Source organism: Fibrisoma limi BUZ 3 (assembly GCF_000296815.2).
Taxonomy (GTDB): domain Bacteria; phylum Bacteroidota; class Bacteroidia; order Cytophagales; family Spirosomataceae; genus Fibrisoma; species Fibrisoma limi.
Genome location: NZ_CAIT01000010.1, coordinates 230,687 through 589,173 on the forward strand (window position 1 = coordinate 230,687; position 358,487 = coordinate 589,173).

Here is a 358,487-nt window from a genome sequence, read left to right on the forward strand (position 1 = left end):
GATTAGTCACATTAAAGTCGCGTTATACACAAAATAGAATCGCTGTACTACAACCTCAGGCAAAGGAGACTGACAAATTTCAATTACTGAATAAACGTTTTTTTATAAAATGATTGTACAAGCAAAAACTATAATCTACTCTACGGCAGAAAGCTATACAAGTCACCTGAATAATACTTTTAGCAAAGAAAGCGTTTTTATCTTAATTGGCAAACAAATTTGTACAAAAATGTGGTGGTTTTTTACCATTGGTTACGTTGGCTTACACGAAGTAACACAAAAAAGCCGCTTGGTAAATACCAAGCGGCTTTTTTGTGTTGCCCGAGAAGGATTCGAACCTCCACAAACAGAACCAAAATCTGCTGTCCTACCCTTAGACGATCGGGCAATTCGCATTTGCGAGTGCAAAGATAAGGAGGTTAAGCAGTCAAAAGCAAGCAAGACTATGAAAAAAAATAAACCTCAATGTTCGTGAAACGCTTCTGCGCTGATACTCAGACAGAGGGCCGAAATTAAACAGCAGCTACGTCAACATCAGAAACAATTTTCTTGACCAGTCCCTGAAGTACTTTGCCGGGTCCACACTCGATGAACTCGGTTGCTCCATCAGCGACCATCGTTTCGACAGACTGGGTCCATCGAACAGGTGATGTCAGTTGAGCAATCAGGTTCGCTTTCATCGTTTTGGGATCGGTAGTCGGCTGAGCGTTTACGTTTTGGTAAATCGGGCAGCGGGGTTCCTTGAAGGTCGTGGATTCAACAGCCTCTGCAAACTCCTGGCGGGCCGGTTCCATGAAAGGCGAATGAAAGGCACCGCTAACCTGCAATGGCACAATACGACGGGCACCTGCTTTCTGCAGCGCTTCTGTGGCTAGTCGAATTCCTTCCAGGCTACCCGAAATAACTACCTGGCCCGGACTATTATAGTTAGCAGGGATAACAATTTCGTCGTTGATCTCACTGCAAACCTGCTCAATTACGTTGTCAGCCAGACCCAGTACGGCAGCCATTGTTGATGGGGCCAGTTCGCAGGCCCGCTGCATGGCCTGGGCACGGATGGATGCGAGCCGCAACCCATCTTCAAACGAGAGGGCACCGGCCGCCGTCAACGCCGAAAGTTCGCCCAACGAATGACCAGCTACCATATCAGGAGCAAACGATTCGGTGGTGAGGGCTAAGGTAACACCATGTAGAAAAACAGCGGGTTGTGTGTAAATAGTTTGCTTGAGTTCCTCGTCTGTACCCTCAAACATAATCCGGGTCAGTTCATATCCCAAAATGTTGTTGGCCTGATCAAATAATGCTCTGGCTGCGCTGGATTGTTGATAAAGTTCATGGCCCATGCCCCGGAATTGGGAGCCCTGACCGGGAAAAACGTATGCTTTCATAACAAATTAAACCTGCTCAAACAGGGGTTTTGGTGGTACAAAAACAGTTGAGTAAACCAGGTAAGTGTTTCTGCAAAGTAATAAGACTGGTTGTTTGAAACCAAAACCCACGACATAGCCATCCGAATCGCACCAGGTCGATCTTGCTCAATCGGTGAAAAACAGGCTATAACGCGATAGCTCCGACGGGTTACATTTTGTTGAAGAAGACAAACAAAAACTTAGCACACTCTGTTAGCAAGTCGATGGATTTGTCTAATTTTTACAGGCTATAAATTAGACACTTTGTGGCCTGAAAAAGTCCTGCAAAGTTGTTTCCATCGGGTTTGTGCTTTAGTTTTGGTGCGCCGTTTGAAACGGCTTTTTTTCAACCGTTTACCACTAAAATTTCGTGTCGTTCACCATATGGCTTGGGTAACACAAACACTATCCAGCTCGCTCGGTCGCAAGGTAATCATGTCGCTGACGGGACTGTTTTTATCTTCCTTTCTGATTGTTCACGTAGCTGGTAACTTACAATTGTTCAAAAGTGACGGTGGACGGGCGTTTAATGAGTACACGTACTTCATGACGCACAATCCGCTCATTATCACAATCTCCTACCTGCTTTACACGTCTATCCTGGTTCACGCATTGATGTCCATCGTACTGACGCGCCATAATCAGGCATCGCGCCCGGTTAAGTATGCCTACGGTCGCCCGGAAGCAAACAGCACGTGGTCATCGCGGAACATGGGTATTCTGGGGACTGTTTTGTTCCTGTTTATTGTTATTCATATGCGTACGTTTTGGTACGAAATGCACTTTGGCTCCGTACCGATGGCTGAGTATGACGGAAAGCAGTACAAAGACTTGTATGCCGTAGTACTGGAAGCGTTTTCGCAATGGTGGTATGTGCTGCTGTATGTAATATGCATGGTGGCTTTGGGCTATCACCTGGTACATGGATTCCAGAGCGGCTTTCAGTCGCTGGGTATCCGGCACAAGAAATACACGCCGATTATCGAATTCCTTGGCACGTTTGTGTTTGCGATTCTGATTCCGGCGTTGTTTGCGGCTATGCCAATCTATGTGTTTTTGCAAGTTCACGGGATTATATAATGGTTGAGTGATGAAGTTCCTGCGGCAAATACCCCGTAACATGTAGTAGTCAGGTATTTCATCACATCATTCACCAATTCAATCATTAAGAAAATGGAACTGGATTCAAAGATTCCTGAAGGACCGTTGGCCGAGAAATGGGCTCGGCATAAGTTCGGTTTGAAGCTGGTTAACCCAGCCAACAAACGTAAATATGATATCATTGTCGTTGGAACGGGACTGGCGGGGGCATCAGCGGCTGCGTCGCTGGCTGAGCTGGGCTATAACGTAAAGGCGTTCACGTTCCATGACAGTGCGCGTCGGGCGCACTCCATTGCTGCACAGGGTGGAATTAATGCGGCTAAGAACTATCAGAACGACGGTGACAGTGTATTCCGCTTGTTCTACGACACCATCAAAGGGGGCGACTACCGGGCTCGTGAAGGAAACGTGTATCGGCTGGCTGAGGTGAGTGTTAATATCATTGACCAGTGCGTAGCGCAGGGCGTTCCGTTTGCCCGCGAATACGGCGGTCTGCTGGCCAACCGGTCGTTCGGGGGGGCGCAGGTATCCCGGACGTTCTATGCACGTGGTCAGACCGGTCAGCAATTGCTGCTGGGAGCTTATCATGCGCTGAGCCGTCAGGTTGCTAATGGTAAAGTGAAGCTGATTACCCGGACCGAGATGCTGGATGTAATCGTTGTGGATGGTAAGGCTCGGGGTATCATTACGCGTAACCTGCTGACCGGCGCTATTGAGTCGCATTCAGCTCATGCCGTCCTGCTTTGCACCGGTGGCTACGGTAACGTTTTCTACCTGTCGACCAACGCTATGAACTCCAACGTAACGGCGGCATGGCGGGCGCATAAGAAAGGCGCTTATTTTGGTAACCCCTGCTACACGCAAATCCACCCGACCTGTATTCCGGTGAAGGGTGATTACCAATCGAAACTGACCTTGATGTCGGAGTCGCTACGTAACGACGGACGAGTATGGGTGCCGAAAAGCCAGCAGGATGCTGAGAAGATTCGTAAGGGGCAGATAAAGGCAAACGACATCCCCGAAGACGCTCGTGACTATTTTCTGGAGCGCCGATACCCATCGTTTGGGAACCTGGTTCCGCGCGATGTAGCCTCGCGTAATGCGAAGTACGTTTGCGACGAAGGACGTGGGGTAGCTCCAACGGGTCTGGCTGTATATCTGGATTTTGCGGATGCTATCAGGCGGGATGGACGAAAAACGATCGAAGCCAAGTACGGTAACCTGTTCGAGATGTACGAGAAAATCGTTGGCGATAATCCGTATGAAACGCCAATGATGATTTACCCGGCCGTTCACTATACAATGGGTGGACTTTGGGTGGATTACAACCTGATGACAACTATCCCCGGTTTGTACGCGTTGGGCGAGGCTAACTTCTCTGACCACGGTGCCAACCGCCTGGGTGCATCAGCTCTGATGCAGGGCCTGGCCGATGGATATTTCGTTATTCCATATACAATTGGAGATTACCTGGCAACAATCGGACCCGGCGATAAAATAGCCGTTGATCACCCGGCTTTCAAAGAAGGTGAACAGCGGATACACGACATGAACAATCGTCTGCTCTCGATCAAGGGAAGCAAGACGGTCGACGAGTACCACAAGGCTCTGGGCCACATCATGTGGGATTACTGCGGCATGTCACGGAATGCAGAAGGCCTGAAGAAAGCCAAGAAGATGATTCAGGAACTGCGGGCTGAGTTCTGGCAGAATGTACGGGTACTGGGCACCAACGAAGAGATGAACCAGTCGCTCGAACACGCCGGTCGGGTAGCCGATTTCCTTGAGCTGGGCGAACTGATGGTCGATGATGCTCTGCACCGGGAAGAGTCCTGCGGTGGTCACTTCCGCGAGGAATACCAAACCGAAGAAGGAGAAGCAAAGCGTGATGACGCCAACTTCACCTACGTAGCGGCCTGGGAATACACGGGCGATAATAAACCCGAAGTTTTACACAAAGAAGAGCTGGAGTTTGAGAATGTGAAACTGACCCAGCGGAGCTATAAATAGGTTATGGGTTCACGGTTTTCGGGTTGGGGGTAAGCCCTGTCAAACTGAAAACCGCGAACCGAAAGCCCATCGAAACTATGAAGATTACACTGAAAGTCTGGAGACAGAAAAACAGCAATACACCGGGAAAGCTGGTTGAGTATCAACTGGACAACATATCCCCGGATATGTCTTTTCTGGAGATGTTCGACGTACTGAACGGGGAACTAACCAAAAAAGGCGAAGAAATCATTGCGTTTGACCACGACTGTCGCGAAGGTATCTGTGGTTCGTGCAGTATGTACATCAACGGTCGGGCGCACGGTCCGCAAACCGGATCAACGACCTGCCAGTTGCATATGCGTTCGTTCAGCGATGGGGATACCATTGTTGTTGAACCCTGGCGCGCACGGGCATTTCCGGTTATTAAAGACCTGATGGTTGACCGTACAGCCTTTGACCGTATTGCGCAGGCGGGTGGCTATATCTCGGTGAATACGGGTTCAGCGCCGGACGCTAACGAAATTCCTGTACCGCGCGAAGTAGCCGATACGGCCATGGATGCGGCTCAGTGCATTGCGTGTGGTGCCTGTGTAGCGGCCTGTAAGAACGCATCGGCCATGCTGTACGTAGCGGCCAAGGTGTCGCACTTTGCTGTACTGCCGCAAGGTCAGGCTGAGCGCACAATGCGGGCTGAGCGTATGGTGGCTCAAATGGATACTGAAGGCTTTGGAGCCTGTTCGTTCACAGGAGCCTGCTCGGTTGAGTGCCCGAAATCAATTTCACTTGATCACATTGCCCGCTTGAACCGTGAGTATCTCGGTGCCAAGCTGACGTCGAATAACGTGCAGGGATAATACACTCTCAACACGGTTTAAAGTCCGGTACTTCTTGTTTTGCAATAGAGGTGCCGGGCTTTTTGTTGTCTTAAACTGAAAGAAGAACGCATATGACGTCAGTTTTCAAAGCCGTAGATCAGCAGACAAAGCAGGAGGTTACGCCAATCAACTTACAAACAGCTTACAAACCAGAAATAGGGCATGTCATTGACACAACAAATGGGCCTTATGAAGTAAAAGGAATCGCTGAGATCGGGGTGCAGCGATTATCGGCCACTGAAGTTGACGAGCCAGTTACGAGGGTGGCTCTAAGTCTGCAAAAAGTTGACAAGGCCCTTTGATGCTTTAGTTACGTACTTGTAGTTCTTAGAGATTAAAGCCGGATGCATGGCCCTAACCGGCATGAAGTTTTTACAAGCGTAGTTTGATAGTGGTTATTTCAAATCCGGTTGGCAACTTCCCAATACGGCTAACGTAAGCATAATGAAGAGTAGATAAGCGCGTCTCATCATTCATATATTTTCCAACACCCTTTTCAGGGAACATTTGGTTGTAAGTAAACGTCGTCGTATTTGAGCGCTACGTCTCTATGGCTCACCGGCCAAGCCGCCTGAAATTGTACCTTTGCGCTCGAATCGTGCCGACGAAATGCTTACGTTCCCAAACTGTAAAATCAATATTGGCCTGCGGATCACCGAAAAACGGTCTGACGGCTTTCATAACCTACAATCCTGTTTTTACCCGATCGGCTGGAGCGACGTATTGGAGCTGATTCCGGCCAGCGAGTTCAGTTTTGTCAGCAGCGGGCTGGACATCCCCGGCGACCCTGCCAGAAACTTGTGCGTACGGGCGTATGAATTCCTTCGGGCCGACTTCGATCTGCCGCCCGTTCACATGCACCTGCATAAAATTGTACCGATTGGAGCGGGCCTTGGTGGCGGTTCATCCGATGCTGCTTTTGCCCTAAAACTTCTCAACGAGCGCTTCTCTTTAGGATTGACCGTAGGGCAGTTGCAGGATTACGCCCGTCGACTGGGTAGCGACTGTGCCTTTTTTGTCGAAAATAAACCTGCTTACTGTATTGAAAAAGGCGACGTCTTTCGGGAGATCAGTCTCGATCTGAGCGGCTACTTCATTCTACTGATATATCCTAATCTGGCTATTTCAACGGCCGAAGCCTATGCGGGCGTTCGGCCGCGACATCCTGAAGTCAGTCTGCTGGAGCAACTTCAGACGCCCATCGAAACCTGGCGCGATTGGATACATAATGATTTTGAAGACAGCCTGTTTCCGGTTTATCCGGTGTTAGGAGAGATTAAACAGAAGCTTTACGAGTTGGGAGCGCTATACGCCAGTATGAGCGGTTCTGGATCAACAGTATATGGAATTTTTCAGGCCCCGGTCACCGTCTCAAACCATTTGGGGCGTTATAACGTTTGGCAGGGAAAGCTTTGATTGTATTGATGGTATTCGGCTTACATAGTTTGGTCGTCGGTACTGCCCAGAGCCTTGACCAAAAAAAGCTTACTACTGTACTTGACACCGTAGGCATTACCCGATGAGCAATTTTTTTACGAAACGGCGGGAGCCGTTCCGATTTATGGTCTGGCTGGGCATTGCTGGTAGCGTGATGCTGTTTACGGTCTTGCTGGCAGCTTACATTATCCGGAGTTCGGGGCCGAACTGGGCCAATGTAAAGTTACCAAATGTGTTTCTGGTTAGTACCATAGCCATTGCAGTAAGCAGTCTGACCCTAAACAATGCGAACCGGGCATTTCGGCAGGAGCGATTTGACACCTATCGCACGTACATGACCACCACACTGGTGCTTGGCACAATTTTCATTCTGTTACAAGGGTGGGGCTGGCGGCAGATGGTGTTGGCGGGTGTAGAAATGCAGGGAAACCCGGCGGCTGGGTTTGTGTACATGATTTCGGGCCTTCATCTGCTGCATATTTTCATTGGATTGATTTATCTGGTTATTGTATTGGTAGAGGCCTGGCGTCGCCGTCCGTACATTGACTCATTCGTGTACAGTGTTAATCCGCCTAATCAATTAAAAATCAAGCTGGTTACGTTGTATTGGCACTTCGTGGATATTTTGTGGCTGGGGTTATTTATTTTTCTGCTGGCGCATCATGGAGTCGATTTGAAGCCGCTTTTGTGAACGCTGCCACGTTTTGCTACAATATATCGTTATTTGTATAAGTATTTGTTTTTTAAACCTATTACATGAGAAAAATTGCACTGTGGGCCGGATTGCTGAGTATAAACCTGGCAACCCATGCCCAAAACGCACCTTCATCACCCATCGGAACCATATCAGACGTAAACCGTAACAGTAATGCTACGTCGAAGTATGATCCGCGAGAGTTGTTCCACCCGCTGTTTAATATGCAGCCCGGAAATGACTATCGGACGGGAAGTGGAGCGCCGGGACCGCGCTACTGGCAGAACCGCGCTGATTATCAGATCAACGTAACCCTCGACGATCAGAAAAGCACAATAGCAGGGGAGGTCACGATTACCTACAAAAATAACTCTCCTGAAAACCTGCCGTTCCTGTGGCTGCAACTGGATCAGAATGCGTTTAGCGATACGTCGCGGGCATCCAAAACGACGCCGGTTACGGGTGGGCGTTTCGGGAACCTGGGCTTTGCCGGCGGGATGACTATTACGAATGTTTCGGTGGAACAGGGGAAGAACAAATTCGTTCCGGCTACGTACACCATTACTGATACCCGGCTGCAGATACGCCTGGCCGAACCCGTGAAACCGAACGGCGATGCGGTGAAAGTTCGGGTTGCCTACTCGTTTAAAATTCCTGAGTATGGTTCTGACCGGATGGGACAGCTCAAACGCCGGGATGGTATCATCTACGAGATTGCGCAATGGTATCCGCGGATGTGTGTGTACGACGATATCGAGGGCTGGAACGTACTGCCTTACCTGGGTGCTGGCGAGTTTTACCTTGAATACGGTGATTTTGACTATGCCGTCACAGTTCCCTGGGATCACATCGTGGTTGGCTCCGGCGAATTGCTCAATCCGAACGACGTATTGACATCTGAGCAGCAAAAGCGGCTGGCACAGGCTCGGAACAGCGACAAAACGGTCATCATCCGTAGTAAGGACGAAGTAACGAACCCGGACACGCGACCAAAGCGCTCCGGTACGCTGACGTGGCGGTTCCGCTGTCAGAACACCCGCGACATAGCCTGGGCTAGTTCACGGGCGTTTGTCTGGGATGCTGCCCGAATGAATCTGCCGAGTGGCAAAACAGCACTGGCTCAGTCGGTCTACCCGGCCGAGAGCGCTACGCCTGATTCGTGGGGCCGCTCGACTGAGTACGTGAAGGGCTGTATTGAGTTCTATTCCAAGTATCTGTACGAGTATACTTACCCGGTTGCGACCAACGTAGCGGGTATTGTGGGCGGTATGGAATACCCGGGTATTGTTTTCTGTGATCATAAGGACAAGAAAGATGCGCTCTGGGGCGTAACGGACCACGAATTCGGTCATAACTGGTTCCCGATGATTGTAGGTAACAATGAGCGCAAATTTGCCTGGATGGACGAGGGATTCAACACGTTCATCAACACCCTCTCGACGGCAAACTTCAACAACGGCGAATACAATAGAGAACGTGGTACGATGCACGATATAGCACCGGCTCTGTTCCAGCCGGTTGAGCCGATCATGACAACGCCGGACGTACAGCAAAGCCGGGCGCTGGGTATCCTTGCGTATTATAAACCCGGCATGGGACTAAAGTTGCTGCGGGACGTAGTACTCGGTCCTGAGCGTTTCGACTACGCGTTCAAAACGTATGTAGACCGCTGGGCTTTTAAACACCCAACGCCGTATGATTTCTTCCGTACCATCGAGGATGCCGCCGGCGAAGATTTAGGCTGGTTCTGGCGCGGCTATTTCTACGAAACCTGGCGGCTAGATCAGGCCGTCAAAGACGTCAAATACGTAGATGGCCGGGCCGAGAAAGGCTCATTTATCACCATCGAAAACCTCGAAAAAATGGCGATGCCGGCAACTGTCGAACTGACCGAAACAACCGGGAAAAAGACCCGTGTGGATTTACCGGTCGAGATATGGCAGCGTGGTGGTACATGGACGTTCCGGGCCAACACGACTGCTCCACTCCGAACGGTAGTGGTCGATCCGGACGAAAAACTACCGGACATTAATTCGAAGAACAATACCTGGCGCGGAGAAGCGCAATAGGAGGGGGAAAAGGAGGAAGGGGAGAAGAGGGAGGAAATGGAATTATGTAGCTCCCTTTCCTCCCTCTTCTCCCCTTCCTCCTTTTCTCCTCATCCCACTATACCTCTACCAACATAGCACCGTAGGAATAACCACCTCCAAATACGGTTACGACGATTCGTTGGCCTTTCTGAAACATGTCCCACTGTTCAGACAGGGCAATAGCACAGCCGGCGCATCCGGTATTACCCAGCCGCTCAATGTTAGAGATCAGTTTGGATTCCGGGAGAGCGAGCGTATTCATTACGTTCCGCGAAATCCGGAGATTTGCCTGGTGAGGCAAAACATAATCGACATCATCGAGCGTCAGGCCGCAACGATCCAGAATTTGTTGGCTGGCTTTGGGCATATACTGGCAGGCGTTGATGAATACATCGCGGCCGTGAGGCATCGTAACGCCACCGTCCATAGGCTTCATCATTACACCCGTTGTGGCTTTGGGCGTGTGGGCTGCTCCGCCGGTCAGTAACGATTTGATGGCAAAGTCACCCTCGTTCTGGCGTTCTTTGGTGATCAGCAGCGCAGCGGCTCCGTCGCCCCACAAATGCCCCGATACTTTATCCTGTTCGTTGTTATAGGCGGTGTTATGTTCCGAAACGATCACCAGCGCCCGAGTAGCTTTGTTAAGCGCAAAATACCCTTCTGCTACTTCAATAGCATTGAGCAGCGATGAGCAGGCGGTCGACACGGAAACAACCGGGATATCGGGTATGCCGAGATGGTGCTGAACCTCGTGAGCGAGTGAAACAATGGTATCGTAGGGGGTATACGTAGCGCCTACAATCAGATCGACAGTGGAAAGGTCCGTTTTTTCCTGTAAACGTTTCGTGACTTCGACCGCCATCGTATTTGTGTTCTCTCCGGTGGCCGCTTTGCGTCGTTCCTGAATACCGGTTCGCTCGATGATCCACTCGTTTGAAAGCCCGTTGAGCTGAGTGAAATGTTCATTGCCCACCACCTCCGTTGGCAGGTAGTGACTTACTGCATGAATATACATTATGCCAATTAATTAGGCTATTATCCGGCTAAACCGAATTTTTGCCGAAAGTTAACTTTTACCATGAAGGGGTAGTATTCAAAATTAGAACAATACTATAAGGAATTTGTATAGTTCTATTTTTGGGCCACTAAGCAGACCAATAGCGGCAAATCTGTACTGTTACTGACTTATTCATTGAGAATAAGTCGATAAAAGTTCAACAGCTTCTCGGCTTCACTACTCCAGTTATAATTTGTTTCAACAGCCCTACGCCCGCGCTGCCCCATTACCTCAGCCTCTTTAGGGTGTTTTATCAAAAACGTCATTGCCGTGGCAATCTGTTCCGGACTATAGGGGGATACGCAGAAGCCGCAGCTATTGTGCTCAACAACGTTACGATATAGCAGAAAGTCGGATGTGATGACCGGCAGCCCTAGCGCCATGTATTCAAACATCTTGGTTGTGTAGGAGTCAGGGTAGTCGCCGATGGGTTTGAGCAAAGCGAGGCCGGCCGTTGCTCCGGCTGCGAACGGAAAAGCCATACGCTGGTCTGTATAGCCATGAAACGTAAGGTTTTCGCGCACATCTTCGTAACCCGGCAGCTTGTTCAGGTCAGCATCAGTGAACGTACGGTGGCCGAATAGATGGATTCGAAAATTGAGCTGTTGCCGTTTCAACAGCGTTAAGCTCTGAATCAGCGTATCGAAGGCCCGCTCAAAGCTCAGCAAACCGATGTAGAAAAACTCAGGGCAGACCGTATTGGGCTGGTAAATCCGACGAAACGGCTCCAGAAACGATAACAACGGGTAATTGTAAATTACCACATGCGGTCTTTTCAAATCAGTATACGTATCCAAATAGCCATGTTCGGTAAAGATTAGATAAAAATACCGGCGAGCCAATCGGTCGAAAAAGCCAAAAAACCGTTCGAGCCAGTAACCTCGGTTAACAATTTTCAGGTGCAGCTTTTTGAAAAGGTTTTCCTGCACTTCATAGATGACCTGTGCTCCCGTTAACCAAAATACGAAGGCAAATGGAATAAACTCTGGCACGTACACATGAACCACCTTGGGGCGCAGCCAGAGGCAACGTAGCAAAATTAGCGGGCTCGTCAGCAGTACGCGCCAGATCACTCGCCTGAAATACGGGACAGTAATGAATTGAATTCCCGGAACCAGCGTTGGTTCGGCGCGGGGAAGCACACACACTACCTCGTATACATCACTGAGCGTCTGACATTGCTTGAACACAATCCGTGGGTCACTGGCCGGGTGGGCCGTACTGACGTGCAGTACCCGGATTTTCTTCATGAAGCCGCCTGGACAATGGCTACGCCCGACGAAGTGCCCAACCGGGTTGCTCCGGCCTCAATAAACGCAATAGCCTGCTCATACGTTTTAATGCCTCCAGACGCTTTGACCTGAATGCTAGCAGGTAGCAGCGAGCGGATTAGTCGTATATGATCGACCACGGCTCCGACTGGCGCAAAACCGGTCGACGTTTTTACAAAATCAGGTGCAGCTTCAGCACATAGGTCGCAGGCGATCCGGATTTCGTTTTCGTCAAGATACGCTGTTTCGAGAATGACCTTAAGGAGGGCCCCCCGGCTTTGTGCCAGACCTGCCAGGGTACTGATTTCTTCACGAACACTCAGGTATGCCATCGACTTGAACCGGGTCAGATTCATAACCATATCCAATTCGGTTGCGCCGTCTTCGAGTGCTTTCTCGGCTTCAGTAACTTTAACCGGCAGACTGTTGTAGCCAAGAGGGAACCCAATGACGGTGCAGACTTTTATGGGCGTTTCGGCGAGCAGATCGCTGGCGTATAATACGTAGGAGGGGGGGACACAAACCGTTCGGAATCGGTACTCATAAGCTTCGGCGCACAACTGCCGGATGTCTGTTTCCGTAGCAGTCGGCTTGAGGTTTGTATAGTCAATATATTCGGCCAGATTCATGCAGGGAGCCCGGGTATTGAAGCCAGGCTATTTTTTTACGCCAAAGGTACGTAGTTCTGCGTCAATCTTCAGGTTCCAGCGCTCCTGAGCCAAGGGGTCCTGTCCGTGGCGGGTCTCGTCGTCATATTGCTTCTGCATCCGGTTCATGTCGCGATAGGCTTCAATGAACTGGTACTGCACGATACTATTGTAATCTTCAAGCGACAGGCTATCAGGCTGAATTCTACGTTTGAATCGCTCAACAATAATCTTTGTAATGTCAAAATGGCGCTGTTCGTGGTTCAGCGTGTAACCGTTACGTGCTTCATCGCGCACCCACGATGATTCTTTGAGCATGTATGTTTTAAGCGCCAGACTAAGATTGATGGTACCATTCTTGACGGTGCTACTCCCTTCGTAAGCAAAACTGGTAAACACTTCGGCTGCATAATGGCTCCCTTTTCGCGGAACGGCCAGAAAATCATTCCACGTCAACGGACGAGCCAGATTGTAAAACACAGTATCGTCGGTTGTTATACGAGTATCTTCCTTAAAATTAACCGTGATGCCGGTAGCCAGCTTCTCGTTTTGCCCGGCCTGACGGTTCATATACTCATTTACGTTACGTAATGAAGCTATCACTGCCTGTCGGATTGTGGGCTCAATCACGGTTGTCTGACTGATTGGGCGGGTGTAATTGGCGCTGCTCCGGTACTCGGTCAGGCGGGTGGTAGTAGCATCGCCAAAGTCGTTTTTGCTTAGCAGATCAAAAGCAACGCCAAACGTAAACTTGCCTTCGACACGATTGCCGGTAGCCGTTTCTATCAGTCGGCATTCGGTCAGGCGCATCGCCAGCGGCCGAAGCTTTCTGTTCTGTTTTAAACTCTGGTTGATAAACTGCTGAATCGACGCCGTGACACCGCCTTCCAGATCAACGGCTTCAGTTGGTGAACCCGCGGTTAAAGCCAGTCGGGCAACCGGCCCGCGGTTGGGTCGCTGATCCGTAACGGCTGCGACGTAAAATTCCTTAGGAGTGAACGGGAGCGACTCGGGCCGCAGTCGAATAGGCGTGAAGGGGGGCAAAAATGCCATTAATCCCATTAGTAGGATTAATAAACCGAAACCAATCAGGCGGTTCATTGAGCAGGGATTCCTATATTGTTGAAAACCGTTGTATTCGTTTAACGAATTTCGGCGTGCTTAATGAGCAGTTATACCCCAAAATCAAACCCTCCGATTGTATCTGATAAAGATACATACCGGAGGGTTGTTTATCAATTTGAGCGAATGAGACCAGGAGTCTCAGATCAATGTTACTCAATCAGCATGGCTTTGCCACTGACTACGTCGTTTTCGACGGTCTTGTACTTGACGCCCCGCTTGACAGTGCCATCGGTGTACTGAACGTTAACCTTATCGTTCCGATTAGCAACCTTTATCTGACGAACAGGCATTTGCCGGGGCATAGGCGGTGCGCCGGCACCCATGCTATTGTTTTCGGACATACGCCGGGCATATTCTTCTGGACCAGTTGCCAGATGATCGTCGTCAAAGTCCTCCATGTTAGTGTGTAACTGAGGTTGAGGCTGCGGACGATGTTGGGCTGGTGCCTGCCGGATTTCCTGCTGTACTTCCTGTGGCTCCTGCGCCGGAATATCGGCTTTGGCCAGGAAGCTGATCGTATCAAAATTGACCTTGGTCAGGAATCGCTTGAACAATTCAACCGACTCAAATTTGTAGACCAGCAGTGGGTCTTTCTGCTCAAAAACGGCGTTCTGCACCGACTGCTTCAGGTCGTCCATTTCTCGGAGGTGTTCTTTCCACTCCTGGTCAATCACGGCCAGCGTAATGGCTTTCTCCATCTCCGTTACGAGCGCCCGGCCTCCGGTTTCGACGGCTTCGCGCAGATCCGTTACTACGGTCAATTCATGGATACCGTCTGAAAACGGTACCACAATGTTTTTGATGATGTGCCCCTGCTCGGTGAGAACCTGCTGAAGAACAGGCAGTGCTTTCTCGGCAATAGCCTGGTTTTTGACCTGGTATTGTTGCTCAGCTTCGTCATACAGCCGCCCTACCTGATCCTGTTTCTTCAGTTTGGCAAACTCATCGGCCGTAAGCGACGGCGTCAGGCCGAGGGCCGTCAGAAGTTGAAGCTGTACCTCATCATAATTGCCTTCGGCGTTCGAAACGATATCCTCAACTACATCATACATCGTGTTGGCGATGTCGAGCGGCAAACGATCCCCGAACAGCGCGTTCCGACGGCGTTTATAGATAGCCTCGCGCTGGTAGTTCATCACGTCGTCGTATTCGAGCAGTCGCTTCCGGATGCCAAAGTTGTTTTCTTCAACTTTCTTCTGCGCCCGTTCGATCGATTTCGTAATCATCGAGTGCTGAATTACCTCGCCTTCTTCAAGGCCCATCCGGTCCATAACCTTTGCAATCCGGTCGGAACCGAACAGACGCATCAGGCTATCTTCCAGCGAGACGAAGAACTGCGACGTACCGGGATCCCCCTGGCGACCCGAACGACCGCGCAACTGGCGGTCAACCCGGCGCGACTCGTGCCGTTCCGTACCGATGATGGCCAGACCGCCCGCAGCCCGCGACTCAGGCGTCAACTTAATGTCCGTACCACGGCCAGCCATGTTCGTCGCAATCGTAACCGTACTGGGCAGACCAGCCGTGGCTACAATTTCGGCTTCGCGCTGGTGGTATTTAGCGTTCAGAACCTGGTGCTGGATCTTCCGCAACGTCAGCAGGCGGCTGAGCAACTCAGAGTTTTCAACCGAAGTGGTACCTACCAGCACCGGCCGGCCTTTCTCGACCAGGGCATTGATTTCATCAACAACGGCGTTGTATTTCTCACGTACCGAGCGGTACACTTTATCTTCTTCGTCTTGGCGGCTGATGGGTTTATTGGTTGGAATAACCACTACGTCCATCTTGTAAATCTGCCAGAATTCAGACGCTTCCGTTTCGGCCGTACCGGTCATACCCGCCCGTTTGTGATACATCCGGAAGTAGTTCTGGAGCGTAACGGTCGCGTAGGTCTGCGTGGCATCTTCTACCTTAACTCCTTCTTTCGCTTCAACAGCCTGGTGCAGACCATCCGACCACCGGCGGCCTTCCATGATCCGGCCCGTCTGTTCGTCTACAATCTTCACTTTACCGTCCATGATCACGTACTCTGTGTCACGCTCGAACAAACAATAGGCTTTCAGGAGCTGGTTTACCGTATTGATACGTTGCGTCTTAACGGCGTAGTCGCGGATAACGGCTTCTTTGTGCAGAATCTTTTCCTGTTCCGAAAACTCGGCGTCTTTATCAATGACGTTCAGATCGACCGATAAGTCGGGCAGGATAAAGAAATTAGGATCTTCGCCAGAACCCGTGATGAAGTCGATCCCCTTTTCGGTCAGTTCAACGCTGTTGTGCCGCTCATCGATGGTGAAGTAAAGCGGAGCATCGGCTTCGGGCATCAACTTCTGGTTTTCGGCCAGATAAATTGACTCCGTTTTCTGGAGCAACGCTTTATTACCCGTCTCACTCAGGAACTTGATGAGGGGCTTGTGCTTAGGTAGACCCCGATAAGCGCGGAACAGAGAAAGCCCGCCTTCTTTCTCATCGCCAGCCGCAATTTTTTTCTTCGCATCGTTCAGGTAGTCGTACACCAGTTTACGCTGTGCTTCAACTACCCGCGACACCCGGGGTTTCAGTTCGATGTAATCCTGCTCATCGCCACGCGGTACCGGGCCTGAAATAATCAGAGGAGTCCGGGCGTCATCGATCAGAACGGAGTCAACTTCGTCGACCATCGCGAAGTGATGCTTGCGCTGAACCAACTCACCCGTTTCGCGGGCCATGTTATCGCGGAGGTAATCGAAACCGAATTCGTTGTTGGTACCATACGTGATATCGGCCAGATACGCCTGTTTTCGAGCATCGGAGTTAGGCTGGTGTTTGTCAATACAATCGACACGCAGGCCATGGAACTCAAAGAGCGGCCCCATCCACTCGGAGTCACGCTTGGCCAGGTAATCGTTCACCGTCACGATGTGCACACCACGTCCGGCCAGGCCATTCAGGAAAGCCGGGAAGGTTGCTACAAGGGTTTTACCTTCACCCGTTGCCATTTCGGCAATTTTACCTTGGTGCAGCACGACGCCCCCGATGATCTGAACGTCGTAATGGACCATATCCCATTTAATGGGAGAACCGGCCGCATCCCAGGTGTTAGCCCAGTAAGCCTGATCACCATCGATGACAACGTTCTTTTTGCGGATTGCTAACTCCTGATCGAATGGCGTAGCCGTTACGGTCAGGTGTTCGTTGCTGGCGAACCGGCGAGCTGTTTCCTTAACGATGGCGAAAGCCTGCGGAAGGATATCGAGCAGAACGCGTTCCAGTTCCGTGTTGCGATCGGCTTCGAGCTTGTCAATCTGGTTGAACAGCCGCTCTTTCTGGTTTACGTCGACGTCAGGGCTGCCAGCCTGCTGGGTCAGATCGGCCAGTTGGTTGTCAATATCCTGCAACTCGTCAGCAATACGGGCTTTCAGTTCAGCCGATGCCTGCCGGAGTTCGTCGTTGGAAAGGTCTTTCAACCGGGCAAATTCGGCATTGACTTTCTCGACGTAGGGAAGCAGTTCTTTAATGTCCCGCTGCGATTTCGTGCCGAAGAGCTTGGCTATGAAATTGATCATATTTTCTGTTGGTCAATCAAGTGAGTCGATCAACTGGTGAATTATGTAATCCATGGATCGCTTCGATAAGTGACCAGTTGATCGACCTTATTTTTCTACAAATTTAGTTCATTATAACCGTACTACAACAAGGAGAGTGGTTTCGGAATGTACCTTACCGTATGGACTCTACGTTTTAGAAATAAACTACTACTTTTGCGAATCAAATATTGGCCCAATGGCCAACATTTATGTGTATCAAAGACAAATTGTCACATTATCACTTTACTACCCGCCAATTCATCGTACTTACATGGTTACTACTGACAGGCATTGGTTTGGGATATGCGCAAAGACCCTCTACCCGTGTAGATCAGTTGAGCGACGACCAGGTAGTTGAATTTTATCGCCGGGCACAAGCCAGTGGGCTAAGTGAAGCGCAGATTGAGCAGGCGGCCATGTCTCAGGGGTATACATTAGATGATATTGCCAAGATGCGTCGACGGATCGCAGAGATTCGGTCAAAGGTTAACCGGACCGGTGGACAAACTGTAACGGATACCAGCATTGGCCGGACATTGCCTAATGATCTTTCACGACGACTCCCTGATTCTTTACGATTTTATAAGCGGGACACAATACGTCGTCCTGTCGTGTTTGGGGCATCACTTTTTGAAAACGCCAATCTATCGTTTGAGCCTAATCTGCGGATTGCGACCCCTCGTAACTACGTTGTTGGTCCGGACGATGAGATTACGATTGATATTTCAGGCGCGGCATCTGACAACTTTCGGCTGAAAGTTAGCCCGGAGGGAGCCGTCAAGGTGCCAAATGTACCGCCCATTCTGGTGAGTGGACTGACTATTGAGCAGGCCGAACAGCGGATTATCGATCGACTACGCAAAGCAGGATATCAAGGCTTAGGTACGCCTGGTAGCGGAACATACGCTAATGTCACACTGACAAACATTCGCAGTATTCGGGTCACATTGGTCGGCGAAGTCGTTAGGCCGGGTACGTATACGATCTCATCACTTGGTACTGCTTTTAACGCTCTATACTTAGCGGGTGGTCCAAATCCGGAAACGGGCTCGTTCCGGCGCATCAGCATCATTCGTGGAAATCGGGTAGTACGTACCATTGATCTCTACGACTTCATCCTGCGGGGTGACCGGAAAGACAACATCCGGCTTCAGGACGATGACGTAATTCGAGTCGCCGATTATAACACACGGGTTGAGATGGCGGGCGAAGTGCGTCGACCCGCAATTTTTGAGGTTTTGCCAGGCGAAACGCTAAAGGACGTACTAAGTTTTGCTGGAGGTTTTTCCGATGAAGCGTACCGGGCTACCATTACCCTTCGGCGTAATACGGATCGCGAGCGTCGTATCGTTACAATAACCGAAGATCAACTGGCAGGTTTTGTTCCTCAGCCGGGTGATAAGTTCACAGTTGGACGAATACTGAATCGGTACGAAAACCGTGTTCAGGTAGTTGGAGCGGTGATGCGCCCGGGGGATTATGCGCTGGAACCAGGCGTTACTACCGTTCGCGAACTGATTAATCGGGCCGAGGGCCTACGGCAGGATGCATTTCGGAATCGCGCTAATATATTCCGTGAGCGGGGCGATATGGAACGGGAAAACCTTGCGTTTGATCTGGGAAAGTTGATGAAAGGAGAGGCTGCTGACATCCCGTTGATGCGGCAGGATAGTGTAGTGATTCAATCTATTCGCGATTTGAGAGAAGCTTATTATGTGATGATTGAAGGTGCCGTAAATAGACCGGATACGTTCGATTTTGTCCGTAATATGAGTGTATCTGACCTAATTGCTCAGGCCGGAGGATTTCAGGAGGGAGCTACCGCCAGCCGCGTAGAAATTGCCCGGCGTATCAGGCGGGATTCGGCCTCGACGCCTGATAATGTCATCATATTTCGCTTTAATCTAGATCGTGATCTACGGCTAAACCCTCAGGATGCAGGATTTATATTAGAACCGTTCGATATAGCCTATGTCCGGACGGCGGCTTATTACGAGCCGCAGCAGCAGGTCTATATTGCTGGCGAGATAAGGCATCCAGGCAATTATGCAATTCTTAACCGAACAGAGCGTATATCAAACCTGATTGAGCGTGCCGGTGGACTCAAAGCAGGGGCTTATTTACCAGGTGCTCAATATCGTCGGTTCGGGGAGCTAGTAGCCACAGATATCAGAATGGTTCTGGAAAATCCTAACATAGAAGAAAATTTGCTACTGAAAGGGGGAGATACCCTCTACATACCTGGTCGATCGGAGATTGTAAAGATTGAAGGAGCGGTCCTAAACCCATCGGCTACCAGTTTCGAAACTGGTTTTACTTTCAATGATTACATATCGCAGGCAGGCGGGTACACAGATAATGCAAGGCGTAGCAAAGCCTACGTTATATACCCAAGTGGCCGAAAAGATCGGACTCGCCGTTTTTTATGGATTAAAAGCCGCCCGAGTATAGAGCCGGGGTCAATAATAATGGTTCCGTTTAAGCCGCTGGATACCACTAAAACAACCCCAGGCGAACGAGTAGCACTCTTTTCTCTGGTTGGAACCATGTTAATTGCGACGCTTAACTTAGTATTCAGATAATCAACATCATTAATGTCAGTCATAGAAAATACTCGACAAGCCAGTCAGTCAGATGATGAGACAATCGAGATTCGGCTAAGTGATGTCATTCAATTTTTGAAAGAGAGCCGTCGAACGGTTATCATTGGGGCGATTATCGCTGCTATGATGGGTACCTTGTATTCATTTACCAAATCTAACCAGTACATTTCCCAAGTTTCAGTTATGCCAGAAATACAAGCTAAAGGGGTAGGTGGTTTAGGAAACCTAGGATCTCTAGCTGGTTTGGCAGGCATTAGTCTCGATAATGCAGGCGGAGGGGGGGAAACTATTCGTCCTGATCTTTATCCAAATATATTACAAAGTGTTCCGTTTGGGCTGCATATGCTAAAACAACCAGTTTACTCACAATTACTTAATAAAAAGCTAACAGTAGAAGAATTTTACAAGCAATTCAATGAGCAGACCTTGTTAGGGAAATTTATAGGAAAGGGAATAGGCGAAAAAGAATCTGAAACAAAAAATACATATAATAATAACATAAAGACACTTCAATTAACAAAAAAGCAGGAAGGGCTAATTTCTATAATTCATAATAGTGTGACCGCAACTTTTGACAAAAAGACGGGTATAATGTCAATCAGTGCAGAAATGCCCGATCCAGTCGTAGCTGCTAGCACTGCTCAATTGGCTTTGGAGTATTTGACGAACTATGTTACTAGTTATCGAACCGAAAAAGCCCGTCAGCAGGTATTTTTTCTAACGCGACAGTTACGTGAAGCTAAAAATCGATATCAAGCCTCCGAGTATGCTTTGTCAAGTTATCGAGATCGCAACCGAAGTTTATACCTAAACACAGCTAAGATAGAAGAGCAACGTTTACAAGCAGATTTCATATTAGCGCAAGGGGTGTATAACGACTTATCCAAACAATTAGAACAGGCAAAGATAAAGGTTGCAGAAGAAGCACCAGTATTCAAAACGCTGGAACCTCCTCGTGTTCCATTAATCAAGAGTAGCCCAAAGAGAACACTAATTATAATTGGTTTGACCGTTTTTGGCGCTTTTTTGGGATTGATAGTGCATTTTACTCGTAAAGTCATTTTAGGAAAATCACACAGATAAATGAAGAAAGCTCTTATATGTGGAGTATCTGGGCAAGATGGGGCCTATTTGGCTCAACTGTTGTTAGATAAGGGATACCAGGTATTTGGAGGATCACGCGATGCACAAATGGCTTCATTTCGTAATCTGGAAAAACTGGGAATTCGGAAAGATGTATCACTAGTATCTATAAATATCAACGATTTTAGGAGTGTGCTACAAACACTTCAAAAAATCAAGCCCTACGAAGTTTATAATTTGGCCGGCCAAAGTTCGGTGGGATTGTCATTCGAGCAACCAGTTGAAACGCTCGAAAGCATAAGTGTAGGAACATTAAACTTGTTGGAAGCTATTCGCTTTAGTGGGTTACCAATTAAGCTATATAATGCCGGCTCAAGCGAGTGTTTTGGCGATACGGGTAGTGCGCCTGCTGATGAAGAAACCCCCTTCAGGCCACGTAGTCCATATGGTGTTGCAAAAGCTGCTGCATTTTGGCAGGTAGCTAATTACCGAGAAGCATATCAGTTATTTGCTAGCACTGGTATACTTTTTAATCACGAGTCCCCACTTCGACCTGAAAGATTCGTTACGAAAAAAATTGTGGCTGCTGCTTGTCGGATCGCAAAAGGCTCGCAGGAAAATCTTAAGTTAGGCAATATTGACATCGCCCGTGACTGGGGATGGGCTCCAGATTACGTAGAAGCCATGTGGCTTATGCTTCAGCAGTCGCAACCAGATGACTATTTAATTGCGACCGGACATACATGTAAGTTAAAAGATTTTATTCGGGTTGTATTTGAATGCGTTAATCTCAACTGGGAAGACCACGTAGTTACAGACGCATCGTTTTTTCGACCGACCGATATAGCCGAGGGACACGCTAATCCCCGGAAAGCTAAAGAAAAGCTAGGTTGGGAAGCTCAACATAAAATGGAGCATGTCGCTAGACTCATGGTAGATGACCAACTTGCCAGTATGTAAACTTCATTTAAGCAGCTCTAAAAATAGGTACCCGCTTTAGAAAGGCTGCCTTAACCCTATTATGAATGTCCTGCTATTTAAGCAAATGCTCAACCGAGACCGGAAGTTTTACGGAAACTTGGTGGCTTTAGGAGTTGTTCAGGCTACTAATTTTATTATACCACTCCTTACTTTTCCTTATTTAATACGTACGATCGGTCTGGAAAAATTTGGCGTAGTTTCCTATGGCCTGAGTGTTATGACTTATTTAAATGTCATAGTTGACTTTGGTTTTATTGTGTCAGCTACTAGATCAGTGACACTTGTAAAAAATGATTCTCAAAGACTTTCTGATTTGTACTCATCTGTTACCTGGACTAAACTGTTCTTGTTCATATTAAGTACCATTATCATCTTACTGTTAACTGTATTCTCTGATCGTTTCAATAAAGATCAGCCATTATACTTTTTTAGCACAATATTTGTACTAGGTATAGCCATGATGCCAACCTGGCTTTATCAAGGAATGGAGCAAATGCGACATATTACCTATATAAATTTTGCCACAAAGATTATACTCATTGGTGCTCTGTTTACGGCAGTTACAAAGGAAGAAGATTACATCTATGTAATAGGGATTTATGGTGTAGCAAATTTAATAACAGGTTTATATGGCAACTGGCAAGCAATCAGGCTATATCAGATACGATTGTTTTTCCCTAAGCTTAGTCAGATAAAACAGCAGCTTAGTCAAGGTCTTAACATCTTTATTACCAACTTGGTTATCGTGCTTCTAAATAGTTCAAACTTATTGATTCTGGCTTTTTTTGTTAATGATAAAGCTTTGGGAAGTTATGGGTTGTCTGAAAAAATAGTAATTGCTTTATGGCAGGTTTTAACTGTATTCTCACAAGCCATCTACCCAGTCTTATGTCGGCTTGCCCAGAATTCGCATGAACAGCTAAAACAATTTATTGCCCGTACGTTCTTGCCGTTTGCTCTGGGAATTTTCATCGTTTGTTTAGTGATTTATATTAAGGCTGAATATATTGTAAGATTTTTGACAGGCCATATTGATCCCGAAGCAGTCAGAGTGCTTAAGATTATGATATGGGTTCCTTTTGCGGTATGCCTAAATATACCTGCTTACCAGACGCAATTAGCTTATTCGGTAACTGGAACAAACACTAAACTGTACGCAATAGCCGCTGTAATCAATCTGGCATTATGCTCATTTTTGTCTTATACATGGGGCGCTATTGGAGCTGCTATAGCAATGATTTGTGCGCAATTAATAGTGACAATTGGCTTGTACGTTATAACGGAGTATAATTTCAAGCAGTATTCTGTATTGCGATGATCAGTCACAGCACTAAAACCACGTTGTAAAAATGGATAAGTCAGTATCGATAGCATTGGCTACTTACAATGGGGCTGCTTATTTGAAGGAACAACTTGACTCATTACTAGCGCAGTCATATCCAATCAAAGAAATCATAGTATGTGATGATCGTTCGACTGATGATACAGTAAAAATCCTATATACCTACAATGATCGGTTGCCGCTAAAAATCTATGTTAATAGCCAATCACTTGGAGTAACCGAAAACTTTAAGAAGGCAGTATCATTATGTACTGGTGACTACATCGCACTTTGTGACCAGGATGATGTATGGCGTTCAGACAAAATAGAGAAGAGTGTAGTAGAACTTAGAAAGATTGATGTTGATTCCGAATTACCCGCCTTGATATATACCGACTTGGAAGTAGTTGACCAAAACCTCGCTACTATTGCTCCATCGTTCTGGAAACTCACTGACAGAAATCCCTCAAAAGTTAATTTTGTGAAACTTTTGCTCAGTAACGTTGTAACCGGATGCACTGTACTAATGAACCGACGTATGGCTGAGGAAATGCAAAAGATGCCAGAAGGGGCTGAGATGCATGATTTCTGGTTGGCTTTAATTGCTTATGGGATAGGTAAGAGTAGTTTCATAAAGCAGGCTACTGTTAAATACCGCCAGCATGGACGCAATGTTACGATTACAAAGAAGGTGAATCTTTGGACGAGGTTAGTCGAACTTGTAGAATTCATTGTTAATCTGGGTGATGATAAGAGTTATAAGATGGATGCGATACGTCAGGCGGATGTATTTTTCTCGTTGTATGGATCTCAGTCTCGCCTACCCCCTCTTTACCGGCGGGCTTTAGAACGTATTGTCACATTAAAAAACAAACCCCCCTGGATTCGTAAGGTCCATGTTCTTGCAATTAAATACTCACGTTGGAAGGTCACAGACGTAGCTAGCTAACAAATAACAGTAAATGTTCAACTGTAAGCCGAAATTTTATTTGATTTTTTTTAAATTGGTAAACTTATTTAATTTGATTAGTTTTTAAGTTTAAAATTATAAAAACTAATGGTCTTAGACTTAAACTTATCCAACATGATAAGAAATTTCCTAAAAACATCATTAGTAGCATTTGCCGCTTCTACGGCTGCACTCGCTCAAAACAATCAGACAAACTTAGTTGTCACATCGCCATCTTCATCGTCGCCTGGTTCCGACAACACCCTTGTCGGTGTTGGAGCCGGTAATACAAACATGAGTGGTTCCGGTAATCTAATCATTGGAAAGGGAGCAGGTACGCAGAACATGGCTGGTACTCAAAACTCTTTTGTTGGGACCACCACTGGCCAGCAAAACAGCTCTGGAAGTTACAACACGTTTCTGGGTTACGAAGCCGGTAATAAGAACACGGCCGGCAACAATAACACCTTTTTGGGTAACGGTGCGGGGTTTACCAACACAGATGGATATAGTAACTTATTTTCTGGCTATAGAGCTGGATACTTCAATAAGACTGGAGCGAACAATGTATTTCTAGGAACAGGTACAGGGTATAGTAACGTGTCTGGTAACGACAATACTTTTGTTGGAGCTGATGCAGGGGGGGGGAATACCGTGGGAGAATCAAATCTATTTGTTGGCTCTCTAGCAGGAGCATCAAATAGTATAGGTAATAGAAACACGTTTCTTGGAGTAAAATCTGGCCTAGAAAATACAAATGGGTATAAAAACACATTTATTGGTTATGGAACAGGAGCTAGTAATCAAAGTGGCTACCACAATACTTTTATAGGTAATGAATCAGGAATGGCAAACATAAACGGAGACCATAACCTTTTTGTTGGACATTTGGCAGGTTACTCTAATACAGTGGGATGCTGCAATGTATTGATGGGTAATGCAGCGGGAAGATTGAATCAATCTGGTACTTATAATGTGTTTATAGGTAACTCTGCTGGCGAACTTAACGCGAGTGGAAAATTTAACACGTATATAGGTGATGGAGCGGGATACAGAGGTTCTACAGCTAGCTATAATCTTTTCATTGGAACCCATGCTGGTTTTGAAATAACAACCGGAGGGCGAAATGTATTCATTGGAAATGAAAGCGGTAATAAAATTACTAATGGTACGTTGAACACATTCATTGGAGAAAATGCGGGAGGGGGAGCGGCAAAAACCACATTGACTAATGCTACTGCAATAGGAGCGAATGCTACAGTCACAAACGACAATAGCCTGGTTTTAGGAAATAACGTTAATGTGGGCATTGGTACTACAGCACCACAGGCAAAACTTGATATAGTTAACGGAACAAACGGACAAAGTGGACTACGTTTAAGCAGTCTAACCAATGCAGTTGTACCTTCGGTAAGTAGTAGTAAATTTTTGACCGTAGATGCACAGGGTAATATTATTCTCGCAAATTATGCTGCTGGTGGTCGTAGTGCTGCAGCAGATGTAGCGTCTGCTGGCTGGCAAACGGAAGGTACCAACCTACGTAACACTAATACAGATGGGGTAATAATTGGATCTGCCATCAAACGTACACCCACTGGGTATAAGTTATATGTTGAAGATGGAATATTAACTGAAAAAGTCAAGGTTGCTATCAAATCAACAGATGAATGGTCCGATAAGGTTTTTGCTCATGATTATCAGTTACGATCACTAACGGATGTAGAGCGTTACATTAACAAAAATCATCATTTACCTGGTGTACCATCCGCTAAGCAAGTACTAGAAGAAGGAGTTGATGTCGGTAAGATGGACGCTAAATTGTTAGAAAAAATTGAGGAACTTACTTTGTATATAATCGCTTTGAAAAAGGAAAACGAAATTATAAAAAAACAAGTAGAAAAATATGTAAAGCGTTCTTCTCACAACCCGCAGAAGTGAAATCATACATTCAGTCTTTGAGTAACATATAAATACCTTTCACGACTATCAATCATCTATAGCCAGTCACTCCATATATACATAGTGAAAAGGAAGTGGCTGGCTATATGAGTCTACAAAATGCATAGTTATTTTCGGTGATAAGACAAATGATAACGCAATAAAATACTATCACCTTTCATTACCAAACCAGGATCTTCGGGAAAAAGTACTTTACTAAGTCTTATATCAGTTTTATTTGAAACGAGATCAGTTTTATGTTGAAGTAAAGTTCGATTCTGAGTGATAAAATTTACTACATTACGTAAGTTACTCAACATAAACAAAAAACAGATAAAAAAAATGAAAAGAGAATCTTATTTGATAATCGAAGCAAATTTTGCCGAATAAGAAAATATAAAACTACTACTAACCAAATCCAATACAGATTACTTATTGTTACATATCGACTCGATGTGGCTTGTAGCAAACCAAACCCGCAACGAGCTGATGCAGTTACAAAATCGCTTAGCAAGGCATAGATAAATAAACAATTCCAAAATAGAAAAGTAGTAGAATTTAGTCCTAACTTATGCCAATATCGAATTAAGAATGTAAGTCCAACAGCTAAACCCGCGCTGCCAATCAGGAAAATTATCAAAATTTGAACTTCATTAACTGGATGTAGCAGAAATCGGAAAATTGAAGTCCCTAAATATGTATTGAAGTAAATAATGAATTTGTGGGGATGCTTTAGTGCATATGCAAGTGGTGGATGGTGGCCAATTGATTTAAAATCATAAAAATAGCTATATAAAATAGCTACAGTTCCAATGCTCCAGCTAATTATATGCAAAATTGACCAATGTCGGTTTTTAATGAAAGATACAAGTAGAACTCCAAAGGATATAAACCAATACAATAAACCATTAGCAAAGGAGTATGTCGCAATTACACCACAAGCAAAGGCAACTAACCAAGACAAATTACGATTGAAAGGAGTAAGACATAATACATAAAATCCGCTAATGGTGCATAAAATATTCATAAATACCGTCATCTGCCACCCCCACATCCAATTTTCAACTTGAGCTAATGAGAATATCAAAACTGAAAAAGCAGTGTATAATGTGTAAGGCTTTAATGGTTTAGCAGATTTACCAACTTCACTAAATTGTTTTGTGGCCGCTTTACACAAAACTAATAGCGTAACCACAGCAAGAATAATATTTGCAAAGATCTCTACTCGAATGTTCCAATGCGTCCAATGGGCGAAAATTAACATAATTAATTTAGGGAAAATACAGCGATGTTCATTATGCTGAGCCCATAAGTCAATTATAGTTAGCTTGTTTGTTTTAGCTAAATGAATTAATTGAATAAACCTCCATTGATCATAAAAAGGAATATCGACAGCAAGTAATGAAATACAAAAGATAACACTTATTGGAGCAAAGAAAAATAGTATTATTTGCCAGAAAGTGGGTTTATACTTTGGAGGACAGAAGATTTGGTTTTTAGACCAGAATAAAGATTTACTAATAAAGTCGTCACTCATACATTATAAGATATAAGAATGGTTATCAACTTAAAACAAAGTTACAATGTTATATGTATAATTTGTACAATATTCTAAATTTTAACTTTCTGTCACTTGGGGGCCGCCTGTGATGTTGTAGTGATGTCTACGAATTACGCGCTTACATATATTGTGTAGCTCAGCGCTGATAAAGTAGTGATTGTTTTAATTAAGAAAATTTGGTCGTTTCGTAAATCTCCCTCTTATCTTAAAAAAATTTTTACCAGATAATTTGCCTTTGTCATATCATAATTATATTTATTTAAAATAAACTTAAATACAACAAAATGGATTCGGAGTCTATCCAATTTTAAAATTGGAAGAGGTTTATTACTGAGCAGTGAGTTAGTCTGTAATGAAGGCTACCTCCTCATCATGGAAGAAGGCCTGTCCTAACTCAGGATCGGCTTCTAATCGCTTCACTTCTGCTAGAAGGGCCGTCAGTTCCTCCAAATTCGTAAAGGCCTGGTTCTTCAACAGCGACCTTTCAAGTAGCTCCACACTAACTCGACCAGGTTGAGTTGGGGACTGTAAGCGAGTAAACGCTCCAAGTGAATCCGACTTGGACGCTCGCTCAGAAAGGCCTTGACGGCCTGGCTGCGATGGATAGCCGCCCCATCCCAGATCACTAGTATGTCCCGCTTGCGATAGCGACTACATAGGTTAGCTAGAAACCACGCTATATCTTCTCCAGTAAAAGCTCGGTCCTGACCTGCTACATAGATAGATCCGTCCATTGGGCGCAATAGCGGCTATCAAGCTTAGATGGGCTCGGCCAGCTTGTTCAACCACAACGGGCGTTTGACCACAGGGCGCCCAGGTATGGGCTAGTAAAGGTAACAAGTAACAGGCTGATTCATCGATGTATAATATAACTCGGCCTTCATCTTGGGCTTTTTTTGAGCTGAGGTAAGTGCTCCTCTCGCTAGTGAGCCACCGCTTGTGGGTCTTGCTGTTTGGCTTGGCGCTGCTGAAAGCTTCCCCAGAACTAGTAGCGACTAAAAATAGAAATTAGTAGCTAACTTTAATGGGAAGACCATGAAAAAGAACAAGTTTACCGAGTCAAAAATCAACGGGATTTTGCAGCAGCAGGAGACAGGTAAGTCTGTGGTTGACATTTGCCGCGAACATGGCATCAGTCAAGCCACCTACTATCAATGGAAAAGTAAGTACTCCGGCTTAGAAGTGAACCAGTTGAAACGGCTGAAGGAATTAGAGCATGAGCTGGCTCAGTGTAAGCGAATTGTAGCCGAACAAACCCTACAACTGACAGTTTTGAAGGATGTGATCGAAAAAAGCTCTAACGCTACCGGCTTAGTTTGCGGCAGGTCTGTAAGTTGTTCAGCATTCATGCTTCAGTGTTTTACTATCAACCAAAGCTGAGTCAGGATGAGCCAATTCGGGAACAATTAGCTCAGTTGGCTGAGCTCCATAGCCGGTGGGGCTTTTGGATGATGCATCATCATTTGCGAAATCTGAACCGGACCTGGAACCATAAGCGCGTATATCGGATCTATACTCAGATGGGGCTGAATCTAAGGCGGAAGTATAAAAAACGGCTGCCAGCACGAGTGATCGAACCTTTGGTTCAACCATCAGCAGCCAATTTGACCTGGTCGATGGACTTCATGCAAGATGGGTTAGCCAATGGAGTACAGTTCCGTTCGCTAAATATCATTGACGACTATAATCGAGAAGCCTTAGCCATCACGCTGGATACCAGCCTGAGCAGTAAACGAGTGATTCGCGAGTTAGATCAACTCATTGCCTGGCGGGGTGCCCCCGAGAAAATCCGGGGGGATAATGGACCGGAATTTATTGCCCAGACGATGAGTGACTGGGCAGATTCGCGAAACATCGACTTAAAGTTCATTGAAAAAGGCAAGCCTTATCAAAATGGGTACATGGAACGCTTTAATCGCAGTTTTCGAGAGGAAGTATTAGACGCCTACTGGTTCACCCGTTTGAAGGAGGCTCAGGTAATGGCCCATGCTTGGATGTGGATTTACAATAATGAGAGACCCCACCAATCCACCAATCATTGGGCTACAAAGCACCGGTAGTTTTTCTTCAAGAACAGGAGCCAAATCAACCTTTGCCAACATTCATGAATGATCAGTTTATTGATTGGAAATCTCTGGTTCTAAGTGCTACTAATTAAGGGAAGCTTTCATTGTCATCAGAGGAATAAGCTACAACCATTACAGACTTACTCACTGACCAATAAGATACAACAAACTATTTTAAAATTTTTTATACGGGTGAAGTCCATCAACAATTTTATTCTTTGTTACATTGTCTTTCAAAACAAAATAAGCGGCATTTAATAAGCCTATGTGTACCCACAAGTAGGGTCTTAATATAGTTTGGTTAAAATTTAGTATAAACAACTCAACAATTAACCCAGCTAACAATGCTTTTAACAAAAACATCCGTTTAAAATCTCCATATTTAATTAGTTTGTATACACCTCTTAAAAGACAAAACCCAAAAAAGAAGAATAAAATAAATCCTAATAAGCCAGAAGAAGCAAGTACTTCTGCGTAAACATTCATACCTTCAAATTCCTTTGCTTCATCTTGAGTTTGGATATAAAATCCGCGTAAAGCGCCTATGGCAGATGGTAATCCTCCTAAGCTAACGCCAATTAGTGGATTATTCCAGAAAACTGTAAGCGTATCAATGAAGCCGTCAATGCGTTGGGAAGAAGAATGATCAATATTACTGACGTATGCTATCCCGACCAACATAAATTGAAACTGCTCTAAATGTGTAATGAAAAAGATAACAGCTGTCACTACACCTGAAATAAATATTACTACGAGACGTAAGTTTTGAAAAGATAAACGACCACGCCTTAAATCCTTAAGAGGTTTAGAAAAGACGGTAGTAGCACTTGCAATAAGCATTACTAAGATGCCCATTCGAGATGAAGATAATACAACAATCGCAGTAATAAACCAAAATGTATACCAAGATCGATATGGCGTGGATAGCAATGATAGGGCAGTCCCCCATCCCAATAACATGTACATCGCAAAATAAGATGGCTCATATGAAAATCCATTTATTCTGGCTAAGTTATCATGCCACGTTTGTTGAGTTAATAATGAGATACCAAAAAGCCCTGCTATAAATTGAGTTAATCCGAATAAACCGACAAATAAAAAACTACGCAAATACCATTTTAAAGTCCATTGTATATGACTTTCTGTCTTTATATAATGTGGTACTACTGATATAAAAATTACTAATATTGTCAGCCAGACCATATAACCAATGTTTCGGCCTAGTAATGTAGTATTTGGGATAAACAAAAATAAAAATAACATCCAGCCTAGTAGGTAATTATGACCTAAAAGCTTTAGCTGAAATGGACGCTGGTTACTCCATAGTTCATAAAATAGTAAAAGTGCTAATATTAGAATTAAAAGGAACACGAAGCGGAATGAATAACCACCTATTCGTAAATTCATAAAAACGTCAAATGATGATGTGTGCATTATTAACACAATAATGCCCCTTCCTATATCTTTTATGTGAAAATTTTTATTCAAACCCATCTGATAACAACACTTTTTGAGCAAAATTAATCTACTTTCTGTAAGTACCCTAAAATTCAGACAATCACAACCTATTGATCCGTGAGTAAGTCCGTAAACGTCTGTACTTTGCTTAGGCTATGGCAAAATACAGACAAGCTGATTATGAAGTGCTACGCCAACGTTGTGTAGATCTCAGAAACCTGGGCTGGAAACAAGCCGATATAGCTCAAGCTTTAGGCTTAACGTCTGGCTGGGTAAGCTGAGATGGTCCAGGTTTGCCGGACAGTTGAGTTGCTTAACTTCGCTGAATCATGGCCAAAACTCCCAACTCGGCAAAGCCACGCCGAAAGTATGACGAAGACTTCAAAAACGAAGCGGTTCGCCTAGTTACTACTGGGCAACGAAGTGTCCCTGATGTAGCCCGCTCTTTGGGCATCTCTGAAAATATCTTGTATCGTTGGAAAGGGCATACGAACAAGGTTGATAGCAGTCCAAACGGCATCTCCCAGCAAGATTATGACCAGTTGCGTGAGCAATTGCGCCGAACCGAGCAAGAGCGCGATATATTAAAAAAAGCCTTAGCCATTTTCAGCCGTATGACTTGACGCTCTCTTACCAGGTAGTTACCGAGCTAACGGCCGATTTTCCAGTAGAAAGGCTTTGTAAAACGCTCGGTATCAGTCGCAGTGCTTATTATGCTTACCAGGCTGGCCAAAGCCATCGACTGACAGAGGGGAAAGAAAAATTACGGCAGGCAATGTTAGACAGTTTCGGAAACCATCGTCGGCGCTATGGCAGTCGTCGGTTGTTGACCGAGCTACAGGAGCAGGGCTTTGCAGTGGGACGCCACCAGCTTAGGCGGCTCATGCAAGTAGAAGGGCTACGGGCCATTCAACCCCGCAGCTTTATCCCTCGTACCACCGATAGCAATCATAGTGGCCCATTCAGTCCCAATCTGTTACTGGAAGAGGATTTTCCAACGGCGCCGGGTAAAGTGCTGGTTGGCGACATCACTTACATACCGTTGGCGGGTAGCGAATGGGGCTATTTAGCGGCTTGGATGGATCTATTCAGTCGTAAAATCAAAGGCTGGTCAGTGGCCGACAACATGGAAGAAGTGTTGGTGCATAGTGCTTTACGAAAAGCCATTAGCTCCAGTCATTTAACAAGGGGTAGTATTGTCCATTCCGATCGGGGCGGGCAGTATGTTGGCAAAGCGTTTCGACAAACGCTGGCTGATCATCAATTTCGACAAAGTATGAGCCGGGCTGACGACCCTTACGACAACGCCTTTATGGAGTCCTGTTGGTCGAGATTGAAGGCCGAATTATTTGAAAACGGCGTGTTCCGATCATTGGATGATGCGCGTACAGAATTGTTTGACTACATTGAATGCTATTACAATCGGAAACGGCGACATTCGTCGCTGGGCAACATTAGCCCTGAGCAATTTGAAGAGAACTACTATTTAACTTTGAATCAAAACTTGCCTACTTAACTGTCCGGCTAAATAAGACCACCCCAAGCCGTACCTTTAAAAGCTATCAAGAGCAGGAACAAACGGCTCTGCTTTGGCGCAAACGCACGGGGGCACCTACTCGCTTATCGACGGAGCAACTCGCTCAACTCATTGACGAGCTGAACAAAGGGGCTGAATATCATGGCTTCCCGGGACAGGTTTGGACCAGCCCCCGAGTAGATGATGTTATTAAAAAAGCTCTTTTGGGCCAGTTATAATCTCTCGTAAATAGGCCGACTACTGAAAAAGGTAGGCTGGACTCGTCAAAAGCCACAGACAAAAGCCAGTCAGCAGGACCGCGAGCGAGTCCAGCACTGGCGAAGTAAGGGCTTGGCCGAACTCAAAAAAAGTCCAAATTGAGGGAAGGGTCGTTCTGTTTGTGAATGAATCCGCCTGTTACTTATTACCCATGCTGGCTCATACATGGGCTCCTCGCGGGCAAATTCCGGTTTTAGTGGAACAGGCCGGTCGAGACCGCCTAAGTCTAATTGCCGTTATTGCACCCAACGACCGCCTGTATGTGGCTGGTCAAGATCAGGCTTTTAGTGGGGAAGAGGGGAAGATATTGTATGGTTCTAAAGCAAACTGTGTAGCCGATACCGCAAGGAAGAGCTACTCATAACTTGAATGGCGCTTCGATTCACCAAAGTGAAGCGGTCAAAAGCTTCTTAAAAGAGCGGTCGGGTCGTGTTCACTTAAAACGGTTACCGGTCTACAGCCCTGATTCAACAGCCGACGCTGTTGAATCAGGGCTGAATTAGTTTGAGGTGATATCAAACAGGGGCTCAAGAATCGAGTGTTTGTTATATTGGCCATCCTACGCAAGGGGTTCTTGAGCAGCTTATTTTATTACGGAAAGACGCAAAAATGACACGAGCATTCTTTCAGAAGCAAGAGTAGCCTTCTTTATAGAAAAATTTACAGATCAATAATAATCAAGATTATAGCGCATTTATTACTCTTACAAAAATGTTATTTTGCGAATTGCCATCATAACTTTGGCTTGGATCGTCAAAAATATTAGTAGTAACGGAAGAAACGCTACCACTATTTGCTCCTATACGTGTAAGTGTAAAACCAAGAAAGGAACTGCCGTTAGCAGGTATAAATTGGCCAGGTTTAATATTTAATACAATTTGAGAGCCATTAGTTACGTTTGATGTAACTACCCACTTCGTATTATCAATAGCTACAGTTCCGCCACCTGAAACATCAATACTAGTGAGCGTACTATTATAAGAAAGAGAATATCCTGCAGGAGCAGTAACAGCTATAACAACATTTCCGCTCGAAGTGTTTTGTCCAGCACCCTCATATATCCTTATTGTTAAATTTTTACTTGTGTCAATTCCTGAAGGACTAAAGTTAGCTGCAGGCAATGTAATAATTGGGGTTAAATCAGGAGTCGTATTGCGCAATAAAACTACAGAAGTAAATGGAGCTAATGTTACTTCTCCTCGATACAATTGATTTCTAACATCTTTATAAGTTGCATCAAGACTTACTGTTTTGCTCTCATAAGACGGATTATATACTAACTTAATCAAATTATCTGGATTGCTCTCGGTAATATCAACTTGTTTAAAACTAATGTTGTCTAACCAAAGTGGTTGATTATTTTCGTAAGCATGAAACACTAAATAAGCGTTTGTCTGGCTAGAGGTTGCCCGTAGTATAAGTTCATATTTTTGTTTATTTGTACCTATTAACACACCAGGAGTTGTGTTGACAATTCTTACAAATGGTGGAGAAGATGTTTGAAGAAATATTTCAACTACACGGTTTGGTGAATCGCTTACAGCTTCAAACTGGATTAAATAATCTTTATCTCTCTCTACACTAACCGATCTAGCTGCATTAAGGGAGGCTCCTGGTGCATTAGTTAATGCCGAAAAACTTAATTTCAAACTTCCGCCGTTTATCTTGTTACTGTTATCGTAAGTACCTTGACCATTGTTATAATCGCTAAAAACAAAAAAGTTTCCTGTATTATCGTTAAAGCTGCCTTCTGGTATCTGCTCGTTGTTACTTGTAGCATTTACAACATATCCTTTGTAAGTTACTGGCGAATTTTTCGAATTGAGATCTTTACCATACCTACTTTGCCACTCAGTTAGTGGTTGTATATTAGAAAAACCAGCAGGTGAAGGGTATGACAACTGAAGTTTTAGAATGTCGTCTAAAGGGCGAGCGTAATAATTATCATTAAATGAGCCAAAGTTACTTAGATTAGTCGAATAGCCTTGATAGCGGGCAGTGAGTTGTGTTTTTAGTTTAGCTACAAATACATTATTTTGAGTATTGTTATTATTAGAGCTGCAGGTCCCGTTATCATCTATTGCAAATTGCACTTCGTTATCAAAACTAGTATTTCCTCTAACCGTTATTCTCTGTGCATCAAGTAGATATATACCTAAGCCGAAACATTTGAATACTGTATTGTTTTCAACGGTGATATCACGCGTGCAGGCATCAAGATAAATACCATTAGCTCCTCTAAACCTACTTGCAGTTCCTTCAGGTGCGCCTACTCCGTGAGATATAATATTCTCTTGTAAAATAATATTACCAACAGTATTGTTGGGTGATCCTGCTCCAACTATATATAATCCACCACCATCACTTTTGGTAAGGCAAAAATTAGAAATAATGTTTCGACGAACCGTGGCATTTACAAACGGAAAATTGAGAGCAATATATCCAATACTATCCAATGTGTTCCCTTCAATTATCGTATTATTGATAGTAGTAGCACGAAAGCCTATATATTGAGCATCACCTGAGTTGCCACGTCCAGGTTCTATCCCGTTCCTTTTTATAGTGTTATTAATAAATTTAAAATTGCTGTATTCTGATATTTGGAATGCGTTGTTATTAGTGTTGACAATTTGATTTTTCTCTATTACAATGTCACTACCTGTACCAGTGATATTGATACCATCTAATCCAGAATTGGTAATATCACAATTTGAGACTATTAGACTTGAAATATTAAATGGATTTAATCCTACAAAAAGACTTTGGGTAATATGAATGTTATATATACTGATGTTTGATAGTGATTGGCCTCCTTTATTAATTTCTATACCTTTATCATAAACTGTCGCCGTAATTTGGGTATTATTAGGATCAGTATTAGTGTAAAGAGTAATTTTCTTGGTATTTTTGTCATAAAACCACTCACCATTTTTATCCAGTGTGTTAGGATGATTTTGAATGAAAAACCCGTAGCCATCAGCGATATTATATGAAGAATTATTTGAAATGTAAATAGTATTACCATTCTGCTGATTAATGGTTGCTCGATCTAATATCCAGTCCGCGGGTCGAATTACTACTTCTCCACCTACCCAGTTAGTGGTAAGTGACTGTTGGCTGGTAAATTGTGTTTTACCTACATGTGACTGTACCGTTAAGTAGCCTCTATTCGAATCTGTTTCGTTAGGGTATCTACCTAGTGGCTGCGAGATCGAATTGATATATACACCTGTAACTATGCTCCCGCATTCAGAGCAGATAGCCTGCCACTTGTTATTGCCAATATTTGTCCAATTGATAACAGGTACAGAACCAGCTATTACTGGTTTACTGCCTGAGCCATATGCATCAACAATAATTGGATTATTCGGAATACCAGACTGATTAATTGAAAGTGTTCCCCTGAACGTATCTCCGCGCCGGAGAAAGATTTTATCTCCAGGTTTTAGATTAAGAGTGTTTACTTTAGCAAGGGTTCGAAATGGCGTCGTATTTGTTGTACCGTTATTTAAATCATTACCGCTACTTGCGACATAATAAGTTGTCTGACTATAAGTTTGAATACAGCAAAATAAAATGCAAAGCATTGTTACAGTGCTGAAGATGATATTTTTTTGAAAGATATTCATATGATCAAATTTTTAAAGAGAATTGTGGCACAGCTCTTATTATACAAATCAATTAAACTTCATAGGCGAGAATGTTAACTTTTAAAAGATAAGGAATGTTTTAATTGCCTTAAAGATTTTACTTTGACTGAGGTCAACCCGTACATAAATGATTCAACGGGAGTTTTCGCGACGAGAGTGTCTAAATGCTCACTGTTTTATCGATGGAAGAGGCTTGAGAAAAGACTCGATCGTTGTTTTACTTGTTTTGATTTCACAATTCACTTGGCGGGCTGGCACCATAGGTGATTAACAAGGGTGGTAAAAATAGCATATGATAATTTTATCATTATATGTATAATTAATCGTGTATTCGGAGCAGATCAGATTAGCTGCACTTGCAAGTAATACTATTACTACCTTTGGACGAACGAGATTTAGTGTTGACCAAGCGTTTTCAAGCTGTTATGCTACAATTGTGAATCTCTTTGAGCTTTGTGTAAAGGTAAATGGCAGTATTAAAGAAGTATACTTCATTCACAACTTATCGCCTATTGGTTATACTCTATTTGCTCTAACATACAGAGCAATTATACAAGAGGTGCGTATAATGTGTTATTCCCTATTGAGTATTCTAGTTGCGGTTAGAGCCTAAGCCGCTTGTTTGTATTCCACTGGCGTTAAAAAGCCTAATGCTTGGTGCGGACGTTTGGTGTTATAATCCTCCAGCCACTTCTCGACGACCTCACGAACCTGGGCTAAGTTTGCGAACGAGTAAGCATCTAGCACTTCGCGTCGAAAACTACCATTGAATCGCTCACTATAAGCGTTCTGAGTGGGCTTACCCGGCTGAATCCAGCACAGTTCAATACTCTGCTGCTCACACCATTCGCTCAAAGCCCCACTGATGAACTCAGGACCGTTATCACAACGTAGTTTGGCGGGTTTGTCATACGCTTCTACTAAACGCTGCAACAGACGTATCACTCGTCCGGCGGGTAGTGAGTAGTCAATCTCTATCCCTAAGGCCTGCCGATTATAATCATCCAGGACGTTTAACGTCCGAAAACGTCGTCCATCTCGCAAGGCGTCGCTCATAAAGTCTAGTGACCAGGCCTGGTTCATTGCCGTAGGCTGAGCCAGTGGCTGACGAAGCCGGGCTGGTAGCCGTTTGCGCTTGCGCTGGGGAAGGTTCAGTTTCATCTGACGGTACACCCGCCATACCCGCTTGTGGTTGTAAGGATGGCCTTGCCGACGTAAGCGGTGGTAGACTTTCCAAAAACCCCAACCTGGATGTTGTCCCGTAACAAAAGTAATGGCCTGCTCGACGGCTTGGTCCGGCTGACGCTTGGTTTGACGGTCATAACTGCGTCGAGTCAGCCCAGCGATTCGACAAGCTCGGCGCTGACTAAACGCTTTGGCTTTGACCATCCACTGCGCCAACTGGCGTCGGTCGGCAGGCCTTACCACTTTTTTTGTAAGGCTTCTTTGATGACTTCGTTCTCCAGACTCAACTCCGCGTACATTTTCTTCAACCGCTGATTTTCTTCTTCTAAGGCTTTCAACCGCTTTACGTCGGCTACCTGCATACCGCCGTACTTACTCTTCCAGTTGTAGAAGCCGGGCGGCCGGTGCCGTGGCCTCACTAATGCCATGTTGTCGAACGATTTGAGCAACCGTCAAGCCTGTCTGTTGTTGGTTGAGGATGGCCACGATCTGGGTCTCACTGAATCGCTTTGCTTTCATTTTTCTTCTCCTTTGTGAAAAGTTGAACAGAATCCTCTACTTTTCACTGGTATACCCTAAGGGGAAGTTTACATTATAAAGGCATGAATGCTGAGAAAGCAGAATTAAGTAAGGCAAATCATTGTTTCAAAATGCTTACTTTTGCATAACCCAATGCAAATACCGTTATATACTGTAACTCCGTTACATAAAGAGGGACATGAATTTAGTAGGGAAAGGTAAACACTTTTGTATAAATGGATGATGTATTTGTCAAGCCACACGTTAGTATTATTGTGTTAAATTATAACAGATGGCTTGATACTATTTGTTGCCTGGAAAGTTTACTCCGGTTAACATACCAAAAATTTGAGGTGATAATTATTGATAATTGTTCTTCCGACGATTCATGGGGAAAGTTTAAGGAATGGAGTGTAGGTGAATATGTTGTTAAAGTTAACGCCAGTTCATTGTCTTACTTGCAAGAGCCTCCATTTCCTAAGCCTATAGACTGTAAGTTTCTGTTAGAACAAGAGATGGAAAGTGACAAAAGTCAATTTAATCATGGGCAACTTACCTTCATTCGTGCGAATAAAAACAGAGGATATAGTGCAGGTAATAATATAGGTATTAGATATGCGCAGCTTCAAAATCAGAGCCAGTATTTTTGGATTCTAAACAATGATACACTAGTAACCGAAAATTCTTTAATCGAATTATTAAAATGTCATCAATATTACAAATTTGAAGATAAGATAGGTATTATTGGTGGTAAAATACTTTATTTTGATGAGCCAAATATAGTCCAATGTTTAGGAGGAGCGACGTATGATCCATACTTAGGAGCGGTAAGGCAATTAAACAATGGTCAACATAGTAATGAAGTTATTTACGAAGGTAAGCCAGTAGATTATATATGTGGTGCTTGTATGCTGGTTACCTCTGATTTTGTTAAAGAAGTTGGCTTATTATCCGAAGAATTTTTTCTATATTATGAAGAACTAGATTGGTGTATTAGAGGTAAAAAAATGGGATGGAATTTAGCTTACACTGATACATGTAAGATATTTCATAAAGAGGGCTCTACAACTGGTTCGAATAGAAAGCATAAGAATAAGTTAGTAGATTATTACTCTCTTAGGAATAGAATAATGATTTTAAAAAGATATTATTCAAGAAAACATTTAATAGTATTTTATATTGTCTTAATATTTACAGCATTAAATCAGTTATTAAAAGGTAATACTTTTAGAATATCCAATTTATGGAAGCTGGTCACTAAAACGTAAATATTTATTTACAATAATCGAGATAATCAGCTATTAAGCGTTAAATAATTTATTGCGACAGTTTTTTTCGTCTTTAAAAAAAAGTAAAACCCAATGCACATTTGCGTAGATGCACGTATGATTACTAATTCAGGTATAGGGGTTTATATTTACCAGTACGTGAATAGACTTATCGCCAGTAAAATGTTTGAAATTACTTTACTGGGCAATAGAACAACCTTAGTAGGTTATTTTGGACACTATAATAATTGGAACTGTATAAATGCAGAATTTCCAATTTACTCTATTGAAGAACAATTAAAATTGCCTAGGCTTATACCGGTATGCGATATTTTCTGGTCACCACATTACAATATACCATTGTTACCAATACGGGCAAAGAAACATCTTGTTACAATACCAGATATGGCTCATCTGGCATTCGCTAAATTGTTATCTCCATTGCAACGATTGTATGCAAATATCGTAATGAGATTTGCAGTTAAAAAGGCAAATAAAATATTAACTATATCTTTTTTTTCAAAAAATGAAATTATAAAATATACCGGAGTAAAATCAGATAAAGTAGATGTAATTTATCTAGGATTAGATACTAAAATATTTAGGGTTATTAATGATCCGATCAAAATTAGTGAGGTTTATAATAAGTATAAACTACCCGAAAGATACTTAATTTTTGTAGGCAATGTTAAGCCTCACAAAAATCTTCGTAAACTAGTAGATGCATTCTCTGACATTAGTAAGTTATATCCAGACTTATATTTATTGATTGTTGGTAAAAAAGAAGGATTTATTACAGGCGATAAAGAACTTTTTGAGTTTATTGAAGACGACACGTATTTGAAAGAACGTGTACGTTTCACAGGTTATGTTGAATTAAATGATTTACCTTTGATATACGGACAAGCTGATTTATTTGTTTTTCCGTCTTTATATGAAGGCTTTGGCTTCCCTCCACTTGAAGCAATGGCATGTGGTTGTCCTGCAGTTGTATCTTCTGCAGCAAGTATGCCTGAAATTTGTGGTGATGCTGTGGAATACGTTAATCCAAATGATAGTAAATGTTTTGTAAAAACAATAACTAAAATTCTTGATCAGCCTGCTCTCCGTAATGAACTTGTTGAAAAAGGCTCATTTCAATTTAAAAAATACAATTGGCAGGATTCTTATAACTTGTTTATTCATGTCATTAAAAATTTACAGTAATCTGGACGTATAAGAGATATACTACATAACTTTTCTTATCAAAACGACTTAGCCGGATAATTGCCATAATAATAATCAGCAATTTGCCTGAGTGTAATATAAGCTTTGAGGTTTTTTGAAGAAGATGCATAATTTGGGTTCGTAACCGTCAATCGGCCAAAGCTATCAATATTGAATGTTGGTTTACCATAACCAATACTATTAAACTCTTTAGTAGTTGCCAAGATTGTAACACTACCTTTTCCATTATTGCCACCGCTGGAATCTATAATTAAAATATACCTGTAGTCATAATTGTCACCAATAATTGTTAATGCTACTTGATATATTGCTCCATTCAAATCACTTAAAACAGTTGATGAAGATTTTATATCAATTTGTCCGTTCCACCTTAATCCATATGGAGTCGTACTATTATTTTGATTAATTACCAACGCATCACATTGGTACAGTAACCCACTTGTAACAAAGTCACCTAGAGCTTGAATACCTCCTGTAAAAAAAACTTTGTTTTTAGTTGCTAAGGTTAGATTTCCTCCAAAATGCTCAAATGTAATATTACCGTTAAAATAAGGCACCGCTGCGCTTTTACTATTATTCTCGATGAATGCTGAATTTTGCTTAAACCAAACTTGTGCATTTAGAGGAGCATTATAGGGAAAGCAGTCTTCTCCAATCAAAACAGCAGCCTCTCCGCTAGCATTGATATAATTAACCCCCACTAATCCTGAGCCATGAAATGAATTATTTCCTTTTGTTCTTTTATATGAAATAGCATATCGACACGAGGAGGCAAAGGAACAGAAAGAACCTGTGTTCCATTCAGAGAATGTATTAGTAGCTTCATTATGAAAGAGAATGCCAGTGAAATTAGTTTCGAAATTGCAGTGGGTAATTGTTTGTCCACATTGTCCAGCTATTTCAATACCTGTAGTATTACGATTACCTCTAAACGTAATTCCTGAAATTGATGCTTGGCAAATTTTACCTGATCCACCAATGATCTTTATACATGCCTGAGAGCCTTTTATTGAAGAATAATCGAAAATGGTATTGTTTCCTGCCGAACGAATATTTATTCCAAGAAAGCTTTCTGTTTTAATGAGAGGACTGCTAATTTTATATAAGCCATCTGGTATAGTGAGTGTAAAATTATTTTTTGATGCATAATTAATTGCCTGTTGAATAGCAACATGATCGTCAGTACCATCATTTGGGCTTGCTCCAAAGTCTGTTACGCTAATTGTATCCTTTGGTTTGTAAACCCAGCGTCCTTTTCCTTTGCCGCTAGCAAGAATGACAGTACCATTATTTGGTGGTGTGTTGCTTGAAGCTTCATAAGTCCAAAAGCGCCCATCTATGGTAGAAAGTTGCGTTGCAGGTCCACTATATGTTTGCAATTCTGATACACCTCGCACTAAAATAATTCGATCGTTGACAATAAGTAATGCCTCAGCTAAAGCCTGAGATGACTTTTTTTGATCCTTTTGGGGCAGAACTTTTTGGTTTACTATGCTTTTAGGTACATTGTAATTGGGGACTTGTGCCTGTAAGGCTCGGGAAACTAGTAAAAGTAGTATGACTGTTTTCTTCATGGTCACTTAAGGTTGATTGTTGATATATTTTTAATTAATCCTCAATTATTGCAACTTAATTTAATCATTTCTGTTTACCCATAAAAGTACTATATTATTAATCTATTTCTTTATAAGATGAGCAGCGGAAGCTTTATTAAAGACTATTAACTGGATAAGTTAGCATTCCCTTTATTTGTTTTAGGCAGGCACTTTGCCAATTATGTAGTAGAAAATTGTTATTTAACCACCAGTCTCAAAACACTGACTTAAGGTCAGATAATTTAATACTGAGGTAATACGCCACTAACTTTTCAATAAAATAATAAATATTAAAGCGTACTACCTTATACATTTGTATTGTATATACACCTATTATACTCGTGAAAATTGCTTTAGTACAAGATGGGCTGATGTGTCGGGCAGGAGGGGAGCAAGTAGCTCTTTGCTTTCATAAGGCTTTCCCCGACGCGCCGATATACACCCAATGTTATCAGCCACATTTAACGTTTCCGGAATTTAAGGAATGTGACATCCGCACAACGTGGCTACAAAACATTGCCAAGACCGACAACGTAATGAAGAAGCTCTTCTTCCCACTCGGTATTTGGGCCATGCAGTCACATGATCTGACAGATTATGACGTTGTCTTGATGTCAGGTACTCACTGTGCCAAATACGTGAAATTGAGCCCTAAGTCATTGATAATCAGCTACAGTTTTACCCCTTTCCGCTTGGCCTGGGACCCCACGTCTTACGCACAGTATGCCGAATCAGGCTTGTTGAAGCAAAAAATGTTTGATATTGTTCTTGGCACTTTACGCGAAATTGATCTCAAGGCCGCTCAGCGACCTGATTTCTTTATTGGTATGACTGAAGAAACGGCTGGGCGATTACGTGACACGTATAGGGTAAAAGAGCCAATCGAGATTATAAATCCGCCGGTCACTGTAAATAATTTCTATGTGTCTGAACAACCAAAGTCCTATTTTCTGGTCGTTTCCCGGCTGGAATACTATAAGAAAGTAGATTTGGTAATCGACGCCTTTAATGAACTTGGTTACCCATTGATTATAGTGGGTAAAGGTCTCCAGGCTGAGGAAATAAAGGCTCGCGCTAAGAGTAACATTACATTTCTGAGTGGTTTATCGGCTTCGGAACTGGCTGATTTATACGCCAACTGCCGGGCGTTTATCTTTCCTCAACATGAAGATTACGGTATTACACCGTTAGAAGCCAATGCATCCGGTAGACCTGTAATTGCATACGGAGCAGGTGGTGTATTAGCTACCCAAATCCCCGTGGAAAATGATCCATCTGTCGCTACAGCTTTGTACTTTAAGGAACAGACTGTATCTGACCTTGTCGACGCAGTGCATCAGTTCGAACAAGTAGAATCTTACTTCGACCCTTATTTTATCAGAAGGCATGCTGAAAAGTTTGATGAACGTATTTTTATAGAAAAAATTCGCAATTTTGTAAAAAACAAGTATTCGCTCTTTAAGCGGCAGTCTACTTACTCATGATAATTTTCTAAAAAATTATGATAAAGCGTCTTATCCTCTCAATGAGTATGGTAGCTATCACTTGCGTAGCAGTAGCACAGGCGGTTCAGCAGGAAATTTCGGAGGTTGTACGTTCTGGTTTGTCAATTGAAAAAAGGGCTGCTTCCTATTTAGCTGCTTCTAACGAGGTACAGTCAGGTGCTAATGCCCATTACGTTGCCGGGCAGGCTGTTACATTGGCACCTGGGTTTTTAGCCAGGGCAGGTTCCGTTTTCAAAGCCACAATTGTACAGTCACAACAGTATGCAAATACTGAGAATGCATTTGCTGTGACGGCTTATCCTAATCCTTTTATTGATAAAACATCAATTGAATATTCGTTAAGTCAGAGTGGGAGGGTGATTCAGACGTTAACTAACCTAAAGGGTGTAGTATTGTTTGAGCGTGCTGAAGAGCAACGAGCCGTCGGGCGAAATACGATGTTGGTTGAAGGTCATGACCTTCTGCCAGGTGTTTATTTTTTGAAACTGAATTCTAATGGAGTAACAAGAGTAGTTCGGTTAATTAAGCAATAAAGACTGATACGTCATAAATGCCCGGTGGATCGGTAGTATTTATTACCGATTTACCGGGCATTTATGTTAAAGCCACGGGTCAAAAATATGAGATAGGTGCTATGGTACTAATTATACATCATCTATGAAGAATTTACTAAGGCAATGTCTACTTCAATGAAAGCGTTATTTTTACAGCTTCTCAACTGTGGATAGACTACTGATGGTGAATAAAGTAAGGGTCTTAATAAGAGTTTGTGCTGTTCTGTGCATGATCAACGTATCTCAGGCACAAAATTCAAGTATTACACCAGATCATTATACAGTTGAGTTAGGGGCGTTTACTTCTTCCTCTTATAAAACACCCTTCTGGTTACGATCAAATCAGTACGGGATTGTGCCTTACAACTCGCCGACCTTTACATTGCGGCTTGGAGCTTACGCTGATTATGACTCATCACTTGACAAACGTAAGTTTGATGTCGGGTATGGCCTTAACGTAGTGGGCAATCTAACTCAGAAGCCTTTCCCCTACGAGCGGCAGGTCCTGTTGCCAGAAGCCTATCTTAAAGTACGAAAAGGTGTGTTTGAAGCCTATGTGGGCCGTCGACGAGAGAAGTTTGGATTGGCTGATTCGACTTTGTCAACAGGATCTTATGCCTGGTCGGGCAATGCCATCCCCATCCCCAAAATTCAGGTATCTATTCCGACGTTCGCGCCGATTGGTTTTACCAAAGGCTGGGTAGCCATTCAGGGTACTTACGCTCATGGATTTCTGGGAGCAACGGGTTTTGTGCGGAATACCATGCTGCATCAAAAAACGTTTTATGTGCGACTTGGCCGGCCAAAGGATGTAGTTCGTGTGTATGGTGGCTTTAATCATCAGGTCGTTTGGGGTGGGCGTACAGACTATTTAAAGGGCACAGGGCTTGTACCGGACGATGGACGATTGCCGTCCAGTTTAATTGATTACTATTACGTTGTGGTTGGTGATCGTTTCAGCCGAACAGATTCTAGCGCTTATACGACTTTTGAAATAACTAACCGGGTTGGTAATCACCTCGGGACGCTGGATGTGGGCTTGGAACTGGATTTGGTTAAACACACATTGTTTTTTTATCGACAGAATATTTACGAAGACGGCTCCCTGTTTTACCTGATTAATATCGCGGATGGCCTGAATGGGTTGCGTATTCGCCGGAACGATCCGGATGCGATTGTCCGGGATTTTGTCATTGAATTTTTAAATACTACCAGTCAAGGTGGACCGCTTTTTGTCTGGGGCGATCCCTCTCTGCAAGGAAAGGATAATTATTTCAATCATCAGCAATACCGCGATGGCTGGGCCTACCGACAGCATACGATAGGTACGCCATTTATACCACCGGCTCTTGGACCAAATGGCGAGTACCCCTTTGGAACATTCACCGCCAATAATCGCGTGCGTGTTATGCATGTAGGTATGGCAGGAAGTTTGCCGGAATTTAGATGGCCTGTATTGGATGGCCGAATAACCTATCAGCTAAAATTATCGTACAGTAGAAATCTGGGAACCTACGATCAACCGTATTTACCCATCCGGAATCAGTTTTCCGGCTTTGCTAATGTAGTGGTTCCATTGACGCTTCTAGGTGGTATGCAACTGACAGGCGCTCTGGCAACCGATACGGGAACATTGTATACCAATGGTGTGGGTGTATATTTGGGACTTCGTAAAGTTTTTTCAACCGAAGCGTACTAGTACGGTGGAGTTAAAAACTTAACTTTTAGAATATTATATTTTATCATGTGAGCAGGAACGGGTTGAGCCGTAGGATAATTTTAAGTTAGCCGGTCATGCTCAACCCTCTATCTTAGTGTCGACGTTCTGCTTCTTAATAAAATTGAGAGTTGTGCGTCGATCTATAATGCCAATAAGTAAATGAGACATCGGTATTCCATACTACTCTTTCCGCTTCATGTGTTCTTTGACTTACTAAGTCTGAATGCGGCTTTTGTAGGGGCTTACTGGATTAAGTTTCGAACGTTAGATGCCGTTGCTGAGCCTCCCTACGCCATGCTTTGGGCTGTATTTAACCTGGTGTGGCTGGCGGACATTCTGCTGTTAAAACCGTATACCTTTCCCCGGCAATTATTCAAAGCCTATCATCTGATTCAGAAACTGATGTTGCTTACGGCGATTCACGTGGCTATCGTTTCGGTTTTTTGGGTAATTGTTAAAGGATACTATTATTCTCGCGAACATCTCCTAATTACGTATTTCCTCTTTCTCATATTTGGATCACTGTTTCGGATTGGCGGATTAATTTTTCTACGTGAATATCGAGCCAGAGGGTATAACAACCGGCGCTACGTTATTGTGGGGTATGGTAAACTGGCAACCATGATTAACCGGTTTTACGAAGCGCATCCGGAAATGGGTTTTCATTTTTTTGGATACTTCGATCAGCCAAATGAGGATAACCAGCATCTGCTTCGGGGCAACTATGACCAGCTGCGGGAGTATGTTAGGCAGAACAGAATTGACTGTGTTTATTGCTGCCTGCCCTATATTGATAATAGCCGTTTGAAAAGTATTGTTGACGACGCTGAAGATATTGACTTCCAGGTTAAGCTTCTGGTGGATTTTCGAGGTTTTTTGGCAAAAGGAGCGTCGGTCGAATACCATGATTTTTTGCCTGTTCTGAATCTGTCGTCACAGATGCTGGCCGACTTTCGGGTGAACATCTTTAAGCGGACGTTTGATATAGTCTTTTCTTTAAGTGTGCTGGTATTTGGCTCGCCGGTATTCTTGTTAATGGCTCTCGTCACCCGGGTGACTTCGCGGGGGCCGGTGCTATATGCACAGGAACGGATTGGTCGTGAAGGAAAACCTTTCACTATCTATAAATTTCGGAGCATGTATATTAACTCCGAAAAGTCAGTACCCTTATTGTCAAAAGGCCAGTACGATAGCCGTATTACACCTTGGGGGCATTTTATGCGGCAAACCCGTCTGGATGAACTGCCGCAGTTTTATAATGTGCTCATTGGCGACATGTCGGTGGTAGGTCCTCGGCCGGAACGACAGTATTTTATCGATCAGATTGTAGAAATTGCCCCAGAGTACCGTAATCTGCTTAGAGTGAAGCCTGGAATAACCTCGATCGGACAAATTAAGTTTGGCTATGCTGCTAATGTAGAGGAAATGGTACAACGTTTACGCTATGATCTGCTATACCCGGAGCGTCGTTCTTTTTTGCTCGACATGTGGATTATCGCTCAGACAGTCCGGGTCATGGTGCAGGGACGCGGTAAATAATACCTTCAAAACACGTTCGATGAAGAAACGTGTTGAGCACTTATGAGCATTTCTCAATTCAGATATCAATATTGCTTTGTCGTATTGCTGGTTACAGCTACGACTGTCTTCGGGCAGAAACTAACTGAGTATCACGTTGAAGTGGGTGGTATGGCGGCCTCTGACCAGACGCCGTTCTGGTTACGGGCCAATCAGTATGGTACTGTGCCACTCAAATCGTCTTTTTTTCGGCTGAACGCAGGTATCCGCTCGGATTATTTACAGCGGGATAGTACCGGCTACCGACCTAAGTTGGACTGGGGATATGGTATAAATGTAATAACTAACGCTGGTAGTGGCGACAACAGCCAATTTTTGTTACCTGAAGCCTATATCAAAGGCAGGTTCGGAGCCTTTGAGATTTATGGTGGTCGACGACGCGAAATCGTTGGCCTAGTTGATACACTGCTGACCACCGGCGCTTACGTCTGGTCGGGAAATGCACTGCCGTTTCCAAAGGTTCAGATTGCTATTCCTGAATTTACTCCTATCCCGTTCACTAAAGGGATTCTCTCTGTAATGGGGGCGTATGCCCACGGTTGGTTTGAAAACGCCGACCGATTAGTTAAGGGATCTTATCTGCATCAAAAATATCTTTATCTACGGTTGGGTAAACAAGCATGGCCAGTTCGATTTTATGGAGGTGTGAATCACCAAGTAATGTGGGGTGGACAATCACAATTTATTGATCCAAGGTTCACGAATCAAGGAGGTAAGTTACCTGCCAATTTTCGAAATTACTTAGCATTAGTGTTTGGAATTAGAGGGAAAGAATCAGACAAAACAATATCTTCATTCGAATGGAATCGCATTGGTAACCATCTTGGATCAGTAGATATTGGTGCAGATATTAATATAGGTGATATGAATCTACTTATATATAGAGAGTTCTTATATGACGATGGTTCATTGTATTATGGTACAAATCTTAAAGATGGTGTAAATGGACTATGCTTAAAAAAAGTAAATCAGAATTATTACGATATAATATCTTTTAAGCGACTAACAGTTGAATATGTATACACTGGTAGTCAAGGAGGGGCTACCTTTGATATACTTAATCCGGATCTGAGGGGGCGTGATAACTATTTTAATCATACTCAATTTCTTGATGGTTGGACTTACTTTGGTCGTGTTATTGGTACCCCCTTCTTCACCACTGATGCTGAAACCTCTAAGTCATTACCACGTTACGGCGCAGGAATTGCCAACAACCGCGTCCGCGTTTTCCATTTTGCAGTGAACGCTTTAGCCTTTTCAAAACTGGATCTGACGGCTCGCCTGTCATTTAGCCGGAATTTTGGAACATATAATATTCCGTTCCCGACCAGCCCAAACCAGTTCTCAGGGATGCTGACGGCTTCGTTGCCAATCAATCTGCTGGGAGGGGCGGTGGTCAACGGTTCGGTGGCGCTGGATAGCGGAGAGTTACTACCAAACAGTGCTGGCTTTTACCTCGGCTTGCGCAAGACAGGCTTCTTCGGCAGGGCGCGTCAATCAATACCTGATCGCCCCCGTTCGACCCCGGCTCCCACTACACCAAACTATCGCTGGCCTTGATCTAGAAAGGGTTTTTGTAATTTATAAGCAAATTTTTAGGAAGCGAGTTGACAGGCATAGGGCAATGTTTATTTTTGCGTTAGTTAGTTGGTATAGTAAAGGGGATTTGTAGCGAAAGGATGGTGCGAATAGCGAATATGCGTCGTTGGATTGCAGGCTTGTTAGTACTGAGTGTAGTCGCTTCGTGCGGACAGGGTGATCAAAAACAACTGAAGCGTTCAGCCGACGCGCTTCGTAACTGTGCGGGCGATCAGGTGCTGTCATCAGCCGAACAGCAAGCCATCCGGGCAGAAATTGAAGCCGACGAGAAAACGCAAAAGATTGCTCAGGTTATCGAGCAGAAGGTGCGAGCCGGCTTTAATGGCAACGTACTGGTCGCTCAGAAAGGTCTTGTTCTCTACAAAAAATGCTTTGGCTACGCCCATTTCGAGCGTCATGAGCGCGACTCGCTGGTTGAGGATTCAAAGTTTCAACTGGCCTCCCTGTCAAAAACTTTTACCGCAGTCGGCGTTCTCAAATTGATCGAGGCTGGTAAGCTGAGTTTTGAAGATACAATCCAGCATTTCTACCCTGATTTCCCATACCACGGCATTACAATCCGTGACCTGCTCTGTCATCGTAGCGGGCTGCCTAACTACGCCTATGCCTTTGATGACAGCATGAAGGTGAATTTCTATAAACGTGAAAAGCCTTATCCGACCAATGCCACTATCATGCATTGGTTCGCCACGGTAAAGCCAACCCCAAAGCGCTACAACGTACCGGGCCGCCATTTCAGCTATAGTAATACGAACTATATGGTGCTGGCATCAATCATTGAAAAGGCGACTGGGAAAAGCTATGAAGCATTTATTCGGAAAAATATCTTCGAGCCGCTAGGTATGCATAACACGTTTGTGGCTACTACCCAAAGCGATTCGATCAACATGCATCGAACCGCCGGGTATCAGTGGAATCGGCGGTTACCCAAGGATTATTACGACGATGTGGTGGGGGACAAAGGTATCTACTCAACTACCGGCGATCTGTTCCGCTGGTATCGGGCGCTGAATGGCGATTGTGTCTTGCAGCGAAAAACCCTGGCTGAGGCTTTCTTACCCCGTAGCTTTGAAAAGAAAGGGACAAAAAACTACGGATACGGTTTCCGGATGTTCGTTAATGAAATGAATCAGCCCGAAGCCATCTACCACTCTGGGTGGTGGAAAGGGTATAACACCATGTTCTGGTTCAGCCCTAAAGACGAGTACGTTATTATTTTGCTTTCCAATCGATACAACAAGTCAGTGTACCGTGTAAAGGAGCTGATCGACGTACTGCAAAGCCATCAAAACACGTCTGGAGTTGGCACAGATGAAGATGGCGAAGTCGAAATATGAGTAGACTTGCGTTTAGGGCAGACTTTTGAGTGAGATCGTTTTCGTTTTAAAACGTGGTATCTGCTGGCCCTTGTTCTTATGCGTCGAATCGCTACTACTCTGCTGTTAAGCGCTGCGCTCACTTACCCCGCCATGTCGCAGGAAGTTATTAAACTATGGCCTGATAATGCCATTCCGAACGCTATTGCAGGCGTAAACCTAACCGAAAAGTCCGTTACAACTGATGGCATCCTCAGAATTAGTAACGTAACCGTCCCCACCCTGACAGCGTATCCGGTTCCCAAAGATAAGGCTACCGGTGTGGCTGTGATGATTTGCCCCGGTGGTGGCTATGGGATTCTGGCAGCCAGCCACGAGGGTGAGGACGTAGCACGATGGTTTAATACGATGGGAGTAACGGCGTTCGTGCTGAAGTACCGCTTGCCTGACTCGACAGCAATGACCAATCCTCACGAAGTACCGTTGATGGATGCTATGCAGGGGATGAAACTTATTCGGCAAAACGCGGACCGCTATGCTATTGATCCGAATAAAATTGGCGTGATGGGATTTTCGGCTGGAGGACACCTCGCGTCGACCTTATCCACGCACTACTTTCGAGGCCCGCAGGCCAGTGAGCAGGCAAAACCCAATTTTGCTATTCTTCTCTATCCCGTTGTAACATTTGGCGATAAAGCCCATACCGGTTCCCGCGATAAGCTCCTGGGCAAATTGTCAAAGTCGCCGGAGATGATTGCGTACTACTCCAACGAGCAACAGGTCACGAACCTGGCACCGCCGACCTTTCTGGTGCATTCAATGGACGACAAGGCGGTTCCGGTCGAAAACAGCATCAATTATTACATGGCGTTGTTGAGGGCCGGTATACCGGCCGAAATGCACCTTTATCCAACCGGCGGGCACGGATACGGAATGCGAACGGATAAATTTGGCTCACTGAAAACCTGGCCGGTAACATGTCAGGCATGGCTTCAGACCTTTTTTAAATCGTCAAACTCTATAAAGTAAATAGATAAGTGTAGAGGTGTGCCCTCATAACCGGGAAAAATAGTAGTCAAAAAAACTATCTGCCAAAAGATAAACTACTGTTAATTAGTGGCTTAGGTCGTAGATTGCAGCGTGGCACCTTTTTTATGCTATTACAGGTAACTAACCAAATGTAATGGCAATGGAAAATTCTCCTACGTATCATCGGTATCGTGAACCAGTTTACCGTAGTCAGACCGTCGTTGACACGGGCCTGGCAGCTTTGAAGCGTATTTCATGGAGCGCCATTTTTGCCGGTGTTCTCATCGCAATTGTAACCCAACTAGTTTTATCCTTATTAGGTTTTGGCATCGGTCTGGGAACTATCGACCCAGTTGAAGAACAGAATCCCGTTAAGGGACTGGGGGTTGGCGCTGCTATCTGGTACGTACTCACTAGTTTGGTTGCACTTTTTGCTGGTGGCTGGGTAGCTGGTCGACTGTCAAGTGCTCCACGGTCATTCGACGGGTTTATTCATGGTGTTCTGACCTGGTGTCTGGTTACGCTGATTACATTCTATATGCTCTCAACTGCCATTGGCCGCATTATTGGGGGAGCTACAAGCTTAGTGAGCAACGTACTGAGCGCGGCCGGGCAGGGAGTTGCGCAGGTAGCTCCTGAACTGAGTAATGTAACAGACAATCAACAGAGCCTCAACCTCAATAACCTACGGGCGGAAATCGAACAGTTACTGCGGGATACAGGAAAGCAAAGTTTACAACCCAATAACCAGGAGCAGCAGGTTGATCGTGCTCAAAACAGGGTTAGCGATGCCGCTGAACGAGCGGCTGCTAATCCGCAACGGGCCGATGATGTAGCACAGAACGTACTGAATCAAATTTTACGTCAGGGGGGAAATGTTATGGATGCCTTCGACCGCGAAGCAGCCGTAAACGTAATTGTTGAACGTACCGGCAAAAGCCGGGTTGAGGCTAATCAAATCGTTGATCGTTGGATCAGCACCTACAACCAGGCAGTAACCGAATGGAATCAGACGAAACAGCAGGCGGCAACCCAGGCCCGACAGGTAGCCGATCAGGCAGCTTCGTCGGCGTCAACCGCTTCAATTCTTGCCTCGCTGGGCCTAATACTCGGCGCGGCTGTAGCAGGCTATGGTGCCAAAATGGGCACTGATTCTAAGGACAACGACAACACCCATGACCGACCGGTGGAACCGACTGTTTAGCCAGCCAGTTGTGTGCTCAGTACATCTGCGAAGAATCCCTTCCCTGACGTTAGGGAAGGGATTCTTCGTTACAAAGCTGCCCTCTTTTTTATTTTTCGTTTAAGATCAAAGGAGTATTACTCCGGCTGCCCATAATGACAATCTTGGCATTGGGGGACGCGGCCAGTTCACGCTGTGCCTTGATCTGTTCATATTGCAACTGCCGGTCCGACAAGCCGGTAGACAGAATTTTCTGGTAGTCGGCAATGCCCTGCGCTTCGACTCGCTTCCGTTCCGCTTCCTGACGTTCTTTCTGCAATACAAACTGCATTTTTTGAGCCTCCTGCTCCGCGTTGATCTTCGATTCGATGGTTTGCTTAACCGAGTTGGGCAAGTTAATGTTACGGATCAACAGCTGCTCTAGCAGTAAACCCCGCTTTCTAAAATCACTGTCGATGGTTTTGTAGATTCGATTTTGAAATTCATCCCGGCGCGTCGAGTACAGAGCAACGGCATCGTAGTAAACGGCATTATCACGAATGCGGGTGCGGGTGATGGGGCGCACGATTTTATCGGTATAATCCGTACCAATTTCCCGGAAGATTCTTGGCGCATCAGCCGGAATCATCCGATAAAGGACTGTCAGATCGATCACCACTTCGAGACCGTCGGCGGTGAGTACCCGGATTGCGTCATCGCCAATTTTCTGCCCTTCATCATTTGTTGCCGACATGGTGTAGTTCTGCGTTTTGATATCGAACTCGGTTACGCTGGCTAACGGATTCACCAGATTCAGGCCCGAGTTCAATGTACGGTCGCTGACATTACCAAAAAGTGAAACTACGCCCACACGACCGGCGTCGATCTGTCGGACACTGGCCGTAAGGAAACCGAAAACAAGTAAAATAACGCCGACCACTTTAACGGGGCGGGCATAGCGGGAGAACGCCAACGATGGCGTATTGATGGCAAAACCGGCGATCAGGGCCAGTGTACCAAGAATTAGAAGAAACATGGTAGTATGTGGTTAAGATACGGTGTGCGATAGGCTCAACCATAACCATACGTTGGTTGTATCGCAACAAAAGGTAAGGAAAAGGCTGTAGATAACAACCGGCAGCAGAGAGGTGCCGAAATTTAACGGCGAGGTGGCGGAATCATAGTCGCTTAAGTCAGAAGACGGCTCAAATGTATAAAAGTCGGCAGCGGCTAGGTAGCTGTTTTACAGGAGTGGACGCCGGCTATTTAATTAGGTCGGGAGGCCTGACAATCGGGAGGGTACTAAAAAAGGCATCCGGTAAACAACCAGATGCCTTTTGGGTACTATCAATTAACCCTTCAGCGCATTACCGTGAAGTCTTGGTACCTTTTTTCTTGTCTTTCGATTTATCGACCGGAGCAACCGTTGCCTGGCCTGCGTCTTTCTGAGCTACAACCTCACCTTTCAGGAACAGCGTAATCTGACCGCCTTCTGCGTTGCTGGTTACGGTTACTGATTTATTGAAGGGGCCTGATGCCAGTGCGTTATACGTAGCTGATACGCTGCCCGTTTTGCCCGGCAGAACCGGCTCCCGAGTCCAACTTGGTTTGGTACAGCCGCAAGAGGCCGTAGCGTCGTTGATAATAATCGGGTCAGAGCCTGAGTTCTTAAACTCAAACACGTAAGTAACAGGCTTACCTTGCTCCACTTTGCCAAAATCGTGTGTCTCTTTGGCAAACTTCATCACCCCCTTTTGCGCGTAGCCAACTGCAACAAACACAAATAAAGCTACAAATAGTGAAAAAAACTTTTTCATTGGACTGGAGAAAATTATGGTTTGGTTGTTTAATAGACCGACCTTATAAACACAAACTCAAGCAAAGATTTAGCCAAATAGTTGTTGGCCATCGTCCGCTTAACAAAGAAACGTAAAAAATCGTTTTTTTGAAAGGTGAGTTGTTTTATATTATTTTTACTTTCGCTTGATTCCGATTTTCAGGTCTCGGCGACTTCATCAATGAACAGACATGTTGAACGCTTTCAATCAATGGCAGCGCTGTGATAGCAAACGAACAACTCCGCTCGACTGATATTCTCTCCCGCGAAAAAATCCTTTCCGACTATCGTGTAGCCTGCGAAAGTCGACAGGCCAGTTTGCTGGGTCGGAGGGACGTAATGGGCGGGCGTGCCAAGTTTGGTATCTTCGGCGATGGTAAAGAACTGGCGCAGATTGCTGCCGCCAGCGCTTTCCGACGAGGGGACTTCCGCTCCGGCTATTATCGTGATCAGACCTTCGTGGCTGCGCTGGGTGAACTACGCTGGACCGAATTCTTCGCGCAACTGTATGCCGATACCGACGTCACGCGTGAACCTAATACGGCGGGCCGATCTATGAATGGCCACTTTGCCACCCGTTGGCTCGACGAAAACGGGTTGTGGCGAAATCAGACCGAATTCTTCAATTCCGTCTGCGATATTGCTCCCACGGCCGGGCAGCTTCCGCGTTCGCTTGGGCTGGCTTATGCGTCGCGGCTGTTCCGGCAGAACCCCGAACTGAGTGAACTGACCAACTTTTCCCGGCATGGTAATGAAGTTGTATTCGGTACGATCGGCGATGCCTCCACGTCGCAGGGAATGTTTTGGGAAACCATGAATGCGGCCGGGGTACTGCAAGTGCCACTATTGATGTCTGTCTGGGACGATGGGTATGGTATCTCTGTGCCGGTTGAGTATCAGACAACAAAAGGTAGCATCTCTAAAGCTATGGCTGGTTTTCAGCGGGATGCTATTGATGACAAAGGCTTCGAACTGTTTACGGTAAAAGGCTGGGACTATGTGGCCCTCATCGAAACGTATCAGCATGCCGCCCGCATCTGCCGCGAACAGCATGTTCCCGTACTTGTTCACGTACAGGAACTGACTCAGCCACAGGGACATTCGACCTCCGGTTCGCACGAACGCTACAAGTCGACTGAGCGGTTAGCCTGGGAGGTTGAGCACGACTGCAACCGGATGTTCCGGCTGTGGATTCTGGAGAATGGCTATGCCAGCAGCGATGAGCTGGATGCTATCGAAGCCGAGGCAAAACAGGTTGCCCGTGAGGCTCGTGTCGATGCCTGGAACGCGTTTCAGGCGTCTCTACAGGGCGATCACAACGAAGTTGTTGATCTATTGCAGCAGACCGCCCGGAACCATCCAAAATCGGCCGAACTGATGGCGATTCGTGAGGAACTTCGCCGGATTGTCAATCCTCTGCGCCGTGACGATGTGGCGGCTGTTCGTAAAGCCCTCCGGTTAGTGCGGAACGATACAGGCAACGCTAAAGAAAATCTCCGAAATTGGCTCATCCGCACAAGGTCAGAAAACGACGATCGGTTTAGCTCACACTTATACAGCCAATCGCCCGAGTCGCCGATGCTGGTGAAGGAGATACCGGCGCATTATCCGGAAGATGGCCCGGTGGTTGATGGCTACATACTCATGCAGCGTTACTTTGATAGCCTCTTTGCCCGTGACCCGCGTGTGGTAGCGCTGGGTGAAGACGTAGGCCGGATTGGTGACGTAAACCAGGGGTTTGCCGGTTTGCAGGAGAAATACGGGGAAGAACGTATTACGGACACCGGCATTCGCGAAACAACCATCATTGGGCAAGGTATTGGACTGGCTATGCGGGGGCTGCGCCCAATTGTGGAGATTCAATACTTCGACTACATATTTTACGCGCTGGCAACCCTGACCGACGATCTGGCCACGCTGCTGTACCGAACCAAGGGTGGACAGAAAGCTCCGCTTATTGTTCGAACGCGCGGCCACCGGCTGGAAGGTATCTGGCATTCCGGGTCGCCAATGGGGGCTATGCTCAGCAGCCTGCGGGGTATGCACGTTCTGGTGCCCCGAAACATGACCCAGGCGGCCGGATTTTACAACACACTAATTAAAAGCGACGATCCGGCGCTGCTGATCGAGTGTCTCAACGGCTACCGGCTCAAAGAGCGACTTCCTGATAATTTAGACGAATTCTGCCTGCCGCTCGGCGTTCCCGAGGTGCTTCGTGAAGGCGCAGATGTAACCGTGGTTACCTACGGATCGATGTGCCGAATCGTGATGGAAGCAGCCAGTCATTTGGCGGACATGGGCATCAGTGTGGAGGTAATCGACGTACAGACATTGCTACCTTTCGATGTGCATCATTCAATTGTCGAGTCGATCAGAAAAACCAACCGGGTGGTGTTTGCCGACGAAGACGTACCGGGTGGGGCATCGGCCTACATGATGCAGCAGGTAGTAGAGGAACAGAAAGCGTATCAATACCTTGATTCGGTTCCGCGTACGCTGACCGCAAAAGCACACCGACCGCCCTATGGTTCGGATGGGGATTATTTCTCAAAGCCGAATGTAGATGACGTGATCGAAACCGTGTATGCGCTGATGAGCGAAGCCGAACCATCGCGCTTTCCGGAATTGTATTGATCGTAATTCAGTTTAAACGCAAAGGGCGCAAAGGAAACGCTGGGATCGCAAATTATCTTTGCGGTCTTTGCGAGAGCTTAGCGCCCTTTGCGTTTATTACCTTTGTGACATGTCCTATTTTCAAGACATACAGGATGGCATCCGGACAACGCTGAAGGGCCTCAGTCTGACACTGCAGCATTTGCGTCACGCTACGCAGCGTCGGACACCAGTCGGTGTTGCCAGCGAAAACTACTTCGAGCAACAGAACGGCCTCGTTACGTTGCAGTACCCGCATGAGCAATTGCCCATCCCAGACAATGGGCGATACCGGCTCTACAACGAGATCGACGATTGTATTGTCTGTGATAAATGCGCCAAAGTATGCCCCGTCGACTGCATCACGATCGATGCCGTCAAAGCTACGGAGGAAGTAGGCCGGGCGTCCGACGGCTCCCCCATTCGTCTGTATGCGGCCAAGTTTGACATCGACATGGCCAAATGCTGTTATTGCGGGCTTTGTACGGTCGTGTGCCCTACCGAGTGCCTGACGATGGAGAAAACCTTCGATTATAGTGAGTTTGAACTCGGAAAGCTTACGTATCATTTTGCGAATCTGACGCCCGAACAGGCCGATGAAAAGCGGGCTCTCTACGAGCAGTTCGTTCGGGAGAAGGAAGAACTTAAAGCGCAGAAAGCCCCCGCTCCCCAGTCGACCGAAGCAGCGCCAGCGGCCAAACGGCCCGTTTTCCGGCCTACCGCCAAACCTGCGGCTACGCCACCTGCCGAAACGACCGTCCCGGCCGAACCGGAGCAAGTTGCATCGGCCGAGTCCGCAGCGACTCCACCAGCTCCTAAACGGCCGGTGTTCAAACCGACGCTGAAGCCAACAGCAAAAACAGAGACATCTGACGAGCAGAAACCCGCCGAGCCAGCTCCAGCAGTTCAGTCGGAGGTAAAGGCTGAAGAAGCAGCGCAAAAAACAGCCGCTCCCAAACCGGCCTTCCGACCGACCATGAAGCCACCGGCGGCTAAATCAGTGGAGCCGGGTAATTCGGAAGACAAGGAACTAAAGAAACCGATCGACAAACGTAACTCAGTAGGGTCAGCGTTGGAGCACCCGGTTACTGACGCTACCCCCGACGAAGCGGGCCAGATTGCGTTGGAGGCTCGTCAGGATGCGGCCGATCGGGGGGAGGTACAACAGACGGCTCCGGATGCGCCAGCGCCGGACGCACCAAAACCGCGCCCGGCGTTTCGACCCACAATGAAACCGGCTGCACCAAAGCCCGACAGTACGTCGACGGAACTAGCAAAAGCCAATGAGGAAGCGGCTGCTCCTGAACCGCCCAAACCGAAGCCAGCGTTTCGTCCTACGATGAAGCCTACTCAAGCGGCTAAGCCAGCCGAAGCGGCTTCGGACAAGTCGGCCGGTGTTCCTGAACAGCCGACACCCGAACCAGCTAAGGCGAAACCGGTTTTCCGGCCTACGATGAAGCCAACAATCCCAAAGCCGGAAGAGAGTTCTAGTGATTCCGCAAAGCCTGATGGAGAAGCGGTTGTTCCGGAACTGCCCAAACCGAAGCCAGCTTTCCGGCCAACCATGAAGCCCAAACCGAAACCGGACGAGACGGCTGACAACTCGGGTGAAACAACGTAAGACAAATCTGTGTAATCTGCGAAACTTGTGGCTCAACTTGCATTCTACGGCTTTGCAGCCCTGACTATCGGCGGTGCGTTAGCCGTGTTATTAACGCGAAACGTACTGTATGCCGCTTTTTTTCTGTTACTGACCCTGTTGGGGGTAGCCGCTCTCTTTGTGCTGGCCGGTGCCGATTTCCTGGCCATTGCGCAGATCATGATCTACGTGGGTGGGGTGCTGGTGCTGGTCATCTTTGGTGTTATGCTTACGCACAAACGTGACCCACAAGCCAGTACGGACAGCCAGCAGCCAAACCGCATTCTTACGTTGAACCGAAATTGGGTAGGGGTCCTTCTGGTGGCAGTGCCCTTGTTTCTGGGCTTGTACACCCTACTGGCGCGGACCAACTTTACGATTCTTAATCAGCCAAGCCCAAATTGGCAGACAACAATCGATACGATCGGTAAGCAGCTCATGACCGAGTACGTTGTGCCGTTCGAGATTGTTGGCATATTGTTGCTGGCGGCTCTGGTGGGTGCTACGTACCTGGCTTCGCCCCGTTCTAACCCGCTTACCAAACATGGAAACCGTACCTAGTCAGTTATATCTTATTGTCGGCGCTGCGCTCTTCAGCATAGGATTAGCCGTTGTGTTGCTTAAGCGCCACGTTATCATGGTGCTGATGGGCATTGAATTAATGCTCAACGCCGTTAATCTGAACCTGGTTGCCTTCAGTCGGCATGATCCCGACCGCCTGCAGGGCCAGATGCTGGCGTTGTTTGTGATGGTGGTAGCCGCTGCCGAATCGGCGGTGGCGCTGGCAATCGTGCTGCAAGTGTACCGACATTTCCGCACGGCCCAGTTGGATGAGTTGAATGAATTGAAACAGTGATGGTATGGACGAGCGTTTTGAACCCATCATAGAGGGTATTCTGGCCGATGGATACGGTGTACTTGATAATTTTCTGACTGCCGACGAAGTGGTAGCGCTGACAGCCCGGCTTCACGAACGCCGGGCACAAGGTCAGTTCCGGCCGGCCGGAATCGGGAATCAGCAGGTTGCAGTTGAAAAGCAGATCCGGGGTGATGAAATCCTGTGGCTTGAAAAAGACACCGCTGTTGCAGAAGAAGCAGCATTTCTGGCAAGGATAGAGCAGTTCATGGACTATGTGAACCAGACCTGTTACCTGGGACTACGTGATTTCGAGTTTCATTATGCGGTGTATCCGCCCGGTACGTTCTACAAACGCCACCTCGATCAGTTTCGCAGCGATTCCCGCCGAAAACTGTCGGTGATCTGCTACCTGAACGATAACTGGCAGGAAAGTGACGGCGGTCAGTTGACCTTGTTTCTACCGGGCACCCAACCCGGCCAGGCCGAACAGAACATCACGATCCAGCCGATTGGGGGGCGCCTGGTGTGTTTTGAAAGTGGACGGCTGGAACATGAAGTCCGACCGGCCGCTCGCCAGCGATTGAGCGTAACGGGATGGCTGAAGACGCAGGGTGTCTTCTGAGCAGCTGGTGCAGAACCGAGCGACACCAGTTGCGCGCCAACTGCGGCAATGACTGACGGCATACCGCCCCCCAATACGCCACCTGCATCCCCGCTTTGGGAAACGTCGACAGCAGCGGCATCAGCGTTTTGGCGTTGCCCTGGCAATGCAGCGACCGCAGCCGAATGAGCCGACCTTCATACGTAGCAAATGGCACGCCCTGCTGCCAGATGATCCGTTTGCCCAGCCCATGGCCCGCCAGAAACCCGCTGGCATCGTTGACGTTGTCGTCATGAACGGCCGTGTCGGTCTCACGCCGTTTCAACAAACTAACCGTTCGCTCGGCATACTGCCGCTGATACAGCTCCAGCAGGGTCATGTCCGATACGCCCACAAAGCTGGCATGGCTCCCCTCCAGGTACTCAAAGTACAGCTCTTCCAGGAGCCGCAACCGGCTTGTGTCCAGGTAGTGCTGCTCGATGAACCCACACCAGTGCTGAAGCGCAGCCTGGCTGCCTACGTACAGCACATGAGGAATCCAGTGTACGAAACCTAGGGTGTCGGCATTGGCTGGGTAGTCATCCTCGGTATCCAGCCGGTCAAAGAGCAACACGTCCGAATCGAGATGGATGCAGTTGGCCAGTTGCTGGTCCTGCATGAACTCGAGCAGCACAAACCAGCGCTGCAAACAGAAGAGTTCGTAGGTGTAGGGTCGGTCGGACAAGTGCTTGTAGAGGTACATGAACCGCTCGGCCTTGGCCCAGTAGTGTAGAATCGGGAAGTGGAAAATGCCCTGGGTGGCCAAGTGGCGGTTGGTGTCATCGCCCAGAAGACAGATGCTGGCCTGCGGGTTGGTGTAGCGGGCCTGTCGCAGGCAGTAGGCTAGGTAGTAAGGATTGCCCCGGTGAACGATGATGATGGTCGCTGGTGCCATAGCGTCTGATCTATGATTTTGTAATTCGATTGAGCTGAATTGTTTACATCGAGGTGTTTTTCTTAATAAGAGCAGCGATCAAAAGGTAAGTGGGCAACTGATGCTATTGGCCGGAGCGCCAACTAAACATGTAATACGGACTGACAACCGGCCAAAATACGAGTTTGGTTAAAGACAGCAGATTCGGGATATTTGCGGCCAAATTCATTGCTGCGAATGCCCGACGACGTACCACCCATTTTACCTTTGCTGACGGCTGCGATTCTGCTCACGCCCTTTGCTGGATTCCTGGTGCTACTGAGGGCCGGGCATCGCTCGGCTGGTCGCATCGCCGTATTATTGACGGGCCTGGGCTTAGTCGCTTCCGTCGTATTGGCAATGAGTATGCCAGTGCAATCTATTGCCTTGCGAATCAATTGGGTAGCCCTGCAGCACATCACTTTCGACGTAGGGTTCCGGCTCGATACATTGACCGCCCTCATGCTGATGCTTGTACACGGCGTAGCCTTGCTGGTACAACTATATTCGATTTCCTACCTGCACGACGAGCCGCGATTGCCGCGCTATTTTTCGTACCTGCAATTGTTCGTCGGGGCCATGCTGGGCATTGTGCTGGCTGGTGATCTAATTATCATGTACGCGTTCTGGGAGCTGGTAGGGCTCGCGTCATACCTGCTCATCGGCTTTTATACGGAGCGGCCATCGGCGGTGCGGGCGGCTAAAAAGGCATTTCTGATGAACCGGATCGGCGACGTTGGCTTTCTGATCGGTATCTTCCTGACGTATTTCTACACGAATGCTACGGAATTGCCTACCGAGGGGGCTTCGGCCTTGCCTACGGTCGTTGGCTTGTGTCTGTTCATGGGCTGCGTGGGTAAGTCGGCGCAGTTTCCGCTGCTGACCTGGCTCCCGGATGCGATGGAAGGCCCCACGCCCGTTTCGGCGTTGCTCCACGCAGCTACGATGGTGGCCGCCGGTATCTTCCTGCTGCTACGGATCTATCCGATCTTATCGCCTGATGCGTTGAGCATTATTGCACTCGTGGGTACCATTACGGCCATGTGGGGTGGATACTCCGCCGTTTTTCAGCATGACATCAAGAAAGTGCTGGCTTTCTCAACCGTTTCGCAACTGGGATTGATGGTGGCCGGGGTAGGGACGGGTAATCCGACGGGCGCTCTGTTTCACCTGCTGACCCACGCATTTTTCAAAGCAGGGTTGTTTTTGAGTGCGGGCGCTGTCATTCACGGTGTAGAAACGCAGGATATGCGGCACATGGGTGGTCTGCGAAAAACACTGCCTGGTACGTTCGTGGCCTATACGGTTTGTGCCGCAGCGTTGGCTGGTTTACCACTCTTGTCCGGTTTTTTATCCAAGGAAGTGATTTTAGCCGGTGCCTTTCAGTGGGCAGACGTACAGGATAATGGACTGGCCTATGCCATACCCGCGTTGTTACTGCTATCATCTGGCCTGACGGCGCTGTACATGGTTCGGCAGTGGCAGATGGTTTTCTTCGGCCCGTACCGAAACCACGCATTGCCGCTTCAGCAGGTCCACGAACCCGATGCCCTGATGCGCATACCTGTTGGATTGCTGGCCTTATTATCCATTGGCTTCTGGTTCTCGCTCAATCCATTTCACGCGCAGGATAGCTGGTTTTTCGATGTGTTTGCCCCAGCAACCGAAACGGCCGAAGTAAGCTGGCTGGCACCCGTTTCCATTGCTCTGGTAGCGTTGGGGGGATACGTTGGTTTCCTCCTGCGTAACCACGATAATAATGCTGGAGCCATGACCCGCAGCTACGTCCGGCTGTCGGTCGAGTACGGATTTCTGGATGCCATTTATCAATTCATCATTATTAAGCCAATTCGTCAACTGGCTACGCTGTTGTACCGGACCGACCAACGCGTGGTGGATGGCGCTGTTAACGGACTCGGAGTTGGTTCGGTCGTAACGGCGCACCTGACCAACCTGCTGGATCGGTGGGGCGTCGACGGTGTCGTTAATGGTGCAGCCTGGGTGGCCGGGCGCTTGGGTCGGCTGGCGCGTTCGGTGCAGAACGGCCGCGTACAATCGTACATTACAGCGGCCGTAGTGGGGCTACTACTAATGTTGTGGTGGCTCCTGTAAAGCGGGCATACGTCCGCTTCGTGCATTAATTGTGGGTTTATACCCGCTTATATCTATGGTGTTAACATTACTTATTTTCATACCCATCGCCGGATCGTTACTGGTCGCTCTGTTACCCGACCAGCGGGCTGCACTGTTCAAATGGATAGCCCTGGGTGTGGCTATTCTTGAACTGGTACTGAGCGGCCTGGCTTATATTAGCTTCAATACAAAGCAAGTGGGGTACCAACTCCTCGAACAGGCTGACTGGATAACCGTTCCGCTGGGTAATCTCGGGATTGCCTCGATTGATTACGTCGTTGGGGTGGATGGCATCAGCCTGCCGCTGGTGGTACTATCGGCAGTTGTCCTGCTGGCGGGCGTTATTTCGTCGTGGACCATCGATCATCGACAGAAGGCCTACTTCGCCTTGTATCTGCTCCTGACAGGTACGGTTATGGGGTGCTTCGTAGCGCTGGATTTCTTTCTATTCTTCCTGTTTTTTGAGTTCATGCTCCTCCCAATGTACTTTCTCATCGGGCTTTGGGGCGGTCCCCGGCGTGAATATGCGTCCATAAAGTTCTTCCTGTATACATTGCTGGGATCGCTGCTGATTCTGCTGGTCATGATTGGCTTGTATCTGTCGGTGATCGATCCGATCAGCACGGCCGTAGCAGTTGGTTTCATCAGTGACCCGTCGGAGGCAACGGCCGACGTAGTACGGCTTATTCAGAATCAACTCCGCTACTACCAACTGAATCCGGCTATGGTCGTGCATACATTCGACATACGGTACCTGGCCGACGGAGGTAACTACCTGCCCAATGCTTTCCTGAGCCTGACCGGCGAACCGATTGTACTGGGGCTGCCGGCCCGATTGCTGGCTTTCTGGGCGGTGTTCATTGGCTTTGCCATCAAACTGCCGATCGTTCCGTTGCATACATGGTTGCCCGACGCCCACGTTGAAGCGCCAACTCCCGTATCGGTCGTTCTGGCGGGCGTATTGCTCAAAATTGGTGGCTATGGATTCCTGCGTATTGCCTGGGGGCTATTCCCCGATGGAGGTGCTGAGTTTGCCCGGACATTGGCTGGCCTGGGTACGTTGTCGATTGTGTACGGTGGCCTGAATGCATTGGCGCAGTACGACGTCAAGAAAATGATTGCTTATTCGTCGGTGTCACACATGGGCTTCGTACTGCTGGGTGTAGCTTCCTTAACGGCCGAAGGGATCAACGGCGCTATCTATCAGATGGTGAGCCACGGCGTTCTGTCGGCTATGCTGTTTCTGATCGCGGGGGTGGTGTATGACCGGACCCACGACCGACGTATCGACTCATACCGGGGATTAATGCAGCCCATGCCCCAATACGCTACGTTGACGGCCGTTGCGTTTTTTGGATCACTGGGCCTACCGGGTTTTTCAGGTTTTGTTGGTGAGTTGTTCACGCTGATGGGCAGTTTCCAGTCGCTTTGGTTGCCGGGCTGGTACACGGCGGTTTCGACGCTGGGTATAGTGCTGGCAGCCGCCTATTTTCTCTGGACGCTGCAGCGGATGTTTTTCGGGCCATTCTGGTCGCGGCACGAAACAAGTACCCAGAATGGCGTTTCCGTATTAACCGACCTGACCGCCCGCGAAAAACTCTTACTCATTCCGCTGGGTATTCTGGCGCTGGTCCTTGGTCTTTTCCCTAATCTGATCTTCAACCTGACAAGCACTACGGTGGCGCAGTGGCTGGAGAAGTTCATGGTGCAGTAAAAGTGTTGGCTATTGACAGGGCACGCCAACGGCGTTTGGGCTGGTTTTACAGTTTATTCAAACCGAGCCCGCTACCGGGCGTATTGCCGTCTGCGTACAAATTGCCACACTACGCCTACAAGGCCAACCAGTATCAGAGGGGCCAGCAGGTTCAATACTTGCCAGGTCGTCCGTTCGCTTTTCAGACGAATGGTGTCCAGTGGCCGAAGCGTAACCGTCCGGTTGCGGGCCGAAATAACGCCTTCTGGGTCGATCAGATAGTCAATGGCGTTCAGCGTAAAATCTTTATTGGCAAACGTAGTACGCGTGAAGCGGTCATAGCCTAGTGGCAGTGGTGCATTCCGTTTGTAGTCAACGTCGTTAACAACCAGATCGCCGTCAGAGCAAACCATCACCCGCGATGCTACCCCTTCGGCCTTGAAACCATTGGCACGCGGGTCGCCGGGGAGGATACGATTGGCAAACAGTGACTGAAACCGGCCTTCCATCAGGCAACCAATAATGCGAACTCCACCGTCGTAGGTGCTCGGGTCAGGCTGCTGTCGGGCTTCATTATAGGCAACAACGGCCGGAGCCTGCAAAATTTTGGTATATGGTGACGTGAGGAGCAAGGGAGTTTTCTGAATACCTGGCGACCGTACGGTATCGAGCGTACTGGTGAAACGTGCCCAAACCAGGTCGAGGTTACGGACAATCGGGTTGCGTGAGTTGCCGAAATTGTTGATGATCGGGTAAAACCGCCAGGGGAGCAATTGAATGTTGGGTTTGTCGCCCAGGTTCCCAACGTTAAGCGGAATAGAGGCACAGCGCAAATCCTTCACGATGTCGCGGTTGACCCGAACGCCCCAGCGAAAAAATAGGTTGTCGAGGTTCAGGTTCAGCGGTTGAGCGAACGTACCTTCCGCCCCAACGCTATCGACCCGCTGGCCATCCACAAAAAACAACGCCCGGCCGCCGTTGACGACAAACTGATCCATTTTGAAGACCTCATCGTCGGAGAAGGGCTGGTCGGGTTTGGGAACCAGAATCAGGTCAAGATCGGAGATGGGACCGGGTTTACTCATGTCTACGAAAAACAGGTCGTAGTTCTCCTGCACCGATGCCAGCAGGTCAGAAAAGCGGGAGGGCGGTACGTTCGTATGCGCAACCAGACCCACGCGCCGGCGACTGCCTTCCGGCTGTGTCAGCTTCCGAATGGCCGCTGCCAGTTGAAATTCAACCCCTTCGTACGACTGGTTCAATTGTTCCTGGGGCGAACTGGCTTTATTGCCTTTCAAGAGCAATACGGCCGTTTCTTTGCCCTTATATGACACCAGCGCCCCCGGGAAAATCAGTTTTTCGACTCGTTTTCCGCCTTCGTTGTTGATCACATTGGTCGGCAACAGACCCTGCTGCTGGAGCCGGTCAAACAGCTTGTTCTTGGCGTCTGTGTTGGTAATGGCATCCGGATCAATAAAGCGATACGTTACGTTCTTACCTGCCCGTGCCTGAAACTCCTCGAGGGTTTCGCGGACCGCGTTTTCCAGCCGTTTGAAGCCGGCCGGGAGTTCGCCTGTCAGGTATACGTTCACGTGAACATCGTCGTCCAGTCCTTCCAGCAGATTGCGGGTAGCGGTCGAAAGCGTGTACCGCTTCTCTTCCGTGAGGTCAACGCGAAAAAAAACAAATGCCGAAACGATATTAACAACCACTAAAACGGCCACAATCAGGCCGGTGCGTAACAAAGCAGATTTCATACTGGACTATAAACGAACGAGTCGGGCAAGTTGGTAGCCTGAAGGCAAAAAAACGAATTGTCTGCCAATTAATCGTAGAGGATTACTGCCAATAGAGCCAGTCGACCGAATCCATTCGCTCATAATTCGTAACATCCGAATAGTAGACAAGTTTTCATATAGACTAGCGCGAGTCTGATGGCCCGCGCTTTTTTTATGGACAGTAAAACTCATCAAACAACGTAAACCTCAATCATTATGGCAAGAACAGCAAATTTAGCGCAGGCCGGGGTACTGGACATCGCGCCTGTCGACCCGATTCCAAGCGGGTCAAGTAAAATCAATGTCGGCAAGAATGAACGCTGGCTATCCGTCGGTGCCGGTTTGTTGATAGCCAACATCGGTATTCGTCGGGGCGGGATTGGTGGCGTGTTGCTGACAGCTGTTGGTACGTCGCTGGCGCTGCGGGGTGCCTCAGGCTATTGCCCGATCAACGAAGCGCTTGGTCGCGATACGTCCGACGACAAAACCGAAACTAACGTACTGGAAATCTCAAAGTCAGTAACGATTAACAAACCCCGTGAGGAGGTTTACCAGTTCTGGCGGAAGCTGGAAAATCTGCCGAAGTTCATGCGCCATCTGGAAGATGTTAAGCAGATGGACGACCGCCGGTCGCACTGGGTAGCGCGGCTCGATAGCGAAAACCCTGCTGCCAAAGCCTTGCCGAAAGTGGAGTGGGATGCCGACATCGTTGAGGAAGAAGAAAATAGCCGGCTGGTCTGGCGGTCGGTCCCCGGAGCTACCATCGACAACTCGGGTGAGGTTCGCTTCGTGGACGCTCCCGGCAATCGCGGCACTGAGGTACACGCAACCATCAAGTATCGCCCACCGCAGGGCATTGTAGGGGAGGCCGTACTGAAACTGCTCAACCCGGCTTTCAAACAGATGGTTAAAGAAGATATCCGGCGGTTTAAGTGGCTCATGGAAACCGGTGCAATTACGACCAACGAAGGACCGTCGGGCCGCAAGCCGGAAACAACGAACCCTGCCCTACGTCAACCGATGCAAAACCCTGCAGAAACACCTCAAAATAAAACAAAACCCTCAATCACCGATGAGAGCATTGTGTTATAACGGTCGCAACGACCTGCGGGTCGAGCGCGTTCCTGACCCTGAAATTGTAAACCCGCAGGATATTATCCTGCGAGTTATTATGTCGTCGGTGTGCGGTTCAGACCTGCACCTGCTTAACGGCTACGTACCGACGATGCAGGAAGGCGATATCATCGGCCACGAATTCATTGGCGAGGTCGTGGAGATCGGGCCGGAAGTTAAAAAACTACGCCGGGGCGACCGCGTGGTGGTTGGTTCTATTCTGGGGTGTGGCGAGTGCAGCTACTGCCAGTCGCAGTCGTGGTCACTCTGCGACAACTCGAACCCGAACGCCTACATGGTTAAACCGCTCTATGGCTACTCACCCGCTGGTATCTTCGGCTACTCGCACGCGTTTGGCGGCTACGCCGGTAGCCATGCCGAATACATTCGCGTACCGTTTGCCGACCGTGGCTGTTTCCTGATTCCGGAAGGCGTAAAAGATGAGTCGGCGGTTTTCTGCTCGGATGCATTCCCAACGGGCTTTATGGGAGCTGATATGGCCGACATTCGGCCGGGCGACACGGTGGCAGTTTGGGGGTGTGGAGCCGTCGGGCAGATGGCGATGCGGAGTGCTTACCTGCTGGGTGCTGAGCGTGTTATTGCCATGGATCGGCACAAACACCTGCTCGAACAGGCTAAAAACAACAGCAATGCCGAAGTGCTGAGTATTGATGAAATCGACATTCAGGAAGCGCTCAAGGAAATGACGGGTGGCCGTGGCCCCGACCGCTGCATCGATGCTGTAGGGATGGAAGCCGTCAGCAGCAGCCCGCAGTACTACTACGATAAAGCCAAGCAATGGGTACGGCTCGAAAACGACCGGCCTATCGTTCTGCGCGAAGCCATCAAAGCCTGCCGGAAGGGCGGTACGATCTCAATCATCGGCGTCTATGGTGGCTTTGTCGATTCGATTCCTATGGGCGCGGCTATGAACAAGGCACTGACGTTCAGGATGGGGCAGATGCACGCCCAGAAATACATTCCCCGGCTGCTCGACTACGTGGCCAACGGTCAGGTGGATACATCCGACCTACTGACCTACAAGATGCCGCTGGAAGAAGGTCAGCGCGGCTACAACTATTTCAATTCGAAGTCGAACAATACAACCCGGGTTGTTTTCACACCGTGAAAGGGTAGGGGGCGTGGGGCTAAGGGCGTGGGGCTAAGGGCATGGGGCGTAGGGAACTACTATCCCGAGCCCTTAGCCCCACGCGCTATTACCGCCCGTAGAAACCACCGTAGTCGTAGAAGCTCCGACGACGGCTCAACTTCAATTCCTGAAGGATTGATGACCGGGCCCGCAGGTCGAACGAGTAGTTACCGGCGCGTTGGTTACTGCCTGCGTAGGGTGTCCAGTTGAACGACATATCCCAGCAGTGGAGGTCGCGGGTGATGCCGATGGTGGTTAGGGTTGGGCGCTTGAACTGGAAATCATAGCCTGAGTTAACGGTTATTTTCCACTTGGGCGTCAGGCTCAGATCTCCCGTCAATGTCAATGCCTGCACTACCTGACTAAGTTCGGGTGTCAGGCGCGTATAGCTGAATGTGTAGCTAACGTTAATCGACCAAGGGATGTTAAAATCAACGTACAACTCCGGATTGGTATTTATCGCCCGCATGGTCGCGGCAGACGCTCCGTTGCTTTGCTTAGGTCGGTCGGCCTGCTTGGGGGCCAGACGAGTGCTGATGTAAGCCTGCAGGTTCGTCAGACGTAACAAACCCTGCCCCTCCTGAAAAGCAAAGCGGTTCGGTACACGGATGTACTGCTGATTTTCGTAGCTGAGCGGATTAAGAATATACGGCGAATAGCTGATGGGCGGGTAAGGTGTTATGCCGGTAGCCGCTACGGGCAGGCCATAAACGGGCGTTCCGCCATAGGCCCGGGTGGCATAGGGATCGAACGTTGACGAGAAGTTAAAGCTGACGTTCTTAAGAATCTGCGTGTTCGCACTAACGGCAATGGGCGACAGTTTGTAGTCGGGCGCGAGGAAGTTGTAGCTGCCCGTAATACTCAGGTTGTCGAAAATCGAAATCTTCTTGAACTCCTGCCCGGCCGAATCGCTGCGCGTTCGCACCTTCATCTCCAACTGGTTGACGATACCGAAGGAAATAAAGGCCGATGCCGTGCTGCTCGCGCTACCACCACTGCCCCCTAAGCCCCGGAATACGGAGAGCGTCCGGCGGTACTCGGGTAACCCCTGTAAGCTGCCAACGCTATCCAGTCTGACGAACTGACCAAAAATCGGATTGGTGAAATTCGGGACGTAGCTGAACGAGATAGAGGGCGCTACGGTATGCCGGATCGCTTCAACGCGTTTCCCCCGGATGAAGTAAGTGCCGTAAAAGCGCGTGTTCATGCTGAGGTTGGTCGAAAAGTTATAGGATGGAAAAATGCCTCGACTGGTGTCAACCCGCACCGCGTTACTGTCTGCAACATACACGTAATTAAGCTTCTTCGTGTATAAATCCCCCTGCAACGAGAAACCTGGCGTTAAGTTGATGTATCGGAGAATCTTAAAATTAGGCAACGAGATAGGAATACTGTAACGAGCCTGAACCTGTCGGTTTTCCCAGATGCGCTGTAGATTTTGAAAGTTAAAATCAACCAGATTCGGGTCAGCAATGGTACGTCCATCACGAACAGCATTGGCGCGATTGGTACTATCAATAATGCGAGTTATGGCACTAACTGGTTGTAAGTCGGTAATTACCGGGAAGCCCAATCCAGTTGTATCAACCTGCGTCCGGATGGTATTGCTGATGCCCAGCGAACCGCTGACATCCAAACCGACCCGGAAGCTTTCGTACCAACGGCCCGAACCACCCCGTAGGGCGAAGGGCGCAATCTGGTTAAGACCAAAGTTGAAATCCGTCGACGCGTCGGTCTTGCCGTTCTCCCGGACGTTTGTTATCCGGTTAACCTGCCCAAACTGCTGGTTAACGCGCACGTTTGCCCCTGCCCGGGCGTACTGCCCAAAGGTGCGGCTGTACTGCACCGACGACCCCGCTACGTTGGAGGTATACTGTTGGGTGTTATAGGCATTGAACTGATTGTAGCTGTTGCTGCTGACATTGACGTTGGCTGAAAACGTACCGCGACCACGCGGCACCGGCGAATGCGACCACGTAACAGCAAAGTCATTCCGGGCAGGAGTAACATCGACCGGGTCGCCGGTGCGGTTGCGGTTGAAACGCAGGTCGATACCGCCACTGTACCGGTAGCGCTTGTTGTAGGCCGACGAAACACCAAGTCCCCAGCTACCCCGCGAGTAAATCTGCCCCCGGAACTGGATACCCAGGTTTTCGTTGACCGCCCAGTAATAGCCACCATCGCGCAGGTAGTAGCCCCGGCCGTTCGGTTCTTCACCGTATTGCGGTACCAGAACTCCGGAAACGCCAATATCTTTCTTTTTCGGAAACGGGAAAAAGCCGAACGGCAATCCAATGGGCAGCGGCACCTGGTTGACCACTAAATTAAATGGGCCGGCCACAACCTGCTTGTTGTGTATAACTTTCAGCTTGCTGGCGTTAATATGGAAGTGGGGCGTGGCCAGGTTGCAGGTCGTGTAGATAGCCTTGCCGATGTACAGGTTCTCGTCGGCATCTTTCTTCACGTTCTGACCGCGGATGTTGCCTTCGCCCTGTTGGGTAATAACTCCCTGAATTTTACCCTTTTTGGTCTTAAAATTGTAGCGAATCTCTTTGGTGTCGTACTTGTCGGCTCCGTCCTGAAAAATAGGTCGTCCGACGTACTTCTGGGCTGTTGAATCGTAGCGCCCTTTGGCATAGACCTCGTTGGTCAGGTAGTTCAGCCGGATGTACTCGGCTTTTAGTGAAATGTCGCCGTAGGTGACCTGGGCATCGCCGAATAGCTCAACGGTCTGGCCGTCGGCGGAGTAGATGGTCGAGTCTTTCGACGTATACTCAACCGTCGTGCGGAAGGCAGCGTCGGCCGAGGCCGAATCGGCCCGAATGGAGTCTGATGTCGCTACCTGGCGGCTGGTCGTATCACGGCCTTCGGGTCGGACAATATTGGGCGTAACCAGCCCCGGACGTAACCGACCGGGCTGATTTGGCGTTGTTGTTTGTGAAGAGGGGGGCGTAACAGGGCTTATAGCTGAGTTGGCCGGCGAAGCCGGAACGCGCTGCGACGGTACCGTAGCGGGCGGAATACCACCTTTCCCAGGCTGTTGAGCCGGTGTGTTCTGCCCCAGTGCGCTGAGCGCCAGTAAAATCCAGATGAAGCAGCTAAATGCCCCCATATGCCGGGGCCGTAAAATAAAGTATGCTTTTTTCAGTTCTATCAAAAAAATTACATTTGCCTGAACGGCCCGAAAACCTCAGGCTTACAAAGGTATTACGAACCGTTTATCTCCCTATCGCTTTGGAACGATTTAGGCTGTTAAAAATTATTAAATCGATGGGCGATCATATTAAAGGCGCAGGTCCCGGAAAAGTGACAACCATCGTAGTCGGGATGTTTCCGCTGCTGGCCCTGACCCTCGATCCGGTTCAGCAATTGCCGCAGGACACGATTGCGGCCCGTCAGGCAGAAAGTGCGCCCAATCAGATTCGGACGGTCGTGCTCGACGCCGGTCACGGTGGTAAAGACCCCGGTTGTATCGGTCGGCGGACGCGCGAATCGCGGGTGGTGCTGAAAATTGCGCTGGCGCTGGGGCGTCGGATCAAAGCCGAAATGCCTTCGATGCGGGTTATTTACACGCGGGCGTCGGACCGGTTTATCGAATTAAGCGAACGGTCGGCCATTGCCAACCGCAACCGGGCCGATCTGTTTATTTCCATTCACTGCAACGCCAGTCCATCGTCCAGTCGGGTTTATGGCACGGAGACCTACACAATGGGGCTGCATAAAACGGAGGGAAACCTCGACGTAGCAAAGCGCGAAAACGCCGTTATTCTGAAAGAAGACAACTATCAGCAAACTTATAAGGGTTTTAACCCGAACTCACCGCTGGCGCATATCATGTTGGCCAACTACCAACATGCATTCATGGGCAGCAGCATCAATTTTGCCGAGAAAGTGGAACGTAGCTTCCGGCGCAATGCTGACCGAACCAGCCGGGGGGTTAAGCAGGCCGGATTTCTGGTGCTATGGCGTACAACCATGCCGAGTGTCCTGATCGAAACCGGCTACCTGACCAATCCCGACGAAGAGTTATTTCTGATGTCGGAAGATGGGCAGGCCGAAATTTCCAATGCGATTTTCCTGGCTTTTCAGCAGTACAAGGAAGAAATCGAATCAGCAAATTGAAAGGTTATATGATAGTTGGAGCAGGTAGTCAGGTTAATGGATAGGCCGTTTTCTAAGCCGTTCACCTAATTACTGATACCAACCAATAAGCAAATTAACCAACTTTGCGGCACAAACGCCCCCGTATGTTGGTTATACGTACGGCCAGCACAGTTGGCGCGGCCTGGTAGGTCGTTCATTCTCACACGCATGAAATTTTCTCAGGAAGTAAAAGTAGGTTTGCTGGCAGTCGTTGCGCTGCTGATGTTCTACTTCGGATTCAGTTTTCTTAAAGGTTCTGACTTCTTTTCGTCGTCGCATCGGTACGAAGTGGTGTATGACAACATCGACGGCCTGACGGTTTCCAATCCGGTCCGTATTAATGGTCTGTCGGTCGGTCGCGTTGGACGAATTGATATTTTGCAGGATCAGGGCAACAAACTGCTGGTTACACTCGATCTGAATAAGGAAATCAAGGTTTCGCAGGGGTCGAGAGCCGTGCTGGCCGACGATGGGCTGCTGGGTGGTAAGGCGATTCAACTGGTGATTCAGCCGGGAGCCCCGCTGCTTGACGAAGGCGGTCGCCTTGTAGCTGAGAAGGAAACCGGCTTAACCTCACTGATCCGGGAGAAAACTCTGCCTGTGCTGAATAATGTTGATTCGCTCACCCTACAACTCAATCGGGTGGTGGCTCAGTTTGACCAGACAGGGGCCGTGCTGAACCAGACGCTACGGAGTGCTAACGCGGCCGTGGGTACACTTGACCTGACCATTGCCGAAAACCGCGCGGGCCTGAAAGAAACGCTCGGTAACGTAAATCGGCTGTCGGCATCGCTGGTTGAGACTGAAAAGCAATTGAAACCCATTCTGGCCAAAGCTGATAATATCGTTGATTCGCTCCGTGGTTTGCAGTTGCGCCAGACGCTGGCGAGTGTGAACCAGGCTGTGGGCAACCTTCAGCAGATACTGGCCGACATTGATCAGGGCAAAGGATCGCTGGGCAAGCTAACCTCCGACGAAGCCCTGTACCGGAATGTCAACAACACTACGGTTAGCCTCGAACGACTGCTGACGGATTTGCGCCAGAATCCAAAGCGGTACGTCCATTTCTCGCTGTTTGGCCGCAAAGAAAAAAACAAATCCAGCGAACCGGAGTCCGTTACTATAACGGCTTCGCAATCGCCCGGCACGGCCAGCGATACGAGTCGCCAGCAGTAAGAATTTGACATAAACTGGTTTTGCAAGCGGGCGACATATGTCGCCCGCTTGTGTAAACACCAAAGCATTATCATCAACAGACCCATGACCACCACGACGAATCATCCATTACAAGCGCTACTTGATGAACTGAACCGCCGGACCGCTGAAACGAAGCTTGGCGGAGGCCCTAAAAAAATTGAAGATCAGCACCGCAAAGGCAAGCTGACTGCGCGTGAACGTATCGACTACCTGACCGACGAAGGAAAACCATTTACAGAAGTTGGCCTGTTTGCCGGAGAAGGCATGTATGCCGAGCATGGTGGTTGCCCATCCGGGGGCGTTGTGACGGGCATTGGCTACGTGTCGGGGCGGCAGTGCGTGATCGTGGCCAACGACGCCACCGTAAAAGCCGGTGCCTGGTTTCCAATTACAGCTAAAAAGAACTTACGGGCGCAGGAAATTGCGATGGAAAACCACCTGCCCATCATTTACCTGGTCGATAGTGCGGGCGTGTACCTGCCTTTGCAGGATGAAGTATTTGCCGATAAGGAGCATTTCGGGCGGACATTCCGCAACAACGCCATGCTGTCGTCGATGGGGATTCTCCAGGTGGCTGCTATTATGGGCAGTTGCGTAGCCGGTGGGGCTTACCTCCCAATCATGTCCGACGAAGCGTTGATCGTGGAGGGAACCGGTTCTATCTTTCTGGCCGGGCCGTATCTCGTCAAAGCATCCATTGGCGAGGATGTGGATGCCGAGACGCTGGGTGGTGCTACAACGCATACGGAAATTTCGGGCGTAACGGACAACAAATATCCTGACGACAAAAGCTGCCTGGATGCCATCAAGCGCATCTTTGACAGACTTGGCCACCGCGAAACGGCCGGTTTCGACCGGGCTGAACCGGCCTTGCCCGCAAAAAATCAGGAGGAGATCTATCAACTACTGCCGATCGATCGGGTAAAACCGTACGATATGGTGGAAATTGTGGAAAGACTGGTGGATAAGTCGGAATTTGATCCATATAAACCTGGCTACGGTCAGTCGTTGCTGTGTGGCTACGCCCGCATCGATGGCTGGGCCGTTGGTATTGTCGCTAACCAGCGTAAAGTTGTAAAGGCAAAGGGACGTACCGGCCAGCCCGCCGGAACGCCGGCCGTCGAGATGCAGATGGGGGGGGTAATTTACGGCGATGCCGCTGATAAAGCTGCCCGCTTCATCATGAACTGCAACCAGAAACGCATACCGTTGGTGTTTTTGCAGGACGTAACGGGGTTCATGGTCGGGAGCCGGGCCGAGCAGGGCGGAATCATCAAGGACGGGGCTAAGATGGTGAACGCCATGGCCAATTCCGTGGTGCCGAAATTTACGGTGGTGGTTGGGAACTCCTACGGGGCCGGAAACTACGCTATGTGTGGCAAAGCTTATGATCCGCGCCTGATTGTGTCGTGGCCGACAGCCCAGATGGCGGTAATGAGTGGTGCTTCGGCCGCTAAAACCCTGCTTCAGATCCAGGTGGCGGCTATGAAAGCCAAAGGCCAACCCCTGACACCCGAACAGGAGCAGGCTCTGTTACAAAAGATCACCGACCAGTACAACGCCCAATTATCGCCGTATTACGCAGCCGCCCGGCTCTGGGTCGATGCCGTTATTAATCCGCTGGCAACGCGCCAGATTATTTCAGAAGGTATTGCGGCTGCCAACCACGCGCCCATCACGCGGCCGTTCAACGTCGGGGTGATTCAAACGTAGTGGCCTGGGCGGCTTTAGGGATATCTTTACGGTTTTCAGCTAACCAGATCATAGCGCCTTCCGGCGTAAACCAGCGTTTAGCCGTACCATCGTCTGAAGCGGTCAGGAGGTAGCGTCTGTCATTTGAAAATACGGCCGAAAGTACCGGGCCTCGGTGAGGCAGCGTAGCCAGGGGTAGTCCTTTGTCGTCCCACAGTCTGGCCGTACCGTCAGCCGAAGCCGTCAGCATCTGACAACCGTCTTTTGAAAAAACTGCCGACCGGACCGGTCCCTTGTGTGTCAATGTAGTCAGCAGCGTTCCATCGGCATTCCATACCTTAGCTGTCATATCGGCCGAGGCTGTCAGCAGGCGTTTACCATCGGCTGAAAAGACGGCCGAATAAACCGGACCATTGTGGGCGAGAGAAGCCTGGAGCTCGCCATCGATAGTCCAGAGCCTGGCCGTACCGTCTGCGGAAGCGGTTAATATCCTGGTTCCGTCATCTGAAAAGACGGCTGTGCGAACCAGACCCTGATGTTGTAACGTAAGCAGGAGTTTGCCGTCGGCAGACCAGAGCCTGGCTGTACTGTCGGCCGAAGCGGTTAGTACCTGGTTTTCGTTGGGTGAGAAGACGGTTGAGTAAACCGGTCCCCGATGCAGGAATGTCGCTAGAGACTTGCCGCCAACGTCCCAGAGCCTGGCGGTACCATCCGCAGAAGCTGTCAGTATTCGGCTGCCGTCGGCAGTGAAGGCGGCAGACCGGACCAGGCCTGTATGTGGCAGGGTGTTGAGTAATTGTCCTTTGTTGTTCCAGAGCCTGGCGGTACCGTCGGCCGATACCGTCAGCAGGCGGTTACTGTCCTTTGACATGACTGCGGACATAACCCGCCCCTGGTGTTGTAGTGTGGTGGTCAGCCTGCCATCCGTATCCCAGAGTTTGGCACTACCATCATCCGAAGCCGTCAGCATGTAAGCTGCATCCGCTGAGAAAATTGCCGATCTGACCGGAGCTTGGTGAGGTATGCTGAGCTTTACAAATAGTGAGTCGCCTTCATTGAACCGCCGAAAGAAACGTTCGTACACGGGAGTTTCATCCAGTCCGAGTTTGGCGGCCGAGTCCAACAATTGAATTGCCTCCAATGACGGTTTATTGTCGCTTTCGCTGGCTAAATACAGGGCCTGTGCTCGTTGGGCGTCGCGCACTGCCTGTTTTTGAGCCGCAATGGCTACTTCCTGCGCCTTTACGGCATTTTCTTTTTGCTGCTGCGCAGTATCGGCTGATGCCTTAGCTAAGCGTGTTTGTTCGTCAGCCAACTTTTTAAGCCTGAATGCTGCGTTCTTCTGTCGTACAGCTTCGTCTTTTTCTTTCTCAATCGCTCTGAACACCTCACTGATTTGCTGGTCAATTAATTGAGTACTGTCTGGTAGACATAGTTTGGCTGCGTTAAATTTATCAAGGGCTTCTTTGAATTTCTTATTCTTTATATAGGCTTTGCCATCGATCATCAATTGAGGATATTCAGGGCAGATCGGCGCCTGTTGAGATTGGGCGGCCAAGGACAGGATTAGTAGCCCGCAAACAATGAATAGAGTGAAGCGGGTCATGGTCGGCTCGGTTTAGGTATAGCTGATGGTTGCAGTTTTGCTTTTAGTTGCGCCAGATTACGCCTGGCTTCCTGTTGCTCATCATATGGGAAGTTTGGAGCAGGCGGCAATTGATTAATCAGGGCGGTTGCTTCCCCGAATGATTTTTTAGCCAGGTTGGGCTCGTTATATTCTGCATAACGTAATCCTTTTGAGTAAGCGGCCCTGGCTCGTTGAAGTGTAACTGAGTTCAGGGCTGCTTCCGCTTGCTCTTTTGCTTTATCCGCATCGGATTTTTGTTTTAAAGCAAAACCCATGGCAATCACAGCCAGTATCAATAGGGCCGTTACACCAATTATTGTCAGTCTGAGCCGGTTGTTTTTTCGGCGCTGCTCGTCTACTTCGGCCAGCCGCTTTTGCTCCAGGTACGAGATGCTTGCCGTTATGAATTGAAGGATGCCAGCGCCGTTTGGTGCGCTCCGTTCAAGTTCAGTACGAATAGCGATTTCGTAAAGTCCGATTTCAGCCAGTCGGCGCTGCGGCAGCAACAAGTCTTGTGCTCCATGATTAACTACGTACTCCTGATAAGCCTCTTTCAGTCGTTTCAGAATGTCGTTGATCTGCCGCTGTTCGGTTGAGCGGCCCTGGTCGATCACCCTGGCGAGACTGTCGTGGGCTAATTCGTAACTACCATCTTCAAACTGCACAATCCGGGCGGCTTCCAGTGCTTCGCCAATCTGATGGATAAAGACTGGCCGATAGCCTGTCTCATTGACCAGCATATCCACTGTACACTCGCGCCGGGTGCCCTCATAGGTAACCAATGCTTCAAGAATGGCTTTTACCGCCGATTTTTCATCGTCAGCCAGTTTGTCGCTGATCTCTTCGCTTTGTTCAGTAACAAACTGGGCCAGTACGTCGTCAATTTTACCAACCTGACTAACCAGTTCAGGACTGAAAATTACAGGCTGTGCGTTCTGGTTATTTATGGCCTTTCGCCAGAGACGGTCCAGATACACCTGCAAATAGGGTAACTGAAAGGGATTTTTAGAACTTTGGTTAGTAGCAATAATGGCGGGTACGGTCTGATCAGGATTGTTAATCCGGATGCCGGCTACTTCACATGTACCCACAATTACGGCGCGTAGGTTCTTCTCGCTCATCGGTTCCAGCCGTAGTCTGAAATCAAACAGGGTCGGAAGGTTATCCTCGAAAGGATAGAGGTACGCAATGTACTCTTCCCGCATCACGAGCAATAGTTTGAACTGGCCCGGCGACGTGTACAAGGCTTTGAGCAATTCAAAAAACTGAATCTGCTCGGGGCGGTCCCCGCTGATAAAGATTTCTTCAAATTGATCGAAAATCAGGTAAACCGGGCGCATCAGATACCCCGACAGGCGGTTTAAGGCGTCTATGGGGTCGGTTTCATCATTGTGGTCAAGCAGGGTGCTGAGGGATACCTGAAGGGATTTTATGAAATTGGATCGCCGACGGACAATGAGTGGAAAATAGTCGGTGGAGGGCATTACGCTGGCCAGGCCACACTGCACCAGGCTGGACTTACCCGTTCCCGACTGTCCGTAGATGAGCAAAAGCTTCGAACGGAAAATAAGTTCGACCAGCCGTTGCTGTTCGAGTTCGCGGCCAAAAAAGCAGTCTTTATCCTGAGCGGTGTAGGCGTCAAGGAACTTAAAAGGACTTTTGGTGACCGGCTTATGAACCTGTGGAGGTGTGGCAGTCATGGTCAGATCCGGGCTAAAACGTCAGCATCATCGTCAGAGGGCGTAGTAACCGAGAGCACAGATTCCTCGTCGGTCAGAGTCAGCAACGTTCGTAAGGTCCCGAACTGTTCACGCAGCACACTGAAATCCTGTTTGCTGAATGGGTCGCTATCTTCCTGGGGAATGAGCAAAAGTGGTCCGTCGGGGCGGCTGATGTGCTGATAACGTAATTGTCCGGATTGACTGGAATGAAAGCTGTACAGATCAAATACGCTGTTGTCACTCTTGAGAAATACGTTTTTGTCGATCACAAAGGGAGCCAGGCTCAAAAAGCCACCCGGTGCCAACTCTTCTATTGATCCACTCTCGCTAAGCCGTCGTTGAATCCTGACCAGCAGCACCGACTGGCAATCCCAAAGATCAGGCAATGGAATTTCTTCAAAAGATGACTCACTTGTATCCAAACCTTGACTGGCCCGGAGGATAACCATCTCATGACGGTACGCGGGCGGTTGTCGGTAGAACCGGACCGCCCGAATGTTTTTAAACGACTGTAGTCGGTAAATTGACCAGAAACCAGCCTGTTTCAACCATTCGCTCAAATGCTCTTCCCCAAGTCTACAAAGCGATACAATATTGCTGATACCGAGAGGAGCAGCAATCCGTGCTTTAAGGCTAAACAAAAATTGCAGGGTGTCCGTCAAGCGGGAATCGGTCCCGAACGTATCAAGCCAGTCTTTTAACTCCGTGATAAAATACGGAATTTGTTGCCGGTTCGTAAACGTTCGCATCGTTTGAATTGCTGCGACCAATTGATCACTTTCCCAGTGGTCCCAACCAGCAGTCATCGTTTCCTGAATGAGTTGTTTGGTGGGCGCATCCATCAGGTTTCCAGCAGGTTGTACTTCTGACTCCTGCAGCCAGTTGCGTATCTGAGAGAGCAGAATACTCATCAGCAGATCGATCGATGAGTCAAAGAGTGACACGTAATACTTGAGCCGGTCCTGAGTAGCGGTTGGCTCGATCAACTTGTTGTCGTCCGAGATATGACGGCAAAAGAGTTTACGCAGATGCTCTGAAATAGGGTATGGAAGCCGCCGTAGTATTTCAAGCTGTAGCCAGCCACGCAGACTCGTGTCATCATTAATTCGGGCGGCTTTACTGGTTAACAGTTGCTTCAGCGTCGGATCAAACTTGACGAGCGTAGTGTATAGCGATTTCCGCAGTACGTCGTTGGCAACGTATTGCGAAGTGTCATTAACAGTAGCCGTTGGGAGTTCCCAGCGGGCCGTGTCATCGTCGGGGCAGTAGAAGTACCATTTGTCCTGGCTTACCTCGTTCTGAAGCCTGGCCCCTCCCCGGTCAATGCGTTGTACGGTAGTGGGTACAGTTACCTGAATGGTCAGCCGGGCAATGTCGACGGCTTCCTGCAACGAGTACTGGTTAACCAGGGCCTGGTAGAAAGCTATGGCGAACTCTTTGGCCACAGTATCATTGACGGGTGCACGGGTAGCGATAACGGCCGCCTTCACGTTTTGATCAGCCAGTAGCCTGATGTGATTGAGTGTCGAGCAGCCGTTCAGAAACACCAGCCGAAGTTCGGGACAGCGCGCCAGCAGTTGAGCAATGCCAACGCCCCGGGCGGAGGTATCTTCAAATTGGAGAGCGTTACTACCGGCATGACCACTAAAGTGAAATAAGCAAAGCGTTTGTTGGTAAAGCTGAATTTTTGTGGCTACCGAGTCAGTCGTTGCAAATGAGTCGCGCACTTTTTGAAATTGATTCTTACTGCTTCGGGGGTCAAGCAGTCGATCAATACCCGCATCCTCATCGCTGAGGTTACCAAGAGGGCGATCATGATCATTCGCAAAACAAAACAATAGCGTATTCATGGAAGGCTGTGAGTGAATGTACTTAAAGAATTAGGTTGAGATCAGAATTTAGGATTTGTAACGCTAAAAAATAAAAGTTTGCTGTTTATGTGAAAATTAGAAAAATTAATACTTACTCTCAATAAATTCATTATTATTTAGTGCCAACTGGGCTACGAATACACTCATTAGCAGATGTGAATGTTAGAAGCTTCTACCGTTTACTTGATAAGTAATTTTATTCTGGTTTATCGACAAATTTGCTTGAGTAAAAAAAGTGTTTATAAAGTTTATAGGAGACCTGATACACATTCGTCAACGTTGACAATTATCTATAAATGAAACATGATTAATGTTGCCTGTTTTTATGGAGAATCAGCTAAGTTTTTTGGGAGCGATTTTACTATTTGTTATCAGCTTCCTTTCTCCTGTTTACGTGTCTGGTCAGGTTGACAGCCTCATTGATGATGAGTACGACCGGTACAAAAATCGAGGGGATGCTCATTTCAGGCAGGGTAGTTACCTGGAAGCCCGACGGCACTATCAAAGCTGCCTGGAAGTACCCGGCTTTGAAGCCAATCCCTGGATCAAAAGTCGGATAGAATACTGTAGCAAGTATCAGGTAATACGTCAGCAGGCTGAGAATGCACAAGTTGCTGAAGCTATCGGTTTCTATCGGGAACTACTTGGCTATAATCCTGAAGACGCCAACGCAAAAGATAAGTTAATTGCTATATATGATAAGAAAGCTGACGACGCGTTTGACCTAAAACGATATCGCGAGGCCATTGTCAATTATGGACAAATGCTTAAGTATACTGCGGACGAAAAAAAGATAAACGAAGTAAATGAAAGAATTAAGAAGGCTAATGTATTTCGCTTAAACTATCAATACTCAAAGCTCCAGATAGCAGCAGGAGTAGTTGCAATAGGAGCCGGTACATATGCCTTACTTCTTCGGAATGATTACCAAAAAAAACGAAATGCTCTCGATATAATCAGTCGGACGGTTGATCCTGAGAACATTGGTCTCATCGAATCATCAGATGGATATCGCCAATATAAAGAAGCCTACAGTGATGTCCAGTCAGCTCAAAATAAAAACGGTTGGTTTAAAGCCGGTGTTGGTGTGGCAGTTGCTGCAACTATCGCTGAATTATATCTTATCCTGAACAAATCTAAATTAAGTACGAGCGCTATTACGTGGAGACCATCTTCGGATTCTGTAGGTCTGACAATAGGCTATAGGTTTTAATTATTATTATAAATTTCACTCACTTTGAAATCGAAAAATGAAACGGTTATTGATTTACTTGAGCTGCTTTTTATTTACAGGCGGGCTGGAATCAACACTTCTGAGTTGTAGCAGGTGGGATGTGCCAGCACTTAAAGAACAAAGTATTTCGAGGGGTTTAGTGACTTATTTGCCGTTTACTGCCGGATCGCTTACTGACAGTCTTAAAAATAATAACGCCATATGGGGCCTTAGTAACACAAAGTCTAATTTTATTGATGATTTCAAGGGTACTGCTAATTCAGCAATCCAGTTAAATGGTTCAACTGATTATATCAAATTATTAGATAATAAAAGTTTGCAGTTTGATACAGCGTTTGCCATAAGCATTTGGATTAAGCCTGTTGTACAGGTATTGAACCCGGGTACTGATAGGCGTATACAGATCTATAATAAGTCGAACTTCACAACCGGAGCAGGTGAAGCTTATAGTTCGTCAATGCGGGCAATCAGAAATATTGATGGTCTGCCAGATATTATAGCAATATTGGCGGATGTCAAACAAGGGAGTAACTGTGAATCAGGTAGGGGATGGCAGAGCTTATCAATTAATACGAATCGAGCTATTTACGAAAACAACGGGTGGCATCATCTGGCTTTTTCTTACAATCGTTCAACGGTTTCATTTTACTTGGATGGCGTTTTACTAAGTATATCTAAATTATCAAATTTAAATAAAATAGATAATTGCGTTGGTGGCGACTTACGCTTCGGGGTTCAGCATTTAAAGGCGGTAGACCCTGATAGTAAAAAAAACTATTATAATTACTTCAGTGGCGGTATGGATGAGATACGAATATATAACCGTCCGCTAACAGCCACCGAAGTGCAAACACTGTACAAGCTTAAAGACGAGGGTTGAGACTTTTTTCATTGTATTGCAGTACGTTATTCAGGTGTGTGCATAACATTCAGAGCGGACCCTGCCAACCTTAGCAGGGTTTTATCGTTTCAGCAGTAAAGTGCCCAGCACCACACCGGCTACCACCGATGCCGCGATGGGAACGGCCTGATGACGGCCCAGCCAGCCGACCGCGCTGACGTCGTGTGACTGATCGTTGAACCGGCCGTGAGCACCGTAATCGCCTTTGACCGTATCGTAGAGGTTATCGGGCCGACCAGGGGTTTCAGGTTCGTTGGTCTGCTGACCTTTGTAGCCATTACGGGCCAGCACCCAGTCGCCGATCATAGGCGCTACTTTGTTGCCCAGAATGGCCTCTACGGATGTATAGCCAACCTTAAATTCCCGATCTGGGTGATGAGCAGCGTAGTAGATCGTCCGGGCGGCTACTTCGGGCTGGTAGATCTTACCCATCGGTCGCGACTTGTTCGGCATCCGGCTGCGCATCCAGTCGAACTGTGGCGTGTTCATGGCCGGTAGCTGTACCATCGTCACTTTAACGTTGCTCTTGTTGTGGATTAGTTCCGTGCGCAACGAGTCATAAAAACCCTGTACTGCGTGTTTGGCCGCGCAGTAGGCCGATTGAAGCGGAATGCCCCGGTAGGCTAATGCCGAGCCAACGAGCACAATGGTTCCTTTGTCGCGAGTTTCCATCCGCTTCAGGGCGGCCATGGTGCCGTATACCTGACCGAGGTACGTCACTTCGGTTACGCGTTTGTATTCATCCGGCTGCATCTGATCAACCGGGCTAAGCACACTGACCATGGCGTTGTTCACCCACACGTCAATTGGCCCCCAGGTATCTTCTACTTCGGCGGCAATGGTTTCTATCCGGTCGGCATCCGCTACGTCGGCGGGGAAAATCAGGGCCTGACCGCCTAAGTCTTCAACTTCCTTTTTGGCGGCTTCGAGTCGATCCTGGTCCCGGGCAATTAAGGCAACCCGGGCACCGTGCCGGGCAAACTCGTGGGCAATGGAGCGGCCCAGACCAGCCGACGCGCCGGTCACTACAACTACTTCCTGCTGATTCATAACGGTGACGTTAACTAAGTTATCGGGTAAACAATGACCAACCTCTATGGCTACGCTCGGCCTCAGTCATGGCGTCGTAGCAGGCACCGGCTGCCAGTGCATACACGGCATGGTGCACGATGTCAGTACCGATCTGCTTAGGTGACCATTCGGTGATGGGCGGACTGGCTTTGGTAGCCGGGAGCATAACAAGTGCCGTACCCCAGAGCGCGCCAAAATGGATGAGCGTAGCGGCCGACCCCTGAACGCCGATCAGGTCCAGCGCACTTCGGGCCATTCCCCAACTGGTTCCGTAGCTGAAGTGCATGATTTGAGTGAACCGATCCTTATTTTCTTCGAGGTCCTGTTGTAGTTCCTTCTTCTTTGATGGAGGAGCGTCGTCCTGCTTTTCCAATTCGGCCTGCCCCCGGGGCTCAACGCCCAGCGCCTTACCGCCCGTGATGGCCGGGGCTTCGCTATTACCCCGTTTGGTTAATTGCATCTCGATCATCTGCGATAGCGTGATCGCCACCGTACCGGCCAGACCCGAAAGAATGCCTTTGCCGACAGCATTGCCAACCTGAGCCAGCGAATAAAAGAAGGAATTGCTCTGTACCATACATGCTGCTGTTTCTACGTTCAGATTCGGGCTTCAGCCGAGCGACTTACTAGAATAAACGATATGATTGAAAAAGGGTTTGCATCAGCACAAGGAACAGAGGGAGTGGCTAACCAGTTGGCTGAGTTAAACATAAATCTATAGGCAAAGTTGGTATTATACCGAAAACTCGTCCCATTAATACTAACTGACATGGAGATGAACATGGGCAACCGGGGCGTAGCCCGGCCGATGCAGATGCAGAATGGGAAGGATCAGCAAAACGACCATGCGGAGCCTTCGGGGCACGATCAGCACAAAATGACGCCGGAACACCGCCGGAATATGCTGAACATGCACCAGCAACAAACCTTATGGATCTATTGGTTAGTAATTATTCTGGGGTTTTGGGTACTGCTCGCTCCGTTAACATTCGATTATGGTAAAGAGTCTGTATTACCCAGCGGAGGCCGTTCTGTCTGGCTGTCGCTGGAAAAGCGGGTGCAGGTGCTTACCTGGAGCGACATCATCAGTGGAGCGTTGCTCATCATTTTTGGCTACCGCTCGCTAACTCCCAACCGGCCGGTCAGTGTCTGGATCTGCTGCTTTGTGGGAGTTTGGCTCAGTATTGCCCCGCTTATTTTCTGGTCGCCCTCGGCGGCTGCCTATCTGAATGATACGCTGGTGGGGGCGCTGGTCATCGGCCTCACGATTCTGATACCGGGTATGCCCAACATGATTATGTACATGGAAATGGGGCCTGATACGCCACCGGGCTGGAGCTATAATCCGTCGAGCTGGCCCCAGCGCTGGATTATGATCGTAACGGGGCTGATGGGCTGGATGGTATCCCGCTACATTGCTGCTTTTCAACTGGGCTACATTGATAGTGCCTGGGACCCGTTTTTCGGCAATAGCACCGAGCGAGTATTGAATTCAAGTATGTCGCACTCGTTACCCGTATCCGATGCGGGGCTGGGCTCACTGGCGTATACGTTCGAATTCCTGATGGGCTGGATGGGTATTTCGTCCCGCTGGCGGACTATGCCCTGGATGGTTACGTTTTTTGGACTCCTGGTCATACCGCTCGGATTGGTCCATATTTTCCTGGTTATTTCGCAGCCGCTGATCGTTGGCTATTGGTGTACTTTCTGCATACTGGCGGCTGTAATCATGCTGCCCATGATCCCTCTGGAAGTGGACGAGGTGATTGCCATGATTCAATACATGAAACGGGCTACCCGAAAAGGCGAAGGGTTCTGGAAGGTATTCTGGAAAGGAGGTGGTGTTGAAGAGGGCCAGATGGACGAACGGTCGCCGGCCATGCTATCCTTCCCGGATCAGGGAGGGCAGGTGTTTCGGGCGTCGATCTGGGGTATGAGCTTTCCCTGGACGCTGACGGTATCCATGCTGCTGGGCATCTGGCTGATGGCGTCACCGGCGGTATTCGGGGCCGAAATTCAAAGCCCGGCAGCCAACCTGAATCACTTATGTGGGGCATTGATTGTGGTAGTATCCGTCATTGCCATGGGCGAAGTACTCCGGATTGGCCGGTGGCTGAACGTATTGCTTGGCCTGACCGTAGCTGCCGGGATCTGGTTTACGGGCAATGCTACCACTCTTTTAAGCCTGACTGATCTGATTGTTGGCGGGCTGGTCGCTCTGTTGGCAATACCGCGTGGTCCTAAAACGGAAACCTACGGCGACTGGGATGAGTACATCCGGTAGGTGCTCCGCTATTGCTGGTTAGCCAGGCGAAGATGCTCCGGATTGTCCTGAAATAGCGATCGCCACCCCCCGCCGAATTGATGACTGACGGTGCCTCTGATGAGTGACAGCCCGATAGTCAGCGAACCGACTATAAGGTCATTAATCGTTGCCGTCATATTGCTGTACCCCAGTACCCAAGGGGCTATCAGCAGCCATCCACCGCATAAGGTGTTGACCAGCCGAAAGTTCCGAACCGAATCGCTGATGGCAACCACGGCTACAGTCACAATGAGCGGACCGACAATATGGACATTGTCGGCGATGGTTTTGTTAAACTGAAACACAGCGGGCGAAACGATCAGCCACAGACCCAGCAGTACGTTAAGAATTCGTGATAGCATGGTTACCGTACGGTTGATATGATGGCTTTGTTGCCCCAGAAAGCTTTCCAGACCGACTGGCCGCTTCGTTTCACACGTTGCAGAAATTGCAGACTCGCCAGAACCTCGTCCATAGCCGGGCCAATCATCGCGATCGAGATAGCCGCCGAGATCAGGCATAGGGTACACCAGGCATTTTCGAGTATCGGTTGGGCAATGACCAGCAGCACGCTAACCGTTCCCATCGGGCCGACCGCAACGCCGAATAATACCACGAGCCAGGGTAGGGTTTTCCACCGGCCGGTTCTGCCAAAAACGCCCGTAATGGCATCCACACCGTAGGCTATGGCCCCTAGTAAGGCATCCGGAATGGGTAGTAGGCGGGAAAGCGGGGAGTTAAGAACCTTCTGGCTGGAGGCTGAGCCAAAAAACGGATCCCAGACGGAAGGAATGATTCGTAGCTGATACAATCCAAGGTACAGCGAAATACCTAACCCAACCACTGCAACGGCAACAAGCGGTAGTCGCTGTCCCCACGTTGATGGATTGTAGTCCCAGCCCGGCGGAATTTCAGAAGATACGTTCTCCATCGGCTTCATCGTGCTAGTTTCTTCCTGGTTAGTACAGCCAAAGTCGAAAATTGTTCAAAGAGCGAGGGCCGTAATCTACCAATCCAGTGTCGATAAAGAACAGTTGCAGACCAGGCTGGTTAGCATAAAAAACGGCCTGTCCACGCTGGTTTCGATACTACTGGAATGGCTCAGGGTAGTAGCGACAAACACGAACGCACCTCTCATTAAATGCACTCAAGGCTATGAAAATCAAGAAGGTTATCGAAGATGTTAAACATGAATTCGACGTATTGATGGGGAACGATACGAAGGATAAATGCTTTTCCAGCGACCACACGTTTCCCGATAAGCAGGCTGCTTCGGCGGCTTTTTCTCAATCAGTACATAAATTGTTTAACGTAAACGCCTGGTCAGATTTGCCGGGTATCAATTCCGGGTTTCGGCTATACGATTCGGCCGGCCGGCCAAAAACGGGCGAAGTACAGGTGGGCGATTTCATCCGGATCGACATTCCCGGCCCCACACCCGAAAATTGGGTAAACGTGATTGATCGTCGTTCTGAAGCGACCCTGGCGGAGTTTACCGTTAAACCCTGCGCCGATCCGGCCGAAAACGAAGAGTCGTTGAGAGGGGAAATTGAGCATTTCTTTGGTGAAGAAGCGCGCAGTACGTTCCGGGTGGAGCAGAAAGACAACCGGATCATTGGGTACGAGATTGGTCAGAACGAGAGTATCAACAACCAGGGGGACGAAGCCGGTGATCGGGCGGTAGCAAACACATTGATTGCTGAGGGCGGCTGGGCGTTTTTCCAGAAAATGCAGTGGAAAAAACTGACCGATTACCTGGTACATCAATAAGTAGTCTCTGTGGATCAGCCGGGTAGCAGAAACGGTAAGCCCTGTGCCCGAAAGGAAATGGTGATGTCTGTAGGGCCATCCAGGGAAATTACCTCATCGTCAATGTGCAGGTAGTCTGTCTGCGTACTCAATTTGACCTGGGTAGCGCTGATGGCGGAAAGCCGGTCACCCCAGCCGGTGAGACCTCCCAGCCGGAGGGCATCGACGTAGCGACTGAGCCTGGGTCGTTCCTGCTCGGTAACCAGTACGACTTCAAACGCCTTATCTTGAGGGTTGGCCGCCGGAGCGAGACAAAGGTTAGGGCCCAATAGGCGGCTATTTAGCACTTCCAGCAGGACGAACTCGTCGGCGTAGTTGGCCGTATCCAGAATCAGTTGACAGGTCTCCGCCCGGTGCGACCCGATCAGGCTATGCAACGTGGTCAGAGCTTGTAGCAGGGACTCTTCGCGGGTTTCATTCTCGGCTTCTTCCTGATCCCGCATGGTGTTGATCAATTTTGGAAAGACGCCCAGACCGCAGCCTTCCAGAAAAAATTCAGGTTTGGCCAGGCCGTGGATAAGCCCTACCTGGTACTGAATAATCCGGCCACGGTGCCAGCCAGCCACAATCTCATCGGAGGTTCCGGTTAGTCCAAGCGTCAGGGCGATGTTGTTGGCCGTTCCTTTAGGCAGTATAGCTATGGGCAATGGTTCGGGGCGTTTAGGGGCGGTCAGTTGCCGTTGGGCCACTTGCCGGACGGTACCGTCGCCCCCGGCTACAATCAGGAAATCAACCTCAGGGCCAATGGTTTCCCAGCCGGAGTCCTTGGTGGACGCGTACTGACATTCGAACCCATTCGATTCGATCAGGGACCTTAATTCCAGAGCCGTCGAAGCGGCTTCTCCAGCCGTCGGATTGTGTAAAAGCTTGGCTACGTTCATGCTGGTGTCGTATGAGTAGTACTGGGTCAATAAAACATCCAACGGTGTTTCGGGGTTGGCTTACAAACCAAATTGTTTAGGAACCATGCGGATACTGATCACCAACGATGACGGAATATACAGTCCGGGTATCGCGGCTTTAGCCCGCGTAGCGTCCCGGTTCGGTGAGGTTCGAGTGGTGGCTCCGGATGTTGAACAGTCATCAATGGGGCACGCAGTGACGCACTCCCGCCCGTTGAGTTACCGGGCATCACCGATTCGTTTCGAGGGTATTGATGCGTACCGCGTCAACGGTACCCCCGCCGATTGCGTGGCTCTGGGCACTCATCTCTGGGCTAATACCGACGTAGTACTTTCGGGCATAAACATGGGGCCGAACCTAGGTAATTCGATGTGGCATTCCGGTACGCTGGCGGCCGCTAAACAGGCCGTACTGTTGGGAATCCGGGGCATTGCTCTGAGTACACCCGTAGGGAAAGTTGAGCCTGATTTTCCGGCGCTTGAGCCGTTTGTGGAGGAGGCTCTGACGTTGTTGCTGGAGAGTACGGAACTGGGGCTCTTCAACGTAAACTTCCCGCCCAATCCACGTGGATTGCGATGGACACGCCAGTCAGTACGTTTGTATGATGGCGCGATCGTGCCCGGCACTGATCCGATGGGGCGGAAACATTACTGGTTCACCGTCACCCCGCTGGAACCGGCCGAAGAAGGTACCGACCGCTGGGCCGTTGAACAGGGCTACACCTCTATTACGCCGTTACGCCTGGACCTGACCGACGAGAAAGCCCTGCATAAAGCGCTGGAACAACGGCCGGCTGACTGACGAACCGGATCTACTGCCGCCATTTCAGGGTCTTCAGCATGTGGATCATGTCGTTTTTGATGTAGTCAATGACCGGTGCGAGCGAATCGTTTTCGGTAGCCGTATTGAAATACAGCGCCCCGCGCAGGAAATGAGTGGTCGTATCGGTGGTGATGAATTGAAACTGGCTCGGTACTTCGCCCGACAGCGTAATGAGGTTGGCCCACTGACCTGATGGTAGCTTTGCGACCTGCTCTTTAATTTCATAGGCCTTGATGTTGTGTCGGCCTGCCAGTTTGTAGGCATCTTCCAGCATGGCTTTGAGCCGTTGCGGATCGTTCTGTACCGGTTTGTACGTCAGTTGAACACTGGCGTTAAAAGACGGATAATTGACAAAAATCCAGTGCGGCTCCGAGCGGGCAAAGCTGTCGGGCCGAATGCGGGCAATCTTGTTGTATTCAAACTGATACGGATGCGTGGGTTCCAGCAGGGTATACGCTGGCTTCGGCAAATCAATACGTGGGTAGCCTTTGGGTTTGGGAACGTAGTTGTCAGAACGGTTACCGCAAGCGGCCAGTAGGATACCGGCGCAAATAATCAGAATGTATTTTACCACAGATCACACGAATTTACATTGATGTATAAACGAAAAGCCCGGCTGTTTCGTGCCGGGCTTTTAGAAGGCTATACCTGGTCTGACATCTAAAATCTGACAAATATACCGGCTCAGGAATTCACTTCTTCCAGTTCCTCCTGTCGAACGGGCTCACCCAGCAGGGTTGCGAAGCGGTTAATGTTAAACGTAGGTTCAAACCATACTTCGCCCAGCACCGGATGGCGCACCGGTACTTCGGGGTTCTGAATTTCATTGAGCAGCACGCCCGTTTCGCCGTTTGTATGGCGCTTTACCTGACGGACCGTATAGAGTTGGTCTTTCTTGGGTGTCTGCACGCCAAACTCAGCGTAGAACGCCAGCACCGGGGCCGGAAAATTGTCGTTTATGCAAATAACTTCCATGATCGTATGGCCGAAGCGATAGTCATAGGATATGACAATTTAATCTTCAAACAAGTTTCCTAATCCGCCTAATACGGAGCCGCCTTCCTTATGCGCCTGGGCTCCGGCCGGATTGAGTCGCTGAACCAGTTTGGAGATCGGCATTGATTGAATCCAGACTTTACCGGTACCACTCAGCGTGGCAACGAACAGCCCTTCTCCACCAAAAATCATGCTTTTCAGGCCGCCGGACCGCTGAATGTCAAAGTTGATCTGCGGCTCAAAGGCAACCACACAGCCGGTATCAACCCGCAGGAGTTCGTTGTTTAGCTGGCGTTCGATCACCACCCCCCCGGCGTGGATGAAGCTGAGGCCGTCGCCCTGGAGCTTCTGTAAAATGAAGCCCTCGCCACCAAAGAAACCGGCCCCCAGTCGCTGGTTGAAATGAATGCTCAGGCGTGTGCCAAGGGCCGCGCACAGAAACGCGTCTTTCTGAACGATGAGTGAATTACCGTAAATAGTAGCCAGATTAACGGGCAGGACCGTACCCGGATAGGGCGCAGCAAAGGCTACTTTCCGTTTACCAACGCCCCGGTTGGTGAAGTGAGTCATGAACAGCGACTCGCCGGTGATCAGCCGTGAGCCAGCCTGGAGAAGCTTACCCATGAAGCCCTGGTTTGGCTGGGAGCCGTCGCCCATTTTGGTTTCAAACTGGATGCCGTCTTCCATGAACAGCATGGCACCGGCTTCTGCAATTACAGTTTCGTTGGGGTCCAGTTCAATTTCAACAATCTGGATGTCTTCGCCAATGATTTTGTAATCAATCTCGTGTGAATACATAGAGGTTTCGGTTTACAGAACAGAAATGTAGCCGAAAACTACAAAGTCCGGTTTACATTGACCCGGTTTTATCGTACAAACGGCATAAAAAAAGCCCAACCGGGCGCTGGGCTGGTCGGGCGTACATTCGTCGTTGAAGCTTACACAGATTTAGCAGATCGAAGAACAAGTCTATAAGCCGTTGTTAGCTATGTGCCACATCCGCCTAAGCTGCGGTAAAACTACCGTGTATTGATATCGTCCGGCAGATCGTCGTCGGTTTCGTCGAAGAGGTGTTCCTCGTCGTCGTTGGCCGAGTTCTGCGGTTCGTCATCGTCCGTTTCACCTTTGAGCGCCTTCAGATCGTCGCGGTGACGAAGCTTTTTATCATCGACGGTCTTATTCAGAAACTGATTGATCTTGTCGATATCAAAGCTCGTCGTGATTTCGCCGAAGGAATTGATCTGTATGTCGAACCCTTCGAGTTCCTTATGGACCCGGGGCTTTTCGTCTTCGCTGGGGTTGGGTTTCTTCTTCGCCATGGATTCGTCGGGTTTTCGTAAACTTTACTACGTTAACTAGCAGGTGTTTTCAATGTTTCCAACGCCTGCTCTAATCGTTTGATCACTTCGTCTTTACCGATGATTTCCATCGTCAGCATCAGGTCGGGGCCGGTGCCGGAGCCAGTCAGGGCCAGCCGAAGGGCCTGCATAATCTTGCCCTGCTTGATGCCTGCCTGCTGTAACGCATCCGACAGGGTGTGCTTGATCGTATCGGCCACGAAATCGCCGTCGAAGCCTTGAAGAGCATCGCGGAATACGGTTACCGCTCTAACGGCGTCTTCGTTCCATTTGGCAGCCGCAATCGTTTCGTCGTATGTGTCGGGCGTGTAAAAGATCGTCCGGGCTTCGGTGAAAAGTTCGTGGGCGAAATTAACCCGTTCTTTCAGTAGTCCCGCAATTTTGGTCGCCTTCTCGGTCGAGCAGATCAATCCGTTGGCTTCAGCCTGTTGCTGAACAGCCGGGGCCAGTTCATCATTTGGGCGCTGACGAATGTACTGGTGATTGAACCACTTCGCTTTCTCGATGTCGAACCGCGCTCCCGCTTTGTGAATTTGCGCAATATCGAACGAACTGATTAGTTCTTCCATCGTAAACAGTTCCTGTTCGGTGCCGGGATTCCAGCCCAGCAGGGCCAGGAAATTCACAACGGCTTCGGGCAGGTAGCCGTCTTCGCGGAAGCCACGAGCGACCGTACCGCTGAACGGATCGGTCCATTGCAGCGGAAAAATCGGAAATCCGCCGAGGTCAGCGTCGCGCTTGCTGAGTTTGCCGTTGCCTTCCGGCTTCAGCAGCAAGGGCAGGTGCGCAAACTGCGGCATGGTGCTCTCCCAGCCGAGGTAGCGGTATAGCAGTACGTGGAGTGGGGCGGAGGGCAGCCATTCTTCGCCCCGAATCACGTGCGTAATACCCATGATGTGGTCGTCTACTACGTTAGCAAGGTGATACGTTGGCAGACCGTCGGACTTGAGCAGGACCTTGTCGTCGATGGCCGAGGAGTGAACGTTTACCCAGCCACGGATGAGGTCGTTGAGCCGTACTTCCTCCTTACGCGGGGTTTTCAGCCGGATCACGTACGGATCGCCGGCGTCGATGCGGGCTTTTACGTCCTCGGGTTTCAGCGTCAGCGAGTTTTTCATCTGCATCCGCGTAATGGCATTGTACTGCGCGGCCGGGGCGTTGGCTTCTTCGAGCCGCTTGCGCATGGCATCCAGTTCGTCGGCCGTATCGAAGGCATAATAGGCTTTGCCTTCAGCCACCAGCCGTTCGGCCTCAGCGCGGTAAATGGCCTGCCGCTCCGACTGCCGATAGGGAGCATGGGGACCACCTACCCCCTGGCCTTCGTCGATCTCGATTCCGACCCAGCGCAGGGATTCCAGAATATAGTCTTCAGCGCCAGGTACGAACCGGTTCTGGTCAGTATCCTCAATGCGCAGCAGCATCTTGCCGCCCATTTTGCGGGCAAACAGGTAATTGTATAGAGCGGTTCGCACCCCGCCGATGTGCAGCGGACCGGTTGGGCTGGGAGCAAAACGAACGCGTACTTGTTGGGACATAGTCAAAAGAGTGAAAGAGCGAAAGAGTGAATGAGTGATTCAGCCTTTCGCTCTTTCACTCATTCACTCTTTCACTCACTGAACAGCTATAACCGAAATTTCAACGTTTACATCTTTGGGCAGGCGGGCCACTTCGACCGTTTCGCGGGCAGGCGGTTCGGCGGTGAAGAACGTACCGTACACCTCGTTGATGGCCGCGAAGTTGTTCATGTCTTTGACAAAGATGCTGCTCTTGACGATGTGGCTGTAGTCTAAACCGGCCGCGCTCAGAATGGCCCCGATGTTTTCCATGACTTTCCGGGTTTCGGCCTGAATATCGCCCAGCGGGGCGAGGTCGATGGCTACCTGACCCGATACGAACAACATCGAGCTGGTGTTACGAACATCAATCTTAACTGCCTGACTATAGGGGCCGATTGGGGCAGGTGCCTGATCTGTGTAAACAATTTGCTTGCTCATAGTTTTTATTGAGGACGTTGGGTGCCAGACGCTGGATGTTAGACGGGTCCTACTTGAACTACCATCCGAACGGTCTGCCGTCGTGGGTCCAGCATTCAATGTCAAATTTTTCGCAAGTTACCCACAATCCACCGTATGGCAGAAAATCACCTGATCATCTTCGTTAAAAACCCGATTCCCGGCAACGTAAAAACCCGAATTGCCCGTACGGTTGGCAACGATAAAGCCGTCGAAGTCTACCGACATCTCCTCCAGTACACGCAGCAGCTTACCCGTATGCTGCCTTACTCCCGGTCGGTCTACTACGGCGATTTCATTAACTCCAACGACGGCTGGAACGGTTACGAAAAACAGTTGCAAACCGGCGATGATCTGGGCCAGCGGATGCACAATGCTTTTCAGGAGCAGTTTGCCGCTGGTGCCAAACGGGTCGTGATCATCGGAAGCGATTGCCTCGATATTACGGAAGATCATATCCGGCAGGCGTTTCAGGCATTAGCTGAGGCCGACGTAGTCATTGGACCTGCCACCGATGGAGGGTATTACCTGTTAGGTATGAAGCAACTACATGCGTTTTTGTTCGAAAACAAACCCTGGAGCGAACCCAATCTTCGTGAGCAGACCGAACAGGCCCTACAGGCGCATAATCTAACCTTTAAGCGGTTGGCCGAGTTATCGGATATTGACGAATGGGAGGATTACGCTAAGTACGTTCGATGAACTGGAAAGAATTTCTACAAACTACCGCTGTTGGAGCCGAAGAACAATTCGATCGGCTCAAGAACCGATTATTCGGACGGCTTGATGCCCACAAACCGTATCAGATTGTGTATTACCGGGGTTTCGGCAGCCCGACGGCGGTGTGGGTCAAAGGGCGTGTGCTGCGGCAACGGGATCTGAGTACGCCGAGCGATAACGATACGTTCTGGCAGAATATGCTGGCAACGTACCAGCGCTTCGAAAGCGACGAGGTGCCGGGCGTGACAGTGCGCGTACAGGCCTTTGGGCAAACCCATACGACCGTTTCAGACGAGGAAGGATACTTCGAGCTGACCATCAATCCTCCCGACGATCTGATGCCTGGCCGTGCCTGGTTTCCGGTGCGGTATGAGTTGCCAGACGTAACACAGCCCAACGGGGATGCGGTCAGCAAGGACGGCTACCTGATGATTTCACCCACGTATAGTCAGTTTGGTGTCATCTCCGACATTGACGATACGGTACTGGTGACTGAAGCCACTAGTCTGCTTCAGACAGCCCGGCTAACTTTTCTGGGTAATGCCTATACGCGTCTGCCATTCGCGGGTGTAGCGGCTTTTTACCGGGCGTTGCAAAGCGGCCCCGTGACGACGCTGTTCAACCCAATCTACTTCGTGTCGAGTAGTCCGTGGAATCTCTATGACCTACTGGTCGACTTTTTTCGTATTCAGGGTATACCGAAAGGACCAATTTTACTACGTGATCTGGGCCTCAGCAAGACTCAGTTCTTCAAAAGTTCGCACCACGATCATAAACTTGGTATGATCCGGAAGGTAATGGACGTAAACCCGCAGTTGCCGTTTGTGCTCATCGGCGACAGTGGCCAGCAGGACCCCGAAATCTATTCGCAGGTGTTGCGCGACAACCCCGGCCGAATTCTGGCCATTTACATCCGTAACGTATCCATGGAAGACCGGCGCGACGCGGCCATTCGAGAACTGATTCGCACGGCCGAAGCGGTCAAGGTGCCGATGTTACTGGTGCCGGATACGGTGGTCGCGGCCGAACATGCCGCATCCATCGGCCTGATCGACCCGGATACCATTCCGGAAATCCGGGCCGACCGTCGGGCCGATGAGGGCGAGTGAGTTAGGCGTTCAAACGTTTTGAGCCGATTGATACGAACGTCTACCTGACCGATACCGTATGCTATGCGCTAATGCTGAGTTTAGGCCTACAAACTCGATATGTCGGACCTATAATATATAGGTAAAAATACTTAAAAATTAATGGTAGGATAAACACAGGGTATTACTGTGTTTTATATATTTATCTGCGTTTTTTGTTGATAAATAAGCTATCCTACCCTTGATGAATGTTCGATTGTGTATCCTTACACTGGTGCTTTTTAAGGCGCAACTCCTCTCCGCGCAAATAAATCGAGCCTACTTTCGACAACTGTCTGACGAACCCCAGTTTACATATGCCGATGCTTATTTGACCAACCGCTGGTTTGACTTTTACGATTCGATACAACAGCCCGCCAAACGACCAGCCATGCTGGCAGACTATAGCTTTATGAGGGCCGAGGCTAAAGGCCCTAAAGCAACTGCGTTAATGCGGGTCTTCTGGTGTCGTAATCAGCAATTTGCCGATCTGTATTTCAGAAAGCAGGCACAGGGAGTCATTGACTCGCTGGTGTCAATTCGCCAATATGCTCACCAGCACAACCTTCAGGCAGAAGAAGGTATATGCTGGCTGGCGTGGTGCAAAGTTATCATTGAGCATTCGGGCAAAATGGACGAACGCAAGCGCCGGATACTAGTTTACGACGGGGCCATTCGGGGGATGTCTTTACTGCAAAATTTACCCTTATCCGTTATTCATCAGTACCACGGAGCTACTTATGACATTATTCATCACGTCTGGTGGATAGGTATGTATTTCTTCAAGATTCAGGAATATGATTTAGCCAGACGGGCAGTGGCATTAGGTAACCAATGGGCTCATCCCCAACTGGATACCAAAGAGGAGCATCCTTACGGCTACAACTATTACAAGTGGCAGTTCCTGAATGACTTAGGTTCTTGCCATTTGCGTTTAGGCAAGTTAAAGGAAGCGGCCTACTGGTACCAGAAAGCATACACCTTTGGCCTTTCGTATGGCTCGTCGGTTCACTCGTCTGTTAGCTATGGGAATCTCGGCGTTGTATTGAGCAGACAGGGGAAACACGCAGCCGCCATTCCATATTTGAAGAAAGCTATTGAAGCTGTTCGGCGCGGTAACGACCGACAGTCTGAGTTCAATGCAATGGTCCCGCTGTCGGAGGTCTATTTGAATCTCAAACAATACGATAAAGCCTATCCGGCTTTACTGCGGTCAATGGCACTGTATGATTCAGTACGTGCCTTTGTCGATCAAACGGATAGTCTGGATATCATCCCGCTCTTCGCTGGCCTGGGTGAGGTTTATCAGCACCGGGGTGATTTACAGAAAGCCCTTTACTACACTCAACTGGCTAACCGACTGGAGGAGAAACAACGCAAGAACGACGATGCCCGCATCTTTCATCAGAAGCAGGAAAAACTCGAAGCCGAAGCTTACCGGGTTAAATTGAGTCAGATTGACGCCGACCGCGATTACGCCGTATGGCTGCGTAATGCGTCGATAACGGGGTTGGTGCTGGTTTTACTCATTTCTGCCCTCTACCTGCGTTACCAACGCAAGCGCCGACGTGAGGCAGAACAACAATTAGCGTTTATTACGCAGGAAGCACGAACTCGAACCGAGCAGCTTACTCAATTACAACAGCTACGGGAAGCAACCGCCAAATCGGCAACCGACGAAAACCTGCCCCACATTGCTGAGTTGATGGAACTGGCCATCCTGACCGAAGCCGACTGGGAGCGGTTCCGGCAGCTCTTTGAGCAGGTTTACCCAAACTACCTGCTCCGGCTGCGCCGAAAACACACCATGCTCACCCCCGCCGAAACAAGAATCATTTGCCTGAGCCGTCTGTCACTGTCGACCAAAGAAATGGCCGATATGCTGGGCGTTTCGGCGGATACGATTGTCAAAACACGCTACCGAATTCGTAAAAAAACCAACCTGCCCGAAGGTACCGACCTGGGCGAAGCCTTCGCCGACGTTTGATTGCCTACCTTATAACGGACTCTATTTTCTTACCCTTTCCTCTGACATGATTTAGTAGGGTAGGAAACAGTTGTTTTTAAAAGATTGAAAATCAACTTTTTAAAAATTGTCCGGCTCTTTGTCCGGGTCTCTTTTCCGGCTTAAAGGGCGGTAAAAGCTATGTTCATGTTCACAATAGGCGAAGTGTTTTCTGAAACGTTAGTCTACCTACTAAATCCTTTAATTTACAATACTTTTCCGTAACAAATCCACCATGAAAAAGCTTGCACTCACCCTCTTGATTTTACCTGCTTTCTGGCTGTCAGCCACCGCCCAGACCCTGCCTACGGCTGACGAAGTGATCAACAAGTACATCGCTGCTATCGGCGGCAAAAAAGCTCTGATGAATGTCAAAGATGTGACCTCTCTGTTATCACTGCAGGTTAACAATACCCCCTATCAATTAACAACTAAGCAAAAAGCACCGGCTAAGTCATTACAGATCACGACTAATGACAACGGTCAACTTGTCTACAAAAGTGTAACTGATGGTACCAGTATGGTAGGGGTGAGTTCACAGGGGACTACGCCTGTCACAGGGCTCATTGCCAACCGTTCGATCATGGCGTATAAGCTATTTCCGGAGCTTTCGTACAAACAGGAAGGCATCAAATCAACTGTAGAGGGTAAAGAGCAGGTTGATGGACGGGATGCTTATAAAGTAACCAGCACGTTTGCCGATGGTACTCCATTATGGACGGACTACTACGACGTTGAAACCGGACTGAAGGTAAAGAACATTGGAGTATTTGGTCAGGACGACACTAGAACTTCTAAGTATAGCGAGTATAAAGACGTAAACGGCGTGAAATTTCCATTTAGCGTTAACATCGTGTCGCCGAGCATGACCATATCATTGAAAACGAATTCGGTACAGATCAACAAAGGCATCAGCGATGCCGAGTTTAATGTGCAGTAAAACCAAAACTATCCCCCAAAAACTTTCCATGAAAACCTTACTCTTCCTCCTGCTTGGCCTCCCCGTTCTTTGCCTGTCGGCGTCTGCCCAGAGCCTCACCTCGGCCGATGAAGTGCTGAACAATTTCTTCAAAGCCGTTGGCGGCAAAAAAGCCCTGATGGCTATTAAGGATTTGAGTTATGAAGGTACTGTAGGCGGCAACACCCCGCTGCTTATTAAGCAAAAACCGCCTTTTAAGTCATTAAATGTGGCTACCGATGCTACGGGCAAAGTCACCTACAAACAAATCATCGACGGCAAACAGGTGTTCACCAAAGTAGGCGACAACGTAGTTCCGACAAACCCGGTAGACGCAGAGCGCAGCATTCTGAATGCGTTTATCATGCCTGAGTTATACCTGGCTCAAAAAGGGGTTAAATTAACCCTGGCTGGTACCGAGGCCATTAACGGCAAACAGGCTTACAAAGTTGTTTATACGGTAGCTAACGGGTCTTCGTCATGGTCTTCTTACTTTGACACCCAGACAGGCTTAAAAGTACGGTCGGTCTTCCCTGGTCAAGATGGTGCCGTTTGGACAGTAGAAGTCGATGACTACCGCGACGTAAACGGCATTAAACTTCCCTACCATTTTGTTGCCGGAGCGGCTGATGTACGAGTGAACAAGTACCAGATGAACACGGGCATTAGCGACACCGAGTTCAACGTGCAGTAAACCAAGTCAATTCCTTACAAGAAATCATGAAAAAGTTACTCCTTACCCTGCTTACACTACCTACGCTCTGGCTATCGGCTACGGCCCAGACCTTACCCACCGCTGACGAAGTGATCAACAAGTATATCGCGGCCATTGGCGGTAAAGATGCCCTGATGAAGGTCAAAGACTTGACCTCCGTGGGCACAATGGTATACAATAATAGCTCAATACAGATAACCTTAAAGCGTAAAGCACCCGCTAAGTCATTGACTTTACTTACGGGCGACAACGGCCAGCTTTTTTACAAAAATGTAATTGATGGTACCAATGTAGTCGATATTACCCAGCAGGGAACTACCCGGCAAAACGAACAGGCTGCCCGACTGTCATTGATGTACAACCGTCTTTTTCCGGAGTTAGTGTTCAACGAACAGGGTATCAAATCAACTGTTGTCGGCAAGGAGCAGATCGACGGTCAAGACGCTTACAAGGTGACGAATACATTTGCCGATGGCACCCCACTGTGGACAAGCTACTACGACGTTATCACTGGGCTGAAAGTACAGCACGTTATCAAGTGGGATCAGAATCGTACCGCAACGCTCAAGTCCAGCAATTACAAAGAGGTCAATGGCGTAAAGATTCCGCACAATTCGACGTACCAGGAAAATGACGGTGTAGTTTCTATGTCTAAAGTCAACTCGGTACAGATCAACACAGGCGTCAGTGACACGGAGTTTGCGGTTCAGTAAAGCGTCGTTAGATGGCTGTTTGCTGGTTTTCCAACAAAAACTAACAGCCAAGCTGGAGAAGCTCAACTACGTAAAACTTAGAAGGGCCACTTACAGCAATTGAGGGAAATTGAATACTGGTCAGCCTAGTTTTCTCAAGGACTTACAAGAGCCTTATCCTAAGCTTGAGGGGCGCTTGCTTCAGGCGGCTTGTTTACTAAATACCGCCTAATTTTATAGAGCTTTCATCAGTCAGGTGATTGACATTGCAATCTGTGATTGATGATTTAAAGTAAGTACCCACCTGCATCCGTATAGCCCATGTGAGCAGTTTTATATACGGATTTTGCCAACCTGCTTTTGCTATCGAGTCAGACGTACCGTCAGACCTTTACAGACGAGTAAAGAGCATCACAGCAAACTCTCCTTCACCTGCGTATCAAACACGCCCGTCAGTACGCGGCCGTTGCGCTTGACCTGTATCCAGATGCGGTAGTGGCCCGCCCTGGGGAACGCATACGGAAACTCAACCATGTTGTTGACGGCCATGGTGTGGTTCATCGCAGGCATGGCGGCCATGATGAGCTTATTTTTCTCTGGTTCGGGCAAACGCTTGAGCTTGGCTACGTAGGCATCGATACTGTCGCGGAAGAATTTAGCGTCGGGTAGTTTTACCGTTCGGGTGGTATCGGCGATGCGGTTGACCAGCGACTCCTCGGCGGCCATTGAATACGTACCGACCGGATGCAGGTGAATGTACACCGTCCCGTCGGAGCGAACGATAGCCGCGTGGCCGCTCATGCCCAGATACGGCTCCAGCTTAGCCGCCCTGCCCTGCTCGTCGGCAACGGCAAATTTGAGCATGTACGGTTTGCCGGCTTCCAGAATCGGGCTGGGTTTGTCAGTCCAGACCATAGTCGAGCCGTCGTCCAGTTTGGCGCTGGCGCTAGGCTTGCCGCAACTGACCATATCATCGTCGAGGTGCAGCTTGCCAATCGCGTTGGATTTGACGCCCATCGGTTCGGTAACCAGCCAGCTGTCGTCGGCATCCGTTGGCGTGCGGGCTGCGGCTTGCTCGGCAGATAGCTTGACAAAAGGTACCTCGACCGTATCCGTCAATGTTTCAGCGTAGCCAGACTGGTACACGACATCGGCATAGAGCAGGTACCGGCCACCGGGTAGCGCCGGTAAGTTCGATTCATAGTGCAACGTATCACGCCGATCAGGGTGGAGGTGAGCAAACGCATCCAGGCCGGGTGTTCGGACCAGAAAGACGTGCATCAGCTTACCATGATCAGGTACGATATAGCTCAGGGGACGACGCCAGCGCCAGTTCCGAGAAAATCCGGTGGTATCGATTTGAATCGTGAGAGCAAGCTGACCGTTCTGGGGCTTCACAAGGGAGTTGATGGGTAACCGGCGGTAGAGCTGATCGGTCCGGTAATCGTCGGCCCAACTGTCCCACCAGGTCCGTCCGCCGGCCAGCAGCAAAACCAGCAGTACCGCACCGATGCTCATGCCAACAATCCGTTTCCGGCGAAACACAGGTGGAGCAGTCTGCCCGGGCTGAAGCGTTCCATCAGCCGAACTGGCCCCAATGATAGTCACCATCAGGACGACCAGCAGCAAACCAAGTATCGACAGAATGATACCGGTTTCGGCGGGCATGGTCCGCTGGGCTGTAGCTACCGACATCACCGGCGCAACAACCGTTACTTTTCCGTCGGGGCCGTCGATCTGGAGTTCAACGCTCGTGGAGCCGCTTTCCATGAACCACACATCGCCGGTAAACTGCGTGGCCGAAATAGCGTTGAGCTGATCGTGAGTAGGCGCCCCTTCATCGCCGGTCCAGAAATATACCGGCCGGGCCTGAATGGATGTAGCCTGCCCCTGCTCGACGAATACGGTTACCTTGGCCGTTCCCGGCACAACGTCCGGCGGCTGAACATTAACCAGCACCCGATACTTACCGGCTTGTTTCTGCACCAGTACCCCAGGGCTGCCCACATGAGCGTAGCTAATGAGCGAAAGAGCGAATGCATGAAAGAGTGCGTATAAAAAGACGATTCGCCTGATGTGTCGCGGCCAGGTTGGTATTAAGTTCATTTTTTCTGCAATGCTGGTTTTATTTGTTTCTAGCGCTCTCTGCGGTTTTGATTCGGTCAGACGTGACCCGGTCTGGCGTGACCCGGTCTGGCGGTACGTCCGACCGCCGGGTTGTTTCTTTTGGGCCGGTCGTGAGACTGCTGGGTTTTTGATCGAACAATAACGGGACTAAGCCGTGACCCGGTCAGACGTGCCGTCAGACCTTTGGCGCGAGACAGACATCATCTCGGTCTGACGGTACGTCTGACCGCTGGGTTGTTCTTAAGTCCGGGTCACGTCCGGGCTACGGAGCGCAAGGGGTGCTTCCTTCCTCCCTTTCTTCCCCTTCCTCCCCTTTCTCCTTTTTTACCTCACTACCCGTTTCATCCAGTTGCCCCACCAGAGACCAATTCGGGCGGAGATGGCCGCGTAGAGGATAGCAAAGCCAAAATTTTTGAAGAATACGGCGGGCGGTTCCAGCAGACTCGGGTGAAATTTATAGCGATACTTCCAGTCCGGAGAGCTATCGTACGACCATGCATTGGACAGAAAGAACCAGTTACGGGCGTAGGGTGATGTATGCAGAAATTCACCAAACGGCCATTGAACCGCCAGGAACAGTACCATAAAGACAACGGCTGCCAGACCTGCCAAAATCCAGTCGTTACCCTTGTACCGTTTCATGAGCTGATCCAGGGCGAAAGCCGGTACGATCAGCAGCAACGGAAACGAAAATGCCTGATAGGTCGTGATGGGGTTATAGACCGGACCAAGTTTGGGCGTAGCCGGAAATAAGGGCAGGCTCCAGTTGGGAATCAGTAGCGTTACCATGTAAACGAACGTGATGACTGTCAGCGGATTCTTCAGCAGCGAGGCCCTGCCGACAGCCAGCAAATACACTGGAAACGCGATAGCGGCCGTTGTGTAGCAAAGCGAGTTGTGCATCAGCCATTTGCCCATATTTTCCGACAGCAGTACGTATAAAACCGTTAGCAGCAGCCCGGCTGCAATGCCAAACAGCAGTTTTAGCCGGCTGGCCCGTCGCTGGTCCAGGTCGTTGGCGAGTGTCTGGCTGCGGGTACGGTTCTGCAACGCCAGCACACCAATCATGGCACCAAACTGCACCATCATCATGCCCAGCACCAGTACGGTATGTGGGGGTGTCAGAATCTGGACATCCAGTCCGTAGGTGTTGTGCCACCAGTCATCGAAAGGGGCGGAGGTAAGCATGGCCATAGCACCCCATACACAATAGAGGGCACCCAGCGAGCCGTAGAAAATGCCCCAGAACCGAACCGAGCCGGCCCGCTCGGGGTGATTTTTCCGGAAGGTCATGCTCAGAATCTGGTAACCCGAAAATAGCCCGGATACGACAGCACCGACGTACATAACCAGATGCGGAGGGGCAAACAACCCGTCGCGGCCGATACTGATGTGCCACATGATGTCCCATAGCAGGCCCCAGACAATGCATAATGACGCAAAAACGACGGCATAAACGTATGTAGGTATGCCCAGCCGCCAGTCAATGGAGCGGGCCCGGACTGCCTCGGTCGAGGGCGAAAAGGAGGAAGGGATCGTTGATTCCATACCCGTTTGTTGAAACAATATGAACCTGAAAATTTTTATACGACCTAAATTTTGTCTTAAGTTAATACGGATCGTTGATACGATGGTCAATCTGTTACCCAAATGGCTTATAGGCAGCCTGAAACGCCGGATTGCAGGCCCGAAACCACAGCCGATTATCGGCACCTATGCATAGACAGTTAAAAAACAGTTTTCCCCTACGAGACGAAAAAAAACGTTGAGACAGGCAAGATGAGTGTTTAGCCGCATTGGACTAAACAAAGTCATTATAAGCAGGTTGCGTTTGTAGTACGTAACGACCTCTTTGTATGACTGCCACCGCTACCAATAATCTTAGTGTTCCTGAGCTGCCACACACGCTACCGGCCGAGCAACTGGTTAAATCGCTGGCCGTTGATGCCAAAAGCGGATTGACCGGCGATGAAGCAAACCGTCGGCTTGAGCAATACGGCCCTAATGCCTTGCAGGAGGCTAAGCGCGAAAGCGCATGGAGCATCGCTGTTCGTCAATTCAATAGTGTTATTGTCTGGATTCTGGCGGCTGCGGCTATCATCTCGTTTTTGTTGGGGGAAACCGTAGAGGGATGGGCCATTATAGCGGTAATCCTGATCAACGCTATTACCGGATTTGTGCTGGAGTTCAACGCCAGCCAGTCCATGGATGCGCTGCGGAAGATGGACACGAATCCGGCGCGGGTCTGGCGCGATGGCCGCGTACACGAAATTTCGTCGGAAGACGTAACACTGGGCGATATTCTGATGGTTGAAGCCGGTGATCTTGTGGCGGCCGATGCCAGCTTGCTGGAAGCTAACCAGTTGCAGGTCGACGAGTCGGCTTTGACGGGCGAGTCGCTGCCGGTTGAAAAAGCCACTGCGCCTACGGCCGAGGATGCACCCCTGGGCGATCAGCATAATCGGCTGTTCAAGGGAACGGCCGTAACAGGCGGCAACGGTCGGGCTGTCATAACAGGCATTGGGCAGCAGACCGAGCTGGGGAAAATCGCGACGATGGTGGAGCAGGCCGAACGGACTGCCACTCCCCTGGAAGCGAAACTGGACTCGCTGTCGAAAGTGCTGATCTGGGTGACTGTCGGCCTGGCGGGGCTGTTTCTAATCGTTGGCCTGATTCGGGGTGAAGAAGTACGGCAATTAATCGAAACCTCCATTGCTCTGGCTATTGCGGCCATTCCGGAAGGTATGTCCGTTGTGGCTACGATTGCCCTGGCCTATGGTATGCTGCGACTGGCCGAGAAGAAAGTCATCGTGAAGCGACTGTCGGCGGTGGAAACGCTGGGTGGGACCAACGTCATTTTTACGGACAAAACCGGGACGTTGACCCAGAATCGTATCGAGGTGCATACCATCCAGCTTCCCGATGCCCGTGCCGATGTGGACGTACAGGCCGCCGACCAGACGCTGAACGTGACAAACGGCGACACGCAGATCATCGAAAGCGATGTGTATCAGCAGCTTGTGCTGGCGGGTGTTCTGGCCAATAATGCCGACTATAACCCGCATGATACGGATACCAAAGAAGTAGGTGATCCCGTTGAGGTGGCCTTGCTCAAGTTTGCTTATGCGGCCGGGCAGGACCCGGATATCATTCGTGAGCAGTATCCGCGCGAAGCCGAGAAGCCGTTCAGTTCCGACACGCGCATGATGGGGACGCTCCACCGAACCGACAACCGCTACGTAGTGGCTGTTAAAGGGGCCGTGGAAGAAATCATGGATCGTTGCCCCGATATGGATGAGGCCCTCCAGCAAAAACAGCGTGATATGTCGGAACAGATGGCGGCCGATGGGTTGCGGACGCTGGCGTTTGCGTACCGGGAAATCGATGAAAAGCCCGGCGACGATTTTGCCGATAGTAACCTGACGTATCTCGGGCTGATTGGTTTTCTGGACCCACCCCGCACCGAGGTGACACCCGCGCTGGAATCCTGCCGTGAGGCCGGTATCAAAGTGATCATGGTCACCGGCGACCACCCTGCTACGGCCCTGACCATTGCCCGGCAGGTACACCTGATCGAACCGGGCGAAGACATCGCGCTGACCGGCCGGGACCTGAAACCGCTGGATCAGTTGACAGACGCTGATCGGGAGCGGCTGATGGCATGCCGGGTGTTTGCCCGCGTCAGCCCGACGCAGAAGCTGGACATGATTGATCTGTATCAGCAGCAGGGCGATATTGTCGGCATGACCGGCGACGGCGTTAACGACGCACCGGCCCTGAAGAAGTCCGACATTGGCATTGCGATGGGCCAGCGGGGCACGCAGGTTGCGGCCGAAACGGCGGCTATGGTGCTAAAAGACGATTCGTTCACGTCGATCGTAACGGCGATCGGGCAGGGGCGGGTCATTTTCGAGAACATCCGCAAGTTCATCCTGTTTCTGCTGTCGTGCAACATGAGCGAAATCTTCGTGGTTACCTTCGCCGGTTTTCTGAACGTAGGGACACCGTTGCTGCCGCTGCAAATCCTGTTCATCAACATCATCACCGACGTATTCCCGGCCCTGGCGCTGGGTGTCGGCCGCGAGAACAGCGAACTGATGAAGCAGCCGCCCCGCGACCCGAAACAACCCATTCTCAGTCGCAATGACTGGGGGGTGATCGTATTCTACGCCTTCGTAATTACGGTCGCAGTGCTGGGCGTTTATTTGTTCGGAACGCGCCAGTTAGGACTAAGCGAAGGGGTTGGTAACAGCATTACGTTCTACGCCCTGTCGTTCGCCCAACTGATGCACGTATTCAACCTGTACTCGGGTAAGGGTCATTTTTTCAAAAACGAAATTACCCGTAATCGCTACATCTGGCTGGCGTTGCTGACCTGTATTGCCATTATGTTCCTGACCTACTACGTGCCGTTCCTGCGCGAGGTGCTGTCAATTCAGCCGATGCAGGCTGCGCCTTTAGAGTTGATTATTGCGGCCGGCGTCGTGCCGGTAATTATCGTTCAGGTGGTGCGCACACTGACCGGCTGGGGGCGATGATAGGTTAGCGGACATATTAAAATATAACCACTAGCGGAACCATAGACTAAAATGGGGGCGTTCTGTCCCCATGAAGCGACTCCTTTGCCTGCTGTTGTGGCTGGTGGCAATCAACGCCCCGGCGCAACCAACCGGACAATCGTTCTACCAACGCTACAAAGCTGTTCTAACACAGCGGTTTGGTGAGGTTGCTACCGAAGCAGAACTCAAGTCACTGCTGAAACATATCATTGATCGCGGACACCTCGAAGTCGACCACAACCACTATTTCCGGCCAGCTACGGCCCCGCTGGCTTATCTGGTGGCCGGTCAGCGAACCGGGGCCAGTGTCAGTCGGATTAAGGCGACGCTGGTCTACCCGCTGTTGCGCTTTGTCCTGCCATTGGTAACGCCCCAACCGGTTGTTACGGAACGTAGCGCCCTCGGCGAACGCTTGGCTGCTCAGTCTTACCACTACCTCGGCGTTCCCTATGGCGCACCGGCCTACAACCGCCAAACGGGACGGGGAACGCTGGATTGCTCCGGACTGGTTCGCTACGTGTTTGACGATGTTGGTGTTAACTGGCGGGGGGGAAACTCCGTGGCCGATCTGGTCAGCAGCCCTGACTTTCGGCAAGTGACCGGTGGGCCGCAGGCGGGGGACTTGCTGGTACGAAAGCACAGGAACGGAAAGTGGTCGCACGTGGGTATTTACGTCGGTAAGCAGCAGCTTATCGAAGCGCCGTACACCGGTACGGTTGTACGGACGACTCCCTACAAGCCACAGAAGTGGCATCGCGTGCTTCGCTACGTCGGGCGCTGATCAGAAGGTAAGCGGCTGGCGAGTCCGGTGTCCAACCACGGCATGCAGCGGATCGCTGTATGAACCCTTCGGGCTGCGGTCGAGTGATTGAATCCCCTCAAAACGCCCGGCTAATTGGTAATAGCTTTCAACCAGTTGCCGATGTCCCCGGTCGTCGAGCGATTGCCAGATCGCTACGGCTTTGGTGGGAAACATCCGGTTAGAAAAAACAGTCAGGAACGGAGCACCAGGGCGAAGAACACGACCTACTTCTGTGAAAACATCGACTGGCTGGGTCAGGTACTGCACCGACACGGTCAGGATGCAACCATCGAAGGAAGCATCATCGAACGGCAGGCGACTGATCTTGTTCAGGTTCTGAACGACGTAGTCCGTCAACTGCGGATTATCGCGCATTTCCACCTCGTTCATGCCCAGACCGACCACCCGCCGATACGGTACGTCGGTCGGCAGATGACTCCGCCAGCTACTCATCAAATCCAGTACGTCGCCGTTGGGAGGCAGATACTCGCGGTAAAGCTGGGTTGTCGCGGCAATAGCTACGTCATCGATATGGACAACCAGTCGCGGAGAATCATAGAAGCGTTCGTCGTCGCTCTCGTCCATCCGCCGGAAATATTGCTCGGGAAACGGCTGATTTGAGTTCATGGCCGGCTGCATTAGGCTTGTTGTATTCTGACAACCCATCCTACAGCCGAACTGTTGGTTAAATCCAGTTTCGTTTTCTGGTCGAATCGGCCGGTTGCTTGCCGCCTTTGCTGGGCTGGGTTCGGTACCGTGGCGTTATCTCGAAATAATACGTTGGACTCGGCATGCGAACAGAACGACCGCTGTCCTTGTAGATGGGCATATTATCGTGTGGATGCGTTATTTTCTGAACAGTATCCTGCGGCATGGGGACCGTCCAGTTAAGCATGGCGGAGAGTAGTAACAGGTTCATGATCAGATAGGTTTACGTCGCAATAACGCATATTTTACTAAACTGTTACGTTTTTCGAGCGCTTTAGTAATAATTAATTTTCAACTTCTGCCCATCACAAAGGCCGTGCATTCCAGCGCATAAGCCAGAACAAAAAAGCCCCAACTACTAGCGTTGGGGCCGATCCATAGGTTAAAAAGTGAGTGTTAATCCATTTTTGCGTTCTGCTGGTCCAGGAATAGGTAACGGTCGCGGTGCTGCTCTTTTTCAACCTGCGAGTTCACATCTATTCGCATATACTGAACCGGAGTGGCTTTACCAGCAACGGGCCATTTGGGCAGACCAGGGCCGTTTGGGTTGCCGGTTTTAATGAAGTTGGCAAAGTAGTTCTGCATCAGCTCCGATACTTTGTAGTCCTCCGGTGTCCAGGCGTATACCTTGTTTGTGGCCAGGTTGCCCATTGCGTACTCAATCTCGGCTGAGTGAACGGCACCTTTGGCCGGTGGCATCTTGATCGCGTTCGGGTCGTTGTTCCGAACGACACCACCCGCCAGACCAGCCGATGCGTTGCCCATTTCAGGAACCATGGCGGGGCGGGGTCGAGCGTAGAAGTACCGATAAACAGGCTTATCACCTCCTGTCTGGCTGTGCATGTCAGCCCACTTCCAGGTGCTGAAGCCAATGAAGCGGTCGCCGGCCAGGTCGGTCGCCACCTGCTCAACATCCGCGTCAGTAGCGGGAGCATACAACTTCAGAACCTCATTGGCCTGGTCGCCGTACAGTTTCTGGACCACCTTTTGATAATTCTCTTTTGTTGGCTCTTCCTTGCCTAAAATGGCGCGATAGCCCATTTCTTCCGAATTCCAGCCAACCATCAGCGGTACGTGTGCCTGTTCACCGGCCGTAAAAATCTGCCCTGCCGGTTTAGGTAGAAAATATCCATCAATGGTTGTCGAGAACCAGGGTGTACCGGGTTTCGCGGTGGCTTCGAGCACTTTTTCGGCCGGAATGGCCCGAAGCTCCGCCAGCGAGCTGGCACCCAATGCCTCAGCAAACTTTGCCCCCATCTGCTCGGCCTGATTCAGTGGAGTAGGCGATAGTGTACCCATGAGCGAACCGCTTTCGCCAATGGCCCCGGCAATCAGGTTTTTCGACAGGGGAGAAGCCATTTGCGCGCTCACCGACACCGATCCGGCCGATTCGCCGGCGATGGTTACTTTGTTCGGGTCGCCACCAAAGGCCGCAATGTTCTGCTTCACCCAGCGCAGGGCCGCGTTCTGGTCGAGCAGTCCGTAGTTACCCGATGCTTTGTGTGGCGATTCTTTGGTCAGTTCGGGGTGCGCCATGAAGCCGAACGGACCCAGGCGATAATTGACCGTGAGGGCTACGATGCCTTTGCCGGCCATGCTTTCGCCGTCGTAGCGCGGTTCGGAACCGTCACCGGCCACAAATCCACCCCCGTAAAAATAAACCAGCACCGGCAGACGCTCATTGGCCGACTTGGCCGGGGTCCATACGTTCAGGTACAGGCAATCTTCGCTCATACCATTCGAGCGGAAGTTCATGTCGCCGAAAAGGGAGCGTTGCATGGCACGCGGGCCGAACTTGTCGGCTTTGCGGACACCCTGCCAGTTCTGAACGGGCTGGGGTTCTTTCCAGCGCAGGTCACCAACGGGTGGCTGCGCGAATGGAATGCCTTTGAAGGCGTAAACACCACTCGCTTCCTTCACGCCTTCCACAACCCCATTAGCAGTACGTACCTGACCGGAAAAGCCCGCTTTCCCAGATTGAGCAACGGCTATCAGACCTGCCTGTGCCGTTAAGAGTGAAGCAATTAAAAGTGTTTTCATGGGCATTGGTTCAAGGTAACGAATATTGTTTCAGACTAATTACTGGCCTAACAAGCCTGAAATGCAGTCGGTTTTTCTATTGTAACAATTTGTTACAATAATAAATGATTTAAATAAGAATGCCAATTTTTTATGTTACTTGCTGGTATAGTTCAAAAAATATGAGTGATCAATCGCCCGACGCGAGCGGGCCAGATGGATCAGGTTATTTGCCTGGTCTGGCCTTAGATGCGGTTATTTTTGGCTTTCACGAAAACCAGCTTCGTATTTTACTGCTGGAGTACCGTAATACGGGGCTGTTTGCGTTGCCCGGTGGATTTATTCGGGAAAACGAGGATCTGAACGCTGCGGCCCGCCGGATGCTGGCTGAGCGGACGGGGCTGAGCGATATTTACCTGGAACAGTTTTACGTGTTCGGCGATCAGGCCCGGCATGACCCGGCACCGATGCGGTCTATCATGATAGCCAACGGCCTGGCGCCAACCGAGTATCATTGGCTGCTGCGCCGGTTTGTGTCGGTGGGCTACTACGCCCTCGTTGACTTTACGAAAGCCGTGCCCCGGCCCGATGCGCTGTCGGATTCCTGCGACTGGTATGATCTGGACCGATTGCCCCAGCTTATGCAGGATCATCAGACTATTGTGCAGAAAGCCCTGGAAACCCTGCGAATCAATCTGGACCGGAAGCTGGTCGAGTGGGCATCCTCGCTATTGCCCGATACCTTTACCATGGCCGAGTTGCAGAGCCTATACGAGACTATTTTGAATGAGAAGCTGCACCGCTCTGGATTCCAGCGGAAAATGCTCAGTTTAGGCGTATTGGAGCGGATTGACAAGAAATATACGGGTGGCGCGCACAAAGCACCTTACGTCTACCGATTCGTTGCCGTGTGAGTAGCAGAAGGATTGTATGAACCAGGCCGCTCGCGATTTCAGTTAAATCCCAAACTGATCATGAGGTCGCTGGGATTGACGTAACCAAAACTACCCCGTATGGTGCCATCGTTAAACAGATTTATGTAGCTTTTACCAGTACTACGGTCGCTGGTTGTATAGGTCACCTCATACACGCTCCGCAGACCAGGAGTACGTAAGTGATAATTGTCCAGACTGGTCGGCGTAACAGTAGCGTCAAACTGATCGCTGATTTGAATCTGAGCGTCGTTAATTTTGACGGTTACCGTGAGCGTATTGTTGTTTTTACGCCGAAGCTCGACCGTAGCGTTGGCACCAGGCCCACTGTTGGAAACGCCCGCTGATAAATTGACAATCAGGTAACTGACTCCAAACTGGCCGGTCAGCGGAGTGGTCAGGTCAGGCCCTACTTCCTTTTCCCGGCAGGCTCCCAACCACAAGGTTAGCACAAAGGCGAGAACGATAGATCGGTTTTTCATCGTGAGTTTTGATAAGGGTTGGATTTTTTCGGATTATGGGCTAACTTAACAAACAATGATAATCCCCTTAATCTAATTATTCCATCGGTTAGCTGCAAATAAAGCCGACCTACAGGTATTGAGCCTAAGTAACCCGAACAAGTAGATCAGGTCGACGTTTGCCAACGTAATACCAACTTATACATCAACAACATGAGAAACTCACAGCAGAATTCACGGTCCGGGGCCAGTCAGGCCAGCACCGTGAGCCCGAACACAGAGGGCGACGACTACAGCCAGAACACTAAGTCGCGTCGGCCGGGCAGCACCGGAACGGCACCCGGCGGAGCCAAGCCAGAATCGCAGGAAACCACTGAGCACACAGCCGGTGGCACCAGTTCCGATCGGCCCCGTCGGATCGACAATCAGTAGATGGGCTGCTAAACGCCCTGCGTTACCGCCTTCATCTTGGCCAGGCCCATTTGCGCGACTTGCAATGGGTCCTGGGCGTAATAGTTCTTGTTAAATACTTCCAGTGATAGGATGACAGGCCGATCCGGGTTGCGGATGGCCTGCAGAATCTGCCGGATCGGCGCAACGCCGTCGCCGGTGTAAACGCGGTCGGCGTCGGTGATGTTGGCGGCCGGCAAATTCGCCGGGTAGTCATTTACATGGAAAATTTCGATGGCGGGTTTGCCAACCAGGGGCAGGCTGTCGAGACTACTGCCGCCTTTGAACAGGTGGTACACATCCAGCAGCAGCCGCGCCGACGGGTGGCCGCTTTCGACGGCTACGTACATGACATCGCTCAGGCGATTCAAATTGCGCGAAAATCCCCAGAGTTCCAGATGCGGGGTAACGCCCGTTTGGGTGCCTAGCTCAAGCAACGCCCGATACCGTTCAGCCGCTTTGCGCAGGTCGATGGTTGGGCTGTTGGGCGTTTGCGCACCAACGGGCGGAGCGGCTACCCGTTTGCAGCCGATCTGAGCTAGTACGTCCATTTCCCGCTTCATCTGCTCAAGACCTTTCGCGCGGGCGTCATCATCGTCAATAATCCACGGCGCAAACCCGATGGCATTTTCGACGGTAACGCCCAGGTCGCCGAGTCGTTTGCGGGCATCGGCGGGGGTATTGCCCTCTTTAATGTAATTCAGCAACGTATCGACCCAGATTTCGACCGAACGAAACCCCGCTTTGGACGCGGTTTCGAGTTCTTTTACGAAGCCAAGTTTGTGGCCCCGGAGGGTGCTCATGTTCAGGCAATGGGTGAAAGCTGCGGTTTTGGCTGGCTGCGTAGTCGTTGAATTGGCGGACGCAGTGGCCGGCAGCAACGCAGCACTGGCCGCTGTGGTGAGTGTAGTTACGAGTTGACGGCGGGTCAGTATTGAATCAGACATGTTGGTTGCAGGGATGAACCGTTAAATACGGAATAAGTATAAAAGATTGCGGCAACCGATTCTACCTATCATCTTTGCTTATCTGACTGAACGGAACAATAAAACAGACAAAGTTGCTCGTTTTGAGTTACGAGATTGGCACTATTCTGTTTTACATTCACCACGTTATGACTACTACACGCTCTATCCTGCGTATTATGCTGCTCGGTTTTCTGGTGTCGATGAACGCCTGTATTCCGGATTTATTCGTTTCGGAGCCGGAATGGGTCGTTGTTGAAGCAGGCGACCACGAACCCCTGCCCAAGCGGAAAACGGGGGTACTGATTGAGCCATCGGAGCTGTCGGCTACGGTTACCTTCGACAGTACGTGCATCTATGACATCGGTTCGGTCGACGAACAGGACTGGAACAAAGTGATTGGACTGGGCTTTGTTGGCTCGAAAGACCAGGACCTCGGTGCGGCACCGCATCAGGTCGACGGTGTGCGGGTAGGCTGGCGGTGGAATCCGCAACGGCAACGTATCGACCTCGGCGCTTACGCCTACGTTGAAGGCAAACGAATTGATTTCAAGATTGCCGAAGCCAAAATCAACGAACCGACCCGGCTGGTTATCAAAATCGACTACGGCCGAAAGTTGTATCAGGTACTCGGTGGAACGCCGATTCCGTTTACCCACGACAAGAAGTTTGCGTACAAAACCGGTCTTTATTTCGGGGGTAGTCAGCCGGCTCCTCATCGTATCCGGGTTAAAATTGTTTATTAGCCTTCGCATGCATGAAAAAAGCCACCTCTCAAGGAGAAGTGGCTTTCCGCATCACGTTTTCTAACCTATACAGTCTTTTCCCGGGCGGCAGGTTGCCTACTCCATCGTGATTGTCCGCGAGGGCTTAGTGCCGGGCGTTTCAATGTTTAACTGGCGCCGAATGCTGCCATCGTTTGACTTGATCTCCAACTCATACATCCCATCTTCGAGGTCGCTGACGTTGAAACGGATGGCTACTTTTTCTTCTTTCTTACCGATCGTCTGCATGTAAAGCACATCCTGATGCTTGTTGCGCAGAATTACCTGCACCGGCTGGGTTGCTACTTTCTGAACGGCCAGGTGAATTTTGTTCTCTTTGTTCACGTACACGCTGGCATTGAACGACATCGGTTTTTTCGGTTCGGTCGGCTCGGCTGTCAACGTTGTTGAGCTAAGGAGGACCGCAGCAATCAGGCTTTTTGCACCAGCCAATGCGCTGGTATGGAAGAGAAGGTTGAACATGGCTTTTATGATGTTTTTAGTTGTTTACTGTTCTCCCTTTATATGCCAACAAGTATGCCAATAGGTAGAAATAAAGAATAACTAATTGATAATCAACTAATTGATTTGTTGATGGCTGCTAAAAAATGTACGGAAACGGACAAGCAGTGTTCGTTTCTGAACAAACCCGTGCCAAATCGCACGAATTCGGACAAATGAGAGTGGAGGGAGCCGAGAGGTAGTCAAAAAAACAGCCTGAAAAATGAGTTCGGAGGTGGATTTAAGGCGGGAATAAGCTAGCTGGTCAGTGCATTTGGGATAAGCTGACTGTTAATAAATCTTAAAATTGGCAAGGGTGATTTTACCGGCAAATTCATTTGCCGACCGTTTACTACGAAAATAAGAAAGAAGGTTACTTTCTTCTCTAATTTCCCCCGCCGTTAATCAGCGGCTTATCGTCACAATCAATTCCTTTTTTACCAACATTACGTATGCGTACAAACTTACTCAGCATTGGCGCGCTACTAGCGTGTCTGTTCATAGCCGGCTGTCAGGACCACCGTGAATTGGGTGACCCCAGCCAGTTGCAGGTTCAAAGTGTAGCCTCTGGGCTGGCTGCTCCCCTGGGTGTAGCGACCGATCCTCAGGGGCGGCTCTGGGTGACCGAAGTAGCAGCCGGTAAAGTAACGCTGATCATGCCGGATGGCCAGAAATACCCCGTTATTACCGGCTTCAACGTAGCCGTAAGTCCCGAAAACACGCCCGACGGCCTCAACCACCTGGTGTACAGAGACGGTATGCTGTATATCCTGCACGGTGTCGATGAGAAGCTTTATAAAGTCAACGTCGCGTCGTTCAAACCGGGCGACCAGCCATTCATGGCTTCACAACTGGACAGCGAACCAATAGGGAAGTTCGTACTGGATTATGATTTTGGTCCGTCCGATACCCAGGACTCAAATCTATATAACCTGACCTTCGGGCCGGATGGTGACCTGTACATTGCCGATGCCGGTGCTAATGCCATTATCAAGCGGAGCAAAACGGGGCAGTTGAGTGTGTTCGCAACCGTGCCGGGGATACCAAATCCCACGATGCCGATGGTAGGACCGCCGTTTGTGCAGTCGGTGCCGACCGGAATTGTGTTCGACGGGCAAAAATTCCTGGTGACGACGCTGCTGGGCTTCCCCTTCCCCGCCGACAAAGCCCGTATCTATCAGATTGACCAGGCTGGTAACGTATCGCTGTATCAGGAAGGCTTCACCAGTCTGGTTGATATTGTGCTGGGCGCTAATCAGCGGCCTATCGTGCTGCAGGTAGCGCAGTTTGGGCAGATGGGACCGATGCCCAATACGGGTCGGCTGCTTCAGTCGAAAAATGGTCAGATCAGTGGGCTATTGCAGGGGCTGAATCTACCCACGTCCATCGAGGCTGGAACCGCTGCCAATACGTACTACCTAAGCAGCCTGGCCGACGGAACCATTCAGCGGGTAACGTACTGATTGGTTTACTGACGTAGCCCTACAGGCATAAAAAAGCACTTCAACTAAATGAAGTGGCTTTTTTATGACGCGTTCGTTAACCGGTACTGTACTCACTGTGTTGTTTACTGCATCGTAACCAGGCGGGGCTGCTCAAGGGTGACAGTATTTGTTTGCAGGCTGACCTGTTTACGAATACTGCCATCGCTTGAACTGATTTCTAATTCATACGCACCATCCTGGAGTTGGCTCATGTCAAACTTCACCGAGAACTTGTTTTGTTTTTTGCCGAGCCGCTGGGTGAAGAGAACTTCATTGTCCTGATTGCGGAGAACAACAGTAACCGGTTCGGCTACCACTTTCTCTACCGCCAGTTGAATTTTGTTCTCTTTGTTCACGTACGCACTGGCACCGAATGAAGCTGGCTTTTTCGGTTCGGCCGGTTCTGTTGTCAGGGTTGACGCGCTGAGCAATACGGCACCGAGGATACTTTTGGCACCGACTAGGGCGCTGGCTTGTAAAAGGAAGTTGAACATGGCTGTTTAAGATTTTAGTTGTTTACTGTTTGATCTTATTATGCCAACAAGTGTGCCAAAACAGTTAAATTATTGATTATCAGTAGTTTTACTTTGTTGTGCCAACTTTAGTTTGTACGGAAGCGGACAACGCGCGTTCGCAAACGAACATTGATGTGCGAAATCGTACGCTTGTCCGCATCGGAGGCCATTTATAGCTCCAAAGAGTAAAGGATCGAATGATTGTGATGAATAAATTTTGGTAGACCTGCCCTTACCGTTTGTACAAAACTTGAGCATCAGGAACGGACGAGATTAAAGCACTCTTTTTATTTGTGCTTAAAAACCAATGGGTTAGGTGTTGTATGCTAGCCAAGCCAACAATCTAATGAAACTTCTGTACGTCGTAGGAGCTATTAGTCTCCTATGGATGCTCCGTTACGCGTGGATGTTCGTCCGGCAGCGGACGGACACCGAGCAGGCACTATCCGCCGACGAGCAGCAGGCGATTCCGCCTGACGCGCTGTTTCCCGTTCCGGTTAATACAAAATGGGGCTACATCAACGGCCGCAGGAAACTCGTAATTCCGCCAACGTACACAACCGCTAACGACTTCTACGACGATCGTGCGGTGGTGCAGCAAGTCGTTTATGAACCCAGCTATTCACGTACTTATAGTGTTATTGATCCCGCTGGAAATGTGATCACCGACCAGCCCTACGACCGCATTCTGGATTATAGCGAAGGGTTCGCGGCTGTGCAGGAAAATGAGACGTGGGGTTTCATTGATAAGCAAGGTAAGCTGATAATACCATGCCGGTATGAGGATGCGGGCTACTTCTCGGAAGGGCTGGCCTGCGTGAAGCTCAATGGTAAAAACGGCTTTATTGATAAGCAGGGCAACATGATCATCAAGCCGCAGTTCGAGCGACTTTGCTACGTGTCCACCTTTAAAGAAGGGCTCGCAGCCGTCTATCTGACGCATGATGATGGACCGTCGGGCTACATTGATCGTTCCGGAAATTTTAAGATTCCGCCCGAGTTCTCGTTTGTGGAGCCGTTTGCAGACGATTTGGCTTTAGTCAGGTCGTTGAATTCTGGTTTTATAGGATTTATCAACCGCAAAGGCAAGTGGGTGGTGCAACCAACCAAATACGAAGATGCCCATTCGTTCAGAGAAGGCTTAGCAACGGTCGCTACGTTAAGCTCCGACCGGAAGCGGTGGCAGTGGAGTGTCATAGATAAAACAGGGAAAACGGTCGCTAACGTATCTAAGTATCGCTCAACGGGTGTTTTTGCAAACGGGTTATGCGCTGTTCAAAGTGAAGAAAGCCGTACATGGGGATTCATTGACAAACAAGGTCGCGAAGTGATCCCGACCAGGTATACAGGCATTACGTCCATTTTCCGCAACGGGCTGGCCCGAATGGAAACCGGTAGCCTGTTCGGTGGTCTTGAGACGGTATACATCACGCCAAAGGGAACGGTGTTCTGGCGTGGTAAATGACGAGTCGCCCTAACTGGAGCGACTCGTCATTTACCATGAGAACGTAAGCTATGCTTAGGAAACCATCGTTGGTTTCACGGCCTGGCTGTAGGCGCGAAGGCTCCTGATCTGAACAATGATGAGGGCCAATACGATCACGGCATCGAAGGCAATCACTTCCATGCCGAGCGCTGAGATGGCAGGGTCTTCGAACCGAACGATCAGATAAATTAACAGCAAGGAATTGAACGCGATGATCAGGCTAACCAGGCTTTTGCTGATAGTCGGCTTCCACGCTGCGTAAGCAGCTAACCCGGCAAGTACGACCATTTCGACGCCGAACAGAACGGCTTGACCATTCGTCAGGTCGTCAACGACTGACCACTTACCGCTCAGAAAGAACGCTGCGATTGCGCCCAGATCAGCAAAGATTGCGTTTACCCAGAGGGATTTACGTAAGGTGTTTGAGGAGTTCATCGTTGTAATTGGTTTGATGTATTGGTTTTCTGTGACTGTGGTGCTATTGCCTGGCCGTTATTTACCCCAGAAGGCATCTTCCTGCGCTACGTTTTCCGAATAAATCGTCGCTTCTACGATCTTGCCGTCCTCGATTGTGTACACGTCAATATTGTCGACGTCCAGTACACCGCCACCGGGCTGTACGGCCTTCCAGTGAATCAGGCAGGCTACCTTATTGCCGTTTACGGTCAACTGCTTGATGTCCGTCAGTTGCAGCGTATTGGCCGAGGCCTCGAACATGTCCCCTACCATCTGAAAGACCTCCATGTTTGAGCGCTTTTTGCCGGAGAAGCGGTTGCTGCCGGGCTGGTTCCATGTGATGGTTGGGTGAATCAGCGCACCCAGGGTAGCCTGATCGCCTTTCTGAACGGCGGTTAAAAATGTCTTGACGGTTTGTGCGGCCTGGTTTTCCATGTTGTTTGGTTTTGCTTGCTTTATGGCTACTTGATTGGTTGCTGATAAGGCAGTCGTGCTGACCGTTTGCGCCGGGCTTTGGCCACTGAGCGTAAGTGACAGGGCGAAGGCAACTGCTAAGGGCTTGCTTGTTAATTGGGTTTTCATGGCGTTTAAGGGGCTGATTGTTTAGTGTTTGATGATGTGACAAAGGTATTCTGGCCCCTGCCCCCGCTTCTTACCCGAATGCGTCAATCAATTACCACTTCGCGCCAACCCTTGGTGGAGCCGACGTAATCAGACTACCTTGCTCAAAAAATCAGGTGATGGAAGAGTATTCGCTACAATTTGTCTATGGTCTGCTGGCCTATGCGGTGCAGAAAGACGTATCGCCCGAGCGGCTGTGTAAGCTGTCAGGTCTGGATTGGGAAACAATCAGGCGGAGGGGTAAACTGGTGATTACGCCAAAGCAGGTGAATGACCTATGGATGAATGCCAGCCACCTGAGCCATGATCCGCTGTTTGGCCTACATTTAGGCGAGTCGATGCAGTTGGCGGCCTTGGGCATTGTGGGCCAGATCGTTCAAAATAGCCGGACGGTTGGCGAAGCGCTGACGCATGCCGCCGAGTTTCTGCACCTGGTTACTGACCTGTTTGGCATGGCCGTAAGCCAGGGCGATGAACGTTTTACGGTTCGTTTCGTGCCAGATAAAGACAAAGCGCAGGAATACCCGTTTGTTTTCCGCCACATGATTGACTTGTCATTGGCCTTCGTGATGCACGAGGTCGACGGCCTGGTGTTACAACGTATTAAGCCCAAACGAGTGATGCTCCCCTACGACGCGGCTGAGTTCTCTGAGTATGAGCGGATACTACGCTGCAAGCCGATCGAGAAGGCTGATGAATATGCCCTTGAGTTTGATGATCGCTATTGGAACGAACCGATTTTAACGGCGAACTACGAACTGCAAAGCGTACTCCTCCAAAAGGCCAGCGTTATGAGCGACACCATTGAGGAGCGCCAACCCCTGAAGGAGCGCATCTGCACCTATCTGCTTGCTAATGCGTATTTGGGCATTCCTACTCTCGAAGGCATAGCTGCGAACTTCAACAGCAGCGCCCGTAGCTTGCAGCGCAAACTTCAGGAGGAAGGTGTTACGTACCAGCAACTGGCCGATTCCATCCGCAAGTCGTTGGCTGTGTATTATTTAGAGTCAGGCAAGTACCCGGTCAAAGAAGTATCCTATATTCTCGGCTATAATGAGTTGAGTGCCTTCACGCGGGCCTTCAAACGCTGGACCGGTACTACACCGGTGAGTTATCTAAAGGCCGGACCTGGCGTCGGTATGCTGAAAGAGTTACCATAACAGACTGGCAAGCAATTCAATCCGTTGCTTACCAGTCTGCTTCGTATCTATTCCGTTTGCAGGGTTTTCTCCGGATTGGTCATCGCGGCTTTGACGCTGCAAAATCCGACAGTCAGGAAGGCGACAATAAACGTAATCAGCATAGCCAGCGCAAAACTACCCGCGCTGAGCTCTATTCGATAGACGAAACTATGCAGCCACTGCGTCATAACCCACCAGGCCAGCGGAGCTGCCAGTACAAAAGCGATCAGCAGCAAACGAATGAATCTTTGCTGAACAGCCAGAAGATGTTGGCTGTGCTTGCACCCAGTATCTTTCGTACGCCAATTTCCTTCTTTTTCCGGGCTGCCATTCTCCCGGATATGAGGAGCCGTTTCATAGTGGGTGGCTAAAAGCGGTTTTCGGAATACCATCCCACAGTTCATTCCGGATACGTTGTGCTTCCCGCAGGGCCTGTTCGCCCGCCACGGTTACCGTAAACAGGCGTTTGCTCCGCCCACCTGGTTCGGCAATCGGTTCGCTAAAGCGCGAATGAACCAGTCCTTTTTCTGCCAATCGCTGCATGGTCTGATGAACAACCCCCGGGCTAATGGGCCGCTCCAGACGCTCGCTAAGCTCTTCCAGAACGATCTCTTCGAATTCACCCAAGTGCGTACCTTTCATAAACGGGTAGTATCTTACTAAAACTTAATCTGGACGGGAGCTGGCCTAAAATCCAAACAGTTGTCAGATGGGGCTGAACCGGGCTTGACCCGAGGCTGGTGATGGGGTTAATTTGTCGAGTGCCCCGGCAAATTGCTTGTTCAAAACGGCTATAAAATGCCCCTTCATCTCAACTGGGGGCGTTACATAAAAAGTTACAGACCAGCAATGACCTCTGTTGATCATCGATTTACGTTCAGTCTGGGCCGTAACCGCTCTTTATTCAATAGCTACTGCATAGACACCCGAAATTCAGCAGGTGTCATACCCGTTTTTTTCTTAAACAAACGACTAAAATAGTGCGGGTACTCAAATCCTAACAGATAGGCCGTTTCATTAACCGACAATGAGGTGACCATCAGCAATCGCTTTGCTTTTTCGATCAGCGCGTTATGGATGTGCTGTTGAGTATTCTGGCCGGTTTGCGATCGGAGCATATCACTTAAGTAAGCAGGTGACACGTTCAGGTCATTAGCCAATGACTGCACGGTGGGCAATGGATGCTCGCCCTGCTGAGCAAAGTAGCCCATCAGTAGGGCCTCGAAGCGAGTCAGCAGTGAATCTTCTTCCCGATTTACTTCGGCGGTACGTCGGGTCAGGAATTGACGGTGGTAGAACCGGTCGGCATACGTGAGCAATAAGTCAATCTGAGCCACCAGTACGTCCTGGCTGAAGGAGTCAACAGGTCTTTCAGCTTCCGCCTGAATGGCACTTATTAGCTGGTTCACGGTAGCTTCTTCGGCACCTGACAGGTGCAGGGCCTCATGAGTGCCATATGAGAAGAAACCATACCGAGTTATTTTCTGACCCAGCGGATATTTTGCCAGCAGGTCGGGATGAAACAGTAATGTCCAACCCGTTAGGTTCGCAAAGATTTCGGTTAATTCATCGGCATTGGCCGCATTGGCCAGCCAGCAACCTTGCCCTGGTGCCAGAAAGCTCATAACCCCCTCATTAAAATCGTATGACTTATGGCCGTACCGAATAGCCGCTTTACCAAGGCCTTGTTTGAGGGAAACCATATAAACTTGCTGCACAACGGGGGTCAGCATAGCTGGTGGAATCGCTTCAACAGGCTGCCGGTGCAGGGCGTTGAAGTCAATTACCGTGAGCAACGGGTGAAGCGGGGCTGGTAGATCGTAAAACCGGGTGTATTCGGTTACGGTTTCCAGCACCTTAAATGGAACAGGTTTGGTTTTCATAGCTTTATAACCCATTCGTTCGCAGGAACGACAAATATACATCCGTTGTTCCTGCGAACCTTATCTAACTGAAGGAAGGATAAGCAACACCGGCCGTACTGCCAATCGGCAGCAGTGCATCGAGTTCGGCCAGTTCAGAGGGACTGAGCGTTAGGGCAGCAGCCGCTACGTTTGCTTCCAGATACGTCCGACGTTTTGTGCCGGGAATGCAGACCACATCCTGAGCCAGCACCCAGGCCAGCGCCAGTTGGGCGGGTGTCGTGTTTTTGGTAGCGGCCCAACTTTTCAATTTTTCGACCAGCTCAAGATTTTTATAGAAGTTTTCGCCCATGTACCGCGGAAAATACCGACGGGAATCATCCGGAGCGAAATCATCCGGGCTTTTGATTTCGCCCGACAAAAAGCCTCGGCCTAGGGGTGAATAGGCAACAAAACCAACTCCCAGCTCCCGGCAGAGCTGCAACATGCCGGTTTCTTCGACACTGCGATCAAAAAGCGAGTATTCGGTTTGGAGTGCCGTGATGGGGTGAACCGCATGCCCCCGACGGAGCGTATCGGCATCTACTTCCGACAGCCCGATGTAACGAACTTTTCCTTCCGTCACCAGTCGGCTCATGGCGCCAACCGTATCTTCAATCGGGGTATTCGGATCGAGCCGGTGGAGGTAATATAAATCCACATAGTCGGTTTTGAGTCGGCGGAGCGAGCCTTCGATGGATTTACGAACGTAGTCGGGACGTCCATTAAAGTGAAAATCCCAGTTGCCCTTATCGTCGAGATTAAAACCAAATTTAGTAGCGATTACAAACTGATCGCGTCTGTTGGCAATTGCCCGGCCAATCAGCTCTTCGTTGTGAAATGGACCATAGACATCGGCGGTATCGAGCATAGTAACACCGAGTTCGTGTGCTCTATGAATGGTTTCGATGCTCTGTTCATCATCGGTAGGTCCATAAATTGTGCCCATTGGAGCGGGCGACATACCCATGCAGCCAAGCCCTTCAACCGATACCTGTAACCCCTGGCTACCCAGGGCAACCTGTTTGATTGTGTTCATACCGTGAAATAGTTTGTGAAAGAACACAACAAAGGTCGGCTGCCGGTCCTACGTCCTGGCTATACAAATTGGAGCTTCTCCAACACAAAATGCGTACTGGGGCGGTCCTTCTTTTACTCCGTAGATTGATACGTTGACATGAACGGATACTCAGTACAGAGGAGGGGCGTTGCGGGGGAAATCAGTTTGCGTAGGCAAAGGAGTTGTAACGCGCTTCTGAGCAATCCATTAGCTGGCTTGCCCTTTCACACTATAACTCAGGGCAACCACTACGAGCAGCAAGCTTAAAAAACCGAAAGCAATGCTCAGGGAAAAATGATCGGCGATAAAGCCCAGCAAAGCAGGACCTGCCAGCATTCCTGTATAGCCAAGCGTTGTGATGGCGGGTATGCTAACCGTGGGCGAGATACCTGATAGCCGGCCTGCTGCACTAAAAAAGATAGGTACAATGTTAGCCGCTCCCAGGCCCAGTAAGACAAAACCGATCAATATCCCTACTACCCAGGGACTCCAGACGGCCATACCTAAGCCTGCTGCGCCCAGCAAACTGCCACCTACGACAACGGTTTTGCCCTTAAAACGAGCTACCAGATTATCTCCCACCAACCGCATCGTCGCCATTGCAATGGAGAAGGCGGAATAGCCCACCCCTGCAAACGCTGCTTCGACTCCTTTCGTGTCCCGCAGAAAGACCGCACTCCAGTCCAGAATAGCCCCTTCTGCCAAAAACACAGCGAAACACATTGACCCTAAGAACAAAACTCTACCGTCTAACCAGTTGTACCGCTGGCTTGCTACGGTTGGTTGCTCATCAACGGCTGAGAAGCGGGCAATGGCCCGTTGCTCCACTTCCAAAGGGAATAAATAGGGGTACTGAGTTAGGGTAATAACAAGCATTAAAGCAGCAATACTGACGGCGGCATAAACGGGGTTCAGCCCCAGCTTCATCAGAAAGCCTAGTCCGAACGAACCCAGCAGGCCACCCACACTAAATAGACCATGCAGGGACGACATAATGGGCTTGCCGTAGAGGTTCTGCACCTGTACACCGTGAGCATTCATGGCCACATCAATGGCACCAATGCCTGAGCCGAACAGAAATAACGTAACGGCCATTGCGACAGGAGAGGTAAGAATGACCAACAGCGGCAAGGCAAGAGCCATAACCAGCGCTGCACCGGCCATGACGATGCGGCTGCCAAACCGGTTAACCAGCCAACCCGAAGTGGGCATCATCAGCATGGCCCCCGCCCCCAATAGCAGTAGTAACAGGCCCAGATTGGCATCGTTCAACGCCAAGCGATCTTTAGCCAGGGGCACCATCGGCGCCCAACTGGACATCCCCAGGCCGCAAACCAGAAAAATCAATTGGGTGGCCAGGCGGGCTTTTACTACCAGCCCCGATTGTATAGCTGCGTCCATGGTGTAAATAGATCTCTATGGGGTCACAGCCAAATGTATAAAAAAATAAATACTGCGGCTTGGCCTTTACTGTCCCGGCTCGATGCTCAGTTCTTCTTTTTCTTCCAGATTCTTAAGCACTTCCTGTTTGTCTAACAATGCGGGACGAAGCTTTTTCTCGGATAGTAGCTTGAATTGATCGGCTACGTGTTTGTTGCCCGGTTGGCTGGCGTTGCCGTAACTGAGCGAAACCTGCGCACGAACGTTGTTGCTGAACTCGGTTATCGCTACGTAGGTGTCGCCTGCCACCGCTCTGTTTTGCTTGGCGTCCCGACCTTCGGGCGCAAAGTAGATGGTGCGGTAGATGCCGTATTGCTCGGAGCCACCATTACCGGGAAAATCCTTCCCATTAAAGGTAAACCGGTTCACATCGCCCCACGCAACATCTAGTTTGCCGTATCGCTGGCGCACTTGCTGGGCGGCTTTCGCCAGCATAGTAACCGCTTGCTGTGGATTTTTTAAGCCGTCGGGCGTAGTGACAGGGCGTTGCGGGTCCCAGGGGACGGCCGTCATACCGGGGTTGAATTGGTCAAACCAGGCAGCAAACAGAACGGCTCCTTTGCTATCGACATTGGTGGCTTTATCCCAGGCTTTTAAAACGGTGGCTGCCTGCATGGCCAGCGTATCAGGATGCTTCTCAACAGCAGCCAGCAGATCGTCCAGGAAGCGGTCGGCGGCTTCCATACCCGTATTGAGTTTATAACCGGCTAGCTCGTCGAACGTAATGGACGCGTCATCTTTGATCAGATTGATTGACCGTTGTGGTCGCAGGCGGAGCGGTATCAACGGCGACATGTACGGTGCGAATTGCTTCGGATCAAGGGCGATCGGGTAAGTACAGGTCCACGGAGCATCGTTGGCGTTCTGTACAAACCCCGACGGCGGATTAAATACTTTTGGCAAATCCTGATACGGGTGTGTTTCGGTCCAGATGTACTTAGAGGCCGTGCCATCCACCGCGCCTTGCCAGAATGGCCAGTCGCCTTCGGGGCGTTTGGGGACACTGCCGTTGAACAGATAGAGAATGTTACCCGCCTGATCAGCGTAGATGATGTTGAACATCGGTAATTGCAGCTTCCTGACCGCTGCTTCAAACTCCTGGTAATTCCTGGCTTTCGCCATATAATGGTGCTGAGCGGGCGAGGAACTGTCCAATCCTGCGAACCGAAAGGCGTACGTTTTCCCGTCTTTGCTTTCCATTACGGGGCCATGCTTGCTGTACCGGAACGTGATGGTTTGTTCCTTGAGCTGACCGTCGGGTTGCCGTATTTTAAACGTAACGGGCTTTTTCTCGAATGGCTGTTTGACGCCATCCAATACGTATCCATCATCCTGTACCGTAAGCAGATAGCGGTCGGCCGCATCGATGGTGTTAACCGTATGCGTCCAGCCCAGGTGATTGTTGAACGCAATATTCAGGACGGGCTGCCCCACGAGCGAAGCACCGTAGGCCATAAAGCCGGGCGCGTTGAGGTGCGCTTCAAAAAATAGGAAGAAGTTTTCCCAGGGCAGGTGTGGATTGGCCATCAGCATTGCCTTTTTAGACGCCGACTTACTGGGGGCGATGGCATACGCATTCGAGCCCGGCGGCATTACCCGAGCCGCGCCAGCTTCTCCTCCGCCAATAAATTCCAGACAAATCACCCGAAGGCTGTGCGCCAGTACATCCTGGGACGTAACAGGAAGCACTTGTTTAAATTCATTACCAATAGCCTCGGGGTGCGCTTTCGCGTAGGCGTTTACCCCTTTGACGAAGCTGTCCAGGCATTTACGGTATTCCGGGTCTTGCTGGCCGTACTGTTTCTGCACGCGTTCTGGTACGTTGAACATAGTCACGATCTTATCCGAATGCAGGTAGTCGCCACCCCAGTACTCCGCTGCCTTGCCACGCGCCTGTCCATACAACCGCAGCAGCAGATTGGCGTGGTTGTGCATCTGTGCATAACCAAACGCGTAATACATCTCTTCGACCGTGCGGCCGTAGATGTGCGGAACACCGTAGTTGTCCCATAAGATTTCGGTTTTTTTGGCTCCAGACGAGCGGTTAGCCGACTGACCGAAAGCGCACAGACTAACAACCGTAAATAGTGTGATGAGTAGTTTCATTGTAAAAAGAGGTCGCTGAAGGGTTTTATGGGGTTAATCTTTAGGGGTTTAGATAGAAGCGGACGAAAGGCTAATCGGTTCGCAAGCTATTGACAGGGTTTGCAATGGCGGCTTTCAGTGCCTGGCGCGATACGGTCAATACGGTCGTCAGCACCGTCAGTCCAATGGTTGAAGCAAATAGCCACCAGCCGATCTCAATATGGTACGTGTAGCCTTGCAACCAATTGCTCATCAGCCACCAACCCAACGGAGCGGCTATCAGAAAGCCCAGGACCAGCAATTTGCCAAATTCTCGTCCAAACAGCCAAAGGAGCTGTAACGTATCAGCGCCTAACACCTTACGGACGCCAATCTCCTTTGTTTTACTTTCGGCCATGAACGTAACCAGTCCGTATAAACCTAAGCAACCAATCAGGATCGCAATGAGCGATAACGCCTGTACTAATCCGGCCAGTAGTCGCTCGGTCTCATAAAAACTGTTTATCAGGTCGCTGATATACCTTGACCGATACACCTCTTCGGGTAGCAGTTCGTTCCAGGTGCCTTCAATTGCTTTGCCAACCGTTTCTGTGTGCATCGGATTAATGGCCAGCGTAGCCATCTGACAATGAGTAAGATCGTAAACTAACGTAATGGGTAGTACCGGCGCGCGTGTATCGCCATTGCGAAAGTCTTTCACCACACCGACAATGACCCGGTCGGCGTCTTTTACGTGCATCCGCTTGCCAATTACTTCCTGCGGTGATGCTACGCCTAATCGCCTGACCAACGTTTCGTTGACCAGCACTTCCCGGCTGGTGGTATCATTACTCAGAAAATTACGACCTGCTACCAACGACAGCCTGAACGTTGCTACGTAGTTCTCATCGGCTGCCCGGACGCGCGTCTCGAAGGATTCGGGTTGCGTATGGGTGTGGTAACTAAACGGACTGGGTCGATTATAGGGAGACGCTGGCGGATCGCTGCAAAAGGATACCTGCTCTACACCGGCCACCCGCAACCAGCGGTCACGTAATACGTGGGGTTGAGCTAACCCATCGCGCGGGAGCCAAACCGCAAGAATTGACTCTTTTCTGAAGCCCCAATCAGTCTGTTGCATGTGCCTGAGCTGAACCATGATGACCAGAACGCTTAAGACAAAGAACTGAGTAAGGGTGAACTGGACAACAATCAAGGCTCTACGGATTGATAACCCGCCAATCTGGTGAGTGGTAAGTTTGCCCTTAAGCGCCAAGGTGGGGTTAAACCTGGCCTGGAGAAGCGCCGGGTAAAGGCCAGCCAGTAAAATGACCAACGTGATTAGCCCGGAGAACCAGACCAAAGGCTTAGGCTTGGCCAGATCAAGAATGGAAATAGTTGGGTTGAGCATATCGACCTGCTCGGCCAGGGTCCGGTTTACCAAAGGCAGACAAAGCTGGGTTAGCAGTAACGCAAGCATAACGGCCGCCAATGTCAGCAAAGCCGTTTCCGTCAGAAACTGGACGATCAACTGCCAGCGCGTACTGCCAATCGCCTTGCGAACGCCAACTTCTTTGGAGCGCTTCAAGGCCTGAGCCGTCGCCAGATTGACGAAGTTAATGCAGGCGGCCATGACTAAAAGTAAGCCTACGGCAATCAGAGCATATGAGATAGGCCGGGGAGCCATACCACTCCGCTGGTGGTTTAACTCGTCGAGCGGTAGCACATGAAAGTCAAAAATGGCTGCATCGTTGGGTGAGTAATACTTGCGTCGGATGCCTGGTATGGCGTTGCTTAACTGTTCGGCAGGTACACCGTCACGTAATAGCACAAAGCACATCGCTTGTAGCCCTTTCCAGTCTTCCAGAGCTTGTTTGCTTTCCAACACCGGAATCGTGGCGTAAGAGACAAACGCATCGTAGCGGAGCTGCGTATTAGGCGGTGGGTCTTTAATAATGCCGGTTACGGTGAGATTTGTACGGTTGTCCAATCGCAACGTCCGACCCATAGGAGGGGCATTATCAAAGTACTTGCGGGCGTACCGTTCGCTTATGACAATGGTGTTGGGGGCTGCCAGGGCCGTTTTGGGGTTTCCGCTTACCCATTCTACCCCAAACAGGTCAAAGTATTGCGGCTCGGTATAGCAGATATTTCTGGCTTCGTTGAACTTCTTAAGAAAACGCCCCCGGCCATCTGGTACGCTGATCGTCCGGCCAAAGAACGTTTCGAGCCGAACGGCGCTTTCGACGAACGCATAATTCCGGCGTAGTACGTCGGCCAGCGGTCGTGGGGCAGCATCGGTTTCCATGGTTCGCTCCTGCTTAACATCTGTGACGATCCAGTAGGACCGATCCATGTGCGGATGGTATCGATCGAAGCTGAACATGTAGTTAACTAACAAAAACAGGACAAGGCCACTGGCTAAGCCCACCGATAAGCCAGCAATGCTGATCGCGCTTACGGCCTTGTTGCGCCAAAGGTTACGTAGTGAAACCGTCAGGTAGTTAGAGAACATGGCTTACCAGTTAAGTAAAACGTACGGCGTAAATATATAAATTTCTTATATATAAAATAAAATTTAAATTTTATAAGTGTAGATACGTACGAGAGGGCTTTGGCCGTCGAAAACAATGCTTTTATACAGGGCGTTAATCAAGCTAACTATCACTTCGATTAAACTCAACGATGAAAAACTCAATGCTTCTTCTGGCAGGCTCAATGGCGTTTGCCGGATTTTTATCGAGTTGCGGTCAGAAAGACAAGTCAACCGATGAAGAAACTGCCGACAATAAGCCGGCATCCGTTCAAACTGCCAGCAATACGCTCGAACTCCCCGCTCCGTATGCAACTGAGTCGTCGAAGAAGTTCAGCAACGTCATAGGCTGGTCGGAAGGGCAAATGCCCAAAGCCCCGGCCGGTTTCACCGTGACGAAATTTGCCGGTGACCTGGTCAATCCGCGCTGGATTTACGTAGCACCCAACGGCGATATTCTGGTTGCCGAGTCGAATACGGAGCAGAAAGGCGTCAAAAAGGCTGAGGCTGTGGTGAGTGGCAAAGCAAAATCACAACGCCTGGGCGAAAGCGCCAACCGCATTACCCTGTTCCGGGACGCGAACAAAGACGGTAAACCCGAACTCCGCGAAGTGTTCCTGACGGGCCTGAACCAGCCCTTCGGAATGGTGGTCGTTGGCGATTACTTCTACGTAGCTAACACCGATGCGGTCATGCGGTATCCATACAAGGCCGGGCAGACCAGGATCACCGCTAAGGGTGAAAAAATAAAGGACCTGCCTGCCGGCGGCTACAATAACCACTGGACACGGAATCTGCTTGCTAACGAAGATGGCTCCAAGATCTATATATCGGTCGGTTCGGGGAGCAACGTGGGCGAAAACGGGATGGAAAACGAAGTAAAACGGGCAGCCATCTGGGAAATGAACCCCGACGGTTCCGGTGAACGCCTGTACGCTACGGGGCTGCGTAATCCGGTCGGAATCGATTGGCAACCGGGTACCAACAAACTCTGGACGGCCGTGAACGAGCGCGACGAGCTTGGTGATAATCTGGTTCCCGATTATTTAACGAGCGTGCAGGAAGGCGCTTTCTACGGTTGGCCATACTCGTATTTTGGTCAGAATGTGGACCCGCGCCGGAAAGGTGAACGCCCGGATCTGGTCAAGAAAGCCGTTGTGCCGGACGTACCACTGGGCGCTCATACGGCTTCGTTAGGACTAGCTTTTTACGATAAAGAAGCCTTCCCGCAGAAGTACCACAACGGGGCTTTTATTGGGCAGCATGGGTCATGGAACCGGTCGGAGTTCTCGGGATACAAAGTCGTATTCGTACCGTTCGAGAATGGTCAGCCTGGTAAGCCTGAGGATTTCCTGACGGGCTTTATCGCCGACGGCAAAGGTGATGAAGTACACGGCCGGCCCGTGGGCGTAACGGTACTGCCCGATGGAGCGATGCTGGTAGCCGACGATGCCGGAAACACCATCTGGCGCGTTGCCGCTGCTAAATAATGCCATACCCCAAACCCCTGAAGGGGCTTAGCGCTGCTTAACATAGACTCGTGAAATTGGCAGCGCTAAGCCCCTTCAGGGGTTTGGGGTATTTACTATTACCGCCTGAAATCAAGGTTGTAGTTGAGACTCAGCCGAAAACCGTTGTTGTATTCAAACACTCGGTTATTCGAAACTGGATCGGGGTCGGCGTGCTGCGTGATCTGGTTCAGGTAGCCAAGCTCCGCCGACAGGTTGTCCCTGAACTGAAAGCCAATTGCTCCGTAAATCCGGTTCTGGTTATACACATTTAGATCAACATTCCGGCCGAAGCTGATGAAAAGCTCATCGAAGAACGACAGAAAAAACTCCCGACTGTCCACCGTTCGGCCTTGTAGGGGCAGGGTAGCTTCGATCTGATACCGGATTCGGTTCTGGTATTCCCATGAGGCAATCCGGCGCGACCCGTCAGAGGCTATGTCGCTGATCCAGCGCTGTTCGAGTCGAAAGCGATGCCCCAGCGTAACAACCCCTGCCGTATCGGCAATCTGAATGTCTTCATAGATACGGTGTTCGGGGTAGGGCACCCCTTTGTCAGCAGTCGGATAGTCGCCGTAGGGGTACGTGACCAGCGTCGTGTAGCCGAAACCGCCCGTGATCTTATCGTTGAGGCTGTAGTTTGCACCCAGCCGGGCCAGCCACTGCTGCCATTCTGAAACCCAGTACACGCGTCGCCACTGGTACTCCGTGTGCAGTTCCCACTTACGGGAAAGGGCATGGTCGCCGTTGTAGACGAACCACCCAATCTGATTCTCATCCCTGAGTCGTTCCAGTTGGGCGGTAGCCAGAAACGGCATCAGGCAGAAAAGGACTACAATGAAACTGGCTTTGTGCATGTCGCTTTCTTCCCGTACTGGCAGGAAGACATAGTGATAACCGGCAGGGCGGATGTAAGGGCGAAATAATACGAGTTACCGGAAACCTTTAGCGAGGTACCGGTCACTATTTCCCTCTACGTCACGGCTCTTTCTTTGCCTGCGCTTCCAGCACAAGCTGCTGACGGGCGTTGACGGGGGTAATGTGCACGTAGTTGCCTTTGCCCGCTACGGCAATGCGCCGGAGCTTCTGGCTGTTGATCTGGTTACGGCCAAAAGTGAAAACGGTCAGGTACACATCCTGCCGAACATTCTCCGCCACCAGTCGATACACATCGTTGCTGATGGGAAATTCGCCGTCGGTAGCCAGCACAATCCGGTTATTGCCCGCCCGGATGTAGTGTCTGTTAGCCAGTTTGTAAGCCAGCCGAATGCCTTCGTCCCCATCGGTGTCGCCGTCCGACCGCAGTTCGTCGATCAGGCGGGCAATCTCATCAGCTTTGTTGCCCGGCGTTGGTTTCAGGGCAACTTTCGCTTTCCCCGAATATACGACAACCGATACCTGGTCTTCGGGACGTAGCAGCTTCAGCAGCGATTTAACGGATTGCTTCAGCAACGGCATCTTGAACGGCGAATCCATCGACGACGATACGTCCAGCAACAGGACCAGGTTGTTAGGCGCAAAACCCGCTAATGAGTTCGTTGGTGTCGACGTACCAGACCGGTCAATGAAGACCGTATCGACGCGGGTGCGATCGACGTACACCGTGTCCCGCTGTATCACCGGCTCGCTGGGTGTTGGGTCAGGGGCACCGGTGCCCAGCCGCGCGGGTGCATCGCTGGGAGTTGGATTCGGCTGGACAACTACGGCCACCGGCGGCTGAGTGGTCGGTTCCGTTTTTTGGGGGATCGGCTGCGACGGCTTTGGCAGGGAGTTTCGGCGGAGGATAAAAAGATCCGGTTGATTAACCGCCTTCAAAACGCCTGCTTTGGCCAGTTCGCTGAATTTGTTGTATTCGTAGATAAGCTCGTTGTTGTAGAAATAGTAGATCGATTCGAATGGGTTAGTACGTGAATCTGCCGGCTTTACCGAACCGGTTTTTTCTGCAAACCGTAACGATTTTTCGGCTACGTCCTCATACGGCGAATACGGGCAAAGACCGTTGCTTCGGCCGTAGCGCTGGAGGCCTTTTAAGTTCTGATACTCATCACGAATCAGTGTCCGGGCGTCAGTAACCAACTTGTCGGTGGTCGGCAACTGGCTGGTTTCTCCTTTCAGAAAAGCCTTAATGCCGAACAGTACGTCGCGGTTGTTGTCGATAGTCTGGAGCAGTGCCTTTCCGGCTACGTGCCAACTGGTCGGGCTGGCAACCGGGTAGCTTTCGTGAATGCGCCGGACATCCTGATACAGCCGTTCTTTCTTCTGGTCGAAGGTATCGAATAGGTACAGGTAGCGGTCCAGAATGGCATCGGAGCGCTTCAAGCCGTCCTGCAAATACTGATTTTCGGCGGTGTACGTAATCAGTTCGATGCTCAGGCCGTCCATTTCATTCAATATATTGAGAAGCACCTCGGCCTGGCCATTAATGGAAGCCCGATACGGCTGCGGAACGTAGCGGCTTTCGCTCACCAGCAACTGATACTCCGAAAGGGGAATTTTAAATTCCTCGTGCGAATACGTCAGTCCGCCTTTCCGCGTGCGAAACTGGTTGCGGTAGTAGTCGGCCGACGATTGATAATTCCGGAGCAGCATCTGGAGTTTGTGCTGCTGCCGAAGCGATTCGTTAATGAACTCAACGTAATTACTCAGCGCCCGAAACGTAGTCAGTTCCTGGGGCGTAGTGGCCGGTTTGATCGTAAAACTAATTGGTTTTGCATCCGCAAATGGCTGTGTCCGGCCCGATGCCTGCGCCGTTTGTTGGGGTGGGTCAAGCGCAAAAGCCGGACTGAGTTTGGGCGAGTTCAGCAATTGTTTGGCAGACGTACTGTACTGAACAAACGACTGCTGAGCCGCGAGCAGATCGTTGTTGTAGTGATTCAAAAAAGACAGATAAAACGCATTACCATGCCGGGACGATTGCCGCGCAGCAAAGGTGTAGTCGTCGACAGCCCCCCGTTTCAATGCCTGAATTGTCTGGAGGGCCGACTTAAAGCTGTTGATCATGTCCGAAGCCGGGTAGTCGATCCCCGACTTCGCTTTACCAAGGACCAGCAGAATTTTTTCGTCCGCCAGAATACTTTTCTGCACGGTTTCGACCGGCCAGGCGGCCTTAGCTCCTTCGTTTAGGTAGTACGACAAACTATCGAACAACTGCTTCTGACGCTGAAGCACATCTTCCATTTCTTTCTCCGTATGCAGGTACGCATTGGTGGGTAGGTAAGGCTGATACCGGCGATAGACACGTTGAATCTGCTTGTAAAATGTCTCTTTATCCTGGCTGAACTGGTTGAACAGGGTCTGCATCTGGCCAATCAACGCATCCGATTGCTTGAGGTTATCGCGCTGATAGTCCTGAAGCCGAACGTAGGTTTCCAGGGTTTTGCCGGTTTCGTCGAGTTTGGTCAGCAGTTGCCAGAGCGCCTGTGTGCTGGCGGTTAGCCGTTGCTTTTCGGCCGGCGTCAGCCCGTCGGCGGCCAGGGCTTTTTTGTAGTAATACTCCTCCAACGGCCCCGATGAGGGCAGACGAAGCTGAAACGTAGGCTTTTCCCGATAGCGCTCTACTTGCTCAACGTACGTCTGAATCATCCGAAAGCGGTTGATTACCTCGTCGGTCGATTGATTTAGAAAGGCTACGTACTGGTTAAGCGACTGCTGAGGGGTTTCCTGCAGCGAGTGAGCCGTTGCCCAGACGGACGAAAAAATAAGCAGACACAAAAAGACGTATTGCATAACCAAAGTAAGCAAAAGCTAACCGGCTCACAGCGAGGTGATTTAGTCAACGGTTTATCAACGTGCGCCGGTGTTATTGGCCGGAGCAGGGAGAGCCGGGACCTGTTGCCATAGACGCTTATTGTTTATCTTGTAGGCTGTTCTGGCCGCGACACGTACTAACACATTGATTCGCCAACATTCCATGAAGCATTTTACCGTCAGCATGATTCCGTTCTGTCTCTTCCTGTTCGCCTTGCTGCCAACCAGTCATGCCGTCGCGCAACGATTCAGTACCGCCGAAGTAGCCCGCTGGCGGCAGCAGGCCAGACAGATTACCATCATCCGCGATACGTGGGGAGTACCACACATCTACGGCAAAACGGACGCCGACGTCGTGTTCGGGCTGCTGTATACCCAGTGCGAAGATGACTTTGCCCGGGTGGAGGCCAACTACATTGATGCCATCGGTCGGCTGGCCGAGGTGGAAGGCGAATCGGCGCTGTACCACGACCTGCGGGCACGGCTGTTCATGGATTCGACCCAGGCTATCGCCCAGTACAAAAAGAGTCCTGCCTGGATGAAGAAAATCCTCAATGCCTTTGCGGATGGCACGAACTACTATCTCGCTACGCATCCGAATGTTAAACCCGCGCTGCTGACCCGGTTTCAGCCGTGGATGCCGCTGATGTTCAGCGAGGGGAGTATTGGCGGCAATATCAGTGCAGTGTCGGCCGAGCGGCTGAAGGCGTTTTATACCCAGAGTAAGTCAACGTCCTGGCTCAACTACGACGTTGGCAAGGCAGATCGGGAGCCGGTTGGTTCGAATGGGTTTGCCATTGCGCCGTCGAAAAGCGCGACCAAAAACGCCCTGCTGCTCATCAATCCGCATACGTCATTCTATTTCCGGTCGGAGGTGCACATGATCAGCAACGCCGGCCTGAATGCCTACGGGGCCGTTACGTGGGGGCAGTTTTTCATCTACCAGGGCTTCAACGAAAACTGCGGCTGGATGCATACCTCCAGCCAGGCCGACTCGATGGACGAATACCTCGAAACGGTCGAAAAACGGAACGGTAAATATTACTACAAATACGGTAACGACTGGCGGCCGGTGCAGACGCAAACCGTTTCACTGCCCTACAAACAGGGCGATAAGATCCTGCAAAAAGAGTTTACCATGTACCGCACGCACCACGGTCCCGTTGCTGGTCAGCAGGGCGACCAGTGGATCACGGTCCGGATGATGAACGATGGCCTGAATGCTCTGTCGCAGTCGTACCTGCGCACGAAGGCCACCGACTACGCCAGCTACAACGAGGTGATGAAGCTGAACGGCAACGCATCGAACAACACGGTATTTGCCGATCGTAAGGGGAACATTGCCTACTGGCACGGTAACTTCATGCCGCGTCGGGACACAACCTTTAACTGGAACCAGCCCGTCGACGGCAGCAATCCCAAAACGGAATGGAACGGATTGCATCCGGTCGGGGACATTGTGCAGGTGCTGAACCCGGTCAGCGGCTGGATTCAGAACTGCAACTCAACGCCTTTCACCGTATCGGGTAGCAGCAGTCCGGCAAAGAACAAGTACCCAACGTACATGGCTCCGGATGCTGAGAACTACCGGGGTATCAACGCCGTTCGGGTGCTGAGTCGCCGGTCAACCTACACCCTCGACACGCTGATTGCCGCGGCTAACGACCCGTATCTGGCCGCTTTTGAAGAGTTGATTCCGTCGCTGGTGTCGGCCTACCAGACCGTAGCGGGTGGGCAGGGTGCCGTGTCGCCGGCCGTAACCGAAGCGGTTGATACGTTGAGGGCCTGGAACAGGAATTACGGCGTCGGTTCTGTAGCACAAACGGTCGCCACGTACTGGGGCGAGCGGATTCAGCGGCTGGCGCGCGGCCGGATTCCTGCCGGACAGCGACCTGACCAGTTGCGCTTCACAGCCATCGTGGTCAACAATACGACTGCTGAGGAAAAGATCAGTGCGCTGAACGACGCATTGGCTGAACTGACCCGCGACTTTGGTACCTGGAAAACACCCTGGGGCAACGTCAACCGCTTCCAGCGCCTGACCGGCAAAATTGACGAAACGTTTGATGATCAGAAACCCAGCATACCGGTAGCCTTCACGTCGTCGGCCTGGGGTTCGCTCGCGGCTTACGGAGCCCGAACGTATCCGGGTACTAAAAAACGCTACGGCAGCGTCGGCAACAGTTTCGTGGCCGTTGTTGAGTTCGGGCCAAAAGTAAAGGCGCGGTCAGTTGTTACGGGCGGGCAGAAAAGCCAACCCGATTCCCCTCATTTTACCGACCAGGCCAACCTCTATTGTTCCGGACAATTTAAGGAGGTGTGGTTCTACCCCGAAGATGTTCGCCAGCACGCCGAGAAAACATACAAACCAGGCGATGAATAAAAAAAGCAGCCCGCTCTGACGGAATTTCAGAGCGGGCTGCTGGCTTAGGAGTTACACTATTTATCCGCTCGCTTGAGCTGCCACGTACCGGATGCCTGTCCGCCATTGGCTTCCCAGGAACCTTTCATACCGGGGTCGGCCAACTTTCCCGAAAAGTTTACGTCGTTGCCCGAGTTGGGATCTGTGTAGCTGGCTGAAAGCTTACCGTTCTGCCAGACGGCCGTTTTTAGATTAATTGGGTACCGATTTCCATCGGGGGGCAGCATGACGATCTGGCCGGTCAGTTTGTTGCTTTCGCGGTTGAGGATCAGCTCAAAATTACCCGAATCATCTCCCTCGTACGTTCCGGTCCATTTGCCGACAAGGGTAGACAGCGTATCCGTCGAGGCCGTTGTATTTTGGGCGTTTGCCCCAGACACGGTAGCCGTCAGCAGCGTTACCAGCAGTAAGAGTGTTTTCATAGCTTTTGAGAAACAAATAAGAGGTTGTTTACCAATACGATGCCTATATCAGCGGAATCGTTGGATAGGCGGCCCGAAAATATAGCTGAATTCGTGGCCTTCCCCTCAAAAAACTTCTGCACTCAGTCAAGAATCGCTTGTATAATCTACTTTTTCACTGATGAATTGTAGGCATTAATTGTACTTTTCCAATTAGGGTTAAACTATTTTAGTACGTTATAAGGTTATATAGATGACTATTGTAGCAATATGTTGTCTGAGAAGATAACTGATTGTTAATTAATTGTGAAGGATATGGAATTAACACAAGCGTATAAACATAAAAATAAAGCTAAGGCCACGGTTATTAGCGTTTGTACTTTTTCTCGGTTGTATGTGCTGGGCTTTATTGAGGCTAACCGGGATGTATTTGAAGCATTGATTCGGGCGGCTACGCCATTTGGTGGAAACTGTCTGCCGGCAAGAAAGGCATATTGATAGAAAGCTATACTAGTAAATCATTTAAAAGACAACATCCATGAACACACAGGTAAACTCACTACATGAACAGGTGGCGCTCCTGCAAAAACAGGTCGATTCGCTGACCAGGCAGGTCTCGACGCTGGCCAGTCGTGTACAACCCGAGCCAACGCAGGAGATTCGGGAAGTGAATAAGAAAGAAATTGGTATCATTCGCTACCGACAGTTGCACGGTAAGGCGTAGCGCATGCATATTTAATGCATGAACACCGCAAAACGACTTATTACTGATCACTATCGCAGCCTCTTGATCGCTTTACTACTGGGCATGGGGTTGTTTCGTTTCGAAACGGCCCATGCTCAGTTGTCGGAGCAGTGGCTTGGTGTCTGGACCGGCACCATGTATATCTACCGGCAAAAAGCCCTGACCGATAGCGTGCCGGTACGGCTAACCATTGCAAAGACTAATCAGCCGGATGTGCTGACCTGGAAAACAGAGTATCAGTCGACCACTCGACCGATGACCAAAGACTATACCCTGCGGGTCAGTGACGCCAGTAAAGGGGTGTTTATCACTGATGAGGGCGAGGGTACGCTCCTGACGGACTATCAGTTCGGCAGCAAACTCTACAGTGTATTCGAGGTAAATGGTATCCTGCTGACGGCTACGTATGAACTTCGGGGAAATGAACTGATTTTTGAGGTTACGTCCGGCAAAAAACTCACTAATCCGACAAATGGCGTCAGTAGCTACTCGGTGGACAATCTGCAGCGGGTAGTGTACCGAAAAGTTCAGTAGGTTGACCAAATGGTAATAGACCGGCCCCCGTCAATAAATAAACGGGCGGTTGTGGTGCTACACTGCACCGCTGGTAGTTTATTGCCAACCTGACCACGCTTGTGCGCACCGTTCATTGGTCAATAGGATCAGATGCGTACCAGGCAACCTCAGGTGACTACAACGTATGAATAAACGAGTCTCTATCTACCAGGTTGATGGTGCCCTTTTGCTTGGGGTTTTAATCGTTATCATTCTGTATTTCGGCCGACCCTTTCTGGTGCCGCTCTTTTTTGCCGTCATTTTGTCGATGTTGTTCCTGCCGGTGAGTTACCGGCTCGAACGCTGGGGGGTGGGGCGTCTTAGTGCCACGCTGCTGTCTATTCTGTTGCTATTGGTATTAATTGCGGGCTTCTGCGGGGTCATCTATGCGCAGGCCGTCACGTTTGCCAACGATTGGCCACAGATCAAGCCCAAGTTGCAGGATTTTTTGCAGCAAGCCCAGGAGTGGGTACATCAGCGCTTTGGGCTTACAGCCCAGGAGCAGATCAGTTCGCTAAAGTCGCAGGTGTCGAAGCTGTCGTCGTCATCAGGGCAAACCATCACAGCCGTTGTCGGGGCATTAGGTGGTTTGATAACGTCGTTCGTGCTGGTTGTTCTCTACATGTTTTTTCTGATGTGGAAGCGCGAAAAATTTCGCGATTTTTTCCTGAAACTCGCGGCTCCTGAAAACCGGTCGGATATGCGGGATTCGCTGGATAAAATCACCCAGGTTTCGGCGCAGTACCTGATCGGACGGCTGATCTCCATGTTGTTTCTGGCAGTCTTCTATGCGATTGGCCTATCGATTCTGGGGCTTCAGAACGCTGTTTTAGTGAGTATTATCGCTGTCATTCCTACCCTGATTCCGTATATAGGGGCCTTTGTTGGGGCCACTTTTCCGTTGGGTATGGCTTTTCTGAACGGCTCACCGGATCTGCTATTGCCGACAATTGTGATTTTGGTTGCCGCTCAGATCATTGATAACAACATTATCGAACCACTGGTGATGGGTAACAAACTGGATTTAAGTCCCATCTTTACCATTATCGCCGTTGTGGCGGGAGAGTTGATCTGGGGAATTCCCGGTATGATACTTTTTGAGCCCCTGTTTGCCATTATCCGGATCGTCTGCGAGCACATTCCGGCTCTTCATCCGTATAGCTTTTTGTTAAGCAACGAGTTGGACGAGCCCCAGTGGATGGGTAAAATGAAGCAGATGCTGGGTAGAATTCGTAGCTAGGCCAGTGGTATCCGGGCTTCGTCGGCCTTTTTGATGACAAACTGCCGTGCTTCGTCGTATTCTTCGGCAGTGCGTAGATGCTCCAGCATCAACGGAATCTCGCGTGGTAGTGCCGTAACGTTACGCAGGTACGTTGCGTAGTCCATTCCACCGCGTCCGGGCATGGTTTCGGCGAAATGGCCGTCTTTTCCAACAATGTCTTTAGCATGGACAGATACCACCCAGCGCCCTAGTTTGCGAAACGTATCGTTGATTAAAGCGGTGTTGTTATAGAAACGATCCGGACTGTTGATGATGTTGGCTACGTCAATGTGCGCGGCAAAGGCCGGGCGGTCGATGGCTTTGATAAATTTCAGGTACGAATCCGCGCCGTCGGGCAGGCTCCAGCCCATCATCTCCAGGGCAAATTTGGCCCGTTTGGGCTTCACGGCGTCGATGACCTTACGGCAGTTCTCGACCGTAGCATCGAAAAACTCCGGGCCGAGATTGTGCGGATCGGGGCCGTCCCAATTGACGGGGTTGTACGATCCGGCAATGTTGACGCAGGTCAGTGCGCCAACGGCTTCGGCCAGCGCCAGCCGATCGGTTACGTAGGCCAGGTTCTTTTTACGTTTCTCCGCATCCTGATCCAGCATGTTCACCCAGGCACCCACCTCCGCAATCAGGACGTTCTCGGCCGCGAACGCTTTCTGAATAGCCGCAATTCTGGCCGTGTCATTAAGCTCTACCTTGGGTACGTAGGCGGCACTGTAACGCAGTCGCCGGTGCTCCCGTGCCAATTCGGCCGGATCGTCGCTTTTCAGGAAGACAGGGCCACCCAGCCTCAGGGGATTTGGTCCGGTTCGGAACGCTGATAGCGCAGGCACAACGGCGCTACCTGCCAGGAGTGCGGACGATTGAAGGAATTGGCGACGGGAGAGGGAGGGCATGTCAGGGATAAGGCAAGCGTTTAACGATGTCGTTAATGTATAGTTCGGGCCAGTTCAAACGGTTGAGCATACGTCAGCGCCCGCTCATCTGTTACGTTGTTCCCAAACCATGATTGCTGTTCAAAAAGCCGATTCTTTAAGTGTCTGTTCGGTCCCTTCAAGGGCTTGTTATGCCTCACGTAGCCGACTCATAACCGAATTTCTTGCCGTCTTATTTCCGGATAGAACTCACTCCATTCCCACTTTCAGCACCCGGCCGACATCTTTCTGATACAGCCGGCCGATGGGTAATTCCTGACCCGCTACGTCCACGTGCGTTGGTGTATAGGCTGTGATCTTGTCGATGGCGACAATATACGACCGGTGAATACGCACAAAATCATCCTCAGGAAGCATGGCTTCCAGCGAACTGATGCTTTGCTTGACCAGCAGTGGTTTGGCGTTCGTGGTAATGATTTTAACGTAATCTTTCAGGCTCTCGACGTAGAGAATGTCGCGGGTGAACACCTTCACCATCTTGCGGTCGGCCCGGAAATACAGGAATGTGCTGGTGGTTGTTGCTGTTTTTTCGACGGACGGGATGGGGATTGAGGCTGTCTGGCTGGTACCCACCTGAATGGGCTCCGCCTTCATGACTTTTGAAACGGCCCGCAGAAACCGCTCGAACGAAATCGGCTTGAGCAGGTAATCAACAACGTCCAGTTCGTAGCCGTCCAGGGCGTAATCGCGATAGGCGGTCGTAAAAATCACTTTAGGAGGCTGGCGCAGGCTGCGCAGAAAATCCGTTCCGAGCAGTTTGGGCATCTTGATGTCCAGAAACATCAGGTCGACCGGGGTTTCCTGCAACCGACTGAACGCCTGGATCGCGTTGTGGCATTTACCTACGATCTCCAGTCCGTCGACCATATCAATGTACGACTCGATCACTTCCAGGGCGGGCGGTTCGTCATCAACCAGTAAGCAGCGTATGTTCATGGTTAAAAAAGAGTTTAAGGTCTGACGTTCGTAAGTTGATGTTACGTATTGGCTTGATGACAACGACCAACAGTTAACGTCAAACGATAATCATACCGCTTCCGTCAGCCGAACTGCCGATTGGTAAGGCACTTTTATTGGCGACAGCTCCAGCGTGAGCGTGACCATAAAGGTCTCATCTTCGGCCGTAATCCGCAAGTCGTGGCGGTCGGGATACAACAGATGAAGGCGCTTTTTTACGTTCTGTAGCCCAATGCCCCCCACGTAGGTTTCGTCGTGTTCGGTGGCTTCCCGACTGTTAATCAGCTTGAATTTTAACGTAGTGCCCTGCACCGAGAGATCGAGGTGCATCCAGGCCTGTTCCAGTTGTTCGCTGGTGCCGTGTTTAAACGCATTTTCGAGAAAGGGTACCAGCAGCAGGGGGGCAATGAGCTTACTCTGGTAGTCGCCCGAAATGTTGATGGACATATCGAGCCGGTCGCCGTAGCGTAGCTGCTCAAGCCCGATGTAGTTGCGCATGAACGCAATCTCTTTTTCGACGGGCACTTCCGAGGCATTGCAATCGTAGAGCATGTAGCTCAACAGTTCAGACAGTTTCAGTACGACGGCCGGGGACCGGTCTGATTTGCGCAGCGTCAGGGCGTAGAGGTTATTTAACGTATTGAACAGGAAATGCGGGTGTACCTGCGACTTCAGCAACTGTAGTTCGGCCTGAAGTTTCTCCCGTTCAATCTGCTGATACGCTTCCTGTTTTAGATACCAGACTTTGGCCAGTTTGATGGAAGCCGCAAATCCGGCAATGGTCGTAGCGCCCCGTAATCCGGCGATCATTGAATAAAAAAACGTGTCGCTTGGCGAGGGGGCTCCGTAAGCCGTATGAAGGGGAACAATGACCCAAACAGTAGCGCTGGCAGCAACCACCGCGCTCAAAACCATAAAGATAATTACGCCCAAAACGGCCTGAAAGTACTTACCCCGAAACACAAAGAGGGGCAATATGATGTACATCGTTGCGTACGTCAGAGTCATGTGCGAAGGCAGGTAGAGCAGGGCATCGACAGCGGCCACCAACCAGCCTTTCAGTAGTGCCTTCAATAGGTCTTCGCCATAGACCAGATGCCAGTATTGAGCGGGTCGTGTACCATAAATGAGGAACGAGAAAACCCAAAACACGAACCAGAATAGACCGTGTCGCGCCAATCGCTGACGGGGCTGATTTGAGAAGACAAATTCTTTGGTCAGAAGTTGCATAAACCTGCTGATTACTAACCCGAAGATAGACAAACAAAAGGGGCTCACCTACGAACTGTCGGGTTTGTCGACAAACGGCGACCGATCGTCGCCGAACAGCATTGTCTGGCGATTAATGTCACTGATAGCCAATGAAGTGCCTTGTAGCGGTTTACAAACCACGTTGAGCGATTTTGCCAGCAGAGGGTTCGTGGTGTTTCTACTTTTGATTCAGTTAACGACAAATACAACACGCACCAAAAACGCAAATGCCATGAAATCAAACGCTTTCCTCCGCCTGGCCGTACTGGCCGCCTTTTTTGCAACTGCTTCGTTCACGGCCCAGGCACAGCCTACCACAAACAGGAAGCCCCTGACCATAGCCCGTGAGGGTTCGTGGGTCGTCGAATGGAATCCGAAAGATCGCCACTGCACGGTTCGGTTCTATAACGACAAGCAGCAACTGATTTACGAAGAAACGATGAGCCGTCGGCTGAACATTGCCCGTCGCCAGACCCAGCGTAACCTGAATGCCGCCCTGGAACAGGCCATGTTTGTCTGGAATGAAACGCACAAAATGCCAACCGACCGGCAGTGGGTAGCCATTCAGTTTGATAAAAACTAGGCTATTTGATGAGTACTGTCAGGTGGTGTCAGGTGAAGCACCTGACACCACCTGACAGTACTCAGTACCATTATTTCATCTCGCCCAGTAGCCGACCAATCCCGAATTGATCGCCGGCCTGCACGGCCCTGGGACCATCAAATTGAATTTCGACCATCTTCTCGCTCTGCACCGGCTGCCCTTTCTCATCCTGTAGAGTCGCCAGAGTTTTTCTCGTTTTTACATCAATCACTTCGCCCGTCGATGGATAGGCGTACCGGCCGTCCCGGCTAAAGGTTATCCAACCGGGCTGATCCCGTACCGGAAGGCTTTCCAGTTGCTTTGGTGGCATCATATGGGCATCGAAAATGTGGATACGTTGATTGAACGCATCAACCAGCCATACTTCCTGTTCGTCCGGCGTCAGGCCAATGCCGTGACTGGGGCACCCATGCCGTTTGACCGGGCCCTTCTGAAACCCGCTGACTTCAACTCGGTGGAGTTTCTGTCCGGTTGTGATGTCGCCTACTTCAAAACCCAACAGCTCATTGACGTTGACGAACAGCAGCGTCTGACGGCCGTTGATCGTAAACGGTCGGATGCTGGCGCTGAACGGCCCTACCTGACGCGTGGTGCCACTACGGGTATCGACCACCGTCATGTTGGGCGAACGTAGTCCAGCGAGATAAACCCGTGAGCCGTCCGGACCATACAGGGTGTTGTGCGCCCCGGAGTTCGTGACAATCTTGCGGAGTACATCGCCCGAAGCGGCATCCACTACGTGCCAGTGTTCCTTTTCAAACGACGGCAGATAGATTGTTTTGCCATCGGGGGCGATGGACATGCGGTCGCAACCGCCTTCGTACGTTCGCTCCCAGCGCAGTTTCTCCGTAGTCAGATCGACGCATTGCAGCGTATTAATCGTGCTGACATAGACGCATTGAGTGGCCAGACTGACCGCAATCCCTTTCACATTGAGTGGTTTGCCGTCTGCACCTAAACCCGCCAACGGAATACGCTTCACCAGCCGGTGCTGATTGTCGATGTCGTAGACCAGTAAACCGTGTCCGCCGTATTCCAGATAGTTTCGAATGCCCGGAGTTGCTACGTAGAGGTACCGTTTCGCAGCCTTGCGGGGTTTGGCTGAATCGGCATTATCGGTAAATAAGATCGGTTTAGCCGCCAGCAGCAGGGTCAGCAAACCTGTCCAGAGGAGTAAGAACAGCGCTCGGGTCGACATGGGTAATTATGTTTTTTTATTGATTATGAAGCGGTTAAGGAGGTTGCAAAGAACAAATAATGTGCAAGGGTAAATCTACTCGATAAGTGGCTTTTACACCCAGGACGATTAATCAACTTTGTTCTATGCAAGCATCTCGTCGCAAATTCATAAAGGGCCTGTCGGCCGCTTCGGCGCTGGTAGCAACCCAGGGCCTGGCACGCCCGCTCGGATTCAACTACATTCCGAACCTGAAGAAGGTTAGCCCAAACGACAAAATCCGGATTGCTACCATCGGTATGGGTATTCAGGGAAACTACGATACCCGGGCCGCCCTGCGTAACCCCGACGTTGAACTGGTGGCCGTGGCCGATTTGTATCAGGGACGGCTCGACACGGCGAAAACGGCGTTTAATAACCCTGACCTGTTCACCACCCGCGACTTTCGCGAAGTTCTGGCCCGCCCGGATGTAGACGCGGTGCTTGTCGTGACGCCCGACCACTGGCACGATCACATTACCATCGCGGCCCTGAAAGCGGGTAAGCATGTGTATTGCGAGAAGCCGATGGTGCATCACATCAACGAAGGCAAGGCCGTAATCGACGCCTGGAAAAAGTCGGGCAAGACCATGCAGGTAGGTAGCCAGCGAATCAGCAGCGCGGCTTTCCAGGAAGCCAAGCGAATGGTGCAGGCGGGCGACATCGGTGCCATCAACTACATCGAGTCCAACAACGACCGTTTCAACGCCATTGGTGCCTGGAACTACTCCATTCCGCCCGATGCTTCGGCGAAAACACTGGACTGGGACCGGTTCCTGGGCGATGCGCCCAAGCGTGCGTTCGAGCCCAAACGATTCTTTCGCTGGCGGAATTACAGGGACTACGGCACGGGCGTAGCCGGCGACCTGTTCGTTCACCTCATTACGGGCGTACATTTCGTGACTAATTCGCTGGGCCCCAACCGAATTTTTTCGTCGGGTAACCTTGCCTACTGGAAAGACGGCCGCGACGTACCTGATGTGATGACGAGCATCATGGATTACCCCAAAACGGACCAACACGAAGCCTTTCAGATGGTGCTGCGGGTGAACTTCGCCAACGCGGGTAAGATTCAGAACGTAACGCGCATCATTGGAAACGAAGGCCAGATCGAGTTTTCGGAGGATAACCTGATCCTGACCAAGAAGAAATTGCCGCTGGCCCCCGGCTACGGCAATTACGACAGCTTCTTTACGTTTACGCCGGAAGTGCAGCAGGAGTTTGTGCGGAAGTACGATGCGCAGTACCCACCCGAAAGCCGTTCGGCCGAGCCGGTGAAAGAGGTTCGCTTCGAATCTCCGAAAGACGACGATGCACATGCCAAGCACTTCGGCGACTTCTTCAAGAACGTGCGCGAGGGCAGTCAGGGCACGATCGAGGACCCGGTGTTCGGTTTCCGGGCTGCGGCACCGGTGCTGGCCTGCAACGAAAGCTATTTCGACAACAAGGTGGTGTACTGGGACCCCGTTACAATGACGAAAACCACTGGAGCTGCCCCAGCCAAAAAAACGGGGACTCCTGTTAAAAAGACAGTAGCAACAGCGAAGAGTAGCGCTAAAAAATCATAAAGGCTGTCAGCGGTTTGTTTGCCCTACAGTGGTCTGCTGAAAGGACCGGTGTAGGGCAATCGTCTGACCGGCTATACAGCGGTGGTTTTTGCCACCGGCCGCACCTTGCCGGCTACCCGGACCGCTACGTTGGAGCCTTCGGCGTAAAAAACGGAATAGGGCGTTGCGGTCAAATACGGAACAAAGGCGTCGCCGTAAAGACTGGCTACGTCGGCATCAAAAAAGGCGTTGCTGACCGTCGCAATCTGCCAGGGTATGTGTTCAACCTGATATTCAAGCGAGGTTGTGGCATTGAGAGCATTATAACCCCAATAGTGTTCAAAGATGAACGACTCGGCGCTGTCGGGCGTCATATCGTGCAAATCGCTATCGACCGTAGCGCCAAGTTTGTTCCAACGGCCGTTGTACTTCCACTCAAAATTCAGCCGGGTTTGGCCCCCGTCGATCTGGGTAATCTGATGCCGCATGGACATGGCCCGGTAGTGCTCATTATAGAGCGTGTTGGCGATCAGCGCAATGATTGGTTTGGGTACGATTTCGCTGACGAATACGGTGCCGCGCTTCCAGTGGGTGCCGTCGTAATGCCTGACGTAAAAACGGAGGTTAACTTCTTCAAAATTGACGTGCCACGGCCACTTAACGCCCAGTACGCGTGTGTCCAGAAACAGGAAGCCAACCATACTTACCAGCGCTTTACCCTGCCACAAGTCCAGTTCGGTGGCTGGCGGCAGGTACGGTTCCAGAACAGCCGGGTCAACTTCGTAATTCAGCATCAGTAGCTTACGCCATTGCGCTGTCAAAAACGTTCGCTTAGTCATATCTCACTGTCAATTCCGTGTGGAGCCGATTTGTTTAACGTAGCGCATTCGGGCAGATCAACCCGGACAGAGCAGGCCAGGAACCAGGTGAGTTTGTATGAGCTTTGTGTAACGCTGACCCGAACGTAGTTTGTAGCTCCTGATCCGATATGCCTTTTCTCTGCACCCTGCTGGGCCTTTTATTGCCCCTATACGCCTTTGCACAGTCGTATTTTCCCGTCCCGCCGGTCGCCGACGCCAGCCGGTTTGCGACCCGGCTACCCCGAACAGCTTCGATGTTAACAGGCGCTACGTCAGCGCAGTCTCAGGAAGTACGGGTGCTGGTATACGGGCAGTCAATCAGTATGCAGGACTGGTGGAAACAGGTTAAGCATTTTCTGGAGCAGCGCTACCCGCAGGCTAACCTGGTGATGGTCAACAAAGCGATTGGTGGCTTCAGCTCCGATCGCCTGAAACTCATGGTCGATAACGATGTGGTGGCGTTTTACCCAGACCTGATCTTGTTTCATGACTACGGCAACGAGGACGATTACGAACAGATCATCCGAACCATTCGCAGCCGGACTACGGCGGAAATAGCTATCCAGACCGATCACGTAGCGGTTGGGCAAAACGAGACCTGGCATGATCGTCATTGCAACGTGTGGCTGCCGGCGCTGTGCGACAAGTACCAACTGGCGTTGATTGACATCCGGACGGCCTGGAAAGCATACCTGGCCCAGAACAAGTTGTCAGCATCGACCTTACTAACCGATAATGTCCACCTGAACGACCACGGAAACTACCTGATGGCAGAAATCATCAAGCGCTATTTCGAAACGCTGCCCACCGGGCCAGTGTCCTTGGCTGGGGTACATGTGCTGAAAGCCGGCAAGGACTTTACCGTTCGAAAAGACAGACTTCGCCTGCCGGTGACTGGCAACCGGGTTGATCTGGTTTGGAGCCCCTCAACGAGCAGCGCTTCCGTGTTGGTGGATGGTCAAAAGCCGTTGGCCACACTGGGTTGCTACTACCATACCCGGCCGAGTCGCAAGCCCGATGGTTTCTTCCTGACCCATATCGGTCAGCCGCTCACCGTCCAATTGGCTGGGCAGCCTCAGGCCGAGGACTGGACGTTGACCATTACGGCCGTTGACAGCGTCCGGCAGGAAGTTGGCTTTCGGGTGAGCGGTTCAAAAACGGGCCACGATGGAGAGGGTAGCAGCGATAAGCCGTTTACCTCCCGCTCCGGACGTATCGTGATAGAACCGTACTACTGGTTCCGGCGGAAGAACCCCGGCGATTTCCGGCAGTTCTCCTGGCTGAAACCGGGCGATACGTTACGTTGGCAGGTGGCCTCCATGTGCCGTGATACGATCAGCCCCGCCGATGGACGAACGGTGACAGTTCTGCAGGGGGTGGCCAATGGCGAGCACGTACTCGAATTGTCCGGCCGGGCGCTGTCGGGGCTGCACGAAATCCGGGTGTATCAGCCGCCGTTGCGGGACTAGTTTGACACTTACCCGCTGTACAACTAAGGGGTATACAACCAGACTTCATGTTTGGCCAGGCTGTTACCAGCACGAACAACGCTTATACCAAAGGCCAGCGGAAAGACGACTGAAGCTTTACCCGCTTACCGGTTTGCCCGGAGGTTCGAGCGGCCTCGATTATTTCCAGTACGTGCAGCGCGTGCTCAGCCTGAATAAGAGGCTCTTTACCCAGAGCTATGTGCTCGGCAATGACAGACGCTCCCATTTCCCAACGATAATCGGACGGGTCCGTAACGTAGCGCTGTCCTTTTTCATCGGCGGCCGTGGCCAGATCGACGCCAAAAGGAGCCCAGTCGTAACCGATCAGGGCCAAGTTGCCCTGGGTGCCCCAGACGGTGATGGTTGGTTTTTCTTGGCCCGTTCCTTCGTGACCGTATGGATCAAAGTAGTTGAAGCCGCACTGCACGTGTGAGAGAGTACCGTTGCCGTGGTCGATCAGGACCATGGCATTGTCTTCCGCTTCGACCGGGACATCCCCTTTGTTGTCGGTTTTGCGGGTGGGTGTAACAATGCTCGTCATGGCCATGACGGATCGGGCGGGACCAAGCAGACCGGTCAATGTAGCCAGGTTATAAACGCCCAGATCAGGAAGGCTACCACCGCCTTTCTCGTAGAAGAAAGCCGACCAGGTTGGTCCTAAATGCCCGTAGTGTGCATGAGCAGCTGACACTTTGCCCAGTTTACCGGCCTTGATTGCCTGGGCCATAAAGGCAAACTGCGGGCTCATCACGACCGCCGGAGCTCCCCAGATACGAAGTTGTTTCTTCTGCGCCAGCTCGAGCAGTTCGCGGCCTTCGCGGTAGTTATTGGCCATTGGTTTTTCGCTCCATATGTGCTTACCGGCCAGCAGTGCCTGTTTGTTCAGCCGACCGTGTTCCTGCATGTTAGTCAGGTTAACGAGCAGATCGAACGGAGCGCCGGCCAGCAATTGGTCAATGTGCGGGTAATGATTCGGAATGTTGTATTTACTGGCCGCTTTCTGCGCCCGTTCGGGAATGATGTCGCAGGTACTGACCAGTTCCACATAAGGCGATTTCGACAGGTGTGGCAGGTACATATTCGACACGCTACCGCAACCAATGACAGCCAGACGAATTTTCCGGTCGACCGTTCCGGGCGGAGTATCAGGTACCGGCCGGCTTTTCGCGAGGGCTGGTTGGGTTAAGGCAGCTACTGTTCCGAGGGCTCCTACCTGGTTGAGGAATTCGGATCGGCTGATGGATTTAGGCGATTTCATACGGTGAATCAGTAATTATTGCTATCCTGAAAATAGTAAGACTTGACTAATTATCGACGGTGGTAAATAGTGTTTCTTGGTAATACATAGTTGATTTGTAGTCTTTTACTTTAGTTGCCCTGATGCGTTTTTGTCAGTCTGCACGTTTGCCTGCTACCATCACTTCTTCACGAAAAACGGTACGTTCGCCGTGGCCCAATGCCCTTTTCCATCGTAGGCGTAAACGAACAGGCGGTACGGTCCTTCTTCGGCTGGAGCCTGAAACGAAATTTGGCGGTTGTCGGGTGCGTTGATCAAACCGGGTAGGGCAGGGGGGCGCTTCTCGCCGTTGCCGCCGTACGGAAAGCTGGTGCCTTCGCGCAGTACTTCCCAATTGTAGCGGATTGGGTCACTTTCCGGGTCGGTCACCCAAACCGTAGCCTGATACGATTGACCGGGTTGCAGGTACACACCATCGTAAGCCGTTTGATTGCCGATTTTGACCGAATCCAGCCGGGGAGTGCGGTTGGCAGGCCATTTACCCGTCCAGGCGTGGTGCATTACGTCGACGGCTTCCGTTTCCAGACCATTTTCGTCGAACATGCCAAACCACGTATGTGTACGTTCCTGGTGCTGCCGCCAGAGGAAGACGTAGGACCCAACACACAGTGCTTTGTCGGCTGCAATTGCATTGTCGTAGCGCTCACGGTACTTGTCGGCCTTCATGCTGCTGGTTTCCTCAATGGGCACTTTCCAGGGTGTTTTGCGAACCTGCCAGAAACCGGTTGGCCCCCATTCCGTCACGGCATAGGGTTTCTGCCAGCCGAACTGCCGAAGCCACTGCGGAATTTTGTTCAGATCGCCGTACTCGTTGATGCCCAGCAGATCGAGGTCTGGGCACTTGGTGAGTAAATCCTTGATTTTTTCGGCACTGATGGAGCCGACGACCGTCATAATGGGGTGGTTAGGGTCAATCCGGTGGATCTCCTGCGCCAGTGCGTTGACGGCGTCCCAAACGTTCAGGTTGTATTTGTCTTTGACGTTGGCCTGAATAAAATCCAGTTCGTTACCCAGCGCCCACATCAGCACCGCCGGATGATCCTTGGTCTGCCGAACAATCTCCAGCACCTTGTCGTGTTGTTGCCGCACGGCTTCGGTGTCGCCGTAGTTCATGCCATCCCGCTCCGCACGTACGGGTAGGTTCACCAATACCGTCAGGCCCAGTGCGTGGGCTTTGTCGAGGCTTCTGCTGTTGGCGCGGATCGAGTTGCCGCCGTATTGTTTCAGCTTTTCAAGGTAGTCGCTGCCAACGGCCCCTTTGATGAAATAGGGTTTGTTGTTAACGAGCAGTTGATACGTTCCGTTTTGCTGTGTAAGCCGGACGGTTGATGGCCGGGTTGCCTGAGCAGAAACTGATTCCCAGATAAGTAAGGGGAGCAGGAAAGACAAAACGTGTTTCATACAGTGCGAAAAAGGGCCGTTTTAGTCGACGGCCCAATTAACGCATGATTCCTATATTTTCTGACCTTGTCTGTGTGGCTTGGCCCGGACATCCTACATCACCGACTGGAGTTTCTGCTCTAGCACTGCTTTTGGAACGGCTCCGATGACTTTGTCGATCAGTTTGCCGTTGCGGAAGAACAACAGGGTTGGCGCGCTGCGAATACCGAATTGAGCCGGAATGCGGGCGTTCTGATCGACGTCCATTTTCGCGACCAAAGCCTGCCCGTCGTATTCGGCCGCTAATTGTTCCACCGATGGGCCAATCAGGCGGCAGGGACCGCACCACTCCGCCGTGAAATCGACCATGACGGGTTTATCAGACTTGATCAGTTCGTTGAAATTTGCGTCGGTTGCTTCAATCGTTTTAGAGGCCATGATGTTTGTCGGTTTGTTGGTTGATCAGCTACGTTGGCAGCAACCGTTGAGAGAGGGTTTTCATCGCTGCGTGAGTTAATTCCAGCCGACCACGATTATCACCCACGCCATCTGATTTTTTTGCTCCGACCAAACCCGGACGTGTCACTCGGAAAGAAATTACACGGCCCCTTTCTGATTCGTGGCGACGCGTTTGATCTGCTGAATGCACTTGTACTTCTGGTTATTGGCCGTATGGCGATTCTTCCAGCCCATTGTCTGCATAAGCGAATCGAGCGGTTCCTGTTCGAAGTACACAGACGTCAGCACGCGCTGGCAGTTGCCCGTAATCTGACCCAGCCATTGATGAACCTGTTCAGCCTGGTTGTCGTCCACTGCTTCCGTTTCGACTAAGGCTGTCTCATTCAATAGAGAAGCCAGGTACGTCTCGTTGTCGGTCGTGATCAGCTTTTCATCGCGCAATCGCTTCAGCCAGTTGTTTCGGGCAATGGCATACAGGTACGTTTTCAGCGACGACGTCAGCGTAAAGTCGTCCTGTCGGATCTTTTCCAACAGAACGATCACCGTTTCCTGGAACAGATCTTCGGCATCCCGATCATTACCGTGGTTCTGCTTAACCAGATGGGCGATGGTAGGGAAGTAAGCGGTATATAATAACTCATAAGCGGAGGCCGTACCCGACCGAAGCTCATAGAGGAAGTGGTTTTCACAAGGCGATACCATACACGATTCAGACTGAGCGACCTCTTTATACCGCGCAAAGGACAAAATCACCCAAAAGATTCAAATTTAATTGCAGCATTGAGGTAGCGGTCATGGACTTATTCCCAACAATTCATAAGTACAATCGTACATCTCTGATTTTATTTATGACATATCATACAGCTTCCTTTCGGATTGGCGCTCCACAAGGAGCAGTTTTGCACGGACAGCTCAGCAACGCTGGGTGCAAATTCACTCAATACGCCAGAAAAACCGTGATTACGTTTCGTTATTTCCTGTTGGCCGGCTGGTTGCTCCTTGGGGGCCTCAACGGTTGTAAACCCGATCAGACAGAAGTTGATCCCTCAAAACCCAACACTGAACAACCCAACCCGACGGGAGAGGTGACCGAAGTGGGACAGCCCGACGGAGTGGTCATCAGTAAAACAATCGGGCCGGAAGGCGGTACGTTGAGCACCGCCGACGGTCGGATTCGACTGACTCTGCCAGCCGGAGCTATTGACAAAGCCACAACCATCTCGATTCAGCCCATTACTAACCACACACCGAACGGTGTAGGGCAGTCGTATCGGTTTATGCCCGATGGCCTACAGTTTAAGAAACCGGCAACGCTGACGTTTCACCATACCGAATCAGACGTAGAAGACAGTGCACCATCAGCCCTCGGAGTTGCCTATCAGCGCACTAACAAAATTTGGTACGCTGTGCCGGGTAAGCAGGTAGACACGCAGAAACGAGAGGTGTCTGTGGCTATGCCTCATTTCAGCGACTGGAGTTTATTTGAGCAGTTTCATTTAACGGGTTCAGGTTCCTTTCTGGACCTGGGCGAGTCAATGACGCTGGAAGTTGTTGAAATAGCGCCGTTAACGGGCAATGGCGAAGAGCCGCTGATCAGTAAAACCACCGGCGGACAAGCTAATGATGGTTTAAAATGGGCGTTGATTGGCGAAGGCACTCTAAAACCGGATAAACACGCAGCTACCTACACAGCTCCGCGTACGCTCCCCAAACAAAACCCGGTCACGATCTCCGTTGAAATGACGTTTGCCAACAGCCCCGTCAAACTGATTCTGGTACGTGAGGTATACATTGGACGGGGGTATATTAAGCTAAACTTTTTAGGACAGGAGCGGCTCTATACACTCGGTGTATTTCTGGACGATGAAGAACCGGAGTACTCGGCTATCATCGGAGGAACAAGTTCTGAAATGTTCAGCATCAACTTCAGTAATGGCAAGGAGGGGAGCGTTATCCCGTTTTATTACGATAGAGAGCCTGGAAAGTGCCGGGTCAACTTTGAGTTCAATGGAGGTAAGCAGTACGATTCTGGCCACGACTGGTGCAATGGCGAAGATATGATTGCCAATGGTCAGGTGGTTTTAGAGAAATACGAGCCGGGCAAGTTTGTGAAAGGTACCATTTCGGGTAATCTGATTGATTACGAAGATGAATGTACCAGATCCGGCCCACCAATCAGTGGGGAGTTTTTTGTCAGAGCTATGCCGAGGTAGCCATCTGGTGTGAACCGCCAGCAAAGGAAAATAGATTTCATTGGGTAAATTACTGGTGTTTTGGTAGTTTACCCACATGACGCTTCCTCCGCTGGACCTTATCTTACTGCTTGGCTCCGTACAGGGCTTTATTCTGGCTGTATTGCTATGGACGAGCCGGAAAGGAAACCGCGTGAGTAACCGGCTACTGGCGCGGTTGATCGGTATTCTGGCGTTGGCGAGCCTGGCTGTGGGGAACCCCAGTTCGAACGTCTGGGTACGTCACGCCATCGACCTGTTGCCTTTTTTCATTATCATGCCGGTGGGGCCAATCATTTATTTCTACGTGCAGTCGGTGCTCAATCCGGAGTTTCGACTGGGCAGTAGGGAGCGACGACACTTCTACCCCATGCTGCTCGATTGCGGAGCACCGCTGATGGGCTGGACATTCATCATCGGTGCGTTGCTGGGCGTTTTCAATCCGAAAGACGGCCCCAACTGGGGATACGTAATGGATGAATACAACGCCTACGTAGACATTCCGCGCTGGATTTCCTGTACGATCTACCTCGTGCTGACGCACCGGTTCCTGGCCCGGCAGTCGGCGGGTCCGGCTTCTGAAACCGAGGGGCAACGTCGGCGCTGGCTACGACAACTTGTGAATGTGTTTCTGGGGTTTCAGGTCATCTGGCTGTTACACCTGATTCCGTATATCGTACCGGCCTGGCGCGACCCGCTGCTCGATCAACTGGACTGGTACCCTATCTACATTCCCATCACCATTATGATCTACTGGTTGGGTCTGCGGGGGTATCTTCATGCCCGAATCAGTGCAGCCGATATTACAATCCGGAAACCCAGCACGGCATCCATTCCCGCCGAAACGGTCGCGAAAACGGCTTACTCGCTGAAGACGGCTATGGAAACCGACAAGCTATACCTCGACCCGGAACTGACGGTCGAGAAACTGGCGCGGCACGTTCAACTACCTCCCAAAATCATCTCATCAGTACTCAACCAGAAACTGCAAAAAAGCTTCAATAGCTTCGTCAACGAATACCGCATCGAAGCCGTAAAACAGCGCCTGACCAATTCGGCCAGCGAGCATCTCACCCTGACGGGCATAGCCTTTGAGTGCGGCTTCAATTCACAGGCTACCTTCCAGCGGACGTTCAAGCAGATGACTGGTGTTTCGCCTAAGGAGTACATTGGGCGACAAACGACGGCCGGATCAGCCTAGGTAACGTAGTTTCGTTGTGGCGGTTGAAAAAACGTATCTGCCACTCATCCCTGATTTTTTCCTTTAATAATCAATATATACCATTAAGGGTTAATTTTTACAAAGTACCTTGTTTAGCATAGTACTATACTATACATTCGTCTTGGTTGAGGATACAAAATGATCATACACAATTAGCCTTTCCGCTATTAAACGTAAATCAATATGGAATTAAACATTACTAATATTTCCAAGACCTATCCCAACGGTGTAGCCGCCCTAAAACATGTTTCTCTTCGTATTCCGAAGGGCATGTATGGGCTACTTGGCCCCAATGGGGCGGGTAAATCTACACTAATGCGGATTTTGGCAACTCTCCAGGACCCCAGCGAAGGAACAATACACCTTGGAGAGACTGATGTGCTCAACAGTAAGGATGAAGTCAGAAAAACACTGGGCTATCTGCCTCAGGAATTCGGTTTGTATCCAAAGGCAACTGCTGAAAACCTGCTGGATTATTTTGCAGTGCTCAAAGGCTTTTCACAAAAAGCCTCCCGGCGGGAGGTTGTTGAATCACTACTGAAAAAAGTGAATCTCTGGGACGCACGCAGGCTAAAGCTGGGCGGCTTTTCGGGTGGGATGCGCCAGCGTTTCGGAATTGCCGTGGCGCTGCTTGGCAATCCAAAGCTACTCATAGTGGATGAGCCTACCGCCGGCCTTGATCCGACCGAGCGGGTGAGGTTCCTCAATCTGCTGAGTGAGTTGGGAGAAAACAGTGTGGTGCTCCTCTCAACCCATATCGTAGAGGACGTGTCGGAACTATGCACGAACATGGCCATCATCAACAAAGGGGAGATCCTGCTGGAAACGCAGCCTCTGGTAGCCATACGGTCACTACGTGGAAAGATATGGCGGCTGATGATTGACAAAAGTAGACTGCCGGAGATCGAGACCAATTACCAGGTAATCTCAACCAAATTATTCTCGGGCAAAACGGTGGTTCATGTCTACAGTAACACAAACCCGGGCAATGGATTTGACATGGTTGAGCCGGATCTGGAAGATGTTTATTTCAGCACCATGACGGGTCATATGGGAAGTGGCAGAAAGAAACAGGAGGTAGCGCTATGAGGTTCCGCCAGATCTTCCGCTTTGAATTCAGGTATCAGCTAAGCAGCCTTTCTACCTGGATCTATTTTTTGATCGCCTTTATGCTTCCTTTCTGGTTTTCGGAGATAGTAAGACCCAATGATGATGCCGTTTACATAAATTCCCCCTTCTTTCTGATCCTGGCTACTGTCTTTACCGGTGTAATCTGGCTGCTTTCGGCCGGTACCATTGCCGGTCAGGCTGCCGCACGGGATGTACAGACCCGGATGTATCCGCTCGTATATACCACTCCGGTAAGCAAACTGGAATACCTCGGAGGACGCTTCTCGGCTGCCTTTCTTCTGAATGCCTTGATCCACACCGTGATTCCGCTAGGGTTTTTTCTGGGCTTTTACCTTCGTAAAGTAGATTCCGGGCAGATTGGACCGTTCAGGCCGGAAGCCTTCCTATCCACGTATTTCTATCTCTCCTTGCCGCTGGCATTCTATGTTACTACCTGTCAGTTTTCAGTTTCGGTGATCAGGAGGAAAGCTATCGCTGCTTTATTGGTAAGTTTCCTGCTTTTCCCTATTCTGTCGCAGCTCATCGGTTACTCGATAGCCAATTTGCTGGACAAGGCAGCGCTTTACAAACTGATTGATCTGGTAGGAATTTCTGTTCTCAAAGATATTGAAACCTGGACGCCATTTGAGAAGAACAACCGGTTCATTCCGCTCAATGGCCCCCTCCTATGGAACAGGCTGATCTGGTTTGCTATAGCAACCCTGGTACTCGTCTACAGTTACTACCGCTTTACGTTTGTTCATCAGGCTGAAAAATCAGCCCGGAAACTAAGGCAGAAAAAGGCCGATATCACGGGGGCGGACGTAGCTAGTCCGGTTCCAGATTCAAAAATTGGAATGTTTCCTCTACCCTCCTTTGGCCGTTCTGCCCGGTTTAGCCAGCTTCTTGTACTAACCCGATCTTCCTTCCGATACATTGCCGGAAGCAGGACCGGTCTCAGCCTTGTCGGTTTGTATGCCATTCTGCTGGTTGTCGTTGCGGGCCAGTTCCTGCAAGAAAAAGGAGTGCCGCAATATGCCACTCCCATGAACGTACTTCCGATGATTACCGCATCCCTGACGAATATCAATACGGGGCTGATCATCATCCCCATGCTCATTGCGTTTTTGGCCGGAGAACTGATCTGGCGTGAACGTGACTACGGGCAGCATAAAATGTCAGATACGATGCCGGTGTCCGAATGGGGGCTTTTCCTGGGGAAATACATGGGCCTGGCGCTGGTGATTGTTCTATGGATGGGGTTCCTGCTGCTGGCGGGCGTACTGATCCAGCTTACCCAGGGGGAGGCCAACATCGCGTTTGGTGTTTTTATCAAGGCGTTGTTTAGCATTCAGCTTATCAATTACCTGCTGTTTGCAATGCTGGCGCTGGCAGTGCATGTCCTGGTAAACCATAAATACCTGGGCCATGTGGCCGTACTGCTGGCGTATCTGTTCATCGCATTTGCCGAAAAACTGGGCATTGAGCACACTTTGCTCATCTATGGTTCTGACCCGGGCTGGTCCTATACCGATATGAGAGGATTTGGGCCTTTTTTAGCCCCGCTGTTCTGGTATAAAGCGTACTGGATGGGCTGGGCGTTGCTGCTGGCGGTGGTGGGCAGGTTGGCCCTGGTTCGTACAATGCCGGAAGGCTTCGGAGGCAGAATCCGGTCGATCAGAAACCGGTTTACCCGCTCTACTACGTTAACTACGCTGGCTGGATTTGCCATTATTCTGGTTACAGGAAGCTATATTTTTTACAACACCAACGTATTGAATGAGTATGTTTCTTCCCGCGAATGGATAAAGCGACAGGCGGGCTATGAACGCCACTACCGAAAATACCTTGACAGTCCTCAGCCCAGAATTACCGGTACAAAAATCACCGTTGAATTGTATCCCCAGCACAGAAAGGCGACAATCCGGGGGAGTTATAAACTGGTCAATCTGACGCCGGTACCGATTGATACCATCTGTCTTGATATCAAACCCGAGGTAGAAACCCGGAATATCCGCTTTACCAGAACGGCCCGGGCGGTAGTGGAAGACCGGCTTCATGGCTTCAATATCTATACGCTGCAAAAACCGCTTCAACCAGGGGATTCCCTACAGATGAATTTTGAGGTCGTGTGGCAGTCGAAAGGATTCCGGAATACTAATTTGGACGTTTCTGTGATAGACAATGGATCCTATTTCGTCAATCAGGAAAGGTTTCCGGCTATCGGCTACAATCTGTACCGCGAGTTGCGGACTAATCCGGAGCGAAAGAGATATGGTTTACCCAATTGGAAACTACCTTCGCTGTATGATTCTACATCACGCCAGATAAGGCAGGGTCAGGAATTGACCAGCTTTGAGGCTATAGTTGGCACCGATGAAGGCCAAACCGCCATAGCGCCTGGAAATCTGGTCCGTACATGGAAAGACAACGGCAGAAACTATTTTCACTATGCGGCCAATGCTCCCATCCGACATAAATTTTCAATCTTCTCGGCCAGGTATCGAACCTACACTTCGGTATGGAAAGACACGGTTTCCGGCAAAAAGCGGGACGTAACCTTCACCATGTATTATCATCCCGGACACGCGGATAATATAGAGCGGATAGCCAGAAGCGTGCAGGCCTCCCTCACTTATTATACCCGGACGTTCGGACCATACCCCCAGGATCATCTCACCATTATCGAGCGCTCCGGATCAGTAGGGGACTTGAATGCGGAGCCAACAGCCATTGACTACGGAGAAGCCTTTGTACTCTTAAATGTGAATGATAATCCGCAGGCACTGGATGTGATCTTTTTTGCCATGGCTCACGAAATAGCGCACCAATGGTGGGGTACAGGGCAGGTTATTCCGGCTCTTTCCGAAGGTGCCCACGTCATGTCGGAGTCGCTGGCCAACTATTCGGGTTTACAAGTGGTTGAGGAAACCTATGGTGAGGAACAGGTAAGGCTGCTGCTCAAGATGTGGCGAGACGCCTACGAAGTCCCCCGGATGGCGTATATGAACAGCCTACTTGAAGCTAACGACCCGTTTCTGGGTTACCGAAAGGGCGTAATGGCCCTGCATGCCCTTACCGGGTATACCCATAAAGAAACGGTAAACAATGCACTGAGGCAACTGCTCATCAAGTATGGAGCAAGCAAGCCACCGCTGGCCAATACCCTGGATCTTTATGGGGAACTGAAGGCCGCAACGCCCGATTCACTGCATGGTCTGCTGAGCGACTATTTTGCGAAAAACCTGTACTGGCAGTTGAAGACAGACCAGGTCCATGCGGAGCCGGTCGATGCCACCCACTGGAAAGTTAGCCTTCAGGTAAAGGCAAAAAAGTACACCATCGACAGTACGGGAGCAGATAGAATGGAGCCGCTGAACGACTGGATTGAGATTGGCGTGTTTGCACCGGGTGTCGCTTCACCGGGTGTGGCGACACCCGGTGTGGCCTCAACAAAGCCACTTTATCTGAAGAAACATAAACTAACGCAGGAGGAATCCACCATTACGGTCCTTGTCTCAGAAAAGCCGGTCCGTGCGGGCATCGACCCCAACTACCTGCTCTTTGATCTTTTTCCGGACGACAATCAGAAAAATGCGAAGATAAACGGTGATAGGATGATGAAAGGAGATGCGCTTTAACTGTAAGGTACTTAAATAAGGTGAGTATCGACGAATTGGAAGCTCCGTAGGAACGACTCTTTTCAGGTCGCTCCTACGGAGCTTCCTGGTTTCCTGACCACCTCAGGCGGGGATAATACGCTTCATTCCAGACACCACTTTAGTCTATTCAGTCAACGAAATAGCCAGTCGGCTCAGCCAGCCCTGGCCGCGGCAGAACGCACACGCTACTTTGCAACAGCATAGATCGATTCAGCCGCTACGTTACATGAATTACAAGCTTTTTCTGCTTATCTCACTGACTGGCCTTTCCGTAACCGCCACCCGCGCGCAGCCGGACACATCATGCCCCGAAGCAGCTGTTCAGCAACGACCAACGCAATGGATACGACGCGGTAGTTCGTGGGTAGGTTCTGACCTGCAAAACATTTCCAAAGCCATGCAGCCTCAGGTCTCCGCCCGGCAAGACAGGATGCTGAGTTTTATCCGGCAGGCTTACCCCGAACCGCGTGGCCTCGAGGCCCGGCAGGGGGCAAACATCAATACGGACCACCACAGCATCTACGAAAAGCAGCTCAATGGGCCTCTGCGCTACACCGTGCGGGTCATGTTCCATCATTACTGGTGCTTCCGCGGCAAGCCGGAAGTATCGGGCGAAACGGGTACCCATATTGAAATGCACGCTAATTTTCTGTACAAGTTTATGAAGGAGGTAGGCTACCAACTGCCCAACGGCCAGGCGATTTACTACATGCCGAAGCAGGTTGGTCTGCTGAAAGGGTACCCGGTCTACAGCGCTCATCCTGATGATCGTGACCGTAAGCGCGAATCCATTCTGATTCTGCCCGATCAGCGGTTGCCGGTCCGGGCCGTTAGTCGGGAGGAACTGGTGCAATTGTGTCAGGCTACACTCCGTAAAATGCTGGCAGAAAACGACGAAACGACGAAGGTCCTGGAAGCGTCCTTGAAAGAAAGCGAAGCCTATGCGGCCAGGATCGATTTCAAGACCGAAGCTGAGCGCCGGAAATACATCGACGGCAACCGGCAGAGCGTCGAGCGCGGCCGTCAGAAGCGTGATGCATCGGCCCACGAGTGGCGCAGGAACATTGACCGGCTGGAGCAGATGCTGGCCGCCATGACGCCCGCCGAGCGGAGTATGCAGGCTGTGCTGGGTGAACCTTATGGCTTTATGACGAATCGACGCGGAGAAGGTACGTTTGCCGAACAGGCGGCACTCCCTTACAGCCAGCCCCTTGTGACGCATGATGTCAACTACCTGAATAGCAAATTACCGCGACCGGCGGTTCAATTCATCCACCTGCAAATGACATACGAAACGACCCGGGATATGGTGGCTAAGCGGGCGATGATGAGTCAGTTTCTGGAAACGATTGATCTGGATGGGCTGAAAGGAATGCTGGAAAAGTGAAATCAACGTGAGTTATGGATTGAATTGCCTACAATCCATAACTTATGTTAAAAATCACTTATCAAATCCGGATTTGAGCAGATTTGAGCGTCATTGTAGGCCTGTTTTGCGCAAAAACGACGATTTATGAAAGGCTTCTTCTGCTTTTTGTTGCTCCTCCACTGGCTACCGCTCAACGCCCAGGCTGCTACGGATTCGCTTTCAACTAAAATCCTGCAGCCCGCCGATATGCAGGCCGATTTTCAGTATCTGCGTCGGCTGCTCGAAGAAACGCATCCGGCCCTGTATCGATACACACCCAAAGCGCAGATGCAGGCCAAACTGGATAGCATGGCCAGTACGTTGAATGAGCCGCTGCCGTTCTATACGTTCTTTAAGACAGTCTCGGCGCTTCTTGGCGATATCAGGTGCGCCCATACGCATACATTACCCGGTAAAAACTGGCGGGAACAGTTCAACAGTACGTTGAAAACGATACCGTTTTTTACGATCCAGTTTGAAAATCGCTCGTACGTGTTGTTCAATGGTACAGCCGACCAGACTGTTAAACCTGGCTTCGAATTGCTTAGTATTAACGGACAGTCAATGGAATTGATTCGTCGGCAACTGTACCGATACCACTGGGACGATGGCTATATCGAGACGTCGAAAGTACAGGCTATGCGGGGGCAGTTGTTCGCGCTATTTTACTACTGGTACATTGGGCAGCCAGAGACGTATCGGCTCTCCTTCCGAAGCCTGAGTGGTGATACCGTACAAGTTGACGCGCCTGCGGAAACCTTCGGTGCTTCGCTGAAACACATGATGGCGAACCCGGTCAACAAGCAGATGGTAGCGTGGTACAATCAAAAAAAACGGCGCTATCCCTGGCGGCTGTATCTCCCCGACACGCTGGCGAGCACGGCTTTTTTGCGGCTGGACGGCTTTGGGGGAGGGGGTGAGAAGAACGGCGCTGAAGCTGTGACGGTCTTTCGGAAATTCATGGATAAAGCGATGGCGAAGCTGGCAAAGAAGCAGATTCAGCACCTGATTGTCGATGTCCGCAGTAATAACGGCGGTTGGGATAGCCAGGGTATCGAGTTGTTTACGTACCTGATGAAATCCGATACGGCTGTACCTTACTACGCCCGGCAGCATAGCATAACAGACAACGCCGAATCCGAGTTTTTTAAATTCTCCGACCTCTCCGAAGCCGACCGGAAGAACGTAAAGAATGAATTGATACCCGAAGCTGATGGTACGTTCACACTCAGGCAGGGCAGCGATACCCGCGAACCAATGCGCTACGCGCCCAAACCGAATCGGTTTCGTGGTCAGGTTTACATTCTGATGAATGGCGAGAGTGCCTCAACGGCATCGGAATTTCTGGCCGTTGCTCATGCCAACAAGGTGGGCGTATTTGTAGGCGAGGAGTCTGGCGGGGCCTACGAAGGCGGGAATGGCAGCAGTTTTATCAACCTTGAATTACCCAGGTCCGGCATCCAGGTGACGACGCCACTGGTGTACTACCGCAATGCCGTGCCGGAACCGAACCAGAAAGGACGCGGCACCTTGCCCAATCACCCCGTACCGACTACTATGCAGCACGTATTGACTCACACCGACCCACAGCTAAACTACGTAGTAAGGCTTATTCGCGAACCCGCCCAAACTACCGGGCGTAAACAGTTGGACAGGGGAAAGTAATACATAGCTGCTGAAACAGGTGTTTACAGGTGTGTTCGTCCAAGTTAAGGTGGTTGTCAGCAACGATTCTGAGGTTATTCAGACGTTAGCTGATCTGACAGATCGTCAGTCCTAATCGGTTGAGGCCTCCGATACGTAGGGGAGTGAACGATTTGTTTTGCCGGGATCGTATCAGAGCCGCCAGTTGCTTACCCGGCGTCCATCAATCGAGTATTTTCCTGGCCCCAGAAAGAACAGGGTAGCATAAACCAGCAGGTAGAGCAGCGGCAACTCTCTGTCGCCGAAAGGCTTGCCTGCACCGGCAATAAAGGCCGCCACAAACATGGTGAACATAATCGGCAGCGTGGCTAGCCGGGTATAAAACCCCAGCAGAACCAAAAACGCACACCCGACCTCGGCAAAAGTTGCCAGCACGAGCGAAGGGCCGCTACCAATACCAAGCGGGTCACCAAACGACATAGTACCGTTCAGAATCTTGGTCAGCTTGGGAATGCCATGCGTGTACATGAAGCCCGTTATGGACAGGCGGAGTAATAACAACCAGCCATAGACGGCCGACGAACTGGCCATAACGCCCAGCGGTGGATAAGAGGTTGTGCGATTCATGGGATGTACGTTGAGTGAATCTTGTGAACAGATTGAGCTATCTCATTATGAACTAATTAGGCGGACCAGTGTTTGATGGAACCTTAAATGTAAGCGTACGAACTGAGCCAGTAGGTTTATTAGCCAAACGGCTAACGTTACCGATACGTAATCAGTCAGTACAATTCTCCAACAATCGTAAACCATACTAAGTTAGTAGGCAAAACGTTGCCCAAACGCAGTAGTAGTAGTATGGAGAGTTGTGTGTCAAGCTGGAATGAACTGATGAATTGTTTGTATGAAGAGTCGTGGATGTCTGATATTCAGCGATTTAGATCTCCTTATGCGTTCCGTGGTATGCCCGATACAACCTACACGCTGATTACGTCGCTGATGCGGCTGGGGCCAGGTTGCAATCAGTTTGAAGGACATTTGCTTCGTAACTTCAAAAAATACGCGACCCGCGAGGTCCTGGAGCATGACTCGTTCTGGCACTGGCTGGCGGTAGCCCAGCATCATGGCCTTCCTACCCGGCTCATGGACTGGACCTTCTCGCCGTTGGTAGCGCTGCATTTTGTTACATCAGACCCCATTTTGTTCGATCGCGACGGTGTAGTGTGGTGCATCAACTACAGAAAAGTACACCAGTTTTTGCCCGAATCGCTCACGTCAACGCTTCATCAGGAAGGGGCCGATGTGTTCACGGTTGAACTGCTCAGAGACATCGAATCCCTCGAAGAATTTGATCGATTGTCGGACGAAAAATTCGCCCTGTTTTTTGAGCCACCCTCCATCGACGACCGGATCGTTAACCAGTACGCCCTGTTTTCGGTTGTCTCCAGCCCTGAGCTGCCTATGGACGAGTGGCTGGATAGCCATGACGACATGTACCGGAAAATCATCATTCCGGCAGAATTGAAGTGGGAGATTCGAGACAAACTCGATCAGGCCAACATCAACGAACGCGTGCTGTTTCCGGGGCTGGATGGGCTGAGTAGCTGGCTTCGTCGACAGTATATGTCTCCGCTGCGGCCGGTGCGGAAGGAAGATGAGCAGGCTCCTTCGCTCACAGCCCGTTATCCGGCCCAATGAGCGGAACCACCACCTCAAATTCATCGGCCGTTTCGCGGATGTCTACTTCGGGCTGGTGCAGCAGTTCGTATTTGGTCATGATGGTGAGCAGGCCTTTCTTGGTTGAAATGACCCGATCCCGTGATTTGCGCTGGAGATTGTTTGAAACCACCAACGTACTGAGCGCATTGGTCCGGATCTGAATCGTCAGCGGGCGGCTGCTCGATACGATGTTGTGCTTGACGGCATTTTCGACCAGCAGTTGCAGAGTTAGTGGGGGCAGCTTGTGATTCAGGTACTTGCGGTCGACGGACAGTTCGAGTTCAATTCCCTGGCCGTAGCGGGTTTTCAGCAGGTGGTAGTACGAATGAATGAAGTCGATTTCTGTTTCAAGCGTGGTCAGTTCGTACTCGTTCGTACGCAACAGATACCGGTACACCTTCGACAGTTCATCGACGAACTCTTCGGCCTTGTCGGGGGCGTCGGAAATCAGCGACGACAGGGAATTAAGCGAATTGAAGAGGAAATGTGGATTCAACTGGGCCTGTAACACCCGCATCTGCACCTCCGAAACTTCCTGCTTCAGGCGCTGAACAGCCAGTTCGGCTTCCAGTTGCTCGCGGTGGCGTTTCTCCCGTTCGCGGGCAAGTTCCTGCTCAATTACGGCCTTCTTGATAATCACCTGCCGCTGCCGTTGAGCCAGACCGAGAGAGAAAAACATCAGTTCGAGGATAATACCGACCTGCATGTACGTCAACGGCGCGTGCCAGAACTCGGGCCGTTCGCGCCATTCGTCGGACGCAAAGATGGTCAGCAGCATGGCCGCCAGTCCACCCAGCACGAGCATAGCCGAGCCGGTAATGAAGTAGCGGGATGCGTAGCTTTTGACCCGGAAAATCCTGAAAATGATGTACCAGGCCACCACCGCGAGGGTGATGCGGACAACAGAGTGGATGATTTCGTGGATCGGTTCGCGCCAATAATCCGATAAAAAGCAGAACCAGACCTCCAGGCCAATATAGGCAAGCAGAAATGCCTGACTAACCCGAAAGAGCTTTAGCAGGCTCGGTACCCGTTCGCGAATACCAATGAACGCATTGGTAAAATCGTAGTAGACGAAGTACGCCAGCATAGGCCCGGCGATGCGGACAAAATGCCGGGCATTCGTTGTCAGACTGTTATCAAGGGTAGTGCCGCGAATCAGAAAGTAGCCCACCCAGACGAGGATATAGGCGGTATAAAGCCCGTAGATGCGCTCCCGATACGAAAACCATTGCACCACGTTAAATAGAAGCATGGTTGTGACCATACCCAAAAACAGCACGTTCCAAACCTCGTACGTCATGCAACAAGCAACCAATAGACGATTTGCTTACCAAAAATAAACAAAATATCCTGGAAACGACGAAACGTTTTGTGCAAACGGCTGGCCGGCTGTGTGAAGGGTAAAATGCCTTCCTAACTTTTCCTATTGGTCGGCGTTTATGTTCTGTCCTGGCCAGGCACCAGCCTTGCCCTGGCATTTCAACTCAACGGGTGATACATGGCACGATTCAACAACCTGCATAACTGGACCCTTACCCCGGCCGAAGCCGTTGCCCTGCAACAGCAACTGCGTAGCGAGATACGTATCGAACCGCTGACCCGCCCGGTCGAAACCATTGCCGGCTGCGATATTTCGTTCAACAAATTTGAAGAGACGGTCTACGCCGGTATCGTAGTGCTCCAACTCGACACCCTTGAGGTAGTCGAAGAGGTGGGTGTTATCAGTACCGCCACATTTCCCTACGTACCGGGCCTGCTGTCGTTCCGGGAGGGACCGGCGTTGCTGGATGCGTGGGCCAAACTCAAGATAGAACCGGATGTGGTTATGTTCGACGGACAGGGCATCGCGCACCCGCGCCGGATCGGGATTGCCTCGCACATGGGCCTGTTCATCGACCGCCCGGCGTTTGGCTGCGCCAAGTCGGTGCTGGTCGGTAAGTACGACGAACCCGCTCCGGAGCGGGGTAACTGGTCGCCGATGGTTCATTACCGGGAAGTAATTGGAGCGGCCCTGCGAACCAAAGACAAAGTCAACCCCGTCTACGTATCGCCCGGTCACCTGATCGACATGGAAACGGCGATTGACCTGACATTACGGTGTAATGGCGGCTATCGCATTCCCGAACCGACACGCCGGGCGCATAACCTGGTGAATGCACTTCGGCGCGGGGAACGGGCCGCGGATTAGCTTTGCAACAGAGGTAACTCAGCTTAGTCCGGATTCTTGCATTGTAATACCAGTTTCATTTTGGTACTGCTCATTATGGGTTTGGGATGAGGATACGGGCATGCGCAAAAGCTAGTCTGAAGTAGCATAATACTACGCCTGTGGTGTCTACTTCTTAGCTGCATACGCCGGGTTGGGCCTCGGCATGTTGGCTTTCACCTCAGCACGCCATTTCGTTAGCTTTTCGAGCAGTTCGTTGGCTTTCTTCGGTTGCTGCTGCGCCAGGTCGTTGCTCTCCGAAATGTCGTTGCTGAGGTTGTAGAGTTCGGTATTGCCGGTTTCGTAGTGCTCAACCAGTTTGTAATCACCATCCCGAATAGCTGCCGAAGGCCGACTCGCCTGGTTGCTGAAGTGCGGATAATGCCAGAAAACAGGTCCGCGCTTATGGGCAGCGGCCGGGTTGCTAAGCAGCGCGTAGAAGCTTTTGCCGTCCGGTACGGCTGGTTTCCAGTTCGTTTGCAGCATCTCCATAAACGTCGGTACGAAATCCGTGCCGGTGAGGTAGCGGTCGCAGGTGGCGTTTCGGGCGGTTATGCCTGATCCTGCCATAATCAAGGGTACGCGGATGCCGCCTTCGTAGACGTGGCCTTTCCATTTCCGCAGGGGCGAATTGTCTGTTGGCGTTGGACCGGCTTCGGGCATCCCGAGTCCACCGTTGTCCGACGTGAAGACAACCAGCGTATTGTCGGCCAGACCGGTGTCTTTCAATTTTTGTAGCACCCGACCAACGCCCTCGTCGAAACTAAGCAGCATGGCCGCATAGGATGGATTATACCGCCCGTTGAACCGTGGGTACCGATACAGAAACTTGCTGAGCTTATCGGCACGGGGTACCAGCAGAATGTGCGGGGCCGAGTACGCCAGGTACAGAAAAAGCGGTTTCTGCCCGGCTTTGTTCTGATCGATAAACTCAAGGGCGTAGTCGGTTAGTTTGTCGGTCAGGTACTCCTTGCCGGTGTCTTCAAAAACGGTCTTGTTGTTCGAGGCAATGGAATAGTTGTAGTAGTCCAGTCCGTTCTTACTGATCTGCCGTTCGTAGTCGAAGCCCTGGGCGGTCGGCGTAAGCGAATCACCGGTGTTCCCAAGGTGCCATTTACCGACCATACCCGTTACGTAGCCCTGTTGTTTGAGCAGTTCGGCCAGCGTTGTTTCCGAAGCCGGTAGATAGCGACGCCACTCGGCCGGCAGCAGCGATGACGTCGTATCTACGCGTTCTCCACCGATGAAATTAGTGAGGTGCAACCGGGCCGGGTGCTTGCCCGTCAGGATAGCCGCCCGCGACGGAGAACAGACCGGACAGGCCGAATACGCCTGCGTGAACCGGATACCCCGCCGGGCCAGTGAATCCAGGTGCGGGGTCTCGTTGTACGGGTTACCGTAGCAGCGCAGGTCCATATAGCCGAGGTCATCGGCCAGAATGAAAACGATGTTGGGTCGGTTGGCGACGATGCGGGATGGATGCTGGCTGGTCGGGGAGAGCTGAGCGGTAAAGGCGGTCAGCAGACAGGCAAGCAGAACCAGAAAAATCGAACAGAAGCGCATACGTCAGGGGTTAGGAAAAGTCAGCTATAAAAACGAGCGGTTATAGATAACTACTGCCATCATCCAGCTTTACTTTACCGCGGAACGTATAGAACGAAAAGATGGTATACGCAGCCGCCAGGGGTACACCAACGAAAGCAAATCCCAGCATGATACTCAGCGACTTGGTAGTCGACGCTGCGTCGTAAATGCTAATGTGATTGTTGGGGTCGATGTTGGAAAACACCAGATTGGGATATAGTCCCAGCGCCACCAGCACCAGCATGAGCGAGGTCGTAACGGCCGACGAAATGAATCCCAGCAGGTAGCGCCGTTTCTCGATGCTATACCGGATGTTCAGGACAATCAGCAGAGCCGCCATCGGCACCACGAACCAATACGGTCGGTCGCGGAAAATGGCCGCCATGTGTGGTACGTAGATCAGCGTGGCTACAGCCGATGCGATGAAGCAGAGAATAAACAGCTTGCTGGTCCAGTTGATCAGGATGGTCAGTTTGGCGTAAAGCCGGTTTTCTGTCTTCATGGCCAGGTACATGGCCCCGTGGAGCATAAACAGCGACAGCGTCGTAATGGCGATCAGGATGGCGTACGGATTCAGAAAGCCCCGAAGCGTACCAATGAACCGGTGATTACTGTCGAGCGGAATCCCCTGCACCATGTTGCCCAGAATCAGGCCGAGGATGAGGGCGATGGACGTACTCGACGCAAAGTAGTTGAAATCCCACAACCGACGCCACCAGCGCATGGGCTCCTTGCTACGGAATTCAATTGAAATAGCCCGGAAAATAATGCCGAACAGCAGCAGCATAAACGGCAGATAAAACGCCGACAGCAACGTACCGTACACCATCGGAAAAGCTGAAAAGAGGACGCCCGCCGAGATGACCAGCCAGACAACATTGCCGTCCCAGACCGGCCCAATGGCGTTGAGCACAATCCGGCGACTTTCCTCCTTGCGAAAGAACAAGTGCAGGGCGCCGGCTCCCAGATCAAAACCGTCCAGAATGCCATACCCCGTTATCAATGCCCCCAGCAGCAGGAACCACCACGTGGGTAAATCAAGACCAAGTATTGTTTCCATGGGTTTAAAGAGTGAAAGACCGAAAGAGTGAAAGAGGAAAGAGCGGTTTGGTAGAGTAGTGATTCGCTCTTTCACTCATTCACTCTTTCGCTCATTAACTTATCGTGCTGTTGAAAAAACGTCTGGGTTTTTGGTGGATAGCGGACCCGAATGATCCGTAACGTCGCCGACATCGATGCCGTGCTGAATTTTCTTGTTGAGCAGGTAAATGAATAGCAGAAACAGCACAAAATACACGAGGGTGAACAGAATCAGCGAGGTGAGCACCTGGTCGGCCCGGACGGCTTCCGACAGCGCATCCGACGTCCGGAGCAGGCCGTACACCACCCAGGGCTGACGACCCACCTCCGCCGAGTACCAGCCGACCTGGTTGGCTACCTGCGGCATCAGGACCGAGAACACGAAAATCCACATCAGCCAGCGTTGTTCGTAAAGCCGGCCGCGATAGAGCAGCCATAGCGCCAGCAGTGTCAGGCCGATCATCGCAAACCCGAGCGTCACCATAATGTGGTACGACTGGAACACGAAGTTGACCGCCCCGGGGCGGTCGTTGACCGGGTATTGTTTCAGGCCCGGTACGTTGGCACGGGGATCGAAATGGAGCAGAAACGATAAGCCGCCGGGGACTTTCAGGCCGTGCGTAACCTCATTCTGTTTGTCAACCCAACCGAACACGTAGGCGTCGGCAGGGGCCAGCGAATCCCAGTGCCCTTCCATAGCGGCCATCTTGATCGGCTGGTATTTGCCGACTACGTTAGCTGCCGAGTGGCCCGTGAACAACGACAAAAGCGCAGCAAACGTAGCAACCCATAACCCAATTTTGAAGCCTTTCCTGGCATGGTCGATGTGCTGACCGCGAAGAATGTACAGTGCGCTGACGCTCAGGACCAGAAACGCCCCCGACGAAAATGCCCCGACCAGTACGTGCGACAGCCGCTCAACCGACGACGGGTTGAAGATCATCGCCCAGAAGTCAGTAATTACGGCGCGGGCCTGCATCTCGTGGCCCTCGATCCGAAAACCGGCCGGCGTCTGCATCCAGGAATTGGCCACTACGATCCAGATGGCCGAGAAGATGGAACCCAGCGCCACCAGTACCGTAGCCATGAAATGCACCCGGGGGCTGACCCGGTTCCAGCCGAACAGCAGAATACCCAGAAAGCCGGATTCCAGGGCGAACGCAAAGATACCTTCGGCCGCCAGCGCACTGCCAAACACATCGCCGACGTAGCGCGAGTAGGTAGCCCAGTTAGTGCCGAACTCAAATTCCATAACGATGCCGGTAGCCACACCGATACCAAAAATCAGGGCGAAAATCTTGATCCAGAAGCGAGTCAGGTCTTCATACACCTTGTTTTTGGTTCGAAGGTACATGCCTTCCATGAACACCAGACAGACGCCAAGACCAATCGTCAGCGGTGGGTAGATGTAGTGGAAGGCAATCGTAAACGCGAATTGTAAGCGGGAGAGGAGGGTAACGTCGTCCATGACTGTAGCGGTAGGGAAATTACCCGCATAGCGTCGTTAACCTGGTACTGAATCTATGGCGAGGGCCTACCAGATTCAAGTTACAACGGAAGGGAATACCAGCGTACGAAAAATGAGCCTACCGGAAAATAAAACACAGATGAGCTTGCTAATAGACTAACTGGAAAGTTTGTAACTTACTTATAGTTAGCGTGCTAACTGAACGTATTCCGTCAACCTTTCTTCTTTTCTACAACCATGCCTATTGCAAACCGGAATCTAACCGCTCATTTCACACTGCATGAGCTGCTGACGAGCGAAACGGCCGTTCGTTTTCAATTTAACGAACAATTTGAACCGTCTCCTCAAATCGTCAAAAACCTGGAACTGCTTTGTCAGAACGTACTGGAGCCGCTCCGGATGGGATTAAACATGCCGCTTCGGGTAAACAGCGGCTACCGATGTATTCGGGTGAATAGCCTTGTAGGAGGGGCTTCAAAAAGTCAGCACCTGCTTGGTCAGGCGGCTGATATTGTCGTCCTGAATCCGGCGGTCAGTGTTGAGGAGTTGTTCCAGCGGGCGCGGGCCATGAAACTTCCGTTTGACCAGATTATCCAGGAGTTTAATAGCTGGGTTCATATCTCATTCCGGGCCAATCCGCGTGGAGAAGTGTTACGCGCTACAAAAACACCCTTGGGGAAAACGGTTTACCAACGTGTTGATACGGCTCCGTTGCCTATCCAATAGGGGGGCAACCAAAGAACCTCTGTAGCAGAGGCTTTATATGGATTTTGCACTGGTACTGTATTTCACCCCAAACCCCTGAAGCGGTCGGCCGTTGCCGGGCTTAGCGTTGCTAATTTCACAGGTCTATGTCAAGCAGCGCTAAGCCCGGCAACGGCCGACCGCTTCAGGGGTTTGGGGTATTTCCTTAACTCTTCTTTCCGTTGTACGTAATGCGCCAGACCGTGCCTTTGACCGAGTCGGTGATGTACAGCGAACCATCGGGACCCTGCGCCAGACCAACCGGCCGGTGCCTGGCATCGGCGGGACTAACCAGATTTGGCTTCCCGGCGTTAGCGCTGGTGCCGGGCTTACCCGGTTCGGCTACACCGGCAAAGTTCTCGGCAAATACCTCGTAGTCGCCGGAGGGGCGGCCATCGGACCCAAACGGGATGAACGCGACAAAATAACCGCCCTGTTTCAGTGGAGCGCGGTTCCAGGAGCCGTGGAAGCAGACGAATGCCCCATTTTTATAGCGGTCCGGAAAGGCGTTTCGGCCTCCACCCGTGTAGAACAGCAGATCGTTGGGTGCCCAGTGGCCGGGAAATGCCATGATCGGTTTTTCTTTACCCGCGCAGCGATCTTCGGTTTTACCGTCGCCACCGAATTCCGGAGCTAAGACCTTTTTCTTCTGGAAGTGGTCGTAATAGCAATACGGCCAGCCAAAATCAGACCCTTCTTTCACCATCAGAAACTCTTCCGACGGCAGTTCAGCGCTTTGTTCATTGGTATACTGATTCGGGTACAGCGTCGCCAGCATGTCGCGACCGTGCTGCAGCGCGTAGAGCGTATTATTGGCCGTATTCCAGTCCAGCGCAACGGCATTCCGGATACCCGTTGCATAGCGCTTCCCGTCCGACTGTTTCTGATTCAGCTTGTTAGCGTCGAACACCCAGATGCCGCCGTAGCTCTCGAGTAGTGGGCACGGGTCCTGCCCTTTCGAGCCCTGCGTCCGGTCCTGCTCCTGACAGGCATTCGAGGGGGCGCCAAAATTGACGTACAGTTTGCCGTCCGGCGAAATGGCGAACGACTTTGATGCGTGCTGGCGCTGGAGCGTCAGGCCGGTTACGATCGGCTCCCCTTTTGCTCCGGCCAGCACTTTGCCGTTGGTGAGCTTATAGCGGAACACCGCCGTATCGGCCGATGCATAAAGGTAACCGTTGTAGATGCCCGCGCCCGTACCGGTGTACGTACCGAACGTAACGGTCTGGTCAGCGCGGCCGTCGCCGTTGGTGTCGCGGAGCTGGACAATACCTTTGCCGTTTTTGAGTTCATCCAGCTTGACGAAGACCGTACCGGTGGTTGGATCGATGGCCATGTGCCGGGCTTTGCCGAGGTTGTCGGCGAAGGTGAGAGCGCTGAAGCCTTCAACAAGCTTCAGGCCACCGTTATTGGGGTCGGGTGCCGGTAGGGTTGATCTGTTTTTAGGCGGGTTAACAGCGGATTTATCGACGCCGTGGACAGAAAACATAGCGGCTGTCGTCAGGCCAAGCAGGAGCAGTTTCATGGCAGGAAATGGGTTGATGTAATGAGCTGACGCCCGGTTAACTGCCCGTATGGAGGAAAGGTTTAGCCCAAGTACGATAAACGGCGGGCTTTCACTATTTTTGATTTTTAATGGCATAATCCAAAGAAAACAGACGTTGTCTGCTTTTTAACTAAACTCAGTATCTCTTACCATGATAGTATCCCGAAAATGGCTCCTGGGCAGCGTGGCGGCCGGATGGCTCAGTAGCGTGGCTGTTACGCCCGCACACGCACAGGCCGATTTGCCGATGACCTCCGTCGCTCAGTTAACCCGCCCAGCCGGTTGGCAACTGGTCGGAGCCGTAGCGGCCGGGCCCGGCAGTGGGTCCCTGAAAACCCAGCCCGGTACGACCATATTGACAGGGACTCGTGAGCCGTTGACGTTGCTGAAATCCAGCGATGATTTTCGGATGCGCTTCGACGTATTGATGACGGCTAATTCGGATGTGCTGCTTACTCTACCGAGTGGCCAGCCAATCAGTTTTGCGCATTCACTTGATCTTCCCCGATTGATGAAAGCTCCCGGCTTGTGGCAGACCGTTGAAGTATGGTATAGGATGGGCGGCCCCAAAGGAAACGACGTACTCGAAAAACTGGTCCTGAACGGCGTAACCGTTCGGGAAGGACAGGTGCTGAGCGGCCGCAACGCCAATGCCGTGACACTGACGGATGCGAACGGTACCGTAGCCGTTCGTAACGTAGGCTTTCGAACCATGATGCCGCGCGATGTGGCCCGCTGGAGCAGCCCTGTCAGTTACACCATAGTGGAAGGGGGCTACATACAGGACCCGGCGGAAGCTGCCCGTAAAAAAGTGCTGAAAAAGGATACGACGGCTATGCTGAACTATGAGGTGGCCTACGGACAGCCGCGTCAGTACACCATACTTTTTGACGGCAAACTGAATGCGTTGCAGGCTGGTGATTACCAGTTCGAACTCAATCAGGGGGGCGTAGCTGCTTTGTGGGTCGATGGCAAGGAGGTTATTCCTGTCAGCCATCGGGAACTGGGCCAGCCGAGTACGGGGAATGCAACGCTCACCGCCGGTCCGCACGATGTTAAGGTCTATTTTTCCCGGTCCTGGTTCCGGCCGGGTCTGGGCCTCTTCGTATCGCAGGCCGGTACGCGTCCGCAACCGCTCCACGCGCTGGCGTCGCTACCCGAACCCGATCCGGTGGGCGCCATCAGCGTACAGGCCAAAGCCCGGCCCGAGTTGATTCGTTCGTTTGTGCAGGTGCCGGGCGAAGCCAAAAAACGCACGCATAGTCTGTCGGTTGGTACGCCTGCCGGCATGCACTACACGCTCGATCTGAATCAGATGGCGCTGTTGCAGGCCTGGAAGGGCGATTTTGCCAACGCTACGGAGATGTGGTACGAACGGGGGGAGCCGCAACTGTTGTCTCCGCTGGGAGCAACCGTCCATTTGCCCGCCCAAACGGCCCTGATGACGCTGACCGACGAGAACGTGACCTGGCCGGATAGCGTTGATGAAAATACACTTCAGTACAAGGGCCTGGTGGTCGATAAAGCCGGTATGCCGACCATCGAATACGGACTGGCCGGGGCAACCGTGACCGAAACCATCCGTCCGGAAGGCGACGCATTGGTACGTACCCTGTCCCTGAAAGGCGAACCTAAAGCGGCAGTCTATTGCCGTGTGGCTGCCGGAGCCCTCGAAGAGGTCGAAAAAGGCCTGTATGCGATAAACGATCGGCGGTATTACGTCCGTTTTGATCCAAAAGCGAAAGTGAAACTGCGTCAGGTGGCCGGAAAGCAGGAGTTGCTGCTGCCCGTTGCCATGAAAAACGGATCTGGCTCGGTACAGTATTCAATAGTGTTCTAATCTACCTGAGCAGGTCAGGCATCTGTTCGCTGAATAGCCATGAAACAACTCATTTCTTTTCTTTTTTCTGCTCTTCTGCTTGTGCCCGCGTTTGCACAACGCCCGGCTACGGAAGAGGACTACTACCGCATCGTAACGTTGCCCATTCCGGAAGACATCAAGCTGGAAGTAGGTGGACTGGCCCCCATGCCCGACGGTCGACTGGCTGCCTGTACGCGCCGGGGTGAGGTCTGGATCATCAGTAACCCCTACATGCAGGGCAGCCGCGTACCAACGTTCAAGCGGTTTGCATCCGGACTGCATGAGCCGCTGGGCTTACTGTACCGCTCGGGTGGCCCGAACGGCCGGGGTTATTTCCTCTGCACCCAGCGGGGCGAAGTGACCAAGCTCGTTGACAACGACGGCGACGAGGTAGCCGACGAATACCGGTCGTTCTACAAATGGCCGCTGTCGGGAAACTACCACGAATATTCATACGGGCCGGTGCTGCTGCCCGACGGCGACATGGTCATTACGTTGAACCTCGACTGGATCGGGTTTGGGGCCAGCCTGGCCAAGTGGCGCGGCTGGATGCTCAAGCTAAACGACAAAGGCGAGATGACCCCCTGGGCTACGGGCCTGCGGTCACCCGCGGGTTTTGCCGTATTGCGCGACGGCAGCATCTTCTACACCGAAAACCAGGGCGACTGGGTTGGCTCAGGTCGGATGACGCATCTCGAGAAAGGCGATTTTGCCGGAAACCCGGCGGGTCTGCGCTGGTCCAGCGAGCCGGGCTCTCCGCTGACGCTGAAACCGCAGGATGTACCGAGCACGGGTAAGCCTATGCACGAAGTGGCCAAAACGATCAAGAACCTGAAGGTGCCGGCTGTGTGGTTCCCGCATACGCTGATGGGTATTTCAACGTCCGATTTCAAAGAAGACACGACCAACGGTGCGTTTGGTCCGTTCTCGGGGCAACTATTCGTAGGCGATCAGGGGCACAGTAAAATCATGCGCGTAGCGCTGGAAAAAGTCAATGGTGAATGGCAGGGGGCCTGCTTTCCCTTCCGCGAAGGGTTCCAGTCGGGTATTATCCGTACCGTCTGGGGGCAGGATGGCTCCATGTTTGTCGGGCAAACCAGCCGGGGCTGGGCGGCCACTGGAAAAGATCCGTACGGTATTCAGCGGCTGGTCTGGACCGGCAAGACCCCGTTCGAAATCAAAACCATTCGCTCCAAGCCCGACGGCTTTGACGTGGAGTTTACCCTGCCTGTCGACCGCAAAACAGCCGAAAATCCGGATTCGTACAGTTTGAACAGCTTTACATATAAGTACCACAAAACCTACGGCAGTCCTATCGAAGACGCCCGACCCGTACCGATCCGGGGGGTAATTGTCTCAGCCGATGGCCTGACTGCCCGCATCGTGGCCGATACGGTCCTGCGCGAAGGATATATCCACGAAGTGAAAGCCGAGGGCGTTCGGTCGGCAGCGGGTAATCTGTCGCTGCTACACCCGACCGGCTACTACACCCTCAACGCCATTGCCCCAGGCGAAAAAGCAACCGTAGCGGCCCGGCCAAAACACGACCACAGCGCCATGATGGCAACAGCATCGACCAAAGCTGAGCCGCCGGTCAGCAAAGGCAAAGTTGGCAAGTCCGCTGTAGCTGCCGTTAAGAACGCCAAGCGTATCACCGATCTGCCCGCCGACTGGACCAACGGCCCCGACCAGACGATCACGGTCGGTACCAAGCCCGGCCTGAAATTCGATACGGACAAGCTGGAGGTAAAAGCCGGCAGCCGGGTAAAACTGGTGTTCAACAACAACGACGACATGCTGCATAACTGCGTCATTGTGAAGCCGGGCACGGCCAATGCCGTTGGGAACGCAGCCCTGCGATTGAACCTCAACGGCCCGAAGATGAACTACGTACCGAACTCGGCCGACGTACTGTACCACACGAACATTCTCCAGCCCGAAAGCGCCGAGAGCATCTATTTCGTAGCACCCACGGAGCCCGGCGACTACCAGTTCGTCTGCACGTTCCCCGGCCACTCGTCGCTGATGCAGGGCACGCTGAAAGTGGTGAAGTAGGTTGACGTAACAGGTAACAAAACAGCCGGTTGAGGACAAACCTCAACCGGCTGTTTTGTTACGCTCCTGCAAGGCTTGTTCCAGAAAAGTCAAGTCTGCTTTCGATTGGAGAAGATCCGGGTGCGTAGCCGGCAGCACCTGTTCCCGTATCTGCGTGGCTTTTTGCATGTGTGTAAGCGCCTTTGACAAATCTCCGGTGGAATAATACGTTACCGCGATGTTGGCGTAGGAGAAGGCCAGGTCGGGATGGGTCGGTGCCAGCGTCTGCTCGCGGATGCTCAAGGCTTTCAGGTCATACTCCAGGGCCTGCTGATTGTCACCCAAGGCTCCGTAGGTGACGGCGATGTTGGCGTAGGAGCTAGCCAGGTCGGGATGGGTCGGTGCCAGCGTCTGCTCGCGGATGCTCAAGGCTTTCAGGTCATACTCCAGACGCTTCTGGTTGTCACCCAAGGCCCCATAAACAACAGCCGTATTGCCATAAGCTGTGGCTAAAGTGGCATCCGAATCTTCGCCAAACACACTAAACAAACTGTCTGCTAACGGTAGATACTGCTTTTTGTCTAAAGGATTGTCGCCTGATTCTGTGTACGTAAGCCAGCCAATACGATTGATGAGCAAGTGACAGCTTTCTAAAGTCGGTTTTAACCGCTCCTGTACAACCCATTGCACCAAGCCATGCATGGAAAAATTACGATTATCGAGGTCGTCTAACCAACCTGCTTTAGTTAGCTTCTTTAACTGGTCAAGTAAAGTTTTTCGAGCCTCAATCTCTTCGGCGTCCAGTAGTTCAATCAAGTGCCTAGCTGGAATGTCAATGGAAGGCAGTACCGCGAAGTACTGTAACAACTGCTTCAGGTCAGCATCGAGGGGATCCGTATCGAACAGATCAAGCAAAATGCGATAAACGGGCTTTTCCTGCTCACCAATCTCTACTGGATAATTAATTTCTTCATCGTCATACTCTTTCTTCGCAACGATCTCGCGCAGCGTTGTTAGTTCCAGCATTGGATTCTCGCGCGCAGCTTTTGCCAGCACCTCAATCAGTTTAGGGTGGTAAAACGCTTTTTCGAGAATAAAACTTACCAGCTCTTGCTCGGTATCGGTCAGCGGGAGGCCATATAGTTTCTCGAATAAGACTCTGGCTTCTTCCGGCATCAGTTGCTTCACTTCCTGCACTTTACGCTCGTGCTGGTAAGTATGTACTTTGGCGCGGGACGTAATGAGTATTTTCCAGGGTAAGCTGTCAAACGCTTTCTTACGTAGTAAGAGATCATCAGCGTCGTTAGCATTGTCAATGACAAGCAACGTGTTTGGAATATGCCGCAACACGTCGAGCAAAGCGAAGAGGTTATCTTCGGTGTTCTTTTGTGGGTCCTGCGTATAAAAAATGTCTTTGGAGCCGCCCAACTTGAGCAGCAGTGCGTCAGCAATAGTGCCGGTTATTTCCAAAAAAGCAACATGGTCAAACTGGTCTTCCATCCGGGCGAGATAGGCGCGGGCGAGTGTGGTTTTACCAATGCCGCCCATTCCACGCAGCAGCAGTAGGTTGTGGTTAGTGAAGTGTGCCTCAATATCCTGTAACTGCTTTTGCCGGCCCACCAGATTTTGCAGGTCGTAGTGGGCAAAGGTGTTGAGGTATTTATGGCGGGCGGATGGGACTGGTATGAGCTTATCAACTTTCTCGTGAAGGCCGGTCAGGCTTTCGTTCGATTGATCAACACCAGTTTGTACAGTATCAACTTTCTGTTCAACCCGCTCCAGAATAGCCAGCATTTCATCCAGTCGGCCTATCACGATATCGAAACGCTCCACGATGGGCTGCATAGCCTTGCCCAGTTGACCGGCTAAGTCGGTCAACTGCTCCGGCGAGATGTTGATTTGCGGTACGTTGGCCTTAACGGTCAACAGCAACTCCTTTACCTCCTGAAGCAGGTTGGTGTGAACGATGCTTTGCAGGCGGGTGTTGGTCTTGAGGCTTTCCGCAAAAAAGGCGCACAACAGTTCAAACCAATCCATTGGCTGGCCTTTGTCTGTCCAGCCCGTCAGGATAGCCGCGCGCAGATCATCCTCAATGCCCAGGTTTGCTTTTTCCAGTTCCTGCAACATTCCCTGCCGTAGCTGCCCCTGCAACTCCGCCAGGCGTTCGCTGGCCGACACGCCCTTTGGTTGCAGCAACAGTTCATATTCTGTCACGGCAGGACTGTCGGGCAGGATAAATTTAACGTCCGACAGTTGCTTACGCTGTTTTTTCAGGTAGCGGATAACCTCTTTCAGATCCCAGGTCGGGAAATGAAACACGCGGTCCACCACGTTGTATTTAGTACGGAGCAAATACTCGCAGACAACCAGTGTAGCGCTCAGATGCGCATCCCGAACCGCCTTATGAATGTCGTGGTTGACCGGCTGGGTTTGCGTACGAAGCCGATCATAAATAACCTTGCCCGCCTGGCTCAGTAGATGATCGCTACCTTTACCCAGCCAGTTGCCAATCAGGCACTCCGCAATTTTGGTGGTGGTTAAACATTGGGCAATAAGCCCTATGGACAATGGCTCCATGGATGGATAGAAACGTTTCTGAAAAATAGCGATTTTTTGACGTAGCACGAAGCCGACGAAGCATTTTGAAACGATACGTGGTTTCAGTAGGTTTGTAATTACAACGTAGCTACTTGCTTTATGCGCCTGTCGGTTATTTCCATCGGTAATTCCAAGGGAATACGAATTCCCAAAGCCGTTCTCGACAAATACCAGATTAAGGATTCGGTGGATGTGGAGATGCGGGATGATGCCCTCATCCTGAAACCCGTTCGCAGTCCGCGTGAAGGCTGGGAAGAGCAGTTTCGGCAGATGCACGACAATGGCGACGACCGCCTACTGATTCCCGATGTGTTCGACGACGAAACCTGGGCCGAATGGTAGTCAGTCAATACGATGTTGTGCTGGTTAATCTTGATCCTACCGTTAATAGCAAGATCAGAAAAACGCGCCCCTGTGTGGTCGTGTCACCCGACGAGATGAACCGGCCGCTGAATACATTAATCATCGCGCCGATGATGTCAACGTCAAAGCCCTACCCGTCGCGAATTGAAGTTCACTCAGGCGGACGCTCGGGTTGGGTCATGATTGACCAACTTCGAACCATCGATAAAGTACGCGTTGTGAAAGTGCTTGGGCAGTTAGCTGCTGAGGAAACAATCGAGGTTAAACGAGTTATCAAAGAACTACTCGTCGATTAAGCCTGATTAGGCCTATGTGGCACCTTTTCGTAGGGTGTCATCTCTTTTTACGTAAAATTAACTTGCTAAAACGGCGCGTTCATTCGTTTACTCGGTATGCGAAACGCTTTACTGCTCACCATTCTGCTATTCACATCCATTACTACCCTGGCGCAACGCCGTCGGGATGATACGTCGCACTACCGGTCGCAGCCCATTCCGGCCCATCTGCTGCCCATCGAACGGGCGCTTGGTTCGTCGGCCCTGGGTAGTGTTTATTACTACGGTGGTAAAAAACTCTCCTCGCCCTTTTCGCTGGAAGTTCCCTTTTATGAAATCGATGACCCCGCCGTCAGCCGGCATTTCCGGAACTTTCGTACCTGGACAACGCTCAGCCGACTGACTTCGCTGGCTACGCTGGCTTACGTACTGGTGAACAATAACGGCCGGAGGGGCGCCTACTGGACCGTGTACGGCGGTTCCATTGCGGCTGCCCTGACGTTTACGATCATCGGTAACGGGCAGGTCAACAAGGCCGTGACGCGGTATAACGAACTACTCCGACAACCGAGGGTAGGATTCTCGACGGTGCCCACGCCGAACGGCCAGATGGCAGTGGGCGTGGGTGTTGCCTATGATTTCTAAAAAAATACGCCACCGCAGATAGAGAGATGGCGGATAGTGTGAATCAATCCCAGTAGAGAATTGTTACGTCAGCGTTAACAGCGCCTTCCTCATGAAATGACGTTTCCGTTCCTATCTGCCCCCAGCACGATTATCGAGCCTTATTTTCAGGAGCATTTTGCCGATGAAAGCCTGAAACGGGAGGTTCAGCGAGCCACTGTGCTATCGGCAATTTTTCTGGTCGTTACCCTGCTGCAGGTAATTTTTCTGCCGGTGCTGCACCGGATGCACCTTATTAATTTTCCTGACCGGCCGCTGCTGAGCATTGCGCTTTATTTCGTCGGTATGAGTTTGTATGAACTGGGCGTCAGGCAGTTTCTGAAAACCCAGTTGCAGACGCACATGAGCGTGCCTACTATTTTCAAGTTCGGTAACGCTACATTCGAGATCACGTCTATTACGCTCATTATGTACGTTGTCTCGCGGCACCTCAGCGAACCGTTGCTGATTACCCACAGCCCGCTGGTGTACATTTACATGTTCTTCATCATCCTGTCGACGCTCCGGCTGAATTTCTGGCTTTCGATTTATACGGGTTTCGTTGCGGGGCTCGAATTCATACTACTCTGCTGGTTCATCGGCGGACCCGCGCCGATGATGCTCACAGACTTTACAGTCATCATCGGGTCGCCATTTCTGTACGTCATCAAGGGGGGCTTGCTGGCGCTGGGGGGCGTTGCGGCCGGTTACGTGTCCCGGCAGATTCGATCGAGCATAACTGATACCATCCGCGCTACGGAAACCGAACAGAAGGCCGTAGCGCTGTTCGGTCAGCAGGTATCGCCCGAGATAGCCAGGGCGGTTCTTGAGCAGCAGGGAAATTACAAAAGCCGCCACATGCAGGTCGCGGTTATGTTTCTGGATATTCGCGATTTCACCCGCTACGCCAGTCGCCATACGGCCGAGGAGGTAATGGACTACCAGAATACTTTTTTCGGGATCATCATCCGCATCGTTGAGCAGTATCATGGCGTAGTGTACCAGTTCCTGGGCGATGGCTGTATGATTACCTTCGGGGCTCCCGTCGAAACCGAAAACCCTGCCGAGATGGCCGTGCAGGCCGGTTTTGCTATTCTGGATGCGATCGAGCAGGCAAATGCCGAGAAACTCATGGTGCCCACTACGCTCGGGATCGGCATTCACGTCGGCGATGCGGTGGTTGGCAACATCGGTACCGAAACCCGGCAACAGTATTCCGTAACGGGCAGCGTAGTTATCCTGGCCGCCCGAATTGAACAGCTCAACAAGGAGTGCCATACACAGTTCCTGGTCTCGCGCGAAGTGTTCGATTCGCTGAGTGATCCGCCCGAAACGGCCCGGCTGCTGGGTCCAACCTTCGTGAAAGGAGTCGACGAGGAAATTGAGTTGTACGCCTTTTCGTGATTGCTACGTCAGCGACCGGTTGAAAAAGTGTACCAGCGGTTGCAGGCCCTCAAATGCGCCCAGAATCTTCTGCGACAGGTCCGGTTTGGTCAGTGCCGAGTCCGGCAGGGTGTGAGCAGCCGTAAAACTTTTCAGTTTCAGATACCCAATGGCCGGGTTATCGGCGTCGTACCCTTTGGGGGGGCGTTGAAGGGCTCCTTCCTGATCGAGACCATCGTAGTAGGCCTTAAAGGCGGGATTCGCCAGTAAGGCTTCAAAATCAGTCAGGTTATAATCGATCTCCTGCCGAATGGTAGCTAACACCTTCGGATCGGGCATGTACATGCCTCCGGCCACGAACGAACCTCCCGGCTCGATGTTCAGGTAGTAGCCTGCCGACGGCGACTGCTTACCCCCGGCGTTGAACCAGGCCCCAAAGTTGGTTTTATGAGATTTGTCTTTTGAAAAACGCACATCGCGGTTGATACGAAACACGCAGGACTTCGGCTGTAGATTCGATTCAGCAATGGTGGGGTCCTGGCGCTCGAGTCCGTCAAGAACAATGGTAACCAGGTGCAGAAAGTCCGCGCGGGCGGCATCATAGGCTGGTCGGGCTGCGTCGAACCACGGTTTGTTATTGTTGTTTTTGAGATCAGCGATGAATGATAGCGTTTGAGGCTTCAACATAGATTGACAGAAGGATAGCGTTAGTACGTTTAAAGTGTAAGCAGGTAATACGTAAGGCTACAAACTCAAAAGAAAAACCCAACCCGCAACATGGGAATCCGGTCCTCGCGCGACAGGGCATACAGTACCGAAATAACGGCCGTGTTGTACGGTGCCAGCCAGATACCCCCGCCGTAACCGTGGTGCCAGACCCGCGAGTTTTCGCCGGTGTACCAGACGCGCCCTACGTCGTTGAACGCAACCAGGCCTGCATAGGCCGGAAACAGGTAAGTCTTGATGGTGAATAGCTGAAGTCGCAGGTCAAGGTTGTGGTAGAACGCCTGATCGCCCGAAAAGCGGGTTCGCCGGAAGCCCCGCAGGTTGGTCAACCCGCCGAGCGTACTGGCCTGGAAGAACTCGTACCGATCGCTCAGATTCAGGCTCGTTCCGAAGCGGGTCGCAATGGTGAGAACGGTCGGCAGGCGGATACTACCGTAGAAAGCAATCTCTGACTGAAGCTGCGTGAATGATTTAGATTGATCGTTGAGGCCCCGGTAGCCGGTAAACTGCGTCCGCCAGAATACCCCGCGCGTAGTCAGCAACGGATTGTTCCGGGTATCGACCGAGAAGCCTGCCTTCAGGCCACCGTACAGAAAGGAACTGAACAGGCGCTTTCCATCCGGAATTGACTGGGCATAGTCGCGAATGAATTTGGGTTGCTCGTCTTCCAGTTCAACCCGTTCGATTGCCGGGCCGTAGAAGAACCGCGCTTTCCCAACCCGATGCTGCAACAACGTCGACAGGCTCCAGTTCTCGAAACGAACGCGGTAGTAATTGACGCCCCGCTCTTCTTTATTGAACACGGTTTCGTTGCCCAGTCCAAAGAAGTTCTGCACGAAGTTAGGCGCCTGGATATTTCCGTTAACGACCAGATCCGTACGGCCGATCAGATCCGTAAACGTACCGTCGTAGCGGAAATTATAGGCATTCGTGGCAAATGCGTAGTTGCCCGTAAAGCGGTGCTGCTGCGCAAACGGTTCTTTACGGAATCCCTGTGTCCTGCGTAGGATGCCGCCCCCGATGAACAGTCCGTCGTCCGGGTTGAGCTGAACCGACAGCAGTGGCATAGTCAGGTTGTACTTAAAGGCCAAACGGTCGTACGTATTGACAGCTTTGTCATCCGATAATAAACTACGCGTCTCTGAGCCACCTGTCAGCGTCGTGTTTTTGCGCAGGTCATACACCCGTGTTTTACGGGCCAGCCCTCGTACCGACGAGCTGTCGATAATAATATCGTCGCCTTTACCGCCGATAATGCGGACCAGACTGCCGGTGGGGGCTGTGCCGTGCACCACAAATCGGTCGTCACCCCCCAGACCGTAGAGCCGCATTTCCCGGGTTTCGGCCGGGTCGAACGTGCGGCTGTAGAGTCGTTTGCCAGCCTGTCCTTCGTCGGTGAGCTTGTACATTACAACGTCCGTGTGCCCATCGGGGCGCCGGGTTACGTCAAACAGTTCGTCCTTGTCGCTGCCAACTACGTCAACGGCTTTGGCCAGAAATCGGTACTGCTGCTCGGCGTAGCGAGTCAGGTCCGACCGGCGCTGCCGTAATTTGGCGGCAATATCGTTGGCACTTAAGGAGCGGGCGGGCTCAGGAATCTGGCGCATGGACAGGGCAATAACCGAATCGGTCAGAACCTGTTTCAGGGAGTCGGCGATGGATAGCCAGTCGGCGCGATCGGGTTCGGTCATGAACGTACGGTCGAAGAAACGGGCGTTGGTGTTCAACCCCGGTACGTCGCGGATGGTGAAGTCGAACCCCTGGAATTTGGGCAACAGCCACCGTCGGGTAGCAATGGCCGGAATGATACCCTGATTGACGAAGAACGCCTGATCACGGTCGCGGGGAATCGGTTCGAACGTCAGACCTTTGCTGGTTTTGAAACTGGCCCAGCGCCATTGGTCATCGTGGCGGTCCCAGTCGCCAATCCACATATCGAACAGCCGGGCGCGCACGACCGATCGCTGGTTGACGCGGTTATCGTTGTCGTCCTGAAGTTTGTCGAGGAGCTTGGCGGTGCTGTAGGTTTTTGTTGTATTGCCAAACAGGCCGGTTCCCTTGTAGTTGCCATCGGCTCGTTCCTCAAACAACATCAACGTATTGGCGAACAATCGCTGGTACTCACCCAACGTAGTATCGTTGGGTGTTACGACCACCTGCGGGTGGGTATGCAGCAGCCCGGCAGTTTCGGCCAGTGGGGCCACCGCCAGGGCTCCAAATGGGTGCTCTGCCGAAATCTGGTCCTGTACGATGTCATTGACTACCCCACTACGAATAGCGGCCGGAATGGCTTTGGCCGGGTATTTTTCAATGGATCGGAGCGCAAATTCGCGCTCATTCTTGTCAATAAGCTGCAGCGATAGGGTTTGCATACCCCCTCCACGCTTGGTTGGCGTGAGCCCACGAGCGTTTATGTCGATGACGGGCAGGGTGTACGGCTGCGTCCAGACATCCCGGTAATTACTGCCGAGCCAGAGTTGCCTGCCGGGGCCGGCTGCGTAGTGGCTTCCCGGTACAATACGTACGCTGTCGGGTGTTTCGCTATTGGACGATTGCTCGGTTAGAGATTCGGGCCGCAGCGGGATGGTCGTTTTATACAGAAGCTGCCCCGTTGGGTTAACGGCGTCGGGGGTGAAAAACGAAATGGTAACGGAGTCGCCAGCCACAAAATCCAGCCGGGCAAATCCCTGCTTCTCGACGGCAAACAACGATTCGCGCCCTTTGCTGACGTGCGAGTGCTTTGAACCGCTGCCGCTGGTCAGGTAATGGAGGCTATCGTGCCGAATCAGTTGCAGGTTATGATCATGTCCGTTGACGTAAATCAGGTTGCGGTACTTATTGAAAACGGCCACCATGCCATTCCGCATCTCCCTGTACACCGGATTCGGAATGTCCTGCAGGCTACCAAATACCGAACGATAGACCGGATAAATGGACCCGATCACCGGTAGCGGCAGGTAAAGCCATTTTCGTGAGGCCGTGAGGGGGAATAGGTGATCTTTCAGGGTAAAATACCCACCGTGCTCGCCCCGGCTATACATGGGATGGTGACCAGCCACGACAACCCGCCGGTGCCGGTTGCGGTAGAGGATATCATCCAGTTGCGTCAGGAAATCCGGCAGGGTTTTGGTGCTACAATCCGAGCTCTCGCCGGGCTTGTCCCAGGGAAACAGCCAGTACTGCGTATCGACCAGCACCAGCGTCAGTGAGTCGGATAAGGCTAATTCAACGGGACCTGGGCAACCATCCTTTGGAAAAAAGACGTCCTCACGCCCGGTATATTGCCGGACAAAATCCTGCTGGTTCCGGATGCGTTGCCAGCCGTCGCGTCGCCCCTTATCCCAGTCGTGATTACCCGGAATGGCAAACATCCGGCCTTTAAACGCCTGCTGCAAATCAAGCTGGTCGCGGAGCCGTCGTTCAGCTTCGTCCCGGCCGGGTTGATCAGCATCCGGTAATCCAAACTGGTAGATGTTATCCCCCAGCAGAATCAGTGAACTGTTCGGCCCCGTTGCTGATAAATGAGCGCGAAGCGTAGTCAGCACCGGATCACCCCCGGCTTTGGGGGCACCGGCATCACCGAGCAGAAAGACAGTATAGGAAGGCGACTGCGCGTTTACAAGCCGAAAACAGCATCCAACAAGCAGTGTAATCAAACGTAAATGACGGATCATAGCTACCGAACGTAGATCTCAGATAGATACCAGAAAAAGAGGCAACTACGCTGGCTTATCGGCAAAACCGGAAGCCTGACCATCCATCAGTCAGTTGGAGGCAAACCGGAGCAGATAGCCATTTTCGTTTTTCCCTCCTTCGCTGGCAATGAACAGCGTACCGTCTGGAGCAAAGCAAATACCCTCCGGCTGGCGGAACAACTGCTTATCTAACCCCACAGATGATAAAATCGTGCCGTTGGGTTTGGTAACAATCAGTCGATGCCCATCCGAGGCCAGGATATAATACTCACCTGTTTTGGGATGCACGGCAATACCTGCTGGCTTTACCTCCCCTGAATCGTTTCCTCCATCCGAGAAAGCTTTAATGTCATCTTGTTTGAGAACAGGGCCTTTGTACATGGTTCCGTATTCCAGACCGTAGTAATAGATGGGTCGGTCTGAGCCACTAGCCGCGTCTTTCGTAGCCAGGAGGAGGGCTTTTAGTTTGGGATCATACCCAAGTCCCTCTACGTCGTTTTTGCCGGGTAACCCAATTTTTATGTGCCGTACCTGGGCTCCTCCGCCCCCCAGCATTTTAACACTCCCATCAGACGGAGTGAAGTGATAAATTTCGCCGTCGCTGCGGAGGGCGTATAATTCGCCGTTGACAAACTCTACACCCTCATAGTCACCTTTTCGGCCAAAAATCTGTTCATCAACTACGCGTTTTTGATTGAGGTCGAAAATGAATACGACGGCCAGTTCATCCTGGATCAGAGCCAGGCGGCCGGGTTTATAGTAACTAAGGCCCGAAACTTCCGTCAAATCACCGGTCAGATCATACCGTTCGGTGGGTTTTGTCAGGTCGTAGGGAATGGGAGCGCTGGTTTTAGCCGATTCAGTTGTCTCGCCATCCGCCTTCCGGGATTGTTTACACCCTATGAACAAATTGATGGTCAGACTGGTAAGTACGACCAGATTGAGAAAGAAACGCATATGGACAATTACTTTTTACACGTTAAGTAATAACTTTCAGACAAGTATAGCGAAACAATCAGCATGATAGCGGAAGAAACATCGTTGCTGGCCCAGACGCGAGCGTATGCTGAGTCGGTTTTGGGGCAGATTTCTCCGGATTACACCTATCACAACCTGTCGCACACGCAGGCAGTGGTGGAGTTTGCCGATGAGATTGCCGTTCATGAGGGACTGCTGGATACCGACCGCGAAACGGTATTGATTGCGGCCTGGCTTCACGACGTAGGGTACCGGATGAGCTGCGATAATCACGAAGCTATCGGGGTTGATATGGCGCGTCCATTCCTGATTGAACACGGCCTGCCGACCGACCGCATCGAGCAGGTAGTCCGCTGCATTGAGGCTACCCGTATGCCCCAGAATCCACGGGGAAATCGGTTGGCAGAAATTCTCTGCGACGCCGACATGGGGCATCTGGCCGCCAGTGATTTTGCGGAACGGAGCGAAATGTTACGACAGGAGTTGAAACGGACCGGCGTTAAAATCGGCAAAAAGAAATGGCTTAAAAAAACCGCCGAGCTGATCGAACATCATCAGTATTTTACGGCCTATGCCCGTCAGGCATTTGAGCCACGCAAGGCGGCTAATCTGGTTAAGCTACAACGCCAGATTGCCGAGCAGAAAGACGATGAAAAGGATGAAATAAGCTGGCCCGACGAGCGGGCTGACAAGGAGCCTAAGCCGGATAAAGACAAAAATCGTCGGCCGGAACGGGGCGTTGAAACCATGTTTCGGCTGACGTCGCAGAACCACTTCCAGCTCAGTGCCATGGCCGATACCAAGGCAAACATCATGATCTCCATCAATACGATTGTCGTGTCGTTGGTGCTGAGTATTCTGCTGCGTAAGCTTGAAGAGTGGCCCATGCTGACGCTCCCGACTGCAATGCTGACCATCACCTGCGTGCTGGCAACGGTATTGGCCGTATTGGCCACCCGCCCGAACGTAACGACGGGGCGGTTTAGCCGGGCCGACATCGAGAATAAAACGGCTAACCTGCTGTTTTTCGGCAATTTTCACCGCATGGAGCTGGACGATTATGAGTGGGGTATGCGGCACATGATGAACGATGCCGATTTTCTCTACTCCAGCATGACCCGCGACATTTATTACCTTGGGAAAGTACTGGGCCGAAAGTATAAGCTGCTGCGCTGGTCATACACAGTGTTCATGGTCGGTTTTGTACTGTCAGTGCTGGCATTTGGGGGGGCGGCTTATCTGAGTCGGTAGTGAACTGTTCACGCTGAGTAGCTTTGGATTTCAGAACACTATTTCCTTTTTGGTATCAAAAAAAGCACAAGCCCCGGCTTGTGCTTTTTTCGTAGTTTCGCCCTGCCTAACCAATGTGCAGCATGAAAAAACCGATTATTCTTCTCTTTTCTGTTCTTTTTACTACGTATTCATTCGGCCAGACGGTAAATATTGAGCGAGATCCGCAAATCGCTGAACTGGTTACTCAAGTATCGGCCGATAGCCTGCGGGCCCACATCAACGGACTGGTCAGTTTCGGTACCCGTCACACGCTCAGTACGACGTCTGACAAGAAAAAAGGCATCGGCGCGGCCCGGCAGTGGATTTTGGGTAAGTTTCAGCAATACGCAAAGCAGTCGGGTGGGCGACTGACGGCCACGCTCGATACGTGGACGCTCCAGCCCGACGGTCGACGTATTGACAAGCCCGCCGACATGGGCAATGTGATGGCGACGCTCAAAGGAACCGATCCCAACGACGACCGGATTTTCATCGTTCAGGGCCATATGGATAGCCGCGTAACGAATGTTATGAACCGCGAATCGGATGCGCCCGGCGCTAACGACGACGGTTCAGGAACGGCGGCTGTAATTGAGCTTTGTCGCGTAATGAGTAAATCGCAGTTTCCGGCTACAATCATTTTTGTCACCCTAACGGGTGAGGAGCAGGGTCTGCTGGGTGCCGAGCACCTGGCCGAACGCGCCATTAAGGAAAAATGGAACGTTGACGCCGTTCTGAATAACGACATCATGGGTTCGAACAATAGTAACGAAACCCGGATCATTGATAATACCCGGCTGCGGGTTTTCAGCGAGGGGCTACCCGCCAGTTTGTTGAGAGACAGCACCGGGCGCATTGGTCAAATCCGGCAGTTTGGCAACGAAAACGACGGGAAAGCCCGCACGCTGGCTCGCTATGTGAAGGAAGTTGGCGAACGCTACGTCGAAAACCTGGAAGTGGTCATGATTTACCGAAATGACCGGTATTTGCGTGGGGGCGATCACACGCCGTTCGTTCAGCGGGGCATGGCGGCCGTTCGTTTCACCGAAATGAACGAGAATTATGATCATCAGCACCAGGATCTGAGGGTTGAAAATGGAACGGAATACGGCGACTACGCCAAATTCATGGATTTTGAATACCTGCGGAAAAACACGGCGCTTAACCTGGCCTGTCTGGCGAATCTGGCCAAATCGCCGTCAGTACCTGAGAAAGTTACCATCGACGTACGGAATCTAACCAATTCAACGGCGCTGTACTGGCAGGCTCCTAAAACATCAACAGGCCGTAAGATACGTGGCTATTACGTACTTATGCGGGAAACACACTGGCCCTTCTGGCAGAAAAAATTCTTTACAACCAAACTGGGTATGACTCTTCCATACTCAAAAGATAATTACTACTTCGCCGTTCAGTCAGTAAGTGAGGATGGTAACGAAAGTTTGCCGGTTTTACCGGTGCCGAATCTTCGGTGAGCTTGAATTAGTGGTAAGTGGTTTATTGCGAAAACCTTCGCCGTAAACAAGCAAAGAGAATGGATTTTTCAAAATTGAAGCGCCACTGCTTTTATCGTAAAAGATAAGGCAGTGGCGCTTTATTTTATTGATACGTATAAAGTAATAAGATGACTAGTATAAACGTCTAATACGATAGATAAATAATGTCAGATTAGTATGTAGCGTTCTATTTTTAGCTTTTTAAGAATTGTTTGTAACGAATAAATGCAAATTATAAGTAGCGGTGATTGCCCGGCCGGTAATAAACAGTATCAACCATTGGCACTTTAGGTTGTTCAAATACAAAGCGACGGCGGCAGGTCCGCAGTTGTTTTATAGACTTCTGCGAGACATTAAAGTAACAATTCACGCCATCCCGCTCATACACGAATCCCTCGCCAATCATCGCGACAATTACCTCGCCCTGGGATAGTTTATAGCCCAACGCATCTTCAATCCAGGTTTTGAGTCGAAAACTATTCGTATTGAGTTGAATAGTTTTTATTGGTACTAAATATTCACGGACCAACGCACGAACTGATTCAATGCGGTCAGTACGGAAACTGTCATCACGTTGCTTGTTGAAGCCAGCTTTGAACCCATTGACGTCTAAGTCAGATGGTACCGAAACACCAGCAACTGTAATACGCGGAAATGGAGTTGCTCCCATAATACTAAATTAGTTACGTTACGATGAACAAAATCTGGAACTTCTGAAATTGTGTTAATCTTTTTCCGATTCTGAACTTTAGACTAAGAGAATGAACAGAGGTAACAGCCAACTTATTTTTTTTACAGTATAGTCTAGTTAATGCTTGAATAAAAAAGTATATAAAGAAACTGCTGACAAATAAAATTAATTAGATGGTAGCCTATATTCTTTAGCTCTAATTTAGAAACAGAGTAGTTATTAAATCCGTATGAAAGAGAGACAGTCGACCCCTTACTATGCAGCAAGTTCGAAATTTTAGATGTGGATGAAGTTTAATTTTGCTTTATAAGTGTAAAGTATTAGTCACAAGTGTTAGATAATTTCTAATAAATGTCACTACTAAATAGTTAACAATTAATTTTTATAAAAGATCAAAAATTATGATATTTCTAATTAGTAGTATAATTATTATAACTCAATTAAATATTTTTTAATTGGTTTTTAATATGGCTTGTATTACTAACATAAAAGAAAAATTATAAAAAATATTGATAAAACTTAAAGATATATTACCGGTTTTAATAAAACTAAAAACTAATAAGTTAGATTCTAAAATCATTATAACCTTAAAGCTTGTCAGTTAACCGCCTGATTTTTATTTCTGTATGCTCTATTAATTTCAGTCGTAAGAAAAAAATTGTAAATATTGACATGTTACCGCAGGGAGTACATGAACTTACAGAGGCTGACAATTTAGCCGGAGATTGACTAATCACACTGTCTTGCAGAGCAGGTTATTGAAAAGAACTTGATTGCAACTGTAATTTATTTGTTGATTAGTAGCAATTAGGTAGTCGTGAGATAAGGAAAGATTTGAACTTAATAATCGAAATCTTATACGCATAAAAGAATCATATACAATTATAGCTGAGAGATAAGTAAGAAGGGGATCTTTTAGGTGAGGCTCGCAAATAGTTGTTATAGATTGTTTATAAAAATGTCATATAAGGTAACTAAAGTTTCTAAATTAATCCTATACTCTCCAGGAAGAATAAGGCTTTAAGAAATTAAATGATAAAATAAGATAACGCCTGACACCTTATTTCGTCTAAAGAAACAGAGATGTTTCTCGATAAAGCAGGCATACAAACGATATAGAAGTAAATGATTGATTTTATACAGAACGATACGCTCGGCGGGCAAACATCCATGAGTTTACTTGTACACCAGTTATTTAATCTGCAAGTGTCGTCAGCGCCTGATGCAATTGCGGTGCTCGATGATCAACAGCGTATTTCATTTCGTGAATTGAATCAACGGGCATCCCAACTGGCTGGTTCTTTACTGGAAAGAGGAGTAAAGAAAGAAGATATCGTTGGGGTCTGTCTTAATCAATCGGTCGAAATGGTAACGGCAGTCCTGGCTATTCTAAAAGCTGGCTGTGCGTTTGTTCCTATTGATCCATCACATCCTGCCGAGCGAATCTCATTTATTATACAGGATACTGCTACAAAAATTCTGTTAACAAATTCGACTTATTACCCGGCATTACACCCATACAGCCGCGAGTTTTCTTCGGTTTCAGTTATAAATATAGATTACCAGCAAACAGATTTTTACAGCAAGGCTCCATCAACACCAGACGTAGAGGTTGGACCCGCTGATCTGGCATATGTTATTTATACATCTGGTTCGACAGGTAAACCAAAAGGTGTATTGGTCGAACATCGATCCATAGCCAGCTACATTCAGAATAGCATTCAGGCGTATACGTCCAATGAGGCTATTCATAGTACGTATGCGCACCTGACGTTGTCTTTTGACGCGTCACTGACGGCTTTATTTGTGCCCCTGGCCACAGGTAAAACAATGGTAATCAATCGAGCCAAAGCGCTCGATGCCTTTGATAATGAAGCGTTTGTGAATGGCGCTTCGTACGATTTTCTTAAACTTACTCCCGCCCAGTTGTTTCTGCTCGACAAAGCTAAAGATGAGCAGGCGAAATTTGCGGCTCGCAAAATTGTGGTGGGTGGAGAAGCGCTTTACCCGCGGCATTATCAGTTCCTGGCCGACAGTGGGGCGGAGGTTGAAATAATTAATGAATACGGTCCAACCGAAGCAGCTGTTGGCTGTATTACGTACACATTTGCCGCGTCGGCCAACGTACCGGTTTTCCAGAATGGTCTGTTGATTGGCAAGCCGATGCCCAATGTATCTATTTACATTTTGGACGAAAACCAACAACTGGTTGCCGTCGGCGAACGGGGTGAAATTTATATCGGTGGTGTGCAGGTAGCCCGGGGGTACCTGAATCGCGACGACTTGACGCGCGAGCGGTTCCTACCCGATCCGTTTTCAGGTCAGCCGGGTGCCAGAATGTATAAATCAGGTGATGCAGGACGCCGGCATCCTGACGGCAACATCGAGTACCTCGGTCGGATCGATGAACAGGTAAAAATTCAGGGGTACCGAATTGAACTGGGTGAGATAGAAAACGTACTGCTTCAGCATCCCGATATAGTTCAGTGCGCCGTAAGCGTAGTCGACAACGAGATGCTGGAAAAACGGCTGGCTGCCTACTACGTGGGTCGCACGGCCGATCTGGAACGGAGCGATCTGGTTAAGTTTTTAAGCAGTCGGCTACCGGCTTATATGGTTCCGGCGTTGTGGACAAAGCTTGATAGCCTGCCCCTGTCCGTCAACGGAAAAGTGAATCGGCAACTGTTGCCAAAACCCGAATCGAAACGGTCGGCGCTCAATACGCCTTACCTGGCGCCGGTTACTGCTACCGAGAAAAAAATTGCCATCATATGGGCTTCGGTGTTGGGCTTCGATAAAGTCGGTCTGACCGATAATTTTTTCGAGCTGGGAGGTACTTCACTGTTGAGCGTGCAATGTGTAGCGCTGATTAAGCAGGAGTGCCGCGTTGATATTTCGGCTACCAAACTATTTCAATATCCTACAATAAAAGCGTTGGGCGCGTTTCTTGATCAGGCAAAAGGAAGCAAAAAGTCGAAGAAATCAGCCCGGCCAAGTACCCGCCAGGTAAATCGGGATGTTGCCGTAATTGGCATGGCCGGACGATTCCCGGGAGCCAACACCATCGACGAGTTGTGGGCAGTGCTTAGTCAGGGAAAAGAGACCGTCCGCTTTTTCGGAGAGTCAGACATTGATCGATCGGTTCCGGCCTCGCTGCGCAACGATCCTGCCTACGTGGGTGCCCGGGGTGTTCTCGATCAGGCCGATCAGTTCGATGCGGCTTTCTTTGGCATACCGCCCCGGGTAGCCGAATTAATGGACCCGCAGCAGCGCATTTTTCTGGAGATCGCTTGGGAGGTGCTCGAACAAACGGGCTACCTGCCCGGTCAGTACGATGGAAAAGTGGGCGTCTATGCCGGGTGTGGTAATAACACGTACTACATCCATAATGTCCTGCCAAACCGGGAGCTTGTTGGTCGGCTGGGTGATTTTCAGGTGATGTCGCTGAATGAGAAGGATTACATTGCCTCTCGTACGGCCTACCAACTAAACCTGACGGGACCGGCCGTTAGTGTGTATTCGGCCTGCTCTACCTCGCTGCTGGCCATCACGCAGGCTGTCGACAGCATTCGCCTTGGCCATTGCGATCTGGCTCTGGCTGGAGGAGCAAGTGTTACGTCACCCGTAAACAGCGGCCATTTATACCAGGAAGGCGCTATGATGAGCCGCGACGGCCATACCCGTTCGTTCGATGCGGCAGGGACTGGTACAGTCTTCAGCGACGGTGCCGGGGTAGTGTTACTGAAAAGTGCCGAAGCCGCCCGGCGCGATGGTGATCGTATCTTTGCCATTATCAAGGGGGTAGGGGTTAACAACGATGGAGGAGGTAAAGGAAGCTTTCTGGCCCCCAATGCCGAAGGGCAGGCTGGCGCGATCCGAAACGCAATGGAAGACGCAGCCGTCGCTCCTGCTTCGGTTCAGTACGTCGAAGCGCACGGAACAGCTACCCCTCTGGGTGATCCGATTGAAATAGAGGGACTGAAACTGGCTTTTGGTCCCCAGACCGAATCACAATACTGCGCTCTGGGTTCGATTAAGAGCAACATTGGCCACCTCACGCAGGCAGCGGGTGTGGCGGGTTTTATTAAAGCTACCCTTGCGCTGTATTACCGGCAAATTCCACCTTCATTGGGGTACGACAAGCCTAATCCGGCTATTGATTTCGCCGATAGTCCATTCTATGTCAATACCAAACTAACCGAATGGGAGTCCACCTCGGTACGTCGGGCGGGGGTTAGTTCGTTCGGCGTTGGTGGTACAAACGTGCATGTCGTGCTGGAAGAAGCCGCGAGCACGATCCCTGAATCAGGTCCTGGACGGCCTTTTGAATTGATAACCTGGTCGGCCCGGTCCGCAGCGAGCCAGGACGCGTATGCCTACGTACTGGCCGACCACCTAGGGGGGCAAATGCAACATCAACTGGCCGACGTTGCCTACACGCTCCAGACCACCCGCCCCGACTTTACATACCGCCGGTTTGTGATAGCCGCTACCTCCAGCGAACTGATCGATGCGTTGCTGGCTGATAATTCGTCGGTTATGCAGGCCAAGCGTCTGGAAGAAACGCCTGATGAGGTCGTATTTATGTTTCCCGGGCAGGGGTCGCAGTACCTTACTATGGGCCGGGAACTCTACCTGAACGAACGGACGTATCGCCAGGCGGTTGATGAGTGCGCGAAGTTGCTGGAAGCGTATCTGGAGACAGACATACGTGAGGTCCTATTTCCGAAAGAGAACAACCCCGCGGCTGAAGAACGGCTGAAAAATACGCGCTATACGCAACCGGCTCTGTTTGTGACCGAATACGCTTTGGCGCGTCTTTGGGAAAGTTGGGGTGTTCGGCCGTCGATTTACTGCGGGCACAGCATTGGCGAGTTCGTCGCAGCTCATCTGGCGGGTGTTTTTACGCTGGCCGATGCACTCCGATTGATTGCAACCCGTGGTCGGCTGGTGAGTCAGTTACCTCGGGGCAGTATGTTGTCGGTCCGGAAGGAAGCCGAACAGGTGAAGGCCATCATGCCAGCTAGTTTGAGCATGGCGGCAATCAACAGTCCTTCTTTGTGCGTCGTGGCAGGGCGGGATGAAGACGTAGCTACCTTCGCGATGCAGTTAGATAAACTGGAAATTCCTAATCAGGTGCTGCAAACCAGCCACGCGTTCCATTCCGATATGATGGAGCCTATTGTGAGCGAGTTTGCCGACATCGTGAGGCAGATACCACTGAGTCAGCCACAAACCCCGATTGTATCGACCGTTACGGGTACGTGGTTAACCAGCGCAGAGGCTACTGACCCGGCCTACTGGGCCAATCATCTGCGCGTAACGGTTCGGTTCTCGGATGCCCTTCACACCCTGATGCAGCGGAAACCAGTGCTGCTGGAAGTGGGACCTGGTCATGTCACGACCGTGCTGGCCCGGCAGCAGGCAGGTGCCCGGCAGGATTACGTACTAACCAGCCTCGAACCGCGCCGGGCCTATACGAGTGAATACCAGTCGATCCTGAAAGCGCTTGGACAGCTATGGCTTCACGGTATAGAGCCGGATTGGAAAGCGTTTTACGCCGACCAGAACCGGAACAGACTTAGGTTGCCAACCTACGCGTTTGACCGAAAGCGTTGCTGGGTCGATCCCTTACCCGTTGCTTCGCCACCGATACCGGAGCCGATTATTTCAGTCAAAACACAAGAAACAAAATTAATTGAGTCAAGCTATACCTATCCACCCCAGCAACCCATGAGAAAAGATGTACTCATCACGAAGGTAAAGGAGATCCTGGAAAACGCGTCAGGCATTGAGCTCGACGGTGTTACGCCCGATATGAGTTTTCTGGAAATTGGGTTTGATTCACTGCTGCTGACCCAGATTGCGATCACACTCAAAAAGGAATTTAAGCTGCCGATTACGTTCCGGCAACTTAACGGCGAGTATGCTACCCTACACCTACTGACCGATTATCTGGATCGCCAACTGCCGGCTGATGCCTACGCACCCCAGCCTACCACGCAGCCGGTGCAGCCGGCTCTTGCCCCCGTAGCGGTTAATGCGCCCGTTGCTGCGCCGGTTATGCCCACGGCGCCCCCTGTTATGCTTCCTGACGGTAACGATTCGGCACTGGGGCTGATTGCTCAGCAACTTCAGATTCTGGCCAGGCAGGTGGCGCTCCTGCAGGGGGGGCAACCGGCGATGCCAGTTCCTGTACCAGCCGCTCCGGTTCCGGCACCAGTTCCTGTCGTACAATCGGCGAAAAAGCCGGAGATAACTGCGGTCAAAAATGGCAGCGGGTTAACCCCCGAAGAAGTTGCCGAACTGAAAAAGCCATTTGGCGCTACGGCCCGGATCGAGCGGCAGGCTACCGAACTGACCACCCGACAACAAACATTTCTACAGGAGCTCATTGATACGTACACCCAGAAAACCGCAGGTAGCAAGGCGTTCACGCAGGAGCATCGGGCGCACATGGCAGACCCCCGGGTTGTATCGGGCTTCAAACCGCTGACCAAAGAAATCGTATATCCGGTTGTTGTCAACAAGTCGAAGGGCAGCCGCCTGTGGGACGTTGACGGTAATGAATATATTGACGCCCTGAATGGCTTTGGCTCCAATATGCTTGGTTACCAGGCCGATGTCATCCGGGAAGCACTTCATCAACAGATTGAAAATGGCTTTGAGGTTGGACCGCAGCACGAACTGGCCGGCGACGTATGTAAGCTCGTTTGCGAGTTTACGGGCTTCGATCGCACTGCACTCTGCAATACCGGCTCCGAGGCTGTGCTGGGGGCCATGCGAATCGCCCGTACCGTAACGGGTCGGTCGCTGATCGTTGCCTTTTCGGGCTCGTACCACGGCATCGTCGACGAAGTGATCGTTCGCGGCACCAGGCAGTTGAAATCGTTCCCGGCCGCTTCAGGTATCATGCCCGAGTCCGTGCAGAACATGCTGATTCTGGACTACGGTACGCCCGAGAGCCTGGCCATCATCAAAGAGCGGGCCGACGACATTGCTGCTGTGCTGGTAGAACCCGTACAAAGCCGCCGACCGGAATTTGTACCAATCGATTTCCTGAAGCAGGTCAGGACCGTGACGGCCGAAAGTGGTATTGCTCTGATCTTCGACGAGGTAATTTCCGGGTTCAGAATGCACCCTGGCGGAGCGCAGGCCCTGTTCGGTATCAAAGCTGACCTGGCCTCCTACGGAAAAGTTGTTGGGGGAGGCTTGTCTATCGGCGTCATATCGGGTAAGAAAGAGTTCATGGACGCGCTGGACGGCGGGTATTGGCAGTTTGGCGACCCGTCGGTGCCCGAGGTTGGCGTTACATACTTTGCCGGTACGTTTGTCCGCCACCCGTTGGCGCTGGCCGCGGCACAGGCATCGCTACGGTACATGAAAGCCAAAGGCCCTGCCCTGCAAAAAGGACTGACCGATAAAGCCGCTTTTCTGGCGGGTATGCTTAACGCGCATTTCACCCGGTATCAGCTTCCCATGTTCGTCGCCCAGTTCGGGTCGCTCTGGAAGCTGAAATTTACGGAAGAAATACCCTACAGCGAGCTGCTGTTCACGCTGATGCGTCAGAAAGGTATTCACATACTGGACGGCTTCCCGTGCTTCATGACCGAAGCGCACACGCCCGAAGAAGTTAGCCTGATTGGGCAAACCATGATTGAGAGCGTCGACGAATTAGTGGAAGCCGGTTTCTTCAAGGCGACACCGCCCACTGAGGAGCCTATTGAACGTCGGCCTTCGCATCATGTCTTTTCGGTGCCCCCGGTGCTTGGTGCCCGCCTGGGAATGGATAAAAAAGGGAATCCGGCCTGGTTCGTACCAAATCCAGATCAACCTGGTCACTATCTTCAGATTGAATTAAACTAGTTGGGAATGATTGCTAACTCTACCGCCTTAGAATTTGTAGCTGTTGATTTCGATCCTTTTGCAGGACCTGAAATTGTTCGGGTAGCACCATCCACCCAACCGCAGGTTGAAATCTGGACATCCTGTCTTGTCGGTGGCGACGACGCCAACCGGGCTTTCAATGAGTCGATTACGCTTCGGCTTAAGGGTGTTTTCGATCGGTCGGCAATGGAACAGGCTTTTTCGATGCTCATCCAGCGGCACGAAGCCTTGCGTTCCGGGTTCAGTGCCGACGGCCGGTACGTGTGCGTGTACAACGAGCTACCCGTACCGCTGTATTATCAGGACCTCAGCCAGCGGTCGGCATCTGAGCAGGAGCGGCTACTGGCCGACTACGTAAAAGGTGATGCACTGCACCTGTTCAACCTGAAGCAGGGGCCGCTCATCAAAGCTGGTCTCTTTCGGTTAGCACCTACCGAACATTGTCTCGTGTTGACGGCCCATCACATTGTATGCGACGGCTGGTCGATCGGGGTAATTTTGCAGGATATCAGCGCGCTCTATTCGGCGTTTGCGCAGAACCGTACGCCCGTGCTGAATCACGCACCTGACTTCAGTCAGTATGCTGAGGAGCAACTCCGATTTACGGAAAGCAACGAATACACCGAGATTGAGAAATTCTGGCTCGATCAATACAAAGGCAACGTACCGGTTCTGAAACTACCGACCGATTTTGAAAGACCGGCGTTACGTAGTTTCAAAGGCCGTCGGCAGGACTATGATCTGGATAATGAACTGGTAGCCTCCCTTAAAAAAACAGGGCAGAAAGCTGGCTGTAGCTTTGTTGTTACGCTGATGGCTGCCTTTGAAGTGCTGCTGCACCGACTAACGGGGCAGGATGACATCATCATTGGCTTACCAACGGCCGGGCAGGCGGTTACCGACAACTATGGGCTGGTGGGTCACTGCGTGAACCTGCTGCCGCTGAGAAGCCGCCCAAACCTGACGCTTAGCTTCCATGATTACCTGCAACAACGCCGGGAGGCCTTCTACGACGCCTATGAGCATCAGCAACTGACGTTCGGCAGTTTACTTCGAAAGCTGAAATTGCCGCGCGATGCCTCCCGGGTGCCCATGGTACCTGTTACGTTTAACATCGACCTGGGCCTTGATGATGCCGTAGAATTTTACGGGCTTGATTACCAGTTGATCAGTAACCCGCGCGAATACGAAACGTTTGACCTTTTTGTCAACGCTACGGATTCTAAACGGGCCTTGACGCTGGAATGGTCGTTCAATACGCAATTGTTCAGGAATGAGACAATTGACCGTATGATGGCCGAGTTTAACCACCTGCTGCAAGCCGTTGTAGCAAATCCGTCAACTCCGCTCAGTACTGTTTTGTCTACGGGTACGCATCAGCCCGCCCGGTCAGTTAGCAGTCAACCGGTAATTGAAACGGTCGATATTCGTAGCGATGAGACGTTGCATCAGCTCATTGCGCAAACAGCAATTACTCATCCCGACAAACCGGCGTTGGTATTCAATGGGAAGGCCGTCAGCTACCGCGAACTGAACGAAACCGCTAACCGGGTAGCGCACTTCCTGATCCAGAAAGGGGTGAAACCTGGTGATATTGTTGGCGTAGCGTTAGAGCGGTCGTCTGACCTGCTTATTACGTTGCTGGCTATCCTGAAGTCAGGTGCCGCTTACTTGCCGCTTGACCCGGAGTATCCGCACGATCGAATTACGTTCATGCTTTCTGATGCAGCCTCCCGGCACTTCATTACGTCGAAGAAGTACCGTGGAGCAATCAGAAGTCAGGCAACCGAATTGTTGATTGAGTCAGCCATTGACGCATCAGCATCCTATCCGGCTGATGAACCAAAGGTAGCCGTTGGGGGCGATGATCTGGCGTACATCATTTATACATCGGGCTCGACCGGAAAGCCAAAAGGAGTACTGATCCGGCATTTCGGCCTGATTAACGTGCTCAGAAGCATCCTTACCGAACCCGGTGTTCAGTCAGATGATCGCTGGTTGGCCGTATCAACCATTTCGTTTGATATGTCGGTGCCCGAGTTATTTGTGCCTTTGCTGGCGGGTGCAACGGTCGTGTTGACGGGAACCGAAATCACTAAGGATGGCCGGGCGTTACTTCATGCCGTCAACCAGTACGGAGTTACAATCATGCAGGCCACGCCAACCACCTGGAAGATGATGCTGGCTTCTGGCTGGGAGGAGACCGTGCCCGTTAAGGTTATTAGCGCCGGGGAGCCGCTGTCGAAAGACCTGGCTCAGAAACTGCTTCAGAAATGCGACTCGCTCTGGAATCTGTATGGCCCAACAGAAACCACAATTTATGCTACAATAAAGCAAGTGCAGGCAACGGATCCGGTTATTACCATTGGTCATCCGATACAGAATTACCAGATTTTTATTCTGAACGAAGATCAGCAGCTTGTACCGCAGGGCACTGTTGGCGAACTATACATCGGCGGCCACGGCGTAGCAAAGGGGTATCTGAACCGGCCGGAACTAACGACGGAAAAGTTTATTAACAGTCCAATCGATTCGTACAAAGGGACTTTATACCGTACCGGCGATCTGGGCTTCATCACAAACGAAGGGGAAGTTCAGTGCCTGGGGCGCACAGATTATCAGATCAAGATCCGGGGCTATCGCATCGAAGCGGGTGAGATTGAACGGATAATAACGGCCCAGCCGGGCGTAAAAGAGGCCGTTGTGATTGCCCGCGAAGATCGCCCCAACGACCAGCGTTTGACGGCGTACGCGATTATGCAGCATTTGCTGCCGGATAGTGCTTTCAATCAGGAAGTAGCAAAGTGGAAACAGGCGTTGCGGGCTGAACTGCCGAGCTTCATGATTCCCGTCGATTACGTGCAGATGACTGCTCTGCCCATGACGCTCAACGGGAAGATAGACCGCAAGGCGCTTCCCCGGCCTAATGCCCAGGCGCATACTGATGAAGAACCTGCCAAAACAGCGGTTACTGAGCTTGAAAAGCTAATTACAACCATCTGGACCGAAGAAATCGGTATCAAAGACATTGGCGTTACCGACGACTTTTTTGAATTGGGTGGCCACTCGCTAACCGCAGTACACGTGATGACCAGGCTTGAAGAAGTCACGGGCAAACGACTGCCTCTATCGACGTTGTTTGAACACCCTACGATCCGACAACTGGCGTCAATATTGGAAAGCGACAAAAAGGCAACCACCTGGAAGTCGCTGGTACCAATTAAGCCGACAGGCAGCAAAATGCCGGTGTATCTTATCCACGGCGGAGGGTTGCACGTATTGAATTTCAATTCGTTTGCTATGCACATGGACCCGGAGCAGCCGGTGTTTGGTTTGCAGGCGTTTGGTTTGCACGACGGTGACGAGCCCCTGGATAGCATGGAAGCTATTGCGGCCTTCTACGTAAGTGAAATCATGGCTCAGAACCCAACAGGGCCGTATGCCATTGTTGGTTACTCGTTTGGTGGATACATTGCCGTTGAAATGGCGAGGCAGCTAAAGCGGATGGGTAAGGAGGTGAAGTTGCTTGGTATGATGGATACCGATGCGCAATCGAGCCCCTACCAGTTGTTCGAAAGCCGGACGTTGAAGCAAAAGCTTATGCGTCAGGTGGTTAAAAGTAAGTCGATTTTTAAATCACTACTTGGGCAACCCTGGCAGACGTTTACGTACCAATGGCAGTACTTCCAGCAGTTGTTAAAATCCTGGTCAGAACCCGTGTCGCCAATTGCAGAAGTCCCGTCGGAACACCTGGCGCAGAATCTAAGGAGAATCAATGAAAAGCACGAAACTGCTTACAAGAATTACACCATGAAGCCCTACGAAGGTAAGATTCACCTCTTCAAGGCGGAGATTGGCCCGTATTTCGGAAAGGCATTCGAATACCTCGGCTGGGAGAAGTTTGCCATGAAAGGTGTTGAACTTTATCATGTATCGGGCAATCACCTGACGATGTTACTCCCCCCATACGATAAGGGGTTTGCCCGTACGTTACAGGACGCGCTGAATAAATGCTGATGACTGAGCAGATCGTTGTAGCTTAGCCATTGTATGTCAGTAGTCATCGTACGTTGCGGGTCACTGGGCGATGTGTCGTGGCTGGATGCGGACCAGTGGCAATGGGCCAATGAGCCGCTTTTGTTTCGGGCATCAGTAGAGGAATTTACGCCTTACATCCCTCAATTTGAAGCTGTGCTGTCGTCGGCCGAACGCCAGCGTGCGAATCGTTTTCATCAGCCGGCTGACCGGCAGCGATACGTACTGGGTAAAGTGGTGTCGCGGTTCCTACTCGGAAAACTGTCGGACCAATCTCCGGCTTCGGTTCAGTTCGCGGTAGACACTAGTGGAAAGCCGCACCTGCTGGATAATGATCAGGTGCAGTTTAATATTTCACATGCCGGTAACTGGGTACTGGTCAGCCTTGCGGCTGTGGCGGTCGGTGTAGATGTTGAACAGGTCCGGCCGTCGTTTCGCTACGAAGGGGTACTCGCCCACAGCTTTTCTGCCGAAGAGCAACGCTATGTTACGGAGAGTGCCGATCCGCGACGAGTGTTTTTCCGGTTATGGACGCGGAAAGAGGCCCTGGCAAAAGGCATTGGAACGGGTCTTCTCGACGATCTGACCAACCTGCCGTCGCTTGATGGCAACCACGCACTTGAAAAACAAGCTGGCAGCTCGCTTCACAATTGGTCTGTGTTGAGCTTCAACCTGGTGACCGATTACGAAGCAACCCTGGCCTGGACCGGGTTATCCGACCAAACCAGGGTTGCGTTTTATCATCTTGGACCGGGATCGTTGCAGGCCGCTCATTAGCGGGAGGTCTGCCATTTAGATACTTCTGGTTGAAGGTAGGGATTTGAGTACGTTTCCAGACTCACAACCGCTTCGTCGACGGTATTGTCGATAAATCGTAAGCCTTTATTAGTGGCCCCGTTTGAGGCAAATCCAAATACGGGCGCCCCATTGGCCTGCACACCCGACGCCCAAACGGAATTCTTCTGAATCAATACATTATCGAGCGCGGCTGTGAAGCCAATCTCGTAAACGTCGCCGTTACTGGCTGTTGGGGTATAATTAATTTTGTTTTGAGATACTTCAACCTTAACTCCTGACCTTGATCCGTGTATATAATAGCCGACGCGTGGGCCATATTGACTCCGGACGGACGGAACCGATATCTGAACACTGTTATTGGCTACCTGGACGGTGCCGGAAGTCGCATTCAAACAGTCGACATCTATCCCCTTAAGTACCGGATTAATAATCTGATTCTGAGTAATGTTGACACCCAGAAAAGCGGAGCCAAAACTCCAGATGCCATATAGACCGTTTGTTACGGTATTCCTGGTAATGAGAGAGGCCTCCCGCGTATTGAAAATTGGTTTATCGTCGGCGAAATTGGCGACTATGCCTTTTCCATTACGTAGTGAAAAGGAGGCAAAATTGACTACGTTCTGTTCGCAGATGCTGCCGGCGTAGCCGTTTATTTCGATACCGGTATCTTTTGGATCGTTGACGGTATTACCGGTTATGAGCGTTTTTGTGCCCACTGCCGATATGCCGAAGCCAATCGTTTTGAACGCAAGCGTAACGCCCGTTGTCGAAACCTTGTTGTTTCGGATGATGGTACCCGAAATATTACGCCAGTCTTCGATGCCCATCCGGCCGATGTTTTCCAGCACATTGTTTTCTACAATGCAGCCTGTTGCCGGGGAGCCGGAAGCGTTGCCGATGCCCGACAAGCCATTGTTCACCGTATTGATAATGCGGCAGTTGCGAACGGTAACGTTGGAAGCCCCATTCTCCGAATAGGTTATACCCGCGCCTTCGCAATAATTGTTTTCCAGCACAACACTTTTCGATTTAGCTCCTCTTACTACGATAGCTTCCATCGGATGCGTTGAAATAAACTCACTGTTCTGAATCCGTATCTGCGTCGAATTGATGATTTCAATCAGCGAAGCGTTCCAGATTTCACCACTGTGAAACGCAGTCAGAGGCTTGTCAATTCGCAGGCCATCGATGGTAATATCGGTCTGGCCACTGATCAGAAAATGTAGCCCACCGTCGTGGAGCATTCCTTCCCAGACAACTCCGGCCTGAATGATCGCGTTTTTGGCAAAGGTTATCCGGCGATGAGAAGGGATATTAATGGTGCTGGCGATCAGGTATTCGCCGGGGCCAACTAACAAATCTGGTACGCTGTTAATAGCCGTTTGCAGGGCCGGGGCGTTGTCGTCGCTGGTAGAGGTTACGCCAAACCAGGCGGCACTGGCAGCCCCGGAGTAGCTACGTTTGTAGCGTTTGCCGTTGGCCGTGACGAGGATTGTGCCGAGGTTATCGGCCGAAGTGCGATCCGCTTCGTTCAGGTAAAATATTCCTGTTTTATCTGTGTCGGTAATGTAGATACCACCCGGCAACTGCCCGGAGTGCAGGGCCCGTGCTTGAGCAATGGTCATGGTATCCAGCGTTGTCAGATTTGGTTGTGGCGACACGAGGTCAGCATCATTGTCCCGCGAACGGCAATGCTGAAGACCAAGCCAGATCACAAACACACAGAGATAGCGTAATAGAGCTACCATGGCTAAATACATGATTTTTTAAGTTCTGGAATTCGTTTAGATTCGTTGAGTTGCGATTATTGTTTTGCCTGATCAGTCGTTACCCTGTTCCGGTACATAGACACCATTGTAAGCCAGACCCAGCTGAATCCAGCCCTGAACATCGTAGCATCGATGGGTTAGGTAATTCCAGATCGCCAAAATGTTAGCGATGGGAAAGTCCTCCATCTCACGCTGGCACCTCATGTGCTGATCAAATCCTATGAATAACCGGATGGTATAGTCCAGTACGTCAATTACTGTTATCAAAACACCCGTGTCGTGATAACCCGATGCCGTTTTGGTTCGCTCAATACTGATATGACAAATAGTAGTAGCGGGATTGAACGAACGGTTACAGGCTATCTCTACTAATGTCAGGCCGTCTGGTACGCTTAATGCGCTTAACGGCATCAAAATCGGTATCACCTGATGAGTCTCGACCCAATCGCTCCACATGCCGTTAACGGGTGAATCAAATGTAATGAAAATTGTGCTTTTATTCGTATCCGCAGGATCAATATAAACTCCTGATAAATAGGCAGTAACGGGGCCGTATTCGTCGGTTGTGACTTTGGCCTTACACGAGATGTAATTTGCTAAATCATAGGCGGTCAATTGGTTATTCATACTACTGAGGATGGTACGTTAAACTAGGTATAAGGCAATCGACCGAATAGATAGTATACTTAATGCGCTGGGGTTCCATCATCATTGATATGGCGAATAAATCGGGCTGGATTACCTGCCCAGATCTGATTGGCCGGAATGCTTTTACTGACCAGCGACCCCGCGCCAACAATTGAGTTTCGTCCGATGCTGACGCCTTTAAGAATGGTGGTGTGTGCTCCAATGAAAACATTATCGTCGATCAATACCGGAGCCGTTTTGGTGAAGGCATCATCTTCGATTGGGGACGTACGAATAGTTGGGTCCAGACTATGAAAATCCGTGTCGTAGATGGCCGTATTGTTACCGATGCGTACGTTGTTACGAATGGTAATCTGTTTTGTGCAGACGATAGACGTGCAACTCATGCCCACATTGTTACCAATGGTCAGGCTGGCACCTTCACTCACCATGAAGAGACACGGTTGCTGCCGGCCAATGAGTGTGTATCGGCCGGAGTGCATCACAAACCGGTTGCCTATTCGGATATATCCCTTCAGGTTGTTGTTGATGACCGGAATGCCGCGTGCAATGAAATCAGTTTGAAAATCAACACCATTAACCTTAAACAGTATGTACGTATAAATTTTAGAATAACGAACGTGAATCGATGTGACAACCAGTTTCCACACTTTGCCGGCTATTCGTAGCGCATAGCTCGGTGATAGCTTACTGACTGAGGTGGAGATCGCAGAATTGGGGTATTCCTGAACCATGAGATTTATAGATGTTGAAGTTTTGCAGCGATTAATGCATTCCTGCATACGTCTTCAGGCGATTGTAGATACGGGTTGCCAGGCTATAGCGTTGTAGTGTCTGTCGTTGGTAATAGTCAGTAACAGCTACGTTGTCAAGTAACCGGAATGTCCTGCGCTCGCCGGAATCGAGTAGGGTACGGTAGCGGTTATACCCGTTCGTATGCGTTGCTTCTTTGCCAAACCCGATATTTTGTACTTTCGATGTAATTGGATAAACCGTAAGGGCATTGGCCTTGAATCGGTTGTAGCAGAATCGAATATCCCAGGCGTCAATTTCCCCTTCCATTTGCCGACGCAGCATACGAACCAGATCGGTACCTCCCTGCATGAATGCTCTCTGTTGTTCACGGTCGGTAATAAACTGATCGTAGTCGGCAATCGACCAGTCAACGCTATGCCAGCGGTCGGCCCAGGTGGCCCATCCCCAGGGGCTATGACGCGGCATGAAGTACGTATCGGCCTGATAGTCCGCAGGGCGCCGGAACGGGAACGTATAGCCCGAAATCGAGAATACACCGGGTTCAGTTGCGTATCGCTTCAGGCATTGGTTCATGTAGTCCAGAAAATTTGGAGCGGTTACTATGTCATCTTCAACAATGATAGCCGACGAGTGCTGGGTAAGTACGTTCGATACGCCCCCAATTATTGAATCAGCACAGCCAATATTGGATTCGGCAAAACTGTACTTAACCGATTTAAAACCTCTTATTTCCTGAACTAATTGCCGAACCTGATTCACTTTTGGCTCATCAATTAGCTTTTTAGGTGCATCAACGAAAACATAGAGATCACTTTGAGCAGCGAGATAATTACGTTGTAGCGCCTGTATTGTCTGATCGAGTTCAGCCGGACGTTTATAGCCAAATAATATAATTGGAGCAGGCATATATTTCTTAATTAAATGCTAACCAGTTACGAACGTTGGGTAATCAACTGTTTCAGAAAAAAGTAGACAAACAGCGTGTTAGTGACAGCATATCGTTTGAACAGTCGGCGTGGTTCCTGTACAAGCCTGAACAACCATTCGAAACCAATACGTTGAATCCACTTTGGTGCCCGTTTTTTCTCGCCGATTAACATCGGTAAAGCTCCTCCAATCCCTAACATGACCGCTTGAATGCGGTGTTTCATGTGTTCCATCCAAAGCTCTTGCTTCGGGCAACCAAGCGCTACGAAAACCAGTCCTGCTCCAGAGTTATTGATTGTTTCAATTACCTCCTTTTCCTCTGCGTCCGTAAGAGCCCGGAAGGGAGGGGAGATGGTACCTGCAATCTTAATAGACGGAAAATTATGCAGACAGAATTGACGTACCCGTTGAAGTACATCTGGTGTGCAGCCGTAGAAAAAAATAGAAATATTCTCTTTTTCAGCCCGGTCTAATAGACTCAGGATCATGTCCATTCCGGCAACACGATCCTGCTTTAGTCCGTATAAACTTTTTATAGCCCAAACCAGCGGCATACCATCGGTTATTGCCCAATCGGCTTTGTTTACAGCGCTGGCTACAGTTGAATGTAAATGAGCTTCTACAACCATATGAACGTTTGCGAAACATACGGTTCTGGACCGGCGATGCGCTGCATTCATCATGATGCCATCCACTAAAGTTTCGTGCGATGCATTCGTTAAATTCAGGCTGATAACACGATGGCGGACCAGATTCTGATATGAGCTTGTTGTGCGTTGTGAAACCAAAATTGTAATAGATTGCAAAGTGAAAAACACAGGCTCAAAAGTAAAGATATAATGCTGGTCTTCAATAGATTACAAAGGCGTCGAAAGTTTGGTTATGTAACTAATTAGTGTATCTATAAATAAGAAATAGATCTGTAATTTTTTAGAGTAAATAAGTCAACACATAAGTGTACATGTAATTGAATTTATACATGCGTTGATACTATAAAATGAGTGGAAAACTTTTGAATGGAATAGCTGAATTGATAAATTTTAATTTCTGATTAATGAAATATCATAGCAAATATCTATTGTTAAAATTCTTTTATTTGATATATGTTGTTTATGGTAATCATTAAGTGGGGACATTGATGTTTCAAGTCTGTGTTAAAAAAAATATCGGTGCTTTAGCCGATATTCCTTGAGTAGCGAGGAAAGATTAATGTCTAGTCTATTAATTAGGAGAATAGTTAAATTAAAAGATGCCTGACTGCCTTATTTAGCTTCGCTAACATACATCTCTTCTGATACTGTAGTAGCTAAAGCTGCGGGATAAAATTCGTCGACAAACTTTTTAATTTTTAAGTCCCAGACTTCCTGCTTTGCGAATTGATACGCAGCTTCTCCCATTTTTAACCGCTCGTCTGGGTGAGTATACATCCATTCAATGGCTTTGGCTAACTCATCGGCAACCTGGTCTTTTGTCTGAATAGAGACTTTAATTCCGTTCGAATCACTAACTAATTCATCCTGGCCATGTAGCGACAAGGTGACGATTGGCAGGGAGAATGCCATTGCTTCAAGAAGTTGATGCGGGCATGAATCACGAAGACTGGTGAATATGAAAGCATCGGCTTCGCGATAAAAATTTCTAACCTCCTGAAACGTTACCTGCCCAGCCAGTCTGACCCGATCAGTTACCTGATAGTGCGATAAGTAATCAGTCAATTGCCCGCTCATTTCACCACTACCACCCACCACGGTTAACGTAATCGGATAGGCTGGATTGACTTTACTAAATGCGTGAATGGTAAGTTCAAGGGCTTTTCTTGGTAATAAGCGCCCTACCCAAAGTAATTTTAACTCATTGCCAGCAGTACGTTTGACTGGCTCCTCCGGTAGAAATGAGGAAGCCAATCCAGCGTCCCATACCCAGTCAATCGGCTTGTTGCGCCGAAACTGCTGAGTAAGCCGGTAGGTATCCTTGTTTGTAACAATTACCCGGGAGGCTAGTCGTAGTGATTTATAAAACCCTGGATTCAGGCGTTGCAGGAGCTTACTGACCAGACTTCTGAGTTGTTCGCGTTGCCAGTATTTGCCGAAATAATCTTTCAGGATGGCCGGCGCTTCCTGTCCGCCACCAACAGGTCCGAAAATGAACGGTATTTTCAGCCGGTACATAAAACTACCAAGCTGAATACTGCCGTAGGTTACGTGATGGACAAGAGCATAGCGTTCACGGGCATTCAGGCGTTTAGCCGTACGATAGGCCTGCCATTGCCAGTAGAGATAATGAAAATAGAGACCGAATAAACCTTTGTAGTAAAGCCGGTCTACCCACTTCGGCACCCGTACGTAATGCACCCGCAGGTTCGGAAAAAGGCCTTCAGCCAGAATTGGGTCAATAACCTTCTGACCATCGCCCTGGGTAAGGCAATGCACTTCTACGTCATTCATACTTAACGTAGAGGCATACGTCCAGCCGGTCAACTGCTCGGAGCCCTGATAGGGTACGCAGGCATAAGCTGATAGAAGAACTTTCATCATGCCCTCAGACAGTTTTTACCAGGCCAACTTTGCGCAGCAGAAAACCGATGCTGATCCGGGAAATATCGGCTACGAAATAAAGCAGCTTAGTCTTTGAATGGGCCTTTGCAAAATGATAACGGGCTTTCAGATAGGTTGGCGACTTAATGGATGTGAAGCCACTAAAAAACTCTTTCCAACTGATTCGGCGCTCCGTCTGAATCCCGGTTTCATTGACGTATTCGTACACCAGACTATTGGTATTAACAACCAGCGGAAAACCGGCTTTGCGAGCTCTAACCGAAAAATCGATGTCGGACATGTAGTGGATGTAATTGGTCGCATCATACAAACCAATTTTTTTGAACACGATCATGGGAATCAATGCACCCCGCCCGGAAAGCGAATCGGAGTTCAACCACGCGGCTTTTGCTTTGAGTTCCGGGTAACTGTAGTTATAATCCGCGGCTAAATTCTTGCCACCAGCAGTATACAGTTCAAAAGCGGTTCCGGCAAATTCCAGTTTGTCCGGATTTTCACTATCCACGCAGACAGATCCAATCAGGCATGGCTTATGAAGTTCATACGCATCGATCAACGTTTGCAGGTAATTTGCTTCAACCTTTGTATCGTCGTTGAGGGTCAGCACGAAGTTATCTTCGCCTTTCACCTCATGCATAAGTGCATACCGAACCCCCCAGTTTGTACCTTCTGTCCACCAGAGATTACCATTTCCGTGAAGTAACACCACTGAAGGGAAATCCTGTTCGATCATTTCCGAAGTGCCATCGGTTGAGCCATCGTCTACAACGATAATGCGAAAATTCCGATAGGTCTGTCCCACAAGACATTCCAGGCACTGCCGGGTATATTTTTTACGATTAAATACGGGTATGACTATGTTGATCATAAGGCTGTCCGAACTGAGAATAAGTGAAATCCATCTGGGGAAGAGTCGCAACAAACGGATCGGGGGCCGGAGCTGCTACGAATGCATGATACATACCAAGGCCTACGAAGCTCCAGTAACACAGAGGAAACTGATACGAAATGCCGAATACCAGCGCCCCAGCTATATAGCTAAAAAGCACAAGCTGATCGATGGTCAGATAGCGATGGCGCTTATACAAAGCCCATAAAGTCGCGGCTATGATGGTAAGGCTTAGGATCAGGCCGAATAAGCCATAGTTATAGAGGAGGTCAACGTACTGCGAGTGAATAACGGTACCTTTTTCGGAAAAGCCGTCATTTTCCATAATCTCGCCCTCTTCATAGCCTTCATAGCGCCAGCCAAAAACGGGACGTTCCGCGATTTTCTTCCAGTAATATAATGTTTGCTCGTAACGCCAACTGCCTGTTTCGTCCTCCGTTGGGGTAAGAATACCGCCTATATTTTCAAAAAAAGCTTGCACCCGGGTTGGCGAAATAGCCGTTATAATGGGTGCACCCAGAAAGATTAAAAGTAGGATGGTGCCGAGACTGCGCCGAATCTGTAAGCGGCTGTTCGGTATTTTACCCATTGCGGAAAATCCGATGATAAGCAGAGCAGAGAACGAAATAGAAGCAATAACCGACCGATGCATCAGTAAAACTGTGTACGTGAATACGGCAATAGCTTTTAACAAGTCCGTCCACTTATATTTTGTGATGTATTGAACGAAGTAGTAAGTGAAAGGGATAATCATGTACAACGCTTCAGAGGCTTCCTGTGTGCGTGTATCAGGCGTAAGACGATACGTGAATATTTTGCCTAATGCTATCTGATTAATAAAATAAAATAAAAAGATTAGCCAGACAACCGTTTTAATGGGAAAAGGCGAGAACTTTACCGCAATAAAATAGGCGATCAGCGCTACACCGCAAAAGAAAAATCGCTTTACGACGAAGGGCGAATATAAGATTTGGTTATACGTATATAGCGACTCAAGAATAAGACCGACGGTTCCAATAATTAATCCGTACAAAACAAAATTGTATATTGTGGGAAAACGATATAAAGCCAGAATGAATAGAAATGGAATCCCAAAAACAGCTACAATATTATTCATTTGATAAGCAATCACGCTCTCAACGTCTCCTCCATAACACATTGCTTCTGTTGCGAACAGAATTATAAAAAATAATACATATCCAATTTTTTGTTTCATAGTGACCAGTAATTAATCTACGAAAACATAATCTTAATAAATAGAATTGCCGCTTCTTATATTTTCTTAGACGGAGAAATATATCACCAGTAACAGCCGCCCTCTACTAAATTACTTTGTGTAGGTGTTTCTGTCTTTGCCGGCCTTATCCAATGTTCATTTTGCAAGGCTGCGTATTTAGGTTTATTGTCCCAACGAGCCCCTTTTATACCAAACAATACTTGTAACACGCCACCCATATGGACCGCTTTTTTCCCTATCGACTTAACATGAGCGGCCAGATGCATCCCATAAGCACCGGCCCCAATCAATGCAACATCAAACTCAGTTTGATCTATTTGTTTACACATGCTGTCTAAAGCATCAAACCAGGTAGCAAATTCTGTGTGTGAATTAGCAATCGATTGAACGGCTTTTATTGTCTTCAGGGTAAAATTTGGTAAAATATCAGGATTTTTAAACAGTAAATGCCTTTGATTATACTGGGATTGAATACTACGTTCAAATGGATGAATAACAAGTACGGTTTTGCCTTCAAGCGCTTTGGTCCACGGATTATCAAAAAAGAATGGTTCAAAATCGTCAATTGAAATGCGCGTAACGTTTGAAAGATAAGTTTCTAAATGCTTCTCTTCTTTTAACCAGGATACCAGGATGTCAATCTTTGATAGGTTTTGTAATGTCTCATCAGCAAATCGTTCAAGTAGTGTTTGGTCTGTAGGAAAAAATCCAGACCAAATACTCATATTATTTATAATACTTTTCCGCCATCCGATAACATTAATCTCATCCATTAAATACCGTCGCAGCGTTTCTAGATCAAAACGCTTATACTGGGTCATATAATGAGCTGCAACGCAGTTCAACTCAGTTGCTCCAAACCGAGTAATCATGCAAGGGCTATCATTAGTCAATAAAGTAGCGATCGCATGATTGGCTTGTTGGCCAACAAAGTCATAGGCCTTGCCGGCTGGACTATCATCGACCTGAGCATGGTTTGTAACTATTTTTGTAACTCCTTCGTAACCAAATTTAACAAGTCGCAACAAGGTTGTAGACCAGTAAAGACGCTCAACTGCTCCCAAATTGTGAGAATAAAATGATTCATTTGCCATTGTCGTCAGCTTATCGGTTTATTGAGTGGCTTGGTATCGCTTTTTGTTTGATTTTTTGCACAAGGATACCGACTTGAATACGTATCTCCGGAACAGTGAAGTAAAAACAGGCTGTAGCCATCAGAACAAATAAGAAGGCTACCAAAAACACGTGTAGAAGTGATCTATAAGTCAGGCTGTGTAAATAAAACGCCAGACAAGTCATAATCAAAAGAGGAATTAGGTTAGGTTTGACCACTTGCCATACTTCTGACTGCTTAAGATTGATTACGTTGGCAAGATCAAGTTGATAATACCAAAGCTCAGTGGTTATATAACTAATGATTAGAGCTGCTATCAGACCAACTACACCGAAATACATTGTAAGAGGAAAGATTAGCGCCAAGTATAGAATTGATCGATAGATCCCAACTTTACTATTTCCTTTAATATTTCCAGCCGAAAATGAAAAATTAGAATTGCTATACGTATAGGAAGAGATAACTATTGATAGTACAATAAGTATATTCTCTACATCTCCAATATAATTCTCGGGGCCTACCCAAAATTGTAAGAGCGCTTCGTTGAAGATTATAAAACCAAATGAAATGATTAAGGATATGAATAAGAAGCCTTTCAGGAATTGGATGTAAATTCTTTTTACAGCGTCAATGTCGCCTTTGCCAAAGCTATGAGACATAGAAGGTAATAAGGCGTAGGTTGTTCGATTAACGAAACCACTAAAAATATTTTGAGGGCGCCTGCTTAATTCTAATTGTGTAATAATGGTTGGCTCAAGAAATCTAGAAACGACAATCAGGTCTATGTTATTGGCGATAGTGACGCCCATTTTATTAGCAAACGTGTACGAAAAAATTTTATAGAAGCTTTTGAAGTATTGTTTGTCGTATAATAATTTGATAGCATCTTTCCGCAATGCATATAGGAGAATAATACCATTACCAATAAAATACAAAATACCGGTTACAGCGCGGCTATAGCCAATGCTTAACAGGCCCCATCCCTGAAGGAGACCATAAATTGTAATAAAAATGCCGACAAGTTGTGATATCAGATACACCAGTCCAGTGTAAGCGGTATGCTGTAAACCCTGGTTAACGCCAACCAGAGAGTATGTACATAACGAAAGACATGATCCAACCGAAGCCCAGAGGAACGCTTCCTGAAGCACGGATGTATATTGCCACCTTCCTAAATCTAAAATGGCTGGTATATAATGTTGAATGAGAAAGCTAACGGCGAAGGAAGCAACTAATATAAGCGAACATAGTATCAGGCCTGACGTAATCAGTTTAGATAGCTCTGTTTTATTGGCCTGTCCGGCTGAATAAGCAACTTTTTGCTCTAATGTAATACCTACGCCTGGCTCAATAATTGTTATCCATATTAATATATTCCCACTAGCTAACCAGTAGGCATACGTTGTACCTTCTATGTAGTGTAGATACAATGGAGCCATTAATATCCCACTGACTATACTTAGCACAACGGATGAATATTGATAAAATAGATTCCAGTATGTTGACTTAGTTAAGGCCATAAATTAGAATAATATAAGCTAGGACCTATTATTTAAATTTGAGTATACTATTCTAATTCACTACCAGGCGTTTGTCTTTCCTGTAAACATTGGCTTAATCGTCCACCAGCAAATCTTAATATCTAGCAGCAATGAGCGTCTTTTTATGTAGTGCAAATCATACCGGAGCCGGTGGTGCATCTTAAGTGTATTATCCGTTACACCACGTGCCCCACGTACCTGTGCTAAACCCGTAATGCCCGGAATTACCTCGTAGCGTCGGGGATAGTCCGGCAGTATTGTCCAGAATTCAGCATCGTGTTGTATGGCGTGTGGACGTGGGCCAACAAGACTCATCTGCCCCAGCAGTACGTTGAAAAACTGAGGCACTTCGTCCAGATTGGTCCGACGTAGCCAACGACCAATGACGGTTACCCGGCTGTCGTTGAAAGTTGCCTGTTTAAACGTAGCATTTTTGGCAGAGTCGTACATCGTCCGCAGCTTATAGCATTTGAAAGGGCGACCTCTCCGGCCCGTTCGCCATTGAACATAGATGATAGGACCCGGTGAAGTCAATTTAATGACAGCACCCAGTACCGGAATGAACCAGCTAAGTACGAAGATGGTCACAAATAGAGAGACGAGCAGGTCGAAAAGGCGTTTTAAGGTGTTGCTATAAAACTGCTTTGTATTTAGTGACCTTCGCTTTGTCTCTATTTGAACAGCATCTACGTTTAATGAAGTGATCATCGTTGAAATGGTAAAGCAAGTTTTTAGGAATCAGGAAAACGACAGCCATTTTTTCTTACCTAATAAGTTACTGGTATAGCTATACATTTTAGCGTAATAGTAGGATTCGTCTTTATCTATGGCATTCAGAATTATATTCAGCTTCTTGAATCGCTGTTCCCGGAAAAGCGACTCGATATGTCTTAAATAATTTTTAGGCGTAACGTCATGCCGGACTACAAAGAATGACATATCTGCCAGTGGAGCGACCAGGCGGGCATCTGAAACTAAACCAATAGGAGCCGTATCGATAATGATGTTATCGAAGTGTTCGCGAAGTTGGGCAATTAGTTGTTTGAGAGGTTGTCCGCTGAGTAGTTCGGATGGATTAGTGGGCGGTGGTCCACTCGGGATAATGAATAGATTATCGTATCCGGGAACTGGTTTCAGGATGTCATAGACCGTACATTTTCCGGTCAAATAACTGCTTATTCCTGTTGTATTACTCCAGTTAAATTCCTTGTGCAACCGAGGCCGGCGAAGGTCCATATCCAGTATTACGGTTGGTTTGCCGACCAGAGCCAAGCTAGCGCCAAGGTTTAAGGAAATAAATGATTTTCCTTCACCACTGATGCTCGAGGTAAGTAATAAAACCTGACTTTTATCGGATTGAATGTCGGGCAGACTAGCTCGTAATGTCCGGAATTGTTCAGCAATCAGCGATTGATTTGTCATCGTGACGACTAAGTAATCCGGTTCCTGCTTACGGGTTAATTCACCAATGATTGGAGCCTGCGTAATCTTTTCAACATCGACCCGACGCGTTACACGGGTATTGATCAGCTCACGGCTACCGATTATACCAATCGGAATAATAAAACCGAGGAATCCAAACAAGCCATAGATCATCAAAGGAACTGGCTTGATGGGGGCGTCAGTACTTTGAGCGACGTCGATAGTCCGACTATCAGAAATGGCCGATGCATGCGAAACGGCAGTTTCTTCCCGCTTCTGAAGCAGGTATGTATACAGGTTATTCTTTATAGCCTGTTGTCGTGAGATGGTTAATAATGTTCGTTCTTTCTGCGGAATGGTGCGGATTGAACTTTCGAGCTGTGCGTTTTTTGCGCGATACTGTTGTTGAGAACTCATCAGCATTGTCTTCATTGTTCTGATGTTGTCCTCCATATTACCTTTCAGCGAATTGATCTGTGTGTCAATTGTCTGAATCAGTGGGTTTTGTTCAGATGTTGTACGAACTAATTGGCTACGCTGTAAATCCAGTTGGGTTAGCTTTTCAATCAAACTGAATAAAACAGGATCATTCAGGCCTACCAATGCAGGTGTAGCGCTCCTGTCCAGCGAGCGATTGTTGATATACCGTTGTAAATCACTCAGCGTAGTTAGCTGAATATTTACCTGATTCAAAAGACCATCGTTCTGTTGAATTGCCTGCAAAAATGAAGCAGACTGAGTGCTCAAATCCGTTATTCCTTGCGTGGCTTTGTAGCGTTCTACTTCTTTTTCAACAGCCGTTAACTCGCCCGAAAGAATAGCCAGCCGATCTTCAATAAAGCGCAGCGTATTGGCCGCCACTTTATTCTTATCAATAATAGCTGCCTGGTTATATTCTTCGATCAACTGGTTAAGTACAGCTTCTCCTTTTTCCGGAACCGCATCTTCAAGGGTTAACACGACAACCGTTGAAGCTTTACTGGTCGGCTCTGCCTGAAGTGTTTTGAGGTAGCCATTGACCGCAGCCGGACGCTTCATTGCCTGTACCAGCACCTGGTTAGTCGTATCGCCAACAGCCCTGCGCGTTTTGATCAGAAAACGACCCTGTGGTGTTTTGATACGTTGATTAAGCGGATAAACCTGCTCATTTATTTCTACCGAACTGCTGTCGATGAACGTGAGCAGCATTGGCGCTTCGTATAACTCGGGTTTGCCAAACTCAATAAATACTTCTACCGGAGAGGCTTTGTATATTTCCCGTTTGCCGAAAGCCGTTTTCTCAAAATACCGTACGTCGAGATGCAATTTGTCTACAACGCGGTTCATGAGCGTGTAGGAACGGAGAATTTCAGTTTCATTTTCAACCACTTTTTTAGGAACATAAGCATCCAGTTCTTTTAGTGGCTGATCGCGTTCATTCCCTTTCTTTTCGTCCTGAATCAGCAGGCTTGCCTGTGTTTTGTATATGGGTTGTTTATAAGCCAGATAGGTGTAGGCAGCAACCAGAAAAACGCAAACAGAAAACAATATCCAGGGCCAGTTCCTGGTAAATTTTGGTAGCAAATCACTCACACGAAGCTCTTCCGGCTCCATCATTTTATACGGGACGTATGAGTGGTTGAATTGATTGTTCATGATACGTTTGGATACTTACTATTATCGACGAGTGGCAATAATGGCTATTACGGATAGTATTCCAACTACAGTTGGCATTACCTGAAAGGCGCGATCAGCGCTGGCAATTCGTGATTTTCCTGGTTCCACATACACGATATCATTAGGGTGCAGGGAGTAATAAGGTGACCGGAAGGCATCGCGCTTGGTCAGGTCAAGGCGGGTGAAAACGCGCTTTCCTTTTTCTTCGCGTATGATTAGTACGTTATCCCGACGGCCGTAAATGGTGAGGTCACCGGCGAGACCAAGCGCTTCCGGTAGTGTGATTTGCTCATTGGGAATTGTAAACAAGGCAGGCCGGGCAACTTCGCCTAATACGGATACCCGAAAGCTTTGATTTCTGACGTTTACTGTAGGCTCTCGTAAATAATCTTTCAACTTAGCCTGGATTAATTCACTCAACTGAGTGTTCGTCAAACCAACTGCTTTTAAAGTGCCCATTAATGGCAATTTGATGTTGCCATCCTGCCCTACTAAGTAACCCGTAATGGTTGGCAGGGGATTATAAGAGCTACCATTTAAGTTTTGATCAACTACAGTTTTGGCATACGGATTGAAGAACGCAGATGCTTCGGTATTTAGTGAGCTGATCTGAATAGATAGAATATCTCCTTTTTTGATAGTCGGTATATACGATTCTACGAAATTGATTGTATCCTCTTTAAAGTTTGTCCCTCGCTGAAAATAAGTTAGTTGCTTAGACGAAGTGCAGCTTTGTAATACCGATAATACAATAAGAGTAAGTGGATAAATACACTTTAATAATAGTTCTTTCATTACTTCTGTTTTTTTGTAATACATTTTGATTGATGCTGATGATAAACTGGCCCGCTTCTTGCTGATTATTCAGTGTTAACATTTGACGGCAGTTACATCATAAAATGTATAGCAGAATTTGTATCTATGTAAAGTGTCCGACTGTATTATGATTTTTAATGCATTTTTTATTTGATTAAAGGATGTATGCTATAAAAAAAAACTCTTTGATTTAACTTTATAAAGTTGATAATACAGTATCAATAGAATTTAATTAAGGCAATTTTATTTTGAATATTATCTATGATCTGTAGACGAATACTCTTTGATATGTTATTGCTTAATATGAATTAAATTTTTTTAATTCTAAGTAGGATTTAAAATAGTTATATTTTTTGTAAAAAAAATTTTATTTGTCGTTTGTTTATATATTTCTCTATATGAATCTTACTTTTTTTATAATATCTACATCTCGATAATAGATTTATAGAGAAGTTACAGTTTATAAAAATTAGATTATCTGTAATGCCTTAAAGGCCTTTGTATTTTTTTAGAATGAGTTACGGCCAGGTTATTGCCGATTAATAAATCTTCAGAGCCATTTACCGGCTGAAATAATAGTTGTTCCGATGTTTTTCATTTCAGGAAGGGTTTGTCAACTAGTGGATGTATCCTTAGTCAGTTGTGCAATTTACAGAGTTCTTGTCCTTCAGCTTTCGTTGATTAGGTTTATCGTTGAAGTAATGGTGAGTAGGTGACAGTGGGCTCCAAGATTACTTGATTGTCAGGGCATTGACTGAAGTTTATAGAGTAAAAATGATCCATGTCGGTACGTGATAAATACCTTTCCCTAAATGAGATTAGCCACAGACATAATTTGCTAAATGTTATATTTTGCAATGAAGATTTTGTAAAAATAGGTTAAACCCCAATTTTTTAACAGTAAAAGTTGGTATAGGCTATATATTTTTTTGATACCAATGTGTAGATTCACAGCGCATTACTTGATAGAGTAGGCTATTTTGCTTTACTTTTATTTTATCAAGAATTAATCCTAAAACTGCTATGTCTTCTTATACGCGCCGAGACTGGCTTCGCGCTAGTGGTTTACTGACCGCTGGTTTGAGTGCTGGTCTGAAATTCACAAAGGCTGCTACGCCGACTAACTCGGTACAGTCGGTCTTTATCAATGAGTTTGCCATTCTGCCGCCCGACCTGCCTAAGCTACGGGCCCGGCTTTTCGCCAATGAGAATCCACATGGAATCGCGCCCAGTGCCCGCGAAGCCCTGGTCAAGGCTGCGGATTTGGGGAATCGGTACGTCTGGATGGAATTCGCCCAGTTGAAGCAGGCGATTTCTGAAAATGAAGGAGTGAAACCCTCGAATATTATGATGTCGCCAGGATCATCGGACTTGCTGATGGCGGCCGCGGCCCATTACGCCAAAGGAGGAGGTACTATTCTGACCAGTGCCATGACGTATGACGATTTGCTGGAGCGTGCCGAAAAATTCGGAGCCAAAATCGTCAGCATACCGATGACCAAAAACTACCAGTACGATCTGGCTACGATAAAGGCCAAACTGACGCCCGATGTCAAGATGGTCTATATCGTGAATCCGAATAATCCAACGGGTACCATTGTGCCGCCGGCTGAACTGGAAGCTTTTTGCCGCGAGGTAGCGCCGAAAGTACCGGTATTTATGGATGAAGCTTATATCGATTTTCTGGAGCCGGCCGACCGCCCGAAGCTCGGAAAACTGGTTGCTGAAGGCCAGAACGTAATTCTGACGCGTACGTTCTCCAAAATTCATGGGTTTGCGGGACTTCGGCTGGGCTATGCTATTGGGCAGCCCGAAACGCTTAAAGCGCTACGTCAGTACACCAATGGCGAGTTTGCCGTCAGCATTACAACACTCATGGCGGGTATCGCCAGCTACAAGGACGTTGACTGGCAGAATCACTGTCGGACAGAAAACACCAAGGCCCGTGCGTACACGGCAAAAGCGCTGGCCGAGCTGGGTTACGAAGTAATTCCATCGTACGCCAACTTTATGCTGTTCCCGATTCGGATGAAACCCAAGACGTTTGAAAATCAGATGTTTTCTCAGGGTATTGGGATACAGACGCGTGAGTTTGGCGGGCAGCCGTTCTGTCGTGTCAGCGTGGGTACAATGGATGAGATGGTAGCTTTTGTAGAGACATTTAAAAAAGTAGTAGGGTAAGCAAAGGAGGACGGGAAGAAAAGGAGCAGAGGGCCGCCTGCAATCTTTTCTTCCTCTCTCCTCCCTTCGTTTTCTATGACGCGACGAGACTTCATTAATTCGACTGGAGCCAGCTATGCTTCGTTACTTGCCTGGGGCTTTCTTCAGCCAGCCCCAGCTTCTGCCTTCAATTTACCGCCCAACGGTCGGCGCGACGATGGTAAAGCCCGTCGGGTTGTTGTACTGGGAGCAGGCTTAGCCGGGATGGCTGCAGCTTATGAACTCGGCAAACTCGGCTACGACTGCACCGTACTCGAAGCCCGGTCGCGGTCGGGTGGACGGGTCTGGACAGTACGGGGTGGGACAAAGGAAACGGAAAAAGGCAGCGACGCCCAGACGTGTCGGTTTGAGGAGGGTCTTTACTTCAATGGCGGAGCTGCCCGGATTCCGCATCATCACCAGTTAACATTACAGTACTGCCGGGAGTTGGGTGTCCCGCTCGAAATTTTCAACGGCGCTAACGAAGCGGCTTATCTCTACAACGATGGTGGTACCGGTGAACTGGCCAACCGTCGGATGCGGATCAAGGAATACCACAACGACATGCGCGGCTACACCAGCGAACTGCTGGCTAAGGCGCTCGATCAGTCGGCACTCGATCAGCAGTTGACCAAGGAAGACGTCGAAAAGCTGATTGACTTTTTAAAAAACGAGGGAGACCTCAATACGTCGCATCTGTATAAAGGAACCAACCGACGGGGGTATAAAACCAAGGCTGAGCCAGGGGCCGGACCCGTTGCCGGTGAGTTAACCGATCCCTATGGTCTGACGGATTTGTTACGTTCGGGGTTCATGCAGCCGGTTTTCTACAACGTTGGTGACTACGTTTATGAGCAGCAGACAACCCTGCTTCAGCCGGTTGGAGGAATGGATGCCATTCCAAAAGCGCTGGAGAAAAAGCTCACGGGTAAAATAGTGTTTAATGCTCCCGTTACTGAGCTACGTAAGACGGAAAACGGGGTCCGGGTGGTCTATCAGAAAGATGGTAAGCCAACCGAACTGACGGCCGAGTTTTGCGTTTGTACGTTGCCGCTGCCCGTTTTGAAAAACATCGAGTCGGATTTGTCGGGAACGGTAAAACGGGCGGCCGACTTTGTGCCGTACATCAAAACCGGCAAGATTGGACTCCAGTTCAAACGGCGTTTCTGGGAAGAGGACGATCACATCTACGGCGGTATCTCTCGCACCAATATGGATATCAATCAGATCTGGTATCCATCGTTTGGGTTCATGGGCCGCAAGGGCGTATTGATCGGCTACTACAACTTCTATAGCCGGGCCGAAGCCGTGGGCGCTATGCCGATTACTGAGCGTGAAAAGCTCGCGTTGACGCAGGGGAGCAAGATTCATCCGCAGTACCCAGCAGAGTTTGACAATTCGTTTTCCCTGGCGTGGCACCGCATACCCTTCAGCGAAGGCGGTTGGGCAACGTATGATGATGCGACCCGTAAGAAATTTTATCCGTCTCTACTTGAACCTGATGGCAATATCTACCTGGCTGGTGAGCATACGACTTATCTAACCGCCTGGATGGCCGGGGCGTTTACGTCTGCCCGACGGGCCGTCGAAGCCATTCATGCGCGAGTAGGCGAGTACACAAAGAAATAACCATCCCGGCCAAGCTCCGGCTTGGTTAATCTACAATACCACACGGCCATGCCGGAGCTTGGCTCAGACTAATCAGTATGAAAAACAACCTACTTTCGTTCTTCTTCTTTCTGTGTTGTGTCGTAGCGACCCAGTTGCTGAGCCAGCGTGTTTGGGCACAAGCTACGTCGGGGAGCATGACGCTGGATCAGTTGAAATCCATTAAAGCGATCAAAATCGCCAACCTTGATAAAGACACGTACTTCAAATCGGGGGGCTTTATTCTCGATCGCTACGAAGAACGTCCGGCATACGTATTCAACTATAGCGATGGTATTCCGCGCAAAATCTACCTCTACAAAGTATTTGCTGCGGAAGATACCAAAGAACTTGGGCTGCTGGCCATTTATCAGAATGGGAAAACCAACGAGGTGAAACCTTTTGTGATACCTGGTGCGTCGGCCGACCGTAAGGCCTGGGATGCCTACATCGATGATCTCAAGTACGTCGGGGAGAAAGAGCCGGGACTCATGTCGGCGCTTGGCTTCGTTCTGTCGCGCGAAATGGCCATGCTAATGGCCGGCGGAGGAGCTAAGTCTGAAGAGGGTGGTAAGAAAAAGGAAGAGTATAACTTCTGCTTCGCTCCCGATGCGCCCGTAACACTGGCTGACGGCTCGATGAAGGCCATCAGTGACGTAGTTGAAGGCGATCTGGTGATGAGTTACGATGCGAAAAGCAAAGCGCTGATTCAAACATCGGTAACAAAAATAGACCGGCATCAGGGAGATTTTGCCATTGCGGGCGTGTGGCTGACACCGGTTCAGGAGATCACGGCAACCAATACCAACCGTCTGGCAACCCCAACCTTGCTTGAAGCAACTGCCAATCACCCTGTCCTGACCGCTGCGGGCAGAAAGCCGCTTGGCGAGGTTCATCCGGGTGACGTACTGTATCGCTACGAACCGGCAACAAAAACCGTAGTGATGTACAAAGCCGTTCGGACAGAGCCGTCGGTGCGTACCGTCGGCAAAGTCTATAATTTATCAACTCAGAACGGATCGTATCTGGTTGGCGAAACAGTGGTGCTGGATAAGTAAGCAGCATTCAGCCGAAGCATGCAGTAAAAAGCCCTGGCTATCTGGGGCTTTTGCCATTTAAAGACCTTTACTGCCGTTTACGTAAGTCAGTTGGTGGTTTTGGGTTATTCTGAGCATATTGACTATTAATTTGTTTCTGATTCCTCACGTCTATTCTATGCAGCTCGAAATCCGTAACCTTTCTAAAACCTATTCCAACGGCGTACATGCGCTCAAGAGCGTGTCGCTTACGATTCCGCAGGGGATGTTTGGCCTGCTGGGGCCCAATGGGGCCGGTAAATCGTCATTAATGCGAACGATCGCTACCCTACAGGAAGCCGACTCGGGCAGTATTCAACTGACAGGCTTACCCGAGGGCGATATTGACGTACTGCGTCAGAAAGATGCCGTTCGGCGGGTGCTGGGCTATCTGCCCCAGGAGTTTGGGGTTTACCCGCGCGTGACGGCCGAAACCATGCTGGACCACATTGCTACGTTGAAGGGACTGGCCAACGCCCGGGAGCGGAAAGAGATCGTGTCCGGGCTATTGCAGAAGGTTAATCTACATCAGGTACGTAACAAAAACCTGGGTACGTTCTCGGGGGGTATGAAGCAGCGCTTCGGTATTGCGCAGGCGTTGATTGGTAATCCCCGACTTATCATTGTGGATGAACCAACCGCGGGCCTGGACCCCGCCGAACGAAATCGTTTCCATAATCTACTGGCCGAAATTGGGGAGAATACCATTGTCATTCTGTCCACACATATTGTCGAAGACGTAACGAATCTATGCTCCGACATGGCGATCATTTGCCTGGGCGAGGTGGTCGCAACGGGTAATCCAAACGATCTGGTCGAGGACGTACAAGGAAAGATCTGGAAGAAATTCATCGAAAAGTCAGAACTCGCCGACTACCGCGCTACCTACCGAGTAATCTCGACGCAGCTTAAAACCGGCAAAACGCAGATCCACGTCTATGCAGATACGCAACCAGTTGGATTTGATCCGGTTGAGGCTGATCTGGAAGATGTGTACTTTACAGCGATCACGGAGCGGATGGAAGTTGTAACGGTATAATAATAAAGGAGAAAAGGGAGGAGAGAAGGAAAGGGAGAAAAGGAATTCTCCGCCCCCTTTCTCTTCTCCCTTTCCTCCCCTTCCTCCCTTTTTCCCCTTTCCTCATGTTCTTCGAAATCTTCAAATTCGAGCTGAAGTACCGTTTCCGCCGACCGGCAACGTATGGGTACTTCTTTCTGTTGTTTCTGCTAATGGCCCTGGTGACGGTGTATGGAAACGGTCCGGCATCGGAGAAAACGAATGTTAACTCGCCCTATGCCATCGCTAACTTTCTGTCGGTCATCGCCATTTTCGGTACGTTACTGGCTTCGGCCATCATGGGCGTGCCGGTTTACCGCGACATCGAGCACAACACCAAAACGTACTTCTTCAGCTATCCAATCAGCGAAAAAGGCTACCTGTTGGGCCGATACCTGGGCTCGTTCGTAACCTTGCTGTTTGTTATGTCGGGCGCCTGCGTTGGCATTGCGGTCGGGTCGGCGCTGGGGCCGGTGCTGGGTCTGTCCGACAATCCGGACCGTTATGCGCCTTTTGAGCTTTGGCACTATGTTCAGCCGTTTTTGACTATCGTTGTGCCGACGCTGTTCTGCCTGAGTTCTATCTTCTTCGGATTGGTAGCCCTGACGCGCAACGTATTTGTCACGTACGTTGGCAGCATTATTCTCTTCATCGGCTATCTGGTTGCCAGTGCGCTGGTGCAGGACATTGAACAGCGGGAACTGGCTTCTCTGCTCGATCCTTTTGCCAACCGGACCGTGGTGGAGGCTACCCGCTATTGGACCCCGCCGGAGCAGAACACCCTGACCGTTCCGCTGACCGGTACGTTGCTATGGAACCGGTTGCTGTGGTCGGGGCTGGGGTTACTGGTGTTTTTATATACGCTGTTCCGGTTCGATTTCCAGCGGTTCCTCGCCGTTAAACTGGGCAAGAAGAGCAAGGAAGATATGGTGCCCAAAGCGACTAAACCGCTCAGTGAACTGCCAGTGGCCCATAAAGTGTATTCGACCGGCGCGTACCTGCGGCATATGTTCAGCCTGGCCCGGGTTGAGTTCATGAACATCGTGAAGGACCCGTATTTTCTGGCCATTCTGCTTTGTGGCTTCCTGTTCCTGTTCTTCGACGGGTGGTTTGGATTCCCTACGTTCGGAACGCCCTCGCTGCCGCTGACGTACTACATGCTCGAAGTCAAGGATTTCAACTACATCTTATTCGTTTACATCATCCTGATTTTCTACACTGGCGAAGCTGTACATCGCGATAAAGCCGTCCGATACGACAGTATCGCCGACGCGCTGCCCGTGCCCAACTGGCTCAGCTACGGCTCCAAGTTCATTGCGCTGCTTGGTGTCTGCTTTCTGTTGGTCAACCTTGTCTGGATCAGTGGCGTGTTTAATCAGACGATAAAGGGGTACTTCAACTATGAGTTCGGTATGTACTTCGCCGACCTCTACGGCATTGAGTTGTGGGAGTACGTTCAACTGGCGATGCTGACGTTCTTTATCCACATCCTGGTCAACAACAAATTCACGGGGCATATCATCTCGATTGCCGTCTGGATGGTGCTGTTCGGGGTGCGTAACTTCGCCGAGAAGGATTACAACCTGCTGTTCTACAGCTACACACCCGGCTACCGTATTTCAGACCTGAACGGTTTTGGGCACTTCTGGCGTCCGCTCAATTCCTTTAACCTCTACTGGCTGTTGCTCGGCGGGGTTTTGCTGGTATTTGCGAATCTGCTCTGGAATCGGGGTGCCGAAAGTAGTTTGAAAACCCGCTTGAAGCTGGCCCGCCAGCGTTTCAATACACCCGCAGCCATTATCCTGACCATTCTGACGGTGGGCTGGCTCGGCATGGGGGCATACATCTACCGCAACGTCAGCGTGCTCAATACGTATCGAACGCCGGAAGAAAGCCGCAAGCGACTGGCCGAGTACGAAAAGAAATACAAGCGGTACGAACGGATCTGGCAACCAAAGGTGACCGACGTAAACGTGAACGTGGACCTGTTTCCGACGGAGCGCTACGTAGAAGCACAGGGCGTCTTTACAATGGTGAACAAGTCGCCTAAGCCGATTGATTCGTTGCACCTGAACGTGAGCAGTTCGGTAGCGCATTTTAAGCTTACGTCAATCACCATCGACGGCGTTACGCCGAAACTGGTGCATAACGATACGGTGTTCCGGTACTACATCTACCAACTGCCGAAGACGTTGCAGCCGGGCGACACGGTACGGCTGGCTATGTCGACCCACGCCGAAAACCGGGGTTTCGAGAACAATGGCTTCAGTCGCGAGATTGTCTACAACGGCAGCTTCCTGAACGACGGCGATCTGTTTCCGAAATTCGGTTACAGTGCTCAGGGTGAGCTGGATTCGGACAAGTATCGGAAGAAGTACGGTTTGCCCAAAAAAGAGTACAGTGCCCCGAAGCAGACCGATGCGTTTGGCCTGAGCAACCTGCTGTTCAACGATGATGCCGACCTCATTACGTTCGAAGGCACCGTATCGACCGAGCCAGACCAGGTTGCCATTTTGCCCGGCTATTTGCAGAAAGAGTGGGTCAAGAACGGACCCGATGGGCGGCCCCGGAAATACTACGCTTACAAGCAGGAGGGGCTTATGGATTACTTCTTTAACGTGAGTTCGGCCCGCTACGCGGTCAAGAAGGAAACGTACAAAGCACCGGATGGGCAAACGGTGAATATCGAGATTTTTCACCATCCGACGCACACCCGGAACGTCGATCGGTACATTCAGTCGGTGAAAGATGCGGTGGCGTATAATGGCAAAAACTTCCGGCCGTATCAGTACAAACAGGTTCGGATTCTGGAGTTTCCGCGCTACGCTGGTTTTGCGCAGTCGTTTCCCAATACGGTTCCGTACACGGAAAGTTTCGGTTGGGTGGCCGATTTCTCGAACCCCGACAAAACCGACTATGCCTACTACGTAACGGCGCATGAGGTGGCGCACCAATGGTGGGGGCATCAGGTTTGCCCGAGCTTTACGCGGGGTGCCAACCAGATTTCGGAGTCGATGGCTGAGTACGCATCGTTGATGGTGCTGAAGCATAAATACGGCGAAGACGTGATGCAGAATCGACTGAAATACTGCCTGGACAGGTATTTATCCGGCCGCGCCAGCGAAGACAAGTTTGAAGAAACGCTGATCGAGAACGACACGCGGGCGTACATCTGGTACGACAAAGGGTCGCTGGTGTTGTATGCCTTGCAGGACATGATGGGTGAGGACCAGTTGAATAAGGCATTCAGCGATTTTGCCAACAAAAACGCGTTCCTGCAAAAGCCGCCGTTCCCTACATCCGGCAAGTGGTACGGAGCCATTAAAGCGGCCGTGCCTGATTCGCTTCAATATTATGTTGAGGACGCGTTTGAAAAGATTACGCTCTACGAAAACCGTATCAAAAAGGCCGAAGCCACGAAGCTGAAAGGTGATGAATACCGCGTGAAGCTGACCGTCGAAGCTAAAAAACTGTATTACGACAAGAAAGGAAACGAAACCGGCAAGGGCAAAGGCCGCGACCTGATCGAAATTGGTGTTTTCACGGCTGATAGCAAAAACAAAAACGGCCAGACCCGGAAGGTACCGTTATACCTCCAGAAACATTGGCTCACACCCGGTGAGCATACGCTGGAGTTCACCGTGAAAGGCCAGCCCCTAAAAGCGGGAATCGACCCTTACAACAAGCTGATCGACCGCGTTTCTGACGACAACGTCACGAAGGTAGACGTGTTGTAATCGCATGGTTGCGTTCGGGGCTAGTCCCTACGCTTCAAAACCGCCTGCTGCCAGGAGATAGGTAGCGGGCGGTTTGTTTTAAGCCAAGCTCCAATGACAATGAGCCTGACTCACACGAACGAAACGAATTTTGTATTTTTACCTCAAATTCAATCATCATGTTCAAATACGCTCTGGCTACGCTGTTGTCTGGCTTCGTACTGACGGCGGCATCGGCCCAGTCAACATCCAAACCCGCGGGTAAGCAGTCGGGTCGGCTGGCTCCACCCCGTCCCATGGCCCCCGTTGCCAAACTGCCTGAATCATCAATTACGCGTACCGAAGTAGAAGCACATACCCGCTTTCTCGCTTCCGACGAACTTCAGGGACGCCGGACGGGGGAGTCGGGGAACTGGATTGCTGCCCGCTACATTGCCGAACAGTTTCGGCTCCTGGGGTTGAAACCCGCTCCGGGTCAGAGCAACTACCTTCAGACCATTGAACTCGAACGCGTAGTACCGGCTCGCTCAGCAACGTTGCAGATTGGTAGCACTACGCTGGAATTGGGCAAAGACCTGGTCGTAATGGCCGGTGGGCCGATTGACGCAACCGGCGAAGTCGTGTACGTTGGCTACGGCCTGACTGATGGCGAAGATGGCTACAAAGGGCAGGACGTAAAAGGCAAAATTGTGGTTGCGCAGGGGGGCTCACCCGATGCCAAGGGGCCGCGTGAAATTTTCGGTGCCTCAAATTCGAAACGAAAGCTGGCGGCCGATAAAGGAGCAGCAGCATTGCTCGAACTCTATAGCGAATCTATTCCGTGGGGTTTTGTCAATCAGTATTTCAACCGCGAGCAAATTGCAATACCGGTTACGTCAGGTGGTTCCAGCGCGGACCTGACTCACGCCTGGGTGAACAACGCCAACAATCAGTACAAGCAACTGAAAGAGCCCGGCCAAAGCGTAACGCTCCGTAGCTCGGGCCGGACTCGCTCTATGGTCTCCTCTGCCAACGTAGCGGGCCTGATCGAAGGAACAGATTCAAAACTTAGCGACGAATACGTATTGCTGACAGCCCATTTCGACCATGTCGGTGTTGGAAAGCAGGGTGGGGCGGCTTATACCCCTGCTGACAGTATTTTCAACGGTGCCCGCGACAATGCGTTCGGTACCGTGGCGTTGTTGACGGCAGCTAAAGCGTTGAGCGAGCAACGGCCTAAACGCTCCGTACTCGTTGTAGCCCTGACTGGCGAAGAGGTGGGTTTGCTGGGTAGCCGGTATTATGCCGAACACCCACTGGTGCCGTTGAAGCAGACGGTGTTTAACCTGAATACCGATGGGGCCGGTTACAACGATACGACGATTGTATCGGTCATTGGCCTGGAGCGTACGGGGGCCAAGGCAGAAATCGAAACGGCGGCCAAGGCCTTTGGTTTGAGCGTATTTGCCGAACCGGCTCCCGAACAGGGGCTGTTTGATCGATCAGACAACGTAAATTTCGCGATTAAGGGTATTCCGGCGCCCACATTCTCACCGGGCTTTAAAAGCTTCGACGAAGCCATTGCGAAGTATTATCACCAGGCCATTGACAATCCCGAATCGCTCGATTATGGGTACGTTCTGAAGTTTTGCCAGGCGTATTCTTATGCCGCCCGTCTGATTGCTAATCGCCCCAATCGGCCACAGTGGTCGCCCGGCGATAAGTATGAACCCGCGGCCAAGGCCTTGTATGGTTTATAACAGTTGGTTATACCGGTGTATGAATCGTACGCCGGTATAATCGTTGACTAAACTAATCGCTAATCCGAAACGTTATCGTTTTGTAACGAGACACCAACATGCTTATCAAATATCTTTTTATTGCTTTCCTGATTATTGCCTTTGTTCCACCCGTGCGTCGGTTTGTGTTCTATCTGCTGGTGGGGCGGCAATTAGTAAAGGAGCAGAAGCGGCAGCCGTTCGGCAAGCGTCGGGAAGGTGATATTCGTGTGGATAATCAGCCCTCAAAATCGAACGGATCAACGTTTAAAGGAGGTGAATACGTTGATTACGAAGAAGTAAAATAGTTACTGCTGTTCGTATTCCACCCGATACTTAGCCGCAATTCCTTTTAGTATGTAGCCGTTGGTAGTCATGGATGTAAAGTAGCTGTACTGTACATCGACCAGAGCATCGGCACCCAGATTTTTAGCCTGTAGCGACATTCTGGCGAGCAGAATTTCTTTCTCCTGCATGTTATTCCCCCGTTTCACCATGCGCCGGTTCACCATCTGCTGAGCTACAACGGGGGTTTCATTCTTAATCTCCAGTTCTCGCAGCGGAATGAAAGGCCGATCGGGTCGCTCATTGGCGTAGAAAATGTCGACCGGATAGTTCGGTCGGTTTTGCAGATAAACAATCGGCCGGAAGCAACCTGCCAGGGCGCTGCTGAGAAACAAACCAAAGAGTAGTTTCGTACCTTTTTTCATGGTTCGGTCGACTTGTTACATAGCTGGTTGAAGGTTACATGGCAGCTACGAGTTCGGCCACAATCCGTGGGTAGTGCTCATGTTCCAGTTTCTGCACGTGGCGGGCTACGTCCTCGGGCGAATCCGTTGGCGCAACCGGACAACTGGCCTGAAAAATAATCTGGCCTTCATCGTAGTGCTCGTTTACGTAGTGGATCGTAATTCCGGATTCCGTCTCCCCGGCTGCGACAACGGCTTCGTGAACGAAATGCCCGTACATGCCTTTGCCCCCGAATTTAGGTAATAAAGCCGGATGAATGTTAACAATACGATCCGGAAACGCCTGAACCAGTTCTGAAGGCATGAGCCACATAAAGCCCGCCAGGACGATCAGGTCAATTTTTTGTGCCTGTAACAGGCGTGTAACCTGATTTGATTCGTAAAACGTAGTGCGGTCGAACAACAGAACCGGAATGTGGAGCCGCCGGGCGCGGTCAATAACACCAGCTTTCGGGTTGTTTGAGAGAATTAATGTGGTCTCAACATCAGGGATATTGGTGAGGTATTCCGCAATTTTTTCGGCGTTCGAACCAGAACCGGAGGCAAAAATGGCAATTTGTTTGGTCATTGTGCAGAGGTTGGCGGTCGAGGTATAATTGTTTAAAACGAAGCCCTACAACTGACTTACGACCATCGACGGACCGGCGAAATTACAACTTTTGTCTATTTTTGTCGGCAGTAGTCCTGACTCCGATGCTGGCAACCAATCAACTTACGTTTCAATACTCACCTGCCAAGCAGTTTGCGTTTCCCGACGTTCGCTGCGCCGACCGCGAAGCCCTCCTGATTCTGGGGCGGTCGGGAACGGGTAAAACAACCCTGCTGCACCTGCTGGCCCTGCTGCTGAAGCCCGACAGCGGTTCGGTTACGATCAACCAGACGGATATGACTCAGCTCAGCCCGGCGCAGACGGTCGCTTTCCGGGCCAGGCACGTTGGTATCGTGTTCCAAAAACCTCACTTTGTCAGTTCACTGTCCGTCTTGGACAATCTGTTGCTTTCCAATTATCTGGCTGGTCAGCCGCAGAACAAAGAGCGGGCCCGGCAGTTGGCTGCGCAACTGGGTTTTGGCGATCATCTTTCCAAAAAGACGCACCAGCTCAGCCAGGGTGAACAGCAGCGGGTCAGCATCGCCCGGGCGGTTATGAATCAGCCGCAGGTTATTCTGGCCGACGAACCTACGTCTAACCTTGACGACGAGAACACGGAACGTGTGGTGAGGTTGCTTCGCGAACAATCCGAGCAGATTGGTGCCAGCCTGATCGTCGTTACCCACGATCAGCGCCTGAAAGACGTGTTTCAAAATCGAATTGAACTCTAATGCGGCTATTGCTGCGCCGGTATGACCCGACTCATGCGAATTCTGTTACTAGTTGTTCTGTTGCTTCCCGGGCTGGCTTCTGCTGGGGGCCAGGATGGTCGACCACGTAAGAAAAAGGATTATCTGGTTACCCTCAAAACCGACTACGGTACAATGCGGCTGGTGCTGTACGACCAGACGCCAAAACACAAGGAAAACTTTATCAAGCTGGTTGAGCGCAAATTTTACGACAGCCTGATGTTCCACCGGATCATCCAGCAGTTCATGATTCAGGGTGGAGATCCAGCGTCGCGCCGGGCCAAATCAGACGAGCCGCTCGGCAACGGCGATGTGGGCTACAAAATACCGGCTGAGTTTGCCCCCGCCTTATTTCACAAAAAAGGGGCTCTGGCCGCAGCCCGCGACAACAACCCCGATAAAGCGTCGAGTGGCTGTCAGTTCTACATTGTGCAGGGCCGGGTTTGGACCGACGACGACTTGCAGAAACAGGTCGAACGCGCAACCGCCCGGGGTGGCCGGGTGCCAACCGATGCGCAGAAACAGGTGTATAAGACGCTCGGCGGAACACCCCATCTGGACGGCAACTACACTGTTTTTGGGGAAGTAATCGACGGATTGGCCGTAGTAGACAGTATTGCCAAACAGCCCCGCAACGATACCGACCGGCCGCGACAGGACATCCGAATGACAATGGACGGCCAGTGGGTGAAAAAGAAGAAGATTACAAAACAGTATAAGTATCAATATTAATGGACAGTTCGGGCAGGTAACCGGCCGTTGTTCCCACAAACTCGCTTCAACTATGAAAAAACGCATGCTGCTTACCGGTGCCAACGGACTGCTGGGCCAGAAATTGGTTGGGCTGCTTACGCAACAGCCCAATATAGACCTGATCGCAACGGCACGAGGTGCCAACCGCCTACCGTATTCGGAAGGCTACACCTACCAGCCAATGGACATCACGGACCGGCAGCAGGTGCTCGATGTGATCAGTGAAACGCAGCCGCAGGTAGTTATTCACACGGCGGCCATGACCGATGTGGATAAGTGCGAAAGTCAGAAGGATGCCTGCTGGGCGCAGAACGTGCAGGCGGTTGAGTATCTGGTTGAAGCCTGCCGGGCAACCAATACGTTCCTGCTCCACGTATCAACAGACTTTATTTTCGACGGTACGGCCGGGCCATACGACGAGGAAGCCGAAGGAAATCCGATCAGCTTCTACGGCTGGAGTAAATACGCGGCCGAAAAAGTAGTCATTCACTCGGGGCTTCGGTGGGCCATTGCCCGTACCGTACTAGTGTATGGCATCGCCCACGACATGAGCCGGAGTAATATCATCCTGTGGGTAAAGAAATCGCTCGAAGAAGGCAAGAATATCAAGGTCGTAACTGACCAATGGCGTAGCCCGACACTGGCCGAAGACCTGGCTACGGGCTGTTACCTGATTGGTGATCAGGAAGCCGAAGGTATTTTCAACATCTCGGGCAAAGAAGTACTGACGCCCTACGAAATGGCGATACGTACCGCCGACTATTTTGGTCTGGATAAGTCGCTCATCGCGCAGGCCGATGCGTCGACCTTTACCCAGCCGGCCCGCCGACCACCGCGTACGGGCTTCATCCTCGACAAGGCCAAGTCGGTGTTGGGCTACAATCCGCACTCGTTCGAAGAGGGGATTGCCGTGCTGGCCGGTCAATTGCAGCAACCAGCATGATAGTACACCTGAAAGTAAAGCCCGGCAGCAAAGTAGATCAGTTGTTCTACGATGAAGCCGGGCTTCTTATTGCCAAAATAAAAGCCCCGGCGCAGGACGGCAAGGCCAACGCATATCTGGTTGAGTTGCTGGCTAAACAGCTCGGTCTGGCTAAATCAAAGGTGACGATCGTCGCGGGTTTTACAAATCCCTACAAACGCTTATCCATTGACGCCGACGAAGAAAGGGTCCGGTTGAAGCTTACTACGTTAGCTGGTTAGGGTTTCATTCGCTTCTTATTTTAAGTAAGTTTTTTAGTAAATAAACGCAAGATTCCCGCTTTCAACGGCAATTGCTTTACCTTTGCTTTTGTGAAAACCGTATGCGTGCATACTAATTTCAAAGAAGCAACATGGCCGAAGCATTCGTTTATGATGCCGTTCGAACCCCACGAGGTCGGGGAAAAAGCGACGGATCGCTGCATGACGTGCAGCCCATTCAATTGCTAACCAGTGTACTGCGCGAACTCCGCGACCGGAATGAACTGGACACGACACTGATCGACGACGTAATTATGGGGTGCGTAACGCCCATTGGTGAACAAGGGGCCGACATAGCCCGCACCGCTGCGCTCGAAGCCGGCTATGCTGAGTCGGTGGCTGGTGTTCAACTAAACCGATTCTGTTCGTCTGGCCTGGAAGCGATCAACATGGCTGCAGCCTACGTTATGTCGGGACAGGTTGATGCCGTTGTTGCAGGGGGCGTTGAATCCATGTCGCGGGTGCCGATGGGCTCCGATGGGGGCGCCTTGTTCATGAATCCCCAGATTGTGGCCCGGCACAACATTGTTCCGCAGGGCATTTCCGCCGATCTTATTGCTACCAAATACGGCTACAGCCGCCAGGATGTTGATACGTTTGCGGCTGAATCATACCGACGCGCTACGGTATCGCAGCAGGAAGGTCGTTTTCACAAAACCCTTGTACCGGTCAGGGACGAGATTGGTGTTACGCTGCTGGATCGCGACGAAGGCGTACGCCCTGACACGACCGCCGAAAGCCTTAGCAAACTGAAGCCTGCCTTCGAGGCAATGGGGCAGATGGGGCTGGATGCGTTGGCCTTGCTCAAATACGCTCAGTATGACCGGATCAACCACGTTCACCACGCCGGAAACTCGTCGCAGATCGTCGACGGTGCGGCAGGGGTACTGATCGGTAGCCGCACGTTTGGCGAACAGGCCGGTTTGAAGCCCCGCGCCCGGATTAAAGCGTTCGCTATTGTCGGCTCCGAACCGACCATTATGCTGACAGGACCACTACCGGCCACCAAAAAGGTGCTGAAACGCGCCGGTATGCAGATCAGTGATATTGATTTGTTTGAGGTAAATGAAGCCTTTGCGGCCGTTCCACTGCTGTTTATGGATGAGTTCGGCGTGGATCATAGCAAACTGAACGTCAACGGGGGCGCAATTGCGCTGGGCCATCCGCTGGGCGCGACCGGCGCTATCATTTCGGCTACGTTGATTGATGAACTCGAACGATCGGGAAAGCAGGTTGGTCTTTCAACGCTTTGCATCGGGGGCGGTATGGGTATCGCGACGATTTTTGAACGAGTGAATTAGATGTCAGACTTTAGGTGCTGGCTATCAGATATTAAACCTATTTCAGGTCAATGTAGAGGTCAGATAGACAGCATCCAACATCCTGGATAAAGATGATTAATTACACCGTAGACCAAAACGTTGCCATCATTAGCTGGCAGATGACCAGCGCACCGATGAACGTACTGAACGACGAATCAATCCCTGCGTTTGAGGCTGCGCTGCAACGGGCTTATGCCGATGAATCCGTAAAGGGCATTATCATTACATCCGACAAGCCGGAATTTGTCGTTGGGGCCGATCTGAAGATGATTCTGCGCAACGCGGACAAAGACCCCAGTGAGATGCTGAAGGTATCGGCCGAGCTTAACCGGGTGTTTCGGAATATCGAAACATCAGGGAAGCCAACCGTCGCAGCTATCAACGGCACGGCGCTGGGTGGTGGGTACGAAATCTGCCTGGCCTGTCACTACCGCGTCGCCCTGGAGAACCCGAAAACGCAAATCGGTTTGGTTGAAGTAACGCTGGGGTTGTTGCCGGGTGCGGGCGGAACACAGCGATTACCCCGTATGCTGGGCTTGCAGGCGGCTCTTCCTCTGCTGGTAGAAGGTCGGAAGGTAAGCGTTCAGGAGGCTAAAAACCTGGGGATGATCGACGAGGTAGCCGCCAGTCGTGAGGAGATGATGGAAAAGGCCCGGGCGTACATTGCGGCTAACGGAACGTCCGACCGGCCAAAACCACTGAAGCCGTGGGATGAGATCGATCGCAAAACTGGTAAGATTGTCGGTAAGGATAACTTCAACGTACCGGGCGGCAATGTTCAGAGCGTAACAGGGGCTCAGGTATTCAGCGCCGGAACGGCCATGCTGATGGATAAAACCAAAGGCAATTACCCGGCCCCGCTCGAAATCATGGCCTGCGTGTACGAAGGCTTACAGGTAAATATGGACCGGGCACTGGTGGTCGAAGCCCGGCACTTTGTTAAAGTTGCCAGGTCGAAAGTAGCTCAAAACCTGATCCGGACGATGTTCCTCGGCATGAACGAGGCCAACAAAGGAGCTAGTCGCCCAAAAGACGTACATAAAACCGACGTCAAAAAAGTAGGTATTCTGGGGGCCGGTATGATGGGCTCGGGGATTGCCTACGTATCGGCGCTGGCGGGTATCGAGGTTGTGTTGAAAGACGTATCGATTGAGGCCGCTGAGAAGGGTAAGGATTACTCACGGAGTCTGCTTAAGAAAGGCGTTGATCGGGGTAAAGTTGACCCGCTGAAAGTAGATGGTATTCTGAATCTGATTAAAGCGACGGATCAGACGGAGGATTTGCACGGCTGTGACCTGATTATCGAAGCGGTGTTTGAAAACCGTGAACTGAAAGCGCAGGTTACAAAGGAAGCCGAACCGATGCTTGCCGAGGGCGGTGTGTTTGGGTCCAATACCTCCACGCTGCCCATCAGTAGCCTGGCTGAAGCTTCAGCCAGACCCGAAAACTTCATTGGTATCCACTTCTTTTCACCCGTGGATAAGATGATGTTGGTAGAAATCATCGTGGGTAAACAGACGTCTGATCACGCCCTGGCGGTGGCGATTGATTACACGCGTAAAATCAAAAAAACGCCAATTGTCGTTAATGACTCACGCGGGTTCTATACATCACGCTGCTTTGGTACGTACACTGCCGAGGGCATGGAATTACTACGCGACGGCGTGAACCCGGTATTGATTGAAAACGCGGGCAAGGATGCCGGAATGCCCGTCGGGCCACTGGCCGTTACTGATGAAGTGGCGCTCGATCTGGTGTACAAAATTTCTGGGCAGGGCGTGAAAGATGGCGCTATCGGCGAAGAGGATACCAGCTACCAGATTGCCAAAAAATTTGTCGAACTGGGCCGGTTGGGTAAGAAAGCCAAAGCGGGCTTCTACGATTATGCAGAAGGCGGCAAACAGCTATGGCCCGGTTTAAGCGAGCTGTTTCCGGTAGCTGAGCAACAGCCAACGCTGGACGAAGTCAAGACTCGCTTGTTATATCGGCAGGCGCTCGAAGCCGTACGCTGCTTTGACGAAGGCGTGGTTCGCACTAAGCTTGATGCCGACCTCGGCTCGATTCTGGCCTGGGGCTTCCCGGCTTACACGGGTGGTGCCTTATCGTTTGTCGATTTTGTTGGTGTCGATACGTTTGTCAAAACGCTCGACCGGCTGGCCGACCAGTACGGCGAACGCTTCCGACCAACCAGTAAGCTCAGAGAGCGGGCCGGAAAAAGCGAATTTGCTTAAGGACTTGCCATCAAGTATTCCTTTGTGCACAGATTATGTGCACAAAGGAATACTTGATGCATTTTAACGGTCATGCCTGGCCTATTCGGACGGAATAGTAGACCTGATCCTCACACCAGCCGAAAACTCATGCGGTGGTACTTTGTCGGGCCGTGCTGACGGATAGCGTCGCGGTGATGTGGCGTTGGATAGCCGACGTTCTGCGCCCAGCCATACGCCGGAAATTCGGCTCCGAGTCGCTCCATCAGGTCGTCCCGGTACGTCTTGGCGAGTATGGAAGCCGCGGCAATGGAAAGATAATGTGCGTCGCCTTTGATGATGCAGGTATGCGGAATCATTGGGTACGGTATGAAGCGGTTGCCGTCGACCAGTAAATGTTCAGGACGGACAGTTAGCGCATCGACGGCCCGGTGCATGGCCAGAAAGCTGGCTTTCAAAATGTTTATCCGGTCGATTTCTTCGTGCGACACCTCTGCCACGGCCCAGGCGATGGCGTCCCGCTCGATGTCAACACGCAGGATTTCGCGCTGCTGGCGGGTCAGTTGTTTTGAGTCGTTCAGGATCGGGTGCGTGTAATCTTTTGGCAGGATAACCGCAGCCGCTACCACAGGCCCGGCCAGACACCCCCGTCCAACCTCGTCCAGCCCGGCTTCGATGGCGTCGGCGTTATAATGTGATTTCAACATATTGGTAAGCGGTTTCCTCTAGTTGCAGCGGCCCGTCAATCTTCCAGAATATTGCCGTAAATGGTATTCTTGAGCAACAACGCAAACAACAGAAAGGCGATGGCCCAGTACAGGTAGATACGGTAATAGTCCTGAACATCTTCGTACACATACGTCCGGACCGGGGCCTTTTCCAGGCGGTTGATCCGGGTAAATATAGCCCGTAGCCGCCCAACATCCGTGGCCCTGAAAAAACCGCCATCGCCAATGCCAGCGATCGTTTTTAAAATTCCCTCGTCAATTGTGGCCGATGCCGTCCGGCTGGAACGCACCGCCCGGCCTACCGCAATGGTATACAACCGAATATCAAAGGCTTTGGCCAGCCGGGCCGCCGTAACGGGGTCCAGGTTGCCGGCCGTATTGTCGCCGTCGCTGAGCAGAATAACAATCTTACTACGTTTCGAGGACGTTGAATCGGTCTGATTACTGGTCGTGTCGGCTGAGGTGGCGAGGGGTTCGCGCATTCGGTTTATACAGCGGGCCAGTGCGTCACCGATGGCCGTTCCCGACGTCGCGATCATGTTGCTGTTCAATTCGCCCAGGTATTGTTTGATCAGGGCGTAGTCGGTGGTGAGTGGGCAAAGCGAGAAGGCTTCGCCAGCAAAAACCACCAGGCCAATCCGGTCATTTTTCCGCCCATTTACGAACGTCTGGGCAACCTGCCGGGCGGCTGCCAGCCGGTTGGGCAACAGATCGCGTTCGGTCATGGACGATGATACGTCGATGGCCAGCATGATGTCGATCCCCTTCGACTGCTCCTCGCGCTGCTGCCGCACAATCTGAGGACGGGCCAGCGCTACTAAGGTCAGGCTGATCCCCAGAAAAACGCTGAGGGGAAGCAGGTACCGTAGCATAGTGGTCAGTGATCTGTCGGCAACTTCGCGGCTTATCGGTAGTCGGGAGGTAGACCGCTGACCGCTTCGCGTACCTCCCAGGGATAGATTTAGCCGCTGCCGCGCCTGTCTGTTTATGTAATACCGTAGTAAGAATAGCAGCACTACGGCCGGAATCGCGTAGAGTGCAAGCGGGTGGGCAAATCGAAATTGTTGCCACTGATCCGGGCTGAACCAGTGGAGCGAATACCATGGTTCCATGTTACGACGGTACAGATAACTGGGTTGATGCGGTCGGTGATGACGAATCCGTTGGTCCATCACTATGCTTGCTGGACGTGCTGGCCAGCAGAGCCGCGCGCTGACGGCGATACGTCTGCGTGGCTACATCGCGCAATAAGCGGAGGGCGGGTTGCGACTGAACCGAAAACGCTCCACCGTAGATCACCCGATCTGCTTCACGCAATGCGTCGACAACGCGTTCGTCGGCTATTCGTTCGGCAATTTCTGTGGTTGTCAGCGACGCAAACGATTGACCTTCCAACCGGCCAAGGTACTCTTTCCAGATTACTATCGCCTGGCTGGTAGTCGTGGTTGCGGTTTCGGCGTTGAGCGTCCGGATCAACTGATTGTAGTTTCGCTGAAAACGCATATGTCTCAGATAAAGCTGATAAAGCCTGATTTTGCGCGAGATCCAGCGCCCGAATAACAGATACAGTAACCCCAGTAGCATACTCAGGCCCGTAACGACAGCGACCAGAATGGGATAGTTAAACTGCTGCCGAAGTTGAATCAACTCCGTATGTGTAGCCAGCGTGGTTGATGCCACTCCGGTTGTATCGGCGGCATTAGCTGCAATTGACGTCCGGAGGAATATCGTATCGGGCTGGGTCATGATCAGCGTACAGTCGGCGTCCCTAACGATACGGATTGGCACCTGAAGCACTTGAGCGGACGTCGTCTCGAATGAAATCAGTGTGTAAACGGCACTATCCCGGCTGATGATGTCGGGCAGTGTTCCGGTCGTGGTTGTCGGAAACGTCGTAACCTGCCGAACCTGATAAGGAGCGAAATGGATAGCCGTATCCGGGAACAAAACTTCTTCTGTTGGCTGATGGCGATACACCAGGGCGTACTGAAACGGTCGCCCAATCTGTATGCTGTCGGTCAGAAAACGTCCCACAGGCGGTACCTGCGCCCTAAGCGAAAGCGAGAGCAAGCAAATCAGCGATAGGATTCGAACGACGAAAATCAATACGTAACGCGGTTTCAGGGTTAACAGGTTTGGGCAACGAACCATTAAAAATAACCGGATCAGTACCGGCGAATACGGAATAATTCGACCAGTTTGGGTACAAAATCTTCCTGCGACTCGAGTGCGAGGTAATTGGCATTGTATTGTTTACACAGCCGCTCCAGCCGGGTCTGGGTCTGACGAAACGAGTCGCGCAGGGTATTGCGGAATGACCGGGACGACGTATTGATCCAGGTCGTCCGGCCGGTTTCGACGTCGTGAACCGGAATAATACCCAGTTCAGGCAGGTTTACCTCGCGCTGATCATACAGGTGAATGACCACCAGATCGTGTTTTTTAGCCAGTGCTTTGAGGTTATGCTCGTAGCTCTGGTCGATGAAATCCGACAGCAGAATGACCACGCTCCGGCGTTTCAGTACGTTCAGCGTAAACAGGATCGCATCCGCCAGGTTGGTTCGGATCGACTCCGGTTGTAGCTTGAAGAGGCTCATGATGAGCTGATAACCGGTTTTCATACTGTTCGACGGCTTGATGTACCGCTCTTTCTGGTCGGAAAAACAGTACAGGCCAACGTGGCTGGCTTCGCGAATAGCCGACATCGCCAGCACACCACATACCTCTTTGGTCGTGTCGAGTTTAGCCCGGTGCGAAGGACCCACCTGCTGCGATGCACTGACATCGACAACAAAAAATACGGTCTGGTCTTTTTCTTCGCGGAAAACCTTCACGAACGTACCATGCCCTTTTGACGATACGTTCCAGTCGATAGCCCGCACGTCGTCGCCGTACTGGTAGGTACGCAGGTCGGCAAATTCAAGCCCAGTTCCCTTAAACACTGACCGAAAACTGCCGCGCATCTGCGAGTTAACCGCTTTCCGGATGCGGATGTCGAAATTACGCAGGCGAGCTAAAAATTCATCCATAGGGCAAAGCAGCCACGAAACAGCCTGGGCTGGGCAAAGTTGCTGCGTGGCAGTCAGATTGTGCGAATCAATCCCGAACTTTGCAGATCGGGATTTTGTACAAAAATAACGTAGAAACCCATGCATCAGATTATGTTGACCCGCATCAGATTTATTGGGATGCTTTTGCTGGCCGTATGGATCGGGCAGGCATGCAGCACGACCGATAATAACCGGCCGAAAAACCTGATTCCACAGGAGCGCATGGCCGAGATTCTGACCGAGGTACACATGGCCGAAGCGCGCGTGGGCCGGTTGGGTATCGCCACGATCGATTCATCCAATATCATATATAGGCGGCTCGAAAAGGGCATTCTGAAAAAATACCAGGTCGATACGTCAGCCTACACCCGGAGCTACGTCTACTACTCGTCGCATCCCGACGAGATGGAAGCTATTTATAAACAGGTGGTCGATAATCTGAAGCAAAAGATTGACTCCAGTTCTAAAACCCGTCTATGACTATCGGTATCATTGGCGCCGGTATTTCAGGATTAACCCTGGCCTACGAGTTGCAACGGCGCGGCATTGACTATCAACTCTGGGAAGCCTCAGCCGAACCCGGTGGCTACATCCGGTCGCGCCGTGAAGGAAACTACCTTCGCGAGTATGGACCTAACTCTCTGCTGGGTAATGATGACCTCCTGCGCTGGCTTGACGAACTTGGTCTGACCGCCGATATTACGTTCAGCAAGCCGGTCAGTAAGGCCCGATACATCTACCGTGACGGGCAATATCGCAAACTGCCAACGGGACCGTTGTCGTTGTTGTTTGGCAGCTTTTTTAGCTGGAGCACAAAGCTGGCGGTTCTCCGTGAGCGTACTAACCGTACTGTTTCGCCCCCCAACGAAACGCTGGGGCAGTTTTTCCGGCGTCGGTTTACGGCCGAAATCGTCGATTACGCCCTGGGGCCGTTTGTGGCCGGCATCTACGCCGGTGATCCTGAGCGGCTGCTGGTATCCGAAACCTTCCCCATGCTGCTGCAATACGAACGGGAGTATGGCTCAGTGCTGCGCGGATTCATCAAAAACCAGGGCGCGGCCGGTCGCCGACAGTCGTTCAGTTTTCGGGAGGGGATGCATATGTTGCCTCGGGCGCTGGCCGACAGATTGACCAATCTATCCCTCAATGATCCCGTCAGTAGCATCAGCCGCACGGTGGGGGGCTGGCAGGTAGAGAGCGCTACGGGATCACAGACCGTTGACCAACTGGTGCTTGCTGTCAGCACTGATGCCGCTGCCCGGCTTCTTGAACCGATCGATGCCGACTTCGCTGCCGACCTCCGGCAGGTGGTGTATCCGCCGATGACCGCCGTACATTCAGCCTATCGCCGGGCCGACGTCCAACACCCGCTGGACGGATTTGGCGGACTTAACCCTAAGGTGGAAGGGCGTTTTGCCGCTGGTCATATCTGGAGCAGTTCGATATTTGATGGTCGGTGCCCTGCTGATGAGGTACTGATCACTACGTTTGTGGGAGGGTTACAGAATCCTGACAATGCCCGCCAGCCCGACGACATCATATTTCAGCGCGTGCATCAGGAGCTGGCCGAAAGCTTCGGCATCCGGGGCAGTGAACCAAACTGGCGGGCTATCTACCGCTGGGAACGGGCTATTCCGCAATATGATGCTAATTTATTGCCTGTTAATCAGTGGGTTGAACAGTACGAGTCTGAGGGCTTGCTTGTCTGCGCTAACTGGCATGGAGGATTGTCGTTAGCTGATTGTATACAAAAAGGCCGTACGATGGCGGTCCAGCTAGCGGATAAATCATTGATTAACAAATTTTAATAGTTAAATTGTACAAAGAGCGGCCCTTTTGCTGTTGTATAAATGAGTCCCATAAGTTTGCTAACCTCCTCTGTTGCCGTGAAAGAACGCCTGGTAGTAATCCCGACATACAACGAAATCGAAAACATTGAGGCTATCATTCGCAAGGTGTTCAGCTTGTCGAAGCCATTTGATGTCCTGATTGTCGACGATGGTTCGCCCGATGGCACGGCCCAGCGCGTCCGGGATCTGCAGGAGGAGTTTGGTACGCAACTGCATCTGCTCGAACGGCGCGGAAAACTTGGACTCGGTACCGCCTACATCGACGGCTTTAAGTGGGCGCTGGCCCGGGGGTACCAGTACCTTTTTGAGATGGACGCCGACTTTTCGCATAACCCCGAGGACCTGGTGCGGCTCTACCATGCCTGCGCTAACGAAGGAGCCGATGTGGCCGTCGGGTCGCGGTATATTAAGGGCGTCAACGTTGTGAACTGGCCGATGGGCCGGGTGCTGATGTCCTATTTCGCGGGCGTTTACGTCCGGTTCATTACGGGCATGTCGGTTATGGACCCAACCGCCGGATTTGTCTGTTACCGCAGCGAAGTACTGGAAGTAATTCTTCAGCGACCCATCAAATTTGTCGGATACGCCTTCCAGATCGAAATGAAGTTTACGTGCTGGAAATACGGTTTTAAGATCGTTGAGGTACCCATCATCTTCACCGATCGGACCAAAGGCGTTTCCAAGATGTCGACCCGTATTTTTAAAGAAGCTGTTTTTGGGGTTATCCAAATGAAAATCAGTAGTTTCTTTAAGCATTACATTCCCAGCAAACCTAAAGCCATAGCCGAGCCTGAGCCTGTCGATACGGTATAACGGTTATTTACTTAGCGACCGCTGCGCGTTTCGGTCCAGAGCCACGTACGGCGAATTATGGCTGACATACTCCGGAATGGCTTCCTTCAGAATACTAACCAGCAACGTATTGTCGACATACTGAAGAGCTTGCTCTAACTGACTAATGGCCTGTTGCAACTGGTAGGCATCCGGCGTTTGTAAGCGAGCAATCAAAATTTTCGGGTGGTGGGTTGGTAGCGTCGACTCGGTCGAATTCAACAGTTCTTCGTATAGTTTTTCTCCCGGACGCAGGCCCGTAAATTCCAGCGCAATGTCCTGATTTACCCGATAACCAGAGAGGTGAATCATCTGACGAGCCAGGTCGGCGATACGAACGGGCTGCCCCATATCAAACACGAACACTTCGTTGCCCTGACCCATCGCGGCCGCTTCGAGCACGAGCTGGCAGGCTTCCGGGATGGTCATAAAATAACGGATGATGTCAGGATGAGTCACCGTTACCGGGCCACCTGCCTCAATCTGCTGCTTAAAAATCGGTACGACCGACCCACTCGACCCCAGTACGTTGCCGAATCGCGTCGTGATAAATCGCGTTGATGATCCCGTAAAACTGGCTTGAGAAAGGTCATTCAGGCTCTGTAGATACATTTCGGCCAGCCGCTTGGTGGCTCCCATTACGTTGGTTGGGTTGACGGCCTTGTCGGTCGACACCAGCACAAACTTTTTAACCTTAAACGCCAGGGCCAGATTAGCTACAATTTTGGTACCCAATACGTTCACCTTAACGGCTTCATAGGGGTGCTCTTCCATGAGAGGCACGTGCTTGTAAGCAGCCGCATGAAAAACGAATTGGGGAAGATACTGCTGGAACAACTGCTGCATCCGATCGGCATCCGTAACATCGGCAACCTGGGGCGTCAGGATGGCATCAGCACCAATGTGGTTGGGGAGTCGGCGTAACCGAAAGATCAGGTCATACAATGCCGATTCAGCCTGGTCGACCAGGATAATTCGGGCTGGTTCGTGGTTCAGTAACTGCCGGACCAGTTCGCTCCCGATTGACCCCGCAGCCCCCGTAACCAGGATGGTCTGGTTGCGTAGCAGATCATCAACGGCCGTACTGTCCAGCCGGATCGTCGGCCGTCCCAGAAGGTCTTCAACCGAAATCTCAGGTCCCTTGCGCTGACTACTTTTGCCGTTCATCCAATCCTGAGCCGATGGAACTATGGTGCTACTAAGCTGATACTGTTGCAGGAAGCCGGAGATCTCGTGACGACGCTGCCCCTGAAGCGTAGCAATTGCCAGAATAACCTGTGGTTTGCGGGGGGCGTGGAGAAATACCGCGGCTACTTCCAAAGGACTATAAACTTTAACACCCCGTACCGTTTTCCCCGTTTTGGTTGGGTTGTCGTCGATAAAGCCCAGAATCCGATACCGCTGTCGGCGGTCGCGCTGTAGCATATCTTTCGTACGAGTACCCAGATCCCCAGCCCCGTAGATCAAGACGTCCTGGTAGTCGCCCCTAGGACTATCGAGTAGTTTGTAATACAGATACTTGATGCCAAATCGGATGCCAATCAGCAAGACCATGCTGATGAAATACTCAATCGCCAGAATGGACGCCGGAATGTAGAGCCATGATTCCGCTAAAAAACGGCTTAGTGCATAGGAACCGAAGCCGGCCAGTAAGCTACTGAACGTAACGGCCTGGGTAATCAATTGCGCGTCTTCAACGCCGGTGTGCCGGATTATACCCTGAAACGGCCGAATCAGGATGAACAGCAAAAACCGACTAACCAGTAATGCAACGAGGTGGAAGTTGTGCCAGTTGGCAGGATCAACGGTAAAATTGAAGCGTAACATCCAAGCACAGACGAACGCAAACAAGGTGACCGCCAGATCAACTGACAGCACCAACAGGCGAGGGGCGAAGCGATTCGCGAACCTCGTCGACAGTAAATGAATCATAAAAAGTGTACGGTGGAGCCTGCCCGACACCAATAGTTAAAAAATGGTGTCAAAGCGGCCCGGCAAAAATAATGGTACACTTTAATTAAGCAATTAATATTTCAATAAAGTGACTTAACGTAATAGGTTTACCCGATTACGTACTTTGCTAAAGAATTTTATATTGCTTTCTCTATAGCAAATAAAGAGAGCTATTCCTGAGCATAATTACTCAAGTCCTGAACCCGCCTGGGCTGCACGGACTAAGTGGCTATACCGCTTGTTTTGGGCGTTTGTAAAGCGGAACCGTACTACATGGCTCACCAAACAGCAGGCTCTGCACCACCGGCCGAAGCACCCGGGTCAGTTCAACGTAAGCGGCCGTAGGAACGGGAACCTTGCTGCATCCCTTAACCACCACCCGGACGTCTCGATAATCTTCCGGATTGATTTGAGCAATCGCGTCAAAATATAGCTTTTCTTCCAGGTCCGTAAGACTGCCGAACACGATGGTGTTCGCATACGGCTGGAGTTGAAGCGTCAGCAGCATATACGCCCAGGTTGGAACAATCGCATCTTCCGAACACGTAATGGCTACGTTTTTTCCGGCGTACTGGCTCCAGTCGTGCTCTTTCAGAAAGGCGCGGAAATCTTTTTCTTTCAGGATAAGCCCCATGTACAGATTGTCTTTCAGGTCGTAGACAACCCGCTCGCCGGGGTGATAGTAGTCCTCAAGATCAAGTGTAACCAGGCCGCTACCGGCCACCCGGTTGACTATTTCAGTTTCCATACATCTGTGTTTTAAAAGGTCAATGTTTCAGGCTTCAGGTGCCAAATCAAGGGGTTGTTGCACACGCTGGTTTTGAAACTTGGGACCTGAAACATTGAAGGTGAAACAATAGGTAAACACCGAAAGGTTTCGGGCTTTTTTTGCTACTTTTGTTCTTATATCTTTATACGAAACGCCCTAAACGATTGGCCCATGAAATTCATCGTTTCCTCGTCCGTACTACTCAAAAACCTTCAGAACATTAACGGCGTCGTGGCAACCAACCCGATAGTGCCGATCCTTGAAAACTTTCTGTTTCGCCTGGAAGATGGGACGCTTACCGTAACGGCGTCGGATCTACAGACGACCATGACTACGCAGATTCCGGTGGAGTCGTCGGAGAACGGTGCCATTGCGATTCCGGCCAAGCTGCTGCTGGATACGCTGCGGAGCCTGCCCGAGCAACCCGTTACGTTCAATATCGACACCGATACGTTTGGTACCGAAATTCTGACCGATAACGGTCGCTACAAACTATCCGGCGAAAACCCGATTGACTTCCCGAAACTGCCGACGGTGAATAAAAACCTGGCTGTGGAACTGACGTCGGATGCGCTGCTGGGAGCTATCAACAACACCGTTTTTGCGACGAGCACCGATGACCTGCGCCCGGCCATGACGGGTGTGTACCTGCAACTCAGCGAAGACAACGCTACGTTCGTCGCTACGGACGGTCACCGGCTGATTCGCTACCGGCGCACCGACCTGAACTCATCGGCCAATACGTCGATGATTGTTCCGCGGAAAGCCCTGCAGCTACTGAAATCATCGCTGCCCGAAAATGTACCGGTAAAAGCCGAATTCAGCCAGGCGAATGCGTCGTTTTCGTTCGGACCAACACAACTCATCTGCCGCCTGATCGACGAGCGTTTTCCGGATTATGAAAACGCCATCCCGACCAATAACCCGAATGTGATGACCATTGGCCGGACAGACCTGCTCAACTCGCTGAAGCGGATTATGATTTACGCCAACCGGACTACGCACCAGATCCGGCTGTCGCTCAAGACGAACTCGCTGACCATTTCGGCCGAAGACCTCGATTACTCGAACGAAGCCAACGAGAAACTGCTCTGCGACTACGACGGCGATGCGATGGAGATTGGTTTCAATGCCAAGCTGATGTCGGAGATGCTGAGTAACCTGAGCGCCCGCATGATCTCGCTCGAGCTGTCGGCACCGAACCGTGCTGGTCTGCTCATCCCGGCCGACAAGGAAGAAAACGAAGATATTCTGATGCTGGTGATGCCTGTTATGTTGAATACATACGCTTAAAAAGGATAAAAGGAGGACGGGAGGAAAGGAGAAAGGGTGACGGTACCCTGCTTCTTTCCTCCCGTCCTCCTTTTATCCTTTTCTCCTCATGAAAAAGAACCACGCCCTCACCTTCATTTTTATTACGCTGCTGATCGACGTTACGGGGCTGGGGATCATCATCCCGGTTTTCCCGAAACTTATTGAGCAGTTAATCGATGGCAATCTGAGCGAAGCAGCCAGCTACGGTGGCTGGCTGACGTTTTCGTACGCCATCATGCAATTTGTATTCTCACCAGTGCTGGGTGGCCTCAGCGATCGGTACGGTCGACGGCCGGTGCTGCTTTTCTCACTTTTAGGATTTAGTATCGATTATCTGTTTCAGGGGTTTGCGCCATCTATCGGCTGGCTGTTTGTTGGGCGACTGGTTGCGGGCATTACCGGTGCCAGTTTTACAACAGCCAATGCCTACATTGCCGATGTCAGCGAACCCGAGAAACGGGCGCAAAATTTTGGTCTCGTCGGAGCTGCGTTTGGTGTTGGGTTCATTCTGGGACCGATTCTGGGAGGGCTGCTGGCCCGCTTTGGTCCGCGAACGCCGTTCTTCGTAGCGGCCGGACTGGCCATGCTCAACGTACTGTACGGCTTTTTTATCCTGCCGGAATCACTGGCCCCCGAAAACCGACGGCCGTTCGACTGGCGACGGGCTAATCCGATCGGATCGCTTCAGCGACTCGGCCGGTATCCGGTTATTATTGGGCTGGTTGCCTCCCTGGTGCTGATTTATCTGGCTGGTTTTGCCATTCAGGGGACCTGGACGTTCTACGTCATGGAGAAATTCAAGTGGAACGAGCAGACGGTAGGGTGGTCGCTGGGAGCTATTGGTCTGTCGTTCGCGATCGTGCAGGGTGGACTGAGCCGCGTTATTGTGCCGAAAGTCGGTCAGCGAAAAGCGCTGCTGATCGGCTTGTTGTTCTATTCACTCGGACTTACCTGTTTCGCCTTCGCTACCCAGAGCTGGATGATGTTCCTGTTCATGGTGCCCTACGCGCTGGGCGGTCTGGCCGGGCCGTCGTTGCAGTCGATCATCACAGGGCAAGTGCCATCAAACGAACAGGGAGAACTGCAGGGAGCTTTAACGAGCCTGGTCAGTGTAACGTCTATTGTCGGGCCGGTTATGATGACGAACCTGTTCTCGTATTTCACCTCCCGTACAACACCTGTTTATTTTCCCGGAGCGCCATATCTATTGGGGGCAGTACTGATCCTGATTAGTGCGTTGCTGGCCCGCAGGGCAATTACGTAGCAAATGGCTGTGACAGCGTGCGACATGGCAACAAGTAGTGAGGTCAATCTGTTGACCTTTAAATAGGGAAACGTTAGCTCTAACTACCTGTGGAAGATGGAACGTAGCGAAATTACAGAACGGTTTAGAGGCTGGTATGAGCAACATACCAATGGTGCACTGACGCAGCATCAGCCTCAGTTCTGGATTATTTTCTGGTTAATGGCCGTGCTCAGCGTTGTACTGTATTGTCTACTTGATCGGCACGTTGACCCATTTCTGAATGGCGGTAGTGGTCATTTGCTAGCGTACATCTGCGTAGCGTTACCCATGCTTGCACTACGCAGGCTGCATTTACAGGCTTTCTTTATAATTGCCTCAGGTATAGTAAACGTCTTTATTTTCTAAAGGCTTTATGTGTTTCCTGTAGCTGCCTCCCAAGGCGTAGCAGGACGCTCAGCGATCAGATTCGCTGGTGATGCCACCGAACAATCTCGTCGTTTTCACGGCTTTTGATGAAGCCGTTTTTTAGCAAAACCCCCTGCGATGCGTGATTATCGATGTGCGTATCGGCAATAACAGTTTGTAGATTTGGGTTTTCGAACGCCCAGTTGAGCAGTTCCTGCATGGCTTCAGTAGCGTAGCCCTGCCGCCGATACTTACGTAGCAGACTGTAGCCAACCATAGTTTCGCCAGCGTCGTTTGGCAGACCGGCGAGCCCAATGCCGCCCACGGATATATTTTGATCTTTGGGGACGATCTCCCAGTTTGTAAACCACATGTATTGGCTTGGGTACCGTTCGGTGTTTGGAAGCCAGTAATTTTGAAGGGCGTCAATGACTTCGGTGTAATATTCGGGTTCGAGATCGTACGGCTCCGGCGTCAGGCCAAGTATTCGTTCGAGCAGCGTTCGGCTTCGCAACCATAAGGATAAATGCTGACTCGTCAGCGGAATAAGTCGCAGGCGGGTAGTTTCAAGGAAGAACATGATCGGATAAAGGTAGTTGATTTAGCAGGTAAACAAATAAGCTCCGGGGGTAAACCGGAGCTTATTTGTGAATAGCTGGCTAATAATCAGTCCTTTTCTCGGAATTATTTTGAAGCAGGTTCTACATCGGCAGGGCGTAGGTACCAGCCAATCCGACGAACCTCAAACATCGCCCGTTTGTACATGGCCTTCAGTACGCCACCGTCGCGGGCGAGCAGGCGGTCGCTGCTCCAGACGTGACCAGCCGTCGACGTAACGCGCTGAATCCGGCCTTTCTTGAGCAACATCATTGCCATCCAGCCGTCGTCGCTTTCGATGTCGACGCCCCGTTTGAACGACGTATTAAAACCGCCAACGCTGAGGGCATCGTCCCGCCGGAACGCACTGCTGAAGCCCATTACGTTTACGCATTCGTAGCCTCGAAGCCGACGAAGCCGAAACATGAGCCGGGCGGCTGTTTCATGAATGATCAGAGCTGCCCGGGAGTTTACGTCGCTCGGAACAAACGAATAGGTGGTGTAGGTACAGGCGACCTCCTGATTACGTAGCGGATCGACCAGTGCATCAACCCAACCGGGCGGATACAGGCAGTCCGAATCTGCATTGACGATGTACGTACCGCGAGCTGCGGTTAGAGCAGCCTGCCGTGCAAAGGCCGCACCCTGATCCGTCACAAACAGCGAACGGACCCCACAGGCATCGAGCAGTTCCTGCGTGCGGTCTTTGGAGTTGTTGTTGGAAACGATCAACTCCGTCCGGTAGCGGGTTTGCTGATTTCCCAGCGAAGAAAGCATGTTCAGAATGCTTTCTTCCTCGTTATACGCCGGAATAATAATAGACACCTCCGGGTCATCTACCCGGAACTGCGCCAGTCGGGATCGTAAGTCTTCAAGCCGCTCCGGCGATACCGCCCCAGGCGTATAGGTGAAGCGGTGCGGTTGCAGCCAGGCTGGTAAGGTTGGATAAATCATGCGTTGCCGGGTACGAATACATTAATCGGACGGCTACGAAAATACGTCCCTCCTGAGCAACAGCGTAATAAATTGAGTGAAAGGCGATCAGAGTTTAAATACGGCGCTAAATCGGAGCGTCATCTGATCCTCTACTTTCAGGCCCATTAAGGAGGGGCGTTCAATGTTATGGCTACTCAGGGTTACCGGAAAATCGCCTTCGATTGTCAGCCGTCCGTTCTCTTCTTTGCTGATAGCCTGCAAGGTAATGGGGCGCGTTACGCCGTGGAAGGTCAGATTTCCCCGGGCCGTCAGGGTGCCGTCTTCGCTGGGTTTCAGTTCGGAACTGACAAAAGTAACGTTCGGGTATTTCAACCCTTCGAGCACTTCCAGCGCGTGCGAATCGCGATTACTGTTTTTACTGTCAAAAGAGGCCACCTTGATAGATACAGCAACGCTCTCTATCTGCTTTGAGTCATCGTTGTACATAACGGCGCAACTGACATCCCGACTTACGCCTTCCCAGTTATGCAATGGATGCCTGGCCGCATACGTAACGGTCGAAAGCGATTTATCGGCCACCAGTTTTCGTTTTGCCTTCGGCGCTACGAACGCAGATAGGCACAGTAGGGCCAGCAGGCCGCTAAAAATCAAAATTCGTTTCATAACGGTCAGAACGTTAAAGCGATAATTGATGCTGCATAGGTGCCAAATGTGGTGTAGGCGGCTGCCCGGTGGTACGGCTTCAACTCGTAGTTGGTCTGAATGGCGCGCGCCAGAATATTCGTAGCGACCATACCCGTCAGGTGAACAATCGCCAGGTATTTGTGCAGTTTTATAGAACTGAAGCCCTTCCGCGAGCCAACCGCCGGAGGAGGGGAGGTCAGCGCCAGCGCCAGGGTTGTTCCGTACGAAATGTTGATGAACGTAGCCATGTTTTCGTGCTGGCGCTTCACCCGGACGTAGTCTTCACCTTTGGCATTATATAGTTTTGCCCCCAGAAACCCCTGGGCAACGAAGCCCGCCAGCGTAACGAAGCCGCCGATCTGATGCGTTACGAGCATCGTCCGCCGAATTTTAAGTTCCTTGGCGCGGCCTTCGGCCGTCAGGGGAGCTGCGTTGGTGATCCGCAACAGTCCTTTGGGTCCCCAGAATGCCCGTTGTGTGAAAATCATCTTACGAGGAAGCAGGGGCTGTGCTTCAGTTGAGTCGGTCAGATCAGCCAGCAACGCATCGGCATCCGTAGTGGCCGGGGCCGTAGTGTCGGCAACCGTACGGACAGAATCCGGCGTAGCGGTCGGGTTCTGCGCCTGAACAGACCCAATGCCAAGAAAAAGCAGGAAAATGGTAAGCAGTCGATGTTTCATAAGGTAAACAGGGGACGGCTGAGCCGTCCCCACTTCATAGGTTAGCAGGCATTATTCAGTTACGCGCAGTCTATTGCCGTCGGAGCTCAGTTCGGTTTTATACACCTTAAGCGTCTGGCTGGCCGGTCCCACCTCAACGGTTCCGTTAGATCTGAATTGAGAGCCGTGATTAGGGCAATAGAAATCATCATCGCCGAGTCTGTATTCAATGGTTGTGCCCTGGTGGGTACATATTTTAGACAACGCTACGTAGTTGCCTCCTTTAACGCGGGCAACAATGACATCGCCCTGGTACAAGAAACCGCCGTCGGTTTTCAACTTCTGGTTGGCCGTTGTCGTCAGATCGAGCGTAAAATCGACCTTGGTGTTGCTATTCCCATTTCCGCCGGGAGTCGGATCATCGCCGTCGCTGCTCGAACAGGACGTCAGGGTACCCATGCAATAGAATGACATCAGTGCTGCGCTACTTAAGCCCAGGCTGCGCAGAAATTCGCCACGTTTGATGGTCTCAACAGGTTGTGTCTTGGTTTTCATCGTGTTACAATTTAGTGTATATACATTGGTATGTAGTTGAAAGCGTAATGTGACTAAAAGCGTTACAGACGATACCTGATTGACAGAAATGCGCCGGTGCTGAGCAGATTGTATTTGTACACACCGATGCCCCGCAACGGAGCCTTTATGAACGGTTCAAGCTGCCCGGAAAGCCGCTGACTGAACGGATGCTCATACCCAACAGACATATTAAGCTGGCTGAGTCCGTAGGGACCGGTTTTCGTACTCCAATCGCGGTACTTAATGTGCGGGTTGTTCGGGTTTTTATAATTGTATTTGTAATCTTCGCGGAGCATAACGTACGACGTAACGCCCCCACTGACGAACCACCGGGCGACTGAGCCATTTGGCCGCGGCCGGACGATGAGGTCGTATCGGAGGTTAATCGGGATGTCGAGCATATTACAGCGTCCATCGACGGTTGCTGGTTCCGGACCAAAGACGTTATACGGTGGCCATTCGTATGCATCGCCGTTGGCGCGGTAAATTTTGGTACTATGCAGGATGCCAATCTGGCCACTCCACCGCCGGGCCATTCGGTACTCCAGCATCAGTCCTACGTTGGTGCCGGGTTTAGAGAAGTTACGTAAACCGATGCCACTTAGATCTGGTGATACCACCGCCCGTATACTTAATCCCTTTTGCAAAGGAGCCGCTGACGTTGAGCGGACCACTACAGGAGCTGTTACTGGTTCAACCTGTTCAGTTGATAGCGTCAGGTGCGGCCACTGCATCGGCCGGATCGCTAAGGCATTGACCGTAGGCAATGAAGCCCGTTCGCTAACCGACGATGCTGTCGGTAGCGATGTTGAGCCACCGGCCGACGCGTCAATGCGTTCACTACGTATTGCGGTGCCAACACCCAAATTTTCAGGTAGCCGGGAACGGACATACTGACCCAGAAGCGCATCCGTTGGCTGCCGGTTTGTTCGGGGTCGGCGAACTGTATTCTGGGTGGCTGACCGGTCTTCGTTTACCCGACGTGAGGGGGAAACCGTAGCGACATTCGCTGGCTGACGACCGGAGGCTGTTCGATTGGCTACCTCATTGGTTGGCAAACGGGAGGAGCTTTGTGGCTGCCTTTCGCCTGATGTCGCGGTTGTGACGGGTTGATCAATCGGCTGATTCTTTCTTGTCGACTGGGGTGAGCCGGCTGGGCTACGTTGCGTATAATCAGTTTGTTGTTCAGCAACCGACGCGGTTTTTGCCGCAGGCGCTGACCGCTGGTCCGTCGAGGGGCGTACCAGCGAAGTCCCGGAACCGGTAGCGTTCCGTTGAACGGCTGCAACCGAACCGGCTGTAGGTTTAGACGGTACGTTCTCCAGCGCATACCAGGTTACTCCCGATAGTATCAGAAGTAGACCGGGAAGGCCCCAACGTAATAGTTTTCCCAGAAAAGCCGTTTGGCCAGTGGTTCCGTCGTGGGCATCCAGCTTGCTTTGCATGGCTTGCCACGCTGCGGGGTCAAACGTTGGCTCGAACTCTTCAGCCGATTTTCTGAAGAGCCCGTCCAGTTGGTCATCGGTTAGCTCTTGCATACTCATCGTGATTCATTTGCTTAAGTAATACGCGTAGGTTTTCCCGCGCCCGGGCTAAGTTAGACTTCGACGTACCGACAGAAATGTTGAGCTTTTCGGCAATTTCTTCGTGGCTGAATCCGTCAATGGCGTACAGGTTGAACACAATCCGATAGGCCGGGCTCAACCGCTGAACCAGCCCAATCAGGTCTTCGTGGGCCAATTGGCTGAATGCATCAGCCTGATCCGATACGATTGTCTGACCAGCCCGGTCAATATCATCGTGTTTATGGTGATGAATCTCGTGCCGGTAATGATCCAGGGCCGTATTGATCAGAATACGCCGAAGCCAGCCTTTGAATGAATGTTCGGGATCGTACTGCTCCAGCCGGGTAAACACCTTTAGAAAACCGTCGTTCAGCACTTCCAGCGCTTCCTCCCGGGTAGGTGTGTAGCGCAGGCAAACGCCCATAGCGTAGCCGTAGAACTGCCGGTAGAGCAATTCCTGACTTTGCCGGTGGTTGCGCAGACAACCCGCCAGCAAATCAGACAGCGCTGGAGCCTTTGGAGCGTTAGACACAGTGCGTATGGTTAAGATTTGTCGGTCGGCGTCTGACGGATAAAGCGTTACGTTTCAGATGCCGACCGGTTTACTTATCAATTCAATGGGGCTTCCGGCGTCGTTTTGTACACAATAGGCCAAACCCCTGGCCGCGGTACGCTGACCCCCTTGGTGCTGCCCCGCTGATTCTGATCACTACCAAAGTAGTAGAGCGGCCAACCTTTGTAGGTAAGCTGCTTACGACCGAATACATCGATGACATTAAAATCTGCCTTATTTAACGTTGAGGGAATTTCGGTAAGCGAGGCTTCGAACAACGGCCAGGTGGCGTTGTTGCTCAGATCGGCTTTCGTATACGTATTATTGTTCTTCTTGTCGGGCGCGAAGGCATACAGGGTGCGGCCGGTGCTATCCGTAAAATACAACGTATTTCCGGTTGCTTCTTTATAGTCACTCGTGTAATTTTTTCCGTCCAGGCCTTTCAACTGGCCGGCCGCAATCAGGATGGTGTAGTTTGGCTTGGCCACGAACCAGCGCTCATTGACGTTTTCGCCCTTGACGTCGCCGGCCTGGGCATCATTCGCGAAATAGTAAAGCGGCCAGCCTTTATACGCTGTTTGCTTATCGCCGTCGGCGCGGGTAATGGTGGTGAAATCAGATGCCTTCAAGCCGTTTCCTACCGTTAACGTTTCTTTAAAAAATACGGGCCAGTTGGTTTTGCACTGACCCGAACAGGCCGAATTGCCATCAACATCCGGCGAGAAAACATAAAGTGTTTTACCGCCGTCGCCGGTCAGGACGGTCCCGAGCGAGGTTGTCGCCAGAGACACATCTGGAGCCGGGGTCGTATTGTCGTCTTTCTGGCAGGCCAGTGTTCCAGCCGCCAGCAGTACCGCCCATGTTATGTAGCGGGCACTGGTTGTAGCGAATTTCATGGTTATCAACTGTGTTTGGAAGGTGAAAACTGAACAGTTGAACCGGTTCTCAGCCATATACGCACACTTTAGAGAAAGGGTTGCGTGCGTCAGAAAAAAAAGTGCGGCCACCAAAAGCTCTCTTTGTGTAAAGAGAGCTTTTGGTGGCCGCAAGAACCAACGGCTGCCTGAAAGGCTACGTTACATCTGTTGCTCGTGATTGACCGGTTCCTGGCTAACAACGGGCTCTTTCATAATCAAGTGGCCCATTTTGTCGCGCTTGGTACGTAGGTACCGCTCATTATACGGATTGGCCGGTATTTCGATGGGCACGCTGTCTACAATTTCCAGGCCATACCCCATCAGACCGGCCCGTTTTTTAGGATTGTTCGAAATGAGCCGGATTTTATGGATGTTCAGGTCGCGCAGAATCTGAGCGCCTACGCCATAATCGCGGGCGTCCATGGGTAAACCGAGGTCCAGATTTGCCTCGACTGTATCGCGGCCCATTTCCTGTAGTTTGTACGCTTTCAGTTTGTTGATCAGACCAATGCCGCGGCCTTCCTGAAACATATACAGCACAACTCCCTTGCCTTCCGCTTCGACCATCTGCATGGCCGTGTGCAACTGACCTCCGCAGTCGCAGCGGCATGAGCCGAAAATATCGCCCGTTACACACGAAGAGTGCACACGAACCAGCACCGGCTCGTCGGGTTCCCATGAGCCTTTTACCAGCGCCAGGTGCGTATCGCCCGTGTTGCTTTGCTTATAGGCAATCAGGTCGAAATGGCCCCATTCGGTAGGCATGTCAACGCCAATCTCGCGCCGGATCAGACTCTCGGTCCGGAGCCGGTATTCGATCAGGTCCTGGATGCTAACCAATTTCATGCCAAACCGATCGGCCATCAGCCGAAGCTCAGGCAGTCGGGCCATAGTACCATCTTCGTTCAGCACTTCGATCAGCACACCCGCCGGCTCCAGCCCCGCCAGCCGAGCCAGATCGACGGCCGCTTCGGTATGCCCTGCCCGGCGAATAACGCCCCCTTCGACGGCCCGCAACGGGAAAATATGCCCCGGACGGCCCAAATCTTCGGGTTTGGTGTCCGGATCAACCAGCGCCTGAATCGTTTTAGAACGGTCGGAGGCCGAAATGCCGGTGGTACAGCCATTGCCCAGCAAATCGACCGATACGGTAAACGGTGTTGTATGCACAGACGTATTGCTGGTAACCATCATTTCGAGGCCCAGCTCGTGGCATCGCTCCTCTGTAAGGGGCGCACACATCAGTCCGCGGCCTTCCCGAATCATGAAATTAACCATTTCCGGGGTGATTTTTTCGGCCGCGCAGATCATATCGCCTTCGTTTTCACGATCTTCATCGTCGACTACCAGCACAATTTTGCCATCCCGAATGTCGGCGATGGCATCTTCAATCCGGTCCAGCCGAATCGGAACGGGGGCGGTAGTATTGGTATTATTATTGCTCATAGCTTGGTCGATGCGTGTCGGCGGAGTTACCTTTGAACTATTTATTAAGCGGTTTGTAAGTTTGGAGAATCCAGACTTTATCCAGAAAACTGATTTCGACAAAGATACGTTTCCCGGGGCGCGAAAATGTCCGCTGATGCGTTTTTACGGTAACAACCGACCCAACTACGATAACGATAAAACTTTACCCTTTGTGCTAATCTTAAGAATGTGGCCGATCGATGCTAGGGTGAAAACCAGGTGGCCAGGGCTTTATTCGCTATTGGCTTTTACGGCGCTCCTGCTGTTTACGCCCCCCCTGCTTTACGCGCAAAATGTGTGTCTGAACCCCGGAGCAGCCGCAAAAGGAGCTTTTGATCTTCAAAGCAGCCGCATTTGCGTAGGCTCTCCGGTTGTGATTACCAACGTACCGAACAGCGTAACGAACGTAGGCTATAGTTATGACTACAAAGGCAATGGTATCCCGACTAACACTACCCCCAACACTACGTTTACTTACACCCAGCCGGGCTCATTCACGATTCTGCAGGTTGGTAGCGGAGGAGGTCTGGCAACGGGTACTATTTTCTGCCGGCAGGTAGATGTGTTGCCGCTCGATCCGGTGAAGTTTACCGTACGCTCGTGTTCCGGCCGGAAGGTTATTCTGGATGTGAAGCTGGACGATAAGACCGACAAATACAATGTGTACACCATCCGGTGGGGCGACGGCAATACGGAACAGGTGCTCAGGAGCCAGATTGTTAACCAACCTACGCATACGTATTCCAACACGGGAGCAGCCAATTACACCATTCAGGTTATAGGCGGCTATAATGCACCGGTTAGTTGCAGTTCACCGGTATCAACCACTACGGTCAGTCTCGCCCCGACGGCCCAGCAACCGACGATTACGAAACTAACGACGGTCAACGAAGGCACCATTTCCATTCAATATCAGGCCAATGGGAGCACCAACGTACAACTGTACCGCAAGGATGGAAGCGGGGCCTATACCGCAACCGGCCAGGTGGGCAACAATACCGGCACGTTTACCGTCAATTCGGTTGATACCAAGCAGGAGCAATGCTTTCAACTGGCGTTTGAAGATGGTTGCGGTAATGTGGGTGCCCGGTCGGAGGAGGTGTGCAGCGTCGTGCTGAACGCAACCGCCAGCAACAAACAGAACGACCTGAAGTGGACGCCCTACGGTGGAAACGCAGCTAATTTTCGGTACTATCGGCTTTTCCGGAACGGGCAACCGACCGGAGGGCTGATCACCAACCGGACGTTATCGACATTCAGCGATAATAACCGTATCGAGTGCGGCAGCCAGTATTGCTATTACGTAGAAGCCTACATCAACAGCGGCCGTACGGTAGTGACCTCAATGCCCACCTGCGTAACCGGCCAGAACGGCGAAACCCCCGGCGAGTTCCGGTCCATTCTGGTGTCAATAGAAGATGGAGCGCCCCGCCTGGTGGCCACGTTGCCAACAACCGGTACTACGTCGAGCTACGCCATGCTGGTGAGCCGGGCCGATAATCCGTCCGGACCGTTCCAGCCCGTTACGTCGGTCGCCAATCGGAACGTGTACGAAGATAAAAGCGCCAATCCGTCAACTCAGTCGTATTGCTATCAGGTGGCGTATCAGAACAACTGTGGGCTGCAATCGCCACCGTCCAAACCTGTCTGTACGGTACATGTAGGGGCCGGACCATCGGATGCCATCGGCTGGACCACCAGTTCGCCTTTTGCGCCCGGAACGGTTGACAGCTATACCGTCGAAATTATTGACTCGCTGAATGGAACAAAGCGTGAGATTCCGCTTGGCATGAACACCCAGTACCAGCCCGATCCGAACGATCCGAATCTACAGACCCAGCGTTTCCGGATCATTGCCGTATCGAACAACGGAACCACTAGCTACTCCAATTTCTACACCTTCCGACGCGAGGCCAAAATTCTGACGCCGACGGCTTTTTCCCCCAACGGCGATGGCATCAACGACGAGTTCATTCCCAAAGGCTTGTTCTGGGACCAGTTCAGTATGCAGGTCTACAATCGCTGGGGCGAAGTCGTTTACAGCACTACCGATCAGACCAAGGGGTGGGATGGTACCGTCAGCGGGCAGCCAGCTTCGGCGGGGCAGTATATGTTCCGGATTGAGGTGCGGGATCTGACGGGTCAGAAAACAGTCACGACCGGTGCCGTGTTGTTACTACGATAGCAGCAGGCCGTGCGCGAATCAGCCGATAAGTTGGTAAGTTTGCAGGCGTTTGAGTCCGGTAGGGCTCCGAACGACCGCGGCTAGTGCGACTATCTAGGCATGTACTGCCGGGCTGATTAACTAATCGAAATAGTATGTTCAACATGATGGATATGTTCGGGAAGATGAAGGAAGTTCAGGCCCGAATGAAAGAAGCGCAGGAATCGCTGAGCACCATTTCTGAAACTGGCGAAGCCGGGGCCGGACTGGTACGGGTGACGGTCAACGGTCTGAAGCACGTGCAAAAGATTGAGCTTGATGCCGACCTGATCAAGCCCGAAGAGCGTGAAATGCTGCAGGACCTGATTGTGGCAGCCACAAACAAGGCAATGGATAACGTTGAAACCAAAGCCCGTGAACACCTTCGCCAGGCTACCGAAGGTTTACTGCCCAACATCCCCGGCCTTGATCTGGGCGGGTTAATGCAATAGATGGATACCCTCGCGATTGTCATTCTCAATTACAACGGCAAACGATATTTAGAAACATTTCTGCCTTCGGTCATTGCCAATGCCGAAGGCTTTCCTGTTTACGTAGCCGACAGTGCCTCGACTGACGATTCGGTTTCGTTTCTGCGTGCGCAATTCCCATCGGTCCGGGTGATTCAACTGGCCAGCAACGAAGGGTATGCAGGCGGGTACAATGCGGCTTTGGCGTCCGTTCGGGAGCAATATGGAGGAGCCCGGTATTACGTACTGCCCAATTCTGATATTGACGTGACACCGGGCTGGATTGCGCCCATTCTTCAGCTACTCGAAGCCAATCCGGCCATTGCGGCCTGTCAGCCTAAAATTCGGGCGTATGACCGGCCCCGGCAGTTTGAACATGCGGGCGCGGCTGGGGGCTTTGTCGATTATCTCGGCTATGTATTTTGCCGGGGCCGGGTGTTTGCCACGTTTGAAGACGATCTGGGGCAGTACGACGATAATCGGCCCGTGTTCTGGGCAACGGGCGCCTGTCTGTTTGTTCGGGCAGATGTATTTCACCAAACCGGCGGTTTCGATTCAGCGTTCTTTGCCCATATGGAAGAGATTGACTGGTGCTGGCGGGTACAGCGGCTGGGCTACCAGGTCTGGGCCTGCGGTCAATCGGTGGTGTATCACGTCGGGGGCGGTACGCTTCATAAATCAAATCCTCGGAAAACGTACCTAAACTACCGGAACAGCCTGTATATGCTCTATAAGAACTGGTCCGGCGACTGGCTTTGGGGGCGAATCCTGTTCCGTCTAGTGCTCGATGGTGTATCGTCACTGCTGTTTCTGAAAGAAGGACAGTGGCGCGACGTATTGGCTATTATTCAGGCCCATTTCGCCTTCTATGGGCATCTGCCACAGCTTCGGCAGCAACGCCGGGCCTTACGTCAGCAGCAGACGACAGAGGTTAAGCTGTATCCGCGCAGCATTGTATGGGAATACTTTGTGGAGGGCAAAAAAACGTACCGTGAGCTTACTTAGCCCTGGCCCGGCGGGAACGGTTTGCCGTAGCGGCCTGGCCAGGCTACAATTCCCAGATGGTCGGGTGAGCGTGGCGCCGAAGGTGCTTATTCATCTCCATCCAGAACGCCAGAATCAGGTATAAAATCACGGGGGAGCCCAGCGTCAGGAAGGATGTATAGATGAAATACAGGCGAATGCTGCTGGCTGAAATATTCATCTTTTCGCCAAGCAGTGTGCAGACACCGAAGGCCTGTTTTTCCACGAAATATCTGATCTTGTGCATAACCTCTACCTCTGAAAGATCCAACCTATATACGTAGAAAGTTTTAAGCAAATCTAACGATTACCTATTACAGATTGTTTGGGATATTTAAAAAAATGCGAAAAATACTTATTGAAAATGTTAATTTTAGCCTGAGTTTGAGTTGAATGTGGAACAAATTTATTTACTTTGTGTTGTAAGGAGGTTGGCAAAAATATCAACAAATGCCTTCCACTAAGCGACAAAGTCCGTTGAGTCTTAACCAAGTGTCCCATCCGTATGCGTACTTTGGTGCCTGTTTCGCGTTCTTTGTTAGTAATGTGCCCCTTTGTATGTTTAATTGTTTAATTTTTTACTTTTTATGCAAACAGGTGTAGTAAAATTCTTTAACGAGAGCAAAGGCTACGGATTTATCGTTGAAGACGATTCCAACCGGGACATTTTCGTCCACATCACTGGTCTGAACGGCGCCACCATTCGCGAAAAAGACCGGGTTCAATTTGAAGTAGTTGAGGGTAAAAAAGGGCTCAACGCTGTAAAAGTTAAGAAATTGGACGCAGACTATTAATCATAGCTGCGCATACTAATAAAAACCCCGTTCGATGGCCGAGCGGGGTTTTTCTTTGTCCCACAGTCAGGCAGTCCAACTGTGGGATACGTATTATTGACCAGTCCAGCTCTTCACTTCGTCGATACCAGGCATCTTAACGTCTAGCTTAAGCTTTTTGCGGACTCCACCCAGGTCATTGAACAGTTTGTTGGGATTGGCCGTGCGTAGTTGCTCAACAGTCAGGAACCCCAGTTTTTGCAGGGCGGGTACCCATTCGGCCGGGATGCCGGCGTTCACGAAATCGGCGTCGTCGGATACCTCGAGCTTCTTTTCCGGGCGCATCTGCGGGAAGAACAGTACGTCCTGGATCGACGGCTGGTTGGTCATGATCATCGTTAGCCGGTCGATGCCAAGCCCGACCCCTGCCGTTGGGGGCATACCGTATTCCAGAGCCCGCAGGAAGTCATCGTCCAGGGCCATTGCTTCTTCATCGCCCCGTTCAGCCAACCGTAGCTGCTCCTCAAAGCGTTCGCGCTGATCCAGCGGGTCGTTCAGCTCGGAGTAGGCGTTGGCGATCTCTTTGCCATTGCAAATGGCCTCAAATCGCTCAACCAGCCCCGGCTTGCTACGGTGCTTTTTCGTTAGGGGCGACATTTCGACCGGGTAATCCGTAATGAACGTTGGCTGGATCAGGTTCGGCTCAACCGCATCGCCAAAGATTTCGTCGATCAGTTTCGACTTGCCCATGGTGCTGTCGACCTTGATGCCGCGGCTCTCCGCTACGTTCCGGAGTTCATCTTCTTCCATGGCCGATACGTCGATATTGGTATACTCCTGGATGGCTTCAAACATGGTCAGGCGTTTCCAGGGTCGTTTGAAATCGATGACGTTTTCGCCTACGGTTACCTTCGTCGTTCCGGCTACGTCGATGGCAACTTTTTCGACCATCTCCTCGATGGTGTCCATCATCCAGAGGTAGTCTTTGTAGGCGACGTAGAATTCGACCTGCGTAAACTCCGGGTTGTGGGTCCGGTCCATGCCTTCATTGCGGAAGTCTTTGGCGAATTCGAACACGCCATCGTAGCCACCGACGATCAGTCGCTTCAGGTACAGTTCGTTGGCGATCCGCAGGTACAGCGTCATGTCCAGTGTGTTGTGGTGGGTGCGGAATGGACGCGCGGCTGCTCCACCGTGAATGGGCTGGAGAATTGGCGTTTCTACCTCCAGGTACCCGCGCTGGCTCAGGAACTGCCGAATGGAATTAACCAGTTTAGTACGTTTGACGAATACGTCACGCACCTGCGGGTTCACGATCAGGTCAACGTAGCGCTGCCGATAGCGTTGTTCGGGATCGGTGAACGCGTCGTAGGTTTCTTTCTCACCTTTCTCGTTCACGACCTCTTTCACAACCGGCAGTGGTCGCAGCGATTTGTTCAGAATTTTGAATTCTTTGACATATACCGACAGCTCGCCGGTTTTGGTCGTGAATACGTGCCCCCGAACGCCGATTATGTCGCCGATATCGAGTAGTTTCTTGAATACCGTGTTGTAAAGCGTCTTGTCCTCGCCGGGGCACAGATCGTCGCGCCGGAAGTAGAGCTGTATCCGTCCGGTCGAATCCTGCAGTTCGGCAAAGGAGGCCGAGCCCTGAATCCGGAAGCTCATCAGCCGTCCGGCCATCTGGATGTTGCCCCAGCGTTCGTCGCCGGAGAAATCCTGCTCGGGAGCTACGACCGTATCGGGGGTAGGCTGGAACGTACCGCGGATGTCGGTTACGGTAGCGGTGACGTCAAAAAGTTCGGCGGGGTAGGGGTCGATCCCCATTCGCATCAGTTCTTCCCGCTTTTGTCGGCGGTTTATTTCCTGTTCGCTCAGCAGCATAGTTCGCAATTTCAGGCCGCAAAATTACGTAAAGTTCTTTGTTCGTGGGCATACGCCAGTGTATTGATACAGGCGGTCGCTGCGAAATAGCCAATTACCGAAGCTCAAAGTGTAAGGTTACCGAACCGCCGAGTTCAATCTGGTCGCCGTGCTGCAACGGATAACTCATACCCGCAATATCGGCCCGTTCCATGCGGTCGTCGGGATGGAAAATCTTGGTTTTGTTGCCACTGGCCGGCAGTCCACCGGCATCGACGAGCAGGGCATATTGACGCTGGGCCATGTTGTAGCGGATCGTTGCGTGAGCCCGGCTGACGGCTCCATTCCCGGCTCCTTTTTCTGGGTCAAAACCGGGATCGTTGTCGTTCAGAATAACAATGTCGTTGGTCCGGACACGGCCTGACGAGGTCTGGGTTGTTCGGCCGCGGCCAATGCAGAAAGTGGTTTGCTGGGTTGGGTCAAGCAAGTATTCCGTTTGCTCGGTCTGCCCGGCCACCGTGACGAGTCGGGCCAGTTGGGGAGGGCCATCCGGCTTCGAACCGTCCAGAACGATCAGCCCCAGATTGCCTTCCCGATACGTACAGTCGGGAAGCTCGCCCTGGTAAAATTCAGACTCAAATCGCCAGTTTTTGGATAAGCTGATGTAGTTATCGGCCAGATGGCGGTTAAGTTCGGTCTGAAACTTACCGGGTTGATTTGTTCGCAGCGCTACCCGGTACGATTCTTCTTCTTCCGGGGATGAACAGGCAATGCAAAGGCGCAAGCCAACCGGAGCCGCACCGGGTTCGTTCTGATAGGGGCGTAGCTTATCGACAATAAACCGGACTACCTGGTCACGGCGCTGGGCAGCTGGAGGTAGTCCGGAAGGCGCTGGTTTAGGCGAAGGGAGGGTTCCTTCCGTATCGTTCGGTTGGTCGGTTGGCTGGTCGACTCGCGACGGTGTGAGGCCGAATAGGGTTTTGAGGGTGTCGATAAAGCTCATGGCTGAGTGGATTAGAAGCTGCCTAAATAACCTTGCTGTTTGAGGATTGGTGCAACGACGGCATTGGCCAGTTGGACGGCCTGAGCTGATGATTCGCCCAGTTCAATCCGTACGCAGGTTACCGTGTGCGACCGGCCTTCGGGTGTTGGGGCAAAAAAGACGTACCAGCCATCGTTTTGCTGTTCGCCCAATACAATCCGTTCGGGCGTTCCGGTTTTTCCGGCGACCCGGGCCACACTGATCTTACTGCGGCCACCGGCGTTCGACTGCTCGATCATAAACTCACGTAACTGCTCCGCATACTCCGGCTGTCGGGCCAGGCGCTGCCCGGTGGGTACAGGTTGGGCTTTGCCGGCCCGGCTCAATACATACCGCGAGGGCTGCATGACGCCGTTGTTGGCAATGGCCCCCGCCATGCGCGCGATGGACGCCGGTGTCGACGACAGTTGGCCCTGCCCCCAGGCTAAACCCGAAAACTCACTACGGTAGCGCCGGGGGTACCGATCGCTCAAGTATAACTTCCGCCGAACCACGAATGATGAGTCCTGCCAGTGTTCCAGTATTCGGTCGCGTTCCGGTTTTGTATGGGTATTCGAAAACGAGTAGCCCCCCACAAAATCGATGTTCATGCCCGTTGCCAGATATAGATCGGCCAGCTCGTTGTCCAGTTGGTTGTCGTTGGCCGCCCGGATAAAATACACGTTGCTGGACCGGACGATGGCTTTTCGCATGTCGACGGACTCGCCACAGGGCTCTGATTCACGGGTGCCACGCCGGATAATCTCCTGACACGAAATAGGATAGCTCAGCGACGATGCCCGTTCTCCGAGCTTGTTGAAGGCCGCCATTGCCGTTAGAATCTTAATGGTCGAACCGGGAGCCGTCGGGTACGTCATACCCAGGTCTCGCTCCGTAACCAGGTACGGGAGCTTTAACCGGTCGCGGTCGGCCAAGAGCATGACTTCGGGCGTTTTTAGGTTTGGGAGCGGGTGCAGCGCCGACGCCAGTACGTCGCCCGAGGCTGCGTCCAGCACCACAACCGACAGGCGTTTATCCCGAAAATCAGACTGCGCCAGAGCCTGTTGCAAGGCCACCTGGAGCTGTGCATCCACACTCAGGGTGAGATCCCGATTCTGAGCTTTACGTCGTTCAACCTCCCGGCTGTCGATACCGGCTCGCAGGGCCGGAGCCAGTTCACTGTAATCGTATACCGACAACGTACGGGTTTGCTGTACAGACGGACTAAACCGGTCGGCCCGGTAGTCGGTCGCGACTAGTTCGCTTTTTCGAGGTCGGCTGTTGAATCCGCGCAGTTCACTGAGGTGCGTTGCTTCGGCGTAGTAGCCGTTGCTCTGCCCCCAGAATAGTTGCGTGTTCAAGTCACCAACCCAGAAAAACAACTGATCGCCGAAGGGATAGTATCGCTGTAATCGCTTCCGGGTGAGTGCATTTATTTGCTGCGGATTGAGGCCGCTTTGTTGAAGTCGGGTGAGTTGCCGGCTAACGGTTTCGGGGGAACTGGCCGCAACAACCACGCCTTTTCGGTCGTAGATAGTACCGGCAGCTATGGCCCGTGTCAGTCGTTCGATGCGGGGATTGTAGCTGTACACCGGATCGCCGTTGCGGGTTACGACCCGGGCCGGCCGGACAATGTATTCATCGCCAGACCAGCCGACAACAGGAAGCAATCGCCCGATGAGGATCAGAACTCCTATCAGAAAGCCCGAAATTCCGGCCATCAGGACGGTATCATAGTGCGTTTCGAGGTACTCGCGCTGCGTAACCTCCCCCGGTCGGTGCGCTACGCTGAAGACCGCACCCATTGCCGTCAGGTTGATAATGAGCGATATTTTCCCGTAACTCAGAAATGGCACGCTGATACCCGTGAGCGGGAGGAGACCGATTGAACCGCCCGCAATGATCAGAAATTGAACGCCGGTAGCGATGGCGATGCCGGTCACCAGGAAAAAACTAAACGGCTGACCAGCCCGGCGAGCATGGAGGAATGTTCGGTGGAGCAGAATGCCCATCAGCAGAAACACCGACGCCAGGCCCGCTCCCCCGAGTTCTTCACCCAGACTAGGCAGAATCATGTCCGTGTGAGCGGCCGGCATAGCGTTGGCAAAGCCTTTGCCCAGCCCTTGCCCGAACCAGCCCCCCGACGATAGTGTCCAGAAACTATGCGCCAGGTGATCACCACCGTACACATCGTTGTTCCACGGGCTAAGCCACATCGCCTTCCGGCCAGCCAGGCGGTCGCCGACAAACGGCAACAGGTCGCCAAACGCAAAAGCAGCCATGACCAGCAGCAGAATGATCGGCGCTTCGACCAGTAAGGCGACCCAGCCGATTCCGGTTTGCGACCGGGCATCGCCCCGCCAGAACATGGAGCCAATGACAGCGATCAGGCTGACGAGCGTCGCCAGCCAGCCGGGCAGCAACCATAGGGCCACTCCGTAGCCAACGCCCGTCGCCAGGGTCAACAACAGATTCCCCCGGGCAATGCTGTAGAACAGCAGGAACGTAAAGCAGACGACCAGTGCGGGGCCCATATCGCCGAGCAGCAGGTACAGCAGCATCAGAAAAACCGCTCCGGCCAGGGCGCCTAAACTGACCCTGAACCGCCAGCGCAGGTCAGGCAACTGCCGGATGTGTTGTTCATTGGCGGCAAAGAAGCCTGCGAAGAAGAGCAGCAGCAGGTACTTGGTGATTTCGCTCGGTTGGAACGTAAGGCCGAGGAAGGATAAGTTAACCCGTACCCCGCTGCCCTCCGGACCCGAGCCGACAAGGAGCGTCAGGGTAGCAAGCCCAATGGCGAGGACCAGCCACGTCCAGCCGGATAGCCGCACTGAGGCCCGATTGCGGAACGTAAACAGCCAGTCATATTGCCAGCGCGTATAGAACCGCCCTACGTTCAGTTGGGATACAACAACCATACCCACCAGCCCCAGAACGAGGCCCTGCAGGGTTTGTCCGGCAAACAGCGTATCCTGCAACGGGTCCTGAATAGCCAGCAGCGTCAGGACGGACAAGCCGGTCAGCAGCATCAGGACCGCCAGCAGCAGCGGGTCGGGCTGAAACCTGCGTAATCCCCAGAAACTGTAGACCGCCCAGAATGATCCCAGAAATAACACCACAATACCCCAGAAGAGCCAGGTGAACGAGGCTGGGGTACGGACAGTAAACGCATGGTCGGTTTTGAGTTGGCTGTACACGACCGAACCGATCAGGCGTAGCCGGTGCGGTCGCGCTTCAAAGGTGTATGTCTGATTGCTGGACAGGCGGCTTGTGCCTTTTCGGCTGCCAAATTCCAATCCAGGTTTAAGCGGTACTACACTATAGGCCGCGTCTTCTTTCAGGCCGGAGAAGGTAAACTGACCATTAGCATCCGTACGGGCGTATACGTATCGGTCGGGGAGGGTATCGGGGCGGGCGGTGGCCGGGTGGCGCTTGAGTTGCACCAATACCCCATCCAGCGGCTGCTCGTCCCGCATAACCTGCCCCGAAATAGCTACCGTTCCACTGCCTACCCGCACCGTTGCCGCATACGGCCTGGGGTTGTTCAGTTCCCGCCGGTACAAGGTCGAGTCGAAGCCCATTTGCTGCCGCGACAACCGAAGCCGGTTCTGAAAATCGTCGCCCCCGATTGCACTGCGCCACGCTACCGGAGCCAGTACCGCAAATGCCCGTTTGTTGATACTACCGAGGTTATCGAGCGAACCATTCTGCGCCAGCTTAGCTGGTAACGAGTCAGCCACAAGTTTTGCGTCGCGGGAGTCGGTGTAGTAGTTACCCGCTGTAAGCAGGCGCTGGATGGCGGCAGACCGAACGCCGGGTTCGAGGTTCAGTGCCTGCCCAGTGGCGTATGCCTCCCGAGCCTGGTTGAGGATGGGTAATAGATTAATGTATAACCGTCCGAAGAGCAGCAGCAACACCAGCGATGTGCCGAGCAGATACAGACGGGCAGGCGAAATGGAAGCAGTGGGCATACGTAGTAAACAAAGCGAGGTTAATTCTCGGTATTGGTGGAGTCAGCAACCGCCGTTGTGTCGCGGACGGACGTTGCGGTTGAATCCGGTACTAGGGCTGGTTCAGATCGTTCTTCCGTAGAATCGGCCGTTGTCGTTTCGTTGGAATACTCTTCAAAAGGGGCGGCCATCGAATCGGTAGCCATCGAATTCAGCGTATCGTCCACAATTGTCGGGGTGGAGGGTGTCGTTGATTGAGCAGGTTTTTGCCGTTTCAGGTAATAAATACCAAAGCCGATCAGCAGGCCGACCGCCAGGATGAGTGCAATCCACGCACCTGATCCGCTGGACCGGCGGGGCGGTTCATCCTCTACCATTGGTTCGGTATAGCCGGTGGGCTGTGACGCCGATACGGGTGACTCCAGCGTCTGCGCACGGGGCGGAGCCGATGTGGGCCGGACACCCGAACGACCGGCCTGCAACTGTTCCACGCTGGCCTGTCCCAGCAGCACCGTCAGCTCATTGACATCGCTCAGCCGGTCGGTCGGGTCTTTAACAAGCATCCAGTTCACGAGCGTGTTTAAACTCGGGGGGACGGGTTGCCTGGACGGCAACGATAGCGCCGGGGGCGGGGTTCGGAGCACCTGCGTCATGAACGTAGCGATGCCGGCGCTGTCGGGCATGGCAAAAGGCACCCGGCCGACCAGGCATTCGTACAGGACCACGCCCAGCGAATAGTAGTCCGTAGCCACCCCCACACGCCGGGGATTATCGAACTGTTCGGGCGATGCATACTCGTACGTCAGCAGCGACTGGCCCGTCAGGGTGTGCGACTGTTCACGCAGCCGGGCGACGCCAAAATCGGTCAGTAGAAAATGCAATTCACCACTGGCCAGCGGGCGATATAGGATATTTTCCGGTTTGATGTCCCGGTGCACGATGCCCTCCGGATGGATAGCGTTGAACGCACTGGCCATCTGCTGACCCAATCGGATCACGGTCGGTACGTCCAGAGCCCCCTGCCGGATCAGTGACCGCAGATCACCCCCTTCGACCCACTCCATCACGATGAACGGGAGGGGCATGTCCAACTGCACTTCCCGAACCCGCACGACGTTTGGATGGCGGATACTGGTCATGATGGCTGACTCCTGCTGAAACCGCCGGAGCGTATCGTCGTCGGTACCCAGTGTAAAATGCTTGATGGCCACCAGATCGCCGGTTGCTACGTGCCGGGCCTTCAGCACGCGAGCGTTGGAGCGACCCAGTTCGCCCAGGATCTCATAACCCGGAAAGTGCGTATTGACGCTAACGGTTGGCATCGGTAACGGTTGGTTTATAGCGTTGAGTCACCCGGTACGTCGGTTGCCGCCGAATCGATCGGAAGTACATCGGTTGGAAGGTCATACTTCAATACGCGACAGGTGATTCGGGTGCCCCGGTCGCTGTCGGGTGCCCGCTTGCTCAGTGTCGCATCCGGTCCAACGTTCATAAAAAAGATCTTTTCCGTTTTGTACGTATCCCCGTTTTCTTTGATGTATTTGACCTGTACAGCGATGGCAGGGAACGTAATATTGCTTGGATTGCTCAGTGTAATCTCGGCATCCCGGATGCCACCCAGTAATCCCGTTCGGTAGTTGGAAACGTCAACCCGAAGGTTGCGCCCGGCTGCGACGGCTTCCTGCCGTAGCTTTTCCCGGCGTTGCCGTTCTTCTGCTTCCTGCTGTAGCCGGAGCGCCACGGAGTCTACCTCGGCCGTATTGGTTTCGTCGCCGGATGTAGTACTATCACTATCGGCTGAACCGGTGATCAGTTCACTAAGCGATGGCGGTTCTGCCCCTGGTTCGGACGCGGAGTTACTACGCACGATGTAATACCCGCCCGCAGCAACAGCCAGTGCCAGCAGGATGAGGCCGATCCATTTGAATGAACTGCCGCTACCGGCTGATTCTCTTGCCCGAGCACTTCGGGGGGCGTTCGGCACCTCGGCGGGTTCAGTTGGTAGCGAAGCTTTGGGTTGGGGCGCTACGTCGACCGGTTGTGTTATGATCAGCGGAGTAGTGGGTCGGTTCGTAAACTGGCCCGTTCGGCTGGCCTGCAAGTAATCGAGTTCGGCCTGTTTCAGCAACCACGTTAACTCGTCGGCGTCGTTCAGCCGTTCGTCGGGCTTTTTTAGCAGCAGTCCCTGAATCAGATCCACAAGGCGACCGAGTGGCTGACCATTAGGGGCTACCGTCAGGGCTGGTGGAGCATCGTTCAGGACTTTATTCATGAACGTGACGATACCCGACTGATCGCCCATCTGAAACGGTACGCTGCCGTTCAGGCACTCGAACAACACCACACCAAGGGAGTAATAATCCGTGGCTACGCCTACTCCGCGTGGATCATTGAACTGCTCTGGCGACGCGTACTCGTAGGTCATCAGCGACTGACCCGTCATGGTCGTCGATTGTTCGCGCAGCCGAGCGACGCCAAAGTCGGTCAGCAGGAAGTGCAGTTCGCCACTGGGAAGCGGGCGGTACAGAATGTTTTCCGGTTTAATGTCCCGGTGAATGATGCCCTGCGGGTGTATGGCCTTAAACGCGCTGGCCATCTGCAAGCCCAGCCGGATGGTGGTTGGTACGTCCAGATGCCCGCCCGTTTTAATAAGGTTGCGTAAACTTCCCCCCTCAATCAATTCCATGACGATATACGGCAGATCGGCCTCCAGTTGGACCTCCCGTACCTTCACGACGTTCGGGTGGTTGATGCTGGTCATAATGGCCGACTCGCGCTGAAACCGCCGGAGCGTATCGTCGTCGGTGTTGAGGGCAAAATGTTTGATGGCCACCAGATCGCCGGTGGCTATATGCCGGGCCTTGAGAATGCGGGCGTTGGAGCGCCCCAATTCGCTCAGCACTTCGTAGCCCGGAAATTGCGCATTAAATCGGATCGTTGCCATCAGGGGCGAGACGTTGTTTTAGGCGGAACAGGCTGAGCCTGCGACGAAACAGACAGTACGGTGTTGCGGAATGTATCCTGCCGGACCACAGCACTAACGGGCCTCTCTACGTTGCGGAAGTAAACCTGCTTCAACTGCAGTTTTACGTCGCCCGTGGTTTCAATCCCTGTTCTGAATCCTTGTATAACCAGATTTTCCAGGTTTATGGTTTCTCCGTTGATAACGCGAAAGGCTACCCGCGATTGCGTAGTATCGGTCGGAACAACTACAGTTAATCGACTGGCACCTAAAATAGTCAGCAGCGAATCGTTCAGTTCCAGCGGTTTAGCAAGCCGGACCGTGTCAGCGGCCAGCACGAGCCGGTGATCGGCGCTTCGGTAGGCGGTTTGCACCAGCGAATCCAGCGGAACAGAAGCCGGCACCATCGACGTGGCCGACGAGGAAACGGTCAGGTCGGTTAGCTCGGTGTCGTCGACCGGCTGTTCTCGCTTGTCCGGCTGCTGGAATGAATACCAGGCAAAAGCCAGCAAACCGACGAACATGAGTAACCCCAACACCCACAGGCCGGGGCTGCTGCGTTTGGCAGGCTTTACGTCAGCGACGGTGTTGATCCTGCCATTCGCAGTCGGCGGGGGCGTCGATTGGGTTGGAACGGCCGTAGTGGCTGGAGCGGCAACGGTTGCTGTATTCGAGTCAGTACCGTTTCTGGCCAGCACGACCGTAATGTTGTCGTTGCCGCCCTGCTCGTTAGCCAGCCGGATCAGTTCGGTAGCCTGCTCATCCAGCGAACCCGATTGACGTAATACCGTCGTAATCTGCGCCTGCGTAATCATGTCGGTCAGGCCATCGCTGCACAACAGCAACTGATCGCCAGGCAGAAAGTCGGTCTCGCCTGATTCCAGGAAATCGGGATCATCGACCCGGTGGTGCATGAGCCCTACTTCGCGCAGAATCTCGTTCCGGCGCGGGTGCTGCATGGCTTCCGTCTCGGTCAGTTCGTTGGCGTCTTCCCGAATACCAACCAGCGAGTGATCGTGAGTGAGTTTTTCGAGTACGTCCTGCCGGAAGCGGTACAGGCGCGTGTCGCCTACGTGCACGAAATAAAGTTTGCTGGTCTGCTGGTCCGCTACGGCCACTGTCAGTACGCAGCACATCTGGGCCAATTTGGCGTCCTGCTGCCGATGCTCGTTGATCTGGTTGTTGGCAAACACAACGGCCTCACGCAACATCGACAGAGGATCGCCGTTGGGCGTACTCATGTACCGTTCAATGGACTCGCGGGCAATGGCTGCCGCCCGGTCGCCCCCCGCGTAGCCACCAACGCCGTCGATAACGGCTACGAGCGCACTGGAATCGGACCAGATCATGGTACTGATAAACGTATCCTGATTGTCGGTTCGTCGCTGGCCGACATCGGTTTGCCCCCTGAGTAGGATTGAATGCATGCGTAGGAATGGATTATTGGTATTCAGTTTACGCTGTACGGTTGCCGGTTTACTCTACGTAACGGACGTTTTGTGCCGAAAACGGAATACCGTACCCCGTAAACTGACTTCACCGGGGTAAGTTCTGAAAATGCCTGAATACCAGAAATAGCACAAACACCAGCAAAAGCAGAACAAGGATTGAATCGATCATTGGATTACCGGTTGCTTTGAAAATTGAGCGTTACCATACTGTTGAGCAGAATCTGCGCTTTGTCCGGCAACTCATACCAGACAGGGTTGGCGGGTTCGCTTTTGGGAATCAACTGCTCATTCACGCGGGTTTCGTTGCGGCTAAACGATGTGATCTGGAATGATCCGGTCGACTCGTTAAACCGAATCCGGGCGTGCGGATTGGATACGTAGGCCGACTCAACCAGCAGGTAGTTGGGAAAATGCTGATTTTCGGGTTCTTTTCGGGCGATGACGATCTCCCGGTCGCGCATGGCGTAGGTATATTCCCGGCTGGTTTCGGCAATGTAGTAGTCGAGCTGCGCCAGCCCTTCGTTGAGGCTGCGTGGCAGGCTGGAGGGGTTCGCTTTCGTTACGCCGGCTCCTACCACCGGTGCCCGACCGGGTGAGGCTGGGGGCGGTGGGGTGCCGAAATTGAATTTGACCACGAAAGCGCCCGGTTCGCGGAAGTCGATGTGCTGGAAGGCATTCAGGTCAACATCCACTTTTTCGTAGCGGTTGGTTTGCTTAACCCGGCGGGTTACGTTCACTTTGTCAGCCGGTGCCTGCGGTTGAGCCGTTCCGGCCAAAATACCGGTCAGCGCACCAATCACATGAATATCAGTCACGTTGACCGGTTCACCGCCAAATTCCCGCCCGGAACCAAACTTGAAGTACCAGCTCGACGCGACCGGCGACACCTGTTCGTACTGGCTTCGGTGCGATTCAATAACCGTATTGAACGCCCGAACGGCCTCGTTGACGATCACCGGAAAGGCATTCATCCGCTCTTCGTACGTGTCGGGGTGCAAAATGATCAGAAAGTGGGCGTTGAACAGCATACTCGACCCAACCGACTCCCGACCAATAGAATCCTCAAAGGAGGCTACTAATTCGTCCAGAATACGTTTGTTGCTGACGGAAGGTGCCGCTGCCGCTTCATGATGGCTGGGCGGAATGATCAGGCTGCTTAGTTTACCGAGCCAGCCGCCGGATTGATTGGCCATGTGCAGTCGTTTTGTGAGGATAACACCCCTATAAACGATGCTGCCGTAAATTTCTTTTGAGTGGTCGTCGGCTTTTAGGGAGAGGTAGAGGGATAAAACGCAAAACGGGCGATGGAGGTAGCTCACATCGCCCGGTAAAACGCACTTATTTCTTGGCTGCTTCCTGCTTCGAATCTTCGTAGCTCAGGCCATACTGCTTCAATACGTCGTCCGGTACGCCGTTCCATTGGTTCGGTACGTTGCCCATGTAGCCCAGGTCTTCAATCCCCATCTTGCTGGTGTAGAAACCAGTCATGACCAGGTTGCGCAACTGCGAAAAGAAGGATGCGCCCTGTGTCATGTCGGGAGCGACTTTGCTGGGGTAGGCTATCTGATCAACCAGTTCTATCTGCTGGGCTTTGGTACATTGCACGAACGGCTTCCCATAGCGCTTCGTACAGACGTTGTCGATCCAGCGCAGCCCTCCGCGCATAGGCGTCTGGCTACGCGGCTGGTCTTTCATCATGAACTCGATAAAAGCCGGTACGCCTGCCTGCGACGCACTACCCGAGCGGGCGTCGGCCGGGATGATGATGTCCGACAGTACCGTAACGGTCTGGAGTTCGTGGGGCGTAAAAAATTTCTCGGCGTTCAGTTTGGCGTCACGTTCCGCTTCTTTCTTGAGCCGCCCCCCCGGAATCTTGATGGGTGGTTTGGGAGCGGTTGGTTCTGGAACAGCGGCTTCTACCGGCCCAACGGCCAGCCCCAGCGAACTTAATGATATGGCTTTGAGGGTATCTCTGCGTTTCATTGGTCTTCAAGTTTCTTAGTGTCCTGTGCGTAATCCTGCGTACGCTGCGTTTTAGAATGTTTAAACGCAAAGCGCGCAGAGATTACGTACAGGACACAAGGTTAAATATTCTTCTGTTTAACCTGTTCGATGAGGTACTCTGATGTGCGCATGGATGAGGCCAGGATCGTCCACGTAACGTTCTTGTCGCCTTGGGAAACAAACGGCGCAGCATCCACCACAAACAGGTTCTTGACATCGTGAGCCTGCTGAAACTTGTTCAGTGCCGACTTGCTGGGGTCGTTACCCATCCGAACCGTACCGACTTCGTGGATGATCCGGCCGGGGGCTGCCAGACCGTAATTCTGTTCCGGCCCCGGTTTATTCCCAAGCGGAATACCACCCATCGCGTGGATGATCTCCTCAAACGTGTCCTGCATGTGTTTGGCCTGCCTGATCTCGTGGTCCGACCATTTGTAGTGGAATCGCAGGGTCGGTATGCCGTACTTATCTACGCCATTCGGGTCAATTTCGCAGTAATTGCTTTCCAGCGGTACGGGTTCGCCCCGCCCCGACATGCCGATATAGGCACCATAGAACCGACGCATATCATCTTTCAGACTGGCACCGTAGCCACCGCCGGGCTTTGTCTTGCCATCACGACCGGGAATCCGGCCATTCAGGTTTTCGACGCCCCCGCCGAAGCCGTATCCGGGCATTCCCATACCGCCACCGTACTCAATGTGGTAACCGCGCGGGAAGTCCAGTTTCTTGTTGTCGAGCCACCAGGGCGTGAATACGTGCATGCCCCCAACGCCATCCTCGTTATACCGCTTACGATCCATCAGCGCGGGAATAAACGCCGACCGGCCGGCTCCCGTTGAATCGTTCAGGTACTTACCGATGACACCGCTGGAGTTCGCCAGACCGTTGGGGAAACGAGCGGATTTGGAGTTGAGCAGTAACCGGGCTGATTCGCAGGTGCTGGCCCCGAGAATTACCGTTTTGGCTCTTACCGTAACCTCTTGTAATGTCGTGGTATCTACGTAGGAGACGCCGGTGGCAAGGCCCGTACGCTGATCGGTCAGTACCTCGCGGACCATGGCGTGATTCTGGAGCGTCAGGTTGCCGGTCTTAACCGCCGGAATCACCAGCACCGACGATGACGAAAAGTCGGCATAAGCCTGGCAGCCCCTGTTACACTGGTGGCAGTAAAAACACTGACCCCGCTCTTTGTTGATGGGCTGGGTCAGAATGGACAACCGCGACGGAACGACCGGTACCCCAATACTCTTGCCCGCTTTCTGAAGCATCAGTTCGTGCAGACGGGGTTTTGGTGGAGGCAGGAAGTAGCCGTCCGGCTCGTTGGGGAAATCAGGCAGGTTGGTACCGAAGACACCGATCAGCCGGTCGGTTTTGTCGTAGAACGGCTTAAGATCTTCGTAACCGATCGGCCAGTCATCGCCCACGCCCGTCAGGGATTTACGGCGAAAATCGTCGGGACCGAACCGGAGCGAAATCCGCCCCCAGTGGTTAGTCCGTCCGCCCAGCATCCGCGACCGGAACCAGTGGAATTCGGTGCCCGGTTTGGATGAGTACGGTTCGCCTTCGATGTCCCAGCCACCCCAGGCAGCATCGAAATCACCGCCTGAGCGGAACGGAGTGCTTGCTCCGCGCCGGGGCGACTCATACGGCCACTTTAGCTGGGTTATGTACTTAGGATCGGCAGGGTCGTAATAGCCCCCGGCTTCGAGCATTAATACTTTGGCGCCGGCTTTGGTTAGGATGTAGGCGGCCATGCCGCCCCCGGCTCCCGAACCGACGATTACGGCGTCGTAAACCGTCGGTGCTTTTGTAATGTGAAATTGGTCCATATCGCCCAGGTTGGGAAGACTGTCAGCCAGCAGAAAGACGCGTCAGCATGAAGGAATTATCTGCCATAAAAGCAGCATCTGCGTCGTACCTACTGTCCTCCCAAAATACCCGGACGGATTTGTCAGAAACGGTCGATTATTCTACGGTATCGTAGGTCGTGCGGACCGAAGCTGTTTTCTGATCCTCCCTGACCAATGCATTGTATTTGCTAATGAGAACCAGTCGACCCAGGGTAGTTCGATCATTGATGTTGTGGGTCTGAGCGTAGTGGCGTAGTGGTTTTTCGTAGGCTTTAAGATAGGGTAGGTAAATATCGACCTGGAACCGGTCTACGTTCCGGAATTGACCTTCGTCGTAAACAAAGTAGGTGAAATTGGTGGAATCCTGGTTTATCGACGTATCGTCGAAGTAACGCGCCGGATGACCAATCGGAGATTTGAACAAACCTTTATGCTGCTGGAGCCGCCGAACGACAACCAGCGGTCCGCTCATAACGATCTCGAAAAAAGCGGGGTGCTTTCGCTTTTTGCGGGACGAAAACGACAGCGATACAAATTCGCGCACTTTGTTCTGGTCGGCATCAAACCAGCTAAATGAGCGAACCTGACCGGCCGACAGGGTCCGGATGCGGCCATCCGGCCGGCGAATCTGAACCATTTCCGCACTCCAGTTATAGGCAAGTTCGTCGGTCATGAGTTCGCCCGTAGCGAGGACTAACCGGCCTTTGTGCCAGTTAACAGGAAAATCTCCGGCTAAACTTGTAGCTAGCTGCGTAACTATAAAAAGTACTATGAAGGAGGCATTGCGGAGCGTTTTCATAAGAATATAATTTTAGCTGGATTAGTGTGATTTGTGCTGATTATGTCATATCCGGATGGGTTAGGAGCGATGAACTTTTGACAAATTAACTCACTAAATAACAGCTTGTTTTTCCTATTGAAATCCTCATATATCTTAGAATGGTACGCCTGAAAGGATAAATAAGATTATGGCTGGTGAGAAAAAATAATTATGTGTAATGACAGTATAATATATAACTTTTTCTATGTTGCTAATTTATTTTACGGGTATGTTCGTTTAGCTGGAAGCTAGCGGTATATAAATAAAATACAAAAGCCAGATCGGTTAGGGCCTGGCTTTCATCAAGGACGTTTAGATTTAACAGAATTTATTCTCCAGCGGCTGTGCGCTGCGGAAGAATGTTGCCGGGTGTCTCCTCCTGTTTTTTCAGCGCATTGTATTGGTTGATCAGCAGGAGCTGCGATAACGTACTGCTGGTGTCGAGTCCCTGGCCGTCCAGAAAGTGCTTCAGTTCATCCCCATATTCTTCTTTCAATCGGGGCCAGATGTCGCGGGTAAAATTATCCAGGTTAGTGATCATGCCGTTTTCGTCGTAAACGAAATACGTGAAGCTATCCAAGTCCTTCACCAGCTCTTCGTCGTCGCCGTATGCAATTGGGCTAACCACTCTGATTGGCTCCTTAGTGTGCCGCAGTCGGCGGTATACCGTCAGGGTGCCAGGTACAAATTCCTCCAGAAACAACTTCCTGATGAGCGTTTGTCTGACCGGGTAGTCAACGGCCACAAACCGGCGCAGTATGTTCTGATTCGAGTCAAAAAATACGAAGTGATCGACCTGGCTCGCTGAATAGGCTTTGATGGTGTTTCCCTGCCGGATCTGTACGATTTCTGCCTTCCAGTTGTAATTTAACTCCCCCTCAAGCTGTGTTCCATTGAGCAGCAGCAGTTGTCCCTCATTCCAGGTTGCTTCTCCTCTGGCGTGGCTGGTACCGACTCCCACGGCGCTCAACCACAAAACGGTTAGTAGTACATACACTTTCATAACGCTGTCTTTTACTAACGGCTACTGTTGAAATACAAAGCCGTCTGCAAAAGCGTTACGAAAAAGCCGTGCCAGACTGACGGGGAATGAGCGTATTTTGCCGAGTCTGGTTATGTGGCTGAAACGGTATGGATTATGGTACTTTTTTTAGAGGAATTGTCCGGAAAATTGGCTTAAAACGGAGTGTGCTCGTTGGGTGAAATTGTTTAGTAGCAGGCTAATTTTTTGAGAATTAAGTAGATACGAACGAAGTGAGGTATTCACTCCTCACCTTGGGGAAGGTACCGTACAATCAACACTTAACGAGTGTCGTGGCCGATGATCTCACCAACAATCCGTATGCCGTCGAGGGTAAGCGATGGAATAACCGCCGTAAAGGCTGCGTGAAGGGATGGGATGCTGCCCGACAGGCCGCCGGTAGCGATGGCAATGCAGTCGCCGTTGAGTTCGGTCCGGATGCGGTCGAGGAGTGAACGAACCAGCCCTTCATACCCAAGTACAACACCTGCCTGAATAGCATGGGTAGTGCTGGTGCCAAGGGCCGAAGCCGGTACCTCAATCGGTACTTCGGGAAGCTGGGCTGTGTTGGCAAACAAGGACCGGATGGCCGTTTTAAGGCCGGGGGCTATGGCTACCCCCAGGATCTTACCCGCGCCTGACACCGTCGTAAATGTCAGGGCGGTCCCAAAGTCGACAACCACGCAGTTGCGCTGATAGCGGGTATACGCTGCCAGGGCATTGGCTACCAGATCCGTGCCGATTTCGTGCGGTCGGAGAATCTCCAGAGGCAGTATAGGATAAACCCCGGGACCCATCACTACCGGCTCAAAACCGAACAGTGTCGTGAGCATGCTACGCATCGTGGGCGTCAGATTCGGGACGACACTGCTTAGCACGGTTGTCTGGATAGCGCTCAGGGAAATCCCCGCTTCCAGCAGCCATAACCGCAGGCGGCTTTCATAGGAGCCGGCCGGCTCATCGGTACGGGAGGGTGTACGCCAGATGTGTTGCCAGGTAGCCTGTGAGTACAAGCCAAATACGGCGTCGGAATTGCCAATATCAACGATAATCTGCACGAGTGGGGTCGGTTAACAGGGCGAAATAAGCGTAAAAACCGCATATTTCAGAAAATGCCCCGCTCCATAACCCCAAACCCGGCAAAAAGTGGTCGCCTTTTGGGCCATCTCCACCTCGATTGACCTCCAGCCCAGGATCAGATCAATTGCTCGATCTGTACCAGCTTCGGTTTTCGGGTTAGCAGGTGAATAATCGTCCAGGCCACCAGGTACGTACAACCGCAGAGAGTGAAGAGAATGTTGTAGCCACCCGCCAGATTGCCGGCGGCTTTGTACGTGTCGAGCAGACTGCCTACGAGCATCGGGAACAGAATGCCACCCACCGCTCCGGCCATCCCGGCGATTCCGGCGGCTGAACTGACCGCCTGTTTGGGGAACAGATCGGACGCCAGGGTGAAGACGTTGGTAGCCCATGCCTGATGGACTGCCACAGCCAGGCTGATCAGGCCAACGGCTACCCACACATCCGTAGCGAACTGCGCCAGAATGATCGATAACTCCAGTATGGCAAACGCAAACAGCACCGTCTTACGGGCTCGCAGCGTACCCCAGCCGCGTTTGATGAGCCGGGAGGACAGATACCCGCCCCCAATGCTGCCGATGGTGGTGGCTGCGTAGATAATCATCAACTCCAAACTCGGCTTTTTAAGGTCCAGTTGAAACGTAGAGGAAAAATAGGAGGGCAGCCAGAACAGAAAGAACCAGTAAATGGGGTCGATCAGGCCTTTACCCGTAATGAGCGCCCAGGTCTGTGGCTGTTCAAAGAGCCTGACCCAGCGAATGGGCGTTTGTTGATTGGTTTCGGTTTCCTGCCCGCTGCGGATGTAGTCGTATTCTTCGGCCGACAGGCGTTTCTGGCGGGCCGGTACGTCGTAGAAAATCAGCCAGAAGATCAGCCAGACGAACCCTAGTGCACCCGTGATCCAGAACACCTCCTGCCAGCCGTAGTTACTTAAAATCCAGGGCACGATCAGCAGGGCTGCCACTACGCCCAGGCTCGTTCCGGCGTTGAACAGCCCCGTTGCCAGGCCCCGTTCCTTTTGCGGAAACCACTCGGCCACGGCTTTTACGGCTGCGGGGTAGTTGCCGGCTTCTCCCAGACCGAGACCTACGCGGGCGACCCCGAACCCAAAGGCGCTCCGGGCCAGGGCGTGGAGCATACCGGCTATGCTCCACCAGACGATCGTAACGGTGTAGCCGACTTTAGTGCCAACCCGGTCGATGAACCAGCCAAACGCCAGCAAACCGACCGCATAAGCCGCCGTGAAGGCAATCACAATCCGGGCGTACTGGGTTTCCGTCCAGTTGAATTCCACTTCGAGCAGCGGTTTAAGCAAGCCAATGATCTGCCGGTCGAGGTAGTTAATGGACGTTGCCGCGAACAGCAGCACGACGATAAGCCATCGGTAATTTTTGCTGGTGGCGACGGTCGCCGATTCGGTTTTCTGGGGTGTTATCATACTGGTTTAGGAATAAGGGTAGGCTCAGGCTGTTTGGTATTGGTTGGGTAAGCGCTTCAAAAATTCCTGGAAGTGCAGTTTTAGGCCACTCCAGTTCCGGTTGTTGATCAGGGAGGCATCGAACAGATGACTACCGACCCCGACGCCTGTTGCGCCAGCGTCGAAAAACTGCTGCAGGGTGTTCAGGCTGACACCCCCCGTAGGCAGCAGTTTGACGTGGGGCAGGGGCCCTTTCAGGTCTTTGATGTAAGCGGGGCCAAGCGATGTTGTGGGGAAAACTTTCACCATCGACGCGCCCAGTGCCCAGGCCCGGTAAATTTCGGTGGGCGTAAAGGCCCCTGGAAAAATGGGAACACCCCGTTCAACGCAGGTGCGGATAACCAGCTCATCGAGGATGGGGGTTACGATAAATTGAGCCCCCGCGTCCAGTGCCTGCTCCAGATCATCGAGGGTACAAACCGTACCGGCACCGATGTTCAGGCCGGTGGGGTAGTGTTGTCGGGCCTCTCGAATGCAGTCAACGGCTCCTGGCGTATTCATTGTGATCTCAATGGTGGTCAGGCCGGCTTCCTGGTATACCGGCAGGAGCTGCGTTATGACATCGGGGGGTAGGTTGCGAACAATACCCACGATAGGAGCCTGGGCAAATAGCTCGTTCGAATAGTTGGTTGTCATCGGGTCGTTTCTTTTATGGCCTGGTTGCGAAACAGCATGACCTGGCCCATGCTGGCTGCCTGATCGATCAGGTCGGCGGGAATGGTCGTTGCGCGATCGACCAGGTTCAGTTCGCGGATGGCCAGTTCATAAAAACCGGTCAGTTTACTCCCGCTGCACACTACCAATGGCCAGCTTTTTTCGGTCATCAGTGGCAGGAGTTCCGTGCCGATCAATAAGCCACTCAGGTAGAATGCATTTTCGGCTTTGGTAAACGTGTCGAAAAGCTGATTGGTACGGATCGTAAACAGGCCGTTCAGAATACCCGACGATGTTGATTGCTGTATGCCCTGCCTGAAGGCCTGCACGTGTCTGGCGGAGAAATCCGTGAGCGCGCTCAGATCAACGGAGTCTTTCAGGATACTGTGGTGGGCCATCAGATCAAACAGTTCCCCTGTCATATACGTATCGAAGTCGATCAACTGGCCATCCTGAACGTACATGTGCTTGGAGTGCGTACCGGGAAAAATGAAAATGGCCTCCTTTATTTTATCTCCGGACAAGTTGAGCAACGTAATCAGGCCAATGAGCTGCGTTTCTTCACCCCGCATGACGTCCTGTTCGCTCCTGACACCCGAGATCAGCATCAGTTCATGCGGGAAGTCCGGTTGTGGGTCAAAATGCCGGAGGCTGGACTGGCTGCCGTCGATAGCAAATGGCAGTACCGCATAGGGCACTTCTTCCATACCGATGGAGGAGGAAGCCATGCCCGAAACTGCAACCGGAATATTCGTCAGATTTAGCGATAACTGTCGGCCCAGGGCATTGATCTGCTTTTTCAACTGTTGCCGAAAAAAGTCATCTTTCGTAACACCGGCTAATGCACCGGTTTTGCGCCAGGCATCAAACGTACCGGCAATGCCCTCCCGGGAAATCAACTCGCCGATACGTTGGTGATCGTATAAGTCCGTTAGCTGCAGGCGGAAAAACGACGTCCCCCAGTCACAGCACAATAAATACTTCGTCGTCAGACCGCTCATGGATAGTATAGGTAAAAACCCGATTCATTAATTGGTGGCGGTACGTTAAGGCAAAGCAAAGGCAACGTAGGAACCGCCCGGCTTTAACCCGTAACGGGTGCCACCGGCGGCAATGGCAACGTACTGCCTGCCGTTCACGCTATACGTTATGGGGGTGGCAAAGCCGCCGGCGGGCAGCCTGTATTCCCACACTACGTTTCCGGTCTTTTTGTCGAACGCACGCAGTTTCTCATCGTACGTAGCGGCAATGAACACCAGGCCACCTGCCGTCACGAGTGGGCCACCGTGGTTTTCGGTGCCCGTCTGCTTGAGCCCTTTCCTGACAAGCTCCGGATATTCGCCGAGCGGCACCTGCCAGACGTACTCGCCCGTGTTGAGATCAATGGCGTTCAGCGTACCCCAGGGCGGCTTAATGGCCGGGTAGTTGTCCTGATCCCGAAACTGGGTGTTGCCGTTGTTCAGATACGGTGACTGGTACGGAAAGTCATTGCCCTGGGCTCGGGGCGCTGCCACGACGGATGAATGAATATCAGATGAAGCCGAAAGGGCTGCGTTGGGTTTCGCGGTCGGGTTCAGCAGAAAGTCCACGATCGCTTCGCGGTCTTGCTGGGCAATGTGCTGAAACGAGGGCATTCGACCGCGTCCGGTGGTCAGCAGGGCGTGAATCTGCTTTTTATCAAGTCGCTTTCCTACGTTGGTCAGGTCGGGATACGCCTGCTGGCTTTTGGCAAGGGCCTTGTCCTGACCTGGAACGGCGTGACAAACGCCACAATTGGTATTGAACAGACTAGCCCCCCGTGTCAGCGCTACCCCTTCCGACTGCTGCGTATTGCGCATCTTCAGCCACCAGAGCATGTTGTTGCTGTTCACGTAGAAAATTCCGTTCGGGTCGGCGGCCGTACCGCCCCATTCAGCGCCCCCGCCCATTCCGAAAACGAGTGATCCTTCTTCACTGGGGGGGAGGTATTTGTTGCCCTGCCGACTGTTTCGGAAACGCTCCAGTACGTAGGCCCGGGCTTCCGGTGTACGGTCGGTGATGGTTGCTTCGGTAAGTTCCTGCATACAGAACGGTGCGGGCTTGGTCGGTACGGGCTGCGTTGGCCACGGTTGTTCGCCCGGTAGGGCCGGGTAGTTGGGTACGGCCACTTCATTGACCGGAAACAAAGGCTTGCCCGTATCCCGGTCAAAAACGAACACGTAGCCATCCTTGGTAGCCTGCGCCACCGCTTCGACCCGACGGCCTTCGTACATCACTGTGATGAGGTTCGGCGGGCAGGGCAGATCACGGTCCCAGAGGTCGTGGTGAACCGTCTGGAAATGCCAGATGCGCTTGCCGGTGCTGGCATCAAGGGCCAGTACGCAGTTTGCAAAGAGATTCTGACCGGCGCGGGCACCGCCGTAGAAATCAACCGATGGCGAACCGGTTCCGGCGTAGACGATGCCCCTCTTTTCGTCGACGACCATGCCCGCCCAGCAGTTGGCCCCGCCGAGTTTCCGGTACGAATCGGTCATCCAGGTTTCATAGCCGTACTCGCCCGGCAGCGGAATCGTGTGGAATACCCACGCCAGTTTACCCGTCCGGACGTTGAACGCCCGGATGTGGCCCGGTGGCGCATCGCCCCCTTCCGACACGCTCGACCCGACAATGATCAGATCGCGGTAGATAACCCCAGGGGTCGTATTGCGAATCGAGAGGCTGGCTGTTTCATGACCAAGCGTTTGGGCATCGCCCAGCCCTTCGTGCAGATCGACAATGCCGTGGGTGCCGAAGCTTTCGATCAGCGCACCGGTTTTCGCGTTAATCGCGTACAGCGTTGGTCCCGACGAGTAAAGAATCCGCCGGTCGTCGCCGTCGGCCCAGTACGTTACGCCCCGCAACGGATGAAAGCGGGGTTTCTTGTTCGGGTCGGCGTAGGGGTCGAATCGCCATATTTCCTTGCCCGTTGCGGCATCAATGGCGAAGAGCTTATGCCTGGGTGTGGTGCCGTACAGGACGCCGTCGACCACAATGGGTTGGCACTGAATGTCCATTCCCCGATCGTCGGCGGACAGGTTTTTGTTTTCGCCCGTGTCGAACGTCCAGGCGGGTTGCAGCCGGGATACGTTTTCTAAATTGATCTGCGATAGGGGGGAGTAGCGGGTACCGGCCGGATTCCCGCCGTAGGTCGGCCAGTCGGTATCGGCGGTGCTGGTTTTCTCCCAATCAGGGGTGGTGCCGGACAGCAGCCAGCTACAGAATAGCACAAGTACAGTCAGGACTCTCATGGGGTGGGGTTCTCGTAAAATGCATACGTAATGGTCCAGGTAGCTTCCTGACCGGGCGCAGCCTGCAACCGGATATACGGCTCCGGGCAGGAGGTTGTGGCGCAGGCCCAGAACACGAGTTTTTCAAGCGGCTGATCGCTCGTGGCCCGAACCCCGGCTCCCGTCTTCAGGTTCTCGATGCGGATATCGTAATCGGCAGCCGTTGGTCCGAATCCCTGTAGTCCAGCGCTGTACACGTATTCTTTCCTGGCCAGGTCGCGGGTGTACGTCAGGCGGTTGCCCTGCGGCAAAATTGTCGTACCGAAGCCCCGGCCCTCAGCGCTCACCTTGAACGGAAACCGGATCACGATCTGCGGACCCGTTGGCTGTTTGTCAATCACAAAAAAGTTATGGTTGTACACGCTGGTTTCGATGGGTTTCTGGCCCGTGTTCTTCAGCCGATGTTCCAGCACCAGTTCGGGCTTGTCTTTACTCAGCCGAACCGTTTTGGTGTAGTGGTAGCCATACCCAGTCGAAGCGGTCAGGTCGTGGGTGAATTCAACCCGGTCTTTGCGGGTTTTTACCGTCCTTTTCCCGTAATCAATAACGTTGTACACGTTCGAAAACCCGTATGGTTTATCATCAGGTCGGCGCAGAACGCCTACACCAATCTTCACGAACGCATCGCCTGGTTTGGCATCCGCAAAGCCCAGTGGGGTAAATTCTTCCACCGGGCCGTTGATGGCATCATGGAGGGTCGGATCGTACGTATCGAACCACTGATCTACGTAGCTGTGGCCTTTGTAATCAAGGCTTTTGAAGGCTCCCGACCAGTCGAAGCGGGTGCCCCGGTAGTAGCCCTGCTGCTCATCGGGCAGGTAGAGCGAGGCCGTAAGCACACCATTGGCGATACGTGCCTGCGGAGGGTCCGCTGCGGGTTGAATACTACCGCCTATACCCAGCGATATGGCCACAGAAAAGAGTAGTTGTTTCACAGCAAGCGCGTTTAAGACGTAATCGACAAATTACCAGTCAACGACAGAGCCATCGAGGGCGTTATACGTTTCGGGGTTTTTCCAGTCGTGACCAACCTTATCCTTCATCTGGTTTTCGTCCAATTCGATACCCAGGCCCGGCCCCTGCGGAATCATGACTGTACCATCTTTTTGCAGCTTGAACGGATTTTTCAGGTAGCCTTCGCCCAGCGTCACCTGTTCCTGTACCAGAAAATTAGGTACACTGGCGGCCAGGTGCAACCCCACAGCCAGCGAAATAGGCCCCATCGGATTGTGGGGGGCTATGGGGGCGTAGTAAGCTTCGGCCATACCGGCAATGATCCGGCCCTCAGTAAGGCCACCCGCGTGGCACAGGTCCGGCTGAACGATGCTGGCGGCTCCTTTTTCCAGGATCTCGCGGAAGCCCCATTTCGTAAAAATCCGCTCGCCCGTTGCAATAGGGATGTGCGTGCCACGAGCAATGTCGACCATCGTATCGACGTTCTGCGCCTGACAGGGCTCCTCGACAAACATCGGCTGAAACGGCTCCAGTTGCTTGATCAGCACCTTGGCGGTCTGGGGCGATATGGCTCCGTGGAAATCGATGGCGATGTCCATATCCGGGCCGCCTGCTTCGCGTAATGAGGCAAAATTGTCGGCAGCGTACTGGATAAAGCGGGGGTTCTCGACAATGTTGGCCGGGTTCTTTTTGGCCACGCCGGTCTTGATAACCGTGTAGCCCTCGGCTTTACGTTTCTTCATGTCGTCGGCGTTGCTGGCCCGGCCGTAAATCCGAACCCGGTCGCGGGTGGGGCCACCGAACAGTTCATACACCGGCACGTTCAGAAGTTTGCCTTTGATGTCCCATAGCGCGTGATCGATGCCGCTCAGGGCACTCGTCAGGATGGGGCCACCGCGGTAAAACGCATGGCGATAAATGGCCTGCCAGTGGTGGACGACCTGCCGGGGGTCTTTACCAATCAGATACGGCTCAATCTCTTTGATCGCCGTCTGAATCGTTTGGGCGCGGCCTTCGAGCAGGGGCTCACCCAGCCCGACAAGCCCGACGTCGGTATGAATTTTCAGAAAGATCCAGCGTGGCTTGACCAGGAAGGTTTCCAGTTTGGTGATTTTCACCTTGCCGTAGTCCCGGAAGGGCTCAGGCTTTTGGGCGTACGATGATTCGGGTAGCAGCAGGCCTGTACCGGCCAACCCCAGCACAGACTGGATGGCGGAGCGACGGGATACGCCGGATTTCTTACTAAACGATTTCATGGAAAGGGTACGGTTTAGGAATAGTTTACTATAAGGTTTGCCGCGTAGCGACGTGACCAGAGACATTAGTCGGGCCGCTACGCGGCAAAACGATGCCTTAGGGCCGGATTATGGTACCATCTACTTTACGTACCTGCCAGTTCGACTTGGTGCCAATGGGGTATTTAGCCGCTTCTTTTTCGTTGATATCGACGCCCAGCCCCGGTACTTCGTTGACCGACATATACCCTTTGTTCATGGTTGGGCAACCGCTGAACACCTCTTTCATTTTGTCAGAGAAACTCACCGCTTCCTGGATGCCGAAGTTCCAGACGGCCAGGTCGATGTGGGCGTGGGCCGCGTGACCAACCGGCGATACGTCGCCCGGGCCATGCCAGGCCGTCCGCACGTTGAACCACTCACCCAGCCGCGCCACCTTCATGGCCGGTGTGATGCCGCCGATCTGCGACACGTGAATCCGGATGTAGTCGAACCACTGGTTCACCATCGGCTCTTTGAATTCGTTGATGTTGTTAAAGAGTTCACCCATGGCAATGGGTACGGAGGTCGTCTGACGCAGTTGGGCAAACCACTTCATGTTCTCGGGCGAGAACGGGTCCTCGATGAAGAAAGGCTGGTACTCCTCTAGCTGCCGGATCATGTTGATGGCGTCCATCGGCTGAACCCGTTCGTGAATATCGTGCAGGAGTTCCACCTCTTCGCCACATCGCTTGCGGACTACGTCGAACATCTTGGGTACGGCTTTGAGATAGGCCCGTTCGTTCATGAAGCTGTCGCTTTCGCCCCCGAAGCCAGCCGCTTTGTAGTCCGGTTGCTGGTTAAGACTGCCCACACCGCCGTAGCCGCCCTGCTGAATCCGGACGTATTTGAAACCGCGATCCATGATGCTCTGGGCGCTGTCGGCTACCTCCTCGGGCGTACGGCCGCTGGCGTGCGTATAGCATGGAATGGCAAAGCGTACCTTGCCGCCCAGCAGCTTGTACACCGGCATACCGGCCCGCTTCCCTTTAATGTCCCAGAGGGCCTGATCCAGACCGCTCAGGGCGTTGTTCAGCACGGGGCCGTTGCGCCAGTAGGAGCTAACATACGCAGCCTGCCACATATCCTCGATGTTATCGACATCCTTACCCATGCAGAAGTCGTTGAGGTAGCTGTTGATGGCGGCTACCACGGCCACCGCCCGTTGCGTGAACGTAGCGCAGCCTAATCCGTATAGACCCGGTTCGGAGGTTTCAACTTTTACGACAATCAGGTTGGAGCCCTGAGGGGCCGTGGCAATGGCTTTGACGCCAGTAATCTTAACTGGCGCTGTTCCTTTGGCATAATTGGGCGTTTCGCGCTGGTCGCGGGCTTCCGCCGACGAAACTCCGCCGAAGAGCCCAAGTAAACTGGCCGAAGAGCCAAATCCAAGCATTTTTAACGTATCGCGACGGCTTTGTTCGTTTGGATTCATGAGTGAATTCTATGCGTTTAAAAGGTAAGAGTTTGCGGTTGTACTGATGACTAGTTTTTATTCCATCGACCTTAGGCACCGTGTTGTCGGAATACCGTACGTGTTATCGGGTTCTTAACCCGACAAGTGCGGTTGCTCACAACCGTCTGTCTTCGGTAGGTTCTGGGGAACCTACCGAAGACAGGTTTGAGAACCTGACAGCACGTACGATATAGCCACTCCAAACCCTGTACCCACCAGGTCCTATTTTTTATCCCACCAGACCCGGGTATCCAGCGTGTTGGGGCCCTGCCGTCCGACGGCTTCGTTCAGACTGCCTGAATTGACGACGATCTCACTATCCGGATAGGGCAGTCGCCGGATGAAATCGCCCTTGACCTCCGAACCGGGATACGGGTTTTTCTTCAAAGCCGGGAAGCCACTTCGCCGGAAGTTGGCAAAGGCTTCGGTTCCGTCGAGGAAGGAGGCTACCCAGTATTGCGTGTTGATCTGATCAAGTTCCTTACCCGCTGCGAGCGGCTGACTGTCCAGATAGGCTTTGATGGTGGCTTCCGGAATGGGGGCGCCGTACGACGCCATTTGCTCCAGATTGGCCCGCACGCCCTTAGCGAAGTACTCAGCCGGTGTGCCGGTTACCCACCCGCGGAAGGCGGCTTCGGCCAGCAACAACTGAATCTGCGCGTAGGTGATATGAAACTCCGGCGAGTCCAGCTTAAGCACCGTATTCAGGTTTACCTGCGAGAAGTCCCATAGGCTGGCTACGCCGTTCTGCTGGAGCACCGACGAAATTGTTACGTCGTTGTAGCCCATCGGCATACCTACCTGCACCTTGGGGTCCGACGAAGCCCGGGCGGCTGTCTGTTCCTGGCCTCCTTTGGCACCCACGTAGCGAACTGCGAAGATAGGCAGTCGTGGATCGTTGTTGTCTTTCAGGTAGTTGACAAACGGAGCCGCCAGGTAGAAGTTGGTTTTTTCGCGGGCGGCCAGGTGGTTGGCGATGTAGTTGTTGTAAATCGCCGTATGCCGGATGATCGAGTTGTCGGCGTTGGACTGAAAAACACCGCCCGCTACCGCCTTCTTCACGTACGATTCGGCCGTAGCCGGGTCAACTTTGGTCAGGCGCATGGCCGCCCGCAGCATAAACGAGTAACCCAGCTTTTTCCACTTGGCAACGTCGCCCCCGTATAGAATGTCGGTCGTGACCGGTGCCTGTTTGGCGTCCAGCGCGGCCGAGGCTTCCTCAAACTCTTTCAGAATATCCTTGTAGATGGCCTGCTGCGCATCGTATTTGGGGGTAATGATCTCATTCGTGTAGCCCTGTCCGGCTTCGAAGTACGGAATATCCCCATACGTATCGGTCAGGATCATGAAGATGTACGCTTTCCAGATGCGGGCCGCGTTGTACGTATTGGATTGCAGCGGATCGCTCTTGGTCTGGTCCAGCACCGCTACTAACTGCTTCAGTACGTTCCGGTAAAAATTAGTCCAGACCAACGGTGTATTGCTGTTGTTAATCTGGTCGTAGTTGCCACCCGACAGCGAACTGCCGTAGGGCGTCACGATCTGCTGCACAATGGCAAAGTTGTAGGTCAGCATTCCCAGTGTGCCGAATCCGTCGAGGTAAGTTGTGCTGATAATGGCTTTGTTGAGCACCATCGAAGGAGCCAGCGAGGTGGGGTTCACCCGGTTGGTATTCAGTTCGTCGAACCCCTGATCGCAGCCCGTAAACAGGCTCAGCGAAAGCAGCAGAGTGAGCGTGTATATGAGTTTCGTTTTCATGTGTCTTTAGGATTTGGGTTTACGGTATTCCGTTGACTGTTTTCGGGGCCGGTTTCGGGAGGGTAAGACAACCCAGGCTATCCACCGAAAACTGTATACAGGTTTAGAAGCGGATGTTGAGGTTAAAACCAACACTGCGGGTAGGCGGCAGACCCGGCCAGAAATCCAGACCAACGGCGTTGTCGGAGGAAACCAGCGCTTCTTCGGGGTCCATGTTCTCGGTCCATTTTTTCAGCACCAGTACGTTGTTGGCGACGGCGTTGATCTTTAAGCCCTTGATGAACAAGCTGGCAGGAAGCAACTTGGTGAAGTCATAGCCCAGCGTTACCTGGCGGAGCTTCCAGAAGCCGGCGTTGAATACGAAATCTTCGTTAATGCCCAGCGGATTGATCGATTCGTAGAAGGGCTGTACGGCCGCCCGGGTCTGGTTAACTTCGCCGTTTGGATTCACCCCGTTACCGATGACGTAGCCCACGTCGCGGCCCGGCAGGGTACGTTTTGAAAGGCCATGGCGCACGTAGTTGATGTTCCGACCGGCAATCATCTTGTGGCCCAGCTTGAAGTCAATCAGCGCCGACAGCACAATGCCCCGGTACGAGAACGTGTTCGTGATACCACCAAAATACATCGGTAGGGCGCTTCCCACGTTCTTGAGCGTGTTGTTGCGGAGCGGCATTCCGCTATTGGCGTCGAATACCTGCCGGCCCTGCGCATCCCGTAGGTACGTGAAGGTATACAACTGGCCTAAGGGCTTGCCGACTACCTGGTTCAGCACCCGGCCACCCCCGCTACTGACGGTGATGATCGTGTCTTTCTCGGTCAGGCCAAGCCGCATCACTCGGGATGTATTGTAGGAAACGTTGGCGCTGACATCCCAGCGGAACAACGGACTGCTGATGGGCGAGAAGGTCAGCAGCATCTCGATACCCTTGTTCATACTCCGCCCTACGTTGATCAGTTTGCTGGTGTACGACGAGGCATCGGACACTTGAGCCGCCAGAATCTGATCGTCGGTCAGTTTGCGGTAATACGTCAGGTCAAGTCCGACTTTGTTTTGCAGCAGCTTCAGCTCCAGCCCTACCTCGGCTTCCTGAATCCGGAGCGGGCGCAGGTTTTTGTTGGGGACAACCGTTGCATTAATCCCTCCCACCGGCACGAGCTGACCCGATGGGTTCGGGAAAGAGTTGTTGTCGACGGCGAAGTACAGCGCGTTGGAGTACGGGTCGACGTTGTCGGATCCCACCTGTGCGTAGGCTGCACGAAGTTTGCCGAACGACAACCAGGCTGGCATGTTGTCGAATGCCTGTGAGAAGACGAAGCTACCACTGAGCGACGGGTACAGGATGCTGCGGTTAGACGGCGCCAGTGTTGAGAACCAGTCGTTGCGGGCCGTGGCGTTCAGGTACAGAAACTCTTTGTAGGAGATGGTCGCAGCCCCGAACAGCGAGTTGATTTCTTTCTCCGACAGGCTGTAGAGTGGGTCTTTGATACGGCCGTTCATGACGGTGTACAGGCCCGGCTGCACGAAATCCTGCACCGTTACGCTGTTGTAATCGTTGCGGGCGTAGCGGTGGTTACCCCCAAACGTAGCGTCGACACCGATGTTGCCGAACGTCTTGTTGAAGCCCAGAATGAAGTCCAGGTTGCGTTCAACGTTCTGTCGTACATCCTGCGTATAGGAGCCGTTCACGTAGCCAACCGGGGCGCGGGCAATGGGGGCGTAGCCGTTCGGAATGTTGTAGTCCTGATTCCGGATGTACGAATCCTGCGCCAGTCGTCCCTGTAGGTACAGCCAGTCGGTGAACTGGTATTTCAGCGCTACGTTGCCGAACAGCCGGTCGCGCCGAACGTTCTCGAACTTGTGACTCATGGAATAGTACGGGTTATTCCGAACCAGAAAGCGCGAAAAGACGAATTCGTCGCCGTTGGGCAGGGTCTGGTTTTGCTGCAGGGCTTCGAACGGCATGGAGTTGGCCAGCGTAAAAATCACCGTCGATACGGACAGGTCCTGGGTGTTTAGCTGGGGCGGATTGATGTTGTTTTCCTTCGAGTAGTTAATATTCCCCGTGGCCGTCAGTCGGCTGGTAATGTTCTGGGTAAAGCCCAGGTTGATCACCTTCCGGTTGAACTTGTTGTTCTCCATGATCCCCTTGTTATCAGTATTGCCAAACGACAGGCTGAAACCTCCGTTTTGCCCGTTGTTGGCCACCGTAACGGTATTGGTGAAATTGGTCCCAACCCGGTAGAACTTCCGTACGCGGTTGAAAACCGGTTCGTAGGGCCAGGTTTCGTTATCGAACAGAATCTGGGTCATGCCCGGCTGAAATTTTTCACCAAAGCTCCAGACACCCGAAGTCGGGTTGGGCGTAGTAGGCCGCTTGCCGCCTTCGCCCTGGCCGTACTCATACTGAAAATCCGTAAAATCGAGGGGGGTATCGGTTGTGAAGTTGGCGTTGTACGTAACGCCGAATCCTTTACCGGTGCCCCGGCTTTTGGTGGTGATCATCACGACACCGTCTTTGGCCCGTGAGCCGTAGAGCGCAGCCGCCGTCGCGCCTTTCAGTACGTCGATGGTTTCGATATCGTCGGGGTTGATACTGCTCAGGCCGTCGCCACCGTCGGAACTGTTGGACGCCCGGTTGCCAAAGTCACCACCGAGGGCGTAGTTTGAGTTGTCGATCGGTACGCCGTTAACCACAATGAGCGGGTTGTTCTGACCCGCAAACGACGACTGACCCCGGATTCGGATTTTGGCCGAACCGGCCGGTCCCGTTCCCATAGACGAAATGTTGACCCCGGCCAGTTTCCCCTGCAAGCCACTCACGAAGTTGGTCGTTCGGTTGACCGAAATCTGTTCGGCGTTGACCGAGGCCGTAGCGTACCCGAGGGTTTTTGCTTCCTTCTTAATCCCGAGCGCCGTAACAATTACTTCATCGATAGCCTTGGCGTCTTCGACCAACTGCACGTTGATGACCGAGCGGTTATTGACCGGAACCGTCTGGCTTACGTAGCTGATGTACGAGAAAATCAGCGAGGTTTCCGGGCCTGCATTAATCGCGTAGTTCCCCGACGCATCGGTTGTTGTTCCCTGCGTCGTACCAACCACTACTACGTTAACACCGGGTAACCCCTGGTTGTCGGCTCCGGTGACACGGCCCGTCACGCGGTTCGATTGTGCCCGGCTGTAATAGCTCTGGCACACGAGCAACAGAATAAGTGCATAAACCAATTTTTTCATGGGTAAGGAACAGTTAAGGAATAGTTAAAAGGCAATCAAAGGACGCTAAGCCATTCTACCAGTTGTGAATGGCACCATCGGGGCTTTTCAGGATCGGATGCGGGTACTTCGTATTCTCCGCTATTTCCATGAGGAACGTAGCCTTTTTCGGGTCGAACTTCACTCCAAGGCCCGGAGCGGGATTGAGGTAAAGCTTACCGTTTTTGAAATTGACCAGGTCTTCGTTGAAGTAAGGCGGTCGCTCAGGTTCGCCACCCGCCAGTTCCATCAGGCAGCGTGTAGGGCTGCTGGAACCCATCACATGCACCAGCGTAGCGACGGCGAGCGGCCCCGTGAAGTGCGGAATCATGCCTACGTAGTGCGTCTCGCACATAGCGGCCAGTTTCTTGAATTCAGAGATGCCGCCCGTGTTCGGAATAGTGAACCGGGTGTAATCGATCAGGTGCTGCTCAATGAAGTTGTTGCTGTCCCAACGGTCGCCAAACTGCTCACCGACGGCAATGGGCACGCTCGTTTGCTGCCGGATTGTTTTGTACACGTCCGGGTTTTCGGACCGCACAATGTCCTCCACGAAATACGGCTCCAGGTTTTCAAGGGCTTTGCAGATCTTGATCCCCTCGGTAGTGTCGAAGCGGGTATGCAGGTCGATGGCCCATTTGCCGCCCCCGCCCACGGCCGCATCGATTCGTTTACAGAGTTCAATCGTTTTCTTCGCGTTGTCGTAGAAGTCGAACGGTTCGGAACCATTGCCACCTGTTGGCCCGATCCGGTACGCCCGTAACCCGGCTTCAATACAATCCCGGGCGCGTTCTTCTTCGGTTTTGGCTTTGGAGGCCTTGAATCCGGTAGCATAGCACTCAACGTAGTCGCGGGTGGCTCCGCCCAGCAGTTCGTAGACAGGTACGCCCAGCGCCTTTCCTTTTATGTCCCACAGTGCCATGTCGAGGGCTCCCTGCGCATGCAGTTTTTCACGACCTGGGGGGTAGAACATACCCCGGTACAAGTTCTGCCAGATATGCTCGATCCGGAACGGATTTTCACCGATTATCATCTGAGCACACTGCTCAATCATATCCTTCGAGCCGCCCTCGCCGATACCAATAATGCCGCCGTCGGTTTCGATCTCGACAATGCCCCGTGCCTGATTGAAAAGTGGCTTGGTATAGCCCGGGGCCGCATAGTACCGGATTTTTGTAATCTTTAGTTTCGGTATGGCAGCCTCCGATTTGACCAGCGGAAGCCCGGCCATAGCTGCACCAGAACCCAGAATGGCGGATTTGATAAACGTTCTTCGTTGCATACAACTCGGGTAAAGATTTAGGAAAAGGGCTTGCTTTAACGATTAAGCAAACGGATAAAATATAAAATCAGGTAACGAGTGCTTTGACTTTCGAGGAATTACGGGCAATCAGCGTGGCCTCCATCAGCACCTGTCGGGGTGGCTGTTCAGGGTCTTTGAGCTTGCTGATCAACAGCTCCACCGCCGTTTTGCCGAGCGCTTCCATGGGCTGCTGGAGATACGTAATAGGGCAGTAGTAAAGGTCGAAGGCTTCGGCCTGACCGAAACTGACAATCGCCAGGTCGTCCGGAACCGTCAGCCCTAATTCGTTAATGTACTTCAGACCACTGATGGCCAGCCGGTACGTACTAAAAATCAGCGCGTCAACCGGCTGGTCGGCGGCCAGCATCCGGTCGATACCGGCGCGTATTTCCGGTTCAATCCGGCCGAAATCAACCTCCGTAAGCCAGTCTGGGTGGAACGTAATTTCAGCATCGCGCAGCGACTCTACATACCCCCGAATTCGCTCCTGCATGTGGAACAACTGCGACCGGTACGCAATCAGACCAATGTTGCGGTAACCACCTTCGATGAGGTGGGTCCCGGCTATGTAGGAAGCGTGGTAGTTATTCAGAACAACGTAGTCGGTCGGAATGGCCGGGAAGTGTCGGTCAAGCAGGACAAATGATACGTTCCGGCTGCTCAGGTATTGAATCTGCTCTTCGGTGTTTTCGGAGGAGACGATGATAAACCCATCGACCTGCCGATTCAGCAGTACGTTGATCAGATCCCAGGATTTATCGGCATCTTCGTCCGAGCTGCCGATAATGACCGTATAATCGTTCTTCTTGGCCTCGTCTTCTACAATCCGGGCAATGTTGGCAAAGAATGGGTTGGATATATCGGCTATAATGAGCCCAATGGTCTGGGTTTTTCCACTGCGCAGGCTCTTGGCCAGGTAATTTGGCTTGTAATTTAGTTCAATCGCGATCTGCCTGATTTTAGCCGCAATATCGACTCCTACCCGGCTTTCTTTCTCCTTACCGTTGAGTACATAGGAAACCAGTGCGGTCGATACGCCGGCTTTCTCCGCAATGTCCTTCAAGGATACTTTTTTCTTGCTCATGAGGAGAGACCTGGCAGCGAGAAAAAGTATCGAGGGAGCGGCTCGTTGTCAGTATTACTGTCAAATGTAAGCTTAATCGTTTAAATAGCAAATTTTTTGTAGATATTTTCTAAAAAATTTCATTTTGTAAGGAAATGTGGCCTGAATAAATGGCTCTTACGTATCAAACCGATGCCTTCTTTGGCTTTGTTGTCATGAAATCTTTCAGGTAGAACGGCTCGAATGAAGCTACGTCCTCAAACCGGCGTTCGACGAAGGCAACGCCCGCCAGCTCGCCGACCGTCCGGGCCGATGGATGAATAAGCTGCGCCAGAAACCGGGCATTTGAGTGATCGCTCAGCACCGGTCGGCATTTGTCGGCACCGTCGCCGAAAAATACTACGGGGTTGCGATCCAGCACGTCGGTAAACGTTTGCTCATCAACAATTTTGGCCGATGTAGGCATCACGACCGTATTTGCTTCGCCATACAGAGCGCAGTACACTTCCATTCGTCGGGCGTCGAGCATAGGGCACAGAATAGGAAGCGTAGAATCGGCGTTGGTGGATGTGATCCATGGCCGCACCTGCGCAGCCATGGCTTCGAGGGTATTGATGGCAATCAGCGGCTTGTCAAGCGCGAAGCATAACCCTTTGGCGGTTGAGACACCAATCCGAAGCCCGGTGTACGACCCTGGCCCTTTCGCTACGGCAATGGCGTCAAGTTGTTGGAGGTCGTGGCCGCTGTGACGGACTACATCGCTGATGAGCGTCGTCAGCATGGCCGAGGAGGTACGTTCTGTAAATAATTCGTAACTCCCGAGTAGTCTGGCTTTTTCCGGATTTTGAGCGGTAGTCTCGTTGATTTGATGGAGCGCAACAGAACAGACGGTTGTCGAGGTGTCGATGGAGAGAATGAGCATAGAGGAGGAAAGGAGGAAAGGGAGGAGAGGAGGAAGGGACGAAAGGAGAAAGGAGTATCCCCCTCGTCCCTTTTCTCCCCTTCCTCCTCTCCTCCCTTTCTCCTCTTATTTCTTTCCTTTCAAAATTTCCTGGTAACGATTCATATTGCCGAACAGGTCAAGCGCGGCCTTGATTTCGGGGTCAGTGCCGAACGACGACTCTTTCAGGCCTTTCTGCAAGTAGTAATGCCCCGTAATTTCCTGCTCAAGCAGGGTTTTGATTTCACTTTTGAACGTATTGAGGTCGGCATCCTTGCTGTGCGACATCTTCGTTTTCAGCGACTTCAACTGATCCTGAATCTGATCGAAGTATTTCTCCTTCTTGGCCGAGGCTTCGAGGGTGCCGAGGTCTTTTTCTACCTGAGTGGTGTAGTCGTATTCCTTGTCGCTCAACCACTTCACAAAGTCCTGGTATTCGGCATCGGTCAGGCGGAACTCCCGGGCGGGTTTGATCGTCGGATGCTCATGCCGGTACTTGACGGCGTAGTCGAAAATCAGCCCTTTGTTAGTCAGGCTCAGGGCAATCGGCGTCGGTGTCTGGTCCTCAACGGCAATATCGGGCGTTACGCCACCGCCGTCGTACACGACGCGGCCGACTTTGGTTTTGAAGGCTGTTTTAAGCGAATCCGGAATCTTACCTACGCTGCCGTCGGGGTTGCGGTGGCTGTAGTCGATGGCCTGAATACAACGGCCGCTTGGAATGTAGTATTTAGCCGTGGTGATTTTCAGCTTGGTGTTGAATGACAGTTCGCGGGTCGTCTGAACCAGGCCCTTGCCGTACGTCCGCTGACCAATCAGTACCCCACGGTCGTAGTCCTGGATCACACCCGACACGATTTCGGCCGCCGATGCACTGTGACTATTGGTCAGCACCACAATCGGAATCTCAAGGTCAACGGGTGGATTCAGGGCCGTGTAGGTCTTATTCCACTCGGTCACTTTGCCTTTCGTCGTCACTACCTCCGAATCTTTCGGAATGAACAGGTTCGAAATGTCGATGGCCATGTTCAGCAGACCACCCGGGTTCTCACGTACGTCGAGGATCAGCTTCTTCATGCCCTTGCCTTTCAACTCCTGAAAAGCAGTACGTACTTCCCGCGAGGCCGTAGCCGTGAAGTCTTTCAGATCAATGTAGCCGACCTCATTATTGATCATGCCGTAGTAGGGCACGTTCGTCATCTTCACTACGTCGCGGGTAACGCTCACGTCGACGGGGTCTTTCTGACCGTAGCGCTTTACAGTCAGCTTAACGGCCGTATTGGTCTGGCCACGTAGCAGCTTACCGGCGTCGGCATCCCGGCGCGACTTTACGTCCACACCGTCCACTTTGATAACCTCGTCGCCAATCTGCAGACCGGATTTTTCGGCGGGGGTTCCTTCGTAGATCATCAGTACGATGTTCTTACCCTGCCGCTGGCCGATGAGGGCGCCGATGCCGTTGTAGCGGCCGGTCGTCATGGTCATGTAATCTTCGATCTCGTCTTCGGCGAAGAAATTGGTGTACGGGTCCAGTGCCTTCAGCATGGCGTCGATGCTGGTCTTGACCATCCGGTTTGGATTGACCTCGTCGACGTAGTACATGTTCAGTTCCTTGAACAGGGTCGCGTAGATGTCGAGGTTGCGGGCGATCTCAAAGAACCGGTCGTCGTTTCTGAACGAATACAGACCGACACTGCCTGCCAGCAGCGCTGTTGAGGCTATTAGGGTAAAGCGTTTACGAAGGCGCATGGGAGAGTCGTTTAAAGCCCGGCCAGGTTATAATTTCTGTAAGGCTAATTTCATACCTTTTTCTATTTCTTCAAACGAAATTTTAGCCTTGGCGGTATAAAGAAACGCAATAGCGGCCGGAGGTTGCTTCGACTGGTTCCCAGGACGAAATAAAAGTGATTTATTCAGGCGGTACGCTTCCCGGACACGTCGGCGAATAAGGTTGCGGTCAACCGCCCGTTTGAAGTTCCGTTTGGAGACAACAATCAGGATGGCGGGGAGTATTTCTGACGGATGTGAACGGTCAGACGTACCGTCAGACCGGGTTTCATCCGGATGCGAACCATCACCTTCGGTCTGACGGTACGTCTGACCGGACAGGCCTGGTTGTTGTGATGCGTCGGTCAGACGTACCGTCAGACCTTCTGGGCTCGGCTGTTGTGGATCGCTGGTCTGAGGGTACGTCTGACCGGATGACCCCTGGAGGTCCTGGGGAAGATACAACACCCGAAACGGAAAAAGGTAGAACGTTTTCGTCAACGCACTACCCTTTTCAAATAATTGACTAATAACTTTTTTGCTGCAAAGCCGCTCGGATTTCGTGAAGGTTTGCCGCATGAAGTCGGTTTACGGTTTTTGGTTTACGATTTTAGCTCATTCTGCCAACCGTAGCGACAGATTGCCGTGAACCGAAAACCGTAAACAGATTACAGCTTGAAGCGTTCGCCTTTCTTCTCGTCGGATACGGTCAGTTTCCAGCGACCCTTTGCGCGACGACGGGCCAGCACCTTGCGGCCGTTAGCGGTTGACATCCGCTCGCGGAAACCGTGTTTGTTTTTCCGCTTACGGTTTGAAGGTTGGTACGTTCTTTTCATGATCTATCTGCCCTAAATGCCTTGTTTTCCAAATGAGTGCGCAAAGGTACGGCAAGTTTAGCAGTATATCAAGCACAACTAAAAAAACGATTTACTTTCCCGTTGGTTGATTAACTAATTGGGTAAATGGCTAATTTGTGGATGCCCACCGGGGTTCGTTGCCATGTAACCGACCCCTTTGCCCGAATACTTACCTGACTTTTCTATGCGATACAGAATAGCTGCCGATGCCGACGCTCCTCATTACCTGGCTGTTGAAGCCGATCTGGATACCATCACCACACAAACGGTTGAGCTTCAGCTCCCCGCCTGGCGACCTGGACGTTATGAACTGCAGCATTTCGCCAAGAATATTCAGCGGTTTCAGGTCGTAGATGATACAGGACAACCTCTGCCGTTCCGCAAAATCGCGAAAGATCGCTGGCGGGTCGAGACTAACGGTGTGTCGGCCCTGACGGTACGGTATAACTACTACGCGAACATTATCAACGCCGGTACCAGCTTTGTCGACGAAGGGCTGCTGTACGTGAACCCGATCAATCTGTGTCTGTATGCCGAGGGGCGGATCGATGAAGAATGCACTTTGGAACTGGACATTCCGGCCGACTGGCCCGTAGCTTGTGGCCTACGGCAGCTTGCACCCGGTGTTTTGTGGGCTCGCGACTATTATGAACTGGTCGATTGTCCGCTCATGGCATCGCCTTTTATTCAGGAAGTCAGCTACGAAGTACAGGGCGTTTTGTTTCACGTGTGGATACAGGGTGGCTGGCGAACCGATGGAACGGATTCATTTGATCCGGAACGGATTCGCCGGGACTTCAGCCAGTTTTCGGTGAAGCAGATTGAATTATACGGCGAGTTTCCGGAAAAAGAGTACCATTTTCTGACCATTGTGCTGCCAACAGCCTTTTACCACGGCGTAGAACACCGCAACTCGACCATGCTGGTACTCGGGCCAAACGACGAAGGCGAGGGGCTCTATCAGGATCTGCTGGGGGTATCGTCGCACGAGTTGTTCCATGCCTGGAATATTATCCGCATCCGGCCCGCCGAACTATTACCTTACGATTTCACGAAGGAAAATTACTTCACCACCTGCTTTGTAGCAGAGGGGGTTACGACGTACTATGGCGACTTGATGCTGCGTCGGTCGGCGGTATTCAATGATGCTGCCTATCTGAAAGAGTTGCAGGTGATGTTCAAGCGCCACTTTGAAACCAGCGGCCGGGCCCTGCAATCGTTGGTGGAATCGTCGTGGGATCTTTGGCTGGATGGTTACGAAAAAGGGGTTCCGGATCGGAAAGTGTCTGTTTATTATAAAGGAGCCATCGCAGCGCTGATTCTTGATCTGCATATTCGTCGTCGGACCAACCACGCCCGCTCGCTCGATGACGTAATGCGAACCATGTGGGCGCAGTTCGGCAAACCCTTCCTCGGCTACACCCTGGACGATTACCGGGCCGTAACGGAAGCCGTGGCGGGCGAATCGCTGGACTGGTACTATGATCTGTGTATTTTTGGCAATCAGCCGCTGGAAGCCAAGTTAAACGAATACCTGGCGTGGGTATCACTACGTATCGAATACGACGAATCCCACACTATTCATTTGCTGGAAACCGGTGATGAAGCAGGCCTGCTGCAACGGGCAAAGTGGTTCGGTGCACCGCTGACCCAAGAGCCTCACGAAGGAGCGGTTGCCGAAGAAAATCTGGAAAGAACGTAAACACTAAATGAAGTACCCATTGACCCGTCGCTGGCTTTGCCTGCTGTTTCTGGCGGCTCAGGCCGTTTATGCCCAATCTCCCGAAAAGCCGTGGATGCTCGGTCCGTTCCGTAAACAGAACGCGGCTAACCCCATTCTGGACGCTAAGGCTACCACTACGTTTGCCTGCCCGATCCGGCAGGAAACCGTCAAATGGGAAGAGAAAGACGTATTCAATCCAGCGGCCGTGGTGCGAAATGGTAAAGTGTACATGATCTACCGAGCCGAGGATACCGTTGGTAAACATGCCGGTACGTCGCGGCTGGGGCTGGCCGTTAGTTCTGATGGCATCCATTTTCAGCGGATGCCTAAACCGGTGTTCTATCCTGACAATGACCCCATGAAACGTTACGAGTGGGAGGGGGGCTGCGAAGACCCCCGCGTGATCGAAAGCCCGAATGGGGTTTACGTGATGACGTACACGGCCTACGACGGCGACAAGGCCCGGCTGTGCGTAGCGACCTCCCGCGACCTGATGACGTGGCAGAAACAGGGGCTGGTGTTTGGGCAGGCAGCCAATGGGAAGTACGTAGATCAATGGTCAAAGTCGGGGGCTATTGTCTGCAAACGGGTGGGTACTAAAATTGTGGCCCAGAAGATCAACGGAAAATACTGGATGTACTGGGGGGATCAGCCTCAGTTGTACATCGCTACGTCCGACGACCTGCTGCACTGGACGCCAATGCTGGATGCAGAGGGCAAGCTGGCGGCTGCGGCCGAGCGCCGTCCCGGCAAGCACGACTACCGATTGCTGGAGCCGGGGCCGTATGCCATGCTGACGCCGAAAGGCATTTTGCTGATCTACAACGGTATGAATGACGCCAAGAATGGCGATCCGAATTTGCCGGAGGGCGCTTATGCCGGAGGGCAACTCCTGTTTGCTGCCAACGACCCGACCAGGTTGCTCGACCGTTCGGAACAGTACTTCATCAAACCCGATCAACCGTACGAAACCGAAGGGCAGGTCAATCAGGTGTGCTTTCTGGAGGGTATGGTGCCCTTCAAGGGGAAATGGTTTTTATACTACGGTACTGCCGATTCAAAGATTGCCGTGGCGGTAGCCCCCCAGCGATAAGTTTTGTCCATCAGCGTACGTATCCTAACCCACCTTTGCTATGCAGTCGACTACGCCAGTCATGTCATTTGATGAATATGCCCGCTGTGATGCTACGGCCCTTGCCGAACTGGTTCGTAACGGCGAGGTAAGCCCGGCCGAGCTGCTGGAAACAGCCATTGCCCGTGCTGAAGCCGTCAATCCGGCCCTGAATGCCATCGTAACCCCCCTGTACGATAAGGGCCGGCAAATGGCCGCCGATCTGCCGCAGGCGCCTGATTCCGGTTCGCCGTTCTACGGCGTCCCCTTTTTGCTTAAAGACCTGGAGTTGCAGTGGGCTGGCACGCCAACCAAGTCCGGCTGCGTGGGTTATCAGCAGTACGTTGCCACGGAGGACAGCGAAGCTATAAAACGGTTGAAACGAGCCGGTCTGGTGTTCTTTGGTAAAACCAATACGCCGGAGTTCGGTCTGACGCCCTACACCGAATCGAAACTGTACGGGCCGGCTCACAACCCGTGGAAGCTGACGCATTCGCCGGGTGGATCGAGCGGAGGATCGGCCGTAGCGGTGGCTGCCGGCATTGTACCGGCCGCAACAGCCAGTGATGGGGGCGGGTCAATCCGTATTCCGGCGTCGTGTTGTGGGTTGTTCGGGCTGAAACCGTCCCGTGCCCGCGTTACGCTGGGTACTCGTTTTGGTGAAGTATGGGGTGGAGCCGTAGCCAGCCACGCCGTGACGCGCACGGTTCGCGACAGTGCCGCGCTGCTTGATGCGGTGGCTGGGCCGTTGCCGGGTGATCCGTATGGCATTTCCGCTCCCGAGCGACCATTCGCACAGGAAGTGGGTCGCGAACCGGGACGACTGCGCGTAGCCTTTTCGACCCAGACACTGATTGAGTCGCAGCCGGTGCATCCGGAGTGTGTAAACGCCGTGCAGGAAACGGCCCGGTTGCTGGAGCGATTAGGACACACGGTCGAGGAGGTGCCGCTGCCTTACGAAAAAACGATTCTTACGCAGGCATTTTTTACAATGGTGCTGGGCGAGACAGGCGCTGTGCTGAGAGAACTCAGCGAATACCTGGGGCGGCCGGTCAGCCGGGGCGATGTGGAGTTGAACACCTGGGCGCAGGCACGACTGGCCGCAGGCTTCTCCGCCACGGACTTTGCCTATCAGAAACGGCGCTGGAACGTACTGAGTCGTAGCATGGGGCAGCTTCACGAAACGTATGACGTCTTTCTGACACCAACCTTACCACGGCCGCCTATTGCTATCGGCGATTTTCAGAATACAGTTACAGAGCAACGAATGCTTAAACTGGCCGACTCGGTTGGGGCGCTGAAATACCTGAAAGGCTCTAAAGTTGTGGACGACATTGCGGAAAAATCGCTGGGGTACATCTCGTTTACCGCTACCACGAATATGACGGGCCAGCCGTCTATGTCAGTGCCGCTGCACTGGTCGGCCGATGGGCTGCCCATTGGGGTGATGTTTGCCGCCCGGCTCGGCGACGAAGCTACGCTGTTTCGACTGGCCGGGCAGTTGGAGCAGGCAGAACCCTGGTTTAATAAACGGCCTCCCGAACCAGCGAAGTAACCTTACACCCGTGCTGCTTCGGTGGCAGGTTTTGGGGCCGTGGCCGGCGCAAAGCGGTCTTTCAGTTTCAAAAACTGCTTCTCAAAGTATTCGTACGAGAACCAGGCGAGCAGCGTCGTAAGCGCGTAGCTGAGCACGTACAGGCCTATAGAGAAGCCGGGACCATACGGCAGAAACTGACGAACAACGTACAGGCTCAGCACAATCGCGAAAGGATGATACATGTACAGCCCGTACGAAATCTTACCCATGAAAGTACACAACCGGTTCTCCAGGTCGACTACCGAATTGGGGTTATGGGCCAGGTTCATCAGCATAAACACGAAAAACACGGCATAGCCCTCGTAGTTTAAACCTGGAATCCGAATGCCGCTGGCCAGCATAACGCCCAGTACGGCATACACCACCCATTGCACCGATCGCTGATACAGCAGCCGCAGCACCGGATGGTTCTTGAACACCAGATAGGCGCCAACCCCGCCGATGGCCATGCAGCCGATGCGGAAGTGAGCCAGGAAGTCAGTAATGAGCAGCATCGTAGTGCCGGCCTGGGGCGCGGAGGAACCCGGACCGTAGCGCAGCCAGAAAAACCAACCGCCCAGAGCCAGCGCGATACCGAGCAAAATCAGCAGAGTCCGACGCGGGTTCCGGCTGCCGATCAGCCACGGCCAGATAAGATAAAACTGTTCCTCAACACCTATCGACCACGCGTGCGAACAAAGCGGCATCTCACCGTAGAGCGTCAGGGCGAAATTGGGCAACACCAGCGCGAACAGAGTTAGTTTCTGCGCGAAATTCTCATACGTATGCTCTGATACGCCGGGGATGTAAAGGGCCGGAATATGAGGAAAGACGAAAAAACTCAACCCGACCAACAGAAAATACAGCGGCCAGATGCGCAGGATGCGCCGAACGTAGAAATTGCCGATCTGTATGCGTCCGGCCGTCTGCCGTTCGGCCAGCAGCAGGTACGTAATCAGAAAGCCACTCAGCACAAAAAACAGGGCCACACCTAGTTTGCCGGCTTGGTAAACGATAGGGTGGTCGTTGACATTCGTGAAGGTGTCGGTATAACCAAAGGTGGTCTTGTATTGCTCAATATGATGCACCACCACGGCCGAAGCTGCGATGAATCGAATTCCATTAAACCCAGGAAAATAGACCAGCGATGACTGCGCCGGAGGTATGGTGTTTTGAACCATAACGTTGATTAAAGAGACTTACGGCAGCAAATAGTTGCCTTAAAGTTCCGTATAATCTAACTCTTTGCCAAATGTCTCCTCAATAGTGGCCAGGGACCAGACGCCAATGGCAAAGCATAGAAAAGCGACCAGCCCACCGGCCCCTATAACGCCAAGGGATGGTTTCAGGGCCTGAAACAACGGAATAGTCAGTAACGTAGTAGCCCGTACGTTATTGGCAACAGACGTCGTAGCCGTAGCGCGAAGATTGGTGCCGAAGTTCTCGGCCGTAACGGTCAGGAACATGGCGATATAGCCAATGCCTAACCCCATACCGAGACAAACGGCGTAGAAAGCGCTCGTAGAGCTAAGACCTCCAAACAGGTAGATACCAACAAAAAGGGCGGTGAGGCCCATCATCAGTCCGATGGCTCCTCGGCGTGAACGTAGTCCCTGGCTTAAAAAACCACTGCCCAGATCACCGACCACCATGCCGATGTAGGTGTAGAGTACGCATTGGCCGGGCTGAATAGGCTCGGCAATGCCAATCGCCTTCCCAAACTCATTGCCAAACGTAGCCAGTATCCCAATGACGAAGTAGGTTGGCACGGCAATGCCCATGCAGCGAAGGTAGCGCACGAACCGTTGTTTGTTCGAGAACAAAGCCCAGAAGTTACCCCGGCTGACGTTCGTGGCTTCGGCGCGTTTGTACATGCCGGATTCGAGTACGCTGACCCGTAGTAGTAGCAGGGCTAGCCCCAGGCCGCCCCCAACAAAATACGTAGTGCGCCAGTCGAACAACTGCACAGTGAAAAACGCGACAACGGCCCCCAGCAACCCAACACTCGCTACCAGCGACGATCCGTAGCCACGTAGCTCCTTGGGCAGAATTTCGCTGACGAGTGTAATCCCGGCACCCAGTTCGCCCGCCAACCCCAGACCGGCCACAAACCGGAGCCCGGCGTAGGTAGTGGGATCGTTAACGAATCCACAGGCGATGTTGGCCAGCGAATACGTAACGATAGAGCCGAACAGCACCGAGAGCCGCCCCCGCTTGTCGCCCAGAACGCCCCACAGAATACCGCCGAGGAGCAAACCCGCCTGCTGGAAGTTGTACACTCGCCCGCCGATGATAGAGATGTCGGTTTCGGACAGACCCAGATCTTTCAGGCTGGGTACCCGGACGATGTTGAACAACAGTAAGTCATACACATCGACAAAGTACCCGAGAGCCGCCACGATGACCGGCAGCGAAAATAGCGGACGCATGGATACCGACGAGGATTGAACAGCGGTGGTTGACGATTGCATAACGGGTTGAAGACTAGCCGTTGGCAAGATAGAAAAAAGCGTCGTCCCTCCGTGAGGGTATTGGGCATTTGGGGCATAGAAAAAAGACACGGCGTAAAACACCGTGTCTTTAGCAATTCATCTAATAATCTCACTATGAGAACTCAGTTCATGGTTATCTGGCGGGAAGGCAGCGTTTCACGAATGCTTGGTGTTGATAGCTTAAACGTTCGCTCTTCAGTCTGGATGCCATCGGAGATCCGGAACGTGTACCGGCCGTCGCCGATCTGACTCAGGTCGAATTGTTGCCGGAAGCCGTTCTTCTTGCCACCTTTTGCCGGCAGCACTTCCCGGAACATCACCTCGCCTTTCTCGTTTGTCAGTTGAAGTTCGATTTTGCTACCAGGTTTATATTTTTCCAGGCACATCCACAGTTTAGACGGATCAGCGGCCGGGAACATTGCCACTCCAAATGACTTTTTCTGGGTCAGGTCATCGTCTATAGCAAAGGACGATACAGACACACTCATGGCAAAAAGCAGGGCTCCGATGGTTGACTTGGCGAACGTTTTCATTGGGTTGACGGATTTGTGTGATAACCTTTAATTGTCAATCCAAAGAGTGAGAGGCATTCGCTCAGCGCCGGGCTTGGTGAGAAACGGTTAATAAAAAGGATGAACGGCGGATGATTTTTTTGTAAAAAACCAAGCCAGATGGGCTTTAAATGAAGATTATCCGGTAATTATTATATTACTGTTTGTGGAAGAAATGCCCATTGAGCCCGTCAGATTAGGCCGACCGTTCCGCAAACTGTCAGAACTACAATTTACTCGTCGACAAAGTCCAGATCCTTGCCAAAGGTCTCTTCCAGTCGGCTCAGCGACCAAAAAGCCAATCCATAAACTACCACACCGAGGATGCCTGCGGCTATGAGTGCGCCAACCGATGGTTTAAGGAACTGGAAAAGCAAGGTCATTGGGATGAGCGTACCCCGAACGACGCTGGGTACCGACGTAGTGGCCGTTGCGCGGAGATTCGTACCGTACAATTCGGCTACCATCGTCAGATACATGGCAATGTAGCCGGTGCAGAAACCGGCCAGACCACAGATGGTATAAATCCCCTCGGCTGTATCAATGCCACCAAACAGGTAGACACCGCTTAGCAGCGCACTGAAAATAAGAAGCCCCGTGATGGTTTTGATACGGGATTGCAGCCACTGACTCAGCGGGCCACTCAGCAGGTCGCCACCGGCCAGTCCCACGTAAATCATCATGACGCACCGCCCCGGTTTCACTCCTTCGGCAATGCCCATGGCCTGCCCCAGTTCGTTGGCGAACGTAGCGAGAATACCGACGATAAACCACGTAGGCATACCAACCGTCACGCAACGCAGGTATTTTATCGTTGACGGCCACGATCGGAAAAACTGCCAGAAATTTCCCCGGCTAACGTGCTTATGTTCGGCTTTCATCCGGCTGAACAAACCAGATTCGAATACGCTCACCCGCAGCAGGAGGAGGAGCAAGCCCATACCCCCGCCCACGAAAAATGCCGTTCGCCAGTCGAACCACTCCTGCGTCAGGTAAGCGGCTCCGGCACCAAAGTAGCCAATACCTGCCACCACCGCTGAGCCGTAGCCCCGAATCTCTTTGGGCAGAATCTCGGCTACCAGTACCATAGCAACCCCGATTTCGCCGGATAGGCCAATGCCGGCCAGAAAGCGCAGGAAAGCATACGTATTGACGTCATTAATGAACCCGCAGGCGATGTTGGTCAGGGAATAGGTGAGAATGCTGGCAAACAAGACGGACATGCGGCCCCGACGATCGCCGAGAACACCCCACAAAATGCCGCCAAGCACCAGCCCTGCCTGCTGACAGTTAAGAATGAACGTACCGGCCCGTGATACCTCGGCTTCCGACAACCCCAGCGATTGCAGGCTAGGCACCCGCACGATGCTGAAGATGAGCATATCGTACACATCGACAAAAAAGCCGAGTGCCGATACGATGACTGGTAAAGCAAACAGAGGCCGTAGAGAAGGGCGGGGTGGCGCAGCAACTTGCATAGGAAGCAGGCAGAACGTAACCAGGACTTGGGTTACTCTTCCAGGTAGTTAAGGTCCTTCCCGTGTGTTTCAGGAATGGTCAGGGTCGAATAGAGCCCAATGGCAAAGCTAATCAGACCGACCACCGCTCCGGCGTTGATAACGTCGAGCGAAGGCTTCAGAGCCTGGTAGGTCAGCGTCATGGGGATCACCAGGCCACGTACCATGTTCGGTACGGTGGTGGCGGCCGTGGCCCGGAGGTTGGTACCAAACTGCTCGGCCCCGATGGTCACGAACATGGCCCAGTAACCGATGCCAAAGCCCAGAGCCAGACAGAGGCCATACAGCATGGTGGGCGATGAAACGCCCGCGTAGAGATAAACCAGACTGAACACCAGCGCCAGCGACATCAGCAAAGCAACCCCTTTTTTGCGCGACGACAGCGCCTGGCTTATGAAGCCGCTGGCCAGATCACCGGCGGCCAGCCCGACGTAGCACCACATGATGGCTAGTCCCGGCTGAATTTCTTCCGCAATACCGAAGGCTTTCCCGAACTCGTTGCTGAACGTAGCCAGAATGCCGATGACAAACCAGGTGGGCAAGCCGATGCCGATGCATTTCAGGTAGCGCACGAGCCGGTTGGCGTTGGTAAAAAACGACAGGAAATCGCCCCGGTTTACGTGCTTCTGCTCCGAAACGTCGGTAAACATCCCCGATTCGACCACGCCTACTCGAAGCAATAGCAAGCCAAAGCCCAGCCCACCGCCTACAAAAAAGGCCATCTTCCAGTCGAACAGTTGAACCGTAAAATACGCAACCACAGCTCCAAATAGTCCGATTCCGGCCACCAGGGACGTACCGATGGCCCGTTTTTCTTTCGGCAGTACTTCGCTCACGAGCGTAATGCCCGCGCCCAGTTCGCCGGCCAGACCGATGCCCGCCACAAACCGCATCAGGGCATAATACGTGGTTGGGCTCATGAACGTAACGTCGGCGACGAATCCGCAGGCTACGTTGGCAATTGAATAAGTAATGATGGAGCCGAATAGTACGGATAGCCGCCCGCGTTTATCGCCGAGAACACCCCACAGAATGCCGCCGAGGAGCAGACCGCCCATCTGCCAGTTCAGGATGCTGGCCCCAACGGTCGAAATCTCCTCGGGCGTCAGGCCGAGGTCTTTCAGGCTGGGTACGCGAACAATGCCAAACAGCAGAAGATCGTAGATATCGACAAAATAACCCAGTGCGGCCACAATGACCGGTAGGCTGAAAAGTCCGTGCGTAGTAGTCTTGGGTTCGGAGGAAACGGTTGGAACGGCCATACGGCTAAATCAGTAAACAAAGATGATTCTGCAATTATACGAAATGACCAAAGAAGTAAGAAGTAATAATCCGCTAACGATCACTGGTTGGCACCGATGAATCCGGTTCGTCCAGCTTTTCGTGCGTGTCTGTAGGCGCTGGAATTGCTGGTTCCGATACGGGTTCGTCAGTCGTGGGACTGGCCGAAAACGCAACCGGCCGGGGCTGCGGTGCTGGTTTGGGCAACGTTTCATAGACATGAGCGGCTGTTCCGAGCGCCCATACTTTCAAACCAACGCGGGTAAAAATCAATACCTGCTGGATAACCAGCATAATCAGGATTGTTGGCCAGTTACGCATCGTGATCAGGCTATCGAACAGAAAATACAGGGCAAAGAAGCCGGTGCCGACCAGGATGAGCAGCCAGTAGAGTCCATACGTTTGGCCCAAGTTACGAAATACCAGCCGACCTGCCCGCCCAAAGGCGCGGAACCCGTTGCGGACGTCTTCGCGGAACATCAGCACCTTAGCGTAATCGCCGATGCACAGAATCAGGGTAGCGGTCAGCACGAAGAAGAGGAAAAATACCAGTCCGACATAAAATATTCCCTGCTCGGTGAGCGTATCGCTCAACATAATTCCCACCAGCGTGCCTGTTACCAGCCAGATCCCGGCTCCGACGCAGATGAACAGGAACGTTACGCCGAATAAACCCAGGTAGCGCTGGAGGTAATGACTGCAAGCCTGCCAGAACGTACCGGCGCTGAACCGAATGCCCAACTGATTAAAATGCAGCAGAATGCCACCCGTAAAAAAGATGCTCAAAAAGACATAAAGCACGCCCAGCCACCGGCCAACGCTCATCAGCGGACTAATGGCTCGCCCGCTACGGTGCATGAAGTCGGAGAAGACGGTATAGTCGAAGCCACCAAGCATATTCAGCGGGCCTAGTGAGTTCTGGTCTTCGGCTTTGAGCGTGTTATACATGGGCAGGGCCGCCAGCAGCCCCAGGGCGAGTGTAATGCCGTAGATTAGCCAGATTAACCGGCGCGAAGCAAGGGTTTGGCGTAGGGCCGTTGTAAGTGCGTTCATACGGTTAGTCGGTTAAAAAAGCCACGCCAGCCACTGCATCCAGTTTTCAATCCAGAACAGAAATTTCGTCGCAAACTTAGCCGCCGGGGCCGACGATGGCTCCAGCGTCAGGCTATTGTTGTTCAGGTCAACGTCCATGAAAATTTTCTGCTTCGGGTCGATGTGTGCCCACACAACTTTCGCTTTCTCGTTGAGCGTAAACGTGCGCTGACGCGCTTTGCCGTCCCAGAACAGCATCAGTTCGTTGCCGTTGTCGAAATGCACCCGTACGTCGACGGGCATTTGCCCATCACCCAGGCGCTGCACCGTTATGGTTGCCTGCTGTTCGCCGTTGCGGGGCCGGTTTCGGATGTCGGTCAGTTCATAATCAATCACCTTGTCGCCGTAGAGCACCTGATCGAAGAACCAGTTCATGTCTGGACCATATTTACTGCCGAGTCGTTTAGGCACGATCTCGTTCACGATGGCAATGAAGTCGTCGGCGCAGGGGTGTTTGAATTTCCACCGGTTAAAATACGTCTGCATGATTTCGTCCATCACACGTCGACTAACCAGGCCTTCCAGTGTTCGGAGCCAGGTGGCTGTTTTTGAATACGTCAGCACACCGTAGTAACCCTGGGGTAACTGCCAGGTATTGCCGAACGAGGAGCCAATAGCTGGGTTATCGAGGTGAACATAGCTGTCGCGGGAGCTTTCGAGGTCGCCCATGCGGAACCCCAGCAGGTCAATCTGCGAGGAGTTAGGGCCGTAGGTTTCGTCCATGATCCGGCCTTCGTAATACTGGTTAAAGCCTTCATCGAGCCAGGCTTCTTCAAATTCGTTGGATGCCAGCAGTTGCATAAAGTACTGATGCCCAAACTCATGGACGGTCACCACCTCCGGGAAGCGGGCACCGTCGGGCAACCCCCAGGCTGTTCCGGCCGTAATAAACGTCGGGTATTCCATCCCGGCCGAACCGCTGGCGTGAAACGGCGGGTCCACCACGGTCAGGTTTGGAAACGGATACTTGCCGACGTATTTGTCGAAGTAGGCCAGGGCCGCAATCGCTGCGTCCATGTGCCGCTGGGCCTGATCCATATGCTCGGGCTGCATCAGCAGTTCGATGCTGACCGGGCCGCCGGAGCGAGGCTGCCATTTTCCCGTAACAACCTGAAAGTGGGGCGATGCCGTCCAGGCAAAATCGACTACGTCCTCGGCGTGCCAGCGGATCGTTTTGGTGTTGTTGGCGCCCATGTTTTCACCAACCATCAGGCCGGTGGCGCCCACCCAATAGTTTTTCGGGGTGGTGATGGCTACATCGTACACCCCATAATCGGCATAAAACTCCGAGTGGGCGTGAAACTGGTGGCAATTCCACTGGCCGGTTTTTGCGTAGCGGGTGCCGGCCGGTTCGTACACGCCAATCTTGGGAAACCACTGACCCACCAGAAAATAATCGCGGCTGTAGCCGGTCCGGGCGAAGATTTTGGGCAGTTTCGCCTGAAACGTAATATCGAGCGTAATGGTCTCGCCCGGCCCAACAGGTTTGGATAACGGTACGCGGATGACCGTACGGTCGTCGCGATTGCCGTCGTCCGGCTGGATGAACTGGTATGCCAGCGTTTCGCCCCCGCGGACCTTCATTGACGTTACGTCGATGGAACCATACGGGTTTTCCTTTGTATCGCGGTCAATTTCGGTGCCACGCAGTTGCCCGCCCGATTCCCGCATGAACGTCGTTTGTTCGTTGCGGAAAGCGTTCAGGTACAGATGAAACCGCAACTCCCGAATGACATCGTTGGATGGGTTGCGCCACACCAGCGTTTCGCGGCCGTTCAGCTTTTTGGTCGTCGGATCGAGCGCCACCTGGATCTGGTAGTTAGCCAGGCGAGGGCTTAGGGGCTGCGGAAAAATGGCTTTCGGCGACTGCGCAAAGCCCGGCAGTGTCGTGACAAAGCCAACGAGAGCAAGCCAGCAGCGAAATGTCATGAGGAAGATCAGTTTAGGCAAGGCTAATTACTAAAAAGGCGGCTGGATTCCAAGGTGTAGCGGATAGACGGCTGATCGATCGATGGAATTGATCAGCCCTACTAACTACACAGCCGGTTCCGCTATCTACTTGAAGCGAAACCGGCTGTTCGGGCAGGCGACAGATCACTTTCTGGCTACGACCGTGTATTTTACGTTGTTCCGGAAATAATTCAGCGTGACCTCTTTTCCGTCGATGGTACCGTATCGAATGCTGTTGCCGATGTACATATCGTACGTGGCTCCGCTGGCTTTGCGCAGGGTCAGCTCACCGGCCAGTAGTTCCTCTTTGTTCAGGGTCAGCGTAACGGAAACGATCGACGTATAGCCCCAGATTTTTACTACGGCAACGGTGCCCGATGGGGCCGGAGCCGGTGCGGCCGGTGATTCTGAACTGACGGATACGATCTGATACGTACCGGTGTAGTCAGGGGCCGGTTCTTCTTCGTAGGTGCCTTGATCGGGGCTACAGGCCGTTAAGTATATAAATACGGTAAAAACCAGTAGCCGTATGGCAGACGGAATGAAAAACTTCATAAAGTAACGAATCAGTATTAAGTTGATTACAACGCGTAAGCTCATGGAAAAGTAGGTTCTTTATCTTTACGCCCTGAAGCGAACAAAAGTATAGCTTCTCACCGTAACTCACTGTACTTGTAACTTAATGAAACATCTATCCCACCTATGGGTAGGCCTTGTGCTGCTACCCCCTGTCCTCTATTTTATTTTTTTCTCAATCTACGCCATCAACCTGCCCATCGGCGACGATTTGATTGTAATTCTCCGATTTCTGATTGAGTGGGACTGGGCCGATACGGCAACCCGGAAGTGGCATCTGCTCAGTCAGAACTTCATCGAACACCGGCTGGTCTTTACGCGGCTATCGGCTTTACTGACCCGCTGGCTGTCGGGAGAACTCAATTTCAGGCTGGTCATGCTGGTGGGTAATGTGTGTTTGCTGGGTATTCTCTGGCTGTTTAGTCGCCCCATCGTGCGCACCCGGACCGACTGGTGGTATGTACTGCCGGTGTCGTTGCTGTTGTTTCAGCCAATTGCATACGAAGGCAACTTCTGGGCTATTGCCTCGACCAACTACATGCCGGTCTGCTTCTTTGGCTTCCTGACCTTCTTTCTGTTAAGCCGTCAACGCATCCGCTGGGACGGGGCAGCCGCTTTAGCCGCTGCGGCCGCTACCCTGACGTTTGCCAACGGACTGCTTATTTGGCCTCTGGGTAGTTTGATACTGCTTCTCCAGCGCCGTGTCCGGTCGCTGGTCGGGTGGAGTTTGCTGGCAGCCCTTGCTTTTTACTTGTACTACGTTGGGTTTGACTACGTGAACCGCCCCGACATGGTGCATAAGCTCGTCTATCTGTTTCCTGATGTAATGGCGAACCTGCTGCTGTTGTTTGGAGCCTTTGCCAATCCGATGGACAGAAGCCACGCATTGAGTTCGTTTGACTACATACCGATGCTTTTCGGTGCGCTGCTGTTCGGGTGGATTCTGTACGGACTGTTTGTGCTGATCTGGCAAACGCCCTTGCTGAACGGGCGTCGGGCGGTAGCAAACCCGCAGTGGACGTACTTCCTGATCGGATCTGGTCTGTTTCTGTTGTTAAGCTGCTGCGCGTTTGCGGCCGGCCGCACCCTTGAAAACGTAGTGGTGTCTGAGAGCCGCTACCGGAACTTCCCGGTGTTTTTGCTGGTACTTGGCTACGCGCTGGCTTTTCACTTGTCGACTGATTCATGGCGACCGGTAGTTGGGCGAACTGCCCTCATCGGTACGCTGCTGTTCTGGCTGAGCAGCTACCTGGTATACACCCCCAGGCTCGAATCAATGCAGCGACATCGGAAAGCTGGCGTTTACAACTGGACTCACAACCGTTCGTGGGCTATTTATGGCGATGGCGGCTATTTTAATAGGGCGTCCATGCACCTGTCGAACTGGGCCGAGCGATACGCTGCCAACTGGTATGCGTTCCCGTCGTACCTGACGATTCCGGCAGCTTCGGCTAAAACGAAGCTGTGCGAGAGCCGGGCCGTCAGCGCTACGCTCAACGTAACGCCGGGGCTGGATGTGCTGCACATAGAATATCCGGAATGCACGGAGATGAATGGTGAGCCATACGGTATGCTGCAGTCGGGCCGATCGGTGTGGTTGTTTGGCATTACGAAAAAAACGAGCTTGCGACGGCTGCTGACCAACGGGGAGTTTGAAACGCGCTACCTGATTGGTGATCTGATTCTGAATACCAAGTCAGTAGATGACCTGCCGGCTGGTAAATACCGGGTTGGCGTCGCTCTGTTGAAAAACGATAGCCTGGTAGCCGGTACGTTGGTACCTAACTTTACCATGCAGGTAGCCAGCCGCTAGAACCAGCCGGAACGCCATCAATCCTGTGGCTAATTGTCGGGTCGCTCTCAAACTTTGCATGCTATTTTGTTACTTTGCCGATGGTTTGAAACCTAGCTTAGGAGCTTGGTAATCAAACCCGAAAAAATAGCATTTTCTGAATTTAACCCTTCTGCAATGAGTACCATTCAAAGCATTCATGCCCGGCAGATTCTGGATTCGCGCGGCAATCCCACAGTTGAAGTAGATGTACGGACCGAATCCGGTTTTCTGGGTCGAGCGGCCGTACCGTCAGGGGCGTCGACCGGAACGCACGAGGCTGTTGAACTTCGCGACGACGACTCAAAGGTGTACGTTGGTAAAGGCGTTCTGAAAGCTGTATCTAACGTTAATGAGTTGATTTTCCCCGAGCTGGTTGGCCTGTCGGTGTATGAACAGGGTATGATCGACAAAATCATGCTCGAACTGGATGGAACGCCTAACAAGGGTCGTCTGGGGGCCAACGCGATCCTGGGTGTATCCCTGGCCGTGTCTAAAGCAGCCGCTCAGGAAGCGGGTCTGCCGCTGTATCGCTACGTGGGTGGCGTAAATGCCAACACCCTGCCGGTACCGATGATGAACATCCTGAACGGAGGCAGTCACGCCGATAATTCAATCGATTTCCAGGAGTTTATGGTGATGCCTGCCAATGCCACCAGCTTCTCGGAAGCGCTGCGGATGGGTACGGAGGTGTTTCATACCCTGAAGAAAGTTCTGAAATCGAAGGGCCTGTCGACCAACGTAGGTGACGAAGGTGGTTTTGCTCCGAACATCGCTTCCAACGAAGAGGCTATCCAGACGATTCTGGAAGCTATCGAAAAAGCAGGCTACCGGCCGGGCGAAGACATCTGGATTGCTATGGATGCCGCTACGTCGGAGTTTTACGTTGCCGATGAAGGCGTATATCACTTTAAAAAATCGACCGGCGACAAACTGACGTCGCGGGAGATGGCCAACTACTGGAAAGAGTGGGTGGATAAGTATCCGATCCTGTCCATTGAAGATGGTATGGCCGAAGACGACTGGGAGGGCTGGAAAGCACATACCGATCTGCTGGGCAAGCGTATCCAACTCGTTGGTGACGACCTGTTCGTAACGAACGTAACGCGCGTACAGCAGGGCATCGAGCAGGGTATTGCCAATGCTGTACTGGTGAAGGTAAACCAGATCGGCTCACTCACCGAAACCATCGATACGGTTAATCTGGCGAAGCGGAATTCGTACAAGAACATCATGTCGCACCGTTCGGGCGAAACCGAAGATGCTACCATTGCGGATCTTGCTGTTGCTCTGAATACGGGTCAGATCAAAACCGGTTCGGCTTCACGTTCAGACCGGATGGCTAAGTACAACCAGTTGCTCCGCATCGAGGAAGAGCTGGGGGAAACGGCGTATTTCCCAGGTCTGAAATTTTAACAGTTTGTGGTTTGTAGTTCGTAGTTTAGTGGGGTTACCTGCATCAAACCACGAACTACAAGCCACAAACCATAAGCACTATGCTGAGCCGTTTTCTTCGCCCGCTGCGTAACTTCTACCTCGCTACCGGACTGGTTTTGCTCGTCTGGATGTTGTTCTTCGATGCCAACGATCTGCCGTCGCAGGTGCGTAACTGGTGGAAACTGCGCGAGCTGGAGAAGGATGCGGTTTATTTCCAGGACAAGATTCGGGACGTACAAAACCAGCGGCAGGAAGTGCTCGGCAATGATCGGCTGCGGGAGAAGTACGCCCGCGAACGGTACCTGATGAAGAAGCCCACCGAAGATGTATTCGTCATTGTGGACGAAAACAACGAACCGATTGAAAAATAGCAACGGATGAAGGGCAGGGGATAGATCTTGCTCTTCGCCCGTTGCCCCACGCTACCATGCTAAGCGTTCTTTTCGTATGTTACGGTAATATATGCCGGTCGCCGGTTGCCGAAGGCGTATTCCGGGCGCTGGTCGCAGAGCAGGGCCTGAATGAGGTGATCCAGTGCGATTCGGCCGGAACGGCATCGTACCACATTGGCGAACTGCCCGACCGACGTACCCGCGAGAATGCACTTGAGCATGGATTGACACTGACCCACCGCGCCCGCCGTATTACCGGCGAGGACCTGGCTCAGTTTGATTACTTCGTAGCCATGGACGAAGCCAATTTTGAGGCTATTGAGAAGTTGAGTCACCGCAGTGTTGGCCTGCATCCCGACGATACGATTTTTCTGCTACGAGAATTTGACCCGGCTGTCAACGATCAACCAAATGTACCGGACCCGTATTACGAAGGACCGGAAGTATTTGAAGAGGTTTATCAGATTGTACTTCGCTGCTGCCGCCAGTTGCTCGCCTATCTGGCCCAACAACATAACTTGGTTTTACTGAGCGAACGAGCGGATGAGCAGTGATTGTCGCTCGTTCGCCCGTTTGCCTTTTCTTTTTCGCTCATGAACAAAAAAGTCATTCTAATTATTCTCGATGGCTGGGGGATTCCGCTTAAACCCGAGGTGTCAGCCATAGAAGCGGCTAATACGCCGTTCATGAACTCGCTTTACCCGGTTTATCCAAACAGCACCCTGGAAGCCTCGGGGCTGGCGGTGGGGCTACCGGCCGGGCAGATGGGCAACTCGGAAGTGGGACACATGAACCTGGGTGCCGGTCGGATTGTCTATCAGGACCTGGTTAAAATCAACAAAGCGGTTGAGGAACATACCCTCGACAACGAGCCGGTGCTGGTCGATGCGCTGAACTACGCAAAAGCCAACGGTAAGAAAGTGCATTTCATTGGGCTGGTATCCGATGGTGGCGTTCATGCGCACATCGAGCATCTGAAAGGCTTATTGTCCATCGCCCACAACAACGGCCTGACCGATGTGTTCGTCCACGCGTTTACTGATGGTCGCGATACCGACCCTAAAAGTGGCATTGGTTTTCTGACAGATCTGCAAGGACACATGGCCGCTACCACTGGTCAGCTCGCTACTGTAGTCGGGCGTTTCTACGCTATGGACCGTGATAACCGCTGGGAGCGGGTGAAGGTTGCCTACGATGCTATGGTGCACGGAATCGGTGACGTAAAAAGTTCGCCCGGGGGCGTAACAACGGCTCTGCGCGAATCGTACGATGCCGATATTACCGACGAGTTTGTGAAACCCATTATCGTGACGCAGGTCGATGGATCGCCGGTGGCTACGATTGAGGAAGGCGACGTCGTGCTGTGCTTCAACTTCCGCACTGACCGTGGTCGGGAAATCACCATTGCACTAACGCAGAAAGACTTTCCGGAGCAGGGCATGAAAAAGCTCAACCTGGACTACGTTACGATGACCAAATACGATGATGAGTTTCAGGGAGTGAAGGTCATTTTCGAGAAGGATAATCTGCACAATACGATCGGTGAAGTGATTTCGAACGCCGGACGCACACAGATTCGAATTGCCGAAACCGAAAAATACCCGCACGTCACGTTCTTCTTTTCAGGTGGGCGCGAAGAGCCTTTCCCCGGTGAAAAACGCATTCTTTGCCCGTCGCCGAAGGAAATGACCGTCTACGATGAGCACGGCAACGCTACAAAAGTACCGGTAAAAACGTATGACCAGAAACCTGAGATGTCGGCCTTTGATATTCGGGACGCCATCATTCCTGAACTGGAAAAAGCGGAAACCGATTTTATCTGTCTCAACTTTGCCAATACGGACATGGTCGGTCATACGGGTGTGTTTGAAGCCGTTGTAAAAGCGGCCGAAACCGCCGATACGTGCGCACAGGCCGTTGTCGAAGCTGCGTTGAAGAGTGGCTATACCGCCATTATCATCGCTGACCACGGTAACGCCGAGTATATGATCAACGAGGACGGTACGCCCAATACGGCCCATACAACGAATTTGGTGCCGTGTATTCTGGTCGATAACGAGTATCGGCCAACCATCCACAGCGGTAAACTGGCCGATATTGCGCCGACCATTCTCCAATTGATGGGCGTTCCGCAGCCACCGGAAATGACAGGTGTGAGCCTGATCAATTCGTAATGCAAGTATCTTTATAACGCAAAAGCCCCACTTCTCACGAGGATGGGGCTTTTGCGTTATAAAGAGGGCTGTTAAACGTCCAGCAGAATCCGGGTCGGATCTTCCAGCAGTTGCTTAACCCGTACCAGGAAGCTCACCGATTCTTTACCATCGATGATGCGGTGATCGTACGACAGGGCAACATACATGATCGGTCGCACCACGATTTCGCCGTTAACGACTACTGGCCGCTCAACGATGTTGTGCATACCGAGGATTGCCGACTGCGGGGCGTTGATAATCGGCGTCGACAGCATCGATCCGAAGATACCGCCGTTCGTGATGGTGAACGTACCACCAGTCATCTGCTCAATGGTCAGCTTATTATCGCGGGCCAGACCAGCCAGCCGAATGATCTCTTTCTCGATTTCGGCAAAGCCCATCTGCTCGGCGTTGCGAATCACCGGTACCACCAGACCCCGTTCCGTTGACACGGCAATCGATACGTCGCAGAAATCGTTGTATACGATCGTATCGCCGTCGATCTGGGCGTTCACGGCCGGGAACTCCTTAAGCGCAATGCAGACTGCCTTGGTGAAGAACGACATAAAGCCAAGGCCTACGCCGTTTTTCTCCTTGAACTTGTCCTTGTATTTGCCGCGCAGATCCATGATCGGCTTCATGTCTACCTCGTTGAAGGTAGTCAGCATGGCTGTTTCGTTCTTCACGGCTACCAACCGGCGGGCGATGGTCCGGCGCAGTGAGGTCATTTTCTCCCGGCGCTGGCTGCGATCACCTGATGCGGCCACGGGCGCTGGCTGAGCAGCGGGCTTCGGCTTGTCGGCCGGAGCAGCCGCGGGCTGGGCTTGTGCGGGTTGCGGAGCCTGCTGGGCGGGCTGAGCGGACGGTTGTGCTTTTACGGCATCTTCCTTCGTGATGCGGCCACCAATACCGGTACCCTGAATCTGTTGCGCTTCAACCCCTTTTTCAGCCAGAATTTTAGCCGCAGCCGGCGATGGATAATGAGCCGCATAGCCTGACTGGGTGCTTCCGTTCTGGTCAGAGCCATTGTTGCCGGTGTTGGCCGTAGCCTTTGATTGTTGCGCCGGTGCGGCTGGTTGAGGAGCCGCATCAGACTGAGCAGCCGGAGCACCGGTTTCGATCCGGGCAATCAGCGCACCAATGGGCAACGTTTCCCCTGCTTCGGCAACGATGCGCAGGGTACCGGCCGCTTCGGCTGGCAATTCAAACGTCGCTTTGTCGGATTCCAGTTCGCACAAAACTTCGTCTAGCGCGACCTGATCGCCGTCTTTTTTATTCCACGATGCAATGGTTACCTCCGTTACAGACTCACCAACTGCCGGAACTTTCATTTCGATAACAGACGAACCGCTGGCCACCGGAGCTGCGGCCGGCTCGGCTACGGCCTGAAGGGCAGGCGTGGGTTCTGATGCGGGCTGCGGGGCCTCTGCCTGGGGAGCGGCCGTCGGCGCAGGTTCGGCTGCGGGAGCCGGCTGGCTGGGAGCCGCGCCGTTTGAAGCACCGTCGTCGATGGTGCAGATGGCCGCGCCGATGGGTAATACGTCGCCCTCCTGCGCCAGAATATGCAACACACCGTCGGCTTCGGCGGTCAGTTCAAACGTCGCTTTGTCTGAATCAAGGCCACACAAAACCTCGTCCATTTTTACCTGATCGCCCTCCTTTTTATACCAGGTACCAACCGTAACTTCGGTAATCGATTCCCCGACTGCGGGGACTTTCATTTCAACGGCCATTCTGATGTAGTTTTCGGTTTTCAGTTTTCGGTTTTCAGTTTGCCGGTCAGAAAACCGGAAACTGAAAACCTTACCCGTAAACTGGGTTTATGCAAATGCTTTCTGGATAAGTTCGGCTTGTTCCTGCGTATGCACTTTGGCGTAGCCGGTAGCCGGTGATGCGGCTGCTTCCCGCGACACGACGCGCATGTTCAGGGTTTGTGCAATGCCAACCCGCAGCAGATAGGTCCAGTAACCGGTGTTTTCGGTTTCTTCCTGTACCCATACGTACTCGGCTTTTTTATACGGTTCGAGCACCGCGTTCAATTGCTTGACAGGCAGCGGAGCCAGTTGTTCGAGCCGTACGATGGCAACGTCGTCGCGTTGGTCAGCCTGTTGTTTCTCGAGCAATTCGTAATAAACCTTACCCGTGCAAAGCAATACGCGTTTGACCTTTTTGGCCTGAGCGTAGGAATCACCAATAACCTCCTGAAAGCTGCCTTTCGTGAGTTCGTCCATTGATGACACACACTTAGGATGGCGCAGCAGCGATTTCGGCGACATAACGACCAGCGGCTTCCGGAACGGCCACACCAGTTGCCGACGCAGCAGGTGGAAGAAGTTCGCCGGTGTCGAAATGTTAGCGACCACCATGTTGTACTCGGCGCAAAGTTGCAGGTAACGCTCAGGACGGGCGTTGGAGTGCTCGGGTCCCTGGCCTTCATAGCCGTGGGGGAGCAGCATCACCAAACCGTTCATGATGCCCCACTTCGATTCGCCCGCCGAAATAAACTGATCGACCATTACCTGCGCGCCGTTTGAAAAGTCGCCAAACTGCGCTTCCCAGATGGTGAGTGCGTGAGGGTTGGCCATCGCGTAGCCAAACTCAAAACCCAGCACACCGTATTCCGACAGCAGAGAGTTGTAGATCTGGAATGTAGGTTGACCCTCGCGGATGTGGTCCAGCGATGAATACGCCTGATTTGTCTCCGCGTCGTGCAGAACGGCGTGGCGGTGGGAGAACGTACCCCGCTGCACATCCTGTCCGCTAAGCCGCACGAGTTTTCCTTCTGCCAGCACGGAGCCATACGCCAGTAGTTCGGCCGTACCCCAGTTGATCTGTTTTGTTTCAAACAGCATCTGTTGCCGGTCTTTCAGCAGTTTATCAATCTGCTTGAGCGGTTTAAAGCCTTCCGGAATGGTAACCAGCGCCTTGCCGATCGTATCCAGCGTTTCAGCCGATACGCCGGTTGCCGGTGACTGATCAAAATCCTCCGGGGTACTAAAGCGTAGCTCAGCCCAGTCGAGGTCGAGCCGTAGCGGTTTATAGGGGATTTCGGCTTTCTGCTTCACGCGGTCAAGCCGGTCCTGTAGCTGCTTTTTGAACTCGGTATCCATCCGGCTGGCCAGTTCGGCATCCACATCGCCCCGTTTGATGAGCAGCTGGTTGTAGATTTCGCGCGGGTTCGGATGCTTGTCGATCAGCGAGTACATTGTCGGCTGCGTGAACTTCGGCTCATCCGATTCATTGTGGCCGTACCGCCGGTAGCACACCATGTCGATGAACACGTCGCGGTTGAACTTCTCACGGAACTCAACGGCCAGCTTAGCACAGAAAATCACCGCTTCCGGATCGTCGCCGTTTACGTGGAAAATGGGCGCATCGATGATCTTGGCAATATCGGAGCAGTAGATCGACGAGCGGGCATCTTCAAAGTCGGTTGTGAAACCAACCTGGTTGTTGATAACAAAGTGGATGGTGCCGCCGGTCTGGTAACCCGCCAGCTTGGCCATCTGCGTTACTTCGTATACGATGCCCTGGCCAGCCACAGCCGCATCCCCGTGAATAAGGATCGGCAGAATTTTGTCGAAATCACCGTTGTATTCCTCATCGGCCTGTGCCCGTACGAACCCTTCAACAACGGGGTTAACCGCTTCGAGGTGCGACGGGTTAGGGGCTAATTTTACGTTGATCTGCTTGCCGGTCGGGGTCTCGGTCAGGCTGGCGTAGCCGAGGTGGTATTTTACGTCGCCGTCGCCGTGTACCTGCTCTGGTACGTTCCCTTCAAATCCATCGAAGATGCTCTCGTACGACTTGCCCAGAATGTTGGCCAGTACGTTCAGGCGACCCCGGTGGGCCATGCCGATCATGACCTCTTCAACACCCAGTTCGGCTGCGGTGCTGATGATCGTATCGAGGGCCGGGATGGTGGCTTCACCGCCTTCCAGCGAAAAACGCTTCTGCCCAAGGTATTTTGTCGCCAGGAAGTTTTCCAGTACGGTAGCCTCGTTCAGCTTTTCCAGAATACGCTTCTTCTCGTCAAGCGTAGGCGTAAACGTCAGCGCTTCTTTCTCGATCTTGTTCCGTAGCCAGTTTTTTACGTCCAGCTCCCGGATGTACATGTATTCGAAGCCGATGTTACCCGCGTAAATCTTGCGGAGCGACTCCATAATGGTCCGCAGGGTAGCTGGTCCGATGCCCAGCAGCTTCCCTGACTCAAACACCGTATCCAGGTCGGCATCCGAAAGCGCATAATCAGGAAGATCAACGCGGGGCTGGCGATCTTTACGGGGTTTCAGCGGGTTGGTGGTGGCGAGCAGGTGGCCCCGCGACCGGTATGCCTTGATCAGGCTGGCAACCGAAACTTCCTTCTCGCGGTCCGACGGGTCGGCATGTTTGGTATCTACGGCCGGGGCTGAGCTCTGGCCGTTGGTGGCGGCCCCATTCGTAGCAGCCCCGTTGGTTTTGCCGTTGGCTTTTTCGCCGTAGGTTAATGAGAATTCGAATCCTTTGAAAAATTGCTGCCAGCTTTCGTCAACTGATTGAGGGTCTTGCTTATAAGACTGATAGAGTTGATCTACGTAAGCCGCGTCAGAATTAGCGATATATGAATACTGGTCCATGACGAAGACGCGTCGTTGTTTGACCTGCAAAGGTAGAGTATTGAGCAAACAAAAACCGGTAAAATTTCCGGTTTTTATTCTATCCGTATGGCAAATCCGACGCGTTTATTATCATAACAACTGTGGCGCCGGATTAGTTGACGCGCTGTTGGCTACCGGAAACAGCCCCAGTACGTTGCATCAGGAACACGTAGCCGAAACCAGCCAATCTATTCCTCTGCCAGCGTTTGGGATATGTTCATTCGGTAGATACCGATCGCCGGTAAAGCAGCGGCCAGGAGCCCAATCAGAACCGCCATGCCAAGCAGTAGCCACTCTTCCGGCAGAATTGTGAACGATGTGAGGTCGTAGTTATACTTCGACGAGACGGTGGCGGAGAAGAACCATAGCCCGACGCGGCTAAAGACGATACCCAGCACAAACCCGATCAGGGCCAGCACCAACCCTTCGAGCAGGAGCATGCCGAACAACTGCGCCCGAGTCGCCCCCATCGACAACATTAAGGCCATTTCGTACCGGCGTTCTTTAAGTGAGTTGTATAACGATACAAAAACGCTGATTCCGGAAATAATAATGATGGCAATAGCCAGGCCCCGCAGAGTTTCGACGCCAACGCCCAGCAGGTCGAACAGGCGGTTAACCTCGATGTTGGGCAGGGCAGCCTGCAATTTTGAATTGGTGTTGATACCCCGTGCCAGCATCATGCCCAATGGATTCCGAAACTGAATCAGCATGCTCGTGATTTCGCGGGGTTCATCCGCATGAGCTTCACCCTCTTTGTGGTCATGTTCTTCGCCTTCCGCATGTTCCTCGCCTTCGTCGTGGTGTTCTTCGCCGTGTTCGTGAATAGCCCAGATGCTCGATACGTTGGTCAGAATCAGTTGATCGGCTACGGTATTACTGGGGTTAAGAATGCCGACTACCTTATATTTTGAGTCGGCGTGCGCTTCGCCGTTTTCATCCAACCCGTGCTGCCCGGAGAACGTATCGCCGATTTTCAGACCGGTAGCCTCTGCTACGCGTGGGCCAATAACGGCTTCGAGGTCTTGTTGGAACAACTCTCCCTGCCCGACCGTAGCGCCGAAATGATCAAGGTATTTTTTGTTCGTACCGACAATTCGGAACGACCGGTAATTATCGCCCATGGCCAGGGGGATGGCCGTTTTGATCATGGGGTTCCGGGTAAGCCGTTCGGCTTCGTCGAGCGGGATGTTGCCAACCGGCGCGTCGATCTGGTAGATGCTCGAGAGGATCAACTGTAGTGGACTCCCTTTCGCACCAAGCACCATGTCGATGCCCCTGATGTTTTTGCGAAACTGATCATCCAGTTGCTTGTTAAGCAGCAGCAGTAGCGAAATGATGGTGATCCCGAGGGTCATCAGTAGCCCGCTCAGGAAACTGCTCAGGGGTTTATCGTTCAGGTTACTCCAGCTAATTCGGAATAAATTCATGGCCGATGATTACGGAGATAGATGATAAAGTCGGTTGGGTACGTACAAACAGTTAGTCTACCGTCGAAAAGTACGAGACCTGCAACATTATTGCAAATCTAGCCTAAAATGATGACTGACGATGTTGAACCGCTTTTTGAGGTATAATCGATGGGCATCGTAGCGGGCTGGATTGTGACCCGAGTCCAGTGTTACTACCTGACAGCCGGCCTGGCGAGCCTGTTCAATTACGAAATCAAGCAAGGCACCGGCATACCCTTTGCCGCGGCCTTCGGGTAAGGTCGACAGATCGTCGATATACAACGTACGGCCACTGTGCAGGAAGTGCTGGATACGGTACCCTGCAACGGCCGGTACCGTATCGCCGGTATCAACAAAGGCCAGTTGAAATCGGTCTTCCTGCTGTTGCAACTGAATAAGTGCTAAAGCCTGCTCTTCGGTCAGATGAGGACGGAGCGCCAGCAGCGCGGGCAGGCACCGCCGAATATCAGGCTCGGTAGTGGCCAGTCGGATCGTCATGGTAAGTGTTCGTGGATACTACGCAAGATTTCATCGCCCCCGCGGGCCAGAATGCTCTCGGCCAGTTCGTGACCCAACTGTTCGGCCTGCGCGGCCGGTGCCGTGAATGTTTCGCGGAGTAGCTGCTGACCATCGAGGCTGATCAGACCGCCTGTTAAACTGATCTGGGCGTTTTCAATCGTAGCCAGGGCAAACACGGGGATGCTGCAACCTCCTTCGAGCCGCCGTAAAAAACCACGTTCGGCTTTCAGGCAGGCTTCGGTTGGCTCGTGGTTCGTCAGTTGGCGAATAATCCGCAGCTTGTCCGGAGCCAATGTATGAGCAGCTTCAATAGCTACACTGCCCTGCCCAACGGCGGGCGTAAAATCCTTAACAGGAAGGTGTTCGACAATCAGATCATCGTACTGCATCCGGTGCACACCGGCGTAGGCGAGAATCAGAGCGTCGCACTGGCCTTCGTCCAGTTTGCGCAGGCGAGTTTGCAGGTTGCCACGCATATCAACCACGCGGATGTGTGGACAAAAGTGCTTCAACATAGCCACCCGGCGTGTCGATGAGGTACCGATCACGAACGACTGGCCGCTGGTTAATGACAGATTCCGGTTGCGGCTCACGAGTACGTCGTTGACCTGCTCGCGCTCGGTGAAGGCAATAATACCCAGATCGGTGGGCAGCGATGATTGCAGGTCTTTGGCACTGTGAACGGCAATATCAATGGAGCCGGCGCGGAGCTGATCTTCCAGTTCCTGCGTAAAGACGCCTTTGCTGCCAATTTTAGCGAGGGAGCGATCCTGAATCTGATCGCCTTTTGTTTCAATAAGGACCAGTTCGGAGGTTAGGCCACCCGCCTGCAGCAGCCGCTGAATGTATTCGGCCTGCCACAAAGCTAACTGACTCCCCCGAGTTCCGATTTTAATGTGCATGCTACAAAGGTACAATATCTTTCCCCAAAGCGCTGTAAGATGGGGGCGTCGTCGCCTGTTGATTTTGCAGTATCGCTGACATCAGTAGTTGTGGCGGTTTGTGGAAGATAAGCCCCACAAATGTACCAAAGCGCAACACCCCAGTTCCACACTCATCATATGCTTGTTTTCGTCCACTGGTCAAAATAGCGCCAAAACGGCACTTTTGGCGACTGATTCACTTTTTTCCTGACAGGTTGGCGCATAGAATAGGGTTGGGGCAGTTAGGCACGTGGTTTGATTATTAGTAATTACTTGAACAGTAAATAGCAACACCTATGAAAGCGATAGAAAACGTATTTCAGGGCACGGGCGGACAGATCGATCTGTTGAATACGCTTTACGGCGGTTCAAGCATGACGACGATGAATGTGGAGCGCGAAGACGAGCGACTCGTGATTACACTGTCGGCCCCCGGCGTTGACGCCAGTTCGTTCAACGTCCTGATCGAAGGAAATAAATTAGTGCTCTATACACTACTGGTTGGTACCTCGGTACACAAAGATGATTACGAAGCGGGCCAGCGACTGGCTGTACCGATGTTCCTGCGCGTACTGGACATCCCAACATTTGTGGATGCTGAACAGATTGAAGCCGTTCATGAGCACGGTAAAGTGCTGGTGTTGCTCCCCTTTAAAGATGAAGAGCACTTACACCGCCGGATCGACATCAAAGATTTGTTTTGAGTCTTTTATTTCTGTCCCGGGGCATCTTTAGCCCTGTAGCCTATAGATTTAATGCAGGTCGCTTCTACGGGAGCGACCTTTTTTTGGTTTACCTCCTTCTTAAAGCCTACTCAATCCATTGACAATCAGACGTAATGGTATCTTTGGTATTATTTTAAGAACTTACTTCTACCGTAGTCAGGCAATCGGTTGATTACGTTTTGTTTATCACTTTTTCATATAGTCTTATCGGCTGAACTGAGGAAAATGAGCTTGCGTAAGTGGGCAGAAGGCTTAACTTTGTTGAATCATTACTTCGGTACTTACTTCACTATGGGCTCAGTCGATTCTGACTGGAAAACCACATAACTACAAAAAGCCACATGCTACAACACGACGTTATCGAACCGATCTTAGAAGAAGACAAAGGCCGTTTTGTGCTGTTTCCCATTAAGCACAATGACATCTGGCAGATGTACAAAAAGCACGAAGCTTCATTCTGGACGGCCGAGGAGATTGACCTGTCGCAGGATTTAAAAGATTGGGACAACCTCAACGATGGTGAACGGCATTTTATCTCGCACGTACTGGCGTTTTTTGCCGCTTCCGATGGGATCGTCAACGAAAACCTGGCGGTTAACTTTCTGTCGGAGGTGCAGTATGCGGAGGCTAAATGCTTCTATGGCTTCCAGGTGATGATGGAAAATATCCATTCGGAAACCTATTCACTGCTAATTGATACGTATATCAAAGATCCCGTCGAGAAAGACCGGATGCTGAACGCTATCGATACGATTCCGTGCGTGCAGAAGAAGGCCGAGTGGGCACTACGCTGGATTGAAAACGGTTCGTTTGCCGAGCGGCTGATTGCGTTTGCGGCCGTGGAGGGTATTTTCTTCTCCGGCTCGTTCTGCTCCATCTTCTGGCTGAAAAAGCGGGGCCTGATGCCGGGGCTGTCGTTTTCAAATGAACTGATCTCGCGCGACGAGGGGCTGCACCGCGACTTTGCCTGCCTGCTTTACACGGATCATATCAAAAATAAAATGCCCGAGGAGGAGATCTACCAGATCGTTCGGGATGCGGTAACGATTGAGCAGGAGTTCGTGAGCGATGCCCTGCCCGTGTCGCTGATCGGGATGAATGCTGACCTCATGAAGCAATACATTGCCTTTGTGGCCGATCACCTGTTGGTTTCGCTGGGGTTGCGGGCAATCTACAACGTATCGAATCCGTTCGACTTCATGGATATGATTTCATTGCAGGGCAAAACGAATTTCTTCGAGAAGCGCGTGGGCGAATACCAGAAAGCAGGCGTAATGGCGTCGGTGGACAAGGAGCGCGAAACGGCCAAATTCTCAATGGAAGAGGATTTTTAATAACCCTATTGTACTTGCATAAACAAGCCGGTCGATTCACAACGACCGGCTTGTTTGTTTTTGGTTACCCGGTTGTTTGGCTAACAATTCGGATAACGGGCTTATTTTTACACCCTATCGTCTTTTAACTTATGGCAGTAGCGGGCATCAGCCGATACCTTAGACTATGGCGGCACATCGCCAATCCGACCGAGTACGTATTCCGGCGTGGAGATCGACGTAAACGAAATCTGGTCTTCACAACGCGGCCGTTACCGGTGCACTTTCAGGTACCTGATAGTCTTTATCAGGTTTTTAAAGAGATATTCATGGCTGATGTCTACGAGATCGATACGTTGGTTCGTGATCTGCCCATCAAGCCCGTGGTGATTGATGTTGGGGCGAATGCGGGTTTCTTTGATATTCAGTTGCTTTCTAAAATTGGTGAGGCCACCATCTACGCGTACGAACCTATGCCGGCTAACGTCCGAACGTTCAGGCAGACACTTGAGCAAAACGCAGCCCTACAACAGAATGTCCGGCTCTTTCAGATGGCCGTTACGGGAAAACCACTCGATAAGCTTGACCTCTACGCTGAAGCGGAAGAGAATAATCAGGTGGTTGCTTCTGCCTTCGCTGGCTTCAACGGCAACAACACGCAGAAGATTACCGTACCCTGCATTACGCTCACGGACATTATACGCAGCAACGGGCTGGAATCGGTCGATCTGCTGAAGCTCGACTGCGAGGGCAGCGAATACGATATTATTTACAACACGGACCCGGCTCTGGTACGGCGTGTTCAGAAGATGGTAGTCGAAGTGCACGACCTGGATAAGGACCAGAACAACATCACTACGTTCGATACCTACGTTCGGTCGCTGGGCTACGACACGACTTATACCCCGATTAATTCGTTCTGCTACGCCCTCGAAGCGGTCCGCCGATAAGGTTACACAACGCTTTGGTATAGGTTCCAGTAGGCTGCTGCCGTAAGCTCCCAGCGGAACTTCCGACTATGCTCCATGATGCGGGCCGGCATTTCAGGGTCGTTATCGTAGGTTTCCATGCCCACTTGAAAAACCTTCACTACCGTTTCGGGGTCGAACGCGGGGAAGTAAAACGCTTCGGAACCGCCCACTTCCGGAACGCTCGACAACGTAGAGCAGAAAACCGGTTTGCCAAAGCTCATGGCTTCAATTACGGGCAGGCCAAAGCCCTCGTGCAGCGACGGAAACAGAAACGCGTCGCAGTTGGCATAAAGCCACCACTTGGTTGCCTCATCCACCGGACCGGGAATGATCAGCCGGTCCGCAACGCCCATGCGGGTGGCCTGGTCGCGTAGCTCCTGCACATACGGCTTGTCGTCAGGACCGGCCAGCACCAAGCGGTAGTTCGGAAAGGCCTCCAGCAGGGGCAGCATCGCATGGACATTCTTGTAGGCCTGTAGCATGCCGATGAAGAACAGAAATGGTCCGTCGGGCTTAACCGTAAATGACGATACGATGTCCTTAGGTTTATCCATGCCCAGATAAATCACCTCAACAGGCGTAGTAGGAGGGACTACCAATTGCTTACGAACGTCCTCGGCTACGTAGCTCGAAATGGTTGTCACGGCCGCGGCTTGGTTGACCAGTTGCTGATAACGGGCTTTCTGGCGGGCTTTGCGTTTGGCAGAGTATTCGGGAAGCGATAGATAATTTAGATCCAGAATCGTATAAACCAAGGCGGTTTTGCGCATGGGCGTAAAGCGCGAATTCTGGTAGGGGCAATGCCAGACATCAAACGTCCAGGGGTGCCATACGCGTCGCCACCGGGTCGCCACCAGGTAATCGACTGAAGAACCAAAAATGCCTACCTGTTCGCGGGAAACCAGAAAGGTAATCTGCCAGTCGGCCGGCTTCTGACGGACCAGTTCGTTGCCTAAATGCAGGCAAAACTGGCCCATGCCACTGGCGAGATTGGCCATGCGTTCGGTATCCAGAAAAAGATGGGGCATGCGGTCGGAGGAAATGGTAAGGCCGCAAAACTAACCAAAAATGCGGTTAGTCATGAGCCTTCATTCCTCACTGCCGAGGACTGAGAAAATCAGGTCGGATTCGTACCCTTTGCTGAGTGCGTAGCGAACGAGCTTCTGTTTCACCACCAAGGGATTGCTGTCGTGTAACGTCCGGCGCTTCTTGTCGAGGAGGTCGGCAAGGGCCGCCCGGTAGTCGGTCGGAGCAATCTCCTGCATGGCCTGTTCAAGGTTATAGCCCGTGATGCCACGCTGCTGAAGATGCTGCTTGATCTTCCGTTTGCCCCAGCCTTTGACACGGAACTTACCACCGGCGAAGGATCTGGCAAATCGCTCTTCATTCAGGTAATTCTGCTGGATCAGTTCGGCAATGACTTCTTCTGCATCGTCGCCGTCGACGCCCCAGTCATTCAGGCGGTCGCGGACTTCCTGTTGCGTACGTTCCTGATAGGCACAGAACGAAGCCGCTTTCCGAAGGGCATCTTTGAGGTACTCGGTCATACAATGAAAACGTACCAGACCGGGGAGAGGTTCGTTTATGGTGAGATCGTGGTGTCAGGTTCTGAACCTGACACCACGATCTCACCATAAACGGTGAATCAGCCTACCACGTACGCTTGCTCATCACTTTGTCCAGTTCAGGCCGGGTCATGGCACCGAGTTCGGGATGCTGCCCCAGCCACTTGAGAAACTCAGACTTTATTTCATCTGTCCACTGGCTGTCGATCTGGCCCGTTGTGTAGCGCCCCGATTTGACCATCTCGAAGCCAAACTGATCCTTGCGGGTCACGAACTCGCAGGTACTGATGACCTGCTCGGCCATATGCGCCGGAACGAACAGAACACCTTCCCGCTGGGCAATCACCAGATCGCCGGGCAGTACCATCGCGTTGCCAATACGGATCGGCGTATTCAGGCCCATCAGCACCATCTCCTCCAGGAAAGACGGGTGGAAGTCGCGCACGAACGCATTGAAGCCGTTGATGTTCTGCAATTCCTGTAGATCACGGGCCGCCCCGTTGAACACCACGCCGTTGCCGGTTTTGCTGAAGATCGCGTTGCCGAGTGTCGCACCCATGAGCGTGCCGCCACCGATCTTGCCAAACGCATCGGCTACGTAGACGTCGCCTTTCGTGAGGGTTTCGATGGGCCAGGCATTGGTGTTGCCTTTACGCCCCTGTTTGCTGATGCCCCGCTCCTTGATGTTCTTTTCAACGTCGGGTCGGCTGGGCATGAACATGGCCGTCACTGCCCGGCCAATTACCGGTACGTCATCTTTGATCAGTTTCCAGTTGCCTTCAAACTGGTTGGTATACCCTTCGTTCTTCAACACCGTCCAGGCGTCGTCGATACCGATTTTGCGGGCTCGTTCCAGCAAGGCATCCGGAATTTTAGGGCGTCCGTCCGGAAAGCGTTCACCTTTCCATTCAGACGTTAGAAATGTCAGTTCGTCCTTCGGGATAGTTTGTGCCGACAACTGGCCTGTCAGGCTTAGGGTAACGAATAGTGAGAGGGTGGCAATCGTACGGTTCATTAGAGGGGAATTTTGGTAATGTTTTAAACGCAGAGAAACAGAGGAAACGCAGAGAAAATTGAGGATTCTCTCAGCGTTCTTTGCGTATACCTCAGCGTCTCTGCGTTTCAACCGCATTAACGGCCTTCTTTGGCTAAATAAGCGTCTATGTCTTTTTGGGTAATAGCCAGTTTCTTAGGGTACTTGGCTACCCAGGCACGAAACTCATCCTTTATTTTACCGGACCAGTCGCCATGAATTTCGCCGGATGGGTATTTACCCTGCTGGAGCAATACCCGCTCAAATTCGTCGCGGAGGGCCGTCATTTCTGAGGCCGACACGAGTCCTTCGACCAGGTGGGCCGGGATGAACACCACGCCGTATTCGTTGGCAAACACTACGTCGCCTGGGAACACCGTCACTTCGCCGATACGGATAGGCGCGTTGATGGCGGTCGGTGTCATGTCTTTGATATACGACGGATGGTGGCCTTTCACCCAGGCGTTGAAGCCCTTGGTATCTTTTAGTTCCTGCATGTCGCGTACCGATCCGTAGAAGATGACTCCCTTGCCGGTTTTGCCGTAAATGGCGTTCCCAAGGCTCGATCCGATCAGCGTGCCATCCTTTACTTTACCGTATCCATCCGCTACGTAGATATCGCCTTTGGTCAGGATGTCGATGGGCCAGATGTTAATACCGCCTTTCTGCGCGCGACCTTCTGCTTTTCCCTGAGCCCGAACCAGGCTATCGAGGTCGGGGCGGGTGGGCATGAACTGCGCCGTTACGACCCGGCCGGTCATGGTCTCACCTGGTTTGAGGATAATCCAGTCCTTCTCGACCTGGTTGCGGTAACCCCGGCGGTCGAGGTAACCCCAGATCTGTTCGAGCGTGCAGTTTTGCAGGCGTTCCAGCACAATGTCGGGAACCAGGGGACGGCCGTCGGGCATGCGTTCGCCCTTCCAGTTGGCGGTCAGTGCTTTAACGTATTCAGGCGTGGAGCCTACCCGCTGGGCCTGCGCCGAAAGACCACCAGCGAGAAACGTAATGGATAAGGCAAGCAGGGTTTTCTTAATCATCGTTATCTGTATCCAAAGGGTTTAGTATGTTTTTGCCCAATAAAGGCCAGTAGATAAGTAAAATACTGCCATTTGGTCATTTTACTATCAAACAAAAGATTCCTATAACTCCCGAAAACTATGAAGAATATTTTTTCGCGTCTGACGTCGTCGGCTCAGCCTGCCGATCGTCGCGAATTCATTCGAAATGCCGGATTGGGTGGCCTGACGTTAGGTATGCTTTTCGACGGCAAATTTGAACAGGAAACTGAATTCATTACTCAAAAAGTAAAGCGCGACTCCAAGCCGTCGGAGTTGAAAATTACGGATATGCGCGTGGCAGTGTTGCAGGGGGTTCCGTTTTCCAGCCCTATTATCCGTATTGATACCAACCAGGGGCTGGTCGGCTGGGGCGAAGTACGTGACGGTGCCAGTGCCAACTACGCCCTGATGCTCAAAAGCCGGATTCTGGGCAAAAACCCGTGTAACGTTGAGCAGCTATTCAAAGTAATCAAACAGTTTGGTAACCACAGCCGCGCGGCCGGTGGGGTCTGTGGCGTTGAGATGGCGCTGTGGGACCTGGCTGGTAAAGCGTACAACGTACCGGCTTACCAGATGCTGGGTGGTAAATACCGCGATTACATCCGGCTGTATGCCGATACGCCGGAAGGAAAGAACTATGAGGAGTTTGCGGTGAATATGAATAAGCGCAAAGAACAAGGGTATTCTTTCCTGAAAATGGATTTCGGCATCGGTATGCTCGCCGATAAACCCGGTATGCTGGTTAACGCTAACAACTGGAGCGTAAAGCGGCAGTGGGATGATAAAGAAATGGGCAAGCTGGGTAACTATGCCACGACCAAGCACCCGTTTACTCGGATTCAGATTACCAAAAAAGGAATAGATGCTCTGGTAGAACACGTGGGCAGGGTTCGTGATATTGTAGGCTATGATACGCCACTGGCAGCCGACCACTTCGGTCACTTCGACGTGAACACGGCCATTCAGATTGGCGAGGCTATGGAGCCGTTCCGGCTGGCGTGGCTCGAAGACCTGGTGCCCTGGTTCTACACCGATCACTGGAAACAGATCTCGGATGCCATTGAAACGCCAACATTAACGGGCGAGGACATTTTCCTGAAAGAAGAGTTTATCAAGCTCATCGACGCGAAGGCTATCGATATGGTTCACCCCGATCTGGCGTCGTCGGGTGGCCTGCTCGAAACCAAGAAGATCGGTGATTATGCCGAGGAAAAGGGCGTTCCGATGGCCATGCACTTTGCTGGTTCGCCGATTTGTATGATGGCCAACGTACACTGCGCAGCCGCTACAGAAAACTTCGTTGCTCTCGAACACCACGGGGTTGATGTGCCGGGTTGGGAAGACCTCGTTACCGGTATGAAGCCGATCGTTGAGAAAGGATTCGTTAAGGTGCCCGACAAGCCCGGGCTTGGCGTTGAACTGAACGAAGAGGTGGCCAAGAAATTCCTGAAAAAAGGAGCGACCTGGTTTGCCCCAACCGACACCTGGAATACGCGGGATTCCAACGACCGGGAGTGGAGTTAATAACTAATACGTTATAACAATCACGTCTGACTGGAAGGAGCGTAACGCTAATCCATTCAGACGTGATTTTTTATGTCAACAAATCCTGGAGGGCATTTTTCAAGTCGCCGAACCGGTACTGAAACGTGGTTTCTTCCTTGACTCGCTTGTTCAATACGTAGTTGCCTCCGGTGACGGTAATGGCCAGTTCGCCGAACATCATCCGGATCACAAAATTCGGAATATTCGGCAGCAGGAGCGGGCGGTTCAGTACCTGGGCAATCTGCTTTGTAAGGGCTTCGTTGGTGACCGGTCCCGGCGCTACTGCGTTGTAGACACCCTGCCACGACTCGTCGGTCAAGGCTTGGATGTACATTCGGCACAGGTCGTCAATATGAATCCACGAAATGTACTGATGCCCTGATCCAATGGGTGCGCCGGCTCCCAGTCGGATGGGTTGTGCCAGCTTCGGTAGTGCTCCGCCTTCCATGGTCAGCACCACGCCGGTCCGCATCTTGACGGTACGTATTCCCAGCGCGGCTACCTGATCTTCGGATCGTTCCCAGGCCCGGGTCACCTGCGCCAGAAAATCGGTACCGGCCGGACTAGTTTCTGTCATGGGTCGGTCGCCGGTATCGCCCCCGTAGTAGCCGATGGCCGACGACGCAATAAACGACTTAACGTGGTGGGCATTCTTGGCCAGGGCCTGAGCCAGCAACGTAGTGGACATAACGCGGCTGCCCAGAATCTCGTCCTTGCGCGCATCCGTCCAGCGCTCGTCGGCGATGCCTGCTCCAGCGAGATGAATGATATAATCAGCGGTCATGATAGCCTGCGGGTCAAGGTGCCCTTTTTTTACATCCCATTGGTACACATTGACGTTCGGAATCGGCTTGACAGACCGGCTGAGTAGTGAGACCTGATAGCCTTCCTGAATGAGTAGTTGAGTCAGACGGCGACCGATTGTACCGGTGCCGCCGGTAATAAGTACGGTTTGGCTCATGGCGGGTAACTGTGGTTATTGACGTATAACCCGCCGGATGCGGTAGGGGTTTTAATGCCTGCGTGAGCGGCACATGCGTCGACGCCAAACCCGCTTGACACTGAACAACAAAGTGTGTTTGACGAACTAGCAAGCAGCACGAACGGCTGGTCGGTCCGGTCGGGTGATTCGGCCTGTGTGGTGCTGGATCGCGGGAAGGCGTTAACGCCGAACAGAAGAGCAACTTTAGACTGCTGATCGACTGGAAACGAAAACCACGGGCATCTACCGGACCGACGGTTCCATTCAGATCAACCGTACGTTTGAGCAGCCTTTACCAGGCGAGGACGTATTGCCGGACTTTGAACTGAATTTAACCGAGCTGCGATAACAACTCACAGCAAATTACATAGTCCATTCCCGTGGCAGGTCCAGTTGGCGGGCGTAGTGAGCCGGAGCGTTGTGATGCACTCGCTGAAGCAGTTTGTTGATATCGCCGGCAAATTCAATATGGTAATCCGGGTCGAGTTTCGACACCTTCTTGAGCACCTGATCGGTCCGTTTGGCAATGTACTCGGCGGCTTTGTCCGTCCGGCTGTTGTGATGGCGGAGCAGGTCAAGGTGATGATCAAAGAACGTATTGAGCATATATAGCATCAGTTCCGCTTCTCCATATTTGTCTTTGGTAACCTTCAGGTGCCGACTGATGTAGCCACTGATTGCCCGCATATCCATCATCACCCAACCCGCCGAATCCTGCTTCAACCGGGCCGTCCGATCAATGAACTGCCGGATACTATCGCGTCGTTCGTCGATGGTTTCTTTGTGCTCGACCAGTTCGAATTGCAGCCGTTCGGTCAGGATGGGGTCTTTTGTAATCAGCCGTAGCAGCAGTTTGTCTTTTTCTGCAACCGGCATGCGGACGATGGCTTTTTTGAGATCGGGATCGAGGGCAGGCATAGGGCAAAGTAAGGAAAAAAGGAGGAAAGGGAGAAAGGGGAGCAGAGGGAGGATGGAACTGCTTGTATCCCTTTCTTCCTTTTTCCCCTTCCTTCTCTCCTTTTTATGCTTAAACCCCTACCGTATCGCTTTCGTCGGCGGGAATACGTTCTTCGATGTACGTAACAATTTCGGCGGCTACGTCGATACCGGTGGCGGTTTCGATGCCTTCCAGTCCGGGCGATGAATTTACTTCCAGGAGCAAAGGGCCACGATCGGAGGGCAGCATATCCACCCCCGCTACCTTCAGACCGAGGGCCCGGGCTGCGTTAATGGCCGTGTCTTCTTCTTCGGCCGTAAGCTGAATCGGTACCGCATTGCCGCCCCGGTGGAGGTTGGAACGGAACTCCCCGTCGACGCCCTGACGCCGGATGGCGCCGACTACCTGATTCCCAACAACCAACGCACGAATGTCGGCTCCTTTGGCCTCGGCTATGTATTCCTGTACCAATACGTGTTTCTTCAGCCCATAAAAGGCCTCGATGGTTGATTTGGCGGCTTTGGTCGTTTCGGCCAGTACGACGCCAATGCCCTGGGTACCCTCCAGCAGTTTGATTACGACCGGTGGTCCGCCCACCAGCTTGATCAACTGATTAATGTCGCCGTTTTTGGGGTGGTTGGCGAATACCGTTTTGGGTAGACCAACGCCTGCTTTCGACAGGACCTGCAAACTTCTGAGTTTGTTGCGGGAGCGTGTGATGGCCTGCGATTTGGCCGTCGTAAACACTTTCATCATCTCAAATTGCCGGACAATGGCGCAGCCGTAGTCGGTAACGGACGCCCCAATACGCGGAATGATGGCGTCTATATGCTCCAGAGGCTGCCCTTCGTAAAGAACCGACGGCTTGCCGCCCTCAATCATTACGTGGCATTTAAGATGGTCTACCACAAGCACTTCATGGTCGCGCAGTTGAGCCGCTTCGACCAGTCGCCGGGTAGAATATAGGTTCGGATTAGCCGATAAAATGGCAATACGCATGGTAGTAGTTAGTAGCGGCTGCGTTTCTTATGAGCGTATATCTATGTGGATATAAAGCAGTTAGTCAGGCTGCTGCGTGTCAACGCTGCCGTTCTGTTGGTGATGGAGTTTCTGTGTAGTCTTTGCTTTGTACGACAGATTCTTTTGTGATACGTCGACTATAAATCGGTTACGAAGTAGTTTGCGTCCCAGCAGGACAGGATTTTTCAGCCGCTCGCGGTCGGCCAGGGTAAACTCGGCGCGGATCACCCGGCCAAACAAAATAATGCGTGTTTTGATCACATATCGCAGTTCAGCAACGCCAAATGAGTTCCGAATCATCCGCTGACTGAACTGGTCGCTATAGAACTGTCGGGAGGCCACGCCGGTTTTGTCAATGAGCCAAAAACTTAACATTGGTTTGTCGTCCGACTGCACCAGCCGCACCTCCTTGCAGTGCAGCGCCGATGTAAACGCGCCCGTATCGATCTTGGCTTTAACGTCAGAAAGCGCCAGATCCGGAAAATCAACGAGGTCCGTCATGCCGATCACCTGCTTGGCTTTGGGCGTTCGGGCCTTGCGTAACTTAAGTTTCATGCCGGGGTACGAATCAGGCGGCTGAATGTTAAAGACATATCGAGCATGACCATTTTGGCCCGGGCGTTTCGCTCTAAATGGTAAACGGCTTCATTCAACTCAGCAATAAGCCGTTCAATATGATTCATGGTTAAAATTTTAGTGAAATTTTTCACAAACGTGACTTCTTCGTCGGGCAGGCGCAGCAACGATCCCGCTCCCTGCTGCCACAAAAATAAGTCACGGCAGAGACTAATGCTGTATTCGAGCAAGCCCTTTTGTTTCTCTTTGCTGAAACCGTCAAACTGGTCGGCCTGTTTGACCAGCGCAATCAAATCCTGTCGGTAGCAAGTCCGCATCCAGTCGGCAAACCACGCATGGTTGTCATTAGTTTCTTCCTGACTAATGCGCAGAGCCGCCGACAGGTTACCATCTGCCAGATAAGCCACCCGTCTGGCCGTCAATTCGTCAACATTGAGATGCTGGCGCAGGTGCGTCGCTACTTCGTCGTCCGTAAATGCCCGCACCGCCACCCGCTGCGTCCGCGACAGGATAGTGATCAGCAGCTTATCCGGCTGATTGGTCACCAGCAGAAACAGCGTTTGGGCAGGGGGCTCTTCCAGCACCTTCAGCAGCGCATTGGCCGACGCTACGTTCATTAGCTCCGGTAGCCAGATCAACATGATCTTGTACGCACCTTCGTAGGACTTCAACGATAGCTTCTGCAAAATATTCCGGGCTTCTTCGGCCGAAATATTGCCCTGTTTGTTGTCCGCTCCCATCGTGTCGAGCCATTCCGGTAAAGTTCGGTAAGGATGCGCCGACAGAAAGCTACGCCAGTCGGTCAGGAAGGCTTCGCTGGTTTTGCCCCGGCTCGTATTGGCCACCGGGAACACCATGTGCAGGTCAGGATGGACCAGCTTCTGCATCTTCACACAGGAAGCACAGCGTCCACAGGCATCCTGAGGCTGCTTGTCTTCGCAGTTAACGTACGTAGCCAGCGCCAGGGCCAGGGCAAGGTTGGCACTACCTGCTGGCCCGTCGAACAAAAGCGCATGGGCAAGGTGATTGGCCTGCACCGCCCGCAGCAGTGCCTGCTTTGTGTCGTGCTGACCGATGATTTCGTTAAAGAGCATTGTTGGCGACCAACTGGCGGCTTAAGCGGTACACTTCGCGTAAAATAGCTTCTTCCGTAGCGTCAAGGTCCTTATTCCGGCGCTTGAGCGCTTCGCGGGCCACCTGCAGGGCTTTTTCCGGGCGATAGGCCGTAAAGCCCGTGTCGGCTCCGCCCCACGAAAACGATGGTATGTGTTTCGGCTGAAACCCAGCGCCGAATACGTTCGCGCTCACGCCGACGACCGTACCGGTGTTGAACATCGTGCTGATGCCGGCCCGCGTATGGTCGCCCATCATCAGGCCGCAGAACTGTCGTCCCGTATCATCCAGATCACCGACGGCGTAGTTGAACAGCTTAACGTTGGAGTAGTCGTTTTTGAGGTTCGAATTATTGGTATTCGCACCCAGATTGCACCACTCACCGATCACTGAATTGCCCAGAAATCCGTCGTGGGCTTTGTTACTGTAGCCGAAAAATATGGAGTTCCCCACTTCGCCACCTACTTTGCAGTACGGACCAATGGTGGTGTTGTTCCGCATTTTGCCGCCCCAGTTTACGGTCGACGACTCACAGAGGGCGAACGGCCCGAGCATTACCGTTCCTTCCTGAATGGTGGCGTTCCGGCCAATATAAATGGGGCCGCCCTCGGCATTCAGAACGGCCGCCCGGATGGTTGCGCCGGGTTCAACGAAGATGTTCTCGATACCGTAGCAGCGCGTGTGGGGATCCGTAATCGGCTCCGACGTCCGACCGGCCGTCAGGCGGGCGAAGTCCGCCCGGATCTGGGCGCCGTTCTCCAGAAAAATGTCCCAGAGGTTACGGATAACGGTCAGCGGCTCCTCGAACGTTATAAGGGAATGAACAGCACCGTTCAGGGCCGTTGCCGTCGAGATGCTCTGAGTGGTACGTACCGCCAGCAGCAGACCATCCGGCAAAACCAGAGCGCTTTCCGAAGCCAGTTGCCGAATCGTTTCCACGAGTGAATCCGTTGGGCAAACGGCACCATTGATGTATAGATTATCGTCGGTTGTGTGCAGCGCAAACTTTTGCTGAAGGTACGGCTCCGTCAGATACGATGGGGTAGTAGCCAGATAATCAGTCCATTTTTCGGTAATAGTCTGTATACCGATCCGGATATCGGCTACCGGTCGGGTAAACGTGAACGGTAGCAGCGACGGACGAATAACCGGGTCGTCGAATACAATCAGGTTGGACATACGCGTAAGTAATTGTGACGGCAAATATCCGATCATTATTCGGAAAAAGGTAGCTACACAATCGGTCGGCATGAGACCAAACGAATGAAAAATTACATTTCCGGAAGAAGTTGCCAAACCCTTTTCCGTTCAGCGGTTTTTTTGTTGCTTGCGGGCTGAATCTGTGCCGTAATGGTGCAATTGCTATGAAATTCCTTCGTATTCTGGGCCGAATCCTGCTGGGGTTGCTGGTGTTGATCATTCTATTCGTGGCGGTCAGTGTAGCTCCCGTTGACCGAACGCCCTATCAGCAGACAACGTACTACGCCGAAACCAAACAGCGGCTGGCCGAACTACCTGCCTCTCCTGAACCAAAGGCACCCCTTCAGGCCGGTTGGGCTAAAGTCAATATTACGCCCCCCTATACTACCCCAACCGGCGGCTACGGCGTCCGGCGGGGTAAACATTGGGAGGTCGTGAGCGACTCCATATACGTCCGCTCCATTGTGCTGATCAACGGCAGCACTAAAACCGCTATTGTGGGCCTTGACCTGCTCATTACGCCCCCGGCTGTCGTGGAAGCGTTGAAAAAACGCCTGCCACAAATAGGCTTCCGCTGGGAGGACGTCTACATTGGTGCCATTCATTCGCACAACAGTGTGGGTGGCTGGGCTCCCGGTCTGGTGAGCGAACTAATTGCGGGCGATTTTGATGAACGGATCGTTCAGCGGGTTACGGAGGGAATTCTAACGGCTATTGCGTCGGCACAGAAAACCCTGGCACCGGCTCAGGTTGGTTACGGCCAGACGGATGCCAGCGACCTGATTCGCAATCGTATCGGGGGTGATGGGCCACTCGACGGCAATATCCGCTTGCTGAAGTTTCAGAAAACAACCGGCGAAACGGCGTTGCTGTGTACGTTTGCCGGGCACGCGACCCTGTTCGACGGACGTAATGGCCGCTACCTGAGCCGCGATTACCCCGGCTCGCTGGTGGATCGGCTGGAACGAAAAGATGCTGATTTTGCCCTATTCATGGCCGGGGCCGTGGGCAGTACTGGACCCGAAGCGAAGGGCAGAACCGACTTTGAAGAGATACGTAATTACGCCGGTGCGCTGGCGGCCCGTATTGAGCGCACCTTACCCCAGATTCAACCTAAGCCGGACAGTACGCTCTCCATCCTGACCTTACCGCTGGGCCTGCGCGAACCCCACGCCCGCATCCTGACCGACTGGCGGGTACGTCCGTGGCTTTTCAACGCCGTGTATGGCGAGTACCCGTCGGAGTTGAAAGCGCTACGTATCGGGCAGACGGTCATGCTGGGTGCTCCCTGCGACTTTTCGGGCGAACTCGTGGCCGACATCAAACCCGCTACTGACCAGCGTGGCCTGAACCTGATGGTAACCAGCTTCGATGGTGGCTATATCGGCTACGTAACGCCGGATCGCTACTATGATAAACCTACCTACGAAACCCGCGACATGAACTGGTTCGGTCCCTACAACGGCGCGTATTTTACGGAAATGATGCGGGGGCTGGTGGCGAAGCTGTGAAAACAACTAACTGTGTAATACTACACCTCCTCCGTCTGTAACTGCTTTTCGTATAATTCCCGGTAGGCACCGTTCAGACTCATTAACTCATCGTGCGTGCCCTGCTCCACAATCTCACCATCGTCGAGCATGATGATGAAGTCGGCGAGTTTTGCCGACGACACGCGGTGGGAAATCACCACCGACGTCCGGTCGGCCATGATCCGGCGCAGGTTGTTCAGAATGATGTTCTCCGTGTTGGTGTCCACCGCCGAGAGGCAGTCGTCCAGAATCAGAATCTTCGGGTCGCGGGCGATGGCGCGGGCAATACTCAGGCGCTGCTTCTGACCACCTGACAACGTAATGCCGCGTTCGCCAATTCGGGTCTCGAAACCTTCGGGAAAACCCATGATATTGTCGTACAGGTCGGCATCACGGACGGCCTGGTCTACACGCGCCTGGGGCATATCGGGCTTGCCGAAGCGGACGTTGTTGCTAATCGTTTCGGAGAACAGGAACACGTCCTGCGGTACGTAACCTATCTGCCCACGTAAAGTGGTCAGGTTGTAGTCACGAATGGGAGTACCATCGATGCGAATTTCGCCCGAAGTGGCGTCGTACATCCGCGTCAGCAGGTTAGCCAGCGTACTTTTCCCCGAACCGGTTGTGCCGAGAATGGCAACCGTTTCGCCCGCCCGGACGTGCATCGAGAAATTTTTCAACGCAACAATACCCGAATCCGGATACACAAACCGAACGTTCTTAAACTCGATTTCACCGTGGATGTCGCGGCTCAGATTCTTCTGAGAAACGATGTCGGTTTTGATGCTCAGGAACTCGTTGATACGCTCCTGCGAGGCTGCGGCCCGCTGCGTCTGGCTCGTGGTCCAGCCCAGGGCCATCACCGGCCAGGTCAGCATATTGACGTACAGGATAAACTCTGTGATGTTGCCCGGCGTCAGCCGACCGGCCAGGATCTCCTGCCCGCCCACGTACACGACCAGTACGTTGCTCAGTCCAACCAGAATGGCAACAATCGGGAAAAACAGCGCATCAACGCGGGTCAGACCCAGGGACTTGTTCCGGTATTCGTCGCTTTCGATCTCAAACTTTGCCGCCGAATTATCTTCCTGTACATAGGATTTCAGAACGCGAATGCCCGAAAACGCTTCCTGAACATAGGTCGACAGCCGCGACAAACTCCGCTGAATTTCTTCCGAGCGCCGGATGATGATGTTATTGACAATATAAATGGCCACCGACAAGATGGGCAGCGGCAGCAGTACGTACAACGACAGGCGGGTGTTGATGCTCACCATGTACGTAATGACCAGAATGAACAGCACAATCAGATTCAGACCGTACATGATACTCGGGCCGACGTACATCCGGACTTTACTGACGTCTTCCGAGATGCGGGCCATCAGGTCGCCGGTGCTTTGTTGCCGGTAAAAGCTAAGTGGTAAGGTCTGGTAGTGATCGTAAATTTCGTTCTTGAGGTCGTATTCAACGTGGCGCGACATGACGATCAGCGTCTGACGCACCAGAAACAGGAAAAAACCTTTGAGCAGCGCCATTACCAGCGTCAGTACGGCAAACAGCATGATGCTGAACGTAAAGACCTCGTACAGCGACGATTGTAGTGGTGAGCTATCGAAGAGGTAATAGACATCGAGTGTTTCCCGAACCAGGTCCAGCGCATACCGTACGAGCTGCGCCGGGAAAATGCCGAACAGGTTAGAAACTACCGTAAATACGGTGCCCCAGATGAGATACCACTTGTACTTGAGTAAATATTTATTGAGGTGGGAAAGCGCTTTCACGGTTTGGCTGCGGGCTTTTTTCGTTCGTAACGCACCCGCTTGCGAAAAGGTTGCAGGGGAGATTTTAGAATGATTGAACTGCTTGCTGTGTCCAGTTGGATAAGGTGGCAGGTTCTGAACCTGCCACCTCATCCACCACCTCAACCTATTTCTCCCAGATAACCCTCGACGTCGATAAGGCAGCCAATGCAACGGCGGCCAAACCCATGAAACCGGTCGCAATCATGATGGCGGCCACTGCCCAGCCTTTGCCCCGTAGCCGCTCTTTGTTGCGGTTGATGGAGGCCAGACTGGCCGACCCCATCATAATGGATGTCAGCGGCAAGGCCATGCCCAGGACCCAAACAAATGCATTGCTCGGGACCAGCAACAGGCCATACGACAGTACCGACAGCGCTAAAGCTGCAATGGCCAGGCCGTGGACCTTCCGGCTGGAGCTGTGGCGATCAATGTCCGCTGAGCGCTGTGGGGCAAAATGAGCCAGCGATGGATACCGTATCAATCGCTTCAGCCGGTGGCGATGGCTCGTACGACTGTCGGGGTTGCGGTGTAAAGTTGGGTTGGTCGTTGGGCTTCCCGGCGTATCGACGGACGGCGAACTTCCCGCCGAAGTGAGTGCTTTGTTAACCGGTGCTATAGAAGGTGCCGCCGGTATTGAATCAAGAGTAGCTTCGGGTACGTAAGGTTCGGAGTGATACGACGTAGTGCGGGTGGGTTGAGGTTGAAAATAAGCGTAGTGGGCTGAATTGCAGGCTGGTAGAAGAAAGGTTGCAAAAATGACAACCACTACCAGGCGGGGGCTGGCCAGTCGGCGGAAGAATAACATGTGGTAAGAGTATAGGTCAAGTCATACGGTTTTGATTGGGAAAACTACGGATTTAGCCGTATTTTTGCAACGTTTTCCGGCAGTTCTTTTTCTTATCGGTAGATTTAATAGTTTTTAGGCGGATGTTGAATAGGCGATTACTCCGAATCAAGGTCATGCAGGCGCTATATGCGCTCCGGCAGTCCGAACTTTCTAACCAGCAATTAGCCCTCGACGGCATCTCGGACCTGTTCCAACCCGACCTAAACTCGATGTTGCCACAAAATCGGCGGCAGCTCGAAGGCTACCGAAAACTGGCTGGTCTGTTGTTTGAAGAAGCAATCAGGACCGGGCAGCCGGCCCAGGATGAAGATGCCCCGTCGAAAGTCCTGAAAGCCGCCAATGATGGACTGCTGTTCTACCAGATCCGGGCTAAAAAAGACCGTCAGCATTTAGGTCAGATGATGATCACGCAGGTGCAGAGCATCTACGACGACTACCTGCGGGTGCTGCTGTTGCTGGTCGAACTCGGCCATGCTGCCCGACTCGACCGCGAACGTACCTACCGCGATCCCGATGAAGCTCCATTCCCGTACGAATCGGATTTGAATGACAATACAGTGGTACAGGCCCTGGCCCGTCATCAGCCGTTGCAGCATGAAGCGCTGCGTCGGAATGTCTCATGGACCGATGATCTCGGTTTTATTCGGAAGTCGTATCGGGAAGTGCTGAAAGCGGATGAAACCTACCGGGCGTACTGCGAACAAAAAACGCACACAGCCGATGAAGACCAGCAATTGGCCCAGTACATTCTCCGTACGTTAATTTTCAAGCACGATGATATTCGCAATCACCTGGCCGAGATTGATCTGAGCTGGACTGAAAATAATGAAGTGGTACGGGGGTTGGCCATTCGTACCCTTAAATCGGCGCAGAGCATGACCGGTCTGCAACTGGAGCCCCTCACCGATGATTGGGAAGAAGACGAGTTGTTTCTGAACACCCTGTTTCAGAAATCGTTAGAGAATGACAATGACTACGAACAATTGCTGATCGAGCAGTTGCAGAACTGGGATCTTCAGCGTGTGGCGATGCTGGACAAGATCATTCTGAAGCTGGCCATCTGCGAATTGCTGAACTTCCCGAACATTCCGGTGAAGGTTACCATAAATGAATATATTGAATTAGCAAAAGCGTACAGTACGCCCAAAAGCGGTAAATTTGTGAACGGAATCCTCGATAATCTATCCGAGAAGCTTCAGGCTTCAGGCCGGTTGCGTAAGAGTGGACGCGGATTGCTGGACAATAAATAAGTTTACGTTTATTGCGTTTACGGTTTGTGGTTATCTATAGAGATAGATTTAAGATTTCTGTAAACCGTACATAGAAAACGATTAAGAAATGAACAGAACTGGCCGTGATTTGGCGTTTTTCCTGACCGGTGCTGCTACCGGTGCCCTACTTGGATTGTTATACGCTCCCGAAAAAGGTGAGGTTACCCGCGATCGGTTAACGTATCGGCTTTCAAAATACCGCGAGCAATTGCAGCAGTTAATAAACGACTTACTGAATACGTCCGAACTGCCCGAAAACTTCTCCAGAAATGAAGGGGAGCGCGTCGTTAATGACGCCCGCGAAAAGGCTGAACGCCTGCTTGAAGACGTCGATCGGCTGATGGCGCAGATCAAGCGGCAGAACGCGTAATGGATTGTCAGTAAATGATACTGAGTATGAAACAGTTTTTTGTAGTTGCTCTCGCAGCCGGGCTGTTTGTTGGGTTGGCCGGTTGTGATAACCGCCGACAGGCTGAAACGTCGCAGGCAGTGGCTTCGGAAAAAATGCCGAAGATTGAATTCGCTGAAGCAGGGGTTCATGATTTTGGGACCATCATGGAAGGCGACACCGTTGAACATGTCTTTAAGTTTACCAACACCGGGCAGTACCCACTGATCATCAATAACATTACGGCTTCCTGTGGCTGTACTACGCCGGAATGGCCCCGCGAACCGATTGCTCCGGGCAGTGCCTCATCGATCAAAGTACGGTTCAACAGCCGGGGTAAGAGTGGTGAGCAGAACAAAACGGTGACCATTTTCGCCAACACCGAACCGGCCATGACAGACTTGCAGTTTAAGGTGCTGGTGCAACCCAAAGGTGATCCGACCAAAACGTCATAACCAGGTGAAGCGTATACGTCCGGCTTGTCACTAAAACAAACGGAGGCATACGCTTCACTAACTTTAATCCCCGACCAATCATGTACTCGCTTTTATTACAGGCGCAGCCCAATTCTACGCAGTCCATCATCTCCAATGTATTGCTGTGGGTGGGCATCATCGTCGTTTTTTATTTCTTTATGATCCGCCCGCAGCAGAAGAAGCAGAAGGATCAGAAATCATTCATCGAAAACCTCAAGAAAGGGGATAATGTCGTTACCATCGGTGGGCTGCACGGCCGGGTCGTTTCGGTGGAAGGTACGACGGTTACGCTTGAGGTGGACCGGGGCATCAAGATGACGTTTGAGAAAACGGCAATTTCGCGCGAGGCTACCGTTAAACCGGCAGAAGCTGAGAAAAAGCAATAACGCACACATTCCCAATGACGTGGGCTGAATAGATAAACGTGGATAATACATCCGCCTTGATCGGTTCCGTCGGCGTCATTCGTGTTTTATCTAATCGTCGTTTCTAGTGACTCCTGCGCAGAAAACAACCAAATTTCAACCAACTCGGGTACTCCTTTGCGTTGCCGCAGCTTCGTTGTTCTGGTTCCTGAACGCTCTGAACAAAGACGGTTATACACTGAACGTTCAGTACCCGGTGCATTTCGTTTACAACGACTCACTGTACATCCCAACTACACCGTTGCCCCGCACCGTAACGGTTAACGTATCGGGCGACGGATGGGGTTTGTTAACCCATTCGTGGCTGCCGTTCCGGGTGAAGCCGGTGGATTATGTTGTGCAGAACCCGCTTCAGGCGTCGATCATCAATACATCGTCGCTGACGGCGGCACTGGCCGAACAGATCAAGAAGATGCGGGTAAACTACGTCGTGGCCGATACGCTCGAAATGGGTTTTGAACGGCGAATGATCAAGACCGTTCGGTTATTGGTCGACAGTCTGCATATCAATCTTGCCCCGCGCTACATCGTCTCGAGCGTCATTAACGTCACTCCCCGTACCATTCAGGTGGAGGGGCCCCAGCGGCTTGTGCGTGGCTACCCCGATTCAATCCAGATTCGTATTCCCCGTAAGCGGATCAACGACAATTACGACGAAGAACTACCGATCAATCTCTATCGGCACCCACAGATCCGTACCAGCGCCGACCGGGTATTTGTCAGTTTTGAAGTAGGGGAGCTGCTATCTCCGCTACCGCCTGCTATGCAGCCGACACCTCCGGCGCCGACTACTACGTCACGGTCTAAGCGATGAATCAGACGGAGCGCAAACAGCCGTTGCAGATCGGCGTAACGGGGGGCATTGGTTCGGGCAAGAGCACAGTTTGCCGCGTATTTCGGGCGCTGGGCGTGCCGGTGTACGAAGCCGATGAACGCGCTAAATGGCTCACGGAGCATGATCCCATCCTGAAGGCGGATATCACGCGAATACTGGGGCCAAACGCCTACGACATCACTGGCCGTTACAATCGGGCCTGGATTGCTGCGCAGGTATTTGCCGACCCGGATTTGTTGCTCCAACTAAATAATGCCATTCACCCCCGTGTCTATGCCGATACGGCGCTATGGGTACGCAGCCACGCGGATCAGTCATACGTAGTGAAGGAAGCCGCAATCATGCGCGCAGCCGGCGACGGTAATTCGCTCGATAAGGTTATTGTGGTACATGCCTCTATTGCGCTTAGGGTGGAGCGTATCCGACTTCGCGATCCGCACCGTACTGACGAGGAAATTCTGAATATCATCAATCGACAAATCAGCGACGACGAGCGGCTGGCTATGGCCGACTACGTACTCGAAAACGACGAGCAGCAGCTTCTGCTTCCCCAGATTTTAGCCCTTCATACTACGTTCACGACCCGAAAAGTAGCGGATTAAGTCGCTCAACAGCCTGGCTCGCCAAAGCGTATCGTATTTTCAGTACCTGAAGAAAACCGTACTGCCCACGTTGACTTTGTGCGCCTGTAGTTTCCTGTCTGGTGTGTTTGTCGGTTCCGGCGGCCCCAAAAACCAGTAACGGCTTTCGACGAACTGACCCGTACGAACAAAGACGAACAGATGGTGCGGCAGATTAGAAACGCCTGGCCGGATTAGTTCCGGTCGGCGCTGTAGAACAGGCAAGGTGATACTGGCCAGGTCATCAGCCCGGACGTTGCCTCATAGGGATTTGCTTTTGGTAAACCTTTGTACTTCCTACTAGTTTACTAGAGAAGTAAACAACAAATCGAACGTTATGAAATATGGATTGATGGCGGTTGCCCTGCTACTGATTGTCAGCAGTTGCGCTCCGCGTGTGACCGTTGACGCTAACCAGCGTGTCAATTTTAGCAAGTACCGTACTTATGCCTGGATGGATTCAGACGTAAAAGGCAGTCAGAACCCACTGTATTATAACCAATTGGCATCAGATGCCGTCGAAAACACGGTGAATCAGGTACTAGGTGAAAAAGGCCTGAAAGAGGTGAGATCCCGGCCCGACATGATCATTGGTTACCATTTCTTTGTGGAAGAGAAAACCCGCACTGTAGCGACCAATAACTACGCTGGTCCCCTGTATGGGCCTTACTATGGCTGGGGGCGCTGGGGTTTTGCCGGCTGGGGGCCGTCGTGGTGGGGCTGGGGAGGTCCGCAGTATCGTGAAGAAGAATACCAGGCCGGTACGGTGGTAGTCGATATGGTTGACGCCCGGACAAAGCAATTGGTTTGGCGGGGTTCGGTGCAGCAGGCAGTGAATGATCCGGCCCGAATTACGTCGTTGCTGCCGAAGGAGATTGAACGGATTGTTGAGCGATACCCTCAACGGAACAGTTGATTTAGCTTACTGCATTGATTCAGATACCAAACGGCCTCAAAAGGGCCGTTTTTTTTGTTAATTTTACCAAATTCACTTAGCCAAAACATTCATGAATGCACGCAGGTCATTCGGTTGGTCGGTGGTAATTACCCTGACCCTGACACAACCGGTTCTGTCCCAGGCTCAGCAACGCTACACCACACTACAGCAAGCCATTGGGTCGACTGGTTTGCTAAATGGCTCACAGGGGCCACGTAGCGTCAACTGGATTGAGGGGGGCAGCAAGTTTTCCTTCATCGACGGCCCCGGAATTATCAAAACATTCGCACCCGAGAAGCAACAGGAAGCGGTTGTGTTTGATGGCAGCCAGCTTACGTTTCCGGGCACAAATAACCGATTTCAGTACAGTTCATTTCAGTGGTCGAAAGACTCAAAGAATATTCTGTTTCAGGCCAATTTCAGGCCGGTTTATCGCCGGTCGGGGGTATCCGATTACTACGTGTACTCGGTCGCCAGCAAGAACCTGAAACTGGTGGCGAAAGACGCCCAGACGGCCGAACTTGCTCCCGATGGCAGTAAAGTCGGTTACGAACGGGGCGGAGATCTGTACGTGTTTGACTTCGCTACCCAGAAGGAAACGCAGCTTACCGACGACGCTAAACCGGCGTTTTACAACGGCCGCTTTGGCTGGGCGTATGAGGAGGAATTTGGTCTGGCGCAAGCCTGGGAATGGTCGCCCGACAGCAAGTTCATCGCCTTCTGGCAGTCGGACGAGCGGAAGGTGCCCATCTACAAGCTGACTGACTATAAAGGTTTTGACGAAAAATATGATTCACTGCCGTATCCGCGGGTCGGCGACGAGAATCCCACCGTACGGATTGGGGTTATCGACGTTGGTACGAAAACCAAACAGTGGATGAAGGTTGAACTGGGCAGCAACGCCGAACCGGCCGGTTATATTCCGCGCATCTACTGGACCTCGCAGGAAGGCCAACTGGCGCTGTTGCACCTGAACCGGAAGCAGAATCACCTGAAAGTATTTATGGCGAACGCCCGCACCGGCGATGCCCGGCAGATACTGGAAGAAAAGTCGAACGCCTGGATCGATGTGTTCGATTTTTTCGCCAACATCATGCATTATTTCTACTTCCCGGCGGGTGTGCAGGAGTTTTACCGCGTATCGGAACAGGACGGCTTTGCGCATCTGTATCGCTACGATTACAACGGAAAGCTGCTGAATCAGGTGACCAAGGGAAATTGGGAAGTAACCTACGTTCACCACGTCGACCCAAAAACCCGCAAGATATTTTACACTTCAACGGAAGCATCACCGCTGGAACGGCAGTTGTTTGTCATTGATGTGGACGGGAAAAACAAACGGCGGTTAACTACTGTAGCCGGGCGACATACGGTGAACTTCTCTCCCAACGGGCAGTACTACATCGACCGTTACTCAAACGTATCAACGCCGACGCAGGTTGAGCTTTGGGATACTAAAGGAACCAAAATCAAATCGCTCGAAAGCAACGACCGCGTCACGCAGTTCATCGGTTCACATGCCTATGCATCCAAGGAACTAAGTCAATTTACGACGTCTGACGGCCAGAAGCTTGACATCTCAATCATTAAGCCGCTGGATTTCAACCCGTCGAAGAAGTATCCGATGGTGTTGGATATATACGGTGGGCCAGGAGCGCAATCGGTTTACAACGAATTTGCTACGACGGGCTGGCATCAGTGGCTGGCACAAACGGGCTACGTAGTTGTGAGCGTCAACAACCGGGGAAGCGGTGGCTACGGGCGCGATTTTGAAAAGCAGGTGTACGAGAAGCTTGGCCAGTTTGAAAGCAAGGATTTTGCCGAAACAGCTCGCTACATGGCCAGCCTGCCCTGGATTGATGGTAGTCGGATGGCGATTCGGGGGCACAGCTACGGTGGGTATTCGAGCAGCTACACCATGCTGACCCACCCTAACGTATTTAAAGTGGCGCTTGTAGGGGCTCCCGTGACGGACTGGCGGCTGTACGATAGCATATATACGGAGCGGTACATGGGACTGATACCGGAGAATGAAGAAAAGTATCGCAACAGTTCCGTGACCCCATACGCCAAAAACCTGGCCGGAAAGATGTTCATTGCCCACTCGACTATGGACGAGAACGTACATGTCCGGAACACGTTCCAGTTGATGAACGCGCTGGAAGATGCCGGTAAGGACGCTGACCTACGGATTTATCCGCCCGGTGCACACGGTGTAGCCTATAGCCCTACTACCATGGTGCTGTTGTATCAGCAATACACGACATATCTGGAAAACAACCTGAAAGGCGTTCCCGTAAATTAATTGAGGGCATACCGTGATCGTTCTGAAAGCCTGGGTATGACCCGGGCTTTCCGCGTTTTTCAGGCTGGATTAAAAGGTATTAATCTAGCAAGCCTTTTAGTAAATAAGCCATTCTATATGATAGCCATAGCATAGTTTTGTTAACATGCCTTTTCCAAACTGCCCACTGTTAAACTCTTTATGAGAAATTATTTACGCTGCATCCTGCTAGTCTGCCCAATTGTTCTGTCTTTCTCGGTTGCTGCTCAAACATCGTCTGGTCCATCGCTTACCTACGCCCAGGTTGTCAACAAGCTGCAGCGGGCTTCTCAGACGTACATACCCACCTACGACGGTAACCTGATTGTGGCTTATTTCTATGCCGATGGCGTTGGGACAAATATCAAGAACTGGAACCTACAGGTAACTAAATACCTGACTACCGGCAAAGTCGCCTACAGCCAGGTAACGTCGCTGCCGAAGACCATCAGCGGTAATGTGGCATTGGCGGAAGCCACCGATCGGTCGATTATCGTAAGTGGTAATGGCACTACATATGCCTATGCGCCCGGTAATGCGGCCAAGCTGAAATGGAGTAAACCGTATCGGGGTTCAGTATTATACCCAACACCCGATGGTGGCGTTTTGCTGACCAACCCGAATCCGGGCGATCCGGACCGGGGGACAAATACCAAGCTGTCGGCCAAGGGTGATATGGAGTGGCAGTTGAACAGCAACTTCCTAATTGCTACAACTGACGGCGGATACGTTCGCTATGATGGTAACGGTGGCCTGACCAAACTGGACGGTCAGCGCCAGCAGCAGTGGCAAATCAATGAAACGGCCGCTTTTGCTCAGGCGATAGCTGATGGTGTTGTTTATCGTACGAACGATAAGCTGGTGAAAGTAAACAATGCCGGTAAGGAAGCATGGCGGTATACAGTTCCCGGTGATGCCTCTCTGCGGCCTTTCAAGGTAGTAGAAACGACGGATGGGGGTATTGTTTTCTCAAGCGATCAGACGTATAAACTGACAAATGCGGGTACCCTGCAGTGGCAAAGTCAAGTTCGGGATGTGCTTCAAACCACGACCGACGGCGGTTTGCTCTGCCTGCTTCGCGACCGGCCCGCCAGTGAATTCACCACGACCGGCTACACACTGACCAAACTGACGGGTACAGGTACCATTACCTGGCAGCGGTACATCAGTGGGCAGCTTGACGGCGACCTCAATGGGATGCGTGGTGTGGCCAGTGCCTTTCAGTCGCGCCACGGTGACTATTGGTTCATCTCCGAAACAAGCGCCGTACCAACCAATCAGTACACCAGTAACCTGGTTGTATCTCGTTTCTGCCGCGATTTTTTAAAGTTGTATGCCACAGCAGGTCTTACGACCGGCGTTATACCTATTCGGAAAGATACAAGCCTTACGGTCTGCCGCGCCGACTCCGTGGGCCTTGGTTTTACGGACGAAAATACGGTTCCCGGTCTGCTATTCCAGTGGAAACTGAACGGCGCACCAGTTTCGAGTACACCCAAAGGATTATTACGGGCTAAGGAACCAGGCACGTATCAGGTCCAGGCGGCTGATTCGTCCTGTGGTGTGAGCGACACATCTCCGACGCTGACCATTGCGCAGAACCCGTCACCAAGAGTGACAATGACGGGTTCCAACTTCTTTTGTGCGGGTGGCTCTGTTACGCTGGCGGCAACGGGCAGTAACGGCACCGGTGCTTACTATTATCAATGGTCGAAGAATAACAAGCCCATCAGCACAAGCGCAACCATCTCCGTATCAGAAGCCGGCCAGTACAGCGTAACCGCCAGCGACGACGGTGGCTGCGCCAGTTCGCCCGTCGTTTTACTAGTTACCGAAAACCCGGCCATTTCAGTTTCCATCGCCGGAGCCGACTACTTTTGCCCAAGCTCATCCAGTCGTTTGTCAGCAGTCGTATCAGGCGGAACGCCGGGATTCCGGTATCAATGGAAACGGAACGGTGAAATGCTGGCAGCCCGGAACGTGAACTTTGCCGCCGATCGGGCGGGAGCGTATTCCGTAGAAGTGACAGACAGCCGAAACTGTCCGGTTGAGTCAAAAACGCTTGTTGTTACCGAAGTGCCCACCCTGACGCTGACGGCCGGAACCAGCACCACGCTGACGGGAACCGAAACCTATACGCTGACCAATGTAACGACCGCCAGCGGTGGTTCGGCTCCTTATTCGTATCAGTGGACAACGAGTCAGGCGGCCGTGCCGGGCAACGGCTCTACGGCGGCTCAGCCTACTTTCGGGCCTTTTACGACTAACACCGATATTCAACTGGTCGTGACGGATACAAAAGGGTGTAGCCAGACAGCGGTGTCGAAAGTGACATATAAACCCTGTACGATGGAAGCCGCCATCAATGGGCTGAATTACTTCTGTACCGGAACCACTACGTCGCTGACCCTGGCGATCAGCAACGGCAATGCGCCTTTTAAGGCCATCTGGCAGGGTAGCGAGCTACTGCTCAACACCAATACGTACACGCAAGTATTCCAGAAACCAGCGACCCTAACCGCCGATATTACGGATAGTAAAGGGTGTACGGCCAAGGCCAAAGACGTTGTGGTGACGGAAGTCGCCCGGCCTACGGCCACCATCACCGGCCAAACGGTGTTCTGTAAAGGAAGTTCGACCCAATTGTCGGCGGTCGTAGGTGGCGGTAAGGCCCCGTACACGTACGAATGGAGGCAGGTTGGCACGGCTACCAATCCGGCCAGCACCAGCGCAACGACCAACGGAACGTACAGTGCTACGGCTGCGGGGGCGTTTGTGGTGACCGTAAAGGACGCCAACGGTTGCGATAACGTATCGCCAAGCGTGACACTGACGCACAAAGCCGCCGACCTCGACGCTAAAATCACCCCGAGTGGCCCAACTGAGGTGTACTTGCCCGCCAGCGTAACACTTACGGCCAACACGGGAACCGGATTGACGTATCAGTGGCAGAAAGAGGGTCAGGATATAGTCGGAGCCGTTTCTCCAGCCATCTCAACAACGCAGACAGGCAGTTACGTGGTAAAGGTTTCACTGGATGGCTGTACGCTGGCGTCGGCGGCTCAGGAAGTGAAAGTCCTAGCGCCGTTGGCACTTGAGCCTACCGCTCCGCCCGTTCAGTTTACCGTGTTCCCGAACCCCGTCGAAAACACCTGTCAGGTAACGATCCAGACGGACAAGGCATCGCCGGTTACGGTGTCAGTATACAATCTGCTGGGGCAGCGAGTACAAACCATTCAAATTAATACCCGTTCAACCGCCCATGAAGTAATGTTGAATTTGAGTGCTCAGTCGGTTGGTACGTACGTGATTGACGTAAAAGCGGGGGCAGCAACTGCTCGCAAGCGACTGGTTAAAATTGCCGGACGATGATCTATTGCTTATACAAAAAAGCCGGTCCAACGCGCGTTGGACCGGC

286 protein-coding genes, 1 tRNA gene and 1 pseudogene are annotated in these 358,487 nt (G+C 51.4%); 132 read left to right on the top strand and 156 right to left on the bottom strand.

The genetic code is table 11. The annotated features are described in order from the left end of the window. Positions 1-317: 317 nt before the first annotated feature. Both BN8_RS28995 and fabD read right to left on the bottom strand, forming a co-directional pair. Positions 318-388 (bottom strand) — tRNA-Gln (locus BN8_RS28995). 124 nt (positions 389-512) lie between these two features. Continuing rightward, positions 513-1,388 (bottom strand): ACP S-malonyltransferase, encoded by an 876-nt coding sequence (gene fabD, locus BN8_RS29000; RefSeq protein ID WP_009285517.1) that lies wholly within the window; start codon positions 1,386-1,388, stop codon positions 513-515. A gap of 405 nt (positions 1,389-1,793) precedes the next feature. Between fabD and BN8_RS29005 the strand changes: the two genes are divergently transcribed. The 7 genes from BN8_RS29005 to BN8_RS29035 all read left to right on the top strand — a co-directional run bounded on the left by BN8_RS29005 (position 1,794) and on the right by BN8_RS29035 (position 9,577). Next, positions 1,794-2,489: a succinate dehydrogenase cytochrome b subunit gene (locus BN8_RS29005; protein WP_009285518.1), complete on the top strand. Its 696-nt coding sequence runs from the start codon at positions 1,794-1,796 to the stop codon at positions 2,487-2,489. A gap of 93 nt (positions 2,490-2,582) precedes the next feature. Then, a complete protein-coding gene (locus BN8_RS29010) occupies positions 2,583-4,520 on the top strand; it encodes a fumarate reductase/succinate dehydrogenase flavoprotein subunit (RefSeq protein WP_009285519.1) in 1,938 nt (645 codons plus the stop codon). Positions 4,521-4,597: 77 nt separating this feature from the next. Further along, positions 4,598-5,356, top strand: coding sequence for a succinate dehydrogenase/fumarate reductase iron-sulfur subunit (locus BN8_RS29015; RefSeq protein ID WP_009285520.1), 759 nt, complete (start codon positions 4,598-4,600; stop codon positions 5,354-5,356). Between the two features lie 92 nt (positions 5,357-5,448). Further along, complete coding sequence (locus BN8_RS29020) at positions 5,449-5,679, top strand: hypothetical protein (RefSeq protein ID WP_009285521.1); 231 nt, start codon at positions 5,449-5,451, stop codon at positions 5,677-5,679. A gap of 307 nt (positions 5,680-5,986) precedes the next feature. Further along, positions 5,987-6,793: a 4-(cytidine 5'-diphospho)-2-C-methyl-D-erythritol kinase gene (ispE, locus tag BN8_RS29025; RefSeq protein WP_009285522.1), complete on the top strand. Its 807-nt coding sequence runs from the start codon at positions 5,987-5,989 to the stop codon at positions 6,791-6,793. Between the two features lie 103 nt (positions 6,794-6,896). Continuing rightward, positions 6,897-7,505: a cytochrome c oxidase subunit 3 gene (locus BN8_RS29030; protein WP_009285523.1), complete on the top strand. Its 609-nt coding sequence runs from the start codon at positions 6,897-6,899 to the stop codon at positions 7,503-7,505. Positions 7,506-7,570: 65 nt separating this feature from the next. After that, positions 7,571-9,577 (top strand): M1 family metallopeptidase, encoded by a 2,007-nt coding sequence (locus tag BN8_RS29035; protein ID WP_009285524.1) that lies wholly within the window; start codon positions 7,571-7,573, stop codon positions 9,575-9,577. A 97-nt stretch (positions 9,578-9,674) separates the two neighbouring features. On the opposite strand, the gene BN8_RS29040 is transcribed toward BN8_RS29035, so the two are convergent. The 5 genes from BN8_RS29040 to secA form a co-directional block, all read right to left on the bottom strand. Continuing rightward, positions 9,675-10,613 carry a 3-oxoacyl-ACP synthase III family protein gene (locus BN8_RS29040; RefSeq protein WP_009285525.1) on the bottom strand — a complete coding sequence of 313 codons (939 nt, stop codon included), beginning with the start codon at positions 10,611-10,613 and terminating at the stop codon, positions 9,675-9,677. Positions 10,614-10,783: 170 nt separating this feature from the next. Next, a complete protein-coding gene (locus BN8_RS29045; protein WP_009285526.1) occupies positions 10,784-11,905 on the bottom strand; it encodes a glycosyltransferase in 1,122 nt (373 codons plus the stop codon). Then, complete coding sequence (gene deoC / locus BN8_RS29050; RefSeq protein ID WP_009285527.1) at positions 11,902-12,555, bottom strand: deoxyribose-phosphate aldolase; 654 nt, start codon at positions 12,553-12,555, stop codon at positions 11,902-11,904. Before deoC ends, BN8_RS29045 begins: the two co-directional genes overlap by 4 nt. A gap of 27 nt (positions 12,556-12,582) precedes the next feature. Further along, on the bottom strand, positions 12,583-13,626 hold the full coding sequence (locus tag BN8_RS29055; protein WP_229368446.1) for a hypothetical protein: 1,044 nt from the start codon (positions 13,624-13,626) through the stop codon (positions 12,583-12,585). A gap of 221 nt (positions 13,627-13,847) precedes the next feature. After that, positions 13,848-17,240: a preprotein translocase subunit SecA gene (secA, locus tag BN8_RS29060; protein WP_009285529.1), complete on the bottom strand. Its 3,393-nt coding sequence runs from the start codon at positions 17,238-17,240 to the stop codon at positions 13,848-13,850. Positions 17,241-17,470: 230 nt separating this feature from the next. Between secA and BN8_RS29065 the strand changes: the two genes are divergently transcribed. The 6 genes from BN8_RS29065 to BN8_RS29090 all read left to right on the top strand — a co-directional run bounded on the left by BN8_RS29065 (position 17,471) and on the right by BN8_RS29090 (position 26,136). Then, on the top strand, positions 17,471-19,843 hold the full coding sequence (locus BN8_RS29065) for an SLBB domain-containing protein (protein ID WP_009285530.1): 2,373 nt from the start codon (positions 17,471-17,473) through the stop codon (positions 19,841-19,843). A gap of 12 nt (positions 19,844-19,855) precedes the next feature. After that, positions 19,856-20,947, top strand: a complete 1,092-nt coding sequence (locus tag BN8_RS29070; protein WP_009285531.1) for a GNVR domain-containing protein — start codon at positions 19,856-19,858, stop codon at positions 20,945-20,947. Next, positions 20,948-21,907: a GDP-mannose 4,6-dehydratase gene (locus BN8_RS29075; RefSeq protein WP_009285532.1), complete on the top strand. Its 960-nt coding sequence runs from the start codon at positions 20,948-20,950 to the stop codon at positions 21,905-21,907. A gap of 61 nt (positions 21,908-21,968) precedes the next feature. Then, positions 21,969-23,246, top strand: a complete 1,278-nt coding sequence (locus BN8_RS29080) for an oligosaccharide flippase family protein (protein WP_009285533.1) — start codon at positions 21,969-21,971, stop codon at positions 23,244-23,246. A gap of 31 nt (positions 23,247-23,277) precedes the next feature. Next, positions 23,278-24,198 carry a glycosyltransferase family 2 protein gene (locus BN8_RS29085; protein WP_009285534.1) on the top strand — a complete coding sequence of 307 codons (921 nt, stop codon included), beginning with the start codon at positions 23,278-23,280 and terminating at the stop codon, positions 24,196-24,198. Positions 24,199-24,333: 135 nt separating this feature from the next. Further along, a complete protein-coding gene (locus tag BN8_RS29090; protein WP_229368448.1) occupies positions 24,334-26,136 on the top strand; it encodes a TMF family protein in 1,803 nt (600 codons plus the stop codon). 313 nt (positions 26,137-26,449) lie between these two features. Here the strand turns inward: BN8_RS29090 and BN8_RS33040 are convergent, their stop codons facing one another. The 3 genes from BN8_RS33040 to BN8_RS33990 form a co-directional block, all read right to left on the bottom strand. Then, the gene (locus BN8_RS33040) at positions 26,450-27,673 is read right to left on the bottom strand and encodes a hypothetical protein (protein WP_009285536.1); all 1,224 of its coding nucleotides are present in this window, start codon (positions 27,671-27,673) and stop codon (positions 26,450-26,452) included. A 366-nt stretch (positions 27,674-28,039) separates the two neighbouring features. Next, on the bottom strand, positions 28,040-28,195 hold the full coding sequence (locus tag BN8_RS33450) for a hypothetical protein (protein ID WP_009285537.1): 156 nt from the start codon (positions 28,193-28,195) through the stop codon (positions 28,040-28,042). Further along, positions 28,168-28,431: a transposase gene (locus BN8_RS33990; protein WP_083882551.1), complete on the bottom strand. Its 264-nt coding sequence runs from the start codon at positions 28,429-28,431 to the stop codon at positions 28,168-28,170. The genes BN8_RS33450 and BN8_RS33990 overlap by 28 nt, the downstream gene beginning before the upstream one ends. A gap of 301 nt (positions 28,432-28,732) precedes the next feature. Between BN8_RS33990 and BN8_RS29095 the strand changes: the two genes are divergently transcribed. Beyond that, a complete protein-coding gene (locus tag BN8_RS29095; RefSeq protein ID WP_009285538.1) occupies positions 28,733-29,077 on the top strand; it encodes a transposase in 345 nt (114 codons plus the stop codon). Beyond that, a complete protein-coding gene (locus BN8_RS29100) occupies positions 29,053-29,757 on the top strand; it encodes an IS3 family transposase (RefSeq protein ID WP_229368450.1) in 705 nt (234 codons plus the stop codon). Before BN8_RS29095 ends, BN8_RS29100 begins: the two co-directional genes overlap by 25 nt. A gap of 180 nt (positions 29,758-29,937) precedes the next feature. Here BN8_RS29100 and BN8_RS32655 read toward each other — a convergent pair whose 3' ends face one another. Next, positions 29,938-31,170, bottom strand: coding sequence for an O-antigen ligase family protein (locus tag BN8_RS32655; protein WP_192579104.1), 1,233 nt, complete (start codon positions 31,168-31,170; stop codon positions 29,938-29,940). Between the two features lie 380 nt (positions 31,171-31,550). On the opposite strand from BN8_RS32655, the gene BN8_RS29110 reads away from it, so the two are divergent. From BN8_RS29110 to BN8_RS33995, 3 genes are all read left to right on the top strand, one after another. Then, complete coding sequence (locus tag BN8_RS29110; RefSeq protein ID WP_040007034.1) at positions 31,551-31,844, top strand: transposase; 294 nt, start codon at positions 31,551-31,553, stop codon at positions 31,842-31,844. Further along, positions 31,841-32,737, top strand: coding sequence for an IS3 family transposase (locus BN8_RS29115; RefSeq protein WP_040007036.1), 897 nt, complete (start codon positions 31,841-31,843; stop codon positions 32,735-32,737). The genes BN8_RS29110 and BN8_RS29115 overlap by 4 nt, the downstream gene beginning before the upstream one ends. A gap of 261 nt (positions 32,738-32,998) precedes the next feature. After that, entirely contained in the window at positions 32,999-33,118 is a 120-nt protein-coding gene (locus tag BN8_RS33995) for a hypothetical protein (protein ID WP_374755537.1), read from the top strand. A gap of 581 nt (positions 33,119-33,699) precedes the next feature. Here the strand turns inward: BN8_RS33995 and BN8_RS32665 are convergent. Both BN8_RS32665 and BN8_RS29130 read right to left on the bottom strand, forming a co-directional pair. After that, positions 33,700-36,645: a right-handed parallel beta-helix repeat-containing protein gene (locus BN8_RS32665; RefSeq protein ID WP_009285543.1), complete on the bottom strand. Its 2,946-nt coding sequence runs from the start codon at positions 36,643-36,645 to the stop codon at positions 33,700-33,702. Between the two features lie 630 nt (positions 36,646-37,275). Further along, positions 37,276-38,370: pseudogene (locus BN8_RS29130) on the bottom strand (IS3 family transposase). Between the two features lie 236 nt (positions 38,371-38,606). On the opposite strand from BN8_RS29130, the gene BN8_RS29140 reads away from it, so the two are divergent. Both BN8_RS29140 and BN8_RS29145 read left to right on the top strand, forming a co-directional pair. After that, positions 38,607-39,638, top strand: a complete 1,032-nt coding sequence (locus BN8_RS29140; protein WP_009285546.1) for a glycosyltransferase family 2 protein — start codon at positions 38,607-38,609, stop codon at positions 39,636-39,638. Positions 39,639-39,731: 93 nt separating this feature from the next. Continuing rightward, positions 39,732-40,844: a glycosyltransferase family 4 protein gene (locus tag BN8_RS29145; RefSeq protein ID WP_009285547.1), complete on the top strand. Its 1,113-nt coding sequence runs from the start codon at positions 39,732-39,734 to the stop codon at positions 40,842-40,844. 38 nt (positions 40,845-40,882) lie between these two features. On the opposite strand, the gene BN8_RS33045 is transcribed toward BN8_RS29145, so the two are convergent. Further along, positions 40,883-42,439 (bottom strand): glycosyl hydrolase family 28-related protein, encoded by a 1,557-nt coding sequence (locus BN8_RS33045; protein WP_144051847.1) that lies wholly within the window; start codon positions 42,437-42,439, stop codon positions 40,883-40,885. Positions 42,440-42,801: 362 nt separating this feature from the next. Here BN8_RS33045 and BN8_RS29155 point away from each other — a divergent pair, with 362 nt between their 5' ends. The 8 genes from BN8_RS29155 to BN8_RS29190 all read left to right on the top strand — a co-directional run bounded on the left by BN8_RS29155 (position 42,802) and on the right by BN8_RS29190 (position 52,965). Then, the gene (locus BN8_RS29155) at positions 42,802-43,944 is read left to right on the top strand and encodes a glycosyltransferase (protein ID WP_040007042.1); all 1,143 of its coding nucleotides are present in this window, start codon (positions 42,802-42,804) and stop codon (positions 43,942-43,944) included. 47 nt (positions 43,945-43,991) lie between these two features. Beyond that, the gene (locus BN8_RS29160) at positions 43,992-44,498 is read left to right on the top strand and encodes a T9SS type A sorting domain-containing protein (RefSeq protein ID WP_192579105.1); all 507 of its coding nucleotides are present in this window, start codon (positions 43,992-43,994) and stop codon (positions 44,496-44,498) included. 250 nt (positions 44,499-44,748) lie between these two features. Then, positions 44,749-46,218 (top strand): capsule assembly Wzi family protein, encoded by a 1,470-nt coding sequence (locus tag BN8_RS29165; RefSeq protein WP_144051848.1) that lies wholly within the window; start codon positions 44,749-44,751, stop codon positions 46,216-46,218. A gap of 180 nt (positions 46,219-46,398) precedes the next feature. Continuing rightward, a complete protein-coding gene (locus BN8_RS29170) occupies positions 46,399-47,778 on the top strand; it encodes a sugar transferase (protein ID WP_009285552.1) in 1,380 nt (459 codons plus the stop codon). 42 nt (positions 47,779-47,820) lie between these two features. After that, complete coding sequence (locus BN8_RS29175) at positions 47,821-49,377, top strand: capsule assembly Wzi family protein (protein WP_009285553.1); 1,557 nt, start codon at positions 47,821-47,823, stop codon at positions 49,375-49,377. 137 nt (positions 49,378-49,514) lie between these two features. Next, on the top strand, positions 49,515-50,753 hold the full coding sequence (locus BN8_RS29180) for a serine hydrolase domain-containing protein (protein ID WP_009285554.1): 1,239 nt from the start codon (positions 49,515-49,517) through the stop codon (positions 50,751-50,753). Between the two features lie 78 nt (positions 50,754-50,831). Next, entirely contained in the window at positions 50,832-51,761 is a 930-nt protein-coding gene (locus BN8_RS29185) for an alpha/beta hydrolase (protein ID WP_009285555.1), read from the top strand. 160 nt (positions 51,762-51,921) lie between these two features. After that, a complete protein-coding gene (locus BN8_RS29190) occupies positions 51,922-52,965 on the top strand; it encodes a hypothetical protein (RefSeq protein ID WP_040007049.1) in 1,044 nt (347 codons plus the stop codon). Positions 52,966-53,053: 88 nt separating this feature from the next. Here the strand turns inward: BN8_RS29190 and BN8_RS29195 are convergent, their stop codons facing one another. Both BN8_RS29195 and BN8_RS29200 read right to left on the bottom strand, forming a co-directional pair. Next, entirely contained in the window at positions 53,054-53,959 is a 906-nt protein-coding gene (locus BN8_RS29195) for a prohibitin family protein (RefSeq protein ID WP_009285557.1), read from the bottom strand. A gap of 331 nt (positions 53,960-54,290) precedes the next feature. Then, positions 54,291-54,740: a DUF1573 domain-containing protein gene (locus BN8_RS29200; protein WP_009285558.1), complete on the bottom strand. Its 450-nt coding sequence runs from the start codon at positions 54,738-54,740 to the stop codon at positions 54,291-54,293. A 242-nt stretch (positions 54,741-54,982) separates the two neighbouring features. Here BN8_RS29200 and BN8_RS29205 point away from each other — a divergent pair, with 242 nt between their 5' ends. The 7 genes from BN8_RS29205 (at position 54,983) to BN8_RS29240 (ending at position 65,310) form a co-directional block, all read left to right on the top strand. Next, the gene (locus BN8_RS29205) at positions 54,983-57,394 is read left to right on the top strand and encodes an alpha-ketoacid dehydrogenase subunit alpha/beta (protein WP_040007051.1); all 2,412 of its coding nucleotides are present in this window, start codon (positions 54,983-54,985) and stop codon (positions 57,392-57,394) included. A gap of 109 nt (positions 57,395-57,503) precedes the next feature. Then, the gene (locus BN8_RS29210) at positions 57,504-59,033 is read left to right on the top strand and encodes a 4Fe-4S dicluster domain-containing protein (protein WP_009285560.1); all 1,530 of its coding nucleotides are present in this window, start codon (positions 57,504-57,506) and stop codon (positions 59,031-59,033) included. A 27-nt stretch (positions 59,034-59,060) separates the two neighbouring features. After that, entirely contained in the window at positions 59,061-59,612 is a 552-nt protein-coding gene (locus tag BN8_RS29215) for an NADH-quinone oxidoreductase subunit J family protein (RefSeq protein WP_009285561.1), read from the top strand. Continuing rightward, positions 59,596-59,907, top strand: coding sequence for an NADH-quinone oxidoreductase subunit NuoK (nuoK, locus tag BN8_RS29220; protein WP_009285562.1), 312 nt, complete (start codon positions 59,596-59,598; stop codon positions 59,905-59,907). The genes BN8_RS29215 and nuoK overlap by 17 nt, the downstream gene beginning before the upstream one ends. A 4-nt stretch (positions 59,908-59,911) precedes the next feature. Then, entirely contained in the window at positions 59,912-60,532 is a 621-nt protein-coding gene (locus BN8_RS32670) for a 2OG-Fe(II) oxygenase (RefSeq protein ID WP_009285563.1), read from the top strand. 1,129 nt (positions 60,533-61,661) lie between these two features. Next, positions 61,662-63,575 carry an NADH-quinone oxidoreductase subunit 5 family protein gene (locus BN8_RS29235; protein ID WP_009285565.1) on the top strand — a complete coding sequence of 638 codons (1,914 nt, stop codon included), beginning with the start codon at positions 61,662-61,664 and terminating at the stop codon, positions 63,573-63,575. Between the two features lie 55 nt (positions 63,576-63,630). Further along, the gene (locus tag BN8_RS29240) at positions 63,631-65,310 is read left to right on the top strand and encodes a complex I subunit 4 family protein (protein ID WP_009285566.1); all 1,680 of its coding nucleotides are present in this window, start codon (positions 63,631-63,633) and stop codon (positions 65,308-65,310) included. Positions 65,311-65,381: 71 nt separating this feature from the next. Here BN8_RS29240 and gldG read toward each other — a convergent pair whose 3' ends face one another. Next, positions 65,382-67,046: a gliding motility-associated ABC transporter substrate-binding protein GldG gene (gldG, locus tag BN8_RS29245; protein WP_009285567.1), complete on the bottom strand. Its 1,665-nt coding sequence runs from the start codon at positions 67,044-67,046 to the stop codon at positions 65,382-65,384. Between the two features lie 237 nt (positions 67,047-67,283). Between gldG and BN8_RS29250 the strand changes: the two genes are divergently transcribed. Next, a complete protein-coding gene (locus tag BN8_RS29250; protein ID WP_009285568.1) occupies positions 67,284-68,159 on the top strand; it encodes an SRPBCC family protein in 876 nt (291 codons plus the stop codon). Further along, positions 68,140-69,309 carry a zinc-dependent alcohol dehydrogenase gene (locus BN8_RS29255; RefSeq protein ID WP_009285569.1) on the top strand — a complete coding sequence of 390 codons (1,170 nt, stop codon included), beginning with the start codon at positions 68,140-68,142 and terminating at the stop codon, positions 69,307-69,309. Before BN8_RS29250 ends, BN8_RS29255 begins: the two co-directional genes overlap by 20 nt. A gap of 88 nt (positions 69,310-69,397) precedes the next feature. On the opposite strand, the gene BN8_RS29260 is transcribed toward BN8_RS29255, so the two are convergent. Then, the gene (locus tag BN8_RS29260) at positions 69,398-72,442 is read right to left on the bottom strand and encodes a putative LPS assembly protein LptD (protein ID WP_009285570.1); all 3,045 of its coding nucleotides are present in this window, start codon (positions 72,440-72,442) and stop codon (positions 69,398-69,400) included. A gap of 194 nt (positions 72,443-72,636) precedes the next feature. On the opposite strand from BN8_RS29260, the gene BN8_RS29265 reads away from it, so the two are divergent. The 3 genes from BN8_RS29265 (at position 72,637) to BN8_RS29275 (ending at position 76,383) form a co-directional block, all read left to right on the top strand. After that, on the top strand, positions 72,637-73,452 hold the full coding sequence (locus tag BN8_RS29265) for an N-acetylmuramoyl-L-alanine amidase family protein (protein ID WP_083882555.1): 816 nt from the start codon (positions 72,637-72,639) through the stop codon (positions 73,450-73,452). Between the two features lie 189 nt (positions 73,453-73,641). Beyond that, a complete protein-coding gene (locus BN8_RS29270; RefSeq protein WP_009285572.1) occupies positions 73,642-74,649 on the top strand; it encodes an MlaD family protein in 1,008 nt (335 codons plus the stop codon). Positions 74,650-74,733: 84 nt separating this feature from the next. Further along, positions 74,734-76,383: an acyl-CoA carboxylase subunit beta gene (locus BN8_RS29275; RefSeq protein ID WP_009285573.1), complete on the top strand. Its 1,650-nt coding sequence runs from the start codon at positions 74,734-74,736 to the stop codon at positions 76,381-76,383. On the opposite strand, the gene BN8_RS29280 is transcribed toward BN8_RS29275, so the two are convergent. The 3 genes from BN8_RS29280 to BN8_RS29290 are packed head-to-tail and all read right to left on the bottom strand — an operon-like array spanning position 76,358 to position 81,560. Then, the gene (locus BN8_RS29280; protein WP_009285574.1) at positions 76,358-77,968 is read right to left on the bottom strand and encodes a putative WD repeat-containing protein sll0163; all 1,611 of its coding nucleotides are present in this window, start codon (positions 77,966-77,968) and stop codon (positions 76,358-76,360) included. The two genes, BN8_RS29275 and BN8_RS29280, sit on opposite strands and share 26 nt — an antisense overlap. After that, positions 77,965-79,689, bottom strand: a complete 1,725-nt coding sequence (locus BN8_RS29285) for an nSTAND1 domain-containing NTPase (RefSeq protein ID WP_009285575.1) — start codon at positions 79,687-79,689, stop codon at positions 77,965-77,967. The genes BN8_RS29280 and BN8_RS29285 overlap by 4 nt, the downstream gene beginning before the upstream one ends. Before the next feature lie 2 nt (positions 79,690-79,691). Beyond that, the gene (locus BN8_RS29290) at positions 79,692-81,560 is read right to left on the bottom strand and encodes a CHAT domain-containing protein (RefSeq protein WP_009285576.1); all 1,869 of its coding nucleotides are present in this window, start codon (positions 81,558-81,560) and stop codon (positions 79,692-79,694) included. Between the two features lie 346 nt (positions 81,561-81,906). On the opposite strand from BN8_RS29290, the gene BN8_RS29295 reads away from it, so the two are divergent. Together BN8_RS29295 and BN8_RS29300 are read left to right on the top strand one after the other, a co-directional pair. Continuing rightward, positions 81,907-82,794: a hypothetical protein gene (locus tag BN8_RS29295; protein WP_040007128.1), complete on the top strand. Its 888-nt coding sequence runs from the start codon at positions 81,907-81,909 to the stop codon at positions 82,792-82,794. Positions 82,795-82,831: 37 nt separating this feature from the next. Then, on the top strand, positions 82,832-83,695 hold the full coding sequence (locus BN8_RS29300; RefSeq protein ID WP_009285578.1) for a LamG domain-containing protein: 864 nt from the start codon (positions 82,832-82,834) through the stop codon (positions 83,693-83,695). A gap of 81 nt (positions 83,696-83,776) precedes the next feature. Here the strand turns inward: BN8_RS29300 and BN8_RS29305 are convergent, their stop codons facing one another. Both BN8_RS29305 and BN8_RS29310 read right to left on the bottom strand, forming a co-directional pair. Further along, entirely contained in the window at positions 83,777-84,766 is a 990-nt protein-coding gene (locus BN8_RS29305; RefSeq protein WP_009285579.1) for an SDR family oxidoreductase, read from the bottom strand. A 19-nt stretch (positions 84,767-84,785) separates the two neighbouring features. Continuing rightward, positions 84,786-85,364 (bottom strand): hypothetical protein, encoded by a 579-nt coding sequence (locus BN8_RS29310; RefSeq protein ID WP_009285580.1) that lies wholly within the window; start codon positions 85,362-85,364, stop codon positions 84,786-84,788. Positions 85,365-85,556: 192 nt separating this feature from the next. On the opposite strand from BN8_RS29310, the gene BN8_RS29315 reads away from it, so the two are divergent. Continuing rightward, positions 85,557-87,071 (top strand): vitamin K epoxide reductase family protein, encoded by a 1,515-nt coding sequence (locus BN8_RS29315; RefSeq protein WP_009285581.1) that lies wholly within the window; start codon positions 85,557-85,559, stop codon positions 87,069-87,071. Between the two features lie 8 nt (positions 87,072-87,079). On the opposite strand, the gene BN8_RS29320 is transcribed toward BN8_RS29315, so the two are convergent. Together BN8_RS29320 and BN8_RS29325 are read right to left on the bottom strand one after the other, a co-directional pair. Beyond that, positions 87,080-87,454 carry an SPW repeat protein gene (locus BN8_RS29320; protein WP_009285582.1) on the bottom strand — a complete coding sequence of 125 codons (375 nt, stop codon included), beginning with the start codon at positions 87,452-87,454 and terminating at the stop codon, positions 87,080-87,082. 2 nt (positions 87,455-87,456) lie between these two features. Next, a complete protein-coding gene (locus BN8_RS29325; protein ID WP_144051849.1) occupies positions 87,457-88,023 on the bottom strand; it encodes a vitamin K epoxide reductase family protein in 567 nt (188 codons plus the stop codon). 224 nt (positions 88,024-88,247) lie between these two features. Between BN8_RS29325 and BN8_RS29330 the strand changes: the two genes are divergently transcribed. Next, a complete protein-coding gene (locus BN8_RS29330; protein WP_009285584.1) occupies positions 88,248-88,862 on the top strand; it encodes a hypothetical protein in 615 nt (204 codons plus the stop codon). A 14-nt stretch (positions 88,863-88,876) separates the two neighbouring features. Here BN8_RS29330 and BN8_RS29335 read toward each other — a convergent pair whose 3' ends face one another. Continuing rightward, positions 88,877-89,824: a diacylglycerol/lipid kinase family protein gene (locus BN8_RS29335; RefSeq protein WP_051041159.1), complete on the bottom strand. Its 948-nt coding sequence runs from the start codon at positions 89,822-89,824 to the stop codon at positions 88,877-88,879. Between the two features lie 43 nt (positions 89,825-89,867). Here BN8_RS29335 and surE point away from each other — a divergent pair, with 43 nt between their 5' ends. Then, on the top strand, positions 89,868-90,605 hold the full coding sequence (surE, locus tag BN8_RS29340) for a 5'/3'-nucleotidase SurE (protein ID WP_009285586.1): 738 nt from the start codon (positions 89,868-89,870) through the stop codon (positions 90,603-90,605). 10 nt (positions 90,606-90,615) lie between these two features. Here the strand turns inward: surE and gldD are convergent, their stop codons facing one another. The 6 genes from gldD to BN8_RS29370 all read right to left on the bottom strand — a co-directional run bounded on the left by gldD (position 90,616) and on the right by BN8_RS29370 (position 94,974). Further along, on the bottom strand, positions 90,616-91,200 hold the full coding sequence (gene gldD, locus BN8_RS29345) for a gliding motility lipoprotein GldD (RefSeq protein WP_009285587.1): 585 nt from the start codon (positions 91,198-91,200) through the stop codon (positions 90,616-90,618). A gap of 110 nt (positions 91,201-91,310) precedes the next feature. Beyond that, positions 91,311-91,601, bottom strand: coding sequence for a hypothetical protein (locus BN8_RS29350; RefSeq protein WP_009285588.1), 291 nt, complete (start codon positions 91,599-91,601; stop codon positions 91,311-91,313). A gap of 39 nt (positions 91,602-91,640) precedes the next feature. Next, positions 91,641-92,420, bottom strand: a complete 780-nt coding sequence (locus BN8_RS29355; protein WP_009285589.1) for a TIGR00266 family protein — start codon at positions 92,418-92,420, stop codon at positions 91,641-91,643. A 221-nt stretch (positions 92,421-92,641) separates the two neighbouring features. Further along, the gene (locus tag BN8_RS29360) at positions 92,642-92,941 is read right to left on the bottom strand and encodes a hypothetical protein (RefSeq protein WP_009285590.1); all 300 of its coding nucleotides are present in this window, start codon (positions 92,939-92,941) and stop codon (positions 92,642-92,644) included. A gap of 32 nt (positions 92,942-92,973) precedes the next feature. Then, entirely contained in the window at positions 92,974-94,515 is a 1,542-nt protein-coding gene (gene gltX, locus BN8_RS29365) for a glutamate--tRNA ligase (RefSeq protein WP_009285591.1), read from the bottom strand. A 75-nt stretch (positions 94,516-94,590) separates the two neighbouring features. After that, on the bottom strand, positions 94,591-94,974 hold the full coding sequence (locus BN8_RS29370; protein WP_009285592.1) for a Rid family detoxifying hydrolase: 384 nt from the start codon (positions 94,972-94,974) through the stop codon (positions 94,591-94,593). 135 nt (positions 94,975-95,109) lie between these two features. Here BN8_RS29370 and BN8_RS29375 point away from each other — a divergent pair, with 135 nt between their 5' ends. The 6 genes from BN8_RS29375 (at position 95,110) to BN8_RS29400 (ending at position 101,230) form a co-directional block, all read left to right on the top strand. Then, positions 95,110-95,694 carry a TIGR04282 family arsenosugar biosynthesis glycosyltransferase gene (locus BN8_RS29375; protein WP_009285593.1) on the top strand — a complete coding sequence of 195 codons (585 nt, stop codon included), beginning with the start codon at positions 95,110-95,112 and terminating at the stop codon, positions 95,692-95,694. Next, on the top strand, positions 95,691-96,821 hold the full coding sequence (locus BN8_RS29380; RefSeq protein ID WP_009285594.1) for an App1 family protein phosphatidate phosphatase: 1,131 nt from the start codon (positions 95,691-95,693) through the stop codon (positions 96,819-96,821). Before BN8_RS29375 ends, BN8_RS29380 begins: the two co-directional genes overlap by 4 nt. Positions 96,822-97,044: 223 nt before the next feature. Further along, positions 97,045-98,826: a tetratricopeptide repeat protein gene (locus BN8_RS29385; RefSeq protein ID WP_009285595.1), complete on the top strand. Its 1,782-nt coding sequence runs from the start codon at positions 97,045-97,047 to the stop codon at positions 98,824-98,826. 253 nt (positions 98,827-99,079) lie between these two features. Further along, positions 99,080-99,784 (top strand): LolA-like protein, encoded by a 705-nt coding sequence (locus tag BN8_RS29390; protein ID WP_009285596.1) that lies wholly within the window; start codon positions 99,080-99,082, stop codon positions 99,782-99,784. A 28-nt stretch (positions 99,785-99,812) separates the two neighbouring features. Further along, positions 99,813-100,496: an outer membrane lipoprotein-sorting protein gene (locus BN8_RS29395; protein WP_144051850.1), complete on the top strand. Its 684-nt coding sequence runs from the start codon at positions 99,813-99,815 to the stop codon at positions 100,494-100,496. Between the two features lie 26 nt (positions 100,497-100,522). Beyond that, the gene (locus BN8_RS29400; RefSeq protein WP_009285598.1) at positions 100,523-101,230 is read left to right on the top strand and encodes a hypothetical protein; all 708 of its coding nucleotides are present in this window, start codon (positions 100,523-100,525) and stop codon (positions 101,228-101,230) included. Positions 101,231-101,620: 390 nt separating this feature from the next. Here the strand turns inward: BN8_RS29400 and BN8_RS29405 are convergent, their stop codons facing one another. Both BN8_RS29405 and BN8_RS29410 read right to left on the bottom strand, forming a co-directional pair. Further along, on the bottom strand, positions 101,621-103,315 hold the full coding sequence (locus BN8_RS29405) for a DUF8832 domain-containing protein (RefSeq protein ID WP_009285599.1): 1,695 nt from the start codon (positions 103,313-103,315) through the stop codon (positions 101,621-101,623). 345 nt (positions 103,316-103,660) lie between these two features. Continuing rightward, positions 103,661-104,884, bottom strand: a complete 1,224-nt coding sequence (locus BN8_RS29410) for a hypothetical protein (RefSeq protein ID WP_009285600.1) — start codon at positions 104,882-104,884, stop codon at positions 103,661-103,663. Positions 104,885-105,192: 308 nt separating this feature from the next. On the opposite strand from BN8_RS29410, the gene BN8_RS29415 reads away from it, so the two are divergent. Together BN8_RS29415 and BN8_RS29420 are read left to right on the top strand one after the other, a co-directional pair. Continuing rightward, on the top strand, positions 105,193-107,874 hold the full coding sequence (locus BN8_RS29415) for a cation-translocating P-type ATPase (RefSeq protein WP_009285602.1): 2,682 nt from the start codon (positions 105,193-105,195) through the stop codon (positions 107,872-107,874). Positions 107,875-107,944: 70 nt separating this feature from the next. Further along, on the top strand, positions 107,945-108,676 hold the full coding sequence (locus tag BN8_RS29420; RefSeq protein WP_009285603.1) for a C40 family peptidase: 732 nt from the start codon (positions 107,945-107,947) through the stop codon (positions 108,674-108,676). Here BN8_RS29420 and BN8_RS29425 read toward each other — a convergent pair whose 3' ends face one another. The 3 genes from BN8_RS29425 to BN8_RS29435 form a co-directional block, all read right to left on the bottom strand. Next, positions 108,677-109,324 carry a methyltransferase domain-containing protein gene (locus BN8_RS29425; protein WP_040007134.1) on the bottom strand — a complete coding sequence of 216 codons (648 nt, stop codon included), beginning with the start codon at positions 109,322-109,324 and terminating at the stop codon, positions 108,677-108,679. Positions 109,325-109,382: 58 nt separating this feature from the next. Continuing rightward, positions 109,383-109,616 carry a hypothetical protein gene (locus BN8_RS29430; RefSeq protein ID WP_009285605.1) on the bottom strand — a complete coding sequence of 78 codons (234 nt, stop codon included), beginning with the start codon at positions 109,614-109,616 and terminating at the stop codon, positions 109,383-109,385. Positions 109,617-109,801: 185 nt separating this feature from the next. Then, complete coding sequence (locus BN8_RS29435) at positions 109,802-111,451, bottom strand: carboxylesterase/lipase family protein (protein WP_009285606.1); 1,650 nt, start codon at positions 111,449-111,451, stop codon at positions 109,802-109,804. A 155-nt stretch (positions 111,452-111,606) separates the two neighbouring features. Here BN8_RS29435 and BN8_RS29440 point away from each other — a divergent pair, with 155 nt between their 5' ends. Next, the gene (locus BN8_RS29440) at positions 111,607-112,338 is read left to right on the top strand and encodes an NUDIX hydrolase (protein WP_040007059.1); all 732 of its coding nucleotides are present in this window, start codon (positions 111,607-111,609) and stop codon (positions 112,336-112,338) included. A gap of 38 nt (positions 112,339-112,376) precedes the next feature. Here BN8_RS29440 and BN8_RS29445 read toward each other — a convergent pair whose 3' ends face one another. After that, a complete protein-coding gene (locus BN8_RS29445) occupies positions 112,377-112,838 on the bottom strand; it encodes a hypothetical protein (protein WP_009285608.1) in 462 nt (153 codons plus the stop codon). A gap of 192 nt (positions 112,839-113,030) precedes the next feature. Here BN8_RS29445 and BN8_RS29450 point away from each other — a divergent pair, with 192 nt between their 5' ends. Continuing rightward, entirely contained in the window at positions 113,031-113,249 is a 219-nt protein-coding gene (locus BN8_RS29450) for a hypothetical protein (protein WP_009285609.1), read from the top strand. A gap of 8 nt (positions 113,250-113,257) precedes the next feature. On the opposite strand, the gene BN8_RS29455 is transcribed toward BN8_RS29450, so the two are convergent. Beyond that, positions 113,258-114,214 carry a sugar phosphate isomerase/epimerase family protein gene (locus BN8_RS29455; RefSeq protein ID WP_009285610.1) on the bottom strand — a complete coding sequence of 319 codons (957 nt, stop codon included), beginning with the start codon at positions 114,212-114,214 and terminating at the stop codon, positions 113,258-113,260. Positions 114,215-114,381: 167 nt separating this feature from the next. Between BN8_RS29455 and BN8_RS29460 the strand changes: the two genes are divergently transcribed. After that, positions 114,382-114,978 carry a hypothetical protein gene (locus BN8_RS29460; protein ID WP_040007136.1) on the top strand — a complete coding sequence of 199 codons (597 nt, stop codon included), beginning with the start codon at positions 114,382-114,384 and terminating at the stop codon, positions 114,976-114,978. 96 nt (positions 114,979-115,074) lie between these two features. Here BN8_RS29460 and BN8_RS29465 read toward each other — a convergent pair whose 3' ends face one another. Next, positions 115,075-115,479, bottom strand: a complete 405-nt coding sequence (locus BN8_RS29465) for a DUF3244 domain-containing protein (protein WP_009285612.1) — start codon at positions 115,477-115,479, stop codon at positions 115,075-115,077. Between the two features lie 470 nt (positions 115,480-115,949). Between BN8_RS29465 and BN8_RS29470 the strand changes: the two genes are divergently transcribed. Continuing rightward, positions 115,950-116,960: a ScyD/ScyE family protein gene (locus tag BN8_RS29470; RefSeq protein WP_009285614.1), complete on the top strand. Its 1,011-nt coding sequence runs from the start codon at positions 115,950-115,952 to the stop codon at positions 116,958-116,960. A gap of 104 nt (positions 116,961-117,064) precedes the next feature. On the opposite strand, the gene BN8_RS29475 is transcribed toward BN8_RS29470, so the two are convergent. Beyond that, a complete protein-coding gene (locus tag BN8_RS29475; protein ID WP_009285615.1) occupies positions 117,065-117,475 on the bottom strand; it encodes a hypothetical protein in 411 nt (136 codons plus the stop codon). Positions 117,476-117,842: 367 nt separating this feature from the next. Between BN8_RS29475 and BN8_RS29480 the strand changes: the two genes are divergently transcribed. Further along, the gene (locus BN8_RS29480) at positions 117,843-118,961 is read left to right on the top strand and encodes a WG repeat-containing protein (RefSeq protein WP_009285616.1); all 1,119 of its coding nucleotides are present in this window, start codon (positions 117,843-117,845) and stop codon (positions 118,959-118,961) included. Positions 118,962-119,015: 54 nt separating this feature from the next. On the opposite strand, the gene BN8_RS29485 is transcribed toward BN8_RS29480, so the two are convergent. Then, positions 119,016-119,417: a hypothetical protein gene (locus tag BN8_RS29485; RefSeq protein WP_009285617.1), complete on the bottom strand. Its 402-nt coding sequence runs from the start codon at positions 119,415-119,417 to the stop codon at positions 119,016-119,018. A gap of 57 nt (positions 119,418-119,474) precedes the next feature. Continuing rightward, on the bottom strand, positions 119,475-120,020 hold the full coding sequence (locus BN8_RS29490) for a nuclear transport factor 2 family protein (protein WP_009285618.1): 546 nt from the start codon (positions 120,018-120,020) through the stop codon (positions 119,475-119,477). 158 nt (positions 120,021-120,178) lie between these two features. On the opposite strand from BN8_RS29490, the gene BN8_RS29495 reads away from it, so the two are divergent. After that, the gene (locus BN8_RS29495) at positions 120,179-121,219 is read left to right on the top strand and encodes an AraC family transcriptional regulator (RefSeq protein WP_009285619.1); all 1,041 of its coding nucleotides are present in this window, start codon (positions 120,179-120,181) and stop codon (positions 121,217-121,219) included. 47 nt (positions 121,220-121,266) lie between these two features. On the opposite strand, the gene BN8_RS29500 is transcribed toward BN8_RS29495, so the two are convergent. The 7 genes from BN8_RS29500 to BN8_RS29530 form a co-directional block, all read right to left on the bottom strand. Continuing rightward, positions 121,267-121,476, bottom strand: a complete 210-nt coding sequence (locus tag BN8_RS29500; protein ID WP_009285620.1) for an ABC transporter permease family protein — start codon at positions 121,474-121,476, stop codon at positions 121,267-121,269. 118 nt (positions 121,477-121,594) lie between these two features. Further along, positions 121,595-121,882, bottom strand: a complete 288-nt coding sequence (locus BN8_RS29505) for a PadR family transcriptional regulator (protein ID WP_009285621.1) — start codon at positions 121,880-121,882, stop codon at positions 121,595-121,597. Between the two features lie 269 nt (positions 121,883-122,151). Next, positions 122,152-123,123, bottom strand: a complete 972-nt coding sequence (locus BN8_RS29510; RefSeq protein WP_040007150.1) for a helix-turn-helix domain-containing protein — start codon at positions 123,121-123,123, stop codon at positions 122,152-122,154. Between the two features lie 64 nt (positions 123,124-123,187). Further along, entirely contained in the window at positions 123,188-124,180 is a 993-nt protein-coding gene (locus tag BN8_RS29515) for an aldo/keto reductase (RefSeq protein ID WP_009285623.1), read from the bottom strand. Positions 124,181-124,408: 228 nt separating this feature from the next. Further along, positions 124,409-125,602: an MFS transporter gene (locus tag BN8_RS29520; protein ID WP_009285624.1), complete on the bottom strand. Its 1,194-nt coding sequence runs from the start codon at positions 125,600-125,602 to the stop codon at positions 124,409-124,411. Positions 125,603-125,668: 66 nt separating this feature from the next. Further along, positions 125,669-127,747 (bottom strand): acylase, encoded by a 2,079-nt coding sequence (locus BN8_RS29525; RefSeq protein WP_009285625.1) that lies wholly within the window; start codon positions 127,745-127,747, stop codon positions 125,669-125,671. 70 nt (positions 127,748-127,817) lie between these two features. Continuing rightward, a complete protein-coding gene (locus BN8_RS29530; protein ID WP_009285626.1) occupies positions 127,818-130,220 on the bottom strand; it encodes an ABC transporter permease in 2,403 nt (800 codons plus the stop codon). A gap of 170 nt (positions 130,221-130,390) precedes the next feature. Here BN8_RS29530 and BN8_RS29535 point away from each other — a divergent pair, with 170 nt between their 5' ends. Further along, entirely contained in the window at positions 130,391-131,728 is a 1,338-nt protein-coding gene (locus BN8_RS29535) for a PQQ-dependent sugar dehydrogenase (protein WP_009285627.1), read from the top strand. A gap of 98 nt (positions 131,729-131,826) precedes the next feature. On the opposite strand, the gene BN8_RS29540 is transcribed toward BN8_RS29535, so the two are convergent. Then, positions 131,827-132,603: a DUF2490 domain-containing protein gene (locus tag BN8_RS29540; RefSeq protein ID WP_009285628.1), complete on the bottom strand. Its 777-nt coding sequence runs from the start codon at positions 132,601-132,603 to the stop codon at positions 131,827-131,829. Positions 132,604-132,724: 121 nt separating this feature from the next. After that, entirely contained in the window at positions 132,725-135,472 is a 2,748-nt protein-coding gene (locus tag BN8_RS29545; protein ID WP_009285629.1) for a VWA domain-containing protein, read from the bottom strand. 184 nt (positions 135,473-135,656) lie between these two features. Between BN8_RS29545 and BN8_RS29550 the strand changes: the two genes are divergently transcribed. Further along, on the top strand, positions 135,657-137,876 hold the full coding sequence (locus BN8_RS29550; RefSeq protein ID WP_009285630.1) for a penicillin acylase family protein: 2,220 nt from the start codon (positions 135,657-135,659) through the stop codon (positions 137,874-137,876). A 56-nt stretch (positions 137,877-137,932) separates the two neighbouring features. On the opposite strand, the gene BN8_RS29555 is transcribed toward BN8_RS29550, so the two are convergent. Continuing rightward, the gene (locus tag BN8_RS29555) at positions 137,933-138,337 is read right to left on the bottom strand and encodes a hypothetical protein (RefSeq protein ID WP_009285631.1); all 405 of its coding nucleotides are present in this window, start codon (positions 138,335-138,337) and stop codon (positions 137,933-137,935) included. A gap of 294 nt (positions 138,338-138,631) precedes the next feature. Here BN8_RS29555 and BN8_RS33050 point away from each other — a divergent pair, with 294 nt between their 5' ends. The 4 genes from BN8_RS33050 to BN8_RS29570 all read left to right on the top strand — a co-directional run bounded on the left by BN8_RS33050 (position 138,632) and on the right by BN8_RS29570 (position 140,856). Further along, entirely contained in the window at positions 138,632-138,814 is a 183-nt protein-coding gene (locus BN8_RS33050) for a hypothetical protein (protein ID WP_144051851.1), read from the top strand. Between the two features lie 40 nt (positions 138,815-138,854). Continuing rightward, entirely contained in the window at positions 138,855-139,040 is a 186-nt protein-coding gene (locus tag BN8_RS29560; protein ID WP_009285633.1) for a hypothetical protein, read from the top strand. A 63-nt stretch (positions 139,041-139,103) separates the two neighbouring features. After that, on the top strand, positions 139,104-139,595 hold the full coding sequence (locus BN8_RS29565; protein ID WP_144051852.1) for a hypothetical protein: 492 nt from the start codon (positions 139,104-139,106) through the stop codon (positions 139,593-139,595). Between the two features lie 166 nt (positions 139,596-139,761). Beyond that, positions 139,762-140,856 carry an AI-2E family transporter gene (locus tag BN8_RS29570; protein WP_009285636.1) on the top strand — a complete coding sequence of 365 codons (1,095 nt, stop codon included), beginning with the start codon at positions 139,762-139,764 and terminating at the stop codon, positions 140,854-140,856. On the opposite strand, the gene BN8_RS29575 is transcribed toward BN8_RS29570, so the two are convergent. From BN8_RS29575 to BN8_RS29585, 3 genes are all read right to left on the bottom strand, one after another. After that, entirely contained in the window at positions 140,853-141,785 is a 933-nt protein-coding gene (locus BN8_RS29575) for a sugar phosphate isomerase/epimerase family protein (RefSeq protein WP_009285637.1), read from the bottom strand. The two genes, BN8_RS29570 and BN8_RS29575, sit on opposite strands and share 4 nt — an antisense overlap. A gap of 228 nt (positions 141,786-142,013) precedes the next feature. Continuing rightward, positions 142,014-142,760: a LytR/AlgR family response regulator transcription factor gene (locus BN8_RS29580; RefSeq protein WP_009285638.1), complete on the bottom strand. Its 747-nt coding sequence runs from the start codon at positions 142,758-142,760 to the stop codon at positions 142,014-142,016. 90 nt (positions 142,761-142,850) lie between these two features. After that, positions 142,851-144,011, bottom strand: coding sequence for a sensor histidine kinase (locus BN8_RS29585; RefSeq protein ID WP_009285640.1), 1,161 nt, complete (start codon positions 144,009-144,011; stop codon positions 142,851-142,853). A gap of 253 nt (positions 144,012-144,264) precedes the next feature. Here BN8_RS29585 and BN8_RS29590 point away from each other — a divergent pair, with 253 nt between their 5' ends. Further along, a complete protein-coding gene (locus BN8_RS29590) occupies positions 144,265-144,615 on the top strand; it encodes a hypothetical protein (RefSeq protein ID WP_144051853.1) in 351 nt (116 codons plus the stop codon). A gap of 70 nt (positions 144,616-144,685) precedes the next feature. Here the strand turns inward: BN8_RS29590 and BN8_RS29595 are convergent, their stop codons facing one another. Continuing rightward, positions 144,686-145,834, bottom strand: coding sequence for a YncE family protein (locus BN8_RS29595; protein WP_009285642.1), 1,149 nt, complete (start codon positions 145,832-145,834; stop codon positions 144,686-144,688). A gap of 125 nt (positions 145,835-145,959) precedes the next feature. On the opposite strand from BN8_RS29595, the gene BN8_RS29600 reads away from it, so the two are divergent. After that, on the top strand, positions 145,960-147,420 hold the full coding sequence (locus BN8_RS29600) for a Gfo/Idh/MocA family protein (protein WP_009285643.1): 1,461 nt from the start codon (positions 145,960-145,962) through the stop codon (positions 147,418-147,420). A gap of 71 nt (positions 147,421-147,491) precedes the next feature. On the opposite strand, the gene BN8_RS29605 is transcribed toward BN8_RS29600, so the two are convergent. Beyond that, the gene (locus tag BN8_RS29605) at positions 147,492-148,238 is read right to left on the bottom strand and encodes a YqjF family protein (protein ID WP_009285644.1); all 747 of its coding nucleotides are present in this window, start codon (positions 148,236-148,238) and stop codon (positions 147,492-147,494) included. A 149-nt stretch (positions 148,239-148,387) separates the two neighbouring features. Between BN8_RS29605 and BN8_RS29610 the strand changes: the two genes are divergently transcribed. Further along, on the top strand, positions 148,388-149,728 hold the full coding sequence (locus tag BN8_RS29610) for an SGNH/GDSL hydrolase family protein (protein WP_009285645.1): 1,341 nt from the start codon (positions 148,388-148,390) through the stop codon (positions 149,726-149,728). Between the two features lie 82 nt (positions 149,729-149,810). Here BN8_RS29610 and BN8_RS29615 read toward each other — a convergent pair whose 3' ends face one another. The 4 genes from BN8_RS29615 to BN8_RS29630 all read right to left on the bottom strand — a co-directional run bounded on the left by BN8_RS29615 (position 149,811) and on the right by BN8_RS29630 (position 153,587). Then, a complete protein-coding gene (locus BN8_RS29615) occupies positions 149,811-151,007 on the bottom strand; it encodes a Gfo/Idh/MocA family protein (RefSeq protein WP_009285646.1) in 1,197 nt (398 codons plus the stop codon). Between the two features lie 159 nt (positions 151,008-151,166). After that, the gene (locus BN8_RS29620; protein ID WP_009285647.1) at positions 151,167-152,447 is read right to left on the bottom strand and encodes a glycoside hydrolase family 2 TIM barrel-domain containing protein; all 1,281 of its coding nucleotides are present in this window, start codon (positions 152,445-152,447) and stop codon (positions 151,167-151,169) included. Positions 152,448-152,540: 93 nt separating this feature from the next. Next, positions 152,541-152,864 (bottom strand): thioredoxin, encoded by a 324-nt coding sequence (gene trxA / locus BN8_RS29625; RefSeq protein WP_009285648.1) that lies wholly within the window; start codon positions 152,862-152,864, stop codon positions 152,541-152,543. A gap of 159 nt (positions 152,865-153,023) precedes the next feature. Continuing rightward, on the bottom strand, positions 153,024-153,587 hold the full coding sequence (locus BN8_RS29630; RefSeq protein ID WP_009285649.1) for an RNA polymerase sigma factor: 564 nt from the start codon (positions 153,585-153,587) through the stop codon (positions 153,024-153,026). A 146-nt stretch (positions 153,588-153,733) separates the two neighbouring features. On the opposite strand from BN8_RS29630, the gene BN8_RS29635 reads away from it, so the two are divergent. The 6 genes from BN8_RS29635 (at position 153,734) to BN8_RS29660 (ending at position 164,183) form a co-directional block, all read left to right on the top strand. After that, positions 153,734-155,098 (top strand): hypothetical protein, encoded by a 1,365-nt coding sequence (locus BN8_RS29635; RefSeq protein ID WP_144051854.1) that lies wholly within the window; start codon positions 153,734-153,736, stop codon positions 155,096-155,098. 76 nt (positions 155,099-155,174) lie between these two features. Then, complete coding sequence (locus BN8_RS29640; RefSeq protein ID WP_009285651.1) at positions 155,175-156,317, top strand: helix-turn-helix domain-containing protein; 1,143 nt, start codon at positions 155,175-155,177, stop codon at positions 156,315-156,317. Between the two features lie 204 nt (positions 156,318-156,521). Next, positions 156,522-157,427, top strand: a complete 906-nt coding sequence (locus BN8_RS29645) for an ABC transporter ATP-binding protein (RefSeq protein WP_009285652.1) — start codon at positions 156,522-156,524, stop codon at positions 157,425-157,427. Positions 157,428-157,507: 80 nt separating this feature from the next. Next, positions 157,508-161,089 (top strand): ABC transporter permease/M1 family aminopeptidase, encoded by a 3,582-nt coding sequence (locus tag BN8_RS29650; RefSeq protein ID WP_192579106.1) that lies wholly within the window; start codon positions 157,508-157,510, stop codon positions 161,087-161,089. Between the two features lie 247 nt (positions 161,090-161,336). Next, positions 161,337-162,497 (top strand): hypothetical protein, encoded by a 1,161-nt coding sequence (locus BN8_RS29655; protein ID WP_009285654.1) that lies wholly within the window; start codon positions 161,337-161,339, stop codon positions 162,495-162,497. A gap of 126 nt (positions 162,498-162,623) precedes the next feature. Beyond that, positions 162,624-164,183 (top strand): S41 family peptidase, encoded by a 1,560-nt coding sequence (locus BN8_RS29660; RefSeq protein ID WP_009285655.1) that lies wholly within the window; start codon positions 162,624-162,626, stop codon positions 164,181-164,183. A 171-nt stretch (positions 164,184-164,354) separates the two neighbouring features. On the opposite strand, the gene BN8_RS29665 is transcribed toward BN8_RS29660, so the two are convergent. After that, a complete protein-coding gene (locus BN8_RS29665) occupies positions 164,355-164,789 on the bottom strand; it encodes a DoxX family protein (RefSeq protein WP_009285656.1) in 435 nt (144 codons plus the stop codon). 291 nt (positions 164,790-165,080) lie between these two features. Between BN8_RS29665 and BN8_RS29670 the strand changes: the two genes are divergently transcribed. Further along, positions 165,081-165,860: an FRG domain-containing protein gene (locus BN8_RS29670; RefSeq protein WP_374755538.1), complete on the top strand. Its 780-nt coding sequence runs from the start codon at positions 165,081-165,083 to the stop codon at positions 165,858-165,860. Here the strand turns inward: BN8_RS29670 and BN8_RS29675 are convergent. After that, entirely contained in the window at positions 165,835-167,184 is a 1,350-nt protein-coding gene (locus BN8_RS29675; protein ID WP_009285658.1) for a sensor histidine kinase, read from the bottom strand. The genes BN8_RS29670 and BN8_RS29675 overlap by 26 nt on opposite strands. Positions 167,185-167,382: 198 nt before the next feature. Here BN8_RS29675 and nfi point away from each other — a divergent pair, with 198 nt between their 5' ends. Further along, positions 167,383-168,072 (top strand): deoxyribonuclease V, encoded by a 690-nt coding sequence (gene nfi, locus BN8_RS29680; protein WP_009285659.1) that lies wholly within the window; start codon positions 167,383-167,385, stop codon positions 168,070-168,072. A gap of 147 nt (positions 168,073-168,219) precedes the next feature. On the opposite strand, the gene BN8_RS29685 is transcribed toward nfi, so the two are convergent. The 3 genes from BN8_RS29685 to BN8_RS29695 form a co-directional block, all read right to left on the bottom strand. Beyond that, on the bottom strand, positions 168,220-169,653 hold the full coding sequence (locus BN8_RS29685) for a sulfatase (RefSeq protein ID WP_009285660.1): 1,434 nt from the start codon (positions 169,651-169,653) through the stop codon (positions 168,220-168,222). 40 nt (positions 169,654-169,693) lie between these two features. Continuing rightward, positions 169,694-170,734: a cytochrome d ubiquinol oxidase subunit II gene (gene cydB, locus BN8_RS29690; protein WP_009285661.1), complete on the bottom strand. Its 1,041-nt coding sequence runs from the start codon at positions 170,732-170,734 to the stop codon at positions 169,694-169,696. Between the two features lie 99 nt (positions 170,735-170,833). Further along, positions 170,834-172,222, bottom strand: a complete 1,389-nt coding sequence (locus BN8_RS29695; protein ID WP_009285662.1) for a cytochrome ubiquinol oxidase subunit I — start codon at positions 172,220-172,222, stop codon at positions 170,834-170,836. Between the two features lie 237 nt (positions 172,223-172,459). On the opposite strand from BN8_RS29695, the gene BN8_RS29700 reads away from it, so the two are divergent. After that, positions 172,460-172,948, top strand: a complete 489-nt coding sequence (locus BN8_RS29700; protein ID WP_009285663.1) for a D-Ala-D-Ala carboxypeptidase family metallohydrolase — start codon at positions 172,460-172,462, stop codon at positions 172,946-172,948. A gap of 184 nt (positions 172,949-173,132) precedes the next feature. Here the strand turns inward: BN8_RS29700 and BN8_RS29705 are convergent, their stop codons facing one another. Beyond that, positions 173,133-174,491, bottom strand: a complete 1,359-nt coding sequence (locus BN8_RS29705) for a PQQ-dependent sugar dehydrogenase (RefSeq protein WP_040007065.1) — start codon at positions 174,489-174,491, stop codon at positions 173,133-173,135. A gap of 172 nt (positions 174,492-174,663) precedes the next feature. Between BN8_RS29705 and BN8_RS29710 the strand changes: the two genes are divergently transcribed. After that, complete coding sequence (locus BN8_RS29710) at positions 174,664-176,352, top strand: PA14 domain-containing protein (RefSeq protein WP_009285665.1); 1,689 nt, start codon at positions 174,664-174,666, stop codon at positions 176,350-176,352. Positions 176,353-176,391: 39 nt separating this feature from the next. Continuing rightward, positions 176,392-178,428 carry a plastocyanin/azurin family copper-binding protein gene (locus tag BN8_RS29715; protein ID WP_009285666.1) on the top strand — a complete coding sequence of 679 codons (2,037 nt, stop codon included), beginning with the start codon at positions 176,392-176,394 and terminating at the stop codon, positions 178,426-178,428. A 42-nt stretch (positions 178,429-178,470) separates the two neighbouring features. On the opposite strand, the gene BN8_RS29720 is transcribed toward BN8_RS29715, so the two are convergent. Further along, positions 178,471-180,984: a tetratricopeptide repeat protein gene (locus tag BN8_RS29720; RefSeq protein WP_009285667.1), complete on the bottom strand. Its 2,514-nt coding sequence runs from the start codon at positions 180,982-180,984 to the stop codon at positions 178,471-178,473. A gap of 120 nt (positions 180,985-181,104) precedes the next feature. Here BN8_RS29720 and BN8_RS29725 point away from each other — a divergent pair, with 120 nt between their 5' ends. The 4 genes from BN8_RS29725 to BN8_RS29740 all read left to right on the top strand — a co-directional run bounded on the left by BN8_RS29725 (position 181,105) and on the right by BN8_RS29740 (position 183,710). Next, complete coding sequence (locus tag BN8_RS29725) at positions 181,105-181,347, top strand: AbrB/MazE/SpoVT family DNA-binding domain-containing protein (protein ID WP_009285668.1); 243 nt, start codon at positions 181,105-181,107, stop codon at positions 181,345-181,347. Next, a complete protein-coding gene (locus BN8_RS29730) occupies positions 181,341-181,664 on the top strand; it encodes a type II toxin-antitoxin system PemK/MazF family toxin (protein ID WP_009285669.1) in 324 nt (107 codons plus the stop codon). The genes BN8_RS29725 and BN8_RS29730 overlap by 7 nt, the downstream gene beginning before the upstream one ends. A gap of 96 nt (positions 181,665-181,760) precedes the next feature. Continuing rightward, positions 181,761-182,288 (top strand): hypothetical protein, encoded by a 528-nt coding sequence (locus tag BN8_RS29735; RefSeq protein WP_009285670.1) that lies wholly within the window; start codon positions 181,761-181,763, stop codon positions 182,286-182,288. A 96-nt stretch (positions 182,289-182,384) separates the two neighbouring features. Further along, the gene (locus BN8_RS29740) at positions 182,385-183,710 is read left to right on the top strand and encodes an adenylate/guanylate cyclase domain-containing protein (protein ID WP_009285671.1); all 1,326 of its coding nucleotides are present in this window, start codon (positions 182,385-182,387) and stop codon (positions 183,708-183,710) included. Between the two features lie 3 nt (positions 183,711-183,713). Here BN8_RS29740 and BN8_RS29745 read toward each other — a convergent pair whose 3' ends face one another. The 3 genes from BN8_RS29745 to BN8_RS29755 all read right to left on the bottom strand — a co-directional run bounded on the left by BN8_RS29745 (position 183,714) and on the right by BN8_RS29755 (position 189,067). Further along, positions 183,714-184,376: a DUF2461 domain-containing protein gene (locus BN8_RS29745; RefSeq protein WP_009285672.1), complete on the bottom strand. Its 663-nt coding sequence runs from the start codon at positions 184,374-184,376 to the stop codon at positions 183,714-183,716. A 65-nt stretch (positions 184,377-184,441) separates the two neighbouring features. Then, positions 184,442-188,089 (bottom strand): BamA/TamA family outer membrane protein, encoded by a 3,648-nt coding sequence (locus tag BN8_RS29750; protein ID WP_009285673.1) that lies wholly within the window; start codon positions 188,087-188,089, stop codon positions 184,442-184,444. 90 nt (positions 188,090-188,179) lie between these two features. Continuing rightward, complete coding sequence (locus BN8_RS29755) at positions 188,180-189,067, bottom strand: SdiA-regulated domain-containing protein (RefSeq protein ID WP_009285674.1); 888 nt, start codon at positions 189,065-189,067, stop codon at positions 188,180-188,182. A 63-nt stretch (positions 189,068-189,130) separates the two neighbouring features. On the opposite strand from BN8_RS29755, the gene BN8_RS29760 reads away from it, so the two are divergent. Next, a complete protein-coding gene (locus BN8_RS29760) occupies positions 189,131-190,339 on the top strand; it encodes a Pycsar system effector family protein (protein WP_009285675.1) in 1,209 nt (402 codons plus the stop codon). 122 nt (positions 190,340-190,461) lie between these two features. Further along, on the top strand, positions 190,462-191,835 hold the full coding sequence (locus BN8_RS29765) for a M28 family metallopeptidase (RefSeq protein WP_040007067.1): 1,374 nt from the start codon (positions 190,462-190,464) through the stop codon (positions 191,833-191,835). A gap of 253 nt (positions 191,836-192,088) precedes the next feature. Here BN8_RS29765 and BN8_RS29770 read toward each other — a convergent pair whose 3' ends face one another. Continuing rightward, positions 192,089-192,526 (bottom strand): hypothetical protein, encoded by a 438-nt coding sequence (locus BN8_RS29770; protein ID WP_009285677.1) that lies wholly within the window; start codon positions 192,524-192,526, stop codon positions 192,089-192,091. Between the two features lie 1,146 nt (positions 192,527-193,672). On the opposite strand from BN8_RS29770, the gene BN8_RS29775 reads away from it, so the two are divergent. From BN8_RS29775 to BN8_RS29785, 3 genes are read left to right on the top strand one after another with little or no spacing between them, the layout of a single operon-like run. Continuing rightward, a complete protein-coding gene (locus tag BN8_RS29775; protein WP_009285678.1) occupies positions 193,673-200,413 on the top strand; it encodes a type I polyketide synthase in 6,741 nt (2,246 codons plus the stop codon). A gap of 6 nt (positions 200,414-200,419) precedes the next feature. Next, a complete protein-coding gene (locus tag BN8_RS29780; RefSeq protein WP_009285679.1) occupies positions 200,420-204,451 on the top strand; it encodes a non-ribosomal peptide synthetase in 4,032 nt (1,343 codons plus the stop codon). A gap of 33 nt (positions 204,452-204,484) precedes the next feature. Then, on the top strand, positions 204,485-205,246 hold the full coding sequence (locus tag BN8_RS29785; RefSeq protein WP_009285680.1) for a 4'-phosphopantetheinyl transferase family protein: 762 nt from the start codon (positions 204,485-204,487) through the stop codon (positions 205,244-205,246). Here the strand turns inward: BN8_RS29785 and BN8_RS29790 are convergent. From BN8_RS29790 to BN8_RS29850, 13 genes are all read right to left on the bottom strand, one after another. After that, positions 205,243-207,015 (bottom strand): putative phage tail protein, encoded by a 1,773-nt coding sequence (locus BN8_RS29790; RefSeq protein ID WP_192579107.1) that lies wholly within the window; start codon positions 207,013-207,015, stop codon positions 205,243-205,245. The genes BN8_RS29785 and BN8_RS29790 overlap by 4 nt on opposite strands. Before the next feature lie 72 nt (positions 207,016-207,087). Beyond that, positions 207,088-207,663, bottom strand: a complete 576-nt coding sequence (locus tag BN8_RS29795) for a hypothetical protein (protein ID WP_009285682.1) — start codon at positions 207,661-207,663, stop codon at positions 207,088-207,090. A 59-nt stretch (positions 207,664-207,722) separates the two neighbouring features. Then, a complete protein-coding gene (locus BN8_RS33820) occupies positions 207,723-208,418 on the bottom strand; it encodes an acyltransferase (RefSeq protein ID WP_144051855.1) in 696 nt (231 codons plus the stop codon). A 31-nt stretch (positions 208,419-208,449) separates the two neighbouring features. Further along, entirely contained in the window at positions 208,450-209,346 is an 897-nt protein-coding gene (locus tag BN8_RS29805) for a glycosyltransferase family protein (protein ID WP_009285684.1), read from the bottom strand. 26 nt (positions 209,347-209,372) lie between these two features. After that, entirely contained in the window at positions 209,373-210,173 is an 801-nt protein-coding gene (locus tag BN8_RS29810) for a WecB/TagA/CpsF family glycosyltransferase (RefSeq protein WP_229368456.1), read from the bottom strand. Between the two features lie 456 nt (positions 210,174-210,629). After that, positions 210,630-211,901, bottom strand: a complete 1,272-nt coding sequence (locus BN8_RS29815) for a glycosyltransferase family 4 protein (RefSeq protein WP_040007070.1) — start codon at positions 211,899-211,901, stop codon at positions 210,630-210,632. Between the two features lie 4 nt (positions 211,902-211,905). Then, complete coding sequence (locus tag BN8_RS29820) at positions 211,906-212,790, bottom strand: glycosyltransferase family 2 protein (RefSeq protein ID WP_009285688.1); 885 nt, start codon at positions 212,788-212,790, stop codon at positions 211,906-211,908. Beyond that, entirely contained in the window at positions 212,762-214,027 is a 1,266-nt protein-coding gene (locus BN8_RS29825) for an O-antigen ligase family protein (RefSeq protein WP_051041161.1), read from the bottom strand. The genes BN8_RS29820 and BN8_RS29825 overlap by 29 nt, the downstream gene beginning before the upstream one ends. Positions 214,028-214,110: 83 nt before the next feature. Next, positions 214,111-215,142, bottom strand: a complete 1,032-nt coding sequence (locus tag BN8_RS29830; protein ID WP_009285690.1) for a hypothetical protein — start codon at positions 215,140-215,142, stop codon at positions 214,111-214,113. A gap of 10 nt (positions 215,143-215,152) precedes the next feature. Then, positions 215,153-216,682, bottom strand: a complete 1,530-nt coding sequence (locus tag BN8_RS29835) for a lipopolysaccharide biosynthesis protein (protein WP_040007072.1) — start codon at positions 216,680-216,682, stop codon at positions 215,153-215,155. Between the two features lie 60 nt (positions 216,683-216,742). Continuing rightward, positions 216,743-217,411: a sugar transferase gene (locus BN8_RS29840; protein ID WP_009285693.1), complete on the bottom strand. Its 669-nt coding sequence runs from the start codon at positions 217,409-217,411 to the stop codon at positions 216,743-216,745. 30 nt (positions 217,412-217,441) lie between these two features. Next, a complete protein-coding gene (locus tag BN8_RS29845) occupies positions 217,442-219,721 on the bottom strand; it encodes a GumC family protein (protein WP_229368460.1) in 2,280 nt (759 codons plus the stop codon). 60 nt (positions 219,722-219,781) lie between these two features. Then, positions 219,782-220,576 (bottom strand): polysaccharide biosynthesis/export family protein, encoded by a 795-nt coding sequence (locus tag BN8_RS29850; protein ID WP_040007074.1) that lies wholly within the window; start codon positions 220,574-220,576, stop codon positions 219,782-219,784. Between the two features lie 1,044 nt (positions 220,577-221,620). Between BN8_RS29850 and BN8_RS29855 the strand changes: the two genes are divergently transcribed. The 7 genes from BN8_RS29855 (at position 221,621) to BN8_RS29885 (ending at position 232,357) form a co-directional block, all read left to right on the top strand. Continuing rightward, on the top strand, positions 221,621-222,778 hold the full coding sequence (locus tag BN8_RS29855) for a pyridoxal phosphate-dependent aminotransferase (RefSeq protein ID WP_009285697.1): 1,158 nt from the start codon (positions 221,621-221,623) through the stop codon (positions 222,776-222,778). A 75-nt stretch (positions 222,779-222,853) separates the two neighbouring features. Beyond that, positions 222,854-224,425: a flavin monoamine oxidase family protein gene (locus BN8_RS29860; protein WP_009285698.1), complete on the top strand. Its 1,572-nt coding sequence runs from the start codon at positions 222,854-222,856 to the stop codon at positions 224,423-224,425. 77 nt (positions 224,426-224,502) lie between these two features. Beyond that, positions 224,503-225,501 carry a Hint domain-containing protein gene (locus BN8_RS29865; RefSeq protein ID WP_009285699.1) on the top strand — a complete coding sequence of 333 codons (999 nt, stop codon included), beginning with the start codon at positions 224,503-224,505 and terminating at the stop codon, positions 225,499-225,501. Positions 225,502-225,658: 157 nt separating this feature from the next. Continuing rightward, on the top strand, positions 225,659-226,558 hold the full coding sequence (locus BN8_RS29870) for an ABC transporter ATP-binding protein (RefSeq protein WP_009285700.1): 900 nt from the start codon (positions 225,659-225,661) through the stop codon (positions 226,556-226,558). 104 nt (positions 226,559-226,662) lie between these two features. Further along, entirely contained in the window at positions 226,663-230,313 is a 3,651-nt protein-coding gene (locus BN8_RS29875; protein ID WP_009285701.1) for an ABC transporter permease/M1 family aminopeptidase, read from the top strand. Between the two features lie 158 nt (positions 230,314-230,471). Further along, positions 230,472-232,031 (top strand): M28 family peptidase, encoded by a 1,560-nt coding sequence (locus tag BN8_RS29880; RefSeq protein ID WP_009285702.1) that lies wholly within the window; start codon positions 230,472-230,474, stop codon positions 232,029-232,031. A gap of 98 nt (positions 232,032-232,129) precedes the next feature. Then, positions 232,130-232,357 carry a hypothetical protein gene (locus BN8_RS29885; protein WP_009285703.1) on the top strand — a complete coding sequence of 76 codons (228 nt, stop codon included), beginning with the start codon at positions 232,130-232,132 and terminating at the stop codon, positions 232,355-232,357. Here the strand turns inward: BN8_RS29885 and BN8_RS29890 are convergent, their stop codons facing one another. After that, positions 232,358-232,759 (bottom strand): hypothetical protein, encoded by a 402-nt coding sequence (locus BN8_RS29890; protein WP_009285704.1) that lies wholly within the window; start codon positions 232,757-232,759, stop codon positions 232,358-232,360. It abuts the gene before it with no gap. 34 nt (positions 232,760-232,793) lie between these two features. Continuing rightward, positions 232,794-233,366, bottom strand: coding sequence for a phosphoribosylglycinamide formyltransferase (gene purN, locus BN8_RS29895; RefSeq protein ID WP_009285705.1), 573 nt, complete (start codon positions 233,364-233,366; stop codon positions 232,794-232,796). 125 nt (positions 233,367-233,491) lie between these two features. On the opposite strand from purN, the gene BN8_RS29900 reads away from it, so the two are divergent. From BN8_RS29900 to BN8_RS29925, 6 genes are all read left to right on the top strand, one after another. After that, complete coding sequence (locus tag BN8_RS29900; protein WP_009285706.1) at positions 233,492-234,118, top strand: ABC transporter ATP-binding protein; 627 nt, start codon at positions 233,492-233,494, stop codon at positions 234,116-234,118. A 21-nt stretch (positions 234,119-234,139) separates the two neighbouring features. Beyond that, entirely contained in the window at positions 234,140-234,868 is a 729-nt protein-coding gene (locus BN8_RS29905) for a peptidylprolyl isomerase (RefSeq protein WP_009285707.1), read from the top strand. Between the two features lie 52 nt (positions 234,869-234,920). Then, positions 234,921-235,832, top strand: a complete 912-nt coding sequence (locus tag BN8_RS29910) for an SDR family oxidoreductase (RefSeq protein WP_009285708.1) — start codon at positions 234,921-234,923, stop codon at positions 235,830-235,832. Next, positions 235,829-236,092, top strand: a complete 264-nt coding sequence (locus tag BN8_RS29915) for a DUF167 domain-containing protein (protein ID WP_009285709.1) — start codon at positions 235,829-235,831, stop codon at positions 236,090-236,092. The genes BN8_RS29910 and BN8_RS29915 overlap by 4 nt, the downstream gene beginning before the upstream one ends. A 131-nt stretch (positions 236,093-236,223) precedes the next feature. Then, positions 236,224-237,432, top strand: a complete 1,209-nt coding sequence (locus BN8_RS29920; protein ID WP_009285710.1) for an acetyl-CoA C-acetyltransferase — start codon at positions 236,224-236,226, stop codon at positions 237,430-237,432. Positions 237,433-237,524: 92 nt separating this feature from the next. Continuing rightward, positions 237,525-239,684, top strand: a complete 2,160-nt coding sequence (locus tag BN8_RS29925; RefSeq protein WP_009285711.1) for a 3-hydroxyacyl-CoA dehydrogenase NAD-binding domain-containing protein — start codon at positions 237,525-237,527, stop codon at positions 239,682-239,684. Between the two features lie 110 nt (positions 239,685-239,794). On the opposite strand, the gene rnhB is transcribed toward BN8_RS29925, so the two are convergent. From rnhB to BN8_RS29945, 4 genes are all read right to left on the bottom strand, one after another. After that, positions 239,795-240,370, bottom strand: a complete 576-nt coding sequence (gene rnhB, locus BN8_RS29930; protein ID WP_009285712.1) for a ribonuclease HII — start codon at positions 240,368-240,370, stop codon at positions 239,795-239,797. A gap of 35 nt (positions 240,371-240,405) precedes the next feature. Next, entirely contained in the window at positions 240,406-241,503 is a 1,098-nt protein-coding gene (locus tag BN8_RS29935) for a VWA domain-containing protein (protein WP_040007078.1), read from the bottom strand. A gap of 1 nt (position 241,504) precedes the next feature. After that, complete coding sequence (locus tag BN8_RS29940; protein WP_192579108.1) at positions 241,505-242,425, bottom strand: hypothetical protein; 921 nt, start codon at positions 242,423-242,425, stop codon at positions 241,505-241,507. 131 nt (positions 242,426-242,556) lie between these two features. Beyond that, entirely contained in the window at positions 242,557-243,420 is an 864-nt protein-coding gene (locus tag BN8_RS29945) for a DUF58 domain-containing protein (protein WP_040007080.1), read from the bottom strand. Between the two features lie 120 nt (positions 243,421-243,540). Between BN8_RS29945 and BN8_RS29950 the strand changes: the two genes are divergently transcribed. The 3 genes from BN8_RS29950 (at position 243,541) to BN8_RS29960 (ending at position 246,104) form a co-directional block, all read left to right on the top strand. Next, on the top strand, positions 243,541-243,921 hold the full coding sequence (locus tag BN8_RS29950) for a DUF4296 domain-containing protein (protein WP_009285716.1): 381 nt from the start codon (positions 243,541-243,543) through the stop codon (positions 243,919-243,921). Continuing rightward, on the top strand, positions 243,918-245,249 hold the full coding sequence (gene hemG / locus BN8_RS29955; RefSeq protein WP_009285717.1) for a protoporphyrinogen oxidase: 1,332 nt from the start codon (positions 243,918-243,920) through the stop codon (positions 245,247-245,249). The genes BN8_RS29950 and hemG overlap by 4 nt, the downstream gene beginning before the upstream one ends. Positions 245,250-245,327: 78 nt before the next feature. Beyond that, complete coding sequence (locus BN8_RS29960; protein ID WP_040007083.1) at positions 245,328-246,104, top strand: polyprenol monophosphomannose synthase; 777 nt, start codon at positions 245,328-245,330, stop codon at positions 246,102-246,104. A gap of 3 nt (positions 246,105-246,107) precedes the next feature. On the opposite strand, the gene BN8_RS29965 is transcribed toward BN8_RS29960, so the two are convergent. Both BN8_RS29965 and BN8_RS29970 read right to left on the bottom strand, forming a co-directional pair. After that, the gene (locus BN8_RS29965) at positions 246,108-248,054 is read right to left on the bottom strand and encodes a polysaccharide biosynthesis protein (protein ID WP_009285719.1); all 1,947 of its coding nucleotides are present in this window, start codon (positions 248,052-248,054) and stop codon (positions 246,108-246,110) included. Between the two features lie 250 nt (positions 248,055-248,304). Beyond that, the gene (locus BN8_RS29970) at positions 248,305-248,823 is read right to left on the bottom strand and encodes a DUF2480 family protein (RefSeq protein ID WP_009285720.1); all 519 of its coding nucleotides are present in this window, start codon (positions 248,821-248,823) and stop codon (positions 248,305-248,307) included. Between the two features lie 192 nt (positions 248,824-249,015). Here BN8_RS29970 and dnaN point away from each other — a divergent pair, with 192 nt between their 5' ends. Beyond that, positions 249,016-250,137 carry a DNA polymerase III subunit beta gene (dnaN, locus tag BN8_RS29975; protein WP_009285721.1) on the top strand — a complete coding sequence of 374 codons (1,122 nt, stop codon included), beginning with the start codon at positions 249,016-249,018 and terminating at the stop codon, positions 250,135-250,137. Between the two features lie 88 nt (positions 250,138-250,225). Beyond that, positions 250,226-251,422 (top strand): TCR/Tet family MFS transporter, encoded by a 1,197-nt coding sequence (locus BN8_RS29980; protein WP_009285722.1) that lies wholly within the window; start codon positions 250,226-250,228, stop codon positions 251,420-251,422. A gap of 442 nt (positions 251,423-251,864) precedes the next feature. Here the strand turns inward: BN8_RS29980 and BN8_RS29990 are convergent, their stop codons facing one another. The 9 genes from BN8_RS29990 to BN8_RS30030 form a co-directional block, all read right to left on the bottom strand. Continuing rightward, positions 251,865-252,389, bottom strand: a complete 525-nt coding sequence (locus BN8_RS29990; protein WP_009285723.1) for a GNAT family N-acetyltransferase — start codon at positions 252,387-252,389, stop codon at positions 251,865-251,867. A gap of 104 nt (positions 252,390-252,493) precedes the next feature. Beyond that, positions 252,494-253,360: a glycosyltransferase family 2 protein gene (locus tag BN8_RS29995; RefSeq protein WP_009285724.1), complete on the bottom strand. Its 867-nt coding sequence runs from the start codon at positions 253,358-253,360 to the stop codon at positions 252,494-252,496. Between the two features lie 87 nt (positions 253,361-253,447). After that, positions 253,448-254,005 carry a YceI family protein gene (locus BN8_RS30000; protein ID WP_009285725.1) on the bottom strand — a complete coding sequence of 186 codons (558 nt, stop codon included), beginning with the start codon at positions 254,003-254,005 and terminating at the stop codon, positions 253,448-253,450. Between the two features lie 5 nt (positions 254,006-254,010). Next, entirely contained in the window at positions 254,011-254,706 is a 696-nt protein-coding gene (locus tag BN8_RS30005; protein WP_009285726.1) for a hypothetical protein, read from the bottom strand. A 51-nt stretch (positions 254,707-254,757) separates the two neighbouring features. Then, positions 254,758-255,240, bottom strand: a complete 483-nt coding sequence (locus BN8_RS30010; RefSeq protein ID WP_009285727.1) for a QcrA and Rieske domain-containing protein — start codon at positions 255,238-255,240, stop codon at positions 254,758-254,760. Between the two features lie 62 nt (positions 255,241-255,302). Continuing rightward, positions 255,303-256,799, bottom strand: coding sequence for a hypothetical protein (locus BN8_RS30015; RefSeq protein ID WP_144051857.1), 1,497 nt, complete (start codon positions 256,797-256,799; stop codon positions 255,303-255,305). Next, positions 256,780-257,358, bottom strand: coding sequence for an RNA polymerase sigma factor (locus BN8_RS30020; RefSeq protein ID WP_009285729.1), 579 nt, complete (start codon positions 257,356-257,358; stop codon positions 256,780-256,782). The genes BN8_RS30015 and BN8_RS30020 overlap by 20 nt, the downstream gene beginning before the upstream one ends. Before the next feature lie 77 nt (positions 257,359-257,435). Further along, entirely contained in the window at positions 257,436-258,275 is an 840-nt protein-coding gene (locus BN8_RS30025; protein WP_051041170.1) for a hypothetical protein, read from the bottom strand. Between the two features lie 180 nt (positions 258,276-258,455). Beyond that, complete coding sequence (locus tag BN8_RS30030) at positions 258,456-259,742, bottom strand: bifunctional 3,4-dihydroxy-2-butanone-4-phosphate synthase/GTP cyclohydrolase II (protein WP_009285731.1); 1,287 nt, start codon at positions 259,740-259,742, stop codon at positions 258,456-258,458. 61 nt (positions 259,743-259,803) lie between these two features. On the opposite strand from BN8_RS30030, the gene BN8_RS30035 reads away from it, so the two are divergent. From BN8_RS30035 to BN8_RS30045, 3 genes are all read left to right on the top strand, one after another. Beyond that, the gene (locus tag BN8_RS30035; RefSeq protein WP_229368462.1) at positions 259,804-261,948 is read left to right on the top strand and encodes a T9SS type B sorting domain-containing protein; all 2,145 of its coding nucleotides are present in this window, start codon (positions 259,804-259,806) and stop codon (positions 261,946-261,948) included. Positions 261,949-262,082: 134 nt separating this feature from the next. Continuing rightward, positions 262,083-262,418, top strand: a complete 336-nt coding sequence (locus tag BN8_RS30040) for a YbaB/EbfC family nucleoid-associated protein (protein WP_009285733.1) — start codon at positions 262,083-262,085, stop codon at positions 262,416-262,418. After that, entirely contained in the window at positions 262,419-263,441 is a 1,023-nt protein-coding gene (locus BN8_RS30045; protein ID WP_009285734.1) for a glycosyltransferase family 2 protein, read from the top strand. Positions 263,442-263,484: 43 nt separating this feature from the next. Here the strand turns inward: BN8_RS30045 and BN8_RS30050 are convergent, their stop codons facing one another. Continuing rightward, complete coding sequence (locus BN8_RS30050) at positions 263,485-263,706, bottom strand: PspC domain-containing protein (protein ID WP_009285735.1); 222 nt, start codon at positions 263,704-263,706, stop codon at positions 263,485-263,487. A gap of 340 nt (positions 263,707-264,046) precedes the next feature. Here BN8_RS30050 and BN8_RS30055 point away from each other — a divergent pair, with 340 nt between their 5' ends. Next, the gene (locus BN8_RS30055; RefSeq protein ID WP_009285736.1) at positions 264,047-264,253 is read left to right on the top strand and encodes a cold-shock protein; all 207 of its coding nucleotides are present in this window, start codon (positions 264,047-264,049) and stop codon (positions 264,251-264,253) included. 93 nt (positions 264,254-264,346) lie between these two features. Here BN8_RS30055 and lysS read toward each other — a convergent pair whose 3' ends face one another. From lysS to rpmH, 27 genes are all read right to left on the bottom strand, one after another. Further along, positions 264,347-266,116 carry a lysine--tRNA ligase gene (gene lysS / locus BN8_RS30060; RefSeq protein WP_009285737.1) on the bottom strand — a complete coding sequence of 590 codons (1,770 nt, stop codon included), beginning with the start codon at positions 266,114-266,116 and terminating at the stop codon, positions 264,347-264,349. Positions 266,117-266,210: 94 nt separating this feature from the next. Further along, positions 266,211-267,098 carry an FHA domain-containing protein gene (locus BN8_RS30065; RefSeq protein WP_009285738.1) on the bottom strand — a complete coding sequence of 296 codons (888 nt, stop codon included), beginning with the start codon at positions 267,096-267,098 and terminating at the stop codon, positions 266,211-266,213. A gap of 11 nt (positions 267,099-267,109) precedes the next feature. Further along, positions 267,110-271,087, bottom strand: a complete 3,978-nt coding sequence (locus BN8_RS30070) for an FtsW/RodA/SpoVE family cell cycle protein (protein ID WP_009285739.1) — start codon at positions 271,085-271,087, stop codon at positions 267,110-267,112. A gap of 20 nt (positions 271,088-271,107) precedes the next feature. Beyond that, positions 271,108-272,388, bottom strand: coding sequence for a serine/threonine-protein kinase (locus tag BN8_RS30075; protein ID WP_009285740.1), 1,281 nt, complete (start codon positions 272,386-272,388; stop codon positions 271,108-271,110). Positions 272,389-272,402: 14 nt separating this feature from the next. After that, entirely contained in the window at positions 272,403-274,010 is a 1,608-nt protein-coding gene (locus tag BN8_RS30080; RefSeq protein WP_009285741.1) for a serine/threonine protein kinase, read from the bottom strand. Continuing rightward, positions 274,010-275,455, bottom strand: a complete 1,446-nt coding sequence (locus BN8_RS30085) for a PP2C family protein-serine/threonine phosphatase (RefSeq protein ID WP_009285742.1) — start codon at positions 275,453-275,455, stop codon at positions 274,010-274,012. The genes BN8_RS30080 and BN8_RS30085 overlap by 1 nt, the downstream gene beginning before the upstream one ends. A 197-nt stretch (positions 275,456-275,652) precedes the next feature. Continuing rightward, positions 275,653-276,672 (bottom strand): FHA domain-containing protein, encoded by a 1,020-nt coding sequence (locus BN8_RS30090; protein WP_040007086.1) that lies wholly within the window; start codon positions 276,670-276,672, stop codon positions 275,653-275,655. Between the two features lie 145 nt (positions 276,673-276,817). Further along, positions 276,818-277,462, bottom strand: coding sequence for a gluconate 2-dehydrogenase subunit 3 family protein (locus BN8_RS30095; protein WP_009285744.1), 645 nt, complete (start codon positions 277,460-277,462; stop codon positions 276,818-276,820). A gap of 101 nt (positions 277,463-277,563) precedes the next feature. Further along, positions 277,564-279,315, bottom strand: a complete 1,752-nt coding sequence (locus BN8_RS30100) for a GMC oxidoreductase (RefSeq protein ID WP_009285745.1) — start codon at positions 279,313-279,315, stop codon at positions 277,564-277,566. Positions 279,316-279,451: 136 nt separating this feature from the next. Beyond that, entirely contained in the window at positions 279,452-280,135 is a 684-nt protein-coding gene (locus tag BN8_RS30105; protein ID WP_009285746.1) for a hypothetical protein, read from the bottom strand. Positions 280,136-280,484: 349 nt separating this feature from the next. Continuing rightward, positions 280,485-281,159: a hypothetical protein gene (locus BN8_RS32110; RefSeq protein ID WP_009285747.1), complete on the bottom strand. Its 675-nt coding sequence runs from the start codon at positions 281,157-281,159 to the stop codon at positions 280,485-280,487. A 299-nt stretch (positions 281,160-281,458) separates the two neighbouring features. Continuing rightward, positions 281,459-282,235 (bottom strand): type III pantothenate kinase, encoded by a 777-nt coding sequence (locus tag BN8_RS30115; protein WP_009285748.1) that lies wholly within the window; start codon positions 282,233-282,235, stop codon positions 281,459-281,461. Between the two features lie 137 nt (positions 282,236-282,372). After that, positions 282,373-283,695 (bottom strand): MFS transporter, encoded by a 1,323-nt coding sequence (locus BN8_RS30120; RefSeq protein ID WP_009285749.1) that lies wholly within the window; start codon positions 283,693-283,695, stop codon positions 282,373-282,375. A 24-nt stretch (positions 283,696-283,719) separates the two neighbouring features. After that, entirely contained in the window at positions 283,720-284,370 is a 651-nt protein-coding gene (locus BN8_RS30125; protein WP_009285750.1) for a bifunctional 4-hydroxy-2-oxoglutarate aldolase/2-dehydro-3-deoxy-phosphogluconate aldolase, read from the bottom strand. Beyond that, positions 284,367-285,389 (bottom strand): 2-dehydro-3-deoxygalactonokinase, encoded by a 1,023-nt coding sequence (locus BN8_RS30130; RefSeq protein ID WP_009285751.1) that lies wholly within the window; start codon positions 285,387-285,389, stop codon positions 284,367-284,369. The genes BN8_RS30125 and BN8_RS30130 overlap by 4 nt, the downstream gene beginning before the upstream one ends. A gap of 45 nt (positions 285,390-285,434) precedes the next feature. Beyond that, positions 285,435-287,654, bottom strand: a complete 2,220-nt coding sequence (locus tag BN8_RS30135; protein ID WP_009285752.1) for an outer membrane protein assembly factor BamB family protein — start codon at positions 287,652-287,654, stop codon at positions 285,435-285,437. Further along, positions 287,651-288,628 carry a hypothetical protein gene (locus tag BN8_RS30140; protein ID WP_009285753.1) on the bottom strand — a complete coding sequence of 326 codons (978 nt, stop codon included), beginning with the start codon at positions 288,626-288,628 and terminating at the stop codon, positions 287,651-287,653. The genes BN8_RS30135 and BN8_RS30140 overlap by 4 nt, the downstream gene beginning before the upstream one ends. A gap of 30 nt (positions 288,629-288,658) precedes the next feature. Next, positions 288,659-289,903: a galactonate dehydratase gene (gene dgoD, locus BN8_RS30145; protein WP_051041162.1), complete on the bottom strand. Its 1,245-nt coding sequence runs from the start codon at positions 289,901-289,903 to the stop codon at positions 288,659-288,661. A 97-nt stretch (positions 289,904-290,000) separates the two neighbouring features. Further along, positions 290,001-291,356 (bottom strand): enolase C-terminal domain-like protein, encoded by a 1,356-nt coding sequence (locus BN8_RS30150; RefSeq protein WP_009285755.1) that lies wholly within the window; start codon positions 291,354-291,356, stop codon positions 290,001-290,003. Between the two features lie 243 nt (positions 291,357-291,599). After that, positions 291,600-293,135: a SusD/RagB family nutrient-binding outer membrane lipoprotein gene (locus tag BN8_RS30155; RefSeq protein ID WP_009285756.1), complete on the bottom strand. Its 1,536-nt coding sequence runs from the start codon at positions 293,133-293,135 to the stop codon at positions 291,600-291,602. A gap of 103 nt (positions 293,136-293,238) precedes the next feature. After that, positions 293,239-296,373 carry a SusC/RagA family TonB-linked outer membrane protein gene (locus BN8_RS30160; RefSeq protein WP_009285757.1) on the bottom strand — a complete coding sequence of 1,045 codons (3,135 nt, stop codon included), beginning with the start codon at positions 296,371-296,373 and terminating at the stop codon, positions 293,239-293,241. 55 nt (positions 296,374-296,428) lie between these two features. Further along, positions 296,429-297,673, bottom strand: a complete 1,245-nt coding sequence (locus BN8_RS30165) for a mandelate racemase/muconate lactonizing enzyme family protein (protein WP_009285758.1) — start codon at positions 297,671-297,673, stop codon at positions 296,429-296,431. A gap of 67 nt (positions 297,674-297,740) precedes the next feature. Then, entirely contained in the window at positions 297,741-298,778 is a 1,038-nt protein-coding gene (locus BN8_RS30170) for a LacI family DNA-binding transcriptional regulator (RefSeq protein WP_009285759.1), read from the bottom strand. 163 nt (positions 298,779-298,941) lie between these two features. Next, the gene (tsaB, locus tag BN8_RS30175; protein ID WP_009285760.1) at positions 298,942-299,679 is read right to left on the bottom strand and encodes a tRNA (adenosine(37)-N6)-threonylcarbamoyltransferase complex dimerization subunit type 1 TsaB; all 738 of its coding nucleotides are present in this window, start codon (positions 299,677-299,679) and stop codon (positions 298,942-298,944) included. A gap of 105 nt (positions 299,680-299,784) precedes the next feature. After that, on the bottom strand, positions 299,785-301,446 hold the full coding sequence (locus tag BN8_RS30180; RefSeq protein ID WP_009285761.1) for a S41 family peptidase: 1,662 nt from the start codon (positions 301,444-301,446) through the stop codon (positions 299,785-299,787). Between the two features lie 27 nt (positions 301,447-301,473). Further along, entirely contained in the window at positions 301,474-302,043 is a 570-nt protein-coding gene (locus BN8_RS32680) for a ribonuclease P protein component (RefSeq protein WP_009285762.1), read from the bottom strand. Between the two features lie 89 nt (positions 302,044-302,132). Beyond that, on the bottom strand, positions 302,133-302,300 hold the full coding sequence (rpmH, locus tag BN8_RS30190; RefSeq protein ID WP_009285763.1) for a 50S ribosomal protein L34: 168 nt from the start codon (positions 302,298-302,300) through the stop codon (positions 302,133-302,135). A 205-nt stretch (positions 302,301-302,505) separates the two neighbouring features. Between rpmH and BN8_RS30195 the strand changes: the two genes are divergently transcribed. From BN8_RS30195 to BN8_RS30205, 3 genes are read left to right on the top strand one after another with little or no spacing between them, the layout of a single operon-like run. After that, positions 302,506-304,023 (top strand): M61 family metallopeptidase, encoded by a 1,518-nt coding sequence (locus tag BN8_RS30195; RefSeq protein WP_009285764.1) that lies wholly within the window; start codon positions 302,506-302,508, stop codon positions 304,021-304,023. Between the two features lie 7 nt (positions 304,024-304,030). Further along, positions 304,031-305,137 carry a glycoside hydrolase family 130 protein gene (locus BN8_RS30200; protein ID WP_009285765.1) on the top strand — a complete coding sequence of 369 codons (1,107 nt, stop codon included), beginning with the start codon at positions 304,031-304,033 and terminating at the stop codon, positions 305,135-305,137. Between the two features lie 40 nt (positions 305,138-305,177). Continuing rightward, the gene (locus tag BN8_RS30205) at positions 305,178-306,710 is read left to right on the top strand and encodes an amidase (protein WP_009285766.1); all 1,533 of its coding nucleotides are present in this window, start codon (positions 305,178-305,180) and stop codon (positions 306,708-306,710) included. A 2-nt stretch (positions 306,711-306,712) separates the two neighbouring features. Here the strand turns inward: BN8_RS30205 and BN8_RS30210 are convergent, their stop codons facing one another. From BN8_RS30210 to BN8_RS30245, 8 genes are all read right to left on the bottom strand, one after another. Further along, entirely contained in the window at positions 306,713-307,912 is a 1,200-nt protein-coding gene (locus BN8_RS30210; RefSeq protein WP_009285767.1) for an acyltransferase family protein, read from the bottom strand. A 39-nt stretch (positions 307,913-307,951) separates the two neighbouring features. Further along, positions 307,952-309,202: an MFS transporter gene (locus tag BN8_RS30215; RefSeq protein ID WP_009285768.1), complete on the bottom strand. Its 1,251-nt coding sequence runs from the start codon at positions 309,200-309,202 to the stop codon at positions 307,952-307,954. A gap of 143 nt (positions 309,203-309,345) precedes the next feature. Next, entirely contained in the window at positions 309,346-309,756 is a 411-nt protein-coding gene (locus tag BN8_RS30220) for a hypothetical protein (RefSeq protein ID WP_009285769.1), read from the bottom strand. A 251-nt stretch (positions 309,757-310,007) separates the two neighbouring features. Further along, on the bottom strand, positions 310,008-311,252 hold the full coding sequence (locus BN8_RS30225) for an MFS transporter (RefSeq protein ID WP_009285770.1): 1,245 nt from the start codon (positions 311,250-311,252) through the stop codon (positions 310,008-310,010). Positions 311,253-311,284: 32 nt separating this feature from the next. Then, entirely contained in the window at positions 311,285-312,553 is a 1,269-nt protein-coding gene (locus BN8_RS30230; RefSeq protein WP_009285771.1) for an MFS transporter, read from the bottom strand. A gap of 73 nt (positions 312,554-312,626) precedes the next feature. Then, positions 312,627-313,625, bottom strand: a complete 999-nt coding sequence (locus tag BN8_RS30235; protein ID WP_009285772.1) for a hypothetical protein — start codon at positions 313,623-313,625, stop codon at positions 312,627-312,629. 12 nt (positions 313,626-313,637) lie between these two features. Then, positions 313,638-315,593 carry a M1 family metallopeptidase gene (locus BN8_RS30240; protein ID WP_009285773.1) on the bottom strand — a complete coding sequence of 652 codons (1,956 nt, stop codon included), beginning with the start codon at positions 315,591-315,593 and terminating at the stop codon, positions 313,638-313,640. A gap of 165 nt (positions 315,594-315,758) precedes the next feature. After that, positions 315,759-316,169: a hypothetical protein gene (locus BN8_RS30245; RefSeq protein WP_192579109.1), complete on the bottom strand. Its 411-nt coding sequence runs from the start codon at positions 316,167-316,169 to the stop codon at positions 315,759-315,761. 127 nt (positions 316,170-316,296) lie between these two features. Here BN8_RS30245 and BN8_RS30250 point away from each other — a divergent pair, with 127 nt between their 5' ends. The 5 genes from BN8_RS30250 to gpmI all read left to right on the top strand — a co-directional run bounded on the left by BN8_RS30250 (position 316,297) and on the right by gpmI (position 322,024). After that, positions 316,297-318,003 carry a hypothetical protein gene (locus BN8_RS30250; RefSeq protein ID WP_009285776.1) on the top strand — a complete coding sequence of 569 codons (1,707 nt, stop codon included), beginning with the start codon at positions 316,297-316,299 and terminating at the stop codon, positions 318,001-318,003. A 156-nt stretch (positions 318,004-318,159) separates the two neighbouring features. After that, positions 318,160-319,437: a phosphopyruvate hydratase gene (eno, locus tag BN8_RS30255; protein WP_009285777.1), complete on the top strand. Its 1,278-nt coding sequence runs from the start codon at positions 318,160-318,162 to the stop codon at positions 319,435-319,437. An 80-nt stretch (positions 319,438-319,517) separates the two neighbouring features. Further along, entirely contained in the window at positions 319,518-319,829 is a 312-nt protein-coding gene (locus BN8_RS30260; protein ID WP_009285778.1) for an FtsB family cell division protein, read from the top strand. 56 nt (positions 319,830-319,885) lie between these two features. Next, positions 319,886-320,404 carry a low molecular weight protein-tyrosine-phosphatase gene (locus tag BN8_RS30265; protein WP_009285779.1) on the top strand — a complete coding sequence of 173 codons (519 nt, stop codon included), beginning with the start codon at positions 319,886-319,888 and terminating at the stop codon, positions 320,402-320,404. A 39-nt stretch (positions 320,405-320,443) separates the two neighbouring features. After that, the gene (gene gpmI, locus BN8_RS30270) at positions 320,444-322,024 is read left to right on the top strand and encodes a 2,3-bisphosphoglycerate-independent phosphoglycerate mutase (RefSeq protein ID WP_009285780.1); all 1,581 of its coding nucleotides are present in this window, start codon (positions 320,444-320,446) and stop codon (positions 322,022-322,024) included. 71 nt (positions 322,025-322,095) lie between these two features. Here the strand turns inward: gpmI and odhB are convergent, their stop codons facing one another. From odhB to hemC, 5 genes are all read right to left on the bottom strand, one after another. After that, positions 322,096-323,778, bottom strand: a complete 1,683-nt coding sequence (gene odhB, locus BN8_RS30275; RefSeq protein WP_009285781.1) for a 2-oxoglutarate dehydrogenase complex dihydrolipoyllysine-residue succinyltransferase — start codon at positions 323,776-323,778, stop codon at positions 322,096-322,098. An 87-nt stretch (positions 323,779-323,865) separates the two neighbouring features. Next, a complete protein-coding gene (locus BN8_RS30280) occupies positions 323,866-326,661 on the bottom strand; it encodes a 2-oxoglutarate dehydrogenase E1 component (RefSeq protein ID WP_009285782.1) in 2,796 nt (931 codons plus the stop codon). A gap of 209 nt (positions 326,662-326,870) precedes the next feature. Beyond that, positions 326,871-328,112: an ABC transporter permease gene (locus tag BN8_RS30285; protein WP_009285783.1), complete on the bottom strand. Its 1,242-nt coding sequence runs from the start codon at positions 328,110-328,112 to the stop codon at positions 326,871-326,873. Positions 328,113-328,199: 87 nt separating this feature from the next. After that, complete coding sequence (locus BN8_RS30290) at positions 328,200-328,631, bottom strand: GNAT family N-acetyltransferase (protein WP_009285784.1); 432 nt, start codon at positions 328,629-328,631, stop codon at positions 328,200-328,202. Further along, positions 328,628-329,554, bottom strand: a complete 927-nt coding sequence (gene hemC / locus BN8_RS30295; protein WP_009285785.1) for a hydroxymethylbilane synthase — start codon at positions 329,552-329,554, stop codon at positions 328,628-328,630. Before hemC ends, BN8_RS30290 begins: the two co-directional genes overlap by 4 nt. 317 nt (positions 329,555-329,871) lie before the next feature. Here hemC and BN8_RS30300 point away from each other — a divergent pair, with 317 nt between their 5' ends. The 3 genes from BN8_RS30300 (at position 329,872) to BN8_RS30310 (ending at position 332,563) form a co-directional block, all read left to right on the top strand. Next, a complete protein-coding gene (locus BN8_RS30300) occupies positions 329,872-330,279 on the top strand; it encodes an Hsp20/alpha crystallin family protein (RefSeq protein ID WP_009285786.1) in 408 nt (135 codons plus the stop codon). 362 nt (positions 330,280-330,641) lie between these two features. After that, a complete protein-coding gene (locus BN8_RS30305) occupies positions 330,642-331,634 on the top strand; it encodes a ribonucleoside-diphosphate reductase small subunit (protein WP_009285787.1) in 993 nt (330 codons plus the stop codon). 131 nt (positions 331,635-331,765) lie between these two features. Then, the gene (locus BN8_RS30310; protein ID WP_009285788.1) at positions 331,766-332,563 is read left to right on the top strand and encodes an FkbM family methyltransferase; all 798 of its coding nucleotides are present in this window, start codon (positions 331,766-331,768) and stop codon (positions 332,561-332,563) included. 2 nt (positions 332,564-332,565) lie between these two features. On the opposite strand, the gene BN8_RS30315 is transcribed toward BN8_RS30310, so the two are convergent. The 4 genes from BN8_RS30315 to BN8_RS30330 all read right to left on the bottom strand — a co-directional run bounded on the left by BN8_RS30315 (position 332,566) and on the right by BN8_RS30330 (position 336,219). Then, positions 332,566-333,612, bottom strand: a complete 1,047-nt coding sequence (locus BN8_RS30315; RefSeq protein WP_009285789.1) for a glycosyltransferase family 4 protein — start codon at positions 333,610-333,612, stop codon at positions 332,566-332,568. Between the two features lie 60 nt (positions 333,613-333,672). Then, the gene (locus tag BN8_RS30320; protein ID WP_009285790.1) at positions 333,673-334,131 is read right to left on the bottom strand and encodes a regulatory protein RecX; all 459 of its coding nucleotides are present in this window, start codon (positions 334,129-334,131) and stop codon (positions 333,673-333,675) included. A 103-nt stretch (positions 334,132-334,234) separates the two neighbouring features. Then, positions 334,235-335,164, bottom strand: a complete 930-nt coding sequence (locus tag BN8_RS30325) for an RraA family protein (RefSeq protein WP_040007091.1) — start codon at positions 335,162-335,164, stop codon at positions 334,235-334,237. A 116-nt stretch (positions 335,165-335,280) separates the two neighbouring features. Continuing rightward, positions 335,281-336,219 (bottom strand): RraA family protein, encoded by a 939-nt coding sequence (locus BN8_RS30330; RefSeq protein ID WP_009285792.1) that lies wholly within the window; start codon positions 336,217-336,219, stop codon positions 335,281-335,283. Positions 336,220-336,339: 120 nt separating this feature from the next. On the opposite strand from BN8_RS30330, the gene BN8_RS30335 reads away from it, so the two are divergent. Further along, entirely contained in the window at positions 336,340-337,764 is a 1,425-nt protein-coding gene (locus tag BN8_RS30335; RefSeq protein ID WP_009285793.1) for a mandelate racemase/muconate lactonizing enzyme family protein, read from the top strand. 70 nt (positions 337,765-337,834) lie between these two features. On the opposite strand, the gene BN8_RS30340 is transcribed toward BN8_RS30335, so the two are convergent. The 6 genes from BN8_RS30340 to BN8_RS30365 form a co-directional block, all read right to left on the bottom strand. After that, complete coding sequence (locus BN8_RS30340) at positions 337,835-338,746, bottom strand: TIGR01777 family oxidoreductase (RefSeq protein WP_009285794.1); 912 nt, start codon at positions 338,744-338,746, stop codon at positions 337,835-337,837. Between the two features lie 384 nt (positions 338,747-339,130). After that, complete coding sequence (locus BN8_RS30345; protein WP_009285795.1) at positions 339,131-339,685, bottom strand: hypothetical protein; 555 nt, start codon at positions 339,683-339,685, stop codon at positions 339,131-339,133. Positions 339,686-339,794: 109 nt separating this feature from the next. Continuing rightward, positions 339,795-340,703: a 30S ribosomal protein S6--L-glutamate ligase gene (gene rimK / locus BN8_RS30350; RefSeq protein WP_009285796.1), complete on the bottom strand. Its 909-nt coding sequence runs from the start codon at positions 340,701-340,703 to the stop codon at positions 339,795-339,797. A gap of 60 nt (positions 340,704-340,763) precedes the next feature. Beyond that, a complete protein-coding gene (locus tag BN8_RS30355; RefSeq protein WP_009285797.1) occupies positions 340,764-341,279 on the bottom strand; it encodes an ATP-dependent zinc protease family protein in 516 nt (171 codons plus the stop codon). Then, positions 341,276-342,394: a DNA polymerase III subunit delta' gene (gene holB / locus BN8_RS30360; protein WP_009285798.1), complete on the bottom strand. Its 1,119-nt coding sequence runs from the start codon at positions 342,392-342,394 to the stop codon at positions 341,276-341,278. The genes BN8_RS30355 and holB overlap by 4 nt, the downstream gene beginning before the upstream one ends. Then, positions 342,384-343,592, bottom strand: a complete 1,209-nt coding sequence (locus BN8_RS30365) for a GlmU family protein (protein WP_040007094.1) — start codon at positions 343,590-343,592, stop codon at positions 342,384-342,386. Before BN8_RS30365 ends, holB begins: the two co-directional genes overlap by 11 nt. 185 nt (positions 343,593-343,777) lie before the next feature. Here BN8_RS30365 and BN8_RS30370 point away from each other — a divergent pair, with 185 nt between their 5' ends. Beyond that, positions 343,778-345,124 carry a neutral/alkaline non-lysosomal ceramidase N-terminal domain-containing protein gene (locus BN8_RS30370; protein ID WP_009285800.1) on the top strand — a complete coding sequence of 449 codons (1,347 nt, stop codon included), beginning with the start codon at positions 343,778-343,780 and terminating at the stop codon, positions 345,122-345,124. A 20-nt stretch (positions 345,125-345,144) separates the two neighbouring features. Here BN8_RS30370 and BN8_RS30375 read toward each other — a convergent pair whose 3' ends face one another. Then, entirely contained in the window at positions 345,145-346,926 is a 1,782-nt protein-coding gene (locus tag BN8_RS30375) for an ABC transporter ATP-binding protein (protein ID WP_040007181.1), read from the bottom strand. Positions 346,927-347,071: 145 nt separating this feature from the next. Further along, positions 347,072-347,752, bottom strand: coding sequence for a DUF4190 domain-containing protein (locus BN8_RS30380; protein WP_009285802.1), 681 nt, complete (start codon positions 347,750-347,752; stop codon positions 347,072-347,074). Between the two features lie 155 nt (positions 347,753-347,907). Between BN8_RS30380 and nusB the strand changes: the two genes are divergently transcribed. The 9 genes from nusB to BN8_RS30425 all read left to right on the top strand — a co-directional run bounded on the left by nusB (position 347,908) and on the right by BN8_RS30425 (position 358,441). Further along, the gene (nusB, locus tag BN8_RS30385; protein ID WP_051041163.1) at positions 347,908-349,044 is read left to right on the top strand and encodes a transcription antitermination factor NusB; all 1,137 of its coding nucleotides are present in this window, start codon (positions 347,908-347,910) and stop codon (positions 349,042-349,044) included. A gap of 88 nt (positions 349,045-349,132) precedes the next feature. Further along, positions 349,133-349,435, top strand: coding sequence for a YtxH domain-containing protein (locus BN8_RS30390; RefSeq protein WP_009285804.1), 303 nt, complete (start codon positions 349,133-349,135; stop codon positions 349,433-349,435). A gap of 26 nt (positions 349,436-349,461) precedes the next feature. Continuing rightward, positions 349,462-349,908 carry a DUF1573 domain-containing protein gene (locus BN8_RS30395; protein WP_040007095.1) on the top strand — a complete coding sequence of 149 codons (447 nt, stop codon included), beginning with the start codon at positions 349,462-349,464 and terminating at the stop codon, positions 349,906-349,908. A gap of 80 nt (positions 349,909-349,988) precedes the next feature. Beyond that, positions 349,989-350,315: a preprotein translocase subunit YajC gene (gene yajC, locus BN8_RS30400; RefSeq protein WP_009285806.1), complete on the top strand. Its 327-nt coding sequence runs from the start codon at positions 349,989-349,991 to the stop codon at positions 350,313-350,315. Between the two features lie 106 nt (positions 350,316-350,421). Next, positions 350,422-351,168, top strand: coding sequence for a YbbR-like domain-containing protein (locus BN8_RS30405; protein WP_009285808.1), 747 nt, complete (start codon positions 350,422-350,424; stop codon positions 351,166-351,168). Further along, positions 351,165-351,791 (top strand): dephospho-CoA kinase, encoded by a 627-nt coding sequence (gene coaE / locus BN8_RS30410; protein WP_009285809.1) that lies wholly within the window; start codon positions 351,165-351,167, stop codon positions 351,789-351,791. Before BN8_RS30405 ends, coaE begins: the two co-directional genes overlap by 4 nt. A gap of 355 nt (positions 351,792-352,146) precedes the next feature. Further along, a complete protein-coding gene (locus BN8_RS30415) occupies positions 352,147-352,725 on the top strand; it encodes a DUF4136 domain-containing protein (RefSeq protein WP_009285811.1) in 579 nt (192 codons plus the stop codon). Positions 352,726-352,816: 91 nt separating this feature from the next. Continuing rightward, the gene (locus BN8_RS30420) at positions 352,817-355,051 is read left to right on the top strand and encodes a S9 family peptidase (RefSeq protein WP_009285813.1); all 2,235 of its coding nucleotides are present in this window, start codon (positions 352,817-352,819) and stop codon (positions 355,049-355,051) included. A gap of 180 nt (positions 355,052-355,231) precedes the next feature. Beyond that, entirely contained in the window at positions 355,232-358,441 is a 3,210-nt protein-coding gene (locus tag BN8_RS30425) for a T9SS type A sorting domain-containing protein (RefSeq protein WP_009285814.1), read from the top strand. Positions 358,442-358,487 lie beyond the last annotated feature (46 nt).

Coding starts and splice junctions, on each gene's coding strand:
- fabD (WP_009285517.1), bottom strand. CDS start 1,388: ATGAAAGCATACGTTTTTCCCGGTCAGGGCTCCCAATTCCGGGGCATG.
- BN8_RS29005 (WP_009285518.1), top strand. CDS start 1,794: ATGGCTTGGGTAACACAAACACTATCCAGCTCGCTCGGTCGCAAGGTA.
- BN8_RS29010 (WP_009285519.1), top strand. CDS start 2,583: ATGGAACTGGATTCAAAGATTCCTGAAGGACCGTTGGCCGAGAAATGG.
- BN8_RS29015 (WP_009285520.1), top strand. CDS start 4,598: ATGAAGATTACACTGAAAGTCTGGAGACAGAAAAACAGCAATACACCG.
- BN8_RS29020 (WP_009285521.1), top strand. CDS start 5,449: ATGACGTCAGTTTTCAAAGCCGTAGATCAGCAGACAAAGCAGGAGGTT.
- ispE (WP_009285522.1), top strand. CDS start 5,987: ATGCTTACGTTCCCAAACTGTAAAATCAATATTGGCCTGCGGATCACC.
- BN8_RS29030 (WP_009285523.1), top strand. CDS start 6,897: ATGAGCAATTTTTTTACGAAACGGCGGGAGCCGTTCCGATTTATGGTC.
- BN8_RS29035 (WP_009285524.1), top strand. CDS start 7,571: ATGAGAAAAATTGCACTGTGGGCCGGATTGCTGAGTATAAACCTGGCA.
- BN8_RS29040 (WP_009285525.1), bottom strand. CDS start 10,613: ATGTATATTCATGCAGTAAGTCACTACCTGCCAACGGAGGTGGTGGGC.
- BN8_RS29045 (WP_009285526.1), bottom strand. CDS start 11,905: ATGAAGAAAATCCGGGTACTGCACGTCAGTACGGCCCACCCGGCCAGT.
- deoC (WP_009285527.1), bottom strand. CDS start 12,555: ATGAATCTGGCCGAATATATTGACTATACAAACCTCAAGCCGACTGCT.
- BN8_RS29055 (WP_229368446.1), bottom strand. CDS start 13,626: ATGGCATTTTTGCCCCCCTTCACGCCTATTCGACTGCGGCCCGAGTCG.
- secA (WP_009285529.1), bottom strand. CDS start 17,240: ATGATCAATTTCATAGCCAAGCTCTTCGGCACGAAATCGCAGCGGGAC.
- BN8_RS29065 (WP_009285530.1), top strand. CDS start 17,471: ATGTGTATCAAAGACAAATTGTCACATTATCACTTTACTACCCGCCAA.
- BN8_RS29070 (WP_009285531.1), top strand. CDS start 19,856: ATGTCAGTCATAGAAAATACTCGACAAGCCAGTCAGTCAGATGATGAG.
- BN8_RS29075 (WP_009285532.1), top strand. CDS start 20,948: ATGAAGAAAGCTCTTATATGTGGAGTATCTGGGCAAGATGGGGCCTAT.
- BN8_RS29080 (WP_009285533.1), top strand. CDS start 21,969: ATGAATGTCCTGCTATTTAAGCAAATGCTCAACCGAGACCGGAAGTTT.
- BN8_RS29085 (WP_009285534.1), top strand. CDS start 23,278: ATGGATAAGTCAGTATCGATAGCATTGGCTACTTACAATGGGGCTGCT.
- BN8_RS29090 (WP_229368448.1), top strand. CDS start 24,334: ATGATAAGAAATTTCCTAAAAACATCATTAGTAGCATTTGCCGCTTCT.
- BN8_RS33040 (WP_009285536.1), bottom strand. CDS start 27,673: ATGAGTGACGACTTTATTAGTAAATCTTTATTCTGGTCTAAAAACCAA.
- BN8_RS33990 (WP_083882551.1), bottom strand. CDS start 28,431: ATGGACGGATCTATCTATGTAGCAGGTCAGGACCGAGCTTTTACTGGA.
- BN8_RS29095 (WP_009285538.1), top strand. CDS start 28,733: ATGAAAAAGAACAAGTTTACCGAGTCAAAAATCAACGGGATTTTGCAG.
- BN8_RS32655 (WP_192579104.1), bottom strand. CDS start 31,170: ATGAATTTACGAATAGGTGGTTATTCATTCCGCTTCGTGTTCCTTTTA.
- BN8_RS29110 (WP_040007034.1), top strand. CDS start 31,551: ATGGCCAAAACTCCCAACTCGGCAAAGCCACGCCGAAAGTATGACGAA.
- BN8_RS32665 (WP_009285543.1), bottom strand. CDS start 36,645: ATGAATATCTTTCAAAAAAATATCATCTTCAGCACTGTAACAATGCTT.
- BN8_RS29140 (WP_009285546.1), top strand. CDS start 38,607: ATGGATGATGTATTTGTCAAGCCACACGTTAGTATTATTGTGTTAAAT.
- BN8_RS29145 (WP_009285547.1), top strand. CDS start 39,732: ATGCACATTTGCGTAGATGCACGTATGATTACTAATTCAGGTATAGGG.
- BN8_RS33045 (WP_144051847.1), bottom strand. CDS start 42,439: ATGAAGAAAACAGTCATACTACTTTTACTAGTTTCCCGAGCCTTACAG.
- BN8_RS29160 (WP_192579105.1), top strand. CDS start 43,992: ATGGTAGCTATCACTTGCGTAGCAGTAGCACAGGCGGTTCAGCAGGAA.
- BN8_RS29165 (WP_144051848.1), top strand. CDS start 44,749: ATGATCAACGTATCTCAGGCACAAAATTCAAGTATTACACCAGATCAT.
- BN8_RS29170 (WP_009285552.1), top strand. CDS start 46,399: ATGAGACATCGGTATTCCATACTACTCTTTCCGCTTCATGTGTTCTTT.
- BN8_RS29175 (WP_009285553.1), top strand. CDS start 47,821: ATGAGCATTTCTCAATTCAGATATCAATATTGCTTTGTCGTATTGCTG.
- BN8_RS29180 (WP_009285554.1), top strand. CDS start 49,515: ATGCGTCGTTGGATTGCAGGCTTGTTAGTACTGAGTGTAGTCGCTTCG.
- BN8_RS29185 (WP_009285555.1), top strand. CDS start 50,832: ATGCGTCGAATCGCTACTACTCTGCTGTTAAGCGCTGCGCTCACTTAC.
- BN8_RS29190 (WP_040007049.1), top strand. CDS start 51,922: ATGGAAAATTCTCCTACGTATCATCGGTATCGTGAACCAGTTTACCGT.
- BN8_RS29195 (WP_009285557.1), bottom strand. CDS start 53,959: ATGTTTCTTCTAATTCTTGGTACACTGGCCCTGATCGCCGGTTTTGCC.
- BN8_RS29200 (WP_009285558.1), bottom strand. CDS start 54,740: ATGAAAAAGTTTTTTTCACTATTTGTAGCTTTATTTGTGTTTGTTGCA.
- BN8_RS29210 (WP_009285560.1), top strand. CDS start 57,504: ATGTCCTATTTTCAAGACATACAGGATGGCATCCGGACAACGCTGAAG.
- nuoK (WP_009285562.1), top strand. CDS start 59,596: ATGGAAACCGTACCTAGTCAGTTATATCTTATTGTCGGCGCTGCGCTC.
- BN8_RS32670 (WP_009285563.1), top strand. CDS start 59,912: ATGGACGAGCGTTTTGAACCCATCATAGAGGGTATTCTGGCCGATGGA.
- BN8_RS29235 (WP_009285565.1), top strand. CDS start 61,662: ATGCCCGACGACGTACCACCCATTTTACCTTTGCTGACGGCTGCGATT.
- BN8_RS29240 (WP_009285566.1), top strand. CDS start 63,631: ATGGTGTTAACATTACTTATTTTCATACCCATCGCCGGATCGTTACTG.
- gldG (WP_009285567.1), bottom strand. CDS start 67,046: ATGAAATCTGCTTTGTTACGCACCGGCCTGATTGTGGCCGTTTTAGTG.
- BN8_RS29250 (WP_009285568.1), top strand. CDS start 67,284: ATGGCAAGAACAGCAAATTTAGCGCAGGCCGGGGTACTGGACATCGCG.
- BN8_RS29255 (WP_009285569.1), top strand. CDS start 68,140: ATGAGAGCATTGTGTTATAACGGTCGCAACGACCTGCGGGTCGAGCGC.
- BN8_RS29260 (WP_009285570.1), bottom strand. CDS start 72,442: ATGGGGGCATTTAGCTGCTTCATCTGGATTTTACTGGCGCTCAGCGCA.
- BN8_RS29270 (WP_009285572.1), top strand. CDS start 73,642: ATGAAATTTTCTCAGGAAGTAAAAGTAGGTTTGCTGGCAGTCGTTGCG.
- BN8_RS29275 (WP_009285573.1), top strand. CDS start 74,734: ATGACCACCACGACGAATCATCCATTACAAGCGCTACTTGATGAACTG.
- BN8_RS29280 (WP_009285574.1), bottom strand. CDS start 77,968: ATGACCCGCTTCACTCTATTCATTGTTTGCGGGCTACTAATCCTGTCC.
- BN8_RS29285 (WP_009285575.1), bottom strand. CDS start 79,689: ATGACTGCCACACCTCCACAGGTTCATAAGCCGGTCACCAAAAGTCCT.
- BN8_RS29290 (WP_009285576.1), bottom strand. CDS start 81,560: ATGAATACGCTATTGTTTTGTTTTGCGAATGATCATGATCGCCCTCTT.
- BN8_RS29295 (WP_040007128.1), top strand. CDS start 81,907: ATGGAGAATCAGCTAAGTTTTTTGGGAGCGATTTTACTATTTGTTATC.
- BN8_RS29300 (WP_009285578.1), top strand. CDS start 82,832: ATGAAACGGTTATTGATTTACTTGAGCTGCTTTTTATTTACAGGCGGG.
- BN8_RS29305 (WP_009285579.1), bottom strand. CDS start 84,766: ATGAATCAGCAGGAAGTAGTTGTAGTGACCGGCGCGTCGGCTGGTCTG.
- BN8_RS29310 (WP_009285580.1), bottom strand. CDS start 85,364: ATGGTACAGAGCAATTCCTTCTTTTATTCGCTGGCTCAGGTTGGCAAT.
- BN8_RS29315 (WP_009285581.1), top strand. CDS start 85,557: ATGGAGATGAACATGGGCAACCGGGGCGTAGCCCGGCCGATGCAGATG.
- BN8_RS29320 (WP_009285582.1), bottom strand. CDS start 87,454: ATGCTATCACGAATTCTTAACGTACTGCTGGGTCTGTGGCTGATCGTT.
- BN8_RS29325 (WP_144051849.1), bottom strand. CDS start 88,023: ATGGAGAACGTATCTTCTGAAATTCCGCCGGGCTGGGACTACAATCCA.
- BN8_RS29330 (WP_009285584.1), top strand. CDS start 88,248: ATGAAAATCAAGAAGGTTATCGAAGATGTTAAACATGAATTCGACGTA.
- surE (WP_009285586.1), top strand. CDS start 89,868: ATGCGGATACTGATCACCAACGATGACGGAATATACAGTCCGGGTATC.
- BN8_RS29350 (WP_009285588.1), bottom strand. CDS start 91,601: ATGGAAGTTATTTGCATAAACGACAATTTTCCGGCCCCGGTGCTGGCG.
- BN8_RS29355 (WP_009285589.1), bottom strand. CDS start 92,420: ATGTATTCACACGAGATTGATTACAAAATCATTGGCGAAGACATCCAG.
- BN8_RS29360 (WP_009285590.1), bottom strand. CDS start 92,941: ATGGCGAAGAAGAAACCCAACCCCAGCGAAGACGAAAAGCCCCGGGTC.
- gltX (WP_009285591.1), bottom strand. CDS start 94,515: ATGTCCCAACAAGTACGCGTTCGTTTTGCTCCCAGCCCAACCGGTCCG.
- BN8_RS29370 (WP_009285592.1), bottom strand. CDS start 94,974: ATGAGCAAGCAAATTGTTTACACAGATCAGGCACCTGCCCCAATCGGC.
- BN8_RS29375 (WP_009285593.1), top strand. CDS start 95,110: ATGGCAGAAAATCACCTGATCATCTTCGTTAAAAACCCGATTCCCGGC.
- BN8_RS29380 (WP_009285594.1), top strand. CDS start 95,691: ATGAACTGGAAAGAATTTCTACAAACTACCGCTGTTGGAGCCGAAGAA.
- BN8_RS29385 (WP_009285595.1), top strand. CDS start 97,045: ATGAATGTTCGATTGTGTATCCTTACACTGGTGCTTTTTAAGGCGCAA.
- BN8_RS29390 (WP_009285596.1), top strand. CDS start 99,080: ATGAAAAAGCTTGCACTCACCCTCTTGATTTTACCTGCTTTCTGGCTG.
- BN8_RS29395 (WP_144051850.1), top strand. CDS start 99,813: ATGAAAACCTTACTCTTCCTCCTGCTTGGCCTCCCCGTTCTTTGCCTG.
- BN8_RS29400 (WP_009285598.1), top strand. CDS start 100,523: ATGAAAAAGTTACTCCTTACCCTGCTTACACTACCTACGCTCTGGCTA.
- BN8_RS29405 (WP_009285599.1), bottom strand. CDS start 103,315: ATGAACTTAATACCAACCTGGCCGCGACACATCAGGCGAATCGTCTTT.
- BN8_RS29410 (WP_009285600.1), bottom strand. CDS start 104,884: ATGGAATCAACGATCCCTTCCTCCTTTTCGCCCTCGACCGAGGCAGTC.
- BN8_RS29415 (WP_009285602.1), top strand. CDS start 105,193: ATGACTGCCACCGCTACCAATAATCTTAGTGTTCCTGAGCTGCCACAC.
- BN8_RS29420 (WP_009285603.1), top strand. CDS start 107,945: ATGAAGCGACTCCTTTGCCTGCTGTTGTGGCTGGTGGCAATCAACGCC.
- BN8_RS29425 (WP_040007134.1), bottom strand. CDS start 109,324: ATGAACTCAAATCAGCCGTTTCCCGAGCAATATTTCCGGCGGATGGAC.
- BN8_RS29430 (WP_009285605.1), bottom strand. CDS start 109,616: ATGAACCTGTTACTACTCTCCGCCATGCTTAACTGGACGGTCCCCATG.
- BN8_RS29435 (WP_009285606.1), bottom strand. CDS start 111,451: ATGCCCATGAAAACACTTTTAATTGCTTCACTCTTAACGGCACAGGCA.
- BN8_RS29440 (WP_040007059.1), top strand. CDS start 111,607: ATGAGTGATCAATCGCCCGACGCGAGCGGGCCAGATGGATCAGGTTAT.
- BN8_RS29445 (WP_009285608.1), bottom strand. CDS start 112,838: ATGAAAAACCGATCTATCGTTCTCGCCTTTGTGCTAACCTTGTGGTTG.
- BN8_RS29450 (WP_009285609.1), top strand. CDS start 113,031: ATGAGAAACTCACAGCAGAATTCACGGTCCGGGGCCAGTCAGGCCAGC.
- BN8_RS29455 (WP_009285610.1), bottom strand. CDS start 114,214: ATGTCTGATTCAATACTGACCCGCCGTCAACTCGTAACTACACTCACC.
- BN8_RS29460 (WP_040007136.1), top strand. CDS start 114,382: ATGACTACTACACGCTCTATCCTGCGTATTATGCTGCTCGGTTTTCTG.
- BN8_RS29465 (WP_009285612.1), bottom strand. CDS start 115,479: ATGTTCAACCTTCTCTTCCATACCAGCGCATTGGCTGGTGCAAAAAGC.
- BN8_RS29470 (WP_009285614.1), top strand. CDS start 115,950: ATGCGTACAAACTTACTCAGCATTGGCGCGCTACTAGCGTGTCTGTTC.
- BN8_RS29475 (WP_009285615.1), bottom strand. CDS start 117,475: ATGTTCAACTTCCTTTTACAAGCCAGCGCCCTAGTCGGTGCCAAAAGT.
- BN8_RS29480 (WP_009285616.1), top strand. CDS start 117,843: ATGAAACTTCTGTACGTCGTAGGAGCTATTAGTCTCCTATGGATGCTC.
- BN8_RS29485 (WP_009285617.1), bottom strand. CDS start 119,417: ATGAACTCCTCAAACACCTTACGTAAATCCCTCTGGGTAAACGCAATC.
- BN8_RS29490 (WP_009285618.1), bottom strand. CDS start 120,020: ATGAAAACCCAATTAACAAGCAAGCCCTTAGCAGTTGCCTTCGCCCTG.
- BN8_RS29495 (WP_009285619.1), top strand. CDS start 120,179: ATGGAAGAGTATTCGCTACAATTTGTCTATGGTCTGCTGGCCTATGCG.
- BN8_RS29505 (WP_009285621.1), bottom strand. CDS start 121,882: ATGAAAGGTACGCACTTGGGTGAATTCGAAGAGATCGTTCTGGAAGAG.
- BN8_RS29510 (WP_040007150.1), bottom strand. CDS start 123,123: ATGAAAACCAAACCTGTTCCATTTAAGGTGCTGGAAACCGTAACCGAA.
- BN8_RS29515 (WP_009285623.1), bottom strand. CDS start 124,180: ATGAACACAATCAAACAGGTTGCCCTGGGTAGCCAGGGGTTACAGGTA.
- BN8_RS29520 (WP_009285624.1), bottom strand. CDS start 125,602: ATGGACGCAGCTATACAATCGGGGCTGGTAGTAAAAGCCCGCCTGGCC.
- BN8_RS29525 (WP_009285625.1), bottom strand. CDS start 127,747: ATGAAACTACTCATCACACTATTTACGGTTGTTAGTCTGTGCGCTTTC.
- BN8_RS29530 (WP_009285626.1), bottom strand. CDS start 130,220: ATGTTCTCTAACTACCTGACGGTTTCACTACGTAACCTTTGGCGCAAC.
- BN8_RS29535 (WP_009285627.1), top strand. CDS start 130,391: ATGAAAAACTCAATGCTTCTTCTGGCAGGCTCAATGGCGTTTGCCGGA.
- BN8_RS29540 (WP_009285628.1), bottom strand. CDS start 132,603: ATGCACAAAGCCAGTTTCATTGTAGTCCTTTTCTGCCTGATGCCGTTT.
- BN8_RS29545 (WP_009285629.1), bottom strand. CDS start 135,472: ATGCAATACGTCTTTTTGTGTCTGCTTATTTTTTCGTCCGTCTGGGCA.
- BN8_RS29550 (WP_009285630.1), top strand. CDS start 135,657: ATGAAGCATTTTACCGTCAGCATGATTCCGTTCTGTCTCTTCCTGTTC.
- BN8_RS29555 (WP_009285631.1), bottom strand. CDS start 138,337: ATGAAAACACTCTTACTGCTGGTAACGCTGCTGACGGCTACCGTGTCT.
- BN8_RS33050 (WP_144051851.1), top strand. CDS start 138,632: ATGGAATTAACACAAGCGTATAAACATAAAAATAAAGCTAAGGCCACG.
- BN8_RS29560 (WP_009285633.1), top strand. CDS start 138,855: ATGAACACACAGGTAAACTCACTACATGAACAGGTGGCGCTCCTGCAA.
- BN8_RS29570 (WP_009285636.1), top strand. CDS start 139,762: ATGAATAAACGAGTCTCTATCTACCAGGTTGATGGTGCCCTTTTGCTT.
- BN8_RS29575 (WP_009285637.1), bottom strand. CDS start 141,785: ATGCCCTCCCTCTCCCGTCGCCAATTCCTTCAATCGTCCGCACTCCTG.
- BN8_RS29580 (WP_009285638.1), bottom strand. CDS start 142,760: ATGAACATACGCTGCTTACTGGTTGATGACGAACCGCCCGCCCTGGAA.
- BN8_RS29585 (WP_009285640.1), bottom strand. CDS start 144,011: ATGCAACTTCTGACCAAAGAATTTGTCTTCTCAAATCAGCCCCGTCAG.
- BN8_RS29590 (WP_144051853.1), top strand. CDS start 144,265: ATGAAATCAAACGCTTTCCTCCGCCTGGCCGTACTGGCCGCCTTTTTT.
- BN8_RS29595 (WP_009285642.1), bottom strand. CDS start 145,834: ATGTCGACCCGAGCGCTGTTCTTACTCCTCTGGACAGGTTTGCTGACC.
- BN8_RS29600 (WP_009285643.1), top strand. CDS start 145,960: ATGCAAGCATCTCGTCGCAAATTCATAAAGGGCCTGTCGGCCGCTTCG.
- BN8_RS29605 (WP_009285644.1), bottom strand. CDS start 148,238: ATGACTAAGCGAACGTTTTTGACAGCGCAATGGCGTAAGCTACTGATG.
- BN8_RS29610 (WP_009285645.1), top strand. CDS start 148,388: ATGCCTTTTCTCTGCACCCTGCTGGGCCTTTTATTGCCCCTATACGCC.
- BN8_RS29615 (WP_009285646.1), bottom strand. CDS start 151,007: ATGAAATCGCCTAAATCCATCAGCCGATCCGAATTCCTCAACCAGGTA.
- BN8_RS29620 (WP_009285647.1), bottom strand. CDS start 152,447: ATGAAACACGTTTTGTCTTTCCTGCTCCCCTTACTTATCTGGGAATCA.
- trxA (WP_009285648.1), bottom strand. CDS start 152,864: ATGGCCTCTAAAACGATTGAAGCAACCGACGCAAATTTCAACGAACTG.
- BN8_RS29630 (WP_009285649.1), bottom strand. CDS start 153,587: ATGGTATCGCCTTGTGAAAACCACTTCCTCTATGAGCTTCGGTCGGGT.
- BN8_RS29635 (WP_144051854.1), top strand. CDS start 153,734: ATGACATATCATACAGCTTCCTTTCGGATTGGCGCTCCACAAGGAGCA.
- BN8_RS29640 (WP_009285651.1), top strand. CDS start 155,175: ATGACGCTTCCTCCGCTGGACCTTATCTTACTGCTTGGCTCCGTACAG.
- BN8_RS29645 (WP_009285652.1), top strand. CDS start 156,522: ATGGAATTAAACATTACTAATATTTCCAAGACCTATCCCAACGGTGTA.
- BN8_RS29650 (WP_192579106.1), top strand. CDS start 157,508: ATGCTTCCTTTCTGGTTTTCGGAGATAGTAAGACCCAATGATGATGCC.
- BN8_RS29655 (WP_009285654.1), top strand. CDS start 161,337: ATGAATTACAAGCTTTTTCTGCTTATCTCACTGACTGGCCTTTCCGTA.
- BN8_RS29660 (WP_009285655.1), top strand. CDS start 162,624: ATGAAAGGCTTCTTCTGCTTTTTGTTGCTCCTCCACTGGCTACCGCTC.
- BN8_RS29665 (WP_009285656.1), bottom strand. CDS start 164,789: ATGAATCGCACAACCTCTTATCCACCGCTGGGCGTTATGGCCAGTTCG.
- BN8_RS29670 (WP_374755538.1), top strand. CDS start 165,081: ATGTCTGATATTCAGCGATTTAGATCTCCTTATGCGTTCCGTGGTATG.
- BN8_RS29675 (WP_009285658.1), bottom strand. CDS start 167,184: ATGACGTACGAGGTTTGGAACGTGCTGTTTTTGGGTATGGTCACAACC.
- nfi (WP_009285659.1), top strand. CDS start 167,383: ATGGCACGATTCAACAACCTGCATAACTGGACCCTTACCCCGGCCGAA.
- BN8_RS29685 (WP_009285660.1), bottom strand. CDS start 169,653: ATGCGCTTCTGTTCGATTTTTCTGGTTCTGCTTGCCTGTCTGCTGACC.
- cydB (WP_009285661.1), bottom strand. CDS start 170,734: ATGGAAACAATACTTGGTCTTGATTTACCCACGTGGTGGTTCCTGCTG.
- BN8_RS29695 (WP_009285662.1), bottom strand. CDS start 172,222: ATGGACGACGTTACCCTCCTCTCCCGCTTACAATTCGCGTTTACGATT.
- BN8_RS29700 (WP_009285663.1), top strand. CDS start 172,460: ATGCCTATTGCAAACCGGAATCTAACCGCTCATTTCACACTGCATGAG.
- BN8_RS29705 (WP_040007065.1), bottom strand. CDS start 174,491: ATGAAACTGCTCCTGCTTGGCCTGACGACAGCCGCTATGTTTTCTGTC.
- BN8_RS29710 (WP_009285665.1), top strand. CDS start 174,664: ATGATAGTATCCCGAAAATGGCTCCTGGGCAGCGTGGCGGCCGGATGG.
- BN8_RS29715 (WP_009285666.1), top strand. CDS start 176,392: ATGAAACAACTCATTTCTTTTCTTTTTTCTGCTCTTCTGCTTGTGCCC.
- BN8_RS29720 (WP_009285667.1), bottom strand. CDS start 180,984: ATGGAGCCATTGTCCATAGGGCTTATTGCCCAATGTTTAACCACCACC.
- BN8_RS29725 (WP_009285668.1), top strand. CDS start 181,105: ATGCGCCTGTCGGTTATTTCCATCGGTAATTCCAAGGGAATACGAATT.
- BN8_RS29730 (WP_009285669.1), top strand. CDS start 181,341: ATGGTAGTCAGTCAATACGATGTTGTGCTGGTTAATCTTGATCCTACC.
- BN8_RS29735 (WP_009285670.1), top strand. CDS start 181,761: ATGCGAAACGCTTTACTGCTCACCATTCTGCTATTCACATCCATTACT.
- BN8_RS29740 (WP_009285671.1), top strand. CDS start 182,385: ATGACGTTTCCGTTCCTATCTGCCCCCAGCACGATTATCGAGCCTTAT.
- BN8_RS29745 (WP_009285672.1), bottom strand. CDS start 184,376: ATGTTGAAGCCTCAAACGCTATCATTCATCGCTGATCTCAAAAACAAC.
- BN8_RS29750 (WP_009285673.1), bottom strand. CDS start 188,089: ATGATCCGTCATTTACGTTTGATTACACTGCTTGTTGGATGCTGTTTT.
- BN8_RS29755 (WP_009285674.1), bottom strand. CDS start 189,067: ATGCGTTTCTTTCTCAATCTGGTCGTACTTACCAGTCTGACCATCAAT.
- BN8_RS29760 (WP_009285675.1), top strand. CDS start 189,131: ATGATAGCGGAAGAAACATCGTTGCTGGCCCAGACGCGAGCGTATGCT.
- BN8_RS29765 (WP_040007067.1), top strand. CDS start 190,462: ATGAAAAAACCGATTATTCTTCTCTTTTCTGTTCTTTTTACTACGTAT.
- BN8_RS29770 (WP_009285677.1), bottom strand. CDS start 192,526: ATGGGAGCAACTCCATTTCCGCGTATTACAGTTGCTGGTGTTTCGGTA.
- BN8_RS29775 (WP_009285678.1), top strand. CDS start 193,673: ATGATTGATTTTATACAGAACGATACGCTCGGCGGGCAAACATCCATG.
- BN8_RS29780 (WP_009285679.1), top strand. CDS start 200,420: ATGATTGCTAACTCTACCGCCTTAGAATTTGTAGCTGTTGATTTCGAT.
- BN8_RS29785 (WP_009285680.1), top strand. CDS start 204,485: ATGTCAGTAGTCATCGTACGTTGCGGGTCACTGGGCGATGTGTCGTGG.
- BN8_RS29790 (WP_192579107.1), bottom strand. CDS start 207,015: ATGGTAGCTCTATTACGCTATCTCTGTGTGTTTGTGATCTGGCTTGGT.
- BN8_RS29795 (WP_009285682.1), bottom strand. CDS start 207,663: ATGAATAACCAATTGACCGCCTATGATTTAGCAAATTACATCTCGTGT.
- BN8_RS33820 (WP_144051855.1), bottom strand. CDS start 208,418: ATGGTTCAGGAATACCCCAATTCTGCGATCTCCACCTCAGTCAGTAAG.
- BN8_RS29805 (WP_009285684.1), bottom strand. CDS start 209,346: ATGCCTGCTCCAATTATATTATTTGGCTATAAACGTCCGGCTGAACTC.
- BN8_RS29815 (WP_040007070.1), bottom strand. CDS start 211,901: ATGATGAAAGTTCTTCTATCAGCTTATGCCTGCGTACCCTATCAGGGC.
- BN8_RS29820 (WP_009285688.1), bottom strand. CDS start 212,790: ATGATCAACATAGTCATACCCGTATTTAATCGTAAAAAATATACCCGG.
- BN8_RS29825 (WP_051041161.1), bottom strand. CDS start 214,027: ATGAAACAAAAAATTGGATATGTATTATTTTTTATAATTCTGTTCGCA.
- BN8_RS29830 (WP_009285690.1), bottom strand. CDS start 215,142: ATGGCAAATGAATCATTTTATTCTCACAATTTGGGAGCAGTTGAGCGT.
- BN8_RS29835 (WP_040007072.1), bottom strand. CDS start 216,682: ATGGCCTTAACTAAGTCAACATACTGGAATCTATTTTATCAATATTCA.
- BN8_RS29840 (WP_009285693.1), bottom strand. CDS start 217,411: ATGATCACTTCATTAAACGTAGATGCTGTTCAAATAGAGACAAAGCGA.
- BN8_RS29845 (WP_229368460.1), bottom strand. CDS start 219,721: ATGATGGAGCCGGAAGAGCTTCGTGTGAGTGATTTGCTACCAAAATTT.
- BN8_RS29850 (WP_040007074.1), bottom strand. CDS start 220,576: ATGAAAGAACTATTATTAAAGTGTATTTATCCACTTACTCTTATTGTA.
- BN8_RS29855 (WP_009285697.1), top strand. CDS start 221,621: ATGTCTTCTTATACGCGCCGAGACTGGCTTCGCGCTAGTGGTTTACTG.
- BN8_RS29860 (WP_009285698.1), top strand. CDS start 222,854: ATGACGCGACGAGACTTCATTAATTCGACTGGAGCCAGCTATGCTTCG.
- BN8_RS29865 (WP_009285699.1), top strand. CDS start 224,503: ATGAAAAACAACCTACTTTCGTTCTTCTTCTTTCTGTGTTGTGTCGTA.
- BN8_RS29870 (WP_009285700.1), top strand. CDS start 225,659: ATGCAGCTCGAAATCCGTAACCTTTCTAAAACCTATTCCAACGGCGTA.
- BN8_RS29875 (WP_009285701.1), top strand. CDS start 226,663: ATGTTCTTCGAAATCTTCAAATTCGAGCTGAAGTACCGTTTCCGCCGA.
- BN8_RS29880 (WP_009285702.1), top strand. CDS start 230,472: ATGTTCAAATACGCTCTGGCTACGCTGTTGTCTGGCTTCGTACTGACG.
- BN8_RS29885 (WP_009285703.1), top strand. CDS start 232,130: ATGCTTATCAAATATCTTTTTATTGCTTTCCTGATTATTGCCTTTGTT.
- BN8_RS29890 (WP_009285704.1), bottom strand. CDS start 232,759: ATGAAAAAAGGTACGAAACTACTCTTTGGTTTGTTTCTCAGCAGCGCC.
- purN (WP_009285705.1), bottom strand. CDS start 233,366: ATGACCAAACAAATTGCCATTTTTGCCTCCGGTTCTGGTTCGAACGCC.
- BN8_RS29900 (WP_009285706.1), top strand. CDS start 233,492: ATGCTGGCAACCAATCAACTTACGTTTCAATACTCACCTGCCAAGCAG.
- BN8_RS29905 (WP_009285707.1), top strand. CDS start 234,140: ATGACCCGACTCATGCGAATTCTGTTACTAGTTGTTCTGTTGCTTCCC.
- BN8_RS29910 (WP_009285708.1), top strand. CDS start 234,921: ATGAAAAAACGCATGCTGCTTACCGGTGCCAACGGACTGCTGGGCCAG.
- BN8_RS29915 (WP_009285709.1), top strand. CDS start 235,829: ATGATAGTACACCTGAAAGTAAAGCCCGGCAGCAAAGTAGATCAGTTG.
- BN8_RS29920 (WP_009285710.1), top strand. CDS start 236,224: ATGGCCGAAGCATTCGTTTATGATGCCGTTCGAACCCCACGAGGTCGG.
- BN8_RS29925 (WP_009285711.1), top strand. CDS start 237,525: ATGATTAATTACACCGTAGACCAAAACGTTGCCATCATTAGCTGGCAG.
- rnhB (WP_009285712.1), bottom strand. CDS start 240,370: ATGTTGAAATCACATTATAACGCCGACGCCATCGAAGCCGGGCTGGAC.
- BN8_RS29935 (WP_040007078.1), bottom strand. CDS start 241,503: ATGGAACCATGGTATTCGCTCCACTGGTTCAGCCCGGATCAGTGGCAA.
- BN8_RS29945 (WP_040007080.1), bottom strand. CDS start 243,420: ATGGATGAATTTTTAGCTCGCCTGCGTAATTTCGACATCCGCATCCGG.
- BN8_RS29950 (WP_009285716.1), top strand. CDS start 243,541: ATGCATCAGATTATGTTGACCCGCATCAGATTTATTGGGATGCTTTTG.
- hemG (WP_009285717.1), top strand. CDS start 243,918: ATGACTATCGGTATCATTGGCGCCGGTATTTCAGGATTAACCCTGGCC.
- BN8_RS29965 (WP_009285719.1), bottom strand. CDS start 248,054: ATGATTCATTTACTGTCGACGAGGTTCGCGAATCGCTTCGCCCCTCGC.
- BN8_RS29970 (WP_009285720.1), bottom strand. CDS start 248,823: ATGGAAACTGAAATAGTCAACCGGGTGGCCGGTAGCGGCCTGGTTACA.
- dnaN (WP_009285721.1), top strand. CDS start 249,016: ATGAAATTCATCGTTTCCTCGTCCGTACTACTCAAAAACCTTCAGAAC.
- BN8_RS29980 (WP_009285722.1), top strand. CDS start 250,226: ATGAAAAAGAACCACGCCCTCACCTTCATTTTTATTACGCTGCTGATC.
- BN8_RS29990 (WP_009285723.1), bottom strand. CDS start 252,389: ATGTTCTTCCTTGAAACTACCCGCCTGCGACTTATTCCGCTGACGAGT.
- BN8_RS29995 (WP_009285724.1), bottom strand. CDS start 253,360: ATGATTTATCCAACCTTACCAGCCTGGCTGCAACCGCACCGCTTCACC.
- BN8_RS30000 (WP_009285725.1), bottom strand. CDS start 254,005: ATGAAACGAATTTTGATTTTTAGCGGCCTGCTGGCCCTACTGTGCCTA.
- BN8_RS30005 (WP_009285726.1), bottom strand. CDS start 254,706: ATGAAACATCGACTGCTTACCATTTTCCTGCTTTTTCTTGGCATTGGG.
- BN8_RS30010 (WP_009285727.1), bottom strand. CDS start 255,240: ATGAAAACCAAGACACAACCTGTTGAGACCATCAAACGTGGCGAATTT.
- BN8_RS30015 (WP_144051857.1), bottom strand. CDS start 256,799: ATGCAAGAGCTAACCGATGACCAACTGGACGGGCTCTTCAGAAAATCG.
- BN8_RS30025 (WP_051041170.1), bottom strand. CDS start 258,275: ATGAAATTCGCTACAACCAGTGCCCGCTACATAACATGGGCGGTACTG.
- BN8_RS30030 (WP_009285731.1), bottom strand. CDS start 259,742: ATGAGCAATAATAATACCAATACTACCGCCCCCGTTCCGATTCGGCTG.
- BN8_RS30040 (WP_009285733.1), top strand. CDS start 262,083: ATGTTCAACATGATGGATATGTTCGGGAAGATGAAGGAAGTTCAGGCC.
- BN8_RS30045 (WP_009285734.1), top strand. CDS start 262,419: ATGGATACCCTCGCGATTGTCATTCTCAATTACAACGGCAAACGATAT.
- BN8_RS30050 (WP_009285735.1), bottom strand. CDS start 263,706: ATGCACAAGATCAGATATTTCGTGGAAAAACAGGCCTTCGGTGTCTGC.
- BN8_RS30055 (WP_009285736.1), top strand. CDS start 264,047: ATGCAAACAGGTGTAGTAAAATTCTTTAACGAGAGCAAAGGCTACGGA.
- lysS (WP_009285737.1), bottom strand. CDS start 266,116: ATGCTGCTGAGCGAACAGGAAATAAACCGCCGACAAAAGCGGGAAGAA.
- BN8_RS30065 (WP_009285738.1), bottom strand. CDS start 267,098: ATGAGCTTTATCGACACCCTCAAAACCCTATTCGGCCTCACACCGTCG.
- BN8_RS30070 (WP_009285739.1), bottom strand. CDS start 271,087: ATGCCCACTGCTTCCATTTCGCCTGCCCGTCTGTATCTGCTCGGCACA.
- BN8_RS30075 (WP_009285740.1), bottom strand. CDS start 272,388: ATGCCAACCGTTAGCGTCAATACGCACTTTCCGGGTTATGAGATCCTG.
- BN8_RS30080 (WP_009285741.1), bottom strand. CDS start 274,010: ATGGCAACGATCCGATTTAATGCGCAATTTCCGGGCTACGAAGTGCTG.
- BN8_RS30085 (WP_009285742.1), bottom strand. CDS start 275,455: ATGCATTCAATCCTACTCAGGGGGCAAACCGATGTCGGCCAGCGACGA.
- BN8_RS30090 (WP_040007086.1), bottom strand. CDS start 276,672: ATGGCCAATCAATCCGGCGGCTGGCTCGGTAAACTAAGCAGCCTGATC.
- BN8_RS30095 (WP_009285744.1), bottom strand. CDS start 277,462: ATGAAACGCAGAGATACCCTCAAAGCCATATCATTAAGTTCGCTGGGG.
- BN8_RS30100 (WP_009285745.1), bottom strand. CDS start 279,315: ATGGACCAATTTCACATTACAAAAGCACCGACGGTTTACGACGCCGTA.
- BN8_RS30105 (WP_009285746.1), bottom strand. CDS start 280,135: ATGAAAACGCTCCGCAATGCCTCCTTCATAGTACTTTTTATAGTTACG.
- BN8_RS32110 (WP_009285747.1), bottom strand. CDS start 281,159: ATGAAAGTGTATGTACTACTAACCGTTTTGTGGTTGAGCGCCGTGGGA.
- BN8_RS30120 (WP_009285749.1), bottom strand. CDS start 283,695: ATGATAACACCCCAGAAAACCGAATCGGCGACCGTCGCCACCAGCAAA.
- BN8_RS30125 (WP_009285750.1), bottom strand. CDS start 284,370: ATGACAACCAACTATTCGAACGAGCTATTTGCCCAGGCTCCTATCGTG.
- BN8_RS30130 (WP_009285751.1), bottom strand. CDS start 285,389: ATGAGCGGTCTGACGACGAAGTATTTATTGTGCTGTGACTGGGGGACG.
- BN8_RS30135 (WP_009285752.1), bottom strand. CDS start 287,654: ATGAGAGTCCTGACTGTACTTGTGCTATTCTGTAGCTGGCTGCTGTCC.
- dgoD (WP_051041162.1), bottom strand. CDS start 289,903: ATGAAATCGTTTAGTAAGAAATCCGGCGTATCCCGTCGCTCCGCCATC.
- BN8_RS30150 (WP_009285755.1), bottom strand. CDS start 291,356: ATGAATCCAAACGAACAAAGCCGTCGCGATACGTTAAAAATGCTTGGA.
- BN8_RS30155 (WP_009285756.1), bottom strand. CDS start 293,135: ATGAAAACGAAACTCATATACACGCTCACTCTGCTGCTTTCGCTGAGC.
- BN8_RS30160 (WP_009285757.1), bottom strand. CDS start 296,373: ATGAAAAAATTGGTTTATGCACTTATTCTGTTGCTCGTGTGCCAGAGC.
- BN8_RS30165 (WP_009285758.1), bottom strand. CDS start 297,673: ATGCAACGAAGAACGTTTATCAAATCCGCCATTCTGGGTTCTGGTGCA.
- BN8_RS30170 (WP_009285759.1), bottom strand. CDS start 298,778: ATGAGCAAGAAAAAAGTATCCTTGAAGGACATTGCGGAGAAAGCCGGC.
- tsaB (WP_009285760.1), bottom strand. CDS start 299,679: ATGCTCATTCTCTCCATCGACACCTCGACAACCGTCTGTTCTGTTGCG.
- BN8_RS30180 (WP_009285761.1), bottom strand. CDS start 301,446: ATGCGCCTTCGTAAACGCTTTACCCTAATAGCCTCAACAGCGCTGCTG.
- BN8_RS32680 (WP_009285762.1), bottom strand. CDS start 302,043: ATGCGGCAAACCTTCACGAAATCCGAGCGGCTTTGCAGCAAAAAAGTT.
- rpmH (WP_009285763.1), bottom strand. CDS start 302,300: ATGAAAAGAACGTACCAACCTTCAAACCGTAAGCGGAAAAACAAACAC.
- BN8_RS30195 (WP_009285764.1), top strand. CDS start 302,506: ATGCGATACAGAATAGCTGCCGATGCCGACGCTCCTCATTACCTGGCT.
- BN8_RS30200 (WP_009285765.1), top strand. CDS start 304,031: ATGAAGTACCCATTGACCCGTCGCTGGCTTTGCCTGCTGTTTCTGGCG.
- BN8_RS30205 (WP_009285766.1), top strand. CDS start 305,178: ATGCAGTCGACTACGCCAGTCATGTCATTTGATGAATATGCCCGCTGT.
- BN8_RS30210 (WP_009285767.1), bottom strand. CDS start 307,912: ATGGTTCAAAACACCATACCTCCGGCGCAGTCATCGCTGGTCTATTTT.
- BN8_RS30215 (WP_009285768.1), bottom strand. CDS start 309,202: ATGCAATCGTCAACCACCGCTGTTCAATCCTCGTCGGTATCCATGCGT.
- BN8_RS30220 (WP_009285769.1), bottom strand. CDS start 309,756: ATGAAAACGTTCGCCAAGTCAACCATCGGAGCCCTGCTTTTTGCCATG.
- BN8_RS30225 (WP_009285770.1), bottom strand. CDS start 311,252: ATGCAAGTTGCTGCGCCACCCCGCCCTTCTCTACGGCCTCTGTTTGCT.
- BN8_RS30230 (WP_009285771.1), bottom strand. CDS start 312,553: ATGGCCGTTCCAACCGTTTCCTCCGAACCCAAGACTACTACGCACGGA.
- BN8_RS30235 (WP_009285772.1), bottom strand. CDS start 313,625: ATGAACGCACTTACAACGGCCCTACGCCAAACCCTTGCTTCGCGCCGG.
- BN8_RS30240 (WP_009285773.1), bottom strand. CDS start 315,593: ATGACATTTCGCTGCTGGCTTGCTCTCGTTGGCTTTGTCACGACACTG.
- BN8_RS30245 (WP_192579109.1), bottom strand. CDS start 316,169: ATGAAGTTTTTCATTCCGTCTGCCATACGGCTACTGGTTTTTACCGTA.
- BN8_RS30250 (WP_009285776.1), top strand. CDS start 316,297: ATGAAACATCTATCCCACCTATGGGTAGGCCTTGTGCTGCTACCCCCT.
- eno (WP_009285777.1), top strand. CDS start 318,160: ATGAGTACCATTCAAAGCATTCATGCCCGGCAGATTCTGGATTCGCGC.
- BN8_RS30260 (WP_009285778.1), top strand. CDS start 319,518: ATGCTGAGCCGTTTTCTTCGCCCGCTGCGTAACTTCTACCTCGCTACC.
- BN8_RS30265 (WP_009285779.1), top strand. CDS start 319,886: ATGCTAAGCGTTCTTTTCGTATGTTACGGTAATATATGCCGGTCGCCG.
- gpmI (WP_009285780.1), top strand. CDS start 320,444: ATGAACAAAAAAGTCATTCTAATTATTCTCGATGGCTGGGGGATTCCG.
- odhB (WP_009285781.1), bottom strand. CDS start 323,778: ATGGCCGTTGAAATGAAAGTCCCCGCAGTCGGGGAATCGATTACCGAA.
- BN8_RS30280 (WP_009285782.1), bottom strand. CDS start 326,661: ATGGACCAGTATTCATATATCGCTAATTCTGACGCGGCTTACGTAGAT.
- BN8_RS30285 (WP_009285783.1), bottom strand. CDS start 328,112: ATGAATTTATTCCGAATTAGCTGGAGTAACCTGAACGATAAACCCCTG.
- BN8_RS30290 (WP_009285784.1), bottom strand. CDS start 328,631: ATGACGATCCGACTGGCCACTACCGAGCCTGATATTCGGCGGTGCCTG.
- hemC (WP_009285785.1), bottom strand. CDS start 329,554: ATGCACATTAAAATCGGAACTCGGGGGAGTCAGTTAGCTTTGTGGCAG.
- BN8_RS30300 (WP_009285786.1), top strand. CDS start 329,872: ATGAAAGCGATAGAAAACGTATTTCAGGGCACGGGCGGACAGATCGAT.
- BN8_RS30305 (WP_009285787.1), top strand. CDS start 330,642: ATGCTACAACACGACGTTATCGAACCGATCTTAGAAGAAGACAAAGGC.
- BN8_RS30310 (WP_009285788.1), top strand. CDS start 331,766: ATGGCAGTAGCGGGCATCAGCCGATACCTTAGACTATGGCGGCACATC.
- BN8_RS30315 (WP_009285789.1), bottom strand. CDS start 333,612: ATGCCCCATCTTTTTCTGGATACCGAACGCATGGCCAATCTCGCCAGT.
- BN8_RS30320 (WP_009285790.1), bottom strand. CDS start 334,131: ATGACCGAGTACCTCAAAGATGCCCTTCGGAAAGCGGCTTCGTTCTGT.
- BN8_RS30325 (WP_040007091.1), bottom strand. CDS start 335,164: ATGAACCGTACGATTGCCACCCTCTCACTATTCGTTACCCTAAGCCTG.
- BN8_RS30330 (WP_009285792.1), bottom strand. CDS start 336,219: ATGATTAAGAAAACCCTGCTTGCCTTATCCATTACGTTTCTCGCTGGT.
- BN8_RS30335 (WP_009285793.1), top strand. CDS start 336,340: ATGAAGAATATTTTTTCGCGTCTGACGTCGTCGGCTCAGCCTGCCGAT.
- BN8_RS30340 (WP_009285794.1), bottom strand. CDS start 338,746: ATGAGCCAAACCGTACTTATTACCGGCGGCACCGGTACAATCGGTCGC.
- BN8_RS30345 (WP_009285795.1), bottom strand. CDS start 339,685: ATGCCTGCCCTCGATCCCGATCTCAAAAAAGCCATCGTCCGCATGCCG.
- rimK (WP_009285796.1), bottom strand. CDS start 340,703: ATGCGTATTGCCATTTTATCGGCTAATCCGAACCTATATTCTACCCGG.
- BN8_RS30355 (WP_009285797.1), bottom strand. CDS start 341,279: ATGAAACTTAAGTTACGCAAGGCCCGAACGCCCAAAGCCAAGCAGGTG.
- holB (WP_009285798.1), bottom strand. CDS start 342,394: ATGCTCTTTAACGAAATCATCGGTCAGCACGACACAAAGCAGGCACTG.
- BN8_RS30365 (WP_040007094.1), bottom strand. CDS start 343,592: ATGTCCAACCTGATTGTATTCGACGACCCGGTTATTCGTCCGTCGCTG.
- BN8_RS30370 (WP_009285800.1), top strand. CDS start 343,778: ATGAAATTCCTTCGTATTCTGGGCCGAATCCTGCTGGGGTTGCTGGTG.
- BN8_RS30380 (WP_009285802.1), bottom strand. CDS start 347,752: ATGTTATTCTTCCGCCGACTGGCCAGCCCCCGCCTGGTAGTGGTTGTC.
- nusB (WP_051041163.1), top strand. CDS start 347,908: ATGCAGGCGCTATATGCGCTCCGGCAGTCCGAACTTTCTAACCAGCAA.
- BN8_RS30390 (WP_009285804.1), top strand. CDS start 349,133: ATGAACAGAACTGGCCGTGATTTGGCGTTTTTCCTGACCGGTGCTGCT.
- BN8_RS30395 (WP_040007095.1), top strand. CDS start 349,462: ATGAAACAGTTTTTTGTAGTTGCTCTCGCAGCCGGGCTGTTTGTTGGG.
- yajC (WP_009285806.1), top strand. CDS start 349,989: ATGTACTCGCTTTTATTACAGGCGCAGCCCAATTCTACGCAGTCCATC.
- coaE (WP_009285809.1), top strand. CDS start 351,165: ATGAATCAGACGGAGCGCAAACAGCCGTTGCAGATCGGCGTAACGGGG.
- BN8_RS30415 (WP_009285811.1), top strand. CDS start 352,147: ATGAAATATGGATTGATGGCGGTTGCCCTGCTACTGATTGTCAGCAGT.
- BN8_RS30420 (WP_009285813.1), top strand. CDS start 352,817: ATGAATGCACGCAGGTCATTCGGTTGGTCGGTGGTAATTACCCTGACC.
- BN8_RS30425 (WP_009285814.1), top strand. CDS start 355,232: ATGAGAAATTATTTACGCTGCATCCTGCTAGTCTGCCCAATTGTTCTG.